This is a genomic window from Aquibium pacificum (genome assembly GCF_040839445.1).
Classification (GTDB): Bacteria; Pseudomonadota; Alphaproteobacteria; order Rhizobiales; family Rhizobiaceae; genus Aquibium; species Aquibium pacificus.
Genome location: NZ_JBDPGJ010000001.1, coordinates 895,025 through 1,307,732, shown reverse-complemented (window position 1 = coordinate 1,307,732; position 412,708 = coordinate 895,025). Strand labels below are relative to the sequence as shown.

Annotated in this window: 375 protein-coding genes, 2 tRNA genes, 2 other RNA genes and 4 pseudogenes (1 of these 383 only partly in view); 177 read left to right on the top strand and 206 right to left on the bottom strand. The window is 65.2% G+C overall.

What is annotated here, in order from left to right; all coding sequences use genetic code 11:
• The 4 genes from ABGN05_RS06275 to rpsL all read right to left on the bottom strand — a co-directional run.
• The coding region (locus tag ABGN05_RS06275) for a GTP-binding protein (RefSeq protein WP_367953102.1) at positions 1 to 313 on the bottom strand (313 nt) is incomplete at its 3' end.
• Between the two features lie 65 nt (positions 314 to 378).
• Entirely contained in the window at positions 379 to 2,469 is a 2,091-nt protein-coding gene (gene fusA, locus ABGN05_RS06270; protein ID WP_367953101.1) for an elongation factor G, read from the bottom strand.
• Between the two features lie 36 nt (positions 2,470 to 2,505).
• Positions 2,506 to 2,976 (bottom strand): 30S ribosomal protein S7, encoded by a 471-nt coding sequence (gene rpsG / locus ABGN05_RS06265; protein ID WP_367953100.1) that lies wholly within the window; start codon positions 2,974 to 2,976, stop codon positions 2,506 to 2,508.
• Positions 2,977 to 3,046: 70 nt separating this feature from the next.
• Positions 3,047 to 3,418 carry a 30S ribosomal protein S12 gene (gene rpsL / locus ABGN05_RS06260; protein ID WP_024585419.1) on the bottom strand — a complete coding sequence of 124 codons (372 nt, stop codon included), beginning with the start codon at positions 3,416 to 3,418 and terminating at the stop codon, positions 3,047 to 3,049.
• 475 nt (positions 3,419 to 3,893) lie between these two features.
• Here rpsL and ABGN05_RS06255 point away from each other — a divergent pair, with 475 nt between their 5' ends.
• The gene (locus ABGN05_RS06255) at positions 3,894 to 4,175 is read left to right on the top strand and encodes a transcriptional regulator (RefSeq protein WP_367953099.1); all 282 of its coding nucleotides are present in this window, start codon (positions 3,894 to 3,896) and stop codon (positions 4,173 to 4,175) included.
• Positions 4,176 to 4,445: 270 nt separating this feature from the next.
• Here the strand turns inward: ABGN05_RS06255 and rpoC are convergent, their stop codons facing one another.
• The 12 genes from rpoC to ABGN05_RS06195 form a co-directional block, all read right to left on the bottom strand.
• Entirely contained in the window at positions 4,446 to 8,645 is a 4,200-nt protein-coding gene (gene rpoC, locus ABGN05_RS06250; protein WP_367953098.1) for a DNA-directed RNA polymerase subunit beta', read from the bottom strand.
• A 185-nt stretch (positions 8,646 to 8,830) separates the two neighbouring features.
• Positions 8,831 to 12,967, bottom strand: coding sequence for a DNA-directed RNA polymerase subunit beta (gene rpoB, locus ABGN05_RS06245; RefSeq protein WP_367953097.1), 4,137 nt, complete (start codon positions 12,965 to 12,967; stop codon positions 8,831 to 8,833).
• Between the two features lie 201 nt (positions 12,968 to 13,168).
• Entirely contained in the window at positions 13,169 to 13,546 is a 378-nt protein-coding gene (rplL, locus tag ABGN05_RS06240; RefSeq protein WP_367953096.1) for a 50S ribosomal protein L7/L12, read from the bottom strand.
• Positions 13,547 to 13,600: 54 nt separating this feature from the next.
• Entirely contained in the window at positions 13,601 to 14,119 is a 519-nt protein-coding gene (rplJ, locus tag ABGN05_RS06235) for a 50S ribosomal protein L10 (protein ID WP_367953095.1), read from the bottom strand.
• A gap of 376 nt (positions 14,120 to 14,495) precedes the next feature.
• Entirely contained in the window at positions 14,496 to 15,197 is a 702-nt protein-coding gene (gene rplA / locus ABGN05_RS06230) for a 50S ribosomal protein L1 (protein ID WP_367953094.1), read from the bottom strand.
• A gap of 4 nt (positions 15,198 to 15,201) precedes the next feature.
• Positions 15,202 to 15,630 carry a 50S ribosomal protein L11 gene (rplK, locus tag ABGN05_RS06225; protein ID WP_367953093.1) on the bottom strand — a complete coding sequence of 143 codons (429 nt, stop codon included), beginning with the start codon at positions 15,628 to 15,630 and terminating at the stop codon, positions 15,202 to 15,204.
• Between the two features lie 156 nt (positions 15,631 to 15,786).
• Positions 15,787 to 16,314: a transcription termination/antitermination protein NusG gene (gene nusG / locus ABGN05_RS06220; protein WP_367953092.1), complete on the bottom strand. Its 528-nt coding sequence runs from the start codon at positions 16,312 to 16,314 to the stop codon at positions 15,787 to 15,789.
• A 26-nt stretch (positions 16,315 to 16,340) separates the two neighbouring features.
• A complete protein-coding gene (gene secE / locus ABGN05_RS06215; protein ID WP_367953091.1) occupies positions 16,341 to 16,544 on the bottom strand; it encodes a preprotein translocase subunit SecE in 204 nt (67 codons plus the stop codon).
• 268 nt (positions 16,545 to 16,812) lie between these two features.
• A tRNA-Trp gene (locus ABGN05_RS06210) sits at positions 16,813 to 16,888 on the bottom strand.
• A gap of 123 nt (positions 16,889 to 17,011) precedes the next feature.
• On the bottom strand, positions 17,012 to 18,706 hold the full coding sequence (locus ABGN05_RS06205; RefSeq protein ID WP_367953090.1) for an NAD+ synthase: 1,695 nt from the start codon (positions 18,704 to 18,706) through the stop codon (positions 17,012 to 17,014).
• Between the two features lie 75 nt (positions 18,707 to 18,781).
• Positions 18,782 to 19,036, bottom strand: a complete 255-nt coding sequence (locus ABGN05_RS06200; RefSeq protein ID WP_367953089.1) for a toxin-antitoxin system HicB family antitoxin — start codon at positions 19,034 to 19,036, stop codon at positions 18,782 to 18,784.
• A 35-nt stretch (positions 19,037 to 19,071) separates the two neighbouring features.
• The gene (locus tag ABGN05_RS06195) at positions 19,072 to 19,785 is read right to left on the bottom strand and encodes a DNA-3-methyladenine glycosylase I (RefSeq protein ID WP_367953088.1); all 714 of its coding nucleotides are present in this window, start codon (positions 19,783 to 19,785) and stop codon (positions 19,072 to 19,074) included.
• Positions 19,786 to 19,875: 90 nt separating this feature from the next.
• Between ABGN05_RS06195 and ABGN05_RS06190 the strand changes: the two genes are divergently transcribed.
• Both ABGN05_RS06190 and ABGN05_RS06185 read left to right on the top strand, forming a co-directional pair.
• On the top strand, positions 19,876 to 20,436 hold the full coding sequence (locus ABGN05_RS06190; RefSeq protein WP_367953087.1) for a DUF1003 domain-containing protein: 561 nt from the start codon (positions 19,876 to 19,878) through the stop codon (positions 20,434 to 20,436).
• Entirely contained in the window at positions 20,433 to 21,053 is a 621-nt protein-coding gene (locus ABGN05_RS06185; protein WP_367953086.1) for a DedA family protein, read from the top strand. Before ABGN05_RS06190 ends, ABGN05_RS06185 begins: the two co-directional genes overlap by 4 nt.
• Here ABGN05_RS06185 and ABGN05_RS06180 read toward each other — a convergent pair.
• The 3 genes from ABGN05_RS06180 to ABGN05_RS06170 all read right to left on the bottom strand — a co-directional run bounded on the left by ABGN05_RS06180 (position 21,004) and on the right by ABGN05_RS06170 (position 23,029).
• Positions 21,004 to 21,594: a hemerythrin domain-containing protein gene (locus ABGN05_RS06180; protein ID WP_367953085.1), complete on the bottom strand. Its 591-nt coding sequence runs from the start codon at positions 21,592 to 21,594 to the stop codon at positions 21,004 to 21,006. The genes ABGN05_RS06185 and ABGN05_RS06180 overlap by 50 nt on opposite strands.
• 117 nt (positions 21,595 to 21,711) lie before the next feature.
• Entirely contained in the window at positions 21,712 to 22,509 is a 798-nt protein-coding gene (locus tag ABGN05_RS06175; RefSeq protein WP_367953084.1) for a DODA-type extradiol aromatic ring-opening family dioxygenase, read from the bottom strand.
• A 106-nt stretch (positions 22,510 to 22,615) separates the two neighbouring features.
• Positions 22,616 to 23,029, bottom strand: coding sequence for a GFA family protein (locus ABGN05_RS06170; protein WP_367953083.1), 414 nt, complete (start codon positions 23,027 to 23,029; stop codon positions 22,616 to 22,618).
• A gap of 152 nt (positions 23,030 to 23,181) precedes the next feature.
• Between ABGN05_RS06170 and ABGN05_RS06165 the strand changes: the two genes are divergently transcribed.
• The 19 genes from ABGN05_RS06165 (at position 23,182) to ABGN05_RS06075 (ending at position 44,068) form a co-directional block, all read left to right on the top strand.
• Positions 23,182 to 24,534: a glutamine synthetase family protein gene (locus ABGN05_RS06165; protein WP_367953082.1), complete on the top strand. Its 1,353-nt coding sequence runs from the start codon at positions 23,182 to 23,184 to the stop codon at positions 24,532 to 24,534.
• Positions 24,535 to 24,635: 101 nt separating this feature from the next.
• Positions 24,636 to 26,927 carry a bifunctional salicylyl-CoA 5-hydroxylase/oxidoreductase gene (locus ABGN05_RS06160; RefSeq protein WP_367953081.1) on the top strand — a complete coding sequence of 764 codons (2,292 nt, stop codon included), beginning with the start codon at positions 24,636 to 24,638 and terminating at the stop codon, positions 26,925 to 26,927.
• A 28-nt stretch (positions 26,928 to 26,955) separates the two neighbouring features.
• On the top strand, positions 26,956 to 27,714 hold the full coding sequence (locus tag ABGN05_RS06155) for an SDR family NAD(P)-dependent oxidoreductase (RefSeq protein ID WP_367953080.1): 759 nt from the start codon (positions 26,956 to 26,958) through the stop codon (positions 27,712 to 27,714).
• Positions 27,711 to 28,190 carry a MarR family winged helix-turn-helix transcriptional regulator gene (locus tag ABGN05_RS06150; RefSeq protein WP_367953079.1) on the top strand — a complete coding sequence of 160 codons (480 nt, stop codon included), beginning with the start codon at positions 27,711 to 27,713 and terminating at the stop codon, positions 28,188 to 28,190. The genes ABGN05_RS06155 and ABGN05_RS06150 overlap by 4 nt, the downstream gene beginning before the upstream one ends.
• Positions 28,187 to 28,999 (top strand): enoyl-CoA hydratase family protein, encoded by an 813-nt coding sequence (locus ABGN05_RS06145; protein WP_367953078.1) that lies wholly within the window; start codon positions 28,187 to 28,189, stop codon positions 28,997 to 28,999. The genes ABGN05_RS06150 and ABGN05_RS06145 overlap by 4 nt, the downstream gene beginning before the upstream one ends.
• 3 nt (positions 29,000 to 29,002) lie before the next feature.
• The gene (locus ABGN05_RS06140; RefSeq protein WP_367953077.1) at positions 29,003 to 30,187 is read left to right on the top strand and encodes an acyl-CoA dehydrogenase family protein; all 1,185 of its coding nucleotides are present in this window, start codon (positions 29,003 to 29,005) and stop codon (positions 30,185 to 30,187) included.
• Entirely contained in the window at positions 30,180 to 30,632 is a 453-nt protein-coding gene (locus ABGN05_RS06135) for a cupin domain-containing protein (RefSeq protein WP_367953076.1), read from the top strand. Before ABGN05_RS06140 ends, ABGN05_RS06135 begins: the two co-directional genes overlap by 8 nt.
• A gap of 1 nt (position 30,633) precedes the next feature.
• Positions 30,634 to 32,259 (top strand): AMP-binding protein, encoded by a 1,626-nt coding sequence (locus ABGN05_RS06130; protein WP_367953075.1) that lies wholly within the window; start codon positions 30,634 to 30,636, stop codon positions 32,257 to 32,259.
• Positions 32,256 to 33,449: a kynureninase gene (gene kynU, locus ABGN05_RS06125; RefSeq protein WP_367953074.1), complete on the top strand. Its 1,194-nt coding sequence runs from the start codon at positions 32,256 to 32,258 to the stop codon at positions 33,447 to 33,449. Before ABGN05_RS06130 ends, kynU begins: the two co-directional genes overlap by 4 nt.
• Complete coding sequence (kynA, locus tag ABGN05_RS06120; protein WP_367953073.1) at positions 33,446 to 34,279, top strand: tryptophan 2,3-dioxygenase; 834 nt, start codon at positions 33,446 to 33,448, stop codon at positions 34,277 to 34,279. The genes kynU and kynA overlap by 4 nt, the downstream gene beginning before the upstream one ends.
• Positions 34,280 to 34,373: 94 nt before the next feature.
• Positions 34,374 to 35,510, top strand: a complete 1,137-nt coding sequence (locus ABGN05_RS06115; protein WP_367953072.1) for an ABC transporter substrate-binding protein — start codon at positions 34,374 to 34,376, stop codon at positions 35,508 to 35,510.
• Positions 35,511 to 35,696: 186 nt separating this feature from the next.
• Positions 35,697 to 36,617: a branched-chain amino acid ABC transporter permease gene (locus ABGN05_RS06110; RefSeq protein WP_367953071.1), complete on the top strand. Its 921-nt coding sequence runs from the start codon at positions 35,697 to 35,699 to the stop codon at positions 36,615 to 36,617.
• Between the two features lie 11 nt (positions 36,618 to 36,628).
• Positions 36,629 to 37,600, top strand: coding sequence for a branched-chain amino acid ABC transporter permease (locus ABGN05_RS06105; RefSeq protein ID WP_367953070.1), 972 nt, complete (start codon positions 36,629 to 36,631; stop codon positions 37,598 to 37,600).
• Positions 37,593 to 38,342, top strand: a complete 750-nt coding sequence (locus tag ABGN05_RS06100) for an ABC transporter ATP-binding protein (RefSeq protein WP_367953069.1) — start codon at positions 37,593 to 37,595, stop codon at positions 38,340 to 38,342. Before ABGN05_RS06105 ends, ABGN05_RS06100 begins: the two co-directional genes overlap by 8 nt.
• An 84-nt stretch (positions 38,343 to 38,426) precedes the next feature.
• Positions 38,427 to 39,110 carry an ABC transporter ATP-binding protein gene (locus ABGN05_RS06095; protein WP_367953068.1) on the top strand — a complete coding sequence of 228 codons (684 nt, stop codon included), beginning with the start codon at positions 38,427 to 38,429 and terminating at the stop codon, positions 39,108 to 39,110.
• Between the two features lie 14 nt (positions 39,111 to 39,124).
• Positions 39,125 to 39,529, top strand: a complete 405-nt coding sequence (locus ABGN05_RS06090) for a RidA family protein (RefSeq protein ID WP_367953067.1) — start codon at positions 39,125 to 39,127, stop codon at positions 39,527 to 39,529.
• Between the two features lie 767 nt (positions 39,530 to 40,296).
• Entirely contained in the window at positions 40,297 to 43,224 is a 2,928-nt protein-coding gene (gene uvrA / locus ABGN05_RS06085) for an excinuclease ABC subunit UvrA (RefSeq protein WP_367953066.1), read from the top strand.
• A 9-nt stretch (positions 43,225 to 43,233) separates the two neighbouring features.
• The gene (locus tag ABGN05_RS06080) at positions 43,234 to 43,815 is read left to right on the top strand and encodes a hypothetical protein (protein WP_367953065.1); all 582 of its coding nucleotides are present in this window, start codon (positions 43,234 to 43,236) and stop codon (positions 43,813 to 43,815) included.
• A gap of 28 nt (positions 43,816 to 43,843) precedes the next feature.
• On the top strand, positions 43,844 to 44,068 hold the full coding sequence (locus ABGN05_RS06075; protein ID WP_367953064.1) for a hypothetical protein: 225 nt from the start codon (positions 43,844 to 43,846) through the stop codon (positions 44,066 to 44,068).
• 144 nt (positions 44,069 to 44,212) lie between these two features.
• Here the strand turns inward: ABGN05_RS06075 and ABGN05_RS06070 are convergent.
• A pseudogene (locus tag ABGN05_RS06070) lies at positions 44,213 to 45,292 on the bottom strand (KAP family P-loop NTPase fold protein); the annotation flags it as partial.
• A 4-nt stretch (positions 45,293 to 45,296) separates the two neighbouring features.
• Positions 45,297 to 45,578, bottom strand: coding sequence for a P-loop NTPase fold protein (locus ABGN05_RS06065; protein ID WP_367953063.1), 282 nt, complete (start codon positions 45,576 to 45,578; stop codon positions 45,297 to 45,299).
• 556 nt (positions 45,579 to 46,134) lie between these two features.
• Here ABGN05_RS06065 and ABGN05_RS06060 point away from each other — a divergent pair.
• A complete protein-coding gene (locus ABGN05_RS06060) occupies positions 46,135 to 46,593 on the top strand; it encodes a cupin domain-containing protein (protein WP_367953062.1) in 459 nt (152 codons plus the stop codon).
• A gap of 397 nt (positions 46,594 to 46,990) precedes the next feature.
• Entirely contained in the window at positions 46,991 to 47,902 is a 912-nt protein-coding gene (locus tag ABGN05_RS06055) for a hypothetical protein (RefSeq protein ID WP_367953061.1), read from the top strand.
• Between the two features lie 82 nt (positions 47,903 to 47,984).
• Here the strand turns inward: ABGN05_RS06055 and ABGN05_RS06050 are convergent, their stop codons facing one another.
• Positions 47,985 to 48,380 (bottom strand): BA14K family protein, encoded by a 396-nt coding sequence (locus ABGN05_RS06050; protein WP_367953060.1) that lies wholly within the window; start codon positions 48,378 to 48,380, stop codon positions 47,985 to 47,987.
• Between the two features lie 196 nt (positions 48,381 to 48,576).
• Between ABGN05_RS06050 and ABGN05_RS06045 the strand changes: the two genes are divergently transcribed.
• The 3 genes from ABGN05_RS06045 (at position 48,577) to ABGN05_RS06035 (ending at position 53,136) form a co-directional block, all read left to right on the top strand.
• A complete protein-coding gene (locus tag ABGN05_RS06045; protein WP_367953166.1) occupies positions 48,577 to 49,383 on the top strand; it encodes a DUF72 domain-containing protein in 807 nt (268 codons plus the stop codon).
• A 110-nt stretch (positions 49,384 to 49,493) separates the two neighbouring features.
• Positions 49,494 to 51,818: an NADP-dependent malic enzyme gene (locus tag ABGN05_RS06040; protein WP_367953059.1), complete on the top strand. Its 2,325-nt coding sequence runs from the start codon at positions 49,494 to 49,496 to the stop codon at positions 51,816 to 51,818.
• 88 nt (positions 51,819 to 51,906) lie between these two features.
• Complete coding sequence (locus ABGN05_RS06035) at positions 51,907 to 53,136, top strand: DUF2865 domain-containing protein (RefSeq protein ID WP_367953058.1); 1,230 nt, start codon at positions 51,907 to 51,909, stop codon at positions 53,134 to 53,136.
• On the opposite strand, the gene ABGN05_RS06030 is transcribed toward ABGN05_RS06035, so the two are convergent.
• Entirely contained in the window at positions 53,054 to 54,427 is a 1,374-nt protein-coding gene (locus ABGN05_RS06030; protein ID WP_367953057.1) for a glutamate--tRNA ligase, read from the bottom strand. The two genes, ABGN05_RS06035 and ABGN05_RS06030, sit on opposite strands and share 83 nt — an antisense overlap.
• Positions 54,424 to 55,668: an MFS transporter gene (locus tag ABGN05_RS06025; RefSeq protein WP_367953056.1), complete on the bottom strand. Its 1,245-nt coding sequence runs from the start codon at positions 55,666 to 55,668 to the stop codon at positions 54,424 to 54,426. Before ABGN05_RS06025 ends, ABGN05_RS06030 begins: the two co-directional genes overlap by 4 nt.
• 238 nt (positions 55,669 to 55,906) lie before the next feature.
• On the opposite strand from ABGN05_RS06025, the gene rimO reads away from it, so the two are divergent.
• Entirely contained in the window at positions 55,907 to 57,220 is a 1,314-nt protein-coding gene (gene rimO, locus ABGN05_RS06020; RefSeq protein ID WP_367953055.1) for a 30S ribosomal protein S12 methylthiotransferase RimO, read from the top strand.
• A gap of 83 nt (positions 57,221 to 57,303) precedes the next feature.
• Entirely contained in the window at positions 57,304 to 58,425 is a 1,122-nt protein-coding gene (locus ABGN05_RS06015) for an acyltransferase family protein (protein ID WP_367953054.1), read from the top strand.
• 7 nt (positions 58,426 to 58,432) lie between these two features.
• Here ABGN05_RS06015 and ABGN05_RS06010 read toward each other — a convergent pair whose 3' ends face one another.
• The 8 genes from ABGN05_RS06010 to cpaB all read right to left on the bottom strand — a co-directional run bounded on the left by ABGN05_RS06010 (position 58,433) and on the right by cpaB (position 66,266).
• On the bottom strand, positions 58,433 to 58,909 hold the full coding sequence (locus ABGN05_RS06010) for a tetratricopeptide repeat protein (RefSeq protein WP_367953053.1): 477 nt from the start codon (positions 58,907 to 58,909) through the stop codon (positions 58,433 to 58,435).
• Between the two features lie 119 nt (positions 58,910 to 59,028).
• Complete coding sequence (locus ABGN05_RS06005; RefSeq protein WP_367953052.1) at positions 59,029 to 59,991, bottom strand: type II secretion system F family protein; 963 nt, start codon at positions 59,989 to 59,991, stop codon at positions 59,029 to 59,031.
• Position 59,992: 1 nt separating this feature from the next.
• Complete coding sequence (locus ABGN05_RS06000; protein ID WP_367953051.1) at positions 59,993 to 60,958, bottom strand: type II secretion system F family protein; 966 nt, start codon at positions 60,956 to 60,958, stop codon at positions 59,993 to 59,995.
• Positions 60,959 to 60,961: 3 nt separating this feature from the next.
• Entirely contained in the window at positions 60,962 to 62,389 is a 1,428-nt protein-coding gene (locus ABGN05_RS05995) for a TadA family conjugal transfer-associated ATPase (RefSeq protein ID WP_367953050.1), read from the bottom strand.
• A gap of 21 nt (positions 62,390 to 62,410) precedes the next feature.
• Positions 62,411 to 63,622, bottom strand: coding sequence for a CpaE/TadZ family protein (locus ABGN05_RS05990; protein WP_367953049.1), 1,212 nt, complete (start codon positions 63,620 to 63,622; stop codon positions 62,411 to 62,413).
• 9 nt (positions 63,623 to 63,631) lie between these two features.
• Positions 63,632 to 63,895: a hypothetical protein gene (locus ABGN05_RS05985; RefSeq protein ID WP_367953048.1), complete on the bottom strand. Its 264-nt coding sequence runs from the start codon at positions 63,893 to 63,895 to the stop codon at positions 63,632 to 63,634.
• Positions 63,896 to 63,905: 10 nt separating this feature from the next.
• A complete protein-coding gene (locus tag ABGN05_RS05980; protein ID WP_367953047.1) occupies positions 63,906 to 65,333 on the bottom strand; it encodes a type II and III secretion system protein family protein in 1,428 nt (475 codons plus the stop codon).
• A 39-nt stretch (positions 65,334 to 65,372) separates the two neighbouring features.
• Positions 65,373 to 66,266, bottom strand: a complete 894-nt coding sequence (gene cpaB, locus ABGN05_RS05975; RefSeq protein ID WP_367953046.1) for a Flp pilus assembly protein CpaB — start codon at positions 66,264 to 66,266, stop codon at positions 65,373 to 65,375.
• Between the two features lie 259 nt (positions 66,267 to 66,525).
• On the opposite strand from cpaB, the gene parE reads away from it, so the two are divergent.
• Together parE and ABGN05_RS05965 are read left to right on the top strand one after the other, a co-directional pair.
• Positions 66,526 to 68,592, top strand: coding sequence for a DNA topoisomerase IV subunit B (parE, locus tag ABGN05_RS05970; protein WP_367953045.1), 2,067 nt, complete (start codon positions 66,526 to 66,528; stop codon positions 68,590 to 68,592).
• A gap of 394 nt (positions 68,593 to 68,986) precedes the next feature.
• A complete protein-coding gene (locus ABGN05_RS05965) occupies positions 68,987 to 69,427 on the top strand; it encodes a CVNH domain-containing protein (protein WP_367953165.1) in 441 nt (146 codons plus the stop codon).
• Positions 69,428 to 69,525: 98 nt separating this feature from the next.
• Here the strand turns inward: ABGN05_RS05965 and ilvN are convergent, their stop codons facing one another.
• From ilvN to ABGN05_RS05950, 3 genes are read right to left on the bottom strand one after another with little or no spacing between them, the layout of a single operon-like run.
• A complete protein-coding gene (ilvN, locus tag ABGN05_RS05960; RefSeq protein ID WP_072605014.1) occupies positions 69,526 to 70,098 on the bottom strand; it encodes an acetolactate synthase small subunit in 573 nt (190 codons plus the stop codon).
• On the bottom strand, positions 70,095 to 70,355 hold the full coding sequence (locus tag ABGN05_RS05955) for a hypothetical protein (RefSeq protein ID WP_367953044.1): 261 nt from the start codon (positions 70,353 to 70,355) through the stop codon (positions 70,095 to 70,097). Before ABGN05_RS05955 ends, ilvN begins: the two co-directional genes overlap by 4 nt.
• A 4-nt stretch (positions 70,356 to 70,359) precedes the next feature.
• Positions 70,360 to 72,147, bottom strand: a complete 1,788-nt coding sequence (locus ABGN05_RS05950; protein WP_367953043.1) for an acetolactate synthase 3 large subunit — start codon at positions 72,145 to 72,147, stop codon at positions 70,360 to 70,362.
• Between the two features lie 358 nt (positions 72,148 to 72,505).
• Between ABGN05_RS05950 and ABGN05_RS05945 the strand changes: the two genes are divergently transcribed.
• Positions 72,506 to 74,344, top strand: coding sequence for an ATP-binding protein (locus ABGN05_RS05945; RefSeq protein ID WP_367953164.1), 1,839 nt, complete (start codon positions 72,506 to 72,508; stop codon positions 74,342 to 74,344).
• A 124-nt stretch (positions 74,345 to 74,468) separates the two neighbouring features.
• On the opposite strand, the gene ABGN05_RS05940 is transcribed toward ABGN05_RS05945, so the two are convergent.
• Complete coding sequence (locus tag ABGN05_RS05940) at positions 74,469 to 75,251, bottom strand: GGDEF domain-containing protein (protein ID WP_367953042.1); 783 nt, start codon at positions 75,249 to 75,251, stop codon at positions 74,469 to 74,471.
• A gap of 108 nt (positions 75,252 to 75,359) precedes the next feature.
• On the bottom strand, positions 75,360 to 76,328 hold the full coding sequence (miaA, locus tag ABGN05_RS05935; RefSeq protein ID WP_367953041.1) for a tRNA (adenosine(37)-N6)-dimethylallyltransferase MiaA: 969 nt from the start codon (positions 76,326 to 76,328) through the stop codon (positions 75,360 to 75,362).
• Between miaA and serB the strand changes: the two genes are divergently transcribed.
• Both serB and ABGN05_RS05925 read left to right on the top strand, forming a co-directional pair.
• A complete protein-coding gene (serB, locus tag ABGN05_RS05930) occupies positions 76,309 to 77,196 on the top strand; it encodes a phosphoserine phosphatase SerB (protein ID WP_367953040.1) in 888 nt (295 codons plus the stop codon). The genes miaA and serB overlap by 20 nt on opposite strands.
• Positions 77,193 to 77,765: a GNAT family N-acetyltransferase gene (locus ABGN05_RS05925; protein WP_367953039.1), complete on the top strand. Its 573-nt coding sequence runs from the start codon at positions 77,193 to 77,195 to the stop codon at positions 77,763 to 77,765. Before serB ends, ABGN05_RS05925 begins: the two co-directional genes overlap by 4 nt.
• Positions 77,766 to 77,824: 59 nt before the next feature.
• On the opposite strand, the gene ABGN05_RS05920 is transcribed toward ABGN05_RS05925, so the two are convergent.
• From ABGN05_RS05920 to ABGN05_RS05890, 7 genes are all read right to left on the bottom strand, one after another.
• Positions 77,825 to 79,318 (bottom strand): DegQ family serine endoprotease, encoded by a 1,494-nt coding sequence (locus ABGN05_RS05920; RefSeq protein WP_373695900.1) that lies wholly within the window; start codon positions 79,316 to 79,318, stop codon positions 77,825 to 77,827.
• 151 nt (positions 79,319 to 79,469) lie between these two features.
• Complete coding sequence (locus ABGN05_RS05915; protein ID WP_367953038.1) at positions 79,470 to 79,655, bottom strand: DUF2065 domain-containing protein; 186 nt, start codon at positions 79,653 to 79,655, stop codon at positions 79,470 to 79,472.
• 1 nt (position 79,656) lies between these two features.
• Positions 79,657 to 80,703, bottom strand: coding sequence for a protease modulator HflC (hflC, locus tag ABGN05_RS05910; RefSeq protein WP_367953037.1), 1,047 nt, complete (start codon positions 80,701 to 80,703; stop codon positions 79,657 to 79,659).
• Positions 80,700 to 81,791 (bottom strand): FtsH protease activity modulator HflK, encoded by a 1,092-nt coding sequence (hflK, locus tag ABGN05_RS05905; RefSeq protein WP_367953036.1) that lies wholly within the window; start codon positions 81,789 to 81,791, stop codon positions 80,700 to 80,702. Before hflK ends, hflC begins: the two co-directional genes overlap by 4 nt.
• A 184-nt stretch (positions 81,792 to 81,975) precedes the next feature.
• Positions 81,976 to 82,497 carry a dihydrofolate reductase gene (locus ABGN05_RS05900; protein ID WP_367953035.1) on the bottom strand — a complete coding sequence of 174 codons (522 nt, stop codon included), beginning with the start codon at positions 82,495 to 82,497 and terminating at the stop codon, positions 81,976 to 81,978.
• Between the two features lie 3 nt (positions 82,498 to 82,500).
• Complete coding sequence (locus ABGN05_RS05895) at positions 82,501 to 83,508, bottom strand: DUF4424 domain-containing protein (protein ID WP_367953034.1); 1,008 nt, start codon at positions 83,506 to 83,508, stop codon at positions 82,501 to 82,503.
• A gap of 17 nt (positions 83,509 to 83,525) precedes the next feature.
• Positions 83,526 to 84,320: a thymidylate synthase gene (locus ABGN05_RS05890; protein WP_367953033.1), complete on the bottom strand. Its 795-nt coding sequence runs from the start codon at positions 84,318 to 84,320 to the stop codon at positions 83,526 to 83,528.
• A gap of 124 nt (positions 84,321 to 84,444) precedes the next feature.
• On the opposite strand from ABGN05_RS05890, the gene ssrA reads away from it, so the two are divergent.
• From ssrA to ABGN05_RS05870, 4 genes are all read left to right on the top strand, one after another.
• Positions 84,445 to 84,808: a transfer-messenger RNA gene (ssrA, locus tag ABGN05_RS05885) on the top strand.
• Between the two features lie 136 nt (positions 84,809 to 84,944).
• Positions 84,945 to 85,499, top strand: coding sequence for an SspB family protein (locus tag ABGN05_RS05880; protein WP_367953032.1), 555 nt, complete (start codon positions 84,945 to 84,947; stop codon positions 85,497 to 85,499).
• Between the two features lie 3 nt (positions 85,500 to 85,502).
• Positions 85,503 to 85,691 carry a DUF4169 family protein gene (locus tag ABGN05_RS05875; protein WP_367953031.1) on the top strand — a complete coding sequence of 63 codons (189 nt, stop codon included), beginning with the start codon at positions 85,503 to 85,505 and terminating at the stop codon, positions 85,689 to 85,691.
• Positions 85,688 to 85,936: a ribbon-helix-helix domain-containing protein gene (locus ABGN05_RS05870; RefSeq protein WP_367953030.1), complete on the top strand. Its 249-nt coding sequence runs from the start codon at positions 85,688 to 85,690 to the stop codon at positions 85,934 to 85,936. The genes ABGN05_RS05875 and ABGN05_RS05870 overlap by 4 nt, the downstream gene beginning before the upstream one ends.
• Before the next feature lie 7 nt (positions 85,937 to 85,943).
• Here ABGN05_RS05870 and ABGN05_RS05865 read toward each other — a convergent pair whose 3' ends face one another.
• From ABGN05_RS05865 to ABGN05_RS05840, 6 genes are all read right to left on the bottom strand, one after another.
• On the bottom strand, positions 85,944 to 89,957 hold the full coding sequence (locus ABGN05_RS05865; protein ID WP_367953162.1) for an AsmA family protein: 4,014 nt from the start codon (positions 89,955 to 89,957) through the stop codon (positions 85,944 to 85,946).
• 172 nt (positions 89,958 to 90,129) lie between these two features.
• Positions 90,130 to 90,276 (bottom strand): DUF2474 domain-containing protein, encoded by a 147-nt coding sequence (locus ABGN05_RS05860; protein WP_367953029.1) that lies wholly within the window; start codon positions 90,274 to 90,276, stop codon positions 90,130 to 90,132.
• Positions 90,273 to 91,304, bottom strand: a complete 1,032-nt coding sequence (gene cydB / locus ABGN05_RS05855) for a cytochrome d ubiquinol oxidase subunit II (RefSeq protein WP_367953028.1) — start codon at positions 91,302 to 91,304, stop codon at positions 90,273 to 90,275. The genes ABGN05_RS05860 and cydB overlap by 4 nt, the downstream gene beginning before the upstream one ends.
• Positions 91,304 to 92,761 (bottom strand): cytochrome ubiquinol oxidase subunit I, encoded by a 1,458-nt coding sequence (locus tag ABGN05_RS05850; RefSeq protein WP_367953027.1) that lies wholly within the window; start codon positions 92,759 to 92,761, stop codon positions 91,304 to 91,306. Before ABGN05_RS05850 ends, cydB begins: the two co-directional genes overlap by 1 nt.
• Before the next feature lie 246 nt (positions 92,762 to 93,007).
• Positions 93,008 to 94,849 (bottom strand): methyl-accepting chemotaxis protein, encoded by a 1,842-nt coding sequence (locus ABGN05_RS05845; RefSeq protein WP_367953026.1) that lies wholly within the window; start codon positions 94,847 to 94,849, stop codon positions 93,008 to 93,010.
• A gap of 258 nt (positions 94,850 to 95,107) precedes the next feature.
• Positions 95,108 to 96,517, bottom strand: coding sequence for an FAD-binding oxidoreductase (locus ABGN05_RS05840; RefSeq protein WP_367953025.1), 1,410 nt, complete (start codon positions 96,515 to 96,517; stop codon positions 95,108 to 95,110).
• A 124-nt stretch (positions 96,518 to 96,641) separates the two neighbouring features.
• On the opposite strand from ABGN05_RS05840, the gene ABGN05_RS05835 reads away from it, so the two are divergent.
• The 4 genes from ABGN05_RS05835 to ABGN05_RS05820 all read left to right on the top strand — a co-directional run bounded on the left by ABGN05_RS05835 (position 96,642) and on the right by ABGN05_RS05820 (position 99,805).
• The gene (locus ABGN05_RS05835) at positions 96,642 to 97,127 is read left to right on the top strand and encodes a thioesterase family protein (protein WP_367953024.1); all 486 of its coding nucleotides are present in this window, start codon (positions 96,642 to 96,644) and stop codon (positions 97,125 to 97,127) included.
• A 24-nt stretch (positions 97,128 to 97,151) separates the two neighbouring features.
• A complete protein-coding gene (locus ABGN05_RS05830; protein WP_367953023.1) occupies positions 97,152 to 98,783 on the top strand; it encodes a chloride channel protein in 1,632 nt (543 codons plus the stop codon).
• A 136-nt stretch (positions 98,784 to 98,919) separates the two neighbouring features.
• The gene (locus ABGN05_RS05825; protein ID WP_367953022.1) at positions 98,920 to 99,120 is read left to right on the top strand and encodes a hypothetical protein; all 201 of its coding nucleotides are present in this window, start codon (positions 98,920 to 98,922) and stop codon (positions 99,118 to 99,120) included.
• 442 nt (positions 99,121 to 99,562) lie between these two features.
• Positions 99,563 to 99,805, top strand: coding sequence for a DUF1344 domain-containing protein (locus ABGN05_RS05820; protein ID WP_367953021.1), 243 nt, complete (start codon positions 99,563 to 99,565; stop codon positions 99,803 to 99,805).
• Positions 99,806 to 99,895: 90 nt separating this feature from the next.
• Here ABGN05_RS05820 and ABGN05_RS05815 read toward each other — a convergent pair whose 3' ends face one another.
• Complete coding sequence (locus tag ABGN05_RS05815) at positions 99,896 to 100,771, bottom strand: dienelactone hydrolase family protein (RefSeq protein ID WP_367953020.1); 876 nt, start codon at positions 100,769 to 100,771, stop codon at positions 99,896 to 99,898.
• A 224-nt stretch (positions 100,772 to 100,995) separates the two neighbouring features.
• Between ABGN05_RS05815 and ABGN05_RS05810 the strand changes: the two genes are divergently transcribed.
• A complete protein-coding gene (locus tag ABGN05_RS05810; RefSeq protein ID WP_367953019.1) occupies positions 100,996 to 101,262 on the top strand; it encodes a GlsB/YeaQ/YmgE family stress response membrane protein in 267 nt (88 codons plus the stop codon).
• Between the two features lie 61 nt (positions 101,263 to 101,323).
• Here the strand turns inward: ABGN05_RS05810 and ABGN05_RS05805 are convergent, their stop codons facing one another.
• Positions 101,324 to 102,466, bottom strand: coding sequence for a DUF2336 domain-containing protein (locus ABGN05_RS05805; protein WP_367953161.1), 1,143 nt, complete (start codon positions 102,464 to 102,466; stop codon positions 101,324 to 101,326).
• A gap of 75 nt (positions 102,467 to 102,541) precedes the next feature.
• Between ABGN05_RS05805 and ABGN05_RS05800 the strand changes: the two genes are divergently transcribed.
• Together ABGN05_RS05800 and ABGN05_RS05795 are read left to right on the top strand one after the other, a co-directional pair.
• Positions 102,542 to 103,069, top strand: a complete 528-nt coding sequence (locus ABGN05_RS05800) for a MaoC family dehydratase (RefSeq protein WP_367953160.1) — start codon at positions 102,542 to 102,544, stop codon at positions 103,067 to 103,069.
• Between the two features lie 4 nt (positions 103,070 to 103,073).
• Positions 103,074 to 103,955, top strand: a complete 882-nt coding sequence (locus ABGN05_RS05795) for an HpcH/HpaI aldolase/citrate lyase family protein (RefSeq protein ID WP_367953018.1) — start codon at positions 103,074 to 103,076, stop codon at positions 103,953 to 103,955.
• On the opposite strand, the gene ABGN05_RS05790 is transcribed toward ABGN05_RS05795, so the two are convergent.
• The 3 genes from ABGN05_RS05790 to ABGN05_RS05780 form a co-directional block, all read right to left on the bottom strand.
• Positions 103,945 to 104,241 (bottom strand): AzlD family protein, encoded by a 297-nt coding sequence (locus tag ABGN05_RS05790; protein ID WP_367953017.1) that lies wholly within the window; start codon positions 104,239 to 104,241, stop codon positions 103,945 to 103,947. The genes ABGN05_RS05795 and ABGN05_RS05790 overlap by 11 nt on opposite strands.
• Positions 104,238 to 104,999, bottom strand: a complete 762-nt coding sequence (locus tag ABGN05_RS05785; protein WP_373695899.1) for an AzlC family ABC transporter permease — start codon at positions 104,997 to 104,999, stop codon at positions 104,238 to 104,240. Before ABGN05_RS05785 ends, ABGN05_RS05790 begins: the two co-directional genes overlap by 4 nt.
• 260 nt (positions 105,000 to 105,259) lie before the next feature.
• Positions 105,260 to 106,099, bottom strand: a complete 840-nt coding sequence (locus tag ABGN05_RS05780) for an AraC family transcriptional regulator (protein WP_367953015.1) — start codon at positions 106,097 to 106,099, stop codon at positions 105,260 to 105,262.
• Between the two features lie 112 nt (positions 106,100 to 106,211).
• On the opposite strand from ABGN05_RS05780, the gene ABGN05_RS05775 reads away from it, so the two are divergent.
• Complete coding sequence (locus ABGN05_RS05775; RefSeq protein WP_367953014.1) at positions 106,212 to 107,456, top strand: MFS transporter; 1,245 nt, start codon at positions 106,212 to 106,214, stop codon at positions 107,454 to 107,456.
• A 263-nt stretch (positions 107,457 to 107,719) separates the two neighbouring features.
• Here ABGN05_RS05775 and ABGN05_RS05770 read toward each other — a convergent pair whose 3' ends face one another.
• A complete protein-coding gene (locus ABGN05_RS05770; RefSeq protein ID WP_367953013.1) occupies positions 107,720 to 108,331 on the bottom strand; it encodes a pyridoxamine 5'-phosphate oxidase family protein in 612 nt (203 codons plus the stop codon).
• A gap of 331 nt (positions 108,332 to 108,662) precedes the next feature.
• Here ABGN05_RS05770 and ABGN05_RS05765 point away from each other — a divergent pair, with 331 nt between their 5' ends.
• From ABGN05_RS05765 to ABGN05_RS05735, 7 genes are all read left to right on the top strand, one after another.
• A complete protein-coding gene (locus tag ABGN05_RS05765; RefSeq protein WP_367953012.1) occupies positions 108,663 to 109,220 on the top strand; it encodes a hypothetical protein in 558 nt (185 codons plus the stop codon).
• 267 nt (positions 109,221 to 109,487) lie between these two features.
• On the top strand, positions 109,488 to 109,919 hold the full coding sequence (locus ABGN05_RS05760; protein ID WP_367953011.1) for a DUF1801 domain-containing protein: 432 nt from the start codon (positions 109,488 to 109,490) through the stop codon (positions 109,917 to 109,919).
• A gap of 137 nt (positions 109,920 to 110,056) precedes the next feature.
• On the top strand, positions 110,057 to 110,932 hold the full coding sequence (locus tag ABGN05_RS05755; RefSeq protein WP_367953159.1) for a DMT family transporter: 876 nt from the start codon (positions 110,057 to 110,059) through the stop codon (positions 110,930 to 110,932).
• 162 nt (positions 110,933 to 111,094) lie between these two features.
• Complete coding sequence (locus ABGN05_RS05750; protein ID WP_373695898.1) at positions 111,095 to 111,868, top strand: ABC transporter ATP-binding protein; 774 nt, start codon at positions 111,095 to 111,097, stop codon at positions 111,866 to 111,868.
• Entirely contained in the window at positions 111,868 to 112,590 is a 723-nt protein-coding gene (locus ABGN05_RS05745; RefSeq protein WP_367953009.1) for an ABC transporter ATP-binding protein, read from the top strand. Before ABGN05_RS05750 ends, ABGN05_RS05745 begins: the two co-directional genes overlap by 1 nt.
• Positions 112,577 to 113,614 (top strand): branched-chain amino acid ABC transporter permease, encoded by a 1,038-nt coding sequence (locus ABGN05_RS05740; RefSeq protein ID WP_367953008.1) that lies wholly within the window; start codon positions 112,577 to 112,579, stop codon positions 113,612 to 113,614. Before ABGN05_RS05745 ends, ABGN05_RS05740 begins: the two co-directional genes overlap by 14 nt.
• A complete protein-coding gene (locus ABGN05_RS05735) occupies positions 113,611 to 114,879 on the top strand; it encodes a branched-chain amino acid ABC transporter permease (protein WP_367953007.1) in 1,269 nt (422 codons plus the stop codon). Before ABGN05_RS05740 ends, ABGN05_RS05735 begins: the two co-directional genes overlap by 4 nt.
• 194 nt (positions 114,880 to 115,073) lie before the next feature.
• On the opposite strand, the gene ABGN05_RS05730 is transcribed toward ABGN05_RS05735, so the two are convergent.
• Positions 115,074 to 116,285, bottom strand: coding sequence for an ABC transporter substrate-binding protein (locus ABGN05_RS05730; RefSeq protein ID WP_367953006.1), 1,212 nt, complete (start codon positions 116,283 to 116,285; stop codon positions 115,074 to 115,076).
• A 272-nt stretch (positions 116,286 to 116,557) separates the two neighbouring features.
• Between ABGN05_RS05730 and aztC the strand changes: the two genes are divergently transcribed.
• Positions 116,558 to 117,544: a zinc ABC transporter substrate-binding protein AztC gene (gene aztC, locus ABGN05_RS05725; RefSeq protein WP_367953005.1), complete on the top strand. Its 987-nt coding sequence runs from the start codon at positions 116,558 to 116,560 to the stop codon at positions 117,542 to 117,544.
• A 27-nt stretch (positions 117,545 to 117,571) separates the two neighbouring features.
• On the opposite strand, the gene ABGN05_RS05720 is transcribed toward aztC, so the two are convergent.
• From ABGN05_RS05720 to rpiA, 6 genes are all read right to left on the bottom strand, one after another.
• Positions 117,572 to 118,951: a class II 3-deoxy-7-phosphoheptulonate synthase gene (locus ABGN05_RS05720; protein ID WP_367953004.1), complete on the bottom strand. Its 1,380-nt coding sequence runs from the start codon at positions 118,949 to 118,951 to the stop codon at positions 117,572 to 117,574.
• A gap of 164 nt (positions 118,952 to 119,115) precedes the next feature.
• Positions 119,116 to 120,684: a tlde1 domain-containing protein gene (locus ABGN05_RS05715; RefSeq protein WP_367953003.1), complete on the bottom strand. Its 1,569-nt coding sequence runs from the start codon at positions 120,682 to 120,684 to the stop codon at positions 119,116 to 119,118.
• A complete protein-coding gene (locus tag ABGN05_RS05710; RefSeq protein WP_367953002.1) occupies positions 120,650 to 121,294 on the bottom strand; it encodes a gamma-glutamylcyclotransferase family protein in 645 nt (214 codons plus the stop codon). The genes ABGN05_RS05715 and ABGN05_RS05710 overlap by 35 nt, the downstream gene beginning before the upstream one ends.
• A 4-nt stretch (positions 121,295 to 121,298) precedes the next feature.
• Complete coding sequence (gene gor, locus ABGN05_RS05705) at positions 121,299 to 122,690, bottom strand: glutathione-disulfide reductase (protein WP_367953001.1); 1,392 nt, start codon at positions 122,688 to 122,690, stop codon at positions 121,299 to 121,301.
• Positions 122,691 to 122,858: 168 nt separating this feature from the next.
• Positions 122,859 to 123,416, bottom strand: a complete 558-nt coding sequence (locus ABGN05_RS05700; RefSeq protein ID WP_367953000.1) for a DUF2059 domain-containing protein — start codon at positions 123,414 to 123,416, stop codon at positions 122,859 to 122,861.
• Between the two features lie 18 nt (positions 123,417 to 123,434).
• Positions 123,435 to 124,133, bottom strand: a complete 699-nt coding sequence (gene rpiA / locus ABGN05_RS05695; protein WP_367952999.1) for a ribose-5-phosphate isomerase RpiA — start codon at positions 124,131 to 124,133, stop codon at positions 123,435 to 123,437.
• Between the two features lie 170 nt (positions 124,134 to 124,303).
• Between rpiA and ABGN05_RS05690 the strand changes: the two genes are divergently transcribed.
• From ABGN05_RS05690 to ABGN05_RS05680, 3 genes are all read left to right on the top strand, one after another.
• Positions 124,304 to 124,993 (top strand): HAD-IA family hydrolase, encoded by a 690-nt coding sequence (locus ABGN05_RS05690; protein WP_367952998.1) that lies wholly within the window; start codon positions 124,304 to 124,306, stop codon positions 124,991 to 124,993.
• Between the two features lie 203 nt (positions 124,994 to 125,196).
• On the top strand, positions 125,197 to 125,409 hold the full coding sequence (locus tag ABGN05_RS05685) for a cold-shock protein (protein WP_072605374.1): 213 nt from the start codon (positions 125,197 to 125,199) through the stop codon (positions 125,407 to 125,409).
• A gap of 223 nt (positions 125,410 to 125,632) precedes the next feature.
• Positions 125,633 to 126,538 (top strand): NAD(P)-dependent oxidoreductase, encoded by a 906-nt coding sequence (locus tag ABGN05_RS05680; protein ID WP_367952997.1) that lies wholly within the window; start codon positions 125,633 to 125,635, stop codon positions 126,536 to 126,538.
• A gap of 18 nt (positions 126,539 to 126,556) precedes the next feature.
• On the opposite strand, the gene ABGN05_RS05675 is transcribed toward ABGN05_RS05680, so the two are convergent.
• A complete protein-coding gene (locus ABGN05_RS05675; protein ID WP_367952996.1) occupies positions 126,557 to 127,375 on the bottom strand; it encodes an EAL domain-containing protein in 819 nt (272 codons plus the stop codon).
• 94 nt (positions 127,376 to 127,469) lie between these two features.
• On the bottom strand, positions 127,470 to 128,393 hold the full coding sequence (locus tag ABGN05_RS05670; RefSeq protein WP_367952995.1) for an EAL domain-containing protein: 924 nt from the start codon (positions 128,391 to 128,393) through the stop codon (positions 127,470 to 127,472).
• A 184-nt stretch (positions 128,394 to 128,577) separates the two neighbouring features.
• Here ABGN05_RS05670 and ABGN05_RS05665 point away from each other — a divergent pair, with 184 nt between their 5' ends.
• The 3 genes from ABGN05_RS05665 to ABGN05_RS05655 all read left to right on the top strand — a co-directional run bounded on the left by ABGN05_RS05665 (position 128,578) and on the right by ABGN05_RS05655 (position 133,188).
• Positions 128,578 to 129,780, top strand: a complete 1,203-nt coding sequence (locus ABGN05_RS05665; protein WP_367952994.1) for a pyridoxal phosphate-dependent aminotransferase — start codon at positions 128,578 to 128,580, stop codon at positions 129,778 to 129,780.
• A gap of 96 nt (positions 129,781 to 129,876) precedes the next feature.
• Complete coding sequence (locus ABGN05_RS05660) at positions 129,877 to 131,754, top strand: putative bifunctional diguanylate cyclase/phosphodiesterase (protein WP_367952993.1); 1,878 nt, start codon at positions 129,877 to 129,879, stop codon at positions 131,752 to 131,754.
• A gap of 117 nt (positions 131,755 to 131,871) precedes the next feature.
• Positions 131,872 to 133,188: an alpha/beta hydrolase family protein gene (locus ABGN05_RS05655; protein ID WP_367952992.1), complete on the top strand. Its 1,317-nt coding sequence runs from the start codon at positions 131,872 to 131,874 to the stop codon at positions 133,186 to 133,188.
• 86 nt (positions 133,189 to 133,274) lie between these two features.
• Here the strand turns inward: ABGN05_RS05655 and ABGN05_RS05650 are convergent, their stop codons facing one another.
• Positions 133,275 to 133,922: an SH3 domain-containing protein gene (locus tag ABGN05_RS05650; protein WP_367952991.1), complete on the bottom strand. Its 648-nt coding sequence runs from the start codon at positions 133,920 to 133,922 to the stop codon at positions 133,275 to 133,277.
• A gap of 311 nt (positions 133,923 to 134,233) precedes the next feature.
• Between ABGN05_RS05650 and ABGN05_RS05645 the strand changes: the two genes are divergently transcribed.
• From ABGN05_RS05645 to ABGN05_RS05635, 3 genes are all read left to right on the top strand, one after another.
• Positions 134,234 to 136,282, top strand: a complete 2,049-nt coding sequence (locus ABGN05_RS05645; protein WP_367952990.1) for an elongation factor G — start codon at positions 134,234 to 134,236, stop codon at positions 136,280 to 136,282.
• Between the two features lie 68 nt (positions 136,283 to 136,350).
• A complete protein-coding gene (locus ABGN05_RS05640; RefSeq protein WP_367952989.1) occupies positions 136,351 to 136,935 on the top strand; it encodes an NUDIX domain-containing protein in 585 nt (194 codons plus the stop codon).
• 103 nt (positions 136,936 to 137,038) lie between these two features.
• The gene (locus ABGN05_RS05635) at positions 137,039 to 137,788 is read left to right on the top strand and encodes a sulfite exporter TauE/SafE family protein (protein WP_367952988.1); all 750 of its coding nucleotides are present in this window, start codon (positions 137,039 to 137,041) and stop codon (positions 137,786 to 137,788) included.
• A gap of 8 nt (positions 137,789 to 137,796) precedes the next feature.
• Here the strand turns inward: ABGN05_RS05635 and ABGN05_RS05630 are convergent, their stop codons facing one another.
• The 24 genes from ABGN05_RS05630 to mraZ form a co-directional block, all read right to left on the bottom strand.
• Positions 137,797 to 138,024 carry a hypothetical protein gene (locus ABGN05_RS05630; protein ID WP_367952987.1) on the bottom strand — a complete coding sequence of 76 codons (228 nt, stop codon included), beginning with the start codon at positions 138,022 to 138,024 and terminating at the stop codon, positions 137,797 to 137,799.
• Positions 138,025 to 138,259: 235 nt separating this feature from the next.
• Complete coding sequence (locus ABGN05_RS05625; protein WP_367952986.1) at positions 138,260 to 139,288, bottom strand: vWA domain-containing protein; 1,029 nt, start codon at positions 139,286 to 139,288, stop codon at positions 138,260 to 138,262.
• Positions 139,289 to 139,293: 5 nt separating this feature from the next.
• Positions 139,294 to 139,956 carry a hypothetical protein gene (locus ABGN05_RS05620; RefSeq protein ID WP_367952985.1) on the bottom strand — a complete coding sequence of 221 codons (663 nt, stop codon included), beginning with the start codon at positions 139,954 to 139,956 and terminating at the stop codon, positions 139,294 to 139,296.
• Complete coding sequence (locus ABGN05_RS05615; protein WP_367952984.1) at positions 139,953 to 140,381, bottom strand: hypothetical protein; 429 nt, start codon at positions 140,379 to 140,381, stop codon at positions 139,953 to 139,955. Before ABGN05_RS05615 ends, ABGN05_RS05620 begins: the two co-directional genes overlap by 4 nt.
• Before the next feature lie 194 nt (positions 140,382 to 140,575).
• The gene (gene ligA / locus ABGN05_RS05610) at positions 140,576 to 142,729 is read right to left on the bottom strand and encodes an NAD-dependent DNA ligase LigA (RefSeq protein WP_367952983.1); all 2,154 of its coding nucleotides are present in this window, start codon (positions 142,727 to 142,729) and stop codon (positions 140,576 to 140,578) included.
• 115 nt (positions 142,730 to 142,844) lie between these two features.
• Positions 142,845 to 144,509, bottom strand: a complete 1,665-nt coding sequence (gene recN / locus ABGN05_RS05605; RefSeq protein WP_367952982.1) for a DNA repair protein RecN — start codon at positions 144,507 to 144,509, stop codon at positions 142,845 to 142,847.
• A gap of 16 nt (positions 144,510 to 144,525) precedes the next feature.
• Positions 144,526 to 145,356 (bottom strand): outer membrane protein assembly factor BamD, encoded by an 831-nt coding sequence (locus tag ABGN05_RS05600; protein ID WP_367952981.1) that lies wholly within the window; start codon positions 145,354 to 145,356, stop codon positions 144,526 to 144,528.
• A gap of 233 nt (positions 145,357 to 145,589) precedes the next feature.
• On the bottom strand, positions 145,590 to 146,540 hold the full coding sequence (gene lpxC, locus ABGN05_RS05595) for a UDP-3-O-acyl-N-acetylglucosamine deacetylase (RefSeq protein ID WP_367953158.1): 951 nt from the start codon (positions 146,538 to 146,540) through the stop codon (positions 145,590 to 145,592).
• A 297-nt stretch (positions 146,541 to 146,837) separates the two neighbouring features.
• Complete coding sequence (ftsZ, locus tag ABGN05_RS05590; protein ID WP_367952980.1) at positions 146,838 to 148,493, bottom strand: cell division protein FtsZ; 1,656 nt, start codon at positions 148,491 to 148,493, stop codon at positions 146,838 to 146,840.
• Positions 148,494 to 148,558: 65 nt separating this feature from the next.
• The gene (gene ftsA / locus ABGN05_RS05585) at positions 148,559 to 149,869 is read right to left on the bottom strand and encodes a cell division protein FtsA (RefSeq protein WP_367952979.1); all 1,311 of its coding nucleotides are present in this window, start codon (positions 149,867 to 149,869) and stop codon (positions 148,559 to 148,561) included.
• Entirely contained in the window at positions 149,866 to 150,657 is a 792-nt protein-coding gene (locus ABGN05_RS05580; protein ID WP_367952978.1) for a cell division protein FtsQ/DivIB, read from the bottom strand. The genes ftsA and ABGN05_RS05580 overlap by 4 nt, the downstream gene beginning before the upstream one ends.
• 122 nt (positions 150,658 to 150,779) lie before the next feature.
• A complete protein-coding gene (locus ABGN05_RS05575) occupies positions 150,780 to 151,706 on the bottom strand; it encodes a D-alanine--D-alanine ligase (protein ID WP_367952977.1) in 927 nt (308 codons plus the stop codon).
• Between the two features lie 267 nt (positions 151,707 to 151,973).
• On the bottom strand, positions 151,974 to 152,939 hold the full coding sequence (gene murB, locus ABGN05_RS05570; RefSeq protein WP_367952976.1) for a UDP-N-acetylmuramate dehydrogenase: 966 nt from the start codon (positions 152,937 to 152,939) through the stop codon (positions 151,974 to 151,976).
• Complete coding sequence (murC, locus tag ABGN05_RS05565; RefSeq protein WP_367952975.1) at positions 152,936 to 154,342, bottom strand: UDP-N-acetylmuramate--L-alanine ligase; 1,407 nt, start codon at positions 154,340 to 154,342, stop codon at positions 152,936 to 152,938. The genes murB and murC overlap by 4 nt, the downstream gene beginning before the upstream one ends.
• Positions 154,339 to 155,466, bottom strand: coding sequence for an undecaprenyldiphospho-muramoylpentapeptide beta-N-acetylglucosaminyltransferase (gene murG, locus ABGN05_RS05560; protein ID WP_367952974.1), 1,128 nt, complete (start codon positions 155,464 to 155,466; stop codon positions 154,339 to 154,341). The genes murC and murG overlap by 4 nt, the downstream gene beginning before the upstream one ends.
• 1 nt (position 155,467) lies before the next feature.
• Entirely contained in the window at positions 155,468 to 156,619 is a 1,152-nt protein-coding gene (gene ftsW, locus ABGN05_RS05555; RefSeq protein WP_367952973.1) for a putative lipid II flippase FtsW, read from the bottom strand.
• Positions 156,619 to 158,019, bottom strand: a complete 1,401-nt coding sequence (murD, locus tag ABGN05_RS05550) for a UDP-N-acetylmuramoyl-L-alanine--D-glutamate ligase (RefSeq protein ID WP_367952972.1) — start codon at positions 158,017 to 158,019, stop codon at positions 156,619 to 156,621. The genes ftsW and murD overlap by 1 nt, the downstream gene beginning before the upstream one ends.
• A gap of 2 nt (positions 158,020 to 158,021) precedes the next feature.
• Positions 158,022 to 159,104 carry a phospho-N-acetylmuramoyl-pentapeptide-transferase gene (mraY, locus tag ABGN05_RS05545; protein WP_367952971.1) on the bottom strand — a complete coding sequence of 361 codons (1,083 nt, stop codon included), beginning with the start codon at positions 159,102 to 159,104 and terminating at the stop codon, positions 158,022 to 158,024.
• A gap of 26 nt (positions 159,105 to 159,130) precedes the next feature.
• A complete protein-coding gene (locus tag ABGN05_RS05540; RefSeq protein WP_367952970.1) occupies positions 159,131 to 160,561 on the bottom strand; it encodes a UDP-N-acetylmuramoylalanyl-D-glutamyl-2,6-diaminopimelate--D-alanyl-D-alanine ligase in 1,431 nt (476 codons plus the stop codon).
• Positions 160,558 to 162,012, bottom strand: a complete 1,455-nt coding sequence (locus tag ABGN05_RS05535) for a UDP-N-acetylmuramoyl-L-alanyl-D-glutamate--2,6-diaminopimelate ligase (RefSeq protein ID WP_367952969.1) — start codon at positions 162,010 to 162,012, stop codon at positions 160,558 to 160,560. Before ABGN05_RS05535 ends, ABGN05_RS05540 begins: the two co-directional genes overlap by 4 nt.
• 54 nt (positions 162,013 to 162,066) lie before the next feature.
• A complete protein-coding gene (locus tag ABGN05_RS05530; protein WP_367952968.1) occupies positions 162,067 to 163,800 on the bottom strand; it encodes a peptidoglycan D,D-transpeptidase FtsI family protein in 1,734 nt (577 codons plus the stop codon).
• The gene (gene ftsL, locus ABGN05_RS05525) at positions 163,797 to 164,165 is read right to left on the bottom strand and encodes a cell division protein FtsL (RefSeq protein ID WP_367953157.1); all 369 of its coding nucleotides are present in this window, start codon (positions 164,163 to 164,165) and stop codon (positions 163,797 to 163,799) included. Before ftsL ends, ABGN05_RS05530 begins: the two co-directional genes overlap by 4 nt.
• A gap of 2 nt (positions 164,166 to 164,167) precedes the next feature.
• Positions 164,168 to 165,190, bottom strand: a complete 1,023-nt coding sequence (rsmH, locus tag ABGN05_RS05520) for a 16S rRNA (cytosine(1402)-N(4))-methyltransferase RsmH (protein WP_367952967.1) — start codon at positions 165,188 to 165,190, stop codon at positions 164,168 to 164,170.
• Positions 165,187 to 165,654 carry a division/cell wall cluster transcriptional repressor MraZ gene (gene mraZ, locus ABGN05_RS05515; protein WP_367952966.1) on the bottom strand — a complete coding sequence of 156 codons (468 nt, stop codon included), beginning with the start codon at positions 165,652 to 165,654 and terminating at the stop codon, positions 165,187 to 165,189. The genes rsmH and mraZ overlap by 4 nt, the downstream gene beginning before the upstream one ends.
• A 400-nt stretch (positions 165,655 to 166,054) precedes the next feature.
• Here mraZ and ABGN05_RS05510 point away from each other — a divergent pair, with 400 nt between their 5' ends.
• Positions 166,055 to 167,167: a cystathionine gamma-lyase gene (locus ABGN05_RS05510; RefSeq protein WP_367952965.1), complete on the top strand. Its 1,113-nt coding sequence runs from the start codon at positions 166,055 to 166,057 to the stop codon at positions 167,165 to 167,167.
• Between the two features lie 191 nt (positions 167,168 to 167,358).
• On the opposite strand, the gene ABGN05_RS05505 is transcribed toward ABGN05_RS05510, so the two are convergent.
• From ABGN05_RS05505 to ABGN05_RS05475, 7 genes and pseudogenes are all read right to left on the bottom strand, one after another.
• Entirely contained in the window at positions 167,359 to 168,618 is a 1,260-nt protein-coding gene (locus ABGN05_RS05505; protein ID WP_367952964.1) for a GGDEF domain-containing protein, read from the bottom strand.
• A gap of 415 nt (positions 168,619 to 169,033) precedes the next feature.
• Positions 169,034 to 169,479: RNase P RNA component class A (gene rnpB / locus ABGN05_RS05500), an RNA gene on the bottom strand.
• Positions 169,480 to 169,574: 95 nt separating this feature from the next.
• Positions 169,575 to 169,937 (bottom strand): annotated as a pseudogene (locus ABGN05_RS05495) (lytic transglycosylase domain-containing protein); the annotation flags it as partial.
• Positions 169,938 to 170,406: 469 nt separating this feature from the next.
• Positions 170,407 to 171,195 carry a peptidoglycan recognition protein family protein gene (locus tag ABGN05_RS05490; RefSeq protein WP_367952963.1) on the bottom strand — a complete coding sequence of 263 codons (789 nt, stop codon included), beginning with the start codon at positions 171,193 to 171,195 and terminating at the stop codon, positions 170,407 to 170,409.
• On the bottom strand, positions 171,192 to 171,911 hold the full coding sequence (locus ABGN05_RS05485; RefSeq protein WP_367952962.1) for a TerB family tellurite resistance protein: 720 nt from the start codon (positions 171,909 to 171,911) through the stop codon (positions 171,192 to 171,194). Before ABGN05_RS05485 ends, ABGN05_RS05490 begins: the two co-directional genes overlap by 4 nt.
• 148 nt (positions 171,912 to 172,059) lie before the next feature.
• Complete coding sequence (locus ABGN05_RS05480; protein WP_367953167.1) at positions 172,060 to 172,389, bottom strand: hypothetical protein; 330 nt, start codon at positions 172,387 to 172,389, stop codon at positions 172,060 to 172,062.
• Between the two features lie 137 nt (positions 172,390 to 172,526).
• Positions 172,527 to 173,048 (bottom strand): winged helix DNA-binding protein, encoded by a 522-nt coding sequence (locus tag ABGN05_RS05475; protein WP_367952961.1) that lies wholly within the window; start codon positions 173,046 to 173,048, stop codon positions 172,527 to 172,529.
• A 110-nt stretch (positions 173,049 to 173,158) separates the two neighbouring features.
• Between ABGN05_RS05475 and ABGN05_RS05470 the strand changes: the two genes are divergently transcribed.
• The 4 genes from ABGN05_RS05470 (at position 173,159) to ABGN05_RS05455 (ending at position 179,517) form a co-directional block, all read left to right on the top strand.
• Positions 173,159 to 176,815, top strand: coding sequence for a hydantoinase B/oxoprolinase family protein (locus tag ABGN05_RS05470; protein ID WP_367952960.1), 3,657 nt, complete (start codon positions 173,159 to 173,161; stop codon positions 176,813 to 176,815).
• 79 nt (positions 176,816 to 176,894) lie between these two features.
• Positions 176,895 to 177,437: a cupin domain-containing protein gene (locus ABGN05_RS05465; protein WP_367952959.1), complete on the top strand. Its 543-nt coding sequence runs from the start codon at positions 176,895 to 176,897 to the stop codon at positions 177,435 to 177,437.
• A 59-nt stretch (positions 177,438 to 177,496) separates the two neighbouring features.
• A complete protein-coding gene (locus ABGN05_RS05460; RefSeq protein WP_367952958.1) occupies positions 177,497 to 178,300 on the top strand; it encodes an HAD-IIB family hydrolase in 804 nt (267 codons plus the stop codon).
• Positions 178,297 to 179,517 carry a glycosyltransferase family protein gene (locus ABGN05_RS05455; RefSeq protein ID WP_367952957.1) on the top strand — a complete coding sequence of 407 codons (1,221 nt, stop codon included), beginning with the start codon at positions 178,297 to 178,299 and terminating at the stop codon, positions 179,515 to 179,517. Before ABGN05_RS05460 ends, ABGN05_RS05455 begins: the two co-directional genes overlap by 4 nt.
• Positions 179,518 to 179,520: 3 nt before the next feature.
• Here the strand turns inward: ABGN05_RS05455 and ABGN05_RS05450 are convergent, their stop codons facing one another.
• On the bottom strand, positions 179,521 to 181,311 hold the full coding sequence (locus ABGN05_RS05450; protein WP_367952956.1) for a sugar phosphorylase: 1,791 nt from the start codon (positions 181,309 to 181,311) through the stop codon (positions 179,521 to 179,523).
• Positions 181,312 to 181,445: 134 nt separating this feature from the next.
• Between ABGN05_RS05450 and ABGN05_RS05445 the strand changes: the two genes are divergently transcribed.
• The gene (locus ABGN05_RS05445) at positions 181,446 to 182,684 is read left to right on the top strand and encodes a BtaA family protein (protein WP_367952955.1); all 1,239 of its coding nucleotides are present in this window, start codon (positions 181,446 to 181,448) and stop codon (positions 182,682 to 182,684) included.
• 49 nt (positions 182,685 to 182,733) lie between these two features.
• Positions 182,734 to 183,354 (top strand): class I SAM-dependent methyltransferase, encoded by a 621-nt coding sequence (locus ABGN05_RS05440; RefSeq protein ID WP_367953156.1) that lies wholly within the window; start codon positions 182,734 to 182,736, stop codon positions 183,352 to 183,354.
• Between the two features lie 3 nt (positions 183,355 to 183,357).
• Here the strand turns inward: ABGN05_RS05440 and ABGN05_RS05435 are convergent, their stop codons facing one another.
• Both ABGN05_RS05435 and ABGN05_RS05430 read right to left on the bottom strand, forming a co-directional pair.
• Entirely contained in the window at positions 183,358 to 184,734 is a 1,377-nt protein-coding gene (locus ABGN05_RS05435) for a serine hydrolase domain-containing protein (RefSeq protein WP_367952954.1), read from the bottom strand.
• 21 nt (positions 184,735 to 184,755) lie between these two features.
• A complete protein-coding gene (locus ABGN05_RS05430; RefSeq protein WP_367952953.1) occupies positions 184,756 to 184,911 on the bottom strand; it encodes a hypothetical protein in 156 nt (51 codons plus the stop codon).
• Between the two features lie 51 nt (positions 184,912 to 184,962).
• Between ABGN05_RS05430 and ABGN05_RS05425 the strand changes: the two genes are divergently transcribed.
• Complete coding sequence (locus ABGN05_RS05425; protein WP_072606128.1) at positions 184,963 to 185,760, top strand: glycoside hydrolase family 25 protein; 798 nt, start codon at positions 184,963 to 184,965, stop codon at positions 185,758 to 185,760.
• 24 nt (positions 185,761 to 185,784) lie between these two features.
• Here ABGN05_RS05425 and ABGN05_RS05420 read toward each other — a convergent pair whose 3' ends face one another.
• On the bottom strand, positions 185,785 to 186,030 hold the full coding sequence (locus ABGN05_RS05420) for a hypothetical protein (protein WP_072606130.1): 246 nt from the start codon (positions 186,028 to 186,030) through the stop codon (positions 185,785 to 185,787).
• 32 nt (positions 186,031 to 186,062) lie between these two features.
• Positions 186,063 to 187,280: an alanine racemase gene (locus tag ABGN05_RS05415; RefSeq protein WP_367952952.1), complete on the bottom strand. Its 1,218-nt coding sequence runs from the start codon at positions 187,278 to 187,280 to the stop codon at positions 186,063 to 186,065.
• Positions 187,281 to 187,431: 151 nt separating this feature from the next.
• Between ABGN05_RS05415 and ABGN05_RS05410 the strand changes: the two genes are divergently transcribed.
• Positions 187,432 to 188,406 (top strand): DMT family transporter, encoded by a 975-nt coding sequence (locus ABGN05_RS05410; protein WP_367952951.1) that lies wholly within the window; start codon positions 187,432 to 187,434, stop codon positions 188,404 to 188,406.
• Between the two features lie 335 nt (positions 188,407 to 188,741).
• Here ABGN05_RS05410 and metF read toward each other — a convergent pair whose 3' ends face one another.
• Positions 188,742 to 189,662, bottom strand: coding sequence for a methylenetetrahydrofolate reductase [NAD(P)H] (metF, locus tag ABGN05_RS05405; protein ID WP_367952950.1), 921 nt, complete (start codon positions 189,660 to 189,662; stop codon positions 188,742 to 188,744).
• Complete coding sequence (locus tag ABGN05_RS05400; protein ID WP_367952949.1) at positions 189,659 to 190,681, bottom strand: ArsR/SmtB family transcription factor; 1,023 nt, start codon at positions 190,679 to 190,681, stop codon at positions 189,659 to 189,661. Before ABGN05_RS05400 ends, metF begins: the two co-directional genes overlap by 4 nt.
• A gap of 99 nt (positions 190,682 to 190,780) precedes the next feature.
• Between ABGN05_RS05400 and tsaA the strand changes: the two genes are divergently transcribed.
• From tsaA to ABGN05_RS05385, 3 genes are all read left to right on the top strand, one after another.
• Complete coding sequence (tsaA, locus tag ABGN05_RS05395) at positions 190,781 to 191,284, top strand: tRNA (N6-threonylcarbamoyladenosine(37)-N6)-methyltransferase TrmO (protein ID WP_367952948.1); 504 nt, start codon at positions 190,781 to 190,783, stop codon at positions 191,282 to 191,284.
• A complete protein-coding gene (locus tag ABGN05_RS05390; protein WP_367952947.1) occupies positions 191,281 to 191,595 on the top strand; it encodes a DUF2293 domain-containing protein in 315 nt (104 codons plus the stop codon). Before tsaA ends, ABGN05_RS05390 begins: the two co-directional genes overlap by 4 nt.
• 80 nt (positions 191,596 to 191,675) lie before the next feature.
• Positions 191,676 to 193,247, top strand: a complete 1,572-nt coding sequence (locus ABGN05_RS05385; protein WP_367952946.1) for a tetratricopeptide repeat protein — start codon at positions 191,676 to 191,678, stop codon at positions 193,245 to 193,247.
• 4 nt (positions 193,248 to 193,251) lie between these two features.
• On the opposite strand, the gene ABGN05_RS05380 is transcribed toward ABGN05_RS05385, so the two are convergent.
• From ABGN05_RS05380 to ABGN05_RS05360, 5 genes are all read right to left on the bottom strand, one after another.
• Positions 193,252 to 193,869, bottom strand: coding sequence for an MOSC domain-containing protein (locus ABGN05_RS05380; RefSeq protein WP_367952945.1), 618 nt, complete (start codon positions 193,867 to 193,869; stop codon positions 193,252 to 193,254).
• Between the two features lie 14 nt (positions 193,870 to 193,883).
• A complete protein-coding gene (locus ABGN05_RS05375; RefSeq protein ID WP_367952944.1) occupies positions 193,884 to 195,005 on the bottom strand; it encodes a beta-ketoacyl-ACP synthase III in 1,122 nt (373 codons plus the stop codon).
• 194 nt (positions 195,006 to 195,199) lie between these two features.
• Entirely contained in the window at positions 195,200 to 195,985 is a 786-nt protein-coding gene (gene tam / locus ABGN05_RS05370; RefSeq protein ID WP_367952943.1) for a trans-aconitate 2-methyltransferase, read from the bottom strand.
• 236 nt (positions 195,986 to 196,221) lie between these two features.
• A complete protein-coding gene (locus ABGN05_RS05365; RefSeq protein ID WP_367952942.1) occupies positions 196,222 to 196,626 on the bottom strand; it encodes a hypothetical protein in 405 nt (134 codons plus the stop codon).
• Positions 196,627 to 197,196: 570 nt separating this feature from the next.
• The gene (locus ABGN05_RS05360) at positions 197,197 to 198,105 is read right to left on the bottom strand and encodes a LysR family transcriptional regulator (protein ID WP_367952941.1); all 909 of its coding nucleotides are present in this window, start codon (positions 198,103 to 198,105) and stop codon (positions 197,197 to 197,199) included.
• 87 nt (positions 198,106 to 198,192) lie between these two features.
• Between ABGN05_RS05360 and ABGN05_RS05355 the strand changes: the two genes are divergently transcribed.
• Positions 198,193 to 198,597 (top strand): cupin domain-containing protein, encoded by a 405-nt coding sequence (locus ABGN05_RS05355; protein WP_367952940.1) that lies wholly within the window; start codon positions 198,193 to 198,195, stop codon positions 198,595 to 198,597.
• Between the two features lie 49 nt (positions 198,598 to 198,646).
• Here the strand turns inward: ABGN05_RS05355 and ettA are convergent, their stop codons facing one another.
• A complete protein-coding gene (gene ettA, locus ABGN05_RS05350; RefSeq protein WP_367952939.1) occupies positions 198,647 to 200,296 on the bottom strand; it encodes an energy-dependent translational throttle protein EttA in 1,650 nt (549 codons plus the stop codon).
• A 234-nt stretch (positions 200,297 to 200,530) separates the two neighbouring features.
• Here ettA and ABGN05_RS05345 point away from each other — a divergent pair, with 234 nt between their 5' ends.
• Together ABGN05_RS05345 and ABGN05_RS05340 are read left to right on the top strand one after the other, a co-directional pair.
• Complete coding sequence (locus tag ABGN05_RS05345; RefSeq protein WP_367952938.1) at positions 200,531 to 202,543, top strand: DEAD/DEAH box helicase; 2,013 nt, start codon at positions 200,531 to 200,533, stop codon at positions 202,541 to 202,543.
• A gap of 129 nt (positions 202,544 to 202,672) precedes the next feature.
• On the top strand, positions 202,673 to 203,359 hold the full coding sequence (locus ABGN05_RS05340) for an SDR family NAD(P)-dependent oxidoreductase (RefSeq protein WP_367952937.1): 687 nt from the start codon (positions 202,673 to 202,675) through the stop codon (positions 203,357 to 203,359).
• Between the two features lie 10 nt (positions 203,360 to 203,369).
• Here the strand turns inward: ABGN05_RS05340 and ABGN05_RS05335 are convergent, their stop codons facing one another.
• The 4 genes from ABGN05_RS05335 to ABGN05_RS05320 form a co-directional block, all read right to left on the bottom strand.
• A complete protein-coding gene (locus tag ABGN05_RS05335) occupies positions 203,370 to 204,371 on the bottom strand; it encodes a ribonuclease T2 family protein (protein ID WP_367952936.1) in 1,002 nt (333 codons plus the stop codon).
• Between the two features lie 114 nt (positions 204,372 to 204,485).
• Positions 204,486 to 205,268, bottom strand: a complete 783-nt coding sequence (locus ABGN05_RS05330; RefSeq protein ID WP_367952935.1) for an ABC transporter permease — start codon at positions 205,266 to 205,268, stop codon at positions 204,486 to 204,488.
• Positions 205,265 to 206,053, bottom strand: coding sequence for an ABC transporter ATP-binding protein (locus tag ABGN05_RS05325; protein WP_367952934.1), 789 nt, complete (start codon positions 206,051 to 206,053; stop codon positions 205,265 to 205,267). Before ABGN05_RS05325 ends, ABGN05_RS05330 begins: the two co-directional genes overlap by 4 nt.
• 21 nt (positions 206,054 to 206,074) lie before the next feature.
• Complete coding sequence (locus tag ABGN05_RS05320; RefSeq protein WP_373695897.1) at positions 206,075 to 207,040, bottom strand: ABC transporter substrate-binding protein; 966 nt, start codon at positions 207,038 to 207,040, stop codon at positions 206,075 to 206,077.
• A 324-nt stretch (positions 207,041 to 207,364) separates the two neighbouring features.
• Here ABGN05_RS05320 and ABGN05_RS05315 point away from each other — a divergent pair, with 324 nt between their 5' ends.
• Positions 207,365 to 207,517 carry a hypothetical protein gene (locus ABGN05_RS05315; RefSeq protein WP_367952932.1) on the top strand — a complete coding sequence of 51 codons (153 nt, stop codon included), beginning with the start codon at positions 207,365 to 207,367 and terminating at the stop codon, positions 207,515 to 207,517.
• Positions 207,518 to 207,560: 43 nt separating this feature from the next.
• Here ABGN05_RS05315 and ABGN05_RS05310 read toward each other — a convergent pair whose 3' ends face one another.
• On the bottom strand, positions 207,561 to 207,821 hold the full coding sequence (locus ABGN05_RS05310) for a DUF982 domain-containing protein (protein ID WP_367952931.1): 261 nt from the start codon (positions 207,819 to 207,821) through the stop codon (positions 207,561 to 207,563).
• A 155-nt stretch (positions 207,822 to 207,976) separates the two neighbouring features.
• Here ABGN05_RS05310 and ABGN05_RS05305 point away from each other — a divergent pair, with 155 nt between their 5' ends.
• The 6 genes from ABGN05_RS05305 (at position 207,977) to ABGN05_RS05280 (ending at position 214,193) form a co-directional block, all read left to right on the top strand.
• Positions 207,977 to 208,909, top strand: a complete 933-nt coding sequence (locus ABGN05_RS05305) for an alpha/beta fold hydrolase (protein WP_367952930.1) — start codon at positions 207,977 to 207,979, stop codon at positions 208,907 to 208,909.
• Positions 208,910 to 208,983: 74 nt separating this feature from the next.
• The gene (locus ABGN05_RS05300; protein WP_367952929.1) at positions 208,984 to 209,223 is read left to right on the top strand and encodes a type II toxin-antitoxin system Phd/YefM family antitoxin; all 240 of its coding nucleotides are present in this window, start codon (positions 208,984 to 208,986) and stop codon (positions 209,221 to 209,223) included.
• Positions 209,223 to 209,693 (top strand): type II toxin-antitoxin system VapC family toxin, encoded by a 471-nt coding sequence (locus ABGN05_RS05295; RefSeq protein ID WP_367952928.1) that lies wholly within the window; start codon positions 209,223 to 209,225, stop codon positions 209,691 to 209,693. Before ABGN05_RS05300 ends, ABGN05_RS05295 begins: the two co-directional genes overlap by 1 nt.
• A gap of 102 nt (positions 209,694 to 209,795) precedes the next feature.
• Positions 209,796 to 210,971, top strand: coding sequence for a CaiB/BaiF CoA transferase family protein (locus ABGN05_RS05290; protein WP_367952927.1), 1,176 nt, complete (start codon positions 209,796 to 209,798; stop codon positions 210,969 to 210,971).
• Positions 210,968 to 212,626: a thiamine pyrophosphate-binding protein gene (locus tag ABGN05_RS05285; protein ID WP_367952926.1), complete on the top strand. Its 1,659-nt coding sequence runs from the start codon at positions 210,968 to 210,970 to the stop codon at positions 212,624 to 212,626. Before ABGN05_RS05290 ends, ABGN05_RS05285 begins: the two co-directional genes overlap by 4 nt.
• 481 nt (positions 212,627 to 213,107) lie before the next feature.
• Positions 213,108 to 214,193 carry a hypothetical protein gene (locus tag ABGN05_RS05280; protein WP_367952925.1) on the top strand — a complete coding sequence of 362 codons (1,086 nt, stop codon included), beginning with the start codon at positions 213,108 to 213,110 and terminating at the stop codon, positions 214,191 to 214,193.
• A gap of 175 nt (positions 214,194 to 214,368) precedes the next feature.
• Here ABGN05_RS05280 and paaE read toward each other — a convergent pair whose 3' ends face one another.
• The 6 genes and pseudogenes from paaE to paaA form a co-directional block, all read right to left on the bottom strand.
• Positions 214,369 to 215,448 carry a 1,2-phenylacetyl-CoA epoxidase subunit PaaE gene (gene paaE, locus ABGN05_RS05275; RefSeq protein ID WP_367952924.1) on the bottom strand — a complete coding sequence of 360 codons (1,080 nt, stop codon included), beginning with the start codon at positions 215,446 to 215,448 and terminating at the stop codon, positions 214,369 to 214,371.
• Positions 215,449 to 215,458: 10 nt separating this feature from the next.
• Positions 215,459 to 215,935 (bottom strand): annotated as a pseudogene (paaD, locus tag ABGN05_RS05270) (1,2-phenylacetyl-CoA epoxidase subunit PaaD); the annotation flags it as partial.
• Between the two features lie 176 nt (positions 215,936 to 216,111).
• Positions 216,112 to 216,882, bottom strand: a complete 771-nt coding sequence (paaC, locus tag ABGN05_RS05265; protein ID WP_367952923.1) for a 1,2-phenylacetyl-CoA epoxidase subunit PaaC — start codon at positions 216,880 to 216,882, stop codon at positions 216,112 to 216,114.
• Positions 216,882 to 217,169 carry a 1,2-phenylacetyl-CoA epoxidase subunit PaaB gene (gene paaB / locus ABGN05_RS05260; RefSeq protein WP_367952922.1) on the bottom strand — a complete coding sequence of 96 codons (288 nt, stop codon included), beginning with the start codon at positions 217,167 to 217,169 and terminating at the stop codon, positions 216,882 to 216,884. Before paaB ends, paaC begins: the two co-directional genes overlap by 1 nt.
• A gap of 11 nt (positions 217,170 to 217,180) precedes the next feature.
• Complete coding sequence (locus tag ABGN05_RS05255; RefSeq protein WP_367952921.1) at positions 217,181 to 217,642, bottom strand: DUF3291 domain-containing protein; 462 nt, start codon at positions 217,640 to 217,642, stop codon at positions 217,181 to 217,183.
• A gap of 5 nt (positions 217,643 to 217,647) precedes the next feature.
• The gene (gene paaA, locus ABGN05_RS05250; RefSeq protein WP_367952920.1) at positions 217,648 to 218,643 is read right to left on the bottom strand and encodes a 1,2-phenylacetyl-CoA epoxidase subunit PaaA; all 996 of its coding nucleotides are present in this window, start codon (positions 218,641 to 218,643) and stop codon (positions 217,648 to 217,650) included.
• A 107-nt stretch (positions 218,644 to 218,750) separates the two neighbouring features.
• Here paaA and ABGN05_RS05245 point away from each other — a divergent pair, with 107 nt between their 5' ends.
• Positions 218,751 to 219,170 carry a PaaI family thioesterase gene (locus tag ABGN05_RS05245; RefSeq protein ID WP_367952919.1) on the top strand — a complete coding sequence of 140 codons (420 nt, stop codon included), beginning with the start codon at positions 218,751 to 218,753 and terminating at the stop codon, positions 219,168 to 219,170.
• Between the two features lie 70 nt (positions 219,171 to 219,240).
• Here ABGN05_RS05245 and ABGN05_RS05240 read toward each other — a convergent pair whose 3' ends face one another.
• The 3 genes from ABGN05_RS05240 to ABGN05_RS05230 all read right to left on the bottom strand — a co-directional run bounded on the left by ABGN05_RS05240 (position 219,241) and on the right by ABGN05_RS05230 (position 224,334).
• Positions 219,241 to 222,387: an efflux RND transporter permease subunit gene (locus tag ABGN05_RS05240; protein WP_367952918.1), complete on the bottom strand. Its 3,147-nt coding sequence runs from the start codon at positions 222,385 to 222,387 to the stop codon at positions 219,241 to 219,243.
• Entirely contained in the window at positions 222,384 to 223,604 is a 1,221-nt protein-coding gene (locus tag ABGN05_RS05235) for an efflux RND transporter periplasmic adaptor subunit (protein WP_367952917.1), read from the bottom strand. The genes ABGN05_RS05240 and ABGN05_RS05235 overlap by 4 nt, the downstream gene beginning before the upstream one ends.
• Positions 223,605 to 223,665: 61 nt before the next feature.
• Complete coding sequence (locus tag ABGN05_RS05230; RefSeq protein ID WP_367952916.1) at positions 223,666 to 224,334, bottom strand: TetR/AcrR family transcriptional regulator; 669 nt, start codon at positions 224,332 to 224,334, stop codon at positions 223,666 to 223,668.
• Positions 224,335 to 224,583: 249 nt separating this feature from the next.
• Here ABGN05_RS05230 and ABGN05_RS05225 point away from each other — a divergent pair, with 249 nt between their 5' ends.
• Entirely contained in the window at positions 224,584 to 225,048 is a 465-nt protein-coding gene (locus ABGN05_RS05225) for a RidA family protein (protein WP_367952915.1), read from the top strand.
• A 50-nt stretch (positions 225,049 to 225,098) separates the two neighbouring features.
• Here ABGN05_RS05225 and parC read toward each other — a convergent pair whose 3' ends face one another.
• Positions 225,099 to 227,396, bottom strand: a complete 2,298-nt coding sequence (gene parC, locus ABGN05_RS05220; protein ID WP_367952914.1) for a DNA topoisomerase IV subunit A — start codon at positions 227,394 to 227,396, stop codon at positions 225,099 to 225,101.
• Positions 227,397 to 227,676: 280 nt separating this feature from the next.
• On the opposite strand from parC, the gene ABGN05_RS05215 reads away from it, so the two are divergent.
• Positions 227,677 to 228,861 carry an aq_1923 C-terminal domain gene (locus ABGN05_RS05215; protein WP_367952913.1) on the top strand — a complete coding sequence of 395 codons (1,185 nt, stop codon included), beginning with the start codon at positions 227,677 to 227,679 and terminating at the stop codon, positions 228,859 to 228,861.
• 441 nt (positions 228,862 to 229,302) lie between these two features.
• Here ABGN05_RS05215 and ABGN05_RS05210 read toward each other — a convergent pair whose 3' ends face one another.
• The 3 genes from ABGN05_RS05210 to aspS all read right to left on the bottom strand — a co-directional run bounded on the left by ABGN05_RS05210 (position 229,303) and on the right by aspS (position 233,878).
• Positions 229,303 to 231,165: an acyltransferase family protein gene (locus ABGN05_RS05210; RefSeq protein WP_367952912.1), complete on the bottom strand. Its 1,863-nt coding sequence runs from the start codon at positions 231,163 to 231,165 to the stop codon at positions 229,303 to 229,305.
• A gap of 279 nt (positions 231,166 to 231,444) precedes the next feature.
• Positions 231,445 to 232,083 carry a pyroglutamyl-peptidase I gene (locus tag ABGN05_RS05205; RefSeq protein ID WP_367952911.1) on the bottom strand — a complete coding sequence of 213 codons (639 nt, stop codon included), beginning with the start codon at positions 232,081 to 232,083 and terminating at the stop codon, positions 231,445 to 231,447.
• A 4-nt stretch (positions 232,084 to 232,087) separates the two neighbouring features.
• Positions 232,088 to 233,878, bottom strand: coding sequence for an aspartate--tRNA ligase (gene aspS, locus ABGN05_RS05200; protein WP_367952910.1), 1,791 nt, complete (start codon positions 233,876 to 233,878; stop codon positions 232,088 to 232,090).
• 226 nt (positions 233,879 to 234,104) lie between these two features.
• Here aspS and ABGN05_RS05195 point away from each other — a divergent pair, with 226 nt between their 5' ends.
• The 4 genes from ABGN05_RS05195 (at position 234,105) to rnd (ending at position 239,152) form a co-directional block, all read left to right on the top strand.
• The gene (locus ABGN05_RS05195) at positions 234,105 to 235,373 is read left to right on the top strand and encodes an MFS transporter (protein WP_367952909.1); all 1,269 of its coding nucleotides are present in this window, start codon (positions 234,105 to 234,107) and stop codon (positions 235,371 to 235,373) included.
• 326 nt (positions 235,374 to 235,699) lie between these two features.
• Positions 235,700 to 236,815, top strand: a complete 1,116-nt coding sequence (locus ABGN05_RS05190; RefSeq protein ID WP_367952908.1) for a DUF8606 domain-containing protein — start codon at positions 235,700 to 235,702, stop codon at positions 236,813 to 236,815.
• Between the two features lie 17 nt (positions 236,816 to 236,832).
• Positions 236,833 to 237,789 carry a hypothetical protein gene (locus tag ABGN05_RS05185; RefSeq protein ID WP_367952907.1) on the top strand — a complete coding sequence of 319 codons (957 nt, stop codon included), beginning with the start codon at positions 236,833 to 236,835 and terminating at the stop codon, positions 237,787 to 237,789.
• A gap of 211 nt (positions 237,790 to 238,000) precedes the next feature.
• Complete coding sequence (gene rnd, locus ABGN05_RS05180; protein ID WP_367952906.1) at positions 238,001 to 239,152, top strand: ribonuclease D; 1,152 nt, start codon at positions 238,001 to 238,003, stop codon at positions 239,150 to 239,152.
• 15 nt (positions 239,153 to 239,167) lie between these two features.
• On the opposite strand, the gene ppx is transcribed toward rnd, so the two are convergent.
• Together ppx and ABGN05_RS05170 are read right to left on the bottom strand one after the other, a co-directional pair.
• Positions 239,168 to 240,682: an exopolyphosphatase gene (gene ppx / locus ABGN05_RS05175; RefSeq protein WP_367952905.1), complete on the bottom strand. Its 1,515-nt coding sequence runs from the start codon at positions 240,680 to 240,682 to the stop codon at positions 239,168 to 239,170.
• Entirely contained in the window at positions 240,682 to 242,829 is a 2,148-nt protein-coding gene (locus tag ABGN05_RS05170; protein WP_367953155.1) for an RNA degradosome polyphosphate kinase, read from the bottom strand. Before ABGN05_RS05170 ends, ppx begins: the two co-directional genes overlap by 1 nt.
• Before the next feature lie 226 nt (positions 242,830 to 243,055).
• On the opposite strand from ABGN05_RS05170, the gene ABGN05_RS05165 reads away from it, so the two are divergent.
• Positions 243,056 to 243,301 (top strand): zinc-finger domain-containing protein, encoded by a 246-nt coding sequence (locus ABGN05_RS05165; RefSeq protein ID WP_367952904.1) that lies wholly within the window; start codon positions 243,056 to 243,058, stop codon positions 243,299 to 243,301.
• A gap of 19 nt (positions 243,302 to 243,320) precedes the next feature.
• Positions 243,321 to 244,535, top strand: a complete 1,215-nt coding sequence (locus ABGN05_RS05160; protein WP_367952903.1) for an FAD-dependent monooxygenase — start codon at positions 243,321 to 243,323, stop codon at positions 244,533 to 244,535.
• Positions 244,536 to 244,545: 10 nt separating this feature from the next.
• Here ABGN05_RS05160 and ABGN05_RS05155 read toward each other — a convergent pair whose 3' ends face one another.
• From ABGN05_RS05155 to ABGN05_RS05135, 5 genes are read right to left on the bottom strand one after another with little or no spacing between them, the layout of a single operon-like run.
• Complete coding sequence (locus ABGN05_RS05155; RefSeq protein WP_367952902.1) at positions 244,546 to 245,247, bottom strand: TIGR02117 family protein; 702 nt, start codon at positions 245,245 to 245,247, stop codon at positions 244,546 to 244,548.
• A 36-nt stretch (positions 245,248 to 245,283) separates the two neighbouring features.
• A complete protein-coding gene (locus ABGN05_RS05150; RefSeq protein WP_367952901.1) occupies positions 245,284 to 246,087 on the bottom strand; it encodes an amino acid ABC transporter ATP-binding protein in 804 nt (267 codons plus the stop codon).
• Between the two features lie 46 nt (positions 246,088 to 246,133).
• On the bottom strand, positions 246,134 to 247,291 hold the full coding sequence (locus ABGN05_RS05145) for an amino acid ABC transporter permease (RefSeq protein WP_367952900.1): 1,158 nt from the start codon (positions 247,289 to 247,291) through the stop codon (positions 246,134 to 246,136).
• Between the two features lie 6 nt (positions 247,292 to 247,297).
• Positions 247,298 to 248,488 (bottom strand): amino acid ABC transporter permease, encoded by a 1,191-nt coding sequence (locus ABGN05_RS05140; RefSeq protein WP_367952899.1) that lies wholly within the window; start codon positions 248,486 to 248,488, stop codon positions 247,298 to 247,300.
• A 60-nt stretch (positions 248,489 to 248,548) separates the two neighbouring features.
• Entirely contained in the window at positions 248,549 to 249,580 is a 1,032-nt protein-coding gene (locus ABGN05_RS05135) for an amino acid ABC transporter substrate-binding protein (protein ID WP_367952898.1), read from the bottom strand.
• 392 nt (positions 249,581 to 249,972) lie between these two features.
• On the opposite strand from ABGN05_RS05135, the gene ABGN05_RS05130 reads away from it, so the two are divergent.
• Positions 249,973 to 251,163 (top strand): cystathionine beta-lyase, encoded by a 1,191-nt coding sequence (locus tag ABGN05_RS05130; protein WP_367952897.1) that lies wholly within the window; start codon positions 249,973 to 249,975, stop codon positions 251,161 to 251,163.
• Positions 251,164 to 251,253: 90 nt separating this feature from the next.
• Here the strand turns inward: ABGN05_RS05130 and ABGN05_RS05125 are convergent, their stop codons facing one another.
• Both ABGN05_RS05125 and ABGN05_RS05120 read right to left on the bottom strand, forming a co-directional pair.
• On the bottom strand, positions 251,254 to 252,495 hold the full coding sequence (locus ABGN05_RS05125; protein ID WP_367952896.1) for an MFS transporter: 1,242 nt from the start codon (positions 252,493 to 252,495) through the stop codon (positions 251,254 to 251,256).
• A gap of 7 nt (positions 252,496 to 252,502) precedes the next feature.
• Positions 252,503 to 253,240, bottom strand: a complete 738-nt coding sequence (locus tag ABGN05_RS05120) for a GntR family transcriptional regulator (protein WP_367952895.1) — start codon at positions 253,238 to 253,240, stop codon at positions 252,503 to 252,505.
• 109 nt (positions 253,241 to 253,349) lie between these two features.
• Between ABGN05_RS05120 and ABGN05_RS05115 the strand changes: the two genes are divergently transcribed.
• Genes ABGN05_RS05115 through ABGN05_RS05090 form a run of 6 tightly spaced genes read left to right on the top strand, consistent with a single transcriptional unit; the run spans position 253,350 to position 259,621 of the window.
• Positions 253,350 to 254,207, top strand: coding sequence for a fumarylacetoacetate hydrolase family protein (locus tag ABGN05_RS05115; protein ID WP_367952894.1), 858 nt, complete (start codon positions 253,350 to 253,352; stop codon positions 254,205 to 254,207).
• A gap of 38 nt (positions 254,208 to 254,245) precedes the next feature.
• Positions 254,246 to 255,904 (top strand): FAD-dependent oxidoreductase, encoded by a 1,659-nt coding sequence (locus ABGN05_RS05110; RefSeq protein ID WP_367952893.1) that lies wholly within the window; start codon positions 254,246 to 254,248, stop codon positions 255,902 to 255,904.
• Positions 255,901 to 256,932, top strand: coding sequence for a TRAP transporter substrate-binding protein (locus ABGN05_RS05105; RefSeq protein ID WP_367952892.1), 1,032 nt, complete (start codon positions 255,901 to 255,903; stop codon positions 256,930 to 256,932). Before ABGN05_RS05110 ends, ABGN05_RS05105 begins: the two co-directional genes overlap by 4 nt.
• A gap of 2 nt (positions 256,933 to 256,934) precedes the next feature.
• Entirely contained in the window at positions 256,935 to 257,414 is a 480-nt protein-coding gene (locus ABGN05_RS05100; RefSeq protein ID WP_367952891.1) for a TRAP transporter small permease, read from the top strand.
• 4 nt (positions 257,415 to 257,418) lie between these two features.
• Complete coding sequence (locus ABGN05_RS05095; RefSeq protein WP_367952890.1) at positions 257,419 to 258,726, top strand: TRAP transporter large permease; 1,308 nt, start codon at positions 257,419 to 257,421, stop codon at positions 258,724 to 258,726.
• Between the two features lie 13 nt (positions 258,727 to 258,739).
• Positions 258,740 to 259,621 (top strand): VOC family protein, encoded by an 882-nt coding sequence (locus tag ABGN05_RS05090; protein ID WP_367952889.1) that lies wholly within the window; start codon positions 258,740 to 258,742, stop codon positions 259,619 to 259,621.
• 289 nt (positions 259,622 to 259,910) lie between these two features.
• Here the strand turns inward: ABGN05_RS05090 and ABGN05_RS05085 are convergent, their stop codons facing one another.
• The 6 genes from ABGN05_RS05085 to ABGN05_RS05060 form a co-directional block, all read right to left on the bottom strand.
• Positions 259,911 to 260,744, bottom strand: a complete 834-nt coding sequence (locus tag ABGN05_RS05085) for a GNAT family N-acetyltransferase (protein WP_367952888.1) — start codon at positions 260,742 to 260,744, stop codon at positions 259,911 to 259,913.
• The gene (locus ABGN05_RS05080) at positions 260,741 to 261,487 is read right to left on the bottom strand and encodes an aspartate/glutamate racemase family protein (RefSeq protein ID WP_367952887.1); all 747 of its coding nucleotides are present in this window, start codon (positions 261,485 to 261,487) and stop codon (positions 260,741 to 260,743) included. The genes ABGN05_RS05085 and ABGN05_RS05080 overlap by 4 nt, the downstream gene beginning before the upstream one ends.
• Before the next feature lie 12 nt (positions 261,488 to 261,499).
• On the bottom strand, positions 261,500 to 262,318 hold the full coding sequence (locus ABGN05_RS05075; protein WP_367952886.1) for an ABC transporter permease: 819 nt from the start codon (positions 262,316 to 262,318) through the stop codon (positions 261,500 to 261,502).
• A 1-nt stretch (position 262,319) separates the two neighbouring features.
• On the bottom strand, positions 262,320 to 263,228 hold the full coding sequence (locus ABGN05_RS05070) for an ABC transporter permease (RefSeq protein WP_373695885.1): 909 nt from the start codon (positions 263,226 to 263,228) through the stop codon (positions 262,320 to 262,322).
• Between the two features lie 64 nt (positions 263,229 to 263,292).
• Positions 263,293 to 264,576 (bottom strand): ABC transporter substrate-binding protein, encoded by a 1,284-nt coding sequence (locus ABGN05_RS05065; RefSeq protein WP_367952885.1) that lies wholly within the window; start codon positions 264,574 to 264,576, stop codon positions 263,293 to 263,295.
• Positions 264,577 to 264,604: 28 nt separating this feature from the next.
• Positions 264,605 to 265,693 (bottom strand): ABC transporter ATP-binding protein, encoded by a 1,089-nt coding sequence (locus tag ABGN05_RS05060; RefSeq protein WP_367952884.1) that lies wholly within the window; start codon positions 265,691 to 265,693, stop codon positions 264,605 to 264,607.
• Between the two features lie 262 nt (positions 265,694 to 265,955).
• On the opposite strand from ABGN05_RS05060, the gene ABGN05_RS05055 reads away from it, so the two are divergent.
• The gene (locus ABGN05_RS05055) at positions 265,956 to 266,669 is read left to right on the top strand and encodes a GntR family transcriptional regulator (protein ID WP_367952883.1); all 714 of its coding nucleotides are present in this window, start codon (positions 265,956 to 265,958) and stop codon (positions 266,667 to 266,669) included.
• Between the two features lie 117 nt (positions 266,670 to 266,786).
• On the top strand, positions 266,787 to 267,047 hold the full coding sequence (locus ABGN05_RS05050) for a DUF1858 domain-containing protein (protein WP_367952882.1): 261 nt from the start codon (positions 266,787 to 266,789) through the stop codon (positions 267,045 to 267,047).
• 40 nt (positions 267,048 to 267,087) lie between these two features.
• Here ABGN05_RS05050 and ABGN05_RS05045 read toward each other — a convergent pair whose 3' ends face one another.
• The 3 genes from ABGN05_RS05045 to ABGN05_RS05035 form a co-directional block, all read right to left on the bottom strand.
• Complete coding sequence (locus ABGN05_RS05045) at positions 267,088 to 267,786, bottom strand: Crp/Fnr family transcriptional regulator (RefSeq protein ID WP_367952881.1); 699 nt, start codon at positions 267,784 to 267,786, stop codon at positions 267,088 to 267,090.
• Between the two features lie 170 nt (positions 267,787 to 267,956).
• Positions 267,957 to 269,759 carry a DNA helicase RecQ gene (recQ, locus tag ABGN05_RS05040; RefSeq protein ID WP_367952880.1) on the bottom strand — a complete coding sequence of 601 codons (1,803 nt, stop codon included), beginning with the start codon at positions 269,757 to 269,759 and terminating at the stop codon, positions 267,957 to 267,959.
• A gap of 167 nt (positions 269,760 to 269,926) precedes the next feature.
• Entirely contained in the window at positions 269,927 to 270,568 is a 642-nt protein-coding gene (locus ABGN05_RS05035) for a GntR family transcriptional regulator (protein ID WP_367952879.1), read from the bottom strand.
• Between the two features lie 292 nt (positions 270,569 to 270,860).
• On the opposite strand from ABGN05_RS05035, the gene ABGN05_RS05030 reads away from it, so the two are divergent.
• From ABGN05_RS05030 to kce, 11 genes are all read left to right on the top strand, one after another.
• Positions 270,861 to 271,631 (top strand): SDR family oxidoreductase, encoded by a 771-nt coding sequence (locus tag ABGN05_RS05030; RefSeq protein WP_367952878.1) that lies wholly within the window; start codon positions 270,861 to 270,863, stop codon positions 271,629 to 271,631.
• Between the two features lie 46 nt (positions 271,632 to 271,677).
• The gene (locus tag ABGN05_RS05025; protein WP_367952877.1) at positions 271,678 to 272,991 is read left to right on the top strand and encodes an aspartate aminotransferase family protein; all 1,314 of its coding nucleotides are present in this window, start codon (positions 271,678 to 271,680) and stop codon (positions 272,989 to 272,991) included.
• A gap of 25 nt (positions 272,992 to 273,016) precedes the next feature.
• Positions 273,017 to 275,086 carry a hydantoinase/oxoprolinase family protein gene (locus tag ABGN05_RS05020; RefSeq protein ID WP_367952876.1) on the top strand — a complete coding sequence of 690 codons (2,070 nt, stop codon included), beginning with the start codon at positions 273,017 to 273,019 and terminating at the stop codon, positions 275,084 to 275,086.
• A 10-nt stretch (positions 275,087 to 275,096) separates the two neighbouring features.
• Positions 275,097 to 276,842: a hydantoinase B/oxoprolinase family protein gene (locus tag ABGN05_RS05015; protein ID WP_367952875.1), complete on the top strand. Its 1,746-nt coding sequence runs from the start codon at positions 275,097 to 275,099 to the stop codon at positions 276,840 to 276,842.
• Between the two features lie 34 nt (positions 276,843 to 276,876).
• Complete coding sequence (locus tag ABGN05_RS05010) at positions 276,877 to 278,052, top strand: ABC transporter substrate-binding protein (protein WP_367952874.1); 1,176 nt, start codon at positions 276,877 to 276,879, stop codon at positions 278,050 to 278,052.
• 38 nt (positions 278,053 to 278,090) lie between these two features.
• Complete coding sequence (locus ABGN05_RS05005; protein WP_367952873.1) at positions 278,091 to 278,810, top strand: ABC transporter ATP-binding protein; 720 nt, start codon at positions 278,091 to 278,093, stop codon at positions 278,808 to 278,810.
• Positions 278,797 to 279,522 (top strand): ABC transporter ATP-binding protein, encoded by a 726-nt coding sequence (locus ABGN05_RS05000; protein WP_367952872.1) that lies wholly within the window; start codon positions 278,797 to 278,799, stop codon positions 279,520 to 279,522. The genes ABGN05_RS05005 and ABGN05_RS05000 overlap by 14 nt, the downstream gene beginning before the upstream one ends.
• The gene (locus tag ABGN05_RS04995; RefSeq protein ID WP_367952871.1) at positions 279,522 to 280,406 is read left to right on the top strand and encodes a branched-chain amino acid ABC transporter permease; all 885 of its coding nucleotides are present in this window, start codon (positions 279,522 to 279,524) and stop codon (positions 280,404 to 280,406) included. The genes ABGN05_RS05000 and ABGN05_RS04995 overlap by 1 nt, the downstream gene beginning before the upstream one ends.
• Positions 280,406 to 281,422, top strand: coding sequence for a branched-chain amino acid ABC transporter permease (locus ABGN05_RS04990; RefSeq protein ID WP_367952870.1), 1,017 nt, complete (start codon positions 280,406 to 280,408; stop codon positions 281,420 to 281,422). The genes ABGN05_RS04995 and ABGN05_RS04990 overlap by 1 nt, the downstream gene beginning before the upstream one ends.
• A gap of 83 nt (positions 281,423 to 281,505) precedes the next feature.
• The gene (locus ABGN05_RS04985) at positions 281,506 to 282,447 is read left to right on the top strand and encodes a 3-hydroxyacyl-CoA dehydrogenase (protein ID WP_367952869.1); all 942 of its coding nucleotides are present in this window, start codon (positions 281,506 to 281,508) and stop codon (positions 282,445 to 282,447) included.
• 4 nt (positions 282,448 to 282,451) lie between these two features.
• A complete protein-coding gene (kce, locus tag ABGN05_RS04980; RefSeq protein ID WP_367952868.1) occupies positions 282,452 to 283,381 on the top strand; it encodes a 3,5-dioxohexanoate:acetyl-CoA acetone transferase in 930 nt (309 codons plus the stop codon).
• Between the two features lie 184 nt (positions 283,382 to 283,565).
• On the opposite strand, the gene ABGN05_RS04975 is transcribed toward kce, so the two are convergent.
• Positions 283,566 to 283,641, bottom strand: a tRNA-Ile gene (locus tag ABGN05_RS04975).
• A gap of 110 nt (positions 283,642 to 283,751) precedes the next feature.
• Here ABGN05_RS04975 and ABGN05_RS04970 point away from each other — a divergent pair.
• A complete protein-coding gene (locus ABGN05_RS04970; protein WP_367952867.1) occupies positions 283,752 to 284,483 on the top strand; it encodes an SIMPL domain-containing protein in 732 nt (243 codons plus the stop codon).
• A gap of 60 nt (positions 284,484 to 284,543) precedes the next feature.
• On the opposite strand, the gene ABGN05_RS04965 is transcribed toward ABGN05_RS04970, so the two are convergent.
• Together ABGN05_RS04965 and ABGN05_RS04960 are read right to left on the bottom strand one after the other, a co-directional pair.
• Positions 284,544 to 284,981: a hypothetical protein gene (locus tag ABGN05_RS04965; protein WP_367952866.1), complete on the bottom strand. Its 438-nt coding sequence runs from the start codon at positions 284,979 to 284,981 to the stop codon at positions 284,544 to 284,546.
• Between the two features lie 261 nt (positions 284,982 to 285,242).
• Positions 285,243 to 285,689, bottom strand: a complete 447-nt coding sequence (locus ABGN05_RS04960) for a YcgN family cysteine cluster protein (protein WP_367952865.1) — start codon at positions 285,687 to 285,689, stop codon at positions 285,243 to 285,245.
• Between the two features lie 144 nt (positions 285,690 to 285,833).
• On the opposite strand from ABGN05_RS04960, the gene ABGN05_RS04955 reads away from it, so the two are divergent.
• Positions 285,834 to 287,702 carry an OmpA family protein gene (locus ABGN05_RS04955; RefSeq protein ID WP_367952864.1) on the top strand — a complete coding sequence of 623 codons (1,869 nt, stop codon included), beginning with the start codon at positions 285,834 to 285,836 and terminating at the stop codon, positions 287,700 to 287,702.
• Positions 287,703 to 287,838: 136 nt separating this feature from the next.
• Positions 287,839 to 289,965 carry a DUF294 nucleotidyltransferase-like domain-containing protein gene (locus ABGN05_RS04950; RefSeq protein ID WP_367952863.1) on the top strand — a complete coding sequence of 709 codons (2,127 nt, stop codon included), beginning with the start codon at positions 287,839 to 287,841 and terminating at the stop codon, positions 289,963 to 289,965.
• An 18-nt stretch (positions 289,966 to 289,983) separates the two neighbouring features.
• On the opposite strand, the gene ABGN05_RS04945 is transcribed toward ABGN05_RS04950, so the two are convergent.
• From ABGN05_RS04945 to hemN, 3 genes are all read right to left on the bottom strand, one after another.
• Positions 289,984 to 290,853, bottom strand: coding sequence for an SDR family oxidoreductase (locus tag ABGN05_RS04945; protein ID WP_367952862.1), 870 nt, complete (start codon positions 290,851 to 290,853; stop codon positions 289,984 to 289,986).
• Between the two features lie 115 nt (positions 290,854 to 290,968).
• On the bottom strand, positions 290,969 to 291,160 hold the full coding sequence (locus tag ABGN05_RS04940) for a hypothetical protein (RefSeq protein ID WP_367952861.1): 192 nt from the start codon (positions 291,158 to 291,160) through the stop codon (positions 290,969 to 290,971).
• Between the two features lie 86 nt (positions 291,161 to 291,246).
• Positions 291,247 to 292,596: an oxygen-independent coproporphyrinogen III oxidase gene (gene hemN, locus ABGN05_RS04935; protein ID WP_367952860.1), complete on the bottom strand. Its 1,350-nt coding sequence runs from the start codon at positions 292,594 to 292,596 to the stop codon at positions 291,247 to 291,249.
• Between the two features lie 148 nt (positions 292,597 to 292,744).
• Between hemN and ABGN05_RS04930 the strand changes: the two genes are divergently transcribed.
• Entirely contained in the window at positions 292,745 to 293,470 is a 726-nt protein-coding gene (locus ABGN05_RS04930; protein ID WP_367952859.1) for a Crp/Fnr family transcriptional regulator, read from the top strand.
• Between the two features lie 22 nt (positions 293,471 to 293,492).
• On the opposite strand, the gene ABGN05_RS04925 is transcribed toward ABGN05_RS04930, so the two are convergent.
• Together ABGN05_RS04925 and ABGN05_RS04920 are read right to left on the bottom strand one after the other, a co-directional pair.
• A complete protein-coding gene (locus ABGN05_RS04925) occupies positions 293,493 to 293,894 on the bottom strand; it encodes a hypothetical protein (protein WP_367952858.1) in 402 nt (133 codons plus the stop codon).
• 90 nt (positions 293,895 to 293,984) lie between these two features.
• Entirely contained in the window at positions 293,985 to 294,500 is a 516-nt protein-coding gene (locus tag ABGN05_RS04920) for a hemerythrin domain-containing protein (RefSeq protein WP_367952857.1), read from the bottom strand.
• A 168-nt stretch (positions 294,501 to 294,668) separates the two neighbouring features.
• Between ABGN05_RS04920 and ccoN the strand changes: the two genes are divergently transcribed.
• The 4 genes from ccoN to ccoP are packed head-to-tail and all read left to right on the top strand — an operon-like array spanning position 294,669 to position 298,082.
• Entirely contained in the window at positions 294,669 to 296,309 is a 1,641-nt protein-coding gene (gene ccoN, locus ABGN05_RS04915) for a cytochrome-c oxidase, cbb3-type subunit I (protein ID WP_367952856.1), read from the top strand.
• A gap of 12 nt (positions 296,310 to 296,321) precedes the next feature.
• A complete protein-coding gene (gene ccoO / locus ABGN05_RS04910; RefSeq protein WP_367952855.1) occupies positions 296,322 to 297,053 on the top strand; it encodes a cytochrome-c oxidase, cbb3-type subunit II in 732 nt (243 codons plus the stop codon).
• Positions 297,054 to 297,064: 11 nt separating this feature from the next.
• Positions 297,065 to 297,217 carry a cbb3-type cytochrome c oxidase subunit 3 gene (locus ABGN05_RS04905; RefSeq protein ID WP_367952854.1) on the top strand — a complete coding sequence of 51 codons (153 nt, stop codon included), beginning with the start codon at positions 297,065 to 297,067 and terminating at the stop codon, positions 297,215 to 297,217.
• Between the two features lies 1 nt (position 297,218).
• Positions 297,219 to 298,082 carry a cytochrome-c oxidase, cbb3-type subunit III gene (gene ccoP, locus ABGN05_RS04900; RefSeq protein WP_367952853.1) on the top strand — a complete coding sequence of 288 codons (864 nt, stop codon included), beginning with the start codon at positions 297,219 to 297,221 and terminating at the stop codon, positions 298,080 to 298,082.
• 103 nt (positions 298,083 to 298,185) lie between these two features.
• Here the strand turns inward: ccoP and ABGN05_RS04895 are convergent, their stop codons facing one another.
• Positions 298,186 to 298,479, bottom strand: coding sequence for a ribbon-helix-helix domain-containing protein (locus ABGN05_RS04895; RefSeq protein WP_367952852.1), 294 nt, complete (start codon positions 298,477 to 298,479; stop codon positions 298,186 to 298,188).
• A gap of 204 nt (positions 298,480 to 298,683) precedes the next feature.
• Between ABGN05_RS04895 and ccoG the strand changes: the two genes are divergently transcribed.
• The 7 genes from ccoG to ABGN05_RS04860 all read left to right on the top strand — a co-directional run bounded on the left by ccoG (position 298,684) and on the right by ABGN05_RS04860 (position 306,724).
• Entirely contained in the window at positions 298,684 to 300,261 is a 1,578-nt protein-coding gene (gene ccoG, locus ABGN05_RS04890) for a cytochrome c oxidase accessory protein CcoG (protein ID WP_367953154.1), read from the top strand.
• The gene (locus ABGN05_RS04885) at positions 300,258 to 300,755 is read left to right on the top strand and encodes a FixH family protein (protein ID WP_367952851.1); all 498 of its coding nucleotides are present in this window, start codon (positions 300,258 to 300,260) and stop codon (positions 300,753 to 300,755) included. The genes ccoG and ABGN05_RS04885 overlap by 4 nt, the downstream gene beginning before the upstream one ends.
• Entirely contained in the window at positions 300,752 to 303,016 is a 2,265-nt protein-coding gene (locus ABGN05_RS04880; RefSeq protein WP_367952850.1) for a cation-translocating P-type ATPase, read from the top strand. Before ABGN05_RS04885 ends, ABGN05_RS04880 begins: the two co-directional genes overlap by 4 nt.
• The gene (ccoS, locus tag ABGN05_RS04875; protein ID WP_367952849.1) at positions 303,013 to 303,198 is read left to right on the top strand and encodes a cbb3-type cytochrome oxidase assembly protein CcoS; all 186 of its coding nucleotides are present in this window, start codon (positions 303,013 to 303,015) and stop codon (positions 303,196 to 303,198) included. Before ABGN05_RS04880 ends, ccoS begins: the two co-directional genes overlap by 4 nt.
• A 79-nt stretch (positions 303,199 to 303,277) precedes the next feature.
• Complete coding sequence (locus ABGN05_RS04870) at positions 303,278 to 303,496, top strand: hypervirulence associated TUDOR domain-containing protein (protein ID WP_367952848.1); 219 nt, start codon at positions 303,278 to 303,280, stop codon at positions 303,494 to 303,496.
• A 139-nt stretch (positions 303,497 to 303,635) separates the two neighbouring features.
• Positions 303,636 to 304,619, top strand: a complete 984-nt coding sequence (locus tag ABGN05_RS04865) for a sugar-binding transcriptional regulator (RefSeq protein ID WP_367952847.1) — start codon at positions 303,636 to 303,638, stop codon at positions 304,617 to 304,619.
• Positions 304,620 to 304,669: 50 nt separating this feature from the next.
• Entirely contained in the window at positions 304,670 to 306,724 is a 2,055-nt protein-coding gene (locus tag ABGN05_RS04860) for a bifunctional aldolase/short-chain dehydrogenase (protein WP_367952846.1), read from the top strand.
• Positions 306,725 to 306,738: 14 nt separating this feature from the next.
• On the opposite strand, the gene ABGN05_RS04855 is transcribed toward ABGN05_RS04860, so the two are convergent.
• The 5 genes from ABGN05_RS04855 to ABGN05_RS04835 all read right to left on the bottom strand — a co-directional run bounded on the left by ABGN05_RS04855 (position 306,739) and on the right by ABGN05_RS04835 (position 311,219).
• On the bottom strand, positions 306,739 to 307,158 hold the full coding sequence (locus ABGN05_RS04855) for a type II toxin-antitoxin system VapC family toxin (protein ID WP_367952845.1): 420 nt from the start codon (positions 307,156 to 307,158) through the stop codon (positions 306,739 to 306,741).
• Positions 307,158 to 307,403, bottom strand: a complete 246-nt coding sequence (locus ABGN05_RS04850; RefSeq protein WP_367952844.1) for a type II toxin-antitoxin system VapB family antitoxin — start codon at positions 307,401 to 307,403, stop codon at positions 307,158 to 307,160. The genes ABGN05_RS04855 and ABGN05_RS04850 overlap by 1 nt, the downstream gene beginning before the upstream one ends.
• A 122-nt stretch (positions 307,404 to 307,525) precedes the next feature.
• Entirely contained in the window at positions 307,526 to 308,578 is a 1,053-nt protein-coding gene (locus ABGN05_RS04845; RefSeq protein WP_367952843.1) for a substrate-binding domain-containing protein, read from the bottom strand.
• Positions 308,579 to 308,622: 44 nt separating this feature from the next.
• Entirely contained in the window at positions 308,623 to 309,657 is a 1,035-nt protein-coding gene (locus tag ABGN05_RS04840; protein WP_367953153.1) for an ABC transporter permease, read from the bottom strand.
• A gap of 50 nt (positions 309,658 to 309,707) precedes the next feature.
• Positions 309,708 to 311,219, bottom strand: a complete 1,512-nt coding sequence (locus ABGN05_RS04835) for a sugar ABC transporter ATP-binding protein (RefSeq protein ID WP_367952842.1) — start codon at positions 311,217 to 311,219, stop codon at positions 309,708 to 309,710.
• Between the two features lie 122 nt (positions 311,220 to 311,341).
• Here ABGN05_RS04835 and mtnK point away from each other — a divergent pair, with 122 nt between their 5' ends.
• The 3 genes from mtnK to ABGN05_RS04820 all read left to right on the top strand — a co-directional run bounded on the left by mtnK (position 311,342) and on the right by ABGN05_RS04820 (position 314,156).
• Positions 311,342 to 312,628, top strand: a complete 1,287-nt coding sequence (gene mtnK, locus ABGN05_RS04830) for an S-methyl-5-thioribose kinase (protein WP_367952841.1) — start codon at positions 311,342 to 311,344, stop codon at positions 312,626 to 312,628.
• Positions 312,625 to 313,731, top strand: coding sequence for an S-methyl-5-thioribose-1-phosphate isomerase (mtnA, locus tag ABGN05_RS04825; RefSeq protein WP_367952840.1), 1,107 nt, complete (start codon positions 312,625 to 312,627; stop codon positions 313,729 to 313,731). The genes mtnK and mtnA overlap by 4 nt, the downstream gene beginning before the upstream one ends.
• Positions 313,732 to 313,805: 74 nt before the next feature.
• Positions 313,806 to 314,156, top strand: coding sequence for a hypothetical protein (locus ABGN05_RS04820; RefSeq protein ID WP_367952839.1), 351 nt, complete (start codon positions 313,806 to 313,808; stop codon positions 314,154 to 314,156).
• Between the two features lie 58 nt (positions 314,157 to 314,214).
• Here ABGN05_RS04820 and ABGN05_RS04815 read toward each other — a convergent pair whose 3' ends face one another.
• Entirely contained in the window at positions 314,215 to 314,766 is a 552-nt protein-coding gene (locus ABGN05_RS04815; protein WP_367952838.1) for a hypothetical protein, read from the bottom strand.
• A gap of 486 nt (positions 314,767 to 315,252) precedes the next feature.
• Between ABGN05_RS04815 and ABGN05_RS04810 the strand changes: the two genes are divergently transcribed.
• Positions 315,253 to 315,543: a hypothetical protein gene (locus tag ABGN05_RS04810; protein WP_367952837.1), complete on the top strand. Its 291-nt coding sequence runs from the start codon at positions 315,253 to 315,255 to the stop codon at positions 315,541 to 315,543.
• Positions 315,544 to 315,579: 36 nt separating this feature from the next.
• On the opposite strand, the gene ABGN05_RS04805 is transcribed toward ABGN05_RS04810, so the two are convergent.
• Positions 315,580 to 315,732 carry a DUF1127 domain-containing protein gene (locus ABGN05_RS04805; protein ID WP_367952836.1) on the bottom strand — a complete coding sequence of 51 codons (153 nt, stop codon included), beginning with the start codon at positions 315,730 to 315,732 and terminating at the stop codon, positions 315,580 to 315,582.
• Positions 315,733 to 315,905: 173 nt separating this feature from the next.
• Here ABGN05_RS04805 and ABGN05_RS04800 point away from each other — a divergent pair, with 173 nt between their 5' ends.
• The 5 genes from ABGN05_RS04800 to ABGN05_RS04780 all read left to right on the top strand — a co-directional run bounded on the left by ABGN05_RS04800 (position 315,906) and on the right by ABGN05_RS04780 (position 321,735).
• Positions 315,906 to 317,321 carry an aminotransferase-like domain-containing protein gene (locus ABGN05_RS04800; protein ID WP_367952835.1) on the top strand — a complete coding sequence of 472 codons (1,416 nt, stop codon included), beginning with the start codon at positions 315,906 to 315,908 and terminating at the stop codon, positions 317,319 to 317,321.
• 109 nt (positions 317,322 to 317,430) lie between these two features.
• Positions 317,431 to 319,659 (top strand): phosphoribosylformylglycinamidine synthase subunit PurL, encoded by a 2,229-nt coding sequence (purL, locus tag ABGN05_RS04795; RefSeq protein ID WP_367952834.1) that lies wholly within the window; start codon positions 317,431 to 317,433, stop codon positions 319,657 to 319,659.
• A gap of 14 nt (positions 319,660 to 319,673) precedes the next feature.
• On the top strand, positions 319,674 to 319,907 hold the full coding sequence (locus ABGN05_RS04790) for a BolA/IbaG family iron-sulfur metabolism protein (RefSeq protein ID WP_367952833.1): 234 nt from the start codon (positions 319,674 to 319,676) through the stop codon (positions 319,905 to 319,907).
• Between the two features lie 137 nt (positions 319,908 to 320,044).
• Positions 320,045 to 320,380, top strand: a complete 336-nt coding sequence (gene grxD, locus ABGN05_RS04785) for a Grx4 family monothiol glutaredoxin (RefSeq protein ID WP_072606390.1) — start codon at positions 320,045 to 320,047, stop codon at positions 320,378 to 320,380.
• A 107-nt stretch (positions 320,381 to 320,487) separates the two neighbouring features.
• Entirely contained in the window at positions 320,488 to 321,735 is a 1,248-nt protein-coding gene (locus ABGN05_RS04780) for a multidrug effflux MFS transporter (RefSeq protein ID WP_367952832.1), read from the top strand.
• A 295-nt stretch (positions 321,736 to 322,030) separates the two neighbouring features.
• Here ABGN05_RS04780 and ttcA read toward each other — a convergent pair whose 3' ends face one another.
• The 5 genes from ttcA to ABGN05_RS04755 form a co-directional block, all read right to left on the bottom strand.
• Positions 322,031 to 322,891, bottom strand: a complete 861-nt coding sequence (gene ttcA, locus ABGN05_RS04775; RefSeq protein WP_367952831.1) for a tRNA 2-thiocytidine(32) synthetase TtcA — start codon at positions 322,889 to 322,891, stop codon at positions 322,031 to 322,033.
• Positions 322,892 to 322,994: 103 nt separating this feature from the next.
• Positions 322,995 to 323,612 (bottom strand): 30S ribosomal protein S4, encoded by a 618-nt coding sequence (rpsD, locus tag ABGN05_RS04770; protein ID WP_367952830.1) that lies wholly within the window; start codon positions 323,610 to 323,612, stop codon positions 322,995 to 322,997.
• Positions 323,613 to 323,807: 195 nt separating this feature from the next.
• Entirely contained in the window at positions 323,808 to 325,124 is a 1,317-nt protein-coding gene (locus ABGN05_RS04765) for an SH3 domain-containing protein (protein ID WP_367952829.1), read from the bottom strand.
• 156 nt (positions 325,125 to 325,280) lie between these two features.
• Positions 325,281 to 326,111: a glutamate racemase gene (gene murI, locus ABGN05_RS04760; protein ID WP_367952828.1), complete on the bottom strand. Its 831-nt coding sequence runs from the start codon at positions 326,109 to 326,111 to the stop codon at positions 325,281 to 325,283.
• On the bottom strand, positions 326,104 to 326,949 hold the full coding sequence (locus ABGN05_RS04755; RefSeq protein WP_367952827.1) for an RNA methyltransferase: 846 nt from the start codon (positions 326,947 to 326,949) through the stop codon (positions 326,104 to 326,106). Before ABGN05_RS04755 ends, murI begins: the two co-directional genes overlap by 8 nt.
• 94 nt (positions 326,950 to 327,043) lie before the next feature.
• On the opposite strand from ABGN05_RS04755, the gene ABGN05_RS04750 reads away from it, so the two are divergent.
• Positions 327,044 to 327,421 (top strand): TfoX/Sxy family protein, encoded by a 378-nt coding sequence (locus ABGN05_RS04750; RefSeq protein WP_367952826.1) that lies wholly within the window; start codon positions 327,044 to 327,046, stop codon positions 327,419 to 327,421.
• Here ABGN05_RS04750 and ABGN05_RS04745 read toward each other — a convergent pair.
• On the bottom strand, positions 327,418 to 328,317 hold the full coding sequence (locus ABGN05_RS04745; protein ID WP_367952825.1) for an alpha/beta fold hydrolase: 900 nt from the start codon (positions 328,315 to 328,317) through the stop codon (positions 327,418 to 327,420). The genes ABGN05_RS04750 and ABGN05_RS04745 overlap by 4 nt on opposite strands.
• 149 nt (positions 328,318 to 328,466) lie before the next feature.
• Here ABGN05_RS04745 and ABGN05_RS04740 point away from each other — a divergent pair, with 149 nt between their 5' ends.
• The 6 genes and pseudogenes from ABGN05_RS04740 to ABGN05_RS04715 all read left to right on the top strand — a co-directional run bounded on the left by ABGN05_RS04740 (position 328,467) and on the right by ABGN05_RS04715 (position 336,571).
• Positions 328,467 to 332,294, top strand: a complete 3,828-nt coding sequence (locus ABGN05_RS04740; protein ID WP_367952824.1) for a CHAT domain-containing tetratricopeptide repeat protein — start codon at positions 328,467 to 328,469, stop codon at positions 332,292 to 332,294.
• A 148-nt stretch (positions 332,295 to 332,442) separates the two neighbouring features.
• Positions 332,443 to 333,654, top strand: a complete 1,212-nt coding sequence (locus ABGN05_RS04735; RefSeq protein ID WP_367952823.1) for an NADP-dependent isocitrate dehydrogenase — start codon at positions 332,443 to 332,445, stop codon at positions 333,652 to 333,654.
• A gap of 4 nt (positions 333,655 to 333,658) precedes the next feature.
• Positions 333,659 to 334,303, top strand: a complete 645-nt coding sequence (locus ABGN05_RS04730; RefSeq protein ID WP_367952822.1) for a glutathione S-transferase family protein — start codon at positions 333,659 to 333,661, stop codon at positions 334,301 to 334,303.
• Positions 334,304 to 334,498: 195 nt separating this feature from the next.
• On the top strand, positions 334,499 to 335,215 hold the full coding sequence (gene aqpZ, locus ABGN05_RS04725) for an aquaporin Z (RefSeq protein ID WP_367952821.1): 717 nt from the start codon (positions 334,499 to 334,501) through the stop codon (positions 335,213 to 335,215).
• A gap of 296 nt (positions 335,216 to 335,511) precedes the next feature.
• A pseudogene (locus ABGN05_RS04720) lies at positions 335,512 to 335,854 on the top strand (isocitrate/isopropylmalate family dehydrogenase); the annotation flags it as partial.
• Between the two features lie 72 nt (positions 335,855 to 335,926).
• A complete protein-coding gene (locus tag ABGN05_RS04715) occupies positions 335,927 to 336,571 on the top strand; it encodes a glutathione S-transferase family protein (RefSeq protein ID WP_367952820.1) in 645 nt (214 codons plus the stop codon).
• Positions 336,572 to 336,788: 217 nt separating this feature from the next.
• Here the strand turns inward: ABGN05_RS04715 and ABGN05_RS04710 are convergent, their stop codons facing one another.
• The 3 genes from ABGN05_RS04710 to recA all read right to left on the bottom strand — a co-directional run bounded on the left by ABGN05_RS04710 (position 336,789) and on the right by recA (position 341,726).
• Positions 336,789 to 337,673 carry a class I SAM-dependent methyltransferase gene (locus tag ABGN05_RS04710; RefSeq protein ID WP_367952819.1) on the bottom strand — a complete coding sequence of 295 codons (885 nt, stop codon included), beginning with the start codon at positions 337,671 to 337,673 and terminating at the stop codon, positions 336,789 to 336,791.
• Positions 337,674 to 337,793: 120 nt separating this feature from the next.
• Positions 337,794 to 340,457 carry an alanine--tRNA ligase gene (gene alaS / locus ABGN05_RS04705; protein ID WP_367952818.1) on the bottom strand — a complete coding sequence of 888 codons (2,664 nt, stop codon included), beginning with the start codon at positions 340,455 to 340,457 and terminating at the stop codon, positions 337,794 to 337,796.
• 186 nt (positions 340,458 to 340,643) lie between these two features.
• On the bottom strand, positions 340,644 to 341,726 hold the full coding sequence (gene recA, locus ABGN05_RS04700) for a recombinase RecA (RefSeq protein WP_367952817.1): 1,083 nt from the start codon (positions 341,724 to 341,726) through the stop codon (positions 340,644 to 340,646).
• A 273-nt stretch (positions 341,727 to 341,999) separates the two neighbouring features.
• On the opposite strand from recA, the gene ABGN05_RS04695 reads away from it, so the two are divergent.
• Both ABGN05_RS04695 and ABGN05_RS04690 read left to right on the top strand, forming a co-directional pair.
• On the top strand, positions 342,000 to 342,947 hold the full coding sequence (locus ABGN05_RS04695; protein WP_367952816.1) for a carbohydrate kinase family protein: 948 nt from the start codon (positions 342,000 to 342,002) through the stop codon (positions 342,945 to 342,947).
• 7 nt (positions 342,948 to 342,954) lie between these two features.
• Positions 342,955 to 343,875 carry a pseudouridine-5'-phosphate glycosidase gene (locus tag ABGN05_RS04690; protein ID WP_367952815.1) on the top strand — a complete coding sequence of 307 codons (921 nt, stop codon included), beginning with the start codon at positions 342,955 to 342,957 and terminating at the stop codon, positions 343,873 to 343,875.
• Between the two features lie 36 nt (positions 343,876 to 343,911).
• Here the strand turns inward: ABGN05_RS04690 and ABGN05_RS04685 are convergent, their stop codons facing one another.
• Both ABGN05_RS04685 and ABGN05_RS04680 read right to left on the bottom strand, forming a co-directional pair.
• Positions 343,912 to 344,994: a Gfo/Idh/MocA family protein gene (locus ABGN05_RS04685; protein WP_367952814.1), complete on the bottom strand. Its 1,083-nt coding sequence runs from the start codon at positions 344,992 to 344,994 to the stop codon at positions 343,912 to 343,914.
• Between the two features lie 10 nt (positions 344,995 to 345,004).
• Positions 345,005 to 346,417 (bottom strand): L-fucose/L-arabinose isomerase family protein, encoded by a 1,413-nt coding sequence (locus ABGN05_RS04680; protein ID WP_367952813.1) that lies wholly within the window; start codon positions 346,415 to 346,417, stop codon positions 345,005 to 345,007.
• A 55-nt stretch (positions 346,418 to 346,472) separates the two neighbouring features.
• Between ABGN05_RS04680 and ABGN05_RS04675 the strand changes: the two genes are divergently transcribed.
• Both ABGN05_RS04675 and ABGN05_RS04670 read left to right on the top strand, forming a co-directional pair.
• Complete coding sequence (locus ABGN05_RS04675; RefSeq protein ID WP_367952812.1) at positions 346,473 to 347,027, top strand: histidine phosphatase family protein; 555 nt, start codon at positions 346,473 to 346,475, stop codon at positions 347,025 to 347,027.
• A gap of 102 nt (positions 347,028 to 347,129) precedes the next feature.
• A complete protein-coding gene (locus ABGN05_RS04670) occupies positions 347,130 to 347,684 on the top strand; it encodes a histidine phosphatase family protein (protein ID WP_367952811.1) in 555 nt (184 codons plus the stop codon).
• Positions 347,685 to 347,689: 5 nt separating this feature from the next.
• Here the strand turns inward: ABGN05_RS04670 and ABGN05_RS04665 are convergent, their stop codons facing one another.
• Positions 347,690 to 348,586 carry a PfkB family carbohydrate kinase gene (locus ABGN05_RS04665; protein ID WP_367952810.1) on the bottom strand — a complete coding sequence of 299 codons (897 nt, stop codon included), beginning with the start codon at positions 348,584 to 348,586 and terminating at the stop codon, positions 347,690 to 347,692.
• A gap of 196 nt (positions 348,587 to 348,782) precedes the next feature.
• On the opposite strand from ABGN05_RS04665, the gene ABGN05_RS04660 reads away from it, so the two are divergent.
• The 5 genes from ABGN05_RS04660 to ABGN05_RS04640 all read left to right on the top strand — a co-directional run bounded on the left by ABGN05_RS04660 (position 348,783) and on the right by ABGN05_RS04640 (position 353,657).
• Positions 348,783 to 349,064 (top strand): acyl carrier protein, encoded by a 282-nt coding sequence (locus ABGN05_RS04660; RefSeq protein WP_367952809.1) that lies wholly within the window; start codon positions 348,783 to 348,785, stop codon positions 349,062 to 349,064.
• Positions 349,065 to 349,134: 70 nt separating this feature from the next.
• Positions 349,135 to 350,316, top strand: a complete 1,182-nt coding sequence (locus ABGN05_RS04655) for a beta-ketoacyl-ACP synthase (protein WP_367952808.1) — start codon at positions 349,135 to 349,137, stop codon at positions 350,314 to 350,316.
• A 17-nt stretch (positions 350,317 to 350,333) separates the two neighbouring features.
• A complete protein-coding gene (locus ABGN05_RS04650) occupies positions 350,334 to 351,602 on the top strand; it encodes a beta-ketoacyl-ACP synthase (protein ID WP_367952807.1) in 1,269 nt (422 codons plus the stop codon).
• A 34-nt stretch (positions 351,603 to 351,636) separates the two neighbouring features.
• Entirely contained in the window at positions 351,637 to 352,665 is a 1,029-nt protein-coding gene (locus tag ABGN05_RS04645; RefSeq protein WP_367952806.1) for a zinc-binding dehydrogenase, read from the top strand.
• A complete protein-coding gene (locus ABGN05_RS04640) occupies positions 352,665 to 353,657 on the top strand; it encodes a lipid A biosynthesis lauroyl acyltransferase (RefSeq protein WP_367952805.1) in 993 nt (330 codons plus the stop codon). The genes ABGN05_RS04645 and ABGN05_RS04640 overlap by 1 nt, the downstream gene beginning before the upstream one ends.
• A 63-nt stretch (positions 353,658 to 353,720) precedes the next feature.
• Here ABGN05_RS04640 and ABGN05_RS04635 read toward each other — a convergent pair whose 3' ends face one another.
• Positions 353,721 to 354,140, bottom strand: coding sequence for a L,D-transpeptidase (locus ABGN05_RS04635; RefSeq protein WP_367952804.1), 420 nt, complete (start codon positions 354,138 to 354,140; stop codon positions 353,721 to 353,723).
• A 192-nt stretch (positions 354,141 to 354,332) separates the two neighbouring features.
• Between ABGN05_RS04635 and ABGN05_RS04630 the strand changes: the two genes are divergently transcribed.
• The 6 genes from ABGN05_RS04630 (at position 354,333) to ABGN05_RS04605 (ending at position 360,581) form a co-directional block, all read left to right on the top strand.
• A complete protein-coding gene (locus ABGN05_RS04630; RefSeq protein ID WP_367952803.1) occupies positions 354,333 to 355,610 on the top strand; it encodes an acetylornithine deacetylase/succinyl-diaminopimelate desuccinylase family protein in 1,278 nt (425 codons plus the stop codon).
• Positions 355,611 to 355,745: 135 nt separating this feature from the next.
• Positions 355,746 to 356,174, top strand: a complete 429-nt coding sequence (locus ABGN05_RS04625; protein ID WP_367953152.1) for a L,D-transpeptidase — start codon at positions 355,746 to 355,748, stop codon at positions 356,172 to 356,174.
• Between the two features lie 319 nt (positions 356,175 to 356,493).
• Positions 356,494 to 357,477: a glycosyltransferase family 2 protein gene (locus tag ABGN05_RS04620; protein ID WP_367952802.1), complete on the top strand. Its 984-nt coding sequence runs from the start codon at positions 356,494 to 356,496 to the stop codon at positions 357,475 to 357,477.
• A 106-nt stretch (positions 357,478 to 357,583) separates the two neighbouring features.
• Positions 357,584 to 358,360: a class I SAM-dependent methyltransferase gene (locus tag ABGN05_RS04615; protein ID WP_367952801.1), complete on the top strand. Its 777-nt coding sequence runs from the start codon at positions 357,584 to 357,586 to the stop codon at positions 358,358 to 358,360.
• Between the two features lie 234 nt (positions 358,361 to 358,594).
• Complete coding sequence (locus ABGN05_RS04610) at positions 358,595 to 359,464, top strand: lysylphosphatidylglycerol synthase domain-containing protein (protein ID WP_367952800.1); 870 nt, start codon at positions 358,595 to 358,597, stop codon at positions 359,462 to 359,464.
• A 253-nt stretch (positions 359,465 to 359,717) separates the two neighbouring features.
• Positions 359,718 to 360,581 carry an O-methyltransferase gene (locus tag ABGN05_RS04605; RefSeq protein WP_367952799.1) on the top strand — a complete coding sequence of 288 codons (864 nt, stop codon included), beginning with the start codon at positions 359,718 to 359,720 and terminating at the stop codon, positions 360,579 to 360,581.
• Between the two features lie 107 nt (positions 360,582 to 360,688).
• Here the strand turns inward: ABGN05_RS04605 and ABGN05_RS04600 are convergent, their stop codons facing one another.
• From ABGN05_RS04600 to ABGN05_RS04590, 3 genes are read right to left on the bottom strand one after another with little or no spacing between them, the layout of a single operon-like run.
• Entirely contained in the window at positions 360,689 to 362,674 is a 1,986-nt protein-coding gene (locus ABGN05_RS04600) for an acyltransferase family protein (protein WP_367952798.1), read from the bottom strand.
• A gap of 21 nt (positions 362,675 to 362,695) precedes the next feature.
• Complete coding sequence (locus ABGN05_RS04595) at positions 362,696 to 363,697, bottom strand: sulfotransferase family protein (RefSeq protein ID WP_367952797.1); 1,002 nt, start codon at positions 363,695 to 363,697, stop codon at positions 362,696 to 362,698.
• Positions 363,698 to 363,711: 14 nt separating this feature from the next.
• Positions 363,712 to 364,749 carry a DUF354 domain-containing protein gene (locus ABGN05_RS04590; RefSeq protein WP_367952796.1) on the bottom strand — a complete coding sequence of 346 codons (1,038 nt, stop codon included), beginning with the start codon at positions 364,747 to 364,749 and terminating at the stop codon, positions 363,712 to 363,714.
• Positions 364,750 to 364,994: 245 nt separating this feature from the next.
• Between ABGN05_RS04590 and ABGN05_RS04585 the strand changes: the two genes are divergently transcribed.
• The 5 genes from ABGN05_RS04585 to ABGN05_RS04565 all read left to right on the top strand — a co-directional run bounded on the left by ABGN05_RS04585 (position 364,995) and on the right by ABGN05_RS04565 (position 370,599).
• Entirely contained in the window at positions 364,995 to 366,878 is a 1,884-nt protein-coding gene (locus ABGN05_RS04585) for a glycosyltransferase family 39 protein (RefSeq protein WP_367952795.1), read from the top strand.
• A gap of 88 nt (positions 366,879 to 366,966) precedes the next feature.
• Positions 366,967 to 367,188, top strand: a complete 222-nt coding sequence (locus ABGN05_RS04580) for a hypothetical protein (RefSeq protein ID WP_367952794.1) — start codon at positions 366,967 to 366,969, stop codon at positions 367,186 to 367,188.
• 293 nt (positions 367,189 to 367,481) lie between these two features.
• Positions 367,482 to 368,891 (top strand): MBOAT family O-acyltransferase, encoded by a 1,410-nt coding sequence (locus ABGN05_RS04575; protein ID WP_367952793.1) that lies wholly within the window; start codon positions 367,482 to 367,484, stop codon positions 368,889 to 368,891.
• A gap of 2 nt (positions 368,892 to 368,893) precedes the next feature.
• Positions 368,894 to 370,327: an alginate O-acetyltransferase AlgX-related protein gene (locus tag ABGN05_RS04570; protein WP_367952792.1), complete on the top strand. Its 1,434-nt coding sequence runs from the start codon at positions 368,894 to 368,896 to the stop codon at positions 370,325 to 370,327.
• A 101-nt stretch (positions 370,328 to 370,428) separates the two neighbouring features.
• Positions 370,429 to 370,599, top strand: a complete 171-nt coding sequence (locus ABGN05_RS04565) for a hypothetical protein (RefSeq protein ID WP_367952791.1) — start codon at positions 370,429 to 370,431, stop codon at positions 370,597 to 370,599.
• A gap of 91 nt (positions 370,600 to 370,690) precedes the next feature.
• Here the strand turns inward: ABGN05_RS04565 and ABGN05_RS04560 are convergent, their stop codons facing one another.
• From ABGN05_RS04560 to ABGN05_RS04550, 3 genes are all read right to left on the bottom strand, one after another.
• Positions 370,691 to 371,617, bottom strand: coding sequence for a dimethyl sulfoxide reductase anchor subunit family protein (locus tag ABGN05_RS04560; RefSeq protein ID WP_367952790.1), 927 nt, complete (start codon positions 371,615 to 371,617; stop codon positions 370,691 to 370,693).
• Positions 371,618 to 371,678: 61 nt separating this feature from the next.
• The gene (locus tag ABGN05_RS04555; RefSeq protein WP_367952789.1) at positions 371,679 to 372,446 is read right to left on the bottom strand and encodes a 4Fe-4S dicluster domain-containing protein; all 768 of its coding nucleotides are present in this window, start codon (positions 372,444 to 372,446) and stop codon (positions 371,679 to 371,681) included.
• Complete coding sequence (locus ABGN05_RS04550; protein ID WP_367952788.1) at positions 372,443 to 375,286, bottom strand: molybdopterin oxidoreductase family protein; 2,844 nt, start codon at positions 375,284 to 375,286, stop codon at positions 372,443 to 372,445. The genes ABGN05_RS04555 and ABGN05_RS04550 overlap by 4 nt, the downstream gene beginning before the upstream one ends.
• A gap of 191 nt (positions 375,287 to 375,477) precedes the next feature.
• Here ABGN05_RS04550 and aroQ point away from each other — a divergent pair, with 191 nt between their 5' ends.
• The gene (aroQ, locus tag ABGN05_RS04545) at positions 375,478 to 375,918 is read left to right on the top strand and encodes a type II 3-dehydroquinate dehydratase (RefSeq protein WP_367952787.1); all 441 of its coding nucleotides are present in this window, start codon (positions 375,478 to 375,480) and stop codon (positions 375,916 to 375,918) included.
• Between the two features lie 208 nt (positions 375,919 to 376,126).
• Here the strand turns inward: aroQ and ABGN05_RS04540 are convergent, their stop codons facing one another.
• Positions 376,127 to 376,363: a DUF6894 family protein gene (locus ABGN05_RS04540; RefSeq protein WP_367952786.1), complete on the bottom strand. Its 237-nt coding sequence runs from the start codon at positions 376,361 to 376,363 to the stop codon at positions 376,127 to 376,129.
• A 152-nt stretch (positions 376,364 to 376,515) separates the two neighbouring features.
• Here ABGN05_RS04540 and ABGN05_RS04535 point away from each other — a divergent pair, with 152 nt between their 5' ends.
• The gene (locus ABGN05_RS04535; protein WP_367952785.1) at positions 376,516 to 377,247 is read left to right on the top strand and encodes a Crp/Fnr family transcriptional regulator; all 732 of its coding nucleotides are present in this window, start codon (positions 376,516 to 376,518) and stop codon (positions 377,245 to 377,247) included.
• 105 nt (positions 377,248 to 377,352) lie between these two features.
• Positions 377,353 to 377,718, top strand: a complete 366-nt coding sequence (locus ABGN05_RS04530; protein WP_367952784.1) for a putative quinol monooxygenase — start codon at positions 377,353 to 377,355, stop codon at positions 377,716 to 377,718.
• A gap of 22 nt (positions 377,719 to 377,740) precedes the next feature.
• Here the strand turns inward: ABGN05_RS04530 and ABGN05_RS04525 are convergent, their stop codons facing one another.
• The 6 genes from ABGN05_RS04525 to ABGN05_RS04500 form a co-directional block, all read right to left on the bottom strand.
• Complete coding sequence (locus tag ABGN05_RS04525; RefSeq protein ID WP_367952783.1) at positions 377,741 to 378,274, bottom strand: MerR family transcriptional regulator; 534 nt, start codon at positions 378,272 to 378,274, stop codon at positions 377,741 to 377,743.
• A 117-nt stretch (positions 378,275 to 378,391) separates the two neighbouring features.
• Entirely contained in the window at positions 378,392 to 378,721 is a 330-nt protein-coding gene (locus ABGN05_RS04520) for an integration host factor subunit alpha (RefSeq protein WP_367952782.1), read from the bottom strand.
• A 107-nt stretch (positions 378,722 to 378,828) separates the two neighbouring features.
• Positions 378,829 to 379,800, bottom strand: a complete 972-nt coding sequence (locus ABGN05_RS04515; RefSeq protein ID WP_367952781.1) for a beta-ketoacyl-ACP synthase III — start codon at positions 379,798 to 379,800, stop codon at positions 378,829 to 378,831.
• Positions 379,801 to 379,808: 8 nt separating this feature from the next.
• Positions 379,809 to 380,864, bottom strand: a complete 1,056-nt coding sequence (plsX, locus tag ABGN05_RS04510) for a phosphate acyltransferase PlsX (protein WP_367952780.1) — start codon at positions 380,862 to 380,864, stop codon at positions 379,809 to 379,811.
• A gap of 106 nt (positions 380,865 to 380,970) precedes the next feature.
• Positions 380,971 to 381,525 (bottom strand): YceD family protein, encoded by a 555-nt coding sequence (locus ABGN05_RS04505; protein WP_367952779.1) that lies wholly within the window; start codon positions 381,523 to 381,525, stop codon positions 380,971 to 380,973.
• Positions 381,526 to 381,540: 15 nt separating this feature from the next.
• Positions 381,541 to 382,080 (bottom strand): ubiquinol-cytochrome C chaperone family protein, encoded by a 540-nt coding sequence (locus ABGN05_RS04500; protein ID WP_367952778.1) that lies wholly within the window; start codon positions 382,078 to 382,080, stop codon positions 381,541 to 381,543.
• 110 nt (positions 382,081 to 382,190) lie between these two features.
• Between ABGN05_RS04500 and ABGN05_RS04495 the strand changes: the two genes are divergently transcribed.
• Both ABGN05_RS04495 and ABGN05_RS04490 read left to right on the top strand, forming a co-directional pair.
• Entirely contained in the window at positions 382,191 to 382,715 is a 525-nt protein-coding gene (locus ABGN05_RS04495; protein ID WP_367952777.1) for an outer membrane protein assembly factor BamE, read from the top strand.
• A 339-nt stretch (positions 382,716 to 383,054) separates the two neighbouring features.
• Positions 383,055 to 385,040 (top strand): sensor histidine kinase, encoded by a 1,986-nt coding sequence (locus tag ABGN05_RS04490; protein WP_367952776.1) that lies wholly within the window; start codon positions 383,055 to 383,057, stop codon positions 385,038 to 385,040.
• A 73-nt stretch (positions 385,041 to 385,113) separates the two neighbouring features.
• Here ABGN05_RS04490 and ABGN05_RS04485 read toward each other — a convergent pair whose 3' ends face one another.
• The 12 genes from ABGN05_RS04485 to glyA form a co-directional block, all read right to left on the bottom strand.
• Positions 385,114 to 385,581 (bottom strand): hypothetical protein, encoded by a 468-nt coding sequence (locus tag ABGN05_RS04485; protein ID WP_367952775.1) that lies wholly within the window; start codon positions 385,579 to 385,581, stop codon positions 385,114 to 385,116.
• A 145-nt stretch (positions 385,582 to 385,726) separates the two neighbouring features.
• On the bottom strand, positions 385,727 to 386,371 hold the full coding sequence (locus ABGN05_RS04480) for a LuxR C-terminal-related transcriptional regulator (protein ID WP_367952774.1): 645 nt from the start codon (positions 386,369 to 386,371) through the stop codon (positions 385,727 to 385,729).
• A gap of 192 nt (positions 386,372 to 386,563) precedes the next feature.
• The gene (locus tag ABGN05_RS04475) at positions 386,564 to 388,705 is read right to left on the bottom strand and encodes a sodium-translocating pyrophosphatase (protein WP_367952773.1); all 2,142 of its coding nucleotides are present in this window, start codon (positions 388,703 to 388,705) and stop codon (positions 386,564 to 386,566) included.
• Between the two features lie 176 nt (positions 388,706 to 388,881).
• Positions 388,882 to 390,105 (bottom strand): MFS transporter, encoded by a 1,224-nt coding sequence (locus tag ABGN05_RS04470; RefSeq protein ID WP_367952772.1) that lies wholly within the window; start codon positions 390,103 to 390,105, stop codon positions 388,882 to 388,884.
• Positions 390,102 to 390,602, bottom strand: a complete 501-nt coding sequence (gene nusB / locus ABGN05_RS04465) for a transcription antitermination factor NusB (protein ID WP_367952771.1) — start codon at positions 390,600 to 390,602, stop codon at positions 390,102 to 390,104. Before nusB ends, ABGN05_RS04470 begins: the two co-directional genes overlap by 4 nt.
• Positions 390,603 to 390,606: 4 nt before the next feature.
• The gene (gene ribH / locus ABGN05_RS04460; RefSeq protein WP_367952770.1) at positions 390,607 to 391,059 is read right to left on the bottom strand and encodes a 6,7-dimethyl-8-ribityllumazine synthase; all 453 of its coding nucleotides are present in this window, start codon (positions 391,057 to 391,059) and stop codon (positions 390,607 to 390,609) included.
• Positions 391,060 to 391,149: 90 nt separating this feature from the next.
• Complete coding sequence (locus tag ABGN05_RS04455; RefSeq protein WP_367952769.1) at positions 391,150 to 391,767, bottom strand: riboflavin synthase; 618 nt, start codon at positions 391,765 to 391,767, stop codon at positions 391,150 to 391,152.
• On the bottom strand, positions 391,767 to 392,897 hold the full coding sequence (gene ribD / locus ABGN05_RS04450) for a bifunctional diaminohydroxyphosphoribosylaminopyrimidine deaminase/5-amino-6-(5-phosphoribosylamino)uracil reductase RibD (RefSeq protein ID WP_367952768.1): 1,131 nt from the start codon (positions 392,895 to 392,897) through the stop codon (positions 391,767 to 391,769). Before ribD ends, ABGN05_RS04455 begins: the two co-directional genes overlap by 1 nt.
• Before the next feature lie 4 nt (positions 392,898 to 392,901).
• Entirely contained in the window at positions 392,902 to 393,375 is a 474-nt protein-coding gene (gene nrdR, locus ABGN05_RS04445) for a transcriptional regulator NrdR (RefSeq protein WP_367952767.1), read from the bottom strand.
• A 153-nt stretch (positions 393,376 to 393,528) separates the two neighbouring features.
• Positions 393,529 to 394,407, bottom strand: a complete 879-nt coding sequence (locus tag ABGN05_RS04440; RefSeq protein ID WP_367952766.1) for a serine/threonine-protein kinase — start codon at positions 394,405 to 394,407, stop codon at positions 393,529 to 393,531.
• Between the two features lie 326 nt (positions 394,408 to 394,733).
• Positions 394,734 to 396,308 (bottom strand): GmrSD restriction endonuclease domain-containing protein, encoded by a 1,575-nt coding sequence (locus tag ABGN05_RS04435; RefSeq protein ID WP_367952765.1) that lies wholly within the window; start codon positions 396,306 to 396,308, stop codon positions 394,734 to 394,736.
• A 373-nt stretch (positions 396,309 to 396,681) separates the two neighbouring features.
• Positions 396,682 to 397,995, bottom strand: a complete 1,314-nt coding sequence (gene glyA, locus ABGN05_RS04430) for a serine hydroxymethyltransferase (RefSeq protein WP_367952764.1) — start codon at positions 397,993 to 397,995, stop codon at positions 396,682 to 396,684.
• A 202-nt stretch (positions 397,996 to 398,197) separates the two neighbouring features.
• On the opposite strand from glyA, the gene ABGN05_RS04425 reads away from it, so the two are divergent.
• A complete protein-coding gene (locus ABGN05_RS04425; RefSeq protein ID WP_367952763.1) occupies positions 398,198 to 399,970 on the top strand; it encodes an adenylate/guanylate cyclase domain-containing protein in 1,773 nt (590 codons plus the stop codon).
• Between the two features lie 101 nt (positions 399,971 to 400,071).
• On the opposite strand, the gene ABGN05_RS04420 is transcribed toward ABGN05_RS04425, so the two are convergent.
• Entirely contained in the window at positions 400,072 to 401,772 is a 1,701-nt protein-coding gene (locus tag ABGN05_RS04420) for an adenylate/guanylate cyclase domain-containing protein (RefSeq protein ID WP_367953151.1), read from the bottom strand.
• A gap of 100 nt (positions 401,773 to 401,872) precedes the next feature.
• Positions 401,873 to 402,172 (bottom strand): hypothetical protein, encoded by a 300-nt coding sequence (locus tag ABGN05_RS04415; protein WP_367952762.1) that lies wholly within the window; start codon positions 402,170 to 402,172, stop codon positions 401,873 to 401,875.
• 299 nt (positions 402,173 to 402,471) lie between these two features.
• Between ABGN05_RS04415 and ABGN05_RS04410 the strand changes: the two genes are divergently transcribed.
• On the top strand, positions 402,472 to 403,254 hold the full coding sequence (locus ABGN05_RS04410) for a YcaO-like family protein (RefSeq protein ID WP_367952761.1): 783 nt from the start codon (positions 402,472 to 402,474) through the stop codon (positions 403,252 to 403,254).
• A 72-nt stretch (positions 403,255 to 403,326) separates the two neighbouring features.
• Here ABGN05_RS04410 and ABGN05_RS04405 read toward each other — a convergent pair whose 3' ends face one another.
• The 4 genes from ABGN05_RS04405 to ABGN05_RS04390 all read right to left on the bottom strand — a co-directional run bounded on the left by ABGN05_RS04405 (position 403,327) and on the right by ABGN05_RS04390 (position 406,992).
• A complete protein-coding gene (locus ABGN05_RS04405; RefSeq protein ID WP_367952760.1) occupies positions 403,327 to 404,580 on the bottom strand; it encodes a L,D-transpeptidase family protein in 1,254 nt (417 codons plus the stop codon).
• Between the two features lie 286 nt (positions 404,581 to 404,866).
• Positions 404,867 to 405,382 carry a transcriptional regulator LdtR gene (ldtR, locus tag ABGN05_RS04400; RefSeq protein ID WP_367952759.1) on the bottom strand — a complete coding sequence of 172 codons (516 nt, stop codon included), beginning with the start codon at positions 405,380 to 405,382 and terminating at the stop codon, positions 404,867 to 404,869.
• Positions 405,383 to 405,526: 144 nt separating this feature from the next.
• Positions 405,527 to 405,946, bottom strand: coding sequence for a DUF6163 family protein (locus ABGN05_RS04395; RefSeq protein WP_367952758.1), 420 nt, complete (start codon positions 405,944 to 405,946; stop codon positions 405,527 to 405,529).
• The gene (locus tag ABGN05_RS04390; protein ID WP_367952757.1) at positions 405,946 to 406,992 is read right to left on the bottom strand and encodes an enoyl-CoA hydratase/isomerase family protein; all 1,047 of its coding nucleotides are present in this window, start codon (positions 406,990 to 406,992) and stop codon (positions 405,946 to 405,948) included. Before ABGN05_RS04390 ends, ABGN05_RS04395 begins: the two co-directional genes overlap by 1 nt.
• Positions 406,993 to 407,129: 137 nt before the next feature.
• Here ABGN05_RS04390 and hemB point away from each other — a divergent pair, with 137 nt between their 5' ends.
• The 5 genes from hemB to ABGN05_RS04365 form a co-directional block, all read left to right on the top strand.
• The gene (hemB, locus tag ABGN05_RS04385) at positions 407,130 to 408,161 is read left to right on the top strand and encodes a porphobilinogen synthase (RefSeq protein ID WP_367952756.1); all 1,032 of its coding nucleotides are present in this window, start codon (positions 407,130 to 407,132) and stop codon (positions 408,159 to 408,161) included.
• A gap of 41 nt (positions 408,162 to 408,202) precedes the next feature.
• On the top strand, positions 408,203 to 409,342 hold the full coding sequence (locus ABGN05_RS04380) for a serine hydrolase domain-containing protein (protein ID WP_367952755.1): 1,140 nt from the start codon (positions 408,203 to 408,205) through the stop codon (positions 409,340 to 409,342).
• A 150-nt stretch (positions 409,343 to 409,492) separates the two neighbouring features.
• A complete protein-coding gene (locus ABGN05_RS04375; protein ID WP_367952754.1) occupies positions 409,493 to 410,005 on the top strand; it encodes a FecR domain-containing protein in 513 nt (170 codons plus the stop codon).
• A gap of 93 nt (positions 410,006 to 410,098) precedes the next feature.
• The gene (locus tag ABGN05_RS04370) at positions 410,099 to 411,874 is read left to right on the top strand and encodes a CHASE2 domain-containing protein (RefSeq protein ID WP_367953150.1); all 1,776 of its coding nucleotides are present in this window, start codon (positions 410,099 to 410,101) and stop codon (positions 411,872 to 411,874) included.
• 68 nt (positions 411,875 to 411,942) lie between these two features.
• Positions 411,943 to 412,708, top strand: the 5' portion of a protein-coding gene (locus tag ABGN05_RS04365; protein WP_367952753.1) for a DUF3095 domain-containing protein. Its footprint extends 410 nt past the window's final position; 766 of the gene's 1,176 nt are visible here — the first part of the coding sequence; the start codon lies at positions 411,943 to 411,945; its stop codon lies off the right edge, out of view.

Sequence of the window (412,708 nt, the reverse complement as noted above, 5' to 3'; positions counted from 1 at the left end):
CGGCGGCCGAAACCACCAGGATCGCGCCGTCCATCTGCGCGGCACCCGTGATCATGTTCTTCACGTAGTCGGCGTGGCCCGGGCAGTCGACGTGGGCATAGTGCCGCGCCGCCGTCTCGTATTCCACATGCGCCGTCGAGATCGTGATGCCGCGCGCCTTCTCCTCCGGCGCCGCGTCGATCTGGTCGTAGGCCTTGTACTCGCCGAAGTACTTCGTGATCGCAGCCGTCAGCGACGTCTTGCCATGGTCGACGTGGCCGATCGTCCCGATGTTCACATGAGGCTTGGTGCGCTCGAATTTACCTTTTGCCATGTGAGGTCTCCATTTCCTGCTGCCCGTCCCGGGCGATTGATCTTACTGACGACAGTCCCTGGGGATCAGGCGTACTTCTTCTGGATTTCCTGCGCGACCGCGTTCGGAACCGGCTCGTAGTGGTCGAACTGCATCGTGTACTGGGCGCGGCCCTGCGACATCGAACGCAGCGTGTCGACGTACTTGAACATGTTCGCGAGCGGCACCATCGCGTTGATCACGGTGGCGATACCGCGCATCTCCTGGTTCTGGATCTGCCCGCGGCGGCCGTTGAGGTCACCGATGACCGAACCGACGTAGTCCTCCGGCGTCACGACCTCGACCTTCATGATCGGTTCGAGCAGCTGTGCGCCGGCCTTCTGCGCACCCTCGCGGAACGCCGCGCGGGACGCGATCTCGAAGGCGAGAACCGAGGAGTCGACGTCGTGGTAAGCGCCGTCGATCAGGGTCGCCTTGACGCCCAGCATCGGGAAGCCCGCGACCGGACCCGAGGACATGACACTCTGGATGCCCTTCTGGACGCCCGGAATGTATTCCTTCGGCACCGAGCCGCCGACGATCTTGGACTCGAACAGGAAGTCCTCGCCCTCGGGGTTCGGCTCGAACACCAGCTTGACGCGGGCGAACTGGCCCGTACCGCCGGTCTGCTTCTTGTGCGTGTAGTCGATCTCGGCGACCTTGGTGATGGTCTCGCGATAGGCCACCTGCGGCGCACCGACGTTTGCCTCGACCTTGAACTCACGCCGCATGCGGTCGACGATGATGTCGAGATGCAGCTCGCCCATGCCGGCGATGATGGTCTGGCCCGATTCCTCGTCGGTCTTGACGCGGAAGGACGGGTCCTCGGCCGCCAGGCGGTTGAGCGCGAGGCCCATCTTCTCCTGGTCGCCCTTGGTCTTCGGCTCGATCGCGATCTGAATGACCGGATCGGGGAACTCCATGCGCTCGAGGATGACCGGCTTCAGCGGATCGCACAGCGTGTCGCCCGTGGTCGTGTCCTTGAGCCCGGCCAGCGCGACGATGTCGCCGGCATAGGCCTCGTCGATGTCCTCGCGCGAATTGGAATGCATCTGCAGCATGCGGCCGATGCGTTCCTTCTTGCCCTTGACCGTGTTGTCCACGGAAATGCCCTTCTTCAGCACGCCCGAATAGATGCGGCAGAAGGTGAGCGAACCGACGAACGGGTCGTTCATGATCTTGAAGGCCAGCATCGACAGCGGCTCGTCGTCGGACGACTTGCGCGAGATCTCGGCTTCGGTCTTGGGATCGATGCCCTTGATGTCGAAGACGTCGACCGGCGACGGCAGGAAGTCGACGACGCCGTCGAGCAGCGGCTGAACGCCCTTGTTCTTGAAGGCCGAGCCGCAGAACATCGGGAAGAACTTGACGAGGATGGTGCCCTTGCGGATCAGCGAGCGCAGTTCGTCGTTGGAGGGCATCTCGCCTTCCAGGTAACGCTCCAGCGCGCCCTCGTCCATCTCGACCGCGGTCTCGATCATCTTCTCGCGGTACTCTTCGGCCTTCGCCTGCATGTCGGCGGGGATGTCGAGGATGTCCCACTCGGCGCCGAGGTTCTCGGACTTCCAGACCAGGGCCTTCATCTCGATCAGGTCGATGACGCCGGCGAAATCGTTCTCCGCGCCGATCGGAAGCTGCACGACCACCGGCGTCGCGCCGAGGCGGCTCTGCACCATCTCGACCGAGCGGTAGAAGTCGGCGCCGATCTTGTCCATCTTGTTGCAGAAGATCATGCGCGGCACGTGATACTTGTCGGCCTGGCGCCAGACGGTCTCGGTCTGCGGCTCCACGCCGGCATTCGCGTCGAGCAGCGCGATCGCGCCGTCGAGAACGCGCAGCGAACGCTCCACCTCGATGGTGAAGTCGACGTGGCCGGGGGTGTCGATGATGTTGAAGCGGCGCTTCTTGCCGTCGCGGCCCTGCCAGAAGGTGGTCGTGGCGGCCGACGTGATGGTGATGCCGCGCTCCTGCTCCTGCTCCATCCAGTCCATGGTCGCGGCGCCATCGTGGACTTCGCCGATCTTGTGCGACTTGCCCGTGTAGAACAGGACGCGCTCGGTCGTCGTGGTCTTGCCGGCGTCGATGTGCGCCATGATACCGAAGTTTCGGTAGTCTTCGATCTTATAGTCGCGGGCCATGGGAGTGCCTCTCGCTTGCTCTTGTCGCCTAGCCGATTACCAGCGGTAATGAGCGAAGGCGCGGTTGGCTTCCGCCATCCGGTGGGTGTCTTCACGCTTCTTGACCGCGGTGCCGCGGTTGTTGGCGGCGTCCATCAGTTCGCCCGACAGGCGATCGACCATGGTCGTCTCGTTGCGGCCGCGGGCCGCGGTGATCAGCCAGCGGATCGCCAGCGCCTGACGGCGCTCCGGACGCACGTCGACGGGGACCTGGTAGGTGGCGCCGCCGACACGGCGCGAACGGACTTCCACGTGCGGCGCGACGTTGTCGAGCGCCTGGTGGAACACCGTGACCGGCTCCTGCTTCGTCTTGGTCTGAACCTGGTCGAGCGCGCTGTAGACGATCGTCTCGGCGGTCGACTTCTTGCCGTGAAGCATGATCGCATTCATGAACTTGGTGACGACCAGGTCCCCGAACTTCGGATCCGGGTTGATCTCACGCTTTTCTGCTCTGTGACGACGGGACATATTTTCTCAGCCTCAAATCCTGCGGGGCGGCCCGGGCGCTTCGTGGTGCCCGGATCGACCGACGCTCAGGTCACTTCGGACGCTTCGCGCCGTACTTCGAACGGCGCTGCTTGCGGTTCTTCACGCCCTGCGTGTCGAGCACGCCGCGGATGATGTGGTAGCGGACGCCGGGAAGGTCCTTCACGCGGCCGCCGCGGATCATGACGACCGAGTGTTCCTGGAGGTTGTGGCCCTCGCCGGGGATGTAGCCGATCACTTCGAAGCCGTTGACGAGGCGTATCTTGGCGACCTTGCGCAGCGCCGAGTTCGGCTTCTTCGGCGTCGTGGTGTAGACGCGCGTGCAGACGCCCCGCTTCTGCGGATTGGCCTGCATGGCCGGAACCTTGTTGCGCTTCACCGGCGCTATGCGCGGCTTGCGGATCAGCTGGTTTACGGTAGGCATTAAACCTTCCTCTTTCTAAAATTCCGTGTCTCAAGCCCGGAAGGGGCCGCAATGAGCGCCATTTCCATACGCGAAGCCGGGCCAAACACCGCAGATGCGGTCCCGCCCGAACAAACAGCAGAGGAAGCGCTTCTGCGCCTCATGCACGCCGGAGATGTTGTCGCTCGTAAAACGAACCCTGTTTGAGACGAACTTCGAAGCGCGTCGCTCCGAAAGGCCAAGTCTCACATCGGCTCAGACGAGGCGGCTTCTACCCGCAGTCGCCCCGACCGTCAACCCCGCAGGGCCGATTATCTCGCCGAAACCGCGGCTTGGATGAAGACCGGTTCCGGCTGGCAAGAAAATTGCGCCGCACGACCGAACCCAAGCCGAATATGTCGGCATTCGTACTGTCGTGGGCGCGACGACCATGCGAGAAGACGAGATAGGCACGGGGGGTGCGCTCGACAAGACGAAGACAAACGGAATCACCGGCATGAACGACAACGAACTGCGACCCGTCACCATCATCACCGGCCGGGTTCGGCGCAACAAGGGCGACGATTCGCAAGGGGTGCACGTCCTCCTGGTCGCGCCCGATGACGACACGGCCGTCCGCACCGCGCTGGAGGCCCTCGCCCGCGAAGGCTACGCCGAGGCGGAGCTCGACCAGATCGGGGACATGGACGGGGTTCCTGACGACGAACCACACCTGTCCGCCTTCCAGGGCGCCATCGAAGGCGCCGTCTCGATCGTGACTTTCGACGAGGCGTTCTGAGCGTCCTGCCGCACCGCTCGGCCGACATCCGTCTCGAAATGAAAAAGGCCGTCCGGCGGGGCATGGAACCGGACGGCCAAGAAGCGGCTGGGAGGTCATGGACCCGATCGACTGCCGCAACGTCATCTAGCCCGGACCATGGAATGCGGTATGTGAGCTAGTTCACTCACGCGAGAACCATTTCTCCACGACTCCGGCGAGCCGGGCTTCCCAACGAAAATGGGCCACCGGATTGCTCCGGTGGCCCATGTGTTTTCAGGCAGAGCGCCGCTATTCCGCGGCGTTGCTGGTCATGTCGGCCAGCATCGGCTCGGCCATTTCCACGCCCGACGACTTGCGCCGTTCGTCGAGGATCAGTTCGTCGCGCGCCTTGGCGATGCGGCGGATCTGGCTCATCGTGCCGCCCGTGCCCGCCGGGATCAGGCGTCCGACGATGACGTTCTCCTTCAGGCCCTGCAACGTGTCGGTCTTGCCGGCCACAGCCGCTTCGGTGAGCACCCGGGTCGTCTCCTGGAAGGAGGCGGCCGAGATGAAGGACGGCGTCTGCAACGAGGCCTTGGTGATGCCCAGGAGCACCGGCTGGCCGGACGCTGGCTTCTTGCCCTCCTCGACGAGACGCTCGTTGATCTCGTCGAACTCGATGACGTCGACGTGGTCGCCCGGGATGTAGACCGAGTCGCCCTGCTCCGTGATCTCGACCTTCTGCAGCATCTGGCGGACGATCACCTCGATGTGCTTGTCGTTGATCAGAACGCCCTGCAGACGGTAGACCTCCTGGATCTCGTTGACGAGGTAGGACGCAAGCGCCTCCACGCCCTTGATGGCCAGGATGTCGTGCGGCGCCGGGTTGCCGTCGAGGATGTAGTCACCCTTCTCGATCGCGTCGCCGTCCTGGAGGTGGAACGGCTTGCCCTTCGGGATCAGGTACTCGACCGGCTCCGCGCCCTCCTCGTGCGGCTCGATGATGATGCGGCGCTTGTTCTTGTAGTCGCGCCCGAACCGCACCGTGCCGTCGATCTCGGCGATGATGGCGTGGTCCTTCGGACGGCGTGCCTCGAAGAGTTCGGCCACCCGCGGCAGACCGCCGGTGATGTCCTTCGTCTTGGCGCTTTCCATCGGGATACGCGCCACCACGTCGCCCGGCTTGACCTGTGAACCCGGTTCGACCGAAAGCACGGCCTCGACAGAGAGCTGGAAGCGGGCGTCGCCGCCCTTGGCCAGCTTGCCGACCTTGCCCTTGGCATCCATGATCGTGATCGCCGGCTTGAGGTCCGACCCGCGCGGGGTCGAACGCCAGTCGATGACCTCGCGCTTGGTGATGCCGGTGGACTCGTCGGTGGTCTCCTGCACGGAGAGCCCGTCCACGAGGTCCTCGAACTCCACACGCCCTTCGATCTCGGTGAGGATCGGACGGGTGTACGGATCCCACTCGGCAATGCGCTGCCCGCGCTTCACCTTGTCGCCGTCGTCCACGAAGATGCGCGAGCCGTAGGCCACGCGGTGGACTGCGCGCTCCTTGCCGCCCTCGTCGAGGATGATCACCGCCATGTTGCGGCCCATGACGACCAGGTGGCCGTCGGAGTTGCGCACCACGTTGCGGTTGCGGATCGCCACGGTGCCCTCGTAGGACGCCTCCAGGAAGGAGCTATCCACCACCTGGGCGGTGCCGCCCATGTGGAAGGTACGCATGGTGAGCTGCGTTCCCGGCTCGCCGATCGACTGCGCGGCGATAACGCCGACGGCCTCGCCCTGGTTCACGGGGGTACCGCGCGCCAGGTCTCGCCCGTAGCAGACCGCGCAAACGCCGACCTTCACCTCGCAGGTGAGCGCCGAGCGGATGCGGATCGACTGGATGCCCGCCTTCTCGATCGCCTCGACGTCACGCTCGTCCATCAGCGTGCCGGCCTTGACGATCAGGTCGCCGGTGACCGGGTGGTTGATGTCGTCGAGCGCGGTGCGCCCGAGCACGCGCTGGCCGAGCGAGGCCACGACCTGTCCGGCATCCACGATGGGCTGCATGGTCAGGCCCTTGTCGGTGCCGCAGTCGACCGCGTTGACGATGCAGTCCTGCGCCACGTCGACGAGGCGACGCGTCAGGTAACCCGAGTTCGCCGTCTTCAGGGCGGTGTCTGCCAGGCCCTTGCGGGCGCCGTGCGTCGAGTTGAAGTACTCGAGAACGGTCAGGCCTTCCTTGAAGTTCGAGATGATCGGCGTCTCGATGATCTCGCCCGACGGCTTGGCCATGAGGCCGCGCATGCCGGCGAGCTGACGCATCTGGGTCGGAGACCCGCGGGCGCCCGAGTGGCTCATCATGTAGATCGAGTTCATCGGCTTCTGGCGGCCATTGTCCTCGAACTCGACCGCCTTGATGCGGGCCATCATCTCCTCGGCGACCTTCTCCGAGCACTTGGCCCAGGCGTCGACCACCTTGTTGTACTTCTCGCCCTGGGTGATTAGGCCGTCATTGTACTGCTGCTCGTACTCCTTCGCGAGCGCCTCCGTGTCGGCGACCAGCTTGAGCTTGGCATCCGGGATCAGCATGTCGTCCTTGCCGAACGAGATGCCGGCGCGGCAGGCATGGCCGAAGCCGAGCTGCATGATCCGGTCGCAGAAGATGACCGTCTCCTTCTGCCCGCAGTGCCGGTAGACCGTGTCGATCATGCGCGAGATGTTCTTCTTAGTCATCTCCTGGTTGCAGATGTCAAACGGCACGTTGACGTTCTTCGGCAGGAGTTCGCCGATGATCATGCGTCCGGGCGTCGTCTCGTGGATCGCCGAAGTCGGCTTGCCGGCCGCGTCGACCGTCTTGAAGCGGCCCCTGATCTTGGTGTGCAGCGTCACCGCCTTGGTCTCGAGCGCGTGGTGCAGCTCGCCCATGTCGGCGAACACCATCCCCTCGCCCGGCTCGTTCTGGTTGACGATCGACAGGTAGTAGAGACCGAGCACCATGTCCTGCGAGGGCACGATGATGGGCGCGCCGTTCGCCGGATGCAGGATGTTGTTGGTCGACATCATGAGGACGCGGGCTTCCAGCTGCGCCTCCAGCGACAGCGGCACGTGCACGGCCATCTGGTCGCCGTCGAAGTCAGCGTTGAAGGCCGTGCAGACCAGCGGATGAAGCTGAATCGCCTTGCCCTCGATCAGGATCGGCTCGAACGCCTGGATACCGAGGCGGTGCAGCGTCGGCGCGCGGTTGAGCAGCACCGGATGCTCGCGGATGACCTCGTCGAGGATGTCCCAGACTTCCGGCTTCTCCTTCTCGACCAGCTTCTTGGCCTGCTTGACGGTGGACGAATAGCCCTTGGCGTCGAGCCGCGCGTAGATGAACGGCTTGAACAGCTCCAGCGCCATCTTCTTGGGCAGACCACACTGGTGCAGCTTGAGCTCCGGACCGGTCACGATGACCGAGCGGCCCGAATAGTCGACGCGCTTGCCGAGCAGGTTCTGGCGGAACCGGCCCTGCTTGCCCTTGAGCATGTCGGAGAGCGACTTCAGCGGGCGCTTGTTGGCGCCGGTGATGACGCGGCCGCGGCGGCCGTTGTCGAACAGGGCGTCGACCGCTTCCTGAAGCATGCGCTTCTCGTTGCGGATGATGATGCCAGGCGCGCGCAGCTCGATCAGCCGCTTCAGACGGTTGTTACGGTTGATGACGCGGCGGTAGAGGTCGTTCAGGTCCGACGTGGCGAAACGGCCGCCGTCGAGCGGAACCAGCGGACGCAGGTCCGGCGGGATCACGGGGATGATCTTCATGATCATCCACTCCGGACGGTTGCCGGACTCCATGAAGTTCTCGACCACCTTCAGCCGCTTCAGGAGCTTCTTCTGCTTCAGGTCGGACGTGGTCGTGGCGAGTTCGTCGCGCAGGTCGACCGCGATCCGCTCCAGGTCCATGCCGGCCAGAAGTTCGTGGATCGCCTCGGCCCCGATCATGGCGGTGAAGGAATCCTCGCCAAAATTGTCGACGGCCGTCATGTACTCTTCCTCGGACAGAAGCTGGTGCTGCTTCAGGTCCGTCAGGCCGGGTTCGGTGACGATGTAGTTCTCGAAGTAGAGGACGCGCTCAATGTCCTTCAGCGTCATGTCGAGCAACGTGCCGATGCGCGACGGCAGCGACTTCAGGAACCAGATGTGAGCGACGGGAGCGGCCAGCTCGATATGGCCCATGCGCTCGCGGCGGACGCGCGACAGCGTGACTTCCACGCCGCACTTCTCGCAGATGATGCCCTTGTACTTCATGCGCTTGTACTTGCCGCACAGGCACTCGTAATCCTTGATGGGACCGAAGATGCGCGCGCAGAACAGGCCGTCGCGTTCGGGCTTGAACGTGCGGTAGTTGATCGTCTCGGGCTTCTTGATCTCGCCGAACGACCAGGACAGGATCTTGTCCGGGCTCGCGAGCGATATCCGAATGGAATCAAAGGTCTGCGCCGGAACCTGCGCATTGAAGAGATTCATGACCTCTTGGTTCATGCCGTTCTCCTGTTAGAGGCCGTGGCCGACCTCCGTTTTCAAAATCTCCGGACCGTTCGGCCCGGTGTTGACGGCGGTTCGGCCTTGAATATGGCCCCCGCGCCGCCTCCGACAAGCACCCGCCCGCCCCTGGGGGCAGCGGGAAACGCGCATCGCGGAGCTCTCCGCGATGCGCTCGATCCCGTCTACTCGGCCGCGTCCGGCAGGCGCGCCGGCTGCTCGTCCAGCCGGCTGTTCTCCAGCTCCACGCTGAGGCCCAGCGAGCGCATTTCCTTGACGAGAACGTTGAAGCTCTCCGGAATGCCCGCCTCGAACGTGTCGTCGCCGCGCACGATCGCCTCGTAGACCTTGGTGCGGCCGGCCACGTCGTCCGACTTCACCGTCAGCATCTCCTGCAGCGTGTAGGCCGCGCCGTACGCCTCGAGCGCCCAGACCTCCATCTCGCCGAAGCGCTGGCCGCCGAACTGCGCCTTGCCGCCCAGCGGCTGCTGGGTGACGAGCGAGTACGGACCGATCGAACGCGCGTGGATCTTGTCGTCCACCAGGTGGTGAAGCTTGAGCATATATATGTAGCCCATCGTCACCTTGCGATCGAACGGCTCGCCCGTGCGTCCGTCGTAGAGCACCGACTGTCCGCTGGTGTGCAGGCCCGCCTGCTCCAGCATCTCGTTGATGTCGGCTTCGTGCGCGCCGTCGAAGACGGGCGTGGCGATCGAGACGCCGCGCTTCATCTGGTCGGCAAGCCTGACCACACTCTCGTCGTCGTAGCGCCGCACCGGCTCGTTGCGGTCATTGTCCGGGATCAGCTGCTCGAGCGTGTCGCGCAGCGGCTGGATCTCGCCGCCCGCCCTGTAGGCCTCGACCAGATCGCCGATCTTGCGGCCCATGCCCGCGCAGGCCCAGCCCAGATGCGTCTCCAGGATCTGGCCTACGTTCATGCGCGACGGCACGCCGAGCGGATTGAGCACGATGTCGGCATGCGTACCGTCTTCCAGGAACGGCATGTCCTCCACCGGCACGATCCGCGACACGACACCCTTGTTGCCGTGACGGCCGGCCATCTTGTCGCCGGGCTGGATCTTGCGCTTCACCGCGACGAAGACCTTGACCATCTTCATGACGCCGGGCGGCATCTCGTCGCCGCGCTGCACCTTCTCGACCTTGTCCATGAAGCGCTGCTCGAGCGCCTTCTTGGAATCGTCGTACTGGGCGCGAAGCGCTTCGATCTCGCTCTGCAGCTTCTCGTCCTCGACGGCGAACTGCCACCACTGCGAACGGGGATACTCGTCGAGGATCTCCTTCGAAAGGCTCGAGCCCTTCTTGAAGCCCTTCGGCCCCGCGATGGCATCCTTGCCCTTCAGCATGTCGACGAGACGCGAATAGACGTTGCGGTCCAGGATCGCCTGCTCGTCGTCGCGGTCCTTGGCCAGGCGCTCGATCTCCTCGCGCTCGATCTGCATCGCGCGCTCGTCCTTCTCGACGCCGTGGCGGTTGAAGACGCGCACCTCCACGACCGTGCCGAAGGTCCCGGGCGGCATGCGCATGGACGTGTCGCGCACGTCGGACGCCTTCTCGCCGAAGATGGCGCGCAGCAGCTTCTCCTCCGGCGTCATCGGGCTCTCGCCCTTCGGCGTGATCTTGCCGACCAGGATGTCGCCCGGCTGCACTTCGGCGCCGATGTAGACGATGCCGGCCTCGTCGAGGTTCTTCAGCGCTTCTTCCGAGACGTTGGGAATGTCGCGCGTGATCTCTTCCGGCCCGAGCTTGGTGTCGCGCGCCATCACCTCGAATTCCTCGATGTGGATCGAGGTGAAGACGTCATCCGACACGATGCGCTCGGACAGCAGGATCGAGTCCTCGTAGTTGTAGCCGTTCCACGGCATGAACGCGACGAGCACGTTCCTGCCCAGCGCGAGGTCGCCGAGTTCGGTCGACGGACCGTCCGCGATGATGTCGCCCTTCTCGAGCCGGTCACCCACGCGCACCAGCGGACGCTGATTGATGCAGGTGTTCTGGTTCGAACGCTGAAACTTCATCAGCCGGTAGATATCGACGCCGGACTTGCCCGGATCGACGTCCTCGGTCGCACGGATGACGATACGGGTCGCGTCCACCTGGTCGACGATGCCGGTCCGGCGCGCCGCGATCGCGGCACCCGAATCGCGCGCCACGACCGGCTCCATGCCTGTACCCACGAACGGAGCCTCGGCGCGCACCAGCGGCACGGCCTGACGCTGCATGTTCGAGCCCATCAGCGCGCGGTTGGCGTCGTCGTTCTCCAGGAACGGGATCAGCGCCGCTGCGACAGACACCATCTGCTTGGGCGACACGTCCATCAGATCGACGTTCTCGCGCGGGGTCATCATCACCTCGCCGGAGTGGCGGCAGATGACGAACTCCTCGGTGAACCGGCCGTCCTTGTCGAGTACGGCGTTCGCCTGTGCGACGTAGTGCTTGGCCTCTTCCATCGCCGAGAGATAGACGACGTCCAGCGTCACCTTGCCGTCGACGATCTTCCGGTACGGGCTTTCGATGAAGCCGTACTTGTTGACCCGGGCGAAGGTGGCGAGCGAGTTGATCAGGCCGATGTTCGGACCTTCCGGCGTTTCGATCGGGCAGATGCGGCCGTAATGCGTGACGTGGACGTCACGCACCTCGAAGCCCGCGCGCTCGCGGGTGAGACCACCGGGTCCGAGCGCCGACAGGCGGCGCTTGTGGGTGATCTCCGACAGCGGGTTGGTCTGGTCCATGAACTGCGACAGCTGCGAGGAGCCGAAGAACTCGCGCACGGCGGCCGCCGCCGGCTTGGCGTTGATCAGGTCCTGCGGCATCACCGTGTCGATCTCGATCGAGGACATGCGCTCCTTGATCGCGCGCTCCATGCGCAAAAGGCCGACGCGATACTGGTTCTCCATCAGTTCGCCGACCGAACGCACGCGGCGGTTGCCGAGATTGTCGATGTCGTCGATCTCGCCCTTGCCGTCGCGCAGTTCGACCAGCGTCTTCACCACGGCCAGGATGTCCTCCTTGCGCAGGACACGCACGGTGTCCGGGCAATCGAGTTCGAGGCGCATGTTCATCTTCACGCGGCCGACGGCCGAAAGGTCGTAGCGCTCCGAATCGAAGAACAGCGACTTGAACATGGCTTCGGCAGTGTCGAGCGTCGGCGGCTCGCCGGGACGCATGACGCGGTAGATGTCGAACAGCGCGTCCTGGCGGCCCTCGTTCTTGTCGATCGCCAGCGTGTTGCGGATGTAGCCGCCCACGTTGACGTGATCGATGTCGAGCACTTCGATCTCGGTCATACCGGCGTCGAGGAGAACCTTCAGCGTCTTCTCGTCGAGTTCGTCCCCGGCCTCGAGATAGATCTCGCCCGTCTCGGGATTGACGACGTCCTGCGCGAGGTAGCTGCCGTAGATGTCGTCCTCCGTGGCGCGGATGAACTTCACGCCCTTCTCGACCAGCTGCCGCGCCTGGCGCGCGGTGATCTTCTTGCCAGCCTCGACCAGCACTTCGCCGGTGTCGGCATTGACCAGTTCGGCGACGGCCTTGCGGCCACGAAAGCGGTCCGGCGAGAACGGCGCACGCCAGTTGTCGCCGTCCTTCTCGTAGGTCAGCTTGTTGTAGAACGTGTCGAGGATCTCCTCGCCGTCCATGCCGAGCGCCATCAGCAGCGACGTCACAGGGATCTTGCGGCGGCGGTCGATGCGGGCATGCACGACGTCCTTGGAATCGAACTCGATGTCGAGCCACGAGCCGCGGTACGGGATCACGCGCGCAGCGAACAGCAGCTTGCCCGACGAGTGCGACTTGCCCTTGTCGTGGTCGAAGAAGACGCCCGGCGAGCGGTGCATCTGCGACACGATCACGCGCTCGGTGCCGTTGACGATGAAGGTGCCGTTCGACGTCATGAGCGGCATGTCGCCCATGTAGACGTCCTGCTCCTTGATGTCCTTGATCGACTTGGCGCCGGTGTCCTCGTCGATGTCGAACACGATCAGGCGCAGCGTCACCTTGAGCGGGGCGGCGTAGGTCAGGTCGCGCTGGCGACACTCGTCGACGTCGAACTTCGGCAGTTCGAACTCGTACTTGACGAACTCCAGCATCGAGGCGCCGGAGAAGTCGGAGATCGGGAACACGGACTTGAAAACGGCCTGCAGACCCTCGTCCGCCCGGCCGCCCTTCGGCTCCTCCACCATGAGAAACTGGTCGTAGGATGCTTTCTGAACCTCGATGAGGTTCGGCATTTCCGCAACTTCCGGTATTTTCCCGAAGAACTTGCGTACGCGCCTGCGACCATTGAACGTGTGGGTCTGGGCCATCGTCGCTCCTTGTTGCCTTACTGGCTTGTCTTCCAATCCGCTGCAGGCTACGCGCAGCGGCTATCCAAAACGGGCGAAAACCCGTTGCCTGAAAGCCGCTTCGCGGCCGTCAGGAAAAGGGTTCCCCACCATGCGCGTCGTTCCCGCGGGCGTGCCCGGCGGGTTGGCGGACGGGCGAACCCGTCCGCCGGAACGCGATGACTACTTCAGTTCGACCTTGGCGCCAGCCTTCTCGAGCTGGTCCTTGATCTTGTCTGCCTCGGCCTTGTTGACGCCTTCCTTGACCGCCTTCGGAGCGGCCTCGACGAGGTCCTTGGCTTCCTTGAGTCCCAGGCCGGTGATGGCGCGGACTTCCTTGATGACGTTGATCTTCTGCGCACCCGCCTCGGCGAGCACGACGTCGAACTCGGTCTTCTCCTCGACGGGAGCGGCGGCAGCGGCACCGCCGCCGGCGGCAACGGCCGCGACCGGAGCGGCGGCCGAGACGCCCCACTTCTCTTCGAGCAGCTTCGAGAGTTCCGCCGCCTCGAGGACGGTCAGGCTCGACAGGTCTTCAACGATTTTGGCGAGATCAGCCATTGTCTTTTTCCTTCATGAGGTTCGAACGTGTGATGATGACAGCGAGGAACGGCCTCATGCCGCCTCGTCCTTCCGGGCATAGGCGCCGAACACGCGGGCCAGCTGTGCTGCCGGCGCGTTGACGACCTGGGCGATCCGGGTTGCCGGCGTGGAGATCATCCCCACCAGCCTGGCGCGAAGTTCGTCGAGCGACGGCAACGTCGCAAGCGCCTTCACACCTTCGGCGTCGAGTCCGGTCGCACCCATTGCGCCGCCGAGAATGACGAGCTTGTCATTCCCCTTGGCGAATTCGGACGCGACCTTCGGCGCCACAACCGGATCCTCGGAATAGGCAATCAGGGTCTGTCCCTTGAAAAGGGCCTGTATGCCTTCCGATTCCGTGCCCTGAAGAGCGATCTTGGCGAGACGGTTCTTCGCGACTTTTACGGTACCGCCGGCTGCGCGCATCTTCGTGCGAAGATCGTTCATTTGCGCAACGGTGATACCGGCATAGTGGGCCACGACGACCGAGCCCGAGGTGCTGAACACCCCGTTCAGGTCCGTGACGAGTTCGCGCTTTTCCGCTCTGTCCACTGCCTATCTCCAGTTGACGGCCCTCCTTGCGGGAGAAACCATCGGGTTGCCTTTTGCCGGCCGGGCCATCGGTTAAGATCGCCCGAGCGACACTCGAGGATCCTGCCCCCTTTCGCCACGTTCCGCGGAACTTCGGTCCCTCGCAACGCGCAGACAAAAGGCAAACACGGTTCGAACCTTCTCCGGAGCCTTCCGGCTCCCTTGTCGGGTCGTCCCCGTCTCATGCAGACCCATGCGGATTAAGGACCAGGAGACCCTGGTCCGCCTGCAATCTCGGACAGGATATCCGGAAGGTTCGACCCTTCCGGAATCCGGGCCCGGAGGCCCGGAATTCGTTTTCCGGAAACCGTTTAGGACGGTTTCCGGAGATAGCGGATCAGGACGCCGCCGTCAGCGACGACGGATCGACCTTGAGGCCAGGGCCCATCGTGGAGGACACCGCGACCTTCTTGAGGTAATTGCCCTTGGCGCCCGCCGGCTTGGCCTTGACGACCGCATCGGCGAAGGCGCGCACGTTCTCGACCAGCTTGTCGAGCTCGAAGGAAGCCTTGCCGACGCCGCCATGCACGATGCCGGCCTTCTCGACACGGAACTCGACGGCGCCGCCCTTGGAGGCCTTCACGGCCGAGGCGACGTCCATCGTCACGGTACCGACCTTCGGGTTCGGCATCATGCCGCGCGGGCCGAGCACCTTGCCGAGACGGCCGACGAGCGGCATCATGTCCGGCGTGGCGATGCAGCGATCGAAGTTGATCTCGCCCTTCTGCACGGTCTCGACCAGGTCCTCCGCGCCGACGACGTCGGCACCGGCTTTTGTCGCTTCCTCGGCCTTGGCGCCGCGCGCGAACACCGCCACGCGCACCGTGCGTCCGGTTCCGTTCGGCAGGTTCACCACGCCGCGCACCATCTGGTCCGCATGGCGGGGGTCGACGCCGAGGTTCATCGCGATCTCGATCGTCTCGTCGAACTTTGCCGTGGCCCGCTCCTTGAGCATCTTCACGGCCTCGGCGAGGTCGTAGGACTTGTTGGGGTCGAGGCCCTCGCGGGACTTGGCGACTCGTTTTGCTGTCTTTGCCATCGTCTTACCCCACGACCTCGAGACCCATGGACCGCGCCGAGCCTTCGACCATGCGCATGGCCGCGTCGACGTCGTTCGCGTTGAGATCCTTCATCTTCGCCTCGGCGATCTCGCGCACCTGATCGCGGGAGATCTCGCCCGCCTTCTGCTTGCCCGGCTCCTTGGCGCCGGACTTCAGCTTGGCGGCCTTCTTCAGGAAATAGCTCACCGGCGGCGTCTTCATGACGAAGGTGAACGACTTGTCCTGGTAGTAGGTGATGACGACGGGGGTCGGCTGACCCTTTTCCATTTCCTGGGTCTGGGCGTTGAACGCCTTGCAGAACTCCATGATGTTGATGCCGCGCTGACCGAGCGCCGGGCCGATCGGGGGCGACGGAGTCGCCGATCCCGCTGCGACCTGGAGCTTGAGCTGGCCTGCAATCTTCTTAGCCATATCTCTTCTGCCCTGGTTTCATGCCGGACGTATCCGGCGGTTGCAGCCGGGTGGTGCGGGTCCGCGGCCGGCTCGAGCCACTTTTCCCTTCCACCCACTCGATGCCGGCGAACCTCGCCGACGCCACCCTCCGGCCGAGGCCGACGGGATGTCTGGTCAGCCCTTCTCGACCTGACCGAATTCCAGATCCACGGGAACGGCACGGCCGAAGATCGACACTTCGACCTTCAGGCGCGAGCGCTCCTCGTCCACTTCCTGCACATAGCCGTTGAACGACGCGAACGGCCCGTCCGAAACGCGCACCTGCTCGCCGATCTCGAAGGATATCGAGGGCTTCGGCCGCTCCACACCTTCCTGCACCTGGTGCAGGATGCGATCGGCTTCGGCGTCGGTGATCGGCACCGGGCGCGCGTCGCCCAGGAATCCCGTCACCTTCGGGGTATTCTTGATCAGCGAGAACACCGCGTCAGTGAGCGTGGCGCGCACCAGCACGTAGCCCGGGAAGAACTTGCGCTCTGCGTCCACCTTGCGGCCACGCCGCACTTCCACCACCCTCTCGGTCGGCACCACGATCTGTTCGATCTGGTCGGAAAGACCCTTCTGGCGCGCCTTGTTTTCGATGTCCTCGGCGACCTTCTTCTCGAAATTCGAGTAGGCGTGGACGATGTACCACCGCGCAGTCATGTCAGATGCTCTCCGTAGTCGCCGGTCTATCGCCCGATGCCGAGGATCAGCTCGACGCCGAGCGCCATGATCTGATCGGCGGCGAAAAAGAAAATTGCCGCAAGAAACGCAAAAATGAGGACCATGGCGGTCGAAATCAGCGTCTCGCGCCGCGAAGGCCAAGTGACCTTCGAGGTTTCCTGGCGCACCTGCTGGAGAAAGGTAAATGGGTTGGTGGTTTTTGACGCCATCTGCCGCTCTGCTTTCGAGTACCCGTAGGCCGGGCTTCTGATGGTCCCGATGAAGGGAACGTTCTTCGGTCACGGACAGACATTCGAAAACCGAACATTCTGCCCATGCAATAAGGGCGCGAAAAGCCAATTCCGGCCTCACGCACCGTGTGTCTGGATGCAGCTATCTAAAGATGAACGCGCGCCGATGCAAGTGGCCATTTCGCCCGATCGCGAAAATGTTCCATGGGGCAGCGGTTACGCTGGGAAACCGCGGCCCGCGATCCGATGGCAGGGGCAGCAGGGCTCGAACCTGCGACCTGCGGTTTTGGAGACCGCCGCTCTACCAACTGAGCTATACCCCTAAGCGCAGGCGGCTACATACACATCGCGCGCGCGCCTTGCAATCGGGATGTGCCGTCCACGACATCCGTTTTGCTTCCCGGCGCAGGAAAAGCCCGGTACGCGGCGCTTCCCGCCGAACGCCGCTAGCGGTCGCGGTAGCGATTCGTGATCGGATAGCGCCGGTCGCGACCGAAATTCTTGCGCGTGATCTTCACGCCGGGCGCGGCCTGCCGTCGCTTGTATTCCGCCACGTAGAGCAGGTGCTCGATGCGCCTGACGGTCTCGCGCGGATGGCCGCGCGCCACGATCTCCTCGGTCGACATCTCGTGCTCGACCAGGCACTCGAGGATGTCGTCCAGCACCGGATAGGGCGGCAGCGAATCCTGGTCGGTCTGGTTCTCGCGCAATTCGGCCGATGGCGCCTTGGCGATGATGTTCTTCGGGATCACCTCGCCCGACGGCCCCAGCGCACCCGGTGGCACCGTGGAATTGCGCCAGGCGGCGAGCTTGTAGACCTGCATCTTGTAGAGGTCCTTGATCGGATTGAAACCGCCGTTCATATCGCCATAGAGCGTGGCGTAGCCGACCGACATCTCGGACTTGTTGCCCGTGGTCACCACCATCGAGCCGAACTTGTTGGACACCGCCATCAGGATCACGCCGCGCGAGCGGCTCTGCAGGTTTTCCTCGGTGATCCCTTCCTGCGTGCCCTCGAAGAGGTGGCTCAGCGCGCGCGTAAATCCCTCCACCGGCTCGGCGATCGGCACGATGTCGTAGCGGCAGCCGAGCGCGCGCGCACAGGCTTCGGCGTCGGTCAGCGATTCCTTCGAGGTGTAGCGGTAGGGCAGCATGATCGCGTGCAGCCGCTCCTCGCCCAGCGCATCGACGGCGAGTGCCGCGCAGATCGCCGAATCGATGCCGCCCGAGAGCCCGAGGACCACGTTCCTGAAGCCGTTCTTGTTGACGTAGTCGCGCAGACCCAGCATGCAGGCGCGGTAGTCGGCCTCTTCGGCGTCCGGGATGCGCGACATCGGCCCGTCGACGCAGCGCCAGCCGCCCTCTCCCTCCCCACCATCGCCACCGCGCTTCCACGTCGTCACCACGACGGCCTCCTCGAACTGGCTCATCTGGAAGGCCAGCGACCTGTCGGCCCCGATGGCGAAGGAGGCACCGTCGAAGACGAGATCGTCCTGACCGCCGATCTGGTTGGCGTAGAGGATCGGCAGGCCGCTCTCGATCACCTGGCGGATGACGACCTGCTGGCGCACGTCCATCTTGCCGCGATAGTAGGGCGAGCCGTTCGGGACGAGCAGGATCTCCGCCCCGCTCTCGGCCAGCGTCTCGCACACGCCGAGGTCGCCCCAGATGTCCTCGCAGATCGGGATGCCCAATCGAATGCCACGATAGTTCACGGGGCCCTGGATCTCGGGCGAGGCCTGGAACACGCGCTTCTCGTCGAACTCGCCGTAGTTCGGCAGGTCGTACTTGTGCCGCTCGGCGATGATCTCGCCTTTATCCGCCACGATGATCGAATTGTGCAGACCGCTGGCGCGCCGGAGCGGCACGCCCACGATCACGCCCGGTCCGCCGTCGGCTGTGTCTGCGGCAAGCTGCCTGGCCGCCTCCTCGCACGCCGTCACGAACGAGGTCCGCAGCACGAGATCTTCGGGCGGGTAACCCGCGATGAAGAGTTCGGTGAAGAAGACGAGGTCCGCCCCGTGACGCGCCGCGTCCGCCCGCGCCTCACGCGCCTTGGCGAGATTGCCGTCGATGTCTCCCACGATGGGGTTCAGCTGGGCGACGGCGATGCGGAGAGTGGAAGGAGCGGACGAGATCATGGCAGGGGTTTAGCGCGCGGCAAACGGCGCGACAATGGGCGGAGCGACGGTGTCGAGCCCGCGCGATTGATCGAACTAATATTCCTCCGGTAACTCGTCGCCGGGTACCGGCGCCACCGTCCCGCCTTCGTCCAAGAACCGATCGAATGCTTTTCTCCCGCCACTTCCGGCACGCGAACGGAAATAGCTCTCGGTTTCAAGGGCCGAGAGTTTCTCTGCTACCGCGATGTTGATGAACTGATTGAGGCTCGGGCCCTCCGCCGCAGCGACGCGTTCCGCCGCCGACTTGAGCGACGGCTGTAGCCGAAGAGCGAGCTTGGACTTGTTCATGTCAAACTCCTGCAGTTCCGGCCCTGAGAAAAGTCCTACTCCTCCATATACGCACGCAGCGCCTCCGCCGAACGGTTCTCCCCGATCGACATCGACAGGATGCGCGACAGGTGGAGGTAAGGCAGCCCCGTTTCCCTCGCCCAGACGTTCATCTGCGCCTGGATGGCCGCGAGGTCCTTCTTCGAAGTGGGGTTTTCCGCGATTTCAAGCCCCGCGTCGCGCAGGGCGGCGGCCATGTCGGTCGAGACGATGAAGCCGTCCCAGCCGACCCAGCGAAGAAAATACTGGCCGGTGTTGCCGCCGAGTCGGCTGCCATGCTTGCCCAGGAATGCCATCAGCCCGACCTGGTCGTCCCCGGGCCAGCCGGCGAGGAATTTTCCGAAGCCGCCGTGCTCGGCCGAGACGCGGTCGACGAAAGCGGCGTTCTCGCGCACCGATCTGATCTTTTGCGGGTTGCGCACGATGCGGGCGTCGGACGAGAGATCGTGCCAGAAGTCGTCCGGCTGGAAGAGCAGCCGCTTCGGCTCGAAGCCGAGGAACGCCGCCTCGAATCCGGGCCATTTCTGCTCGATGACGCGCCACACGAAACCGGCCGAGAAGATCCGGCTTGCCATGGTGGAAAGGATCCGGTCGTCGGAAAGCGCCGCCACCTTTCCGTTGCCCGGTGCGTCGGGCAGAAGGGTCTTCAGCACGTCCTCGCCGCCCTTGCGGTCCGCCGCGCGTGCCCTGATCTCCTCGAAGCGCTTCATCCCCTTCTCCCGCATCGGCTTGCAAGCCTTCCCGCGCTCTGTTCAATGGCGGCGGCGCAGCGACGCGCGCCCGCAGCGAAGGAGGCGAAGTTGAACAGGACCGTAGCCGATCTGGCGCATCGCTGGCTAGGGCGCCGGCAGGAGGCGCTCTCCAGTGCCGAAAGCCGCGTGCTGACCAGCGCCGTGGAAGGGCGGCCGGTGGCGCGCGACGTCAATGCGTGGGTACGTGGGGAGGAGCGGTTCGGCGACCGCCTCGCCGACGGCATCGCGCAGGTCGGCGGTTCCTGGTCGTTCATCGTGGGGTTCGTCCTGTTCCTCGCTCTCTGGACCCTCGGCAACGCCATCCTGCTCGGTCGCGACACATTCGACCCCTACCCGTTCATCTTCCTGAACCTGATCCTGTCCATGCTGGCCGCGCTCCAGGCGCCGATCATCATGATGGCGCAGAACCGCCAGGCCGCTCGCGACCGCATCGACGCCGCGCACGACTACGAGGTCAATCTCAAGGCGGAGATCGAGATCATGGCGCTGCACGAGAAGCTCGACGAACTGCGGCAGATGGAAATGACGCTTCTGCGCGAGGAGATCGCGGCGCTCGCGACAGAGATGCGCGCCTTGCGGTCCGGCGAGGCGCCGCAGCCGTCGGCATGAGTGAGACCATCCATTTCCTGGTCGAACGCTACGGGCTGCTCGCCGTCTTCCTGGGCAGCGTGGCCGAGGGCGAGACGGCGGCGATCCTGGCCGGCTTCTTCGCTCACCAGAAGGTGTTTGCTCCGTGGGCGGCCTTCGCGGCGGCGGCAGTCGGCGCCTTCGTGGGAGACGTCATCTTCTTCGTCGCCGGGCGGCACTTCTGCGATCACCCGCGGCTGCGACGGCTGCGCGGAACGCCGGCCTTCGCGCGCGCCATGTCCTGGATCGAGCGGCACCCGAACCTCTTCGTCCTGTCGAACCGCTACGTCTATGGCTTCCGCCTCGTCGGCGGGGTCGCGGCTGGCCTGTCGTCGATCCCGGTCAGTCGCTTCCTCGTGCTCAACGCGCTCTCGGCCGCCTCCTGGGCGGTCCTGTTCGGCGGCCTCGGCTATTTCGTCGGGCTGGGTGCGGAGGAACTCGTCGGCGAGGCCTTCGAACGGCACGAGCGGCTGTTCATCGCACTGGGACTTGCGGTCGTCGGCATCGTCGCCGCCCGTCTGCTCGTCGTGTTCAACCGGCGGCGCAGGCTCAGTGCGGCACCAGGGCCGCGTCGCCCCGATCCAGAATCAGCGGAATGATCAGATCCTCCTCGTCGTCGAGGTGGCGCGTGAGCATGGCGACCAGCCGCTGGTTGGCGTCGGCATAGGCGTCCGCCGCAAAGCGTTGCCTGTCCTCACTCTCCTTCAGCGCGCGCAGGAAGCCGTTGGCCGTCTCGGCGTTCATCTCCAGCGCCTCGTGGATCATGTGATGATCGGCATCGAGGATGTCGAAGCCACGCTTCAGCCTGGTCTCGGCGCGCGCGAAGGCGGGAAAGTAATGCTGGTCCTCGACATTGTGGTGCCCGTCGAGATTGCCGAGGAAGAAGTTGAGACGCGGGGCGAACCATTGTGCGAATTCATTCGCGTTGGTCCTGCCCTCGCGGTAGTCGGCGATGCCGCCGGTCAGCATGCCGCCGAGTTCGCGGAACATGCCGTGCCGCTGCAGCCACATGCCGGCCATTCCGCCGATGTTGCGATGTGCGGCCCAGTCCTCGCGGGGATATCTCTCGGCGAGGAACTTCAGGTCCTCGGGAAGCCCGGCGCGTCTGGTCAGATCGAGTTCGGCTTGCATGTCGTTCATCCGGCGGTCCTTTCGAGGCGCCGAATATAGGCAAGGCACGCGCGCGTAAAAGAAGGCACGCGCGGGTGCGCCGGTTTCTCCGGCGTTCCCAGCGTGACCCTCACGTGAAGCGGGGCCTCACTGGAACAGGTAGGAATCGTAGGCGAAGTAGCCGTATTCGCGCGAGGCGTGGACGCGTTCGGCATGCGCCCCGTCGCCGGCAGCCCCGAGCGCGAAGAAGATCGGCATCAAGTGCTCGTCGGTCGGATGGTTGTCGGTCGGGAACGGCGCCTTGCGCCTCCAGTCGAACAGCGCTTCCGTATCGCCCTCGGCGAATTTTTCGGCGAACCAGTCGGTGAAGGCGTTGAAGCGCTCCCCGATCTGCGGATCGATCGGCCGGCCGGTGCGCATGACCGTGATGACGGCGCGCAGATTGTGCGTGATGTGGCCAGAGCCGATCAGCAGGATGCCCTCCTTTCGCAGCGGCGCGAGTGCGCGTCCGACGGCATAGTGCCAGCGCGCGTCGCGGTCGGGATCGATCGACACCTGCACGACGGGGATGTCCGCTTCCGGGAAGGCGAGTTTCAACGGTGTCCAGGTGCCGTGGTCGTAGCCGCGCCGCTCGCAGCGCGTCGGCGCCAGCCCCGCCTCGTCGAGCATCGAGAAGACGCGCTCGGCGAGCTTCGGCTCGCCCGGCGCCGGATAGACCATGCGGTAGAGTTCGGGCGCGAAGCCGCCGAAATCGTAGATCATCTCCGGGTGCGGATCAGTCACCACCGAGACCCCGCCGGTCTCGAAATGGGCCGACATGATGACGATTGCCTTCGGCCGCTCGATGAGCGCCGGGATGCCTTCCAGGAAGTGCCGAGCGGCGATGTCGTCGATGACGATGTTGGGTCCGCCGTGCGAGATGAAGAGCGAGGGAAGCGTGGCCATGGGTGGTGTCTCCTTGGCCTCAAGATAAGCGCTTTGCCCTCTGGCGTGCAGCCTTGCCGCGGAAGACTGAGCGTTCACTGCACGGGAACGGACCGGAAGATCCCGTTCAACTGCCCGCGACGACGACTCCCGGCGAGGCCGCGAACTGCGGCAGGCCGTCGTCGATCGAATAGTAGTCGCCCTTGTCGGCGACGAAGATGTGCGCCTCGCCCTTCAACCCGGTCGGGGCATGGAAAGCGCCCGCCATCACGGAGACGATGTCGGAATGATTGTGCTTCCAGAACAGCGCCGAGCCGCAGTGCCGGCAGAAGCCGCGCCGGGCGAAATCGGACGCCGCATACCAGGTGACGTCCTCCGCGCCCTCGATCTCCAGCCTGTCGCCGGCGACGTTCGTCGCCGCGTAGTAGTGGCCGGTCTGCTTCCGGCACTGCGAGCAGTGGCAGTAGATCACGCCGCGCAGCGGGCCTTCCGTCCGGAATCGTACCGCCCCGCACAGGCATGCCCCTCGATGTTCGTCCATGGCCGTCTCCCTCTCGTTCTCATGATCGTACGGCGGACGGCGCTCGCCCAGTGCGGATTTTTGAACCTCGGTTGAGCGAAATTCGACCTCCGGGCGGTGACCGCTCCCGATTCGCCGGCTAGGTTCACCGGTGGGTAGCGGGAAGGGCGGACATGGGCGAACGGGACGAACTCGAAAGATTCCTCGCGGACAATCCGGGAACGACGCACTGCGACGTGGTCCTCTTCGATCTCTGCGGCAACGCCTACGGCAAGCGCCTGCCGCGCTCGCACATGGCGAAGCTCTTCGACCAGGGCTCTCCGGTCTGCGCGGCCATGTCGCTGGTCGACGTCCAGGGCAACACGGCCGACCCGATGGGATACGGCTTTTCCGACGGCGATCCCGACGCCAACGTCCTGCCGATCGCCGGAACGCTGGTCCCCGTCCCATGGAACGAAGGCCTCGCCCAGGTCATGGGCCGGCCAGCCAACGCCGCCACCGGCGAGCTCTTCTGGTACGACCCGCGCACGGTGCTCGAACGCACGGTGGGCATCGTCCGCGAGGCGGGCCTTAGTCCCGTCGTGGCGGCCGAACTGGAGTCCTACCTGATCGACATGGAGCGCGGCGAGGACGGCGCGCCGCTCCCTCCCCGCTCGCCCGCAACCGGCGCGCGTGAATCTGCCGGCAAGGTGCTGTCGCTCGCCAAGCTCGACGAATACCAGCCGATCCTCACCGACATCGAGGATACGTGCCGGCGCCAGAACGTCCCCTCCTCCACCATCATCAGCGAATACGGCACCGGCCAGTTCGGGGTGAACCTCGAGCACCGCGAGGATCCGGTGCGCGCCGCCGACGACGCCTGCCTGCTGAGGCGCATCGTCCAGGCCGTGGCGCGCAGGCATGGGATGGAGGCGACGTTCCTGTCGAAGCCCTTCCCCGACCAGGCGGGCAGCGGCCTGCACGTCCACGCCAGCCTGCTCGACGCGACGGGAGAAAACCTCTTCGACGACCGCTCCCCACAAGGCCAGGTGATGCTCGGCCATGCCGCCGCCGGCCTTCAGGCCACGATGGCCGAGGGCATGGCGATCTTTGCGCCCAACATCAACGTCTTCCGCCGCTTCGAGGCCAACAACTTCACCCCTGTCACGAAGGACTGGGGCGAGAACAACCGCTCCGTCGCCTTCCGCGTCCCCGTCTCCTCGGGCGCGTCGCGCCGGATCGAGCACCGCATCGCAGGTGCCGAGGCGAACCCCTACCTCGTGATCGCCGCCGTGCTCGCCGGCATGCATCACGGCATCGAGAACAGGCTCGACCCGGGCGAGAAGCATGCCGGCAATGCCGGCGCCGAGGTCGACGACAGCCTGCCGCTCACGCCGTGGGATTCTCTGAGGGCGCTGCGGGCGGCAAAGATCCTGCCGCGCTGGCTGGGCGACGACTATCCCGCCATCTACGCCAGCGTAAAGGAGGCCGAGCTCGCCGCCTTCTTCGCCCTGCCCTCCCGGCGCGAGTTCGACTGGTATCTGTGAGGCGCCCCGCCGGAATGCTTCAATCCTGAAATTTCATGCTTGAAACAATTTCGCGGCGGTGCCATGCTGCCTTCGCAATCGAGCGAAGGAGGTGACGCGACATGAAGATCGCAGTCCTCGGCGGGGGTCCCGCCGGCCTCTATTTCGCGATCTCGATGAAGCTGCGCGACACCGCGCACGACATCACCGTCATCGAGCGCAACAAGGCTGACGACACGTTCGGCTGGGGCGTGGTGCTGTCCGACGAGACGCTCGACAACCTCGCCGAAAACGATCCCGTCAGCGCCGAGCGCATCCGCGCCCATTTCGCCTACTGGGACGACATTTCCGTCTTCTACCGCGGCACCCGCACCGTCTCAACCGGCCACGGCTTCTGCGGCATCGGCCGCAAGCAGCTCCTCGTCCTGTTGCAGGAGCGCGCCAGGGAACTTGGCGTCGATCTCCGGTTCGAGACTGAGGCGCGAGAACCGCGATACTACATGGAGCGGTACGACCTCGTCGTCGCCTCCGACGGGCTGAACTCGAAGACGCGCACCGCCTTCGCGGACGTCTTCAAGCCCGACATCGACATTCGCGCCTGCAAGTTCGTCTGGCTCGGCACGCACCAAAAGTTCGACGACGCCTTCACGTTCATCTTCGAGGAGACCGACAAGGGCTGGGTCTGGGCGCACGCCTACCAGTTCGACGCCGACACGGCGACCTTCATCGTCGAGTGCTCGGAGGAGACCTGGAACAAATACGGCTTCGGCGCCATGTCGCAGCAGGAATCCATCGCCACCTGCGAGGCGATCTTCAGGGATCACCTCGGCGGCCACGCCCTGATGACCAACGCCAACCACATCCGCGGCTCGGCCTGGATAAACTTCCCGCGTGTGCTGTGCGAGCGCTGGTCGCACGAGAACCTTGCGTTGATGGGCGACGCCGCCGCCAGCGCGCATTTTTCCATCGGTTCGGGCACCAAGCTCGCCATGGAGAGCGCCATCGCGCTCGCCGACTACGTCACCTCCGAGCCGACGCTCGAAGGCGCCTTCGCGAAATACGAGGAGGCGCGCCGCACCGAGGTACTGAAGCTCCAGTCGGCCGCGCGCAACTCGCTCGAATGGTTCGAGGACGTGGAGCGCTATTTCCACCTCGACCCGGTGCAATTCAACTATTCGCTGCTCACCCGTTCCCAGCGCATCAGCCACGAGAACCTGAGGCTGCGCGACAGCGAGTGGCTGGAGAGCGCCGAGCGCTGGTTCCAGCGCCAGGCCGGCAACGAGATCAACACCGCCCGCGCGCCGATGTTCGCGCCGTTCCGCCTGCGGGACATGGAGCTGAAGAACCGCATCGTGGTCTCGCCCATGGCGCAGTACAAGGCGGTCGACGGCTGCCCGACCGACTGGCACTTCGCCCACTATGCCGAGCGCGCCAAGGGCGGCGCCGGCATGATCTATATCGAGATGACGTGTGTCTCGCCCGAAGGCCGCATCACCCCGGGCTGCCCCGGCTTCTATGCGCCGGAGCACGAGGCGGCCTGGAAGCGGCTGGTCGATTTCGTCCATGCCGAGACCGAGGCGAAGATCTGCGCCCAGATCGGCCATTCAGGTCCCAAGGGCTCGACCCAGCTCGGCTGGGAGGAGGCCGACGCGCCGCTGGCCGACGGCAACTGGCCGCTGCTCGCCGCCTCCGACTTGCCATGGTCGCCGGCGAATGCGCGGCCCAAGCCGATGGACCGCGCCGACATGGACATGGTGCGCGACCAGTTCGTCGCTTCGGCGCAAATGGCGGATCGCTGCGGCTTCGACATGCTGGAGCTGCACTACGCCCACGGCTACCTGCTTTCCTCCTTCATCACCCCGCTGACCAACCGGCGCACCGACGAATATGGCGGCAGCCTCGAAAACCGAATGCGCTACCCGCTGGAGATCTTCCACGCCGTGCGCGCGGTCTGGCCCGCCGGGAAGCCGATCTCGGTGCGCATTTCCGCCAACGACTGGGTCGGCGAGGACGGCGTCACGCCGCAGGAGGCGGTGGAGGTCGCGCGCATGCTGCAGGCGGCCGGCGTCGACATCTGCGACGTCTCGGCCGGCCAGACGTCGAAGCTGGCGAAGCCAGTCTACGGCCGCATGTTCCAGACGCCGTTCTCCGACCGCATCCGCAACGAGACCGGCATGGCCACCATGGCGGTCGGCAACATCTACGAGCCGGACCACGTCAACTCGATCCTGATGGCCGGCCGCGCCGACCTCGTCTGCCTCGCGCGTCCCCATCTTGCTGACCCCTACTGGACCCTCCACGCGGCGGCCGCGCTCGGCGACCGCGGCGTCAGGTGGCCCGACCCCTACCTGCCGGGCCGCGACCAGCTCTACCGGCTCGCCGAGCGGCAGGACCAGATGACGGGGAAGGTGTGATGGCGGCAATTTCGACAGGCGGGACACCATGACCATCTCCCTCACCCATGCGCTTGTCACCGGCGGCGCCACCGGCATCGGCAAGGCCATCGCCGAGGCGCTCGCCAAGGCCGGCGTCGAGGTCACCATCTGCGGCCGCCGCAAGGAGGCGCTCGACGCGGTGGCTCAGGGCAATCCGAAGATCCACGCGATGACGGCCGACGTCACCGACGAGGCTTCGGTCGAGACGCTCTACCGGGAAGCGGAAGCGGCGCGCGGGCCTTTCGACATCGTGGTGGCCAATGCTGGCATCGCCTCCAGTGCACCCGCCCACAAGACCTCGCTCGAAGAGTGGAAGCGCATCATCGACGTCAACCTGACCGGCGCCTTCCTGACCGTCCGGCCGGCGCTCGCAGGCATGGTGGAGCGCAGGCGCGGCCGCATCGTCTTCATCGCCTCTGTCGCCGGCCTCAAGGGTTCGGCCTACGTGGCGCCCTACGTCGCCTCCAAGCACGGGGTGATCGGGTTGACGAAGTCGCTCGCCGCGGAACTCTTGAAGACCGGTGTCACCGTCAACGCCATCTGCCCCGCCTATGTCGAGACCGAGATGCTGGAGCAGTCGATCGCCCGCGTCATGGAAAAGACCGGCCGCAGCGCCGAAGAGGCGCGGCAAAACTTCGCCGAGTTCAACCCCAATCACCGCCTGATCAAGCCGGAGGAGGTCGCTGCCGCCGCCATGTGGCTGGTCAGCGACGAGGCGATCTCGGTCACGGGTCAGCCGGTCGCGATCTCCGGAGGTCCGCTGTGACGGCGAGCGCGCCGCTCGCGGCCCTCGACGCCGCCCCCGCCTCGAAGGAGCGGCTGCGTCTATGGATCAGGCTCCTCAGGGCTTCGCGCATTATCGAGAACGAGCTGCGCGAGCGCCTGAAGCGCGAATTCGACACCACCTTGCCGCGCTTCGACGTCATGGCGGCGCTGAACCGCGCACCCGACGGTATGCTGATGAGCGACCTGTCGCGCTTCCTGCTCGTCTCCAACGGTAACGTCACCGGTATCGTCGACCGGCTCGTCAATGACGGCTTCGTGGTGCGCGCCCAGCGCGAGGGCGACCGCCGCACCTCGATCGTCAGGCTGACCCCGCGCGGCCAGGAGTTCTTCCGCGGCATGGCGGCGGTCCACGAGGCCTGGATCGGCGAACTGCTGGGCGACGTCTCCGAAGACGGTGCCCGGCGCCTGTCGTCCATGCTGAAGACGTTCCGCAGCAACTGGGAGGACGAACATTGACCGCGATGGCAGGCCTCGAGCCGCAACACTTCCTCTGGGAAGCTAAAGATGGCGTCGCGACGGTGCGCCTGAACCGGCCTGACCGCAAGAACCCGCTTACATTCGAGAGCTACGCCGAACTGCGCGACACTTTCCGGGCGCTGGTCTACGCCGACGACATCGACGTCGTCGTCTTCCTGCCGAACGGCGGTAATTTTTCCTCGGGCGGCGACGTGCACGACATCATCGGCCCGCTGACCCGCATGGACATGAAGGGCCTGCTCGCCTTCACCCGCATGACGGGCGATTTCGTCAAGGCGATGATCCATTGCGGCAAGCCCATCATCTCGGCCGTGGACGGTGTCGCGGTCGGCGCCGGCGCCATCATCACCATGGCCTCGGACATAAGGCTGGCGACGCCGGAGGCGAAAACCGCCTTCCTCTTCACCCGTGTCGGGCTGGCCGGCTGCGACATGGGCGCCTGCGCGATCCTGCCGCGCATCATCGGCCAGGGCCGCGCCGCCGAACTCCTCTACACCGGCCGCTCGATGACGGCCGAGGAGGGCGAGCGCTGGGGCTACTACAACCGCCTCGTTTCGGCGGACGAGCTCGAAGCCGAGGCGATGACGCTTGCCCGTTCGATCGCGTCGGGCCCGACCTTCGCGCACGGCATCACCAAGACGCAATTGAACCAGGAATGGTCCATGAGCCTCGACCAGGCGATCGAGGCCGAGGCGCAGGCCCAGGCGATTTGCATGCAGACCGGCGACTTCCGCCGCGCCTACGAGGCCTTCGTGGCCAAGCAGAAACCGGTGTTCGAGGGGGATTGAGGGATGCCTGACCGCTCCTTCCTCACCTGGCCATTCTTCGAGGATCGCCACCGCGACCACGCCGGGCGGCTGGAGGACTGGTGCGTTAGGAATCTCCCCGTCGACCACCATGACGTCGACGCCGCCTGCCGCGATCTCGTTCAAAGCCTCGGCCGCGACGGCTGGCTCATGCCCACCGCCATCGATCCCGCCGCGCCCGACGCGCTCGACGTGCGCACGCTCTGCCTCACGCGCGAGACGCTCGCCCGCCATGACGGGTTGGCCGACTTCGCCTTCGCCATGCAGGGGCTGGGAACGGGCGCGATCAGCCTCTTCGGTTCCCCCGAACAACTGCAGTGGCTGGACAAGACCCGCCGCGGCGAGGCGATCTCCGCTTTCGCGCTGTCGGAACCCCGCTCCGGCTCCGACGTCGCCAACATGGACATGACGGCAACGAAGGACGGCTCCGACTATGTGCTGTCCGGCGAAAAGACCTGGATCTCCAACGGCGGCATCGCCGATCTCTACACCGTCTTTGCCCGCACCGGCGAAGCACCGGGAGCCAGGGGCATCTCCTGCTTCCTCGTTCCCGCCGACACGCCGGGCCTGACAGTCGCCGAGCGGCTGGAGGTCGCCGCCCCGCATCCTCTGGCCCGCCTCGCCTTCGACGGCGTGCGCATGCCCGCCTCGGCCATGATCGGCAGGCCCGGCGAGGGTTTCCGTATCGCCATGTCGGTGCTCGACGTGTTTCGCTCGACCGTCGGTGCCGCCGCCCTCGGCTTCGCGCGCCGGGCGCTGGACGAATCCCTGTCGCGCTCCGGCGGCCGCGAGCTCTTCGGCAAGCCGCTCTACGACCTTCAGATGGTGCAGGGTCACCTGGCCGACATGGCGCTCGACGTCGATGCCGCCGCCCTGCTCGTCTACCGCGCAGCCTGGACCAAGGATTCCGGCGCTGCGCGCGTCACCCGCGAGGCGGCGATGGCCAAGCTCTACGCCACCGACCGCGCGCAGGCGGTGATCGATGCCGCCGTCCAGCTTCACGGCGGCGACGGCGTGCGCAAGGGCCACATCGTCGAGAGCCTCTACCGCGAGATCCGGGCGCTGCGGATCTACGAAGGGGCATCCGACGTGCAGAAGGTCGTCATCGCGCGACAGACGCTTTCCGAATTCTCGACCGCAACCAGAGGGGAAGGACTGCGAAATGGATAGTGAACTGGAAAAGGGCATTACTTCGAACGGGACGGGCTTCGACGGGGTGAAATGGAACATCCTCGGTCAGGTCTACTATCCGAAGGCCGTCTGCGCATCGACCTTCGCCTTCGAGACGAACAGCGAACCGGGACAGTTCGTGCCGGTGCACATCCATCCCGAACAGGACGAGTTCATCCTGGTGCAGGAAGGCGAACTCGACCTCAAGCTCGACGGGGTCTGGAGCAAGGCCGGGCCGGGCGACCTGGTGCGCATGCCGCGCGGCATCCCGCACGGTTATTTCAACAAGTCCGACAAGCCGTGCCGCGCGCTCTTCTGGGTCTCCCCGGCAGGAAGGCTGAAGGAACTCTTCGAGCAACTGCACGACAAGACCGACATCCCGACGATCATGACGCTGTCGGCCGAGCACGACGTCGACTTCCTTCCAGAAGAAGCGAACGCCTGACATGCTCGGGCCGACCGGACACACCGACACCTTCGCGCGCGACAACCTGCCGCCGCCGGACCAGTGGCCGGAATTCCTGCTCGACGGCTTCGACTATCCGGAATGGCTGAACGCGGGCGTCGAACTCACCGACCGAATGGTGGAGCGCGGCCACGGCGACCGCACGGCGCTGATCGGCAACGGCCGCCGCCGCACCTACAAGGAACTGTCCGACTGGACCAACCGCCTCGCCCACGCACTGGTCGAGGAGTACGGCGTCGAGCCCGGCAACCGGGTGCTGATCCGCGGCCCTAACAACCCGGCGGTGGTTGCCTGCTGGCTCGCCGCCACCAAGGCGGGCGCGGTGGTGGTCAACACCATGCCCATGCTGCGCGCCGGCGAACTCGCCAAGATCGTCGACAAGGCGGAGGTCTCGCTGGCGCTCTGCGACACCCGCGCGCTGGACGAGATGGTGGCCTGCGCCAAGACGAGCCGCTTCCTGAAGCAGGTGGTCGGCTTCGACGGCACGGCCAACCACGACGCAGAACTCGACCGTGTCGCGCTCGACAAGTCCGTGCTTTTCGAGGCGGTCAGGACCGGCCGCGACGACGTCGCGCTGCTCGGTTTCACCTCGGGCACCACGGGCGTGCCCAAAGCTACGATGCACTTCCACCGCGACCTGCTGATCGTCGCGGACGGCTATGCGAAGGAGGTCCTGAACGTCACCCCGCAGGACGTCTTCGTCGGCTCGCCGCCGCTCGCCTTCACCTTCGGCCTCGGCGGACTGGCGATCTTCCCGCTGCGCTTCGCCGCCGCCGCGACGCTGCTGGAGACCGCCACGCCGCCAAACATGATCGAGATCATCGAGAAATACAAAGCCACGATCTCCTTCACCGCGCCCACCGCATACCGCGCCATGCTCGCCGCCATGGACGAGGGCGCCGACCTCTCCTCGTTGCGCATCGCGGTCTCGGCCGGCGAGACGCTGCCCGCCCCGGTCTTCGAGGCGTGGACGAAGAAGACCGGCAAGCCCATCCTCGACGGCATCGGCTCCACCGAACTCCTGCACATCTTCATCACCAACCGCCTCGACGACATGCACGCCGCCACCACCGGCCGCCCGGTGACTGGCTATGAGGCAAAAATCGTCGACGACGCCATGAACGAGGTGCCGCGCGGAACCATCGGCAAGCTCGCCGTGCGCGGCCCGACCGGCTGCCGCTACCTCGCCGACGACCGCCAGGGCGAGTACGTCAAGGCCGGCTGGAACATCACCGGCGACGCCTTCGTGCAGGACGAAGACGGCCGCTTCCACTTCGCCGCGCGCGCCGACGACATCATTGTGTCGGCAGGCTACAACATCGCCGGCCCCGAAGTGGAGGCGGCGCTGCTCGCCCACGCAGATGTCGCCGAGTGCGCCGTGATCGGCGTCGCCGACGAGGCGCGCGGCCAGATCGTCCAGGCCCACGTCGTGCTCGGCGCCGGCTGTGTCGGCGACGCGACGATGACGAAACGTCTTCAGGACCACGTCAAGGCCACCATCGCCCCCTACAAGTACCCCCGCTCGATCGTCTTCACCGAGGCGCTGCCGAAGACCCAGACCGGCAAGATCCAGCGCTTCAGGCTGCGGGAGGACGCAACGGCGTGACCGACTTCGCCCGCACCCGCGCTCTCTTCGAACTGCCCGAAGACATCGTCTATCTCGACGGCAACTCGCTCGGCCCCCTGCCCCGCGCCGCCCGCGAGCGCGTTTCGCGCGTGGTGTCGCGGGAATGGGGCCAGAAGCTGATCCGCGGCTGGAACGAGGCGGGCTGGATGGACCTGCCCGACACCGTCGGCAACAAGATCGCTAAACTCATCGGCGCGCCGGAAGGCACGGTGGTCGCGGGCGATTCCACTTCCGTCAACCTGCACAAGGCGCTGACCGGGGCGCTTTCGCTCGCCGGCCAGCGCAAGGTCGTCCTATCCGACACGGGCAACTTCCCGACCGATCTCTACGTCGCCCAGATGGCAATCCGCGCCCTCGGCAAGGACCACGAGCTGAAGCTCGTCGCGCCGGAGGACGTCGCCGGCGCCATCGACGAAACCGTTGCCGTCCTCATGCTCACCCAGATCGACTACAGGACCGGCCGCCTGCACGACATGCAGGCGCTGACGGCAAAGGCCCGCGAGAACGGCGTCGTCACCATCTGGGACCTCGCCCATTCGGCCGGCGCGCTGCCGGTCGACCTTGCAGGGGCGAATGCCGATTTCGCCGTCGGCTGCGGCTACAAGTATCTCAACGGCGGCCCCGGCGCGCCGGCCTTCATCTACGTCAAGCCGGGGCTCGGCGACCGCATCGATCCGGTGCTCGCGGGCTGGATGGGCCACGAGGCGCCATTCGCGTTCGACCTCGCCTACCGCCCGGCGGCCGGCATCCAGCGCATGCGGGTCGGCACGCCGCCGATCCTGTCGATGGCAGCCCTCGACGCCGCGCTCGACGCTTGGGACGGCATCACCATGGACGACGTGCGCGCCCGCTCGATCGAACTCTCCGAACGCTTCATCACCGAGATCGAATCCCGCTGCCCGGACCTGACACTCGCCTCGCCGCGCGATCCGCATCGGCGCGGCAGCCAGGTCTCCTTCGCCTTCCCGGAAGGCTACGCCGCCATGCAGGCGTGCATAGCCCATGGCGTGATCGGCGATTTCCGCGCCCCCGACATCATGCGCTTCGGCTTCACGCCACTTTATATCGGCATGGACGACGTCATCCGCGCCACGGAGGCGATCGGGCGCGTCATGCGCGAAAAACTCTGGGACCGTGCCGAATACCGCACGCGGGCGAAGGTGACATGAGCGCGGCATCAGACACCACGGACGGCGCGATCACCGATTTCGCCAGGCGCATGTCCTATTCGGACTATCTGCGCCTGGCCGACGTGCTCGACGCGCAGAAGCCCTTGTCGAAATCGCCCGACGAGATGCTGTTCATCATCCAGCACCAGACCTCGGAGCTGTGGATGAAGCTCGCCATCCACGAGATCACCTCCGCGATGGAGGCGATCCGCGGGGACGATTTGCAGCCCGCCTTCAAGATGCTGACGCGCGTCGCGCGCATCTTCGAGCAGTTGAACAGCGCCTGGGACGTGCTCAGGACCATGACGCCCAGCGAATACACCCGCTTCCGCGACGCGCTGGGACAGTCCTCGGGCTTCCAGTCCTGGCAGTACCGCGCCATCGAGTTCCTCGCCGGCAATCGCAACCCTGCGATGCTCAAGCCGCACGCCCACGACGCCGCGGTCCTGGAAAGGCTCGAAGGCATCCTCGACCGCCCAAGCCTCTACGATGAGGCGCTGCTCCTCCTGCAGCGCCAGGGTTTTGATCTCCAGGGCGACGCCGGGCGCGCCGACTGGCGCCAGAGCCGAACCGAGAGCGACGGTGTGCTGCGGGCCTGGAAGGTCGTCTACCAGGACCCCGAGCGGCATTGGGCGCTCTACGAACTGGCGGAAAAACTGGTCGACTTCGAGGACTATTTCCGGCGCTGGCGTTTCAACCACGTCACGACAGTCGAACGCATCATCGGGCTGAAGCGCGGCACCGGGGGAACGGCCGGCGTGTCCTACCTGCGCCGGATGCTCGAGGTGGAACTCTTTCCCGAATTGTGGAAAGTGCGAACGGAACTTTGAATACGGGCGGAAGAACCGCCCGTGAACGGGAATGCCGGAGCTTTGGCTCCGGAAAACGCAAGAGCCTCAGAGGGCAACCAAAGGGAGAATGAAAATGAAGAAGATCATCGCAGCCGGAGCGTTCGGCCTCGCCATGGGCGTCAGCGGCATGGCATTCGCCGAACCGGTCAAGATCGGCATGATCACCACGCTCTCGGGCGGTGGCGCCGGCCTCGGCATCGACGTGCGCGACGCCTTCACGCTCGCCATGAAGAAGGCCAACAACCCCGACATCGAGATCGTCACCGAGGACGACGCGATGAAGCCGGAACTCGCGGTGCAGATCGCCGACAAGATGGTACAGAGCGACAAGGTCGACCTGATGACGGGCATCATCTGGTCGAACCTCGCCATGGCCGTCGTGCCGAGCGTCACCGGCCAGGGCGTCATTTACCTGTCGCCCAACGCAGGCCCCTCGCCACTCGCCGGCGCCAACTGCAACGAGAATTACTTCAACGTCGCCTACCAGAACGACAATTTCCACGAGGCGATGGGCCAGTACGACAACGAGACCTACAAGAAGACCTTCATCCTCGCCCCCAACTATCCGGCAGGCAAGGATTCGCTGACGGGCTTCAAGCGCTACTACAAGGGCGAACTGGCCGGCGAGGTCTACACGCAACTCGGCCAGACGGACTATGCCGCCGAGATCGCCCAGATCCGCGCTTCCGGGGCCGATTCCGTCTTCTTCTTCCTGCCGGGCGGCATGGGCATCGCCTTCGTCAAGCAGTATGCGCAGTCGGGCGTCGACATTCCCCTGACCGGGCCTGCCTTCTCCTTCAGCCAGGACGTGCTTCCGGCGATCGGAGACGCGGCAATCGGCGTCAAGAACTCCGCTTCCTGGTCGCAGGATCTCGACAACCCCGCCAACAAGGAATTCGTCGACGCGTTCAAGGCCGAGTACGGCCGTCTGCCTTCCGTCTACGCGGCGCAGGCCTGGGACACGGCGAACCTGATCCTGTCGGCGGTCGAAAAGGCCGACGTCACCGACAAGGAAGCCTTCCGCGCCGCGTTGAAGGAAGCGGACTTCGATTCCGTGCGCGGCAGCTTCAAGTTCAACACCAACCAGCACCCGATCCAGAACATCTACGTGCGCGAGGTGGTGAAGGAAGGCGACGTGCTGACTAACAAGATCGTCGGTACCGCCTTCGAGAACCACGAGGACGCCTACGCCAAAGACTGCAAGATGTGATCAGCCTCCTTCTCCCCGCTTGCGGGGAGAAGGTCCCGGCAGGGGGATGAGGGGCATCGGGCGCGGCAAACGCTCCGCGGCTGACCCTTCGCCACCAGCGCTGCCCCTCATCCGGCCCTTCGGGCCACCTTCTCCCCGTGAACGGGGAGAAGGGATTGCCAATCCTCGCGGTCCGGGGACCGACGCGTGCAAACCGCCCTCCTCATCGAGCAGACCCTCAACGGCCTCCAGTTCGGCGTCATGCTGTTCCTGATGGCGGCCGGCCTGACGCTGATCTTCGGCGTCATGGGCCTGATCAACCTCGCCCACGGCTCGCTCTACATGGTGGGCGCCTTCGCCTGCGCGACCGTTGCGGCCTGGACCGGCTCCTTCTGGCTCGGGCTGGTGGCGAGCCTGGCGGCCGCTGCCGCTGCCGGCGCGATCGTCGAGGTAACGGTGATCCGCCGGCTCTACGATCGCGACCACCTCGACCAGGTGCTGGCGACCTTCGCGCTTATCCTCGTCTTTTCAGAAGGCACGCGCTGGATCTTCGGCTCCTTCCCGCTCTATCTCAACATCCCGCCGCTGCTTTCGGGCGCCGTGCCGATCCCCGGCGGCTCGCAGTACCCGCTCTACCGGCTCGCCATCATCGGCGTCGGCATCCTCGTCGCCATAGGGCTCTATCTCCTGATCTCCCGCACCCGGCTCGGCATGCGCATCCGCGCCGGCGAGAGCGACCGCGAGATGATAGGCGCGCTCGGCGTCGACATCCGCACGCTCTACACCGTCGTCTTCGCTCTGGGCGCAGCACTTGCGGGGCTCGCCGGCGCCATGGTCGGCGCGCTGCAATCCGTGCAGGTCGGCATGGGCGAGCCGGTGCTGATCCTCGCCTTCGTGGTCATCGTCATCGGCGGCATCGGCTCGATCAAGGGCGCGCTGGTCGGCGCGATCCTGGTCGGCCTGATCGACACGCTCGGACGCTTCCTGCTGCCGGCGGCACTTGCCGCCTTCATGGGGCCGTCGGCCGCCGCCTCGATCGGCGCGGCGCTCGCCTCCATGCTGATCTACGTGTTCATGGCGCTGGTGCTGGCGATCCGCCCGCGCGGCCTCTTCGCGGCCGCCGGCTGAGGATGCCCGCCATGAGCCGCGAGAGCATCGTCAACACCCTGCTCCTGATCCTGCTGTTCGCGATCCCGCTCGCCGCCACCGCCGGCGACGAGCCCTTTTACGTCACGCTCGCCACCCGCATGGCGATCCTGGCCCTGGGCGCGGTGGGCCTGAATTTCGCGCTCGGCCTCGGCGGCCTCGTCTCCTTCGGCCACGCCGCCTTCTTCGGCATCGGCGGATACGCCGCCGGCATCCTGGCCACCCACGCCTTCAACATGGAGCCGCTGGCCTTCGGCTGGACCGGCACAAACGCCATGCCGGTGATCTGGCTGGTGGCGCTTCTGGCCTCCGGGCTCGCCGCCTTCGCCATCGGCGCGATCAGCCTCAGAACGTCGGGCGTCTACTTCATCATGATCACGCTCGCCTTCGCGCAGATGATCTACTATTTCGCCATCTCCTGGCCGGCCTATGGCGGCGAGGACGGGTTGTCGATCTACGTGCGCAACGCCTTCCCGGGCCTGAACACGCTGAACGGGCTGCACTTCTTCTTCGTCTGCTACGCCCTGCTCCTCGTGGCGCTCGTGCTGTTCGCCGTCTTCCGGGACGCCCGCTTCGGCGCGGCCCTCCAGGCGGCGCGGCAGAACGAGGCGCGGCTGGCAACCGTCGGCATCGCGCCCTACCGCATCCGCCTCGCCGCCTTCGTCATATCGGGCATGATCACCGGCGTGGCCGGCGCGCTGTTTGCGGATCTCAACCGCTTCGTCAGCCCTTCCATGCTGTCCTGGCACATGTCGGGCGAACTGATCGTGCTCATCATCCTGGGCGGCGTCGGCCGTCTCTGCGGCCCCATCGCCGGCGCCATGCTCTACGTCGTGCTGGAATTCTTCCTCGGCGGAGTGACCGAGCGCTGGCAGTTCTTCCTCGGCCTGATCCTGCTCGGGGTCGTGCTCTTCGCGCGCGGCGGCATCGTCGGCCTTGCTGCCGGGAAGGTCCGCCATGGCTGAGCCGATCCTGGAAATCCGCAACCTCTCCAAGCATTTCGGCGCGCTGCGCGCCACTGACGACGTCAGCCTTGACCTGCGGCCCGGCGAGATCCACGCGCTCATCGGGCCGAACGGGGCCGGCAAGTCGACGCTGATCCACCAGATCGCGGGGACGCTGAGGCCGAGCGCCGGCACGATCCGCTTCCTTGGCCGCGACATCGGCGGCCTCGGTGTACCGGAGCGCACGCGGCTCGGGCTCGGCCGCACCTTCCAGATCTCCTCGCTGACGCCAGAATTCTCCGCGCTGCGCAACGTCATGCTGGCCGTCCAGGCGCGGCAGGGCACCAGCTTCCGCTTCTTCCGCCCGGTCATGCGCGACCGGTCGCTCATGGAACCGGCGCTAGCGATGCTGGAACGCGTCGGCCTCGCCGATCGTGCCGAAATCCCGGCCGGCGAACTTTCCCACGGCGAGCGCCGCCAGCTCGAGATCGCCATCGCGCTGGCGCTCGGATCGAAGACTTTCCTGCTCGACGAACCCATGGCCGGCATGGATTCGGAAGGCTCGAAGACCCTCACCGGCTTCCTCGACGCGCTGCGCCACGAAGCGCCGATCCTCCTCGTCGAGCACGATATGGACGCCGTCTTCGCACTCGCCGACCGCATCTCGGTGCTGGTCTACGGCCGCATCATCGCCACCGGCACCGTCGACGAGGTCCGCGTCGACCCGGAAGTCCGCCGCGCCTATCTGGGGGAGGAGGCGTGATGGAACTCAATACGCGCTCTCCGCGAGCCGGGTATCGTAAGGCCTATATCCCGATCCGCTCTCGAAAAACCCCCGGAGCCCCCAATGCTCCTTGAGGTCTCCGCCATCGAAACCTTCTACGGCGCCAGCCAGGCGCTGTTCGGCGTCGACCTTCGCGTCGACGACGGCCAGGTCGTGGCGCTGATGGGGCGCAACGGCATGGGCAAGACCACGACCATCCGCTCGATCTGCCGGCTCAATCCGCCGCGCGCCGGCGCGGTGCAATTCGGCGGCCGCGACCTCGCCGGCATGCGCGCCTTCCGCGTCGCGCGGCTCGGCATCGGGCTGGTGCCGGAAGGCCGCCGCTGCTTCCCGAACCTGACAGTGGAGGAGAACCTCGTCGCCGCCGCCCGTCCCGGCAAGTGGACGCTCGCGCGCGTCGAGAACCTCTTTCCGCGCCTTGCCGAGCGCCGCGGCCAGTTCGCCAGCACGCTGTCGGGCGGCGAGCAGCAGATGCTGGCGATCGGTCGCGCGCTGATGACCAATCCGCGCCTCTTGATCCTCGACGAGGCGACGGAAGGCCTGGCGCCCGTCATCCGCCGCGACATCTGGGCCTCGATCCGCGCGCTGAAGCAGGAGGGCCAGTCGATCCTGGTCGTCGACAAGACCATGGCCGAACTGCTGCCGGTGGCCGACCGCTGCACCATCATCGAGAAGGGCCGCACGGTCTGGGACGGCCTTCCGCAACAACTCACGGCAGACATTCGCGACCGATATCTCGGCGTGTGACAGGAGGAAACCCAATGGCGAACCCGTCCCCTCACCGGGAATTGCACCCGGCCAACTGGAAGCCCGCCAAGGGTTACGCCAACGGCATCGCCGCCGAGGGCCGCACCGTCTGGATCGGCGGCCAGATCGGCTGGAACGGCGACCAGGTGTTCGAGACCGACGATTTCGTCGGCCAGGTTCGTCAGGCGCTGGAAAACATCGCCGCGGTGCTTGCCGAAGCAGGCGCCGAACCCCGCCACGTCGTGCGCATGACCTGGTACATCACCGACAAGCGCGAATACCTCGCCCGCCTCCCCGAACTCGGCGACGCCTACCGCGCCGTGATGGGCAAGCACTTCCCCGCCATGACCATGGTCCAGGTCGCAGCGCTCATCGAGGACCGGGCCAAGGTGGAGATCGAGGCGACGGCGGTGGTGTAGGGGTGGAGTAGGACAGATTTCCGGGGGGAAGCCATGCCTTCAGACAGGAGACGCGGCTCTGAGAGATCGCTAAGCCCTCACCGCATGCGGCCGATAGAGCGAGAGCGTTGACCGCCCCACAAAAAAAGCCCTGCCGCGATCACGCGGTCAGGGCTTGTTCTGTGTCAGGATCTTTCCTGAACTACCGGATCGAAAAATCCGGTGATCATTCGGGCGCTGCGCGATATGAATCGACGGCCCGACTACAGTCTCTGATTGTGGTGTGAACGGCTGGTCGGGGGAACGGCCGTTTCCCCGGCGCCCTCGCGCCTATGCCAGCCGCGGCTCCGCGGCATCCATGCGGAGCCAGATGGGACTGTCCGGTGGACTCATGCCTCTCTCCTCTGCCTGTTGCATCTGCGCCGCTTCGCGCTCAAGCCTCATGCGTCGTCTCGCTGGGGCCCCGCTTCGAGCGATCGGCCCCGATGGAGGCGTTCGCGAAGGACACCTGCAGACTGACTCCGGCGAACCCACCTGTCAACGATTTCCGGACCCAACCGGCAAAACGTGATCGTCTGTTTCAGGGGGTGCCTGGTTGTGCACAGGCGCCTGTCAGGAGCCTGTTGCCTTTTTGTTCTTTGCGCTTGCCCTCGCCCGGCAATCGCGGCTAACTCGTCCTGGCGTGCGCGCGCGTCCCTCGACGGAGCGGCGAAATTTCCTACATGAGGGGACTGCGGGATCGTTGCCCGCACTTCCCCCGAGACCAAGCACGAGGCGGCGACCCGGCCATGGCCGACCAGAAGTACATTTCCATCCGCGGCGCGCGCGAGCACAATCTCAAGAACGTCGACCTCGACATCCCGCGCGACAGTCTCACCGTGATGACCGGCCTGTCGGGCAGCGGAAAATCCTCGCTCGCCTTCGACACCATCTATGCCGAGGGCCAGCGGCGTTACGTCGAGAGCCTGTCGGCCTATGCGCGCCAGTTCCTGGAGATGATGCAGAAGCCCGACGTCGACCAGATCGACGGCCTGTCGCCGGCCATCTCCATCGAGCAGAAGACCACCTCGCGCAACCCACGCTCGACCGTCGGCACGGTCACCGAGATCTATGACTACATGCGCCTGCTCTACGCGCGCGTCGGCGTGCCCTATTCGCCGGCCACCGGCCTGCCGATCGAGAGCCAGACGGTGTCGCAGATGGTCGACCGCGTTCTGGCGCTGGAGGAAGGGACCCGGCTCTTCGTCATGGCGCCCATCGTGCGCGGCCGCAAGGGCGAGTACCGCAAGGAGCTGGCCGAGCTGCAGAAGAAGGGTTTCCAGCGCGTCAAGGTCGACGGCGCCTTCTACGAGATCGCCGACGCGCCGGCGCTCGACAAGAAATACAAGCACGACATCGACGTGGTGGTCGACCGCGTTGTCGTGCGCAGCGACCTTTCGGCACGGCTGGCGGATTCCATCGAGACCGCGCTCAGGCTGGCCGACGGCCTGGCGATCGCAGAATTCGCCGACCGGCCCCTGCCGGCCGAGGAGACGTCGGAGGGCGGCAGCGCCAACAAGTCGCTCAACGATACCCACGAGCGCCTGCTGTTTTCGGAGAAATTCGCCTGCCCCGTCTCCGGCTTCACCATTTCGGAGATCGAACCGCGCCTGTTCTCCTTCAACAATCCCTTCGGCGCCTGCCCGACCTGCGACGGGCTCGGCAGCCAGCGCGCCATCGATCCCGACCTCGTCGTCCCCGACGAGAACCTCACGCTGCGCGCCGGTGCGGTGGCCCCCTGGGCGCGCTCCACCTCACCCTATTACGGCCAGACGCTCGACGCGCTCGGCAAGGTCTTCGGCTTCAAGGTCGGCGACCGCTGGTCCGACCTGTCGGACGAGGCCCGCAACGCCATCCTGCACGGTACCGGCTCGCGCCAGGTCACCTTCGCCTATGACGACGGCCTGCGCTCCTACAAGACGACCAAGACCTTCGAGGGCGTGATCCCCAATCTGCAGCGGCGCTGGAAGGAGACCGAGTCGGCCTGGAGCCGTGAGGAGATCGAGCGCTACATGTCGGAGACCCCCTGCCCGGCCTGCGCCGGCTACCGGCTCAAGCCCGAGGCGCTGGCGGTCAAGATCGACGGCCGCCACATCGGCGAGGTCACCGCGCTGTCGATCCGCAAGGCGGGCGACTGGTTCGAGACCCTGCCGCAGGCGATGAACGCCAAGCAGAACGAGATCGCCGCGCGCATCCTCAAGGAGATCCGCGAGCGTCTGCGCTTCCTGAACGACGTCGGCCTCGACTATCTCGCTCTCTCGCGCAATTCCGGCACGCTGTCGGGCGGCGAGAGCCAGCGCATCCGGCTGGCCTCCCAGATCGGCTCGGGGCTCACCGGTGTGCTATACGTGCTCGACGAGCCCTCCATCGGCCTGCACCAGCGCGACAATGCGCGCCTGCTCGACACGCTGAAGCACCTGCGCGACATCGGCAACACCGTCGTCGTGGTCGAGCACGACGAGGACGCCATCCGCACCGCCGACTACGTCGTCGACATGGGGCCGGCCGCCGGCATCCATGGCGGCCGCATCGTGGCCGAGGGCACGCCGGCCGAGATCATGGCCAACCCGAAGTCGCTCACCGGGCAGTATCTCTCCGGCGACCTCGCCATCCCGCTGCCCGAGCAGCGCCGGCCGCTGAAGAAGGGCCGCCGTCTCAAGGTGGTCAACGCGCGCGGCAACAATCTGAAGGACGTCACGGCGGAGATCCCGCTCGGCACCTTCACCTGCGTCACCGGCGTGTCGGGCGGCGGCAAGTCCACATTCCTGATCGAGACGCTGTTCAAGGCCGCCTCCCGCCGCATCATGGGCTCGCGCGAGCACCCGGCCGAGCACGAGCGCATCGAGGGCCTGGAATTCCTCGACAAGGTCATCGACATCGACCAGTCGCCCATCGGCCGCACCCCGCGCTCCAACCCCGCCACCTACACCGGCGCCTTCACGCCGATCCGCGACTGGTTCGCCGGCCTGCCCGAAGCCAAGGCGCGCGGCTACCAACCCGGCCGCTTCTCCTTCAACGTCAAGGGTGGCCGCTGCGAGGCCTGCCAGGGCGACGGCGTGATCAAGATCGAGATGCACTTTTTGCCCGACGTCTACGTCACCTGCGACGTCTGCCACGGCAAGCGCTACAACCGCGAGACGCTGGACGTCACCTTCAAGGGCAAGTCGATCGCCGACGTGCTCGACATGACGGTGGAGGAAGGCGCCGACTTCTTCGCCGCCGTGCCGTCCGTGCGCGACAAGATGGAGACGCTGAAGAAGGTCGGCCTCGGCTACATCCACATCGGCCAGCAGGCCACGACGCTTTCGGGCGGCGAGGCGCAGCGGATAAAACTCGCCAAGGAACTTTCGCGCAAGGCGACCGGCAAGACCCTCTACATCCTCGACGAACCCACCACCGGCCTGCACTTCCACGACGTGGCGAAACTGCTCGAAGTGCTGCACGAGCTCGTCGACCAGGGCAACACTGTCGTCGTGATCGAGCACAACCTGGAAGTCATCAAGACGGCCGACTGGGTCCTCGACCTCGGCCCCGAAGGCGGCGACGGCGGCGGGGAGCTGGTGGCGGCGGGACGGCCGGAGGACGTGGTGGCGGAGGAGCGGAGCTACACGGGGCAGTTCCTGAAGGAACTCCTGGAGCGGCGGCCGGTGGGGGGGAAGAGGCAGGCGGCGGAGTAGGAACTGACAATGTCAGACTTTGCACCGTTCATATTGGAAACTGCTCCGCCGGGCAGTGGATTGCGTCCATTCGTTTGTGAAGGCTCTCCATTGGAATGCGAGGTCGCTCTAGTTGGCTACAACCCAGCGACGTGTTTAGATGCAGACTTTCATGGGTTCTGGGATGGTCATGTTTTTGACAAGCAGCGTTGGTTTGAATCTTACAAGGAAGAACGTCGGACCAAGCCGCTGAAGCCAGGAAGAACTCGTCGAAATGAAATCAGCCCGACCAGAAAGCGCATCGACTTTTTTGCAGCTGGGGTAGCTCCATACAAACCCCTAGAGACTAATCTCTATTGGGACGCTAGTGAAGACAGAGCATCGCACACGGTTTCCGTGCTCTCTCGTATCGAGGAGATGCTTAGAATGCTGACAAGAATACGGCTGATCGTATGTCACGACGATCAAGCTTTCTACCTTCTGAGTGCCGCAAAACTACTGGCGCGCGTTGAAAAGGTGGACCATTTTGCAAACCGGAAGCCGGGATGGTCGGACAATGCTGCCTACCAGCTGGGAGTGAAGATGCGCGCGCACCTAGATAGTTTTTCCTAGCAGCGCTAACACACAAATGATGTCGACCATGGCCGAGACACGAGCTGAGAAGACGGTCAAGCACGTCCACGAAGGCAAGTATGCGGCCGAAGTGCAGATTACCCTTCACTACGAGGGGTCCGGATGGGATCCGACGATCGATCCTGAGGATATTGAAAAGCTGGAGCGCGTCCGGCTCGCGCTTCGACGCGGAGACCTCGCCGCCGCGGCGAAAGAGGCGAAGATCTACGAGCTGCGGCCGATTTCGGCGTGACCGGGGCGAACTCGCGAGGCCGGAAGACGTGGTCGCGCAGCCGTGGTCTTCGCAGCGTCTTTCCCAAGGTGCTCCTAGTGCAAAGGCCGGTGGCAATAGGCAGGTGGCGCAGTAGGGGGCGGCGGCGTAACGTCGGGCCTTCCATTACGGTGGTGACAGACGATCAACCACGTCATTGGCCATGTAACGTAGGACATCCTTTCCATCTCTGAAGCTGTATTCAAACCGCAGGGAGCGACCAAAATCCTTCAAGTGTTCGGGCAACTGATCCGCCAAGACATACGTCCACCAACTTTCTTCCCAACCCATGTTGGCTTCTCTATCGTGGTCAGGCGTGAATTTCATGAAATCTTTTGCTTCAATTAACGTAAGTGTATTATTCTTTTCCTTCAAGAAAAGCTCGGGATTGATCAACTTCATCATGATTAAACCACCAATAATCGGACCTACTTGGAGATAGTTGCTCGGCGTAAAGGCCCTTGATAGCGCGATTGTTGTAAATGCTCGGTCTAGGGTCCGGAAGCTCATGTTGTAAACTCTCGCGAGACGAATGACCGTATCGATCGTCGTTTCGAGTGAGTTACTCCTGTCCTCGGACAACAATAGTTGCCTCTTCACATAAGAGGCATACCTTTCTAGGTCGCGCGAGCGCCGCTCATCGACAGCCTCGGTATTAAGAATCGTGAGATTAATGAACTTTTGGAGATAGGCACCAGCGTCAATCTCACTGCCGTAAGCATAACGCACTGAAGCTTCGAGCTGGCGAAGATGAATACCCAGAACGAAATGTACGTTCGGCACCGACATGAAATGCTTGATCCGCTCCAAGAGCGCCAGCGCGAACAACGGCTTGCAACGATCCAATTCATCGATAATGAAGATCAGCGCTTTCTGCTTCTCACCCTCGGCTGGTCGCGCGAGAAGAGTGGGCAACTTTTCCAATGCCGTCCTAAAGCGTGAGACAGTCTCCTTCTGCTGACGCGGGCGCTCAAGCATCTTTTCCATGTAGGCCTCAGCTGCTTCACCGGCTTCGGCAGTCGCGTCGTCGAAGGCCTCCTTCACTTCGGCAGCACTTACCATCCCAACAGTGGCTGCCCGAACCGCAGCCTTTACGCCAACTTTCACGGCTCCTCGGACGAGAAGCGCGCCAAGGTCTACTGCTTTCTCTTTGATATCGCGTACGGCGCGATCAGTGCGCGGCGAACTCTTTTCGGCAAGCTCGACAAGTTCACGCGCTAGTGCTGCGAAGGCGTCCTCGACATAATCGTTCTCGAATGCATCGAAAAAAAATGACTGGGTGGCCTGCTTTTCTGAGTTCCCCCGCCCACATTCTTAAAAATGTAGTTTTCCCAGATCCCCAGACGCCATCGAAAGCTATCACGAGCGGGTCATCAACGGACGCCACAAGGTTTTTCATACCTTGTGCAAGACCTGCTCTCTCAAAAATATCTTTGTCTGATGAGAAGCCTTCATCGTCCTCAACGACCACCGATGGCAGATAAATCTTCATGTGCTATCTCATTGATCTTGCGTACCACAACCCGATGCCCAATTCACGAATTACCGTCGTTGGGAACAAGATAGTACGTAAGCGATCGGCGATTGGAACATTTAAGGAACGGATCTAGAACTGGCGAGAAGTCGACTATTGAGCAATCCTCGCTTACCCCTGTTGCACGACGCACGGAAATGTTGCGCGCTCGCCAGCGGCTAAGCGGTCGCCGCCTGGCGGGGATATTGTGGCTCTGCACGTCCTGCATCGCGATCCGCAAACGCCACGCGGCGACCGGCTGCCCATGCTGCTGGTCCATGGCGCCTGGTTCTGGGAAGACAATTTGCTGCCCTCTTTCACCGAACGCGGACACCCGACCCGCGCCGTCGACCTGCGAGGGCACGGGAGATCCCGGGCGCCGGGGACAGTTCTAAACTGTCCCTGCCCCCCGCCTGCACCCTTTCTCAACCATGCCGCGCGTCTCGTCGTTGCAACCCCGCGCCCCGGCGCGCAGGGTGCGGCGCGGCCGGGCTCTCCCGGCGCGGGGCCCGATTCGGGGCGCGCGGAGAACCACATGCGGACCATCCTGAAGACCGTCGGCGCGATCGTGCTCGCAGGCGCGGCGCTGGCCGCCGGCCATGCGGCCTTCGCGCTCGACGACACGGCGCGCCAGCCTGTGGTCGTTACGCCGATCGCCAGCACCAATTTGACGGCGGCGGGCCAGCCGATCATGCTGCCGCAAAAGGATGCGCGCGTCATCGCCTCGCTGTTCGAGATCGCGCCCGGCGCGACGCTGCCGGTGCACAAGCACCCCTACCAGCGCTATGGCTATATGCTGGAGGGCGAGTTGCTCGTCACCAATGTCGAGACCGGCGCGAAGACCACCTACCGCGCCGGCGACTTCATCGTCGAGATGCTCGACATCTGGCACCAGGGCGTGGCGGTCGGTCCCGGCGCGGTCCGGCTGGTGGTGATCGACCAGGTCGAGGGCGATGTGCAGAACACGCTGCTGCGGTCAAAAACGACGCCGTGACGCGGATGGGCGGATTGCCAGTGCGTGAGTACCCCGCCGCGTAACAGACGCTGAAGTCTACGAACGCTACCGAATGGCGCGCTGCCTCGCGATCTGGCAGGGGCGAAAAAAGGCCAACTGCCCCCCGCACTTACCGCCAGCCTGTCCCGAGCACATCGCCGCGGCGCCTCCATCCCCTGCAATTCGACGCCAGGGACATTTGCTCCGGCCGCGTGGCGGAGGTGGCCAGGCGGAGCGATGACGGTCAGGCCGGATGCTTGGTCCCGCACGATCCTCCTGCACCTCGGGACTTCCACTCCCCCTCGCCCGCCGCCTCGAGGCAGAAACGAAGAGGCACTTCTGTCCACGCCCCTCCCCGTCCGCCCTATACTCCCTTCGGCCTTGAAGGGAGGCGGCGATGGACTGGAATGCAGCGATCGAGCGACACCGCGAGGCGCTGAAAGCCGTGCTGGCCGCGCTCGTCGCCATGGCCGGATTGCGGCAGTGGGCAGTCGGCAATAGGCAGTCGGGGCCGGTCGAGGCAGCGGCTACGGATCGCGATCATAAACCCGACTGCCTATTGCCGACTGCCGACTGCCGTCCTGAGGCGCGACCCGAAGGCGAGCCTCGAAGGACCCTCCCCCGCAACCTCCACCGCGCCGTGCTGCGGCTGCTGCGGCCGGCCGAGTCCGCCGCGCGGCGGCTGGTCATCGTCGCCGCGCGCGCCCTTCCGCCCGAGCCGCATCCGACGCCCGGGGAGCCTACGTCTTGCCGGCCGGAGCGTCGCATCCCCACGCCCGTCTTCTTGAAACGGCCCGGCGGCACCGGCATCCTGTTACCCAGAGGCTTTGCCGAGGCGGGCAGCGACGGAGACGTCGCGCGGCCGGCCCCACGCAGCCTGCCGTTCCAACTCCTCGACCCGCCGCGCCGCGTGCGCCGACGCAGCATCGTCCCGTCGATCGCGCCGCGCATCTCGGTACCCGGCGCGACGGGCCTGTTCCCCGTCCCCGTGCGCCGTGCGCCCTCGCCCTTCGACCGCATCGACGCGACCCGGCTGGCGCTGCGGCTGGCCGCCCTTGCCGCCGCGCTGGACGACCTGCCGGCCCAGGCGCGCCGCTTCCGCCGCTGGAGAGTCCGCGCCGCATCGGGCACACGGCCCCATGGTGATCCGCAGGCGGCGCGCCTGCGCCGCGCGTGGCCCATGCGGCTCGGCCGGCCGCCCGGCCAGAGTCTTCGCAACCACCGGCGTCCGCCGCACGAGGTCCATTTCCTCCTCAATGACGTACACGGCCTTGCCTTCGATGCGCTGGAGAGCCCCGACACGTCATGAATGTCGCGGCGGCTCCGCATCGGAAACACGACCTTGAGCGGGAGCGGTTCGGCGCCCGCCGCCGATCCCGCTCGTCCTGGTCTCACCGATAGGGCGACAGGCAGAACCGGCGCGGTCCGTGGTAGGGCTGCCAGGTGTCGCTGTGCGCATCGTAGGAGCGGTAGCGCACAAGGCACCACTCCACATGCGCGGAGGGCGCGCCGCGGAAGGTTCGGACGATAGGGTCGGAATCGGCCAGCTTGTGGATCGGTACCGGATAGCCGGTCAGGCGATGCGGATAGCCCGGCACATGCCGGGGGTGGTAGCTGTAGTAGTGTCCGACGCCGGTCCCGATCCATGGCGGCTGGCGGTACCAGGGCGCGGCGTGCACGTGGTGGTGATGTACCACGTCGACGCGATGGCGCTCTCCGGCCTTCGCCGGCGGTGCGGCCGTGACTGTTGCGGCGAGCATTGCCGCGGCAAATGCGCCTTTCCACATGGCGTCCTCCTGGGATTGTTCGGTCCTGCGGTGAACATGCGCCCGGCCCGGCGGTTCCGCGCCTCGTCGGGACAGGCTTAACGCTTCGCAAACGCCCGGGCGGCTGTCAGGAGGCTCGCCGCCGCGCGTCATCGCCGAATGGACATCCGCCCCGCAGTGCGCCAGAAACGAGCTCCGCCGAACCGGGAGAGCGATGATGGAGAAGTCAGGCACGATCCGCTGTGGCATCGGCGGCTGGACCTTCGAGCCGTGGGAAGGCACCTTCTATCCCGACGACCTGCCGAAGAAGCGCCAGCTCGAATACGCCTCGCAGCGGCTGAGGACGATAGAGGTCAACGGCACCTACTATCGCGGCCAGACGCCGGAGACCTTCGCCAAATGGGCCGCCGAGAGCCCGGACGGCTTCGTCTTCTCGCTCAAGGGCAACCGCTTCGTCACCAACAAGAAGGTCTTGGCCGACGCCGGCCCCTCGATGGAGAAATTCTTCGCGCAGGGCATCGAAGAGCTGGGCGACAAGCTCGGCCCGATCGTCTGGCAGTTCGCCAACACGAAAAAATTCGAGCCCGAAGATTTCGAGGGCTTCTTGAAGCTGCTGCCGGACAAGCACGACAGCCTGAAGCTGCGCCACGTGCTCGAGGTGCGCCACCCGACCTTCATTGACCCCGCCTTCCCGCCGCTTGCGCGCAAGTATGGTGCCGCGATCTGCTATGCCCACCACCACGACTATCCCGAGATCGCCGACGTGACGGCGGACTTCGTCTATGCGCGGCTCCAGAAGGGCGACGACGACGTCCCCACCGCATACGCCCCGGCCAAGCTCGACACCTGGGCGGCGCGCGCGAAGACATGGGCGGAAGGCGGCGTCCCAGACGATCTGCCGCTCGCCGACCCGGACGCGATGATCGCGAAGAAGCCGCGCGACGTCTTCGTTTACATCATCCACGAGGGCAAGATCCGCGCGCCGCAGGGCGCCATGGCGCTGCAGGAACGTGTCGGAGGCTGACGAAGCGCATTCCACCCCGACGAAGCAGTTTTGGCCGTGACGATGTCGAAACCGCTTCCGGTCATGCTAGACCGGTCCGGTATCGAGCCAGGAACGCGGATTCGTCCATCATGACCCAGCAGAAAACGCCCGCCCCTTCCGACTTCGACGAGGCGGCGCTGTTCTTCCACCGCTACCCCTCGCCGGGCAAGCTGGAGATCCAGGCGACCAAGCCACTCGGCAACCAGCGCGACCTTGCGCTCGCCTATTCGCCCGGCGTGGCCGCCCCCTGCCTCGCCATCCGGGACGATCCGGCCAAGGCCGCCGACTATACCGCGCGCGCCAATCTCGTCGGCGTAGTGTCCAACGGCTCGGCCGTGCTCGGCCTCGGCAATATCGGGCCGCTCGCTTCCAAGCCCGTCATGGAAGGCAAGGCGGTGCTGTTCAAGAAGTTCGCCGGCATCGACGTCTTCGACATCGAGATTGACGCGCCGGAGATCGACCGCATGGTCTCCACCATCGCCGCGCTCGAGCCGACCTTCGGCGGAATTAACCTCGAGGACATCAAGGCGCCGGAATGCTTCGAGGTCGAGGAACAGCTGAAGGCGCGGATGAACATTCCCGTCTTCCACGACGACCAGCACGGGACCGCGATCATCGTGGCGGCCGCCGTCCTCAACGGGCTGGAACTCGCCGGAAAGAAGATCGAGGACGTGAAGATCGTCACGTCGGGCGCGGGCGCGGCGGCACTCGCCTGCCTCAACCTCCTGGTCTCTCTCGGTGCGAAGCGCGAGAACATCTGGATCACCGACCGCTACGGTGTCGCCTGGCGCGGCCGCGCGGAGGAGATGGACCGCTGGAAGGACGCCTACGTCAAGGAGACTGACGCACGCGAGCTCTCCGACGTCATCGGCGGCGCCGACATCTTCCTGGGGCTTTCGGCGGCCGGCGTGCTCAAGCCGGAACTGCTCGCGGACATGGCGGAAAGCCCGCTGATCCTGGCCCTCGCCAACCCGGTGCCGGAGATCATGCCGGAAGTGGCGCGCGCGGCGCGGCCCGACGCGATGATCTGTACCGGCCGTTCGGATTTCCCCAACCAGGTCAACAACGTTCTCTGCTTCCCCTACATCTTTCGCGGTGCGCTCGACGTCGGCGCGACCGCCATCAACGAGGAGATGAAGATGGCTGCGGTGCGGGCCATCGCGGCACTCGCCCGCGAGGAGCCTTCCGACGTCGCCGCGCGCGCCTATGCGGCCGAAACGCCGGTGTTCGGGCCGGACTTCCTCATCCCCTCGCCCTTCGACCCGCGCCTCATCCTGCGCATCGCCCCGGCGGTCGCCAAGGCCGCCTGCGACACCGGCGTCGCGGCGCGGCCGATCACCGATATGGACGCCTATCTCGACCGGCTGAACCGCTTCGTCTTCCGGTCCGGCCTGGTCATGAAGCCGGTCTTCTCGGCTGCCAGGACGGCCGCGGCCAACCGGGTGATCTATGCCGACGGCGAAGACGAGCGCGTGCTGCGCGCCGCCCAGGTGGTGCTCGAAGAAGGCATCGCACGGCCGATCTTGATCGGACGCCCCAACGTCATCGACACGCGGCTGAGACGCTATGCCCTCAGGATCCGGCCGGGCGTCGATTTCGACCTGGTCGATCCCGAGGACGATCCGCGCTATCGCGACTATGTCGACCTTTTGATCCGGCTCGGCGGCCGCCGCGGCGTCACACAGGAAGCCGCGCGCACGCTGGTGCGCACGAACACGACCGTGATCGCGGCGCTGGCCCTCGTGCGCGGCGAGGCCGACGCCATGATCTGCGGTCTGGAAGGCCGCTTCGAGCGGCATCTGCGCAACGTCGACCTGATCATCGGCCGCAAGCCCGGGGTGCACGATCTCTCGGCTCTGTCGATGCTGATCATGCAGCGCGGCGTCACCTTCTTCACCGACACCTATGTCACCGTCGATCCGACGGCGGAGGAGATCGCCGAGATGACCATCCTGGCGGCCGACGAGATCCGCCGCTTCGGCATCGAGCCGAAGGCGGCCCTGCTGTCGTTCTCCAACTTCGGCTCGCGCGACACGGTGAGCACGCTAAAGATGCGCAAGGCCGCCGCCCTGGTCGCCGAGCTCGATCCGGATCTCGAGGCGGATGGCGAGATGCATGCCGACTCGGCGCTTTCGGAAGCCTTGCGCAACCGCGTCTTCCCGCATTCCAAGCTGAAGGGCGAGGCGAACCTTCTCGTCTTCCCGAACCTCGACGCGGCCAACATCGCGCTCAACACGGCCAAGGCCATGACCGACGCGCTCCACGTCGGGCCGATCCTGCTCGGCACGGCGCGACCGGCGCACATCCTCACCCCGTCGGTCACATCGCGCGGCGTCGTGAACATGACCGCCCTTTCGGTGGTGGAAGCGTCCCAGACCGCGTTGCAGGACGCGACGCAGCGGGGGACATCCTAAAGAGACGGTTAACTTCGATCGCCTATCCTCCCGGTCGCGCGCAACGCGCCATGAAACCAAGGTCCGCCCGTCAGGCAGGGGGATGGCGATGAGAAAGCGGTGGAGAACCCGTCTGCGCGCCGCAGTGCTGGCGTTCGCGGCGGCGCTCGCCGTTTTTTCCGCAGCCTCGCCCGCGACCGCCCAGTCGCGTCTCTGCCGTGATCTCGAAACCCGCCTCGCAGGCCTCTCCAGCGGCGGCGGTTCGCCCCGGCAGGCACGCCAGTACGAGCGCGCCATCGGGCAGCAGCGCGACCAGATCGCCAGGGCCGAGGACCAGCGCCGCCGCGCCGGCTGCGGCGGCGGGTTCTTCTCACGCGGGGATCCGGCGCAGGTCTGCCACTCGCTGGCGAACACGCTGGGACGGATGCAGGCCAACCTCGCTTCGCTGGAGCGCAAGCACCGGCAGCTTGGCGGTGGCGGCTCGCGGGCGGAACGGTCCCGGCTTCTCGCTGCGATCGACGAGAACGGCTGCCGGCAGCGCCAGGCCAGCACCCGCGAGCGGCAGACGGCCGGCGACAGTGGCGGAAATCTCTTCAACCAGCTGTTCGACCGCGCTGCCCGGCAGGATCGGAGCGAGCGGGAGACACGACGCTTTCCGCTGGACGACGACGATCGGCGGCGCATCGTCATCCGCCGCGGCAACCTGATCGAGGTTCAGCCGCGCGTGTCGGGCACCTTCCGGACGCTGTGCGTCCGCACCTGCGACGGCTACTTCTTCCCGGTGGCCTATTCGTCCCATGCCGACGATCTCGACCGGGATGCCGCCGCGTGTTCGGCGATGTGCTCCGGCACCGAGGTCGAGCTCTATATGCACCGCACGCCGGACGAGGAATCCGACCAGATGGTCTCGATGAGCGGCGTTCCCTATACCGAACTCCCGACGGCCTTCAGGTACCGGGAAGCCGGCTACCAGCGCCCGCCGGGCTGCGGCTGCTCGGCGGCGCGCAACTTCTCGATCCTCGCGGGAGAAACGGCGCCGCCGATGAGCATCGGACCCGTCGCGGTGCAGGAGCCTGTCGTCCCCAGGCCCGCGGCCCGTCCCGATCCGGCCGCCGATCCCGAGACGCTCGCCAACCTTCAGGGCGGGCTGGATGCCGCGGCGATCCGCCGGCTCCTGGGCGCGGAGAAGTCCGGCCCCGAACTGACGGCCTCGGTGCGCGAACCGACGACGCTCCCGCCGGTGGAGGAACGCAGGATCAGGGTCGTCGGGCCATCGTTCCTTCCCGACCCAGAAGCGGCAATAGATCTGCGAGCTCCGGCCCCGAATCCAGTCCCGTGAGTGCCAGCCGGATCGGCATGAACAGCGCCTTGCCCTTGCGGCCGGTCTCCTCGCGGACCTTTGCGACCCACGCCTTGAACGTGCCGGCGTCCCAGGGTTCCTCCGGAAGCAGGTCGAACGCCGTCCTCAGGAAGTCGCGGTCCTCGTCGATGATCCCGGCTCCCGGTTCCGGTTTGACCGTGATGATGCGCCACCAGCGTTCGGCCTCCGGCAGCCGGTCGAGATTGCCCCGTACGGCCAGCCAGAAGGTTTCGGCCTTCTCCCCGAAGATGCCGTAGGCGAGCAGCCGGTCGCGCGCCGCCTCGAAGGGCATCGCCTGCAGCAGAGCCCGGTTCAGGTTGACGAGATCGCCCGGTTCGAACTTCGCGGCGGATCGCGACGTCGCGGCGGGATCGAACTTCTGCGCCAGCGCGGAGAGCGAATTCTCCGGCGTCACGTTCTCGGAAGTTCCGGTCAGCACCGCCATGGAGGCGATCGCCATGGGTTCGATGCCATCCTCGCGCAGGCTCTTGATCGAGAGTGCGCCCGTGCGTTTCGAAAGAGCCTCGCCGCTCGCGGTGGTCAGGAGGTTGTGGTGGCCGAACTCCGGCTCGTTCGAACCGAGTGCACGAAACAGCGCGATCTGCACCCCCGTGTTGGTCACGTGGTCGTCGCCCCGGATGACATGGCTGATGCGGAAATCGATGTCGTCGACCACGGAGGGCAGCGTGTAGAGATAGGAACCGTCCTCGCGGATCAGAACGGGATCGGACAGCGACCCGAGATCGACGGTCTCCTCGCCGCGCACAATGTCATTCCAGGCGATGTCGGTACGCACCGTCTCGAAAGGATCGCGCTTGTAGTTCGGCAGCAGGAAGCGCCAGTGCGCCCTGCGCCCGTCTGCCTCGAGTGCGGCACGCTCCTCGTCCGTGTGCGCGAGCCCGTCGCGGCCGTAGATCGGCGGCAGCTTGCGCGACAGCCTGATCTTGCGCTTGAGGTCCAGTTCCTCCGGCGTCTCGTAGCAGGGGTAGAGCAGTCCCGCCTGCTTCAGCCTCGCGACCGCATCCTCGTAGGCCGCAACGCGTTTGGACTGGTACTCCACCATGTCGGGGAAGATACCGAGCCAGTGCAGGTCGTAGACGATCTGGTCGGCGAATTCCTGCCTGGAGCGGGCCGCGTCGGTGTCGTCGAAACGTAGGACGAAGCGGCCGCGATGCTTTTCGGCGAACAGCCAGTTGAACAGCGCCGTGCGCGCATTGCCGATGTGGATGTTGCCGGTCGGCGAGGGAGCGAAGCGGACGGTGACGGTCATGATCGCGAGGTATCCGAAGGCCGCGGCGCTGGCAAGGCGCGCGCCTTGATGCGCGCAGCCACATAGGTCATCAGCGCCACCATGACCAGGCAATAGAGCCCCATCACCACGACCTGGCCGGGAAGCGGGATGCCGAGGTCTATCAGATAGCCGGTGAGGCCGGGACCGATGGCCGTGGCAAACACCAGGATCGCCACGGTGATCGCACGGATGGAACCCAGATGCCTCAACCCGTAGATCTCCGGCCAAAGCGATCCGAACAGCGTCGAGGAGAAACCGTAGGATATCCCCAGCAGCCCCATGAACGCGAAGGCCGCCCACTGGCCGTCGAACAGCCCGAGCGTCAGGCAGGACAGCCCGAGCGGAAGGAGGAAGCTCGGCAGCAGCGCCACCGACGAGAACCGGTCGACCAGTTGTCCGGCCACCAGCGCGAAGGTGATGGTCATCGCCGCCATGAAGGTGAACGAGGTGGCGAATAATTCGAGCGACCAGCCTCGCAGCTCGACCAGGTAGACCTGGTGGAAGAAGATCGTCGTGCCGATGAAGCCCGGCGCCATGACGCCCATCAGGAGGAGATAGAACAGCGGATCGCGCAGAACCTCGCCGCGCGTCCAGTCGCGCGCCTCGGTCTTGCGCGAAACGGGATCGGTGGAGCGCGGCGCCCGGTCGACGGCGATCAGCCCGGTGATCATGGGAAGCGCCACGAGCACCAGAACCGCAGCCGCGACCAGCCAGGAATTGCGCCAGCCGACCAGCCCGGCGACGAAGACGAAGAGCAGCGGGAAGACCGCCTCGCCGGCATTGTGTCCGAGCGTCGTCACCGAGACCGCCCGCCCGCGCTGGCCCGAGAACCAGCGGGCCATTGCCGTGAAGGCGTTGTGCGTCATCATCCCCTGCCCGAACAGCCGCAGCATGTAGATCGTGGCGACGAGCAGGACGAGGTTTTGCGAGAACGACATCATCACCGCCGCAAGCGCCAGCATCGGCATGATGAAGAAAGCCACCCGCCGGGCCGAATGGCGGTCGACGATCTGCCCGAGCCTCGGCAGAGTCAGTGCGCTGCCCAAGGTGGCGATCATGTAGATCAGGCCGAAATCGCCGTGCGACAGGCCGTACTCCGCCCGGATGTCGCCAGCCGACAGAGAGATGAAGAAGGTCTGGCCGAAGGAGGAGAAGAAGGTCATCAGGAAGCCGCCGGCAAGCCAGCGCGCATTGTCGCGAAGAAAGAGGAAGAAGGACATCCGACCGATCGACAACCCTTAAGCGATCCGGCGCGGTGTGGGCGGAACGCACCCGCTACACCGGATCGATCCGTTTCTAGTGCCTGACCCACGGCAAGGACAGGCGCGAAGCTCTCCTGGACCAACGCAATGATGTGCCGGACCGTCGTGTGCATCCGCCTCGTCGGGGCAGATGACGCCGGCGCGACAAGTGTGCTATGGGCGCCGCTACTCCCGTGCACAATTCGAAAGCCGCCCTATGAACGCTCCGCGCGTCTCCTTCGTCAGTCTCGGTTGCCCCAAGGCGCTGGTCGATTCCGAACGCATCCTGACGCGCCTGCGCGCCGAAGGCTACGAGATCGCCCGCAAGCACAACGGGGCCGACCTCGTGGTCGTCAACACCTGCGGCTTCCTCGACTCCGCGCGCGACGAGTCGCTCGCCGCCATCGGCGACGCCATGTCGGAGAACGGCAAGGTGATCGTCACCGGCTGCATGGGCGCGACGCCGGAGCTGATCCGTGAAAAACACCCCAACGTGCTGGCGATCACCGGACCGCAAGCCTACGAGAGCGTCATGGCCGCCGTGCACGAGGCGGCGCCGCCGGCACACGAGCCCTTCCTCGACCTGATCCCGCCACAGGGGGTCCGGCTGACGCCGCGCCACTACGCCTACCTGAAGATTTCCGAGGGCTGCAACAACCGCTGCTCCTTCTGCATCATCCCTGCGCTGCGCGGCGATCTCGCCTCGCGGCCTGCCGCCGACGTGCTGCGCGAGGCCGAAAGGCTGGTGAAGGCAGGGGTGAAGGAACTGCTGGTGATCTCGCAGGACACCAGCGCCTACGGCGTGGACATCAGATACGCGACCAGCCTCTGGCACGACCGCGAGGTGCGGGCGAAGTTCCTCGACCTGTCGCAAGAACTCGGCTCGCTCGGTGTCTGGGTGCGCATGCACTACGTCTACCCCTACCCGCATGTCGACGACGTCATCCCGCTGATGGCCGAGCGCAAGATCCTGCCCTACCTCGACATTCCCTTCCAGCACGCCTCGCCGCGGGTGCTGAAGAACATGCGTCGCCCGGCACATCAGGAGAAGACGCTGGAGCGCATCGGCCGCTGGCGCGAGATCTGCCCGGACCTCGCGCTGCGCTCGACCTTCATCGTCGGCTTCCCCGGCGAGACGGAAGAGGATTTCGAGATGCTGCTCGACTGGCTGGACGAGGCGAAGATCGACCGCGCTGGCTGCTTCAAGTACGAGCCGGTCGGCGGCGCGCGGTCCGAGGAACTGGGACTGCCCGCGGTGCCGGAGGAGATCAAGGAAGCGCGCTGGAACCGCTTCATGGCGAAGCAGCAGAAGATTTCGGCCAACCTCCTCAAGAAAAAGGTCGGCAAACGCCTGCCCGTCATCATCGACGAGGCGAACGGCACCGCCGCCAAGGGCCGCAGCCGCTACGACGCACCGGAGATCGACGGCGCCGTCCACGTCCAGTCGCGACGCCCCCTGCGCGTTGGCGACATTGTGACGGTGAAGATCGACGAGGCCGACGCCTACGACCTCTACGGCCAGGCGACCTAAGCCCGGTTAATGGTTAATTAAGGAAGTTTCCCGAGCGGGAACCGAAAGCGCTATTTTCCGGGCCTGAACGACGGGAGCCCGGAATGGCCGCATCCGCATCCGACGGCAAACGGACCGCAGCGAAGAGCGATCGCTTCGCGACGCTCGATCTCCTGCGCCTGGTCGCGGCAATGGCGGTGCTCGGCTTCCACTATCTCTATCGCGGCGCGGCGGGCGATCGCTACCTCGACACCGCCTTTCCGGAGGCGGCGCCGGTCGCGATCTACGGCTACCTCGGGGTCCACCTCTTTTTCCTGATCAGCGGCTTCGTCATCGCCTGGTCGGCGGAAGGGCGCGACTGGCAGTCCTTCGCCATCGCCCGTTTCGCTCGCATCTATCCAGGCTTCCTCGCCTGCATGGCGATCACCTTCGCCGTCCTGTTGATGGCGGCCGACCCGCGCCTGCCGGCGAGCCCGGCACAGTTCGCGGCCAACCTGGTCATCCTGTCGCCTGCGCTCGGCCAGCCCTTTATGGACGGGGTCTACTGGTCGATCGTGCTCGAACTCGTCTTCTACGGCTGGGTGGCGCTGGCGCTGGTGCTCGGGGTCTTCGACCGGTGGAAGATCCCGCTGGTCGCCGGATGGCTGGCGCTGTCGGCATTAAACGAGTTCTTCGTCGGCAGCGGCGCGTTGCGCATGCTTTTCATTACGGAGTACGCGCCGTGGTTCGCCGGCGGCATCCTTCTCCAGCACGTGTGGAAACACGGCCGGTCCGCCGAAACGCTGCTGCTTCTGGCCGCGAGCTTCCTGCTTTCGTGCAGCATGCTCCTGCCGGGACGGCAGTGGATGCTGGAACACTACGGGGAAGCCGTCGCGCTGCCGAATCTTTTGGCCGCCAATGCCGCTCTCTTCGCAATCGCGATCCTCGCCATCCGGTTCCACAGGACCGTGCCCGCGACGCCGCTGGTACTGGCGCTGGGCGGGATAACCTACCCGCTCTACCTGCTGCACCAGCACATCGGATACGCGGGCATCAACGCAATTCATTCGCAGATCGGTCGATCGCCGGCTGTCGTCCTCGTGACCATGGCGATGCTGGCGCTGTCGTGGGCTGTCTGGCGGTTCGTCGAGACGCCTGCGCGGCCGGCGCTTGTCGCCATGCTTGCGGCGGCGAGCACGAGGGCGCGGCTTGCATTCGCCCGCAGCACCCGTGCCGCGGCGCACTGAAGGGATGTCAGGCCCTGTCGAGCAGCGCCAGGTTGGCCTCGATCACAACGTCGTCCGGCAGCGAACGGCGCGCCTCCTCGAGGAGCGCCCGCGCCTTGGCGGGGTTGCCGCGCAGATATTGCGAGTAGCCCATGTTGGACACGATGCGCGGCTGGCGTCCCGCCACCTTGACCAGCTGGTCGTAGGCGCGGTCGGCGAAGTCGAACCGGCCGAGCTGGTCGTAGGACGCGGCTAGACCCAGCCAGGCTTCGGCACTGTCGGCGCGCAGTTCCACCGCCTTGCGGAAATGCTTCTCGGCCAGTCCGTAGTTCGCCTCGCGGAAATTGAGCTTGCCGGCCGCGAGATCGTCCTGGCTGACGTCGCCGGTCCCGGCAATCGCCGTGGTCTGCGTCGTGTCGATGGCGCCGGTCGTGTTGCTGCAGCCCGACAGCGCCAGAACGGTCAGCGCGATGGCGGCAACGATTTGCCTCGTATGTATGGTCATGGCCCCTGCCCCGGAATGCACGTCTTCGATCCAGGACGATAGCAGGCGCGTGTTAAACCGCCGTTCGGCGACTGCGCCGATTTTTCTACGTCGGGATCACGACCCGTTAACCAGCCGGCTCACTGGATGCCGGCCGAGTACTTCACGATCACTGGAATGATCGCAATCAGGATGACGACGGGGAGAATGCAGACCGTCACCGGGACCGACATCTTGGCCGGCAGCGCGTGCGCCTTCTCCTCGGCGACCGACATGCGCTTGTTGCGCATGTCGTCGGAGAACACGCGGAGCGCGCCTGAAAGGCTGGTGCCCAGTTCCCGCGACTGCTGCAGGAGCGTCGCGAAGGAGCGGACCTCCTCGAGGGAGAGCCGGTCGCCGAGCGACTTCAGCGCGTCGTCCATGCCGCGTCCGGCCCTGAGTTCGATCGAGACGAGCTGGAGGTTCTGTCCGAGCGAGGGATAGGTGACCGAGATTTCGCGCGCCACCCGCTCGATGCCGGCTTCCATGCTCATGCCGGCGTCGCAGCATACGATCATAAGGTCCATGAAGTCGGGAAAGCCGTTGCGATACTCCCCCATGCGCGCCGCCACGATGCGCGACAGCACCAGTCCCGGCAGGAAGTAGCCGAAGATCGCCAGAGCGCCGATCGTCCCCCAGCGCTCGAAGGGCGACGAGCCGATACCGAGCATCTCCACCAGGACGAAACCGGCGACCGCACCCGCCACGAGACCAGCGAAGCGACAGAGGAAATAGCGTCCGACAGCGCTCGGATCCATGTAGCCGGCCTGGATGAGCTTCAGTCGGATGCGTGCGACGCTCTCGGGATCGCTCTTGGCGTAAAATTCTTGCGCGGTCTTCACGGCCTTGTCCTGCACCGCGCTCTTTCGGCTGCGGCGATCCGGCTGGCTCGAGCCTTCCTCCTGCGCCAACCCTTCGACGCGCAGCCGTCGCTTGACGTCGCTCTTGGCGCGGTCGCCGGCGAGCATCGGCCAGGCGAGCGCGCCGCCGCCTACCAGAAGGAGCGCCAGCGCGGCGATCGCCGTCGGCCCGATTTCCGTCAGGGATGCGAGGGGTTCCAGCATGTCAAAACCGGAAAGTCGCCATCTTGAACATCATGAAGTTGCCGAGGAACAGCCAGAAGCCGGTTGCCGCCAGGAGATACCAGGTTAGAGGCTCGCCGATCACCGCGCCGTACATGTCCGGCACCAGAATGATCATGGCGAGCCCGAGCAACATCGGGACCGCCGTCAGGATGTAGGCCGACATGCGACCTTCGGTGGAAATCGACTTCACCTTCCGCCGCAGCTTGCCGCGCTCGCGGATCACCGTCGCCAGGCCATCGAGGATCTCGCGCAGGTTTCCGCCCGTAGTGGCCTGGATCGAGACCGCGGTGACGAAGAGCGGCAGGTCCTCGTGCCCGACCCGCTGGAACATGTTGTTGAGCGCCGTCACGAGGTCGGAGCCGTAGGTGACCTCGTCGGCGATGAGGCCGAACTCGGTGCCGATCGGATCGGGCATCTCGCGCGCCACCATGGCGATCGCCACCGGCACGGGATGCCCGGCCTTGAGGCTTCGCGTGATCAGTTCGAGCGCCTCAGGAAGCTGGATGCCGAAGCGCTTGTGCCGCTTCTTGCGAAGGAAGCGCAGCACGACGAAGGGCAGCGCCAGCATCAGCGGCGGGAGCGCGAGAATCCCGAGGCGCAGCGAAAGCCCCATATAGATGGCGCCGAGTACGAGCGCGAATGCCGTTCCCGAAGTTACCAGGAGGAACTTCGTCAGCGGCATCACCAGTCCGGATTGCGTCCGCAGGTCGCGCAGGCGGGCGAGCGAGAAGACCGAGCGCGAGGTTCCGACGCCGCGTTCCTTGCGCAGCTGGATCAGCACCTGTTCCTGGCTGAGCTTGGACTGCTGGAGTTTCATGCGGCGGTTGATCGTGCTGCGCCGGTCGCTGCGGCCGGCATAGAGCAGATACGCGGCCTCGGCGATCAGAATGCCGCAGATCGCAGCGGCGGCGTAAACGAGGTGTACGGTGGTGAACTCCTCGACCACGGGCTACTCCTGCGGCCGTCCCGGCTCGAAATACTTGCCGGGGAACTCGATGCCCATGGCCTTAAGGTCGTCGAGGAAACGCGGCCTGATACCCGTCGCCTCGAAGTGCCCGACGATCTTGCCGTCGTTCTCGGTCGCCGTACGCACGAAGCGGAAAATCTCCTGCATCTGGATGACGTCGCCCTCCATGCCCGTCACCTCGGCGACGCTCGTCACCTTCCGCTTGCCGTCGGAGAGGCGCGTGAGCTGGACGATGATGTCGAGCGCGCTGGCGATTTGGCTGCGAATCGAGGAGACCGTCATCGGCATTCCGGTCATGCCGAGCATCTGTTCGAGGCGGCCGATGGCGTCGCGCGGCGTGTTGGCGTGGATCGTGGCCATCGAGCCTTCGTGGCCGGTGTTCATCGCCTGGAGCATGTCGAAGGCTTCCTCGCCGCGGCACTCGCCGAGGATTACCCGGTCGGGACGCATGCGCAGCGCGTTCTTGACGAGGTCGCGCTGCCTGATCTCGCCATTGCCTTCGATGTTGGGCGGACGTGTCTCCATGCGGGCGACATGCGGCTGCTGGAGCTGCAACTCGGCCGCATCCTCGATGGTGATCAGGCGCTCGTCCTCGGGGATGAAGGCCGACAGGGCATTGAGCATCGTCGTCTTGCCCGTGCCCGTGCCGCCGGAGATGATCGTCGTCTTGCGGGCGTGCACCGCCGCCGCCAGCACCTCGGCCATCGGCTGCGTGATCGCGCCGAACTCGACCAGCTTGTGAAGTCCGAGCTTGTTCTTGGAGAATTTTCGAATCGACACCAGCGGTCCGTCGACGCCGACCGGCCGGATGGCGGCATTGAAGCGCGAGCCGTCGAGCATGCGCGCGTCGACCATCGGCGAGGATTCGTCCACCCGGCGGCCGACCGCCGCGACGATCTTGCTGATGATGCGCAGCAGGTGGGCCTCGTCCTTGAACGGCACGTGGATTTGCTGAAGCTTTCCATGCCGTTCGACGAAACAGTTCTCATGGCCGTTGATCAGGATGTCGTTGATCGTCGGATCCTTCAGCAGCGGCTCCAGCGGCCCCAGGCCGACCATCTCGTCGACGATGTCGTCCACGAGGTCGTCCAGTTCGGCGACGTTGATCGCCATGCGCTCCTCGCGCGTCTTTTCCGACACGAAGTCGTGCACCTGGCGGCGCATCTCGTCCCGCGGCAGCTTCTCCAGTGCGACGAGGTTGATCTCCTCGATGAGCATGCGATGGATGCGGCTACGCGCCTCGACGACCCGGTTGGAGGTCTTCGCCTGCGCGGCGGTCGCGTCCGTCTTGGGTTCGGGCTTTCGCGTTGTCGGGATGACGACCGGCTTCGACCGCTCGGCGGCCGGTGCCTCCGGCTTGCGATCGGCCGGAATCGTGCGGTTCTGCAGTGCTGAAAAGCGGCTCGACATGATCTGCGTCGTTTCCCGTCCTCACCCGGCCTTCTTCAGGAAACCCGGCCGAAACTTGAACAGCGACCGCGACTTGGCCGCAGCCGCGTTCGCTTCGTCCGGCAGGATGATGCGCTTCAGGTCCTTGACCACGTTCGCCTCGGCGTCGATCTCGTGCAGCGGCACGCCACGGTCGACCGCTTCGCGCACGAGCTTGTAGTTGTTCGATATCCCGCCAACGAAATGATCGCCGAGCAGTTCTTCCACGTCGGACTGCTTGACGCCGCCCTCGAAGCGGCGCTGCTCGAAGCGGTTGACGATGACGCTGGGACGCACCTCCTTGCCGACCGTGTGGTGGAAAGCCTGGATGAGCCGTTGCGTCTGGCGCAAGCACGGCACCGTCATTTCCGTGACGATGTAGAGTTTGTTGGAGCCAAGCAGCACGGCTTCCGTCCAGGGAAACCAGGTGCGCGGCATGTCGATCACGACATTGTCGAAATAGGCCGACACGAGGTCGAGCATGCGCACCACGATCTCGGTGTTGAAGGTGCGCATCTCGGTTGGGCTCGTCGGTGCGGCGAGAACACAAAGACCGCTCTCATGCTTGGAGAGCATCACGTCGAGCAGCTGTCGGTCGAGCCGGTCCGGCTGGTTCTCCACCTCGGCTATGTCGAAGCGTGGTTCGAGGTCGAGATACTCGGCGCATGCCCCCTGCTGGAGATTGAGGTCGACCACGCAGGTCGATGCGCCGTGCAAGACTGAATTGTGCAGCTGGAACGCCGTCTGGAGCGCGAGCGTGGTGTTGCCGACCCCGCCGGCCGCCGGGACGAAGGTGTGGATCTGCGCCTCCGGATTCTCCTCGCGGCCGGTTCCATGGAGAGCGCGGATGCCGGATCGCACCAGGTCTGCCGTCGTCACCGGCTTGACGAGGAAATCCGCGACCTTGAGCTGGACGAGCATCCGGGCGGCCGCAGCGTTGAAGCTGGCCGTCACCACCACGACCGGCGTGCGGCCTTCCAGCTTGCGGGTCAGCCGCTGGAGCGCTTCGATGTCGCCGACCTGCGACGCATCGAGATCGACGATGACGGCACCGGCCTCGGCCTGCTGCACCTCGCCGCGAAGGTCGGCGACCGGGCTTTCGATGACGACCAGCTCGATCGCCTCGGACGTCGCGAAAGCGACGCGCGTCTCCTTGACGAACTCCCGGTCGGTCGAGACCAGTGCAATACGCTTCTTCTGCGCTTCGGCACTCATAGGCTGCTCCTAGTCGTCCGCGCCGGTACCGGCGGACGAATCGTCCGTTGCGGTCGACGTGGTCAGAATGGTCCGGTCTGCGGGCACATCCAGATCGGTGTCCTCGACGCCGGGCTGCCAGGGATCGACCATCTGCATCACCGTGTTCGCCGCAATGGCGTCGCCCGCCCCACGGGTGACGCCGTCGACCCGCATGTAGTCGGACGACGTGCACGCCGGCAGCGCCGCGAGCATCGCAAAACCAGTCAGCACTCTTAAACAGCCGAGGGTCATCAGGACTTCCTCAATTCAGGTCCAGGAAATGGCCCGGCCCGCGCGCCGCGGCGATCGCGCCCGCCTGGCGCGCAGCCGTCTGCACCCGCAGGGCTTCCGCGACCCTCGCCTCGTCCTGGTTTCCGAGGAAATAGTCGACGCTGCTGGCCGGCGGCACCCGGTCGGTCGGAGTGACGGGTTTTTTGGACGGGTCGATCGGCTGAACGAGGAAGGGGGTGATGATGATCACGAGGTCGGTCTCGCGCCGCTGATACGCCTTCGAGGAGAACAGGTTGCCCAGCACCGGAAGCTTCGAGAGCCCCGGGACGTTCTGGGTGGTGATATCGTTCTGCGTCTGCAGGAGACCAGCGATCATGAAGCTCTGGCCGCTCTTCAGGTCGACCGAGGTCTGTGCGCGCCGCACGATGAACCCCGGAATCGCGATGTCGCCGACCTTGTATGAGGATGACGGATCGACCGACGAGACTTCCGGTTCGATGTCGAGGCTGATCAGCCCGCCACTGAGGACTTTCGGCGTGAAATCGAGGCTGACACCGAATTTCTTGTACTCGACGGTGATCTTGTTCTCGTCCTGCGCGACGGGGATCGGGAATTCGCCGCCGGCGAGGAAGCTCGCTTTCTCTCCGGAGCGGGCGATCAGGTTCGGTTCCGCCAGACGCCGGGCGACGCCCTTGTCTTCGAGGGCGGTGATCGCGAGGTCGATTGTGAGCCCGCCCGTCGTCAGCGCGCCGATGATCTTGGCTGCGGGCGTGTTCGAGGAGACTTTCGGGCTCGTGTTGAAACTGATGCCGCCATTAGCGTCCGAATAGGCGACGCCGAGCGCGGCGCCGAGTTCCTGGCCGACCTGCCGATTGATCTCGACGAAGCGGACGTTGAGTTGCACCTGCTGGGAGGACGAGATGTCGACCGAATCGATGATCTCCTCGCCGTCGGAGAACCGGGTGGCGATGCGGTTGGCCTTTTCGGCGGCAACCGCATCCTCGGCCGATCCCGACAGGACAAGGCGGCCATTGGCGGATTCCACCTTGATGTCGGCTCCCGGGACGGCTTCGCGGATCGTCGATGCGAGTTTGCCCGTGTCGAGCGTCACCTCGATGTCGACCGTGCCGACCAGCTGCTTGTTCTCGTCAAAGAGGGCGATGCCCGTGGTGCCGAGCTTGTTGCCCAGCACGTAGAAGGACTTGTCGGTGAGCGGACTGACGTTGGCGATCTCCGGATCGCCGATGACGATTTCGTAGAAGGGCGTCGCCGTCTTGATCGTCTGCGGCTTGCCGCGTGCGACCTTGATCGACGCCGGATTGTTCGAGGAGATGTGGATCACCCCGCCATTGGCATTTGCCGGCGTTCCGGCCGACGCGAAGCCGGCCAGGAGGCACGATGCGATGAAAATCGCCCGCGCCGCCCTGACCGGGCCTGTTGCTCTCCCGATGGTCCGCATGTCGTTCTTACCCCAGCCCGCGTACGGGCACCCCACTGCTCACCTGGCGTCCGGCACCTGGTATGACTGTCCCTCTTCGGTGCCCCGTGTGACGATGATGGTCTTGAATTTCGGTTCGTTCTGGCCGCTCGCCACGGCTGCGACCGCGTTCGCCGCCTGGGCCATTTCCTCGCCGACCGATCCGCCGAAGGCCGAGATGGTCATGAGGCCCGCTTTCGAGACCTTGGCCTCGCCTGCCGAGCGCAGCGACAGGGACAGCGTCCCGATCGTTCGCGCCAAAGCGATTTTCTGGGCTCCCTCGGCGTTCACTTCGACGGTGACCGAGTTCACGATCTTCGGATTGATGTCCCTCGTATCGGCGCCCTGCCCGACCGTGAGCACCTTGACGTTCTCCAGCACCACCTCGCTGGTCACTGTCGATCCGGCGGCTTCCTTTGCCGCCCGCTCGACCTCCATGATGCGTCCGGCATCGCGCGTCAGCGTGATGTCGATCCGGTCGCCCGGCGTGATGAACCCGCCGACCCCGGCGACCTCGTCGGTCTTGATGGTTACGGCGCGCATTCCCGGCGACAGAAGGTTCGAGAGGGTGGCGCGCCCGTCAGCTCCCGAAAGCTTGGACAGCAACACCGGCTCGCTGACTTCGACGGGCGACAGCACGACGCGCGCGCCTCCCGCCATAAGCGCGTCAATCTTGGCGAAGGCGCCTTCCGGGAGCGATTCCTGCGGCCAGGCGATCTCGGAAAGCATCTCGCGTGCGATCGGCATGCCGTAGCGCAGCGGCTGCGTGGCGACGACGATCGTCCCGAACTCGACCGCGGGGCCGGCGGGAACCTCCACGGTCACTTCGGCCGTGCGCGCATTGGCGGCGCTCTTGATCCAGAAGTCCGCCGCAAAGATCGAAATCGCGCCGAAAACGGCGGCGATCCCGACCATCGTAATGATCCTGCTTCTCACTTTTGCCCCGGAGTAGCCTGTTTCGATCGGTAGCTTTCCACCCTGAAGGCGAATCCTCAACAAATGCCGATCATGCAGCCGGCTATGCACACCGATCGCGCGCCGTGGTTATCGGTCGGTTAGGGAATTGGTTCGAAATCGATGGGACAATGGATCGAACGGAACAGGAACCGATATCGCCCGGCCCAGCTTCCGTGGCACTATTGAATGTGATTCGCTGACCGGATATCTGCACCGCATGGATGACAGCAACAACGATCTCTTCGCCGCGCTCGATCGGGCGCAGCCGCAGGAAAAGGCGCCCGCCGAGCGCCCGGCCGCGGCACCGAGGAGGGCCGCCCCTCGTCCGCAGCCGGCGGTAACGGATGCGAGCGACGCTTACAGCGCCGCCGACATCGAGGTTCTGGAAGGGCTGGAGCCGGTTCGCCGCAGGCCGGGCATGTATATCGGCGGCACCGATGACAAGGCGATGCACCACCTCTTCGCCGAGGTGATCGACAATTCGATGGACGAGGCCGTGGCCGGCCATGCCACCTTCATCGAGGTCGAACTCGGCGCCGACGGCTATCTCACCGTCACGGACAACGGCCGCGGCATTCCCGTCGACCCGCATCCGAAGTTCAAGGACAAGTCGGCGCTCGAGGTCATCATGACCACGCTGCACGCCGGCGGCAAGTTCGACTCCAAGGTCTACGAGACGTCGGGAGGCCTGCACGGCGTGGGCATTTCGGTCGTCAACGCGCTGTCCGACGATCTCGAGGTGGAAGTCGCGCGCGGGCGAAAGCTCTACCGCCAGCGCTTTTCGCGCGGCGTGCCGCAAGGCCCGCTCGAGATGCTTGGCGACGTGCAGAACCGGCGCGGCACGCGCACGCGCTTCCATCCCGACGAGCAGATCTTCGGCAAGGGCGCGAAGTTCGAGCCGGCGCGGCTCTGCCGCATGGCGCGGTCGAAGGCGTATCTGTTCGGCGGCGTCGAGATCCGCTGGTCCTGCGCGCCGGAACTCATCACCGGCAAGGACGAGACGCCCACCAAGGCGGTGTTCCATTTTCCCGGCGGGCTGAAGGACTATCTGGCCGCCTCGCTCGGCGACGATTTTCAGGTCACGCGCGAGATCTTTGCCGGCAAGAGCGACAAGCAGGCCGGCCACGGCTCGGTCGAGTGGGCGGTCACCTGGTATGGCGGCGACGGCTTCGTCAATTCCTACTGCAACACCATTCCGACGCCCGAGGGCGGCACGCACGAGGCCGGCTTCCGCGGCGTGCTGACCCGCGGCCTGCGCGCGCACGCCGAACTGACCGGCAACAAGCGCGGCTCGATCATCACCTCCGAGGACGTGATGATCTCGGCCGCCAGCATGCTGTCGGTGTTCATCCGCGAGCCGGAATTCGTCGGCCAGACAAAGGATCGCCTGGCCACCCTGGAGGCCCAGCGCATCGTCGAGACGGCCGTCCGCGACCAGTTCGACCACTGGCTAGCCGACAATCCGCAGGAAGCTTCGAAACTCCTGGAATGGGTCATCGCGCGCGCCGACGATCGGGTGCGCCGGCGCCAGGAAAAGGAAGTGTCCCGCAAGAGCGCAGTACGCAAGCTGCGGCTGCCCGGCAAGCTGGCCGACTGTTCGCAGAACGCCGCAGCGGGGGCGGAAATCTTCATCGTCGAGGGCGATTCGGCCGGCGGTTCGGCCAAGCAGGCGCGCGACCGCGCCAGCCAGGCGGTGCTGCCGCTCCGCGGCAAGATCCTGAACGTCGCCTCGGCCGGCTCCGACAAGCTCGCTGCCAACCAGCAGATTTCGGACCTGATCCAGGCGCTCGGCTGCGGCACCCGCTCGAAGTACCGCGACGAGGACCTGCGCTACGACCGCGTGATCATCATGACCGACGCGGACGTGGACGGCGCCCACATCGCGTCCCTGCTCATCACCTTCTTCTATCAGGAGATGCCGGACCTGATCCGCGGCGGCCATCTCTTCCTGGCCGTGCCGCCCCTCTACCGCATCAGCCAGGGCGGCAAGGTCGCCTATGCGCGCGACGACGCCCACAAGGACGAACTGCTGCGCACCGAATTCACCGGCAAGGGCAAGATCGAGCTCGGCCGCTTCAAGGGTCTCGGCGAGATGATGGCCGCCCAGCTCAAGGAGACCACCATGGACAAGAAGAAGCGCATGCTGCTTCGGGTCGAGGTGCTGGACGATGCCGCGGCGACGAAGTCGATGGTCGACGCCCTCATGGGCACCAAGCCGGATGCCCGGTTCCGCTTCATCCAGGAGCGGGCGGAATTCGCGCATACGGAAGAGCTGGATATCTGAGGGGCGGCACGGCTTCGCCACAACTCAGTCGCGACAAGGAAGTCTGTATCGAAGCCGGTGCCTACATCGGAAACAGGTTCAGCTTCAGGTGGGCGAATGGCCTTGGGCCTCGTCTGGCAACCTTTTCACGCGCCATGGCAGGATCGCTTGCCGCGAGAGGCTGCGCTTCGCCCTCATCACCCCCCCATTCCCGTCAGCAGGCGCGGAGAGCGGTCCCCGTCGACGGCCACGGCGACGATTTTCCGCCCGGCGACGAACGCGCGTGCGTTCAATCTTATTCATCCTCGGTTCATCTGGGTTACGTTAGGTCACCTTTCGGCTGAACCGGCCACCCTAATGCCGACTAGGCCTCTCTAACACTTGAAGAAATCGTATTAGGAGGGTTCTCTTGAAAATGTTTGTAAACATCACCCGTTCGGTGCCTGCGATCTGTGGCGCGGGGCTTCTCGCGGCGGTCTTCACCGTCGGCGCGTCGACCGTCGCCTCGGCCCAGCAGCGCTCCACGTTCCAGGACAGCTGCTCGAACATCCGTTACACCGAGCAGGATGGCAACGCGATGATCGCCGCCGACTGCCGCCGCAGCAACGGTTCGGTCAACGCCGCCACCGTTGTCATCAAGGGCATCGACAACTCCGAAGGCAAACTGACCCATACGGCCGGCAACAACCCGTCATCGTTCCAGCGCTCCTGCGAGAACATGAGCATCCAGATGGGAGGTCCGTCCGGCGTGATGCTGATGGGCAGCTGCCGCACGTCGCAAGGCAACTACCTCGACGCGTCGACGGCGATCTGGGACGTCAACAACATCGAAGGCGAGCTGAAGTACCCGTATTGATCGGCTCCGAAAGAAGAGGCTCGGCGCTTGTCGTCGAGCCTCATTTCCGGATTTCTTGACCTGGTGATGCCAGGCGACGTCGCCGACAAATCCTCCCCTTACATCCCCTCGGGTCCGCGGTTCATCGCCGCCACGCCCGTACGACAGACTTCGACGAGCCCCAGCGGCTTCATGATCGCAATGAACTGCTCGATCTTGGAGACTCGACCGGTGATCTCGAAGATGAAGTGCTCGGTGTTGGCATCGATCACCTGGGCGCGGAAGGCGTCGGCAAGACGCAGCGCCTCGACGCGGTCGTCTCCCGTTCCCGAAACCTTCACCATGGCCAGTTCGCGCTCCAGCGGACGATCTTGTCCGCGCTCCTGCGCCACGACCGAGAGATCGACCACCCTGTGCACAGGCACGATGCGTTCCAGCTGATGCCTGATCTGCTCCAGCACGTGCGGCGTGCCGCGCGTGACGATGGTGATGCGCGAGAGATGCTTCTCGTGCTCGGTTTCCGACACGGTCAAGCTGTCGATGTTGTAGCCCCGCCCCGAGAACAGCCCGATGACGCGCGCGAGCACGCCGGGCTCGTTGTCGACGAGGACGGAGAGCGTATGGGTTACCGGTTTCTCGGTCTCGCTGGCGATGAAATAGGCGGAGCCGGTGGGCTGGAGCTGGGCGTTCATTTCAGGATTTTCCTTAGCTTTTCAAGCGCTTCATCGGGGGTGCTGCCGACTGCGATCCAGGAAGGCGGATCGACCCAGAACATCGAAGCGTCAACGTCGGAGCCCAACGGTCCATCGTCCGACATCAGGCAGAAATCGGCGCGCGTCACCCCCTCCTCCGTCAGGTCTGTAGCACAGGTGATGGCCAGCCAGCCGCCACCGGAATAGACACCCGAATAGCGATCCTGCATCACGACGAATGGGTGGGTCGACGGCATCAAATCACACCAGTTCCCTGCCCTTGGCGTCGATTGCGTTCGCCACCGCCTCGTCGGTTGCCTCGTCGGGCAGCAGCATCTCGTTGTGCGCCTTGCCCGATGGGATCATCGGAAAGCAGTTGGCGAGCGTCGCCACCCGGCAGTCGAAGAGCACCGGCTTCCTTACCTCGATCATCTCGGCGATGGCATCGTCGAGTTCGCCCGGCTTCTCGCAGCGGATGCCGTGGCCGCCATAGGCTTCCGCCAGCTTCACGAAGTCGGGCATCGCCTCGGTATAGGAATGCGACAGCCGGTTGCCGTGCAGGAGTTGCTGCCACTGGCGCACCATGCCCATGTACTGGTTGTTCAGGATGAAGATCTTGATCGGCGCGTCGAACTGGACGGCCGCGCTCATCTCCTGGATCGTCATCTGCACCGAGGCATCGCCGGCGATGTCGATGACCAGCGCTTCCGGATGCGCGATCTGCACGCCCAGCGCCGCCGGCAGTCCGTAGCCCATCGTGCCCAGTCCGCCCGAAGTCATCCAGCGGTTCGGCTTCTCGAAGCCGTAGTGCTGGGCGGCCCACATCTGGTGCTGCCCGACTTCGGTGGTGATGTAGGTATCGCGATCCTTCGTCGCCTCGTAGAGCCGCTGGATGGCGTACTGCGGCATGATGACGTCGTCGTTAGGTCGATAAGCGAGGCAGTCGCGGGCGCGCCAGCGCTCGATCTGCTCGAACCAGGGATGCAGCGCGCTCTTGTCCTGCCGCACGGTCGCGCGCCACAGCCGAACCATGTCCTCCAGCACGCGGCCGACATCGCCGATGATCGGCACGTCGGCGCGAACGTTCTTGTTGATCGACGACGGATCGATATCGACGTGGATCTTCTTCGAGTTCGGCGAGAAGGCATTGATGCGGCCGGTAATGCGGTCGTCGAAGCGCGCGCCGAGGCACAGCATCACGTCGCAGTCGTGCATGGCCATGTTGGCCTCGTAGGTGCCGTGCATGCCGAGCATGCCGAGCCATTTCCTGCCGCTCGCCGGATAGGCGCCGAGCCCCATCAGCGTCGAGGTGATCGGGAAGCCGGTCAGGTCCACCAGTTCGCGCAGCAGGTGGCTGGCTTCGGGTCCGGAATTGATGACGCCGCCGCCCGTATAGATCACCGGCCTCTTGGCCGTCGCCATCAGCGCCACGGCGGCCTTGATCGCTTCCAGATCGCCCTGCATCTTGGGCTGGTAGGACGTGCGCGGCGCGGTCTGCGGCGGCGTGTAGATGCCCCTGGCAAACTGGATGTCCTTCGGCACGTCGACGACCACCGGACCCGGGCGCCCCGTCGTGGCGATGTGGAAGGCCTCGTGCAGGATGCCGGCCAGTTCGTTGACGTCCTTCACCAGCCAGTTGTGCTTGGTGCAGGGCCGCGTGATCCCGACCGTGTCGCACTCCTGGAATGCGTCCGATCCGATCAGCGACGTCGGAACCTGCCCGGTAATGCAGACGAGTGGGATGGAATCCATCAGCGCGTCCTGCAGCGGTGTCACCGCGTTGGTGGCGCCCGGACCCGAGGTGACGAGCATCACGCCCGCCTTTCCGGTGGAACGGGCGTAGCCTTCGGCAGCGTGGCCGGCGCCCTGCTCGTGACGGACGAGGATGTGCTGCACTTCTTCCTGCTGGAACAATTCGTCGTAGATCGGAAGAACCGCCCCGCCGGGATAGCCGAAGATGTGCTTGACCCCATTATCGATCAGCGCCTGCACGACCATCTCGGCTCCCGTCATTTCGCGCCGACCGGTCTCGCTCTGAGCCTTGTTCATCGTCCTGTTCCCGTTGCTGTCCGCCCTGCGGGGCGATTGAAGGCGTCTAGTTCCGTTTCGAGCAATAAAAAAGGCCCCCGGAGGAGCCTGTGTTTCGCGCATGGGGTGCTGTCGCCCGGCGGTTACACCGCCCTGCCCATCCGCGCGCCTACTACGAGAATGATCCCTGTCGTCATGGGCGCGGACATTAAGGTGCAATGGTTCGTCCTGTCAACGCAGAAAATGCGGCTGCGATAGCCCGCCGTATATCCACGACGGATGCGTTTACCCGCCGTGAACCATCCACTCTCACGCGTCCTTAACCCCACTATGTTAGTCCTGCCTTTAAAACGAAGAGAAAAAGACGGGGATGCTTGAGATGTATGCCGAGGACGGAGCACGCGGAGAGTCTACGGCTCAGGATCGCCGTGACCCCAGGCAGCCCGATGCGCGCATGCTCGGCCGCGTCATCAACTGCGATGGCGCGCGCGCGAGCATCGCTTCCTATGCCGACGCCGCCGAAGGCGCGCCGACGAACCTGTGGAACATCGGAAAACTGATCTCCGTCAACACCGGTCATTCACGCCTCGTCGGCCTGGTTTCCTCGATCGAGATGCCGTCCGGCATCTGGCTCGAGGATTCCCACAACCCCATCAAGGTTCACCTGGAACTGATAGGCGAGGTTCGCGACGAGGAAGGCACCAGGAAGCCGATCTTCGACCGGGGCATCACGACCTATCCCAACATCGGTGCGATCGCCCACCAGATCCGCGTGCGCGACCTCGAGGCCGTGTATCAGCTTGCCGGGCGAAAATCCGTGTCCATCGGATGTCTGTCCCAGAACGCAAACATCAGCGCGCGAATCTCGGTCGAGTCGATGCTGAACCGGCATTTCGCGATCGTCGGCACCACAGGCGTCGGAAAGTCGACCGCGGTCTCGCTGCTACTACACAAGGCGATCGAGGAGAGGCCGGACCTGCGCATTCTGATCCTCGACCCGCACAACGAGTTCTACGTCGCCTTCAAATCCAAGGCCGCGCGTCTCGACCAGACGACGCTCGACCTGCCGTTCTGGCTGTTCCGCCTGGAGGAGCTGACCGAGGTCCTGTTCAGGGGCCGCGACAACGTCGTGGAGGAGATCGACATCCTCCGCGACCTCATTCCGGTCGCCAAGGTCAACTACCGCAACCCGGGCGGCGGCCTCAGGCTGCGCCGCTCATCCGACATGGGATCGATCACCGCCGACACGCCAATTCCCTATCGCATGTCCGACATCCTGCGCCTGATCGATGAGCGTATGGGCATGCTGGAGTCCAAGGCCGAACGGCCCGCACTGAAGTCCCTGAGGGGGCGCATCGAGAGCGTGGTGAACGATGCCGCCTTCCGTTTCATGTTCGGCTCGCACATCATCGAAGACAACATCCACGAGGCGATCGGCAAGATCTTCCGCGTGCCGCATAACGGCAAACCGGTCATGTGCTTCCAGCTGGCGGGCATGCCCTCCGAGGTCGTCAATTCCGTCTGCTCGGTGCTTGCAAGGCTTGCATTCGATCTCGCCCAGGGCAGCCAGGGCAAGCTGAAGCTCCTCGTGGTCTGCGAGGAAGCCCACCGCTACATGCCGTCCGACCACAGGCTGGGCTTCGCGCCGACGCGGCATGCGTTGGCCCGCATCGCCAAGGAGGGACGCAAGTACGGCTGTTATCTCGGGGTCGTCACGCAGCGCCCGGGAGAACTGGACCCGACAATCCTGTCGCAGTGCTCGACGGTCTTCGCGATGCGTCTCGCCAACGACCGTGACCAGGACATCATCCGTTCGGCGATTGCGGACTCCTCAGCATCCACTCTCGCGTTCCTGTCGTCGATGGGACAGCGGGAGGCGATCGCCTTCGGCGAGGCGGTGGCGACACCCATGCGCCTGAAGTTCGAGGAACTCGACCAGTCGCTGATCCCGGGCGCACATGCGGATGCCACCATCGGAGAGGCGGCGCTGGACGATGAGGTAGACCTTGCGTCCATCATCGAGAGCATGCGCCGCATCGACCGGCCGGCGCTGGGCGCGGATCCGGAAACGGACCCCTCCTTCTTCGGAGAGCAGAGCCCCCTTCTCAAGCGTCCCGTCGCAGAATTCGAGATGCCGCTGCCGCAACGTCCCGAAACGCCCGAACGGCGCCCTCTTCGCCGCTTCGGCGATGGCAGCTTCAGGCAGAACAGGGACTAAACACCTTCCGCCATCCTGTCCGAACCAACTGACCGCTGTAGCCGGTGGGCAATTGCGCACGGCTCCCGCCGCATGGCCAAATGGCGGCCGATGGCGACGCGCATGGTGTCGACTGCGGAGAGCCTCAGGCGCAGACGCGGTTGCGGCCCATTCGCTTCGCCTGGTAGAGCATCCGGTCCGCGCGCCGGAAGAAGTCCTCGGCACTTTCTTTCCGATCCCACACCGCAAGCCCGACGCTGGTCGTCACCCGTAGCGTCACGTTGCCCGTACTGACCGAGAGCTGCGCTATGGCGAGACGGATGCGCTCGGCGAGCTTCGTCAGCGATTCCTTGTCCATGTTGGGCGCCACCACCGCGAACTCCTCGCCCCCCAGCCGCGCGGCGACGTCGTGGTGGCGGGTGAAGTCGCGCAGGCAGTTCGCCACGACTTTGAGCACCTCGTCGCCGACGTCATGGCCATGCGTGTCGTTCACGGTCTTGAAGTGGTCCAGGTCGAGGATGACGAGGCCGACCGGCTTGTTGATGCGCTTGAACTCCTGCAGGTATTCGCGAAGCGCATCGTCGAAATAGCGCCTGTTCTGCATGCCGGTGAGGCTGTCGGTCAGCGCCGCGTGCTCGAGGGTCTGCGAACGCGCGCTCAAGGTTTCGGTCATGGCCCTGAGCTTGCCTTCCTCCCTCACCTGCGTGCGGATCAGTGGGTAGATGAAGAACATCCCAAAGGTAAGCGCGGTCGCCGTGAGTACGGCGGAACCGAAAAGTAGCCGCACGACGGTGAGCGTGTGCGCGTGCGGACCGTAGTCGAAGCTGTAGTCGCCTAGGGAATGATAGGCGTAGACGGTCAGCACGCCTGATACCAGAATCAGCGCGACGAACACGAAGAATGCCGTCTCCGATTTATGGAAGCGCATCTGACCCCTATCAAGCTCGGAGCATGGTCGCACGGTCTGAATTACGGGCGCGTTAATAACTACAACTCACGCGCGAATAAGAAGTGAACGTCAAAGACGTGGCGACTTCTAGACTGTCAAAGGTAAATCAGGGTTTTCGGATATCGACGGCATTTGGATCTTTCGCCATTCGGGCCCGAACTGCGTCCGAAACCAGGTTGCCTGACGCTTGGCGTACTGCCGCGTGGCTGCCTTCGCACGCGCCACCGCCTCATCGAGAGAGACCTCCCCCCGCAGAAACCCGCCAAGTTCGGGAACGCCGATCGCCTTCATCGCCGGGAGCGCGGGATCGAGTCCGAGGTCAAGCAACCGCCGTACCTCGTCGAGGCCGCCCGCCTCCATCATACGTTCGAATCGGCCATCGATCCGGGCGCGTAGCGCGGTTCGGTCCGGATCGATCACGAACATTTGAACGGACGACCTGTCAACCAGAGGCCTGCCCGGCCTCGACTGCCATTCGCCGATCGTACGCCCGGTCGCTTCCAGGATTTCCAGCGCACGCACGATGCGCTGCCCGTCCGCGGGGCGAATGCGCTCGCCGGACCCCGCGTCCATCTCGCATAGCATCCGGTGAAGTGCATCGGCTCCTTCGTGAAGCAGCCGTTCGCGCCACTTGTCGCGGATTTCGGCGGGGACCGGCGGCATTTCGGACAGCCCCTCGGTCATCGCGCGGAAGTAGAGCCCCGTCCCTCCCGTGAAGATATAGCGCTTGCGCTGGCCGGCGGTTTGCCTCGGCAGCGCCGCGACGTCGCGCAGCCAGGCGCCGGTCGAATATCTCCGGTCAGGCTCGACATGGCCGTAGAGGTGGTGGGGCACCTGCGCGAGTTCGGCCTCGCCAGGCCGCGCGGTCAGGATGCGCAGGACCGCGTAGACCTGCATGGAATCCGCATTGACGATTTCGCCGCCCGTGGCCTTCGCGACGGCCAGCGCCAGCGCCGACTTGCCGCTGGCGGTCGGTCCCGCTATCAGGATCGCGTCCTTCAGCGGCCCCGGGCCGATCTCCGGAGCTTCTCCTCCCGTGTCATTCGTTGCCACCATCATCTCCAGCCCTGAGACTGCGGCCGTCTCAGCCGGTATCGCGCATACCGCGACGCGAGCGATTGGTGCAAGCCGATGCCGCTGGCTGTCCGAGGGTATCGCCTGCGATATCCCCCTGCCGAATGGCTTCGCCCCGGCAGAGGCCGAAACGGTGCTGCGCGACACACTCGCCGGCTTGCCGGTCGACGTCGCGGTCCAGAGGGAGGATTCGCGGCGCAAGCGGTTGCTCGTCGCCGACATGGATTCCACCATGATCGACCAGGAATGCATCGACGAACTCGCGGCCGAAATCGGGCTCAAGGAACACGTTGCCGCCATCACGGCGCGGGCGATGAACGGCGAGATCGCGTTCGAGCCCGCCTTGCGGGAAAGGGTGGCGCTGCTGAAGGGTCTGCCCCTTCCCGTCATTGGCGCGGTGATCGCGGGGCGCATCACGCTGGCAAAGGGCGGGCTTGAGCTGGTCACGACGATGAAGCGGCACGGCGCGTGGACCGCTCTGGTATCGGGCGGCTTCACCATGTTCACCGGTCCCGTGGCGGCGAAACTCGGATTCGACGAGCATCAGGCGAACACGCTGCTTCACGAGGACGGAAAGCTGACCGGCGCGGTCGCCGAACCCGTGCTGGGGCGCGAGGCGAAGGCGACGGCGTTGCGTGCCGCATGCGAGCGGCTGGGCATTACAACCGACGATGCGCTGGCCGTGGGCGACGGCGCCAACGACCTCGACATGCTGCGCCTGGCCGGCATAGGTGTCGCCCTCCATGCAAAGCCCTCGGTGGCCGAGCAGGCCCGCTTCCGCATCGATCACGGCGATCTGACCGCCCTGCTCTATCTCCAGGGCTACGGGCGCGACGACTTCGCCGCATGAGGGCATTGCGCACGCAACGGCTCATCCTCCGCAACTGGGAGGACCGGGACCGCGAGCTGTTTTTCCGCATCAACTCCGACGACGCTGTGATGACCTTCTTCCCGTTCCGCCGGAGCAGGCAGGAAGCTGACGACTTCATGGAACGGCTGCGGGCCCGGATCGCGGCACAGGGCTACGGCTTCACAGCCCTCGAACTCGCCGCAACGGGTCAGGCGATCGGCTTCGCGGGCCTGAATCCCGCCGGGCTGGAGCCCGTCCTGCCGGCCGACACCATCGAGATCGGCTGGCGTCTGGCACCGGAGTTCTGGGGAAAGGGCCTCGTCACCGAAGCCGGCGAAGCCTTGCTCGCCTTCGGGTTCGAGGAACTCGATCTCGACGAGGTCGTCTCCTTCGCGGTCTGGAACAATGACCGTTCGACCGCGGTAATGCGGCGCCTCGGCATGCGGCCCGACGCGGCCCGGGACTTCGATCATCCGAAAGTCCCCGACACGCACCCGCATCTGAAGCGGCACATCTTCTACGGCTTGACGCGCAGCGCGTGGCGCGAAAGGAAAAAGGCGGCCCGCTGAGCCGCCTTTCCCGCATTCACAAAGATGGTTGCGCGGTTTGCTTCACGCCGCGCTCCAACTCAATCCATCCGCAGGGTGATGAAGCGCAGTTCGCCGGTCTTGGACGCAAGCATCAGAAGCGCGTTGCGGCGGCCCTGCTCCCTCAGCGCGGTGATCCGGTCGACCACGTCCTGCGGTGACGAGACCGATTCCTGCGCAATCTCCGTAATCACCTCGCCGGCCTTGACGCCCTTTTCGGCGGCGGCGGAGTTCTCCGCCACTTCGGTGATGACGACGCCGGAAACGTCCGGCGATATCTCGAAGCGCGCGCGCGTTTCGTCGTCGAGTTCGCCGACCGTCATTCCGAGCACCGACGCAGTCGCCAGCGCGTCCTCTTCCTGACCCTGACCATCTTCGCCGCCGCTTTCGTCCGAGGCGAGCTGTTCGCTGTCCTCGAGCCGTCCGAGCGTCACCTCGACGGTCTGCTGCTCACCCTTTCGGATGATGACGACCTCGACGGCCTGCCCGACCGGGCTGTCGGCTACGATGCGCGGCAGGTCGCGCATGCTTTCGATCTCTTTGCCGTCGAACATGGTGATCACGTCGCCAGGCTGGATGACGCCGTTGTCGACCGGGCCACCCTTGATGATGCCGGCGACGAGCGCGCCCTTTGCGTTCGGCATCCCGAGGCTCTCCGCTATGTCGTCTGTAACCGGCTGGATCCGCACGCCGAGCCAGCCGCGATGCGTCTCGCCGAATTCGCGCAGTTGCGAGATGACGTTCTCTGCCAGGCGGGCGGGGATGGAGAAGCCGATGCCGATGGAGCCGCCGGAAGGTGAGATAATCGCCGTGTTGATGCCGATCACCTTGCCCTCCATGTTGAAGAGCGGGCCGCCGGAATTGCCGCGGTTGATGGCGGCATCCGTCTGGATAAAGTCGTCGTAGGGTCCGGCATTGATGTTTCGGTTGCGAGCGGACACGATGCCGACCGTCACCGATCCGCCGAGCCCGAACGGGTTGCCGATCGCCATGACCCAGTCGCCGATCCGGATGGCATCGGAATCTCCGAATGAAACGGCCTTCAGCTTCTTCCTGGTCGGATCGACCTTCAGAACCGCCAGGTCGGTCTTGGTGTCCCTGCCGACCAGTTCCGCCTTCAGCTTGGACCCGTCGGAGAAGTTCACCTCGATTTCGTCGGCGTCGGCAATGACGTGATTGTTGGTGACCACGATGCCCTCCGCTGCGTCGAGCACGAAGCCCGAGCCGAGAGACTGCACGCGCCGAGGCATGCCGTCGCCTTGGCGGTTCTGGAAGAACTCATCGAAGAAGTCTTGGAAGGGAGAGCCTTCAGGAAGGTCTGGCATCGGCACGTTGCCCGAACCTCCGCCCGGCGAGTTCTGCGAGGTCGATATGTTGACCACTGCCTCGAGCAGGTTCTCGGCGAGATCGGCCACCGATGCGGGACCTTGCGTCTGGGCGAAGGCGGGAGCGGCCGGAAGCGCCAGCCCCATCACGGCGGACACTGCGAAGGCGCCAAGCGTAGCCTTTCGGAATGAAACCGGAACTCGCATCAGAGCCATGTAAGAAATCTCCCGAGCCACGTGGGCGCCGCATTGGAACCGGGCGTATGGCGAATGCTGCCGCGCCACGCACCGACATCCGGAGCGTTTGCCAGAATTGGGGCGCGTTTGCGACAATATACGGCGGCAGCGGATAAAACCTGCGTTATCCCCTCACCAGCCAGACCACCGCGACCCCGAGCGCGACGGCTGCGAGACCGCCATAGCGCAACGTATTCTCCGGCAGTTCCTGCATTTCCATCGCGAGCCGCTTCGCCACCGCAGGGAAGCCGCCATAGATGACGCCCTCGATCACGAGCACGAGACCGAGGGCGGCAAAGAAATCGCTCATTCTATTGGGCGGCGGGAACGGAGGTTCCGGCCGGCTGCCGCGCCGGCGGAGCCGCCGCCGGCTCACGCGCCGGCTGAGCGGGGCTGCCCGCCCCGGCATCGGCGCCCTCCTGCAAGGTTCCGGTCGGAGCCGGATCGGCCGGCGGAACCGGATTGGCTTGCCCGCCTGCGCGTCCACGGTCGCTGCCGAAGTAGCGGAAGAATTCCGAATCCGGCGACAGGATCATCGAGGTGCCCGTTCCCTCGAGCGCCTGCGTATAGGCGGCCATGGAGCGGTAGAACTCGAAGAACTCGGGATCGCGCTGGAACGCGTCGGCGAAGATGCTGTTGCGTTCCGCCTCGCCTTCGCCTCGAAGGATTTCCGATTCCTTTTGGGCTTCGGCGAGAATCTCGACAACCTCGCGATCGGCGCGGGCGCGGATGCGCTGCGCCGCTTCGCGACCGCGCGCCCTCAGCCTTTCCGCTTCAGCCAGGCGCTCCGCGCTCATGCGGTCGTAGGTCTGCTGCGAGACTTCCTGGGTCAGGTCGGTCCGCCGGATGCGAACATCCTGCACCTCCAGCCCGAGCGAGGCGGCGTCGGGCCGAAGCTGCTCAGCGACTTCGCGCATCATGGAGGACCGCTCTTCCGACAGCGCCGCCTCGAAGCCGCGCAGGCCGTAGACCCGGCGAAGTGCTGCGTCGAGACGGGTGCGCAGCCGCTGCTCGGCCAGCCCCACGCTCCCCGACACCGTCTGCCGGAAGGTGCGCGGGTCGGAAATCCGGTAGGCGACGAAGGCGTCTACCTCATAGAACTTTCCGCCCGAGACCTGGACGCGGATGTCGTCGAGATCGAAGCGCATGACACGGTCTTCGACGATCTGCACGTTGTCGGCTTCGAGGAAGCCGAACGGCAACTTGAAATAGATGCCCGGCTCGGTCTTGACATCGACGATCTCGCCGAACCGCAGGACAATCGCCTGCTGGCGCTCGGTCACGACGAAGAAGGACGAAAGCGCGATGACGAGCACGATCGCGACGGCGACGGCTATGAATGCGAGACGGTTGGTCATTGATTGGTGGCTCCCGGGCGGCGGCGAAGCTCGTTGAGCGGCAGATATGGCACCACTCCCTGGCCGTTCGCTCCCTGCTCGATGATGACTTTGTCGGAATCCCGCAGCACCCTCTCCATTGTTTCGAGGAAGAGGCGCTTGCGCGTGACTTCCGGCGCCTTGGCATACTCGTCGTAGACCGAGACGAAGCGCTGGGCTTCACCCTCGGCTTCCTGGACGACGCGGTTCTTGTAGGCGGCGGCCTCTTCGCGCAACTGCGCCGCCTCGCCTCGCGCCTGACCCAGCTTCTGGTTGGAATACTGGTTGGATTCCTCGACAAAGCGGTCCTCGTCCTGCTCGGCGCGCTGGACCTCGTCGAAGGCGTCGGCGACTTCCCGCGGCGGGGCCGCATCCTCGATCGAGATGGCGTTGACGGATATCCCCGAGCCATAGTCGTCAAGCGTGTTCTGGATCGTGTCGCGCACGCTGTCGGCAATGCCCTGGCGGTCGTCGCGGAAGATGTCCTGTGCCGGACGCCGGCCGACGACCTCGCGCATGGCGCTCTCGGCGATCTGGCGCACCATCTCGTCGGGGCTTGCCACGTTGAAGAGATAGGCTTCGGGATCGGCCACCTGGTAGGCGACAGAGAACTTGACGTCCACGATGTTCTGGTCGCCCGAAAGCATCAGCCCGGAGGAGGCGCCGCCGCGCACTTCGCCGACGTCGATCAGTTTCTCGGCCGTATTCGCCTTTTCGACCGTCTCGATCGGCCACCAGTGGAAGTGCAGGCCGGGCTGCGACAACTCCGTCTTCGGTTTTCCGAATCGCAGTTCCACCGCGAGTTCGTCCGGCTGTACCGTATAGATGGACTGGAAAGCCCAGAGTGCCACCAGGGCCAGGGCAACGATCGCCACGATTGCGGGATTGAACCCACCACCGCCGGGCAGCGCCCGCTTCAGCCGGTCCTGGCCGCGGCGGATGATGTCTTCAAGATCGGGCGGAGCGCCTTTCGGGGCCTGGGGGCCGCGCGGACCTTGGCCCCAGGGGCCACCGCCGTTGCCGCCGCCGCCCCATGGACCGCCGCCTCCGCTCTGATTGCTCCAGGGCATGAATTTCCTCTCGTTTTGAAACCGGCGCCCGCAAATTCGTTGCCTGAGCGGATCGCGCCGTTCGGCCGTGTTATAGGCATCGCCTCCCCCCCTTTCAACGCGGGCTTGGGCTGCGCGCAAGCGAAATCGCGCGGAGGGGCAAGAATATGGTCCGAAACCGACCGAATCGGACGTAACGAAGTCGTCAGGCAAATGATCCGCGTCGACGGTAGACGACGTGACGCGTCGGGTGGCTGTCTTTCTCGCCAGCGGCGTGTTCGCTGTGACGCACCGCCTCCCAGACAGCGGGATCGATCGTTGGGAATGATGTGTCTCCCTCGATCGCCGCAAGAACGTGCGTGACGTGCAGCCGGTCGGCCTTCGTCATGGCCTGCGCATAGATCTCCCCGCCGCCGATGATCGCGATCTCGCCGGCTCCGCTCATGCAGCGGGCACGCACGTTGGCAAGCGTGATCGCGTCGTCGAGCGAGCCGGCCTTCTCGACCCCTGGCGCGTTCCATCGCGCATCGCGCGTCACCACGATGTTCAACCGGCCCGGCAGCGGTTTCCCGATTCCCTCATAGGTCCTGCGTCCCATGACGACGGGATTGCCCATCGTGTCGGCCTTAAAACGCTTGAGATCGGTCGAGAGTTTCCATGGCAGGCCGCCTTCGCGCCCGATCACGCCGTTCTCGGCGACGGCGACATGGATAACGACGGGAAGCATCGGTCAGTTCGCGTCCATCCGCTTCAGGATCAGGACGTCCAGGTTCTTCTCGGGATAGAAATCCGTCGCCTTCATCTGGAAGGTCGTCGGACCGATCTTCTTCACGCCAGAGCCGCAGAAGCTGACGAGGTTCTTCGGATCGCCCTTGTCGATCGTCAGGGTGAAGTCGCCGATCGTGCCGCCGCCCCAGTTGCCGCCGGTCTTCAGGATGTAGGAGATCCATGTCTCGAAAAGCGGCGGGAAGCCGTCGGGTGCGCCGCGCGACGCTTTCAGGATCGCCGCCTCGAAACCCTCGTCCATGCAGTAGCGTGACTTGTGGTCCTGATACGCGTCGCCCTGGAACTTTCCGTCGTAGAAAAACGACAATCCCACCGTGGCTCCGACGCTCGGCGTGTAGCTGTGAGAGACCCGGATCTCGGTGCCGGCCGGGAAGACCATCGGCCACCAGTAGGTCGAGCGCAGCGTCCAGAAGGCGGACGGGACGCGCTTCCAGCCCGAGCCGTCGTCATATTCGTCGATCACGATGATGCCGCGGTCGCGCCAGTCGGCGACGACGTCCTCCGGCAGGGCGGAAAGGGCCTGCTGCGCCTCGTCGCCGTATGGAAAGAGGGCCACGCCGTTAGACCGGAGATCGTCGGTGACGTCGATCCCCACCGCGATCGCGCGCTGCTCCAGCCGCGGCTGCACCGGCTGCCCGTCCACCTTGACCTGGAAGCCGAGGAAATTGTCGCTGGTATCGTCGGGAATGGAGACGTTGCCATAGGGACTTGCCTCGATGTCGGGCATCGGAAACGCCACCAGCGTCTCGACGTCCTCCTCGGTGCTGTTGCGGAAGACGTAGTCGACCCGCACCTGTTCCTCGGAGATGAACAGGTCCTCCTTCGCCATCACGATCGCGTCGCTGCGCGACAGGATTAGACCGCCCGCGCCGAGCTCAGCGGTGGAATCGTTGGCATGGGCAGAAGCGCTTGCAGACGCAAGGAATGCCATGGCTATGGCGGAGCTGCGCATCACGAAAAAATCCTTCCTCAGACGGCGATGGGCGCCTTGATGCTGGCGTCCGCCTCGTAACCTTCGAGCCGGAAGTCCTCGTAGCGGAAGGCGAAGAGGTCCGTCACCTGCGGATTGATCCACAAGGTCGGCAAGGGTTTCGGCGTTCGGGTGAGCTGCAGCTGCGCCTGCATGAAATGGTTCTTGTAGATATGCGCGTCACCCAGCGTGTGGATGAACTCGCCGGGCTTCAGGCCGGTAACCTGCGCGACCATCATCGTCAGGAGCGCGTATGAGGCGATGTTGAAGGGCACGCCGAGAAAGATGTCGGCCGAACGCTGGTAGAGCTGGCAGGACAGCCGTCCCTCCGCCACGTTGAACTGGAACAGGCAGTGGCAGGGCGGCAGCGCCATGCGGTCGACCTCGGCCGGGTTCCAGGCAGACACGATCAGGCGGCGCGAATTCGGGTTGGTCCGGATCTGCTCGACGACGTTGGCGATCTGGTCGATCGTGCCGCCGCTGCCGTCCGGCCAGGATCGCCATTGGGCGCCGTAGACCGGACCGAGATCGCCGTTCTCGTCGGCCCACTCGTCCCAGATCGTGACGCCGTTGTCGCGCAGATAGGCAATGTTGGTATCGCCCTTCAGGAACCACAGGAGTTCGTGGATAATCGACTTCAGGTGCAGCTTCTTCGTCGTGGTGACCGGGAAGCCTTCAGAAAGGTCGAAGCGCATCTGATGGCCGAAAACCGAGCGGGTGCCGGTCCCGGTCCGGTCGCCGCGGTCGACGCCGTGATCCATCACATGGGAAAGCAGGTCAAGGTACTGGCGCATCGTCCGTCCGCGTCGATTCCGGTGGCACCATTCTAGAGGATCGTGCCTTGCCGCGCATCACGTGCGCGGCGTTTTTCCCCGCCTCCTTTGCATCTCCCCGGTGTCGCAGGCGATCGGCCCGACGGGGCTTTCCATCTACCCGGTCCCTCCCTATATTGGGCGTGTCGGCTTCGGCCGACTATGGCGATAAACGGCCGATGAAATAAGCCATTCGGACCCGGGGGCGGTACCCGGCGCCTCCACCAAAAACCGCAGCATGTCAGCGACTTGCGGCTTTTGATGGGGGCGAAACAGGATCGACGAGGGTGTAAAGATCGGACTTTTGCTCGGCATTGTACCACCGTTATCGGGCTAAATTTATAGTTGCCAACGACAACTATGCGGAAGCACGTCTCGCCGCGTAAGCAGCGCGACAGCTTCAATTCAAGCCCTAGGGGTTCGCACTTCTAGGCGGGGTTCGGAGGCACCTGGCAACAGAAGCCTCCACTTCTCCCTTTCACCGAGCCGATCATTGGCGGCAATTCCAACGTCGTCAGGCGACGCGGGAGCGCTATATCCGGTTTACGCCGGGCCGCGCCTTCATTACATCTAGGCAGAGCCGAGTCACTCGAACCGCGGAAGCAGATGGCAGACGACCACATACGCTACGACATCCTTGCCCAGGAGGCGCTGCGAGGCGTCATGCGCAAGGTGCTCGGAGAGGTCGCTCGTACCGGCCTGCCGGGCAACCATCATTTCTTCATCACCTTCCTGACGGGAGCGCCCGGCGTTCGGGTCTCCAGCCGGTTGCGCGAGCGTTATCCCGAACAGATGACGATCGTGCTGCAATACCAATACTGGGATCTGAAGGTCACCGACACCGGCTTCGAGGTTGGGCTGTCCTTCTCGGACGTGCCGGAAAAGCTGGAAGTTCCCTTCGCCGCAGTGCGCGGCTTCTACGATCCATCGGTGAATTTCGAACTGGAATTCGACGTCAAGGCGGAAGTGCCAGCGCAAGCAGTACCCGTCGCTCCCGCGCCGCAGCCGCAACCGGTGCCTTCCAAGTTGCCAGGTAGCGCCAGGAAGTCCGATAGTCCGAAGAAGGCCGCCCCGCCCGCCAAGGAAAAAGCCGCGGCGGGCTCGGAGGAGGCCGCCAAGGGCGCCGACGTCGTGTCCCTCGACGCGTTCCGCAAGAAATAGGCCATGGCCGAGATCGTGAACCTGCGAATGGCACGCAAGCGCGCCGCGCGGGCCGAGCACGAAAGGGCGGCCGACGAGAACCGCATCCGCCACGCCCTTCCGAAGTCCGAAAAGCTCGCCCGCCGCGCCGAGAAGAGCCGGCTGGACTCGCACCTAGAAGGCCACCGGCTCGTCCGCAAGGATGGCGAATGACGGTCGTGCGAAAGCACTCCGTTTCGATCCGCGGCCACCGCACGAGCTTTTCCCTTGAACAACCATTTCTCGACGAACTGGAACGGATCGCCCGATCCCGGGGCCTCAGCCTCGCGGCTCTGGTGGCGGAGATCGACGACAGGCGCGCCAAGACGACGAACCTCTCGTCGGCGCTACGTCTGCATGTCCTTGCCTGCCTGAAGGCGGCGGGAGATCAGGACCTGGACGACCCGCACGGTCGATGACGTACGGTCACGGCCGCTCGGGCAGGTTCTTCAGGATCTTGCCGATTGCATCCGGGTCGAATGAGCCGCCGCCCGGGGCCTGGGCAGCAGTACCGGGCGGCGGCGGGAGCGGTGTCCTTCGGATTACGTCGCGCCCGGTCGCTTCGCCCGCGGCGGCTTCGATGCGCGCAGCGTCCTGCGCTTCGCGGCGCGCGGCCTCGTCAGCGCCCTTTGCCTTCTCGGCTTCCTCCGCCTGTCGTCGCTTTTCTTCGGCTGCGCGTGCCTTGGCGTCTTCCTCCGCCTTGAGCTTGGCGGCCTGATCCGCGGCCTTCTTCGCCGCACGGGCCTTTGCCGCCTCCTCCTGCGCCTTCTTCGCCTCTTCTGCCTGGATGCGCTGCTCCTCGGCCGCGCGGGCCTTCTGGCGTGCGGCTTCCGCCTCTGCCTCGCGCCGGGCCTCCTCCGCCGCCTCCAGGGAAGACGCCTCCGCTTCGGACTTCAGCCGCGCCTCCTCGGCGATCCGCTCCCTTTCCGCCTTCTCCCGTTCAACCTCGCGAAATTCCGCCTGCTGCATGAAGTAGCGCGCCTCGCGGCGAAGCCTCTGCTTCTCCAGCAATCCCGCCTGCATCGCCTCGACCCGCGCCTGCTCGCGCTCGAGCGCGCGCTGCGTGAGGAACTGTGCCAGCGGTTCGGTATCGAAACTGCGCGACGTGTCGCCGTAGGAGCCGCTGACGGCGATGTTCACGACCGGTTCGGAGCCTGCCAGGGCTTCGTCGCCCTCGGCATAGCCGATCGAGCCGTCGACCGCGATGTCGTTTGCCGCGAGATCGGCCTTCACCTCGGCCTCCAGCCTTGCGCCTTCGGTCTCGAGATAGATCGGAGGGGTGCGGAGCACGCCGGCCGCGATCGTGAAGGGCACGTCGACACCCTGGGCGGCGAATGTGCCGCGGCCGAGGATATCCGGCGCGTACCCGGCGACCTTCGCGGCATCGATCTCGCGCCCGATCGCGTCCGCGCCCTTGATGATGGGATCGAAGGCGCCGGGATTCACGCCGGGGATCATCAGGTTCTCGACACGCGCGGTTCCGGAACCGGCGAGCGAGGCGACCATGCCGCTGACCGACTTGCCGCTGGCGGTGACGGCGGCACTCGCGTCCATCCGCCCCTCGATGCCCGAGGCGCCGAGAACCCGGGCCGCATTGGCGTCCTTGAGCGTCATCTGCGCCGAGAGAAGTCCCGTGCCGCCATTGTTGCGCAGTTCCACCAGCCCTTCCGCCTTGCCGCCGAGCGCGTCGGCCGAAATTCCGGAGAGCGCGAGACCTTCCACGTCAAGGCGAGCTTTCATGCGCACATTCTCGGCAGCCGCGAAGTTGCCGACGTCGAGGGTGTCGAAGGCTAGTTCGATCTCGCCGCGCACGGGAAGCGAGAGCGTTTCGATGAAGGGGATGTCCGGCCAGCCTTCCCCGTCGCTCTGCAGGGCTGTTTCCCCCAAAACGAGAGCGACGGCGTGGTCGAGGTCGAACCCTCCCAGCGTGAGCTTGCCGTTCAGCACCGGCATGTCCTCGTCCCAGGCACTTTCGATGTTTCCGGCAACCGCGACGTCGGCGATCGACCCGTCGATTTTTGTCAGCCGAAGCTTCCCGGGCACCAGCGCCGCGTCCGCCTTGATATCTGCGGGCATTCCGATACCCATGCCCGGCAAAGCGAAGCCGGCCGTGATCATCCATGGTTCGAAATCGCTGCCGGAAAGCATGAGGCTTCCCTCGGCCGAAAGTCCGCCCTCGCCTTCGGCCGGGCGCAGGCTGCCCTCGAAGCCGGCCTGCGCCTCGGGGGAGGCGATCTCGAATTGCAGCCGGGCGCCTTCAGCGAGTTTTCCGTTCAAGGCGAAGGTCGTCGTCCCCTCGCCTGTCATGCCGAGATCGTTGGCCGGCAGGCCATACAATGCAAGCAATTGGGCCGTGTCGATCGAGTCGGCCGATAGTTCCACCACGAACTCGGCCTGCTCCAGCCCGTTCTCGAAACCGGTCGCCGACCCCGAGAAGGCGAAGTCGTTCGCACCGGCATGTCCCTGCGCGTTGAGCGAAACCTCGGGCGAACCGTCCTTGCGCTCGAGGTTTGCAACCAGATCGATCTGCGCATCCGACATCATGGCGGGGAATGCGGCGGCGCGTCTTGCGGCTGCGGCCGCGAAGGGATTCGTCGGGAAGCGGTCGGCGAGCAACGCGAGGAAGGGGCCGAGATCGGCGGCCAGCACGGATGCATCCAGGCTGCCGGAGGGTTCGGCGTCGATGTCCCGGATCGTCCCGGTCGCGCCGATGTTCGCCCCGGCCAGCCCGGTGATCGCCAGCCGGTCGATCTCCAGATGATCTTCGCGCAGCCGCATGGCAGTGCTGACCTTGTCCGCGCTCAGGCCGGCAAGGCTCACCGGCCCCGCCTCGAGGTCAAAATCGACGTCGTGATCGCCGAAATGCGTAACGCCCGCGTCGCTGACGAAGAGCGAGGCGAAGGCCGTCATCCCCTGCACGTCGAGCGCATCGCCGTTCAGGCGCGCGATGATCGCCGGCCGCACGCCTTCGCGTGTCAGCCGTTCGAGCAGTCCGTGGAACCTGGCGTCGCCCAGGATCAGTTCGACGTTGCGGAAGAGCTGCCGCTGCTCGTCGAGTTCCACGTCGGCAGAAAAGCCGGCGGCCGGCAGCCGGCGGATAGCATCGTCCACGTCGCGTGCGGCCCAGGCGGCGAAGCCGGACGGCTGTGCCACCGCCAGGAGCAGCTTGCCCTTGAAGCCGAAATCCTCCTCGCCGTTGCGCAGATACCCGCTCGCCTCCAGCGTGGTGCGGCCCGGCAGCAGCGCCGAGAGCGTGTTGACCGCCCAGCCTCCCGCGCTCGGCTCGGCCGAGAGCCTGACGTTCCGGATCGTCGTGTCGCCGGCGACCACCGCGGGGAGATCGATGTCGAGCGTGCCCTTGATGGCGGGGCGCGGCAGGTTTTCGAGCGCCGCCTTCAGGCCTTCGAACCGGTCCTCCAGCGTGGCGCCGGAATATTCGTTGCCCTTGCCGATGGCCTCGTCAAACCGCACCTGCGCGCCTGTCGCCTGGATCAGGAAGCGCGGGCTGGCGCCGAGATCGAACAGGGCCGTTCCGTCCGCCGTGTAGGGGTCCTCTCGCGGTCCCGTCTCCAGCCGGAATTCGGGAACGTCGAGGCGCTTGTGGTCGAGCTGGAATCGTCCGGCGAAGCGGTAGTCGGCGATCGCCGCCTGCCCGGTCTGCGCGGACGCCACGAAGGTGTCACCGTCGCTGCCGCGCAGGACCGCGGGATCCCGGTTGTTGGCCTCCAGGTGGAAGCTGCCCGAATAGAGCGGCGAATCCGGCTTGAACTGTGCTGCCCCGTCTGCTTCCAGGGTGACTGGATAGCGTGCCGGATTGGCCCGCACGCGGACGCGCATCGTGCCGTCTGGATTGGCCGTGCCAGTGGAGACTGCGACGTCCGTCAGCATGCCGTCGAGCCTCAGCGACCCGTCCACCCGCCAGGGACCGGCGAGCGAATCCGCCGCGAGATCGGCGTTGATTTCGGTCAGCGTGTGCTGCCGGCCGCTCGCCTCGTGGAGAAGCGTGACCTTGCCCTCGACGACGCGCACCTTTTCGAGCCGGATCTGGCTGGGCTCGAACCGGCTCGAGGGCCGCACGGCCCAATCCACCTGACCGTCGGCGGCGATCCTGATCGTGGCCTTGGGCCGGACCACCCGCATGTCGAAGATCAGGATTTCGCCGCGCATGAAGGGGGCCAGTTCGGCATCCATCGAGAATTCCTCGACCGTCATCGCCGGAGACGTCTCCGTCTCACCCGCAACGTGGACGTCGGTGAACGAGACGGACGGAAACGGCAGGAGCCGCGCCCGGACGTCGCCTTCCACGGTCACCTCTCGGCCGAGGATGCGGCTCGCCTCGCGCTCGAAATCGCCCCGGTACCCCGTCCAGTCGACAAAGTAGGGGCCAACCAGCGCGGCAAGCAGCGCCAGCACGAACAGGCCACCGAAGAATACAAACAGCCTAGCCAGCGTTCAGGCTCCGGAATCACACTTCTGATAACGGTTGTTTAGACCAGTTTATCCCCATCCGCGTGTCCATAAAGAGGCAGGGCAGCGGAGATTGTTCGCGGGCCGCCGTGCGGCGAATCGACGAAGATGCCTGCCGACGATCGTTTGGGTCGCGCAAGATCGCTCAGTGCGAAAGCCACGTCCGTATGATGAGCGCGACGACACCGACCGCGCCGACACCGGCCAGCCACAGTCCGGCGAACCATGCGAGCTTGCGCACGAGCGGCCGTTGCGGGCCGCGCGGCAACTCGCCGTCGGGTCTTTCGGTCAATGGTATCCAGCCTCCGGATCGATCTTGCCGCGGAAGATCCAGTAGGCATAGGCTGTGTAGGCGAGGATGAGCGGTACCAGCACCAGCGCCCCGACCAGCATGAAGATCTGGCTCTTCTCCGGCGCTGCCGCGTCCCAGATGGTCACCTCGACCGGAACGACATAGGGCCACATGCAGATGCCGAGCCCGACGAAACAAAGCGCGAAGAGCGTGATTGCCTGGAGGAAGGGTCGGTATTCGTGCCGATGGACGTTCAGGCTGTGGAACATGCGCCAGGCGACCAGAAGCACCGCGCCCCCGACCATCACGGCAAGCCCGATCCCCCAGCCGGTGAACCAGCGATTGTAGTAGCCGTCCTGGAGGAACGGGGTCCAGAGACTGACCACGCCGATGAAGCCGAGCGACGTCAGCCCGGCAATCCAGGCGATGCGGCGCATCCGCTCCTGCAGATCCCCTTCGGTCTTCATCACCAGCCAGGTGGCGCCGAGCAGGCAGTAGCCGGCCATGACCGCGATACCGGTAACGACCGAAAATGGCGTCAGCCAGTCGAACCAGCCGCCGGCATAGCTGCGCGACGCCATGTCGACGTCGATGCCCTGCAACAGCGCGCCGAGCGCCACGCCTTGCGCGAAGGAGGCCATCGAGGAGCCCGCGATGAAGGCGAGGTCCCAGACTGGGCGCCAGCGCACCGTGCGCCAGCGGAACTCGAAGGCTACGCCGCGGAAGATCAGCGCGAGCAGCATGGCGATAATCGGCGCGTAGAGAGCTGGCATGACCAGCGCATAGGCGAGCGGAAAGGCAGCGAAGAGCCCTCCTCCGCCGAGCACTAGCCATGTCTCGTTGCCGTCCCATACCGGCGCGACCGAATTCATCATGACATCGCGGTCGCGCTTTTCCGGCGCGATGGCGAAGAGCATGCCGAGGCCGAGGTCGAAACCATCGAGCACCACGTAGGCAAAGACCGCGAAGGCGATCAGGAACGCCCAGACCACGGTCAGGTCGACGTTTACTGCGAGACCGAAATCCATCACTCGCGCTCCCTTCCGGTCGGCAATGGCCGGCGGTGGCCGCCCGCCTCGGGCTGCGCCGGACCGGGCGCGATGCCGGCGGTGCGAATCGGACCCCGCACGTCGTCCCATGCGTCGAGTTCTTCCATCGGCCGCGGCGCATGCGACATCAGGCGCAGCAGATAGAACGTGCCGGCGCCGAACACCGCGAAATAGACGATCACGAAGGCGACAAGCGACGTGCCCACGGCCGCCGCGTCGAGCGGCGCGGCGGAATCGGCCGTCCGCAGCAGGCCGAAGACGGTGTAGGGCTGCCGACCGACCTCCGTCGTGATCCACCCGGCCAGCACCGCGACGAGCCCGGCCGGCGTCATCGCAACGGCAAAACGGTGTAGCCCCCGGCTCTCGTACAAGGTCCCGCGCCAGCGCGCGTAGAGCGACCAGAGACCCACCCCCAGCATCAGGAGGCCGATGCCGACCATCACCCGGAACGACCAGAAGACGATGAAGACCGGCGGCTGCTCGTCGTCGGGGATGGTGTCGAGGCCGGCGAGCGGCTCGTTCCACCCGTGGCGGAGGATGAGCGACGACAGCTTGGGGATTCCGACGGCATAATCCAGCCGCTGCTCGGCGTCATTGGGAATGCCGAACAGGTAGAGCGGCGCGCCGTCGGGATGGCTCTCGTAGTGGCCTTCCATGGCCATCACCTTTTGTGGCTGGTGCTCGAGCGTGTTGAGACCGTGCAGGTCGCCGACGAAGATCTGGATGGGCGCCACGATCGCGGCCATCCACATGGCCATGGAAAACATGCGCCGCGCGGCATCGTTGGGCTCGGCCCTGTTGCGCAGCAGGTGCCAGGCGCCGACGCCGCCGACGATGAAGGCGGTGGTGAGATAGGCCGCGATCACCGTGTGCACCAGCCGATACGGAAAGGAGGGATTGAAGATCGATTCCCAGAAACTCTCCGGCAGGAACTGCCCGGTCACGGCGTCGATCGTATAGCCGGCCGGCGTGTGCATCCAGGAGTTCACCGAGATGATCCAGAAGGCCGACAGAAGGGTTCCGACCGCCACGGTCGCCGTCGCCAGCATGTGGAGCGCGTTGCCCACCCGCTCGCGGCCGAACAGCATGATGCCGAGGAAACCAGCCTCCAGAAAGAAGGCCGACAGCACCTCGTAGGCCATCGGCGCGCCGATCACCGGCCCGGCCTTGTCGGAAAACACGCTCCAGTTTGTACCGAACTGATAGCTCATGACGATGCCGGAGACGACGCCCATGGCAAAGGCAATGGCGAAGATCTTCTTCCAGTAGTCGAAGAGCACCCGGTAGACCGAGCCGTAGCCGGCGAGCCACAACCCGTTCAGCACCGCCAGATAACTGGCGAGCCCGATGGTGAAGGCGGGAAACAGGAAATGGAACGAGACCGTGAAGGCGAACTGGATGCGCGCCAGGAGGACTGCATCGGCCTGTTCGAACATTCTCTTCCCGCCGCCCCGCCGACCGCGGGGCCTTCAGCTACCCTGATATCGTCCGGCTTGAATGTAGGCGAACGAAGGCACCGGACAACCGTGAAGCGGTGCGGCAATTTGGGCAGGCGGTTGCTCCCGGGCCAGTGTGATCTCGGGCTCGCCGCCCCCTGGCGGCGGCGAGCCAGGAGGCTGGCGGGCGATAGCGAATGGCATCCTCCGATGCTTGCCCGCGGCGGAACCGGCGTCGCAAGCCACCTATGCGGCCCGTCGCCGGGGCCGCGCCATGGCCGCCGCCGAGCCGGGTTCCCGTATGTGCGCCCGCCGGTTGAGCTTGAAGCGTTCGACGAGCGCGGTGAGGACCCTGGCATTTTCGGACAGCATGGAGGAGATCGACGTCGTCTCCTCCACCATCCCTGCATTCTGCTGCGTCATCCTGTCGAGTTCGCTTACCGAGATGTTTATCTGCTCGATGCCCGTCGTCTGCTCGGCCGCCGCGCGTGCGATGTCTTCGACGTTCAAGTCGATCGTGGTCACGTATTCGGAGATGCTCGACAGCGCCTCTCCCGCTTCGCCCACGTAGCGGACACCCGTTTCGACCGCCGAGGTGGAATCCCGGATGATGCTGGCGATCTCCTTGGCGGCGGTCGCCGAGCGCTGCGCCAGTTCGCGCACCTCCTGTGCAACGACCGCGAACCCCCTGCCGGCCTCCCCCGCCCGCGCGGCCTCGACGCCGGCGTTGAGGGCAAGCAGATTGGTCTGGAAAGCGATCTCGTCGATCACCGAGACGACGGTGGCGATCCTCTGCGACCCGGTCTCGATCCTGCGCATTGCGTCCACGGCATTGCGCACGACCTCCTGCGATGCCCGCGCCGAGTTGCGCGCATCGCCCACATAGTCGTGTGTCTGGGCGATTTTCTCGGCCGACGAGCGAATGGTCGCGGTGATCTGCTCGAGGGCCGCGGACGCCTGCTCCAATGCGGCGGCCTGCTGCTCTGTACGTTGAGCCAGGCTGTCGGCGGACACGTGCATCTCCGATGCGCCGGAATTGAGCGCCATCGTCTTTTCCAGGACCTCCTCGAGGGTAGCCTGGAACAGCCCGATCGAGTTGTTGAAGTCGCGGCGAAGCGGCTCGTACTGCTCGGCGAACGGCGCGTCGATCGTCACGCGGATGTTGCAGTCCGCCAGGCGTTCCAGACCCGCGCCGAGATCCTGCACGACGCGGGCCAGCTTGGCGGCCTCTTCTTCCCGCTCGGCAAGATGGGCGGCCCGTTCCTGCTCGGTCCACTCCTGTGCCTGCCGGCTTTCTTCCTGGAGGCGCAGGTTGTCGAGCCCGGCCTGGCGGAACACCGCGATCGAGCGGGCCATATCGCCGATTTCGTCCTTCCGGCCGGGATATGGCGGTTCGCTCGAGTAGTCGCCGGCCGCGAGTTTCATCATGAAGGCAGACATCCGCCGAATAGGCACAAGAGCACGGCCCCAGACGATCCACGCGCCGACCAGGCAGCTCAAGAGCGTGAATACGCCCGCGGCCAGAGCGGCGGATCCCAAAGTGCTCTCGCTCAGCGCCGCGGCAGTCTCCTTGTCCTCTAGAAACGCACTCGACATCTCGACCAGCTTCACCACGGCGGCTCGGTGTGCGTGGAACTGCTCCCGCAGCTTGTCCATGACCGGCGGCATTTCAGCTCCTCCGACCAGACCGGCGCGGAAGGGACCCTCAAGCGTTGCCCACAACTCGTCCGCCCTTGGGAGGACTTCACTTTCAAGCTGCGTCCGAAGATCGTCGCGAAGCGGGAACGATTTCCAGTACTCACGCCGTCCGTCATATTCGTTCCGGAGCTCCGCGATACGAGCAATGTTCTCGTCCGCAAGCTCAGGATGAATCTCCGCCTCGTTCGCAAGCAGGTAGGATTCCACCAGGAACATGGGGGGCGGGAGGATGTCGGCGATCAGGTCCTTGCCCGCGACCACCTGTTCGTAGATGGGCCCGTTCACCTTCAACGTATTGAGCGCGTAGGTCTGGATGCCGAGACTGGTCCCGATGCCCACTCCCACGAAGACGGCGACTGCCACGACGAGTTGCCAGATACGCAGGGTCATCGATACCGCCTCGGGATTGATACGCGGGCGCAATCTTGCGGAATATTGCTTTACGAAACGTATCCAAAGCAATTTCAGGGAGGCGCATGTCGCGGTGGACCATTCACCGCAATACGCCGTCGAGGCGTCATTTCGGCGTCATCGCCTCGCCGCAGAGCAACGACAGTCCGCAACTTGATTCGTTAGGCCTTATTCCGGCAGTCACTCGCAATCGCGCCAACTTGCGAAAGACGGCCCACTTTCGAGTAACAGGCCGACTTACAGCCCGAAAATCTTCCCCGGGTTCATGATGTTGTCGGGGTCGAGGGCGCGTTTGATCGCCCGCATGACGTCGACGCCCGTGCCGAGTTCGAGTTCCAGGAACTTCATCTTGCCCTGACCGATGCCGTGCTCGCCCGTGCAGGTGCCGTCCATGGCGATGGCGCGCTCGTTGAGCCGCGCGATGAAGGCTTCCAGAACCTCTATCTCCTTAGGATTGCCGGCATCGATCAGCGGCGAGACGTGGAAATTGCCGTCGCCGACATGACCCACGATCGGCGCGATCAGGCCGATCTCGGCGATGTCGCGCTCGGTCTCCACGATGCATTCGGCGAGCCGCGAGATCGGCACGCAGACGTCGGTCGCCACCGCCTGGCTGCCCGGGCGCAGCGCCTTGACCGAATGATAGGCGTCGTGGCGCGCCTTCCAGAGTCTGGTCCTCTCCTCCGCCTCCTTGGTCCACAGGAAGGGTCCGCCGCCATTCTCGGAAGCGATCTCCGAAAACAGCTCCGACTGCTCGGCCACGCCTGCATCAGTGCCGTGGAACTCCAGGAACAGACACGGGCTCTCCGGATAGTCGAGGCGCGAATAGGCGATCATCGCCTTCATCTGCAACTGGTTCACCAGTTCGATGCGCGCCACCGGGATGCCCATCTGGATGGTGGCGATCACCGCGTTGCAGGCCGCCTCGACGCTCGGGAACGGACAGACGCCGCCGGCGATAGCCTGGGGTATGCCCTGCAGTTTGAGCGTCAGTGAGGTGATGATGCCGAGCGTGCCTTCCGAGCCGATCAGGAGTCGCGTGAGGTCGTAGCCGGCAGACGTCTTCCTCGCGCGCTTCGCCGTGGTCACGACCCGGCCGTCTGCCATTACCGCCGTTAGCGACAGCACGTTCTCGCGCATTGTGCCGTAACGCACGGCGTTGGTGCCCGAGGCGCGGGTCGAGGCCATGCCGCCGAGGCTGGCATTGGCGCCCGGGTCGATCGGAAAGAACAGGCCGGTGTCCCTGAGATGCGAGTTCAGCGCCTCGCGCGTCACGCCGGGTTCGATCGTGCAGTCGAGGTCCTCGGCGTTGACCGCGAGGATGCGGTCCATGCCCGAGACGTCAACCGATATGCCGCCGCCCGGCGCGTTCACCTGCCCCTCGAGCGAGGTACCGGTGCCGAATGCGATGACCGGCACGCGGTGCTCGGCGCATACGCGGACGATCTCCTGGACCTCCTCGGTGCGCTTCGGGAACACGACTCCGTCCGGAACCTGCGCGGGGATGTAGGTCATGGTGTGGGCGTGCTGTTCGCGAACCGACCGGCCGGTGTGGAAGCGTTCGCCGAAGCGCTGCTTCAGGACGCCGAGCACGGTGGCGATGCCATCCTCGTTCCGCTCCAGGCGGATCAGATCAGCCAGTGCCATGACGTTCGTCTCCCTCGTCCAGGCCGTTTGCCCGCCCTTGCCGCGGCCGGCTTCATGGGTAATGTGCGGGCCGGCTCGTCCCGCTTATCGGCCGGACGTTCGCAACGATCAAGCGGGGAATACGATGACTTCAACGGCGCCCTTCCTCTCCTCCGCCATGGAGCTGGAACAGAACTGGATCGACTTCAACGGCCACCTCAACATGGCCTACTACAACGTGCTGTTCGACCGCTGCGCCGACCAGGCCTACGAACTCCTCGGCATGGGACCGGCCTATGCCGCGGAACGCCGGCTCACCGGCTACACCGCCGAGGCTCACGTCTGCTACGTGCGCGAGATACATCTCGGCGACAAGGTGGAGTGCACCTTCCAGCTGCTCGACTGCGACGAGAAGCGCATCCACTCCTTCCAGGAACTGCGCCATGTCGACGGGTGGCTGTCGGCCACCTGCGAGGTGCTGATGCTGCACGTCGACATGGCGGGCCCAAAGGTCGCGCCCTTCCCGCCCGACATCCGGCAAAAGGTCGAGGCCATGCGCGCCGCCCACGCTGGGCTTCCGAGGCCCGAACGCGCCGGCCGTTCGATCGGCATCCGACGCAAGGGAGGCTGAATCCGACTTCGGAGCGCGACGACCATGCAGGCTCTCGCCGGACGAGCGATGGCCGCACTGCGCGGCTGGATCGAGCCTAACCTGCGAACATTCCAGCAGGAACGCCAGCCGCTCGTCTGGGCGCTGGCCCTGCTCGTCGGCCTCGCGGCGGGCGCGGTCGCGATCCTGTTCCGCGAGACCATCGGCCTCGTCCAGTGGCTGTGGCTCGGCTCGGCATCCGAGAACACGCTGACCGCCGCCGCCCGCGTCGCCTGGTGGATGATCCCGCTCGGGCCGGTGATCGGCGGCGTCGCCGTCGGCATCCTGCTTCACCGCATCTCGACACGCCGCGCCGGCGGGGTGGCGGACGTCATCGAGGCGCGCGCCTACTCCGGGCGCGACCTCGGCCTTGCGGACGGCATGTGGTCCGCGGTCGTTTCGGCGATCACCGTCGGCGCCGGCGGGAGCGCCGGGCGCGAGGGGCCGATCGTGCATCTCGGGGCCACGCTCGGCGAAGCCGTGTCGCGGCGGGCGGCTCTGCCGGAATGGTGCCGGCGCACATTGCTCTCGGCGGGCGTTGCGAGCGCCGTCGCCGCCTCCTTCAACGCGCCGTTCGCCGGCATGCTGTTCGCGCACGAGGTCGTGCTCGGCCACTACGCCATCCGCTCCTTCGTGCCCATCATGCTGGCGGCCACGGCTGGCAGTCTCCTGTCGCGGCAATGGTTCGGACCCGAAGCGGCCTTCTCGGTGCCCGACTATGCGATCGTGTCGAACTGGGAATTTCCGGCGTTTGCGCTGCTCGGTGTCGTCTGCGCGGCGGTAGCGCTGCTGTTCCAGCTCGCCCTGCTGCTGGCAGACGGCCTCGCCCGCCAGGTCACGATGCCGCTCTGGCTGCGGCCGGTCCTGGGAGGCCTAATCGTCGGGCTGCTCGGGCTGGCATTCCCGGAGGTTCTCGGCGTCGGCTACGAACTGACCGATCTCGCCCTTTCGGGCAAACTAACCCTGTCGCTTGCGCTAATCCTCATCGTGATGAAGACGCTCGCCACCGCCGTCACGCTCGGCTCGCGTTTCGGCGGCGGCATCTTCTCGCCCGCGATCGTTCTCGGCGCCCTCACGGGCAGTGTCTTCGGCATGCTCGCCGCCGCCGTCTTTCCCGACCTCGCGTCCAGCGGCGGCCTCTATGCAATGCTGGGCATGGGCGCGGTCGCCGGGGCGGTTTTCGGCGCACCCATATCCACCGCCATGATCGTCTTCGAACTCACCGGCGGCTACGGTCTGTCGGTGGCGCTGCTGCTGGCCGTCGCCATCTCGCAAGGGATCGTGCACGCCGTGCACGGCTATTCCTGGTTCCAGTGGCAACTCCGCATGCGCGGGCTGGATCTTCGCGAAGGCCCGCACAAGCCGCTCGGTTCAAATGCCCGCGTCATGGACTTCATGGATCCCCTGCCGCCGGATGCCGAACCGCAGCGCTTCGATCCCGAGCGTGGAACCACCGCGCTCAAGCCCACCGACACCATCGCCGCGGCGCTGCGCGCATTCGATACCGGCGGGCACGACCGCCTTCCGGTGGTCGATCCCGCCAACGCGACCACGGTGATCGCCTGGGCGAGCCACGTGTCCGCGCTACGCTATTTCAACCGCGCACTTGTGGGGACGTCCGTCGAGGAGCACCGCTGAGGCGGGCGGCGTTAACCCTGACCGGCGACGACAGTGGATCCATTGCGCCATGGTGTTGTGGCCGGCGATGCCGATCGGGACAATCCCGGTCGAACGGCTGGCGGAGGGAATCCATCGGTTCCCGAGGTGAAATGCGATGATCGACGTGGACCGGATCTCGGACAGGCTGGCATGCGATCCGCTGGTTACCGACTATGATTTCTGGCGCGCCATCAAGGAACTGGAGTACCAGCTCTATGCCGTCGAACAACGCGGCGGGCTGGTCCCGATCGAATTCCTGCGTCTGCGCAGGATCATGCACAGCGCCAGTCGCAAGCGTCGTTCGCGTTCGCAATGACTGGCCGGCACCCGCACGCGGTCGGTCCGGTTCCCGATCGGAGAAACGGAACGTTGCGGTCCCATGCGAACGCGACGTGTGCTCGTCACTGCATCACGGTTCGCAATCGACGTTGCAAGAATTTACCGGCGTCGCGCAGCAAGGGAAGCATCGCGGCGGGGTTCGTGAATGGCGAACGGTCCCGAATCGGGCGGAAATGCGGCATCCGCAGCCTTCGCAGGCGCAGCCTCACGCGAGACGCTCGATATAGCCGGGCGGGCGATCGATGCTCGCGTCCCGAATCTGCAAATGTGGCGGCATTATGCCGTTCAAGGCGTTGAAATCATTCATCCTTGTTGATTTGTCGAGAGACACCGCATGGTCGTATCTCGACCCGCGAAACGGCTCCTCGGCTTTCCGCTTCCGGACGGAGTGCGTTTCGAACAACAGGAAGGAATGAGACATGCGCAAAGTCCTTACAGCCATCGCGGCTACTGCGTTCTTTTCCGTGGCCGCCATCGCGGCAGAGGTCGAGGGGACGGTCCAGTCGATCGATCCGACAAGCCGGACCATCGTTCTGGAGGACGGAATGTCCTACACCGCCGACGAGGAGGTCGACTTGACGGCTCTGGCGCCGGGCGACAGCGTGACGATCATGATCGACGACACCACGACCAGCGCGATTTCGGTGGAAAAGCAGCAGTAGCGCCCCTGCGGTCTGGAAATTGAGAAGGGTCGGCTTTCGAGGAGCCGGCCCTTCTCTTGTCTTGTACCGGCAATGCCGGCAGCTCTGGGTTCAGGTCAGTTCCAGCTTGAGGAACGCGACCGTACGGTCCCATGCCAGCTTTGCCGCCTGCTCGTCATAGCGCGCAGCGGACGTGTCGTTGTTGAAGGCGTGCTGGACTCCGTCGTAGACGTGTATGGTGAAGTTCTTGTCCGCCGCCTCCAGCGCCTGCCGGTAGGCATCGATCCCGGCGTTGATGCGGCTGTCCTCGCCCGCATAGTGGAGCAGGAGCGGCGCCGATATGCGCGACACCTCGGACGGATCGGGCTGTCGTCCGTAATAGGCCACCGCCGCGTCGAGCGAGGACGCCTTGACGGCGAGGTTGTTGACGGCGCCGCCGCCCCAGCAGAAGCCGACCGCACCGACATTGCCGTTCGAGCGCTCGTGTGCTTGCAGATAGGCGATCGTCGCAATGCCGTCGTCGGCGACGTCCCCGGCGTCGAGTTGACCGATCATCTCGCGCGCCTTGTCCTCGTCATCGGGCGTGCCGCCGAGCGGTGAAAGATAATCCGGCGCGAGTGCCATGAAGCCTTCGACCGCCAGTCGCCGGGCCACATCCTCTATGTGCGCGTTCAGGCCGCGGTTCTCGTGGATGACGATGACGGTGGGCAACTGTCCGCTTTGGCCGACCGGCTGCGCGAGATAGCCCGTCATTTCCCCTTTCGCGCCTGGATAGGTGATGGTTTGCGTCGTGATGCGATCGTCGGTCTCCGGCACGACCGCTGCGCGCGCAGGATTGGCGGCGAGCATCGGGGCGATCACCGCCGCCGCGGTGCCCGACCCCGCGAGCTGCGTCAGCTTTTCCATGAAGCCGCGCCGGTCGAGCGTCAGATGGGTATATTCGTCATAGGCGTCGATCATCGGCTGCGTGATCTTCGGCTCCGGCATCGAGTCCTCCAGGTTTGCATCTGTCTCCAACAGCTAACGGCGGCTGCCGAAGTTTCGAATCAAGCATGCGTGATGCATCCGATATCGCCGCCGGATCCAGGCGTGAATTACAGCCGTCGCCGACCGATTCCTCCGTTTCGCTTCCGTGATCCCGCCCCTGCCGTGCCGGAACTGGATGTGCTATGAATGATGATACCGCCGATCAGGCGGATGGGAGGGAAGTCATGGAAGCTGAAAACGTCATCGTCTCGATCATCGTCTGGATCATCGTCGGAGGCATCGCCGGCTGGCTCGCCGGGATGATCGTCCGCGGAGGCGGCATGGGCCTGATGGGCAACGTCGTGCTCGGCATCATCGGCGCCGTCGTCGCCGGCTGGATCCTGCCGGCCATCGGCATCGTCATCGGCGGCGGCATCATCGCGGCAATCATCAACGCGGCGATCGGCGCCATCATCGTCCTTCTGATCGTCTCGCTCGTCAAACGAGCGTAGCGCGAACCCGGTCCCGGGCGGGACCGGGTTCCCCCCTCGCCGGAATCGAGCCGGTCGACTCTCAGGCGGCGGCGATGGCGAGTGCGTGGCCGCGCGCGTTCTCGCGCAGGGCTTCCAGGTGGATGGACTTGAGGAGCCCCGCGAGCGATCCTTTCTCATCGGCGACCGCGCCGGAGGAGACGACTTCTTCCAGCCGACGCAGCATCAGGAAGCTGACCTCCTGCGGTCCTGCGATCCGCTTGCCGTTGGCCACCTCGCGCCAAACCTTGAGCGCGCGCAGGATGACGCCGTGCGAGACGGGCGGCAGCCGAGCGGCGCGAAACAGTGACGACAGAGCGACGTCGCGTCCGGTCGAAAGCAGCGCGCGCACGCGCCCCTGCTGCTGACCCGCCAGCGATACCAGAGCGGCGCCGAAGAAATCTATCCTGCCGTAGGCGACGACGCGTACCAGGAAGGCGGTGGTCAGTTCGCCGCGCATGCGCAGGTGCTCGACGAGCGCGGCATGCTCGTCCTGTGCGGTGCGCTCGATCAGCGTCAGCGAGGCGCGCACGCAGGCTTCGCGCATCATGCGTTCGGCCCGGGCCGAAGTCATCAGCGCCCTGACCAGCGGCGATTCCCGCAGCGCCTGGCCGAGCTTGAACAGGAGCATGTGGCGGATGTCCGACGGCAGCCGCCTGTCGGAGATCAGCGCCTCGCGCAGCCCCGCATCGTGGCCGAGGCGCTCGGCCATGCGGCGAAAGCTGATGGAGGCGATCTCGGCGCCGGAATTCTTCAGGAGGGCGATGCAGGCCGTTGCTGCCGCGACTTCGGCGATCGCGGCGGAGAGCGACATGGAGACCCGTGCGCGCGAGGCGATCAGTACCTGCGCCCCTTCCGTCCCGCCAGCGGCGTGGTCGATCAGGTCGTTGTCGGTCAGCACCGGCGAGAGCGCCAGCACCGGAGCCGCCACCTCGGGCTGGTCGGCGGCGAGCGCGATGATGATCTGCTGCGGCGCGCGCGGGCTGAGCGAAAGCGGCTCGGCCATCGCCAGCCTCACCTTGGGCGAGGGATCGTCGAGAAGCAGCGTCAGGGCGGCCTCGGCGGCGCAGCGGTCCTCGAAGTCGAGGTCGGAGACGATGTAGGCCCGCGCCAGCGCATTTGCAGCGGCGGCACGCTCCGCAACGCGCGCCGTGTCGATCCATTTGATGAAATGCTCGATGATCATGAAACGCATGTACCCCGTGTGAGGGCGACGCTAGCGGCAATAGGTTTACGAACGGTTCACCATGTCCGTTAACCGATATCGGGTGCGGTCGATGTTGCAGGAGCCCCCCGCCGCGACTATCAACCCCTATTCGAGAGGGCGGAGGATGACATGCCGGGACTTTACCTCGAGGAGTTCGTGCCGGGTGCCGTGATTAGGCATTCCCTCACCAAGTCCGTCACGGAGAGCGACAACATGCTCTTCTCCGTCATGACCTTAAACCCGCAGCCGCTGCATATCGATTTCGATTTCGCGGCGAAAAGCGAATGGGGCAAGCCGCTGGTGAACTCGCTCTTCACGCTCGGCCTGATGATCGGCATCTCGGTGCACGACACGACGCTTGGCACCACCATCGGCAACCTCGGCATGACCGAAACCGTCTTCCCGCACCCGCTCTTCCACGGCGACACGGTGCATGTGGAAACGGAGGTGCTCTCCGTGCGCGAATCGAAGTCGAAGCCGGATCGCGGCATCGTCGAGTTCGAGCACCGCGCCTACAATCAGGACAACATTCTCGTCGCCCGCTGCGTGCGGCAGGCCATGATGCTCAGGCGGAAGGCCTGATCCGATGCGCTCCATGTTGTTCGTCCCCGGCGATTCTCAGAAGAAGCTGGAGAAGTCACTCCAGTCGGGCGCAGACGCGCTCATCATCGACCTGGAGGATTCCGTCGCCCCCGCCAGCAAGGAAGCCGCGCGCCGCGTCGCATCGGCATTCCTCGCCGGGCAGAGCCGCAGCGCGGGTCCCGTCTTCTACGTGCGCGTCAACGATTTCACCACCGGGCTGACCGACGACGACCTCGCCGCGGTCGTCACGGCGCGGCCGGCGGGGATCATGCTACCGAAGGCGGCGAGCGGCCAGGATGTAACGAGGCTGTCGGTGAAGCTGCGCGTGCACGAAGCCGAAGCCGGGCTCGACGACGGCGCGATCCGCGTCATCCCCCTGATCACCGAGACTGCCGCCGGCCTGCTTGCCGCCGGCACCTACGATGCCTCCCTGCCGCGCCTGGCAGGCGTGACCTGGGGCGCCGAGGATCTGTCCGCCGACGTCGGGGCGCGCACCGCGCGCGACGCAAGCGGGCGTTTCACGGACGTCTTCCGGCTCGCCCGCGCCATGACGATCCTCGCCGCCGCGAAGGCGCAGACCATCGCCATCGACACCGTCTTCACCAATTTCCGCGATATGGAGGGGCTGCGGACCGAGTGCCTGGAAGCCGAACGCGACGGCTTTTCCGGCAAGCTCGCGATCCATCCGGCGCAGGTTCCGGTGATCAACGAGGCATTCACGCCGTCGGCCGAGGCGATCGAGCAGGCCGAGGCGATCGCCTCCGCCTTCGCGGGGGCCGGCGACATCGGCGTGGTCGGCATCGGCGGCAAGATGTACGACCGGCCGCATCTCAAGCGCGCGGAGCGCCTGCTCGCGCGGGCGAAGGCGGCGTCTGCTACCCGATGAGATGGCGCCCGGCGATCAGCACGGCTGCGCCGCCGAGGAACACCGACAGCATGCCGCCCCGAAGGCCGATCAGCCCGGCCGCGACGAGGGCGGCCGCCTCCGGCAGCGTCGCGTTCACGGCCGCCGGCGCGACAAGCGTCGTCAGAACCGCCGCGGGCACGGCGTTCAGGCCCGCCTCGACGCGCGGGTGGATGCGCGGGAAGCGCGACAGGACGAGATGGCCGCCGCAGCGCGTCAGATAGGTCATCGCCGCGCCGGCAAGCACTGTCAATGCGATGTCGTTCATACGCTTTCTCCCGCGCCGTCGGCAGGCGGCTCGTCATAGGCAGCACGTGCCTCAGGACTGACGGGCATCGCCGCCGCCAGAGCGATGCCGGCCAGCGCGCCTATCGAGATGTGCCATGGCGATCCGACGAGGTTGTGCGCGATCACCGACACCACGGCCGCAGCGATGACGATCGGCAGCCAGAGCGGCCGTTTGCGGAAGCCGACAACCAGCCCGAGAAAGTATATCGGCAGCAGAAAGTCGAGCCCGAGCGCATGGGCGTCCGGGAGGAGCGACCCGAAGACCGCGCCGAGCCACGTATTCACGATCCACAGGATGTAGATCGGCGCGGCCATGCCGACATACCAGACGAAGCTGATCCGCTCGCCGTTCTCCGCTTTACGCTCCAGCTCCGCATATTGCGGATCGACGAGGAAGTAGAACCCGATCGCCTTCTGCACGCCCGTCCAGTGCCCGATCCTCCGTCCGACCGCCGCCGAATAGAGGATGTGGCGGAAATTGACGGCGAAGATCGCAAAGACGATGAGCCAGGGTGGGGTCGTCTGGCCGAAGAGTTCAATGCCGACCATCTGGCTCGCACCGCCATAGATCGTTGCGCTCATCAGCACGGTCTCGGCAGGGGTAAAGCCGTTCTTGACCGCGATGGCGCCGAACAGCACCGCGAACGGCGCGGACGCCACGAAGACGGGGATGCCCAGCCGCACCCCTCGCCAGAATTCGGACGCGAACGCGCGGTTCGAAGTAATGGTGGACAACAGGCCGCTCCGGGGAAAGACGGCTACATAGGTCAGCCGCATTGACGTGTCACATCAATTCGGTTGAGCCACCGGGTCATTCTTGCTGATGTAACCTGTGCGTTCCGGACGCCGCCGTTTCGGCCGCAACAGGATTCGCGGCGGAAGCCAGAATTTTGCTCGCCCGCCAGCCCCTCGATGATCGGGCAGTCCCGACGGTTGTCGCCCGCGCCTCCGCGCCATGGCCGGAGCAGCACGCGGGGTTTGCGCGATGACTGTGAAGGTCAGGCGTTTTCTCGTCCAGCGTCCGCATTGCGAAAATAGTCGCGCGGCGCCGCCCCCAACATTCGGCGGAACATCGTGGTGAAGGCCGGCACGCTCTCATAGCCGAGGTCGAGAGCCACCCCCGTCACCGGCACCCCTTCGGCCAGCCGCGGCAGGGCGGCGAAGAGGCAGGCCTGCTGGCGCCAGACCGAGAGGCTTAGGCCCGTCTCCCGCTGGAAGGCACGGGTGAAGCTGCGCCGGCTCATGCCGGCCGCGCTCGCCCAACTGTCGATCGTCGCCTGGGGGGACGGACGCTCCACGAAGGCGCGGCAGAGCCGCGCCAGCTTGGGGTCGGCCGGCAGCGGCAGGCCGAGGGGCAGTTCGCGCAGCCGCGGGATCTCCTTGACGATCAGCCCCATCACCAGTTCGTCGCGTTCGTCCGGCGCGGTATCGGGCGCGCGCTCCGCCGCCTCCGCGATCAGGCTGCGCATCAGGTCCGTCAGTGCCACCACGCGCAGCCCGTTCGGCGTCCCGCTGGTGACCGCGGGGTTCACGTAAACCGACTGCATGCGCACGGTGCCCAGCATGTCGACGGAATGGTCGACACCGGAGGGTATCCACATCGCGTGCCCCGGCGGCACCATCCAGCGCCCCTGCCCCGTCGCAACCAGCACGACGCCGCTGCGAGCATGGAGAAGCTGGCACCGGCTGTGCCGGTGCTGCGGCACGCGATGACCGTCCGGATAGACATCCGACAGGGCGAGCACGTCGCCCGCCGTCTTCTCCAGCCACTCCACGCGGCGTCCGTGCCGGGCATCGGACTCGGCCGTCGAAGCTCGAATTGGAGATGTTTGTGCCATCGTTCGGTTTGGCCCACTCGCGAAACAAAGGGACCAAAGCACGAAGGAAGGTCGCGATCAACGCCCCTATAAGCCGAACCTGAAAAGCCGCGCCCATCGCAGGACCATCGACTTGACCGACACGACCGCAACCAGCGCGCCCGTCATGACACCCGAACGCACGACCTATGCCGTGCTCCTGGCGGTGAGCTTCTGCCATCTTCTCAACGACGTCATGCAGTCGCTGCTCGCCGCGATCTATCCGATGCTCAAGGACGGCTACGGCCTGGCCTTCTGGCAGATCGGCCTGCTCACCATGACCTTCCAGGTGACCGCCTCGCTGCTGCAGCCGCTGATCGGCATGACCACCGACAGGCGGCCCATGCCATATTCGCTGCCGTTCGGCATGGGTTCGACGCTGGTCGGACTGCTGCTTCTTTCCAGCGCCGCGACCTACCCGCTGCTGCTTCTAGGCGCGGCCTTCATCGGCTTCGGTTCGGCGATCTTCCATCCCGAATCCTCGCGCGTGGCTCGGCTGGCATCCGGCGGGCGCTACGGCCTCGCGCAGGCGGTCTTCCAGGTCGGCGGCAATTTCGGCACGGCGATCGGACCGCTGCTCGCCGCCTTCATCGTCGTGCCGCGAGGACAGGGCTCAGTGGCGTGGTTCTCCGTCATCGCGCTGGTCGGCATGATCGTGCTGTGGCGCGTCAGCGGCTGGTATGCCCGCTACCGTGCCGCAAGCGCTAAGCGTCCGGCGCCGAAACCAGCGGTCACGCTGCCGCGCAAGAAGGTCGTGACCGCGCTCGCCGTGCTGATCGCGCTGGTCTTTTCCAAGCACGTCTACATGGCCTCGATCTCGAGCTACTACACCTTCTTCGTCATCGAGAAGTTCGGCGTTTCGGTGCAGGACGCGCAGATCCTGCTCTTCATCTTCCTGGGTGCTGCAGCCGCCGGAACCGTGCTCGGCGGCCCGATCGGCGACCGCTTCGGCTCAAAAACCGTGATCTGGTTCTCGATCCTCGGCGCGCTTCCCTTCACGCTCGCCTTGCCCTATGCGAGCTTCTTCTGGACGCCGATCCTGACCGCCATCATCGGCCTGATCCTGGCCTCCGCCTTCCCGCAGATCGTCGTCTTCGCGCAGGAACTGGTGCCCGGACGGGTCGGCATGATCGCCGGTATTTTCTTCGGTTTCGCCTTCGGCCTCGGCGGCCTCGGTGCGGCTGTGCTCGGCGTCGTCGCCGACGCCAAGGGTATCGAGTTCGTCTACGGCGTGTGTTCGTTCCTGCCGATGATCGGCCTGCTCGCGATATTCCTGCCGAATATGAGGAAAGAGCGCGAAGTCTCTGCCGCGGAAGCCGCTATCGCGGCACCGCGATGATGACGGCGGCGCCGATTAGACAGATGCCGGAGTAGGGAACGGATCGGCTGACCGTCCGTGTTCGAAACGCCGGTCACCGGGGCATCGCGCCCGGCGCCCTCGTGGTTCGACGGGCTCACCATGAGGGCTACTGAGACGCCTGCCGCACGGTCGGGACCGGGAGTCTACCCGCCTCCATGGAGTATCAAAAGGCGGTTGCCAGAGCCAACCAGTAGCCCTCATGGTGAGCCTGTCGAACCACGAGGGCGCTTGGCGCTTCACCCTCACCACATCGTCGCCTTCGCCCGCTCCGGCCATTCCGCGTCATAGGCCTTGCCGTCGATCCTCTCGCGGCTGGTGACGGCGAGGATGTCGCCCGGCGTCGGCAGGCTCCTCGGATCGACGTGCCTGTCGGCGTTCCACAGGTCGGATCGCACGATGGCGCGGGCGCACTGGAAGTAGACCGCGTCGATCGCCACCACCATGACCGAGCGCGCCGCCTTGCCGTCGACCGCGAAGGACGCGCAGAGTTCGGCGTCGATCGAGAGCGTCGCTCGGCCGTTGACCCTGAGCGTCGTGCCCGAGCCGGGGATCAGGAAGAGCAGCCCCACGCGCCCGTCACGCACAACGTTCTTCAGCGAATCGGCGCGGTTGTTGCCGCGCCGGTCGGGCAGCATTAGCGTTCGCTCGTCATGGATGCGCACGAAACCCGGCAGGTCGCCGCGCGGCGAACAGTCAAGCCCCTCCGGGCCGGCGGTCGCCAGCGCCACGAAGGGCGAGGCCTTTATGAGCGCCGCGTATTCCGGGATGATCCGGTCGAGCTCCTTGACCAGCGACGTCTCGCCGGGCTGTCCGTAGAGGGCTTCGAGCTGAGCGATGGTGGTGATGGTGGTCATGGTGGCTTTCGGGACGGGGATGAGTGAGCTCGAAAGATGCGACCAGGTCGGCGGCAAGACAAGGGCGCCTCAAACGCATAGACGTATTTCCCGCAGGTCGCCCCTTTCCTCGCGGCACTCGATGCTGCAACACCGGCTACTCTAGGAGAGTTCGGCCGTCACGCAGAGCATCCGGTTCACAGGATCATCCGTTCGAGCGGCGGCTTTCTTCGATCGAGGGCCCAAAGCCCCCGTTCGTTTCAGGTCCGTGGCTTGCCAATAGAACATGATTGCAGAAGTTTGCTGCCGGGCCGACGTTCTCTGGCCTAAACCTGCTTTTCTACAGACGGTCATGAACTACGCTGCTGCCTGGCCGGATGGGCTCAAGAGTATCAGAGAACACATGATGGCGAGCAAGAAGCGGTCGAATGAATCAATGGCGGCAAAGGCCGTATGGCCGCTCCTTTTTCTCACGGCTGCGCTTCACGCGTATCTGGGACTGTCGTTGGTTGCCTATGTGTTCATGGGAGTGTCGAACCCGGCCAGCGGACCCGGTGGATGGATAGTGGCCACGACAGGTGGACTCCAAGCGGTTGCGGCGACAGCGGCCTTCGTGCTCGCCGCCCGGCGCGATCTACGCGGCGCTACCCTTGCCGTGGCGGGCAGCATCATGATGGGCTGGTTCTCGACGCTGCCGTCCGTCGCCGAGCAAGGGCTCGACTTTCGCGGCAACGACAGAATTGCCTCTGTCTACTTCGTCCTCTCCCCGATCATCGCCATCGTTGCGGGAACACTGGCTTGGCGCAACCTGTATCCGATTGCGGCCGCACTTATCGCAACGGCGACGACCTTCGCCGGCATTGTGTTCGTCATCGCATTCGCTATCGCCATCGCGACGTACGGCTTTTAGGACCATGAAGTTCGAGGCTCGAAGTCACGGGAAAGGACCGGCTTCGAGCAGCGAGTGACAGGGCGCCTCGACGGTGCTAGAGGCAAGACCTGCTGTCCGCTTGCACCTCCCGCTATGAGATTCTTGGCCGAGCCGCGGCGCATCCATGCAGCGCAACTCGCCTGTTTCTCGTATCGGATGCTGGGTCTCCCGCCGTTGCAACCGCGCAGATCATGAGCTTCAAGCCGGACATGCGGCAGCGATACGCAATCAGACCGGAGCAACCCAATGGCCGGCAAGTCTTTCCCACCCGCAAGCAGCCCCGTCCCCCTCCTCTCCGGCGGCAATCCACAGATCCCCAAGGGCTTCGGCAATGCGCCCGTGCAGGCCTACATCGCCGCCATGCCGGGCTGGAAGAGCGATCTCGGCCGCCGGCTCGATGCGATCATCGTGACTACGGTGCCGGAAGTGAAGAAGGCGGTGAAGTGGAACTCGCCGTTCTACGGCGTCGAAGAGGGAGTCTGGTTCCTCTCCTTCCACTGCTTTGCGAAGTACGTGAAGGTGACGTTCTTCCGCGGCGCCTCACTCGATCCCGTCCCGCCCGGCGTCTCGAAGCACCCGGCAGTGCGCTACTACGACATCCGCGAGGGAGCGTTCGACGAGAGCCGCTTCGCCGACTGGGTGAAGCAGGCCAGCCGGCTGCCTGGAGAGAAACTGTAGGTCGCGGCGACTTCTCCGGACGCCGTCATGGCGGGGAGCTTCCTCGACGCGGCGCGACCGGCGACGGGCATGCTGGCCCAACGATCCGGCACATGCACGGACTTGCAGCAAAAGTTCTGCTTTGCCACACACGCCGCATGAACAGCGAACAGTCGATCGCCAAGGCCGCCCTGTGGATGGGCGGCTGGCTCGCCCTGATGCTCACCATGACCGTGGCCGGCCGCGAGGCGGCCCGCCACATCGACTTGTTCCAGCTGATGGTGCTCCGGTCAGCCATCGGGCTCGTCCTGCTGTCGCCGCTGGTGATGGTCGCCGGGGGGTGGCGGTCCGTCCGCACGCCGGTGCTCGGCCAGCATGTCGGCCGCAACGTCGTCCACTACGCCGGCCAGTACCTGTGGCTCTATGCGCTGACCCTGATCCCGATCGCGCAGCTGATCTCGATCGAATTCACCATGCCGATCTGGACGGCGCTCTTCGCCGTGATCTTTCTTGGCGAGCGGGTCGGATGGCGCAAGGCAACCTCGATCGCGCTCGGGCTCGCCGGTGTCGCCGTCATCGTGCGCCCCGGCGGCGAGAACCTGAATTTCGGCCAGCTTTACGCTCTCGCCGCCGCCTTCGGCTTCGCCATCTCGGTGATCATGATCAAGACCCTGGTCAGGCGCGACAGCGTTACCACCATCATCTTCTGGATGCTGGTCATCCAGACGATCCTTGGCATCGTGCCGGCCGCGCTCGTCTGGCAGGTGCCGCCGGCCTCGTCCTGGCCGTGGATACTGGTCGTCGCCTTCTGCGGAACCTTCTCGCACTACTGCATGGCACGGGCCATGGTGCATGCCGAGGCGACCGTGGTCGTGCCGATGGACTTTCTGCGCGTGCCACTCGCCGCGGTGGTCGGCTACCTCGTCTACGCGGAGGCGATCGACATCTACACCGCGCTCGGCGCCGCCATGATCCTGTTCGGCAATCTTCTCAACCTGCGCAAGGCTGGCACGGCGCGCATCCCGGCCGGCTGACGCTGCGGAGCGCGGGGAATACCCGCTGAAACCGCGCCTGTCGCCCGCTTTTCCTTGTCAATCGAGGGATCGCGCGTATATCACCGCGCGAGGCTGGGGAAGGAAGAAGCGGCACGAGCCGCCCGCCCGGCCTGACGGGAGTACGGGCAGCGGATGCCGAAGATCATCGACGTCCAGGGCGTGACGAAGCGGTTCGGCAATGTGCTGGCCGTCGACAATTGCTCACTCAGCGTGGAGGAAGGCACGATCACCGGGCTGATCGGCCCCAACGGCGCGGGCAAGACGACGCTCTTCAACATGGTCGCCGGCGCCTTTCCTCCCACCTCAGGGCGCATCCTGCTCGGCGGCGAGGACGTGACGAGACTGAAGGCGCACGAGCTCTTCGCGCGCGGCCTGCTTCGCACCTTCCAGATCGCCCAGGATTTTTCCAACATGACGGCGCTGGAGAACCTGATGATGGTTCCGGCCGGACAGTCGGGCGAGGCCCTGTTCTCGGCCTGCTTCCGGCGCGGCAAGGTGATGGCGGAAGAGGCCGAGACCCGCCGCAAGGCCGACGAGGTCATGCAGGTCATCCGTCTCTCCCACGTCAAGAACGAGCGCGCCGGCAATCTCTCCGGCGGCCAGAAGAAGCTGCTCGAACTCGGCCGCGTGATGATGGCAAGGCCCCGCGTCGTACTGCTCGACGAGATCGCGGCTGGAGTCAACCGCACGCTCCTCAACGACCTCGCCGCGGTCGTGCAGCGCCTCAACCGCGAGGATGGGCTCACCTTCTTCGTCATCGAGCACGACATGGACCTGATCGCCCGGCTCTGCGACCCCGTCATCGTCATGGCGGCCGGCAGCGTCATGATGCAGGGACCGATGTCGGAGATCCGCAACGACCCGGAAGTTATCGAAGCCTATTTCGGCGGCACGCCGGCAGCAGGGGCGCACTGATGGCCCTCCTGGAGATGACCGGCATCCATGCCGGATACGGCGGGGCGAACATCCTCAACGGCGTGTCGATCGCCATCGACGCCGACCAGATCGGCGTCATCGTCGGCCCGAACGGCGCCGGCAAGTCGACGACGCTGAAGGCGCTCTTCGGGCTGCTGGCCGTCAGCGAGGGCTCGACCGTCTTCGACGGCAAGGACATCACGAACGCGGCCCCGGAAAGGCTTGTCGAGCAAGGGCTCTCCTTCGTGCCGCAGGAGTTCAACGTCTTCCCGACCATGTCGGTGCAGGAGAACCTCGAGATGGGCGCCTACTCGCGTCGCGATTCGTTCCGGCACATGATCGATCAGGTCTACGGCTTCTTCCCGCCTCTCAAGGAAAAGCGCCGCCAGCCGGCGGGGGAGCTTTCCGGCGGCCAACGCCAGATGGTCGCGATCGGGCGCGCGCTGATGACCGAACCACGCCTGCTGCTGCTGGACGAGCCGACGGCGGGGCTTTCCCCGCGCTACATGGGCGAGATCTTCGACCGGATCGTCGCCATCAATGCCGCGGGCGTCGGCATCCTGATGGTCGAGCAGAACGCGCGCCAGGCGCTCGGCTTCGCCCATCGCGGCTTCGTGCTCGCCGGCGGCCAGAACCGCTTCACCGGAACCGGCGCGGAACTGCTCGCCGATCCCGAGGTCGCAAGGAGCTTTCTCGGCGGAGGAGCCGATGACCATGCCTGACGCCGGTTTTCTGTCGGTCCTTCCGATCAGCGAGTTCGTCTTCTTTCTCAACAAGGTGGTGATCGCCGGCCTGATCATTGGCTCGATCTATGCCCTGGGAGCCGTGGGCGTGACGCTGATCTTCGGCATCCTGCGCTTCGCCCATTTCCCGCATGGCGACATGATGACGGCCGGCGCCTTCTTCGCGCTGATCCTCTTGTGGGCCTTTCCGGGTGCAGGCGCACTGGTCGGGCTGCCGACCGCCTTCGTCCTGATGCCGCTCGCCATGGCCGCCACTGCCGCGATGGCGATCGGTCTCGACCGCGTGTTCTACCGGCCGATGCGCATGGTCGGAGTGAAGCCGGTGGTCATGGTCATGACCTCCATCGGCGTAATGCTGATGATGCAGGGGCTGATCCGCCTCTTCGCCGGCACGGGGACGCGCCAGCTCTACGTCGACACGGATTCCAAGGACATCTATCGCATCCCGCTCGGCGGCCGCGACCTGGTCATCACCGAGCCGCAGCTGCTGCTCTTCGCCACGACCATCGTCGCGGTGGTGGCGCTGCACCTCTTCCTGACGCGATCGCGCACGGGCAAGGCGATGCGGGCCGTCTCCGACAATCCCGACCTCGCCCGCGTCTCCGGCATCTCGATCGACCACGTGGTCCGCACGACCTGGCTGATCGCAGGCGCGCTTGCCGCGGCCGGCGGCACGCTGCTCGCCCTCGACGTGACGCTCAAGCCCGACCTTTCGTTCAACATCATCCTGCCGATTTTCGCCGCGGCGATCGTCGGAGGCGTCGGCCAGCCCTATGGCGCCATTGCCGGCGGGCTGCTGGTCGGCTTCACCGAGACGCTGGCAGTGTTCAACTGGACGGTGCTGCTGCGCCCGCTGAAGCCGCTGCTGCCGGATTTCATCGAGATCCCCGCAAAGCTCGCCTTCGTGCCGACCGAGTACAAGATCGTGGTTCCGTTTTTCATCCTGGTCGCGGTGCTCATCTGGCGGCCGACCGGCATCTTCAAGGGGAGGCTGAACACGTGAGGACGCCTCCGCTTCGCGAAACCGCGCTTTTCGCCGGCCTAGCTGTCGTCATAGCCGCCGTCTTCGCCTGGCTGGGCGCGGCATACTCAGTGCGCATGCTTACCGAAGCAGCCTGCTACGCCATCATCGCGCTCGGCCTGACAATCCAGTGGGGCTATGCCGGCCTGTTCAACGTCGGACTGATGGGCTTCGTCGCACTCGCCGCCTTCATGACCGTGCTGGTCTCCCACCCCGTCAACTGGGCCTTCTGGGAGGGCGACGGGCCGGTCCTGCTCGGCCAGGCGCTGCTGACGCTCGTCGTCGGCGTCGCCATCACCTGGGGCCTGTCGCGCTCGCACCGCTTCGGCCTCCCAAAGTGGCTACGCACACTGCTGACACTGGTGGCCGCCGCGATCACCTACCTCGCCGTCCAGGGCCAGCTCGATCCGGCGGCGACGCTGATCGAACGCGAGGCAGGCTTCGTGGGCGGCTTCGGTCTGCCGGTCTGGGCCGGCTGGGTCGCGGGAGGTCTCGTGGCCGGCGCGCTCGGCTGGGCGATGGGCCGCATCACGCTCGGCCTTCGCGCCGACTACATGGCGATCGCCACGCTGGGCATCGCCGAGATCGTCAAGGCTTTCCTGAAGAACGCCGACTGGCTGACGCGCGGCACGCTCACCGTGTCCCCCCTCCCCTGGCCCGTCCCTACGCCGCAGGAACTCGGCTTCGTCCTGTCGCGCGCTGCCTATCTCAGCGTCACGGCCGTCATCATCGTCGTGCTCTACGTGCTTCTCGAGCGCGCCTGGCATTCGCCGTGGGGGCGCATGATGCGCGCCATCCGCGACAACGAGGTCTCGGCCGCGGCCATGGGCAAGGACATCAACCGGCGGCGGCTCGAGATGTTCGTCGTCGGCAATTTCATCATCGGACTCGGCGGCGCGGCCCTCATCACCTTCACGACCATCTTCGATCCGGCAGCCTTCGCGCCGCTCAACCACACGTTCCTGGTCTGGGTGATGGTCATCCTCGGCGGCGCGGGCAACAATCTGGGCACGATCTTCGGTGCGCTGCTCGTCTACGTCATCTGGACCATGTCGGAGCCCGTCGCGCTTTTCCTGTTCATGCTGGCCGAGCGCTCGGGCGAGAGCCTCTTCGGCTGGGAAGCTCCCGCGGACCTCCACACCCGCGCCTTGCAGATGCGCGTTTTCGTCATCGGCCTGACGATCACCTTGGTGCTGAGATTCGCGCCGAAGGGGCTGCTGCCGGAGAAGGTGGTGCGGCACGAGTAGCGCCTACGGTCCGCCCGAGATCGCGGCCATCGCGAGACCATCGAGATCGAGGTCTCCTTCCACGAAGGCGGCCCGGCTATCGGTGTTCCTGCGCGACTGAAGACCTGGCTGGGAATTCGGATCGTGTGAGAAGACAAGAAAAAGCCCGGGCGGTTTCCCGCCCGGGCTCTCGATTTCAACCTCCGGCCGGAAGCCTACTGCACCTGGCCGACTTCCTTGAAGCCCGGGCCCTCCACGACCATCTCGATGATCACGCCCGGCACGTCGCCGGCCTCGTCGAACTCGTGGCTGCCGGAGGCGCCTTCGTAGTTGATGTCGGTGCCCTCGGCGATCAGCTTCCTGGCCTTCTCCCATTCGCCCGGGAAGATGGTCTCACCCGGCGCCGTGGCGACGTCGCGCAGCGCCGCGCTGACGCCCTCGCGGTCGGCCGAGCCGTTCTTCTCGATCGCCAGCGCGAGCAGGAAGGCCGCGTCGTAGGCCTGCGGGCCGAACGAGGCATTGGGGTCGAGCCCGCCTTCCTTGGCGAGTTCGGCATACATGCCGGTGCCCGGGGTCTCCGAACGGCCGATCTTGGTGCCGATGAAGCCGTCGAGCTTGCCCTCGCCGATCGCGGTCACCAGCGAATCGCCGATCATGCCGTCGCCGCCGGAGAACTGCGAGAAGTCGCCGCTCTCCAGCGCCTGTCGCACGATCGTCTGCCCCGAGCCGTCGACATAGGCGAGGATGGCCAGCATTTCGGCGCCCGACGAGGCGAGCGAGCCGATCTCGGCGCGGTAGTCGGCCTTGCCGTCCTCATGCGCCTCGTTGGCGGCCACGGTGCCACCCAGCGCCTCGAAAGAGGATTGCAGCGCCTCGGCAAAACCCTTGCCGTAGTCGTTGTTGACATAGGTGATGGCGATGTTGTCGTGGCCCTTGTCCTTGAGCAGCTTTGCCAGCACCTCGCCCGAATAGGCATCCGACGGCGTTGTGCGGAAGAGCAGATCGTTGTCCTCGATCGTGGAAAGCGCCGGCGAGGTCGCGGCCGGCGACACGATGACGACGTTGCCGGGGATCGCGGCGCTATTGGCCGCGGCGATGGTCTCGCCCGAGCACAGCGGCCCGACGAGCGCGGTGACGTTCTCCGCGTTCACCAGGCGGTCGGCGGCATTCGAGGCTGCGGTGGCGTCGATGCAGGTCGAGTCCGCCTGGACCATGGACAACTGGCCGCCGAGGATGCCGCCCTGGTCGTTCACGTGCTTCACCGCCAGCGCGGCGGCATCATGGATCGGCGGCACGAGGGTCTCGATCGGACCGGTGAAGCCGCCCAGGAATCCCAGTTTCACATCTTCGGCGCTCGCCGCGCTTGCCGCGATCAACGCGGCACCCGCCACGGTCGCGGCGATCAGTTTGCGAAACGCAACACTCATGAATTCATTCTCCCATATTGTCCGATGATTGGCATCCGATGGCCGGACCCGAGGTCCCGCGCGCCGGACATGCGCCGGGTGCCGTGGAAGCGATATTGGAAGCGGGCCTTCGCTTTGTAAAGGCCGGCTGGACTGTACCAGCGAGTCCCTCGCCCGCCGGCCCAAATCGATCCCCGCCACTCCAAATCCGAAAGCGACTTGACGAATGTAATAACATTACATAATCGAGAGGTGCGGCCGAACGGACCGCCGCGCCGCCTTCGGAGATGAACATGCGAAACTTGCTCGCCATTGCGATGCTTGCCGGCCTGACGGCTTACGGTCCGTCCGGGGTGACCGAGGCAGGTGCCGCAGAACTGAAGGTCGTCGCCAGCTTCTCGATCATCGGCGACATGGCCGGGGCGGTCGGTGGAGATCGTATCGACCTCACAACGCTGGTCGGTCCGAACGGCGACGCGCACGTCTATGAGCCAAGCCCGGCGGACGCTGTCGCGATGGCCGGCGCCGATATCGTGCTCGTCAACGGCCTGCATCTCGAGGGCTTCCTGTCACGCCTCGCGGAGGTTAGCGGGTCGGACGCGCCGGTCGTCGAACTGACGGAGGGCGTGGAGACGATCGCCACCGGAGGGGACGATCACGACGAGGAAGCTGACCACCACGCCGAAGCCGCCGCAGAGAATAGGGCCGAGTATGCCGGGTCGGCGGAGGCGGACCACCACGATCACGGCCCCGTCGATCCACACGCCTTCCAGTCGGTGCCGAACGCCAGGATCTACGTGCGAAACATCGCCGAGGCGTTCTGCGGTGTGGACCCGGAGGGTTGCGAAACCTACCGGGCCAATGCAGCGGCCTACACCGGCCAACTGGATGCGCTCGACGCCCGCATTCGCGAGACGGTGGCATCCATCCCCGAGAGCCGGCGCACGATCATCACCTCGCACGACGCGTTCGGCTACTTCGGCAAAGAATACGGCATCCGGTTCCTGGCTCCGGAAGGCATCTCGACCGACGCAGAGGCGTCCGCCGCGGACGTCGCCGCGCTGATCCGACAGGTGCGCGAGGACGAGGCCGCGGCCGTATTCGTCGAAAACATCACCAACGCCCGCCTGATCGAGCAGATCGCGTCGGAAACGGGGCTCGAGATCGGCGGCACGCTCTATTCGGACGCGCTTTCGGGTCCGGACGCCCCCGCCTCCACCTACATCGGGATGATGCGGCACAACATCGAGACGATCGCCGGAGCGATCGGGGGAAGCTGAGACGTATCGGCTTCCCGCCGAATCGCCCTAGCCGTTTACTACCTGCTTGTGCGGTACGTCCGCCCTGCCCTTCTTGAGCAGTTCCGACACCAGGAAAGCGAGCTCGATCGCCTGGTCGGCATTGAGACGCGGATCGCAGTGCGTGTGGTAGCGGTCCTGAAGCTCCTCATCGCGGATGGCGCGGGCGCCGCCGGTGCATTCGGTGACGTTCTTGCCCGTCATCTCGACATGGATGCCGCCTGGATGCGTGCCCTCGGCGCGATGAACCTCGAAGAAGGTCTGTACTTCTTTGAGGATCCGGTCGAAAGGCCGGGTCTTGTAGCCGGCCGCGGTGATCGTGTTGCCGTGCATTGGATCGCACGACCACACCACCTTGCGGCCCTCCTTCTTCACCGCGCGAACCAGCTTGGGCAGGTTCTCCCCGGCCTTTTCCGCGCCAAAGCGGGCGATCAGCGTCAGCCGGCCCGGCTCATTCTCGGGGTTCAGGAGGTCGATCAGGTTGAGAAGCCCCTCGGGCGTCAGCGACGGCCCGCATTTCAGGCCGAGCGGGTTCTTGATGCCGCGGCAGTATTCGACATGGGCGTGGTCGGGCTGGCGTGTGCGGTCGCCGATCCAGATCATGTGGCCCGAGGTGGCATACCAGTCGCCGGAAGTGGAATCGACGCGCGTCAACGCCTGCTCGTAGCCGAGGAGCAGCGCTTCGTGGCTGGTGTAGAAATCCGTCTCGCGCAGCGCGAAATTGGTTTCCGACGTGATGCCGACGGCCCGCATGAAGTCCATCGTCTCGGTGATACGGTTGGCCAGCGCCTCGTAGCGCTCCGCCTGCGGGCTGTCGGAGACGAAGCCCAGCATCCACTTGTGCACGTTCTCAAGCGAGGCGTAGCCGCCTTGCGCGAAAGCGCGCAGGAGGTTCAGGGTCGCGGCCGACTGGCGGTAGGCCATCTCCTGGCGCGCCGGATCGGGCATCCGCGACTTCTCGTCGAAGTCGATGCCGTTGATGATGTCGCCGCGGTAGGATGGCAGCGTCACGCCGTCCTTGGTCTCGGTGTCGGAGGAACGCGGCTTGGCGAACTGGCCGGCAATCCGGCCGACCTTGACCACCGGCTGCGAACCGGCGAAGGTCAGCACGACCGACATCTGCAGGAAGACGCGGAAGAAATCGCGGATGTTGTCGGCGCCGTGCTCGGCGAAGCTCTCGGCGCAGTCGCCCCCCTGCAGCAGGAAGGCCTGGCCTTCGGCAACCTGCGCGAGCTGCTTCTTCAGCTTTCGTGCCTCACCTGCAAAAACCAGCGGCGGAAAGGTCGCGAGCTGCTTTTCGACCGTCTCGACCGCGGCAGCGTCCGGATAGTTCGGGACCTGGCTGATCGGCATGTTGCGCCAGGAATTCGGAGACCATTTCTTCGTCATGACAAGCACCCAATTGCCGCCCCGCGCCATGTGCGCCCGGAGCGTCCCAGTCTTCGGGATGCGGCTCTATACAGGAACACGCTGGCTGCTTCCACCCGGAAGTTGGGTTCAACGGGGCCATAAGGCGACGCAGCCACGCGTCGACGCTCCGGATCGCGCGCTTCTCAGATGCTTTGGGCGTTGGACGCCATGCGTACCCCCGCGTTTCGGCCGCCGCTTGGCACCACCACGAGTTGCGTGACCTTGCCGCGCTTGAAGTCGCTCAGGAAGCGGTCGTAGTTCTTGAACGCGACGCAACCATGCGACTCCGCCCGTCCGCCGCGCAGCAGATAGCTGTGCGTGAGGAAACCGTCCCGGCCGTATTTGTTCTTGCCGTCGACCGGAAGCATGCGGATGGCTTCGACGCCATGGAACCGCTTTTCGCGCATCTTGAGATTGTAGACATGCGGCGGGGTCGGCCCCTTCATCTTGACGTTCGCGTAGCGCGGATTGTCCGCCATCTCGCCGATTCCAGAGTGGGCTTCGAGAACGCTGCCGTCCGGCATGTAGACCTTGGCGGCGCTGATGTCATAAACGGCCACGCCCTTACCGGCAGTGGTCCCCCCGCCGAACAGGTTGCGCAGGGTGAACCCACCGCCTGCTCTCTCTTCCGCCGGATCGTCCGGCCGCGCATAGGCGAGCTGTTTCGGCATGGCTGCCGGGCGCTCGCCCGCCTTGTCCGCCTTCCCGGGCTTCGGTGCCGGCCGCTCGCCAGCCTGGCCGGAGCGCATTGGCTGCCCCTCGCTCGCGGGCTTGGAGACCTCGTATTGCGGGCGAGGCTCCGGCAGAGGAATGTCGATCGGGTCCGGTTCGAGGTCGGGCAGCGCCGCGATTTCCTCTTGCGGTTGGTGACTTGGATCGTGCAACGCGCCGCTGTCGACCTGCATCTCCCTCAGAAGCGCCGACAGCGCAGCAGACGCCGCCGGAGAAGGATCGCCGTAGGCCAGCAGGATCGGGTCCGGATCGAACGATCCGGCAAGCGGCGACCCGAAGCGTTCAGCCGCAGGCATCAGGGCCTGCGCGACCGGGCGCGGCGCTTCGGCGGTGCCGGGCCGGCTAAGGAGTCTGGGCATCCTTTCGGTCGTCAATCCGGCCTGCCTGACGACATCGTCGAAGCTCGCGGCGCGACCGAGGGCATCCACTCCTTCGGCATGGGCCGCAATGCGAGCGGTCTTGCCGCGACCAGCAGCGTTGCCATCCCTGGATTGCGACATTGCGGCGAGCAGCCTCGGCGCCTTGCCCGCCCCGTCACGCTGATCCACAAGACGTACGGTCATCCTGTCGGCAGCATGGAACTGGGGCTTGGGCAGAAAATGCAGCGATCCGAAAGCAAAGGAACTGCTCACCGCAACCATGGCCGCGACGCCGCACGCAGCCGCGCCGACGAAGGCGGGGCCGACGCAAGCGATCAGCAACGAACCCAGCAGTTTGGGCGTATCCCGCCGACGAACGACTTTACTCACGAACACGCCAAGCCGGAAAATCTCGCAAATGTCATCGCGCCGGCGAGCGGCGGCGAATGCGTGACTTCCGGATTGTCCCCTTCTTCGTAGAACGATTGAGAGAAGATGGATAAATGTGGTTAAAATTTGCTTGCAGTCTCCGATCCTCGTGACAATCCGTGGGCGAGAGATGGCGCGCGGCGAAAAATTGCCTGTTTCACGCCTCTGACGAATGCGGGCCAGATAGACCAATGACCGCCCGCATCTCCAACGCCGCCTCGAACAAGGTCCGCTCGTGGCTGTTCAACTCCACTGCCCGGGGATAAAGCGGCGCGTGGCTGTCATCATGGACGGGCGTGTCGAAACCCTCGGTCTCCTCGATGAAGCGTCGCACGCCCTCTTTGCCATGTTCGGCCAGGAAGCCCTGGAGAACGGCATCGAGGTAGGACCGCAGGATCTTCGGCGGTTCGGGATGATGCGGAATGTCGGGATCGGCCTCGTAGACGTAGACCGGCACGTCGTGTGGAACCGGCTCGAGGGTCTCGAGCGTCTCGATTGCGACCGGCAGGCGGCGGTAGCGCGCCTCCCTCTCGTCGACGGCCGCGAGGTTTTCCACCCTGTCGAAGACGAGCAGCCCGTCGCAGACCGCGCCGGAATTGCGGCGAATGCTGAGAAGCGCGGCTGGGAAACCCGGCATATCCGGGCGCGGGCGCCAGATCCTGCGCCATCCGCGCAGCCGGGCCGGCATTGCATGGACGATTTCGGTTCGATGCGTCGCGCGGTTCACCAGCGAGCCGTAGCCGAAATAGGCGACGAGCTTGCCCGCCCGTGCGAGTTCCGACAAGTCGGGCGGCGCATGCATGCGGTCAGTCGACCCGTTCGCCGTTCTCGACCCGGTAGCTTCGCTGGTACATGGTGACGAGTTCTTCCGCCGCGCTCGGATGTACAGCCATTGTTCGGTCGAAGTCCGGTTTGGTGAGGCGCGCCTTGACCGCGATGCCGAGCAGTTGGGCCATCTCGCCCGCGTCCGGGCCGAGAATGTGCGCGCCCAGCACGCGCTTCGAGATGCCGTCGACCACCAGCTTGACCAGCATCTTCTCGTTTCGACCGGCAAGCGTGTGACGCATCGGCCGGAACGAAGCCTTGTAGACGTCCACCTTCTCGAACTTCCTGGCCGCGTCGTCCTCGGAAAGCCCGACCGTCCCGATTTCCGGCTGCGAGAAGACGGCCGTCGCTACCTCGTCGTGGTCGGGGCTTGTCGGGTTGTCCTTGAAGGCGGTCTCGACGAAGCACATCGCCTCGTGGATGGCGACCGGGGTCAGCGCCACGCGTTCGGTGACGTCGCCGACGGCGAAAATGTTTTCGACGTTGGTCCGCGAGAACTCGTCGACGATGATCTCGCCCTTGGGACCGATCGCGACACCGGCCGCCTCAAGCCCGAGCCCCTCGGTGTTCGGCTGACGTCCGAGTGCCAGCATCACCTGGTCGGTCGTCAGCATCTGCCCGTCGGACAGATGCGCGTCGAGGCGGCCATCCCCGCGTTTTTGGATCCTGTCGAAGATCGTGTGGCACAGGATGCGGATACCCTTCTTCTCCATGGTCTCGTGCAGCGTCCGCCGCAGGTCCATGTCGAAGCGTCCGAGGATCTCGCGGCCGCGGTATACCAGCGTCGTCTCGACGCCCAGGCCATGGAAGATGTTGGCGAATTCCACCGCAATATAGCCGCCGCCGGCGATAACGATCGATTTCGGCAGTTCTTCGAGGTGGAAGGCCTCATTGGACGAGATGCACAGTTCATGGCCGGGAAGCGCCGCATGCGGGTTGGGGCGGCCGCCCGTGGCGATCAGGATCCGGTCTGCCGTGACGGTCCGGTCCTCGGCCACGAGGCGAACCGTGTGGGCGTCGACGAGTTCGGCGCGGGTGTCGAAGACCTCGGCACCGGCGTTCTCGAGCCCCTTGCGGTAGAGACCCTCCAGCCGGGCGATTTCGCGGTCCTTGTTGGCGATCAGCGTCTTCCAGTCGAACGACGCCTCGGGGACCGTCCAGCCGTAGCCGGCCGCATCCTCGAAATGCTCCGGAAACTGCGATGCGTAGACGAACAGCTTCTTCGGCACGCAGCCGCGGATCACGCACGTGCCGCCGTAACGAAACTCCTCGGCAATCGCGACCTTCTTTCCGAGCGACGCGGTCATCCGGCCCGCACGTACGCCGCCCGAGCCGCCGCCGATCACGAACAGGTCGTAGTCGAAATTCGCCATGTCGCTTCCTTGCCTCGCTCGGTCTCGACCGCGGCACTCCAGACAGTCGTGGCCCAAGTCTTAACGGATGGAGGCGGTGGATGAAACGCCGCCCCGTTTCGGTTCTGCCCCTCTAGAAGGAAAAAAAGCCCGGCGCGACCGGGCTTTTCCGAAGAATGCGTCCGCGCCCTACTGTGCCGGTGCCGCCTCGGTCGCACCCGGCTGGCCGGGCGTCGCCGCCGACTGGGGCGCCTTGACCTGCAGCTCCTGGGCGACTGCGGCGGCGAGGTCGCGGGCCAGGCCGCGCTGCCAGATCTCGGCCGCCTTGTCGAGATCGCGGATGACGGCGGGACCTTTCTCGATCAGTGCCTTGCCCGCCTCGGAACTGTAGAACTCCGCGATCGCCTTGAGCTGCGCCTCGTCGAAGTTGCGCGCGTAGGCGAGCGCAGCCTCGCGCTCGAGGTCGCCGCGGCGGCTGGCCAGTTCGAGCGCCTTCTGGTCGACGGTCGCGATGATCACGTCCTGAAGGTTGGGATCCTTTCGGATGAGTTCTTCCTTCAAGGCCCTTGCGGCAAACGGTAGGATCAAATCGTACTGCTGCGTCGCCTCCAGCGCGTCGAGCGCGCCGCGGGCGGCCTTCAGGTGGCTGTCCGAAACGTCCTGAGCGAATGCGGGTGCGGCGCCGGCAAGAAACGCCGCCGCTGCGACCGCTGTCGCGAGGCGTCGTGCGGATTGCGTGAGGATCATGGGTAAGAAACTCCCTGTCTATCGGGTAACTCTGATGGTCTTGACGCCGGACTTCCCGGCGATGATCGCGACATCCGCGAAATCGAGAAACATGCCGTGCTCGACGACGCCGGGGATGGCGTGGAGAGCGTCGGAAAGCGCTCTTGGATCGTGAATGAGGCCAAATGATGCATCGAGAACGTAGTGCCCGCCGTCGGTGAGGAAAGGCGATTCGTCGGCCATCCGTAGCGCTATGCGGCCGGTGAGCCCCAGCTTCCCCGACGCCTCGACGACCGCCCTCTGGGTGGCAGCCAGGCCGAACCGGTTCACCTCGATGGGCAGCGGGAACCGTCCGAGGCCGTCGACCAGCTTCGTCTCGTCGGCAATGACGATCATGGAATCCGAAGCCGCCGCCACGATCTTCTCGCGCAGGAGCGCTCCCCCGCCGCCCTTGATTAGGCGAAGCTGCGGGTCGATCTCGTCGGCTCCGTCGACCGTCAGGGCCAGATGCGGATAGTCGTCAAGCGTCGTCAGAGGTATTCCGAGTTCGCGACACATGATCGCGGTACGCTCCGATGTCGCAACACCGGTCACCGGCATCCCGTCGGCAACCGCGGCGGCGAGCAGTCGGATGAACTCCTCTGCCGTGGAGCCCGTGCCTATGCCGATCACCATGCCCGGCCCGACATGGGCGAGCGCGGCACGCGCGGCTTCCATTTTCAATAGTCGAGCATCCATTGGCGAGAATGCAGCCTCCCCCAGTGCAAGAATTGGTTTCCCCCGCGCGTGCTCCTATCATTTCTGGCCATGGCGGCAAAGGCTTTCTGGTCCGGACCGGGCGGCCGCACCTTGCCGGGCACCTCCACCCGGCGTATCCGCTGCCTGGAATCTTCTTGGCGAGGACATGCATGGACGAAAAGTCGCCGACGATCGTGTTCGACCTCGACGGCACGCTCGTCGACACGGCCGACGACCTGATCGCGAGCCTGAATCATGCCCTCGCCGCTCAGGGGATGCGCCGGGTCGATCCGTCCTGGCTCAGGCCATATGCCGGCCATGGCGGACGCGCGATGATCGAGCGCGTCTACGCCGCCGAGCGGCTCGCGCTTTCACCAGGTCTCCTGGATGCGCTGGTGAAGGGTTTCCTCGACCACTATTCCGGCAGCATTCCGGGCGTTTCGCGCCCGTTCCCGGGCGCCGTGGAGTCACTCGAACGGCTGGCGGACGCCGGATTCCGCCTGGCAGTCTGCACCAACAAGCCCCAGGACTATTCCGACCGGCTGCTCGCGGCCCTCGGTCTGACGCGACATTTCGCGGCGATCTGCGGCGCTGACGCCTTTACCTTCCGCAAGCCCGATCCCCGCCACCTCGTGGAAACAATCCTGCGGGCGGACGGCGATCCCGACCGCTCGGTGATGGTGGGAGATTCCCGCACCGACGTGGATACCGCCCGGGCCGCCGGAATCCCGGTCATCGCAGTCGCGTTCGGCTACAGCGACGTTCGCGTCCACGACCTTGGCCCATCGGTCGTCATCGCGGATTTCGGCGAACTTACGCCCGACCTCGCGCGGCGGCTCATTTCGGCGGCAACGGGCTGAGAATGCGACCATGACGGTTCGCCCATGGGACCGTCTTGCATTCCGGACGCAGCGGGGTTATTTTTGCGGCGTTGATATTTTCGGCCGATCGATCTGGCTGTCCGCGATCTTCGCGTTTGCTCGTATCTATCTCCAAAATCTCGATACCACCGGCCGCGCATTCATGCCGGCCAAGCGAAGTTGCAAACGCAAGGAACATCCAAATGGCAACTGGCACTGTGAAATGGTTCAACGCGACCAAGGGTTTCGGTTTCATCCAGCCTGACAATGGCGGCCAGGACGTTTTCGTCCACATCTCCGCCGTCGAGCGCGCAGGCATGTCGAACCTCGTTGAAGGTCAGAAGATCAACTTCGAGGTCGAGCAGGACCGCCGCACCGGCAAGTCGGCCGCGGGAAGCCTCAGCAAGGCGGCTTGAGTTCGAACGCGCGTCCGGCCTTCGGGCTGGGATCGCAGCGTAACTCGAAGATGGACCGGTAGCGCGACCAGTGCGCCGGGCCGTCACGAAATCGAAGGCGGGGTCGGTCCCCGCCTTTTTCATGTCCGCTCCCCGTGTTTTCTCCGCCCTCCGGTTGTTCGGTGGATGACAAGCGGCTCGCAAAGCTCCTATCCTTCTGGAATTGTACGGAGAGGAGTGAACGATGGAGAAGGTATCGGTCGGGTTCGTCGGCGTGGGACTCATGGGCCACGGAATGGCGAAGAACATCCTGGAAAAGGGTTTTCCGCTCACGATCCTGGCGCACCGCCGGCGCGAGGCGGCCGAAGACCTCAGGGCGCGCGGCGCGCAGGAAGCCGCGTCCGCCCGCGAACTCGCGGAAAAATGCGACATCGTCGTACTGTGCGTGACCGGCAGCGCCCAGGTCGAGGCGATCGTCAACGGCCCGGCCGGACTCGTCAGCGCCGGCAGGCCGATCCTGGTCTGCGACTGCTCGACCTCCGACCCCTCCTCCACCATCCGCCTCGCTGCCGAATTCGCCGGCAAGGGCATGGCGCTGGTCGACGCGCCGCTTTCGCGCACGCCCAAGGAAGCACAGGCCGGAACGCTGGACGTCATGGCCGGTGGCGAGATGGAGCATTTCGAGCGGGTCCGTCCCGTGCTCGAAACCTTCGCGCAGAAGATCGTCCATACCGGCCCGGCGGGCAGCGGGCACACGATGAAGCTCCTCAACAACTTCATTTCCCTGGGCTACGCCGCAATCTATTCGGAGGCTCTCGCGCTGGGCGCGAAGGCTGGCCTCACGCCGCAGGTCTTTGACAGCGTCATCAGCGGCGGCCGGATGGATTGCGGCTTCTACCAGACCTTCTTCAAGTACGTGCTGGAGCGCGACCGCGACGCGCACAAATTCACCCTCGGCAACGCGCTCAAGGACCTGAGCTATCTCTCCGCCTTCGCGAACGCCACAGGCTCGTCCAATCCGATGGGCGCCGCCGCGCGGAACTCCTTCGCGCTCGCGGTCGGCACCGGGCACGCAGAGGATTACGTTCCCATGCTTTCGGACGTTATCGCCGGCTTGAACGGGATCTCGCTGGCGGGTTCCGGGAGCTGAGCTCGCAGCGTTCGTCCGTCAGCGGCTGTTCGCTGCGACCCGCTGAACGTTTTCGTCGAGCAGAACGCCGATGCCAAGTGGCGTGTCGTCGAAGATGGTGCCGGCGAGCGCCGGACGCGCGAGATAGTAGCCTTGAAGGAAGTCCGCGCCGGCGGCGAGCGCGGCTGCAAGGTCCGCCGAGGTCTCGATACCCTCGACGAGCACCTGGCATCCCAGTCCCCGGAATCCGGCGAAGAGATCCGGCAGCAGGGCGGACGATTCCGGATTCCGGGCGGCGGCTCGGAACCAGCCGGCGTCGATCTTGACGGTGTCCGGCTCGATCAGGCGGACCCGATCCAGCGTCGATTCGCCCGCGCCGAAATCGTCGACGGCGAGTCTCACCCCGATGCGCTTCAGGTCTTCTGCGAATGCGCCTACACGCTCGCGGCTGGCGCCCGCGCCTTCCGTGATCTCGCAGACCGCCAGCGACGGATCGGGAAGCGTCTCGCGCACCAGCCACTCGATGTGCCCGGGATCGGGCAGCGGCACGCCCGGGTCGACGTTGAAGAAAAACTCCAGGCCGGGAATGCCGATGTTGGCATAGTTCCGGAAGTGCAGCATGCGGCAGACCTGCTCCAGCGCTTCCCGGCGCGCCGGCTCCACGCGTGCGAAGAGTTGCTGGGCTGGAACGGCCCGGCCCCGCGTGAAGGCGATTGCCAGGGCCTCGCACGCGAAGGGCACCAGCGAATCCCCATCCACGCGAAAGAGGAGCTGATAGCTGCTCTTGAGCAAGAATTCGCGGTGACGCCCGAAGACGATCCCGACCTCGTCGACATGGACTGCAAGTTCGCTGCTCAAGCGAGGCCCCGCCGGTTGGCGACCGTCCGCCGCCATGGGTCTTGCAGGCGGGCCGCGGCCGGCCGGACGACCGTAGGTCGGTCGGCACGCTCCATCAGGTGGCTGATCCGCGGGTCCGGCGCCCAAAGGCGCGTGCCTGCGGGCGGAAGCCGCCGTCTCCTATTCCTATCCGCGGTTCCTTTCGCTCGACGGCGTGACCGTTCCCCGCGTCCGCGGACGGCTTTCCGTCGCGCGAGAAGACGGAGAAGCTGGTCGGTGCGAGTTCGGGGCGGGCGAGAACGTAGCCCTGCACCATCGAAGCGCCGGATCTCTCGGCGAGCTCGAGCTGCCAGGTTTCCTCGATGCCTTCGAAGACGGTGGTGATTCCGCGCCCGGCGAACGTATCAACCATCGCCTTCAGGAGCGCGAAGCCCGGACCGGACTCCATCAGGTGGGTGATCCAGTGGGCATCGAACTTGACGATGTCGGGACGCAGTTCCTCGATGCGCGCGATATCGGAGTCATCAGCGCCGTAGTCGTCCACCGCGATCCGGAAACCGCTTGCCCGCAGCGACGCCACGAACTGACGCAAGGTTTCGGTAGATGCCGATTTCTGCTCGGTCACCTCGCAGACGATGCGCTCTGGGTGGAGGCCCGCCTCATGCAGCACGAGACGCATCTCGCGGATCGCGACATCGACGACCTCGCGGTCGGTGAACAATGACGGATCGAAGTTGACGAAGATCGTGGCCGCCGGATCGAGGCAAGCGCCCGCGTTGAGAAGATGCAGCGTCCGCGTCAGCGTCTCGACGTGGAACCGGTCCACCGCGGGGACCGAGCGGAAGAACAGTCCGGGCGAGACCGGCTGGCCTTCCCGGAATGGCCGGATCAGTCCCTCGAAGGCCGCGATTGCGACCTTGCCGCCCTGAAAGGCGAAGATGGGCTGGAATGCGCTTTTGAGAACATAGACGCCCCACACGCCGGCCACGGTGCCGTCGTCCTGCCGTACGATATGGGCCAGTCCTGAACTGCGCGACAAGGCCGCTCTCCGGTACCAGGAAGCTCTTCCCTTAGCGCATAAGCTTTTTCGTCCGGTTAATGTATGAGATTTTTCGCACTTCCGGCCGCAAATTCTCTTCCTCGTCTTGCGATGCCACCGCCGTTGGGACAATAGGAACCCGCCGCAGTGGCAGCACATTCGCCAGCATCAGGAGATCCGAGCCATGGCATTCCTTGCCGATGCCCTTTCCCGCGTAAAGCCGTCCGCAACGATCGCGGTCGCGCAGAAGGCCCGGGAACTGAAAGCGCAGGGCCGCGACGTCATCAGCCTCGGCGCCGGCGAACCGGATTTCGATACGCCCGACAACGTGAAGAACGCCGCGATCGACGCGATACGCCGCGGCGAGACAAAGTATCCGCCGGTCTCCGGCATCGTTCCCCTGCGCGAGGCGATCGCCGCGAAGTTCAAGCGCGAGAACAATCTTGACTATTCTCCCTCGCAGACGATCGTCGGCACCGGCGGAAAGCAGATCCTCTTCAATGCCTTCATGGCCACGCTGAACCCGGGCGACGAGGTGGTCATCCCTGCGCCCTACTGGGTGAGCTATCCCGAAATGGTCCTGCTGTGCGGCGGAACGCCCGTCTTTGCCGACACCACCATCGACAACGGCTTCAAGCTGACCGCCGAAGTGTTGGAAAAGGCGATCACGCCGAAGACCAAGTGGCTGGTGATGAACTCGCCGTCCAACCCTTCGGGCGCCGCCTACACCAGGGAGGAGCTTCGCGCGCTCGCTGGCGTTCTCCTGAAGCATCCCCACGTGTGGACGCTCACCGACGACATGTACGAACACCTGACCTATGGCGACTTCACCTTCCACACCATCGCCGAGGTGGAGCCCGCCCTGCTTGACCGCACGCTGACCATGAACGGCGTCTCCAAGGCCTACGCCATGACCGGATGGCGCATCGGCTACGCAGCCGGTCCGGCGCAACTGATGAAGGCGATGGACACCATCCAGAGCCAGCAGACCTCGGGCGCCTGCACCATCGCGCAGTGGGCCGCGGTGGAAGCACTGAACGGACCGCAGGATTTCGTCACCAGGAACAAGGCGATCTTCCAGGGCCGGCGCGATCTCGTCGTGTCGATGCTGAACCAGGCCGCCGGCATCAAGTGCCCGGTGCCGGAAGGCGCCTTCTACGTCTACCCGTCCTGTGCCGGCGTGATCGGCCGAAAGGGTCCGTCGGGCAAGGTCATCACCGACGACCAGGATTTCGTCACCGAACTCCTGGAAGCCGAGGGCGTGGCCGTCGTCCACGGTTCGGCGTTTGGCCTCGGCCCCAACTTCCGCATCTCATACGCCACGTCGGAGGAACTGCTGGAGGAATCCTGCATCCGCATCCAGCGCTTCACGGCATCCCTGATGTAAAGCGGTTCGTCCTCTCAATTCGCTCATTTCGGTTTGACCCTTCCTTAACGGGCATGGGGCCATACCACCTGAAGTGGCGATTGCGAGGCACGAACGATGCTGGCGGGCGAATTCGCTGACGGAGCGTCGATCTCGCTGATCGACCTCCAGAGTGATCTCATTGAAAAGATCGCGTTCCGCGAACCATTAGCGATGATCGCGGAAGCGCTCTGCCGACATGCGGAGAGCCTCGCGCCGGAGGCGATCTGCTCCATCCTGAGGGTCACCGAGGACGGCCGACTCTCGACGCTGGCCGGTCCTTCCCTGCCCGCTCACTACACGATTGCGATAGAGGGTCTCCGGATCGGACCCTACGTGGGGTCCTGCGGAACGGCGGCCTATTTCGGAATGGCCGTCGAAGCCATCGACATCGCGACCGATCGGCGCTGGGAGGACTTCAAGGCACTGGCCTTGCCGATGGGCCTTCGCGCCTGCTGGTCGAGCCCCATCAAGGCACGCGACGGCCGCATCATCGGCACCTTCGCCTTCTACTTCCGTACGCCGCGAGGCCCGAGCGATCTCGAGCACGAAGTCGTCAGGCGCTGTTCCCAGCTCTGCGCCATCGCGATCGAGCATGACGAGATTGCTCGCCGCATGCACGAGATGGCCTATGCCGACCTCCTGTCGGGGCTTCCGAACCGCGCGAGTTTCCTGCGCCGCGTCGGACACCTGTCGAAGTCCGATACCCGGCCGTTCGCGCTTCTCCTGATCGACCTCGACCATCTGAAGGAGGTCAACGACACGCTGGGCCACGCCGGCGGCGACGCCTTGATCCGCACGGTGGCGGAGCGTCTTCGCCAGGCGGGTCCGGCGGTCGAACCGCATCGACTGGGCGGCGACGAGTTCGCCGTGCTGCTGCCGGGCTGCGGAACGGAGGCCGAGATGTCCGAGGCCGCGCGGGGCCTGATCGAGTTGCTGCGGCATCCCTTCGCGTTCGACGGACAGTCGATTTCCCCCTTCGTCACGATCGGGGGAGCGCTTTTCGAAGGGGCGGGCCACGACGCCGAGACCCTCTGCCAGAACGCCGACTTCGCCCTCTATCACGGCAAGGCCGAAAACCGCGGCAGCTTCGTACAATTCCAGCCGGCAATGCGGACCGGGGCAACTCAACGCATCCAGTCGATCCGCGACCTCGACGAGGCTCTCTCGGACGGACGCGTCTTCTCCGCCTATCAGCCCATCGTGCGCATCGACACCGGCGAGATCATCGGTCTCGAAGCCTTGGCGAGGATGCGGCGACAGGACGGCCGAATTCTCGCCGCGGGCGAGTTCCAGGACGCAATGACCGACGCGCGCATTGCGTCGAGGCTGACGGATCACATGCTCCGGGAAGTCGCCGCGGACGTGCGCCGCTGGCTGGACATGGGCATCCCCTTTCAGCACGTCGGTGTGAACGTCACCGGAACGGACTTCCGCGCCGGTTGTCTGGACGAGCGCATCGAAGAGGCATTCGCCGCGGCGGACGTCCCCTTGCGGCACGTCATCCTGGAGGTGAACGAGAACGTCTACATGGGCGGCAGCGACAACAGAGTGGCACGGGCGGCCGAGAGGCTCCGCTCGAAGGGCATGCGCATCGCGCTGGACGATTTCGGAACCGGCCACGCCTCGCTCACCCACCTTCTCGACTTTCCCGTCGACATCATCAAGATCGACAAGTCCTTCGTCGATCGCATCGTCGCGGATAGGCCGAGCCTCGCGATCGTGCAGGCGCTCGTCGAGGTAGCCCGCAAGCTCGACATGCGCATCGTCGCCGAAGGGATCGAGACGGCCGAGCAGGCCGACCGGTTGCTCTCGCTCGGCTGCGTGCTCGGACAGGGCTACCGCTATTCGCGCCCCGTCCACGCCTCCGTGACGACGGACTTGCTGCTGCGGTTTGCGCAGCGCTCCCATCCCGTCCTGACGCGTCCGGACTTGCCGCTGCGCGCCCGCGGCTGACGCCGGCTTCCGATCCGGCGGCTGTCGCCGTCGGGGACACCCCCTCGCGTCACTCCCGTGCTACAACCCGTGTGTAGAAAAAACTTGTCTCACGGCATGGCAAGAAGGGATAGGAACATGAAAACACTCCTCGTCGCGGCGCTCATCGTCGGCGCCATGGGTACGAGCACGATGGCACAGGAAAACAGGATCGACCGGGTGCGTCCGGACGCACCCGAACTCGCCGCGCCGGGCTCGCACGCCATTGGCGTGCGCACGATCGAACTCGTAAACAAGGATCAGGTCGACATCCTCAACGTCGAGGCCGGCAAGCCACATCCGCACTACGACCGCCCGCTGACGATCGAGGTCTGGTATCCGGCCGAGGGCGACGCCGTCGGCGGCACCTATGAAGGCGTCTTCCTGCGCGACGGCGTCACGCAGGTTTCGCTGCAGGGACGCGCGGTACGCGATGCGGCGCCGAAGAAGGCCGAGACAGGCGCCTGGCCGCTGGTCGTCATTTCGCACGGCTATCCGGGAAACCGATTCCTCCTCAGCCACCTGGCGGAAAACCTTGCCACGAAGGGTTATGTGGTTGCCTCCATCGACCACACCGATTCCACCTACAACGACCAGGCGAAGTTCGGCTCCACGCTGGTCAACCGGTCCCTCGACCAGATCTTCGTCCTGAACGAGATGGATCGTCTGTCGAAGGATGCCGCAAGCTTCCTGAATGGGATCGCCGACGCCTCGAATGCCGGGCTCGTCGGCTATTCCATGGGCGGATACGGCGCGGTGATCACCGCGGGCGGCGGGGTGACCGAGGCGAGCACCAAGTACGAATGGGGCGCGCCCGACGGCACGTTGGCGATCCATCAGGCCGGATCGGCGACGCATGAGGCGCTTCCGGACCCGCGCTACAAGGCGGCGATCGTCTTTGCGCCCTGGGGCATGGAGCGCGGCTTCTGGGACGCCGAGGGCCTCAAGGGCATCGAGATCCCGATGTTCTTCGTCGCCGGAAGCGTCGACGACGTGTCGGGCTACGAAAAAGGCATCAAGGCTATCTACGAGCAGGCCGTCAGTTCAGACCGCTATCTCCTGACCTTCGAGAACGCCAACCACAACGCAGCGGCACCGATGCCAGCGCCCGCCGAATCGTGGAAAGTCTCGGAAAAACTCGGTTGGGCGCCGTTCGATCACTACGCCGACCCGGTCTGGGACACGGTGCGCATGAACAACATCGCCCAGCACTTCGCCACCGCCTTCCTGGGCAGGGAACTCAAGGGCGACGAGAGCATGGACGCCTATCTCGAGCTCGTCGAGAATGCAGAGGACGGCGTCTGGGCTGTCAACGAGGACAAGTCCTTCAAGCCCGAGCACACCTACTGGAAGGGGTTCAGCGACCGCACCGCGAAGGGGCTGAGCCTCATGCACGCCATGCCGGCGGCTGACTGAGAGGGCAGTCGCTCGCTCCTCCTCGATCGGAGCCTGCAACATCGATCCGCCCGCGAGTTCGCGGGCGGACGTCGCCGGGACCCGGACTACCTCATGCCGCCCATCGGTGCGTCCGGCCAAGGCCGCTGGTCTTCGATGCCCGGGCCGACCCGTGGTCCGGGACGAGGTTGGTCCCCGATGATGGGTGGTCCCGGATCCGGCATTTCCGGAACCGGCATGTCCGGCACGGGCTCCACGGGTTCGACCCGCGGCCAGGGACCCGGGCGCACGATCGGATACCGCGGGGGACGCGGACCGGGTCCTGGCGGCGGTCCATCATACCGCGGCCGCCGGTGCCATTTCCTATAGCGCGGATAGATGATCGGTCGCCCGATGTAGATTCCGATCCCAACATAGCGGTAGACGTCGTAGATCGGGACGTAGCGGTATCTTGCCCCGGTATAGAGCAGGTAGCGCCCGTAAGCCCAGCCTTGCACACCCCGCCAGTCGACGTCGCACCACGGACTGCTCTCCAGACAGGCGTTGACCTCGACGTAGTCGCCGCGGGGGATCACGGCGATGGACGGATATCCCGTCGAAGGTCCCGTTCGCAGGTTGACCGCCCGGTCGGTCACCGCGGGGGTCGCTCCCGCCTGTCCTGCCGTCAGCAACCCGGCCGAAAGAGCGCATGCGGCGAACAGGACCTTAAGGCGGGGCCATAGCCTTGTGGTCAGGGATGTCAGAAGCACGTTCATGACGGGGCTCGTTCCAAATACTGTTGCGCCCATTGACGGACGGATGATGAGATGAACGTTAGGCAACATTGTGCCGTGACGTACTTGATCGGGATCAATCCGCGCAGCGGGCCAATGAAAATGACCTCCGCCCGTCGGGCCCTCTGTCATTGTTGGACCGCGGCGACGGAGGACGCCGTATCCCCGAATCACCCTTGTCACGATGTGAAACCCGTGTGACGATGTCTGGAGCCGGGCCATCGAGACCCGGCGCGCGACGGCCGGGAGGCCGGCCGCCGCTCACGAAGAAACGTGAGGAGGAGGTCGTCCAAATGGGAAATCGCGCCGGAGGCAGACGCACGGGACCGAAATGCATCGCCATTGTCGGTCCCTTCGCTAGCGGCAAGACAACGCTTCTCGAGGCCCTTCTGGCCCGAACCGGCGCCATCCAGCGCCAGAACCCCGTATCCTCCGGCAGTACGGTCGGCGATAGCTCCGCCGAGGCTCGCGCGCACCAGATGAGCGTCGAGGCCTGTGTCGCGACCACGGAGTTCATGGGCGAGAGCCTGACCTTCATCGACTGCCCGGGTTCCATCGAATTCGCCTACGAGGCCGAACCCGTACTGGCGGCCTGCGATCTGGCCGTGGTGGTCGCCGAGCCTGACGAGAAGAAGATCCCCGCCCTGCAACTCATCATGCGCACGCTGGACGAACTCGGCATTCCGCGCGTGCTGTTCCTCAACAAGGTCGACAAGTCGACGGAAGGCGTGCGCGACACGCTGAAGATGCTGCAGCCGGCGAGCGTCACGCCGTTGCTCCTTCGCCAGATCCCGCTGCGCAAGGACGGGGTGATCGTCGGTTCGATCGATCTCGCCCTGGAGCGCGCCTACATCTATCGCGAGCACGCCGAGAGCGAGATAGCGCCCATTCCCGACGACGAGAAGGCGCGCGAGATCGAGGCTCGCTTCTCCATGCTCGAGCGGCTCGCTGACCACGACGACGTGCTCATGGAGCAACTCCTCGACGAGATCGAGCCGCCGCGCGACGAGATCTTCGACGATCTGGCGGCGGATCTGCGCGACGGTGCGGTCATCCCGGTCCTGATCGGCTCCGCGGAGCGCGGCAACGGGATCCTGCGCCTCCTGAAGACAATCCGGCATGATGCGCCGGACGCCGCCGCCACGCGCGGGCGCCTTGGGTTGGAGCCAGGCGGCTCTACAATCCTGCAGGTCATGAAGACGATCCATACGCCGCATGGCGGCAAGCTGTCGGTTGCGCGCGTGCTCGCCGGCGAGATCGCCGACGGCACCGAGATCGTCACCTCCGACGGCCGCAGCGCCCGCATCTCGGGCCTTTACCGGCTGTTGGGACGCGATCAGACGAAGCTCCCGAAGGCCGGCGAAGGCGAGACCGTCGCGCTCGGCAAGCTGGACGACATCAGGACCGGCGACACGCTCGCGGCGGGAAAGTCGCCGCCGGCGGCCCTGGCTCCACGGTCGGCACCGGAGCCGGTCTATGCGATCGCGCTGCGCCCGCTGGAGCGGAAGGACGAGGTCAAGCTTTCCGCCTCGCTGCAGAAGCTGGCCGAGGAAGATCCCTCGCTGATCATTGAACACCAGGACACGGGCGAGACGGTCATCTCCGGCCATGGCGAGATGCATCTTCGCGTCACGACCGAGCGGCTCGACAGCAAGTACCAGATCACGGTCCAGTCGTCCCGGCCGGGCGTCCCCTATTGCGAGACGATCCGCAAGGGCACCAGCCAGCGCGGCCGTCACAAGAAGCAGTCGGGAGGGCACGGCCAGTTCGGCGACGTCGTCCTCGACATAAAGCCGCTGCCGCGCGGTTCGGGCTTCGAGTTCACCGACACGATCACCGGCGGCGTCGTGCCGAAGCAGTACATCCCCTCCGTGGAAAGCGGCGTGCGCGATTTCCTGAAATCCGGCACCTTCGGGTTTCCGGTGGTCGACATCGCGGTCAATCTTTCGGACGGCTCCTACCACACGGTGGATTCCTCCGACATGGCCTTTCAGATGGCGGCGAAGCTCGCCATGCGCGAGGCGATGCCGGCCTGCTCGCCGGTGATCCTGGAGCCGGTGATGAAGATCGAGGTCTTCACCCCCTCGGATTCCACCGCCAAGGTCACCGCGATCCTGCCGCAGCGGCGCGGCCAGATCCTAGGCTTCGACGCGCGCCCCGGCTGGGACGGCTGGGACGTCGTCGAGGCCCTGATGCCGCAGTCGGAGATCGGCGACCTGATCGTGGAACTGCGTTCCGCCACCGCCGGCGTCGCCACCTACCGGGCGACGTTCGACCATATGGCCGAACTCGCGGGCCGCCAGGCCGACGAGGTGATGAACGCCCGCAACAAGGCCGCGTGACGGGCCTTTTCGCGGATTGCCTGGTGCCGTGATCAAGGCTACTCCTCGCGCACCGTGAGGAGTAGCCCTTGAGCGAGCGCATCCGCATTCTGGACGAGCAGGTTCTGTCGGACGACTGGGCCGTGCTGACGAAATACACCATCGCCTACCGGCGCTTCGACGGAAGGTGGGAGGAACAGGTCCGTCAGGTCTACGACCGCGGCGACGGCGCCGTGATCCTGCCCTTCGACCCGACCCGCTCGACGGTCCTGCTGGTGCGCCAGCTGCGCTTTCCAGCCTTCGTCACCGGCCATCCCGAGCCCCTGATCGAGGCATGCGCCGGCAAGCTCGAGGGAGACGATCCCGAGACATGCATCCGAAAAGAAGCGGAGGAGGAACTCGGCTACAGGCTGCGCGACATCGAGCTGCTCTTTTCGCCCTACATGTCGCCCGGAAGCGTCTCGGAGCGCATCTGGTTCTTCACTGGGCTTTATTCGCACGCCGACAGGGTCTCGTCGGGCGGCGGTTCCGAACACGAGGGCGAGGATCTCGAAGTGCTGGAGATGACGGTTGACGAGGCATACGCGGCCTGTTTCGATGGACGGATCATCGACGGCAAGACGATCATCCTGATACAGCATCTGAAGCTTCGCGGGGCGCCCCTCCAGCCCTGATCCAATCGTCACGCCACGACAGCGAATACCTGTGCGCCACAACCGCTCCGGCCGCCTTGTCTAATCCCGTCCTGTTCTTTATCCCCGGCCTAGCGGAGACGCCTTGAGCATCGAACTGATCGCAGAGATCCTGGTGATCGCCGTTTGCCTGGCCGGCGGCGGCATCCTCAAGGGCGCGACAGGCGCCGGCGCGCCGATCCTGGCCGTGCCGGCGCTCGCCGCCTTCTTCGACGTCCGTTTCGCCGTCATCGTGATGCTCGCGCCGAACCTGCTCACCAATGCCTGGCAGGCCTGGCGCTTCCGCTCGCGGCTGCTGCCGGGGCGTTTTCTGGCGCCGTTCCTCATCGGCGGCGTGGGCGGGGCGGCGCTCGGGACGCTGGCGCTCAAATCTCTCGATGCCGGCATCCTGTCGCTCGGCGTGGCGATCGCCGTCGCCGTCTATGTTGTGCTTCGGCTGGCCCGCCCGCACTGGCAGCTTCCCATGCGCACCGGCGAATGGCTCTCTGCCCCGGCGGGTGCGGCAGCCGGCATCCTGCAAGGCGCCGCTGGGCTCTCGGCTCCGATCAGCATCACCTTCCTGAACGCGCTTCGGCTTCCGCGCGAGACCTTCATCGCTACGATCTCGACGCTATTCGTCACCTTCTCGTTGATCCAGATCGGCGTGGCGGAAGCGACCGGGCTCATCCATCCGGGCGAGGTGTTCTACAGCCTGTTCGCCCTGCTGCCGGTGTCGCTCGCCATGCCGCTCGGCGCGCGCCTCGCCGGGCGCATGTCGCCCCAGGCACTCGATCGCGTCATCCTCGCGATCCTCGCGGTCTTGGCGATCAAGCTCCTGTTCGACGCGCTGGCGTGAACGGTCGCTCAGGCCGCGTTTTCGCGCTCTTTCCAGTAGCTCAGGCGCATTCGCGGCGCGATCTTCCAGGCGATGAACGGCGTTAGGATGAAGCTGGCCACCACCACGGCCGGTATGAGGTAGATGGCATGCTCGCTGAGCGCAGGCACCGAAAGGACGACGACCACGCCAGCGCCAAACAGCACGGCATTGACCATCAGGCTGACGATGCCAGTCAGGTAAGTCCGGGTTTTCATCGGTTTGCTCCATCGTTCGAATGAAGGAGCAACGCCGACGCGAAGGGGCGGTTCCTGCGACCGTCACGCCCCTGGCGCCCCCACCCGCTCGAACCAGGCATCCTCGTCGATCACCTCGATCCCGAGGTCCGTCGCCTGCTTCAGCTTCGAGCCCGCGCCTACCGTGAAACCTCCTCAAGCATACAACCGCGGATAGATCGCAGGTAGGCAGACTTATACCCTGGTTGCCAGATTCTCACGGAGCAATACGAATAGCTTGGTGTCCATGCAGGCTAAAGGCAACTGAATTAAAGAAGTCCTCAATCTCCTGCACCGATGCCGAGGTAGAGACGGCATGGGCGGTCGAATAGGCCGCGATGTAGTCCTGTGTGTGATCGCCCACCCACAAGACGAATGTCGGAAATTTTTTCGAGTATTCTAGGAGTTCTGGCGTCGGGCCGTCGCCGGGTCGCCCATCTGAGAGAATAACAATGACCGAAAGACCGTCGAGGTTCAGCATGCCGCGATAGGCGCGATCCATGGCGGTGTAGAGTGCCGTTCCTCCCTCCGCAGGCGACATTGTGTAGCGAGCCAAAGCATCGTCGCAAGTGGTCTGGAAAGCCCCTGGCAACTGCGATACCTCCGACCCAAACTCGTAGATGCCACACTTCGCAGACACGACCTTGAGCGACGAAAAATTTCGGATCGCGGTTGTCACATCCTGGTCGAATCCGTCCATGCTACCGCTGCGGTCCACTAGCAAGGAGATGTTCTTGTCGGGATCGTCTTCAATCGCGCTTGCAATTTCGTTGCCGGCACCGTCGAATATCCTGAGGTGGTGCTCGGTGAGCCGTACAAAAGCACCTGAGTCGTCCCGCGCAAGGAAGAAGATGCGGTCCCCCACCCGGTGCGCCGAGAAGATCTCGTATTTCCGGTCTGCCAGCACGTAGTGATCACCGACCCGGTACGCCTGGAACGAAGCAGCGCTCGCAGTGGCGATGAAGGCTGGTACGGATGGTAGCACCGCGAAATAGGTACCGGCCGGAAACATAGGCGGAAACAGATAGACGTTGTCACCTGCGTCGTGGAACATCTTTCGCGCCGGCGGCTGAAAGAAGAACTCCAACTGGTTTGCTGCTTCATGCGGATCGTAGGCGAAAAAAGGTCCCCCGCTTCTTCCGCCCGCACCTTCGAAACCACCGTACCGGGGTGCGGAAAAGTCCTGCGCATGAACGGATGGGACAACGACAAGGAGCACGAGGATCACGCGAACGAAGCGTGTCATGGCAATCACTCCAGCCTGATGGACTCTCCCTGAGCGCGCAAGCCGCGCGCCACCGCCCTGTCCGAGAGTTTCTGCGCCATCAGCCGACGCTGCGTAGTTGCCAGAAACTGAACTGAAACTTGATCGAACTTTTCCGATGCCGCGCCGAGGCTCTGGACCATGGCATCGTCTACGCTTTCAACGAGCTTGACGTAGCCGTCCTGGGTAAGTTCTGTACACCCTTGTCCGGAATGCACGCCGCTGGTGATTAAATAGAGCGTGTTACGAGCGCTCCCCGACATGGCAAGGTTTACCTGCGCCTCCTCGAGCGCGGTAGGTATGTCGTTGCAGCCCGACGGCTTGTTGCCGACGAGGTCCTTCATCGCCTTGCCGTGTATGCCATCGCGGGCGAAATCCGAGGCATAGCCGGACCACAGCGTCAGCGGCGGCGATTTTGCCGAGATGACGCGAATGGTGGTAGCTTGGCGGTCGCGCCTGTGGGCTCGGGCTAGCGCATTAAAGAACTCTGTTAGGAACCGGTTGAAGTTCGACTTGCCCTGCGGGTCGCGCTCATCATGGGTAACGCCGGAATCATCAACGACGACCTGAACGAGGAGTTCTTCCGCCGAGGCGATTGCTGGTGCGAACGCGGCGAAGAACAGTGCGAGGATCAAGGGTTTAGTGATCACGTAGCGCTCTCCTTTGGCAACCAGAAGTTTCGAATCACATGCTTCATGATCCATAGGCTGGTGATCTGGTGCGCGCCGACTCCGATCGCGCCGATGATTAGCGCCAGTACGGTATCAAGTGAGCTGGTGTTTCCGCTGTCGATCAGCTTGGAAAAAAATATGAACTCGCCAACGACGACCAGTGCATTGAACAGGCCCACTATCATCGCAGCGTAAAGAATAAGCCTGCCTTTTCCGAGTATCTTTGGCTCCTGAAGCTTCAGCACAAGCTCCCAGAAAACGTAAGTAAACAGTATCACGAGTACGACCCACAAAATTCCAACGTAGTGACTCCCGTAGAGGAACAAGAATTGCACGTCGGCGAACTCGGGAAGAACGTCGAAGGCGAAAATTTCCGCGCGCTGGTACTGTACGAAGAGCAGCAACAGCTCGATTGTTATAATGAGTAGATGAGCGAATGCGTTTCGAACGTCGAAGCTGTTTGCAGACACCGCGCACCCCACCAACTTTTGGTAGTGCAATCGTAATCATACAACTTTGAATATGCAATAGTGGCCTTCTCACACCGAACGCATCGAGAGATCCTTCCGGCCACGCAGTGCTTTGGGTGAAATTCGCCTCAACCCATTCCCACCCGCTCGAACCAGGCGTCCTCGTCGATCACCTCGATGCCGAGATCAGTTGCCTGCTTCAGCTTCGAGCCCGCGCCGGGGCCAGCGACGACGAGGTCGGTCTTCTTCGAGACCGAGCCGGCGACCTTGGCGCCGAGGCGCTCAGCCATGGCCTTGGCCTCGTCGCGCGACATGCGCTCCAGCGATCCGGTGAAGACGATGGTCTTGCCCGCGACGGGTGACGAGATCTCGCCGATGGGTTCCTCGTCCTCCGGGGTGACCTGCTTGAGCAGCGCATCGAGCGCGTCGCGGTTGTGGTCCTCAGCAAAGAAATCCACCAGCGCCTCGGCCACGATAGAGCCGATCCCGTTGACGCCGACGATCTCACGCCATTCCTCATTACCGGGGTCGCCCTTGCCCTCCGGCATCTTGGCGGTCTCGGCCACCTCGCGCAGCTTCTCGAAGGAGAGAAAATGCCGCGCCAGGCGCTTGGCGTTGGTCTCGCCGATGTGCCGGATGCCGAGCGCGAAGAGGAAGCGCGATAGCTGCACCCGCCGGCGCTCATCGATCGCCGCGAAGAGTTTTCTGACGGAGACCTCGCCGAAGCCGTCGACGTTCTCGAGTTTCGTCAGCGAGCGCGACTGACGGTCCTTCAGGGTGAAGATGTCGGCGGGCTCGCGGATGCGCAGCGATTCGTCCGAGTGGCTGAAGAAGAACTCGATCTGCTTTTCGCCCAGCCCCTCGATGTCCATGGCGTTGCGAGAGACGAAATGGCGGATGCGCTCCATCGCCTGCGCCGCGCAGATCAGCCCGCCGGTGCAGCGCCACGCAGCTTCCCCTTCCTCGCGCACGGCGTGGCTGCCGCAGACGGGGCACTTGTGCGGGAACTCGTACGGCTTCGCTTCCGCCGGTCGCATCTCGGGAACGATGTCGAGGATCTGCGGGATAACGTCGCCCGCGCGCTGCACGATGACGGTGTCGCCCTCGCGGATGTCCCTGCCCTCGCGGATCGGCTGGCCGTCGTTGCCGAAACCGCGGATGTAGTCCTCGTTGTGCAGCGTGGCGTTGGTCACCACCACGCCTCCGACCGTTACGGGTTTCAGCCGTGCCACCGGCGTCATGGCGCCGGTGCGCCCCACCTGGATGTCGATCTTCTCCAAGACGGTCGTCGCCTTCTCGGCTGGAAACTTGTGCGCGGTCGCCCATCGCGGCGAGCGCGAGCGGAAACCGAGGCGTTCCTGCAGGTCGAGCCGGTCGACCTTGTAGACGACGCCGTCGATGTCGTAAGGCAGCGTCGCGCGCATGGCCTCGATCCGGCGGTACTGCGCCAGCATCTCCTCCAGCGAGCCGCAGCGCACCATCAGGTCGTTGACGACGAAGCCCCATTCCGAAAGACGCCGCACGGCCTCGTACTGGGTCTTCGCGAGCGGCGCCGACGTCTCTCCCCAGGCATAGGCGAAGAATTTCAGCGGCCGCGACTTCGTCACGTCCGGGTTCTTCTGCCGCAGGCTTCCCGCAGCGGAATTGCGCGGATTGGCAAAGACCTGGCCGGTTTCGGCCATGCGCTGGTTGAGCGCGAAGAAGTCGTCGCGGCGCATGTAGACCTCACCGCGCACCTCGATCAGGTCCGGCGCGTCCGCCGGCAGTTCGTCGGGGATTTCGCCGATGGTTCGGATGTTGGCGGTCACGTTCTCGCCCGTCGTGCCGTCGCCGCGCGTGGCCGCCGTCACCAGCCTGCCCTTCTCGTAGCGCAGCGACATAGACAGGCCGTCGATCTTGGGCTCGGCGGTGAAGACCAGTTCGCCCTCGGCCGGAAGCGCCAGGAAACGGCGCACCGAGGCGACGAAATCGACCACGTCCTCGTCGGAGAACACGTTGTCCAGCGACAGCATCGGCTTTTCGTGCCGCACCGGGGCGAATGTCGCGGAGGGAGCCGCGCCTACCGCCTTGGAGGGCGAATCCTCGCGCATGAGTTCGGGAAAGCGCGCCTCGATCTCGGCGTTGCGCTGCCGCAGGGCGTCGTAGTCGGCGTCCGAAATCTCCGGCGCGTCCTTCTGGTGGTAGAGCCGGTCGTGTCTGGCGATCTCGCCCGCTAGGCGCTCCAGTTCGGCCGCGGCCTCCTCCGTTGTCAGGGCGTCGATCGGCTTGGCTGGCGTGGTCATGCGGGAAGTTCCGGAGCTGCGATTGGCGCTGGACTATGCCCAGCCACGGGGCTCGGGTTCAAGTAGCGGTGCTCGACAGACCAACGATGCTGACAACTGCCGACGGGAACGACCCCTACTGCGTCTCCTGAAGCAACCGTCCGGCGGCCGCCCTCGCCTCCTCGGTGATCGTCGCACCGGCGAGCATGCGGGCGATCTCCTCCTGGCGTGCCGCGCGGGGCAGTTGCGCCACTCCGGTGGCGACGCGATCGGCGCCGCCGGACTTCGAAATGAGGAAATGCGTCGCGGCGCGCGCTGCCACCTGCGGCGCATGGGTGACCGACAGTACCTGGACGCGTTCGGAAAGCCGCGCCAGCCGCGCACCGATCGCGTCGGCCACCGCGCCGCCCACGCCGGTGTCGATCTCGTCGAAGACCAGCGTCGGCGCAGAACCGCGATCGGCGAGCGCGACCTTGAGCGCCAGGAGGAAGCGCGACAGCTCGCCGCCGGACGCGATCTTCGCCATCGGGCCGGGCCGCGAGCCGGGATTGGTGCGGACCCAGAATTCCACCTGGTCGATACCCTCCTCACGGCGGTCGTCCGCCTCGGTGGCGATCTCCACGATGAACTCGGCCCGTTCCAGCTTCAGCGCCGGCAGTTCTGCCATCACCGCGTCGGCGAGTGACGCGGCGGCTTCCCGCCGCAGCGCCGAGAGTGCCGCCGCGACCGCGTCGTAGCGCGTGCGCGCCTCCGCGGCCGCCTTCTCGAGCAAGGCGAGCCGTTCTTCGCCCGCGTCGAGCTCTGTGAGGTCGGCGACCATGCGCGCCCGCAGGTCAGGCAGCGCATCGACGGTGACGTTGTGCTTGCGCGCAGCGGCCCGCAGCGCGAAAAGCCGCTCCTCGGCCTGCTCCAGGCGCTTTGGATCAAACTCTGTCGCGCGCATCGCCGCGTCGATGCCAGTCTGCGCCGCGTCGAGCGCGATCAGCGCCTCGTCGAGCGATCTTACGACCTCCTCCAGAAGCCCGGGCGCCTCGGCGGACTTGCGTTCCAGACGCCGCACCAGGCTCGCGAGCAGCGGCACGGGAGACGCGTTGCCGGCGAAGAGTTCCTGCGCCTCGCCGATCTCGGCGGCGATCTTCTCCGCCTTCATCATCGAGGACCGCAGGCCGGCAAGCTCGGTCTCCTCCCCGTCCATCGGATCGAGCTTGTCGAGTTCGGCGACGGAGGCCCGCAGGTAGTCGGCCTCGCGCGCTGCCGCCTCGACGCGCGCCCGATGGCGCGCAAGGTCGCCCTCGGCCTGCCGCCAGGCATCCCAGCAGCGCACCGTCTCGGAGACTTCGGTGTCGTGCCGGCCGAACTGGTCGAGAATGTCGCGATGGGCACCGGGATCGACCAGGGCGCGCTCGTCGTGCTGGCCGTGGATCTCGACCAGCGCCCGCCCGACGTCGCGCATCAGGGCCACGCTGGCAGGGCGGTCGTTGACAAAGACGCGCGACCGGCCGTCGGCGTTCTGAACACGCCGAAGGAGAATGTCGCCCTCGTCCTCGATCGCGTTGTCCGCAATCAGCTTGCGGGCCGGATGATGGAGCGGAACGTCGAAAGCGGCCGTTACCTGCCCTTGGGTGGCGCCGTGGCGCACCAGCGACGCGTCGCCGCGCCCGCCGAGAGCCAGAGACAGCGCGTCGAGCAGAATGGATTTGCCGGCACCCGTCTCGCCCGTGAGAACCGAAAGCCCCGGCGCGAATTCGATGTCGAGCCGCTCGATCAGCACGATGTCGCGGATCGACAGTTGGACCAGCATCGCTAGCCTGCCGCCATCAGGTGCCGAGCAGGACGGCTCCGGCCTTTGAAATCCACGAGCCCTTGTTTTCCCGCGGCTCCAGGCCGCCCGTCTGAAGAAGCTTGTAGGAATCGCGGTACCACTGGCTGTCGGGGTAGTTGTGGCCAAGCACCGCCGCAGCCGTCTGCGCCTCCGACGCGAGCCCCATCGCGTAGTAGGTCTCCGTCAGGCGTGCCAGCGCCTCCTCGACGTGGCGCGTGTCGGAATAGACCTCGACCACGTTGCGGAACCGCTTGGCCGCGGCGACATATTCGCGCCGCTCCAGGTAGTAACGCCCGATCTGCATCTCCTTGCCGGCAAGCTGGTCTCGGGCGAAGCGCTTCTTCGCCTTGGCATCCTCGACATAGGAGGAGTCGGGCCAGCGCGTGATCACCTCATCCATGGCTTCGACCGTACGGCGGGCTTCCGCCTGGTCTTGGGTGACGTCGCGGATCTGCCGGTAGTAGCCCAGCCCCACGATGTACTGCGCGTAGGCGGCGTCCTCGCTCGACGGATAGAGTGCGACGTAGCGCTTGGCGGTATTGATCGAGTCCTCGTAGTTCCCGCGCCGGTAGTTGGCGAAAGCGGTCATCACCATGGATTTGCGCGCATACTCGGAATAGGGATGCTGACGATCGACCGCCTCGAACTTGGCGATGGCTTCCTTGATGCGGCCCGCTTCGAGATTGGCGAGGCCCTGGTTATAGAGTGTGTCGGCCGGCTCGATGTCCTGCACGTAGCTCGTCAGGTCGATGTCCTTTTCCCCGGCACATCCCGCGAGCGCAAGCGACAGCACCGCAAATGGCGCCGCAAGCGTTGCCCGTCTCATCCACCCGCCTCTGACGGCACTTCGTGTCGCGTTCATTCGTCGCTCGAATCCCTTGGCCCCCGGAAGGCGGCGGGGCGACCGCCATAGATCACAGCCGCGCTCCGCCGACAACGCTATCGCCGCGCATTCGCGCTATTTTGTGGCGGGAATGCGCGGCGGTCAAACTGCCCACTAACTCCGGACGATGACCCGGTACGCCGTATCGGCCGTCTCGCCGCTTGCCCGGCTGAGCCTCAAAGGGCCCAGGGAGCAAACACCGGAGCGCTGACCGCGATCATTTCGGCCTTGCGGCCGCGATTGCGGCGTGTCGTCTCGACGATCTCGAACGCACCACGATCCGAAAGCAGGCGCCGCAACGCCGCGGCGTTTAGCTTGTGCCCGCCGCGGTACGACCGGAAGCAGCCGATGAAACGCGCGCCGGCAAGCGCGAGGTCGCCCATCGCGTCAAGCGTCTTGTGGCGCACGAACTCGTCCTTGAACCGCAGGCCTTCCATGTTGATGACCTGGTCGTCGTCGCCGATGACGACGGAATTCTCAAGCGACGAGCCAAGCGCATAACCAGCCGCCCAAAGGCGTTCCACGTCCTTCATGAAACCGAAGGTGCGGGCGCGCGCGATGTCGCGCTTGAAGGTCTCGGCCTCGATGTCGCCGGCATAGAGCTGCTGCCCGATCGACTTGCTTTCGAACTCGATCTCGATCTCGAAGCGGGTGCCGTCATAGGGGAGGAACTCCGCCCAGGAACCGCCCTTCTCGATGCGGATGGGCTTGAGGATGCGGATGAATCGGCGCTTGCCGGCCAGGGTGCGGATGCCCGCCTGCTCGATGGCGTCGACGAAGTCCTGGCTACTACCGTCGAGGATCGGAACCTCGTTGCCGTCGATGTCGATCGAGACGTTGTCGATCCCGAGCGCGAAGAGTGCGGCCATCAGGTGCTCGACCGTCGCGACGTGCAGCCCGGAGGGATCGCCCAGCACAGTGCAGAGGTCGGTACCGCCGATCTCCGACACGAGCGCGCGAATCTCCCGGACCAGTTCGCCGTCCGACATGCAGTTGAACACCACACCGGTATCGGCATCGGCCGGATTGAGGTGGATGGTGACGGCCCTGCCGCCATGAACGCCCGTACCCGAGAGCGACACGCGCGAGTTGATGGTCGTCTGATACTCGTGCAAATCTATTCCCATGACCCCGCCCAATTCCGGACCGCTTGAAAGGCTGGAAAGCCGCGGCTTCTTGTTCTCGTACATGCGCAGGACGCCCAATCCCCGAAATGCCCTGCGCACCGCAGATTACTCGAAGCGGAAGATATAGGCCGGGCAGAGAGTCGCCAAATCACGGTTTCTTACCCCATGTAACGAGCACGCCGCATGAGCATAGTCTAGCAAGAAGCTGAAAACGCTCATTAATTGCATCTGCAGGCTGACCGGTTCGTCAGTCAGCCTGCGTCGTTTGTTACAGTCACGCCTTTCCTTGTCGGAGGCTCAGTTCGCCTGCCTGCGAAGGAAGGCGGGAATCTCCAGCTGATCCTCTTCCTGGGTGGCCCTTCCGGCCGGCACGAGCCGCCCGTGATCGTCGAGCTGGCCGCGGCGCGGCGCGTAGAGCTGTGCGTCCGAAGACGCCGCCCGGCGAGGCTCGGGAGCGGGCTGCATGAGCTGCGGTTCGCGCGGCGCGGCCGCCTTCAGCCGTGCCGGCTCTTCTTCCTTGCGTGAGCTGAGCCCGGTGGTCAACCGCTTAAGCAGCCCCATCGGACCACGCTCGTCGGCCGCTTCCGGCCTGACGGCCTGAGCCTGGAGCTCGGCCTGGACCAGCGGCGGGAAATCCTCAACGCGTGGCATGCGTGGCTGAGAGGGTGCCGTTTCCGTTTGCTGCATCGGCGCGGCGGGCTGCGGCGCCGGACGCAGATGGGCTTCGGGCGCCGCTGCCTTGAAGAGCTTGCTCTGGGGCTGGAAGTCGTCGGCGGACGCCGCCGGTGCACGCATCGGCGCACGCTCGGCCTCGCGGATGGCTTCGGCGACCGGGTCGAATTCGGCGGCCTGGTGCGACGCGGCGGGCTCGGCAACGTGCTGCGGGGCCGCCTGAATCGGGGCCTGACGCGATTCGGCCTGAACCGGGCGCGGCGCGGGCTTCGGCGGCTGCCGGATCTCGATCGGATGGGCAGCGATCTCGTGCGCCTTCTTGTCGATGCCGGTGGCAACGACCGACACGCGGATCACCCCTTCCAGTTCCTCGTCGAAGGTGGCGCCGAGGATGATGTTGGCGTCCTGGTCCACTTCCTCGCGGATACGGGTCGCCGCCTCGTCGACCTCGAACAGGGTGAGGTCGCGACCGCCGGTGATCGAGATCAGGAGGCCCCTGGCACCCTTCATCGAGGATTCGTCGAGCAGCGGGTTGGCGATCGCTGCTTCGGCGGCGGCCATCGCGCGGCCCTCGCCGGACGCCTCGCCCGTGCCCATCATCGCCTTGCCCATCTCGCGCATGACCGAACGGACGTCGGCAAAGTCGAGGTTGATCAAACCTTCCTTCACCATCAGGTCGGTGATGCAGGCCACGCCCGAGTAGAGCACCTGGTCGGCCATCGAGAAGGCGTCCGCGAAGGTCGTCTTGTCATTGGCGATGCGGAACAGGTTCTGGTTGGGAATGACGATCAGGGTATCGACGTTCTTCTGCAACTCCTCGATGCCGTTGTCGGCCGTCTTCATGCGGCGCTGGCCCTCGAAGTGGAAGGGCTTGGTGACGACGCCGACGGTCAGGATGCCCTTCTCGCGGGCAGCCCTGGCAACGACCGGGGCGGCACCCGTGCCGGTTCCGCCGCCCATGCCCGCGGTGACGAAGCACATGTGCGTGCTGGCCAGGTGATCGACGATTTCGTCGATGCATTCCTCGGCAGCGGCGCGCCCGACTTCCGGCTGCGAGCCGGCCCCGAGGCCTTCGGTCACGTGCGCGCCGAGCTGGATCAGCCTTTCGGCTTTCGACATGGTCAGCGCCTGGGCGTCGGTGTTCGCCACCACGAACTCGACGCCGCGCAGACCCGCGGTGATCATGTTGTTGACTGCGTTGCCGCCGCCGCCGCCGACGCCGAAAACGGTGATGCGGGGCTTGAGCTCGGTGATGTCCGGCTTCTGAAGATTGATCGTCATGTCCTCGTCCTTTTTGCCTTTCTCGCCGCATCGCCGCGCGGCTGCCTGGGGCTAGCCCCTCGAAACTAGAAACTCTCTTTGAACCACTGACCCACGCGCCCCAGCCGTCCACCCGTGCCCGTGGCGCGCATACGCAGGAAACCCGATACGCGGCTGCTCTCGAACGAAGCCACCTGGGGATAGATCATCAGCCCGACGGCCGAAGAAAACGCCGGTCCCTTGGCCGCTTCCGGAAGCCCTGCCACGCCGAGCGGGCGCCCCACCCGCACGTTGCGGCCGAGGATACGCCGGGCCGCCTCGGGCAGGCCTGTCAGCTGGCTGGCGCCACCGGTCAGGACGACGCGCTTGCCGACCGTCGGGCCGTAGCCGGAACGGTGCAGGCGCTCGCGCACGAGTTCGAGCGTCTCTTCGATGCGGGCGCGGATGATCCGTGTCATCACCGAGCGCGGCACCTGCAGCGGAACGTCGGATTCGTCGCCGCCCACGGGCGGCACGTTGACCACGTCGCGGTCGTCGGCGCCGGTCGGCAGCGCCGACCCGTGCATGACCTTGAACCGTTCGGCCACCTCGACACCGGTGGACAGACCGCGGGCCATGTCGAGCGTCACGTGGATGCCGCCGATGGGGAGCGAACTCGCATGCACGAACTTGCCTTCCGCGAAGACGGAGATCGTGGTCGTGCCGCCGCCCATGTCGATGCAGGCCGCGCCCAGCTCGGCCTCGTCGTCGACGAGCGCGGCGAGCCCGCTGGCGTAAGGGGTCGCGACCATCCGGTCGACGGAAAGATGCGAGCGGTTGATGCACAGTTCGATGTTGCGCACCGGCGCGGCATCCGCAGTCAGCACGTGCATGTCCACGCCCAGCGTCTCGCCCAGCATGCCGCGCGGATCGCGGATACCCTTCTCCCCGTCGAGCGAGAAGCCGACCGCCAGCGAGTGGACCAGTTCGCGCTCGGCCTGCAATGCCTTCTTGGCGCCCGCCGCGAGCACCTTGCGGATATCCGACGTATCCGCCTCGTGGCCGCCGAGATTGATCGTGGCCGTCGAAATGTCGCTGCTCAGCCGGCCCGCCGAGAGATTGACGATCAGGGAATCGACGGTCAGTCCGGCCATACGCTCGGCGGAATCCACCGCAAGACGGATCGCCTGTTCAGCCCGGTCGAGATCGACGATGACGCCCGACTTCACCCCCTGGGACTTCTGGTGCCCGATCCCGATGACACGCACCTGGTGGGTGCGTCCGCGAATGAGTTCGCTGCCCTCACCGGGCTTCAGCCTGCCGATGATGCAGCAGATCTTGCTCGAACCGATGTCGAGCACGGTAACGATGCCCGACCGGCGCGTGGACGCGGAGTGGGTTCCCGCAAGCCAGCTCATGTGCGCCGCCCGGCAGCCTTGACCGGCTTCATCATTTCTTTCACCGCCTCGGTCCGCTGCTTCAGCCCTTCGGGCGTCAGCTGGACGACCAGCCTGTCCTCCAGGCGCATGTCGACCGCCACCACGTCCCGCGACAGGAGGCCAGTGGCTTCTTCGGTATCGGCCAGATAGGAGAGCGCGGCGTCGGCGCCTTCTTCGGGGAGTTTCACGGTCACGCCGTTCAAAAGACGCAGATCCCAGCGGCGGTTGCCGACCCTGACATAACTTGCGACCCGCGACGCGAGCGCCGGATGCTCGGCGACGCGCGCCACGATGGATTGTGCCTTGCCGGCGGCGCCCTCGCCGACCACCAGGGGCAGATCGGAGTGGCGGCCAGAGCGGAACGGCGTGATGAGTTCGCCCGTCTCTTCGACCAGCACGAGATCGTTCCGGTGCTGCCAGATGGCGTAGGGTGTCTTCTCGACGACCGAAATCTCGATCGAATCCGGATAGACCTTGCGGACGGTGGCAGACTGGACCCATGGAAGCGACGCAACCTGGTCGCGCGCCGCGTCCACGTCGAGTCCGACCAGCGATGTCCATCCGTTCAGATCGAGCTTTTCGAGGACGTCGATGTCGGAAGTCTCGCTGTTTCCCGAAATGCGCACGTCGGTCACGGCAAAGCCGCTGTAGGCGGTCATGGTCTGGAGGAACTGCGGCCAGTGGCCGCCGACCGTCATCCCGTAGAGGCAGGTCGCGGCCAGCAGCGTACCCGTCATCAGCGGCGCGGCATATCCGGGCACGTGCATGTCCGAAACGCCCGCACGCAGTAGCACGCGGAACGGCCGCCGCAGAACGCGCGGCAGCACACCGGAAAAACGACCGGTCCTTGCGCCGGACCTGGCGACAGGAGCTCGGAGATCGGCTGATCTCACCGCAAACACGACGCGTCCTCCACCATCCAACTCAAGAGCTCACCAAAACTGTGCCCCGCTTGCGCGGCGATTTCCGGAACCAGCGACGTCGGCGTCATGCCAGGCTGTGTATTGATTTCCAGCCAGATGAGCTCGCCATTCTCCGAAAAGCGGTCGTCGTAGCGGAAGTCGGACCGGGACACTCCCCGACAGCCGATGGCTTGATGCGCCTTAAGGGACAGTGTCTGTATTTTTTGGTAAATAATTGGTGAAATTTTTGCCGGGCATTCGTGTTTTGATCCGCCCGGCACGTATTTCGAGTCGTAGTCGTAGAAGGAATGCCCGACGGGCACGATCTCGGTCACCGCGAGCGCCACGTCGCCCATGACCGCGCAGGTCAGTTCGCGCCCGTGCACGAATCGCTCCACCATCACCGTGTCGCCGTATTTCCATTCCGACGACCCAATGACCTGCGGCGGATGCGACTGGTCCTCCTTGACGATCACCACCCCGAAGCTGGAACCTTCGCTCACCGGCTTCACCACGTAGGGCGGCTTCATGGGGTGGGACGAGCCGATCGCGAAGCGGTTCATGATGCGCGACTCGGCGACAGGAATGCCGGCGGCTTTTGCAATCTTCTTTGCCTTGTCCTTGTCCATGGCGAGCGCCGACGCGAGCACGCCGGAATGGGTGTAGGGGATCTGCAGGTATTCGAGCACGCCCTGGATCGTGCCATCCTCGCCGAACGGCCCGTGCAGCGCGTTGAAGGCCACGTCCGGCGCGAGATCCGCCAGCACCTTGCCGACGTCGCGCGCGACGTCGATGCGCGTCACTTCGTAGCCTTCGGCTTCGAGGGCGTCGGCGCACGGCTTGCCTGAGGCGAGAGACACAGGCCGCTCTGACGAAAAGCCCCCCATCAGTACGGCCACGTGTTTTTTCGACATCTACCGGCAATCCCCTCTCCGGCCGAAACTTCGCCGTCTCCGGGTAGAGTCCGCCCTTCCAGGGGAAATCCCCCGGCCGGATACGCCGCCGACTCAATCAGGAAACGCTTGAAGACAGGGAATCAGAGAGTGGATTCGGTGGCAAGTCTTCGTTCGGCAAAAGGCCGAGTTTCTGTCATCGGCGCAGTGAAGATTCCAGCCTCGCGCAACATTGCCGATCCCAGCCGTCTGCAATGGGACGCCGTTCGCACGACCGCAGATCCGGAGCTAAAGCATCTGCCCCAGAAACTCCTGCACCTCGTGACCGCGCCGGAATTCGCCGAGGCGCTTTATCTCCCATTCGAGCCTGATGCCGGAATGCTCGAGCACCCGAGCCCGCACCGTCTCGCCCAGGTATTCGAGATCGTACCCGGTGGCGGTGCCGGTGTTGATCATGAAGTTGCAGTGCATGGGCGATATCTGGGCGCCGCCGATCATCAGGCCCCGGCAGCCGGCCTTGTCGATCTCCTTCCAGGCCGATGTCCCGGGCGGGTTCTTGAAGGTCGAGCCGCCGGTCTTCTCCCGGATCGGCTGCACGGTCTCGCGATGGTGCTGCACCTCGTCCATCGCGTGGCGTATCTCCTCGCGGCTCGCCGCGAAGCCTTCGAGGAGTGCCGACGTGAAGATCAGATCCTTCGGGGCGGAGGAGTGGCGGTAGGCATAGCCCATCGCCGCATTGTCCAGCACATGGAGATTGCCCTGCCGGTCGAGCGCGCGGACTTCCACCACGCGTTCGCGCGTCTCCACGCCGTTGGCGCCGGCGTTCATGCGAAGCGCGCCGCCGATCCCGCCCGGAATGCCGTGATAGAAATGGAAGCCGCCGATGCCGGCGTCGAGTGCTACAGCCGCCACGCGCTTGTCCGGCGAAGCGGCGCCGGCGCGGATGCGCGTCCCACCGACCGCCTCGGCCTCGCCGAAACCCTTGGCCGACAGACGCACCACGAAGCCGCGTATGCCGCCCTCGCGCACCAGCAGGTTTGAGCCGATCCCCACGACCGTCAGCGGGATTTCCGCCGGTACCGCCTTCAGGAAGGCTGCGAGATCGTCCTCGTCGGCAGGCTGGAACAGCACATCGGCGGTGCCTCCGGCGCGGAACCAGGTGATCTTGTCCATGGCGGCGTCGGGCGTGAGGCGGCCACGCACGCCCGAGATCCTGTCACCCAGCTTCGCGAGCAGATCGTTGCCGAGGTTCATGCCGGTGTCCCGCCGAGGTCCTTCGGTAGCTGGTAGGCCCATTGTGTGATGTTCCCTGCGCCGAGGAAGACGACGAAGTCGCCGTCCCTGGCGAATGTGCGAATGGACGGCGCGATAGCGTCCGGACCTTCCAGGAAGCGCGCATCGCGATGCCCGCCGGCGCGGATGCGCGCGACGAGCGCCTCGGAGGTGACGCCCTCGATAGGGTCCTCTCCGGCGGGATAGACCGGCGCGACCATGACCGTGTCGGCTTCGTTGAAGCAGGACGAAAAATCATCGAACAGGTCGCGTAGCCGGGTGAACCGGTGCGGCTGCGCGATGGCGATGACACGGCCCTTCGTGGCCTCGCGCGCCGCCCGCAGCACCGCCTTGATCTCGACGGGATGATGGCCGTAGTCGTCGAAGATCTGCACCCCGTTCCATTCGCCGGTCGGCGTGAAGCGGCGCTTGACGCCGCCGAAGGACAGGAGCCCCTTGCGGATGTCGTCGGCCGAGATGCCGAGTTCGTGCGCCACCGCGATGGCCGCCGTGGCGTTCGAGACGTTGTGCCGGCCCGGCATCGGCAGGCGCAGCTTCCGGATCTCAGTCACCTCGCCCGACTTGCGGTTTCGCACCACGACGTCGAAGGTCGACGCCGCGCCATCGGTGGCAAGGTTCTCGAAACGCACCGAAGCCTGAGGATTGCCGCCATAGGTAACGATGCGGCGGTCCTCGATGCGGCTCACCAGCGCCTGTACCTCGGGATGGTCGATGCACATCACGCCAAAGCCGTAGAACGGCACGTTCTCTACGAATTGGCGGAAGGCATCGCGCACCTTGTCGAAGCTGCCGTAGTGGTCGAGATGCTCGGGATCGATGTTGGTCACGACCGCGATCTCGGCCGGTAGCCTCAAAAAGGTGCCGTCGCTCTCGTCGGCCTCCACCACCATCCAGTCGCCCGCGCCCATCCGGGCATTGGTGCCGTAGGCATTGATGATGCCGCCGTTGATGACCGTCGGGTCGAGCCCGCCAGCATCGAGAAGGGTGGCGACCATGGACGTCGTCGTCGTCTTTCCATGGGTGCCGCCGATCGCCACCGCCTGGCGGAAACGCATGAGTTCGGCCAGCATCTCGGCCCGCCGCACGATCGGCAGCAGTTTTTCACGGGCCGCCATGAGCTCGGGATTGGATTTCCTGATCGCGGTGGAGACTACGACTACTTCAGCCGAGCCCAGGTTTTCGGCCGCATGACCGACGAAGACCCGGATGCCTTTCTCGCGCAGGCGCTGCACGTTGGCGCTCTCGGATTGGTCCGATCCCTGCACCTCGTAGCCGAGATTGTGCAGCACCTCGGCGATGCCGCTCATGCCGATGCCGCCGATCCCGATGAAATGGACCAGCCCGATCGTCTCCGGCATCTTCATGGCCGGGCTCCTTCCCTGAATTCCTTTGCCGTTCGGCCGGAGGCAATAGCCTCCGTGAGATCGGCGAGCAACCGCGTGGCATCCGGCTTCCCCGTCGATCTTGCCGCCGCAGCCATGGTGGCGAGCGTTTGCGGCTCGCGCATGAAGCGTCCGATCAATTGCGCGATCGTGTCCGTCGAAAGCGATGCCTGCGGGTGCACCTCGGCGCCTCCGGCCGCAGCGAGCGCGGCGGCGTTGGCCGCCTGGTCGTGGTCGAGCGCGTGCGGATAGGGAACCAACAGAGCCGGGCGGCCGATGACGCCGATCTCCGAGACGGTCGATGCCCCGGCGCGCGAGATGACGAGATGCGCGTCGGCGATACGGTTTGCCATGTCCGTGAAGAAGGGCCCCACTTCGGCCGGCACTCCGGCGGCGGCATAAGCCTCGCGTACTTCCGCCTCGTCCTCTTTTCTGGCCTGTTGCGTTACCCGGAGCCGTTGGCGCTCCCCTTCCGGAAGAGTGGCGACCGCCGGGGGAATGGCCTGCGAGAAGAACTGCGCGCCCTGGCTTCCGCCGAAGACCAGCAGATCAAACGGACCAGCCGGCGAAGGCGTTTCGTAAGGCTTCGCTGACGCTTCGATCACTGCCGGCCGCACGGGGTTCCCCGTCAGGACGATCTTGTCCGCGTTCGGGCCATTGCCGGCCGGCAGGAACCCGCCCGCGATCGCCGTGACGCGCCCCGCCAGAGCCTTGTTGGCGCGGCCCATCACCGCGTTCTGCTCGTGGACCAGCGTCGGCAGGCCGCGCCGCGTCGCGGCGAAGAGCGGCGGTAGTGTCGGATAGCCGCCGAAACCGACCACGGCCTTCGGCTTCAGCCGGTTGATGAGCTTGGTCGACGCCTTGACCCCCGACCAGATCGTCAGACCGGCGCGGATGAGAGCAATGGGGTTGCGCGAACCGATCGTGGCGGACGGGACGGTGTGGATGCCGTCGGCCGGAAAGCTCCCGGCGAAGCGTTCCGCGCGGCCGTCCGTCACCAGATGCACGGACCAGCCGCGATCCTTCAGCTCGTGCGCGAGCGCCTCGGCCGGAAAGACATGGCCGCCGGTACCGCCGGCGGCGAGCAGGATCGTGCCCTTGTCCATGTCACTCGGCAGCCAGCGCGCGGGGCGCGTAGGGGAAGACGGAGGTCTTGCGGCGTTCGGGCCTGCGGCGGGTGAGCGCCAGCACCATGCCCATGGAGATCGCCATCGCAACCAGCGAGGAACCGCCGTAGGAAATGAAGGGGAGCGTCATGCCCTTGGCCGGCATGAGCTGCAGGTTCACCCCCATGTTGATGATCGACTGGAAGCCCATCACGATGACCAGTCCGGAGATCGCGTAGCGGGAGAAGTTGTCCTCCTCCCGGTAGGCGATCCTGAGCCCCTTAAGCACGATGAACGCGAACAGCGCCACGATGAGGAAGCAGAGCACGATGCCGAATTCCTCGGCCGCTACCGAGAAGATGAAATCGGTGTGGCTGTCGGGCAGGATCCGCTTGACCGAGCCCTCGCCGGGCCCTTGCCCCCACCAGCCGCCCCTGATGATCGCTTCGCGTCCGGTGTCCACCTGGAACGTGTCGCCCTCGCCCGTGAGGAACCGGTCGATGCGGCCCGCTACGTGGGGAAAGGCCGAATAGGCCGCGGCGGCGCCCGCGGCACCGATCGCCCCGAGCACGAGGATCCACAGCCAGGGCATGCCGGCCATGAAGAACATCGCCCCCCAGGTGCCGAGAACGAGCATCGTCTGGCCGAGGTCCGGCTGCGCGACGAGCAGCGCCAGCACTAGGCCGAGCAGGATCATGGCGAACAGGTTTCCCGGTATCTCGGGCTGACGCTGGTGTTCGGAAAAGAGCCACGCGCAGATGACCACGAAGGCGGGCTTCATGAACTCGGAAGGCTGGATCGAGATGCCGGCGAGCGAGACCCAGCGCCGCGCGCCCTTCACCTCTACGCCGATGAACAGGGCGGCGACCATGAGCAACAGCGATCCGACCAGCATGAGCAGGGCAAGGCGCCGGATGTTGCGCGTCGAGAGGAAGGAAACGCCGATCATGGCGATCATTGCCGGCACCATGAACAGGATCTGGCGTTCGACGAAGTGATAGCTCTCCAGTCCGATCCTCTCGGCAACCGCGGGACTGGCCGCGAAGGACAAGACGATGCCCAGTACCATCAGGGAGAGGAAGGCGGCCAGGAACCAGCGGTCCACCGTCCACCACCAGCTTGCGGTCAGTCCCCTGTCGACGCGGCTTACCATCAGCGTGTCCCTCCGATCGGTCGGATGCCTTCGATCGCGGCGACGGCGGCCTTGAAGGCATCGCCGCGAACCTCGAAATTCTTGTACTGGTCGAAGCTTGCGCAAGCCGGGGAAAGCAGAACCACCGGTTCGGGATGATCGTCGGCCGCCGCGTCGGCGGCGGCGTGGCGCACGGCCGCGTCCAGCGTTCCTGATATCTCGTAGGGAACCGCCTCGCCCAGCGTGGCGGAAAAGCCGGGCGCCGCCTCGCCGATCAGGTAGGCCTTGGCGATGCGCGGGAAGAAGCCGCGCAGCGGCTCGATGCCGCCCTCCTTCGGCAAGCCGCCGGCGATCCAGTAGATTCGCGGGAAGCTGGAGAGCGCGGGTGCCGCGGCATCGGCGTTGGTGGCCTTGGAATCGTTGACGAAGAGCACCTTTCCCGCCCTTCCCGCCTGCTCCATGCGGTGCGCGAGCCCCGGAAAACTTCGCAGGCCCGCCCGGATCTCCTCGATGTCGAGCCCGATCTCCAGGCAGGCCGCCGTGGCCGCGAGCGCGTTCTGGGCGTTGTGCTGTCCCCGCAGCGATCCGATCCCTTCCAGCGAGGCCAGACGGCTTGTCTTGCGGCCGCTGGCCTGCATCAGGAATTGCCCTTCGGCGAACATGCCATCGGCGAGCGGCAGGCGCTTCGATATCCGGATCACCCGGCGTCCCGCCCGTTCCAGCCGCTCGGCGATCTGCACGCCCCAGCCGTCATCGACACCGACGATGGCGGTCCCGCTGCCGGCGACCAGCCTTTCCTTGATTTCGGCGTAGTGCTGCATTGTCCCGTGACGGTCGATGTGGTCGGGCGTGAGGTTGAGCAGGATGCCTGCGGTCGGGTCGATCGAAGGGGCGAGATCGATCTGGTAGGACGAACATTCGACCACGTAGACGCGGCCCTCGCCCGGCGGATCCAGCGTCATCACCGCCCGGCCGATGTTTCCGCCCATCTGCGCGTCGCGTCCGGCGGAGGAAAGGATGTGAGCCGCAAGCGCCGTCGTGGTCGATTTCCCGTTCGTGCCGGTTATGGCGATGAAGGGAGCATCGGCGCCCCTCCACCGGCGCTCGCGCACGAAGAGTTCGATGTCGCCGATGATCTCGACGCCGGCGGCGCGCGCCAGTTCGACCGTCCAGTGCGGCTTCGGATGGGTGAGCGGAACGCCGGGCGACAGCACGAAGGATGCGATGCCCGACCAGTCCAGTCGGCGAAGATCCGCGATGGGGACCCCTTCCTTGCCGGCCCGGCACACGCTGTCTGGATTGTCGTCCCACGCGACGACCTCCGCGCCCCCCGCCATCAGGGCCCGCGCGGTCGCGATGCCCGAACCGCCAAGCCCGAACAGCGCGGCCTTCTTTCCCTCGAAGGAACGGGCCGGTATCATCGCTATCTCAGTTTCAGCGTGGAGAGGCCGATCAGCGCCAGGATCACCGCGATGATCCAGAAGCGGATCACGATCTGGCTCTCGGTCCAGCCCATCTTTTCGAAGTGATGGTGGATCGGCGCCATCAGGAAGACGCGCTTGCCCGTCACCTTGAAGACGGCAACCTGGATGATCACCGACAGCGCCTCCATCACGAAGAGGCCGCCGATGATGGCGAGCACGATTTCATGCTTGGTGGCGACCGCGATCGTCCCGATGAGGCCGCCGAGCGCGAGCGACCCGGTATCGCCCATGAAGATCGCAGCGGGCGGCGCGTTGAACCAAAGGAAGCCCAGCCCGGCGCCGATGACGGCCCCCAGCACCACTGCGAGTTCGCCCGTCCCCGGCGTGAAGTGGATCTGCAGATAATCCGCGAAGACCGCGTTTCCCGCGAGATAGGCGATGACGCCGAAGGAGGACGCCGCGATCATCACCGGCACGATCGCCAGCCCGTCCAGCCCGTCGGTGAGGTTCACGGCATTGCCGGCCCCCACGATCACGAAGGCCGCGAAGGGGACGAAGAAGATCGAGAGGTTGAGGATGAAATCCTTGACGAAGGGAAAGGTGAGCGACGAGGAGAACGGCGCCTGCCCGTTCTGCATGATCGTCCATGAGGCCAGGCCGGCGATGAGGAATTCCAGGCCAAGCCTGATCCTGCCCGATATGCCCAGGTGGCTCTGTTTCGTCACCTTCATGTAGTCGTCGTAGAAGCCGATGGCGCCGAAGCCGAGCGTCACCGTGAGCACGACCCAGACATAGACGCTCGACAGGTTCGCCCATAGCAGCGAAGAGCCGACGATACCCGTCATGATCATCAGCCCGCCCATCGTCGGGGTGCCGGCTTTCTTGAAGTGCGTCTGCGGCCCGTCGGCGCGGATCGGCTGACCCTTGCCCTGCCGCAGCCGCAGCGAATTGATGATCGTCGGCCCGAACATGAAGACGATCAGCGCCGACGTGATCAGCGCACCGCCCGTCCGGAAGGTGATGTAGCGGAACACGTTGAAGACCGAGACCTGGTCCGACGCGCTCACGAGAAGGCTCAACATTCGAAGTATTTCCCCCGGTTCATCTGTCAGTCTCCACCGGGGCCGACACCGCTGCCGGGAAACCGGGCAGCAAGAGCGTCGACAATCCTGGAAAAGCCGATTCCATTCGACGACTTTATCATGATCGCATCTCCGGCCCCCACGCCGGAGACGAGAAGCGGCAGAAGTTCCTCGCCCTTTTCGCGGTATTCCACCGGGAACTCGGATCCGAGTTCGTCGCGAAGGGCGGACATCTCGGCGCCGGCCAGATAGAGCCGCTCGATCCGGGATTCCCGGATGACCTCGGCGAGCGCGGAATGCAGCCTGGCGGAGTGGGAGCCGAGTTCCAGCATGTCGCCCAGGACGGCGATGCGTCGCCCGCCGGGCGCTTCCGAGTTGCTGAGGAGATCGATCGCCGCCTTCATCGAGGCGGGATTGGCATTGTAGCTCTCGTCGATCACCAGGAACGGCCCGTCCGGGTGACTCAGCGTCAGGCGTGCGCCCCTGCCTCGCTCGGCCTTGAGGCTGGCCATCGCGTCTGCGGCGCCGGCCACGTCGGCTCCCGCGAGATGCGCTGCGCCGAGAACTGCCAGCACGTTCTGCACGACGTGACGTCCGGGCGCACCGATGCGCGCGACGACCTCGTCGCCTCCGATGCGGGCCGCGATCGTGGAGTAATCTGGGTGCAGGTCGCATTGCAGGAGCTTGTAGGTCGCGCGCGAATGTTCGCCGAAGCCGTGGACGTGCTGGATCCCGGCTTCCTTCGCCAGCTTCTCCAGTATCCCCCAGCGATGGTCGTCGCGATTGACGAGCGCATGGCCGTCGGCTGTGACACCCTCGAAAATCTCGCCCTTCGCACGCGCGATGTCGTCCAGCGAGTGGAAATGGCCCAGATGGGCGGCCGCGATCAGCGTCACGATCGCGATATGCGGCTGGACCAGCTTGACGAGGGGCCGGATCTCGCCCGGATGGTTCATGCCGATCTCGTATACCGCGAAGTCGGTGTCCTGCGGCATGCGGGCGAGCGTCAGCGGCACACCCCAGTGGTTGTTGAACGATTTCTCGGCTGCGTGCACCTTGCCCGAACGCGACAGTGCCAGCCGCAGCGCTTCCTTCGTGCTCGTCTTGCCGGCCGAGCCGGTTACCGCGATCACCTTCGCCTTCGAACGCGCCCGCGCCGCGGCGCCCAGGAGTTCGAGCGCGTGGAGAACGTCTTCAACCACGATCACGGGAATGGTGAGCCGGCCGAGCGACGCCAGCCTGTCTTCGGCGATCACCATGAGGCCGGCGCCGGCGGCCATGGCGGCGGTCGCGAAATCGTGCCCGTCGAACTTGTCGCCCTTGATGGCGAAGAAGGCCTCGCCCGACGCCAGCGTGCGCGTGTCGATCGAAATGCCGGTGACCCCCTCCGGCAGGTGGCCGAGGGGCCGCCCGCCCATGGCGGCGACCATCGCCGCGCCCGTCCACAGCGCGCTCATCGGGCGAGCTCCGCCAAGGCGTTGCGCACTTCTTCATGGTCGGAGAAATGGTGGGTGACCATGCCGACCGTCTGGCCTTCCTCGTGTCCCTTGCCGGCCACGATCAGCGTGTCGCCGCCCGCCAGCATGCCGACCCCTGTCCGGATCGCCTCGCGCCGATCGCCGATCTCGATCGCGCCCGGCGCGGCCTTCAGGATCTCGGCACGGATTTCCGCCGGCGCCTCGCTGCGCGGGTTGTCGTCGGTGACGATGACGACGTCAGCCAGACGCGTCGCGATCTCGCCCATGATAGGCCGCTTTCCCCTGTCGCGGTCGCCGCCGCAACCGAACACGACGACGACGCGGCCGGTCGTGAAGGGGCGCACCGACGACAGGACGTTCTCCAGAGCTTCCGGCTTGTGCGCATAGTCCACGTAAATCGGCGCACCGGCCACGGTGGAGCCGACGAGATCGAGCCGCCCCGGCGCGCCTTCGAGATGTTCGAGCGCCTTCAGCGCTTCGTTGACCGCGACGCCGGTCGAGATCGCCAGACCTGCTGCGACGAGTGCGTTGGAGATCTGGAAGTCGCCCGCCAGCGGGAGCAGTATCTCGTGGATCGCGCCGTCGGCCTCGATCTCGGCGCGCTGGCGCCTGCGCTCGTGCTCGACCCGCTTCAGCGTCAGGAAACTTCCCTTCCTTCCCACCGTGCGCACGTCCATGCCCGCCTTCGTGGCGGCGTCGATCGTCGGCGGCGACCAAATGTCGTCGGCGAAGATGACGGCCGGCGCGCCTTTCGGCAGCAGGTCCTCGAACAGACGCATCTTGGCGCGGTGGTAGTCCTCTATGGTCGGATGATAGTCCATGTGATCGCGGCCGAGATTTGTGAACGCGCCGGCCGCGAGCCTCACTCCGTCCAGCCTGCGCTGGTCGAGCCCGTGGCTCGATGCCTCCATGGAGCAGTGCGTCACGCCGGCATCAGCGAGTTCGGAAAGCAGCGCATGCAGCGCGACCGGATCGGGCGTGGTCAGCGAACCGTATTCCGTTCGCCCCGGCGCCACGACGCCCGTCGTCCCGACGCTTGCCGCGTGCATGCCCGCATGCGCCCATATCTGGCGGACGAAGGCGGCGACCGAGGTCTTGCCGCTCGTGCCGGTCACCGCCACCATGGTCTCCGGCTGACGGCCATGGAAACTGGCGGCGGCAAGTGCCAGCGCGCGGCGCGGGTCGGCGGATTTCAGGATCGGAATACCGAGATCCGGCGCATCGGCATCCAGGGCTGCGATCACGGCGATCGCGCCCTTTGCCGCCGCGTCGGACGCGAACGCCATACCGTCCGATTTGCCGCCCCTGAGCGCGGCAAACACGAAGCCCGGCCGCACGGCACGAGAATCCGAGGTAATCCCCTCGACGATCCGCTCCCCCAGGGCAGCGGGTTCGACGGAGAGAATTTCGGCAAGATCACTGAGCTTCATTCAATTTCTTCGAGACGCGAGACGCCGTCCCAGCGGCGCGCCGATAGGGAATCATCAGTTCAATACCAGCTGTGCCTCGTTTTCATGGCCGAAAACGGGCTTCACGCCAAGCAGCGGTGCGGCCCTGCGGATGATATTGGCTACGATCGGCGCCGCATTCAAACCGGCGGTGGCGCCCATTCCGGGCTTTTCGGGCTTCGGCTCGTCGATGACCGAAAGGACGATGTACTGCGGATCATCGATCGGGAAGGCGGCGAGAAAGGCGTTGAAGCGCTTGTCGCCCGAATAGCGGCCGTTGATCACCTTCTCGGCAGTGCCCGTCTTGCCGCCGACACGATAGCCCGGCACCTCGGCCCGGCGGCCGGACCCCTTCTCGGAGTTCAGCCGATAGAGATAGCGCATGTCGTTCACCGTATGCGGCTGTACCACCCGATGGCCGACCTGCTGCGCCTCGGCCTCGCTACGCGGCAGGAACGTCGGCGGAATGAGCGTCCCGCCGTTCATCAGCGCCGCCGCCGCGACGGCCGTCTGCAGGGGCGTGGTCGCCATGCCGTGGCCGAAGGCGATGGTGATGGAATTGAGCTGCTTCCACTCCTTCGGCTCGGTGGGGCTGGCGACTTCCGGCAGTTCCGTCACCATGCGGTCCAGCAGTCCCAGCCGCTTGATGAATTCGCGATGGCCCGCGACTCCGACGCTCTCGGCCATCTTCGCCGACGCGATGTTCGAGGAGTAGATGAAAACCTCCGGCACCGTCAGCACGCGTCCCTTGCCATGGAAGTCGCGTATCGTGAACCGTCCGAAGCTTATCGGCCGCGACGCGTCGTACCGGCTGTCGAGCGTCGCCTTGTCCGCGTCGAGCACCATGGCCGTGGTGAAGCTCTTGAAGGTCGAGCCCATCTCGTAGACGCCCGCCGACATGCGGTTGAGCCGGTCCTTGTCGTTGGCGTTGAAAGGATTGTTCGGGTCGAAATCGGGCACCGACGCCATGGCGAAGATTTCGCCCGTCTTGGCGTTGAGCACGACGGCGCCCGCCGCGATCGCATGGTAGCGATCCATCGCCGCGGCAAGCTCATCGCGGACGATGTGCTGGACCCTGAGGTCGATCGAAAGCCGTACCGGCTCGAGTTCCGACGCGGCGACCATCCCGGTGGCGCGAAGATCGGCGAGCCCCTGCCCGTCGATGTATTTCTCCATTCCGGCGATACCCTGGTTGTCGACGTTGACGAGGCCGAGGATGTGCGAGGCGGTGGGTCCGCCGGGATAGAAGCGCCGCTTTTCCGGCCGGAAGCCGATACCCGGCAAACCGAGCTGCAGGATCTCGTTCTGCTGCTTCGGCGTGATCTCGCGCTTCAGCCAGGCGAAACCGGAGCCGCTCTTGAGCTTCTTGTAGGTCTGCTCGTAGTCGAGCGACGGGAGCACCGAGGCGAGGAGTTCCACGGCCTCGTCGGCATCGACGATCCGCCTCGGCTCGGCGAAGAGCGACGCCGACTTGATGTCGGTCGCGAGCACCTGACCGTTGCGGTCGACGATGTCGGGGCGGGAGGCCGCCATCCGCGCACCGCCGAAGATGCTGGTTTCCTCCCTGTCCTGGAGCCCGAGATAGACGAGACGACCGGCTATGACCGCATAGATGGCGAAGAAAGCCGTCATCGTCATGAAGACACGCGATTTCGCGCGCCCGCCCGTCGATTTCCGCGCGCCATCGACGACGATGGCTACCTGGTCGCCATCGGCCTGCGCGGGCTTCCTGCGTACGATCCCGCCGACTCTCCTCAACAGACCCTTCATTGCGTGGTGCTCCCGGTCACGGTTGCGTCCTTCGTCCCCTTCGCGACGGCGTCGGGGGATCCGGGGTCGTCCTCGTCCACCGGTTTGATCGGGATGTCCCGGGCTTCGACGATCTGCTCAGGCAGGAGGGGCTGGAGGTTCAGTTCGGTCTGGTAGACCTCCGCGAGCTTCTGGAGCCGCACCGGCTGGGTGAGCAGGCTCCAGTCTGCCTTCAGCAGGTCGATCGTCTCTTCTTCGAGCCTGATCTGCCGTTCGATTTGGCGGACGGCGGCAAGCTGGTCCTCCGCCGCACCCTTCGTCTTGTAGGTGAAGGCCGCGGCCGCGACCATGACCGCGATGAGAAGGATGTCCGTGGTGCGAAACAGTCTCATCTTTTTTCCGTGAAAAAATGGATTTCGGGAAGCTTTGGAAGCCCGAAGATCGAATGGTTTTCCGGCCGTGACGGGTTTTCCGTGCGGACCGCGACGCGCAGCTTGGCCGAGCGGGCGCGCGGATTGCGTTCCGCCTCGGCCTCGGACGCGGCGATCACCTTCTCGGGCTTGCCGAAGGTGGGGGGCACGGCCTGCACTTCGGGCAGATGGCGCGAGCCGCCGCTGCCGCCCGCGCGCTCGGCCATGAAGCGCTTGACGATCCGGTCCTCAAGCGAATGGAAGGTGACGACCGCCAGCTTTCCGCCCGGCTTCAATACCCGCTCGGCCGCGAAGAGTGCCCGCGCCAGTTCGCCCAGTTCGTCGTTGACGAATATGCGCAGCGCCTGGAAGACACGCGTCGCGGGATGGATCTTGTCCTTCGGGTGGCGGCCGACCAGCGCCTCGATCGCCTCGGCGAGGTGGCGCGTCGTCGTGAACGGCCGCGTGTCGCGACGCTTCTCAATCATGCGCGCGATGCGGCCCGCGTGGCGTTCCTCGCCGAGAAGCCCGAAGATGCGGGTCATGTCGCCGGGTTTAAAGACATTCACGATATCCGCCGCGCTCGGGCCTGCCTGCGCCATGCGCATGTCGAGCGGACCGTCGTGCCGAAAGGAGAAGCCGCGCTCCGCCTGGTCGAGTTGCATGGAGGACACGCCGACGTCGAGGACCACGCCGTCGACCGGCTCATCCGCATATTCGTCCAGCCGGGAAAAGGCCCCCTGCACGAGACGCAGCCTTCCGCCGGACGCGGCCTCCATCGCCTTCCCGTCGCGGATCGCGTCGGGATCGCGGTCGATCGCAACCACCCGGGCACCCGCCGCGAACAGCGCGCGCGTGTAACCGCCGGCGCCGAACGTTCCGTCGACGAAAATCTTCCCCTCCGCCGGATCGAGCGCCCGCAGCACCTCGTCGAGAAGAACCGGAATGTGGCGGGCCGGTCCGCCACCGGCGTCGTCGAGGCCGCCGGCACCCGCCATCATTCCGTCTCTCCAGTCATGCGCCCGGTCGTTCCCTCCTGCCGCAATCGCGACAGCCGCGCGCGCGCCTCGGTCCTGTAGTCCTGGAAGCGTTTCGGCTCCCACATCTGGAAAAACTGCCCACGCCCCACGAACGCCACGTCCGCGTCGATACCGGTATGCTCGCGCAGGAAATCCGTCACAGTGATCCGCCCGTCGCCGTCCAGCTTCAGAAAGGCTCCGTCCCCGTGGCAGAAGAACGACATGTCGTCCGCCGTCTGCATGAACGGATCCTCGTTGGCCATCCGCTCCTCGTAGCGGTCGAGCAGGTCGAGCCCGCCCACGTCGAGCGCCGGCATGTCCAGGGCGCGCAGCGCGTAGAGTTCCGCATAACCCCGCCTGGCCAGAACGGCCCGGAAGTGCGCAGGTACCGAGACGCGCCCCTTGGCGTCGATCCGGTTCACCGCATTGGAAAGAAAACGGTCCATTCCTCGTGACAGCCGCCTCCGCCGCTGCGCTTCCGTTCATCGAAAAATCCGTGCCGCCGCGCGCTCCCGCAAATCCCCCGCCATTCTTGAAGTCAGGCATAAAGCGACCTCTTCCCGCGGCCGCACGGGCTGCCGGTTGTTGGGACGCTTCACTCGTCACTGGAACGAAGACTGGATTATGTTTTAGGGATACCATGGGCGAATATGGGCGTCAACGGGACGAAGCTCCACCGAGCCTCTGAATTGCGGAACGTGGCCGATCGATCGGCAACTTCCGTTTATGCTCCATTAGGCCTAACGAAGAGTTAGGACTCGCGGCTCGGCTGGCCAGTGTACCGCCGGGTGAAACCGGGCTATCGCGGACCTGAGACGCCCCCAATGATCCGGTAAGGACGATCCCATGACCCGTTCCGATCTCCCGCGCGCCGCAGCACTCCCCCATCTCCGGCAGGCGCGCGCCCGGAAAGGCGATCCCGTTGCGCTCCCGCTCACCATGGCCTCTATGTTCCATCTGCCGGGCGACCCCGCCGGATTCGACCAGTATGGCCGTTTCGACAATCCGACATGGGAGGCGGCGGAGGAGGCGCTGGGGCTGCTGGAGGATGCCGAGACACTGGCATTTCCGTCCGGCATGGCCGCGATCTCGGCCGTGCTGTTCAGCGTCGTGCGGACGGGCGACCGCATCCTCCTCCCGTCCGACGGCTACTACACCACCCGCGTGCTGGCCGAACGTTTCCTCAAGCCTCTCGGCGTGACGGCCGACCTGCGGCCGACGGCGGATTTCCTGCGCGGCGGCTTCGAGGGATACCGGCTGGTTTTCGTCGAGACGCCGTCCAATCCGGGCCTTGACGTCTGCGACATCGGGGCGGTGGCGGAAGCAGCGCATGGCGTCGGCGCGCTGGTCGTGGCCGACAACACGACCATGACGCCGTTCGGCCAGCGGCCGCTCGACCTCGGCGCCGATATCGTGGTGGCCGCCGACACGAAGGCGCCCAACGGCCATTCGGACGCCCTGTTCGGCCATGTCGCGAGCCGAAACCCGGACCTGATCGCAGCGGCGCGGGACTGGCGCAAGCTCGCCGGGGGCATTCCCGGCCCGTTCGAGGCCTGGCTGGTGCATCGCGGACTGGAGACGCTCGAACTTCGCTTCGACCGGATGTGCGGATCGGCCGACACGATCGCCCCGCGTCTGCGGGACCATCCCGCCGTGCGCTCCGTCCGCTTCCCGGGGCTCGCGGGCGATCCCGCCCACGATCTGGCTCGCGCCCAGATGGATCGCTTCGGCTTCCTGATCGGACTGACGCTGGCGAGCGAGGCGAAGGCGGAGGCCTTCATCGATGCCTGTCCGCTGATCCAGCCCGCGACCTCCTTCGGCGGCGTCCACACCTCGGCCGAACGGCGCGCCCGCTGGGGCGACGCTGTAGATCCGGGCTTCGTGCGGCTTTCCGTGGGCTGCGAACCGACCGAGGTTCTTTGGGACGCGTTGGAGGCAGCGCTCGACAGGATCGTCTGACGCATGTCGCCCGAAATCGTAAAACGTTTTCCGAATAGCGAGTGCGTCCAGACCAGGACATGAAGCGCGGCGGAGGATTTCGACGGCGTGCGCGACGCCGTGGTGGAATTCAGGTATTCGCCGAAGAGCCGATGGGGAACGTCCGCGGCGAGACGGTCTCGTCTGGTTGCGGCGGGAACGCCACGGTCGAGCTAGGGAGCTTTCGCCCTGCAGGAAAGCGGCGATGTGCGCGGTTCCCCCACCGATTCTCCACTCAGTCGAGCAACCGGATTGTCCTTGCTCACGAAGGGTGGCCAGACTTGATTCCGTCCATTGCGTTTGGCGGCGTAGAGCGCGGCGTCGGCACTGGCGAACAACTCCGTGAAGGGGTGTGCGGACACCGGACCCGCGGCCACGCCCAAGCTCGCGGTGACCACCCCGCGCGGTCCGCACGCCTCGTGCGGGATGGCAACGTTTTCGATCTGTCGACGGACGCGCTCCGCCACGCGCACCGCCTCGCTCATATCGGTGTACGGCAACAGAAGGAGGAATTCCTCGCCGCCGAGTCTGGCGGCAAGATCCCGCTCATTGCGCAATTCCGTGGTGAGGGCGCCGGCTATGCGCTTTAGGCAAAGATCGCCCGCAGCATGTCCGTAGCGGTCGTTGAAGGGTTTGAAATAGTCGATGTCGGCCATCACCACCGCGACGAGCGAGTCCTGCTGACGATCCGCAGCCCAGAGGGTCTCGACCACCTCATCGACCTTGCGACGGTTTGCGAGACCGGTCAGCGCATCCCGCTTGGCCACTTCCTCCGCGCCTTCACGCCGTAGCTGGTCGCGCAATCGTCGGAGAAAATTGTATCGGACGTCCTGTTCCATGCGCCGGTTGGCCATGAGGCTGAGATAGGCCGCTGCCGCCATCAGGCAGGAGCCCGTGAACTTGACCTCGAAAGGCGAATGGCCCGGCAGCAGGATGGCCAGATATGTAGCCATCAGCAGTAGCGTCGATGCGACCGCAAGGCGGAATCCGAAGCGCTGATTCACGTTCATGTAGATCACGATCATGACCGCCAGGTACTGGTACTGGTCCGCCGCCGCGCCTTCGTTCCGTGCGTAGATGAACATGATCTGGGCGACCATCATGAATGGTATCACTGTGGTCGTCAGTTCGCGCAGCCACTGGCGCCTGACCTTGGAGTAGAGGAAGGTGACGATCAGGATGATGGGCGTGACCAAGGCAAGATGAATTCCCACGGCCAGCAGGGCGGTCTCGGGAAGCAGCAGTAGATCGGCCACCAGGAACGCGTTGTAGATGATGACCGCCGGGAGAAGACCCTTGGCCATCACCTTCTGGCGATAGGTCTCCATTTGCTGGCCGTAGAGCACCTCAAGCGCGTGCGGGAAGATGAGGCGCTTGTGTGTCTCCGCCAGATAGGACTCCAGCATCGGCAAGGTAACCGTCGGGCCAGACATACTTACTCCCGTGCGGCCCTAAAAACGAGAGATGAGGCCGCCCGGGGAGCTTAGGGGGTGGGGGTTAACGAAGTTCGTCCAAGGATATCCGTGCGATTGCCGAATTGCGAGCCGAGCAATGGCGGGCTTCGCGTGCGTTGGCAGGGGGCCGGTCGGCTGTTTTGGCTACGAGGTCGACCCACCTACCGCGACATTTGCGCGTTGGACGGCGACGTCGCTATCGGAGGAATACTCTCCGGCAGCGACCGCCCCATCCACCTCGACCGCCAGTTCGGATGACATGGTTGCGCTGCGTTTCTGTGCCGGGCCGATGACGAAACCCACATTGGGTTCGCAGCGAGGAATGTGGCGCGCGCGGACGCCCCGCAAAGACCGCCCTTGCGCCGCGTCGCAGTCTCGACGATGTCCACGAAAAGGTGCCAGCCGGCCTGTAAGCCGGGTTCTGTATGGCCCCGCCGCATCGCTGCGCCGGAACGTGGCGGCCATTCATCTGGGACGGACATTGCTGCCCGCCTCGTGCAACCTACCCGGACGGCTGGGCCGGAAACTGCCCGGGAGCGAACTCCCTCGCCGTCCCTATTCGGTCTTGCTCCCGGTGGGGCTTGCCGTGCCGCCCCTGTTGCCAGGCGCGCGGTGGGCTCTTACCCCACCCTTTCACCCTTGCCCCGCCGGCAAACCGGCCCGTTTACCAGAGCGGCTGCTCCGATAGGCCGGCTTGCAGGCGGGGCGGTCTGCTTTCTGTGGCGCTTTCCCTGGGGTTTCCCCCGCCGGCAATTAACCGGCACCGTGTTTCCATGGAGCCCGGACTTTCCTCACGCGCGGCCTTTCGGCATTCGCGCGTGCGGCCGCCCGGCCAGCTGGCAGACTGCATAAAGTCGTTCGGGAGGGAAAACGCAAGCCCGACCCGGACAAACGGCAGCGGCGGCAGCGGTTGACGACAGCCGCCGCCCTCCCCCTCAGCCGCCGATCTGGCGCTTCACCTTGGCACAGTAGGCCGCGGATACGCGGTTCATCCGCTTGGCGCCATGGCCGGCATTGTAGCGCAGGATCGTCCCGCAGGTGTCTCCGCCGCCGAGCTGATGCGCCTTGGCCAGGTATTTCATGCCGTACCGTATGTTGGTGTCGGGATCGTAGAGACCCTTCGCGGAGCCGGTATAGCCCATCATCCTCGCCGTCGTCGGCTTGATCTGCATCAGGCCGATCTCCCCGGCACTGCCGCGGACGTCCGGCCGGAAGTTGCTCTCAACACCGACCACCGCAGTCGCCAGCGCCACGGGCACGCCATAGGCCGACGCATAGCTGGAAATGATCGTCGAATACTGGTTCTTGACGACCTTGACGTCCGTCTTCGCGCTGCCGGCGACAACTGCCTCCGAAGTAGCGGCTTCGCGCGCCACAGCCACCAGCGCTGGCCGGCCGCGATCGATGGAAGCGGTCGTCATGTTGTCGACGGCCGGAGCCGGCGCCTCGGCATCTCCGCCGTTGTCTTCTCCGCCGCTTTCCTTCAGCGATGCGAAGGCCTCGGCCAGTTCGGTCCGGTCGAATTGTACCGGCGCTTCCTGCGCAATCGCGACGGAGTTCGTCACGCCGCACGCAAACGCCGCGGCGAGTACCAGATTTCTGTTCATTCGGGCCTTTTCTCTTCTTTCGCCCGGCCGCACCGGGCGTGTTTTCCGATTGGACCGGACAATGCCGAGGCTTCGTCCGATCGCGAACGGTCGGGCTGATGAAAGGGGAATGAGCGGCAAACATGGCCGAGGCGTTCAACTTTCGTGAACGCTCGTTACATCAAGTCCTTGAAACGACGCGAGTTTCCGTCGCGTCAGCCTGCCTGGCGCAAACCAGCTCGTGCAGCACGGCACAGGTCGCGGCATCGGCGATCCCGTCGGCGCGAGTCGACCGGAAATGGCGCTGGAACGCCTCGACCGCGACGTGCGTCGTCCGGTCGAAAACTCCGGTGATCTCGACGTCATAGCCGTAGAGGCCAAGCATCGACTGCAGCCTCTCGACCGCCTCGCCGCTCGCGCCCCAGGCGAGATACGGCCCGGAGACCGGCGGGGGCTCAGGCGGGCGAACGCCTACTCCCGCATCGGCCAGATTCGTCCAGGGAAATCTCTCTCCCGGATCGATCTTGCGGCCGGGCGCCACGTCCGAATGAGCGAGCACCCGTTCCGGCGGTATTGGGTGTCGCTCCATGATGCCGCGGCAGAGGTCGATCACCGCCGCGATCTGCGCCTCCGGAAAATCGGGATAGCCGAGGAAATGCCCGGGATTGACGATCTCGATGCCGACCGAGCGCGAATTGATATCTCTCTCGCCCTTCCATGAACTCTTGCCCGCATGCCAGGCGCGGTCGGTTTCGCGGACCATCTGGACGATGCGTCCGTCCTCGTGGACGAGATAGTGAGAGGAGACCTCGCTTTCTGGATTGCACAGCCATGCCTCGGCACCGGGGCCGCTTTCCATGCCGGTATAGTGCAGGACGATCATGTCGGGCCCGATGCCACCCGCCCTCGGGCCGAAATTGGGTGAGACTCGAATCTCCGCGCCGGGGTGATCGGCGGCGAAACCGCTCATGCCGGCACGCGACCGCGTTCGATCGTCTCGTAGGCAGTGTTGATGGCGGCGATGCGGTCGTTGGCGATGGCGACGAATTCTTCCGGAACGCCTCGCGAGACGAGCTTGTCCGGGTGATGCTCGGCGACGAGTTCGCGATACCGCCGCTTCACCTTCTCGAAGCTGGTTCCCCGTTCGATCCCGAGGATCGCGTAGGGATCGGAATCCTCCAACACCGCATGTCGCGCCAAAATCGCCCGGAAATGACTGTCGCTGATGTTGAAGATGTCGGCGATCCGGCGCAGGAATTCGACCTCCTTCTCGTGGATGAGCCCGTCGGCCTTCGCGATATGGAAAAGCCCGTCAAGGATATCCTCCAGCATCTGGCAGTCGCGCTGGCCCGACCCGCACAGATTGGCCAGCCTCTCCGCATAGGCTTCGTAGCCGGCCGTGTCGCTCATCGCGAGCCGGTAGAGACGCGTTACGTTGCGCTCTTGCTCGGGCGGCATGGAGAAGATTTCCTGGAAGGCGCGGACCTCTTCCTGCGTCACGATGCCGTCCGCCTTCGCCATCTTGGCCGAAAGGGCGATCATCGCGATGGAGAAGGCGACCTTGCGCCGAAGCTCTGGGTCGCCGGCAAACGTCGTGCGCACGGACTCGATGATCTCGGCTATTCCCGAGACGGCCCCTGCGGAGATGCGCGACGCCAGTTCGCCGATGCGAGCCCAGATAGACATGATTTCTGTCTAGTTCGGTTCTCCGAAGATTGCGAGACCCCAGATCGCGTTCGAGCGCCTATCGATCGCGCGTCGCACCCCTCCCCGTCCGGCATGAAAAAAGCCGGTCGAAACCGGCTTTCTTCAGTCGTTGCGGATCGAAACGGAGTTACTGGGCCGCAGGAGCCTGCTCACCCTCTTCCGCATTGGCATCGGGATCGATGCTCTGCGTGGTCGTGTCATCGGTCGGCACGTCCGTCGCAGCCGCATCGTCGTCCGGCACGATGATCACGTCGGCATCGCTTTCGCCCTGGATGCTCTGCGTCGTGGTGTCGTCGGTCGGGGCGGTTTCGGTTTCCGGAACCACCGCGGTATCCGGGGTTGCGGGCTCGGACTGCTCGGTCTGGATGCTTTCGGTGGTTGTCGTGTCGGTATCGCTGCACGCGGCGAGACCCAGCAACGCGATGGACGAGACGGAAGCGAGGATGATCTTCTTCATGTCGGTTCTCTCCTTGAAGAGGCGCACGAGATAGCGCGCCGTCGGACAAGGAATGCCCTGCCCCCCAGGCAGGTTTCGTCAAATAGATCTGCGCACGGTAACAATAAGTCAGCGACGGGCGGCTGCTGGCCCTGCCTTCACATGCTCGCGGCGCTTCGCGACGCCTGATCGTATTGGCCCGAGAGCGTGCGCATCAGCGCCGCGATCCGGCTGATTTCCTCGTCCTCGAAGCGGAGGCCCTCGACGCTGCCGACGAGCAGCGCCTCGCGGACCTCCCGGTACCGCGCGCAAGCCTCCGCCCCTTCCTTCGTGACCTTGACAGTTTTTTCCTTCCCGCGCCGGCCAGTCTCGAGCAGCCCCGCGCCTTCGAGCTTCTTCAGGGCGTAGGAGACCACGTGCGTGTCCTCTATGTTGAGCATCATGCAGAGGTCCGAGAGCGTCTTCTCCCGGCCGCGATGGTTGGTGGAATGCAGGATCTGGACGTCGAGCGGTCCGAGACCTGAGACGCCGGCAGCGCCCATGCAGCGCACCATCCATCGTTGGAAGGCGTTGTTGAGGATGGTCATCGCGAACTCCATCTCCGACAGCGACGGCATGGCGCCATCCGCCAGGTGCGCCGCCGAAACGACCGGTCCCAAGGCCCTTTTTCCGCTCGACATACGCTCCCCCTTCGTCGACGAAACGTCGATAAAATGTTGACGATTTGCACTTGATTGACTTATAGCCCGGACACGGGAAATCTCCAACCATGATCGCGGGGGAACGGCCTATGGACGGGAAATGGGATTTCTGGGTCGACCGCGGCGGCACTTTCACCGACATCATCGGCCGCGATCCGAAAGGCAACCTCCACCCCCGCAAGCTGCTTTCGGAGAACCCCGAAGCCTATCGCGACGCGGCCGTGCAGGGAATCCGCGACCTGCTTGGCGTTGAGCCCGGCGAGCCCGTCCCTTCGCACCGCATCGGCGACGTGAAGATGGGCACCACGGTGGCGACCAACGCGCTGCTCGAGCGCAAGGGCGACCGGGTCCTGCTCCTTATCACCAAGGGGTTTCGCGATGCGTTGAAGATCGCCTACCAGGCGCGGCCCGACATCTTCGCAAAGGAGATTATCCTCCCCGAGCAGCTGTACGAGCGGGTGATCGAGGTCGAGGAGCGCGTGCGCGCCGACGGCTCGGTCGAGACCATGCCGAAGCTCGACGAGGTGAAGCCGCTCATCGAACAGGCCCGCGCCGACGGCATCGAGGCGGTGGCCGTCGTCTTCATGCATTCATGGATCTACCCAGACCACGAGCTGATGGCGGCGAGCCTCTGCCACCATGCCGGCTTCACCCAGATATCCGTCAGCCACCAGATCTCGCCGCTGATCAAGCTGGTGGGGCGCGGAGACACGACGGTGGTCGACGCCTACCTCTCGCCGATCCTGTCGCGGTATGTGAACCGGGTGGCGGCGGAACTGGGGGCGGAGCCTTCGCTTTCCTCCACTCCTGAGGGGGAGGGAAACAGCGGTTCACCCAACCTCATGTTCATGATGTCCTCCGGCGGGCTGACCGCCGCCGACCTCTTCCAGGGCAAGGACGCGCTGCTCTCCGGACCGGCGGGCGGCGTGGTCGGCATGGTCGAGACGGCGCGGCTTGCCGGCTTCGAGCAGGTGATCGGCTTCGACATGGGCGGCACCTCGACCGACGTGGCCCATTACGACGGCGAATACGAGCGCGCCTTCGACACGGAGGTCGCGGGCGTGCGCGTACGAGCGCCGATGATGCGCATCCACACGGTGGCGGCCGGCGGCGGCTCGGTGCTGCATTACGAAGACGGCCGCTTCCAGGCCGGCCCCGACTCGGCGGGCGCCAACCCCGGACCCGCCTGCTACCGCCGCGGCGGGCCGCTCGCCGTCACCGACGCCAACGTGATGCTGGGCAAGCTGCAGCCGGAGTTCTTCCCGGCGATCTTCGGTCCCGACCAGGACCAGCCGCTCGACCGCGAGGTGGTTCGGAGGAAGTTCGAGGAGATGGCGCGGGCGATCGGCGACGGCCGCTCGCCGGAAGCGGTCGCCGAGGGCTTCATCACCATCGCGGTGGAGAACATGGCCAACGCCATCAAGAAGATCTCCGTCCAGCGCGGATACGACGTGACGGAGTACCTGCTCAACTGCTTTGGCGGGGCCGGCGGCCAGCACGCCTGCCTGGTGGCCGACGCGCTCGGCATGGAAGCCGTGCTCGTCCACCCCTTCTCCGGCCTTTTGTCGGCCTACGGCATCGGCCTCGCCGCGATCTACGCCTCGCGCCAGCAGGCGCTGCTGAAGCCGCTGGCCGACGACACGCTGGACGAGATCCGGCTGCTCACCGAAAGCCTGCGCAAGGCGGTCTTCGAGGAACTGCGCAGCCAGGGCATCGCCGACGAGGAGATTTCCTGGCGGCCCGTGCTGCAGGTCCGCTACGACGGCACCGACACGCCGCTTCCCGTCGATTTCGAGAGCTTCTCGGTACCCGACGCGAAGAAGGCCTTCGAGGCCGCGCACAAGGCGCAGTTCGGCTTCGTTTACGAGAACAAGACCATGATCGTCGAGGCCATCAGCGTCGAGGGCATCGACATGCGCGATTCCGGCCGCGACGAAGTCGAGCAACCGGTGATGGATAGGGCGGCCGAGACCGCCGAGACGCGGGAGATCTTCTACGAAGGCGCCTGGCGCGAGGCCGGAATCTTCCGGCGCGAGGACCTTGCCCCCGGCACGCGGGTTGCCGGCCCCGCACTCGTTATCGAGCGCCACCAGACCATCGTCGTCGAACCCGGCTGGCAGGCGGAGATCACCGCCAGGGACCACGTGCTATTGCGCCGCGTCGAGCGCAAGGCGCGCCAGGCGGCGCTCGGCACCGAAGCCGATCCGGTCATGCTGGAAGTCTTCAACAACCTCTTCATGTCGATCGCCGAGCAGATGGGCGTGACGCTGCAGAACACCGCCTATTCGGTCAACATCAAGGAGCGGCTAGATTTCTCCTGCGCGGTCTTCGACGCCGACGGCGCGCTGGTCGCCAACGCCCCGCACATGCCGGTGCACCTGGGTTCCATGGATCGCTCCGTCGAGACGATCATCCGCCTGAACGAGGGCGATATCCATCCCGGCGATGTCTTTGCGCTCAACGCGCCTTACAATGGCGGCACCCACCTGCCCGACATCACGGTGGTGACGCCGGTGTTCGACGATTTCGGCAAATCGATCCTCTTCTGGGCCGCCTCGCGCGGCCACCATGCCGACGTGGGCGGCACCGCGCCGGGCTCCATGACGCCGCTCGCCACGACCGTCGACGAGGAAGGCGTGCTGTTCGACAATTTCCGCCTCGTCGAACGCGGCCGCTTCCGCGAGGCCGAACTCCACGAGCTTCTCACCGATCACCCCTACCCTGCGCGCAACCCGCACCAGAACATCGCCGACCTCAAGGCGCAGATCGCCGCCAACGAAAAGGGTGTGGCCGAACTGCGCAAGATGGTCGCGCATTTCGGGCTCGACGTGGTCGAGGCCTACATGGGCCACGTGCAGGACAACGCCGCCGAGAGCGTGCGCCGGGTGCTGGAACGCCTGCCCGACGCCTCCGAATGCGAATACCCGACCGACACCGGCCAGGTGATCAGGGTGCGGATCACGGTGGACCGCGCAAAACGTTCGGCGAAGGTGGACTTCACCGGTACCTCGCCGGTGATGAAGAACAATTTCAACGCGCCCGAGCCGGTCGCGCGCGCGGCGGTGCTCTACGCCTTCCGCGTCATGGTCGAGGGCCAGATCCCGATGAACGCCGGGTGCCTGAGGCCGATCGAGATCGTCATCCCCGACGGCTGCATGCTGCGGCCCACCTATCCGGCCGCAGTGGTGGCCGGAAACGTCGAGACATCGCAGCACGTCACCAACGCGCTGTTCGCTGCTCTCGGGGCGCTGGCCAACAGCCAGGGCACGATGAACAATCTCACCTTCGGCAACGCGACCTATCAATACTACGAGACGATCTGCTCCGGGTCGCCCGCCGGGCGCATGAACGACGGACGCGGCTTCCCCGGCACCTCCGGCGTTCACGTCCACATGACGAACTCGCGCCTTACGGACCCGGAAATCCTGGAACTGCGCTTCCCCGTGATGCTCGAGGACTTCCACATCCGCGAAGGCTCGGGCGGCACGGGCAGGTGGCACGCCGGCGACGGCACCCGCCGCACCATCCGCTTCCTCGAAACCATGGAATGCGCCATCCTCTCCTCCCACCGCGGCCACCCCCCGCGCGGGCTCGATGGAGGCAGCGACGGCGAGGTCGGGAAGACCGAGGTGCGGCGAAAGAATGGCACGGTCGAGACCCTGAAGGCCTGCGACCAGACGGTGATTGAGGCCGGCGAAGCGGTTATCGTGACGACGCCGACGGCGGGAGGATTCGGGCGCGGTTGAAAATCAGCCCGCGTCATCTGGAACGTCTCGACCTCTGCGATCTTTGGTGCGCAAGAAAAGCAAATGTTGGAGATGACGCGTGCCGGACAAGCAGACCCCCGCCCCCGCCGAAACCATCTCCATCCGCCGCCTCTCCTACCCGCGCGGCGACCACGTTCCCAACAATGACCGCTTCCCCGCCGTGCTCGCCAGGAACGCGCTCGGCGGCGCGCGGGATGATGCAGTGGTGCGCCGGCTGATGGAGGGGAACCGCTGGGCCGGCACGTGGACGTGGCGGGTGTTCGACTATCATCATTTCCATCCCGACTGCTTCGAGGCGCTGGCGGTGGCGCGCGGATCGGCGCGGCTGATGCTGGGCGGCCCGCAAGGGGAGGAAGTCGAGGTGAAGGCTGGCGACGTGGCAATCCTGCCGCCGGGCTTCGGGCACTGCCAGCTTTCGCCAAGCGGCGACTTCGCCATCTGCGGCGCCTACCCACCCGGACAGGAGGACTATTCGGTGATCCGCGCCGAAGAGGGTTACGACGACGCCATGCTGCGGCAGATCGCAGGCGTTCCCGTACCCGAAAGCGATCCGGTATGGGGCGGTGCCGGGCCGCTGCTGACGGCGCTGCGCCACGGTTGACGCGCGGCCTCGCGGCTTCTCTTGTTGCACTGCAACATGTCAGCGGCTAGACCGGATTCATGATCGTCTTCACCGATCTCGACGGCACGCTGCTGGACCATGAGACCTATCGTTTCGATGCAGCCCTGCCCGCCCTCGAGGCGCTCACTGCGCGCGGCGTTCCGCTCGTGCTGGCGACGAGCAAGACGGCGGCCGAGATCGGGCCGATCCGCCAGGCGCTCGGCTGCGACGTGCCGGCCATCGTGGAGAACGGCGGCGGCATCGTTTGGGCGGGCGACGCGGCAGTCGCCTCCCTCGACGACTATTCCGACATCCGCGCGACGCTCGACGCACTGCCCCCGCGCCTTCGTGCGATGTTCCGAGGCTTCGGCGACATGGACGAAGCGGGAATCGCCTCGCTGACCGGCCTTTCCGAAGAACAGGCCGGCCGCGCCCGCCAGCGCCGCCACTCGGAGCCGGGCCTGTTCTCCGGAACGTCCACCGAACACGACAAATTCCTCGCCTGCCTCGAAGAACACGGCCTGAGAGCCGTGCAGGGCGGCCGCTTCCTCACCGTGGGTCGCGACACGTCCAAGTCGCGGCGCATGCAGGAGGTCCGCACGGAACTGGAGCGCCGGCTTGGCCGCCCTCTCGCGCCGGTGGTCGCGCTCGGCGACGCCGAGAACGACCGCGAGATGATCGAAGCGGCCGACATCGGCGTCGTTGTCGCCAACCCCGCGCACGCGCCCCTGCCCCCGCTTGCCGGCGAGGCGGAGGGGCGCATCCGCCGCACCACGCTGCCCGGCCCGGCGGGCTGGAACGCCGCGGTGCTAGGCATCCTCGGGGAATACGCGCCGCCAGCGCATGGAGGAGCTTCAGGATGAGCGATTTCCACCAGACCAGCGCGGTGACGACGCTGCACAACCTGACCCGGCGGACGGTGGAGGAACTCGAAGGCGACCTCCTCGCGTTCTCGCGCAACCGGCCGATCACGCTGATCCTGCCGTCGCTGTTCTCCGAACTCGAAGGCGACGCACTGCCGGCAATTCTGACCGAACTCGCGCGCGTCCCCTACCTGACGCAGATCATCATCGGCCTCGACCGCGCCGACCGGCTCCAGTTCGAGCACGCGCGCGAGTTCTTCTCGGTCCTGCCGCAGAACCACCGCATCCTGTGGAATGATGGACCGCGCCTGCGGGCCGTGGATGATCGCCTGGCCGAGGCCGGACTGGCCCCGAGCGAGCCCGGCAAGGGGCGCAACGTATGGTATTGCCTCGGCTACGCGCTCGCCGCGCAGCAGACGGATGTCGTCGCCATCCACGACTGCGACATCACCACCTATTCGCGCGACCTGCTCGCCCGGCTGGTCTATCCGGTCGCCAACCCGTCGTTCCGTTACGTTTTTTCCAAAGGCTACTATTCGCGCATAGCCGGGGGCACGATCAACGGCCGCGTCAGCCGCCTGCTGGTCACGCCGCTCCTCCAGGCGCTCGCAATGACGGTCGGCCCGCACAGCTACATCGATTACCTGTCGGCTTTCCGCTATCCGCTGTCGGGCGAATTCGCCATGCGCGTCGGCGTCGTGCCCGACATCCGCATCCCCACCGACTGGGGACTGGAGATCGGCGTGCTCTCCGAACTGCGCCGCAACGCCTCCACCCGCGCCATCTGCCAGGTCGACATCGCCGACGTCTACGACCACAAGCACCAGGACCTGTCGCAGGACGACCCGCAGAAGGGCCTGTCGCGGATGGCGACGGACATCACCAAGGCCATTTTCCGCAAGCTGGCCACAGAGGGCGTCATCTTCTCCGCCGGCACCTTGCGCAGCGTGAAAGCCACCTATTTCCGCATCGCGCTGGACCTGATCGAAAGCTATCACGCGGACGCTGTGATGAACGGCCTGTCGCTCGACCGCCACAAGGAGGAGCAGGCGGTGGAACTTTTCGCCAGGAACATCACCGCGGCCGGCGAGATCTTCCTGGAGAACCCAAGCGAGACGCCCTTCATCCCCAACTGGCGACGCGTTAACGCCGCCTTCCCCGGCATCCTGTCCGACCTCGCGGCTGCGGTGGAAAAGGATGCGCGCGGCGAGGACTGATGCCTATCTCGCCCGCATGGCGCGCTTCGGGCGGTTGGTTAGCCAGACGCACTGGTAGGGGTCGAGCGTCAGCTCCGGTACGTCGATGCGGCGACCGGTGATGAGGTCGGTCCAGTCTTCCCCGGCGATGAGGTTGAGGCTGACGAGCGACAACCGTTGTGGCTCCGCCGTCACGTTGGCGATCGCGAAGATCGACTGCTCCCGGTCGAGGCTCTGGCGCCACAGGCCGAACAGCGCCGGGCCGAGCTGCAACGTGTACTGCGTGGCGTTGGGATGGAACGCCGGCTGCCCCGCCCGTATGCGGATGCGGCGCAGCACCTCCTTCAGCACCCGAGCCTGATCCGTGGACGCGTCGGCGAGCCGCTCCTCCAGCTCCGGATAGTTCCACTGGTGGCGGTTGATCGAGCGGTTGTGGCCCATCCTGGCGACCCGCTCGTGGTCGTTGGGGGTGGCGAGCAGGCTGTGGATGTAGAAGGCGGGAATGCCTTCCAGCGCCATCATCACGGTCTGCGAGCACACGAAGCGTTCGAACTGCATCCCGTCCTCGCCGGCCGCGGCCGTCCCTTTGAGCGTGTCGAACAGCGACACGTTGATCTCGTAGGGCCGCTGCGACCCGTCGGCCATCCCGCGCATGGAGACCAGCCCGCCGAAGCCGCGGATGGTCTCGATCATCGAGGCGATCGCCTCGTCGTCCAGATAGCCCTCCGCCGGCCGCAGCCCGATGCCGTCGTGCGAGGCGAGGAAGTTGAAGAAGAAGCAGCCCATCGGCGCCGGCGGCATGCGCATCTGCCAGCGATTCAGCAGCGTCGAATCGCCGGTCAGCAGCGCGTGCACCATCAGCGGCGGGAAGGAGAAATTGTAGACCGCGTGCGCCTCGTTACGGTTCCCGAAATAGGAGAGGTTCTCGAAATTCGGCACGTTCGTCTCGGTAATCAGCACCAGCGGTTCATGCGCGTAGTCGGCGAGCGTGCGCATCAGGCGCACGATCTCGTGCGTCTTTGGATGATGAATGCAAGAGGTGCCGATCTCCTTCCAGACGAAGGCGACGGCATCGAGCCGGATCGTGCGCACGCCGTTGTCGATGTGAAAGCGCATGATCCGGATGAACTCCAGGAGCAGGTCCGGATTGGCGAAATTCACATCCACCTGGTCGTGGCTGAAGGTGCACCAGACGTGCTTTTCGCCCGATGGCGTCTCGACCGCCCGAAGAAGCGGATGCGGGCGCGGGCGAACGACGGCGGAAAGGTCGGTCGCCGGATCGACGTCGATGAAGTAGCCGCTGCCCGGCTCCTGGTCCTGCAGGAACTGAGTGAACCAGGCGCTGGAACTGGATACGTGATTGAGCACGAGATCGGCCATGAGCCGGTAGTCGGCGCCGAGACGCGCCAGATGATCCCAAGATCCGAGGTCTGAATTGACCTTGGTGTAGTCGACCACCGAGAACCCGTCGTCCGACGTCCAGGGGAAGAACGGCAGCACGTGCACCGAGCTGATCGCGCCGCGCAGATGCACCTTCAGGAAATCGTGCAGCAGCGTCAGTGGAGGGTGTTCGCCGTCGATCAGCGAGTTGCCGTAGGTGATCAGCACCGCGTCGCGCTCGCTCCAGGGCGGAGCGCTCGCACGCCGCGCCGTCGGCCGCATCCGGGCGCCGCTTCCGGCGGGCCAGAAGGCCTCGATCACCTGCGCGGTGAGGTCCTCGGGACTTCGCTCGGGATAGATGAAGCGCAGATGCGCCTCAAGTTTGCGTTCGAGCAGCGGGCGCGACGGGAGCGGGCGAGAAGCGGAACCGGCCATGCTCTGATTTCAGCCTATCGCAGTGCAACATGCAAGGTTGGCGGCGCCATCGGCAGCGCCGGCAAAGTGTCACCGCTTTGTCATCCCGATCGATTACCCGCTGACGAAAGCACCCACGAGCGGGATTCGCCACCATGACAGACCTTTCCGCGGACATCGGCCTTTCCGGACGCAGCCATATCAAGAGGGCCGTCTATCAGAACAGGGCCCTTTCCAGGGAAGGTCTCCTGGAGCGCCTCTTCGCCCTCCTCTTCACCGGCCTCGTCTACCCGCAGATATGGGAGGACCCGGAGGTCGACATGGAGGCCATGCAGCTCGGCGAAGGCCACCGCGTGGTCACGATCGCCTCCGGCGGCTGCAACGTGCTCTCCTATCTCACGCGCTCGCCGGCCCGCATCGACGCCGTCGACCTGAACACCGCGCATGTCGCGCTGAACCGCCTGAAGCTGGCGGCGCTGAGGCACCTTCCCTCCCAGGGCGACTTCTTCCGCTTCTTCGGCGCCGCCGGCAACGCCCACAACCTGATGGCCTACGACCGTTTCCTGGCGCCGCATCTTGACGCGTCCACCCGCCGCTACTGGGAGATGCGCGATCTACGCGGGCGCAGGCGCATCTCGGTCTTCGGGCGGGATTTCTATCGCACCGGCCTGCTCGGCTGGTGCATCGGCGCAGGGCATCTCGCCGCCAGGCTGCACGGCGTCAACCCGGCCGAGATCCTGGAGGCGAATGATCTGCGCGCGCAGCGCATCTTCTTCGCCGAACAGCTCGGTACGCTGTTCGACAGGCGCTTCATCCGCTGGGCGACGTCGAAGAAGGCCTCGCTGTTCGGCCTCGGCATCCCGCCGGCGCAGTATGACGCGCTCGCGGGAGACATGACGATGGCCGACGTCCTGCGCGAGCGCGTGCGCAAGCTCGCCTGCGACTTCCCGCTGAATTCCAACTACTTCGCCTGGCAGGCTTTCGCGCGGCGCTATCCGCAGCCCGGCGAGGCGGCGCTCCCGCCCTATCTCGCCGCGGAAAATTTCACCACGATCCGCGCCAACGCGGATCGCGTGACGGTGCATCACGTCAATTTCGTCGAACTGCTCGCGCGCAAGCCCGAAGCGTCGGTCGACCGCTACGTGCTACTGGACGCGCAGGACTGGATGACCGACGCGCAGCTCGAGGCGCTCTGGAGCGAGATCACCCGCACCGCAGCCCCCGGCGCGCGCGTGATCTTCCGTACGGCCGCCGCGCCAAGCCTGCTGCCTGGACGGGTCTCAGACGCGATCCTGTCGCAATGGCGCTACGAGGAGGAGGCTTCGGCGGAGTTTTCGGCGCGCGACCGCTCGGCCATCTATGGCGGCTTCCATCTCTACTTGAAGCGGGACTAGCGCGGTGAGCGGCTCCGCCTCGAAACGCCTGGAGAATCATGCCGAGCTGATGGACGGGGTCTACCGGGTCCAGCGCCATTTCTACGACGCGACCCGCAAATACTACCTGCTCGGCCGCGACCGCATGATCGCCGGTCTCGACGTGCCGCCGGGAGGGACCGTGCTCGAACTCGGCTGCGGCACCGGCCGCAACATCGTGCTGGCCGCGCGGCACTACCCGCAGGCGCGCTATTTCGGTCTCGACATCTCGGCCGAGATGCTGATCTCGGCCCGCAAGGCCGTCGAGCGCGAGGGCATATCGGGGAAGGTCGTCCTGGAGCGCGGCGACGCGACGGCCTTCGACGCGCAGGCTTTGTTCGGGAGAGCCTCCTTTGACCGCGTCTTCGTCTCCTACGCGCTGTCGATGATCCCCGGCTGGGAAAAGACGATCGCCCTCGGCCTGGAAGCGCTGGCATCCGGCGGCTCGCTCCACGTCGTCGACTTCGGAGGCCAGGACCGCCTTCCCGGCTGGTTCCGCGGCGGCCTGCGCGCGTGGCTCACCAAATTCCACGTCGCCCCGCGTGACGAACTGCGCGAACTGCTTGAATCGGAAGCGCAAAGGACCGGCGCAAGCCTCGAATTCGAATCGCTTTTCCGAGGCTATGCCGTCCACGCGGTGATGCGGCGCTGACCGTTACTCCACCGCTTCTACGAGCGCCTGCACCAGAGCCTGCGGCTTGTAGCCCAGCTTCGAGGGTGTCAGTCCCAGCCGCACCACGACCAGGTTCTGCGACGGGATCATGGTGATGGTCTGTCCATCGTGGCCGATCGCCCAGAAGGCATCGTCGGGCAGCGTGAAGCCGGCATCGGACTCCTCGCCCTCAGGCGTCCCGCCGCGCGGCCCGTGCAGCCAGAGCTGCCCCTGCCCGTATTCGCCGTCGGAGGCAGGGACAGGCCGTCGCATCCAGTCGACGAAGCCGCCGGGCAGGATCTGGCGGCCGTCCCACTCCCCGTCCCCCAGCAGGAACTGGCCGAACCTCGCCCAGTCGCGGGCGCTGGCGTAGAGATAGGACGAGCCGACGAACGTGCCCGACGCGTCCACCTCAAGCACCGCGCTTTCCATGCCGAGCGGATCGAAGAGCGCCTCGCGCGGATAGTCCAGCGCATTTTGCGGTTCCCCGATCGCGTCCTGCCAGATGCGCGAGATCATAACCGCCGTGCCGCTGGAATAGTTGAACGCCGCTCCCGGCTCAGCCGTCAGCGGCTTCGACGCGGCGAATGCGGCCATGTCGGGTTCGAGATAGAGCATACGCGTCACGTCGGTGACGTCGCCGTAGTCCTCGTTGAACTCCAGCCCGCTCGCCATGCCGAGCATGTCGGCGAGGCTGATCGCGGCGCGCTCGTCGTCCCAGCGCTCGAAGAGTTCCTGCTGGTCGGTCGCGAGCAGCCCTTCCTGCACCAGCGTGCCGACGATCGCCGCGTTCACCGTCTTGGTCATCGACCAGCCGAGAAGCGGCGTGGCGGCCGAGAAGCCCTCGCCGTAGCGCTCGCCCACGATGCGCCCGTCATGCACGACAACGACCGCTCGCATGCCGGGCCCCGTGAGTTCGGCGTCGTCGAGGATGGCGGCGATCTTGGTATCGGTGGAGGGTTCCACCAGGTCGCCCTGAGGCCAGGGCGACTGCCGCGCCGTTACCGAGCCGGGCGTGGCCGAGATGGCTTCGATAACCGAACCGGCCGGAACGCTGGCGCAGCCCAGCCCCGCGCGATCGATCGCCCTGCTCTCGCCGAAGATGCCGAGAAGCGCGGCCGAGACCACGCCTTCGGACACGTCGACGTCGACGTCGATATATCCAAGCAACCAATGCCCCGGCGCCTGCACGTCGACGGCGAGCACCTGCTCCGGATCGCGCCCGGCGATGAAGACGCTCGAACACACGATCTTGGCCGTGTAGCCCGTGCCGACGCGGATCAGATCCGGCGGGGCGAAATAGAGCCAGCCGGCAGCCGCCACCACCGCGAGCACCACGAGGATGACCAGCCACTTCAGGATGCCGATGACGATACGCATTTGAACCTGGCCGCCCCTGCCCTATTGTTGCGCTGCGGTCTTCAAATCGCCGCCATTGCCCATTTTCGGTGTGGCGGACTTTCGGGCGGAAGCCGGGGAAATGCAACCGCCAAGCGCGGGCGACCGGATGCCGGTGCGTGACTTGCGGTGACCGGCTGTTAACCGTTCGTTTTCCATGCTCTCCCTCCGGTCGAAGGCGATTCGGGGCAACGAGGCGGAGGCAGAAGAATGCGCCGATGGGCGGCAGTAGCACTTGCCCTGGTGGTTGCGGGGTGCACCTCGACGGGGCTCGATCTCGCCGAGATCGCCCCGACGTCCGCTCCTGGCGACATCGTGCTCAACCCGCGATACGGCGACCGCGATCCGCATGACTGGGGCGCTCGGACGCCGACGAGCTATCCGGTGCACGGCACCGACGTCGCCAAGTACCAGACGGAAGTCGATTGGGCACAGGCCAGAGCCAGCGGCATCTCCTTCGCCTTCATCAAGGCGACCGAAGGCGGCGACCGCGTCGACGACTACTTCCATCGCAACTGGAATGCCGCAAAGGTCGCTGGCGTCGCCCGCGGCGCCTACCACTTCTATTACTTCTGCCGCCCGGCGATCGAGCAGGCGCGATGGTTCATCCAGCACGTGCCGCGCGACAAGACGGCACTTCCGCCCGTGCTCGACATGGAATGGAACCACCTGTCGCCGAGTTGCAAGCTGCGGCCGCCGGCCGCGACCGTGCAGGCCGAGATGAAGGTGTTCCTCGACGCCGTCGAGAAGCACTACGGCAAGAAGCCGATCATCTACACCTCGATCGATTTCTGGGAGGACAACCGGCTCTGGGAGTTCAAGGGCTATCCCTGGTGGCTGCGCTCGGTCGCCGGGCATCCGGACACGAAATACGGGAAGCAGTCCTTCCTGTTCTGGCAGTACACAGGCACCGGCATCGTTCCCGGCATCCGCGGTGACGCCGACATCAACGTCTTCAACGGCAGCGCCGCTTCCTGGCGCAAATGGCTGAAGGCCAACGCGAGCTGACGTCCGGCGGCGTCATACCTGCGTTCAGAGCCTGTCGAAGCCGTCCTTGTCGCGCGGGAGCAGGATGAGCGCGGTGGCGAGGAAGGCAAAACCGAAGGTGACGCCGAAGGACATGGCCAGGATGGCAAGCGCCGCGGCCCGCTGGTCCGAGTGCATGACGAGTTCTCCGAACCCCCGGACGTTGAACCAGATCAGCCCCGCGGCGACGAGCCAGCCGATCAGTATTCCCGTGAGGGAATTGACGATCACGAAGCGTATCAGCTTGGGCATCGGGTTATACCCTCCTCCGGCCCGTTCCCGGCTCAGGCCATCGTTTCCAGGCTAGCAAAGCTTTCGGGCTGCGTCCCCTCGTCAAATGGACGCGACACTTCCACGAAGGTGTCCGGGTAGAAGCCGTTGAAGCGGGATCTGAGCGCGAGAGAATAGGCCCCGATGTGGCCGATCTCGATCCAGTCGCCCGTGTCCACCGTCTCCGGCAGCCAGAAGGGCCGCGACAGGATGTCGACGGAATCGCAGGTGGCGCCGCAGACCTTGAACGGCACGATCTTGCTCCGGTCGCCATTGCGGCTGCGGATCGCGGGATCGGGAATGAAGCGCGCCGGCAGCGTGATCTTGCCGGTCCAGGAATCCGACAGCGACGACCATATGCCGTCGTTGATGTAGATGCGCCGCCCCTTGCGCAGGAGCACCCGCACGATCAGCGAGAAGGCATGCGCGCAGATCACGCGGCCCGGCTCCGCCACCAGCGGCATGTCGCCGAAGCCCCATTCCACGATGTCGCCGCGCAGGCGCGACATCAGTTGCCCGAGCGAGGGCATTTCCGGCGCCTTGCGGTTCGGGTCGTGGCCGTACTCGGCCGGGAACCCGCCGCCGACGTCGAGACCGGCCAGGGGCACCGCGGCCCGGTTCCTCACCCAGTCTGCCGTGCGTAGCGCCCTCTCATAGGTGTCGGGATCGGAAATCTGGCTGCCGACGTGGAAACAGATGCCGACCCGGTAGCCGTTGCGGTGCAGCCGCTGCAGGAGTTCGACCGCATGCGCCGGTCCCGCGCCGAATTTCTTCGACAGTTCGTAGGCGGCACTCCCCTTGGTCTGGATGCGTACGAAGACCGCGATGGTGCCCGGATCGATATCGAGCGCCTGCACCACGCGCGCGAGCTTCGTCACCTCGTCCTCGTGATCGATGGCGATGGTGCGGATGCCGTAGGTCTCGAGCGCCAGCCTGATGTCGGACTGCGCCTTGACCGGGTGCATGTAGAGCATCTCCGCCTCCGGCGCGACGGACCGCACCGCCTCGAATTCGGCCGGGGAGGCCACGTCGAACGCGGTGACACCCGCCTCCGACAGCGTCTTCAGCACCATCGTTTCGCCGTTGGTCTTGACCGCATACGCAGTCTTGCCCGGAAACATTTCCATGAAGCGCCTGGCGTCGGCCTTGAGCACTTCAGGCCGGAAGCAGTAGACCGGTACGTCCGGTCGGAGCGAAAGGGCCGCATCGCGGGCGGTTTCGAATCGTTGCATGAGCTGTTCCCGTGTCGGCCCGAATCTAGGGCAATGGAGCCCGTATGGAAAACGCCGGTTTGTCCGGACGATGCAAAATCCGGAAACGGGTGGCGATCGACAGTGCCCGCACCTACGAGCCGCTCTGTTCAACTATGAGGATCGGCATCTTATGAACGAGAAATCCGCGGCGACGCGTCCGATGTCGGCAGTCGTCTGGGCACAGCTCCTGCTGCTCGGCGCCATCTGGGGCGGTTCCTTCTTCTTCGCCCGCATCGCAGTGGAGGAGATCGCGCCGTTCACGCTCGTGCTCCTGCGCGTGGCGATCGCGGCTGCTGCGCTGCATGTCTATCTGCTGGCGCGCGGCATATCCTTCGCGCCGACATTCCTGGCCTGGCGCGGGCTTCTCCTGCTCGGAGCGGTCAACAACGTGGTGCCGTTCAGCCTGATGTTCCTCGGCCAGACCGAAATCGGCGCTGGGCTCGCCTCGGTATTGAATGCGACGACCCCCTTCTGGACCATCATCGTTGCGAGTTTCCTCGTCGCCGACGAGAAGATCACCTCCGGCAAGCTCGCAGGTATCGCCCTCGGCATCGCCGGCACGGCCGTCATGATCGGGCCTGGGCTGCTGGCCGGCCTCGGGGGGCCGGTATGGGCGAAGCTCGCCCTGATCGGCACCGCACTTTCTTATGCCTTCGCCTTCGTGGTGGCGAAGCGGATAACCGGACTGTCGCCCACGCTGATCGCGACGGGGCAACTGACCGCGTCGAGCGTGATCATGGTCCCGATCGTGGTAGTCTTGGACGATACCTCGCAGATGCTCACCGCAAGCGCGCAGACCTGGAGCGCGGTGCTCGGGCTGGCGCTGCTTTCGACCGCCTTCGCCTATATCCTCTATTTCCGCATCCTCGCGTCCGCCGGCGCCACCAACGCCTCGCTCGTGACCCTGATCGTGCCGGTGAGCGCGCTGCTGCTCGGCATCCTCTTCCTGGGCGAGCGCCTGGAAGCCTTCGAAGCGGTCGGAATCGGCCTCATCGGATGCGGCCTGCTGGTGATCGATGGCCGCGCGGTCACCGCGCTGCGGCGCCGAAGGCGCGGTCTCCCGGCGCGGATAGCAGCACCTGAGCCGACGAAAAAATCCACATGATCCGAGGCACCCGATTGCGAAGGCAAATCAACGCCTAGACCCTTTGCCGCGCAACGTCCTTCCACCCTGTTGCCGCACCGCAGCATAGTTTTCGCTTGCGAGTGGCCCAAACTCGCCTACACTTCTGGCATAGTCTACGCAGGAGGCTATGACATGGGACTGACAAAGCCTATCAACGCACTGATGATTTGTTTTGCGTTTGGTTTCATCGGCGCCCTGATCATGGGAGTGATCCCATAAGCCTTGAAGCCGGAGCGCCCCGGCGCCACGAGTAGCATGGACAAGGATGGCCGGGCCTAGTGCCCGGCCATTTGCTTTCGTACCGACGGCGCGCGTCAGGCTGCGGCCGGCTTTAGCTCTTGCAGCACGTCACCGGACCGGATGCCGATCATGTGGCAGATCGCGAACACGAGGTCGGCGCGGTTCATGGTGTAGAAATGGAAATCGGTGATGCCGCGCTCGACGAGGTCCAGCACCTGCTCGGCCGCGACCGCCGCGGCGACGAGCGCGTGGGTCTGCGGATCGTCGTGCAGCCCGTCGAAGCGCTCGGCGAGCCATGCGGGAACATGTGCGCCGCAGCGCGCCGAGAAATTGGCGACCTGCGTGAAATTGTGGACCGGCAGGATGCCGGGCACGATCGGCACGTAGATGCCGGCGCGCCGCACCCGCTCGACATAGCGCTCGTAGCTGTCGTTGTCGAAGAAGAACTGGGTGATCGCCCGCGTCGCGCCATTGTCGACCTTGCGCTTCAGCATGTCGATGTCGGTCGCGAAATCCGGGCTCTCGGGATGCTTTTCCGGATAGGCGGAGACGGAGATGTCCGTGGCGCCCTGCTCGTGCAACGCTCCGACGAGTTCGGCAGCGTTGGCGTAGCCGCCGGGATGCGGGCGGTACCGTGCGCCTACGCCCTCGGCCGGATCGCCGCGAAGCGCGACGAAGCGGCTCACCCCCATGCCGAGGAATTCGCGGATCACCTCGTCAACCTCGCCGCGTGTCGCGTCCACGCAGGTCAGGTGCGCCGCCGGGCGAAGCCGCGTTTCGCGCACCATTCGCCCGACCGTCCGGGCGGTGCGTTCGCGCGTCGATCCGCCGGCGCCGTAGGTCACGGATACGAATGACGGGGCGAGCGGCTGGAGCCGCATCGTCGTTTCCCAGAGCTTCGCCTCCATGGCGTCGGTCTTTGGCGGGAAGAACTCGAATGAGACGGCGATCCTGTCGCCGATGTCGGGCCGGCGGGAGAAGCGGTACTGGTTCAAGCGGATAGCTCCGTCTCTTGATGGTGGCTATGTTCGGTATCGGCGACGAGCAGGCGGCGGTCGCGGGCGAGCCAGAGTTTCACCGTGAGGTTCTCGCCGGCGATACCCTGCGGTTCGAATTCGAGCGTCGTTTCGAGATCGAGCGCAGCCTCTTCCAGCCAGTCGGCAATCTGGCGTTCGGTGAAGCCGAGGCGCACATGCGCGTGATCCTCGCGCAGGAACTCCACCTCGTGCGGCGCGAAATCGACGATCAGGAGCCGCCCGGAGGGGCGCAGCACGCGTCCGGCTTCCGCGATGGCGCGGCCCGGCTGGTCGAGATAGTGCAGGACCTGATGGATGGTGACGAGGTCGAACTGGTCGCGTTCCGCCGGCGGAGCGTAGATGTCGCCCTGCCGGACCTGCGCGTTGGTGATGCCCGCGTCGTCGAGCTTGGCGCGGGCGATGGCAAGCATCTCGCGCGACATATCGACCCCGATGCCGTGCTGGTAGAACGGCGAAAGAATTTCGAGCATCCTTCCCGTGCCGGTGCCGAGATCGAGCATGCTGCGGAAGGGCTTTTCACCGATCAGCTCGACGATGGAATGCTCGACGGCTTCCTCCGGCACGTGCAGCGAGCGGATACGGTCCCAGCTGGCGGCATTTGACTGGAAATAGGAGGCAGCTCGCTCCTGACGGCGGCGCTTGACCGATTCTAGGCGCTCGAGGTCCCGGTCGACGGGCGACTGCGAGGAATCGATCCGCGAGATCAGGCCCGAGACGAGTTCGCGTTCGAAGGTCTGTTCGGCAAGATGGAAATAGGCCCAGGAGCCTTCCTGGTAGCGGCCGATCAGCCGCTCGTCGAGAAGCACCTTCAGATGGCGCGAAACCCGCGGCTGTGACTGATTGAGGATTTCCGTCAGGTCCGAGACCGTCAGGTCGCCGCGCGACAGGAGGAAGAGTATCCGCATGCGGCTGGATTCCGCGACGGCCTTCAAGCTATCAACGAAGGTCTCAAGATCGGTAAGCGGACGTGTGAGCATCCAGTTCTCCAAACGATATAAAGATATGTTTATATCAATCTGGGTGAAGATGCAACCTTTCTCGTCGAACCGTTCGGACCCCATCGGAGGCAGTGGTCAATGAAGCGCGAAGGCGAAGTGGAACTGGCCCGGGACCCGGCGGACGTCGCCACGGATGCAGGGGTGGTCTTCATCGGCCGGGTGCACTCGCCGTGGACGGACCGGACCGAATGCCCGAAGAACATGGCGGCCGCGCGCGAGACCGGGAAGCCGGCACGCATCGAACTGGACGAGACCTACCGTCGCGGCCTGCTCGGCTTGAGCGGCTACAGCCATGTGGTGATCCTGACATGGCTCGACCGCTCGCCGCGCAACCTGATCATCCAGGCGCCCCGGCATGCGCCTGCACCGCGCGGCGTGTTTTCCATGCGGTCTCCTGCCCGTCCGAACCCGATTGGGATGCATGTCGCGAGGATCGTGAGCATCGACGAGACCGCGGGCGTCGTCGGCATCGACGCCATCGACGTGCTGGACGGCACACCGGTCGTCGATCTGAAGCCCTACTTCGCCTCCATCGATGCCTTCCCGGACGCGACGCGGCCGGGGGACCGGGCCGGATCGTGATTGCGCGCACCGGTCGCCAGCGCGCCGTCGGAAAAGCCCTGACCCTGCTGCTTCCGGCGGCTCCCTATTCCGACATCGAGAAAATCCGCGCCGATGCCCTTGCCCCGCACTTGAAGACCCTTCCCGCCTCGACGGCGGTCTGGCTATCCGCCGTCGCCCATGTCCGTCACGAGCACACCGCCTACGACGAGCTTCTGGCGGAAGGCTACGACCGCGACGCGGCGCGGTTCTTCGTGGTGGACGAGATCAACGCGGTTCTGACCCGCTGGCGCGCGACGCGTCTGCTCGAGCCGGGCGCGGACGACGAGTGACATGTCGCTTGAGCGGCCGCAAAAATGTCGTAACTGTCTCCATCAGCAGGGCGTGAAACGCGTGCGGAGACAGAGACGGCATGGCGCGCCAAAGGCGTAAGCCCCAGACCGGGGAACAATCAGCGAGGCCGGACGTCCGGGCGCGCATCCGCGAGTATTTTTCGCTACCGAACCTCGAGACCCGCTCGACCAGCCTGAGGACCGTCTTCCTCAACGCCCTCTTCCTGCTGATGCTGGTGATCCTGCTTCCCGTGCTCGTCAGCCAGTTCAGGCGCGAGCAGGTCATCATCGAGCCGATCGCCGTTCCGGACGCGATGGCTGCGCAGGGCCTCACCGCCGAAGTTGCCGCGAGCCGGCTCTGGGACGGTCTGCACGATGTCGTGGTGGAGGCCCGCACGGCCAAGGAGAGCATCACCGCCCTGCCCGATTCGCGGCGCGTCGAGTTCTCCTTCCCCGATTCCGGCTTTTCCTTCGAATCGCTGATCTACCACCTGCGCAGGCTTTTCAACGCCTACGAGACGCGGATCGCCGGCGAGTTCGTCTGCGCGACGCCCGAATGCGGCCGGGACGGCATGCAACTGCGGCTGCGCATCGTGCGTGGCGACGTCGAGATCGTCGACCTGCCGCCGGTCGGAGAGCGGCCCGAACGGAGCTATTTCCGCGAGGCTGCGGCCGGGGTGATGGCGGTGCTGGATCCCTTCGTCGCCATCGCCGCAAGCTCGGAGAAGGAGCCCCTGCGCGCGACGATCCTGGCGCGAAAGCTGATCCGGTCCCATCACAAGGACGCCAAGTGGGCGCACAACCTGATCGGCAATATCAGGACGGCGCAGGGAGACCTGCCCGCCGCGATCGCCGAGTACCGCGCCGCGCTCGAACTCGACCCGGACTTCGTCATTGCCCGTACCAATCTCGGCAACGTCCTGCGCGAGAGCGGCGATGCGGACGGCGCCAGGGCGGCCTTCGACGCGGCGGCCCGGCTCGATCCGAAGGACGTGCGCGCGGTGGAAGGCTACGCCGAACTGGCCATCGGCGCGGGCGACGTGGACGGTGCGGTCAGATACTTCACCGACGCCGCCGCACTCGACCCGCTGAACCCGCATTATTTTGCACGCGCCGGACGCATCCTGATGGACGCAGGCCGCGGCGCCGAGGCCGAGGCCATGCTGGCGCGGGCGCTCGAGATCGATCCCGGCTACCTGCCTGCCTTCGCCTTCCTGGCCGCGGGGCAGCTGGTGCGCGAGGACTATGCGGCGGCCGAGAAGACCTACCGCGACGCGGCCGACTATGCGCCCTCGGATGCCGAGGCGCAGATCGCGCACGGGCGCATCCTGACGATCCTGAAGCGCTGCGACGAGGCCCTCGTCCGGTTCGACCGGGCGATTGCGCTGGACGCCGCGAGCGTCGAACCGCGGCTGCAGAAGGCGCGATGCCTGCAGCGGCTGGAACGGCAGGAGGAAGCGCTCGCGGTGCTCGGCGAAGCGCAGGCGCTCGACCCGGCGAATGCGGAGATCTACCTGTCGATGGGAGACGGGCTGCGCGATACCGGACGAAAGGAGGAAGCCGTCGCGGCCTACCGGAAGTTCCTCGAACTCGACACGGACTCGCCCATGCGCCCGGTGGCGGAAAAGTTCATCGAGCTTCTGTCCGGGTGAAGTCCTAAGGCCGGTAGATCCACTGCTCGGGGATGCGCACCGACACGTCCTCGCCCGCAGCGATGCGGCCCGGCTTCTCCACCCAGGCGACGAGCCCGCGCAGGCGTCTGGCGACCTTCGGGAAGAGCAGCGCCCCGGCTTCCTGATCGGGCATCCCTGCATTTTCGGCGACGGAGCGGCCGGCCAGACGGCAGGGCGCGTTCTGGCCGTCGACCTTCAGCGTCACGCCGCCCCTGAAGAACAGCAGTGTGCCGAAGGGAAGCATCGAGAGCCGGGGGATACCGTCGATCACGAGGTTGGCGCCGATCCATTCCGGACGAATTTCTCGAAGGTTCATGCCCGCGGCGATGACCGCCAGTTCGTCCGGGGCGACGATGGAGACCTGGCGCTCGTTGCGCATTTCCGTGCCGCGCGGATACCAGGGCTCGCGGCCGCCCGAGCGGCGCGTGGCGCCGGCGTGGAAGTCTCCCGCCACGCCGTCGAAACCGAGTTCCAGCACTTCCACGGGACGCGTGGCGAATTGATCGGACGGGGCCACCAGTACCGCCGCCACCTTTGCGAGAAGCTTCCGGGCGGGAACGATCTCGACCTCGTCGTCGAAGCGCATGAGCGGGAGTTGCATCTCCGAACCCGCCCTCACATCATCCTGAGCAACGCGCCGCCGATCGAGTAGCCGGCACCGTAGGTGCACAGGAGCCCGAAATCGCCGGGCTTCATGTCGCGGTGGTTTTCCTCGAGCGCCAGCACGGCGCCGGCCGCGGCCGTGTTGCCCAGCCGGTCGAGCACCATCGGCGCGCGGTCGTGGCCCACCTCCTGCCCGAAGGCGAGCTTCAAGATCATGGCGTTCATGCGCGCATTCGCCTGGTGCAGCCAGAAGCGCCGGATGGTGTCGGGCGTATGCCCGTGCTCGGCCAGGAAATCGACAATGAAGCGGTGGCTGGCGATGGTGACGTCCTTGAAGACCTTGTTGCCCTGCTGCTTGATCAGCTTGCCCTCGGTGGGCACGCGGCTCGGATCGTCTTCCTCGACGCGGTTGAGATAGCCGAAATTGGAGCGGATGTTGTTTGAGAACTGCGTCCAGTTGCGGGTGTCCATGACCTCGAACCGGCCCGCACGTTCCACACCGTCCTCGACGGTCTCGAGCAGGATCGCCGCGGCCGCGTCGCCGAAGATGAAGTGGGTCTGACGGTCGCGGAAATTGAGGTTTGCGGTGATCAGCTCCGGCGTCACGACCAGCGCGCGCCGGTGCGCCCCTGCCCGCACCAGGTTGAACGCCACGTGCAGCCCCGCCGCCGCCGACGAGCAGCCGAGCGAGAGATCGAAGGCCGCGCCGTTGGCGCCGATCTCCTTCTGGATCTCGATGCCGATCGAGGGATACATGCGCTGAAGATGCGAGGATGCGCAGACGACGAGGTCGACGTCGGCCGCGTCGACCTTCGCGTCCTCCAGCGCCCGGCGAGCAGCACTGGCGCCGAACTCGGCGAGCACCGAGAGATCGTCGTCCTCGCGCGCGGCAATGCGCGGCGCCATGCGGTCCGGATCGAGGATGCCGTCGGGCGTGTGCGCGTGGCGGGCCTTGATGCCCGAGGCGTGGTAGATGAACTCCGCGCTCGATTTCTGCAGCGGGTCGAGGCCGGCCGCCGAGCGGCGGCCGTTCTCCAGGTCCACCCAGGTGTTGAAACTCGCGACGAGTTCCTCGTTGGTGATGGCGGCTTCCGGGATCGTGACGCCGATCCCGCTTATGATGACGCGTTTCATTCTCGACTTGTCCTGTCCGCGACGCGGGCCGCGGACTCGGAAGACCGCATTGGGTAATCTTTGCGTCTGCGCGGTTTATGCCGATTTAATGACAAGACACAATGCGCGATCGCGCCAGGATCGATCGAAGTCTCGCCAGGCGCGGCATTTTGGAGAGGCGGTGCATCTTCCATGGCGGGAGCCGGGCGGCAGGTCTAACCCTTCGTCGCAACGATGAAAAGCCGTGGGAAGCGCAGCAGCACCTTGCCGTCGAAGGTTTCGGGATAGGCCTGCGCGATCCGCGCCTCGTAGGCCGCCAGAAACTCGCCGCGCTCGTCCTGCGAGAGCGGATCGAGAAAGGGTTTGAGGCCGGTCGACTTCAGCCACTCCACGATCGCGCCAGCCCCGTCGAGCGGATGGTTGTAGACCGTGTGCCATGCGTCGAACCGCGCGGCGAGCGGCTTCAGGACGTCGTAGTAGTGGCGCACGGGCGGCAGCGGATCGCGCGCCGCGCCTTCCATCTTGGCCGCGAAGGGCATGGCGCGGGCCGCATCGCGCATGAGGACGTGGCTCGGCTCGGTCAGGTTGTCGGGCATCTGCACGGCCAGCGCCCCGCCCGGCGCGAGGAAGCCCATGAGGCGGGCAAGCAGCGCCGGATGCTCGGGCAGCCACTGGAAGACGGCGTTGGCGAAGATCACGTCGACCGGCTCGGCCGGCTCCCAGGCCGCGGCATCGGCCAGCATGAAGCCGACGCCGGGCAGGCGTTTCTTCGCCTTTTCGATCATGTCCGGCGAGGTGTCGAAGCCGGTGACCGTGGCGTCCGGCCAGCGCTCCACCAGAAGCTCCGTCGAGTTGCCGGGCCCGCAGCCGATGTCGACCACGCGCCGGGGGGACGCCACAGGCACCTGCGCCAGGAGATCGCGCGCCGGCCGCGTGCGCTCGTCCTCGAACTTGAGATATTGCGCGGCCGACCAGTCGGGACGGGAGGGAGAAGAACTCATCGATGGACCTCGCGGCGGTGGAAGACGTGCCTTGCTGGAGGGTGACGGAAACGCAGGTCGCGCCCTGCACGACACGCCTCGTTGCCGCCGCCGGCGCGCGCCTCGCGGCGGCACCCCTTTCGGGCAGCCCTTTACGCCGGTTTGGTCCATAGGAAAAGGGGCGCGCCGACGCGGGCCGGCACGATATTTCGATCGAATTCTTGGCGGAGATCGCCGCCGGCCGCGCGGATCGCGATTCACGACGTGTCGTTTGGCGCGAGCTTCAAACCATGGCTGGCGTCGGGCAGGACCTTTTCCCCGAGCGAACCGAGGCGCGCCGGCCGGCAATCGCGCGAGCTCCCGGCAGGCAGAAGGAGGACGAGCGCGGCGGCCAGTGCCCGGAAGCGCGCGGCGAGCAGGAGCGCATCCGCCGGATCGTTCCCGGCCGCCGCGTTTTCCACAAAAGCCGACGGCGGCACGCCATGCCCTTCCAGCACATACCCTGTCGCCACGATTTCGGCGCGCCGCAGGAAGCACAGGACGAGGAAGCGGACGGGAAACGACCGCCCGGCGGCGCGCTCGGCAAGGACGGCAAGGGAGACGAACAGCGCAACGATGCGCCGCAGCGTCTTGTCTCCTCCGCCTGAAGCCTGCACATCCATCTCGCGGCCTTTCCGTCACCGGCGGGGATTGTGGCTCGGGTGGCAGGGGACGTGGACAGATTTCTCGGATTTTTCTTTTTCGCCGACCGTGGCGGCGACGAAAAATTGCCCTCGAACCATTCGGCATGCGCGTCGTCCCCGCGGGCGGGTGAGTAAGGACTGTCGGGGGAATATCGGCAAGATAGCGTCTACGAACGGCGTGCACCTTCGACCTTCGCCCTGCCCCTCATCCGCCCCTTCGGGGCACCTTCTCCCCGTGAACGGGGAGAAGGGGGCTTCATCGAGGCCTGGCGAATCGCAAATGCCCCAGGTCGGGCGGCGACATCGCGGCTGTCCCCTTCTCCCCGTTCACGGGGAGAAGGTGCCCGAAGGGCGGATGAGGGGCGTCGCTTGCCGCGGTCTACGAACCGGATTAGGTCGCTTTTTGCGCGTAGTCTGCCGCGCCATCCCCTTGGCTGTGATCCGATGCAGTGGCTCGGTCTTACTCCTGGGCGACGAAATCGTCCTCGGACCGCATGATATGCGCGTCAGCCTCGATGGGCGGCGCTGCGGCTTCGGGCGACCGGGTCCTCATCCCACGAGCGCGGTTCGCAGGCCTTCGATGTCGGACAGCACGTGGTCGACGAAGGCCGCCACGCGGGGTGTCTTCCTGAGGTCCGGATGGGTCAAGACGTACCAGCTGCGCGTCAGTTCAGCCACCGGCGGCAGCACCTGGACGAGATCGACTTCGGCATCGCCGAGCGTCGTGGGAAGAGGCGCCACGCCGACCCCCGACTTCACTGCCGACACGGTCGCCAGCATGCCGGTGCTTCGGCTCACGATGCGCGCGTCCGGCACCACGGCGGCGAGCCATTTGGCGGCCCGGTGGTTTTTCATGATGCCGTCGAAGCCGATCAGAGCATGATGGCCCAGCCCCGCGACGCTAGCCGGACGTCCGTGCCGCGCGACATAGGCGCGGCTGGCGTAGACGGCCCATACGGAATCGCAGATCTTGCGGCCGACGAGGGAGTCGTCGACGGGCTCTCCCGAGCGAAAGGCGACGTCCGCCTCGCCCTTGGCGATATCGAGGTATCGGTCGCTCGTGACGAATTCCACGGCAAGGCCGGAATAGCGTTGGTGGAAACGGTCGATGAGGCCGGTCGCGGCAATGCGCGGGACGGTCGGCTCCGGACAGGTCAGACGCACGACCCCGCGAAGGTCGTTCTTGAGCGCGTCGACCTGACGCTCCAGCACGGCGATGGAAGTCTCGACCGCGAGCACCTGATCGATCAGGGTTTCGCCGATCTCCGACAGCCGGTACCCGGTCGGCTCGCGCCGCACCAGCGACAACTCGAGCGCCGATTCCAGGACCGCCAGCCGGCGATGGACCGTCGACTGGTTGACGCCGAGGGCCTTCGCCGCCGCCAGGGTGCTGCCATGCCGGGCAACCGCGATGAGATGGCGCAGGTCGGACCAGTTCAACATCGGCAGGTTATGCATTTTTGCGCCCGGCTTCCGCAAACTCGCTGCTGCCGCATGAAGCGGCGCCGCGCTAGCGTCTCCTCAGTATGACAGGAGGAACCGACCATGCACGAGAAAACGAGCATCGAAACCATGATCGCCGCGCTGGACGTGGGCGTCACCCGTAGCGCCAGCGACAGCGGGCTCGCCAAGCTCACGCCGCTTCACCGCGAGGTGGTCCGCTCCCTTCCGCGGCAGGAGGAACAGGAGATCCGGGTGCTCTTCGCGACGCTGCTGCCGGGCGACGTGACGCCCTACCACTCGCACCGCTTTCCGGTGACGGTCTATGTCACGGAAGGCACGTTCACTCTGGCGCTGGACGACCGCCCGCAGGTTGAGATCGCGGCCGGCGGGGTCTTCGTCGAGCCGGCCGGCATCAGGATGACCGGCTCGAACCGGGGAACGGGTCCGGCGCGCATGGCGCTGTTTTACGTCTGCGAGCCGGATACCCCTTTCGCGGACGCGGCCTAACTCGAATCGATCTCCCCGGAACGGCCGGAGCTCGCGCCGGAATGGGGCCCTACCTTGTCAGACGCTTGTACGTCATCCGGTGCGGGTTGACCGCATCCGGGCCCATGCGGCGGATCTTGTCCTTTTCGTAGTCCTCGAAATTGCCCTCGAACCATTCGACGTGGCTGTCGCCCTCGAAGGAGAGCATGTGGGTGGCCATGCGGTCCAGGAACATGCGGTCGTGGCTGATGATGACGGCGCAGCCGGCGAAATTCTCCAGCGCGTCTTCGAGTGCCGCCAGCGTCTCGGTGTCGAGGTCGTTGGTCGGTTCGTCGAGCAGGAGCACGTTGCCGCCGGTCTTCAGCATCTTGGCGAGGTGCACGCGGTTGCGCTGGCCGCCGGAGAGATTTCCGACCTTCTGCTGCTGGTCCTGGCCGCGGAAATTGAAGGAGGAGCAGTAGGCGCGTGTGTTGGCGTCGTACTTGCCGAGCTTGACCACCTCGGCGCCGCCGGAGATTTCCTCCCAGACGGTCTTGTTGGGGTCGAGTGTGTCGCGGCTCTGGTCGACATAGCCGAGCTTGACGGTCTCGCCGATACGCACGGAGCCGTTGTCCGGCTTTTCCTGGCCGGTGAACATGCGAAACAGCGTCGTCTTGCCGGCGCCGTTGGGACCGATCACGCCGACGATGCCGCCGGGCGGAAGCTTGAAGGAGAGGTCGTCGATGAGCAGGCGGTCCCCATAGCCCTTCGACAGGCCCTCTACCTCGATGACGACGTTGCCCAGCCGCTCGCCATGCGGAATGACGATCTGGGTGTCCGACGGGCGGCGGCTGTCGGCCGATTCGAGCAGCTGCTCGAAGGCGGCGATGCGGGCCTTGGACTTGGCCTGGCGCGCCTTCGGGCTGGAGCCGATCCATTCGCGCTCTCGCGCGATCGCCCGCTGGCGGGCGTCGTCCTCGCGGCCCTCCTGCTTCAGGCGCTTGGCCTTGGCTTCCAGATAAGCGGTGTAGTTGCCCTCGTAGGGGATGCCGCGGCCGCGGTCGAGCTCGAGGATCCAGCCGGTGACGTTGTCGAGGAAGTAGCGGTCGTGGGTGATGATCATCACGGCGCCGGGATAGGCGCGCAGGTGCTTTTCAAGCCACGCCGTGGTTTCGGCGTCGAGATGGTTGGTCGGCTCGTCGAGGAGGAGCAGGTCGGGTTGGCGCAGCAGAAGCTGGCACAGCGCAACGCGGCGGCGCTCGCCGCCCGACAGCTTGGTGACGTCGGCCTCCTTGGGCGGGCAGCCGAGCGCCTCCATGGCCATCTCGACCTGCTGCTCGATGTCCCACAGGTTCAGCCGGTCCATGTCGTCCTGGAGCCTGGCCGCCTCGTCGGCCGTCTCGTCGGAATAGTTCATCATCAGCTCGTTGTAGCGCTCGATGATGGCGGTCTTGGCCTTCACGCCCTCCATGACGTTGCCGAAGACGTTGAGCGCCGGATCGAGGTCCGGCTCCTGCGGCAGGTAGCCGACGGTGGCGCCCTCAGCCAGCCAGGCCTCGCCCTGCCACTCCTTGTCGACGCCCGCCATGATGCGCAGGATGGTCGACTTGCCCGAGCCGTTGGGGCCCAGGATGCCGATCTTGGCTTCGGGGTAGAAGGACAGGTGGATGTTCTCCAGCACCTTCTTGGCGCCGTAGGCCTTGGAGAGGCCGGACATGTGATAGATGAACTGGCGTGCCATGGGGCGCGTCGCACTCCGTCGGATAAGAGGGAAAGGCTGAAATTGTGCGCGCTATGTAGGCGAAACCGCCGCGCGGGGCAATGCCGACGGACTGCCATGCGCGACACGCACTGTACATTGGCGCGGACAAGGACTATCAGGCGCGCAAGATTGTCCGCGACGGATTTCGCCGCGCGCAGGCGGGGTCCGTTCGTCGGACGCCGCTCCATGGGCCACATACCCCGAAAGTAGATCATGTCCGATTTCGAAGGCGTCGTCCCGACGCTCGCCGCCGCGTTGCAGGAACGCGGCTACACGACGCTCACCCCGGTGCAGGAAGCCATGCTTTCGCCCGAGATGAAGGACGCCGACGCGCTGGTCTCGGCCCGCACGGGCTCCGGCAAGACAGTCGCCTTCGGGCTGGCGCTGGCGCCGACGCTGCTTGGAGACGCCGCGCGCTTCGGCGATCCCGGCGCGCCGCTCGGCCTCGTGATCGCGCCGACGCGCGAGCTCGCCATGCAGGTCAAGCGCGAACTCGAGTGGCTCTATGCCGGGGCGGGCGCGCAGATCGCCTCCTGCGTCGGCGGCATGGACATGCGCTCGGAGCGCCGCACGCTGGAACGTGGCGCCCATATCGTGGTCGGCACGCCGGGCCGCCTGCGCGACCACATCACGCGCCACGCGCTGGACCTTAGCGAACTGCGCGCGGCGGTGCTGGACGAGGCCGACGAGATGCTGGACCTCGGCTTTCGCGAGGACCTGGAGTTCATCCTCCAGGCCGCGCCTGAGGAACGCCGCACGCTGATGTTTTCGGCGACTGTGTCGAGGCCGATCGCCACGCTGGCGGAAAACTACCAGCGCAATGCCATCCGCATCGCCACCGAGAGCGCGCGCGAGCAGCATGCAGACATCGAGTATCGCATCCATCCCGTGGCCGTGCACGACCGCGACAACGCCATCGTCAACGTGCTGCGCTTCCACGAGGCGCGCAACGCGCTGGTGTTCTGCAACACGCGCGCGGCGGTGAACCACCTGACGGCGCGGCTCAACAACCGCGGCTTCCCGGTGGTGGCGCTGTCGGGGGAACTGAGCCAGAGCGAGCGCACCCATGCGCTGCAGGCCATGCGCGACGGCCGCGCGAAGGTGTGCATCGCCACCGACGTCGCCGCGCGCGGCATCGACCTGCCGCATCTCGACCTCGTCGTCCATGCCGATCTGCCGACCAATCCCGACACGCTGCTGCACCGTTCGGGGCGTACCGGCCGGGCAGGACGCAAGGGCGTCTCGGCCCTGATCGTGCCGCTGCCGGCGCGCCGGCGCATCGAGCGCACCCTGATGACGGCCAACATCACACCGGTCTGGGTCGCGGCGCCCAACGCCGACGACGTGGCGGCGCGCGACGAGGAACGGCTTCTGGCAGACAGTGCTCTGGTGGAACCCACGAACGAGGACGAGGCGCAGGCGGTCGAGAAACTGCTTGCGCAGCATGCGCCGGGCCAGGTCGCCACCGCGTTCCTGCGGCTGTGGCGCGCCGGACGCTCGGCGCCCGAGGAACTGGCCGACGTGCCGGTCGACCCGAAGGCGCGCGTGCGGCGCGACCACGACCAGCCCGCGTTCGGAGACGCTCCGCGTCCGCGCGACCGCGACATCGGCCCGACGGTGTGGTTCTCGCTCTCGGTCGGCCGCCGCCGCAACGCCGAGCCGCGCTGGCTGATCCCGCTGATGTGCCGCACCGGCGCGATCACCAAGGCCGAGATCGGCGCGATCCGGATGCAGCCCGAGGAGACCTTCGTCGAGATCGCGGCGAGCCATGCCGACGCGCTGATGCAGGCTGTCGGCCCCAAGGGCATGCTGCAGAACGACATCCGCCTGACCAGGCTCGACGGCATGCCCGACCTGTCGCCGCGCAAGGCCTGGGGCAAGGGCGACCGGCAGGACCGTCCGCCGAGGACCGACGAGCGCCCGCGCCGGGAGCGGAGCGAGTGGAAGGAGAGGCCGGCACGCGACGAGCGGCCGGCACGAACCGGCGCACGCGAAGACGCCGGCCCACGGCCCGACTGGAAGAAGCAGAAGGAGCGCCCTGCCCGCACGGATCGGCCCGACCGACCCGCGCCCGCGCCAAGCCGCGACGAGGCGCCGCCCGCGCGCACGGACGACGCTGCGCCGTTCCGCAAGGGGCCGAAGAAGAAGCCGTCCAAGGACAAGGGCAAGCCTGATTTCGCGCGCAAGGCCGAGAAGAGGGCAAAGCGGAAACCTTCGGGTAGCTGATCCGCACCCGCAGAACTGACCGCGCGCGGACTTTGAAAGCCGCTCTCGGAAATTTCGCGGTCCGCCCCTTGCCCCGATGACGCGGATGGTCCCGAATGGTGTCCGGCGCCTCAAAGGGGAGAAAGACAAATGTCGACCGCACTGATCGTCGGAGTGGGTGACGGCCTGTCGGCTTCGCTCGCGCGCAAGCTCGCCGCGCGGGGCATGAAGCTGGTGCTGGCCGCCCGCAAGGTGGACAAGCTCGAGCCGCTGGCGGCCGAGACCAACGGCGTGACGGTTCCCTGCGACGCGGCGAACGTCGGGGATGTCGAGGCGCTGTTCGGGCGGGTTGATGAGATGGGCGGCGACCTGGAGGTCGCAATCTACAACCCCTCTTACTGGGTGCGCGGACCCTTCGTCGACATCGATCCGGGCGAGGTCCAGAAGGCGCTGCAGGTAACCGCCTACGGTGCCTTCCTGGTGGCGCAGCAGGCGGCAAGGCGCATGCTGCCGCGCGGCAAGGGCGCAATCCTGTTCACCGGCGCCTCGGCCGGCGTGAAGGGCTATCCGCAGTCAGCGTCCTTCGCCATGGGCAAGTTCGCGCTGCGCGGGCTCGCCCAGTCAATGGCGCGCGAACTGCATCCGAAGGGCATCCATGTCGGTCACGTGGTCATCGACGGCGCGATCCGAAATCCCGGTCGCACCGAGCCGGCCGACAAGCCCGATTCCATGCTGGACCCGGATGCGATCGCCGAGACCTACATGCAGCTGATCGACCAGGACCGCAGCGCGTGGTCCTGGGAGATCGAGGTGCGGCCCTGGGTGGAGACGTTCTGACGGCCCTGCCCTATTGCAGGCCGGCGGCGTCCACGATGCCCTGCGTGCAGCCGGCGTCGTCGGTCGGCGTGGCGGCGAAGATGAGGTCGGAGAGATTTGCCTCGTCGTCGATCTCGCCCGAGAGGCCGATCGTGATCTCGCCGATCAGGCGGCGCCCGTTCGACGGGTCGGTGACGCAGCTGACCCGGACGCGCGATCCGGCACCCGGACCGAAAGATGCGTCGAAGGCCTCGCGGATCTGAACGGCCGTCAGCGTTGCGCCGACGTTCTCGGCAAAAAGCTCCCGCGCGGCCGAGGCGTTGAGATCGCTCATGATGGCGAGCGAATCGGCGAAATATTCTTCCATCGTGTCGCCGTAGCAGGTGCCGTGCTTGACCCATTCGTGGCGTTCCAGGAGCGAGGCCGTGCCCGGCATGACCTTGTCCAGTTCCGAGCGGGTGTCGCCGTCGAGCGTCACTTCCGGCAGGGCCTCCCAACGGCCCGCCTTGTCGTCGGCCGCGACGTCCGGCGCCACCTGACAGTAGACATTGCTGCGCGGCTGCGGCCAGAGCCCGTGCAGGGAGAAGTTGCTGGCGTCGAAGCGCCCGTTCGTCTGCGTGGTGCATTCGGTCTTGTCCGGACGCGTCTCGCAGAAGCCGGGCTGCCAGCTTGCGGCGAGCACGAAATCGACGCGCTGCGGCTGTCCTCCGCCGCCATTGTCAGGTGGGGTCGGTGACGACTTAGCGGCAACGGCATGGACGCCGCACCCGGCCGCGACCCAGCGCCGTTCCGGCTCCGCGCCCGGGACGCGGATCAGGTAATGGCTTGGGGATTCCTTGTTGCCCGCGAGCATGTCGTAGGCGTGCCGGACTTCGGTTGTCACACCGCCCGGATTGGCGCCGGTGCGGATCGACTGCGTGGCGGCGCATTCCTGCTCGGCGATGAACCAGCCTTCGAGCCGAACCTCGGCTCTGGTGGCTGACGGGAAAAGAACGATCAGAACGGCAAAGGCCTGGAGCCCGAACGCGCGCATGGCGATCTCCCTCGGGATGTTTCGAGTGGCTTCACCCTAGACCATGACCCATGCGCGATATGTGACGCGCCACACAGTCCCGGCAGGACGCCCGCGCCTCGCAGTGGCCCCTGCTCAGGCCCCCATGGTCTGGCTTCTGTGTGCCCAGCCGGTCATGCGCATCTCGATCCACGCCATGATGGCGTACATGACGATGCCCTCGATCGCCAGCATGACCAGGCCGGCAAAGACCAGCGGCACGTTGAACTGCGACTGCGCGCCGAGCATCATGTGGCCGAGGCCCGAATTGGCCGCCACCGTCTCGGAGATGACCGAGCCGACGAAGGCCAGTGTGATGGCGATCTTCAGCGAACCGAAGAAATACGGCATCGAGCGCGGGATGCCGACCTTGAGCATGATGTCCATCTTCCTGGCGCCCAACGCCCTGAGCACATCCTCCATCTCCGGCTCGATGGTGGCGAGGCCGGTGGCGACGTTCACCACGATCGGAAAGAAGGCGATCAGGAAGGCGGTCAGTACGGCCGGGATCGTGCCGATGCCGAACCAGATGACCAGCACCGGGACGAGCGCGACCTTGGGGATGGCGTTGAAGCCGACCATCAGCGGATAGAGCCCCGCATAGATGAAGCGCGACCAGCCCACGAGGATGCCGAGCGCCAGCCCGCCCACGACGGCGAGCACGAAGCCGGCCAGGGTCGTGTAGAGGGTCTGGAGCGAGTTCTTCCAGATCGCCGACCAGTACTGCACGATGGCGCCGGCGATCACCGTCGGCGCCGGCAGGATGTATTGCGGTATGTCGAAGGCCCGCACCGCCGCTTCCCAGACGACGAAGAGCGTCGCCGTATAGAGCCACGGAGCAGCCTTCACCCAGTCGATGCCTGCGCGGGGGGTGCTCATGCAGCCTTCCTCGCATCTGCGATGGAGCCGCGCAGTTCGTGCACCACGTCGTTGAACTCCTTCTCATACATGAGTTCGAGATCGCGTGGCCGCGCGAACGGCACCTTGCGTTCCTCGATGACGCGGCCGGGCCGCGCGCTCATGACGAAGATGCGGTCGGCGAGGAAGACCGCCTCGCGCAGATCGTGCGTGACCAGCACGATCGTGACGCCCTGCGCGGCATGCAGGTCACGGATGACGCACCACAGTTCCTCGCGGGTGAAGGAATCAAGCGCCCCGAAGGGTTCGTCGAGCATCAGGAGGTCGGGCTCGTGGATCAGTGCCCGGCACAGGTTTGCCCGCTGTTGCATGCCACCCGAGAGCTGCCAGGGAAATTTCTGCCCGAAACCCTTGAGGCCGACCGTTTCCAGCAGTGCCTCCGCCTTGGCGACGTATTCCGCCTTGTGGGCGCGCAGCCTGCCGCGATGGCGCTGCACCACCTCCAGCGGCAGCAGGATGTTGTCCAGCGTCGTTCGCCACGGCAGCATGGTCGGGTTCTGGAACGCCATGCCGACGATGGAGACCGGCTTGGTGACCCGCTCGCCAGCCACGACGACGGAGCCTCCCTGCGGGATATAGAGGCCGGTCACGAGCTTCATGAGCGTGGACTTGCCGCAGCCGGACGGACCGACCACCGCGGCAAACTCACCCTTGGCGACCGACAGTGTCAGATCCTGCACGGCGAGCAGCCCTTCCGGGCCGCCATAACGCATGTCGACGTGCTCGATCGTGACGAGCGGTTGCATCCCCGAGCCCCCGCTGTCGGATCAGGGGAGCATCCGCTCCTCCTTGGGCGGCAGATAGCTCGCGTCGAAGACGTCGGCGGCCGTCACGTTGCCCTTCAGGCCCATCGAGACCTTCAGGAGCTCGATCGACTTGGCCAACTTCTCCTCGTCGATGCCGCCAAACCCGTTTTCAGCGACCCATGGCGTGTTGATGTTCATCGAATTCGCCATCTCCAGCCGTTCGATTTCAATCTCCTTGGTCAGGATCTCGTTGCGCGACATGACCGCGTCGACACCCGCCGCGGGATCTGAGACGGCATCGGCGAAGCCCTTCGCCAGCGCCTTCAGGAAGCCCTTGACCGCATCGGGATTGGCTGCGGCGAAATCCTCGTTGACCATGATCGCGTTGCCGTAGAGGTCGAGCCCGTGATCGGCCATCAGAATGGTGACGATGTCGTCTTCGGGGATGCCCTGCGCCTTGAGGTTGAGCACGCTCGAGAAGGCGAAGCCAAAGATCGCGTCCACTGCCCCCTGCGCCAGCATGGGCTCGCGGACCGGGAAGCCGACGTTTTCGATCGTGATGTTGGAGGTATCAATGTCGGCGACCTCGACGAAGACCGGCCATTGTCCGAAGGCCGCGTCCGGCGGCGGCGCGCCGAGCTTCTTGCCTTCCAGCGACTTCGGATCCTCGGTGATGCCTTGAGCCTTGCGTCCGATGACGGCGAAGGGCGGCTTGTCGTAGACCATCATCACGGCCTCGACCTTCTGCGAGGGATCCTCGTCGAGGAACTTAATCAGCGCGTTGATGTCGCCAAATCCCATATCGTAGGCGCCGGTGGCGACCCGCGGGATGGACTCGCGCGAACCCGCGCCGGTGTCGATCGTTACGTTCAGGCCCTCAGCCTCGAAATAGCCCTTGTCGATCGCGAGCAGAAACCCCGCCGCCGGTCCCTCGAACTTCCAGTCCAGCGTGAACTTTACGTCGGTCTGCGCCTGGGCGGCGTGCATGCCGGCGGCGCTGAGCGCGGCGGCGGACAGGATGGTCGCGGTGGCAAGCGAGAAAACGCGTCTGGTGAGGAACATCGGCACACTCCGAAGGGATTGACTTCGGTGTCAATGAAACATCGCAGAACCATCTTGGCAAGTGGCGTTCTGCCCAAGGTTTTTGCACGACGGCCAAGTGAACAATCGGTGGGCATTCGGGCGTCACGCGCCGACGGCGGGAAGCCTGGCGTCACATCGTCGTTCGGCCCGAGGACCCCATAGGCGGCAGACTGTTGTAATCGCGTCCGCAAATCCGTAGGCAAGGGGGGATTCACGAAAGGACACGATATGGCGCGTACACCAAACTACGACTTCGAGCGGAAGGAACGCGAGCGCCAGAAGGCGGCGAAGAAGGCCGAGAAGCTGGCCGCGAAGGCTGCTGCCAAGGAACGCGACAAAGCCGAGGCGGAAACAGAATCCACCTCGACGGAAGACAAGTAGGACGCGGGAAAGACCAGCCGGCCAGTTGGCCGGCCGGGGTCCGTCAGCCCGGAACCTTGTCGCTCAACAGAAGATCGGCCTCGCGCGCCGCCGCGACGAAAGCGCGCCTGGCCGTCATGGCCGGCTTGCCGCTCGAGACCGCATCGTGGCAAGCCTGAAGCGCGGCGCGGTGCTTCGCGCTTCTCTTTCCCTGCCAGTTGTTTAGGAGGAAGTCGGAGGCTTCGCGCGGTGACGAGAGAACCTTGCTGTCGCCCTCGTTGCCCGCCTTGACGGTCACCGGTACTTCGAAATGATTTTTTTGCATGGCCGCTCATAGACCATCGGGATGGCGAAAGCGAGGCTCATGACGCCTCACCTGCCACGACGACGCCGCAATCGCCGCTTTTGTCCCGGCAGACGCGCTGCGATTCTGTTGACGCGGCCGCGTTCCTGACGAATTGTCCCTATCAGGGGGACCCCATGCCTTTCGATCAAAAAGCCGAAATTTCCGCACCGTCGGGCGCGCAGCTGAACCTTTACGGCAAGCGCCCGAAAGGCCCCCTCCGCGCCGTCGTGCAGGTCAACCACGGGCTCGCCGAACACGCCGCCCGCTACGGCCGCTTCGCCGACCATCTGGCGGACCACGGCATCGCGACTTTCGCGCACGATCATCGAGGACACGGCGCGACGCGCGCGCCGGACGCTCCGCCGCGCATATTTTCGCGCGACGGGAACGGCGCAAAGAAGGTGGTGGCCGACGTGCTGGCCGTCCACGACCACATCGCGCGCGAGATGCCGGGGATTCCGGTGATCGTGTTCGGCCATTCGATGGGCGGGCTGATCGCGCTGAATTTCCTGCTCGAGCATTCCGACCGGGTCGCCGCCGCCGCGGTCTGGAACGCCAACTTTTCGGCCGGCATCGCGGGCCGAGCGGCGCGCGCCATTCTCGCGTGGGAAAGATTCCGGCTGGGTTCCGACGTCCCCTCCCGCATCCTGCCGAAGCTGACCTTCCAGGCCTGGGCGAAGGGGATCCCCGACCGGCGGACCGAGTTCGACTGGCTGTCGCGCGATCCGGCCGAGGTGGATAAATACGTCGCCGATCCGCTCTGCGGCTGGGACGCTTCGGTTTCAATGTGGCGCGACGTGTTCGATCTCATCTTCGGGGGTGCAGACGACGCGAAGTTTTCCGGCATCCGCCGCGACCTGCCGGTGATGATCGTGGGTGGCGAGAAGGACCCGGCGACCGACGGCGGCAAGGCGACGAGGAACCTCGCCAGGCGGATGGAGGCGATGGGTTTTTCGAATCTGACTTCAACGGTTTACGCGGGGACGCGGCATGAGAGCCTGAACGAGGTGAACCGCGAGGAGGTGACGGGGGATTTTGTGCGGTGGGTGGAGGGGGTCGTCTGTTGAAAGACCGGCGACTGGCGAAGAGCCCCTGCTCGTGCCATATATGACCAATCCGGTGACCAAATGGAGTATGATCGATGACAACGATCAGCCTGGCGGATGCGAAGGCTCGCCTGAGCAGCTTCCTGGATCGCGTGGAGACCGGCGAGACCTTCGTGATTCCCCGGCACGGCCGCCCGGTGGCGCAGATATCCGCCGCCGAGACCGTGAAGAAACCGATCCCCTTCGAGGAACTCGCCGCATTCCGGGAGAGCATGCCGCGATTGCCGGAGCCGAGCGCCAGTATGATCCGTGCTATGCGGGATGAAGGGCTTTGATGGCTGCTGTTATCTGCTATCTCGATACCTCCGATCTCGCCCCACTCTTCCTACCGGAAGCAAACAGCGAAGCCGTCGCCGAATTCGTGCGCGCCTTGCCAGCCGGCGCATTGGCGACCAGTCATTGGACCCGCGTCGAATTCAGTTCCTTGCTCGCACGGCAACGGCGCATGAAGATCATGAGCCTGGATCAGACGGATAGCGCCGAGGCGATGTTCGACCGCTTGGTCGCCCATTCTTTCCGATTATTTCCCACGCTCGTTGCGGACCAACTGGCGGCCATTGAGATGCTCCGAAGGTCGGAGACGGCCCTGCGTGCACCGGATGCATTGCATCTCGCCATCGCGCGCAACAGGGAATGCGTGAAAATCCTCTCGCTGGACAAGTCGATGATCAGGGAGGGCCGGCTCCTCGGTATACAGATCGGCCCGGGAATCGATCTCGAAGGCTATGGCTGGGCGGACCTCTGACCGGAACCCGGGCTAATCCGTGACGCGGCAAAGCGCGGCGTGACAGCCGCCGCCCGCATCTGCTAGGCACGCGGCATCGTTCGCCTGGAGCCGCTCACTCCCATGTCCCCGCCTCCCCTTTCCGGCATCCGCGTCATCGAGCTTGCCCGCATCCTCGCGGGCCCGTGGGCCGGGCAGCTGCTGGCCGATCTCGGCGCCGACGTCATCAAGGTGGAAAACCCCGACGGCGGGGACGACACGCGCAAATGGGGCCCGCCTTTCGTTACTGGGCAGGACGGGGAGAACCTTTCGGCCGCCTACTATCACTCCACGAACCGCGGCAAGCGTTCGGTCGCCCTCGATTTTTCGAAGCCGGACGGCGCCGAGACGCTGAAGAAGCTGATCGCAACGGCGGACGTGCTGATCGAGAACTTCAAGCTGGGCGGCCTGAAGAAATACGGGCTCGACTACGATAGCCTGAAGGCGATCAACCCGCGCCTCGTCTACTGCTCCATCACCGGCTTCGGCCAGACAGGTCCCTATGCGCCGCGCGCCGGCTACGATTTCATCATCCAGGGCATGTCCGGCATGATGTCGATCACCGGCGCACCGGGCGGCGAGCCGCAGAAGGCCGGCGTCGCCATCTCCGACATCTTCACCGGCCTCTATTCGGTGATCGCCATCCAGGCGGCGCTGCGGCATGCGGAGAGGACCGGCGAGGGCCAGTTCATCGACATGGCGCTGTTCGACACGCAGATCTCGGTGCTCGGCAACCAGAACCTCAACTATCTCGTCTCAGGCGTCGCGCCGGTGCAGATGGGCAACGCCCACATGAACATCGCGCCCTACGAGGTGCTGCCGGTCAAGGACGGGCACATCATCCTGGCCGCCGGAAATGACGGCCAGTTCCAGCGCTTCTGCAGGGTGGTAGGTCGGGATGATCTCTCCGCCGATCCGGATTTCGCGACCAACCCGGCGCGAGTCGCCAATCGGTCACGCCTGCGGCGGCATCTTGAAGCGGTGCTGGCGGAATGGGAGCGCGAGCCGCTGCTTGCGAAGCTGGAAGCCGCGAGCGTGCCGGCGAGCCCGATCAACGACATCGCAAAGATGTTCGCCGACCCGCAGACGATTGCGCGCGGCATGCGCATGGACCTGGACGACCGTCACGGCAACAGCCTGCCTTCGGTGCGCGCGCCCATGCTGATGTCGGCCACGCCGCTCACCTACGACCGCCCATCGCCCCGCCTCGGCGAGCATACGCAAGAGATTCTGGACGAACTGGAGAAGAAGAACGCATGAGAACCGGCGGCCAGCTCATCGTCGACACCCTCGAGGCGAACGGCGTCGAGCGCATCTACTCGGTGCCGGGCGAGAGCTATCTCGCCGTGCTTGACGCACTGCACGATTCGAAGATCCGCAACATCGTCTGCCGGCAGGAAGGCGGCGCCGCCATGATGGCCGACTGTGAGGGCCGGCTGACGGGCAGGCCCGGCATCTGCTTCGTCACGCGCGGGCCCGGCGCCACCAATGCGTCCGCCGGCGTGCACATCGCGCGGCAGGATTCCAATCCGATGATCCTCTTCGTCGGCCAGGTTGCGCGCGGCAACCGGGAGCGCGAGGCGTTCCAGGAGGTCGACTGCCGGGCCTTCTACGGCTCGATCGCCAAATGGGTGGTGGAAATCGACGATGCGGCGCGCATTCCCGAACTGGTCACGCGCGCCTTCGCGACCGCCACCTCCGGTCGGCCGGGCCCGGTGGTCGTCGCCCTGCCGGAGGACATGCTGACGGACACGGTCGAGGCGCCGGCGGTCCTGCCCTTCACGCTGGTCGAGACCTGGCCTGGTCCGGCCCAGATGGCCGAGGTGGAACGGCTGCTCGGCGAGGCGAAGCGTCCCTTCGTCATCCTCGGAGGCACGCGCTGGACCGAGAGCGCCGTCAAGGCCATGTGCGGCGCACTGGAACGCTGGGCGCTGCCGGTCGGCTGTTCCTTCCGCCGGCAGGCGCTGTGCGACCAGCTTCATTCCTCCTACGCGGGAGACGTGGGCATCGGGGTCAACCCGAAGCTCGGCCGCTACATCAAGGAGGCGGACCTCGTGCTGCTCGTCGGCTGCCGCTTCGGCGAGATGCCGTCCTCGGACTACACGCTACTGAAGAGCCCCTACCCCGACCAGAAGCTGGTTCACGTCTATCCCGATCCCCTGGAACTCGGGCGCGTCTACAGGCCAACCGTCGCCGTCAACGCCACGCCGGCCGCTTTCGCGCACGCCTTCGCCGCGACCGCGCCCTCGGCCACGCCCGTCTGGGCGAACCGCACGGAGGAACTGCACCAGAGCTATCTCGAATGGTCGGCCCCGCCCGAAAAGGGCGTGGGCGACGTGCATATGGGCAAGGTCATGGAGTGGCTGGAAACCGTGCTGCCCGAAGACGTGATCATCTGCAACGGCGCCGGCAATTTCGCCACCTGGGTGCACCGCTTCCACCGCTTCCGCCGCTTCAACACCCAGGCCGCGCCGACCTCGGGCTCGATGGGCTACGGCCTGCCGGCCGGCGTTGCGGCCAAGACGATGTTCCCGGACCGCGAGGTGATCGTGTGGGCCGGCGACGGCGATTTCCTCATGCACGGCCAGGAATTCGCCACCGCCGTCCAGCATGGCGCGCCAATCGTCGTCGTCATCCTCGACAACGGCATCTACGGCACGATCCGCATGCACCAGGAGCGGGAATACCCCGGCCGCGTCTCGGGCACGAACCTCCAGAATCCCGACTTCGCGGCTTACGCCCGCGCCTTCGGCGGCCATGGCGAGACGGTTGCCACGACCGATGAATTCGCCCCCGCCTTCGAGCGCGCCCGGGCAAGCGGCATGCCGGCAATCGTCCATGTGAAGCTCGACCCGGAGGCAATCACGCCGACGAAGTCGCTGACCGAGATCAGGGCGGCGAAGCAGGCGCAGTAGCGGGCGAACGAGCACGCAAACCGGAGCGGGATCGCGAATTCCGTTTCGAAGTCCGTATTGCCTGCATCTCTGTAGTTTGCAGATCACGGACGGCTTCCCGAAAGCCGCCGTTCCTCGCGCACCCAGCTGTGGCTTTGGAGCGGCCATATGGAAGTTAGCTGCGGGAATGAAGTCATGCGCGGCTGTTCCGCAGAAGACGACGAGTAGCTCGAGTCTGCGGGAGGCTTTTTTGAAGCGCGAGTGGTGGCGCCGATTTCTCGTACCCCAAGCCGAGGAGCAGGAAGACAGCACCGTCGATCGTTCGGGAGGCTGCCTTCCCCGAGAGGTCGATGACCTGTCGGGTCAGTGGTGCAACTCAAGGGCTTTCTTTGCAACCAGATTCGAACAAATTATTTAGACTTTTATCTATTAACCAAATATCTTGAAACATCTCCATGGTTAATGAAAGATTGATACGGTACTTAAAATCGTGGAGGGAATCATGAGCACGCAATACAATTCCACCGATTACGCTTCACAATTTTCAATCTCTGCGCGTTTGATCATTTTACTGATTGGCATTGGTGTATTGGTTTCAACGTTTGCATACATCAATATAAATTCCGGAGTACAATTCCTCGAAAAAGGTAAGCCCGATTGGAATTTCCCAGGGTTACTGGGTATTATCTCTTCTGCGATCGTAGCTTGCTGTCTCTTCTTTGCATTCCGAAGCCTGCCCCACTCTGCCCATGCGAGCCCATCGACCGACCGCGAAGGGCGCTTCATCGCAATTGCTACGACGTTCTCAGGTTTCGTTCTCCTGCTCAGCGCAGTCACCGTCCTGCTCGCTCCCCAAGTCTTGAACGAGACCGTCCGAGAAGGTCAGTTCGTGGGTTTTGCAACCGACTTCGTGTTGTTGGTTGCGCTTGCTTACTTCGGCTTGTGCATCGCGTACAGCAGGCATGCGTCGAACTTCCGGATCTTCGGATGTCCACCCGCACTGGTGTTCGCGGCCATGTTCTCGGTGGCGTTCCTTATCCTGATGGAGGAGATGTCGTGGGGACAGCACTTGCTAGGCTGGGAAGCCGGGGAACTCTTCGCCGGAAATGCCCAGAATGAAACCAACCTTCACAACTTCGCTACCTACAAGTTCGAGGCCGCTTATTATTCCGCAGCCTTCGCAGCATTCGTTGCGCTGCCGTTCTTCTGGCCTGCGACCGACAACACCATCCTGCGCTCCCTGAGTCCGTTCGTCCCGAGGCGGTTCTTCGCACTTCTGTCCCTGCCTATTGCCGGGCTGCTCTACGAAGAATGGAACATCCTCCTATACCAGGTGTGGTTCTTTCTGGGCGCGGCGATTGCGCTGCAGTTGGTGCTCGAGGCACGAGAGCGTGGCAGGTCGTTCCCTGCCGGCGGAATGCTGGCCTTGCTCGTCGGTTCCCAGGGCGTATTCCTCATCTTCGGCAGCGGAATGGTGGATGGATACGAGCTGTCGGAAATCCGTGAACTGCTGATCGCCTTTGCAATCGCGTGCTATGCACGGTTGATGTTTGGGAGGCTGAAAACCTCTCAGCGATCCCAAGCGTGATCGTTGACAATCAAGACTTTGTGGGGTGCCAGGTTCGCTGTCTACGCCAAGCGAATGTTGCCGCCGAAGCTCATTGAGCAGGTGAGAGGCAGGTTTCCGACGGTGTCGCCGAAAACCTGCCTCCCCGCAAATCACGCTATTTCAGACGCTCGGAGTTCCAGCAGGAGGGGCTTTTTCACACCGCGTCGAAGTCCAGCACCAGCCTGTCCGACAGCGGCCGGGTCTGGCAGGCGAGCGTGAAACCGGCTTCGATCTCCCACGGCTCCAGCGAAAAGTTGACGGCCATCTCCGACTGGCCTTCCACGACGCGGCAGCGGCAGGTGCAGCACATGCCGCCGGCGCAGGAATAGGGCAATTCGAGCCCGGCGCTATGGGCGGCGTCGAGCACCGTCTCGGCGCCCTCGCCCATCGGAAATTCACGTCGCACGCCGTCCAGCACGACCTCGATCGCAACGCCGCCGGCGACCGCCTTCTGCGCCGCATCCGAGGGCGCGCGCGGCCGGGGCGCCTCGCCCGAGGGTGTGAAGCGTTCGTAGCGAATGCGGTCGGGATCGACGCCATAGGACTTCAGCGTCTCCGACACGTCGTCGATCATCGCGCCGGGTCCGCACAGAAACACCCCGTCGCTGCCCAGCGGATCGATCAGACCGAGATCGGACATGTGCGCGATCTTCTTGCCGTCGATGCGGCCGTTGAGCAGGTCGAAGTCCTGCTTCTCGCGCGACAGCATGTTGACCAGCGAAAAGCGCCGCATGTGGCGGTCCTTCAGGTCCTGCAACTCCTCGCGGAACATGATCGTATCGGTCGAGCGGTTGCCGTAGACCAGCGTCACCGTGCTCTCCGGCTCGTGGCCGAGCACGGTTCTGGCGATGGACAGCATCGGCGTAATGCCGGAGCCCGAGGCGATCAAAAGATAGTCGTGGCGTTCGCCGGCGAGCGAGGTGAAGCGGCCTTCCGGCGGCATGACGCGGATCGTGTCGCCGACCGACAGCACCTCGTTGACGAACCGCGAGAAGCGGCCGTCTGCCACCTTCTTGACCCCCACCCGCAGATGCGGGTCGCCGGGCGCCGAGCAGATGGAATAGGAGCGGCGCACGTCCTCGCCGTCGACCTTCGCGGCGAGCGTCAGATACTGGCCCGGCCGGAAGCGGAAGGCGTCGCGCAGGTCGTCGGGGACGGCAAAGGCGATCGCCACCGCGTCGGATGTCTGGCGTTCGATGTCGGTGACGGTGAGGTCGTGGAAGCGCGGGGCCATTGGCGGTGTCTCAGATGCACTTGAAATAGTCGAAGGGCTCGCGGCATGCGAGGCAGCGGTAGTGCGCCTTGCATGCGGTGGAACCGAATTCGGAGAGCTTCTCGGTGTCGGCCGAGCCGCAGCGCGGACAGGCGACCTCGACTTCGCCGAAGAGCGAGCGGATGGAAGTGGAGGTCTTTTGCGGCGGCGCGATGCCGTAGTCGCGCAGCTTGTCGCGGCCTTCCGGCGTGATCCAGTCGGTCGTCCAGGCGGGCGAGACGACACGCTCGACGCGCGCCTCGAAACCGGCATCGCGCAGAGCCGCCTCGACGGCGAGTTCGATGGCGAGCACGGCGGGGCAGCCGGAATAGGTCGGCGTGACCTTGGCGACCGCGACGCCTTCGACGATTTCCACGGAGCGCAGGATGCCGAGATCGGCGACAGTGACGCAGGGCACTTCAGGATCGGGGACGGATGCGGCAGCAAGCCAGGCGCGGTGCCGGAGCTCTTCCTTCTCTCCGCTTGCGGGGAGAAGGTCCCGACAGGGGGATGAGGGGCCGCGCGAACCCGGCTGGCTCCGGCGTTGCCCCTCATCAGGCCCTTCGGGCCACTGGGGCGAGCCACGTGTCTCGCCCGTCCTTCGGACCCCCGCAGGCGGGGAGAAGGGGTCGATCGCGGACGCTTTCACCATGTCGCGCCCGGAAAGGTGCGCTGCATGTATTGCAGGTCGGCCAGCAGGAAACCCATGGCCTCGCCGTGCATGCCCTTGCGGCCGCCGCGCTGCGCGTAGGGCGCCGTGGTGAAGGCGAGATCCGCCTCGGCGAAGATCGGGCCAATGAGGCGGTCGAAAGCGGGGCGGAGCGACGAGGGCTGCGGCGCGAGGCCGGCTTCGGCGACCGCGGCCGTGACGGCGTCGTCCTCGAACATCTCGTCGACGAAGGGTGCGAGGGAGGCGATCGCGGCCTCCATGCGGCGCCGGCTGTCCGCGGTTCCGTCGCCGAGCCGCACCACCCATTCGCCGGCATGGCGGATGTGGTAGGCGACTTCCTTGACGGCCTTGGCGGCGATGCCGGCAAGGGTCGCGTCGCTGGACGTTGCAACGGCTTTCCAGAACGGCTCCATGAAGGCGGCGAAATAGAGCTGGCGCAGCATGGTGTGGGCGAAGTCGCCGTTCGGCCGCTCCACCATCAGGCAGTTCAGGTATTCGCGTTCGCGCCTGAGATAGGCGAGATCGTCTTCCGTGCGCCCCTTGCCCTCGATCTCCGCGGCGTAGGCGTAGAGCGCCCGCGCCTGGCCGATCAGGTCCAGCGCCATGTTGGGCATGGCGAGGTCTTCCTCGAGCATCGGGGCGTGGCCGCACCATTCCGACAGGCGATGGCCGAGCACCAGATGGTCGTCGGCGAGCCTGAGCACGAAGGTGACCAACGTCGCGCGGTCGAGCGTCATCGAAGACATCACATGTGCCCCACTTCCTCGGGAACCTCGTAGAAGGTCGGGTGGCGATAGATCTTCGAGGCGGTCGGCTCGAAGTTCTCGTCCTTCTGCGCTGGATCGGAGGCGACGATCGCCGCCGACGGCACCACCCAGATCGAGACGCCCTCGCCCCGGCGCGTGTAGACGTCGCGCGCGGCCTGCAGCGCCATCACCTCATCGGCGGCGTGCACGGAGCCGCAATGCTTGTGTGCCAGGCCGTTGCGCGGCCGGATGAAGACTTCCCAGAGGGGAATTTCGTTTTTTGCCATGGTTCTCTTCCCTACGCGCAGCGCTCTTCCATCCAGCGCTTCAGATGCGGCAGGCCTTCCCAGCCGAAGGCATGGTCGCTGCTGCCGTGTCTTTCGAAGTGGTCCAACCTACCGGCGGCTTCCGCAAGGTCCGGGCGGTGGCCGACGGGAACCGGCCACATCACGAAATAGGGCTTCGCTGATGCCGCGAACCACTCGCCCTTGCGGTGGTAGATCCGCTTGTGGACGGTGTTCCAGACGAAGTGCTCGAGATGCTCGGCGCTCTCCCAGACCGACATGTTGACGATCGCGTCGGGATTTTCTGCCAAGCGCAGGTCCGTCGCATCGTTTTCGTCGCCGACGAGACGCCAGACGAAGCCGGGGCTGCGCTCGGCGACCGCGTTGACACGGTCGAGATTGTCGATGAAGCCCGCCATGCGCGGGTCGTCGAGGGGGAAGCGCGCGTGAGCGATGTTGAGCTGGGCGAGGTGCATCGACGCTACTCCGCCGCGAGCCGCGTCGCCTCCTTGCGCGCCTTGCGCTTTTCGGCATGAGCCAGGGCGGCCTCGCGCACCCAGGCGCCGTCGTCCCAGGCTTTTCTCCGGGCTTCGAGCCGTTCGCGGTTCATCGGGCCGCCGCCCTTGACCACGCGCCAGAACTCGTCCCAGTCGATGGCGCCGAAGTCGTAGGAGCCGCGCTCCTCGTTCCACTTCAGCTCCGGGTCCGGAAAAGTCAGGCCGAGATATTCGCCCTGCGGCACGGTCGCGTCGACGAATTTCTGGCGCAATTCGTCGTTGGTGAAGCGCTTGATCTTCCACTTCATCGACTGGTCGCCGTGCTGGCTCTCGGTATCGTGCGGGCCGAACATCATCAGCGAAGGCCACCACCAGCGGTTCAGCGCATCCTGCGCCATCTCCTTCTGCTCGGGCGTGCCCTTCGCCAGCGTCATCATGATCTCGTAGCCCTGGCGCTGGTGGAAGCTTTCCTCCTTGCAGACGCGGATCATGGCGCGCGCATAGGGGCCGTAGGAGCAGCGGCAGAGCGGGATCTGGTTCATGATCGCCGCGCCGTCGACCAGCCAGCCGATGGCGCCGATGTCGGCCCAGGTGAGCGTCGGATAGTTGAAGATCGAGGAGTACTTGGCCTTGCCGGCCAGAAGCTCCTCGGTCATCTGCTCGCGCGACACGCCCAGCGTCTCGGCAGCGGAATAGAGGTAGAGCCCGTGGCCGCCCTCGTCCTGAACCTTGGCCAGAAGCGCCGCCTTGCGCCGCAGCGAGGGCGCGCGGGTGATCCAGTTGCCTTCCGGCAGCATGCCGACGATCTCGGAATGCGCGTGCTGGCCGATTTGGCGCACCAGCGTGCGGCGATAGCCCTCCGGCATCGGATCGTTCGGCTCGATCTTCTCCTCAGCGTCGATGCGCGCCTTGAAGGCGGCGAGGAAGGCCTCGTCCTCGGTGGTTTCGGTCTTGGCGCCGATCAGTCCCTGACTGTACATCGCATCTCCTCCATGGTCGGATGATAGCACATCCGGCCGCTCGGGAATATGTAACGAAAAATGGTCGGCAATGCAAGTTTTCGTAACATGAAATGCGGGGAAGCGCGGTGACGACATTCGGGGTGAAGGAAGCGGAAGAGACGCTGGCGCGGGTGTTCGCGCCCTGGATCGTCGAGATGGGCCTGAAGCCGGTCGGCTTCGACGACAAGGGCGGCAGCTTCGTCCTGCCGGAGAACCGTGCGCTGGTCCATGTCGGCGGCGTCATCTGCGGCCAAGCGACCGCGGCGGCCGCCGACACCTGTTCGGTCGTGGCGCTCTCGGCGCTGAACGGGCGCTTCCGCATCTGCACCACGGTCGACCTGACGACGCATTTCATCCGGCCCCTGAAGCCAGGAGAGGTCGAGATCCGGGTCGACGTGCTCTCCAACGGCAAGCGCATGGCCTACACGAAAGTGGAGATGCGGGCGAAGGGCGAGGAGAAGATCGCCGTCACGGCGACGAGCGCGTTCGCGTATCTGGAGGATTGACCCGTACCGGCCGGGTCATGCCGCCGCCCGCCGATGCGGGCGGCGATGAGGTCCGGCTGGTGCCGAATCCCTACTCCGCAGCCATGGGAAGGTCGTGGCCGGCGGTGCGTTCGAGGGCGTGGACGTTGCCGGCGAGCGCGCCATCCTCGCCGGGCTCGTCCTTTTCGTTGGGCCGCACGGCCCAGCGGAAGAGCCGTGACACGCCGAGCGCCGCGTCGTCCATGATCGTGTACATGGACGGGATGAAGACCAGCGACAGGACCGTCGAGACCAGAAGCCCGCCGATCACCGCGATCGCCATCGGTGCCCGGAACTCGCCGCCGTCGCCGAACGCCAGCGAGGCCGGGATCATGCCCGCCGACATGGCGATGGTGGTCATGATGATCGGGCGCGCGCGCTTGCGGCAGGCGTCCAGAATGGCTTCGGCGCGCGGCACGCCGTGCTTCACCTCCTCGATGGCGAAATCGACGAGCATGATGGCGTTCTTGGTGACGATGCCCATCAGCATGAGGATGCCGATCACGACGGGCATCGAGACAGCCGAGTTCGTCAGCCACAGGGCCGTCACCACGCCGCCGATCGACAGCGGCAGAGAGCCCAGGATCGTGATCGAGTGGAACACCGAGCCGAAGAGCAGGATCAGCACGACCAGAACCAGCATCAGGCCGGTGACCATGGCCATGGCGAAGCCGGCGAAGACCTCGCCCATGACCTCGGCATCCCCCGTCTCCTGCACGCGCACGCCTTCGGGCAGGTTCTGGACCCGCGGCAGGGCGTTGACCAACGCGAGGCCCTCGCCGATCTCGTAGCCGGGCGCCATGTCCGCGCCGATGACGACGCGGCGCTGGCGGTTGAAGCGCTGGATCGACGACGGGCCCTGGCCGTAGCTGATGCTCGCTACCGAAGAGAGAGGCACGGTGGCGCCGGTGGCCGTCTGCACCGGCAGCGAACTGACGATCGAGAGATCGTCGCGCGCCTCTTCGTCCAACTGCACGCGGATCGGTATCTGGCGGTCGCCGACCGTGTATTTCGCCAAGTTGGCGTCGATATCGCCGATGGTGGCGATGCGCAGCGTCTCCGACAGGGTGGCGGTGGAGATGCCGAGTTGGGCCAAGCGGTCGAGATCGGGTTCGACGATGATTTCCGGCCGGTCGAGCGCGGCGTTGGAGGAGATCGCGCGGAATTTTCCCGTCTGGGTCATGGCGCTCTGGATCTCGCGCGCCGTGGTGTCGAGCAGATCGCCGTCGGTGCCCATGACGCCGAATTCCAGCGCGCGCTGACCACGGTCGTTGACGAAGTAGACGCGCAGGTCCGGCACGACGGCGAGCTTCGTCAGGAGCGTCTCCTCGGTCTCGGCCTGCTTCACCTCGCGCTCGGACTTGTGGACGAGGTCGGCGACCACGGTGGCGCGGCGCGGCTCGAGCGAACCGGTCGGGCTGGAGCCGCCGATGACGTAGACATTCTCGACCTCGGTCATTTCCCGCATGATCTCCGTCACCTGGTCGGTCGTCTCGCGGGTATCCTCCAAGAGCGTGCCCGGCGGCAGTTCGAGCGAGAAGACGATGCGGCTGGCGTCCTCCTTCGGGATGAAGCCCGATGGCAGGAAGCCGATCGCATACATCGAGGCCCCGAAGAAGCCGATGCCGGCGAGCAGGGTCAGCCAGCGGAAGCGCAGCGAGGTGCGCAGGAAACCCATGTAGCCACGCATGATGAAGCCGGGCTTCGGCTCCTCGTGGCCGTGGCCGCGCAGGAAATAGGCGGCGAGCATCGGCGTGATCAGCCGGGCGACCAGCAGCGAGAAGAACACCGCCACGGCGACGGTGAGGCCGAACTGCTTGAAGTACTGGCCCGCGACGCCGCCCATGAAGGAGACCGGCGCGAAGACGGCCATGATCGTGGCGGAGATCGCGATGACGGCGAGCCCGATCTCGTCGGCCGCCTCCAGCGCCGCGCGATAGGGCGACTTGCCCAGTTTGATGTGGCGCACGATGTTCTCGATCTCGACGATGGCGTCGTCGACGAGGATGCCGACCACCAGCGTGATGCCGAGAAGGCTGACGAGATTGAGCGAGAAGCCCATCAGGTCGAGCGCCCAGAAGGTGGGGATGGCCGACAGCGGCAGGGCGGAGGCGGCGACCAGGGTGGCGCGGAAATCGCGCAGGAACAGGAAGACCACGAGCACGGCCAGCACCGCGCCCTCGACCAGCGTTTCCATGGCGGAATCGTAGTTGCCTTCCGTGTAGGAAACGGAATCGTCCACCTTGGCGATGGAGACGTCCGGATAGTCAGCCTGGAGCTTGGCGATCGCAACCGTCGCCCGCTCGTTCACCTCGACGTCGCTCTCGCCCTTGCCGCGGAAGATGCCGAAGGAGACGACGGTCTGGTTGTTGACGCGGGCGAACGACTTCGGTTTCGCCCAGGAATCGGTGACGGTCGCGATGTCCGACAGCGTGACGCGCCGGCCGCCAGCGAGCGGGATTTCCAGCGAGCGCAGGCCCTCGATCGAATTGGCGCCCCCGAGTGTGCGGATGGTCTGGTCGCGGCCGCCGAACTCGCCGTTGCCGCCGGTCAGGTCGACATTGGCCGCCCGAAGGGCCCGATTGACGTCGCCGGCCGTCGCGCCGAGCGCCGTCAGGCGGTCCGGATCGATCTCGACCTTGATCTCGCGCGTCACGCCGCCGTAGCGATCGACGCGGGCCACGCCCTTCAGCCCCTGGAGGTCGCGGATCACGACGTCGTCGACGAACCAGGAGAGCTCCTCGATGGTCATGGCCGGCGCACGCACGGCGTAGGTCAGGATCGCCTGGCCCTCGACGTCGATGCGGTTGACGAGGGGCTCGTCAGAGGTTGCCGGCAATGCCGAGCGGATGCGCTCGACGGCGTCCTTGACGTCGTTGACGGCGGTCTGAGTGTCGACCTCGAGCCGGAATTCGACCACCGTCTGGGAATTGCCCTCAGTGATGGTCGAGACGACGTTCTTGACGCCCGAAATGTTGGCGACGGCGTCCTCGACCCGCTTGGTGACCTGGGTCTCGAGTTCGCTCGGCGCGACGCCCGGATCCTTCACGACCACCGAGACGAGCGGGATGTCGATGTTGGGGAAGCGCGTGATGGGCAGGTTGGCGAAGCTGATCAGCCCCAGCGCCGTCAAGACGATGAAGAGGAGGACGGCCGGAACCGGATTGCGGATCGACCAGGCGGAAAAGTTCCAGTTCATTGTGCGACGGCTCCCGTCCGGTCGCCCCGCACGGGCGTAATCTCGTCGCCGTCGGCCACGAAGGTTCCAGCGCGGGAGACGATCTCGTCGCCTTCGGCCAGTCCTTCCAGGATCTCGACGTAGCCGTCTGCCCGCGCGCCGAGCTGTACCGGAACGGTCGACACCCTGCCCTCCCCGTTCAGGCGCTGGAGAAACCCGTCGCTGCCGCGATAGACGAGCGCGGTCGAAGGCACTGCCACCCCCTCGCGCCGCAGGAGTTCGATGCTGCCGCGGGCGAAATTGCCGGCCCGCACGTTCTCCTCGTCGGAGAGCGCGATACGGATCATGCCCATGCGCAGCTTCTGATCGACCTCGGGTTCGATCATGCGGATTTCGCCGGGGATCGCTTCGTCCATGCCCGGCAGGCGCACGTTCGCCTTGAGCCCGGCCGAAAGGCGCGGCAGCACGGTCTCAGGCACGTCGGCCGCGAGTTCGAGCTGGCCGTCGATGGCGATCCGGAACAGGGGGCCGACGCTTGCCCCGACGATGCCGCCAAGCGTCGCGTTGCGCGCGAGAATGAGACCGTCCGCCGGCGCCCTGACCTGCGTCTTCTCGATCTGGAGGTCGATGTTGCGCCTCTGCGCGTCGATGACGCCGAGCTGGGCCTCGGACGCGGCGAGCGCCTTCTGCGCGGAGACGAGCTTGGCCTGCGCGCTGTCATAGGCGTTCACGGCGTTGTCCAGCTGGGATTGCGCGGCGATGCCCTTCTTCTGCAACTGCCTGGCGCGATCTAGCCCCTCGTCGGCCTGGCGCACGCCGATCTCGGCGTCGGTGATCTGGGCGCGGACCTGCGCCACACTGGCATCTGCCTGGGCGCGGTTGGCCACGACCTGGGCGAGCTGCGTCTCCAGCATGGCCTTGTCGAGCACGGCGAGCAGGTCGCCCTTCTTCACCATGTCGCCCTGGTCGGCATGGAGTTCCAGCACGATCATGCCGGAGAGGTCGATCCCGACCGCCGCCTCCTCGCGCGGGACCACGGTGCCAGTCACCTCGAGCGTTTCGATCAGTTCGCGGCGCTCGGCCGGCACCACGCGGATGGCCGGCGGACGCGGAGCCTCGACCGCGCCGGCAGCCGTCTCGGCCTTGGGCGCGGTGAAGGCATCCTGGGAGATGCCGAGAGCCGCGGCCCCGGCAAGGAGCACCGCCGCGGCGGAAAACAGGAACCGGCTGGTCTTCATAGTTCGCCTCGTCTGATGGCGGATTCAGTATCGGCCGACCGTTTCGGTCCGTTGCCGTTCGTCAGGTCGTTTCGTAAAGCTTGCGTTTCGGGCGCAGCATCGCTTCCACTGTCACGCGCATCAGTGCCTCGACGCGGTCGAGTGACACCCCCTGCGCTGGAAGATCGTTGATCGCCAGACCCTCGCCGATAGCCATCATGACCGGAAGGATCGTTTCCAGCTCGACGCAGGGATCGATCTCGCCGCGGCGCATCGCCGCCTCGAAATAGGTACGGAAGCTGGTCTGGACCTCGCCCATCGACTGATGGCAGGTGAGCTGGATCGCCTCGTTGCGCATGGATTCGGCGCGAATCTCGGCAAAGAGCGGCGCGTTCCCGCTCTCGTGGATGTAGCGAAGGTGGGCGATCGCCGCCTTGACGAAGCCGTCGACCACGTCCGGGTTCTCGCCCATGGCGGCGAACATCTCGGCCTCGTGGCTGCGATCCGCTTCGGTGATCGCCTCGATGATCGCTTCCTTGGACGGGAAATAGCGGTAGAGCGCGCCCGGGCTCATGCCGAGCTCGGCACAGATCTGATGCATGGACGCACCCTGGAAGCCGGAGCGCACGAAGCAGGACTTCGCGGCGTCGAGAATGCGCATGACCTGCTGGTCGCGGCGTTCCGCGCGCGTCATGGGTGCCTCGGCGGCCTCGCCTTCCGGCTCGGCCACGAGCGGCTGCGATTGGGGCATGCTAAATTACCTTGAGTGCGAACGATCGTTCTCAATTTAAGCGAATGTTCGTTCGCAGTCAAGATGATGCACTGCAACATGCAGACAAATCCGGCAGGAGCGGTAAATCGTCTCGCGCTATGGCTGGTAAAAAATGGGCGGAGCGGGCGTCGATGGCGCGGCTGCCGCGAGCAAATGGGATTTGACCGGGCTTGCCGGAACTGCATCCTTCAGGTCGAACGAGCGGCGGATGCATTGGGGGAAAGAGACATGCGCAGGACGGTGGTACCGGCGGCCCTCCAGGGCGTCTACGACAACTGGCACTTCGCGCCGGCCGTAATCGCCAACGGCATGATCTACTGCTCCGGGATCATCGGCACGAGCCCCGGCGGCGAGACGCCGGGCGCCGACGGGCTGAAGGGCGCCGAGACGACGCTCGCCGACCCCGACGCGCCGCTCGCCGCGCTGGCGGCAGTGGAGGACCCGGAAGCCCAGTTCGCCACCGCCTTCGAGGCGCTGAAGGCGATTTTGGCCGAATGCGGCGCGGAGCTATCCGACATCGTCGAGATCACGACCTACCACGTGGACATCGCCCGCCACATGGAGACCTTCATGCGGGTGAAGGACCGGTATCTCAAGGAGCCATGGCCGGCGTGGACGGCGATCGGGGTGAGCGAACTGATCGTGCCGGGGGGATTGATGGAGATCAGGGTAGTGGCGGTGGCGCGGGGGTGAGAGGCAGACAGGGCAAGCCGCCGGCAAGCTTCACCCCGCCCGGCTACTTCTCACCCGAACTTCCCCGTCCGCGGAAAGCCCTTCGGCACCATGCGCCCCGCCGAGGCGCGGTCGCCGATCCACTCGGCGAGTTCGTCCTTCGATTTCACGAAGGCGCGGCCGGCGGAATCGGTCCAGGTCAGGCCCGCTTCCAGCGCGAAGGTCTTGATGTCGGAGACGCCGCCGTCCTTGTAGCGCTGCAGGCGCACGCCCTTGCCGCGGCCCATCTCCGGGATCTGGACAAGCGGGAAGGCGAGCATCTTGCGGTTCTCGCCGACCGCGGCGACATGGTCGTCGCCGCTATGGATAAAGACGCATCGCGCCGCCTCGTCGGGCGCCTTGACGTTCATCACCTGCTTGCCCTTGCGGGTATTGGCCGCCACCTCCTCTTCCGGCACGACGAAGCCGTAGCCCAGGTGCGAGACGAGCAGGAGCTTTCGCTTCGGATCGTGGACGAAGGCGGTGACGATGTCCTGGTCGTTCTCCATGTCGACGATGATGCGGATCGGCTCGCCGTGGCCGCGGCCGCCCGGCAGCCGGTCGGCGCCGATGGTGTAGAACTTGCCGCCCGTGGTGAAGACCAGGATCTTGTCGGTGGTCTGGGCATGGAAGGCGAGCTTGAGCTTGTCGCCTTCCTTGAAAGACAGACTGTCGAATTCCGACAGATGGCCCTTCATGGCGCGCAGCCAGCCCTTTTCCGAGACGACGACCGTGACCGGCTCCTTCTCGATCATGGCGTGCTGGATATGCGTCTCGTCGTGCTCGGGCGCGTCGGCAAAGCGGGTGCGGCGCCGGCCGAGGTCGGTGCGCGAGCCGAAACGGTCGCGCAGCTTCTCGACCTCCCAGCGGATCGTCTTCCACTGCTTGGCGTCGGAGGCGAGCAGCGCCTCGATCTGCGATTTTTCGGCGGTGAGGTTGTCGAATTCCTTGCGGATCTCGAACTCCTCCAGCTTGCGCAGGGCGCGCAGGCGAAGGTTCAGGATGGCCTCGGCCTGAACGTCTGTGAGGTCCCAGCGGGCCATCATGACCTGCTTGGGTTCGTCCTCCTCGCGGATGATGCGGATCACATCGTCGATGTTCAGATAGGCGATCAGGTAGCCCCCGAGGATTTCGAGGCGCCGCTCGATCTCTGCCAGCCGGTGCCGGGACCGCCGGACGAGGACCTCCTTGCGGTGGTCGAGCCACTGCTGCAGCGCCTCCTTCAGCGAGACGATGTTCGGCACGCGCCCGCGCGACAGGACGTTCATGTTGAGGCTGAAGCGGTTTTCCAGCTCCGACAGCTTGAAGAGCGATTCCATCAGGATCGCCGGATCGACGCTGCGGCTCTTGGGGACGAGCACGACGCGGATGTCTTCGGCGCTCTCGTCGCGGATGTCCTCCAGGAGCGGCAGTTTCCGCGCTATCAAAAGTTCGGCGATCTTTTCGATCAGCTTGGCCTTCTGCACGCCGTAGGGGATTTCCGTGACGACGATCTGCCACGTGCCGCGCCCCTGGTCCTCGACGGTCCAGTGCGCCCTCACCCGGAACGAGCCGCGGCCGGTCTTGTAGGCCTCGACGATCGTCTCCCAGCGATCGACTATGATGCCGCCGGTCGGAAAATCCGGTCCGCGGACCATGTTCTCGTCGTCGTCCTCCGGGTGCGGCGTCTGGGTCAGGAGGTCCTCGACCGAGGCGTCCGGGTGGTCGATCAGGTGGAGCGACGCCTTGCAGAGCTCGGCGACGTTGTGGGGCGGGATCGAGGTCGCCATGCCGACGGCGATGCCGGTGGATCCGTTGGCCAAGAGGTTCGGAAAGGCGCCGGGGAGAACCGTCGGCTCCTCGTTCTCCTCGTTGTAGGTCGCGCGGAAGTCGACCGCGTCCTCGGTAATGCCGGAGAGCAGTTCGGTCGCCGCCTCGGTCATGCGCGCCTCGGTGTAGCGCATGGCGGCGGCGTTATCGCCGTCGATGTTGCCGAAATTGCCCTGCCCGTCGACCAGCGGGTAACGCACGGAGAACGGCTGCGCCAGGCGCACCAGCGCGTCGTAGATCGACTGGTCGCCATGCGGATGGAACTTGCCCATCACCTCGCCGACGATCGAGGCGCATTTGGCGAAGCGCTGGTCCGGATTGAGCCGCAGCAGGCGCATGGCGTGCACGATGCGGCGATGCACGGGCTTCATGCCGTCGCGCACGTCGGGCAGCGCCCGGTGCATGATGGTCGACAGCGCATAGGCGAGGTAGCGCTCCTCGAGCGCTTTCTTCAGATCGACGGGCTCGATGCCATCGCCGTCGCCATCGCCGGACCCCGGCGGAATCAGGCTTTTTCCCATGGTCGGGGGTTAGCGGAGGCAGCGGGCCGGGGCAAGTGGGACGAAAAGCCATCCCCGCGGATGTTTGCGTAACCCTCCCCCGCTCCCGACGCCACGAAACGGCAACGTTGCCGTGCGATCCGGATGGACGGTGGAATGCCGGCGGAGGTTCGTCCGCTGGATCACTGCGGGAGTGGCATAGTTTACAGACGGCGTCGGCTCGCGCCGGCAAGGACATCATACGGTCGCTTTTTCTTCGATTGATGACGAAGAACCCCACGGAAACCTCAGGGAACACATCATGACGCATTTCAAATCCAGGCTCGGAACCCTCGCGACCGCCGGTCTCCTGGCCGCGCTGGCACCATTGCCCGCCTTCGCCCAGAGCGCCGACGAAGTCGCCGCCCGCCTGAAGGCCATGTTCGAGAAGCAGGGCGTGCAGGCTACCTGGGACAATGTGAGCGGTTCCGGTTCCTCCGTCATGCTGCAGGGTGTGGCGATGAGCGTCCCGGGCGAAGAGGAGGGCGTCCAGATCGGCGACCTCGACCTAGAGAACGTCAGCCAGGACGGCGAAACGATCGTCATCGGCACCTTGTCGATGCCGACCTATTCCTTCTCCAGCGAAGGCGTGGAAATCGACATGAGCGACATGTCGATTTCGGGTTTGCGGCTGCCGCCGCAGGATATGGCCGATCCCATGAACGAGATCGCAGTCTATGACAGCGCCGACATCGGCTCCCTGAACGTTTCCTACGGCGGCATGGACGTGTTCACGCTCCAGCAGCTGCATACGGAGATGACGGGGGGCGACGGCACGCCCTACGCTTTCAGCGGCGCCGCGGAACGCTTCTCCGCCGATCTCTCGGCGGTCGAGGACCCGAAGACGAAGGCGGCCCTTGCGAGCGCCGGCTACGAGACGCTGGAAGGCACGGTCGAGATGGCCGGAACCTGGGAGCCGGAAAGTGGCAGGCTCGCGCTCGATCAGTACGACATCTCGATCGACAATGCCGGCACGCTTGGCTTGACCTTCGAGATCACCGGCTACACACCGCAGTTCATCGCCGCGCTGCGCGAGACGCAGGCGAAGATGGCCGAGACCGAGGGCCAGGACCAGTCGGCGCAGGGCATGGCGATGCTGGGCCTGATGCAGCAGCTCAACCTGCACGGCGCGACGCTGCGTTTCGACGACGACACGCTGACCCGGAAGGTGCTCCAGTACTTCGCCGACCAGCAGGGCGCCAAGCCCGCCGACATCGCCAACCAGGCGAAGGCCGTGCTGCCCTTCGCGATGATGCAGATCGGAAACCCGGCCCTGACCACCGAGGTCAGCGCCGCCGTGAACGCCTTCCTCGACAATCCCGAGAGCCTGGAGATCCGCGTGGCACCGGCAAACCCCCTGCCCTTCGCCATGATCGCGGCCAGCGCCATGACCGCGCCGCAGTCGCTGCCGCAGCAGCTCGGCGTCGGTGTGGCGGCGAACGAGTAGCGACGGCGGCCACGGCCCGTGCAGTCTGGAACCCCTCGGTCCGGAATGGATCGAGGGGTTTTTTGTTGGCGGTCTCGGGGGCGCGGCGGCCCGCCCAGGTGTTTTCGATCAACCATCGCGCAGCCCCTCGCCCGTCCTTCGGACCCCCGTGAACGGGGAGAAGGGGGTATCGCGGACGTGCGGGAAATTGTGGAGATGAAGCCGACTTGGACGTGATAGCGCGTCCCTTCTGTCTGCCTGCGTCTCCAGCGCCCTGGCGGTCTTCACCGACCCGCCAATGGACGTCAGAGGTTCACGCTCGCCTCTTTCAAACCATCGCAAACTACCTGGCGCAGTTGGCGTGCGGTGGAATCGCGGAAAATATGCAGGGCATCCAGAAACGAAGTCCAATCCGCAGGCTGACGCGAAAGCTCCACTGACTGTTGAGATTATGTCCGGCGATCAATGCGGCTTCTGCATCAACTTAGTCCGGATGCTGCGAATGATGAAGCGTGACGCATGCGCTGACAGATGATGGTCATCGATGAACATTGGCTTGCCGTCCAGGAAGTAAGAACACTTTCCATCAGGGCACTGCACCGCGCTAATATCAATGTAGTCCGGAATAATCTGAGCCATGGTCTTGTTGTAGGCAAGCAGGTTCTGACGGAAGCTTGGGTCTCCTGCGCAGCGGGTTTCCATGGACTTATCGTCCAAAAGATAGTCTGGAACCGCAATACAGCGATCAAGAAACACGCCGGGGCGAACCGTGTCACCGATATAGTAGACTTCATGGCCGAAAGCCGCAATCCTTCGGATCAGTTCATTCGTTGCTTGTGCCATCTCCTCGGGATCTCCGCGAGCGGCATTGGAGACGATTACCGTTGACGGCCTCCACTTCTTCAGCACGTTCATCATGCGCTTGTTGTGTCTGACACAGTCTTGCGACGGAACGCGCCAGGTGAACGAAGTGTTTCCGACCTGCGGCGCGCAACCACCGAAGAACATTGCATAGATGTTGGCTTCCGCTTCGAAGGAAGACGCGACGCCGGAGAAAAGGTGCATCGCGTGACTATCACCGTAGACGATGATGTCACGCGGCTTTTTACTCCATTTCTGGCAGTAGAAGATTTTCTTGCTCACAGAAGGGTTGGTGCGGCCGCAGCTGCTACGCATACCTCCCACCTGCGCGATTTTCTTCCGTTCAGGCGGAACCCGGGAGCCCCATCCGTTCGAAGACCACGCCGAACCGGCGGGGAGCACTATTGCCAGCGCGGCCAAGATCCCGGTCGCAGCGGCCCATGAAAAGCGCCAGCGCCTCCGCCGGAACGGCTGTTCAACGAACTCGTAGAGCATCCAAGCCAAACCGAACGTTATGCCGATCAGCAGAGTTGTCTTCCACCATGGGAAAACTCCCGGGGGAGACATGAAAGAGGCAAAAACCACCACAGGCCAGTGGATGAGGTATGACGAATAGCTGGTCTTCCCAATCCATACCGCGACGGGGTTGCGCAGGATGATGCCGGACATCGGTGCCATACCACCGAAGATCGCGAGCGCTGCGCCTAGACAGGGAAGAAGTGAAGCAAAACCCGGGAAGGGAGTTTCCTCGGTATAGAGCAGGACTGAAGCAAGGATCATCCCCAAGCCGGAGACCAATGCCATTTCCCTGTAAAAAGCCGGCACCACAAAACGGGGGATCCAAACCAACGCGGCTCCGAACCCAAACTCTACGATCCTGGCAGGCAGGAGATAGAATGCCGTTACCCCATCACCGCTCCTGATCCAGAACACGGCGAGGGCGAGGCTTGAGATGCTCATGAGCGCCAATACGATCGGGGCGACCAAGCGAGGCAGGCGGAACAGCAGAACGATGGTCAGAGGCCAGAACAAGTAGAACTGTTCTTCTACGCTCAATGACCAAGTGTGGAGGAGCGGCTTCAATTTCGTCGATGTGTCGAAATAATCGGCAATACTCCAGAAATGGAAGTTTGATAGGCTGAAAATCGCATACATTGTCGATTCTCCGAGCGCCTTCAAATCCTTTGCGCCAAACACAAGAACGCCAAAATAGAAAGTAATGGCGAGAACGACAAAGAATGCCGGGAGAAGACGTCTGGCACGGCGTATATAAAAATTACCGAAACTGAATTCTCCCGCATTGATCTCTTTCACGATCAGATTCGTGATCAGATAGCCGGAAATAACAAAGAAGACATCTACGCCGACGAAACCGCCCGTGAACGGCCAGACATCGAAATGATAGAGTATTACCGATCCCACCGCGATCGCACGTAATCCATCGATGTCGGGCCTATAGTTCATCAGCAACACCTCGCGCAGCAGTTTTCCCCTAAGCATGCCAGCCTGAGAATCTCAACCGCTCCCGCCGCTACCCCGCTTGGACAGGACGCGAAGCTGGTTCGAGCGCAGTCGTCGAAGCAGCCGGCGCCTTGAATAGCGGTACTGGCGACCGTCTTCGCGTCGCGGACCGGCCGGCTCGTCACCAACAACAGGACGTGCCTTTGAAACAAACGGAGTTCGGCGATCTCCGACAACCGCTCGGTGGTTCGCATTGCCCCGCCCTGCTCCCACTCCCGCTCCTCAAAGGCTGTGGAGCCGGCGCCACTCGCGGCAGGAGAGATCGAGGATGGCGAGGGCACCCGCGCGCAGCTCTTCCGGGGTCATGGCGCAGCCCGGTTTCGCACCTGTCAGAGGCACATGGACGAAGCCGCTCATGGCGGGGGCGAAGCCGTCGCAGGCCTTGGCGCGCGACAGCATGAAGACCGTGTTGCAGAGATAGCCGCCGGCGTCGTCCGACCATTCGACCGGCAGGTTCATCTCCGCGAGCCGGTCGTGGATCGCATGAAGCGGCAGGCCGGATTCCAGCGTGTCGGGGCCGGCGCAGACCCGGCCCGCATCGCGCAGGGCGCCCGAATTGTCGGGGCGGTCGGCGGCGAAGCGGTTGCGGGCGAGCCGTTCCAGGCGGAAGCCGGAGCATTCGTCGGCCAAGCCGAAATGGATCGCGATGTCGGGGGCGAATTCGCGTCCGAGTTCGGACAGGCGCGGGCCGACAGCGGCGTAGTCGACCGGGAGCACGACGGCGCGGAATGCCTCGACATGTGCCAGATGGTCGAGCGGCGGCTCCTCCGTCAGGCTCCTGATGAGCCATTCGGTGGGGTTCACCGGCGCGCCCGGGAAAGGCTCGAAACCAGTGACGAGGACGCGCGGGCCGGCGGCCATCGTCCTAGCTTTCCTTCTTGACCGGATTGACGCGCAGCGAGAGTTCACGCAACTGCGTCGGCGACGCCTCCGACGGCGCGCCCATCAGAAGGTCCTGCGCCTGCTGGTTCATCGGGAACATGGTGATCTCGCGCAGGTTCTTGGCGCCGACCAGAAGCATGACGATGCGATCGATGCCGGCCGCCATGCCGCCATGCGGCGGGGCTCCGTACTGGAAGGCGCGGTAGAGGCCGCCGAAGCGCTCCTCGACAACCGTATGGTCGAGCCCGACGATGCCGAACGCCTTCACCATCACCTCGGGAAGATGGTTGCGGATGCCGCCGGACGCGATCTCGAAGCCGTTGCAGACGAGGTCGTACTGGTAGGCCTTGATCGACAGCGGCTCCTCGGTCTCCAGCGCCCCCAGCCCGCCGCGCGGCATGGTGAAGGGGTTGTGGCCGAAATCGATGCGCTTTTCCTCCTCGTCCCATTCGAAGAAGGGGAAGTCCACGATCCAGGCGAGCGCGAAGCGGTCGCGGTCGACGAGGTTCAGTTCCTCGCCCGCCCGCGTGCGGGCAGCACCTGCGAAGGGGTAGAATTTCTTCGGGTCGCCGGCGGCGAAGAAGCAGGCGTCGCCCGGCTTGAGGCCGAGTTGCAGGCGCACGGCCTCCGTGCGCTCCTCGCCGATGTTCTTGGCGATCGGGCCGGCGCCCTCGACCTTGCCGCCCTCCTCGCGCCAGAAGATGTAGCCGAGGCCGGGTTGACCCTCGCCTTGCGCCCACGAATTCATGCGGTCGCAAAAGGCTCTGCTGCCGCCGGTCGGCGCGGGAATGGCCCAGACGGCCGCCGCGGGATCGTTGGCGAGGATGTTGGCGAACAGCTTGAAGCCGGAGCCGCGGAAATGCTCCGAGACGTCCTGCATCTCGATCGGGTTTCTGAGATCCGGCTTGTCGGAGCCGTATTTCAGGATCGCCTCGTCATAGGGGATGCGGGGAAACTCCTGAGTGACAGGCTTGCCGTTGGCGAAGGCCTCGAAGACGCCGCGCAGCACGGGCTCCATGGTGCCCAGCACGTCGTCCTGCTCGACGAAGCTCATCTCGAGGTCGAGCTGGTAGAATTCGCCCGGCAGCCGGTCGGCGCGCGGGTCCTCGTCGCGGAAGCAGGGCGCGATCTGGAAGTAGCGATCGAAGCCCGACATCATGATGAGCTGCTTGTACTGCTGCGGCGCCTGCGGCAGCGCGTAGAACGTGCCGGGATGGATGCGCGAGGGCACCAGGAAGTCGCGCGCGCCCTCGGGCGAGGACGCGGTCAGGATCGGCGTCGAATATTCGGTGAAGCCCACCTCCGCCATGCGCCTTCGCATCTCGGCGATGATCTTCGTGCGCTGCACGATGTTGCGATGCAGCGTGTCGCGGCGCAGGTCGAGGAAGCGGTACTTGAGGCGGATGTCCTCGGGATAGTCGGGCTCGCCGAAGACGGGCAGCGGCAGTTCCCTGGCGGAGGAGAGCACCTCCATCTCCTGCGCGAAGATTTCGATCTCGCCGGTCGGCAGGTTCGGGTTGACCGTCTCGCGCGTGCGCGCCTTGACCTTGCCGTCGACGCGGATGACCCACTCGCCGCGCAGCTTCTCGGCGGTCCTGAATGCGGGCGAGTCGGGGTCGGCGACGATCTGGGTCAGGCCGTAATGGTCGCGCAGGTCGATGAAGAGAAGCCCGCCATGGTCGCGGACGCGGTGGACCCAGCCGGACAGGCGCACGGTCGAGCCCTCGTCGGACTTGCGGAGTTGGGCGCAGGTATGGCTGCGGTAGCGGTGCATCGGAAATCCGGTCTTCTCGAGGAACGGTGACGGGGCCGTCGGCGCGACGCGCCCGGCCCCTCGAATCCGCGCGGAAAAGCGCATGCAGGCCGTCTTTTGTCAAGGATGCGACCCGAAGGCCGAAACCCTGCCGCATTCTCAACCGAATAGGGTCGCGTGGTACAATAAGCCTGTGGCGGCGCGGTCCCTCATTCGCACCCCATTCGCTTCAGCATGCAAAGTTTCGATGTCCGCCATCCGGCCGCTGATCCCGCTCCTCATCGCCGCCGGCATCCTGCTTGGCGGCAACGGCCTGCAAGGCACCCTGATCGCGCTGCGCGGCGCGCAGGAGGGGTTCGAGCCGTCGACGATCGGTCTGATGGGGACGTCCTATTTCGGCGGCTTCCTGCTCGGCTGCCTGGCCGTCACCCGCATCCTGAAAGCCGTGGGGCATGTGCGGGCCTTCGCGGCGCTCGCCGCCATCGCCTCGGTGGGCACGCTGCTCCTGGTGCTTTTGATCGATCCGCTCGTGTGGTCGGCGATCCGTTTTGCCAGCGGCTTCTGCTTCGCCGGCCTCTTCACGATCATGGAGAGCTGGCTCAATTCCGGCGTCTCCAACGAGAGCCGGGCGCGCGTGCTGGCGCTCTACCGCATCATCGACATCGGCTCGGTGACGGGCGCGCAGTTCCTCATTCCGGCCATCGGTGCGGACGGCTTCGCCATCTTCGCGGTGATGTCGATCATGATCACGCTGTCGCTGGTGCCGGTCTCGCTCGGCGACCGCTCGAACCCGACGCCGCCGGAGGACGTCAGGCTCGATCTCGGGCGCGTCTGGCGGATCTCGCCGCTCGGCTGCATCGGCTGCATCGCGGTCGGCGTCACCAACAGCGCGTTCCGAACGCTGTCGCCCGTCTATGCCGAGGCGATCGGCATGTCGGTCGCCGACATCGTCATCTTCGTCAGCGCCGGCATCATCGGCGGCGCCATCATCCAGTATCCGCTCGGATACCTCTCCGACCGCTGGGACCGGCGCAAGGTGCTGCTCCTGACCACCGCCGCCTCGCTGGGCGCCGCACTCGCCATCGCGACGGTGGCCGGGACCGACCGGCTCATGAACTTCGCGCTGGTGTTCGTCTTCGGCTCCTTCGCCATGCCGCTGTTCTCGCTGTCCGCCGCACATGCCAACGACCGCGCCGGAAAGGGCGAGTTCGTGCTCGTGAACGCGGCGCTGATGCTCTTTTATTCCTTCGGCGCGATCGGCGGCCCGATCGCGGCGTCGGCCGCGATGCAAGCGCTCGGGCCGCGCTATCTGTTCGTCTTCTCCGCCGCCGTCTACGTCGTCTTCATCGGCTTCATCCTCTACCGCATGGGCGCACGGGGCGGGGTGCCCGCGGCACGGCGCGGGCGGTTCACGGCGCTGTTGCGGACCTCGACGGTGTTTTCTCGGCTTGCAAGGCGGGGCGGGGAACGGCGGGGGACGAAGGACGCGGGGGATTTGCGGGGGGATGGGGGCTAAAGGTGGGGGTGTGGCGTTAACCGGGCCGGCAGGCAACTACCCCGTTGCGGCCATTTGCTTTGGCAGCTTGAATTTCCAATACCTGACGTTGCTACGTCGCCACCTATCGACCAGACTAGCGTGAACCATTTGCTAGGACGTTAATATCCGAGTCTTAATAGTCTCACGGTTGAAAGATAGGCTTGCTCAGACGAAGGCCGAAGTTGAACTCGTACTTTTGGAGTTGGGCAATCATTGGAGTGTACATCGAGTCAATTCCAGACAGGCCATGGAGAGGTTCTCCGAATTGTTACTTATGAACGAGATCAAGAAAGGGTAGGTCTAGCATGGCAATAAAACACGCTATCTGGAAAGTGGGAGCGCAGCCCCAAGCGTTGTCGATTGCGTCGCTATCTACCGAGCAGATCTTCGAGGACATGATCGTAGCCGCGCCAGAAATTCTATCGGACGAGTGGATGCTCATTGGCCGACAAATCAACTGCTTCAGTGGCCGCATCGACCTTCTCGCAATCGCTCCAGACGGAGCGCTCATCCTCATCGAGATGAAGCGGGACCGCACGCCGCGCGAGGTAGTAGCCCAGGCGCTCGACTACGCCTGCTGGGTGGAGGGTCTGGCCAGCGAAGACATTGCCGCTATCTATGCGCGCTTCGCCCCAGGTCGACGACTGGAGGACGACTTCCAAGACCGGTTCGGGCAGACACTCGACGAAGAAACGCTCAACGACAGCCACCAGATCATTGTCGTGGCAGGATCCCTCGATGAGAGCAGCGAGAGGATCGTGGGCTATCTCAACGCGCGTGGCATTGCCATCAACGTGCTCTGCTTTCAGGTCTTCCAACTCGGTGAGCAACAACTTCTCAGTAGGGCCTGGCTGATTGATCCGGTAGAGACTCAGACGAGTGCTGCCGTGAAGACGGCTGGGCCTAAAGAGCCTTGGAATGGTGAGTTCTATGTCTCATTTGGCGAAGGCAACTCGCGGTCGTGGGAGGACGCGGTCAAGTACGGCTTCATTTCTGCCGGTGGCGGGCCGTGGTACAGCCGCACGCTGAACTTACTTTCCCCCAATGACCGCGTTTGGGTGAAAATACCTGGCTCTGGATTTGTAGGCGTTGGTCGAGTGCTCGGACCGCCAGAGGCTGCGGCCAATTTCAAGGTTCAGACCGCCGATGGAGAACGTCCGGTCTTGGAGGTTGCCATGGGTGGCAATTACCACCGAGAGTTAGCCAATGACCCAGAGCGCTCAGAATACTTTGTCCCTGTGGAATGGACGCAGGCCGTTTCCAAGCATCATGCGGTGAATGATATTGGTCTCTTCGGCAATCAGAACACCGTCTGCCAACCAAAGACACCCAAGTGGCGTCACACGGTTGAGGTGTTGAAGCAGCGGTTCCCAGATTTTGACGGGACCCCATTAGGGTCACGCGGCGTCAATCAACAATAATCGACCGGGAGCAAGGCGTGCCTAAAGTGATCTGTGAGACCGAGGACTTTCCCTATGGGTCGGCGATCAACGGATGGTCTGAACCGACTTTGACCTGGGACGAGGTCTTGTGGGCAGCCATCACTGTTGGGCGACCGAATCGACATGCTGTTGTTCAGCATGGGGTGCCCTCAATGTACGAGGCCATTTTCCGGTGGTCCCTGATCAGGATGGCGCTTGAGCAACGCGGGGTGGGCGGAACACGCTTCTGGCGAACGGCTGCGCTCAAGACGCTGGACCCGACCGAAAAGGGAGCGGTGAGTTATTTCCTAGGTATGACATTCTGCAAGGCAATGGCTGCGAAGCGCTTGAACACTCCATGGCTGATACACCTCGATGTTTTCCGGCCTCAGTTGGACCCTGTGCTGCGGGGAAGGTCTAGACCTGATCTCGTCGGCAAAGAGCTGGGTGCCAACATCTGGCACGCGTTTGAGAGCAAAGGTCGCGCAAGTCCTCCCAACAACGGCGCGAAAGCAAAAGCAAAGCAGCAGGCCGAAAGGCTCGTCAGTATCAACGGCATTTCATGTAGTCTGCATGTTGGCGCTATCACCTTCTTTAAGAATGATGCCGTTCAATTTTACTGGGTCGATCCCTCTCCGGACGAAAAACGAGAGATACGCGTGCCGTTCAATGAGAATGCTTGGCGCGCCTACTATTTTCCGGCCTGGCAGGCGATCAACTCCGCCCTCTCTGATGGATCCGGTGCTGATAGCGCGGTTTTCTCAGCTTTTCTGCCGGAGTTGGACATCAAAGTTGCTTTGCATCCAGTCGTCGCGAGTCACCTAGCCAATGAGGCATGGGGAGAGGCGCAGAGGGTAGCAGAGGAGCGCCGAGAGGAAATGGCGGCTGAGGGGTATCGCCCAGATGGGTTGATGGTCAGAGCTGGCGACAGTTGGCTTCGTCGCTTTGACGAAGGTGTCGACATCGATGGCTAAGTCAGGCAGCTATCCACATAAGCACGCCAAAGCTAGCTGACTGCTGTCGGCCCCAATTAATCCAGTCGTCGAACGTCTGCTTTGCTTGTCGGCTGATCCGGAAGCAGACTGTCCGCAAGCCACCCCCCTTCCCGTCTCCGTCCCCGCCCTCCCCGTCAGATTCCCGTCACAAGATGAAGACTCTTCGCCTTCGATATCCTAAAAACCACGCATGCACCTGATCACCTCCCCCGACGAGCTTGCCGCCGTCATCGCCGAACTCTCCAGATCCCACTTCGTCACCGTCGATACCGAATTCATCCGGGAGACGACGTTCTGGCCGGAGCTGTGCCTCATCCAGATGGCGGCGCCGGGGGTCACGGCGCTGGTCGATCCGCTGGCGCCGGGCATGGACCTCGCCCCGTTCTTCCAGCTGATGGCCAACGAGCGGGTGACCAAGGTCTTCCATGCCGCGCGGCAGGACATCGAGATCATCTTCCATCGCGGCGGGCTGATCCCGCACCCGGTGTTCGACACGCAGGTGGCGGCGATGGTCTGCGGCTTCGGCGACAGCGTGTCCTACGAGCAGCTTGTGCAGAAGATCACCGGCGGGCAGATCGACAAGTCCTCGCGCTTCACCGACTGGCGCCACCGGCCGCTGTCGGAGAAGCAGCTGACCTATGCGCTGGCGGACGTGACCTTCCTGATCGACATCTACCAGAACCTGCAGGGCGAGATCGACAACGAGGGCCGCGCGCACTGGCTGAAAGAGGAGATGGAGATCCTCACCGCGCACCGGACCTACGATCCCCATCCGGAAGACGCCTGGAAGCGGCTGAAGATGCGCATGCGCAAGCCGCTGGAACTGGCTGTGCTCCAGTCGGTGGCGACGTGGCGCGAACTGGAGGCACGCGAACGCAACGTGCCGCGCGGGCGCGTCATCAAGGACGACGCAATCTACGAAGTCGCCCAGCAGCAGCCGCGCGACGCCGCCGCACTGTCACGGTTGAGGGGCATTCCCAAGGGCTGGGAGCGTTCCTCCGCGGCGGCCGGGCTCCTGGCGGCGGTCAACGCGGCGCTGGCGATCCCGAGCAATGAATTGCCCAAGCTGCCCAAGCAGAGCCATGCGCCGGAAGGATCGGCGGCGGCGGCGGAGCTTCTCAAGGTCCTGCTGAAGCTCGTTGCCGAGGACCACAACGTCGCCGCCAAGATGCTGGCATCGAGCGACGACATCGAGAAGATCGCGGCCGAGGGCGAGGACGCCGACGTGCCGGCGCTGCATGGCTGGCGGCGCGAGGTCTTCGGCGACAAGGCGCTCAAGCTCGTGGGCGGCGGACTGGCGCTGCGGTTCGAAAAGCGGCGCGTGGCCGTCTTCGAGCCCTGAGGCACGACCGGCCGCTCAGTCGCCGACGCGCATGTCGAGCGTCTTGCCGGTCAGTCTCGCGAGTTGCTGGAGCCGTCCCTCCGGCCGCTCGCCCATCAGGTCGGCGTGGGACTTCGGCACGACGAGCGTGATGCCGCCGCGGTCGTTGATCTCCCATTTCAATCGGGGAATGACGCCGGGCATCGAAGCCGAAAAGAGGTAGATGACGCGCAGGATGCCGCCGAGCAGGCGCGCGCGGTCGAGGTAGCGCTGCGTGGCGAGCGCGCGGATCTGCGGCGCGGCGGCATCGTCGAACAGCCCCTCGTGCCGGTAAAGGTTGGCCAGCGCGATATAGGCACGCCCGGGATGATCGATGCCGAAAAAGGCGCCATGGGCGATGATGTTGAGCGACTGGATCCCGCGATAGTCGGGATGCGCGCGCCAGCCGATGTCGGCCATGAGGCAGGCGGCGCGGCGGTAGCGGGCCTCGTCCTCCGTCTCGTCCATGCCGAAGGCGGCGAAGGCCGAACCCGTCCATTCCGCCAGTTCGCGCGCATGCGTGGCCGAGCGCGCGCGCAGGACCGCCAGTTCGTCGGCCGCGGAGATGAGCGGATCCTTGGCCTTCTCCGCCTCCTTAAGCAGCGAGAAGAGATAGCCCTCGCGCACGCCCAGCGCGGATATGACGATCTTGCCGGGCTTCATCAGCGTGACGATGTGGTTCAGCACGGTCGCGCCGTAGGCGAGAAGGCCGCGGCGGTTTTTCGAGACCCGGTCGATGCCCTTCAGCTTCTCGATGTCGCCGCGCGCGACGCGCTTGAGGAAGGTGGCGGAAGCAGCGACGTCCATCTCGTAGTGGTGCATGACATGCAACGGGTAATCCGTCGCGTTCATGTGCAGCCTGGCGAGGTTACGCCACGTGCCACCGACGCAGTAGAAGTTGCGGCCCGCACCGTTCTTCAGCAGCGATGCCCGCGCCAGTTCGCGCCTGGCGATGCGCCCGGCCGCGGCCACGGAACCCTTCGACATGTCCTGCAGGCGAAGGCCGCCGAGCGGCAGCGTAATCCCGTCGCCGATCTCCTCGCCACGAACGTCCACGAGTTCCAGGCTGCCGCCGCCGAGATCGCCCGCGATGCCGTCGGCCGGGTGGAAACCGGAGATCACCCCGAGCGCGGAATAATGGGCTTCCTCCCGGCCGGAGAGGATCCTGATCTTCGTGCCGAGAATATCCTCGGCGCGACGGATGAAGTCGGGACCGTTCTCGGCCTCGCGCGCCGCGGCGGTCGCGATCACATGAAGCTCTTCGGCGCCCGCCTGTTCCGACAGCGCGCGAAAGCGGCGGAACTCGTCCACCGCCCGGCGGACGGCGTCGGGATCGAGCCGGCCGGTCGAGACGATGCCCTTGCCGAGGCCGGCCAGCATCTTCTCGTTGAACAGGACGGTGGGCGCGCGGGCGATGCCCTCGTAGACCACGAGGCGGACCGAGTTCGATCCGATGTCTATGATCGACAGGGGACGGCGGTTCTGCAGCCGGCCCTGGGAATGTGCAATCATCAGGAAGCGACAGCTTTCGCTTTCTTGCGCCGGCCATGGCGGACGATGCGCTTGGGCGCGTTGGATTTCAGAGCCATTCCTCGTCCTGAAAGGCTTGGATTGGTCATGAAATATTCCTGCGCGTTGAAAGGTTCCTCGCCATCCTCCGGCGTCATGCGGCGCGAGGTGCCGTCGGGCAGTACTTCGAAACTCTGCTGGTTGTCCATGATGTTTCCGAGCATGATCTGGTCGAGCACCTGTTCATGCACAGTCTGGTTCGTGATCGGCACCAGCGTCTCGACCCTTCGGTCCAGATTGCGCGGCATCATGTCGGCCGAACCGATGTAGACGAGCGCCTCGTCCGAAGGCAGCCCATGGCCATTGCCGAAGCAGAAGACCCGGCTGTGCTCGAGGAACCGCCCGATGATCGACTTGACCCTGATATTTTCCGACAGCCCCGGCACCTGCGGGCGCAGGCAGCAGATGCCGCGGATGACGAGGTCGATCTCCACGCCGGCGCTGCTGGCCTCGTAGAGGGCGTCGATCACCATCGGATCGACGAGCGCGTTCATCTTCATCCAGATCTGCGCCGGCCGGCCGGCCCTGGCGTGACCCGTCTCGTCGTTGATGTGCTTCAGGATGCGCTGGCGCAGCGTGAAGGGCGAGACGGCGATGCGCATCTTCTCGGCCGGCTCGGCATATCCGGTGATGAAGTTGAAGATGCGCGTCACGTCCTGCGCGATCGCCGGATCGGTCGTGAAGTAGGACAGGTCGGTGTAGATGCGCGCCGTGATCGGGTGGTAGTTGCCGGTCCCGACATGGACGTAGCTCCGCAGACGCCCCTCCTCCCTGCGCACGACCAGGGAGAGCTTGGAATGCGTCTTCAGTTCCATGAAGCCGAAGACCACCTGCACGCCGGCGCGTTCGAGATCGCGCGCCCAGCGGATGTTGGCTTCCTCGTCGAAACGCGCCTTCAGTTCCACGAGCGCGGTGACCGATTTGCCGGTCTCGGCGGCGTCGATCAGGGCGCGCACGATCGGGCTGTCGTTCGAGGTCCGGTAGAGCGTCTGCTTGATCGCCACCACTTCGGGGTCTGCGGCCGCCTGGCGCAGGAACTGGACGACGACGTCGAAGGATTCGTAAGGGTGGTGGACGACGATGTCCTTTTCCCGGATGGACGCGAAGCAGTCGCCGCCATGGTCGCGGATACGCTCGGGAAAGCGCGGATTGTAGGGCTTGAACTTCAGGTCGTCGCGCGGAATGGCGACGATCTCCGAAATCTGGTTCAGCGCCAGGGGGCTGTTCAAGAGGCTCACGCGTGTGGCCGAGACGCCGAGTTCGCCGGCGACGAAGGTGCGCAGCGGGTCCGGAATGTCGCGGTCGAACTCGATGCGGATCACGGACCCGCGCCGGCGCCGCTTCAGCGCGGTCTCGAAGAAGCGCACGAGATCCTCGGCCTCTTCCTCGATTTCGATATCGCTATCGCGGATGATACGGAATGTCCCCGTCCCCTTCACCTCGTAGCCGGGAAAGAGCTTGTCGACGTGAAGGCCGACCACGTCCTCCAGTGAAATGAAGCGGATGGAGCGGTCGCCGTCGGGAAGCCGGACGAAGCGCTTCAGCGCGACCGGCAGCCTGAGCAGCGCCGTCATGTGCTCGCCGCTCCGGAGGTTGCGCAGGTCGAGCGCGATCGAGAAACCGAGATTGGGGATGAACGGGAAGGGATGCGCCGGGTCGATCGAAAGCGGCGTCATCACGGGATAGATCGCGTCGTTGAAGTGTTCCTCGAGCCAGCCGCGCTCGGCATCGGTGAGCCCGTCGCCGCGAACCAGACCGACGCCTTCGCCATCGAGCAGCCTCAGCAACGCGGAAAAGCTCGCCTGCTGGTCTTCCTGAAGACGGGCGACCTCCCGCAAGAGCTGTTCGAGCTGCTGCTCGGGCGTGCGCCCGTCGGCGCTCAGCGTCGAGATGTTTTCCCGCACCTGGCCCGCCAGGCCCGCGACGCGCACCATGAAGAACTCGTCCAGATTGGCGGCCGAGATCGACAAGAAGCGGACGCGCTCGAGCAGCGGATGGTTCGGGTTCTGCGATTCTTCCAGGACGCGGCGGTTGAACTGGAGCCACGAGAACTCGCGATTGACGAAACGGTCGGGGTTGCCCTCGGCCATCTCGGGGCCGGTCGGGACCTCGCGCTGGAACTCGCTGGGTGCCGGCGTGAATAGATTCATGTCGATGCCTTGCTCCTTGCGGCGCCTGCGGGTGGCGGTGAAGACCCGTGCCGAACCGCAGTAGCGGCACAGTGTGACAACAGATAGCACGGACTTGCAAACAGGCCGATAATGATACAAACGCTGGGGCGCGTCACCAAGATCACCATCCCCGCAGGAGACGACGATGGCCGGGTACACGATCCCGCATTTCCAGAACGACGCCGGACATCATTCCATCGACATCGGCGTCAAGGAATTCATGTGCACGGGCGCGACCGAGCCCTTCGACCATCCGCATGTCTTCCTCGACATGGGCGACGACAGCGAGATCGTGTGCCCCTATTGCTCGACCCTCTATCGCTGGGACGCCTCGCTCAAGGCCAGCGAGACACGGCCCGAGGGATGCCTCTACCTGACGCGCGCGGCCTGACGCGGCAGAGAATTCCCGCGTGACGGCGGAGAGCCGCCCGAAGACCATCCTCATCGCCGGAGCCGGAATGGCCGGCCTGACGTCGGCGATCGCCTTCGCGGCGCGCGGGCATTCGGTGCGCGTCTTCGAGAAGGCGCCGCGGCTGGAGGAGGTCGGGGCCGGCCTGCAGCTCTCGCCCAACGCGACGAAGATCCTCGACGAACTCGGCGTGCTCGAACTCGTCCGCCCTGCCTCGGCGCGACCCGAGGCGATCGTCCTGCGCGACGCATATGGCCTCAAGGAGATCGCGCGGGTCCCGCTCGGAAATTTCGCCGAGAAGCGCTGGGGCGCGCCCTATCTGACCGTCCACCGGGCCGACCTCCAGAGCGCGCTCGTGTCGCGGCTGCGGCGCGAGAGCGGCGTGGAACTGATCACCGGCGCACATGTGCGCGACCTCGCCATTCATTCGAAGGGAGCGACGCTGTCCATCGACGAGGGCGGGCGGATACTGGAGGCGTCGGGGGACCTGGTGGTGGGAGCGGACGGCGTCTGGTCGACCCTGCGCGGCGATGAGGGTGCCCGGCAGTCGTTCACCGGTCTCACCGCATGGCGCACCACGATCCGGCGCGGGGAGCCGCACGGCTTTTCCGAAGGGATGATCGCCGGAGACGTCGTCACCGCCTATTTGCATCCCCGCTTCCACATGGTGGCATATCCGATCCGCGGCGGAGCGGCCGTCAATCTCGTCGCGATCACGAAGGGCACACGCATCGCGCCGTCATGGTCAGCCGGGGCGGACAGCGGCGAACTCGCCCGGGATCTTGCGGTCGCGCCGGGTCTCGCGAAGCTGGCCGAAGGTGCGGGAAGCTGGACCAGATGGCCGCTTCATGTCGTCGACCCGCGCGGCCCCTGGATCAGCGAACGCGGCATTGCGCTGATCGGCGACGCCGCGCACGCCATGACGCCGTTTGCCGCGCAGGGCGCGGCCATGGCGATCGAGGACGCGGCGGTGATTGCGGGGCTGGTGGACCGGCACGGCGACGACCTGCCCGCAGCGCTTGCCGCCTATGAGCGGCAGCGCAGGCCGAGGATCGCTCGGGTGGCGCGGCGCGGCGCGTTCAATCGCTTCGCCTGGCACGCGGCGGGACCGATCGCCATCGGACGCAATCTCGTGCTTGCCATGCGAACGCCGGAGCGGCTCGCCGCCGACTTCGACTGGCTCTACGGCTGGGATCGCACGACGGCGAAGGATTGACGGGCAGGCGTCAGTCCGGATCTCCGGTGCTGGGCTGAACGCCCACGTGCAAGGCGAGCGACCATTCCAGGAAGACCGGCAACGGGGTCCACAGTCCGGTTCGGATGCCGGCGGCTCGCAAGGCCGACGCCGTCCACACATTGCAGCCCGCAAGCGCGTTGAACCAGCCGCGGGCCTCGTAGAAGAGATCGTCGTCGCCATAGCCGGGCGCCGCGACGCGCAGGCCGCCTGCACCGGTGTCGAAACTCCCGACCGTGAAATCGAGCAGAGCCTCGAAGGAAGGCTGATCGAGGTCGAGAACGGTCACCGCGGGATGTGCGAGCGAGATGTCGCCCATGACCGCGACATGCATGACTGAACTGTCGAGCGTGAAGGCGCGCAGCACCGGCATAGGCTTCAGGTCAGCCCAGCTCGGGGTTTCAACATAGAAGGACCGCCCGCCCCAGCCGAGCACCAGCCATCGCGCACCGGGCGCGTCGATCGGCAGTCCGTCCGCCGCCATCGCCGCGAACCGCGCCACGACGTCCGGATCGGCTGGCAACGCGATGTCCGTGTGTATTGGATTCGACAATAGAAGCACGGTCCGGAGCGGCGTATCCTCCTCTATTGCCCGTGTCGGCGACAGGAGCGGGCGGGGAACGAGGATGCCGGCCGCGACCGCGACGAACGCCGCCGCGACGACGAAGAGGGCGAGACGAAGCGGCCGGCGCATGCGCCGCATCCGGGCGGTTCCGGCGCCGGCCCGGGCTCAGTGCAGGATCTGGCTCAGGAACAGCTTGGTGCGCTCGTGCTGCGGGTTGTCGAAGAACTCGGCCGGCGTGTTCTGCTCGACGATCTGGCCCATGTCCATGAAGATCACGCGGTTCGCAACCTGCCGCGCGAAGCCCATCTCGTGGGTGACGCACAGCATGGTCATGCCCTCTTCCGCGAGCCCGACCATCGTGTCGAGCACTTCCTTGATCATCTCGGGATCGAGCGCGGAGGTCGGCTCGTCGAAGAGCATTATGCGCGGGTTCATGCAGAGCGACCGGGCGATCGCCACGCGCTGCTGTTGGCCGCCCGACAGCTGGCCCGGATACTTGCCGGCCTGCTCGGGGATCTTGACGCGGGTGAGGAAGTGCATGGCGATCTCGTCCGCCTGCTTCTTGGGAAGCTTGCGGACCCAGATCGGCGCCAGCGTGCAGTTCTCCAGGATGGTCAGGTGGGGGAACAGGTTGAAGTGCTGGAACACCATGCCGACCTCGCGGCGCACCTCGTCGATCTTCTTCAGATCGTTGGTGAGCTCGATTCCATCGACGATGATCCTGCCCTTCTGATGCTCTTCCAGCCGGTTGATGCAGCGGATCATCGTCGACTTGCCCGATCCCGAGGGACCGGCGATGACGATGCGCTCGCCGCGCATGACCTTCAGGTTGATGTCCTTCAGGACGTGAAAGTCTCCGTACCACTTGTGCATGCCGACGATCTCGACGGCGACGTCCGTGTCGGAGACCTCCATCTTGGTGCGTTTGACAGCCGTGTCGTCGGCCGGAGCCGCATTGTGCATAGCCATCGAGGTTCCCCTTTATCGTTGTTCCATGGCTGTTGACGGGAATTGTCTATCGTTTGTGGCCGGTGTCCAGCAGCCTTTCCATGAAGATCGAGTAGCGGGACATGCCGAAGCAGAAAAGCCAGAAGATGAAGCCGGCGAAGACCAGCCCCGTCATCGGCGTCTGCGGCGAGGCCCAGGCGGCGTCCGAGAAGTTCTGCCGAACGATGCCGAGCAGGTCGAACATGCCGATGATCGACACAAGGCTCGTATCCTTGAAGAGACCAATGAAGGTGTTCACGATACCGGGGATGACGAGCTTGATCGCCTGCGGCAACACGATCAGGTACATCTTCTGCCAGTAGCCGAGGCCGAGCGAATCCGCGCCCTCGTACTGGCCCTTCGGGATCGCCTGAAGACCGCCGCGGATCACCTCCGCCATATAGGCGGATGCAAACAGCGATACCCCGACGAGCGCGCGCAGGAACTTGTCGAAATTGACGCCGGCCGGAAGGAAGAGCGGGAACATGACGCTCGCCATGAACAGCACGGTGACCAGCGGAACGCCGCGCACCGCCTCGATGAAGATGACGCACAGCATCTTCACCACCGGCATCTTCGATCGCCGCCCCAGCGCCAGCACGATACCGAACGGCAGGGAGACCGCGATGCCGACGAAGGAGAGCACCAGCGTCACCAGCAGCCCGCCCCAGACCGAGGTCTCGACGTATTCCAGCCCGAACCAGCCGCCGACGAGCAGGAAGAAGGCCACGACCGGGAAGACGAAGAAGAACAGGATGGCGTTCAGGCCCTTGCGCGGAGCGCTTGGCATCAAGAGGGGGATCAGCAGGGCCACGAAGATCGCCGCCACCAGAAGGACGCGCCAGCGTTCGTCGATCGGGTAGCGTCCGAACATGAACTGCTCGAACTTCGCGCCGACAAAGGCCCAGCAGGCACCGGACCAGCCCTCGGGCTGCACGCCGCCCTGCGCCACCGTGGCGCAGACGGAACGGTCCGCTCCGGTCCACTGGGCGCTGATGAAGGCCCAGTCGATCAGCGGCGGAACGACCAGCGCGACGATGACGAGCCCGATGATCGTCAGGACGATGTCGGCCGGGGTCGACACGAGATTGGTGCGCATCCAGCGCACCAGCCCCCTCTCGCTGATCGGCGGAGGCTGGTTCGCGATCATTTCGGCGCGAACGAACGAGAGATCGTGCTCCTGCATGCTCGTCTACCGCTCCACCAGCGCCATTCGGGAATTGAACCAGTTCATGAACACCGACGTGGTCAGACTGAGCCCCAGATAGACCACCATCCAGATCGCCACGACCTCGATCGACTGACCCGTCTGGTTGAGGATCGTGCCACCAATGGCGACGAGATCCGGATAGCCGATGGCGACGGCCAGCGAGGAGTTCTTGGTCAGGTTGAGGTACTGGCTGGTGAGCGGCGGGATCACGATGCGCATGGCCTGCGGCACGATCACCAGCCGCAGCGCCTGCCCGGGTCGCAGTCCGAGCGCGAAGGAGGCTTCCGACTGGCCGTGCGCGACGCCCAGAATGCCCGCGCGCACGATCTCCGCGATGAAGGAGGCGGTGTAGAAGGAGAGAGCCAGGTAGAGCGACAGGAATTCCGGCTTGACCGTCCAGCCGCCGTTGAGGTTGAACGTTCCGAGCACCGGATACTCGAACGAGAGGGGAGCTCCCATCACGAGAAAGGCGAGGATCGGCAGCCCCAGGATGAGCCCGACGGACGTCCAGAAGACCGGAAAGGTCTGTCCCGTCGCCATTTGCCGCGCATGGGCGCGCCGGGCGACAAACCAGGACATGGCGATCCCCAGCACCAGCGCCAGCGGAATGAGCCAGGCGCCTTCGCCCCAGATCGCCCGCGGGAAGAAGAAGCCGCGGCTGTTGAGGAAGCTGTAGAGCGGCAATTCGATGGAATCGCGCGGCAGCGGAAGGACCGACAGGACGCCGAGATACCAGAAGAAGATGACGAGCAGCGGCGGGATGTTGCGGAAAACCTCGACATAGACGGTGCAGATCCGCGAAATCAGCCAGTTTTTCGAGAGTCTTCCGATGCCGATCAGGAAGCCGACGATGGTGGCCGTGAGTATGCCGACGAACGCCACCACCAACGTGTTGAGGAGACCGGTGACCAGCGCGCGGCCGAACGTCGAATCCGGAGTGAACGGGATCAGCGAGACGGCGATGTCGAAGCCCGCGCGGCTGTTGAGGAAGCCGTAGCCGGACGAGATGTTCGCCCGCCGCAGGTTGTCTATGGTGTTGCCGACGATCCAGGCGACGAAGACGAGGAGGCCGACGAAGACCACCACCTGGAATACGACGGATCGTACCTTGGGATCGTAGAGGAGCGACGAACGGGCTGAACCGTGGTCGCCAAGCGTTTCCTGGGAAGCCATCGGATACCTTTCAGAAGGCTCCGGGAGGCGGATTGCGCCTCCCGGGTCCGGTGACTTTCCTCAGCGGATCGGCGGCGCGTACATGATGCCGCCCTTGGTCCAGAGCTGGTTCAGGCCGCGGGCGATCTTGAGCGGCGAACCCGAGCCGATGTTGCGCTCGAAGCTCTCGCCATAGTTGCCGACGGCCTTCACGATATTGACGACCCATTCCTTGTCGAGGCCGAGACCTTCCGCGAGCGTCGAATCGGCCTCCTGGCCGAGAACGCGCTTGATCTCCGGATTGTCGGAACCCTTCATTTCCTCGACGTTCTCCTGCGTGATGCCGAGTTCCTCGGCGATGATCATCGCATTGAGCGTCCACTTGACGACGTCAAACCACTGGTCGTCGCCCTGGCGCACTGCGGGGCCGAGCGGCTCCTTGGAGATGATCTCGGGCAGCACGACGTGATCGTCGGGCGCGGAGAGCGTCAGGCGGATCGAATAGAGGCCGGACTGGTCGGTGGTGTAGACGTCGCAGCGGCCCGAATCATAGGCGGCGTTGACCTCTTCCAGCTTCTCGAAGACGACCGGGTTGTATTCCATGTTGTTGGCACGGAAGTAGTCGGCCAGGTTGAGCTCGGTGGTCGTGCCTGTCTGCACGCAGACCGATGCGCCGGAGAGCTGCAGCGCCGAGTTCACGCCCGGAAGGTTCTTGGCGTTGATCATGAAGCCCTGGCCGTCATAGTAGTTGACGCCGGCGAAGTTGAAGCCGAGGGCGGTGTCGCGGCTGAGAGTCCACGTCGTATTGCGCGACAGCATGTCGATTTCGCCCGACTGAAGCGCGGTGAAACGCTCCTTGGCGGTCGTAGGCGTATACTTCACCTTGGTTGCGTCGCCGAAGACTGCCGCAGCGACTGCCTTGCAGATGTCCACGTCGAACCCGGCCCACTCGCCCTGGTCGTTCGGAGAGGCGAAGCCGGCGAGGCCGGTGTTGACGCCGCATTGGACGAAGCCTTTTGCCTTCACGTCGTCGAGCGTCGCGGCCGAGGCCGCCGATGCGGCGAGCCCGAGGGCCGCTGCGCCGAGTACGCCGGTCAAGATCGTCGTTTTCATACCTGAAACCCTTTTTCTGTTCCCGGGGTTTTCCCCGGATTGTTACCCTCGCGGAAGTCTTTCGCAGCCCCCGTTAACCCCCGGCGGCAGCGCACCTCTTCAGCGCGCCTCCCTGCAGCTCCCGTCCGCGCATCGAAGGCGATTATTACCAATTGGTCAAGGGTAAATGGCTGAATCCGGCCGCTTAGTCCGTGCGGGAGCGGCGGTTTCGAGCCCGCCTGGACGGATTCGGCCATGGTGCCCATCAAAGCGGCGGGAGAAGCCCGATCCGCGGGCAAAGCCCCCTGCCCTCGATCGTGCCTCGGAGCCGACCTGATCCGTCGCGCACCAATATTGCGCTGGCTTCGCCGCCGCATTATGGCTTGCCGCAAAGACGTTTCCAGGGACAGGACATGGAAGGCAAAGGCGAAACAAAGCCGGGTATCAACACGCGCCTCGCGCATGCCGGACACGACCCGCGTTCGTTTCACGGCTTCGTCAACCCGCCGGTCGTGCATGCCTCGACGGTGCTGTTTCCCGACGCAGCCACGATGGCCGCGCGCAACCAGAAATACACCTACGGTACACGCGGAACGCCGACGACGGACGCGCTGGCCGATGCCATCAACGAGCTGGAAGGCTCGGCCGGAACGATCGTGGTTCCGTCGGGGCTCGCGGCTGTCACGATCCCGCTGCTGGCGTTCCTCTCGGCCGGCGACCACGTTCTGATTGTCGATTCGGTCTATCACCCAACAAGGCGTTTCGCCGACACCATGCTCACGAGGCTCGGCGTCGAGGTGCAGTACTACGACCCTCTCGTCGGCGCCGGGATAGCGGCTCTGATGAAGCGGAACACCAAGGTAGTGTTCACCGAGTCGCCGGGCTCGAACACGTTCGAGATGCAGGATATTCCCGCCATCGCTTCGGTCGCCCGGGAGCGCGGGGCCGTCGTCATGATGGACAATTCCTGGGCGACGCCCGTCCACTTCCGGCCGCTCGACCACGGTGTCGACATCTCGATCCATGCGGCGACCAAGTACCTGGCCGGGCATTCCGACGTGCTCATGGGGACCGTTTCGGCAAACGAGCGCTGTTGGGCACAGTTGCACGAGACGTTTCTGACCCTCGGGTGCTGTCCTGCCCCCGACGACGTCTATCAGGTGCTGCGCGGGCTGCGCACTCTGGGCGTGCGGCTGGAGCGGCACCAGAAGAGCGCGCTGGAGATCGCGCGCTGGCTGGAAGGTCAGCCGGGCGTAGCCCGGGTGCTCTATCCGGGGCTCGAGAACGATCCGGGGCATGCGATCTGGAAACGCGATTTCTCCGGCGCCAGCGGCACTCTTTCGATCGCGCTCGACGGTGGCGGAACGAAGAATGCGCACGCCTTCCTCGATGCCCTGAAACTGTTCGGCCTCGGCTACTCCTGGGGAGGTTACGAGAGCCTCGCAGTTCACGTCTCGCTGCGCGACCGGACCGTCACAAAGAACGATTACGAAGGGCCGTTGATCCGGCTTCAGATCGGGATCGAGGACGTCGCGGACATCAAGGCGGATCTGGCGCGGGGCCTGGCGGCGGCGCGGGCGGCCGGAGACGGCCAAGAGGCATAGGCGCGACGATAGACACCCATACGGAGAGTGACGCTCCCTCCGATTGCACGCAACTGCCCCTATCGGGCGGCTCGGACCTTTCTGCGCTGTTCAGCGATCGAACCTGATCTCGCGGGTACCCGTCCGGCGGAGCAGTCCTGCAAGGGCAAGCAGGACGGCACCGGTTGCCGCGAGCGCCCATAGCGAGCTCGAGAATCCGCCGCTCCGGTCCGAGAGCAGGCCGATCACGGTCGGGCCGAGAACGCCGCCGATCTCAGCCGCGACGAAGAACATGCCGCCGAGCAGGCCATGCCGTTCGCCCTTGATGCCCGGCAGTTCGAACAGGAGCAGCATGACGATCGCGGTGGCCGAGGTGCGCGCGATCCCCAGCAGCACGAGCGACACCACCAGCGTCGACCCGGGCGGCAGCAGGAGGAGAAGGCTGGCGACCGACATGCCGACGAAGATCAGCGCGATCAGCGCCAGCCGCCGCCCGGCGACTGCGAAGCGCGGTACGACCAGTGAACCGGCGATGCCGACGATCTGCGTCAGCGACGCCCAGGTTCCCGCCTCGTCGGCCGACAACCCCTTGGCGCGAAGGATTTCCGGCAGCCAGTTGTTGATGCCGTGATTGACCAGGAAGATGCCGACCCCCATCGCCAGCAGGATCTGAACCGCGGGCGCGCTGAGGAGCCGGCCGGCCGAGCGCAGGTCGAAAGCGCGGTATGCCCTCCCGCCGGCTACGGTGCCCGGATTGGTCAGCGGATGGCTGGCGATCACGAACCAGATGGCCCCGGCCCCGAAAGCCATGGCGGCGTTGGCGAACATGACCATGCGCCAGTCCTGGTCGAAGAGAGGCATCAGAACGCTGGTCATGAGCGCCAGCGAGGCGGCGCTGCCGAGCGCCGGCCCGGACGTGTAGATGCCGATCGCGGTTCCGCGGCCGCGCCCCTCGAACCATTTTGCCGTAAGCTTCGGCGCGCCGACCGAGATCAGCGGTCCGCCGACGCCGAACAGGCCGACCGCAGCGAAAAGGGACACCTCGTCCCAGGCAAGTCCGCGCAGAAGCGCCGAAAGGCCGACGAGGGCGCTGCCGACCAAAAGCGACCAGCGCGGCGTCAACCGGTCGAGGAGAATGCCGCACGGGATTGCGGCGCCGATATAGACCAGCGGCCACGCGCCGAGGATCGCTCCCATTCCGGTGTTGGAAATGCCTAGTTCGGCGCTGATGACGGGAATGAGCGGCGCCATCGATGCCGCGACGAGGCCGAAGCAGAAATAGACCAGCCAGATGCCGCCGAGCAGAACCCAGCGGTATCCCGGGCCGGCGTCGCGGCCGATTTCCCCCGGCAAGGCCGCTTCACCCACCGGCCGGTTTTGCGGATTGGACCGTCGCCGCGCCGCCTGAGAACGGCATCTTCGAGGCCAGCAGGATCTCCGTCGTCGCGCGCAGATGATCGGCGAGCAGCCTCTTCGCCCGCACGCTGTCGCGCGCCAGCACAGCCGCGGTGATCGCCCGGTGCTCGGCGTCGATGTCGCGGTCGTATTCGGCGAACGGACCGGAGAGGCGCCGGTAGCGTTCCGACTGCACGAAGAGCTGCTTGCGCAGCTTCAGCCACCAGCTGTTGGTGCAGGCCGAAGTAATTTCGTCGTGAAAGCGTTCATGGTAGCGGTGCCACGTGTCCGCCTCCGGACTGCCGGGATTGGCCACCGCGTGGCTGAGCTTCGAGAGCTGGTGCGCCACGGAAAGCACCCTGCCCTCCCACGCCAGATCGCCGTTGGCGATGGAGGATTCCAGGCACGTCAATTCGACCGCGATGCGCGCCTCGGTCAGATCGATGAGATCCTGGCGCGAGATCAGCGAGACGGAAAAACCGCGCTGCGGCTCGGCCGCCACCAACCCCTCCGACGTGAGCCGGGCAAGCGCCTCCCGAACGGCGCCGAGACTGGCGTCGAATTCTTCCTTCAGCGAATCGATGCGCAGCTTCTGGCCGGGGCGGAAACGCGCGGTGATGATCGCGTTGCGCAGCCTCTCATAGGTGCGCGACGTCATGCTCTTGTGGACGGTGACGTCGTCCATATCGTCGAGGGTCTTCATGGCCCTACGTTATCCCAATCTGACAAAGGGGAAAATGTATTTTTTGTTGACGCATGCTTTTTGTTGACGTAAGTGCATTGCAGTTCACGCGGTTCGAATAGGAGGGGTTGTGCGGTTCCTGAGCTACGAAATCGATGGCGTCGGCGGTCTTGCGGTGGATACGGGCGGCGGTGAATACCGCGGCCTCCTCGCTTCTGCCGATGCGTTCCCGGGAACGCTCGACGACATCGTCCGCAGCGGGGATTTCGCCGGAGCAGCAGCAAGGCTGAAGTCCGGCGCGCCGGTCGACCCCGCCACTGCGGCCCATCGCCCCCCGCTGACACGCGCCGGAAAAATCCTTTGCGTCGGGCTCAACTACATGGATCACGCGGCCGAAAGCGCCATGCAGGCGCCCGACTTCCCGACCGTGTTCGTGCGCTTCAACACCGGGCTGGTCGGCCACGGCGCCCCGCTGATCAGGCCGAAAGTCTCGGACAAGTTCGACTACGAGGGCGAGATGGTCGCGGTGATCGGCAAGTCCGGCCGCGAGATCGCAGAGGCGGATGCGCTCGACCACATCGCCGGCTATTCGGTCTTCAACGACGGCTCCATCCGAGACTTCCAGCTGCGCACGCCGCAATGGACGATCGGCAAGAATTTCGACGGGACCGGCGGCTTCGGCCCGGTCTTCGTTACCGCCGACGAGCTGCCCGCGGGCGGGGCCGGGCTTCACATCGAGACCCGTCTCAACGGCGCGGTCATGCAGAGCGCCAGCACAGCCGACCTGATCTTCGACGTGAAGAAGCTGGTCTCGCTCATCAGCATCGCCATGACGCTCGAGGTCGGCGACATCATCGTCACGGGAACGCCGTCGGGTGTCGGCGCGGCGCGCAAGCCGCCCGTCTTCATGAAGCCGGGAGACGTCTGCGAGGTCGAGATCGAGCGCATCGGAACCTTGAGGAACCCGGTCGTCGCGCAGGCGGGATAAGCGTAGACACTGCGGCGATCGGCATGCGGGAGGAGCATGTGAGCACCAACGAATTCGATGTCGCCATCATCGGCGGAGGGCCGGTCGGACTGGCGCTCGCGACCGAACTGACGGCGCGCGGCCATACCGCCTGCGTGATCGAGCAGAACGACCGCGTCGGCGTGCAGCCGCGCGCCAAGACCACCAACGTGCGCACCATGACCCACATGCGGCGCTGGGGACTGGCGCCGGAAATGCGCCGCCGCTCGCCGCTGCGGCCCGATTTTCCGCGCCGCGTCAGGTTCGCGACCGGCCTCTTCGGCCGCGACATCTATAGTTTCGACAACGCGTTCTGTGCGTCGCCCGTGCGTGACGAGCGTTTTCCCGAGCATGCGGAGTTCATCCCGCAATACGTCGTCGAAGGCATCCTCCTCGACCACGTCAGGGCGCAGCCGCTCGCCACGGTCCGGTTCAACACGCGGCTGGAGGAGATCGAGCAGCGGCCTTCCGGCGGCGTGACCGCCAGGGTCCGTGACCTCGAGACGGACGAGACCGGGATGGTCACGGCGCGGTTCCTCGTCGGCGCCGACGGAGCCCGCTCGACGGTACGCAAGCTGCTCGGCATCCAGATGCAGGGCCTGCACTCGCTGATCTCCTTCGTCACGCTCATCCTGCGCATTCCCGGCCTCAACGCCGATCCGGAGCTGGAGCATGCCCTGTTCCACTGGCTTGTCAGCCCCGAAGCGCCTTGCGTCATGGGACCGATGGACAGGCAGGACGTCTGGTTCTGGGGCATGCCGCAGCGGCCGGGACGGGAAATGACAGACGAGGAGCTGCTCGTGTTCGTCCGCAAGGCGATGCGCAGGGACTTCGACATGGAGATCCTCGCCCGCGATCCGTGGACGGTCCACAAGCTCTTGGCCGATCGCTATCGCTCCGGCGACATATTCCTCGCTGGCGACGCCTGCCACCTGCATTCGCCGTTCGGCGGCCACGGCATGAACCTCGGCATTTCCGATGCCGTCGATCTCGGCTGGAAGCTCTCCGCCGTCCTGGAAGGCTGGGCCGGCGACGATTTGCTCGAAAGCTACGAGATCGAGCGCAAGCCGGCGCACCAGCTGGTGATCGACACCTCGACCGAGAATGTCGGCGCGCTCAGCGACAAGTTCCTGGCGCCGGCGCTCGACGACGACACGCCAGAGGGCGACGAAGCGCGCAAGGTCGCCGCTGAGGCGGTGGAGGAGGCCAAGGCGCCCGAATTCCGTTCGCTCGGCGTCGTCCTTGGATATCGGTACGTATCTTCGCAGATCGCGAACGAAGAGGACGGCACACCTCCGGAGTTCGCCGTCACGCGGTATACGCCATCGGCCTATCCCGGTGCGCTTGCCCCGCATGCCTGGCTGGGCGACGGCTCGTCGCTCTACGATCATTTCGGCAAAGGCTTCACGCTGCTGCGGCTCGGCGACGCGGACGAGACGGCGGAGCGGGCATTGCAGTCGGCCGCGGCCGACATGAAGCTGCCCCTCACGCTTTTCGTGCCGCGCGAGACGGCGGTGCGCGAACTCTACGGCGCCGATTACGCGCTCGTGCGCCCCGACCAGCACGTCGCCTGGCGCGGCGACCGCATCCTGTCGCCCGAAGCGCTGCTCGACCGCGTGCGCGGCAAGCGGGCGTTCGAACCACGATCCGCGGCAACCATAAACAAAGGGAGAGGATGATGATCAAGCTTACGAGACGCGGGTTCGTGGCGGCAGCGGCCGCCACGCTCGCCATGCCGGCGATCGGGCGCGCGCAGCAGACGAAACTGAAGCTGTCGCACTACCTGCCGCCGCAGCATCAGATCAACACGGAACTGAACCGCTGGGCCGGCGAGGTCCGCGAGAAATCGGGCGGCGCGGCCGACATCGAGGTGTTTCCGGCCGGGCAGATGGGCCCACCGCCGCGCCAGTTCGATCTCGCGCGCACCGGCGTGTCGGATATCTCCTTCGTCTTCACGGCGCTGACGCCCGGGCGGTTCCCGCTGGTCGATGCCCTGTCGATCCCGTTCCTGTTCGCAAACGAAAACGGCGACCCGATTTCCACCGCCGAGGCGTCGCGCATCGCCACGTCTCTGAAGGAGCGGACGGCGCAGGAGTTCCAAGGGATCGACCTCCTCTACGCCGTCGTGACGACCTCGGGCGGATGGTTCATGCGCGACAAGCTCATCAAGACGCCCGGCGACATGAAGGGCTTGCGCATCCGTCCCACCAGTGCCGCCGCCGCCGCCCAGATCACCGCGCTCGGCGCGTCGCCTGCCACCATCCCGCCGACCGAATTGGCCGACGCCATCGCGAAAGGCGTCGTCGACGGCGCGATCTTCAATTTCGAGGGCGGCAAGGCATTCCAGCTCCAGCAGTCGGTGAAGAAGGTCAGCACGCTGGCCAACTCCGTCGGCTACTTCGCCCTGGTGATGAACAGCGACAGGCTTGCCGGTCTGCCCGAGGAGGGCAGGAAAGCGATCGTCGAGACCACGGGACCGGACGCCGCCGCGCGCGTCGGCGGTCTATACGACGCGGCCGAGGTGGCCGGCCGCAAGTTCATGGAGGAGGCCGGCGTCGAGGTCGTCGACCTGCGCGGCGACGCCGCCAACGCGTTCCGGGAGGCCTTGCAGCCGGTCGCCGAGAAGCAGATCGCCGAGCTGAAGGCGGCAGGCCACGACATCGACGGCCTGATCGCCGACATCAAGGCGAAGATGGCCGAGCTCTGACCATGGCCGGGCGCGCCCTCGAACGGCTGATCCGCTTCTGCACGTTTGTCGGCGCGCTCGCCATCGCCGTGATGATGCTCGCGACCTGCTGGGACATCGTCGCCCGCTGGGCGGCGAACAGGCCACTGCACGGCGTGGTGGAACTGGTCGAGATCATGGTGCTCGCGAGCGCCATGCTCGGCCTTCCCGAGACGTTCCTGCGCGACGAGCAGATCCGCGTCGACCTCGTCGACAGCTTCCTCTCGCAGCGCGCGCTCGCCCTTCTCAAGATCGTCGCCCTGGTGCTGTCGGTGGTCCTGCTCGCGATCATCGCCGTCAACGTCTACCAGCCGATGGTGGACGCCTATCGGTTCGGCGACCTTAAATACGATCTCGGCGTGCCGCTCTATCCGCTTTACGGCCTGATCATCTTCGCCTTCGCCGCATCGATCCTGAGCTGCGCGGCCGCGCTGGTTCGCGAACTGGGAACCGGGGAGCAATAGGCCGATGTCGCCCGTGGCGCTGAGCTGGATCGGCATCGCCGTCCTGGTCGTCCTCATCATGCTGCGCATCCCCGTGGCCGTGGCGCTCGGCCTCGTCGGCTTCGTCGGCTACGGGCTGATCGATGGCTTCCACCGGGCGAGCCTGACCGCCGGCTCGGCGCCTATCGAACTCGCGCAGGCATACTCGTTTTCCGTCGTGCCGCTGTTCACACTGATGGGCGCGGTGGCCGCCTCGGCCGGCCTGTCGTCCGACCTCTTCCGGGCCGGCAACGCCGTCCTGCGGGGCACGCGCGGCTCGCTCTCGATCGCCTCGATCTTCGCCTCCGCCCTCTTCGGCGCGGTCTGCGGTTCCTCGGTGGCGACCGCGCTTACCATGAGCAAGGTCTCGATCCCGCAGATGCTGGCCGCCGGGTACCGGCCGAGCCTCGCGGCCGGCTCGGTCGCGGCTGGCGGCACGCTCGGCATCCTCATCCCGCCGTCGCTGATCCTGATGATCTACGCCATCATCGCCCAGCAATCGGTCGCCGAACTGTTCATGGCTGCGCTGGTGCCCGGCCTGATCCTGACGGTGCTCTACTGCATCGTGGCGCTCATCCTCGTCCGGCTCACACCCGAGGGGGTCGGAACGGGTGGCGGTATGGTTGCCGCGACCGAGCCCATCCTGCCGGCGCTCGGACGCATATGGCACGTCGTCCTGCTCTTCGTCGTTACCCTGGGCGGCATCTATACGGGCTGGTTCACGCCGACCGAGGCGGCCGCCGTGGGCGCGCTCGGCGCGCTGCTGCTCGGGCTGGCGCTCGGGCGGATGAATCTCCGCGACCTGGCGCTTTCCTTCACCGAAACCGTGCGCCTGGTGGCGAGCATCATCTTCATCGTCATGGCGTCGACGATGTTTTCCTATTTCATCGTGCAGACGGGGGTGGCCGGCGGCATCTCGCAGAGCATGCAATCGGCCGGCATCAGCGCCACCGCCGTCATCCTCCTCCTGTGCGCGATCTACATCGTCATGGGCTGCTTCCTCGAAGGGGTGGCCATGATCCTGATCACCGTGCCGATCACGCTGCCGCTGATCCTGTCCTTCGGCTTCGACCCGGTCTGGTTCGGCGTCGTGCTGGTGATCCTCATCGAGATCGGCCTGATCACGCCGCCCATGGGCATGAACCTGTTCGTCATCCGCGCCGTGAGCCCCGGCATCACGATCGCCCAGATGTATCGCGGCGCGTTTCCCTTCCTCGCCGCGCCGCTCGTGCTGATCGCCATGCTGATCATGTGGCCGCAACTGGCGCTGTGGCTGCCATCGCAACTTCGCTGAAATGGAGACAAGCATGCCCAAGGTATTCCAGCTCGGATACGTCGCCCTCGGCGTCAGCGATTTCGAAAGGACGCGGGACTATTACGTCGACACGTTCGGAACAACCGAGGTCGACCGCGAGAAGGACGGCACGGTCTATCTCTCCGTCGGCTATCACCATCACGACATGGTGCTGAGACCAGCCGACGGCAAATCGCTGCTGCACCTCGGCTACCAGCTTAGTCCCGGCACGGGGCTGGACGACTTTGCCAGGGACGTGGAGGCCTTCGGGCTGAAGACACAGAAGAAGACCGATTCACAGCCCGGCATCGCCGAGCTTGTGGAAGTGGAAGGCCCGGCGGGCAACGTCTTCCAGTTCTACGAGGCGATGGAGGCGCCGGCGCCGGGCTTCAAGACGGGCACCGTGGCGCCGCTCGGCCTCGGTCATGTGGCGGTGATCTCGCCGGAGGCGCACAAGCTCATTGCCTTCTATCGGGATTTCCTGGGTTTCTGGGAGACGGACTGGATCGGCGATCTCGCCAACTTCCTCACCTGCAGCCACGAACACCACGTCGTCAACATCGTCAACGCGCCGATATCGAAGGTCCACCACATCGCCTTCCAGCTGCAGGACAACAGCCACCAGTTCCGCGCCGCCGACCGGCTGATCGCCGGCGGCGTGCCGACCAAGTGGGGCCCCTCGCGCCACACCGCCGGCCACAACGTCGCCGCCTACCACTACGACCCGGACAAGACTCTGATCGAGCTCTACACGGACATGGACGTGTTCATGCCGGAACTCGGCATGTGCCAGCCGCGCCCGTGGCACGAGCACTACCCGATGAAGCCGAAGCGCTGGGACCCGCAATTCAGCGCCTGGGAGGTGGAATTCGGCTTCGACCTGGCGCAGGGCTGAGCGGCCCCTCCTCGGGCGGGTACCATCTGATTCAGAGATTTCCTGCTTGGCCGACAGGCTGAAGGAAGCACCCCCTCACCGTCTCGGGCTTCGCCCGATCCACCTCTCCCCCCTGCCCGGGGGAGAGGAAAGGCGCCGCGTCAATCGCGCTCTTGCGTCGTCGTACTGGCGCGAGGCCGAAGCTGCGATTCCTCTCCCCCGGGCAGGGGGAGAGGTGGCATGCGAAGCATGACGATGAGGGGGTACTTCTTGCAGCCCACCGGCCAGGCAAGTCACTCCGCCGCCCATGTCAGCCGAGTTCGAGCGTGGTGACCGCGAAGATGCGGGACATCGCCATGTCCGGCGCGGGACCGCGATACATGCGCGTCGTCTCGAAGCCCCTGCTCATGCCGGCGTTCAGGAGCGTTTCCGCGAAGGCGGGGTTCGCGTCGGGCACGTCCAGTTGGAGGTCGCCGTCGCAGCCGCGCGCGAGCGCCGACAGCAGCCCGGTTGCCGTTTCGAGATCTTCTGCGAAGAGCGGGCCGATCTTGAAGCCTTCGCGGCAGGGGCGACGCACCGCGTATCCCCTGATAGCACCGTCCCGCACGCTCGACAGGGCGAAGTGGCCGTCGCCGGTCCATTGTCGGAGGAAGGACGGCCGGGGTGCAGGGAAACACGTCCGGTCGAACGCGGCGATTCGCGGAAAATCATCCGGCTCGATCGGGCGGATGTCCGCATCGGAGCCGGCGGCCTCGAAGCGTCCGCTGTAGCGGAAGGTGCGGTAGGCCGGGACAAAACCCATGCGGCCGTAGTTCGCCTTCTGGGCGGGAACGGCGTCGAGCCCGACCGTGCAGCCGGAAAGCCGTTCCATGCCGGCGTCCCACACCGCCTTGCCGTGGCCCTCGTCGCGCAGGTCGGCGCGGCAGATGTAGAGCCCGATGAAGCCGAAATCGGAACCGTAGCGGACAGCCGAAATGCCCGCCGCCAGGCCGCCGTCGACGAATGCGCCGAGGAATCCTTCGGGATCGGCGGCATGGAAGGCTTCGGCGTCGTGGAGCCCCGGGTTCCAGCCTTCGAGGGCCGCCCATTCGACGAGCGTGTCGAGTTCCGCGCGGGTGAGCACGCGGATGATGCGGCCAGTCATACCGCTTCCGCCGCCAGCGTGGAGAACGGCGCCATTGTTCCTGAAAAACGCTTCGGCGCCGGCGCTGCATAGGCGCCGCGCTTCGAGGTGGCGAGGCCAAGCGCCACCAGCGCCTCGGCCTGCTTGACGGCAGCGCCCACCCCGTCGATCACCGGCACCCCGAACTCGCCCTGCAGCCGGTGCGCCAGGTCCGCCATGCCGGCGCAGCCGAGCACGATGGCTTCGGCGTGGTCGTGATCGAGCGCATAGCGGATCTCGTCGCGCAGGCGGCCGCTGGCGCCCGACGTCGGATCCTCCAGCGCGAGCACCGGAATGCCCGCTACCCTGACCCGCACGCGGCCGCCCATGCCGTAGCGGATGGCGAGTTCCTCGATCGGGATGCGCGCGCGCTCGTCGGTGGTGACGATCGCAATGCGCTTGGCGATGCAGGCAGCGAGACTCAAGGCGGATTCGCAGATGCCGAGGACGGGGATCGCGGCCATGGCGCGCGCGGCGTCGAGGCCGGTGTCGTCGAAGCAGGCGATGACGGCCGCGGCGCAGCCCGCCCGCTCACCCTCCCGGATGAGGTCGAGCAGGCCGGGCACGGAAAGAGCCTCGTCGAAATAGCCCTCGATGGAGGCCGGGCCGGTGCAAGACGTGACCGCTTCGATGGTTGTCTGCTGCCCCGCCGCCGCGCGCGCGGCCGCGGCGATGGTCTGCGTCATCGACGCGGTCGTGTTCGGGTTGACGACGAGAATGCGCATGATGCGGGAAGCCTATCCCTGCGCCCGCTTGCGGCCAAGCCACAGGATGATGCCGAGCGTCGCGGCGATGACCAGGAAGGAAAACGCCGTCGTGACCGTGCCGAGCGCGTAGAGCACCGGCGTCGTCACGTTGGTGGTCATTCCGTAGATCTCCAGCGGCAGGGTGTTGTAGGTGCCCGAGGTCATGAGCGAGCGGGCGAACTCGTCGTAGGAGAGCGTGAAGCCGAACAGGCCGACGCCCACCAGGCTCGGCGCGATCATCGGCAGAAGCACGTGCAGGAAGGTCTGCCAGGAGGTGGCGCCGAGATCGCGCGCGGCTTCCTCGTAGGACGGCGAGAAGCGGTTGAAGACCGCGAACATGATCAGCACCCCGAACGGCAGCGTCCAGGTGAGATGGGCGCCGAAGGCCGAACTGTACCATGCCGGCGGGATGCCGATCTGCTGGAACATCACGCCGATGCCGAGCGAGACGATGATGGAGGGCACCACCAGGCTCGCCACCGCCAGGTAGAAGAGCGGCGTGGCGCCGAGGAACTTGCGGCGGAACGCGAGACCGGCCAGCAGCGACACGACCACGGTCACCAGCATGACGCCGATGCCGAGCATCAGCGAGCGGCGGAAGCTGCCGCCGAAATCGCCCACCGCCTGCTGCTGGGTCAGATCGTAGAACCAGTGCAGCGAGACGCCGTTGAGCGGAAACGTCAGGCCGCCGCTTGGCCCCTGAAATGACAGGATGAGGATCGCCGAGAGAGGACCGTAGAGGAAGAGGACGAACAGGACGAAAAAGACCGTGAGGATCCAGAACTCCAGGCCGCGCCTTTCGTGAGACATCTCAAAGCTCCTTCCGGATGTCGACGATCCGCAGGATGCCGGCGACCATGACGAGCACCAGCGCGAGCAGGATGACGGCGTTGGCAGCGGCGGCCGGATATTGCAGCAGCGACATCTGGTTGCGCATCATCAGGGCGACCGAGGCGCTCTGGCCGCCCGACATCACCTGCACGGTAATGAAGTCGGCCATCACGAGCGTCACCACGAAGATGGTGCCGATCGCGATGCCGGGCTTGGCGAGCGGCAGGATGACGTTGGTGAGGGTTTGGAAGCTGGTGGCGCCGGCGTCGCGCGCCGCCTCGATCAGGGAGTGGTCGATGCGCATCAGCGTGTTGAAGATCGGCGTGACCATGAAGAGCGTGTAGAGGTGCGTCATGGCGAGCACGACCGCGAAGTCGGAATAGAGCAGCCATTCGATCGGCGCCGGGATGAGGCCCATGTCGATCAGGGTCGAGTTGACCAGCCCGTTCCGTCCCAGCACCGGGATCCACGAGATCATGCGGATTATGTTCGACGTGAGGAAGGGCACCGTGCAGACCAGGAACAGGACCATCTGCATGGTGGTGGTGCGGATGTGGAAGGCGAGGAAATAGGCGACCCAGAAGCCGAGGAAGAGCGTGACGGCCCACACGATGGCGGCGAACTTCAGCGTGTTCAAATAGGTCTTCCACGTGACCCACGAACCCAGCGTGTCCTGGTAGTTCATCAGGATGAAATCGGGATAGAGCCGGGCGAAGTCGTAGTCCCAGAAGCTGACGGTGGCGATGACGATCAGCGGCGCGAGCAGGAAGGCGCCCAGAATGAGCGCCAGCGGCGCGGCCTGCAGGTAGGCGGCGAGCGACGCGATGCCGGCGCGGCGCGTCCTCGGCCGGCGCGCGGCGGCTGCCTGTTCGACGGCGATCGTCATCATTGCCCCCAGAGGTTCGAAGACTGGCCGGAAGGGTCTTCCCGCGGGCGGGAAGACCCCGTTCTCATCAGGAGGCGATGAACTCGTTCCAGCGGCGGACCATGTAGCGATCCTCGTCCATGACCGAGTTCCAGCAGGCGACCGCGCCCATGCGCTCCTCGAAGGAACCGCCGTCGCGCACGGCGCCCGCCTTTTCCATGACCTTGCCGTCGGGGGCGAGGATGTCGCCCTGCGCCGGCTTGCCCTCGACCCAGAAGCCCCACTCGTCCGCGCTCATGTACTCCTTGGCCGTCTCCATCGCGGCGGAGTAGTAGCCCTGGCGGTTGAGGTAGGCGCCGACCCAGCCGGAGAGGTACCAGTCGATGTACTCGTAGGCCGCGTCGAGCTTGGCGCCTTCGAGATGCTTGGCGAGGCCGATGCCGCCGCCCCAGGAGCGATAGCCTTCCTTGAGCGGCTGGTAGACGCAGGGAATGCCACGCGAGCGCACCGCTGCCACCGCCGGCGACCACATGGACTGGATGACGACCTCGCCCGAGGCCATCAGGTTGACGCTCTCGTCGAAGGACTTCCAGAAGGCGCGGAACTGGCCGTCGCGCTTGGCCGCGATCAAGAAATCGATGGTCTTGTCGATCTCCTCCTTGGTCATGTTGCCCTTGTCGGCGTATTTCACCTCGCCCATCGCCTCCATGATCATGGCGGCGTCCATGATGCCGATCGAGGGGATGTTGAGGATCGAGGTCTTGCCTTTGAAGGCCGGGTCCATGATGTCGGCCCAGGTGGTGATGTCGCGGCCGACGAGGTCTGGCCGGATGCCGAGCGTGTCGGCGTTGTAGATCGTCGGCACCATCGTCATCCATTCGGTCGGTTCGGTGGCGAAGGTGGTCGAATCCTGCGATTCCACGAAGCCGACGGTGTGCGGCGCCGTACCCTGCGCGATGACGCTGTCGGGCGTGAGCTTGCCGGTGATGAAGAGCGGCACGATCTTGTCGTAGTACTTGAGCCGGCTCGTCTGCATCGGCTGCATGACGCCGGCCGGATAGACCTTCTTGGCGATCCAGTATTCGATGTCGGCGATGTCGTAGCTGTCCGGCTGGGTCACCGCGCGCTGCGCGGCGGCATCGGAATCGGTCGCGGTCATCTCGAGCGTGATGCCGAGGTCTTCCTTGCACTTGTCGGCGATGGCATTGAGGTTCGACACGCCGGTGCCGAACTGGCGCAGCGTGATCGGGTTCTGCGCCCAGATGGTCGGGAATCCGGTGATCATGCCGGAGCCGGCCGCAAGGCCCGCCGCCGCCGCGCCCGTCTTCAGCAGTTTGCGCCGGCTGATGCCGCCCGTCGTTTCTTTGGTCATCTCAGTTCCCCTGTTCTGGTGCTCGCGCTCATGAATCCAGACGGCCGAGGACGAGCGCATCCTCCGCCTGCCACGCCAGCGGCACGGTGTCGCCGACCGCAACCGGCCGGGCGAAGAAGTCCGTGTCGCTGACGATGGCCGTGAAATCCTCGATGCCGGCGCCGCTCGCGGTGAGCGTCACCGACGAGCCGCGATATTCGACGTTGGTGACGGTGCCGGTGAATCCGAGCCCCGGCTCAGCGTCTCCGGCGATGCGGACGTGATCGGTGCGCACGGCGATGTCGGCCGTCTCGCCGACCTCGCGCACGGCTCCCTCGGCGCGGAAGCGGCCGCCGCTATCGACCTCGATCGAGATGCCGGTCGCATTGCGTTCGACCACCCGGCCGGCGATGACGTTGTGGTCGCCCATGAAGCGCGCCACGAAGGCGGTGGCGGGCCGCTCGAAGACGGTGCGCGGCTCGGCTGCCTGCTCGATGCGCCCGTCGTTCATCACCACGACCAGATCGGCCAGCGCCATCGCCTCCTCCTGGCTGTGCGTGACGTGGACGAAGGTGATGCCGAGCGTGGATTGCAGGCGCTTGAGTTCGGCCCGCATCCTGATCTTCAGGAAGGGGTCCAGTGCCGACAGCGGCTCGTCGAGAAGCAGCGCCTCGGGATCGGTGATCAGTGCCCGCGCCAGTGCGACGCGCTGCTGCTGCCCGCCCGACAGTTGCGCCGGCTTGCGCGTTGCGAAGGTTTCCATGTGGACGAGCTTCAGCATCTCCACCGCACGCGCGCGGCGCTCATCCTTCGACACCCCCTTCATCTTCAGGCTGAAGGCGACGTTGTCGGTGACGTCGAGATGCGGGAACAGCGCGTAGGACTGGAACATCATGGCCGTGCCGCGGCGGGCCGGCGGCAGGTCGGTCACGACCGTGTTGCCGAGCCGCACGTCACCCGACGTGATGCTCTCGTGGCCCGCGATCATGCGCAGCGTCGTCGACTTGCCGCAGCCTGATGGGCCGAGCAGGCAGCAGTAGCTTCCGGCAGGGACCTTGAGACTGATCGACCGCACGGCGGCGGTCGTGCCGTAGAGTTTGGAGACGGAGGCGATGTCGATCGCGGCGGCCTTGCTCATGCTGCGTCCCTCGTGGCTCGATGTTGCAATGCATCATGCGTGCCAGATGGGACGGCTGCGATCACCGCGTTGTTCGCGTTGGGTTTTTGGCCCTGACCACAAATGCCCGACTTGTGAGCGCGACAATCGCTTGCCTAAATTCTGGGCGTTTGTACACCTCGAAGATCATTGATTGTACACAATCCAGCAGACAGATTGCGACAAGAACGGCTCTTCCTTCTGCTGCGATTCCGGGTAGAAGGGGTCGGGGAGTTCGACCGGAATGAACATCATGGATGCAAGCCCGCTGGGGCACCGGGACGCGCCTGAGGACCGTTCGCAGGCCATCCGCGACCGGCTGCGCGACGCGATCGTCGACCGCAGGCTGGCGCCCGGCGCAAAACTCGCCGAAAGCGAGGTCGGGGCGCTGTTCGACGTCAGCCGCACCGTGGCACGCGCGGCCCTGCAGATGCTCGCCTTCGAAGGACTGGTGCGCATCGAGCGCAATCGCGGCGCCTACGTCGCCGACCCCTCCCCCGAGGAAGCCCGACACGTTTTCGCTGCCCGCAGGGTGGTCGAGCCCGGTATCGTGGAGGCCATCTGCACCCGGATATCCCCCGCCGATGTCGGCACACTGAGGCGTCATCTCGGCGAGGAACGACATCACATGGATCGCCACGGACCCGGCGCGCGACGCGACGAGATCAAGGCGTCGGGCGAGTTCCACCTGATGCTGGCAACCATGAGCGGTAACGCTATCCTGCGCCGCTTCATGGAGGAACTCGTCGCCCGCTCCTCGCTAGTGATCGCGCTCTACGGGCGCTCCGGCGCCTCGAGCTGTGGCCACCAGGAGCATGGCGGCATCGTCGATGCGCTGGAAAAGGGCGATGCCGAGGCGGCGCGGACGCTTGTGCTGCGCCACATCGACCACATCGAGGCAGACCTCGACCTGCGCAGGAGCGCCGGCCTGGCGCTTCGGGATGCGCTGGAACTCTGACGGAGCGGGTGCTGAGGCCGGATCCTGCGTCGGCTACAATCGCAACGAAGTTTGCGCGGGAACAACGTTCGCAAGCGATGACCCGGCTTGAGTGGCTGAGACGACCGGAGCCAGTTCATGAAGCCTGCCAACATCGATGCGGACATGCCTGTCGACGAGATCATGCGCCGGTGGCCCGCCACCATCCGGGTCTTCATGCGCAGGCAGATGCTCTGCATCGGCTGTCCGATCGGCACGTTCCATACGATCGGTGACGCCTGCGACGCCCACAAGCTGGATGAGGAAGCCGTCGCGAAGGAACTCCTTTCCGCAATGCGGCAGGACGCCGGGGCGACCGCGCCTTCCGCCTTCGACACGGCGGACGCCCGGGAGCCATGACGTTGTCCTTGCGCCCAGGATTTGCACCGAGGAAGGCAGGCTACTTCCCGCGCCGGCTTTCCGCCACCAGCATGAGGGCGTGCGGGTCGGTCACGGTGACCTTCTGGCGGCTGCTGCGCACGATCCCTTCGTCCTCCCAGCCGCTCAGGGTCCGGCTTACCGTGTGAAGCGTGGTTCCGGTCATCTCCGCGATGTCCTGGCGCGTGATCGGAAAGTCGATCTCGATGCCGTCGTCGGTCTTGCGGCCGGACTGATTGACCAGCCGCAGCACCGCGCTGGCGATCCTCTGCTCGACCTGCTGGGTCGACATCTCGACCACCCGCGCCTGGGTCTCCTGCAGACGCGTTCCGATGGTCTGGTAGGCGTTCGTCCCGAACCCCGGAAAACGGGCCTGCAACGGCTGCCAGGCACCGTTCGGCCAGGAGAGAACGACACAGTCGACCGCGGCGACCGCGCTTGCCGGATAGGTCGTGCGCCCCATCGCGACGGCAATACCGAAGAGTTCGCCCTCGTTGATGTAGCGCGCGATGACCTGGTCGCCGGCGGGCGTCGTCCGGACGACCCTCACGTGGCCGGAGAGAAGCAGGAAGAACTGGTGCGCTTCCTCGTCCTGGGAGAAGACCTCCGCGTCCTTCGCAAAGCGCGACGAACGCGCCATCGACAGGACCGCGTCGAGATCGGCTCCGCCGAGGCCGGCGAAGGCGGGAAGTCCGGAGATCAAGGACCTGTCGAGGGGCATGCGGCGGTTTCCCGAAAGACGAGGCTCTCGTGGTTTCTACCCTTAGTTTGCCCCGGAGCAAACTGCCGTCGTGCACGGCATGGGCCGGAGGTCGCGCCGGATGCCGCGCAAGAGCGGGAGGCGCACGAAGGTCCTGGTGAATTCGACCGCATCACCGCGAGCTCCCGGGATCAGTGCGCGTGGCCGGCGATGACGGAAAGAAAGGCGGGGCCGTAGCGCTCAAGCTTGGCCTCGCCGACGCCCGCCACGGCCGCCATCTGCGCCCGCGAGGCCGGTCGCGCCGCGGCAAGCTCGACCAGCGTCCGGTCGTGGAAGATGACGTAGGGCGGCACGTTCTGCGTGCGGGCGATCTCCATCCGCTTTTCCCGCAGGGCTTGAAACAGCGCCCGGTCGCGCTCGGGCAGCACGGTGGAGGCGGCCTTGCGCGAGGCGGGGGTGCGTTCGGCGCGCGGCGCGGCCGGGACCCGCAACATGAGCGTGGGCTTCTCGCGCAGGAACTGGCGACCGGCCTCCGAGATCGACAACCCGCCATGGCCGGCCAGATCGACCGCGATCAGGCGCTGGGCGACGAGCTGGCGCAGGATCGCGCGCCAGGCGCGGACGTCATGTTCGGTACCGATGCCGAAGGTGGAGAGCCTGTCGTGGCCGTTGTCCAAGACGCGCTGGTTGCCGGCACCGACCAGGACGTCGGCGACATAGGCCTGTCCGAAACGCTCGCCGGTCCGGTAGATGCAGGAAAGGGCCTTCTGAGCCGCGATCGTCCCGTCGAACAGTTTTGGCGGCTTCGCGCAGGTGTCGCAGTTGCCGCAGGGTTCGCACGTGTCGCCGAAATAGGAAAGCAGCACCTGCCGGCGGCATGACGCCGCCTCCGCAAGGCCCAGCAGCGCGTCGAGCTTCTGGCGCTCCGTCATCTTGCGCTGCTCCGGGGCGCCCGATTCCTCGATGAAGCGGCTGCGCAGCGCCACGTCCTCGGCGCCGTAGAGCATCAGAGTCTCGGCGGGCAGGCCGTCGCGGCCCGCCCGGCCGGTTTCCTGATAATAGGCCTCGATGCTGCTCGGCAGGTCGAAATGGGCGACGAAGCGCACGTCTGGCTTGTCGATGCCCATGCCGAAGGCGATGGTGGCGACCATGATCACCGCCTCGCCGTGCTGGAAACGGGCCTGATTCTCCTCGCGCGCCGCCTTGTCCATGCCGCCATGGTAGGGCAGCGCGTCATGGCCTTCCGAGCGCAGCCATTGCGCGGTCTCCTCAGTCTTGCGCTTGGACAGGCAGTAGACAATGCCGCTTTCCCCGTCATGGTTTGCCAGGAAGCGCTTCAGCTGAGCGCGCGGATTGTCCTTCTCGGCGATGGCATAGCGGATGTTGGGGCGGTCGAAACCGGCGATGAAAGCAGCGTCGGGATCGATCCGGAGATGCGCCAGGATCTCCGCGCGGGTGGGAGCATCCGCCGTCGCCGTCAGGGCCATGCGCGGGGTGTCCGGAAACCGGGTGACGAGAATATCCAGCTGGCGGTACGAGGGACGGAAATCGTGCCCCCACTGCGACAGGCAGTGCGCTTCGTCGATGGCGATCAGCGACAGTCTCACACGGGAAAGCCTGTCCAGAACTTCCGGCCTGAGCAGGGTTTCCGGCGCGACATAGAGCAGGTCCAGAGCGCCCTCGTGAATGGCCCGCCAGAGGCTCTCCCTCTCCTCGCCCGCGAGATCGGAGTTGAGCGCGGCGGCTCTCACCCCGGCCTGTCTCAGCGCGGCCACCTGATCGGCCATCAGGGCGATGAGCGGCGACACCACGAGGCCCATGCCCGGCCGCGCGATGGCCGGTATCTGGTAGCACAGCGACTTGCCCCCGCCGGTCGGCATCAGCACGAAGGCATTGTTTCCGCCGATCACATGATCGACGATGTCCTCCTGGAGGCCCCGGAAGGCGTCGTATCCGTAGACGGTTTTCAAGATGTGGCTGGGATCGGCGAGCAAGTCGGGCCTTTCGTCCGAGAATCAGGTGACGCTGCCTCCCTATCAGATTTCAGGGTCCCGGCGGCGACTCCCCCGCCCCGTGATGGGCTATTGACAGCCGTGTCCTCTGCGGACGGCGAAATCCCTCGCTCGGACCGATCCGGCCGAACTCGTCGAGACGCTGCCCGTCAGGCGTCGACGGATTGCGGCAAGCGCGGAACCACGAGATCGGCGGCCTCGCCAAGATCGATCGCGATCGCTGCCTCGATCGCATCGGCGTCCCTGTCCTTCAGGGCCTGGATGATATCGTTGTGCCGCGCCATCGTAACCGTGCTGCTGATCTTATAGGGATGATGATGGAGGGCGGGGCCAATGCGGACCCAGAGGTTCTCGATCAGGGCCAGGAGCGTCGGCCTGTACGACATGCGATAAATGGTAAAATGAAAACGGTAGTTCTCGGCAAGAACTTCCTTGGCGGCTTCGAGGCGGGCCATCCGTTCGTTGATCCGCTCGAGCTTGCCGATCGTGGCGGCGTCCACGTTGCCAATCGCGACGCGGGCGGCCAGGCCCTCGAGGCGCTGGCGGATCTCGATGATCTCGCGGTACTCCTGTTGCGAGACGTGCCGCAGGAAAAAACCGCTCTGCGGACGCCCCTCCAACGCGCCGTCCGCTTCCAGACGCTTCAATGCGTCGCGCACCGGCTGCGCGCTGACCTTGAGCACATGGGCGAGCGAGCGGCTGGTAAGTGATGTGCCGGGCGCAACACGGCCGCTCATCATGGCCTGGCGAATGCTGCGATAGACCTGCCTCTCGACCGTTTCGGGAAGCATAACGTCGATCGCGTCCAGGTCGGGTGCCTGCGACTTCTGCCGACCGGGTCCGGGCCGCCTTTTGACTTCCGACATCGCGCCTCCGCTGATACGCCATAGCACGGCTATGTACTCGTGCTAAGCATTGTTGTTAACTTGCGAGTGAATGCCGAGCCGGGGCTCAGACGGGATCGGGGACATGCCGCAGCGGCCGATCGTCGGATATCGTTGTGCAATGGCAAATTGACATCGAGCGTCTTTTCTGCTGTTTTTGCTATATCAGTTTGACATGGAACTGGAAAGCGCCGAGCCAGTGGCTGAATTGCTCCTCCAAGGTCAGGTCGCAATCGTGACGGCAGCCGGCGGCGGTGCCGGCTCCGTCATCGCGGCGACGCTGGCCAAGGCCGGTGCGCAAGTCTTCGCCTGCGACGTCAACCCGCAGGGGCTGGACGATCTTGTGTCGCGCAATGCCACAATCCAGACCATTCACGCCGACGCAGGCGACGAGGGCGCCGTAGAGGACATCGTTCGCCGGGCCGGCAGCCGGGTCGACCTGCTCGTCAACAATGTCGGTATCGCCGGCCCGACCGCGAATGCCGAGGACATCACGCTCCAGGACTGGAATGAGTCCATCCGCATCAACCTGACGAGCCACTTCCTGTTCGCCCGTGCCGTGATACCGGGCATGAAGGCGCAGCGGAGCGGCCTCATCCTCAACATCTCCTCCGGGAGTGCCAAGGTCGGCCTTCCCATGAGACTGCCCTACGTGGTGACCAAGGGCGCGGTGCTCAGCCTCACGAAGAACCTCGCCCGTGAACTGGGTCCGTACGGCATCAGGGTCAACGCCATCCTCCCCGGAGCCATTCGCGGCGACCGCATCAATCGCGTGATCGATGCGAAGGCGTCCGCGCTCGGGGTCGACCGGAACGAGTACGAGCGGCAGCTTCTGCGATATGTCTCGCTGCGCACCATGGTGGAACCGGAAGACATCGCCGCTATGATCGCGTTTCTTGCCTCGCCGGCGGGCGCCCGTATCTCGGGACAGATGATCGGCGTCGACGGGAACGTCGAGTGGGAAGAATGAAGATGGGTCACGCCCGTTGGCCGGTCGCAGGTCCGAGGTCGGCGCGATGACGATGCAGGGTCACAACGCATTGTCGGCGGCGCTCGCGGATGCGGTCGAGGCTTATCGCGCGGCCAATCCCGAGAGCCATGCGCGCCACGAAAGGGCGCGGCAGCTGATGCCGGGCGGCAATACGCGCACCGTGCTCTACTACACCCCCTTCCCGCTCACGATGATCTCGGGCACCGGCTGCCGCCTCAAGGACGCGGATGGCCACACCTATGTCGATTTCCTCGGCGAGTTCACGGCGGGTCTCTTCGGACATTCCGATCCCGTGATCGCGGAGGCCATCGGCCAGGCGGTCGCCAACGGCGTGAACCTCGGAAGCCACGGGCCACAGGAAGCGGCGTTCGCCGAGGCGATAAAGGACCGCTTCCCGTCGATGGAACTGCTGCGCTTCACGAATTCGGGCACCGAGGCGAACGTGCTGGCTCTGGCTCTCGCCAAGCACGCGACCGGGCGCGGCAAGGTGATGGTGTTCGAGGGCGCGTATCACGGCGGTACCCTGACGTTTCCCGCCTCCGAGGTCCCGGTCAACGTGCCGCACGACTATGTTTTCTCCCGTTTCAACGATGTCGAGGCGACGCGTCAGGCGATCCGGGACGCCGGTCCCGACCTCGCCTGCGTGATCGTCGAACCGATGATGGGCAGCGGCGGCTGCATTCCGGGCGACCCCGCCTTCCTCCGGATGCTGCGCGAGGAGACCGAGGCGGTCGGCGCCCTGCTCGTCTTCGACGAGGTGATGACGTCCCGGCTCGGCCCGGGCGGGCTGCAGTCCGAACTGGGGATACGGCCTGACCTCACCACGCTCGGCAAGTACATCGGCGGCGGCATGTCCTTCGGCGCCTTCGGGGGCCGCGCCGAGATCATGTCCCACTTCGATCCTTCGCGATCCGGCTCGCTTCCGCATGCCGGCACCTTCAACAACAACGTTCTCACCATGGCCGCGGGCCTTGCCGGACTGACCAAGCGGCTGACGCCCTCCGCCATTCTTGAACTCAACGCCCGGGGCGAGGCGCTGCGGCGGCGGATCAACGCGGTTCTGTCCGAAGCCGGCGCCGACCTGGTGGTCTCGGGGATCGGCTCGCTGATGAACATCCACCCGCTGGGGACCGAGCCGAAACGACCGGGCGACCTCGCCGGAGCCGACCAGCGGATGCGTGACCTCGTCTTTTTCGACCTGCTGGAAGACGGCTTCTACACCGCCCGGCGCGGGCTAATGGCGCTCAGCCTGCCGATCGGGGACGCGGAATGCGACGCGCTGGTCGCCGCGGTGACGCGGCGCGCGCCACGCTGGGCGGCACTTCTGGGAAAAGACTGACGAGGCATCGGGCTACGGGGGCGACATGCGATTTGCGGTTGATACGGGAGGCACGTTCACGGATCTGGTCGTCGAGGACGACAGCGGTCTCTGCCGTCTCTACAAGGCCGCGACGACCCCGCACGATCCGGTTGCCGGCATGCTCGACGCGCTGACGGTGGCAGCGGAGGCGGCCGGCCGGTCTCTCCCGGATTTTCTCGCCGGCGGCAACACGCTGCTGCACGGCACGACCCATGCCATCAACGCGATCATCACCGGCAGGACCGCCCGAACCGCGCTGCTCACCACATCGGGACATGGCGACATCCTGGTGCTTCGCGAGGGCGGCCGTGCCGAGACGTTCAATTTCACGCACGAGTTCCCGGAACCGTACATCCCGCGAAGCCTGACCTTCGAGGTTCCCGAGCGGGTGATGGCCGACGGGTCGGTCCGCCTGGCGCTGGACGAAAAGGCCGTGCTGGAACAGATCGAACGACTGAAGGAAAATGCGGTCGAGGCGGTCGCGGTGTGCCTCCTGTGGTCCATAGTCAACCCCGCACACGAACTGCGGATCGGCGAACTCCTCGCCGAGCACCTTCCGGGCGTCCCGTTCACGCTGTCGCACAAGCTCAACCCGGCCGTCCGGGAGTTCCGCCGCGCGTCCTCCGCGGCGGTCGACGCGTCGCTGAAGCCGATGATCGCCCGCTACATGAGCGACCTGGAAAGGCGGTTGCGCGAGGCGGGCTTCGGCGGCCGGGTGCTGATCGTCACCTCCCAAGCGGGCGTCATCGACGCCGCGGATGCCGCGCAGGCACCGATCCATATCGTGAACTCCGGCCCATCCATGGCGCCGATCGCCGGCCGTCATTACGCCGCCATCGACAGTTCGGCCGAGGACGCGATCATCGCGGATACCGGCGGCACAACCTACGATGTGTCGATCGTGCGCAAAGGCAACATCCCGACCACGCGCGAAACATGGATCGGACCGCAATATCGCGGCATCATGCTCGGATTCCCGTGGGTGGACGTCAAGAGCGTGGGTGCCGGCGGCGGATCTATCGCCTCGATCGACAGCGGCGGCCTGCTGCGGGTCGGCCCGGCGAGCGCCGGCGCCGTCCCGGGTCCCGCCGCCTACGGCCGCGGGGGCACGCATGCCACGGTGACCGACGCGGCCGTCGTTCTCGGCCACATCGATCCGGCATACTTCCTCGGCGGCGCGATGACGCTCGACCCGGACGCGGCCCGCGAGGCGGTCGAGCGTGACGTCGCCGGGCCAGGCAAGCTCCCGGTCGCCGAGGCCGCGGACGCGATCCTGACCATCGCGACCGAGAACATGGTGCAGGCCATCCTGGACATCACCGTCAAGCAGGGGATCGACCCGCGCAACGCGGTGCTCATCGGCGGCGGCGGTGCGGCTGGTCTCAACTCGGTGCGGATCGCGCGACGCCTCGGCTGCCGGACGCTGATCATTCCCGAGACCGGTCCTGCCCTTTCGGCGGCAGGCGCGCTGATGTCGGAACTGAAGGCGGAGTACCATGCCGCGCAGGTCGCCCATACCGACAGTTTCGACCACGACGCGGTCAACGCGACGCTGGCCGCGCTGGCGCGGAAGGCACAGGACTTCGCCGCCGGGCCGGGGGCCGGCGCGCTCGAGACCACGATCACCTTCAAGGCCGACGCGCGCTACGCGACCGAGGTCTGGGAGATCGAGGTGCCGCTGCGCGACGGCAAGATCGCCAACGCCGGCGCGCTGTCGGAGTTCGTCGAGGATTTCCACCGCACGCACGAGATGCTGTTCTCGTTCCGCGACGAAGGCTCCTTCATCGAGGTTGTCGGCTGGACGGCATCGGTCACATGCCGGTTGTCCGAAAGGAAGGACCTGCGTCTCGCCTCGCCGGCCGGCATCAAGGAAAAATGGGTCCGCAACGCCTGGTTCGCGGGCATCGGGTGGGCGGAAACCGCCGTTTACCGCTTCGAGGCATTGAAGGCGGGCGAAAGGATCGATGGTCCGGCCATCGTGGAGAACGACTACACGACCGTCATCGTCGACCCGGGCGCGAGCGCCGAAAGGCGGCCGTCAGGAAGTCTCGTCATCGACGTCGGCCAGCAGTGAGGAGGCGACCATGGATCTCGTGACACTTGCACTGTTGAACAACCGCTTCGAAGGCGTCGCCCGCAAGATGGCGAACACGCTGCTCAGGACCGGGCGTTCCGGCGTGCTCAACATCGCACGCGACTTCTCCTGCTGCATCGTGACCGCCGACGCGGAACTCCTGGTCGCCAACGAGGGCCTGCCCATCCACGTGCTGTCCGGACCGGACATCATGGCCAGGATCATGAAGGAATACTGCCCCGACCTCAAAGCCGGGGACGCCTTCATCAACAATTCGCCCTACCACGGCTGCAGCCACGCGGCCGATCACACGATCCTGGTGCCGATCGTCGACGACGAGGGGCGCCACCGGTTCACGGTGCTGGCGAAGGCCCACCAGGCCGACATCGGCAACTCGATCCCCACCACCTATCACGGCGCAGCGCGCGACGTTTACGAGGAAGGCGCGCTGATCTTCCCGTCGGTGCGGGTGCAGGAGAACTACCGCACCAACCAGGATTTCGTCCGCATGTGCCGCATGCGCATTCGCGTCCCGGACCAGTGGTGGGGCGATTTCCTGGCGGCACTCGGGGCCGCGCGCATCGGCGAGCAGGAAATCAGGGCGATGGCGGCCGAAGTCGGCTGGGACGCGCTCGAAGCCTTCAGCCGCGAATGGCTCGACTATTCCGAAAAGCGCATGATTGAGGCGGTGCGTGCACTGCCGAGCGGCCGCGCGACCCGCGTCAGCCGGCACGATCCGTTCCCCGGCACGCCGGAGGACGGCATCCCGGTCACGGTGCATGTCGGCATCGACGCCGAAGCCGCGCGCATTTCGGTCGACCTGACCGAGAACATGGATTGCCTCCCCTGCGGCCTCAACCTGTCGGAAGCCTGCACGCGCACGGCCGCCATGGTCGGCATCTTCAATTCCATCGATCATACCGTGCCGAAGAACGCCGGGAGCTTCCGCCGCATCGACCTGCGCCTTCGGGACAACTGCGTGGTCGGGGTGCCCCGCCATCCGACCTCCTGCTCGGTGGCCACCACCAACGTGGCGGACCGCGTCGCGAACCCGGTCCAGTGCGCCATCGCGGAGATCGCGGAAGGCAAGGGAATGGCGGAATGCGGCGCCGTCATCCCGCCCTCGGTGGCGGTGATCTCCGGTATCCACCCCCGCGACGGGAAGCCCTTCATCAACCAGGTGTTCCTGGGCATGACCGGCGGCGCGGGCAGCCCCAGCGCCGATGCCTGGCTGACCATCGGCCACGTCGGCAACGCCGGCATGTGCAACCTCGATTCGGTCGAGCTCGACGAGTTGCGCCAGCCGCTCTACGTCGCCTCCCGCAGGCTTCTGCCGGACACGGAGGGAGCCGGCGAACATGTCGGAGCGCCCTCGATCGCGGTCGAGTTCGGGCCCGTCGGCTGCGCGATCTCCGTCGGCTACGTCAGCGACGGCGTCGTCAACGCCGCCCTGGGCACGCGTGGCGGCGGGAAAGGCGGCCCGGCCAACCAGTATCTGATCGAGGAGAACGGCAGCCGCGAACCCTTGCCGTCCTGCGCGCAGGTCGACGTGGCTGACCGCCAGCTTGTCCTGTCCATCTCGGCCGGCGGCGGAGGCTACGGGGACCCGAAGTCCCGCCCGGCGGAGAAGGTCGCCCGTGATGTCCGGCTGGGCCGCATCACGGCCGAACGTGCGCGCGCCGTCTACGGCGTAGCGTTGGGAGAGGACGGTTCGATCGAACCTGAAGAAACCGCGCGGCTTCGCGCGGCCGCATGAGCACGACTGGAAACTGGTGAAGGAGAACCATCAGATGAAAACGGGAACTCGCTTCTTACTGACTACACTGATCGCGGCGATGCCGCTTGCTGCCGCCGCGCAGGAGGACGTGACTGTCGGCTTCGCCATCGCGCTGTCGGGCTTCGTCGCCCCTTACGACGACGGTCCCTACAAGGCCGCCAAGCTCGCGATCGAGGACATCAACGCGAAGGGCGGGCTGCTCGGGCGCAAGATCGTCGAGGTCTCGGCCGACACCGCGTCCGATCCGGCACAGGGCGCCACGGCGGCCACGGACGTCCTGTCCAAGAACGCCGAGCTCGTCATGGTCACCTGCGACTTCGATTTCGGCGCGCCCGCCGCGCTTGTCGCCCAGTCGCAGAACAAGATCGCTTTCTCGTCCTGCGCCGCCGACGCCAAGTTCGGCGTGCAGGGCATCGGTCCGAACGCGTATACGATGGCGACGGCCACGAACCACCAGGGCGCCATCCTGGCGGAGTTCGCCTGGAACACGCTGGGCAAGCGGAACGTCTACATCCTCAACGACCTTCAGGTGGAGTACAACAAGTCGCTGTGCTCGAACTTCGAGAAGCGCTGGCGCGAACTCGCCGGCGGCGAAGGCGTCTCCGGGTATGACGAGTACAATGCCGGCAACGACACCGTCATCGCCGCCCAGGTCAGCCGCATGAAGGATGCCGAGGCGAAATCCGACGTGATCATGTTCTGCGGCGCGATCAACGGCGGCTCCTACGTTCGCCAGATCCGGGCGGCGGGTATCGGCCTGCCGATGATCACCGGGGAATCCATGGACGGCACCTATTGGCTGGAGGCTGTTCCGGACCTGAGCGAATTCTACAACCTCACATACGGCAGCATCCACGGCGACGACCCCAATCCCCGCATCAACGATTTCGTCGCGAAGTTCACGACATCCTACGGGGAGGCACCGGTGACGGGCCACGCGCTCACCGGCTACGGGGTGATCGAAGCCTGGGCGCGGGCGGTCGAGGCAGCCGGCTCGTTCGAAGCGGACGCCGTGCGCGCAAAACTGGACGCCTTCTCCGGCGAGGACCTGCTGGTCGGGAAGACGTCGTTCACGAGCGACCTGCACATCAACAACAACCGGCCGATGACGATCATCAAGATCGACGGCGGGAAGGCCTCGGCGATCGGCGTGTTCGACGCCGAGAAGACGCCCGAGATCACCTTCTGAGGGCAAGGGGCGCAAACGACAGGAACCGGACGCCGACGGTGACAACGCTTCGTGCCGAAGACATCGGGGTCCGGTTCGGGGGCGTCGTTGCCCTCCAGGACGTCTCGCTCGAGATCAGGCCCGGCGAAATCGTCGGCCTGATCGGCGCGAACGGCGCAGGCAAGAGCACGCTCATCAACGTCATTTCGGGCTTCCAGCGCCCGACAACCGGCGGCGTCTGGCTGGGCGACCGGGAACTTCTGAGACTGTCCCCTCACCTCGTCGCACGGGCGGGCGTGGTGAGGACGTTCCAGGGCGTTCGGCTTTTCGGGGAACTTACCATCGCCGAGAACGTGGCGGCGGTCGCGGCCGTCCTGGGGAGTCGGGCGGATACCGTCGAGGAGCTCCTCGCGGCGGTCGGGCTGTCGGGCGACTTCGAAAGGAAGGCCTCGACGCTGAGCTATTCCGACCAGAGGAAACTGGCGATCGCCCGCGCGCTTGCCCTGGAGCCGGGCTTCCTGCTGCTGGACGAGCCAGCGGCGGGAATGTCGCCGCAGGAGGCCGAACAGCTGGGCGCCGCGATGAAGGAACTCGTCGAACGCAGGGGGATCGGGCTGCTGCTGGTCGAGCACAACATGGATCTCGTCATGTCCGTCTGTCCGCGGCTGGTCGTCCTGGACGTCGGCCGCGTCATAGCCACCGGAGCTCCCGCGGCCGTGCGCGCCGACCCAAGGGTGCGGGCGGCCTATCTCGGCGGGGTGCCGCATGGCACTGCTTGAACTGGACCGCATCTGGGTGAGCTACGGTCCGGTCCCGGCACTGCGGGACGTGTCGCTTTCACTCGACGAAGGGGAGACGCTTGCGGTCGTGGGGCCGAACGGCGCCGGCAAGACCACGCTCACGCTCGCCATCGCCGGCGCCCTGCCCGCTGCCTCGGGCACCCTGCGGCTCGACGGGCAGCCGATCGGCGGTCTTCGCACCGAGGACGTCGCCCTGATGGGCATCGCGCTGGTGCCGGAGGGACGGCGCATCTTCGACGGACTGACCGTGCACGAGAACCTGCTCCTGGGGATGTCGCGGCGGCTCGGCGACCGGGCGGCGCGAAACAGGGCTTTGACGGAAATCCACGCAATGTTCCCCATCCTCGCCGAGCGCCGCAACGGCATGGCGACCCGGCTTTCCGGTGGCGAGCAGCAGCAGCTCGCCATCGCGCGCGCACTTTTGTCGCGCCCGCGCCTCCTGATCCTCGACGAGCCGTCGCTCGGTCTCGCCCCGCTTCTGGTCGACCGCGTCTACGACGTGCTGCGGGAGTTGCGCGCCGGCGGGCTCAGCATCCTCCTGGTCGAGCAGAACCCGATGCGGATCGGCTCCGTCGCCGATCGCGTGATCGTGCTCTCCGGCGGAGCGGTGCGGCTGGAGGGTCCAGCCTCTGAACTGCTCGGCGACGCGCGACTGGAGAACGCCTACCTCTCCGGCGAGGGGCATGCCTGATGAGCTGGATCGTCCAGGCCCTGATCGACGCCATGAGCATCGGCTCGATCTACGCGCTCACGGCGCTGGGGATCGGGTTGATCTTCGGTATCATGCGGCTGATCAACTTCGCCCATGCCGAGTTCATCACCGTGACCGTCTATATCCTCGTGCTGGCGATCGGGCTGGGCTTTCCCGTCGCGCTGTTCTTCGCCGCGGGCGGCGCGCTGCTGCTGGCGCTGCTGTCCGAGCGGCTGGCCTTCCGTCCCGTGCGCGGGGCCAATCCCTCGACCCTCCTGATCACCAGCTTCGCGCTAAGCTACCTCCTGCAGAACACCCTGGTCCTGATCTTCGGAGCCCGCCCGATGGGATTGAACATCCTGCCTTCGCTTTCGCAGCCGCTCATGATCGGCGACATCCGCGTGCCCATGATCCAGATCGTCACGATCGGGGTGACGATCTTCCTGCTCCTGGCCACGGGCGCCTTCCTGAGGAAGACGCGGATCGGCGTGGAGATGCGGGCGGCCGCGGTGGACTTCCAGATGGCGCGGCTGCTCGGCATCCGGGCCAACCGGGTCATCGCGGTGGCGTTCGGCCTCAGCGGCATCCTGGCCTCCTCGGCGGCGGTACTCTACGTCGCCCAGACGGGGGTGGTGGAGCCCCGCCTCGGGCTGCACCTGGCGCTGATCGGCTTCGTGGCGACCGTGGTCGGCGGCATGGGCAGCCTCCCGGGCGCAGTCCTCGGCGGCCTGGCCGTCGGCATGGTGACGGTGTTCCTGCAGGTGCTGCTCCCCACCGACCTGCGGCCCTTCCGCGAGGCCTTCGTCTACCTGGCGGTCATCATGGTCCTCGTGCTGCGGCCGCAGGGGCTCTTCCGTCCCGCCTCCGCGCGAGAGCGCGTCTGATGTCCGGCCGGGTGCAGACATATCTCCTCCTCGCGGGCATGATCCTGCTGGCGACGCTGCCCGGCTATCTGGGTTCGGCCGCGACGGCGCGCTTCGCGATCGACATGATGGTCAAGCTGGCCTTCGTGATCGGGCTCTCCATCTTCGTGTCGAACACCGGCATCCTTTCGTTCGGGCATGCGGCTTTCGCCGGGATCGCGGCCTATGCGGCGGCGTGGTTCACCATCCCCGTGATCACCAAGAAGGTGTTCCTGCCCGACCTTCCGGCCTTCGTGCTGTCGACCGACCTGGGGCTCTGGGGCGGCATGGCCACGGGGATGCTGCTCGCCGCGATCGTGGCCGCCGTCTTCGGCGTCGCCGTCGTGCGGCTGGCCGGCATCGGCGCCAGCATCGCGACGCTGGCGTTCCTTGCCATCGTCAACACGACCATGTCGCATGCGACCGGTCTGACCAAGGGCACGGCCTCGCTGATCGGCCTGCCGCTCGCGGTGAACCTGCCCATCGCCACGGCCGTCGTGCTCGCCTCGCTGCTGGTGGCGAGCGTGTTCGCCGGTTCGCGGGCCGGCCTGATGCTGCGGGCCTCGCGCGAGGACGAGGCGGCCGCGCTCGCGTCGGGCATCGCGGTCCGCCGGTTGCGGCTCGCCGCCTTCGTCCTGTCGGCGGCGGTCGTGGGAGCCAGCGGCGTCCTGCAAGGCCACGCGATCGGCATACTCTCCGTCAGCCAGTTCTACCTGGAACTGACCTTCCTCACCCTTGCGATGCTCGTCATCGGTGGCCAGCACAGCCTTTCGGGTGCCGTGATCGGCGCCATCGTGATCGCGTTCCTGGGCGAGATGCTCCGCACCGTGGCCGGCGGGTTCACGGTCGTCGGGCTGACGGTCCCGGCGATGCCCGGCCTGCGCGAGGTCGGCCTAGCGATCATCATGCTCATCGTCCTCATGCTGCGGCCGAAGGGCATCACCGGAAATCGTGAACTGAGACTGCCAAACCTTCCGCCACGGCAAACACAGGCCTGAAAAGCGTGCAGTATTACTGCGATATCAGATTGACGTCAGACGCGTGTGGCGCTTAACTGCGATATCAGAAGGGACTCGGGATCATGCGTGCAGGGATCATCGGGACGGGACTGATCGGTCGCGGATGGGCAATAGCCTTTGCCCGGGCCGGCTGGGACGTCAGCCTCTGGGATCGCGAACCCGGCGCGGCGGTCTCGGCGCTGTCTTCGGTGAAAACGGCGCTGGGCGACATGGCCGCAGTGGGTCTCGTCGCCAATCCGGACGCGGCGGCTTCGCGCGTCCGCGCCGCAGACAGGCTCGCCGAAGCCCTGCAGGACACGGACTACGTGCAGGAAAGCGTTCCCGAAGACGCGGACATCAAACGCGGCGTGTTCGGACTTCTCGACCGGCATGCGCCCGACGGGGTGCCCATCGGAAGCTCCTCCAGTTCGATCGTCGGAAGCCGGTTCCTTTCCGAAATCCCGGGCCGCGACCGCTGCATCGTAGCCCATCCGGCAAATCCGCCCCACCTCATGCCGGTCGTGGAAGTCGCGCCCTCGCCCTGGCACGCCGATGCCTTCGTAGTGGAGGTATGCGGCGTGCTCGCATCGATCGGCCAGGTGCCGGTCGTGGTGCGCAAGGAGATCGAAGGCTTCGTCATGAACCGCCTGCAGACCGCGGTGGTGAACGAAGCCGTCGGGCTCGTCGCCCGCGGCGTTATCGACCCCGCGGATCTCGACGCGGTGATGAAACACAGTCTCGGGTTGCGCTGGGCCCTCATGGGCCCCTTCGAGACCATGGACCTGAACGCGCCCGACGGCTTCCTCGACTACGCCGCCCGCTACGGCCATCTCTACCAGGCGATGGGGCGCGACCTGCATGTCGGGGAAGCGTGGCAGGACCACGCCTTGCAGACGATCGAAGACAGCCGGCGGCGGGAAACTCCCCGCGCGGCCGTGGGCGAAAGGATGCGCTGGCGCGACCGGGCGCTGATGCGCCTGATGTCTCTGAAGAACGAACTCGAGTCACCAGCGGGAGGGAACTGATCCCATGACGGACAAAGTCATCATCACCTGTGCCATCACCGGAGGCATCCACACGCCGACTATGTCGCCGCACCTGCCGATCACGCCGCAGGAGATCGCGGCCTCCGCGATCGAGGCGGCGGAAGCCGGCGCCGCGATCATCCACCTGCACGCGCGCGATCCCGAGACCGGACGGCCGCGGCAGGATCCGGACCTGTTCATGCAGTTCCTTCCGCGCATCAAGCAGTCGACGGACGCAGTGCTGAACCTGACGACGGGCGGCGGGCTCGGCATGACGCTCGACGAGCGCCTCGCGCCGGCCCATCGCGCCAAGCCGGAGGTCACCAGTCTCAACATGGGCTCCATGAACTTCTCCGTCGCCCAGCTGGCGCGCAAGTACACGGACTGGAAGTTCGACTGGGAGAAGTCCTACGTCGAGAATTCCTGGAGCACGATCTATCCCAACAGCTTCGACATGATCGAGCGCATCATGGTCGAGGTCGGCCAGGCCTACGGCACCCGCTTCGAGTTCGAATGCTACGATCTCGGCCATCTCTACAATCTGAAGCAGTTCGTCGACCGCGGTCTGGTCGAGCCTCCCTTCTTCATCCAGGGCGTCTTCGGCATCGCGGGCGGCATGGGCGCCGAACTCGACAACCTGATGTTCTTCAAGCAGACGGCGGACAGGCTCTTCGGATCGGACTACCGCTTGTCCTCGTTCGGCATCGGCAAGGCCCAGATGGGCTTCCTGACGATGACCGCACTATTGGGCGGAAACGTCCGGGTTGGTCTCGAGGACTCCCTCTACATCGGCCGCGGCAAGCTCGCCCGCTCGAATGCCGAACAGGTCGCCAAGATCAGGCGGATCATCGAGGAAGTGGGAATGGAAATCGCCACGCCGGCCGACGCGCGGGCGATGCTGAGCCTCAAGGGAGGCGACAAGGTCGGCTTCTAGTTCCGCAATCGATAGCGCCGTCGGGGAAGTGGTGTCGCTGCACCACCACAAATGGCACGGGAATCGGAATTGTGGTTCCTTGTCAGCCGCCTATGCGTTGTGACCGCATCTTCCCCGGACGACTGCCTGACGTATACTCGTGGCATGCGGCGGCACAGTTTGTCGCGTCAGGACGGGTATTAGGTGGTGGGCCCGGAGGGACTCGAACCCCCAACCAAGCGGTTATGAGCCGCCGGCTCTAACCATTGAGCTACAGGCCCCACGGGGCGTGGATTAGTGGCTTTTTCGGCCTCGCACAAGCGCCGCGCCCAAAACAACGCACAATCGCGGCATAATCGGCGGGGGAGATTTTTCCAACGGAGACAATGCCATGGTTCGCACCGCCTCGTCGCTCTTCCTCGCTGCAGCACTTGCCGCGGTTTCGCTTCCGGCACTGGCGCAGGACGCGGCGGGGTGGCGACGTCCGCACATCATCGTGACCGGCGAAGGCGAGCATGCGATGCGCCCCGACACCGCCATCCTCACATTCGGCGTGATGCGCGAGGCCGAAACCGCGCAGGCGGCCATGCAGGCCAACAACGAGGCGATGACGGCCGTGACCCAGGCGCTAAAGGAGGCCGGCATCGAGGACCGCGACCTGCAGACGGCCGGCATCCAGATCAATCCCCGCTACGAATATCCGCGCGACGACCAGGGCGGCCAGACGGCCCAACTCGTCGGCTACCAGGTGACCAACACGCTGACGGTGCGCGTGCGCGACATTTCGAAGGCCGGCGCCATCCTCGACCGGTCGGTCTCGCTCGGCGTCAACCAAGGCGGCGGCATCAGCTTCGTCAACGAGGATCCCTCCGGGGCTCTATCGGAAGCACGCAAGAAGGCGGTCGCCGATGCGGTCGAGAAGGCCCGTACGCTCGCCGAGGCCGCCGGCGTCCAGCTCGGGGCGGTCGCCCGGATCGCCGAGCGGACCGGCTCGCTGCAGCCGCCGCAGCCATTCATGGCCAAGGCGGCCGCCGACATGCGCGAATCCGTGCCCCTCGAGCCCGGAGAGAACGCCTACCGCGTCGAGGTCGAAATGACCTTCGGGATCAAGGGCCGGAAGTGAGGCCGCAAACGGACGAACGCCGCCGGCAGAGCGGCGACGTCCCGGTCGACAGGTTGTGCCTCAGAAGCGGATGACGGGGCAGAACGGCGCGCGGCCCACCGTCACGCTGACGTGACGCCCGAACTTGCGGCCGTTCACTTTGACCGCGCGATGGTTCGCCCAGACGACGTGCGCACGGTTGACGCCGAGCGAACGGACCTTGGCGACCGCCTCGCCGTTCGTGCAGACGCGCGGCGTGAACCCCTTGCGATAGCCATGGCGGGGATAGTGGCCCCGGCGTGGCTCGTCGCGACGGAAGCGATGCTCGCGTATCTCCGGGCGCGGGGAATGGTCCCGCCGCATGTCGCCGAGGTGGCCGCCGGGTCCGAACTGGACCTCCACGGTGGGTGCCGGGACGCTGCCGGCCGCCATCGCGGAGCCGGCGTTGGCCGCAAACGCGCCGGTGCCGATTGCCGTGGCCAGCGCAATCGACACGATCTTCTTCATCTTCAACATCATTTCGCTTCTCCGATCTCGACTGTCTGATTGCCGCTTCAGCGGAACCCGGCAATGCCACGCGTCGTGTGAACCGGGATCGAACGGACCGTTCAGTAGCCATTCATGAAGATGGCGGGAAGGGATCGGAGGAGCGCCGACGGCTGACGGAGGGGGAAATCCCGTAAACCGGCAAAACGAGTAGGCCGTGGGTGGCAGAAGAAACGGGGGAGAACCGTGACGGCACCGTCCGGTCCGCGCGCGAGACGGAGACCGCCAGCCTCCTCACGGTTCCTCATCCAGCATATGGTCGAAATAGTCCTCGGGCTCCTCGAGATGCTGCTCCAGCGCCGTGATGCGGCCGCGCATCGAGATGCCGGCCTCGTGGACGCTTTCGGGTCGCCCGGAAAGCAGGGGGTGCCAGTTGGGCAGGTCCCTGCCCTCGGCGACGAGGCGGTAGGCGCAGGTCGACGGCAGCCAGGAGATGGTCCTGACATTTTGGGGCGTCAGCTTGACGCAGTCTGAAACGCGCGAAAGCCGGTTGGGATAGTCCGCGCAACGGCACAGGTGGGCGTCGAACAGCCGGCAACCGACGCTCGTCCAGTGGATCTCGCCGGTGTCCTCGTCCTCCAGCTTGGCCAGGCAGCACTTGCCGCAGCCGTCGCAGAGCGATTCCCATTCGGCCTTCGACATTTCGTCGAGGTCCTTGGCTTTCCAGAATGGTCTTTCCATCGCGCGCATGTCGCGTCGCATAGCACCAAGGTCAAGCACCCGCGCGGGGAAAATCGCGGCGGCCGAGATGCGGACATAAAGGAACCATCCTGATCCAGCAGGGTTTGTGCCGCGAAGGGCTTACTCTCGAGAGGAAACATTTTCATGAAACTTCATGCACGCATCGTCGCCGGCACAGCACTTGGCGTGCTGATGGCGTCGGCGCCCGTCTTTGCCGACGAGCGCCAGGCCGGCACCGTCGCGCCGGAGAACATCCTGCTGGCGCAGAACGACGCTCCTCCCGCGGAGGAGGTCCCGCTGAAGGAAGGCGACCAGCCGGCTCCGGCGGGCGATCAGCCCGCTCCGGCTCCACAGCCAACGGCGCAAGAGCCGGCTCCGGCACCGAACGCCGCCGAACCCGCGCCCGAGCCCCAGCCCGAGCAGGCAGCCGAACCGCAGCCGGCTCCCGAGCCCCAGGCCGCGCCACAGGCCAATCCCGAACCCGAGGCCGCGCCACAGGCTGCTCCGGAACCCGCTCCCAAGGAAGCACCGCAGGCCGAAATCCCGCCTGAACCGGCACCAAAGGGGGATGCCGCCCCGCAGGACGCACCTGCCATGGAGGCGCCCGAGCCACGGCCTCAGCCGCAGGACCCGGCGCCTGAAGCGGAGCAGCCCGCGCAGACCGACAAGCCTGCCGCCGGCGCGCCGGCCGTCGAACCTCCACCCGCGGACGCGGCGCCCCGGGATGGTGCCACCCCAGCCCCCAACGGCGGAGCCGACCAGCCCGCCGCCGACGCCCCCGCGCCGCAGCAGCAGCCCGCGCCGGCAGGAGATGCGCCCGTGCAACCGGTCCCGAAGGGAACCCCGCCTGCTCCCGAGGCCGCTCCGGCTCCCTCGGACCAGCCGTCGCCGCCTCCCGGCGACCAGTCCGACGTCATGCCGGAAAACGCCGCGCCGATCCTGGACAGCGCCAAGCAGCCCGGCGTGGCGGACGGCGATCAGCCGGTGCCCGAAGTCGACGTCCCTGAAACAGAAGACGTTCCGCCCCCGACCTCGGACCAGGACGCCCAGACGCCGGAAATCTCCCCGCGCGACATCGAATCGATCACAGCCACGGAGGGCCGTCGCATCGACCGCGAGGAGTATCGGCGCGAACGCGACGAGCGCCCCGAAGGTGCCGACGTGCTGCGCGAGATCGGCGAGCGCATAATCTACCAGCTCGGCGGCGAGACGTTCGTGCGCGGTCCCGACCGTGGGCGCCTGGAACGCAATGCGGAGGACATCTACTACGAGGAACTGCCGCGCGGTCGCGTTCGCGAGACGATCGTCCGGCCGAACGGCGTGCAGATCGTGACGGTGCGCAACCGCTTCGGCGATGTGATCCGCCGTTCCCGGGTGATGCCGGACGGTCGCGAGGTCATCCTCACTTATGTGGACGAGCGCGATTACGACCGCCAGCGCGAATGGCGCGATCCGGGCCGGGACCTGCCGCCGCTCCGTCTGCGTATTCCCTATCGCGAGTACATTCTGGACGCGGGCCAGGTCGAAGATCCGGACCGGTACTACCAGTTCCTTGACCAGCCGCCGGTGGAAAGGGCGCGTCAGCTCTATTCCGTCGACGACGTCAAGCGGTCGGCGAGGCTGCGCGATACGGTACGGCGGGTCGATCTCGATACGATCACGTTCCCGACCGGGTCGGCGCAGGTCGATCCGAGTGAAGTCGACGAACTCGAGGGTATCGCGTCGGCCATCCAGCGGATGCTGGAGGAGAACCCGGCAGAAACGTTCCTGATCGAGGGACACACGGACGCCGTGGGGTCGGACGTTTCGAACCTCGCCCTGTCGGATGCCCGTGCCGAAGGCGTCGCCAACGTTCTGACGCAGTACTACGACATCCCGCCGGAGAACCTCGTCACCCAGGGCTACGGCGAACGGTACCTGAAGATCGCAACCGACGGTCCGTCGCGTGAGAACCGTCGCGTCGCGATCCGGCGCATCACGCCGCTGGTGACCCCGGTCGCGAGCGCCCAGTAGACCCGCAGATACGACTCTGTAAAATCGCCCGGCGGAGAAATCCGCCGGGCGATTTTCTACGCGTTGCCTTCCTCCATGATCAGGATCAACAAGGAAGCGCCGGGACGTGGTAATCACCCCTTCGGGGAGGTGCCGCATGAAGATTACCAGCGGAGCAACGCCGCTTGCCGTGCTCGACGCGTTGGCGGTCGATACCGAGACGACCGGGCTCGACACGGCCAGGGCGTCGCTGGTCCAGATCGCGGCAGTCGCCATTTCCGGTGGACGCGTCCGGGCGCAGGAGAGTTTCGAGACCCTCGTCGATCCGAAGATCGGCATCCCCGGAGCGTCCACGGCCATCCACGGCATCACCAATGCCATGACGCGCAACGCGCCGGAGTTCCGGGAGGCCTGGGCGCGCTTCGGCGCCTTCGCCTGCGGCAGGGTGCTCGTCGGCTTCTCCATCGGCTTCGACCTCGCCATCCTGGAGCGTGAGGCGCGCAGCGCAGGCATCCCCTGGAAAAAGCCGCGTACGCTGTGCGTGCGCATGCTGGCGTCGATCGCCAATCCGAACCTACCCGACCAGTCGCTCGACATGACCGCCAGCTGGCTCGGCATCGCCATCGAGGGGCGGCATCAGGCGCCGGGAGACGCGAAGGCGGCGGCCGACATCTTCGTGGCGCTCCTGCCGCATCTCGAGAAAAGGGGCATCCGCACGCTTGCCGAGGCGGAGCGCGCGTGCCTGGCGCTCACGGGCCAGCTGGAGACGCACCATCGCGCAGGCTGGGCCGAGCCGGTGACCCGGCCCGACGCGCTCGCAGGACCGAGGGCCTTCGGTTCGATCGACCCCTACGCCTACAGGCACCGCGTCGCGGACGTGATGAGCGCGCCGCCGGTCGTGGTGCCTGCGTCGGCGACCACACGCGACGTGATCTCGCTCATGGTCGAGCGGCGGATCAGTTCGGTCTTCGTCTCGGACACGGGCGACACAGGCGAACCGGTGAGTGCCTACGGGATCGCGACGGAGCGCGACATGATGCGCCGCATCGCTGCGAGGGGAGAGGCTGCCTTCGCCGATCCGGTTGGCACGTACGCGACGCGTCCGCTCGCCAGCATCCGCGGCGCCGCTTTCGTCTACCGGGCGATCGGACGGATGGACCGGCTCAGGATCCGCCACCTTGCGGTCCGCGACGAGCACGACAGGCTTGCCGGCGTGATCTCGGCCCGCGACCTGCTGAGGTTGCGCGCCGGCGCCGCGATCAGCCTCGACGACGAGATCGACGCGGCGGCCGACGCGAAGGAACTCGCCTCGGCATGGTCGACCCTGCCCGCGGTCGCCGAAGCCCTGATCGGCGAACACATCGAAGCCCGCAACATCGCCGAGATCGTCAGCGAGGAACTGCGCATCGTCACCCGCCGTGCCGCGCAGCTGGCGGAGGCCGAGATGGCGTCGGAAGGCCTGGGTGGTCCGCCCTGCCCCTATTGTGTGATGGTGCTGGGCTCCGGGGGCCGCGGCGAAAGCCTGCTCGCGGCCGACCAGGACAATGCGATCGTCTTTGCCGAAGGCGATCCCGACGGACTGGAGGACCGCTGGTTCGGATCCTTCGGCGAGAAGATCGCGGCGATCCTGAATGCCGCCGGCGTTCCCTATTGCACCGGCGGCGTCATGGCGAGGAACGCCGCCTGGCGCGGCTCGTCAGCGCTCTGGCTCGGTCGCATCTCGGACTGGGTTCAGCGCTCCCGTCCCGAGGACCTGCTCAACGTCGACATCTTCTTCGACCTCAGGCCGGTCTGGGGCGAGTTCGCCCTGGCGAATACGCTGTTCGATCACGCCTATGCCATGGGTAGCGGCAATCCGGTCTTCGCCAAGCTGCTCGGCGAACGCATCTCGATGGGTGCCGGGCCTTTCACGCTGCTCGGCGGCTTCCGCACCGAAGAGGGGCGCGTCGACCTTAAGAAGCACGGGTTGTTTCCGCTCGTCGCCTTCTCCCGCGCCCTGGCGATCCGGCACGACCTGCGGGTTCGATCGACGCGGGAGCGTCTCGAAGCCCTGGGCGGCCTGGGGATCGGCAGCGAAAGCGACTTCGACCGGCTGGTCGCCGCGCATGGCACCATCCTCAAGGCGATGCTCGCGCAGCAGAGCCGCGACCTTTTGGCCGGCATCGCCGTTTCCAACCGCGTCGAAACAGGCGCGCTGTCGCGCCCGGATCAGGCGGAGCTGAAGGCCGCGCTGAAAGCCCTGCAGATCATCCCCGATCTGCTGCGCAGCCTAATGTTCGCCTGACGTCGTCGGCGAGAAGCCTCAGGAAAACGTTCCGGCGACCTTCGTGTCGGTCTTTTCGAACACCTCGTCGGGAACGAAGAAATCGGCGGCCAGCGGACCCTTCGCGCCCGGAGCGTATACGGAGAAGTCGGTCACGCCGGCCTCCCGCAGGACCAGTTCGTCAATGAAGAAGTTGCCCGTGCACTCACGCGAGGGGCGCGTGACGACCGCATGGAAGGCATCCGCCATCACCTGCGGCGAGCGGCTCATCCCGGCCACCGCCTCGCCGCCGAGCAGATTGCGGACGGCGGCTGTATCGATAGCCGTCAGCGGCCACAGCGAGTTCACCGCGATCCCGTCGCGGGCGAATTCCGCGCTCATGCCGAGCGTGCAGATGGACATGCCGAACTTCGCCATCGTGTAGGCGACGTGATTCCTGAACCATTTCGCCTGCATGTCGAGCGGCGGCGCGAGATTGACGATGTGCGGGTTCTGCGCCTTCTTCAGATGCGGAATGCAGGTCTTGGAGACGAGGAAGGTACCCCGCGTGTTGATCTGATGCATCAGGTCGAAGCGCTTCATATCGGTCTGGAGCGTCCCCGTCAGCTGGATCGCGCTGGCATTGTTGACGCAGATATCGATCCCGCCGAACGCCTCGACGGTGGCGTTCACCGCCTCGGCGACCATCTCCTCGTTGCGGATGTCGCAAAGGACCGGCAGCGCCTTGCCGCCGGCCGCCTCGATCTCGGCGGCGGCCGAGTGGATCGTGCCGGGCAGCTTCGGGTGCGGCTCCGCCGTCTTGGCGGCGATCGTCACGTTGGCCCCGTCGCGCGCGGCACGCAAAGCGATGGCGAGGCCTATTCCGCGCGAGCCTCCCGAAATGAAAAGCGTCTTGCCCTGCAGCGACATCGCGACCTCCCCCGTCGTTCGAGTTGGCCGATCCTCGCGCGCCGTGGGGCGGGAAGCAAGCCTGTGCCGAAGGTCGCGGTGGATGGCGCGGACGTCAACGGCAGGACAAGAGCCTTCAACAGCCCGTCTTGGACAGCCGCTGGAGAAAATCCTTGAGGCGCTGCAACTCGGTCGGCAATTCGGCCGATCTCGACCGGAAGCCGAAGGCGAGGCGCTCCAGATCCTTTTGCGCCCTCCAGATGTCGTAGGATCCGACCTCCTCCGTCCCCACTTCCGCGACGGCCTCGTTCACGCTGCTGACTCCCATGTGCATCTCCTGCAACTCGATGGGGCGCAACCTATCGTGGCGATCGCCTGTCTACTTTGCGCGCGGTCAAAAATGGCGGAAAATGTTCACACCGCCGCGGAGTGCCGTGCCTCGCCCTGCTTCAGGTAGCTGTCGAACCGGGCGGCCACGGTCCGCACGAGAGGCCTGTGTTCTTCCGGCACGACGAAGACGTCGCCGCGCCGAACGAGCCATGGATGCCGTCCGGTGGTCGAGAGCAGCGCCGCTTCGGCGATGAGCGGCCGCGCAACGGGTCCGAATCGGACCGCCGCTTCCTCGCCGTCGAAGGCGAAATCGCACATCAGACGTTCGATGATCCAGGCGCGCGCATGATCTTCCGCGCTGAGTTCGATGCCCCTGACCGTCGCCAGGCCGCCCTCGTCCACCGTTCGCTGATAGACCGAGGTCGCCGGCTGGTTCTGCGCGTATCCCTGCCGGAACCTGCTGATCGAGGAGGCGCCGAGGCCGATGAGGGTGTCGCAGCGCTCGTCGGTGTAGCCCTGGAAATTCCGCCTGAGCCGCCCTTCCCGCGCCGCCGCCGCGAGACTGTCTTCCGGCCTGGCAAAATGGTCGATGCCGATCGCCTCGTAGCCGGCTTCGGCGATCAGGCGGGCCGCCAGCATGGATTGGGCATAGCGTTCCTCAGGCAGCGGCAGCCATTCGTCGGCGATCATGGTCTGGTGCTTCTTGAACCACGGGACGTGGGCATAGCCGAAGAGGGCGATCCGGTCGGGCGCGAGGCTGAGCGCCATGCGCACCGTTTGCTCCAGCGTCGCGCAGGTCTGATGCGGCAGGCCGTAGAGCAGGTCGAGATTGATGGAGGCGATGCCGCCCGCGCGCAGGCCGTCGACCACGCGCTCGGTGAGTTCGAAACTCTGGTCGCGATTGATCGCCTTCTGCACCTTCGGGTCGAAATCCTGCACCCCGAGGCTGGCCCGCGTCATGCCGATCGCGGCGAATGCGTCCAGCCGCTCGTCCGTCATGTCGTTGGGATCAATCTCCACGCTGATCTCGGGCTCGTCCACCAGCCGGAACGAACCGCGCACCGTTGCGCCCAGCGCCATGATGTCCTCGGGTTTCAGCATGGTCGGCGAACCGCCGCCGAAATGGATGGCCCGCACCGGTGCCCGGTTGCCGATCAGGCCCGACACGGTCTCGATCTCCCGGCAGAGCGAGCGCACGTAACTCGCCACCGGTTCGTACTGCCGGGTCTGCTTGGTATGGCAGGCACAGAACCAGCAGAGGCGGTCGCAGAAGGGGACATGGAGATAGAGCGAGATCGGCTCCTCGCGCTCGATCCGGAGGATCCATTCGCGGACGGTGTCGGCCGTGATGCCGGCGTGGAAATGCGGCGCCGTCGGGTAGCTCGTGTAGCGCGGCACGGCTTCGTTCAATCGTGACTTGTTCTCGTGGCGCATCCGAAAGGCTCCCTTGCAATACTCCCCGGATGCACGCCGGGCTTCCGCGCAACCTTGATTTCGGTCAATGTGGCGCCGGATGAGACAATCTGGCGCGAGATTGGCGCGAGCAATTCCGCTACACGGGCGCAACGGCGATTGCGGTTAGATGGCTGACAGGCAGGACATTCATACCTCGGGCGTGCCCGCCCTCTGCGAAGCGTGCGAGGCGCGCCACCGGGGGATATGCGGCGCGCTGTCGCCCGATCAGCTGCTCGGCCTCTCCAAGACGTCCTCGAAGCAGAAGATCGAAGCCGGCGCCGAACTGGTGGGGGACCAGGAGACGATCGACCACTATTCGAACGTGCTCGGCGGGGTCGTGAAGCTGACGAAGACCCTGTCGGACGGACGCCAGCAGATCGTTGGCCTCCAGTTCGCCCCTGATTTCCTGGGGCGACCCTTCAGGGCCGAAAGCGCGATCAACGCGGAAGCCGCCACCGACGTCGCTCTGTGCTCCTTTCCGAAGGCGACCATCGAACGCATGATGAAGGAAAGCCCCGGCCTGGAGCATCTTCTTCTGACCCAGACGCTGAAGGAACTCGACGAGGCGCGCGACTGGATGGTCACCCTTGGCCGCAAGACCGCCGCCGAGAAGGTCGCGAGCTTCCTGCTGCTCATCGCCCGTAACATCGACCCGACGGCGCGGACGCGGCCGGGCGCCAGCTTCGACCTGCCGCTTACCCGTGCCGACATCGCCGATTTCCTCGGCCTCACGATCGAGACGGTCAGCCGGCAACTGACGCGGCTGCGTGCCGACGGCGTCATCAGGATCGAGAACAACCGGCACGTGGTCATCGACCACATGGCCCGCCTGGAAGCGCGGTCCGGCATCTGACCAGGCGATCCCCCGAGTCTCCTCAACCTTCCCGGAAGCAGTAGTCGTGGCTTTCCACGCCGGGCATGTCGTAGAGCAGGACGATGACCGGTTCGCGGTCCGCCGCCCGCCTGGCGTTCATTCCCCGGATGGTCACGGCGTCGCCTTCGGAAGCGGCGAAAGGTCCCGACAGCCATTCGAACGACCCGTCCGGGCCGAGCCGAAAATTGCCGCCGCCGGCAGACAGTTCAGGCATGGAGTAAGTTCCGTTCGCCGAGAAATCGAGCGAGTGGCTGATGGTACGATCGTTCCGGCAGACGTAGAGTCCCTCCGCGAGTTGCGGCGACGGCCGGTACTCGCCGGGAAGTTCGAACGGCTCGGCGGACGATCCGGCGGCGACGGCCGCCAGAAGCGCAGACAGCGCGGTCGTCGTAGCGATCCTCACGAATTCACGGCTCCGTCGCCCAAAGGTTCCGGCTCAGCCTAGCTCTCTACCGGGCAAAGTCCAGAAAGCCGGAACCGGCTTCCATGCCTGTCAATGGCTCGCCCCGGACCGGTGCATCAGCGGCAGGACGTGTTCCTGCTCGAACGCGACGTGGCGGCGCACGCCCTCGAAGAAAGCGCGCAGCATGAAGCCGAGCGCTTCCGGATTGCTGACCGCTTCGCCATGGCCGATCGCCAGCAAAGCCTCGGAGAGGTCCTGGGCCGCGCATTCGTCCTCGACATGCTCCGCCCTCAGCCGTTTCACGGTGCTTGCCGCGCCGCGGGCCGGGCCGCCGATCTCGAAGGCGGGATAGACGATCTCTTCCTCATAGCGATGGCATTCGCGAAGCAGCGGCACCAGCGAACTGGCGACTTCGAGGCATCTGAAGCGGTCGATGCTCGATGGCAGGTCGTCCGCGATCGCTTCCAGCGCGTCGCAGATGCCGAGCTTCCGCTCGTGCGCCAGGTTCATTTCCACGCATGGCACGGCCCCTTCCCGTCCGCATGCGCCAGCGACCGGACAGATGTCCGGCTGCTCGCATACTTCCGCCGCCGATCTCTTGTTCACCAGTGCGAATTCCCTTGCTGCACGGTCCAATTCAGGAATCGTGCCAGACCTCCCCGGCCCCGTTCTTGACCTGAATCAAAGCGCCCTGGGGGCCGAAGCGCGAAAAGCTGACGCACGAGCGACCAAGAGTCGCCGGACTTACTTTCACGAGCGCGAGCGGGGAAAAAGATGAAATACGGCGCAGAAATCGTGGGGATAGGCCTCTTCGCCTTCCTGGCTCTGCTGGGTGCGGCCTTTGCGACCGACACCCTTTTCCAGCAACACATGTGGGTGCTCGTGGTCGTCCTCGTCGTGAGCGCGGCCGTGCTCATGCGCAACACGTCCTTCTCGCCCCGCGCCACGGCTGAGGCTGCCGCGATCCCCTTCAGGACGAACGGCACCGATTACCTGGACGGCGTCGTGCGCTACGGCGCCATCGCTACCGTCTTCTGGGGCGTGGTCGGCTTCCTGGTCGGGGTGGTCGTCGCCCTGCAGCTCGCCTTTCCCGACCTGAACATCGAACCTTGGTTCAACTTCGGCCGCATGCGGCCGCTGCACACCTCGGCCGTCATCTTCGCCTTCGGCGGCAATGCGCTGATCGCGACGTCGTTCTACGTCGTGCAGCGGACGTCCCGCGCGCGCCTCTTCGGCGGCAACCTCGCCTGGTTCGTGTTCTGGGGCTACCAGCTCTTCATCGTCATGGCGGCGACCGGCTACCTGCTGGGCATCACCCAGAGCCGCGAGTACGCCGAGCCGGAATGGTACGTCGACCTCTGGCTGACCATCGTCTGGGTCGCCTATCTCGCGGTGTTCCTCGGCACCATCATCAAGCGCAAGGAACCCCACATCTACGTTGCGAACTGGTTCTACCTGTCCTTCATCGTGACCATCGCGATGCTGCACGTGGTGAACAACCTGGCGATCCCGGTTTCGATCACGGGCATCAAGAGCTACTCGGCCTTCTCGGGCGTGCAGGATGCGCTGACACAGTGGTGGTACGGCCACAACGCAGTCGGCTTCTTCCTCACCGCCGGCTTCCTCGGCATGATGTACTATTTCGTGCCCAAGCAGGCCGGTCGCCCGGTCTATTCCTACCGGCTGTCGATCATCCACTTCTGGGCGCTGATCTTCCTCTACATCTGGGCCGGTCCGCACCACCTGCACTACACCGCCTTGCCAGACTGGGCTCAGACGCTGGGCATGGTGTTTTCCATCATGCTGTGGATGCCATCCTGGGGCGGCATGATCAACGGCCTGATGACGCTGTCGGGCGCCTGGGACAAGCTCAGGACCGATCCCATCATCCGCATGATGGTGCTGGCCATCGCCTTCTACGGGATGTCGACGTTCGAAGGCCCGATGATGTCGATCAAGGCGGTCAACTCGCTCAGCCACTACACGGACTGGACCATCGGCCACGTGCATTCGGGCGCGCTGGGATGGGTCGGCATGATCTCCTTCGGCGCGATCTACTACCTTGTTCCGAAGCTGTGGTACCGCGAGCGGCTCTACTCGCTGCGCCTCGTCACCTGGCACTTCTGGCTCGCTACGATCGGCATCGTCATCTACGCCGCCGTCATGTGGGTCGCGGGCATCCAGCAGGGTCTCATGTGGCGCGAGTACGACGATCAGGGCTTCCTGGTTTACTCCTTCGCCGAGTCCGTCGCCGCGATGAAGCCCTACTTCGTCGTCCGTGCCCTGGGCGGCGCCCTCTACCTGGCCGGCGCGCTCGTCATGGCCTGGAACGTGTTCATGACCATCCGCGGCTACCAGCGCCAGGAGGAGCCCATCGGCGGCTTCGCTCCCGCTTCCGTGCAGCCCGCCGAATAAGGAACCTTACCGATGGCACTCATTGACAAGCACGCGATACTGGAGCGAAACGCGACCCTTCTCCTGGTCGGTTCCTTCCTGGTCGTCACCATTGGCGGCATCGTCGAGATCGCGCCTTTGTTCTATCTCGAAAACACGATCGAGAAGGTGGAAGGGATGCGTCCCTATTCGCCTCTCGAACTCGCCGGGCGCAACATCTACATCCGCGAGGGGTGCTACGTCTGCCACTCGCAGATGATCCGGCCCTTCCGTGACGAGGTGGAGCGTTACGGCCACTACAGCCTCGCCGCCGAGTCCATGTACGATCACCCCTTCCAGTGGGGATCGAAGCGCACCGGCCCCGACCTCGCCCGCGTCGGCGACCGCTATTCGAACGAATGGCATGTCCAGCACCTGATCGAGCCGCGCTCGGTCGTGCCCGAATCCGTCATGCCGAGTTACTCCTTCCTCAAGGAGACACCGCTCGAGGTGAAGGGCTTCTCCACCCACCTCGTCGCCAATGCGCGCGTCGGCGTCCCCTATTCCGACGAGATGATCGCCAGTGCCGAGGCCGACCTCCGGGCGCAGCCGGATCCAAACGCCGACTGGTCGGGCGTCGAGGAGCGCTATCCCAAGGCGAAGCTCGGCGACTTCGACGGCAATCCGTCGGCACTGACCGAGATGGATGCGCTCGTCGCCTACCTGCAGATGCTCGGCACGCTGGTCGATTTCTCGACCTACGACGAAGCCGCCGGCTACCGCTGAGGAGAACCGCTATGGAAATCTACACCGCCATGCGGCACTTCGCCGACAGCTGGGGCCTGCTTTTCATGACCCTGTTCTTCGTCGGCGTCGTGCTTTTCGCCTTCCGCCCCGGCAGCCGCAAGCATGCCGAAGAGGCCGCGCAAATCCCACTCAAGGACGACTGAAATGAGCAAGGAACACATCGACGAGGTCTCCGGCGTCTCGACGACCGGTCACGAGTGGGATGGCATCAGGGAACTCAACAATCCGCTCCCCCGCTGGTGGGTGTGGACCTTCTACGCCACCATCGTGTGGGCGATCGGCTACATGATCTTCTATCCCGCCTGGCCGCTCATCAACTCGGCCACCACCGGCGTGCTCGGCTATTCGAGCCGCGCGGAAGTTCGCCAGGAACTCGAAGCGGCCGAATCTGCGCGGGGCGATTACGTGGCCGCCGTCCGCGCCTCCGACGTCAGCGAGATTCTGGCCGACGACAATCTGCGCCAGTTCGCTTCGGCTGCCGGCGCTGCGGCCTTCAAGGTCAACTGCATCCAGTGCCATGCGACGGGCGCGCAAGGGTCGCCGGGTTATCCTAACCTCAACGACGACGACTGGCTGTGGGGTGGCGACATAGAGGCGATCCACCAGACCATCGCCCACGGCGTCCGTTTCGCCGGCGACGACGAGACCCGCATCTCCGAGATGCCCGCCTTCGGCGACATCCTGGAGCCGGACCAGATCAGGCAGGCGGCGGCCTACGTGGTTTCGCTGACGGGCACGCCGTCCAACCCCGACCTGGCGGAAGCGGGCGCGACGGTTTTCGCGGAGAACTGCGCCGCCTGCCATGGCGACGATGCCAAGGGCCTGAAGGATTTCGGCGCACCGAGCCTCGCCGATCCGATCTGGCTCTACGGATCGACCGAGGCCGAAATCGCCGCCCAGATCCGCGCGCCGAAGCACGGGGTCATGCCCGCCTGGCAGACGCGTCTCGGCGAGACGACCGTCAAGGAACTAGCCGTCTACATCCACTCGCTGGGCGGCGGGGAGTAAAGGCCGGCGTTATCGCCGCAACCCTCGGATTCCTCGGAGAAGGATTGTAGAACCCGGCAGCGACGCCGGGTTCTGCTTTTTAGGATTCCCTCCGGAGAGGCTGCTAACCCTTGTCCGGCTCCGTATCTTCCCGGTCCAGCCGGTCGAGTATAGCGAGAGTGGCCGGAACGTCGGCCGTTGCAGCGTGCGCGCGAAACCGGGTTTCGGTATCGAACGATGCGATCGCCTCGTAGGCCATGCGCTCGACGAGCTTGTTCACGCTCATTCCCCGCGCCCTTGCAAGGCCTTTCAGCCGTTCGGCGGCGCCGTCCGGGAGTCGGATCGTCAGCTCATTTGAGGTGCTCCAGAAATTGGGCCAGCCCCATGATGCGCAGCTGGCGGAAGACCAGTTCGCCACGTGTGAAGTCCCTCAGATAATGGGTGACGATGGCGGAAGCATTGCCGGCGATAGCCAGTTCGATCAGATGATGACGTTGCTGTCGACATAGGCGCTACCGCCCATAGGCGTGGTCGCTGCGGATCGCATTTGATGCTGATCAAGGCTGCGGCAGCGTGGGCGTGGGAGAAGCCGGCCAAACAGGCTAGCTCAGAGTGCCCGCCGATGAACGTGACCGTGAAAAACCCGCCCTCCTCCGAGGCCGTCGAACGTCTCGATGCCGAGGCGGTCAATTCGGCGAAGATCCGCCAGCCGCTCTACGCGCCGCGCAAGAAGATCTTCCCCAAGCGCGCCAGCGGCAGTTTCCGTCGCTTCAAGTGGCTGATCATGGCCATCACGCTGGGCATCTACTATCTGACGCCGTGGCTTCGCTGGGACCGCGGTCCCCACGCGCCCGACCAGGCGGTGCTGATCGATCTCGCCAACCGGCGGTTCTATTTCTTCTTCATCGAGATCTGGCCGCAGGAATTCTTCTACGTCGCCGGCCTGCTCGTCATGGCCGGCATCGGCCTCTTCCTCGTCACCTCCACCGTCGGCCGGGCCTGGTGCGGCTACACCTGCCCGCAGACGGTCTGGGTCGACCTGTTCCTCGTGGTCGAGCGGGCGATCGAGGGCGACCGCAATGCCCGCATCAAGCTCGATGCCGGGCCATGGACGCTCGACAAGGTGGCCAAGCGAGTCTCCAAACATGCGATCTGGTTGGCGATCGCCGTGGCGACCGGGGGCGCATGGATCTTCTACTTCGCCGACGCACCGTCGCTGCTGATCGATTTTGCCACCGGCAATGCCGCGCCGATCGCCTACATCACGGTCGCGGTGCTTACGGCAACGACCTACACTTTCGGCGGACTCATGCGCGAGCAGGTCTGCACCTATATGTGCCCGTGGCCGCGCATCCAGGCGGCCATGCTCGACGAGCATTCGCTCACCGTCACCTACAACGACTGGCGCGGTGAACCGCGGTCGCGCCATGCCAAGAAGGCGGCCGCCGCGGGCGACGTCGTCGGCGATTGCGTCGATTGCAACGCGTGCGTGGCGGTCTGCCCCATGGGAATCGACATCCGCGACGGCCAGCAGCTCGAATGCATCACCTGCGCGCTCTGCATCGACGCCTGCGACAGCGTCATGGACAAGGTCGGCAAGGAGCGCGGCCTGATCTCCTACGCGACCCTCAACGACTACAATGCCAACATGGCGATCGCCACGGCCGGCGGAACGACCGCCATCGATCCCCGCCGGGTGCGCGACGGCGGCAAGCTCTCCGACAGGATCGCGCATTTCCACCTGCGCAAGATCTTCCGCCCCCGCACCTTCATCTATCTGGGAATCTGGACGATCGTCGGCCTTGCCCTCCTGACGGCGCTGCTGTCGCGCGACCGGCTCGAGGTCAACGTGCTGCACGACCGCAACCCGCAATTCGTGACGCTTTCGGACGGCTCGATCCGCAACGGCTATACCGTCAAGCTGCTCAACATGATCCCCGAGCCGCGTGTGATCTTCGTCTCGATCCAGGGGCTTCCCGGCGCGGTGATGACGGCGAACGGCATCGATCAGCCGGAGGGCCGTTCGCTGGCCATTCCGGTCGAGCCGGACAAGCTGCGGACGCTTAAATTCTTCGTGCGCCAGCCGGCGCGTCACGTCTCGCGCGAGACCCAGCACTTCCGCTTCGTCGTCGAGGACAAGGCAAGCTTCGAGACCGACGAGTACAAGGCCACGTTCAACGCACCGGAGAAGAGACGATGAACCAGCGCGGCAAGACGTCCGGCGAATTCACCGGCAGGCACATGCTCGTCATCATGCTGGCCTTCTTCGGGGTCATCATCGCCGTCAACCTGACCATGGCAAGCTTCGCCAATAGCAGCTGGTCGGGTCTCGTCGTGAAGAACTCCTATGTCGCAAGCCAGGAATTCAACGAGAAGGCGGCGGCGGGCCGGGCGCAGGCCGCGCTCGGATGGTCGGCCACTATGGCCTTTGCCAAGGGAGAGTTCATCTATTCGCTGGTCGACAAGGACGGCAAGCCCGTGCGGATCGACGGGGCCGTGGCGCAGTTCCGCCGCCCGATCACCGACGTCGAGGACCAGTCCGTGGCGCTGATGAAGACCGGCAGCGGAAGGGCCGCCGCCCCGATCTCCCTGCGCGACGGCGCATGGATCGTCGAGGTCGACGCGGACGCCGGGATGGCAACACCCTATCGCGACGTGCGTCGGGTGACGATCAGGGACGGCGTGCTGCAATGAGCTGCTGCGCCCCAGGTGTCGAAACCGCCGCCGAACTGGACAACGCCGGGAGCGCCGGCCCGTCCCGGGAGGAACTGCTGCTTTCCAGCCGCTCCGTGGGCGACGGACTGCGCCAGACCGACCTGTCTGTTCCGGGCGTCCACTGCGGCGCCTGCATCCACGCGATCGAGACGGCGCTGTCGAAACTCGATGGCGTCGAAAGCGCGCGGGTGAACCTGTCGGCGAAGCGCGTGTCGGTACGGTGGCGCGAGGACGCAATGCCGCCGATCGTGGAGTCGCTCAACCGGATCGGCTACGCAGCCCACCTCTTCGACGAACTCGCCGAGGGCAAGGACCGAGCACTCGCCGAACTGGTCCGCGCCACGGCAATCGCGGGCTTCGCCGCAGCCAACATCATGCTTTTGTCGGTGTCGGTCTGGTCCGGCGCGGAGGATGCGACGCGCGACCTGTTCCACTGGATCTCCGCACTGGTCGCCCTTCCCGCACTCTATTTCGCCGGCGGCATCTTCTACCGCTCGGCCTGGAACGCGCTGCGCCACGGCACCATGAACATGGACGTGCCGATCGCGCTTGGAGTCACGCTCGCCTATGCGCTCAGCCTCTACGACACCATCAATCACGGCCAGGAGGCCTATTTCGACGCCGCCGTCTCGCTGCTCTTCTTCCTCCTGATCGGCCGCACGCTCGACCATGTCATGCGCGACCGGGCACGTACGGCCGTCACCGGATTGGCTCGTCTCGCCCCGCGCGGCGCGATGCACCTGCGCGAGGACGGCAGCAGCGAATACATCCCGGTGACCGAGATCGAACCCGGCATGCGACTGCACATTGCGGCGGGGGAACGCATCCCCGTCGACGGCGTGGTCGCGGAAGGCGCATCTGACCTGGACTGCGCCCTGGTGACCGGCGAGAGCGCACCGCAAGATGCCGGTGTCGGCGAGGAGGTGCGCGCCGGCATGCTGAACCTGACCGGACCGCTGGTTCTGCGGGCGACCGCGCGTTCGCAGGATTCCTTCCTTGCCGAAATGATCCGCCTGATGGGCGTCGCAGAGGGCGGGCGCGCGCGCTACCGCCGGATCGCCGATCGGGCCTCCGCCCTCTACTCGCCCGTCGTCCACCTGACCGCGCTCGCCACCTTCGTCGCCTGGTTCGCCATCTCTGGCGATTTCCACCGGGCGACGACGATCGCGATCGCGGTGCTGATCATCACCTGCCCCTGCGCGCTGGGGCTCGCCGTTCCGATCGTCCAGGTCGTGGCCGCGCGCCGCCTCTTCGAGGAAGGCATCATGGTCAAGGATGGGTCTGCCATGGAGCGCCTAGCCGAAATCGACCATGTCGCCTTCGACAAGACCGGCACGCTGACGATGGGCAGATCCCGCCTGACCAATGCATCGGAAATTGGCTCGCAGGACATGGCTCTCGCGGCGAGCCTCGCGCAGCATTCCAGGCACCCGCTTTCGAAGGCGATTCTGGCGGCAGCCGGCCAGTGGTCGCCGGCAATGACGTTCGAGACGATCCGCGAGGTCCCGGGCTTCGGCGTCGAGGGCGTGTCGGGAGGAACCGTCTACCGCCTGGGCCGGGCCGGCTGGGCGCTATCCGGCGATCCCCGGAAGGACCACGAGGGCGAGACGATCCTTGCCCGCGACGGCACGAGGCTCGCGACGTTCCGGTTCGAGGACCAGGTCCGCACTGGCGCCGCCAGGGCGCTCTCGGAGCTGAAGCAGGCGGGATGTCCCGTCGAAATCCTGTCGGGCGACGCCCGGCCGGCCGTGGCCTCGCTTGCGGAACAGCTCGGCGTCGAGACGTTCGCAGGCGGCATGCTGCCTGCCGGCAAGGCGGAGCGGCTGAGGGACCTCGCGGACCAGCGACGAAAGACGCTGATGGTCGGAGACGGCCTAAACGATTCCCCTGCACTGGCCGCCGCGCATGTGTCGATGGCGCCGTCCACTGCCGCCGACATCGGCCGCAACGCCGCCGATTTCGTCTTCCTGCGCGACAGCCTGATGGCGGCCCCGCACGCGCTGGCGGTCTCGCGCAGGGCTGGACGGCTGATCCGGCAGAACCTGGGGCTCGCGATCGTCTATAACGCGGTGGCGGTGCCGGTGGCGATTCTCGGCCACGTCACGCCGCTGATCGCGGCGGTGGCGATGTCGGCCTCGTCCATCCTCGTGATCGCTAACGCCATGCGGCTGCATGGAGGAAGACCCGCAGAAGCGGAACGCGCAGTCGACGGGATGAAACTCGTGGCAGGCGCAGCATGACGGCCCTTATCTATCTCATTCCCGTGGCTCTGGCCTTGGGCGCGCTGGGTCTCGTCGCCTTCCTCTGGAGCCTCCGCAGCGGCCAGTACGATGATCTGGACGGAGCGGCCGAGCGGATCCTGGTCGACGACGAGGAACCCCCGGCACCGACGCACCGGCCATCCCGGTCCGCACGCAACTGATCCGCTGCACCTTCCACCATCTGGAACGATTCGCCGTCCCGGGCTCTTTCTCCCGCAGAAGAAGACGAGGAGCCAGGCAATGGACACGTACGCGAAGGGCACGAAGGTTTCGTGGCGGTGGGGCGCCCACACGGCGGAAGGCAGGATCTCGCGCCAGTTCACCCATGAAGTGAAACGGACCATCAAGGGAACCGAGGTGAAGCGGCACGCCTCGCAGGATGAGCCTGCCTATCTGATCGAGCAGGAAGACGGCGCGCGCGTGCTGAAGAGCCATTCCGAACTGCGCAAGCTCTCCTGATCAATCGCGAGACGCCATCCGTCTGACCAGACGTTCCGGGTGCAGCCGGTCAGGCCGGCGTCGCCCATCCTCCATCCGCGCGGCAGCGGACGTTGACTTTTGTCAATGCTCGTGACTAATGACAAGCGGGAGGGGGCACATGGCGTATCGTCCGGCAGAACAGATCGTCCACAAGGCCGCCTGGCTCTATTACACCCACGGCCTGCGCCAGGACGAGGTGGCCCAGCGGCTCAACATCTCGCGCGCCTCGGTCGCCCTGTATCTTCGGCGCGCGCGCGAGACGGGCGTCGTCAACATCGCCACCTCGACCCATCTCTTCCGCGAAGACATGCTCGCGCGGCGTCTGGAGGAGGTGTTCGGGCTCGATACCGTCTGGCTGGTCGGGCGCGAGGGCCTGATCGCCGATCCCGCCGCCGAGATCCCGCGCCTGGCGGCCAACGTCTTCGTCGACATGGTGCGCAATGGCGACCGAGTGGGGGTCGCCTGGGGCCGGACAGTCTATGCCATCGCCGATGCCATGTCCTACGCCGACCGCGAGGGCGTCACCGTGGTCGAGATGTGCGGAAATCTCGGATCGCCCTATTCCTACCGGCCGGACCAGTGCACGATGGAGATCGCGCGGCGCTTCAACGCTCGCGGCCTGAACTTTTACGCACCCCTGGTACTGAGCACCGAAGACCTCGCAGGCGACCTGCGCCGGGAACCGGTGATCCGCGAACAGCTCGACGGAATCGGCAGCTGCGACATGGCCCTCTTCAGCGTCGGGACGCTCGACGCGGACAGTCACGTCATCAAGTGCGGCGCGCTCGAACTGTCCGAGCTCGCGCGGCTTAAGGATCTGGGAGCGGCGGGGGTCATCGCCGGGCAGATCATCGACGCGGAGGGCCGCCTGCTCGACTGCGACTACAACCGGCGCGTCATTTCCGCGGACTTCGACGCCATCCGGGCGATCCCGCGCAGGCTGATGGTCGTCCAGGAAGACGAGAAGCTCGGTCCTCTCGAAGCGGCGATCAGGGGGCGCTTCTTCACCCACCTGATCGTGACCTCCACCGTCGGCGCCCGCCTGTTGGAACGCGCGGGCCAAGACCCCGCCGGCGCGACGGCCACCGAAGCGATCGCCTGACTGTACGGCCGCCGCACGCAATCAACATTCTTGGACCAAACGGGAAGACCATGCAGAACCTCTGGAACGACAGCGACGCCCGCAGACTCGTCGAGACCTACGCGGCCAAGGGCGTGTCGGAAGATCTGGCGCTGCGGGTCTACACGACGCGCCTCCTGGGCGGCGAACCGCGCCTTGTCCTGCACGGCGGCGGCAACACCTCGCTGAAGACGAAGGCAACCGACATCCTGGGCCAGGTGTGGGACGTGCTCTGCGTCAAGGGCAGCGGCTGGGACATGGGCGTGATCGAGCCGGCCGGCCTTCCGGCGGTGAAGCTCGATGCGCTGCTTGCGGCACGCAAGCTCGATGCGCTCGGCGACGAGGCGATGGTCGCCATGCAGCGCGCCAACCTGGTCGACCCCTACGCGCCGAATCCCTCGATCGAGACCCTGCTGCACGCCTTCCTGCCGCACAAATTCGTCGACCACACGCATTCGACGGCCATCCTGGCCCTGGTCGACCAGGAAGACAGCGAACCGATCTGCCGCGAGGTCTTCGGCAAGCGCATGGGGTTCGTACCCTACATCAAGCCCGGCTTTGATCTCGCCAAGGCGGCGGCCGACATCTACGATGCAGACCCCTCGGTGGAGGGGCTGATCCTCGACAAGCACGGCATCTTCACCTTCGCCGAGGATGCCCGCACCGCCTACGACCTGATGATCGAGTTCGTCACCATGGCGGAGGATCACGTGGCGAAGAAGGGCCGGACGCCGTTCCGGCCGGTGTCCCTGCCAGCCAGTATCGCGAGCCCGCGCGACATCGGGCCGTACCTGCGCGGCGCCATCGCGATCCCGGAAGGCGAAGGCCGGTTCGGCCGCATGGTGTCGGATTTCCGCACATCGCCGAAGATCCTCGACTACGTGAACGCCGGCAACGCGGAGGAACTGGCGACGCGCGGCGTCTCGACGCCGGACCTGTCGATCCGCATCAAGACCGGCCCGATGGTTCTGCCCGCGCCCGAGGCGGGAAAACTCGACGGCTATGGCGAGGTGGTGCGCGAGCGCGTCGCCGGCTTTGCTGCCCGCTACCGCGACTATTTCGACACCAACGATGCCCGCGACTCCGTCCCGCGCACCATGCTCGACACCATGCCGCGGCTCACCCTGGTACGCGGGCTCGGCCTCTTCGGCCACGGCCGCAGCATGAAGGAAGCCAGGATCGCTGCCGACGTGGGCGAGATGCTGGTCGAGGCGGTGACCGGCGCGGAGGCGATCGGCTCGTTCCATCCCCTGCCGCTGTCCGACCTCTTCGAACTTGAATACTGGTCGCTCGAACAGGCCAAGCTTGCCTCCAACAAGCCCAAGCCGCTGTCGGGCCAGGTCGTGCTCGTCACCGGCGGCGCCGGCGCGATTGGTGCCGCGACCGCCAAGACCTTCGCCGCGCAGGGCGCCCATGTGGTCGTGGTGGATCTCGACGCCGACCGGGCGAAGGAGACCGCACGCGCGGCCGGCAACGACGCGATCGGGGTGTGCGCCGACGTGACGGACCCCGCTGCCGTGCGCGCGGCGTTCGAACGGGCGACGGAAGTCTTCGGCGGCGTCGACATCGCGATCTCCAACGCCGGCGCTGCCTGGGAGGGCGGGATCGGCGAACTCGACGACGCGACGCTGCGCCGGAGCTTCGAGCTCAACTTCTTCGCCCACCAGCACGTGGCGCAGAACGCCGTGCGCATCTTCCGCATCCAGGGCACCGGCGGCGTGCTGCTCTTCAACACGTCCAAACAGGCGGTCAATCCCGGTCCGAATTTCGGCGCCTACGGCCTGCCCAAGGCCGCCACGCTCTTCCTGTCGCGGCAATACGCGCTTGAATACGGCAAGTTCGGCATCCGCTCCAATGCCGTCAACGCCGACCGCGTCCGCTCCGGACTCCTGACCGACGAGATGATCGCCAGCCGCTCCAAGGCGCGCGGGCTGTCGGAGAAGGACTACATGGGCGGCAACCTGCTCGGGCTGGAAGTGCGCGCCGAGGACGTGGCGCAGGCCTTCCTGCACCATGCGCTGGCCGAACGGACGACCGGCGACGTGACGACCGTGGATGGCGGCAACATCGCGGCTGCGTTGCGGTAAGGTGCGACGCGCCGCTACGCCAGATCCGTCCGGCTGAAGTCGTCGCCCTTGTAGAGCAGCGGCACGCCGAGGGAGCGTGCGCAGGCATAGGCGAAGCAGTCGCCGAAGTTGAGCGCGGCGGGGTGGCCGACGAGTTTGCCGAAGATCGATTGCGCATCGAGTGCCAGCGAGCCCACCTGCGGCGAAACCGGAACTTCCTCGATCTGCATGCGCGCGAGGAACGCATCGAGTACCTGACGGACAGCATCGAACGTCGCGGGGGTCGGTCTCAAAGCGGGTGGGGTTTGCTTGCGAGCGAGAGCCAGGACCACTTCGAAGCGAACCAGCGGGGAGATGAAGAGGCCGGTGGTGCTCTCCTCCAGCCCGGCGAAGATTTCCTCCCAGCCCTCCTCGACGCCGAGGATGGCGACGATCGCCGAGGCGTCGACAAACATCAGATGTCGCCCCACATTTCGTCCGTGAATCGCTTCATGTTGAAATCAGGGTCGCTCGGACCAAGCGCGGCGATCTTCTCCTGAAGCTCGGTGATCCCAGCCGCGCGCGTGCGCTGCCGCTTCACCCGCTCCAGTTCGTTCTCCAGGGCGACCCGGACCGCATCCTTCTTGGTGGTCGTCTTGAGTGCCTTCTGCAACTCGACCGCAAGGCTGTCGACGGCCTCGTCCCTGATGAACAGCGCCATGAGATATCTCCAGTGAGCACAGTATATATCTCGCGCACGGAGCGGTAAACGCCCGGTCTCCTCCGAACCGAAAAGGGCGGCCCTTTCGGACCGCCCTCCCCGTTCATGCAACTATCCGGCGCCTACTCGTTCGGGTTCGGCATCCAGTCCGGCATGGCCACGTCGGCATGGGCGAACTGCGGCAGCTTGGCCGAGAGTTCCTCCATGTTCTTGATATCCTGGTCGTTCAGGTCCGCCTGGGTGATCAGTGTCGGCGGCACGATCACGCTGGCGCCCGGTTCTTCACCGGCGAGCAGCATGGCGAGGGCGCGCACCGACACCTGGCCGACGACCGCAGGGTTGGTGGCGGCGGTGGCGACCCAGGCGCTGCCGGGTTCGCGCATGGCGGAGATGTCGGCGGTCGAGATGTCGGCGGAGTAGATCTTGATCGAGCTCGACAGGCCGGCCTCGTCGACGGCAATCTTCACGCCCTTGGCGAATTCGTCGTAGGGCGCGAACATAACCTGGATGTCCGGATTTGCCGTGACCACCGAGCGTGCCTGGTTGGCTACCGAGTTGGCGATCGGATTGTCGAGCGTGCCGAACATGGCCACTTCCTCGATACCCGGATACTTCGCCTTGAACTCGCGCCAGGTCTCGTCACGGCGGTCGAGCGGCGCGATGCCGGCGACGTAGACGTAGCCCGCCTTCCACGCTTCGCCATTGTCCTTGACGGCCTGTTCGAGAGCCAGGCGGGCAAGGTCACGGTCGGACTGCTCGATCTGCGGTATGGCCGGGTTCTCGACGTTGACGTCGAAGGCGACGACCTTGATGCCGGCATCCACCGCGCGCTGCGCGGCATCCTTCATGGATTCCGTCAGCCCGTGCTGGATGATGATGCCGTCGACGCCGAGCGCGATCGCCTGGTCCACCATGTCGGACTGGAGGGCGGCGTCCTGGCGGCTGTCGAGGACGCGCAGGTTGACGCCGAGCGCCTTGGCCTGGGCCTCCACGCCCGACAGATAGGCCTGGAAGAAGTCGCCGGTCGAGAGATAGCGCACCAGCGCGATCTCGACATCGCCCGGGTTGTCGAACGGCGCCGGCTTGTCCTGCGCCGCGGCGAGCGCCGGCCACAGCAGGGTGGCTCCCATGAAGCCGGCGGCGAGCCGCCCGAGGTGTCTACGCGAAATTCTCATGCTTTCCTCCACATTTTGATTTGGCATTTCCGGACATTCCCGCCCTAGCGGCCATTGCGGCCCAGGAGCGCGAAGGTGAACACGAGCGCGATGACCAGCACCGCGCCCTTGACGAAATCCTGCGTGTAGTAGGGCACGTTCATCATCGTCAGGCCCTGTAGCAGGATGCCCACGAAGAGCGCCCCGATGGCCGTGCCGAAGGCGTTCGGCTTGGCCGCACCCAGAACGGCAAAACCGATCAGCGCCGCGGCGACCGCGTCGAGCAGGAGATTGTTGCCGGACGCGATGTCGCCGCGCCCCAGCCGCGCGGCGAGCAGGATGCCGCCGATCGAGGCGAACACGCCGGAGATGACGTAGGCCCAGATCTTGTAGGCCTTGACCGGCGCGCCGGCGAATTCCGCCGCGCGCGCGTTCGAACCGACCGCGTACATCATGCGACCGAAGCGCGTGTATTCGAGGAAGAACCAGATCAGGATGGCCAGCACGATCAGCACCACCACCGATGCCGGCACGAGGTCCGCGATGAAGAAATCGAAGCGGTGGCGGCCGAGCGCCAGGAACTCGGCGCTGAAGGTGCCTTGCGCGGTCGACCCGTCCGGCAGCGTCATGCCGGCGGCGATCGAGCGGCCCTCGGTCGGGATGCGCTGGACGCCGATCAGGAGAAACATCATGCCGAGCGTGGCGAGCAGGTCCGGCACGCGCATGTAGCAGATGATGAGGCCGTTGATCAGGCCGACCAGCGCGCCGATCGCGAGACAGGCGAGCACCGCCACGAGCGCGTTCTGCTCCAGCACGACCATGACGTAGGCGGCCGCCATCATCGCCGACGTCGCGATGGAGCCAATCGACAGGTCGAAGCCCCCGACCACCAGCGTGGCGGTGACGCCGAGCGCCAGGATACCGGTGATCGACACGGATTGCAGGATGAAGACGGCGGCCTGCGGCGAAGCGAAACCGCGCGTGGCGAGCGAGAAGAAGACGACCAGCCCGAAGAGCAGCGCCAGGAAGCCGTAACGGATTGCCACCGAACGCAGCCCGAGGCGCGGCCGCGCCGCCACAGCGTCGCTCGTCTGCGTCATCGGGCGTTCCGCCACGTCGCTGTCCATCGTCCCTCGTTCCCTCACCTGCCCTACGCGGCGCCCTGGAGGCGCTTGCCCGCGACCTCGGCGAGCAGCAGGTCTATGTCGATGTCGCGGTTCAGGTGCTCTCCGACGATCGTGTGTTCCGACATGACCAGGATGCGGTCGGCCGTTTCAAGCGCCTCGTCCAGTTCTGTGAGGAACAGGAGCGTCGCCCGGCTGCCGGCGCTCTCGCGCAGCTTGGCCGCGATGTCGTGCCGCGCCGAGATGTCGACGCCCTGGAACGGCTCGTCGAGCACCAGCATGCGCGACGGCTGGGTAAGCCAGCGCGCGACCGTCACCTTCTGCTGATTGCCACCCGAAAGCGTCGCCAGATCGTCGCGCTCCGACTGGCAGACCACCTTCATGTCGGCGATCCGCTCTCGCGCGACCGCCCGTTCGCCGCGCCTGCTGGCGACGCCGAAGCGCGAAAAGCGCGGCAGGAAAGGCAGGCTCATGTTCTCGTAGATGTTGAAGTCCGGCACTATACCGGTGCGCGCCCGGTCCTTGGCGACGAGGAAGACACCGCTGCGGATCGCGTCCGCCGGCGTGCGCGGCGCGTAAGGCGCGCCGTCGAGGCTCATCGACCCGGAAACCGGCGCGGTGAGCCCGAAGATGGTTTCCGCGAGCTTCGTCTTGCCGACACCGACCAGCCCGGTGACGGCGACGACCTCGCCGGTGCCAAGCGCCAGCGAGAAAGGCCGGGCGCCCGGATGGATGCACAGGTCGATGGCGGCGAAGACGCCGCGGTCAGCATCGCGGGACCTGAGGCCTCCGGAATTCAGGTTCTGGCCGAGCATGGCGTTGACCGCGCCCTCGTAGTCGAGCGGCTTTTCGTCGAAGACGCCGGCGATGCGCCCGTCGCGCAGGCTGATGATGCGGTCGGCGAGGCGGCGGATGTCGGACATGCGGTGGGAGATGTAGAGAATCGCCACGCCGCGCTCGCGCAACCGGTCGATCAGGGCAAAGAGCCGGGACGCCTCGTTGCTTGACAGCGACGACGTCGGCTCGTCGAGGATCATGACCTTCGGCTCGCGCGCCATGGCACGCGCGATCGCCACCATCTGCCGGTCGGCGAGCGAGAGTTCGGTAACGTCGGCCCTCAGGTCGATGTCGAGGCCCATGCGCCCGGCGACCTCGGCGGCCTCGCGGCGGATGCGGCGGGGATTGAAGAACGCGCCGGAACCGGGACCGTTGAGTCGATCGAGGACGAGATTCGTCGCGACGTCGAGGTCGCCGACAACGCCGTCGTCGATGTTCTGGTGCACGGTCACCACGCCGGCGCGCATGGCGTCGGCCGGCGATCCCGGCAGGAACGGCGCATCTCCCAGCATCATCACGCCGCGATCGGCGCGGTGGATGCCGCTCATGATCTTGACGAGTGTGGACTTGCCCGCGCCGTTGGCTCCCATGAGCACGGTGACCTCGCCGGCGCGCAGGTCGAGCGCGATGCCGCGCAGCACCTCGTTCGGCCCGAACGATTTCCCCAGCCCCGCGATCCGGAAAACGGCGGTGTCTGCCATGCACTCCTCCCGATCCGACGCTAGGCACCACCCGAGCAATTGTCAACATCATTGACAAATGACAGAGCCTTGCTAGCGTGATCACGCTCCGGGCGGCGGTCCGGGACGTGAGGAGGAGCACAATGCAGGAGATCGCGTTCAAGGCGCTATCGGTCGAGACGCTTGGCCGACGGCTCGGCGGCATCGCGGCGGTGGCAGACCGCGTGGGCGGCGCGGCGGAAACCTGGAACATCCGCGAGGTCGGCGACGGAAACCTGAACCTCGTCTTCATCGTGGAAGGCGAGACCGGCACCGTCGTGGTCAAGCAGGCGCTGCCCTATGTCCGCCTCGTCGGCGACAGCTGGCCGCTTCCGCTGAAGCGCTCCTTCTTCGAATACAATGCGCTGGTGCGCCAGCAGCAGCGGGCGCCGGGCATGGTGCCGGAGATCTTCTACCATGACGAGGCGCAGGCGCTGGTGGTGATGGAGTTCCTGTCGCCTCACATCATCCTGCGCCGCGCACTGATAAAGGGCGAGCAGCTGCCGCGCATCGCCGAGGATCTCGGGCTCTTCATGGCTCGGACGCTGTTTCGCGGCTCCGACCTTTCGTTGACGCCGCGGGCGCGCAAGGAGGACATGGCGCTGTTCGCCGACAATGTCGAACTCTGCGACATCACCGAAAACCTGGTCTTCACGGATCCCTATTTTGACGCTCCGATGAACCGCCACACAGCGGGCCTCGATCCCGTCGTGGCCCGGCTTCGCGCCGATCGCGACCTGAAGGTGGAGGCGCAGAAGATGAAGCACCTCTTCGCCGCCAAGGCCGAGACGCTGGTTCACGGCGACCTGCACACGGGGTCCGTGATGGTCACGCAGGGCGACACGCAGGTCATCGATCCGGAGTTCGCCTTCTACGGTCCGATCTCCTTCGACGTCGGCATGCTGCTCGCCAACTACTGGATGTCGTTCTTCTCCCAGGCCGGCCACGAGACGGAAGGTTCGCGCGACGCCATGCGGAAGTACCTGTTGTCGGTGGTCGAGAAGACGTGGTCGGTGTTCCGTGACGAGTTCTCGCATCTGTGGCGCACGGAGCGCACCGGCATGCTCTACCACCGCAGCCTCTACGAGGACCAGGGCGACGACCTCGCCTCCGAACAGGCGCTCGGCCACTTGCTGCACGAGGTCTGGATAGAGATGCTCGGCTTCGCCGGAGTCGAAATCCACCGCCGCATCCTGGGCCTGGCCCACAATGCCGATTTCGAGGACATCGCGGACGAGACGGCACGCGCGCAATGCGAGGCCGCGGCGCTGGCGTTCGGCCGGCACCTCGCCGTGAACCGGCGCCACATCCAGTCGCTCGCCGAGATCAACGCGCTCGCCGCGGCGCTGAACGGCGCGCGGAAATCGATGCTCGCAGGGAAGGTGTCATGAAGGTCTCGGGCCGGCACTACCGCACGATCTGGGTCAACGAGGACGGCTGGTCGGTCGACATCATCGACCAGCGCTGGCTACCACACGACTTCCGCGTCGAGACGGTCCGCACGGTCGACGGCATCGCCACCGCGATCCGCGACATGTGGGTACGCGGCGCACCGCTGATCGGCGTCACCGCGGCCTACGGGGTGGCGCTGGGCATGCGCGAGGACGCCTCCGACGCCTCGCTCGACGCGGCGTGGGAGACCTTGCACGCGACCCGGCCGACAGCCATCAACCTGCGCTGGGCGCTCGACGAGATGCGCCGCGTGCTGCGGCCGCTTCCCGTCTCCGAGCGGGCGAAGGCCGCCTATCGCCGCGCCGCCGAGATCGCCGACGAGGACGTCGAGTTGAATCGCGGCATCGGCAGGAACGGGCTGGAGATCATCCGGAAAATCGCGGCGAAGAAGAAGCCCGGCGAGCCGGTCAACATCCTCACCCACTGCAATGCCGGGTGGCTCGCCACCGTCGACTACGGCACGGCGACCGCGCCGATCTATCTCGCGACGGAAGCCGGGATACCGATCCACGTCTATGTCGACGAGACGCGGCCGCGCAACCAGGGTGCGCACCTGACCGCGTGGGAAATGGCGGGCCACGGCGTTCCGCATACGCTGATCGTCGACAATGCCGGCGGCCATCTGATGCAGCACGGCATGGTCGACATGGTGATCGTCGGCACCGACCGCACGACGGCCAATGGCGACGTCTGCAACAAGATCGGCACCTACCTGAAGGCGCTCGCGGCGAAGGACAATGGCGTGCCCTTCTACGTCGGCCTGCCCTCCCCGACCATCGATTGGACGGTCCGTGATGGCATCAGGGAAATTCCTATCGAGGAGCGCTCGGGCGACGAAGTCTCGCTGGTCTGGGGCCGCGACGAGGACGGCAAGACCCGGCAGGTGCGGATTTCGCCCGAGGCGACGCCCTGCGGCAATTTCGCCTTCGACGTGACGCCCGCGCGGCTCATCACCGGCCTGATCACCGAGCGCGGGGTCGCGGATGCTTCCGCCGAGGGATTGGCCCGGCTCTTCCCCGACCGCAGCGGCATGGCGGCCTGACCAGACGCGCTGCGTCTCGGAACTCCGCGGTCAGAAGGTTGCGCTGCCATGGGATCGAAGCCATTATGCCGCCCATGAGACTTCTTTGCCTGATCGTGGCCTGTGTCCTGGCCGGCTGTGCCAGTTCCGCGAGCGTCTTGTCGGTGTATCCGCCGACGCAGCCGGACGAGGTCGACCCCTCGTGGACACCGACGGCCGGCGCGGTCATGCTCGGACGGGTGAGCGCACACGCCTGCTCGGAAGGATACTTCGATCGACGCGATCCCTCGGAACGTGAGGCGCGCCAGGCGCTTCGGGAAGAGGCGGCAAAGCTGGGAGCGACGGGCATCCACCGCCTGAAATACGTCAGGCTGGGCACCTTCGGCCCCTGCCGCGGAAAGCATGGCGTCAGGGCCACCGGCATCGCCTACAGGGACGCTGATTGACCTTTGCTCCGGCCGGGCGTCGATCGCGTGCAGATCAGTGCTTGGTCGGAGCAAGGCCTCAGTCGGCCACGGCGTCGGAACTGATCCATCTGACGTCGGCGAGGCAGGCTTCATAGCGCACCATGGCCTTGTAGGATCCTTGCAGCCCGATCGCGTAGACCTTGTCCCCAAGCCGGATCTCGACCTTGGAGCCCTTGGCCAAGGGCTGCACGACGCTGTCGATGGATGGGTCGGCAACCAGCGCGAGCCTTCCATCCGTCTTCCTGGGGATCCAGATCGCAGTGCTCTTCCACTCGCCGTGACCGGGGATCGCGACGACGGCGTCGACATTCCGGCGCTTGTCGAAGACGCGTTCCGGTAGATCGAAATTGAAGTACGCGCTGCCGCGGGTGGGACCGGCGGCGGACGTATCGAGGCGATTGACCAGACGCATCCTGGCCTCACTTCCCCGTTTTCCCGAATCCAGGCGGCACGTCAGCGAGATAGGGTTGTTTTCGTCCGTCGACCGGGTGAGGAGCCAGTCGCCTATCGTCTCGGTCGTGTCTTCGGCGAAGGAGGCCGTTTGTATCAATGAAAGAAAGGCGGCGAGCGCGACAATCCGTATCCACATCTGGTTAGAATCTCCACATGTCTGATCGGCCCCAGGAATCCGTAATCATGTTGCACTGCAAAACGCAAGCATTTCCGCGGGTTCTGGTCTCGGAGCGTGATGGCCTTTTTTGTCCGCACGCATCCGGGAACTGCGGCGCTCGGGCTGACGTGGAGTGGCAGCGACCCCGCTTTGAGCCTATGATCAACAAGCGACTCGCGGTCGTCGCCGCAAGCGCGTTGGGCCCGCACAACGGCCGCGAACGAGGCGGCGATGGGGTCGGAGGCATACCATTTGGCGGTCCGGCGCCGACAACCGGCGGAGAACGGGTTCGGCATGAATGTTTCGACGATCGGTGCGCGGCGGTCCGAATGCCGTTTTCGGAGCCGAAGCAGAGGCTTCCGCGCCAGCCTGCTGCTTTGCATGGCCGGTTTGACCGCCTGTCAGTCGGCGCCCGCGGGACCCGCAGCGGTCGCTTCATCTTCCAAGAGCGCGGCGTTGCGGGCGATGGAGCAGGTCGCGATTACCGCCCACAAATGCTGGTTTGCCAGCAATGATGCGGCGTTCCGCAGCTACAGCTTCGCCAACGAACTGAACTCCTTTTCGGGCCGACCGCGCTTCCTTCTTGTCCCGAAAAGCAACTTTGGCGGAAAGCCGATGCTCGTCGTGCAGGCGGAGGGCGATCCGGCCAGGGTGGACGCGTTCGGACCGCTCCTGGACCAGCCCGCGGGACCCCGCATTTCCGCCGATCTCAAGCGGTGGATCGGCGGCTCGGATTCCTGCTCGCAGACGGCGTGAACGGCGTGGCGTCCGACGGGGCCGCCGATTGGCGGGCTATTTCCAGAAGGGTCGCGACGCTTCCTTGTGCGCCATCGAGCGAGAGATGCCAATGTCCTTCAATTGGTCGTCGGTGAGCGCCATCAGGTCGCGCCTCTGGCGCCGCCGTTCGAACGCGTTCTCGATGCGGCGGACTGTCCAGGTCAACATTCCCCCCAAGCCTGGGCGGGTATACGCTGCCCGTGCCTGCAGCCTCCCGTGCCGCGCCGGGACTGTTTCTGTTGTGCTCATTGCACCTGTCCTTTCACTCGATTGTACCTGTCATTTGTCCGCCCGGTGTATGTATTGACTCACATTTCGATACAATATAGAGAATTGTCACGATGACAAATTGGATGCCAAAACTAACCGAGGGAGCGGGGCCGCTGTATCTGCGGCTCGCCGGCCAGATCGAGAGCGACATCGCCTCGGGGGCGCTTCCTGTCGGCGCGAAGCTCCCGCCCCAGCGCAACTTGGCCTACGACATCGGCGTGACCATCGGCACGGTCGGCCGCGCCTACGCGCTGGTGCGCGAGAAGGGCCTTGTCTCCGGGGAGGTCGGACGCGGGACGTTCGTGCTGGGCAGCGAGAGCGCCGCGGCGCCCGACCCGCATCCGGCTCCGGATTTCTTCGGCGGAACGCGGGCGTTCGTCTCGCCGCCCGGGCAGTTGCGGCTGGATACGACCGCCGCGCCGGATGTCGGTCAGACCGCTGCCATCGAGGCTCTGACGTCGCGCATCGCGCGCGAGCAGTCCCGTCAAAGCCTAGACTACGTCCGCACCGCCGCGCCCTCGTGGCTCGAAGCAGGCAGGGCATGGCTCGCCGCGGACGATTGGCGGCCTCAGGCGGACGATATCGTGCCCGCGCTGGGAGCTCACGCCGCGATCCTGTCGGTGATCGCGGCGGTGACCGCTCCCGGCGACCGCATCGTCTTCGAACAGCTCACCTATTCCTCGGTGGCGCGCAGTGCTGCCCTGATCGGCCGGCGGCCCGTCGCGGTCGACATGGATGGCGAGGGCATGTGCCCGGAGGACTTCGAGCATCTGTGCGCCCAACAACATCCGAAGATGGCCTTCCTGATGCCCGACATGCAGAACCCGACGCTCGGGGTTCTCTCGGAAGCGCGGCGGCGGCAGATCGTCGAGATCGCGCGGCGATACAACGTCTGGCTGATCGAGGATGCGGTCTACGGTTCGCTGATCGCGGATCGCGCCATACCGCTCGCCGCCCTTGCCCCGGAGCGCACGTTCCACGTCGGCGGGCTTTCCAAGTCCGTGGCCGCGGGCATCCGCGCCGGCTGGGTCGCCTGCCCGCCCTACTATGCCGCCCGCGTGCAGACGGCCTACCGGATGCTCACCGGCGGCAAGCCGTTCCTCCTAGCCGAACTCGCCGCCCGGCTGGTGCTTTCCGGCGAAGCGGACGCCATCCGCGCCAGGGTGCGGCGTGAAATCGCCGACCGTGAAGCCATGGCGCGCGAGCTTCTCGCCGGGCTCGATTTCGTCTCCGGCTCGCAGGCGCCGTTCCTCTGGATGAAGCTCCCGGAGCCCTGGCTTTCCGGCATCTTCCGCAACGCCGCGGCGAGCGAAGGGGTGCTGATCGATGAGGAAGACGAATTCAAGCCGTCCCGCACGGACAAGATATTCCATCGCATCCGCATCGCCTTCTCGGGTCCCCCGGTCCGCGACGACGTGCGGCTCGGCCTGGGAACCGTCCGCCGCCTGCTTGAAGGCGGCGCCGCGGGCCACGACAACTTCGGCTGATCGGGACGACCCCGCATTTTCAGTGGCTTTTTGGCAGCGCTCGGGTGCATCCCGCCCGGCGTTGCGCTATGGGGACGACAACACCGCGCCTTCGGAGTCCACGGCTCGCATGAACATCCCCAACACCGTTCCCATCACCCCGGAACTGATCTCCGCGCATGGGCTGAAGCCGGATGAATACCAGCGCATCCTCGACCTGATCGGGCGGGAGCCGACCTTTACCGAGCTCGGCATATTCTCGGCAATGTGGAACGAGCACTGCTCCTACAAATCGTCCAAGAAATGGCTGCGCACGCTTCCCACAACCGGCCCGCGCGTCATCCAGGGGCCGGGAGAGAATGCCGGCGTCGTCGACATCGGCGACGGCGATTGCGTGGTCTTCAAGATGGAAAGCCACAACCACCCCTCCTTTATCGAACCCTACCAAGGCGCGGCGACAGGCGTCGGGGGCATCCTGCGCGACGTCTTCACCATGGGCGCGCGGCCGATCGCGGCGATGAACGCGCTTCGCTTCGGCGCGCCGGATCATCCGAAGACCAAGCATCTCGTGGCTGGCGTGGTGGCCGGCGTCGGCGGCTACGGCAATTCTTTCGGCGTGCCGACCGTCGGCGGCGAGGTGAATTTCGATCCGCGCTACAACGGCAACATCCTCGTCAACGCATTCGCCGCCGGCCTCGCGAAGACGGACGCGATCTTCTATTCGAAGGCCGAAGGCGTGGGGCTACCGGTCGTCTATCTAGGCGCCAAGACGGGGCGGGACGGCGTCGGCGGCGCCACGATGGCCTCGGCGGAATTCGACGACAGCATCGAGGAGAAGCGGCCGACCGTGCAGGTGGGAGACCCCTTCACGGAAAAATGCCTGCTCGAGGCCTGCCTCGAACTGATGGCCTCGGGCGCCGTCATCGCCATCCAGGACATGGGCGCCGCGGGCCTGACTTGCTCGGCCGTGGAGATGGGCGCCAAGGGCGACCTCGGCATCCGGCTCGAACTCGACAAGGTGCCGGTCCGCGAGGAGCGCATGTCCGCCTACGAGATGATGCTGTCTGAGAGCCAGGAGCGCATGCTCATGGTGCTACGCCCCGAGAAGGAAGAGGAAGCGAAGGCGATCTTCCGCAAGTGGGGGCTGGACTTCGCGGTCGTGGGACGCACGACGGACGACCTGCGCTTCCGCATCCACCACCAGGGCGACGAGGTCGCCGACCTGCCGATCAAGGAACTCGGCGACGAGGCGCCTGAATACGACCGCCCGTGGGCAAAACCGCAAGCCCCTGCCCCGCTCGCGGCCGACGACATTCCCCAGGCGGACGTCGCCGATTCCCTCCTGAAGCTGCTGGGCTCGCCGGATCTGTCGAGCCGCCGCTGGGTGTGGGAACAGTACGACACGCTGATCCAGGGCAATTCGCTGCAGCTGCCCGGGGGCGACGCCGGCGTGGTCCGCGTCGACGGACACCCGACGAAGGCGCTCGCCTTCGCTTCCGACGTGACCCCCCGCTACTGCGAGGCCGATCCCTACGAGGGCGGCAAGCAGGCCGTCGCCGAGTGCTGGCGCAACTTGACGGCGACCGGCGCCCTGCCCTTGGCCGCGACCGACAATCTGAATTTCGGCAATCCCGAAAGGCCCGAGATCATGGGCCAGCTTGTGCGCGCGGTCGCCGGCATAGGCGATGCCTGCCGCGCCCTCGATTTTCCGATCGTGTCGGGCAACGTCTCGCTCTACAACGAGACCAGCGGCACGGGCATCCCGCCGACGCCGACAATTGCCGGCGTCGGGCTGCTCCCGGACTGGTCGAAGATGGCACGGATCGGGTTCGCTGCGCCGGGTCAGATGATCCTGCTTGCCGGCGCGCCTGCCTCCTGGGGAACGCATCTCGGGCAGTCCGTCTACCTGCGCGACGTCCACGGCCGCGCCGATGGACCGCCGCCGCCCGTCGACCTCGCGCATGAGAAGAAGGTCGGCGACCACGTCCGCTCACTCATCGAACGCGGCATCGTGACCGCCGCGCACGACCTTTCCGACGGCGGCCTGGCCGTTGCGCTGGCGGAAATGGCGATGGCCTCGGGCATCGGCGCGACCATTCCCGGCCTGGTCGACGCCGATCCGATTCCCGTCTTCTTCGGCGAGGATCAGGGACGCTACCTGCTAACGCTCGGCATCGATCCCGACGGCGACGAATGGGACGATCTACGGGCCGAGCAGGAGCGGCTCGGCATCTTCGCGCCGTGGATCGGGTCCACGGGAGGGACTTCCTTGAAGCTCGGCGAGGCGCGTGCGATACCGGTCGAAGAATTGAAGGCCGTCCACGAATCGTGGTTCCCCCTGTTCATGGATGGCAACTGATCGAGGTTTTCGCCATGCCCATGAATGCGCACGACATCGAACGGATGATCAAGGACACGATCCCGGATGCGAAGGTGACGATCCGCGACCTTGCAGGCGACGGCGATCACTACGCAGCGGAAGTCGTGGCCGAGAGCTTTCGCGGCAAGAGCCGCGTCCAGCAGCACCAGATGGTCTACGAGGCGCTCAAGGGCAACATGGGCGGCGTGCTGCATGCGCTGGCGCTGCAGACCAGCGCGCCGGACTGAGCGCGACGGACCGCCATGCAGTCGCGGAATGGCAGCAATCGGGCAGCCGAACTCGACAATCCGCCGTCTATCTTCTATCTATAGGTTCACCCCCATTCCAGTCTCCGGCCTTGAACCGGACGAGCGAGGAACAAGCAATGAGCGCGATCAACCAGTTCATCGACAACGAAGTGAAGAGCAACGACGTCGTTCTTTTCATGAAGGGCACCCCGGGCTTTCCGCAGTGCGGGTTTTCCGGCCAGGTCGTGCAGATCCTCGATTACGTCGGCGTGGACTACAAGGGCGTGAACATCCTGACGTCCGACGAACTGCGCCAGGGCATCAAGGAATACTCGAACTGGCCGACCATCCCACAGCTCTACGTGAAGGGCGAGTTCGTCGGCGGCTGCGACATCATCCGAGAGATGTTCCAGGCCGGGGAACTGCAGAGCTTCCTCGACGAGAAGGGCATAAGCGTCAAGGGCGCTGCCTGATCTCCAACAAGGCATAGCTACCGGACCACGTCCGGTAACGTCTGGATGAAAATGCGCCGCCGGTCGGCGCGTTTTCTTTTTCGTCATCAATTTTCCGGTGGTTAGCCATGGACCAGAAGGTTCCCGCTCCAGCAAAGGCTGCGTCCTTGCTGACGATCCCGCGCTGGGAGTTCATCGCGCTCGCCGCCGCCATGATGGCGCTCAACGCGCTGGCCATCGACGTGATGCTGGTCGCTTTGCAGCAGATCGGCGCCAGCCTGATGGTCGACGACGAGAATGCCAGGCAATACGTCGTCACAGCCTATGTCGTCGGATTCGGGCTGATGCAGCTTTTCTTCGGCCCGATCTCGGACCGCTTCGGCCGGCGAGGACCGCTGCTCGTCGGTGTTGGCGTGTACGTCGCCGCCGCCTTCGCCTGCGCCTTCGCGCCGAACTTCACGGCGCTCCTGCTCCTGCGCTTCATCCAGGGGCTCGGAGCGGCGGCGACCCGGGTCATTGCAATCTCGATCGTGCGCGACGTCTATGGCGGACGTGCCATGGCCGAGGTCATGTCGCTCGTATTCATGGTCTTCATGATCATACCGATCGTCGCTCCGGGCATAGGCCAGGTCATCATGCTGTTCTCGGAATGGCACATGATCTTCGTCTTCATCGGCGTGGTTTCGGGCGCTTTCACGCTGTGGGCATGGTTGCGGCTGCCGGAGACTTTGCGCGAGGAGAACCGGCGCCCGTTCACTCTGGCGAGCGTTGCCCAGAGTTTCCGCATGGTGCTTACCGATCGGGTGGCGATCTGTTACACGGTCGCCATGACGGCGGTGTTCGGCGCGCTGTTCGGCTTCATCAATTCAGCGCAGCAGGTCTATATCGGCATCTACGAGACGGGCGAGATGTTTCCGGTCTACTTCGCCGCCGTGGCCGGCATGATGGCCGTGTCGTCCTTCCTCAACTCGCGCCTCGTCGGCAGGATCGGCATGCGGCGGCTGGCGCACGGCGCGCTGATCGGCTTCGTCGCGGTCAACACGATCGCCTTCGTGCTGTCCCTGCTGGGCCCGGTTCCGTTCTGGCTGTTCCTGGCGCTGTTTTCGATCGCGATGATGCAGTTCAGCTGGATCGGGTCAAATTTCAACGCGCTCGCGATGGAGCCGCTCGGCCATGTCGCCGGCACGGCCTCCTCCGTGCAGGGCTTCCTCCAGACTGTCGGCGGAGGCGTCATCGGAGCGGCGATCGGTCAGGGGTTCGACGGCACGGTCGTGCCGCTCGCCGGCGGATACTTCTTCGCTTCGCTGGTCGCACTCGTCATGACCCTGGTGGCGGAAAAGGGCAGGCTCTTCGAGCCGCACAATCCGCCGGTCTAGGCGCGTCTGCGGAACGTGGGAAACCGTTTCCGGTACAAGGACATGGGCGGAGACCAGACCCGATGCGAGCGGTCCTTTTCGTCCATCGGCGCGGCCCCTCATCCGCCCTTTCGGGGCACCTTCTCCCCGTGAACGGGGAGAAGGGACGGCTTCATCGAGGCCTTCGCCAATCGCGAAGTTCATAGGTCGGGCGCCAGCATCGCGGGAGTCCCTTCTCCCCGTTCACGGGGAGAAGGTGGCCCGAAGGGCCGGATGAGGGGCACTACGGTGAGAAACTTTCGTATAGAACGAAGCTTCAGGGCGTTTCGTCGGGCCGGGTGGCGAGGCCCGCGAAATCGTAGAGCTTGCGGTCGAGCAGATGGCTTGGTCGCACGTTCGCCAGCGCGCGGATCATCGTGTCGCGCCGACCGGGCATCCGGGCCTCGATGTCGTCCAGCATCGCCTTCATGGCATTGCGCTGCAAACCTTCCTGGCTGCCGCAGAGATCACAGGGGATGATCGGGAAGCGCATGGCGTCAGCGAAACGCGCGAGATCCTTTTCGTCGCAATACGCCAACGGCCTGAGCACCATCACGTCGCCGTCGTCGTTCATGAGCTTCGGCGGCATGGCCGCCATGCGTCCTCCATGGAAGAGGTTCATGAAGAACGTCTCCAGGATGTCGTCGCGATGGTGCCCGAGCACCAGGGCCGAACATCCCTCCTCCCGGGCGATCCGGTAGAGGTGCCCGCGGCGCAGCCGCGAGCAGAGCGAGCAATAGGTGCTGCCATGCGGCAGCTTGTCGGTGACCACCGAATAGGTGTCCCGGTACTCGATCCGGTGCGGTACGCCGATCGCGGCGAGATAGTCTGGCAGCACGTGCTTCGGGAAGTTGGGCTGGCCCTGGTCGAGATTGCAGGCCAGCAACTCGACTGGCAGCATCCCACGCCACTTCAGATCGAGAAGCAGCGCGAGAAGTCCATAGGAATCCTTGCCGCCCGAAAGCGCGACAAGCCAGCGCTGGCCCGGCGTCACCATGGCGAAATCGTCCATGGCCTGCCGAGCGTTGCGCAGCAGGCGTTTCCGGAGCTTGTTGAACTCGACGGTTTTCGGCGCCGTCCGGAAGAGCGGATGCGATCCGGCCTCTTCGGCCTCCACCGGCGCGACGATCATGTTCATGGCCTGTCTCCCGGACGTGTCCCGACGGGACTACCCGACGCTGCGCGCAAAGAAAAGGCCGCCTCGGCGGCGGCCTGATCCGGACCGGCGATCGATGCCGAAACTAGCGCGAGTAGAACTCGACGACGAGGTTCGGTTCCATCTGGACCGCGTAGGGCACGTCGCCGAGGCCGGGGACGCGCGCATATTTGGCCGTCATCTTGGTGTGATCGGCCTCGATGTAGTCCGGCACGTCGCGCTCCGCGAGCTGCACGGATTCGAGCACGATCACGAGCTGCTTTGACTTCTCGCGAACCTCAATCACGTCGCCCGGCTTGCACCGGAAGGAAGGGATGTTGGTGCGGCGGCCGTTGACGTTGACGTGGCCGTGGTTGATGAACTGGCGGGCCGCCCAGATCGTCGGCACGAACTTGGCGCGGTAGACCACCGCATCCAGGCGCGACTCGAGCAGGGCGATCAGGTTCTCCGACGTGTCGCCACGGCGGCGATTGGCCTCCTCGTAGGTCTTGCGGAACTGCTTCTCGGAGATGTCGCCGTAGTGACCCTTCAGCTTCTGCTTGGCGCGGAGCTGCAGGCCGAAATCGGACAGCTTGCCCTTGCGCCGCTGACCGTGCTGGCCGGGGCCGTATTCACGCTTGTTGACCGGGGACTTCGGACGTCCCCAGATGTTTTCGCCGAGGCGGCGGTCGATCTTGTATTTTGCAGACTGGCGTTTGCTCATCGCATTCCCTTTCAAGCGATTGCACCCGGAACCATGAAGTCCGGGCCAAGGAAACGCGCCCTCCTCTGGCTCCCATTTTCGGAGCCTGACAGGATCTGATCGCACGCTGCGACAGACCCGCGGGACACGTCAAAATATTACACCGGCCCTCGCGGACCGGTGCGGTAGGCTCACTAGGCCAACAGACTGCGGAAGTCAACGACCGCGATTGGCGTTTATCATCGGGTTCGGCAAGGACGGTTCCGTCTTCTTGCTTTCTTCGACGGTCGAGACGACGGACACGGTCTTGACCGGCACGTCCGCCTTCTTCTTCTGGACATTGCGGCTTGCCGAAGCGCGCGGCTTGCTCTTGCCGCCCACGAAGCTCTTGTAGATGTAGCCCGTGCGGCCTTCATAGACCACCTTGCACCAGGAATCGCAGCCGAGCAGTTCGACACCGGCTCCGCCCGGAATGACCAGGATCACCCGGTTTTCGTCGCTCGGACCGGAGCGCATGTTGACGGCGGTGTTGACGCGGGACTGTCGTATGTCGGGAGCCGGATCCTCTGGCGCCTTGACCTTGCTGGCGGCGGGATCGATCGACGCGGTCTGTTCGTCTCCGGTGGCGTCCTGTTCGGGCACCTTGCCGGCATTCGCCGAGGCATAGGCGAGCAAGCCGGACCGCGGCACGGCATCCGTCTCTGCCCGGTCCCCTTTCATCAGGGATTTAACCGCTGCGAGCGCGGCTGCTCCGGACGGCGCGGACGCCTTCGCCCAGCGCGGATCGTCCGCGGACGGGATCTCGACGGACGCTTTCTGGGGACGGGGCACGGTCGCGAGCGTGGCTTCGACTGCTGTCGCAGGGGTAGAAACGACCGCGCTGTCCGTCGCGGTTGCTGCCGAGACCTCGCCGGCAATTTTCTCGGCCGCGTTTGCAGCGGTCGGTTCGTCGGCCTTGGCGACCACCAGCGAGACTGCGGGTTCATCCGCGACCGGCGATCCGGGCATCATATAGGCAAAGGTCGCCGCGAGGGCCGCCGTAGTTCCGATCAAGCCGCAGATGACCGGAACAGCGAAACCGCGGCCCCGGCTTGGCCGATGCTGCGGAAGAAATATCGCCACCGGCTTTTCCTGAGCCGGCCTGAAGACCCGTCGCGATTTGGTGGTGTCGTTATCGATTTGAACCGTCACACGCCCTTCTCCACGCAGAACCAATGTCATTCCCGACCATGGGTACAGCGCCCCCGCACCGTTATCATTCATTGTCCCGACCTCTCGGCCGGCGGTTCCGTGGATGTTGCGGTCCGGAACCCGTGCATGGACGCTTCTGGGGGCGGATTGTGGCAATGATTTGTTAGCAATCGGGAATAGGGCGTCAGACACGCGGTATTCACTTCCGATTCCGGCATATGCCCACCCATTTCCCGGTAGAACGTGAGCCGCCTCACCGCCTGCTGCGTGTAAAAGGGGGGTGATTCGCCATCCATACCGAATAAGGGAGATCACGATGATCCCCGGGGCACGGGCCGGCATCGGGACGCTTCCCCATGGCTGTCCAAGCTTCCTGCTCCAAATGCAACGTCATTGAACCGGTTGGTCGGGCAGCAATCGCGGCTCCAGGCTGCGGACCTCAAGGTGAGCGTCCTCATCGTCCCGGACCGACGGCGATCCCAGGGAAGCCCGCGACCTTCACGCCCGGACCGTTTCCGGCAGGCGGGTGGCGAGGCCGAAACCCTGCATCAGGCGCCGCGTCGCGAAATCCGGCGATCGCGAGGTGAAGACGGCGATGTCGGCATGGGGTGCCGGTTCGCGGTCGGGCCTGTCCTCCGCATGCGCCGGGTCGCCGGAGAGGAGCGACAATGCGCGCCGTGCGATCGCCTCCGCCGGGTCCAGCCAGTCGACCGGCCAGGGTGCAGTCTTGCGCATCCGGTTCACCAGAAACGGGTAGTGCGTGCAGGCCAGCACCACGATGTCTGTCCGCGCGCCGTCGTGCTCGACGAAACAGGGCTCGATCTCCGCCCGCACCGCTGCCTCGTCGACGAAACCCTCCCGCATGTAGGTTTCGGCGAGCGTAGCCAGCCTTTCGCTGCCCACGAGGCGCACGTGGCACTTGGACGCCCATTCGTGGATCAGGTCGCGCGTGTACTGGCGCCGAACGGTGCCCGGCGTGGCGAGCACGGACACCAGTCCGCTGCGGGTCCGCTCGGCGGCCGGCTTGATCGCCGGCACCGTGCCGACGAAGGGGGTGGCCGGATAGGCCGCGCGCAGGTCGGACAGGACCAGCGTCGAGGCCGTGTTGCAGGCGATCACGGCGATCTCGGGATCGTGCTCCTCGACCAGTTTTCCAAACAGGCCCACGATCCGCGCCCTCAGCGCGTCTTCTTCCCACGCACCGTAGGGAAAGCCGGCATCGTCGGCGACATAGACGAAGCGGCGGTCGGGCATGAGGACTCGCGCCTCGCGCAGCACCGTGAGGCCGCCGACGCCCGAATCGAAGACAAGGACGGGACGCTCACTCATCGCCGCTCCGATCCTGCCCCGATGCCGCGCGATCGGCACACGCCTTGCGCTCGGGATAGCCCGCGCCGCGCGGTTCCTTCGGGGAAAAATAGTCGAGCGACGACAGGACGCCGCGCAGGACCTTGATCTCGGCCTCGGCGAAACCGGGACGCGTCAGGACCGAACGAAGGTTGTCGAGCATCTTCGGCTTCTTCTCCGGCGGCCGGAAATAGCCGCGCACGTCGAGCGCGCGTTCCAGGTGCGAGAGAAAGGAATGGAGGTGCTCCCGCGAAGCGGGCCGCAAATCCGGCCCCTCGAAGGCGGTCTGCGTCTCCGTTTCGAGCCCCGACTTCATCCACTCGTAAGACATCAGGAGCACAGCCTGGGCGATGTTGAGCGAGGAGAAGGCCGGATTGACCGGGAAGGTGACGATCTCGTCGGCAAGCGACACCTCCTCGTTCGACAGGCCGAACTTCTCGCGTCCGAACAGGATGCCCGTCCTCTGCCCCGCCTCGACGCGGTGCCGCAGCACCCTGCCCGCCTCGACCGGCCCCTTCACCGGCTTGAAATTGTCGCGCGGGCGGGCGGTGGTGGCGAAGACGAAATTAAGGTCGGCGACGGCGTGTTCCACCGTCTCGAAAACCGCGACGGCGTCGATGACGTGGTCGGCGCGGCTGGCGGCGGCCCTTGCCTTCTCGTTCGGCCAGCCGTCGCGCGGACTGACCAGCCGAAGCTCGGCAAGGCCGAAATTCGCCATGGCGCGCGCCACCATGCCGATGTTCTCCCCAAGCTGCGGTTCCACGAGGATGATGACAGGACCCTGGAGGTGGTGCGGCTTGCCGCTTGACAATTCGTTCATGTGCATTCGCTGACAAGCAGGGGTGCCGTTTGCGGCAATTCCGCGTCACTGCCATACTCTGCGGCGAAATTGAAGCTTCAGCGGGTTTCAGAAAATGGCGGACGAACTTTCGCAGCGCATCCGCTCGGTGCTGGCCGCTGATCCCAATGTCGGCGAAATCCGCATGTTCGGCGGGCTCTGCTTTACCCTCAACGGAAACATGCTGGTGGGCAGGATGAAGTCCGGGGACCTCCTGGCACGGGTCGGCGTGGAACGGGAACCCGACGCGCTTGCGATGGACGGCGCGGCGCGGATGGACTTCACCGGGCGCGGAATGCCGGGATTCATCGTGGTTTCGGCGGACGCCCTGCAGGACGACGAGGTGCTGCGCCGCTGGATCGCGATGGCGACGGCCTATGTCGGTCCGCTCCCTCCGAAGATGAAACCGGCACCCAAGGCGAAGAAGAAGGCTGCGAAGGCGAAGAGCGCCTAGCTCCGCGCGACGAAAGTCCTGATCGCTGCGGCGACCTCTTCCGGCTTCTCGTGCAGAATCCAGTGTCCCGCGTCCAGGATGTGCCGGATCGTCAATGCGGGCGCGAAGACGTCCAGCCCGTCGAGGCAGGCGGTGGTCAGCGCCTCGTCCGCGTCGCCCCAGACGACCAGATGCGGCATTCGCACGGTGACCTTGTCCGGATCGACCGAAAGCAGCGGCGCCGGGCCCGCTTCTTCTCCCGGCTTCGGCACTACGATCGGTGAGGAATTGTACCAGTGGAGCATGGCCTCCATGGCGCCGGGCTGCGCCCAGGCGTCCCGGTACTCCGCGGCGGCCTTGGGCGTGAGCCAGTCCGTCCTGGAGAATCCGGCGATCATCTTCATCGTCCGGGCAAAGCCGTCCTTCGCCATATGCCCGGCGGCATCCGGCGCGCGCAGGACATGGAAATACTGGCTCGCGCGGCGCTGCGCTTCGTCCTCGAGGATGGCGCACTGGAAACAGACGGGATGTGCGCCGTTCGCGATGATCAGGTGCGTGAGCCTGTCGGGATGGGCGAAGGCGAAGGCATAAGCGATCGAGGCGCCCCAGTCGTGTCCGGCAAGTATGAAGGGCCGACCGGGCGAAAAATGCTCGGCCAGCCCATGCAGATCCCGCACCATGTTCCTGGCCCGATAGGCTTCGACGCCGAGCGGTTTGGTCGACAGGTTGAAGCCTCGCTGATCCGGCAGGACGACGCGGAAGTCTCCCGCGAGCCGTTCGGCCACCTCGCGCCAGGCCGCCCAGTACTCGGGAAACCCGTGCAGGCAGATGACCAGCGGGGCGTCCTCAGGCCCCAGCGCAGCGCAATGCAGGCTGATCTCGTCGAGGTCGACGCGAAAGAACTGTATGTCGGCCACGGTCGGTCCTCCCGCGCGAAACTTCGAACAGCCGGTGCTCGAAAGCAAGCGGCTCCCAAGTTTTGCCGAATTGGTCTAGCCTGTTGACGGTGACGCGCCGGTCCAGCATGGGTTGGCACTGGTTTGGCATGGGTGAAAGGGGGAGCACCGTGAAGCGGAACTTCGTCGCGCTGGCATTATCGGCGTTCCTCGCAGGCATGCCGCAGTCTTCGCCGGCAAAGGATCAGCCGAACCAGACCGCGACCCGTCCGGCAACCGAGGATGCCTTCGCCCTGTTTCTGCGCGCGAGGGTCTTGCGCGAGGAAGGCAGCCAGGAGCGTTCGGAGGAGTCTCTGCGCGTCTTCCGCCGCGCCGTCGACCGCTACGTCGAGGAAGCGGGAACGGACGGGCCTTTGCTCGGCTACTACTGGAGCGAAGTCGCCTTCACGGCCGAACTTCTGGGACGCACCGACGAAGCGCGGTCGGCGCGCCAGGAGCAGATCCAGGCGCTGGAACGGGATGAGCCGTCCAGTCTCGCCCTGGCCGATGCGCTGACCCGCCTCAGCTGGCTGGAATCGGGAGCGGGAAATTCCGAAGCCATGCTCTTCGCCACGAGGCGTTCGCGCGCGGTCTACGCAAGTCTGCCGGATCAGACCGGATTCGTTCTTCTGCGCATGGCGGGCAGCCATCTGGACGAAGGCGCCGCGCTGGTGCGGCTCGATAGGCCAGAGGAAGGCATGGCCGCGTACCGCGCGGCGCTGGCGAAGTACCGGGAACTGGATTCGTCCCATGACGCGGACGTTCGGCGGGGGGCGGCGGAAAATCGCGTCACGACGCTCTCCAACATGATCGGCCTGGCGTCCCGACTGGAGCTGGCCTCCGAAGCCGTTGCGTGGAGCGGGGAACGCGTCACGCTTTTGCGCACCCTTGCACCCGACACGGAGCGGCTCGCCGATGCGCTCGCCGATCTCGCGTCGCGCCAACGCGACACGGGCGAATACGGGGATCAGCTGAGATCACTGGACGAGGCGATCGAACTGCGCCGAAAGTCGGGATCGGGCGATGCCCAGATGACCTCGCTGCACTGGGAGCGCGGCATTGCGCTCTACTATCTCCTCCGGAAGAAGGAAGCGGTCGCCGCCTACCGTACCGCTGTCTCCGGCCTCGAACAGGCAAGCGAGCCAAATCGCCTCGACATCGCCGCCCTCTACGGCAACATCGCGGGCATTGCCCGGGAAGACGGTGACACCGACGCGGAAAAGGCCGCACTCACCAGGCAGATCGACAACCTCCGCGCCGCCGAGCCGGGCACCGTCAAATTGGCCGATACGCTCGATCAACTGGCCTTCATCGCCGCGAACGAGCAGCGCTTCGACGACGGGGCCGCGCTGCGCCGCGAGGAGGTTGCCATCCGGCGCAACCACCAGCCAGATTCGCTCGCGCTTGCGATCGCGCTCGACAATCTGGTCTTCAACCTGCAGGCACTCGGCGAGCATGAGGTGAGCCTGAAGCTCCTCGACGAGGCCATCGACCTCGGTGTGCGTCACGACCCGGAAACCCGGCAGAGCGCCATAGCCAGCGTGATCCGCCGCGGCATTTCGCTCAACGCGCTCGGCCGCTACGACGAGGCGATCGCCGCCTTCGAAGAAAGCCTCTCCTGGCTGGAAACCACCGAGCAGTCGGACCCGCAGAACCTCGCGGTCGCGCTCGACAACTTCGCCAATCTCGCCCAGTCGCTCGGACGCTTCGCGCAGGCGGAGCGGATCGCCAGCCGGCAGGTGTCGCTGTTGCGCGAATCGCAGCCCGATTCGGCCTTCCTCGCCTCCAGCCTCCTGCGGCTGGCGGAGGCCCGCATCAGGCTCTCCCGATACGAGGCGGCGCTGGCCCCGATTCGCGAGGCGCGCGCCATGCGGATACGGCTGGAAGGCGACATGAGCGCGGGCGTCGGCGAGACCTGGAACATGGAAGGCCAGGTCTACGAGGGCGCCAAACAGTACGAACGCTCGCTGGCGGCCTATGACGAGGCATTGTCGCGCGTTCGAGCCAGCGTCGGCGAGAACACGATAGACTTCGCCTCGGCCCTCAACAACGCTGCCTGGGCACGCCGCTTCACCGGCGACCTGGAACGATCGGAGCGGGAGTTCCAGCAGTCGACGGCCATCATCGAACGCATTCTTGGGCCGCTCCACCGCTTCACCGCGATCGGCTACACCAATCTCGGCATCCTCGCCCAGCTCCGGGGGCGCAACGAGGATGCTGTGAGGCTCAGCATGCAGGCTCTGTCGGGCATGATGCGGGACCGCCGTGCCACGCTCGATGAGCAGCGCTGGGCCTTCGAGACGCTGTCCAACGCGTTCAAGGGGATGGGCGACACCCGCCGCGCCATCCTCTTCGCCAAACAGGCGGTGAACGCCCAGCAGGAACTGCGCGCCAACAACAAGGAACTCTCCAAGGAGGAGATCCAGGACTTCAAGACGGAATGGCGCAGGCTCTACGAGAACCTTGCCTCGCTGCTCATCTCGGAAGGCCGTCTGAGCGAAGCGCAGGCGGTGCTGGCGATGGAGAAGGAGGAGGAGTTCGTCGACTTCATCCGCCGCGACGCGACGGAGGACCTGTCCGACAGCCGCGCCATGCTCACGGATGGCGAGGAGACGGTTCAGGAATCGGTAGAGACGCTCCTGTCGCGTCCGATTGCCGCCGCCACGGAAGTCGCGGCGCTGACGGAACGCAAGAACGCCGGCCGGCTGAGCGGCGAAGACAAGGAACGCCTGGAGCAGCTCGAAGAGGTCCTCGACACCGCCTATTCCGAGTTCATGGACGACGTCGACGCCTTCCTCGAGAACTCGGCGGAGGAATCCTCGGACATTCAGCGGGAGGTCGACGCGATCAACCTCTCCTATACGGCCGACATGCAGGACGAGCTGCGTGTATTCGAGGGTCGCGCGGCGATGCTACAGGTGGCCAGCCTCGGGGACACCACCCATCTCTTCCTCACGGTCCCGGAAGCCGCCATCCATCGCGAGATCGCCATCCCGCGCGCCGAACTGTCGAGACTGATCTTCGAGGCGCTGACCGCGATCGAGGAGCGTTCGCCGGAGGCGCAGACGCGGCTCAAGGCGCTCTACGACGTGCTGGTGGCGCCGATCCGCGCGGAGATCGATGAGACCGGCGCCGGGACGCTGATGCTCAACCTGCAGGGCTTCCTGCGCTACGTGCCCTTCGCCGCGCTCTATGACGGCGAGCACTACCTGATCGAGGACTACGCGCTTTCGCTTTTTACGCCGGCAGCAAGGACCGAGTTCGAGGCGGCCGATCGCGAGCCTGAAAAGAGCGCCGGATTCGGTGTGACCGCCGCGCATCCGGGCTTCTCGCCGCTGCCCGGCGTCGCGCAGGAGATGCAAATGATCTTCGACACCGGCACGCTTGCCGGCTCTGCCAGCCTCGACGACGCCTTCACGCGCGACAGCTTCAGCACCGCGCTCAAGGCGCGGCCGGCGATCGTCCACATCGCCAGCCACTTCAAGCTCGTGCCGGGCCGGGAGACGGATTCATTCCTGCTTCTCGGCGACGGCTCGCCGCTCAACCTGGCGGAGATAAGGAAAGGCCGCAATTTCAGGTTCGGCGGCGTCGATCTCCTGACGCTCTCTGCCTGCCAGACGGCGCGCGGCGGGGATTCCGACGGCGGCGAGGTGGAGAGCTTCGGCGCGCTGGCGCAGCGCAACGGCGCCTCGGCCGTGATGGCGACGCTCTGGCCGGTGGCCGACGAAGCCACCGCGCGGCTGATGCAGGACTTCTACCGCGGCTTCGTTCGCGACGGCCTCGACAAGGCGGCCGCCCTTCGCGCCGCCCAGATCGCCATGCTGCGCGGCGAGGCAACGGTCTCGGCATCGGACGAGCGCGGGGCCAAGTCGCTTGCGGTTTCGGCGCCCACCGCCGCCGCCGACCACCGCCACCCCTACTTCTGGTCGCCCTTCATCCTGATGGGAAACTGGCTCTAGCGGCCGTGCACGGCCGCTCGCGCGAGGGCGACTTTCGGCGGAGTTGACCACGTTTGCGCCCCATGTTCCGCTTTGCTATAGGGTCGCGCATCCGTTCAATCGCGGGGCATTCAACGGTCCCGCCTCCCCCAAAGCGAGGCTTTCCCAGATGTCGAAAATCAAGGTGCAAAATCCCGTCGTCGAACTCGACGGCGACGAGATGACCCGCATCATCTGGCAGTTCATCAAGGACAAGCTGATCCACCCCTATCTCGACATCGACCTCAAATATTACGACCTCGGCATGGAGCACCGCGACGCGACCGACGACCAGGTGACGATCGACGCCGCCAACGCCATCGCGCAATACGGCGTGGGCGTGAAATGCGCCACGATCACGCCCGACGAGGCGCGCGTCGAGGAGTTCGGCCTCAAGAAGATGTGGCGCTCGCCCAACGGAACGATCCGCAACATCCTGGGCGGCACCATCTTCCGCGAGCCGATCATCATGAAGAACGTGCCGCGCCTCGTGCCCGGCTGGACCAAGCCGATCGTCGTCGGCCGTCACGCCTTCGGCGACCAGTACCGCGCCACCGACTTCCGCTTTCCCGGCAAGGGCAAGCTGACCATCAAGTTCGTCGGCGAGGATGGCCAGACGATCGAGCATGAGGTCTTCGACGCACCGGGTTCGGGCGTCGCCATGGCGATGTACAATCTCGACGATTCGATCCGCGACTTTGCCCGCGCCTCGCTGAACTACGGTCTGCTGCGCGGCTGGCCCGTCTACCTGTCGACCAAGAACACCATCCTCAAGGCCTATGACGGCCGCTTCAAGGACATCTTCCAGGAGATCTACGAGAAGGAATTCGCGGCCGATTTCAAGGCGAAGAAGATCACCTACGAGCACCGCCTGATCGACGACATGGTGGCGGCGAGCCTGAAATGGTCAGGCGGCTACATCTGGGCCTGCAAGAACTACGACGGCGACGTGCAGTCCGACACGGTGGCGCAGGGCTTCGGCTCGCTCGGCCTGATGACCTCGGTCCTGATGACGCCCGACGGCAAGACGGTCGAGGCCGAGGCCGCGCACGGCACGGTGACCCGCCACTATCGCCAGCACCAGAGGGGCGAAGAGACCTCCACCAACCCGATCGCTTCGATCTTCGCCTGGACGCGCGGGCTTGCCCATCGCGCCAAGCTCGACGACAACGCAGCGCTCGCGACCTTCGCCGAGACACTGGAGAAGGTCTGCATCCAGACCGTGGAATCGGGTTTCATGACCAAGGACCTGGCGCTGCTGATCGGGCCGGACCAGCCCTGGCTGTCGACCACCGGATTCCTCGACAAGATCGACGAGAACCTTCAGACGGCGATGGCCTGAGGCGATGGCGGCGGAGAGGCCACGCCTCTTCGGCGCCGCCTACAGCGTCTACGTGCGCATCGCGCGGCTGGCGCTGATCGAGAAGGGCGTCGACCATGAGCTCGTGCCGGTCGACATCTTCTCGCCCGAAGGCGTTCCGGAGTGGTATCGGGAGCGCCACCCCTTCGGCAAGATCCCGGCTTTCGAGCACGACGGCTTCCGCCTGTTCGAGACCGCCGCGATTACCCGCTATGTCGACGAGGCATTTCCCGGCCCCGCGCTGCAGCCGGCGGACGTACGCGAACGCGCGATGATGACCCAGATCGTCAGTCTGCTCGACGCCTACGCCTACCGTACGCTGGTCTGGGACATCTATGTGGAAACCGTGTCGAAACCCCGCGACGGGGGCGCGACCGACGCCGCGAGAGTGGCCGCCGCCCTGCCCCGCGCCCGAATTTGCCTCGAGACGCTGGAAGGTCTCGAGCGACCGGGTCCGTGGCTTCTCGGCGAGCAACTCACGCTGGCGGATCTGCACGCGGCGCCCATGTTCGCGTATTTCGTCCAGGCAACCGAAGGCCGTGACATGCTCGCGACGTGCCCAGGGCTGCGCTCTTGGTGGGAAGGTATCCGGTCGCGCGACAGCTTTATGAAGACGAACGAAGGAGATTGAGCGACGCCCGCCCGCTCTACCTCTGTACCGCCCTGATACTTTATTATTTAGTGATATCTAGAATAACATCGAACCGATGTTGATGGATAACCATCAATCACAATAGTCACCCCTCCCGCGCCGCTAATATTTCTGCTTCACACCATGATTCGGAACGGATAAATGTTCCGTGGGGATTCTTGCGGGGAAGCAAACATGCAGAAGAAACTTGCGGCCGAGTTCCTCGGCACTTTCTGGCTCGTCTTTGGGGGATGCGGGAGCGCGGTGCTTGCCGCGGCGTTTCCGGAGGTGGGAATCGGCCTGCTCGGGGTCTCACTCGCCTTCGGCCTCACCGTCTTGACCATGGCCTATGCGGTCGGCGCCATATCCGGCGGGCATTTCAACCCGGCCGTATCGGTCGGGATGGTCGTCGCGGGGCGGATGCCGGCGGGGGATCTCGCAGGCTACGTCATCACGCAGGTGGTGGCCGCAGCCACCGCAGGCCTTCTGCTCTATGTGATTGCTTCGGGGAAAGCGGACTTCGCGGCCGGCGGCTTCGCCTCGAACGGCTATGGAGCGCTTTCGCCCGGCGGCTATTCGCTCCTTGCCGCCCTTCTCATGGAAGTGGTGATGACGGCCTTCTTCCTGTTCATCATTCTGGCGGTCACCACGCCCGGCGCGCCGGCGGGGTTTGCTCCGATCTCGATCGGGCTGACGCTCGCGCTGATCCACCTCGTGTCGATTCCGGTGACCAACACCTCCGTCAACCCGGCTCGCTCGACGGGCGTGGCCCTGTTCGCGGAGACCGCCGCCCTCGGACAGCTCTGGCTGTTCTGGGTCGCGCCGATCGCCGGCGCGGCATTGGGTGCGCTGGTGTGGAAGGGACTTTTCGAGAGCCGCGCAGACCCTGCCGGCATCGTGCCCGCCGAATAGGAAAACGGTTCCCGCCAGGCGGCCGGCCTTCCAGGTCGCGCCGCCGTTCGGCACGCACAAGGCAGGTTGGAGGCGCAAGGGGCGTCGCGACGATCCCGTCGCGGCGATGTCGCGCGTGCGCCGCGACGTTGAAATCGCCAGGGTTCCGTTCTATCGCCGTGGCGACACGCGACCAGCCCGAAGCCCGCGAGCAAGGCCCACCGATGAACGACCTCTCGATTTCCCTCCTCACCATATGCGGGCTCGACGAAATCGAGCGCCACGGCTCGCGCGGCGTCACCCACGTGCTGTCGATCCTCGATCCGAACTGGCCCGAGCCGATCATCTTGGGCCGTCACGCCTTCGGCGACCAGTACCGCGCCACCGACTTCCGCTTTCCCGGCAAGGGCAAGCTGACCATTAAGGTCGTCGGCGAGGACGGCCAGACGATCGAGCACGAGGTGTTCGACGCGCCGGGCTCGGGCGTCGCCATGGCGATGTACAATCTCGACGATTCGATCCGCGATTTCGCCCGCGCCTCGCTGAACTACGGCCTTCGGCGCGGCTGGCCGGTCTATCTCTCGACCAAGAACACCGTCCTGAAAGCCCATTACGGCGGCTACAAGGACATCTTCCAGGACATCGACGAGAAGGAGTTCCAGCAATGGCTCTCGATCACGGGTTTCCTCGACAAGATCGACGAGAGCCTGCAAACGGCGATGGCCTGAGGCAATGGCGGCGGAGAGGCCACGCCTCTTCGGCGCCGCCTACAGCGTCTACGTGCGCATCGCGCGGCTGGCGCTGATCGAGAAGAGCGTCGACCACGAGCTCGTGCCGGTCGATATCTTCTCGCCCGAAGGCATTCCGGAGTGGTATCGGGAGCGCCACCCCTTCGGCAAGATCCCGGCTTTCGAGCACGACGGCTTCCGCCTGTTCGAGACCGCCGCGATTACCCGCTATATCGACGAGGTATTTCCCGGCTCCGCGCTGCAGCCGGCGGACGTACGCGAACGCGCGGTGATGACCCAGATCGTCAGTCTGCTCGACGCCTACGCCTACCGCACGCTGGTCTGGGACATCTACGTGGAAACCGTGTCGAAACCCCGAGACGGCGGCGCGACCGACGCCGCGAGAGTGGCAACCGCCCTGCCCCGCGCCCGAACCTGCCTTGAGACGCTGGAAAGTTTCAAGAGGCCGGGGCGATGGCTTCTCGGTGACCGTTTGAGGTTGGCCGACCTCCATGCCGCGCCGATGTTCGCCTTCTTCCAGAAGGCGCCGACGGGTCGCGACATGATCGCCGAATGCGAAGGGCTCGCCCACTGGTGGGACGCAATTCATTCCCGGGCAAGCTTTGCCAGCACGGAAACGAACGAGTGAACCATGGATGTGGGGCTCGTTCCCCCCGAGAGTGCGGCCGCCGAGATTTCGCAGGCTGAGCGTATCGATCGGCACCCGAGAAGGTGTCGACCAAGAACCCTTGCCGGTCGGAGCATCCCCCTCGGAAAAACTCCGGCCTCCGGATGCAACGGCCTGTTCGAAACCACGCCGAATACGCGCTATGGCGTCTGCGCCGCAGGCTGGCGCCGCGGAGAACTCAATATCGCATCGCCGTGCGCACCATGTCCACGTAGCGGGTCTCCGATTTCCATGGTTGTTCGTCTCGGAGGCGATCAAGATACTCGTTTGCGGCTTGCTGGCTTTTCTCGCGCAACAGCCAAGCCACGCTAACAGATGAGAGGAACGCCGACACCCGATCCCTGGATCTCGCCGCCGCTCTCTCGGCCAGTCCGATCTTCTCATCCAGGGGGAGTAGCCCGATATCGACCAGTTCATCCGATGGAATATGCCGGACGTAGCGGAACAATCGGCTCGAGGCGGCGTCGGCGACGTACTCGAAGTGATCGGCGTAGTACTCCATCGTCACGTTCACCCAGGGACACGAATGATCATTGTGGTCCTGTTGAACGACAATGGATTCTCCGGCGACCAGCAGGGGGAAGAAATCGCGGACCACCCTGTCGTTCAGTTCCCAGGTCTTGGCGATGTCCACGAACAAGATCGCGACCGGCTCTTCGGGCGGAGCTGCCTGCATGAAGTCGCCTTCATGGATCGTGATCAGGTGCCGGTAGGAAGCAATGTTTTCTTCGAAGACATCCAAAGTGGACGACCCGAGCGGTCGATCGCCCATGATCTTCCGCGCAAAAGGCAGGGGCTGAACCCGAAACAGGTCGTAGGCATGAATGATGCCGTCCTTCTTGGACGTTGACGTGTTCCGATCCGCTCCCGATGCCAGAGCACATGTCGACCCGCCCAAGAACGAGCCGGCATCGACCAGGCTGCGTCCTTCTAAGCGAACGTTCCCGGCGAGCCAGGACAGCATCTTGACTTCGACGGGAGCGAGCATGTTCGGCGGGCTGACAAGCTCGGGAAGCGAACTCCACGGCTTCGATGCAAAGACTTCTGCTGTGAGATCGTGCATATGAACCCCCTTCTGGCCTTCGCTCGAACGATGAACCTGCCAGGCGCCGATACGCTACTCGCAAACTGCCTGCGGCGCTGCAGGGTATCGGACCCCGACCTTATCAGAAGAAGTGCGCTGCTAAGCCTTCTCCAATCGCGTCTTGACCGCGTCGATCGCGGCTTGAGCCTTCGAGCCGTCCGGGCCGCCGGCTTGCGCCATGTCGGGACGACCGCCGCCGCCCTTTCCGCCGAGCGCTTCGGACGCGACCCGTACGAGATCGACCGCGCTGAACCGGTCCGTCAGGTCGTCGGTGACCCCGACCACCGCGCTCGCCCTGCCGTCTTCCGACTGTCCGATGAACACGACGACACCGGATCCGACCGATTTCTTGCCGTCGTCGGCGAGCGGCTTCAGGTCCTTCGGCGAGACGCCGGAGACCACGCGGCCGAGGAAGTTCACGCCCGCGACGGTTTCGGCCGCGCCGGCCGCCTCAGCCTGACCTCCGCCGAGCGCGAGCTTCTTCTTCGCATCCGCGAGTTCGCGCTCCATGCGGCGGCGCTCCTCGACCAGCGTCTCCACGCGCGCCAGCGCGTCGGCCGGCGACACCTTGAGCGCCGCCGCGATCGCCTTGAGGCGCCGCTCCTGTTCGTCGAGATGGCGCCGCGCGGCTTCGCCCGTCACAGCCTCGATGCGGCGCACGCCGGCCGCCACCGGGCTCTCCGCCACCACCCGGACCAGCCCGATCTCGCCGGTGGCGCCGACATGCGTGCCGCCGCACAGTTCGATCGAGTAGATCTTGCCGGTCTTTTCGCCCTGCGTGGCCGTGCCCATGGAGACCACGCGCACCTCGTCGCCGTATTTTTCGCCGAAAAGCGCCATCGCGCCTTCCGCGATCGCATCGTCGACCGCCATCAGCCGCGTGGTCACGGGGCTGTTCTGGAACACGATCTCGTTGGCGACGGCCTCGACGCGGTCGAGGTCCTCGGGTGCGATCGCCTTGGTGTGCGAAAAGTCGAAGCGCAGGCGGTCCGGCGCGACCAGCGAGCCCTTCTGGGCAATGTGCGTGCCGAGTGTCTCGCGCAGCGCCTCATGCAGCAGGTGCGTCGCCGAGTGGTTCATGCGCAGCCGGGTGCGGCGCGCGTGGTCGACCTTCATCTCGACCGGCGCGCCCGTCTTGATCGAGCCTTTCTCGACCACGCCAGAATGCACGAAAAGCCCATCCGCCTTCTTCTGGGTATCGGTGATGCGCACCCGGAAACCCTCGCCCGAAAAGATACCGGTGTCGCCCACCTGGCCGCCCGACTCGCCGTAGAACGGCGTCTGGTTGACCACGATGCCGACCTCGTCGCCTTCGCCGGCTGCTTCCACGACCGCGCCGTCCTTCACCAGGGCAGCGACGACACCTTCCGCGCTCTCGGTGTCGTAGCCGAGGAACTCCGTCGGTCCTGCCTTGTCCTTGACGCCGAACCAGACGGTCTCGGCCGCCGCCTCGCCGGAACCGGCCCAGCTCGCACGCGCTTCCGCCTTCTGGCGGTCCATGGCGGCGTTGAAGCCTTCGACATCGACCGAAATGCCGCGCTGGCGCAGTGCGTCCTGCGTCAGGTCGAGCGGAAAACCGTAGGTGTCGTAGAGCTTAAAGGCCGTCTCGCCGTCGAGCCGGGCGCCCGCACCCAGGCTTTCCGTCGCGTCCGCCAAGAGGCCGAGGCCGCGCGCGAGCGTCGTGCGGAAGCGCTTCTCCTCGAGCTGCAGCGTCTCGGTGATCAGCGCCTGTCCGCGCACCAGTTCCGGGTAGGCCTGTCCCATCTCTCGCACGAGCGCGGGCACCAGCCGCCACATCAGGGGCTCGGCGGCGCCGAGCAACTGTGCGTGGCGCATGGCGCGGCGCATGATCCGGCGAAGCACGTAGCCGCGCCCCTCGTTCGACGGCAGAACGCCGTCGGCGATCAGGAAGCTGGACGCGCGCAGATGGTCGGCGATGACACGGTGGCTCGCGCGATTCTTGCCTTCGGCCGCAACGCCCGTCGCTTCGACGGAGGCGCGGATCAGCGCCTTGAACAGGTCGATGTCGTAGTTGTCGTGCTCTCCCTGGAGCACGGCCGCTACGCGCTCGAGCCCCATGCCGGTGTCGATCGAAGGGCGCGGCAACTCGACACGCTCTTCCTTCGTCACCTGCTCGTACTGCATGAAGACGAGGTTCCATATCTCGATGAAGCGATCGCCGTCCTCATCGGGGCTTCCGGGAGGCCCGCCGGGGATGCCCTCGCCGTGATCGTAGAAGATTTCCGAGCAAGGCCCGCACGGGCCCGTATCGCCCATCGCCCAGAAATTGTCCGAAGTCGGGATACGGATGATGCGATCCTCGCCCAGACCCGCAATCCTCTTCCAGAGCGAGGCGGCCTCGTCGTCGGTGTGGTAGACCGTCACCAGGAGCCGGTCTCGGTCGAGGCCGAACTCCTTGGTGATCAGGTTCCAGGCGAGCTCGATGGCGACGTCCTTGAAGTAATCGCCGAAGGAGAAGTTCCCGAGCATCTCGAAGAATGTGTGATGGCGCGCGGTGTAGCCGACATTGTCGAGGTCGTTGTGCTTGCCGCCGGCCCGAACGCATTTCTGCGAGGTGACTGCGCGAGAATAGGGGCGCTGCTCGACGCCGGTGAAGACGTTCTTGAACTGAACCATCCCGGCATTGGTGAACATCAGGGTCGGATCGTTGCGCGGGACGAGCGGGCTCGAGGCGACGACCTCATGTCCGTTCTTCCTGAAATAGTCGAGAAATGCCGACCGTATCGCGTTGACGCCGCTCATAAGAAAGCCTTCCAGAGACACCCGGAGCCGTCCGGGCAGACCGAACGGCTTCTTATCCACTGGCCGGGTCAGTGTCCAGAAAACACCACGGCAACTCCGCGTCCGGGAATCCGTCGATCTCTCCGCCGAATGCAAACCGCCGGCGCGAGGGCCGGCGGCATCCAGGAAGCTCGTGCGGGCGGAAACCTACATCTCTGCCGCGTCGCCGCCCTCCTCCTCGGAGCCGTGATCGAGGAACTTTTCGGCGATCAGCCCGGCATTCTGTCGCAACGCCGTCTCGATCTCGCGCGCCGTCTCCGGATTGTCGCGCAGGAACTGCTTGGCATTCTCGCGGCCCTGTCCGAGGCGCTGGGAATTGTAGGAGAACCAGGCGCCCGACTTTTCCACGATGCCGGATTTCACACCGAGATCGACGAGCTCGCCCGTTTTGGAGACACCCTCGCCATACATGATGTCGAATTCGACCTGCTTGAAGGGCGGCGCCAGCTTGTTCTTCACCACCTTGACGCGGGTCTGGTTGCCGGTGACCTCGTCACGCTCCTTGACCGAGCCGATGCGGCGGATGTCGAGGCGCACCGAGGCGTAGAACTTGAGCGCGTTGCCGCCCGTGGTCGTCTCGGGCGAGCCGAACATGACGCCGATCTTCATGCGGATCTGGTTGATGAAGATGACCATGGTGTTCGAACGCGAGATCGACGCCGTCAGCTTGCGCAGCGCCTGGCTCATCAGCCGCGCCTGCAAGCCGGGCAGCGAATCGCCCATCTCGCCCTCGATCTCGGCGCGCGGCGTGAGAGCGGCGACCGAATCGACCACCAGCACATCGATGGCGCCGGAACGAACCAGCGTGTCGCAGATTTCCAGCGCCTGCTCGCCAGTGTCCGGCTGCGAGATCAGGAGGTTTTCCAGATCGACGCCGAGCTTGCGGGCGTAAACCGGATCGAGCGCATGTTCGGCATCCACGAAGGCGCAGATGCCGCCCTTCTTCTGCGCCTCGGCGACCGTGTGCAGCGCCAGCGTCGTCTTGCCCGAGCTTTCGGGACCGTAGATCTCGATGATGCGCCCCCTGGGCAGACCGCCCACGCCGAGCGCGATGTCGAGGCCGAGCGAGCCGGTCGAGATCGTCTCGATTTCGACGACCTGCTCGTTGCGACCGAGCCGCATGATCGAGCCCTTGCCGAACGCACGCTCGATCTGCGACAGCGCCGCGTCCAGAGCCTTGGATTTGTCCACCGAATTGTCCTCAACCAGCCGCAATGAGTTCTGAGCCATGATACATTACCCCTTGATCGTCAATGAAGTCCGGGCGCTTGGCTGGACGGATTTATTTGTACACGTTTTGTTCCTTGTCTGCAAGCCCCTGCGAAGCGAGTGAAATCAACGTGATACGCGATAGGTTCGTCTAATGTTCTCATCCCTCCGCCTCGGGACGGTTCCACCAAGACTGGCCCTCGGAAAGGCGCGCGGGCGGCCGGCGATTCGTCGCGGAACAATATGCAGCGCCCGCCGCTCGACGAGTCCCAACACCTTCGGAGGCGGCCGCGCATGACACCGGGTAACATCCACCTTCTTGGGATCGGCGGCGCACATGTCGACCGGCGCGGTCAGGTGTCCGGCATGTTCGTGCCCGGCGCCTCCAATCCTGGCACCATGCGCGAGGAGGTCGGCGGCGGGGTCTTCAATGCGTTGCGGAACGTCGTGCGCCGCGGCGGACACGCGGCGCTTCTTTCGGTGCGCGGCGGCGACGGCGCGGGCGAGGCGGTGGCACGGGCCATCGCCGAGGCCGGCATTGACGATCTTTCCGCGGTCTTCCTCGACCGCTCGACGCCGAGCTACACGGCGCTTCTCGACCGCGAGGGAGAACTGCTGGCCGGGCTTGCCGACATGACGCTCTACGAGATGGCGTTCGCGAGACAATTGTCGCGCAGCCGGACGCGCGATGCCGTCGGCAAGGCCGGAGCGATCCTGTGCGACGCCAACCTTCCGGAAGCGGCGCTGACGAAGCTCGCGAGCGCGGCAGCCGGCAAGCCGCTCTTCGCCATCGCCATATCGCCGGCCAAGGTGGTGCGCCTGAAACCGGTCCTGCCGGCGCTCGCCTGCCTGTTCCTCAACCGGCGCGAAGCGGCAGCGCTGACCGGCGGGCGTTCCGACGCGCGTCCCGAGACGATGGTGGCCGATCTTCGCAGAGCCGGGCTGGAACGCGCCGTCGTCACGGCCGGTGCGGGTGCGATCATCGCCTATGACGGCGACCGGATCCATGCGATCGATCCGCCCGAACCCGACCGGATCGTCGACGTGACCGGAGCCGGCGACGCGCTGGCGGGGACGGCGATCCTTTCGATGCTGTCCGGGGTCCCCTTCCCCGAAGCCGTCCGCCACGGCCTCGCCGCCGCGAAGCTCTGCATCGAATCCGCGCAGTCCGTGCCGGACCATTCCGAACCCGCCTTTTCCGACGCGCTCGCCCTTGTTCCCGAGATGCGGGCGATGGCATGAGACGCGCATGACACCGGAATCGGCACGACCCCACCTGGACATCTTCGAACCCGTCGTGGCGGCGCTACGCGACCGCAGGCCCGTCGTGGCGCTGGAAAGCACTATCATCACCCACGGCATGCCCTATCCGCAGAACGCCGCCATGGCCGCGCGCGTGGAAGAGATCGTCCGCGAGGAAGGCGCCGTGCCGGCGACGATCGCGGTCATCGAGGGCCGTCTGAAGATCGGCCTGTCCGACGGAGAACGCGAGGCGCTGGCGAAGGAAGCCGGCGCGCTGAAGCTGTCGCGGGCGGATCTCGCCTATGCGATCGCGGAGCGGCGCACCGGCGGCACGACCGTCGCCGCCACGATGATCGCGGCGGCGCTCTCCGGCATCGAGGTGTTCGCCACCGGCGGCATCGGCGGCGTCCACAAGGGCGCGGAGACCAGCTTCGACGTTTCGGCCGATCTCGACGAACTCGCCCGCACGCCCGTCATTGTGGTTTCGGCCGGCGCCAAGGCCATCCTCGACATCGAAAAGACGCTGGAAGTGCTTGAGACGAAAGGCGTTCCTGTCGTCGGCTACGGTACGGACGTGATGCCGGCATTCTGGTCGAGCCGTTCGAGATTTCGTGCGCCTTTGCGCCTCGACAGCCCGCAGGCCATCGCCCGCTTCCAGTCGGCGCGGCGCGACCTGGGGATCGGCGGCGGCATGCTGATCGCCAATCCCGTGGCGGCCGATGTTGAAATTCCGGAAGCGGAGATGGCGGGCTTCATCGCAACGGCGCAGGCCGATGCGGCGGCGAAGGGCGTCTCAGGCAAGGAGGTCACGCCTTATCTGCTCGGCCGAATCCTGGAACTGACGGCCGGCCGCAGCCTCGTCACCAACATCGCGCTCGTCGAGAACAACGCGCGGCTCGCCGCCCGCATCGCCGCCGCGCTGACCTGATCCGGCCCGGAACGGGCTCCGTCCGAGGGCCTCCGGCTACAACTCCACCGCCTGGCCGGTGCGGGCGCTTTCCTCCGCCGCGGCGCCGATCATGACCGCCTTCAGTCCGTCGTCGAGCGAGACTTCCGGCCGGCCGCCATGGCGCACGAGGTGGAGGAACTTCCGGTGCTGGAAGAAAGTCGAGCCGTGATGGTCGCCGGCCGCCAGGATACGCTCCTCCACCTGGATCTCCTCGCGCACGGGGCGCTTGGTCTCGCGCGGCGAGATCACGATCTCTGAGGCGCGTTCGCGCCCGTCTGGGGAAAACCGGGCAGGCCCCGGCACGAAGGCCTCGATGCGCGCCCTGTCGCCGGTGGCCGCGATCTGCTCCTGCCAGTAGGAGCCCTCGGCGAACATGCACAGATCGAGCATGGCGCGTACGCCGTTTTCGAAGTCGACGATCACGAAGGCGTTGTCGATGACGTCCGGCCTGCGGCCGTCGTAGCGCTCGTCGAGAAAGTTCACGTCCATGGCACCCGACGCATAGACCCGCACGGCCTCGGCTTCGGCCAGGAGGCGCATCAGGTCGAAGAAATGGCAGCATTTTTCGACCAGCGTGCCGCCGGTGCGGGCCGAAAAGCGGTTCCAGTCGTCGACCTTGTGCAGGAACGGGTAGCGGTGTTCGCGGATCGAAACCATGCGCAGCCGCCCGGCGGTTCCGGCCGCGAGTTCGTGGCGTAGGCGCTCGATTGGCGGCATGTAGCGGTACTCCATGGCGACCCACACGGGCGCGGCCCGCCGCTCGGCCAGCCGCAGCACCTCGCGGCAGTCCTCCACCGTGGCGCAGAGCGGCTTTTCGACCAGGATCGGCTTGTTCGATGGGAGGACGTCGCGCAGGATCGCCGCGTGCGTGTCGTTCGGGCTGGCGATCACCAGCACGTCGCAGCAATCGGCGGCCAGGAGTTCGCGGTGGCTGGGGAAGACGGCGCAGCGCTCGTGCCCCGGTCCCGCCGCCAGTTCGCGGCTCTGGTAAAAAGGATCGGCGATCGCCGTGATCTCGGCACCGTCCAGCAGGCCGATGTTGCGCATGTGTTCGCGCCCCATCATGCCTGAACCAATGATGCCGTAGCGGATCGTCATGGGCTTCGCGTCAGAGATCGAGGACGGGTATGCCGAAGCACTTTGCTGCCGCTCCAAGAGCATCGCGATGGTCTCCGTATGCGAGCGCCAGATGGTGCTCGAGCGCCGCGCCCATGATGCGGTCGAGCAGGTCCCTTGCCGGAGTGTCGAAGCGCACCACGCCCGACGTTCCGGTGAACGCCATCGGCCGCTTCAGCATCTCGCCGCCGCCGATCACCGCAACCGTGCGTCCGCGCGCCTGGCTGATGCGGAAGAAGGTGACGCGGCCGGGCTTCAGCGGGAATTCGAAGAGCAGCGGCAACCGGCGGTTGGTGTGGATCGTGGCTTGCGGCGGCGCCTCCGGATCGGCCATCGACACCGGCGCCTGACCGCAATGCCACACGACGCCCGTATCGTCGCGCGGGTCTATGTCCACGAGATCGGTCAGGAAGGCCGGCGCGTCGGCGACCTTCTGGAGGAGCAGCGCTGACAGGGCGCCGTATACGTCGGCCTCGCACGCGCAGGGTACCCGCGCCTCGCCCATCATCGAGACGGGTCCGCAGACCGCACCGCCGTACTCGGTGAAGGTCTCGGGCCAGCAGCGGATGGCGAAGGCATCGTAGTTGCCTTCCCGCCGCAGCGCCTCGATGGCCGGCTTCAGCCGCAGCGACCGTTCGAGCTGTTGCTGGTCGACCGCGTCGAGGCCGGTGAGAACATTTTCTGCGGCCCCGCGCACATCAGCCAGTTGCGCCGCGTCGACCGATCCGGCGCGGGCAAAGAGTTCGCCCAGGTCGAGTTCGTCGACCCGCACGCCCGCCAGTTCGCCGATCCGGCCGGCATCGTAGGCGCAGGTCGGGAACCCGTCCGGATAGTGTCCGACGCGGGCGATGCGCGCGCCGCGGATCGCCTCGGCGGCCGCGACGCCGCGCGGATCGTCGCTGGTGGCGGACCGTGGCTCGACGTCGCGCGACACGCGCCTTCCAGAAAGGAGTTCAACCAGCGCCGCCTCCGTTCCCGCGGCATCCGGCGCGGCGTGAAGGTAGCCGAATTCGCGCCCGGCGAGACCGAGCGCATGGGCGGCGAGATTGAGGCCGCAGAAGGCGTTGAGGCGCAGCCGCCCGCCGAGACGCGGTTCCGGGACCGACCAGAGGGCGAGCGGCACGTCGAAGGCGTTCGCGGCCTCCACCACCATGGCCGCGTCGGTGAAGGTCACCTGCAGCACGAGGAGGTCGGTGATCTCCTGCCCGCGCAGGCCCTCGATGGCAATGCGAGTGGCATCGGCGTCGAAGAGCAGATGCCGGGTTCCTGTCACCTGCAGGCCGGCCGCGTCGAGCGCGGCCAGCATCGCCGCGAGCTTCTGCTCGGCGAAAGCTACGTCGAAGGTGGCGCGCGCGAGCGGGAGGATGCCGATGCGGCGTTCGGCGACGCTGGCTTTACCTGACATGAAACGCCTCTATCTGGACACTGGCCAGAGTTCCGTAAAAGGAGGGCGTCCAGCCATGCTTCGTATCTTGCTCGCGCTTGCGATGACCATCGTCTCCTTCGCCTCCCTGGCACAGGAAGACGTCATCGCGGCGCTCGAGGAAGGCGGCAATGTCCTGCTGATCAGGCACGCCCGGGCGCCGGGCACCGGCGATCCGGACAACTTCGTGATCGACGACTGTTCCACCCAGCGCAACCTCTCCGAGGAGGGGCGGCGGCAGGCGGCCGCACTCGGAGACCGGCTGCGGACAAACGGCATCGAGGTGAGCGAGGTCCTTTCCAGCCGCTGGTGCCGCGCCCTCGATACCGCCCGGCTGGCTTTCGGCGACGACGCGGTCATCCCCTTCGCGCCGCTCGATTCCTTTTTCGGCGACCGCAGCCGCCGGGATAGCCAGACCGAGGCCGTCCGCGAACGTATCGCCGCCTTCGGCGGACCCGGTACGCTGGTGATGGTTACTCATCAGGTGAACGTCACCGCCCTCACCGACATCGTTCCGCGGGAAGGCGAGGCCGTGGTGCTGGAGCCTTCCGCCCGGGGTTTTCAGGTGATCGACCGCGTGGCGTTCGACTGATCCCGGAGGCCGTCCGGTCCCGGCCTGGCGCCCCGCGTCCCTGCCTATCATTTTGCTTGCCATGCGGATTGCCTATATCCAGTGTCTCGGACAGGAACCCGCATGCATCGAATTCTCCTCGCTCTCACCCTCGTGATCTTCACGTTTCCGGCTTTTGCGACGGAAGCCGGATGGGCGCTTCTTCGCGAGGGAGGGCATGTGGTGCTGCTGCGCCATGCCTATGCGTTGGGCACAAGCGATCCGCCCGGTTTCGACATCGAGGACTGTTCCACGCAACGCAATCTCTCCGAGCGCGGCAAACTCCAGGCGCGCAAGATGGGCGCCCTGTTCGCAGCACGCGGCGCTCCGATCGAACAGGTCTATTCGAGCCGCCTCTGCCGCGCGGTCCAGACCGCGAGGCTTGCGTTCCAGTACGAGGAGGTGGAGGAATTCCCTCCCCTCGACCCGCTTCCCGCCGATGCGCAGGCGGCGGCCGAGGCCCGCGCGGCGACGATGGAACTGATTCGCAGCTACAAGGGCTGGGACAACATCGTGCTCGTGACCGATCTCGAAAACATCATGGCCCTCACCGGCCAGCCGGCACGCGAGGGCGAGGCCCTGATCATACGGCCGAACGACGACGAACTGCGTGTGCTTGGCCGCATCATCTTCAACTGAGCCAATCACCCCGCCCTCCTCATGAAGGCTTCCGTCTCTGCCCTGTCGGGTGTGCCGGCGCGGCCGCCAAACCGGGTGCATTTCAGGGCGGCGACGGCATTGGCGAAGCGGATAGCGTCCCGTTCAGGCTGCCCTTCGCCCACCGCGAGCGCAATAGCGCCGTGCCAGACGTCCCCTGCCCCCAGCGTGTCGACGACGTCGACGGCGAAAGCCGGTACGTGTGCAGGCTCGCCGGCCTCGAAGAAGTCGACGCCTTCCGAACCGTTGGTGCAGCAGACCCAGGCGCCCGTCTCCTCATGCGCCGACCGGAGCGCGGCGGCGAGATCTTCGGTTCCCGCGAAATCCCTCAGTCCCTGCGCGGAGAATGCGATGTGGGACGCCTTCTGCAGCGCCTCCGCCGCCTCTCGCACCGGCGCCTCGGCGTCGAGGATGCCGGGGATGCCGCGCGCCCGGGCGGCGGTCATGGCGACCGCGGCGCCCTGCGGCCAGCGCGTGTCGGCAAGGATCGCGTCGAGCGCATCGGGAATCGCCGGTTCCAGCCAGGACGCATCGAAACTCAGCGCCATGTCGCGGAAATTGACGATCTGCCGCTCGCCATTGGCATCGACATAGATCGAGGAGAAGGAAGAGCGTCCCCCTTCGAGCCGGCGCACGAGCGCGCAATCGACGCCTTCGGCCTCGAGCCCCGAGACGATCATCCCGCCGATGGGATCGCGGCCGATGCGCGCCGCCAGCAGCGCCTCGCCGCCGAGCCTCGCCACCGCTACCGCCGCGTTCGCCGCGCAGCCCCCGCCGATGATGGCGGCGTCGCGGGCGCGATACTTTTCGGGCTGGCGGGGAAGTTCGTCGACGGACATCACGATATCGATCACGGCGACCCCGACGGTCAGGATTCTGGACATGGTCGCCGAACCGGTGGCTGTTCCCGCCGCAACGGTTGCGGCTCATCGCGGCAGGATAACGAGTCTTGTATAAGTTACAAGACTCGAGCCGCGTCGGACTTCCAATGGAAAACCGCCCGCCCGGTTTGACATCTCGCCAAAACCGATTAGGAACCGCGCAGATCGCTTTCCCACGCTTTTCCAAGGTTGAACCGCCGTGACCAACACCTTCGACAAGGTTGCCGACATTATTGCCGAAACCAGCGAGATCGAGCGCGACACCATCACGCCCGAAAGCCACACGATCGACGATCTCGGCATCGACAGCCTCGACTTCCTCGATATCGTCTTCGCCATCGACAAGGAGTTCGGGATCAAGATCCCGCTTGAGAAGTGGACGCAGGAAGTCAACGACGGCAAGGCTTCCACCGAGGAATACTTCGTCATGAGGAACCTGTGTTCCAAGATCGACGAACTGGTCGCTGCCAAGGTTCGCTGAACGCCCGATACGGGAGGTTCCTCCCGGTCGGTCTTGACGCGGCTTCGTCGCGCCGTCACATGATCGGCCCATGAATAAACACGACGCCCTCGTCACCGGCATCGGCATCCTTTCCTCCCTGGGTGAAGGCACCGACGCGCACTGGCGCGAGCTGACGAGCGCCTCTCCCGCGCCGCGCCTCGACAGCGAACGTTTCAAACCCTACACCGTCCATCCGCTGCCCGAAATCGACTGGAGCACCCAGATCTCCAAGCGCGGAGACCTGCGCCAGATGGAGGCCTGGCAGCGGCTCGGCACCTATACGGCGGGCCTGGCACTCGACGATGCGGGCCTCAAGGGTGACGAGGCCCTCTCGGCCACAATGGACATGATCGTCGCCGCCGGCGGTGGCGAGCGCGACCAGGCCGTGGACGCGGCCATTCTCGAGGCATCGCTGACGCGGAACGATCGCGGCGTGCTTTTGAACGAGAAGCTGACGACGGAACTGCGCCCCACGCTCTTCCTGGCGCAGCTTTCGAACCTGCTGGCGGGCAACATATCGATCGTCCACAAGGTCACCGGTTCCTCGCGCACCTTCATGGGTGAGGAAGGCGCAGGGATCGCCGCGGTCGAGACGGCCGTGGCCAGGATAAGGTCCGGGCAGTCGAGCCACGTCCTGGTGGGCGGCGCCTTCAACACCGAACACCCAGACCACCTCCTCGGCTACGAACTCGCCGGCACGCTGCACCATGGACCGTGGTCGTCCGTCTGGGAGCGCGACGCGGGCCAGGGCGGCGGGGTCATCACCGGATCTGGCGCGGCATTCCTCGTAATCGAATCGCGCGAGCACGCCGCCAAACGCGGCCGCACGGCCTATGCGACGATCGGGAAGCTCGTCTCCGACCGGCTGAGGCGGGACCGCGTCGATTTCGCGCAATCCATCGGTCGGATGGTCGACGCCGTCGCTGGCGATGAACCGGCTGCCGCGGTTTCGGGAGCGTCCGGCGCCTATGGGCCGACGCGGGCCGAAAAGGCCGCATTCGAAGCCAGGCCAGACATTCCGGTTCGCGGCTTCACGTCGCTCACCGGCCACATGAAGGAAGCACAGTTTCCGTTCGCGATCGCGCTCGCCGCCCTTGCGATCCACAAGGGGGCCGCGTTTCCTCCGTTCGATCCGGCTTCCGAAAAACCCTCGCGCACGACCGGAAGGATGCTGGCGACCACGATCGGCACGCGCCGCTTCGAGGGCGCCGCGCTGCTCGCGCCTGCCTGAATGGGGATGCAAAGGCCATGACGGATATGACGGACAGTTTCGGACGCCCGGTCGTGGTGGTCACCGGCATCGGCGTCGTGACGTCGCTCGGGATCGGCAAGGAAGACAACTGGGCCGCCCTGACTGCGGGCCGTTCCGGCATCCATCCCATCCGGCGCTTCCCGGTCGATCATCTGAACACCCGCATCGCCGGCACCGTCGACTTCCTGGCTTCCAGTCCGAAGGGTGCTGGCGCCCTCACTCATGAACTCGCGGAAATCGCCGCCCGCGAGGCGATCGGTGAGGCGGGCATCGGGCCCGACTTCGGCGGCCCCCTCTTCCTTGCCGCTCCCCCCGTCGAACTCGGGTGGGAAGAGCGTTTCGACCTCTACCGGCGCGGCAAGGAAGGATCAGGCTACGACAGGCTGCTGGCCGCCGCCCAGGCGGTGTCGGGCATGGAATTCGAAGACGACACGCAGTTCGGCGCGATCGCCGACCGGCTCGCCGATACCTTAGGCACGCGCGGCCTGCCGATCACGCTTTCCACCGCCTGCGCATCGGGCGCGACCGCGATCCAGCTCGGCGTGGAGGCGATCCGGCGCGGCGAATGCGACCGTGCGTTGGCGATCGGCGCCGACGGATCCGCCTCGGCCGAAGCGCTGATCCGCTTCGCGCTGCTATCGGCCCTGTCGACCCAGAACGATCCGCCCGGCAAGGCATCCAGGCCTTTCTCGAAGGACAGGGACGGCTTCGTATTGGCCGAAGGGTCTGCCGCGCTCGTTCTCGAATCGCTGGAGGCGGCGCAGGCGCGCGGCGCGAAGATTCTCGGCGTGCTGCGCGGCTGCGGCGAAAAGGCCGACGACTTCCACCGCACCCGCTCCAAGCCGGACGGATCTCCCGCGATCGCCGCCGTTCGCGCCGCCCTTTCGGACGCCGGCATGGATGTGGGCGAGATCGACTACGTCAACGCCCACGGTACCTCGACGCCCGAAAACGACAAGATGGAGCACCTGTCGCTGTCGACCGTCTTCGGCGAGCGCATGCGGTCGATTCCGATCTCGTCGAACAAGTCGATGATCGGCCACACGCTCTCGGCAGCCGGTGCGATCGAGGCGGCGTTCTCGCTGCTGACGATGCAGGAGGGCGTCATCCCGCCGACCATCAACTACGACAATCCCGATCCGGCGATCGAGCTCGACGTCGTTCCCAACGTCAAGCGCGAACGGCCGGTGGCGAGTGTGCTCTCCAATTCCTTCGGTTTCGGCGGGCAGAACACTTGCCTTGTCATGACCCGCGAACCGGTCTAAGCGGACCCCCTTTCCATCGGGACGTCCCAAGCCCATGCGCGCATTGCAACTCGTCGAGGACCGCAGGCTCGAGACCGTCGAACTGGACCCGCCGCCGCCGCCCGGCCTCGGCGAGGTGACCGTTGCCATCCGGGTCGTCGCGCTCAACCACATCGACGTCTGGGGCTGGCGCGGCATGGCCTTCGCCAAGCGCAAGATGCCGCTGGTGATCGGGGCCGAGGCCTCGGGCGTGGTGGACTCGGTCGGCCCGGGCGTGACCGGCCTGCTTCCGGGACAGCTCGTCGCGATTTACGGCGCGCGCACCTGCGGCCTGTGCCGTCCCTGCCGTGAGGGCCGCGACAATCTTTGCGAACACGTCGCGGGCGTGCATGGGTTTCACCTGGACGGCTTCGCGCAGGAGCACATTAACCTGCCGGCTCGCCTTCTCGTGCCCGCCCCTCCGGGCGTGGACGACGTCGGCGCGGCTCTGGCGCCGGTCACTTTCGGCACCGTCGAGCACATGCTGTTCGACAATGCGAAGCTTGAGCCGGGCGAGACCATCCTGGTCCACGCCGGCGGGTCCGGCATCGGCACGGCGGCGATCCAACTTGCCAGGAAGATGGGATGCACCGTCATCACGACGGTCGGCTCGGACGACAAGATCGAGAAGGCCAAGGCCCTGGGCGCCGACCACGTCATCAACTATCGCACGGACCGCTTCGAGGGCGTGGTGCGCAAGTTGACGAAGAAGAAGGGCGTCGACGTCGTCTTCGAGCATGTCGGCGCCGACACCTGGGCGGGCTCGATGCTGTGCCTGAAGCGCGGCGGGCGGCTGGTGACCTGCGGCTCGACCTCGGGGGTCTCAACCAGCATGAACCTCATGCAGCTCTTCCAACAGCAATTGAAGATCCTGGGTTCCTTCGGCTGCCGCATGGAAAACATGGCCGACGCCATGCAGAAGATGGCGGCGGGACTGGTCGCCCCCGTCATCGACACCGAGATCGGCTTCGACGGGATCGGCGCGGCACTGGAGCGGATGGAAAGCCGCGCGGTCTTCGGCAAGATCGTCCTGCGCGTCTCCTGATGGCGGCGAAGCGCGGCACCATGTTCAGGCCGCTGGCCGCCCGCGCCTCGCGCGGCCTGAAGATAGCGAACTACTGGACGATCGCGCAGCTGTCGCTCGGGCTGCTGAAGACCGTTCGCCTTCTGCCGGCGGACAAGGCGCTGGATTTCCTCGACAATGCGGCGCGGCGCCTCGGGCCGCTGATGGGTCGCCACCGCACCGCCATGTCCAACCTGCGCGCGGCCTATCCCGAGAAGCCGGAAGCCGAACTCGAAGCGATCGCGCGAGACATGTGGGGCAATATGGCGCGGCTGGCGGGAGAATACGTGTTCACCGACCAGCTGATGCGCCGCGAGCCGGGCGCCAAGCTTCCCTCGAACGTGGAGATCGAGGGCGAGGAATTCTTCCTCCGGTTGCGCGACGCCAAGGGCCCGCACATCCTGTTCACGGGCCATGTGGGAAACTTCGAGCTCCTGCCCATCGTCGCGGCCGCCTACGGACTGAAGGTGACCGCGCTGTTCAGGGCACCGAACAACCCGTTCCTCGCCGCCGAACTTCTGGAGAAGCGGACCGAGAGCATGGGAGAGCTCGTCGCGTCGGGACGCGGCTCGGCGTTCCAGCTCGCGCGCGTGCTCGAGACGAATGGCAACGTCGGCGTTCTCGTCGATCAGAAGTTCAGGCACGGCATTCCCGGAACCTTCTTCGGCCGCCCGTGCGAAACGAGCCCCCTTCTGGCGAAACTCGCCAGGCAGTTCGACTGTCCCGTCCATCCGGCGCGCTGCATCAGGCTGCCGGGAAACCGCTTTCGTCTGGAACTGCGGGAAAAGCTCGATCTACCGCGCACGCCGACCGGCACCGTGGACATCGCCGCGACGACGCAGCTTCTCAACGACACCGTCGAGGGTTGGGTTCGCGAACATCCCGGCCAGTGGATGTGGTTCCACAAGCGCTGGAAGCTGACGGGCGGAAAGCGCCGGCCGGGAACGAGGCCAAGCCCGACGTCAGTGGAGTGACCCGACAACCCGGCGAACGGGCGGCCATCCGCCTTGCGGCGGACGGCCAGCCCTCCCCACCGCCTAGTTGCTGACGACGATCCGCGTGTTGCCCGCACCGACCTCCTTGACCAAGGCGTAGAGCTTGGCGGCATTGGCCGTGTCGAGGCGGACGCATCCGTGCGAGGCGGGGCGGCCGAGCGACTTAACGTAGTTGGTGCCGTGAATCGCATAACCGCCGCGGAAGAAGATCGAATACGGCATCGGCGACATGTCGTATTTCCGCGAGTACCACATCTTGTGCATGCGGGTCGGGCTGTATTGACCGCGCGGCGTGATATATCCCTGGCGGGCCGTGGACACACGCCACTTGTAGAGGACGGCGCCGTGCTTCTTCACCGTCATCGTCTGTTCGGACACGTCGATGCTGGCGACCAGGGTTGCCGCGAAGCCGGCGGATGCGGCACCCAGCAGCATCGCTCCCGCCGCGACGATGGTGATCATTGATTTTTTCATCAGCCTGAACCCCAAGCTAAGTTGCAGATGCCGCAACGTAAGGGCTCCGAGCTGAACCGTAAGTGAACAATTTAACAACTCTGTCGCAATGCGTTACCACCGCAAGGCCCGACTCGTGGCTCATGCAATATCCCTGATCCGCGCTTGCAAACCGCTGTTCCGGCTGTTCAATTCTCAGCCATGAACGAACAGCTCTTCCGCGCGATCGAGGCCCGTACCGAGGATCTCGTCGCCCTCACCAGCGATCTCATCCGCTTCCCGACGGTCAACCCGCCCGGCGACGCCTACACGCCCTGCGCGGAGTACGTCGGCGAGCGCATGCGCCAGTCGGGCTTCCAGACGCGGTTCATCCGCGGCGAAGGCACGCCGGGCGATTCCGACCGCTACCCCCGCACCAACGTCGTCGCCCGGCGGGAGGGCCGATCGCCCGGCCACACCGTCCACTTCAACTCTCACATCGACGTGGTGGAGGCCGGCGCGGCCTGGACGCTCGACCCCTTCGCAGGCACCGTACGGGACGGCAAGGTCTTCGGCCGCGGCGCCTGCGACATGAAGGGCGGCCTCGCCGCTTCGATTATTGCCGTCGAGGCGTTCCTGGAAGTCTGCCCGGACTTCCCCGGTGCCATCGAAGTCTCGGGAACCGTGGATGAAGAGTCCGGCGGTTTCGGCGGCGTTGCCTATCTGGCGAGGCTCGGCCTGTTCTCGAAGCCACGGGTCGACCACGTCATCATCCCCGAGCCGCTGAACAAGGACCGCATCTGCCTGGGCCACCGCGGCGTCTGGTGGGCCGAGATCGAAACCAGGGGCACCATCGCACACGGATCGATGCCCTTCCTCGGCGATTCCGCCGTCCGCCACATGGGCGCGGTGCTTTCCGCCTTCGAGGACGAGTTGTTCCCCGCGCTGGACCGGAAGCAGACGCGCACGCCGGTCGTGCCGGAAGGCGCGCGGCGGTCCACCATGAACATCAACTCCATCCACGGCGGCCAGACGGAAGACTATTTTCCCGGTTTGCCCGCGCCGAACGTGCCGGATTCCTGCCGCATCGTGATCGACCGGCGCTTCCTCCTCGAAGAAGACATCCAGACCGTGAAGGGCGAGGTGCTGTCGATCCTGGAGCGGCTGAAGACCGACCGGCCGCGCTTCGACTATGCCGTGCGAGATCTCATGGAGGTCCTGCCGCTCATGACCGAACGCGACGCGCCGGTCGCGGCCGCCGTCGCCGCGGGCATTCGCGAGGTGTTTGGAAAGGAGCCCGACTACGTCGTGTCGCCCGGAACCTACGACCAGAAGCACATCGCCCGCATCGGGCATCTGCACGACTGCGTCGCCTACGGACCGGGCATCCTCGACCTCGCGCACACGCCGGACGAATGGGTGGGGATCACCGACATGGTGGAATCGGCGAAGGTCATGGCCATGAGTCTCGATGTCCTTCTGCGGGGCGGCGCGCGCTGAGAACCGCCCGTACAGATTTCCCTTAACCATATGAGCCCACCCACGGAAAGTTGATCCGGCGGTAACTTGAACGAAACTGCTCCCGTGTTCGAAGATAGTATGTATACTGTACCGGGCTTGAGGGGTTCTCGTATGATGCGTCTGTTGTATTCGGCTCTGCTTGCGGCAAGCATGCTGCTCGTCCAGCCGCTCGCCGCTTCCGCCGCCAGTGTCGTGGCGCGCGTCGATCTCTCCTCCCAGACTATGACCGTCTCGTATCGCGGGCTCGTGAAGTACCGCTGGAAGGTTTCCACCGCCCGACGGGGCAAGGTCACGCCGGTGGGAAGCTGGAAGGCGAAGTGGCTTTCGCGCCATCACCGCTCCAGCCGCTACAACAATGCGCCGATGCCGTATTCGATCTTCTACAGCGGCAACTACGCGGTGCACGGAACCTACAGCATCAAGAGCCTCGGCCGGCCCGCCTCATCGGGCTGCATCAGGCTGCATCCCGACAACGCCGCCATCCTGTACCGGATGGCCCAGCGCGAGGGCCTGTCGAACGTCAGGATCGTCGTGCAGCGCTGACGGCCGGGCGGAGGCGTTCCCGGCTCTCTCGCGACGGTCGACGTCGCCGCGCGGCACGGAGCGCAAGGCGCGAGGCAATGCCCACGGGATGGGCAACCGCGTCCGATTCCGGCGTCAATGCCAAGACGAGGCACGTGCGCAACCGCCGCGGGGATCATCCGATTTCGAAGTGGTCAGACTAGATCAATCATGATACGGCACCGCCGAAATCGGGCGTGAGGCGTTTCTTGGACGGGGCATTCCGTGGCTGGTCCGATACTTGCATCTGCAAGAGTCGCACGCTACGGGTCCGACCGACCGGATTGGAGAGTCCCTGTCTATGAAACTGATCATACAGATTCCCTGCTACAATGAGGCGGGCACTCTCGCCATCGCGCTGGCGGAACTCCCCCGCCAGGTGCCGGGATTCGACAAGGTCGAGTGGCTCGTCATCGACGATGGCAGCGTGGACGAGACCGTGGCCGTCGCGCGGGCGAACGGCGTCGATCACGTCGTGCGCCACACCGGCAATCAAGGCCTTGCGAAAGCCTTCATGACGGGTCTCGACGCATGCCTGGCGGCCGGGGCCGACGTGATTGTCAACACCGATGCCGACAACCAGTACAATGCCGGCGACATCCCCGCCCTGGTCGCGCCGATCCTCGAGGGGAAGGCCGAGATGGTGGTCGGATCGCGCCCCATCGCCACGATCGAACACTTCTCGCCGGTCAAGAAGGCGCTGCAGAAACTCGGAAGCTGGGTTGTCCGCGTGGCGAGCAGGACCAACATTCCCGACGCGCCGAGCGGCTTCCGCGCGCTTTCGCGGATGGCAGCGCGCAACGTGATGGTGTTCAACGACTACACCTACACGCTGGAGACCATCATCCAGGCCGGGCAGAAGAACATGCCGGTGACGTCCGTTCCGGTGCGCGTCAATGGCGACCTGCGCCCGTCGAGGCTGGTAAAGAGCATCCCTTCCTACATCAGGCGCTCGATCGTCACGATCATCCGCATCTTCATCATCTATCGTCCCTTCAGGTTCTTCGCGTCCATCGGGCTGGTGCTCTTTGCGGCGGGCATGATCCTCGGCCTGCGCTTTCTCGGCTACTACGTGATGGGCCAAGGCGGCGGCCACATCCAGTCGCTGATCCTGACCAGCGTCCTGCTGCTGATGGGTTTCCAGACTTTCCTGATCGCCTTCGTCGCCGATCTGCTGGCGGCCAATCGCAAGCTCATCGAGGGTGTCCGTATGAACTTGCACCACATCAGCGCTGGCTCGCACTACCACAACCCGCAGACCGAGAAGAAGCCGGCGGCGGAATAACGGGGACATACCTGGTCAGGCGTGTGGAATTCATCGATTTGTTCGGCGGACAAGCCATCGGTTGAGACGTATGTGGAAAGCGTCCCTTGCTTAGGAGAGATCGAGAATGATGCGGACGAATGAGCGGTATGAACCCCCGGCCTATGCGGTCGATGCGATTCAGTCCGCCGCTACGGAGCTGAGTCCCTCGATATCCAAGGTCGCTGCCTGGTATGATCACTACGTGAAGAAGCAGAGCACGAGGATTGCGCATGACCTTCACTGGGTGGAAACAGTCGTAAAGCCTCAAGGCCTGATCGTAGACGCGGGCGCTGCCCCCTATCTCCTTACCCTCGCTCTCAAGCAGAAGGGATACGATGTCGAAGGACTGGACGTCGAGCCTGACCGCTTTGCCGAGCCGATCAAGCAGACCGGATTGACGGTGCGTCGCTGCGATATCGACAACGATGCCTTTCCCTATGCGGACGAAACTGTCGATGTCGTGCTGCTGAACGAGGTCTTCGAGCACTTGAGGATCAATCCGGTCGGAACGATGCGGGAGATATTTCGTGTCCTGCGCCCTGGCGGGCGCCTTATGCTCTCCACGCCGAATGGGCTCAGCTTGAATCGGCTCGCGATCCTGCTGACCAAGGGAACCCCGGGTCCCAACATCTACAAGGAATATTCGAAACTGACCGAAATCGGGCATATGGGGCACGTGCGCGAATACGCCCCGCGCGAGGTCGAAGATCTGATCGAAAAAATCGGATTCAAGACGAGCCATCGCATTCGTCGCGGTAGCTACTATCACCTGCGGCCCGGCTTGACCGGACGCATTGCCGATGGGATCTGTATGGCTCTTCCGCCCTTACGCCAGCATTTCGCACTGATCGCGGTCAAGTAGTTGCGCAGCATCTCCGGACCACGCCAAGGGATGCGCATCCGCACGTCGCGGGGCGTTGCGCGCGGTATCCCGGCCACACCGGATAGGTTGCCGAACATGTTGCTATTACGGCCCGAACGGGCTCGATGTTCCAAGCCGGTCAAGTGAGCTCTGATGTCGCTACTCTCTTCCATTCAGTCGCGTGCGAGGCAAGCGGCGATCTGGCTGAACCGCCCGATCGTGCGCAGGATAGCCATGATCGTGGCCGCGGCCATCTTCGTGGTTGGCCTCGTGCTGGCCATAAGGGATTTTCCACGGTCCATTTCTGACCTCCGACTTACGCCGCTGCTGTTGAGCCTGCTGGTTGGCGTCCCGGCGACGATGTTGCTGCTCGCGGCCGACTTTGTCCTGCAGGCGAGGTTTGCTGGCGCCAAGGTCTCCTTCAGGCGGGCACTCGAAATCACCCTCGTGGGCAATGCCGCCAACATGCTGCCGCTGCCCGCCGGAGCGGCGGTCCGACTTGCGGCGATGAAGGGATATGGCGGCACCTTTCGCAAGGGTGCTTACTCCGTCGCCGCGTTCTCCGCGCTTCTGCTCGGTATCGGGCTGTTGTACTCGGGAACCTGGTTGTCCTTCGGTTTCGATCCATGGTCGGGCATGGTTCTTATCGGTGCCGGGTCCGCGACTCTCGTTGCGGGTTGCGTGCTCTTCTTTCTTTTCGCGGCCGAGAAGTCCGCCAGGCTTCTGGCGATCGGGCTGCTGATCAAGGTTCTTCAGGTTCTGGTGAGTGCAGTGCGCATCCAGTGGTGCTTCGAAGCCATCGGCGTGCCGGCGACGCATGGACAATCGGCAGTCTTCGTCGTCGCCAGCATGATCGGAACGCTGATCTGGATTGTGCCGGGGGGAATCGGAATCCGCGAGGTCATCTCCGCCGCCCTTGCTCCGATGGTTGGCCTGGCACCCTCCGACGGATTTCTTTCCGCTACCATCAGCCGCGTCCTGATGCTGATTGCGGGGGTCCCTATCGCCTTGGTGATCGTCTGGCTGGAAGCGCGTCAGGAACGGCGGGCAAAGCTCGCCGGCAAGTTCTCCATCACCGAATCCGTGAAGGGCCCGATGGGATAGCAGCTGCTGCGCATGAGCGCGGTTCCCGTTTGACTTTCCATTCTGCGAACGTCCTCCCTAGTTCATGTTCGAGCAGAGCCGAACCCGGGCGGTCTGTCATGTCCGACATGGGGCCAACTGGTGCTGACAGGATGTTGTCATCCGTCTTCTCCGCCCGCGCTCATTCCTCCTGGCGATGGTTCAATGTCCTCGACACCAACCGACAACTTGTGCTTTATTCTCTGCGATATGGGATTTCCGCCGAGGAAAGAAAATGTCGCTCGTGACGGGACTAGCTCGATTTGCAGTTAGGACGATCAACGAAGCGATCGCCCCGGTGCTCAAGTCATCCCGCCAATCGAGATACCAGCTGCTCAAACAGCAGGGCTTCCCGCCAATGCTCGACCCGATGGTGAACTTCCTCATCACCGGGCAAGCAGACGCGGAAACCGATGCTGTTTCCGAGAAGGTGGAACATCTCAGAAAGAACATGGCTGCGAGCCCCCTCCAGTCTGTCGCTATGATGAACTGGTCCAGCGACGGCACCATAAAACCTAAGGCCAAGAGCATGGCGCGGGTCGCGGCAACGGGGAAGAAGCCGCGATGGGCGAAGGCTTTGCATCTTCTAGCCAAGTCATCAGAGGCTGAAACAATCCTCGAACTTGGCGCATGCGCCGGCATCTCGGGCGCCTATCTGGCAACTTCACCTCACTGTAAGAGGTTTGTGACGATCGAGGGTTCCCCCGACCTTGCGGAAATCGCCCGAAAGACCATTGGCGCCGTTTCCACGAAAGGCGAGGTCGTGAACGGTCTTTTCTCGGACGTGCTGGTCGATCTTCTGCCTACGATGATGGGCATAAACCTCGTCTTCATAGACGGCCACCACGAGCGGCAAGCCACATTGAAATACTACCGGGAAATCCGCCCTTTCCTTGCACCTGACGCCGTTGTCGTCTTCGATGATATATCGTGGGGCCGCGACATGTGGGCGATGTGGGAAGAAGTCGCGACCATGCCGGGATTCTCCCATGCCATGGATTTCGGCGAAGTCGGCATCTGCATTCTGGGAGATGCCGATAGGCCGCCGAAGGTGTGGAGCATGCAACCAATAACCGGGCGGTCGTTGGTCATCCGCTGAATCGAGGCATGGGTTCATCGCCTCGAACACCTCTTCCGTCGCTGACCCCGCCAGCGAATCCGTGCGCCGCCGAGCGGTTCCGAAACCGATCATCGTCGGTTACATTTCTATGGAGCTAATATCCCTATGGCTTCCAAGTGTTTTCCAACGAAGTTTGTTGAACCATAGACCGACAGATGATCGTCGTCCGAATACAGCGGGAAATCGCCATCGATTACCTGGCATTTATCTGGACACAACGCTGGAACAATATCCACAACACGTGCGCCGTATTCGGATACAACTTCGCTTATTATCTCGTCCGCAATCTTGTTTCGCATCCTTACCGCGGCCAGCGATGGCGGCGCTGGCAGCGCGCGATTTGATGCAATGGCTGATGCCAACTCTCTCGGCACATGCCAACCGATTTCGGGGACCCCACCGAGCACGACAATTTTGACCTTCGCCTTCGTCAGTTCTGCGAACGTCCTCCTAAGTCCGTATTCGAACAGAGCCGAACTGGGCTGGTCCGCCATGCCCGGCGAGGGGCTGATGGGCGCCAACGAAATATCTTTGCCCTCTTCTCCGTCGGGGCGCGTTCCCGTCGCATAGAGCGCCCACCGTCCGGCCAGAACGACCATCTTTATTTGCCCCGCGTTGCGGCGGATGAACTCTATCGTCTCATCATTGAACCGTTGGCAAGCTCCTGCCCTCGCATGATCCGTGCGTCTTATCCCCAGCAGAGGCGCACAGGCACTTTTCCATCGGGCAGTCCCTCCGGTTCCCGCGGCGCGCGCCGCATGGTCAAGGGCGGGCACAAGCGCTCGGACGTGGCTATCGCCCCAAAGCAGGATGGCGGGACTGGAACCTGCATTCCCAAACCAGCAAGTGCCGTCGCGGCAATCCTGACGCATACGCAACGTGTCGTTCTCACCCGCGAGTACAGTGGCGACCCGTTGGTCGAAGCGCTGCGGAAAACCATCATTTGCGATCGTGCCCACCGCGAGCACGGATAACGCCAGCGGCCCCGCGGCCGACAGCTGAAAAATTCGACCTCGATCGAATCGACGGTCATGTCGGAACGGGCGTTCAATGTATTGCCACGACAAGATCGCAAGCACGAATGACAGGGCTATCGCCGCCCATGCCTGAACAGCGGACAGTTCGACAGCGCCGCCGGAAAGGCGAAGGAGCGCCAGGATCGGCCAGTGCCATAAGTAGAGTGAGTATGAAATCAACCCGACGAACACGACCGGCTTGGACGCAAGTGCACGTCCCACCGCAGTGTCGGCTCCCATACTGACTAACAACGTCGCCCCGATGCATGGCGGCAGCGCGGCAAGGCCGGGGAAAGGAGTTTCGGCGCCATATAGAATGGTAGGCGCGACGATCAGTGCGATGCCAACAACTGCACCGATCTGGCGGGCACTCCGCGCACGGAGGGTCGGCAGCACCTGAAGCGCGACCATCGCGCCCAGCATCAATTCCCAGGCACGCATGGGCAGGAGATAGAAGGCAGCGGCCGGATCTATTTCAACAAAATAGACGCTTAGGGATAATGACGAAACAAATACGAGTGTTACAGAAAATCTCAGCCAACTTGTCGGTAATATCATCAAAAACAATGGGAAAAATATATAAAACTGCTCCTCGACTGCCAGCGACCATGTGTGCAGTAGCGGGTGTAATTCTGCAGCAGAGGAGAAATAATCTAGAGAAATATAGAAAAAGATATTAGATGAGAAAAATAATGTCGATAGAGCTGATTTTGATAGCGATACATACTCATCAGGAATCGATACAAACCACCCGCCAACGAACGTAGCCGCGACAACGGCAAACAGAGCGGGAAGTATCCTTCGCGCTCGCCTCTCATAAAACCCGAGCAGCGAGAACTGCTTACTCGCAATTTGATCACGCAGAATAGAGGTTATCAGAAAGCCTGAAATAACAAAAAAGACGTCGACGCCAACGTATCCACCCGAAAATGGTGAAATTCCAGCATGGAAAAGAACAACGGGTAATACAGCGAGCGCCCTTAACCCATCGATGTCAGCGCGATATCCAAGCTTCCCGGACTGAATTATACCGTTCTCATTTCCTCTGAAGATCACGAGCTTCTCAACTCGTGGACCTTAGGGGCGACCGCTTGTCGCCCGGGCAAATCTCGCCGGCACGTTCTCCATCACCGAATCGGTGAAAGGCCCGACGGGATAGAAGCCGCTGCGCATGAGCGCGATTCCCGCGCGTTGCACGACCGTTTCGGCCGCGAGTCGCAGGCGCTCGACCATGGGAGCGGACGTGCCCGCCGGCGCATAGCCCAGGCGCGCGCGCATTTCGCCGGTCAGCGCGAGGATGAGATCGATCTGCGCCGGCGTCAGGCGTTCCCGCCAGCGATCGAGCGCGCCGGCGTCGAGTTCGGTCTCTCCCTGCACCGGACCACCGCCCTTCAAGGAGGAATCCTGGAAGGTGGGCCGAAGCATCGTTTCCGCAAACTCTATCCCCAGGAACCCGCATAGCCGATCGATGGTGGCACGCGGATCCGTGATCAGGTCTTCGTAGCGCACGAGCGCGAGTCGATCGGGGCCCAGGGATTTCTGCAGGCCGAGAATCATGTCGTTGAGGATGAGCCAGCGGGCGGCGCACTGGGTGATCGTTGCAACGCGGGCGAAGCGAGGACGCTGATAGAGGGAAGCGACCACGGCCGGCGCGTCGCGCACGATCGCAACGAAGCGCGTACCGGGATTGGCGTTCACCATGACGTCGCAAAACACGGTGTGCCATGGCGTCTTCTCGCCGACCACGCGCGCATCAGACAAACAGTCCAGTATGTCGAAGAAGGCGCCTGGAATGTCGCGCCGTTCGGCGAACTTGCGTGCAATGCAGTCCTCGTGTTCGGCGAACACCGGCGGCAGCTTCGGATACTGGTCGCGCAGCAGTCTCCTGACGACGGAGGCGTCCTGGGTCGCTTTCGGCAGAAGACGCAACCAGTGCCGCTGCGCATAGGTCCGCTCGAAGAACTTGGTCTCCGGCGCGATGAACACATCCGGGCTCTGGTTCAGGAGATTGCTCAGCAGAGTCGTCCCGGAACGGCTGCACCCGATCAGGATGACGGTGGTGGAAGCGCTCGATCTCATTACTCTTCCTGCGTTCAGGCTGCCGCAGCCCTGCCCTGCGGCCGATATCGATCGATCGCGTCATACACATAGGAAGAAACATTCGTCCAGCGCGTCGCGGCCTCATCCCGCAGTTCACGCCAGTCGGAAACGCTGCGCGCGAGCGCCTGGTCCACGCCGCGCAGCAAATCGTCGACGGTACCGTCGGAACGGATGACCAGGCCGATCTTGGCGAGGTGGTCGATGAACCCCCGGTAGTCGTTGATGGCGTAGATCGCAGGCACGCCGAGCACGGCGGCTTCCGCGGCCATGGTCGCGCTCTCGCCGACATAGGCCCGGCAATGAGCCATCAGGTGATGGAGGTCCAGCACGTCGCCGCGATAGCGAAAGCCCTCGAGTTCCGGCGGAAGGACGTCTTCTGCCGAAATATGCACGCGCCCCATTTCCGAAAGACGCGTGGCGAGGCGAATCAGATCAGGACCGGAGAGGCCGCTCTTGCCGATGTCGTGATTGGCCGACCACCCGACCGTGCGTATGAGAAAGTTGTCGCGCTCCGGATCGAGACCCGCCGCCATCGCGCGATCCCGATCCGGCCTGAAGTTGTCCGGATGGAAGTAAGCGAGATGGCGTGTACCGGGAAACCTGAAAAGCCCCTTTCGCGGCACTGGCCCGGTGTAGGTCTCGGGCACGTGCCATTCCGTGATGAACGGGAGAGTAATGCCGATCTGCAACTTTGCGATCTCGGTGTCGTAGAAGGACATGGACGGGATCCGGCACAGCCAGCCGACATGGGAAATGGAAATGCCCCCGAACCCGACCATTACGTGCGGTTTGAACGAACGGGCTACCCGCAGCATTGCGAGATCGCGCAGTCCCAGTTCGAGAAACATGCCGGCGGCACCCGAGCGGGCAGCACTGATTGGTCGATGCTCATGGCCCAGCCGGTCCAGGACCAACGTGGTAATGTCCTTCTTCTCCCGGCTGACGATCATTACTTCGTCACCATTTGCGCGCAGCCGCTCGATTGCATGATGAAAGAATAGCGCATGAGCGGGATGCACGATATCGAACAATACTCTCACTGCTTCAGACTCTCTTCCTTCGGTTCAGAGTAATTGTGCCAGAACTATGTTCACGAAATTCATACATTAACGGGTGAATTATCCAACACCACCGAATTCCTATCCCATATGACATGCGTGTTGCGATATCGAAGGATGCGCTTGCGCTTCTCGGGTCGAGCCCCTACTGTCGCCCAGAAGCGACCGCGCAAACACCTCGCTGCCGAAACGCTACATCAACAAAACAATCTAATTCAATGAAAAAAAACGTTTTCGACCCGCTTTTTCAGCCGTTCTTGATAATCATTTTGGCAGTTTCGGGATTGCTGGTAGCGAGCACCAGTGTCCTGACGCCCACCGGACTATATCCAGATGAGAGGGCGCATTTCGGGTATGCCTATGGTATATATCAACAAAAAATTGATCCTTTTTTTGATCGAACAAAAATATTCACTGACGGAACCGAATACAATCATCTAAGACATCCTCCGGCATACTATTTTCTTGCTGCCGGCGCGATGGCGATCCTGAAACTTGATAAAGACCTGGCGAATTCCACGCTATCGTCTAGCAAATACCACAGACAGGTTACACGCACGCTCATACCGCCGCTGCGCATAACATCTCTGGCTTTGTATCTGGTCCATATATTTGCGGTTTACTACTTGCTTCGCTATCTCGTGAGCGCTTCGATGCTGACGCGGACTACGGCGATATTCGTGGCATTGCTCGTCCTGTTCATACCTTCGCGGACTTTCATCGCCGGGGCGGTTAGCAATGACGCATTGTCCATCACTGTGTGGCCGTTGATTGCACTTTTCGGGATAAAGATGCTGCGAGAGCCGTCGATAGGAAGTTTTCTCCTGCTGGGGAGCTTTGCGGCGATCGCTGCCCTGACAAAACTCACCGTCGCGATCGTCGCGATTCCAATCGTGGGGGCAGTCCTGGCGAAATTGCTTATTGATGCTTTTTTCAGATGGCGCGCTGGAACGACCATCAAATCCGAGATTAGTTCGCAACTGCGTAAGATTGGATCATACGAGATCCTATGTTTCTTGTTTTTTATATTTGCCATCGGAAGTTTCTCAGTATACTATGGAAACATGTTGATCAAGTATGGCTCTCCAAGTGTAAGCTATACAAGGATCTATGACCTCGGCCCTGGAGAGAACAAATTTCACAACACCACCCCGCCATCTCAAGCAGAGATAGAGAAGACGTCTGCGCTGGATATCGCGGTTCGTGTAGTGAAGGGTTCCTGGAGTTCTACGACCGGAATATTTGGGCATTATCAAATTTATTATGATGGGAACACCAATAGGGAATTGTTACTGGTTTCTGCCGGAATTCTGATATCCGTCATACCATTGTTAGTTTTTCTCTTTCGTGATCGCGGAATAGCTGCACGTGAGGCCATATTGATATCATCGGTAATGATTTTTACTATGTTTTTGTTCTATGCAATCTGGAGTTCCTGGGTGTACAAAGGCTGGATCTCGAGTGGGCGAATCGCCCTGCAAGGGCGGTACTCGATCGGTGCCTTGGAGTTTGGAATTGTGGGGTTGTTCGTCGCCTGGGGCGGCCTCGCAACATCCGCCAACCGCACTTCGAGAGTTCTCGGAACGGTCGGCGGCGTACTCCTCTTCCTGCTGCTCGCACCGGCGTTTTTCAAGCCGTTGCTGTATGCGAGAATGGAGGAAAACTCCTATTTCGAAGCGAAGGGACCAAGCCTGGTGGAAAGCGAGTTGAAGACGAGGGGATATAGCCGCCTCGATGTCACACCGCTTCGCCCGAATTGGTTCAAGAAGCTTGGATTCGTTGAAAAGAGCAGACGCGATTTCCACACCAACTACTTTAGATTTGGATCAGATGGGGTGGCAGAAGTCTCTCTGCCTCTCGGACAACCCGTCGAACTGGCGATCTGGGCCAGGGGGGATCCGGCACTTGACCGTTCCTATCTGCGGATCGGCTCGGAAACCATCGAGTTCGAACCCAACGTCACCGTAAAGAATCTCTGTATCGCGGACCCGCGGCCAGGCACCGAAGTTGCGGCGGTACCGACGGACGCGCCGCTTCTAAAGAAGGCCGATTCGATCTACCTCCTCGGGATCTACGGACGGGCCGTCGAATCCTGTCCCTGAAACCGAGCAACCTCGGCCTGAGCCGTCATGTCTTGAAGCGAATGGCCGGGCGCCTGTGGAGCGTGGCTTGCAGGCACTTGCCCCCTGATTGGTAGGAACGGATGAGCCGTTCACGCTCTTCAAGACCAAGTTCGCCGTCTCCAACCGCATCCTCGTGAAGCTCGGCGAGATCAGCTTCTCCACCTACATGCTGCACCAGATCCTGATCGGGTGGTATCTCTCCCACGATCCCGGCCTGCCATGGTACGTGGACGCGGTCATCCTGCTGGAGGCGGCCCATCTCGGGTCGTGGGCGATGTTCGAGTGGTAGGAGAACCCGATGAGGCGCTACATCATCAACCGCGGAATGAAGTTGCGGACGGCTTAGCACTTTCCCGCAGAAAGCCCGTGTGCGGCGCAATATGGGTTTTTGCGAATCTTGAACTCGATGATATGTATCGCCCGCGAACGGGGACCGGTTCGCGTCAAGGAAGAAATTCCAGCTCAGGCCTGCGACTTGCCCGAAAGGGCAGCTGTATCATTCCTCGAATGATGGCAGGCGAGTTGGATAGCACCTCGGCTTCTTCGCGACTCATGGCGTAGCAGAATAATCTGGGCATCTAGATGGTATTTTCCGACCAGTCCTTCGTTTTTCTGTTCATGCCCATCGCGATCCTGACATGCATCGCGGTCTTGCGAACCAGGCTTTTCCATCTTGCGATATTGTTCTTCAGCCTGACCTTCTTCTACTGGAGTTCGGGGGCGCTGACGCTGATCCTGATATTCAGCATTACCCTGAACTATGCCGGCGCATACCTCATTCACTGGTTCCGTCGCAGATGGGTGATCGGGCTGCTCATCTTCATCAACATCGCCGTGCTGGCCTATTTCAAGTATACCTACTTCGTCCTCGGCACCGCGGGCTTCTTCGGCAGCGAGGAGGTCGGCAAGTTCGCCGCGAGCATCATCCTGCCGATCGGCATATCGTTCTACACCTTCCAGGGCGTTTCCTACCTGATCGACGTGTGGCGAAGGGAGGTACCGCCCGAGCCGAACATCATAACGTTCGCCGCCTACCAGGCGTTCTTCCCGCAGCTCATCGCCGGTCCGATCGTCCGCTATGTCGACGTCACCAAGGACCTGCACAGCCCGAAATTCTCCGCGGACAATTTTGCGGCGGGAGCCGCGCGCTTCGTTCTCGGGCTGTCCAAGAAAGTCCTCGTCGCCGACGCCATGGCTTCGGTGGCCGAGGCCGCCTTCAGCCAGGGAACCGACCTAAGCTTCGCCAGCGCGTGGCTTGGAGCCATCGCCTTCACGATCCAGATCTATTTCGATTTCTCCGGCTACTCGGACATGGCTATCGGGATCGCACTGATGTTCGGCGTTCGCTTCCGCGAGAACTTCAACCATCCCTACGCTGCATCCACGATCACCGAGTTTTGGCGGCGCTGGCATATGTCGCTCTCTAGCTGGTTCCGCGACTATCTCTACATCCCGCTCGGCGGAAACAGGCTCGGCGCTGGGCGCACCTATGCCAATCTGCTGATCGTGTTCGTCGCCACGGGCATATGGCACGGGGCCGCGTGGACCTTTCTCCTGTGGGGTCTCTACAACGGTGCTTTTCTGATTCTCGAGCGGCTCTTCCTGCCGCGCCGGCTGGACGGTTCCATCGGCATGCGCATGTTCTACTTCTTCCCCGTCGTGATCGTGGGATGGGCTCTGTTCCAGTCGCCCGATCTCGCCACCTTCGGCACCTTCGTCGCGAACATGGCTACCCCGTTCACAGTCGGCGCCTTCTCCCTGCCGCCGGAAATGATGGTCGCCTTCACGCCGTACTCGATCGCGATCTTCGCTTTTGCCATCGCGGCCATACTCATGCAGGGTTACGCCAGGCCGGCCGGAGTGATGCTCGAGAATGCCACGACGCCACTCGCGAAGTTCGGACGTCTGTCGTTCATCGCCACGCTCGCGGCCGTCTGCATGATCTTCGTGCTAACGCAGAGATATTCTCCGTTTCTCTATTTCAGGTTCTGACGATGAGAAAGATCGACGTCGCGGCCGGTGTGCTGTTCACCGTCTTCATGCTCCTGCCCGGCCTGTCGCTCGCGGCTCTGGGCTATTCCCAGTGGGCCGAAAGACCGCCCCGTTGGAACAGCATAGACTATCGGGCGCTCGTGGCTTCGAGCGACGGCTACAGGCGCGACACGATGGCAAGGATCCTGACCTTTTCCCCTGTGGGCATGGCGTCGGTCTTCTTCAAATCCTACCTCGACTACCGGGTCTTCGGGTTCATCAACAGCTCGAAGGTCATTTCCGGCCGCGGGGACTGGCTGTTCTTCAAGTCGCAGTTTCGCGACGGGAAATGCCTGGATCCCAAGGACACCGCAAGGGCGCTCCATCGCACGGTCGCCATGCAGGACGTCGCCGCCGGGAGCGGGATCGATCTCAGGTTCTCCGTCTCTCCCGACAAGTCGGTCGTCTATCCCGACCAGCTCGGCGCCCGCGCCGGCGCATTTGCGGGATGCAAGCAGGAATCCGCATACAGGTGGCGGGCCTTGGCGCGGACGATCAATCCGGAGCTGATCGATCACTATCAGGCAATTGCGCCGTATTCGCGCGACCAGGACCTCTATTTCCACACGGACACCCACTGGAATCCGCTCGGCATATCGTATGCCATGCGCCAACTCGCCATGGCATATGTCGGACGGCAACCGCCGCCGCCGACAAAAAGCCACCTGAAGCCCGCCAGCCGGTCCACCGATCTCATGCGACTGCTCCGGATCGATGACGTCGAGAATTTCGAGTTCCTCAAAGGTTACTGGCGAGGACCGTTTCGTGAAGCGTTCAAGGAGAAGCTTTCGGGGACCATGATCATCCATGATTCCTTCTACAACGCGGCACGTCTACCGCTGAAGATCATGTTCGGCGACTATGTCGGATTGAACCTGAACAAGAAATTCGAAAAAGGCGTGTGGAAGAAGCTCCCCCGCAGGATCCTCGTGAACAGCGTCGAACGCAGCTTCTTCGGCCGCGTTCTCAAAAGCAGTTTTTCCTGGAACTCGGCGCTCGGCCGCGCCGTCGTCGCGCACAACATGAAGGCCGCAACAGCTTGCACCGGAGAGCCGCCCGATGATGTTCGGCTTTCGCAGATAACAGAGACGGCAACGGGTCTCCTCGCGAAAAAGAATTCGCAGATACTGTTCCGATTGCCCGAAGGGGGGAAGCCATGTTTCAGGATAAGCTACAAGACAGATTCGAAATCGCCCGCCCAGCTGTTCCTTCCGGTGCGTGGGAATAGCGGGGACGGCTTCGAGCCCGGCATGTCGATCGATTTCACCGACGTCGGTTCGAACCGAGTGTTGGCGATCGTCCTACCGGAAAGTTACGCCGGCAGGACCGTCCGTCTCGATCCCATCATCAATCCCGGCAAAATCTCCGGATTCAAGATCCGCGCAGGCACGATGTAAACGCAAGTATCAGCCACGGCCGCGCGAGTTGCGAAGCCGAATTCGCTTGCCGAAAAACGCCCCCCGGTTTATATTAACTCTTGTTAATTAGGGGGAAAATCATGTCTTTTCAAAATGTGAAGGCGCACGCGATCGCCGCGCGCGCCGAGAAGGATATTGCGAAGAAGTTAGACATGATCGCTTGTGCCCTTGAAGAGCTAGCGAAGGGATTGAGCGGTGAATCCTCATCATCCCTGGCGAGTCGCCCCGAGGAAAAGCGCTTCTTCCGGTAGTCGACGGCTACCGTAACGAGCGGGCCAGTCTGATGGGACGTCTTCGTTCCGCCCATCCCCAGGCGATACAAGTACGGACGTCCTGCGCCACCTATCCGCCGTAGTAGTTCATCACCGTGTGCCGCGCTTCGGCGAAAAAGAGCCAGCGCTCCACGAGCAGGCCGCCCGCAAAGGAAACGCAGGCGAGGAGCGTTGCCACGGCGGCGAACGGCCCACCCTCCCCGGCGAGGAGCAGCACCCCGGCCAAGAGAACGCCCGGCAGCAGGCCGCCTGCGAGTAAAGTGATGATCCAGAGCTTTCGCGCGTGCTTGCGCGCGACGCGAAACCCCATCTCGCGCGTCAAGTAGTTTTCGGTCATGTGCGGCCGCTCCAGCAGGCGCACCCGCCCGATGTTCCCGAGACCGGTGGCGGTCTCCGGCGTCGAGGCCGATACCAGACCTTGCGCGCGCAACCGCCAGGCGTGCTTCACGCCCCATGCCGTTGCCAACAGCACAAGAGCCGCCACGCCAATCCACCTGACCGGCCCGCCTCCGGCAGCGCCGAAAAATGTCGCCAGCAAAGCCCCGCCGGCACCCGAGAACAAAAGATAGCATGCCGGCGTCAGCGGCGTGTGCCAACTCTCGACCGTCCGAAGCGAGGCATAGATCATGGCGGTGCAATAGACCGTGCCGATGCACAAGGCCGATCCCAGCCAGCCGAGCGGCCAGAAGAAGTCACCCGCAAAGATCGACAGTATCGCGGACGCGATCAGCGGCAGGAAACCCGCGAGCGCCATCACGCCTTCGCGCGAAAGCCAGCTAGAACGCCACTGCGACAGCGCCCGCCAGGCGCGCTGCGGGTTGCCGAGATGAAGCGTCGAGGACAGGAGCCCGCCTCCGATCAGGCAGAGCGCCAGGACATGCGCCACGCCCGTAGCCGGTGAGGCCGGGTTGAGAAAGCCGAGCCCGAGGAAGAACGCCAGGCCGTAGCCAAGCCCGGACGCGACAGTGAAGACGATGATGGAAGGCGCGGGATGCACTAGGAGCGGACCGGCGGAAGACTGTTGCAGTGAAGGAGCATGTCTGAAACCATCGAACCGGTCAGATCCTTTCCAGCATGCCGTCGAGCCAAGCGAAAAACCCCTTGGCGCCCTCGGTGTTCTCGGCAAGCGGCAGGCCGCGCGCGCTGTCGGCAAGCGGCTTTCGCGGGCGCGGCAGCAGGTACTTGTTGACCGGCTTCGTGCCCTGCTCCGGCATCAGGTCCACGCCGCCGCGCTCGGCGACCATTCTCGAAACGTCCGACGACGGATCGGCGAGGTCGCCGAAATGGCGCGCGTTTGTCGGGCAGGTCCGCACGCAGGCGGGCACGCGGTCGACCTCCTCCAGCGTCTCGTTGTAGATGCGGTCGATGCACAGCGTGCACTTCTTCATGACCCCAGCGGCAAGGTCCATCTCGCGCGCGCCGTAGGGGCACGCCCAGGCGCACAGGCCGCAGCCGATGCACTTGTCTTCGTCGACCAGAACGATGCCGTCGGCCGCGCGCTTGTAGGAGGCACCAGTCGGGCAGACGGTGACGCAGGGCGCGTCCTCGCAATGCAGGCAGCTTTTCGGGAAGTGGACGATGCGCGCATCGCCGGCTTCGCCGACCACCTCGCCGCCCTGCGGCACGACCTCGAAGGTGTGGACGCGGTTCAGCCATGCTCCCGAGACGTCCGCGCCGTAGGGATCCTGGTCGGAAAGCGCCGCTCCGTAGCCGCCGGTGTTCCATTCCTTGCAGTTGACCACACAGGCATGACAGCCGACGCAGACGTCGAGGTCGATGACGAGGCCGAGCTTCTTCGGGGTCGGCAGCGACGGCAGACTGGTCATTCGCTCCACTCCTGTCCGTAGCGGAGCTCGGTCGGGGCGCCACCGGCGGGCGCGGCGACAGGCGTGAACTGGGGTTCGGTCATCTCGCCCGGCTCCGCCTTCTCGATGCGCACGCGAAGGTCGTACCACGCCGCCTGCCCCGTGACCGGATCGGAGTTCGACCAGCGCAGCCCGTCGCCCTTCGGCGGCAGGAGTTCGTGGATCAGATGGTTGAGCAGAAACCCCTTCCTGGCCTCCGGCGCGTCCGCGTCGAGGCGCCAGGCGCCCTTGCGCTTGCCGATGGCGTTCCAGGTCCAGACGGTCGAACCGTTGACCGCTTCCATCCTCGCCACTTCCACCTTTATGCGCCCGTGCGGCGAGATCACCCAGGCCCAGTCGCCATCCTCGAGCCCAAGCGAATCGCAAATTCCGCCGGGGACATAGAGAGGGTTGCTCGTGTGGATCTGTCGCAGCCAGGCGTTCATCGATCCCCAGGAGTGATACATCGCCGCCGGCCGCTGCGTGATCGCATGGAAGGGAAACGCGTCGCGATCGATCGCCGCCTCCTCCAGCGGGCGATACCAGACCGGCAGCGGATCGAAGGAGGCCAGGATACGCGCCCGGTGGGTTTCGGGAGCCACGGGCTCCCGGATGCCCTCGGCGGAGAGCCTGAACTTCTGGAGGGTCTCGTTGTAGAGCTGGAAGGTCACCGGCTGCGGCGTGTCGAAGAAACCCATCCGGACGGCGAAATCCTGATAGGCTTGGTTCGCGTGCTTGAAGAACCGCCCTTCCGGCGGGATGTGGTGGACGAAGAAGGCGCCGTTCTCGATGTAGCGGTCGAGCTGATTCGGGTTCGATGCGCCGCGGCCCGTCCGATCTCCGTCCGAGCCGCGAAAGCCCGCCAGCGGCCCGATTCCCGGCCTGCGCTCGTGGCGGACGATGTAGTCGGCATAGTCCCGGTACAGCGGCACGCCGCGGCTGTCGACGAAGCCGGGAAGCCGGAGCCGCGCGCCAAGGTCGAGCAGGACCGACTGGAAGCCGCGCACGTCTCGGTCCGGTTCCAGGACCGGCCAACGGATGGCGTCCTGGACCGCATCGGGCTCCGAAATGGGCCGGTCGAGCATCGAGATGCAGTCGTGGCGTTCGAGATAGGTCGTGTCGGGCAGCACGAGATCCGCATAGGCCACCATTTCCGAAGAATAGGCATCCGACACGATGATTTTCGGAATGCGGTACTCGCCGGTGGCCTCGTCCTTCTCCTCCAGCATACGGATCACGGCGCCCGTGTTCATGGAGGAGTTCCAGGCCATGTTGGCCATGTAAAGGAACAGCACGTCGATCGGATACGGGTCCCCGGCATGCGCATTGGCGATCACCATGTGCATCAGCCCGTGCGCGGAGATGGGCGCGTCCCACGAGAACGCCTTGTCGAGCCGCGTGGGTTTGCCCTGGGCATCGACGAGCAGGTCTTCGGGGCCGCGCGGAAAGCCGAGATGCGGACCGGCGAGCGGCTGCGAGGAGCCGAAATGCTCGGACTTGCCGTGCGGTCGAGGATGCGCCTCGATCGGCTTCGGATAGGGCGGCTCGAAGCGGAACCCGCCGGGGCAGTCGACCGCCCCGATCAGCACCTGCAGGAGGTGCAGCGCCCGCGCGGTCTGGAAGCCGTTGGAGTGGGCCGAGATGCCGCGCATCGCGTGGAACGAGACCGGGCGCCCGGTGAAGCCGCTGTGCCGCTCGCCCCGGACGTCCGTCCACGGCTGGTGCACGAAAATCTCCTCCTCGAACGCGACGCGTGCGATCTCGGCCGCCAGCCCTCGTATCGTGTCGGCGGAAACGCCGGTCTCCGGCGCCACGTTCTCCGGCGAATACCGTTCGTCGAGATAGGTCTCGGCCAGCAGCTGGAAGGACGGGACCGCAAAGCGCCCGTCGCCGAGATCGAAGCGCCCGGAAAGAGCCGCGCTCGCCCCTTTGGCATCGTACGCCACGGCTCTTTCGGTGACCGTCTCCCAGACCAGCGCCTTGCCTTCCCGGTCGCGCGCAAAGAGACCGTGCTCGGCCGTGCCCGGGGCGTCGATCACCAGCCAGGCGGCGTTCGAGTAGCGGACGAGATAGTCGACGTCGATCTTCCGCGCCTTCAGGAGTTCGTACACGACTGAAAGGATCAGCAGGCCATCGGTGCCGGGCCGGATGCCGATCCAGTTGTCAGCGATGGAAGAGTAGCCGGTGCGCACCGGGTTGACCGAGACGAACCGCGCGCCGCGATCCTTCAGTTTCGAGATGCCGATCTTCAGCGGGTTCGAATCATGGTCCTCGGCCACGCCGAACAGCACGAAAAGCTTCGTCCGATCCCAGTCGGGCGCCCCGAACTCCCAGAAGGCCCCGCCTATGGTCATGATGCCGGCCGCGGCCATGTTGACCGAGCAGAAGCCGCCATGTGCGGCGTAATTCGGCGTACCGAACTGCTGCGCCCAGAAGCTGGTCAGCGCCTGGCTCTGGTCGCGGCCGGTGAAGAAGGCGAGCTTCTTCGGGTCGGCCCGACGAATGTCGCCCATCCATTCGGCGGCCAGACCGAGCGCTTCCTCCCAGGAGATCGGCTCGAACGTACCGGACCCGCGCGGGCCCGTCCGCCGCATCGGTCCCTGAAGCCTGGCCGGTGCATAGTGCTGCATGATGCCGGCAGACCCCTTGGCGCAGAGCACGCCGCGGTTCACCGGATGGTCGCGGTTGCCCTCGATGTAGCGGATCTTGCCGTCCTTGAGATGAACGTCGATACCGCACCGGCAGGCACACATGTAGCAGGTGGTCTTGCGAACCGTGTCGGCAACGGGCCGCGACAGCGCGAGACGCGGTTCAGGACTCATGTGACACTCCCCATGCCGACAGTCCTATATAAGACCTCGCCCCTTGGGAATGACCCAACCCGCTCACGCCGGCAGGGATGCTTCCCGGCATTTTCCCTTGTTCCGTCATGCGAATGGCGTAGACGTCTGTTCCGCAACGGCAAAGAATTCCGGCGCACCAAGGACGAGGCGTCGCGAGCGGAGTGGTGAAGATGCAGACAGTCCTCATTCTGAACGGCCCGAACCTCAACCTGCTCGGCAAGCGGCAGCCGGACATCTACGGCCGCGAAACGCTGGCGGATGTGGAATGGGCCTGCCGCGAAGTGGCGACCGAGTTCGGCTTCGGCATCCGCCTGCTACAGTCGAACGCGGAGCACCAGATCATCGACTGGATCCATCAGGCCCGGGAAGAGGCGGCTGGCATCATCATCAATCCGGGCGCCTATTCGCATACTTCGATCGCTATCCTCGACGCGCTGAACGCGTTTGAAGGACCCGTCCTGGAAGTCCATATCTCTAATATTCACAAGCGAGAGAGCTTCCGGCATCACTCCTTCGTGTCGCAGAGGGCGGACGGCGTCATCGCCGGATTCGGAGTAGAGGGCTATGCGCTCGCCACGAGGCGGATGGGGTCACTCCTTCGGCCACGTTAGACCCATGAGCGGCAACGGAGCACGCCGAAAAGGACGCGCCGCAACGACCTGCGCTGCGGCGCGACTGCAGCAGTGCGTTGTTGGGCCAATTCAGCCACAGTGAATATTAAACCCAGGCGGGTGCGGACGAGTTCCACACAGAGATGGCGAGAGGTCCAGGAAGAATTGGGAACTCCTGTACGCTCGTGGCCCCTCTGGATAAACCGGGTCAGGGCCTTTCGTCGGCGCTTCCACCAAAGCTAAGGCTGAATATCCGCCGGCCGTTTTCGTCGAGCACTTCCATTTCCCAGGCCCGTGCCGGCTCCAGGGTCCGGTACTGGTCGCGAATCATCTCGCCGCAGGTTCGCACGGCCTCGGTCCACGCAGCATGCCGATCGGGGAATTCGAACCCGTCCTCATCCCGTCTCGTCCGTTCTCCGGTCAGGTGGAAAAAGAAGCGGGGCATGGCTCTCCCGGCGCACTTCATTGCCGCTGGCTCAGAACGGCAGGTCGACTAAGTTGTTCCCGCTATGTCATATATTAACGAAATCCGGCCCGAAATCCGGCAGGGAACGAGCGTGACCGTTGTTGGGCAACAGGCATCCGGAGCTGGCAGGATTGGAAAACTTCATCCCTGAAGCGCTATTCTCCATGCTCGAGCGGCGTGACGAGCTTTCCGTCGCGGAGCGGAAGGCGCTCGAAAGTCTCTCGTGGCGGCAGCGCAGCTACGGCGACGGGGACGAGATCATCCCGGAACGATCGGAGCCGACGGAAAGCTGCCTTCTGGTGGAAGGCCTGGCTGCCCGTAGCAGGCAGCTTGCGAACGGGAACAGGCAACTGACGGCCGTCCACGTTCCGGGCGATTTCGTCGACCTGCACGGCCTGCTTCTCAAGGTGATGGATCATGCAGTCATGGCGCTGGCGCCCTGTAGGATGGCGTTTGCACCGCACTCGGAAGTGCGCCGCATCGCGGCCGAATTTCCTCACCTGGGGCGCCTCCTCTTCATGACCGTCGCGATCGACGCGGCGATCCAGCGCAACTGGATCGCATGCATGGGCCGGATGGACCCGTTGCGGCACATCGCCTATCTGGTCTGCGAAGTCTACTGCCGGCTCGACGTCGTGGGCCAGGTCAAGGACCGGGCTTTCGATTTCCCCGTCACCCAATCGGAAGTGGCGGATCTCGTCGGACTGTCGATCGTCCACACCAACAGGACCATCCAGGAACTCCGGGCCAGCGGCCACGTCACTTGGCAGGGAAATCAGGTGATCGTCCACGACTGGGATGGTCTCGCACGGCTCGCCGATTTCGATCCCACATACCTCAACCTGGTCCGCCGTCCCCGCTAGGGAACCGCATGTCCACTATCGGCATGCGGACGGAACGCGGAACGAGCGTTTCGCGTTCGGCCGTAAGGGATGTACAAGAAGCCGTCAGGCGGAGGGGAGCGCGACGTGGAAGAATTCAGCATCATCGTCGAATACGAGACCGAGGATGGCCGCGAGGATGAGTTTCTTCAAATCATCAGGGACCATGCGCGCCGGACGCTGGAGGAGGAACCAGGCTGTCTCCGTTTCGAGGTTCTGAAGCCGGTGGAGCGCAGCGGAGCGCCCATTCCGAACAGGATCATCGTGAGCGAGTACTATGCCAGCTATTCTGCCGTGGAATCACACGAGAACAACCCGCGGCTCCAGCGCGTGCGCTTGGCTGTCGCGCCTCTGGTGAAGTCACGGCGCCTCGTGCTCTCCAAGGCCTTGCAGCAGCGGCCCGCGGAGCATGGGATCAGGCCGGAGAACCTGAACGCGGCCAACGACGACTGATGGCCTCTTCAGTAAGCCTCGGCTAACGAACCTGATCGAGTAACCTCTTGCATTCCAGGAGGTCGAACAGGGCCTCCTGCAACAGGGCTCGGTTGTCGCGGGACAGCCTGTTCTCGCCGGCTGCCACTGGACCGTCCTCCTCCGCCTTGCCCAGACCGAAGAAGCGGCGGCTCGGTCGCACTTTCGGCTCTCCGAGCAGCACTTCGTCGTCGTTCTGACGGGAGGCTTGGCCGGCCGGCCCGGCGGCCTGCTTGCGCTGCATGATCGCGTCGACGGCTGCCATGTCCCCTGCCCCGATCGCCGAGACGAACTGGTTGCCGTTCTCGCGCAGGAGTTTCTGGACCCCCTTGATCGTATAGCCCTGGTCGTAGAGCATCGCCTTGATGCCCTTGATCAGCTCGACGTCCTGCGGGCGATAGTAGCGACGTCCGCCGCCGCGCTTCAGCGGCTTTATCTGCGTGAATCGGGTTTCCCAGAAGCGCAGCACGTGCTGCGGCAGGTCGAGGTCTTCGGCAACTTCGCTGATGGTACGGAACGCATCAGGGCTCTTGTCCATGGGAGTCCCTCGCAGAATTCGATTCGCGCCCATTCGAGCGCTTTGCAGCGCAGTGTTCAAGCCCGCGAACCGTGGAACACAGCCCGGTCACCTCGGCAATGCGTTAGAGGGCGAGACTTATTTCCCGTCTTTGTTCTTATCCTTGGCCTTCTTGTGTGCCTGCAGGATGCGGTTCTTCAACACGTTCGAGGCCTTGAAGGTCATCACCTTGCGCGGCAGGATCGGCACTTCCTCGCCCGTCTTGGGATTGCGCCCGATCCGCTCGTTCTTTTCGCGCACCTGGAAGGTGGCGAAGGAAGAGAGCTTCACCGTCTCTCCCATCACGATCGCCTCGCAGATCTCGTTGAGGACCATCTCGACGAGTTGAGCGGATTCGGTGCGCGACAGCCCGACTTTCCGGTAGACGGACTCGGCCAAGTCGGCGCGCGTAAGAGTCTTTCCCCCCATCGTCCGTCCGATCTTCGAAAAAAGTTAGCTTATACAATAGGCTGGAACGTTAGGAAATCGACCGGGAGAGGTCAAGGACTAGCTTGGCCAGAAAGCCTAACCAAGCGTTACCAGCGAACGAGGACGGCACCCCAGGTGAAGCCGCCTCCCATGGCTTCGAGCAGGACCAGATCGCCCTTCTTGATGCGCCCGTCCTCCACCGCCGCGCTGAGCGCGAGCGGGACGGAGGCGGCCGACGTGTTTCCGTGGAGGTGGACGGTGATCACCACCTTTTCCTCCGCGATCCCGAGTTTCTTGGCCGAGGCGTCGATGATCCGCTTGTTAGCCTGGTGCGGAACGAACCAGTCGAGATCGTCGGCGGTGATGCCACCGGCTTCGAACGTCGCCTCCACCACGTCAGTGATCATGGCGACCGCGTGCTTGAAGACCTCGCGTCCTTCCATGCGCAGGTGCCCGACGGTGCCGGTCGTGGAGGGACCGCCATCGACATAGAGCTTTTCCTGGTGCGATCCGTCGGACCTCAGGCTGGCGGCGAGCATGCCGCGGTCCTGGATCGTCCCGCTGCCTTCGGCCGCCCCGAGGATGACCGCGCCCGCGCCATCTCCGAACAGGACACAAGTCGAGCGGTCGGTCCAGTCCAGGATACGCGAGAAGGTCTCCGAGCCGATCACCAGGACGCGCCTGGCATGGCCGCCGCGGATGTAGAGATCGGCCGTCGTCATCGCATAGACGAAGCCGCTGCAGACGGCCTGCATGTCGAAGGCGAAGCCATGGTGCATGCCGAGCCGTTCCTGGATCTCCACAGAGGTGGCCGGGAAGGTGCGGTTGGGGGTCGATGTGGCGAGCACGATCAGGTCGATGTCGTCCGGCGTCATGCCGGCCGATTTCAGGGCAGCCCGCGCAGCCGCCTCTCCCAGCGACGCCGTCGTCTCGGTGTCGTCGGCGATGTGGCGCTGCTTGATGCCGGTCCTTTGCACGATCCAGGCATCGGACGTTTCCATGATGCCTTCGAAATCGGCGTTGCGCATGACGCGGCGGGGCAATGCGGAACCCACGCCGCATACGACGGAACGTATCATGGTTGCACCTACTCGCCGTTCGATCCGGCCCGGACGCGCACGTCGGGCACCTTTGCGTGGAATAGGTCGATATCGGCTCGGATCTTGTCGATCAACCTGTTGCGTACCATGTCGTAGCCGAGTTCCACAGCCGCGGCAAAGCCCTCGTCGTCGGTGCCGCCATGGCTCTTCACGACGATGCCGTTGAGACCCAGGAACACCCCGCCGTTGATCTTGCGGACGTCCATCTTCTCGCGCAGCCGCCGGAATGCATCGCGCGCGAAGACGTATCCGATCTTGGCCATCCAGGTACGGCTCATCGCGGCCCTCAGATACTCGGCGATCTGTCTGGCCGTCCCCTCGGCCGTCTTGAGAGCGATATTGCCGGCGAAGCCTTCCGTCACCACGACGTCTACCGTGCCCTTGCCGATGTCGTCGCCCTCGACGAAGCCCCGGTAGTCCATTGTCCTGAGATCGGCTTCGCGCAGGAGCCGGCCCGCCTCGCGCACGTCTTCCTGGCCCTTGATCTCTTCCACGCCAACATTGAGCAACCCGACCGTTGGCCGGTCGACCTGAAACAGCGCCCGGGCCATCGCCGAGCCGAGAATGGCGAAATCGATGAGCTGGTGCGCGTCGGCGCCGATCGTGGCCCCCACGTCGAGAACGATGCTCTCGCTCTTGGCCGTCGGCCAGATGGCCGCGATCGCCGGCCGCTCGATGCTTGCCATGGTGCGCAGGCAGAACTTCGACATGGCCATCAGCGCGCCGGTGTTGCCGGCCGAAATGCACACGTCGGCATCGCCCGCCTTCACCGCCTCGACCGCCTTCCACATGGACGATTTCCAGCGCCCGTGCCGAAGCGCCTGGCTGGGCTTGTCGTCCATGCGCACCGCGACCTCGCAGTGGACGAAGTCCGAAACTGCCGCGACCTTCGGAAACCGGGCCAGCACCGGCGCAACGACTTCCTCCTGGCCGAAAATGAGGAAGCGGACATCGGAACGCCTCTGAACCACGTTCTGAAGACCCGCGACGATGACCGCCGGTCCGTGGTCGCCGCCCATGGCATCGATGGAGATTCTTACCACGCTGTTCCCATCATGATCCGCAACCCGAGTGCGTCCCGCAAAGTGCGGCGAAAATAGCTGTTTTCGCGGCAGGCACAACCGTAATCGGGCCGCTTGGCCAATGCGTTCAGAGTTTCCTCCTCAGGTCGGCGAGCCTGGCGAATGGCGATTCGGTCTCGTCCCTGAACGACCTGTCTCCATGAACGGCCTCGCCGGAGGGCGCCGCCTTGCGCGGATAGGGGTCGATTTCGAGCGCGAAGAATTCCTCCGCCAGGGCGCCGACGTCGATCCTGTCGCCGGAAAAGACCTCGGGCGCATCCGGCCCTTCCGGATCGACCAGGATCTCGCCGGACGGATCCCTCTCGTATCGCGCGAGCGGCGAATGCTCGGGGATGAACAGGGCGTCGATTCGCGCGTACAGATCGCTCTCCACCGGCTCGAGCGTGACCACGCAGGCTTGCGTGATGTGCGCCGCGACCTCGCCGGACACTCGCACGCCGTCGCCTTTCCAGGGCTCCACGAGCAGGTCCGCGCGGAAGCGATCGACGCTCAGGAGGTCGTGCTCGCTCGCCAGCGCCTCACGCTGGGCGGCATTGGGTTCCAGTACGACGGGCATGCCCTTCCTGGGCAGCCGCAGGATGCTGGCGTGAAACGAGATCGGGCTCTTCTGATGTTCGTTCATATCGGCTTCCGCGATCTAGCGAACCGGCGACGGGAATTCCACCCTGCCCTGCAGCAGTTGTTCGGACGTCTGCGCAGCGAGACATCGCTCGACCTCCATCGCGTGAAGCGACAGGGGACCGGCTCCGTTCCACTCCGCGAGGTCGGGCCGGATATTGCGCTGGAACGCCGCGGCAAGCGCCGACACATCGCCGGCCTGCAGAGCCGCGCCATAGGCTTCCGCGCGGCCGTAAAACATCCGCGCGAGCTTCTTCATGCGTTTCGGGACGCCGAGATCGCCGATACCGAGTTCCCGCAGCGAATGGTCGACGTCGGTAAAGAAGCCGTCCGTCAGTTCCTGCGTCAGGTCGCCGAGCGCCTGGTCGCCACCGCGCGCGCGGTGCATGAACAGGAAGACGTGCAGGGACAACATCTCGAAACGCCCCAGCGGCGTATCGGGCACGTCCCAGTTGGCGTAGAATTCGGGCTGCCGCGCCGCCGCCACGATTCGGCTGTAGACGGCATCCGCTACGGCCCTGTTGGCGTTCGGCCGCAGGCCCAAGAATTGTCTGAGCATGCCGGGCATGTCTCCCTCGTGTGCCACGCACGCAGCGGGTCAGGTTGCATCGGCGAAGAAGCTGGTTTACCGAGTTCGCGGCCTCGCGCAAGCTTGCTGGGCCGATTTGCATGGAGATGTCGGTGCGGTCGCAGTTTTTCAAGGCAGGGTCCATCCTTCGGCCGGCGGCGTTGGGCATTGCCGCAGCGGGGATCGTGCTTTCCGGCTGCACCACCGCCTCCCTCACCCCCAGCGAAACCCTTACCCAGGGCTATGTGATCGACGAACAGGCACTCGAACTCGTGCCGGTGGGATCGAGCCGCGAGCAGGTGCTCCTGGCGCTCGGCTCGCCGTCGACCACCGCGACCTTCGACACCGAGGTCTTCTACTACATCTCCCAGAAGCGCGTCCGTCCCGTCGCCTTCATGAACCCCAAGATCGTCGACCAGCAGGTGATGGCGGTCTATTTCAACGACGAAGGCCGCGTGGACAACATCGCACACTACGGCCTCAAGGACGGCAAGGTCTTCGACTTCGTCTCGCGCACGACGCCGACCGGCGGCAAGGACCAGTCCTTCGTCGGCCAGCTCTTCTCCGGCCTGTCCGGCGGCAAGCCGCCTGCGGGCGGCCCGTTCGGCAATAGCGGGCCGAACTGAGGATGGGGATCTGACGCCGGGATTTCGCGAGTCGGTGGGACTCGATGAGCGGGGGTTGTTCTATCCGTCCCTGCTTTCTCCGGTTTCACGAGGGGACTATCTTTCCTCACCGAAATACCGGACGCCGTGATGGGGGGCTGCCAGCAGACGGTTCGAAAAAGGACACCGGAGCAACCCGGGGTGAACCATAGCCTCGTCTGGAGGAAACGCAGGGCGCTACAGTCGCGTGGAGAACTTCTTGGAGGATCGTCCCGGATCGGTAAGATGGAGCCTCAACTTCCACGATGAGGTGCGGTCCAGGCAGACCGCCACCATTATTTCGAATGACCCGAGGGCGAAGTGCGTTTTCCGCAACTGCCGACCAACACGGGACATCTCGTTCGGGGCGGCTCGACCGCCTGTATCGGCGCGGCTCGGCGTCCGCTTTCCGTCGTTGCGCTTCTGTTTGCTATTATACTCTGCCAGCTTCCTCAGGGCATCTGTGCTCCCGGGGATCAGCCGCTCCCGCTGAGCCACGGCATAACGGCGGACCACATTGGCAATCATCTGGCATATATGGAGGTGCCCCGTTCTTCCGTCGGCCTGCAGGCCGCACGCACCATGTATGCCCGCGGAAGCTTCATGACCGTCCCCGATCCGGACTTCTCGTTCGGACTTACGGACAGCGGTTTCTGGCTGACTTCACTGCTGCGCAATGAAGGCTCGGTACCAGAAGAGTGGGTTCTCGATACCGGACGACCCTACTTGCGCAAGCTGGAGGTCTGGCTTGAGGTCAGCGGGCAAACCCGCAAGATTCTCGATGAGGATGATGAAACACCGTTCTACGATCGGGCTGTGCTCTCTCGGCATCTCGTCAGCGAGGCCTTCTCGCTCGGTCCGGGAGAGGCGATCCGTCTCTGGCTTTATGCCGAGTTCGATGGTCCCGCGACGCTGCCCCTGTCGATTTACCCCTCCTCCCGCGCTGCGGAGGTCAATCTCGCCCGGGAGATCCCGCTTGCCATCTTCTATGCAGCCGCACTGGTTCTGCTCGTTTTCATCTTCACCTTCGCCATTGCGCTTCGTTCAATGGTTTCTGCGCTCTACGCGGGGTTCTTCTTGTCGGTCATGGCTTACAATGCCCAGCTCGACGGCACACTGTTCGCTCATATCTGGCCGGCTCTGCCTGAATGGAACGCGGTTGCATCGCATGTGATCGGTCTCGTCGCTGTCTGCTTCGCACTACTAATGGCGCGCGAATTCATCAAGACAGGGAAGCGGCACGCCATGCTCAACGGATCGATCATGCTGCTTCTCGCCGTGGCAATCGGCTACATGCCGGCGCCGATCTTCCTGCCGCTCGTGAAGGTAAAATTGTGCGCCGGTTTCATCGTGCTCGGTTTCCTGGCGCTCCAGATGGTAGCGTCACTCGCGGCCGTACGCGACAGAATTCCGGGCGGCGCTTTCTATCTCCTCGGTTCGCTCGTTCTTTTCGGTTATGTCGGTGCATTCACGTTTCTCTCGCAGATGGATTCGTTGTTGCCGCCGGGACAGAAGGAGGCGGTACTGCGGTACGGGCAGCTGCTGGACGGCTTCGTCTTTTCACTGGCGGTTGCGCGCCTGACCTGGGTGCTGCGCCGACGGGAGAGACAGTCGAGCGACCTTGCAGTCCAGCGCTCGCTTGAACTCGACACCACTCGCCACGACATCCGGCAGCCGCTCCTCTCGCTGCAGATTGCTGTCGAGCGAATGTCCGACGATCCCGGCATGGCTGGTGCGGAGACACGCGTTCAATTGTCCGAAACTCTCGCCTACCTTCAGCAACTGGTCGATGTCCGGCGACCGGCGCTCGACGAACCCGCTGCGGAGAAAAGCGGGTTGCCCGATGATGCCATCAGCGATGAAGAGTTTCCTCTTTCCGCGCCCATTGAGAACGCAGTCTTCATGTTCACCGACGAAGCGACATCACATGGAATAGACCTTAGGACCGTGAAGACTTCCCTACGCGTTCAGGCCGATCCCGTGGACCTTCTGCGTGTCCTCACAAACCTCGTCTCGAACGCGATCATGCACAGCGGATCGGACCGGATACTGATCGGTGTACGCAGGAGATTCGATGGCGTGGCGATCGATGTCATCGATCGCGGCAAGGGAATTCTCGACCACGGAGAAGCAGACCTTGGCGTTGCGGTGCAGCGCCGCCGCGGAGAAGGGCTGGGGCTCGAGGCAGTGAGCAGGATATGCGCGAAGAACGGCTGGACCATCTCGCGGATCGCGACGAACCGGCGTGGAATGCATTTCCGGATATCGGGCCTGAAGCCCTTGATCATTGGTCAGCCAGCCGAATGACACGCCGTTCGACACTTGAAGCCGGGCGGTTTGCCGCCGCCCGGTCTGAGATCGGACATGACGATCACGCGCGCTACTTCAGCACCCAGCAATTCTTGCGCTTCCCCAACGCCGGGTCGCCGAAATTGTGGTTGTCGCACCAGATGCCGCCGTTTCCGGCCTTCTTTTGGTTGTAACTCCCGGACTTGTGCGGGCTGGTGCCGTAGCGGACGGAGGTGCCCGCACCGACCTTGCAGAAGCCGCCCTCGTGTGTGCAAGTTTCCCAGTTCGGGTAGTAGGCATCACAGTTCTTGCGCCTTCCGGGGGCAGGATCTCCGAAATTCTGATTGGTGCACCAGACACCGCCGGTGGTGTTCTTCACCTTCCACCTGCCGTTGACGCCATAGCGGATCTTCGTCGTGTAACCGGACGGGTTGCAGAACCCGCCTTCATGGTTGCAGTTCTTCCACTGGCCGGCGATGGCGCTTGTGGTCGTCGTGGCAAGGCCGGCGAAAGCAGCGCTCGAAGCGATCAATGCGGCGCAAAGGATGTTCATCTTCATGTCGTTCCTCCTTCCAGGTTGCCCTTCGGGATCATATCTATCTGCCCCGCCCGGTATCCCGCATGAGGTCCACACCCTATTCGAGAGAAGCCAGACACGATTTTTCGGAGGTCGCGCCACAGCCGGATTGGAAGCTCGTCGCCAGCTAAGCCTGGCGCGCCGGCTCCAGCAGTCCTTCCTTTAGCGCGTAGGCAACCAGTTGCGCTACGGAATGGACCCCGAGCTTGGCCATGAGGCGGGAGCGATGATTATCCACCGTCTTCGGACTGATCGAGAGCTTCTCGGCGATTTCACCATTGGAAAGTCCGAGGGCCACCTGATGGAGGATCTGCCGTTCCCGCAAGGTGAGTTCGACAACCTGCTGTCGATCATCGAGGAGGCACCGGATATCGTGCTGGAGATAGGTGCTCCCGGTAAGGATCCGGCGAAATCCTTCCCGCAGCTCCGCCGGTTCAGAACTCTTGAGAAAAAGTCCGTCCACGCCAGCCGATCGCCAGTCGGCGAGACTGCCCACTGACGTGAATCCCGTCACCACGCAAATCCTGGTCCGGGGCGACCAGCGTCGCACCTCGCCAAGGACCTCCATGCCGTTGCACATTGGCATCCCGGCATCGAGTGTCATCATCGAAGGCTGATACCTCTTGCCATGCGCGATGGCTTCCAGGCCGTTCGCAGCTTCCCCGATGATCCGGACACCTTGAAGTGAGGAAAGAATATTGCGCAACCCGCTGCGGACGACCGCATGATCGTCGGCAATGACGACGGTCCGCTCTGCTTCAGACCGGTGCATGAGCGCTGTCCGTTGTTCTTCATGCAAACTTGCGGAGAACCCGCGGCCAAGTCAACCGGCGGAGCGCCTATGGGCCGATCGGATCGCTCACGATGCCCGGAAATTGGACGACAACCGTGTATCCCCCAAAAGCGAAAACCCCGCCGGATCGCTCCGGCGGGGACTTTTATTCTCGGGCGGCTCTACGCCTGATCAGCTGTGCGCGAGCACGGCCAGCAGCAGGAGCGCCATGATGTTGGTGATCTTGATGGCCGGGTTCACGGCCGGGCCGGCGGTGTCCTTGTAGGGATCGCCGACCGTGTCGCCGGTGACGGAAGCCTTGTGGGCTTCCGAACCCTTCATGTGCTTGACGCCGTCCTTGTCGACGAAGCCGTCCTCGAAGGACTTCTTGGCGTTGTCCCAGGCGCCGCCGCCCGAGGTCATCGAGATGGCGACGAACAGGCCGTTGACGATGACGCCCAGCAGCGAGGCGCCGAGTGCGGCGAAGGCCGAGGCCTTGGAGCCGGAGATCAGCAGCACGCCGAAATAGACGACCAGCGGGGCCAGAACCGGCAGCAGCGAGGGGATGATCATCTCCCGGATCGCCGCCTTGGTCAGCATGTCCACCGCGCGGGCATAGTCCGGACGGTCCTTACCTTCCATGATGCCCGGCTTCTCGCGGAATTGCCGGCGAACCTCCTCGACGACCGCGCCTGCCGCGCGTCCCACTGCGGTCATGGCGATGCCGCCGAAGAGATAGGGGATCAGGCCGCCGAAGATCAGACCCGCCACCACGTAGGGGTTGGAGAGCGAGAACGACACGTTCTCCATGCCCGCGAAGTAGGGGTAGGTCTGGCTGTTGGCCATGAAGAATTCGAGGTCGTAGGAATAAGCCGCGAACAGCACCAGCGCGCCGAGGCCGGCCGAGCCGATCGCGTAGCCCTTGGTGACCGCCTTGGTGGTGTTGCCGACCGCGTCGAGCGCGTCGGTCGACTGGCGCACCTCCTTGGGCAGGCCGGCCATTTCGGCAATGCCGCCGGCATTGTCGGTCACCGGACCGAAGGCGTCGAGCGCCACGATCATGCCGGCGAGCCCGAGCATGGTCGTCACCGCGATCGCCGTGCCGAAGAGCCCGGCGAGCTGGTAGGTGACGATGATGCCGCCGACGATGACGATGGCCGGCAGCGCGGTGGCTTCCAGCGACACGGCCAGTCCCTGGATGACGTTGGTGCCATGGCCGCTCACCGACGCCTGGGCGATCGAGTTCACCGGGCGCTTGTTGGTGCCGGTGTAGTATTCGGTGATGACGACGATCAGTCCGGTTACGATCAGGCCGACGATGCCACAGACGAACAGGTAGGTTCCGTTGACGGCGACGCCGCCGCCGACCCCGATGTCGCCCCATCCGACCGTCAGCGAAGTCGCTCCGCCAAGGCCGATGATGGACAGGAGGCCGGTCACGATCAGGCCCTTGTAGAGGGCGCCCATGATGGAGCCGTTGGAGCCGAGCTTGACGAAGAAGGTGCCGATGATGGAGGTGATGATGCAGGCCCCGCAGATGGCGAGCGGGTAGAGCATCACGCTGCCGAGAATGGCGGTGCCGCCGAAGAAGATCGCGCCCAGCACCATCGTCGCGACCACGGTCACCGCATAGGTCTCGAAGAGGTCGGCGGCCATGCCGGCGCAGTCGCCGACGTTGTCGCCCACATTGTCGGCGATGGTCGCGGGGTTGCGCGGGTCGTCCTCGGGAATGCCGGCTTCCACCTTGCCCACGAGGTCGCCGCCCACATCGGCGCCCTTGGTGAAGATGCCGCCGCCCAGACGCGCGAAGATCGAGATCAGCGAGGCGCCGAAGCCGAGCGCCACGAGCGCGTCGATGACGGCCCGGTCGTTCGGCGCGAGCCCCAGGGGACCGACCAGCACCCAGTAGTAGACCGACACGCCGAGCAGCGCGAGGCCGGCGACGAGCATGCCGGTGATGGCGCCCGACTTGAAGGCGATGTCGAGACCCGCCGCCAGGCTGTTGGATGCCGCCTGCGCCGTGCGGACGTTGGCGCGCACGGAGACGTGCATGCCGATGAAGCCGGCCGCGCCCGACAGCACGGCGCCGATCAGGAAGCCGATGGCCGCCAGCCCGCTGAGAAGCCACCAGGCGAGCAGCAGCACCACGATGCCGACCATGGCGATCGTGGTGTACTGGCGGGTGAGGTAGGCTTGCGCGCCTTCGCGGATCGCGCCGGCGATTTCCTGCATGCGCGCATTGCCCTGATCGGCCGCAAGGACCGATTGCGTCGCCCAGATGGCGTACACGATGGACAGCGCGCCGCAGAGAATGACGACATAGAGAATTGTCATTTGCGGAATTCCTCGATTGATGGCCCGAAAGAACCCCTCCCCGGACCGTTGATGGCGGGCCGGCCGCGCGACGCGGTTTCCGGCCAATCGTCGCGGTGTATGCGAAACGGCCAAGTCAACGTCAAGGATTTGTTGTCGTTTTGCCCCGCTTTCGCCACGAAGCCGGAGCGCGCCGCTCAGGCGCGGCTTTCGACCCTGCGGCCGGCGGCGAGCTTCAGCCAGCCGAGCGCGACCAGGCACAGGAAGGCGACCGGGAAGATGACCCAGTTCAGCATGTCCCATCCCCAGTGATTGTAGACCTGCCCCGACATCAGCGACCCGAACGCAACGGAGCCGAAGAGCAGGAAGTCGTGAATGCCCGAGATCTTGCCCTTCTCGGATTCGCGATAGCATTCCGAGACCATGGCCGTCGCGCCGATGAAGCCGAAGTTCCAGCCGATGCCGAGCAGGATCAGCGCCGTCCAGAATTGCCACAGCGCGATGCCCGAAAGCGCGACGAGGCCGCAGCCGATGAGAAGCAGCAGACCTGCCGCCACGACGGTCTCCTTGCCGAAGCGGGCGATCAGGCGCCCGGTGAAGAAGCTCGGCGCGAACATCGCCATGACGTGCCATGAGATGCCGAGTGCTGCCTCGTCCGGCGTGAAGCCGCAGCCCACCATGGCCAGCGGCGCGCCAGTCATGACGAAGCTCATCAGGGCATAGGAGCCGATGGCGCACAGGAGCGCCACGACGAAGCGGGGCTGGGAGAGGATTTCGCCGAGCGGCCGCGCCGGCTCCGCGCCGGCCAGCACGGGCCTGGGCTGCTTGTCGTGCAGGCGCAGAAAGGAAAGGATGACGGCACCGATCGCCGCCAGGCCGATGATCGCGGCGAACGAGCCCGCGAACATCACCGGGGCGAAGAGTTCACGCGAGAAGATCACCACCTGCGGCCCGACGATCGCCATGGCGACGCCGCCGGTGAGCACCGTCGATATCGCGCGGGCCTTGTAGATCGAAGGCGCATTGTCGGCCGCCGCGAACCGGTACTGCTGCACAGAGGCGCCGCCGAAACCGATGACCAGCAGCCCGGCGGCGAAGAGCCAGAACTCCCCGCGGAACAGGCCGAGCGTGGCGATCGCGCCGCCCATGGCGGTCGCGAGCGTGCCGGAGACGAAGGCGTTGCGCTGCCCCACGTTGCGGACCAATGCCGCGAGCGGCAGCGCGCCGAGCGCGACGCCGATGTTGTAGGCCGTGATCGGAGCGGTGGCGAGCGACTTGTCGGCGTCAAGCAAGTAGTATCCGGCCAGTCCGCCGGTCGATATGGAGATCGGCGCCGCGGAACCCACGATGGCGCTGGCGCAGGCGAGGATGATCGCGGTGCGCCGCGCCTCCTTCTGTTGCGTCTCCAGTGGCGCCGTCACCGGGCGTCCTGGCCCCGGCCTTCGCCGCGGATGCGCCGTGCCACGCGGTCGAGCACGGCGTTGACCAGCCGCGGTTCCTCCTCCTCGTAGAAGGCCTTGGCGATATCCACATATTCGGACACGATCACCGCCACGGGCACGTCGCGTCGCTCCATGAGTTCGTAGACGCCGGCGCGCATGATTGCACGCAACGTCGAGTCCAGGCGCGACAGCGGCCAGTCCTCGGTGAGCGCATCGTGGATGACGGGATCGACCACCTTCTGGTTCTGCACCACGCCCGCGAGGATCGACCGGAACCACTGGGCGTCGGCCTCGCGATAGACCGCGCCGTCGATTTCCTTTCCGAGCCGGAAGGATTCGTACTCGGCGGTGATCTCGAGCAGCCCGCTGCCGGCCACGTCCATCTGGTAGAGCGCCTGCACTGCGGCCAGGCGCGCGGCCCCGCGCTTGTTGGCCTGCCGGGGCACTCGATCCTCGCCGGAGGTCGCCTGCTTCACCGGATCAGGCTCCGAGTTGCCCGCGAATGGCGATCATGGTCAGCGCGGCGCGTGCCGCGAAGCCACCCTTGTCGCCTTCGGTCTTGCGGGCGCGCGCCCAGGCCTGGGCCTCGTTCTCGACGGTGATGATGCCGTTGCCGATCGCCAGCGCCTCGTCGACCGCAAGGTTCATCAGCGCACGCGCCGATTCATTGGCGACGATATCGAAATGATGCGTCTCGCCGCGGATCACGCAGCCGAGCGCGACGAAGCCGTCATACTCGGTGCCGTCGTCCTCGGCGTCGAGCGCGAAGGCGATGACCGCCGGCACCTCGAGCGCGCCGGGCGCGGTGATGACGTCATAGGTCGCGCCCGCTTCGTCCAGCGCGGCCTTGGCGCCTTCCAGCAGGGCATCCGCCAGTCCGTCATAGTAACGGGCCTCCACGATGAGGAGGTGGGGTTTTGAGGACGAGGCCATGGGTATCTCCGAATGAGCCGGTCACTTAGGCCGATCGGCGCGGGACGGCAAGGCGCAGTTTGACGCGACGCGGGCTTTCTTGCCGGTCTTCTACAGTCCCTGTGTGGCGGCATCGGCCAGACGCGCCGCGTAGCGCGCCATGGTGTCGATCTCGAGATTTACCTCGTCACCCTCAGATCGCTCGCCCCAAGTGGTCACGGAAAGCGAGTGCTGGATCAGAAGCACGTCGAAACGGCGTCCCTCGACCTTGTTCACCGTCAGCGACGTACCGTCCAGCGCCACGGAGCCCTTCGGCGCGATGAATCTGGCGAGTTCCCTCGGCGCTTCGAGCGTGAAGCGCACCGCGTCGCCCTCTTCCTCGCGCGCGACGATCCTGGCGGTCCCGTCGGCGTGGCCGGACACGATGTGGCCGCCGAGCTCGTCGCCGACCTTGAGCGCCCGTTCCAGGTTGATGCGGGTTCCCTTGTCCCAGTTCCGCGCGGTGGTCAGGCGCAGCGCCTCCTCCCACGCCTCGACCTCGAACCAGCGGGCATTGGAGCCAGCCTCGGGCAGCGCGACTACGGTGAGGCAGACGCCCGCGCAGGCGATCGATGCGCCGATGTCGATGCCGGCGGGATCGTAGGACGTCTCGACGCGCAGCCGCACGCCCTCGTTGAGCGGCCGCACGTCGGCGACGGTCCCCACGTCGGAAATGATCCCGGTGAACATCAGGAACTCCTCTCGTATTCGACCAGCCGGTCCTCGCCGAAACGGCTTTCCGCCGATCTGCGGAATTCCGCGGGCACGGTCGCCTCGTCGACCGGTGAGGCTATCCCGCCCTCGCCCACCGTCGCGGCCCCCGCGAACAGCACGAGCCTGTCCACGAGACCGCCTTCAAGGAAGCGCCGGGCGGTCTCCGCGCCGCCTTCGAGGAAGACGCTCTTGATCCCGAGCACACCCAGCATGCGCAGGATCTCGCGCGGCTCCATGCGGCCGCGATAGTCGGATGCGACGACGTGAACGCCGGCGCCCTTGCGCCGCAAAAGGTCGAGCGACCGGCGCGGTGCCTTCTCCGTCGTCATCACGAGCGTGCTCTCCGGCCTGTCAGAAAACATCCGCGCCGAGGCCGGTAGGCGCGCCAGGGGATCGACGACGACGCGCCGCGGCGACCTGTGCTCCAGCCCCGGCAGCCGCACGGTGAGCAGGGGATCGTCTTCGATGGCGGTGCCGACGCCAACCATCACCGCCTCGTGCGCCAGCCGCATGGTCTGGACGGCGTTGCGGGCGAGCGGGCCGGTGATGGCGACCTGCCCCTTGCCCTTGCGGCCCAGCATGCCGTCGGCAGAAACCGCGAGCTTGAGCGTCAGGAACGGGCGTCCCCTGGCCTTCAGTGACAGGAACCCCGCCATCGCGCGGCGGGCCTCGGTCTCCATGCAGCCGGTGACGACCTCGATCCCGGCCTTGCGTAGGATCGCAACGCCGCGCCCGGTCACGCGGGGATCGGGGTCGAGCGTCGCGATCACGACGCGCGCCACGCCGGCCGACACGAGCGCATCGGCGCAGGGCGGCGCGCGGCCGATGTGGGAGCACGGCTCCAGCGTAGCATACGCGGTGGCGCCGCGCGCCGCCTCGCCGGCTTGCGCCAGCGCCTGGAGTTCCGCGTGCGGCCTGCCGCCGGGAGCGGTCACCCCGCGCCCGACGATCACCGGGCCGCCCTCGCCGGTCCGCACCACGAGCGCTCCCACCGAGGGGTTCTCGGCCGTCAGGCCGAGGTGGCGAAGGGACAGGCGGATCGCCGCCGCCATGAAACGGCGGTCGGTTTCCTCCTGCGGCTGCTGTCCCGGAAAATGGGTTGTCATCGGCCTACTGCGCGTCGCCGTCGCGGCCCTCGCCGCCGAGTTCGCCCAGAAGCTCCTGGAAGTCGCGGGCCTCGCGGAAATTCCGGTAGACCGAGGCGAAGCGGACATAGGCGACGTCGTCGAGCGATTTCAGGGCTTCCATGACCAGCCGGCCGACCTCGCTTGAGGCGACCTCGGCTTCGCCCGAGCTCTCCAGCTGGCGCACGATGCCGGAGACCGCGCGGTCGATGCGCGCCGGCTCGACGTTGCGCTTGCGCAGCGCGATGTCGAAGGAGCGCTGCAGCTTGTCGCGGTCGAACGGCGCCTTGCGGCCGGACTTCTTGACCACGACGAGTTCGCGCAGCTGCACCCGCTCGAAGGTGGTGAACCGGCCGCCGCAATCCGGACAGACCCGGCGCCGGCGGATGGCGGCTCCCTCCTCGGCGGGACGGGAATCCTTCACCTGCGTGTCTTCGGACTGACAGTAGGGGCAGCGCATTCACAAAACCTCGTGGACCGCGGGAGGCTTACGAGATTTTGTCGGGACAGGGAAGCGCGCGGGCGACGTCATGTCCCGCGCATACGGCATCAACCCCCGGCCGCGTCGCGATCGCGAGGAATTGGCGGATTCTTTGCGGTCGCGCCGCCCGCTCTACGAGGTGTCGGGCAGCGCCTCGTGGGCGAAATGGTTCAGGTCGCGCAGGATCTCGTGGATCTCGTGTCTGGGCCGGCGGCTTGCCGCGCAAAACTGGCCGGGCGGACGGCCGACGCGCAGCGGCGAGATGCGGGATTTTTGCCCACGCGCCCGGGCGCGGGCGCGCAGCGCCTGCAGGCGGACGAAGCGCCGGGCCTGGCGCGGCAGGTCGTCGAGTGCCGCGGCCACCGCCCTGAGCCGCAGCACCAGCCGCGTCGCGTCGAGCGGATCGTCGGGCGTGGGCGGCGGCGGCAGGCGGTGCGGCACCGCGCCCTCGAAGGAGAGGATTCTCGGGGCGGCATGCGGCAGCACGGTGCGCGGGCGCGCAGCGCCGGGATTGCGCAGCCGGTCGACGAGCGGCAGCGCAATCGCGGTGGGCGCACGGCGCACGGCAGGCACCGCGCGCCGGGGCGCGGGAACGGCCGACGGCGGGAGCACGACGGCGATGCCGAGGCTGCGCAGGACGGCGACCGCGGCATTGTCCTTCCGCCCGCCGGTGTGCCGCGCCGGCCGCGCGGGATCGGACGCCGGAGGCGTCTCGGGAAGCGTCCTGGCCGCCACGACGATCAGTCGCCGGGCGGCGGATTCGGCCGGCCGCAGCAGGCGCAGCACGGCGCGGTGGAGCCGGCGGGGAAGAGTTGGGCGGCCTTCCGGCCGGCTGCCCGCCGGGTCCCCGCTGCCTCCGGCAGCGTCCCGGCCTTCTCCGCCTGTTGCCGTGCCACCGGCGCTTTGCGCCTCCGGCGCAAACCGGCAGTCGAAGCCGCTCATGGCGACGAGCGCGGCGAGCACGCGCCGCAGTGCCGCCCCGTTCCGCTCAATCACCACCTGCCAGTCCATCGCCGCCTTCCGTTGGTTTGGGCGGGGGGAGTATGGGGCGGGGTTTTGGGGGTGTGGATGGAAAAGCGGCAGTCGGGAGTGGGCAGTCGGCAGTCGGGCGAGGAAAATCAGTGGGTTGTGGGGGGTGAAGAGGACGTCGAAGGGCGTGAGCTTGTCCACGCTTGAAGGCGCAATTTTCCGAACTTCAACTATTCGTCTCTTGAGTCCTCCGTATCGGCGCAAGCGATCAAGTCCGCCCGGAATCTTCTGCCATTTAGCGCTGCGTAGTAGCGACATGGGAACTCAGTATGGCAGTGTTACGGCACTCGCTTCCTACAGCCGCACGTCTATAAGCCCGCCAACGAGTTCGCAAACCCGGCGATCATAACCGCCCTGCCTTGGAGAAAATCGTCATAAGACAAAGATGCAAAATTCTTGGGTATAATGTTGGTCGATAATATCTCGGATTCTTTTCCCTTAGTCATCATATTCACATATGCACTCGGCTCTTTATCTTTAATCCGATTATTGTCGCTTTTTGACAGAAAACATATGTTCGCGATGGCGTTTATTTTTTCATTCTCAAATCCCGTCTTCTTCAAGTGGGCCCTTGGAAAAATATGATGAAACTCGTTCTTGTTAGCCTTTTGGAGAACGGCCGCTAGATCAATCTTCGCTCCTGAAAGTAAGCTTACCGGGCTTTTCTGTGACAATAGATTGATCAGTATCTTTGAGTTAACATTCCCGATCGTAAATCGGTTATCTATGAAGAACTCAGCCTCTATGGGGCGAACCGCTCTAAGTATCTCGGGTTCATGTCCGGTTTTAATCGAATTCATCAGCGCAATGTCCGCGGCATGTGCACGCCCGACGCCGGATGAGTAGCGGCGCGAAAGACAGGAGCGCCAGTACCATCTAACCATCGCTTCACGCTGCTTATCGCTGGGATGGACGCCGCTTACCGCCGAAGTCGCGAAAAACGCAGAGAGGGGCACAAGCATTGCAGGATACGGCATCAGCGACAAGCTCTCGACTAACAGCTGCTTTTTTAGAAAGTCGATTGCGCCCAAAATTCCGCGTTTTATCTCATCAAAGCGGTCGCGCACGGTCGGGCCGTGAAGACTTACAACATCTTTGAGTTGAGCGTCACCTTTTACAACAGCCGCGAAGCATTTCATCATCAAATTTGGATCTGATGACAAGTCGTAGAAGCCGAATGGCTCAAGTTCTGACGCGAGTTCAGAAATGGATTCGTTCAGATCGAATTCGCTACTCCATGTCCAAGCTGAGAGCAATTGGAACGCATCCAATCGAATACCAGCTCTATTAACTCTCTCGAATATTATTGCAATCTCATCTTTGTTATCGAACTCGATAACGTCAAGATTAATCTGGAATTCTTGAAATCGGCGCTGGAGTTCAACTACTTTGTTCTTTTCTTCCGGAGACAGGCCATTTGCGATTTCGAAAAATCGCGCAGTGTCGAAAACAGCTCTGAGAGGAAAATATCGGTGGGGATCCGAACCAGGCTCGAAGATTGAGACGAATTGATCCTCCAGTGCCCCTTCGGGTGCTTGCAAATCGAAGAAAATATCGAACGCTTCTGTCGAACTATTAGGCGCAAGAACGGTTTGAAAAACACTGAATATCGACGTCAGCCTTTGCTGACCATCAAGCACATAGTCGATGGGATATTCTTTTTCGGGCTTCGGAAGCGAATATGGACCTAGATCACGTTCTTTTTCTAACGAATCTCGCGTGCGCCAGAGGAGGATATTCCCGATCGGATAGTTACGATATATGCTGTCCATCAAAAAAGAGATATTATCTGTTGTCCAGACAAAACCACGCTGGAATGCAGGGATTCTGATGGTACCGCTCAATATTCTTTCTATTGAAGTACGAATCGCCACTGTAGCCATTCAGAAGCCCTCCTCCCATCTGATCCGAATCAAAGTATTTCTAAGCAACTACCGTTATCTTGGTGGATCGGGAAGCGGAAATGGCTCGAGAGACGCACTCCTTCCATTGTAGAGGAAATAAATCCACAACGGAACAACCCGGCAGCGATTGACGTTGCCGAGGGCAGATTTCCAAAGTGCCCCTCCCCCGGGTGGGACCCGCTGCCTGCGGCACCTCCCACCCGTTCGAGGCCTGCCGTCATGCCACTGGCATGACGGCTTCGTCCTCGGCGAACCTGCACCCCCTCCACCACGCTTCGCGTGGTCCATGCCGGGGCGAGCCGCTTGTCTCGCCCGTCCTTTGGACCCCCCGTGAAACGGGGGAGGATAGGCCTCACCCCATGAATGGATAAAGCGGGAACCGGTCCGTCAGCGCGATGACCTTCTTCTTCACCGTCTCCTCGACCGCGGCGTTGCCCTCGTCGGAGTTGGCGGCCTTGAGGCCGTCCAACACCTCGGCGATCAGCTTGCCGATCTCGCGGAATTCGGCCTGGCCGAAGCCGCGCGTGGTGCCGGCCGGGGTGCCGAGGCGCACGCCGGAGGTGACGAAGGGCTTTTCGGGGTCGAAGGGGATGCCGTTCTTGTTGCAGGTGATGTTGGCGCGGCCGAGTGCGGCCTCGGCGCGCTTGCCCGTGGCGTTTTTGGGCCTGAGGTCGACCAGCATCGAATGGTTGTCGGTGCCGCCGGAGACGATTTCGAGGCCGGTCTCCTGCAGGCTCGCGGCCAGCGCGCGGGCATTGGCCACGACCTCGTGCGCGTAGGCCTTGAAGTCGGGGCGCAGCGCCTCGCCGAAGGCCACCGCCTTGGCGGCGATGACGTGCATGAGCGGGCCGCCCTGCAGGCCCGGGAAGACGGCCGAATTGACCTTCTTGGCGATCTCCTCGTCGTTGGTGAGGATCATGCCGCCGCGGGGCCCGCGCAGCGACTTGTGCGTGGTCGTGGTGACGACGTGCGCATGCGGCAGCGGCGAGGGATGCGCGCCGCCGGCAACGAGGCCGGCGATGTGGGCCATGTCGACCATGAGATACGCGCCGACCGCGTCGGCGATCTGGCGGAAGCGCTGCCAGTCCCAGATGCGCGAATAGGCCGTGCCGCCGGCGATGATCAGCTTCGGCTTGTGCTCGTTGGCCAGCCGCTCGACCTCGTCCATGTCGAGGCGATGGTCCTCGCGGCGCACGCCGTAGGAGATGACGTTGAACCACTTGCCCGACATGTTGACCGGCGAGCCGTGGGTCAGGTGGCCGCCGGAGTTCAGGTCGAGGCCCATGAAGGTGTCGCCGGGCTGGAGCAGCGCCAGGAAGACGGCCTGGTTCATCTGGCTGCCGGAATTGGGCTGGACGTTGGCGAAGCCGCAGTCGAACAGCTTTTTGGCGCGCTCGATGGCGAGGCTCTCGGCGATGTCGACGAACTGGCAGCCGCCGTAGTAGCGCTTACCGGGATAGCCCTCGGCGTACTTGTTGGTCATGATCGACCCTTGCGCCTCGAGCACGGCGCGGGAGACGATGTTTTCCGAGGCGATCAGCTCGATCTCATGGCGCTGGCGGCCGAGTTCCTTGCCGATTGCGCCGAAGATCTCGGGATCGACCTGTTCGAGCGGCAGGTTGAAACGGTTCTCATCGATCGATTTGGCGGCGGTGGCTATGGCCATGGCAATCTTCCTTGGGAGGGAAATGTGCGTATGCGGCGCGCATTAACACATCTCCACCGGGGTCGCCACGCAACGCGGAACGAAAATTGATGGCCGGATTGCGCCGGCACGGCGTTCGCCAGTCCTCACGCCGGACTCACCCTCTGGTGCGTTCTGTCCGGGCGATCTCTGTGCTATACTGCGAAACTGGTTGGAGCAGCACATGGAACACAGGCTCGCCGCCGTGCTTGCAGCCGACATGGTCGGCTACTCGCGGTTGATGGAAGCCGACGAGCGTGGCACGCTGGAGCGGCTGCGCACGCACCGGATCGAACTGATCGATCCGTCGATCGCCAAGAACCAGGGCCGCATCATCAAGACCACCGGCGACGGAATGCTGGTCGAGTTCCAGAGCGTCGCGGATGCCGTGCGCTGTGCCGTCGAGGTCCAGGAGAGGATGCGCCGCCGCAACGCCGACGTGCCGGAGGACAGGCGCATCCAGTTCCGCGTCGGCATCAACCTCGGCGACATCATCTTCGACGACGGCGACATCTACGGCGACGGCGTCAACGTCGCGGCCCGGCTCGAGCAGCTCGCCGAAACCGGCGGCATCTGCGTGACGCAGGCCGTCTACGACCAGGTCAACGATCGCGTCGGCGTCGCCTTCGAGAATCTCGGCCTGAAATCGTTCAAGAACATGTCGAGACAGCTGCAGGTCTGGCGCGTGGTGCTCGACAGCCGCGCCCCGGCGGACGGAGCAGGCAGGGCCGCGGAACCGAAGCCGGTGGTCAAGCCGGCCATCGCGGTGATGCCCTTCGCGAACATGAGCGGCGACCCCGAGCAGGAATTCTTCGTCGACGGACTGACCGAGGACATCCTCACCGAGCTGTCGCGCCACCACGAGCTCTTCGTCATCTCGCGCAACTCGACCTTCGTCTACAAGGGCCAGTCCGCCAACCTGCGCGAGGTCGCCCAGAAGCTTGGCGCCCAGTACATAGTGGAAGGCAGCGTCAGGAAGGCCGGCGGCAACGTGAGGATCACCGTCCAGCTCATCGACACGACCAACGACGCCCACATCTGGGCGGAGAAATACGACCGCAAGCTCGACGACATCTTCGCCATTCAGGACGAGGTGACGGCGGCGATCGTCGCCACCCTGCCCGGGCGCGTCGAGGCTGCCCAGCGCGACCTGATCGCGCGCAAGACGCCGGCCAATCTCGCCGCCTACGAATGCGTGCTCGCCGCCAAGGTGCTCCACCACCGCAGCGGCCGCGACGACAACACCGAGGCGCAGAAGCTGATCGACCGGGCGATCACGCTCGACCCGGACTACGCGCACGCCCGCGCCTGGCGCGGCTGCATCCTCGGTCAGGCCTGGGTCTATGGCTGGTGCGAGAACAGGGACGCGGTCTTCGACGAGGTGGTGGTCGAGCTGGAGACGGCGCTAAAGCTTGACGACAACGATGCCGACGTCCACCGCATCCTCGCAGCCATCAACGTCAGCCGCAACGACCTGACCCGCGCCCGCTACCATCAGGAGCGCGCGCTCGCGCTCAATCCCAACTACGACCTCGTCGTCGTGCAGCAGGGCGAACTACTCACCTGGCTCGGGCGGCCCGAAGAAGGGGTCGAGTGGATAACGAAGGCCATGCGGCTCAACCCGCATCATCCCGAGCGGTTCTGGAGCCATCTCGGCAAGGCCTATTTCAACGCCCGGCGCTACGGCGAGGCGATCGAGGCCTTCATGCATCTTTCGGCGATGGACGCCGTTCAGCACGCCTTCGTCTCGGCGGCCTACGCCTGGATGGGCGACCACACGGCGGCTTCCGCGCACGGCGCCCGCATCCGGGAGATCGACCCGAACTTCTCGTACGACACCTTCGTGCCGACCCTCCACTATGCCCGGCCCGAAGACACGGAGCATCTGATCGACGGGCTGGAGCGGGTGCTGCAACCGCCCGCCCGCGTGCCGGCCGCCGCCGCGGGCGCCGCCTGACATCCGGCTCACCCCTGTCCGGCTGCGCAACCGCGATGACCTGAAGGACTTGAAGGAGCAATGCGCTGGCACGGTCACGCCGTTCCCGCAGGCGATCCGGTCTACTGTGCGGCGAGCATCAGATCGGCCATGAAACGGTCCGCGTCGGCCGGATTGAAATGAAGGTTGCGCGCAATCCAGTTCCGCGGCGCAAATCCCGGCTCGATCAGCAGCAGCGACTGATATACCGCCCTGGCTTGCTCGATCCGCCCTTGCCGCACGAGGGCGACAACCAGCCCGATATAGGCTCGCGCGTAGTCCTCGTCCGACGCGATGACCGTCTCGAACACCTTCTGCGCTTCCGGGCAGTCGCCGGTCCAGAGCAGTGCGAGCCCCAGATTCCCACGCACCCATGAGCTCGGCTGCGGGAAGAGCTCCAGCGCCCTGCGGTTCTGCCGCACGGCACCTGCCGCATCGCCCTGCATCCACAGCATGTCGGCGTAATACGCGACCAGCTCTCCGTTGCGGGGAGCAAGGTGAACCGCCCGCGCCATCGTGGCGACCGACTGCTCGAGCCTTCCCTGGGCCCGCTCGACATAGGCCAGAAGCGCGATTGCATAGGGATCCTGCGGGTCCATTCGTCTGGCCAGTTCAGCCAAACGGAAAGCCTTCTCCAGGTCGTCCTCGTGGTCGGAGGCCCATCCGAGTCGAACCGCATCGAGGTGGCTGAACCCGGTCGCGACGACCGCCGGCACGAATTCGGGGTCCAGCGACATGGCGCGACCGAAATGCTCCCGCGCCTTCAGGTTGCCGTCGCTCGTATAGCGTGCCTCGCACATACGCCCGCGATGGAATTCCTCCCAGGCTGCCATCGAGGTGGACTGCGTCGACCAGAGGCGCGCGGCTTCGCCGTCGGTAAGCTTCAATTGCAGCGCATTCGTCACCGCGATTACGATCCGCTCCTGCGCATCGTAGCTTGCGTCGTTGCCGAAATCGAAACGGTCCGACCAGATGGCGTCGCCAGTGGAGAGGTCGGTCAGGTGGCAGGTGATCCTCAGACGGTCGCCGTTGCGGACCTGGCCGGTGATTTCGTAGCCGTCCCGCCTTTCGGAAGAATTGGAGGTCGAACTGACGCGGAAGACGTCCGAGAAGACGCCGAAGGTCGTCACGAGTTCTTCCATCAGTCCATCGGCGAAGACCAGCGCCCGCTCGGCCTTGCCAGCGGCACGGAACGGTCTGATGAAGATCCGCGGACGTTTCTCGATGCGCCTGCTGGGTCGTTTGTGTTCGTCGGTCCCCCCGGTGCCGGCCCGCAACGGTACCGCCGGCCCATCGGGAGAGAGGCCGGAGCCCTTCACTTCGAAGGCGTGGATGGGCTCTTCGACGTTCTTGAGCTGCAACTGGCCAATGTCGTCCACCGGAAGGCGCAGTCGCCCCGGCAGGCTCTGGCGAAACGCCTGCGACATGACGATACCGCCGATCGGAGCACACTGCTGAAGGCGCGAGGCGATGTTGATGGCCACCCCCAGGTATTCACCCTCCTGCTCGAAGACGTCGCCCACATGCAGTCCGACGCGGAATCGCAGCGGGACCGAAATTCCTGCCTGATCCGCCTCCTTGAGGAATTCCATCGCCGATTCGAGGGCATCGCCGGCCGCGGCGAATATGGCGAGCAGAAAGTCTCCCGGAAACCCTGCGTCCTCGCCGCCATGGCGCCGAATGATCTCGCGCATACGAGCTCTGGACCTGTTCAGGCTGGTGATCGTGCCCATAGGGTCTTCAGGCATGAGACGGGAATAGCTCGCCGCGTCCGCGACAAGCACGGCCCGCAACACCCCTTTCCGCGGAACGGCGCCGCGGCTCGTCTTCGATGTCTTCTCGGTTTTCAACATCAGCGCGAGCCCGGTCGAAAACCGGCGCGCGCTAGCGACCGCAACCTCTGACGACAATGTGCCCCATCGCTTCATTGGCGAAGTTGTTGTCGGAGTAGGTCGCGTCCGGAAGGTAGGGGATGACTATGTGGATTTGATCCGGGGTGTCATAGAGAACCTCGACGCTCCCCGCGAAGGTCGGATCGATCAGTTCCTTTATCCTCGCTTCGAAGGCTCTTTTTTCTGCATCGTCGAGTTTGCCCCCGTTCTTTCCGGCCGCTTCCGCGGCCTCAAGCACGGCTTTGCCGATGTCTCGGTCCTCGCTCCCCGACGTCAATTTGAATCTGGCCATGATTCACGCCCTCTTTGGGTTTCAGAAGCTTGCATCTCCAACAATTGATCTTGCCACAACCCTTGACGTAGCGGAAGCTGCAGGATGTGGTTGTCGAAGATGTATACCGGACCGCAGTCGCCAACATCGGCCTCACGATCGGCGAGCCGCGCAGAGCGACGTTGCGGGCTAATTGTCCGGTCTGGACGTATGTGTGCCCCGTCGTCCTGCCAAGCGGTTGCCTGCCGCCGCCGCAAGGTCTCCGCTGTCGCATTGGTTCCGGATCGGCCTTGCGGGAACAGGCAGCCCGAATGGCTTGCGTGCTCGAGGGGATCGAAAGATACAGCATCCAGTACCACGCCGGCGATCCCTCCGAATTGGCATCGATCGGCATCTCGGGGGCCGGCAAGATCGTACTTCCGGCAAACGTTCTTCTGCTCGGCCACCCCACTCAGCAGGATGGTGTTGAAGCCGCGGACAGTCGTGGATGTTCAGTCGGTCGAGATCTTCCCGATGCAGCTCTCAGAGGCCTCCTGGAACTGGCGGAAAACGACGCGGTCGACAGATGGCTCGACGGCCAGGAACTTTTCCACCTCACAGAGGATGCGACCGCAGACGGTCGGTTCGAGTTCCTTTCCTCCTGGGCGCATCGTAGCGGATTGGCCCTGCGGATCAGCGAGCACCGGCACGTTTCGGGTGCACTGGTCTCCATCGCCGTCTGCAGCGAAAGGACGGGATCCCGGCCGGCTTTCGGCAGCGCCGCCGGCCTCGATCGGACGGAAACAACAATGCGAGCCTGCCTGGAGGCGGTCTCGACCTGGTTCAACCTGGGCGCGATCGGGCGCCGCGGACAAGAATTGGATCACCTGTCTCCGGAAGGGCAGTTCCAGGCGGAGGTGTTCCTCGGATCCGCCGTGCTGCCGCAGATCAGGGCGTCACCCACCGATATCCTTCCAAACGGGATGAGCTACTTCGATCATGCCAACGCTCCACAAACCTTCGAAAGCCTTGTCAGCGCCTGGGGAATCGAGGCTGCGGTGTTCAACCTCACGAGACCGGCAACCGGAGTGACGGCCGTCCGGGTGGTACGGCTAGACCGGTAGCGGCCGAAACCTGGCGGAAAATGCCAAAGGCCGCCCGCGAGGACGGCCTTTGCGCGATTGCGTTTGCCGGGCTCAGAGAGCCGAGGACAGCATCAGTTCCTCGACACCGTCTCGGCCGTAGATGTCGTCGCGGAAGTGGACGACGCGGTCGCCGGTCGACCAGGCCGAGATGTAGGTGAAGTAGACCGGCACCGGCGTCGACAGCGCGACGGGGGTGCTCTCGCCGGTCTTGATGGTCTGCTCGAAGCGCTGGCGATCCCAGCCGGGCGTGTCGCGCAGGAGCCAGGTCACGAGATCGCGCACGTTCTGGACGCGCACGCAGCCCGAGGAATCGAAGCGCATCAGATTGTTGAAGAGGCTCTGCTGCGGGGTGTCGTGCATATAGACGGCGTGCGGGTTCGGGAAGTTGATCTTCACCGAGGCCATGGCGTTGATCTTGCCCGGATCCTGGCGGAAGTGCAGCTTGGCCGCCTCTTCCGTGTTCCAGTCGATCGTCATGGGATCGACCTCGACGCCGCCGGGACCGAGGATGCGGATGAAGTTGTCTTTCAGGTAGTTCGGGTTCTTGCGCATCAGCGGGATGATGTCCTTGCGGACGATCGATTCTGGCGCGTTCCAGTACGGATTGACGATCACTTCGTTGATCTGGGAGTTGAGGATCGGCGTCTGGCGGTCGATCTTGCCGACGATCGCGGTGTGGCGCGACACGACGCGGCCGTTCTCCACCGCCTCGATCTGGGCGGCCGGGATGTTGACCATCACGTAGCGGTCGCCGAGGAAGCCGGACATGGAGCGCAGGCGCACCAGGTTGGTCTCGAGCTGGCCGAGCCGGACGGAGGCCGAGACGTTCATCGCGGCATAGGTGTGGGCGCCCATGACGCCGTCCTCGGGCAGGCCGTGGCGGGCCTGGAAGCGCTTGACGGCGGCGTCGACGTAGGAATCGAAGGCGGGCGAGATGCCGGCGCTTGACGACAGGTCGCCCGAGATCATCAGGCGGCGGCGCAGCATGTCCACGTCGGGGTCGACGACGCCGAGCCGGAGCTTCTTGGTGGCGGGAACCATCGGCCAGCCGCCCTGCCCCTGGATGCCCATGTACTGCGAGATCGCCTGTTCCACGTAGGACACGATCTCGGGGCTGAAGATGGGCAGATTGGTCGCCACCTTGCCGCCCTCGGAAGCGCGCGCGTCGAACTGGTCGTTCCAGCTTCCGCGCTTCGGCGAGAGGATCAGGTCGCGGATGATGTCCTGCGCATGCGCGGATCCGGCAACCGCGGTCGCGGCCATCGCACCGGCGCCGGTAAGGAAAGTACGGCGGTCTGTCTTCATGATGCCTTCAACCCTGTGGTGGTCGCGCCGCAGGCGCGTCGTCGATGCCGGAAAGATAGGTCGGGGCTGTTAACAAAGCACCAACCATGTCTCCCCTGATACGCCGCCGAGAAACCGTCGGAATGGTCGCGAAGAAATCCACGCGGCGCTTCGAAGTTCAACACCATCCGAATATGGCCGCATGAAGGCCCCAGCCGACACAAACCGGTGAGATGACGGCCAAACGGCGTCGGGGCCGGCGCATGGCACCGGCCCCGAAGACGGGATCGAAAAGCGCGGCCGCAGACTACATGCGGTAAGCGATCGTGTCGTTCCAGAACCGGTCGAGACGCAGCAGGAACTTGTTCATCTGCTTGAATTCGTCGGCGTTGATGCCGCCCACCTGCTCGATCGAGCCGATGTGCCGCTCGTAGAGGCCGGAGACGATCTCGGCGATCTCCTGGCCCTTGCCGGTGAGGCTGACGCGCACCGAGCGGCGGTCGACCCGCGAGCGCTGGTGGTTGATGAAGCCGAGGTCGACCAGCTTCTTGAGATTGTAGGAGACGTTGGAGCCGAGATAGTAGCCGCGCGTGCGCAGTTCGCCGGCCGTGAGCTCGGAATTGCCGATGTTGAACAGCAGCAGCGCCTGGACGGCATTGATGTCGGAGCGGCCGTTGCGTTCGAACTCGTCCTTGATCACGTCCAGCAGCCGGCGGTGGAGCCGCTCCACGAGCTGAAGGGATTCCAGGTAGAGCGAGCGGATCGCGTCCTTGCGGTCGTCGTGAACCGGGACGGGCTTCTGGGCCTGTCGTGCGTTGATCATGTCTGTGTGCCTCGTGTTTGACGCCGGTGATTGTTTTTTTCTCACCTTGGCCCCAACCTATCGCGGACACCTAAAATTCGACTTAAACGCCAGCCTTAACAAGGCCTTTCGGTACAATCGACTGAAGGATGCGTTAATTTTTCGTCAATCGCGCACCTGGCGCCGCTGAAAAAAGAAGGTCGCGCGGAACCCGACGTAGATCGCCGCGACGAGGATGTGGGAGGCGACGATCAGGTGCCTTTCGCCGAAAACCGGGGACATGGCCTGGAACATCACCACTTCCGTGGCAGCGCAGATGAACCAGATCACCGGCCCCCAGGACGCGGTCATCCAAAGGCCGATCCCGGCGATCGGAAACAGCGCGGCGAGGACGACGGAGGCGACCTGCCACTCAACGGGCATGGTGTCGAAGCGCCATAGTGGGCCCGGATAGAATCCGATCAGCCGTACCCAGTAGAAGACCCCGAACAGCAGGCTGTAGGCCGCCACGATCCGGAGAAAGGCCTCGAAAAGGCTGTCGATCAACGCCGGCCGCAGGACCGGGCCATCGAAATCCTCCTCCATCACACGGCCAGCTCCGAATCCCCGAGCGGCGCGAAATAGGCTTCGATCTCCGCTTCGCCAACCTCCTCGATCGTCGCAGGTTTCCAATCCGGCTTCGATCCCTTGTCGATGAGGACGGCGCGGATGCCCTCGTAGAAATCATGTCCCTTGAGCATTCGGTTGAGAATGCGGAACTCCATGCGCATGCACTCGTCCATGCTCAGCATGCCACCCGCGAGGATCTGCCGGTGCGCGACGTGGAGACTGGTCGGCGAGCGGGTGCGGATCGTCGCCAGCGCCTTGCCCGCGAATTCGTCGCCGTGCTCGCGCCCCTGCCCCAGGCTGACCAGGATGTCGCTGATGGACTCCAGCGAGAAATGCCGACCGATCGAGGACAGCGACGCGTCTTCGGTCTCGCGCGGGGGTTCGAACGCAAAGCGTTCGCAGACTTCGTCGGGATCGCCTGTCTCGGCCAGTGCCGCGACGATCGCGCCCAGATCGGCGGAATGCACCGCATGGGTGGCGATGCCGCTCCATAGCGCGTCGCCGAAACGGATGCGGTCGCCGGTAAGCCCGAGCCAGGAGCCGAAGCAGTTCTTCAGCCGCGGCAGGAAGAAGCTGCCGCCGACGTCGGGGAAGAAGCCGATGCCAACTTCCGGCATGGCGAAGACGGCGTTCTCGGTGAGGAGGCGGTGGCTGCCGTGCACCGATATGCCGACGCCGCCGCCCATCACGATGCCGTCGATCAGCGAGACATAGGGCTTCTCGAACCGGGCGATGGCCGCGTTCAGCCGATACTCGTCGGCGAAGAACTCGACGGGAAAACCGCCGGCCTTTCCCGCCTCGTAGATGCGCAGGATGTCGCCTCCGGCCGAAAAAGCGCGTCCCTCGGCCTTGACGACCACGACCGATACGGCGTCGTCGGACTGCCATTCGTCAAGCGCGCGGGTGAGCGCGAGCACCATCCGGTGCGTGATGGCGTTGAGCGCCTTGGGACGCGTCAGCGTCACGATGCCGGCAGCGCCCTGCCGCTCGAAGCGGATCTCGTCGCCTCCTCCGAAGTCCATCGAAAGCCCTTCCGTTTCAGTGGATCGAGGCTTAAGCAGGCGCTGCCGACGCGTCAATGGCACAGCCGGTTACGGCTGGCTTGCGCATTTTGTCGAGCGCCCGCGCATGATAACACTCCGCCGACGGGAGAAGAGCCATGAACAGGATGTTTCGCGACTTGAAGACGGGCCGCCGCACCGTGGACGAGATCACCGGCTCCCGCCGGCTCCGGCGCATGCGCAAGGCAGACTGGTCCCGGCGGCTGGTGCAGGAGAACCGGCTGACGGTCGACGACCTGATCTGGCCGATCTTCGTGATCGAGGGCGAAGGCCGACGAGAGCCGATCGACGCCATGCCCGGCGTCTTCCGCATGACCCTCGACGTCGCGATCAAGGAGGTCGAGAGGGCGGCGAAGCTCGGCGTGCCGGCGATTGCGACCTTCCCCAACGTCGATCGCTCGCTGCGCGACCAGACCGGCTCGGAAATCCTCAACGCCGACAACATCCTCAACCGGGCGAGCCGCGCCATCAAGGCGGCGGTGCCGGAGATCGGCATCATTACCGACGCAGCCCTCGACCCCTTCACCAGCCACGGCCACGACGGCATCCTGCGCGATGGCATCATCGTCAACGACGAGACCGTATCCCAGGTCGCACAGGCGGCCGTCCTCCAGGCGGCGGCGGGCGCCGACATCATCGCGCCCTCGGACATGATGGACGGCCGCATCGGCGCGATCCGCGACGCGCTCGACGCGAACGGCTTCCAGGACGTGGCGATCATGTCCTACGCCACCAAGTTCGCCTCGGCCTATTACGGCCCCTACCGCGAGGCGATCGGCACCGCCGGCCTGCTTAAGGGCGACAAGAAGACCTACTACATCGACCACGCCAATTCGGAGGAAGCCGTGCGCGAGGCCGAGCAGGACGTGCTCGAGGGCGCCGACATGCTGATGGTCAAGCCCGGCCTGCCCTATCTCGACATCATCCGGCGGCTGAAGGACGAACTGAGGATGCCGACCTTCGCCTACCAGGTGTCCGGAGAATACGCGATGATCAAGGCGGCCGCCGCCAACGGCTGGATCGACGGCGAGAAGGTCATGATGGAATCGCTGGCCGCCTTCAAGCGGGCGGGCTGCGACGGCATCCTCACCTATTTCGCCCCCGAGGTGGCGGAGTTGCTGAAGGGCTGACGCGACGGCGGGACGATGATTTCAAAGAGGGGCGGACGGGGATGAACGAACGACTGAAATATGCCTCCAGCCTGTTTTCGGGCGCGCGGCAGGACGACACGTTCGGCCGCGTGCACGAGATCTTCCCGGTCGCCACGATGACGGCCTCGCCGGAACCGTTCGTGTTCCCGCAGGGCGAACCGATCGAACTGCCGCAAAACTTCATGCATGAGAGCGCCGCGAAAGACACGATGGCGTTCCTGGACGAGACCGACACAGTAGCGCTGCTCGTCATCAAGGACGGCGCGATGCGGCTCGAACGCTACTGGCTCACCGGCAGCCCCACGACCACCTGGGTCTCCATGTCGGTGGCCAAGAGCTTCGTCTCGGCCGCGCTGGGCATCGCGCAGGCTGAAGGCGGGTTCGGCTCGGTGGAGGAACAGATCGTCGACCATCTGCCGGAACTGAAGGGCTCCGCCTACGACGGCGCGCGCATCAAGGACGTGCTGCAGATGTCGTCCGGCGCCCGCTGGAACGAGGACTACAGCGACCCGAATTCAGATATCAACCGCTTCGTGTCGATCTTCGCCCATGGCGGGTCATTCAACGACTTCGCCGCCACGCTGGAACGGGAGCACGCTCCGGGAACCTACAACCTCTACAACAGCACCGACACGCAAGTGCTCGGGATGCTTCTAAAAAAGGTGACCGGACGCCCGATCCGCGACTACATGGAAGAGAAGCTCTGGCATCCGCTCGGCATGGAGCACGATGCGCACTGGCTGATCGACGAGACCGGCATGGAGATGGCCTATGGCGGCCTCAACGCCACCGCGCGCGACTACGCCAAGATCGGCGAACTCTACCGCAACGGCGGCAAGTGGCGTGGCCGGCAGGTCGTGCCGGCCGAATGGGTGAACGCCTCCGTCACCGCCGACGCGCCGCATCTGAAGGCGGGCAGCACGGGGCTCGCCAACACGATCTTCAGCTACGGATACCAGTGGTGGCTTCCCTACGACGAGGGGGAATTCTCCGCTATCGGCGTCTACAACCAGTTCGTCTACGTGCATCCGGGCCGCGGGCTCGTGATCGTGAAGCTCTCGGCCAGCCGCAACTACGGCACCACGAACGACGAGACCTCCTTCCGCGAGACCGAGACGATCCACCTCTTTCGCGCCATCGGCGAGGCGCTGGAAAACTGACCGCACGGCCGCGCCGACGGTAACGGGGGACTGGCTTCCACGGCATAACCGTGTGACACTCGCGCCGACATGCTCGGTCGGGTGACGTTGGTCTCTCCGTACCTGCGAAGATCGCACTCCCCGCAGGGGCCGGGCCCAGGAGGGCTTAAGATGCGAACGGTCGGAATTTTCTGTCTCGCCACGGTCGCCGCCTTCGCGGCAGGGCCAGCCTTTGCGCAATCCGGCTGCTCGATCGAACAACTCGGTGGGACGCAACGCCACGTCGTGCGCTGCGGCACGGGCATCACCATCACCGTCGAGCCGGGCGCGCAATACACGCTGCGCGACCGCAATGGCGACGGAACCGTCGACCGGGTGAGTTTGTCCTCCAAGGCGCTGCTGCTCGAGGCGTCGGGCAACGCCGCGACCTCCGGCTTCGAGGTCGTCGCCCCGCAAGCGATCGCGGCCGTGCGCGGCACGCGCTGGGCCGTCGACGCCGAAGGGGCGGAGACGTCGGTGTTCGTCGTCGAAGGCCAGGTGGCGGTCGCCCGCCACAACGGCACGGCGCGTGTCGTGCTGGATGCCGGAGAAGGGGTAGACGTCGACGCGGGCACGGGGCCGCTGACGGTGAAGACCTGGCCGGCCAGGCGCGTCAATGCGCTGCTTGCCCGTTTCGGCCTCTAGTACGCGGCGCTTCCGGTGACGGGGCGGACGGCGCAGCTGGTCGTTGCGCTGGTCCTTGCCGGAGCTTGGGGCCTGCTGCTCGGCGCTGGACATATGCGGGGCGAGTTGCCTGTCCTGGAACGTCTCGAAGCGACCCTGACCGACTTCCGGCTCCTCCTGCGCGGAGAGCGCGAGCCGCCCGGCGCGGTCGCGATCGTCGCCATCGACGACGCCATGGTCCAGCGGGCCGGACGCTTTCCCATTCCGCGAAGTGTTCTCGCAGACCTGCTGTCGGCGATCACGCGCGAGGAACCGGCCGTGACGGCGCTCGACATTCTGCTGGTGGACGAGGGGCCGGGAGACGAGGACCGCGCGCTCGCGGACGCGCTCTCCGGCAGCCGCACCGTGATCGCGGGCGCGGCGGTGTTCGACGAAGCCTCGCAGACGACGGCGGGTGACGGGCCGCTGGCGGGCGTCCCGGTCGCCCAGCGGCTTCTGCTGCCGCGGCAGTCTTTCCTCGAGCGGGCATCGCTCGGCATCGTCAACGTGGCCACCGACAGGAACGGCACGCCGCGTTTCGTCCCGATGCTCTTCCGCACCAGCGACAGGCTGGAGATATCGCTTCCGCTTCGCGCCGCCGCTTCCGCGCAGGGACAGGAGCCCTTTCTCGAGGAGGGAGCGTTGCAGCTCGGCGAACGGCGCATCGCCACCGACATCGGCTACCGCCTTCCCCTCGCCTTCTACGGAGGACGAGGGACGATCCCGACATTCAGCGCGGCCGACCTTCTGGACGACCGCGTCGCGCCGGAGGAACTGCGCGGCCGGGTGGTGGTCGTCGGCGCCACGGTGACCGGTGGCGGGGACGTGTTTCCCACCCCCTTCGATCCGGTGCTGCCTGGCGTCGAGGTAATAGCGACGGCGATTTCCCATCTCATCGCCGGCGACGCGCTCGTCCGGGACCAACATGTCCGGCGTATCGATGCGGCGGTCGCCGTTGTGCTGCCGATGGCATTGGTCGCCCTGCTCGGCTGGCGCCGCAACGTCATGGGCATCGCGGCGGCCGCCGCCGTTCTTGCAGTCTGGGCGGTCGCAAACGTCGCCGCCTTCGACAGCGGCTACTGGCTCAGCGCCGCCCTGCCGCTCGCCGCGGCAGCGCCGCCGGCACTCATCTACGGTACGGCGCAGCTTCTCCAGGGCCGCCGGCGCGCCACCTTCTTCGAGACCCAGAGCGCCATGCTCCAGCGCATCCAGGCGGCCGGGCTCTCGCAATGGCTGGCGCGCGATCCGGATTTCTTGAGCGAGCCGGTCAGGCAGGACGCGGCGGTCGTCTTCGTCGATCTCTCCGGCTTCACCGGGCTTTCCGAGACTCTCGGTCCGGTGGCGACGCGTGAACTTCTCGACAGCTTCTACGATCTCGTCGACCGCGAAGTGACGGCCTGCCATGGCGCGGTGACCAGCTTCATGGGCGACGGCGCCATGATCCTCTTCGGCCTGCCGGAGCCGACAGCCGAGGACGCCGCCAACGCGGCGGACTGCGCCGTGGGCCTGTGTCTCAGGCTGCGCGATTGGCTCGAGGCCCGCGGCGAGACCCGCATCGGCTTCAAGCTCGGGGCGCATTTCGGCTCGGTGGTCGCCTCGCGCCTCGGCCGCGGCTCCAACCAGCAGATTGCCACGACAGGCGACACCGTGAACGTGGCCAGCCGGCTGATGGACTTCGCGAAGCAGAACGGCGCCGAGCTAGCGGTCAGCCAGGAGCTCCTGGCGGAAGCGGGGCGTGACAGATTCGACCGGGGTACGCTGGACGGTCCGGCCGGCGCGCACCTGCGCGGACGCGCAGGATCACTGTCGGTGTGGCTGTGGCGTCCGGCCCGGCAAAGCCGGAGCGCGTGATCCAAACTCGCTCCGATGCGGTACAACGCATATGTATCGGCGGTTCAGCGCCGTTCGGAGGATGCCAGATGAGCGATGTGTCCGCAGCCGGGTTTCAGTTCTACGACGGGATCGCGCCCGAAACCGACTTCGATCGGCTGGCGGACGGCTCCGGCTACAGGCCGCTTCCCGACGACTGGCTCGTCGGCGTCGCCGATATCGTGGATTCCACCGGTCACATCGCCGCCGGGCGCTACAAGACGGTGAACACCGTTGGCGCCGCCGTCATCTCGGCGCAGATCAACGCGGCGAAGGACATGGCTTTCCCCTTCGTTTTCGGCGGCGACGGCGCGGGCTTCGCCTTTCCGCGGGCGCACCGCGCCGTTGCCGAGGACGCGCTGGCCCGTGTCATCCGATGGGCGGACGAAGAGTTCGGCTTCGCGATGCGCGGGGCCGTCGTGCCCGTCGGCGACATCCGATCCGCCGCTCTCGACGTGCAGGTGGCGCGCTACCGGCCTTCAGCGGGCGTCGACTATGCCATGTTTGCCGGAGGCGGACTTGCCTGGGCCGACAAGGAGATGAAAGCGGGACGCTACCGCATCGAGCCCGCGCCGGCTGGCGCGTTTCCGGATCTGGAAGGCCTCTCGTGCCGCTGGACGCCGATGCGCGCGCGCAACGGGAAGATCCTGTCCATCCTGATCGTCCCTCGACCCGGCGCCGCTCCGGGCCATGTCGCGGGCGTCGCGCATCGGGTGCTGGAGATCACGAAGCACCTCGACCGTGGCGGGCATCCGGTGCCAGCCGAAGGTCCGGGCGTCGGCTGGCCGCCGGAGGGACTGGCGCTGGAGGCGCATG

Excerpts from the sequence above, each read along its gene's own strand:
- fusA (WP_367953101.1), bottom strand. The coding sequence starts at position 2,469 with ATGGCCCGCGACTATAAGATCGAAGACTACCGAAACTTCGGTATCATG.
- rpsG (WP_367953100.1), bottom strand. The coding sequence starts at position 2,976 with ATGTCCCGTCGTCACAGAGCAGAAAAGCGTGAGATCAACCCGGATCCG.
- rpsL (WP_024585419.1), bottom strand. The coding sequence starts at position 3,418 with ATGCCTACCGTAAACCAGCTGATCCGCAAGCCGCGCATAGCGCCGGTG.
- ABGN05_RS06255 (WP_367953099.1), top strand. The coding sequence starts at position 3,894 with ATGAACGACAACGAACTGCGACCCGTCACCATCATCACCGGCCGGGTT.
- rpoC (WP_367953098.1), bottom strand. The coding sequence starts at position 8,645 with ATGAACCAAGAGGTCATGAATCTCTTCAATGCGCAGGTTCCGGCGCAG.
- rpoB (WP_367953097.1), bottom strand. The coding sequence starts at position 12,967 with ATGGCCCAGACCCACACGTTCAATGGTCGCAGGCGCGTACGCAAGTTC.
- rplL (WP_367953096.1), bottom strand. The coding sequence starts at position 13,546 with ATGGCTGATCTCGCCAAAATCGTTGAAGACCTGTCGAGCCTGACCGTC.
- rplA (WP_367953094.1), bottom strand. The coding sequence starts at position 15,197 with ATGGCAAAGACAGCAAAACGAGTCGCCAAGTCCCGCGAGGGCCTCGAC.
- rplK (WP_367953093.1), bottom strand. The coding sequence starts at position 15,630 with ATGGCTAAGAAGATTGCAGGCCAGCTCAAGCTCCAGGTCGCAGCGGGA.
- nusG (WP_367953092.1), bottom strand. The coding sequence starts at position 16,314 with ATGACTGCGCGGTGGTACATCGTCCACGCCTACTCGAATTTCGAGAAG.
- secE (WP_367953091.1), bottom strand. The coding sequence starts at position 16,544 with ATGGCGTCAAAAACCACCAACCCATTTACCTTTCTCCAGCAGGTGCGC.
- ABGN05_RS06205 (WP_367953090.1), bottom strand. The coding sequence starts at position 18,706 with ATGATCTCGTCCGCTCCTTCCACTCTCCGCATCGCCGTCGCCCAGCTG.
- ABGN05_RS06200 (WP_367953089.1), bottom strand. The coding sequence starts at position 19,036 with ATGAACAAGTCCAAGCTCGCTCTTCGGCTACAGCCGTCGCTCAAGTCG.
- ABGN05_RS06195 (WP_367953088.1), bottom strand. The coding sequence starts at position 19,785 with ATGAAGCGCTTCGAGGAGATCAGGGCACGCGCGGCGGACCGCAAGGGC.
- ABGN05_RS06185 (WP_367953086.1), top strand. The coding sequence starts at position 20,433 with ATGAGTGAGACCATCCATTTCCTGGTCGAACGCTACGGGCTGCTCGCC.
- ABGN05_RS06180 (WP_367953085.1), bottom strand. The coding sequence starts at position 21,594 with ATGAACGACATGCAAGCCGAACTCGATCTGACCAGACGCGCCGGGCTT.
- ABGN05_RS06175 (WP_367953084.1), bottom strand. The coding sequence starts at position 22,509 with ATGGCCACGCTTCCCTCGCTCTTCATCTCGCACGGCGGACCCAACATC.
- ABGN05_RS06170 (WP_367953083.1), bottom strand. The coding sequence starts at position 23,029 with ATGGACGAACATCGAGGGGCATGCCTGTGCGGGGCGGTACGATTCCGG.
- ABGN05_RS06165 (WP_367953082.1), top strand. The coding sequence starts at position 23,182 with ATGGGCGAACGGGACGAACTCGAAAGATTCCTCGCGGACAATCCGGGA.
- ABGN05_RS06160 (WP_367953081.1), top strand. The coding sequence starts at position 24,636 with ATGAAGATCGCAGTCCTCGGCGGGGGTCCCGCCGGCCTCTATTTCGCG.
- ABGN05_RS06155 (WP_367953080.1), top strand. The coding sequence starts at position 26,956 with ATGACCATCTCCCTCACCCATGCGCTTGTCACCGGCGGCGCCACCGGC.
- ABGN05_RS06140 (WP_367953077.1), top strand. The coding sequence starts at position 29,003 with ATGCCTGACCGCTCCTTCCTCACCTGGCCATTCTTCGAGGATCGCCAC.
- ABGN05_RS06135 (WP_367953076.1), top strand. The coding sequence starts at position 30,180 with ATGGATAGTGAACTGGAAAAGGGCATTACTTCGAACGGGACGGGCTTC.
- ABGN05_RS06130 (WP_367953075.1), top strand. The coding sequence starts at position 30,634 with ATGCTCGGGCCGACCGGACACACCGACACCTTCGCGCGCGACAACCTG.
- kynA (WP_367953073.1), top strand. The coding sequence starts at position 33,446 with ATGAGCGCGGCATCAGACACCACGGACGGCGCGATCACCGATTTCGCC.
- ABGN05_RS06115 (WP_367953072.1), top strand. The coding sequence starts at position 34,374 with ATGAAGAAGATCATCGCAGCCGGAGCGTTCGGCCTCGCCATGGGCGTC.
- ABGN05_RS06105 (WP_367953070.1), top strand. The coding sequence starts at position 36,629 with ATGAGCCGCGAGAGCATCGTCAACACCCTGCTCCTGATCCTGCTGTTC.
- ABGN05_RS06100 (WP_367953069.1), top strand. The coding sequence starts at position 37,593 with ATGGCTGAGCCGATCCTGGAAATCCGCAACCTCTCCAAGCATTTCGGC.
- ABGN05_RS06095 (WP_367953068.1), top strand. The coding sequence starts at position 38,427 with ATGCTCCTTGAGGTCTCCGCCATCGAAACCTTCTACGGCGCCAGCCAG.
- ABGN05_RS06090 (WP_367953067.1), top strand. The coding sequence starts at position 39,125 with ATGGCGAACCCGTCCCCTCACCGGGAATTGCACCCGGCCAACTGGAAG.
- uvrA (WP_367953066.1), top strand. The coding sequence starts at position 40,297 with ATGGCCGACCAGAAGTACATTTCCATCCGCGGCGCGCGCGAGCACAAT.
- ABGN05_RS06080 (WP_367953065.1), top strand. The coding sequence starts at position 43,234 with ATGTCAGACTTTGCACCGTTCATATTGGAAACTGCTCCGCCGGGCAGT.
- ABGN05_RS06075 (WP_367953064.1), top strand. The coding sequence starts at position 43,844 with ATGGCCGAGACACGAGCTGAGAAGACGGTCAAGCACGTCCACGAAGGC.
- ABGN05_RS06065 (WP_367953063.1), bottom strand. The coding sequence starts at position 45,578 with ATGAAGATTTATCTGCCATCGGTGGTCGTTGAGGACGATGAAGGCTTC.
- ABGN05_RS06060 (WP_367953062.1), top strand. The coding sequence starts at position 46,135 with ATGCGGACCATCCTGAAGACCGTCGGCGCGATCGTGCTCGCAGGCGCG.
- ABGN05_RS06055 (WP_367953061.1), top strand. The coding sequence starts at position 46,991 with ATGGACTGGAATGCAGCGATCGAGCGACACCGCGAGGCGCTGAAAGCC.
- ABGN05_RS06050 (WP_367953060.1), bottom strand. The coding sequence starts at position 48,380 with ATGTGGAAAGGCGCATTTGCCGCGGCAATGCTCGCCGCAACAGTCACG.
- ABGN05_RS06045 (WP_367953166.1), top strand. The coding sequence starts at position 48,577 with ATGGAGAAGTCAGGCACGATCCGCTGTGGCATCGGCGGCTGGACCTTC.
- ABGN05_RS06040 (WP_367953059.1), top strand. The coding sequence starts at position 49,494 with ATGACCCAGCAGAAAACGCCCGCCCCTTCCGACTTCGACGAGGCGGCG.
- ABGN05_RS06035 (WP_367953058.1), top strand. The coding sequence starts at position 51,907 with ATGAGAAAGCGGTGGAGAACCCGTCTGCGCGCCGCAGTGCTGGCGTTC.
- ABGN05_RS06030 (WP_367953057.1), bottom strand. The coding sequence starts at position 54,427 with ATGACCGTCACCGTCCGCTTCGCTCCCTCGCCGACCGGCAACATCCAC.
- ABGN05_RS06025 (WP_367953056.1), bottom strand. The coding sequence starts at position 55,668 with ATGTCCTTCTTCCTCTTTCTTCGCGACAATGCGCGCTGGCTTGCCGGC.
- rimO (WP_367953055.1), top strand. The coding sequence starts at position 55,907 with ATGAACGCTCCGCGCGTCTCCTTCGTCAGTCTCGGTTGCCCCAAGGCG.
- ABGN05_RS06015 (WP_367953054.1), top strand. The coding sequence starts at position 57,304 with ATGGCCGCATCCGCATCCGACGGCAAACGGACCGCAGCGAAGAGCGAT.
- ABGN05_RS06010 (WP_367953053.1), bottom strand. The coding sequence starts at position 58,909 with ATGACCATACATACGAGGCAAATCGTTGCCGCCATCGCGCTGACCGTT.
- ABGN05_RS06005 (WP_367953052.1), bottom strand. The coding sequence starts at position 59,991 with ATGCTGGAACCCCTCGCATCCCTGACGGAAATCGGGCCGACGGCGATC.
- ABGN05_RS05995 (WP_367953050.1), bottom strand. The coding sequence starts at position 62,389 with ATGTCGAGCCGCTTTTCAGCACTGCAGAACCGCACGATTCCGGCCGAT.
- ABGN05_RS05990 (WP_367953049.1), bottom strand. The coding sequence starts at position 63,622 with ATGAGTGCCGAAGCGCAGAAGAAGCGTATTGCACTGGTCTCGACCGAC.
- ABGN05_RS05985 (WP_367953048.1), bottom strand. The coding sequence starts at position 63,895 with ATGACCCTCGGCTGTTTAAGAGTGCTGACTGGTTTTGCGATGCTCGCG.
- ABGN05_RS05980 (WP_367953047.1), bottom strand. The coding sequence starts at position 65,333 with ATGCGGACCATCGGGAGAGCAACAGGCCCGGTCAGGGCGGCGCGGGCG.
- cpaB (WP_367953046.1), bottom strand. The coding sequence starts at position 66,266 with ATGGTCGGGATCGCCGCCGTTTTCGGCGCGATTTCGATCTTTGCGGCG.
- parE (WP_367953045.1), top strand. The coding sequence starts at position 66,526 with ATGGATGACAGCAACAACGATCTCTTCGCCGCGCTCGATCGGGCGCAG.
- ABGN05_RS05965 (WP_367953165.1), top strand. The coding sequence starts at position 68,987 with ATGTTTGTAAACATCACCCGTTCGGTGCCTGCGATCTGTGGCGCGGGG.
- ilvN (WP_072605014.1), bottom strand. The coding sequence starts at position 70,098 with ATGAACGCCCAGCTCCAGCCCACCGGCTCCGCCTATTTCATCGCCAGC.
- ABGN05_RS05955 (WP_367953044.1), bottom strand. The coding sequence starts at position 70,355 with ATGCCGTCGACCCACCCATTCGTCGTGATGCAGGATCGCTATTCGGGT.
- ABGN05_RS05950 (WP_367953043.1), bottom strand. The coding sequence starts at position 72,147 with ATGAACAAGGCTCAGAGCGAGACCGGTCGGCGCGAAATGACGGGAGCC.
- ABGN05_RS05945 (WP_367953164.1), top strand. The coding sequence starts at position 72,506 with ATGTATGCCGAGGACGGAGCACGCGGAGAGTCTACGGCTCAGGATCGC.
- ABGN05_RS05940 (WP_367953042.1), bottom strand. The coding sequence starts at position 75,251 with ATGCGCTTCCATAAATCGGAGACGGCATTCTTCGTGTTCGTCGCGCTG.
- miaA (WP_367953041.1), bottom strand. The coding sequence starts at position 76,328 with ATGGTGGCAACGAATGACACGGGAGGAGAAGCTCCGGAGATCGGCCCG.
- ABGN05_RS05925 (WP_367953039.1), top strand. The coding sequence starts at position 77,193 with ATGAGGGCATTGCGCACGCAACGGCTCATCCTCCGCAACTGGGAGGAC.
- ABGN05_RS05915 (WP_367953038.1), bottom strand. The coding sequence starts at position 79,655 with ATGAGCGATTTCTTTGCCGCCCTCGGTCTCGTGCTCGTGATCGAGGGC.
- hflC (WP_367953037.1), bottom strand. The coding sequence starts at position 80,703 with ATGACCAACCGTCTCGCATTCATAGCCGTCGCCGTCGCGATCGTGCTC.
- hflK (WP_367953036.1), bottom strand. The coding sequence starts at position 81,791 with ATGCCCTGGAGCAATCAGAGCGGAGGCGGCGGTCCATGGGGCGGCGGC.
- ABGN05_RS05900 (WP_367953035.1), bottom strand. The coding sequence starts at position 82,497 with ATGCTTCCCGTCGTTATCCATGTCGCCGTCGCCGAGAACGGCGTGATC.
- ABGN05_RS05895 (WP_367953034.1), bottom strand. The coding sequence starts at position 83,508 with ATGCGCAGCTCCGCCATAGCCATGGCATTCCTTGCGTCTGCAAGCGCT.
- ABGN05_RS05890 (WP_367953033.1), bottom strand. The coding sequence starts at position 84,320 with ATGCGCCAGTACCTTGACCTGCTTTCCCATGTGATGGATCACGGCGTC.
- ABGN05_RS05880 (WP_367953032.1), top strand. The coding sequence starts at position 84,945 with ATGGCAGACGACCACATACGCTACGACATCCTTGCCCAGGAGGCGCTG.
- ABGN05_RS05875 (WP_367953031.1), top strand. The coding sequence starts at position 85,503 with ATGGCCGAGATCGTGAACCTGCGAATGGCACGCAAGCGCGCCGCGCGG.
- ABGN05_RS05870 (WP_367953030.1), top strand. The coding sequence starts at position 85,688 with ATGACGGTCGTGCGAAAGCACTCCGTTTCGATCCGCGGCCACCGCACG.
- cydB (WP_367953028.1), bottom strand. The coding sequence starts at position 91,304 with ATGGATTTCGGTCTCGCAGTAAACGTCGACCTGACCGTGGTCTGGGCG.
- ABGN05_RS05850 (WP_367953027.1), bottom strand. The coding sequence starts at position 92,761 with ATGTTCGAACAGGCCGATGCAGTCCTCCTGGCGCGCATCCAGTTCGCC.
- ABGN05_RS05845 (WP_367953026.1), bottom strand. The coding sequence starts at position 94,849 with ATGACCCTGCGTATCTGGCAACTCGTCGTGGCAGTCGCCGTCTTCGTG.
- ABGN05_RS05840 (WP_367953025.1), bottom strand. The coding sequence starts at position 96,517 with ATGGCACTGGCTGATCTGATCCGCCTGGAGCGGAACGAGGATGGCATC.
- ABGN05_RS05835 (WP_367953024.1), top strand. The coding sequence starts at position 96,642 with ATGACTTCAACGGCGCCCTTCCTCTCCTCCGCCATGGAGCTGGAACAG.
- ABGN05_RS05830 (WP_367953023.1), top strand. The coding sequence starts at position 97,152 with ATGCAGGCTCTCGCCGGACGAGCGATGGCCGCACTGCGCGGCTGGATC.
- ABGN05_RS05825 (WP_367953022.1), top strand. The coding sequence starts at position 98,920 with ATGATCGACGTGGACCGGATCTCGGACAGGCTGGCATGCGATCCGCTG.
- ABGN05_RS05820 (WP_367953021.1), top strand. The coding sequence starts at position 99,563 with ATGCGCAAAGTCCTTACAGCCATCGCGGCTACTGCGTTCTTTTCCGTG.
- ABGN05_RS05815 (WP_367953020.1), bottom strand. The coding sequence starts at position 100,771 with ATGCCGGAGCCGAAGATCACGCAGCCGATGATCGACGCCTATGACGAA.
- ABGN05_RS05810 (WP_367953019.1), top strand. The coding sequence starts at position 100,996 with ATGGAAGCTGAAAACGTCATCGTCTCGATCATCGTCTGGATCATCGTC.
- ABGN05_RS05805 (WP_367953161.1), bottom strand. The coding sequence starts at position 102,466 with ATGATCATCGAGCATTTCATCAAATGGATCGACACGGCGCGCGTTGCG.
- ABGN05_RS05795 (WP_367953018.1), top strand. The coding sequence starts at position 103,074 with ATGCGCTCCATGTTGTTCGTCCCCGGCGATTCTCAGAAGAAGCTGGAG.
- ABGN05_RS05790 (WP_367953017.1), bottom strand. The coding sequence starts at position 104,241 with ATGAACGACATCGCATTGACAGTGCTTGCCGGCGCGGCGATGACCTAT.
- ABGN05_RS05780 (WP_367953015.1), bottom strand. The coding sequence starts at position 106,099 with ATGGCACAAACATCTCCAATTCGAGCTTCGACGGCCGAGTCCGATGCC.
- ABGN05_RS05770 (WP_367953013.1), bottom strand. The coding sequence starts at position 108,331 with ATGACCACCATCACCACCATCGCTCAGCTCGAAGCCCTCTACGGACAG.
- ABGN05_RS05765 (WP_367953012.1), top strand. The coding sequence starts at position 108,663 with ATGAACTACGCTGCTGCCTGGCCGGATGGGCTCAAGAGTATCAGAGAA.
- ABGN05_RS05760 (WP_367953011.1), top strand. The coding sequence starts at position 109,488 with ATGGCCGGCAAGTCTTTCCCACCCGCAAGCAGCCCCGTCCCCCTCCTC.
- ABGN05_RS05755 (WP_367953159.1), top strand. The coding sequence starts at position 110,057 with ATGAACAGCGAACAGTCGATCGCCAAGGCCGCCCTGTGGATGGGCGGC.
- ABGN05_RS05745 (WP_367953009.1), top strand. The coding sequence starts at position 111,868 with ATGGCCCTCCTGGAGATGACCGGCATCCATGCCGGATACGGCGGGGCG.
- ABGN05_RS05740 (WP_367953008.1), top strand. The coding sequence starts at position 112,577 with ATGACCATGCCTGACGCCGGTTTTCTGTCGGTCCTTCCGATCAGCGAG.
- ABGN05_RS05730 (WP_367953006.1), bottom strand. The coding sequence starts at position 116,285 with ATGAGTGTTGCGTTTCGCAAACTGATCGCCGCGACCGTGGCGGGTGCC.
- aztC (WP_367953005.1), top strand. The coding sequence starts at position 116,558 with ATGCGAAACTTGCTCGCCATTGCGATGCTTGCCGGCCTGACGGCTTAC.
- ABGN05_RS05720 (WP_367953004.1), bottom strand. The coding sequence starts at position 118,951 with ATGACGAAGAAATGGTCTCCGAATTCCTGGCGCAACATGCCGATCAGC.
- ABGN05_RS05710 (WP_367953002.1), bottom strand. The coding sequence starts at position 121,294 with ATGCATGCGCCGCCCGACTTGTCGGAACTCGCACGGGCGGGCAAGCTC.
- gor (WP_367953001.1), bottom strand. The coding sequence starts at position 122,690 with ATGGCGAATTTCGACTACGACCTGTTCGTGATCGGCGGCGGCTCGGGC.
- ABGN05_RS05700 (WP_367953000.1), bottom strand. The coding sequence starts at position 123,416 with ATGATCCTCACGCAATCCGCACGACGCCTCGCGACAGCGGTCGCAGCG.
- rpiA (WP_367952999.1), bottom strand. The coding sequence starts at position 124,133 with ATGGATGCTCGACTATTGAAAATGGAAGCCGCGCGTGCCGCGCTCGCC.
- ABGN05_RS05690 (WP_367952998.1), top strand. The coding sequence starts at position 124,304 with ATGGACGAAAAGTCGCCGACGATCGTGTTCGACCTCGACGGCACGCTC.
- ABGN05_RS05685 (WP_072605374.1), top strand. The coding sequence starts at position 125,197 with ATGGCAACTGGCACTGTGAAATGGTTCAACGCGACCAAGGGTTTCGGT.
- ABGN05_RS05680 (WP_367952997.1), top strand. The coding sequence starts at position 125,633 with ATGGAGAAGGTATCGGTCGGGTTCGTCGGCGTGGGACTCATGGGCCAC.
- ABGN05_RS05665 (WP_367952994.1), top strand. The coding sequence starts at position 128,578 with ATGGCATTCCTTGCCGATGCCCTTTCCCGCGTAAAGCCGTCCGCAACG.
- ABGN05_RS05660 (WP_367952993.1), top strand. The coding sequence starts at position 129,877 with ATGCTGGCGGGCGAATTCGCTGACGGAGCGTCGATCTCGCTGATCGAC.
- ABGN05_RS05655 (WP_367952992.1), top strand. The coding sequence starts at position 131,872 with ATGAAAACACTCCTCGTCGCGGCGCTCATCGTCGGCGCCATGGGTACG.
- ABGN05_RS05650 (WP_367952991.1), bottom strand. The coding sequence starts at position 133,922 with ATGAACGTGCTTCTGACATCCCTGACCACAAGGCTATGGCCCCGCCTT.
- ABGN05_RS05645 (WP_367952990.1), top strand. The coding sequence starts at position 134,234 with ATGGGAAATCGCGCCGGAGGCAGACGCACGGGACCGAAATGCATCGCC.
- ABGN05_RS05630 (WP_367952987.1), bottom strand. The coding sequence starts at position 138,024 with ATGAAAACCCGGACTTACCTGACTGGCATCGTCAGCCTGATGGTCAAT.
- ABGN05_RS05625 (WP_367952986.1), bottom strand. The coding sequence starts at position 139,288 with ATGACACGCTTCGTTCGCGTGATCCTCGTGCTCCTTGTCGTTGTCCCA.
- ligA (WP_367952983.1), bottom strand. The coding sequence starts at position 142,729 with ATGACCACGCCAGCCAAGCCGATCGACGCCCTGACAACGGAGGAGGCC.
- recN (WP_367952982.1), bottom strand. The coding sequence starts at position 144,509 with ATGCTGGTCCAACTGTCGATCCGCGACATCGTGCTGATCGAGCGGCTC.
- ABGN05_RS05600 (WP_367952981.1), bottom strand. The coding sequence starts at position 145,356 with ATGAGACGGGCAACGCTTGCGGCGCCATTTGCGGTGCTGTCGCTTGCG.
- lpxC (WP_367953158.1), bottom strand. The coding sequence starts at position 146,540 with ATGGGAATAGATTTGCACGAGTATCAGACGACCATCAACTCGCGCGTG.
- ftsZ (WP_367952980.1), bottom strand. The coding sequence starts at position 148,493 with ATGACGATCAATCTTCAGAAGCCGGACATCACCGAGCTCAAGCCCCGC.
- ftsA (WP_367952979.1), bottom strand. The coding sequence starts at position 149,869 with ATGAGCTGGCTTGCGGGAACCCACTCCGCGTCCACGCGCCGGTCGGGC.
- ABGN05_RS05580 (WP_367952978.1), bottom strand. The coding sequence starts at position 150,657 with ATGCACGTGCCCGGATATGCCGCGCCGCTGATGACGGGTACGCTGCTG.
- ABGN05_RS05575 (WP_367952977.1), bottom strand. The coding sequence starts at position 151,706 with ATGTCGAAAAAACACGTGGCCGTACTGATGGGGGGCTTTTCGTCAGAG.
- murB (WP_367952976.1), bottom strand. The coding sequence starts at position 152,939 with ATGAACCTCGGCAACGATCTGCTCGCGAAGCTGGGTGACAGGATCTCG.
- murC (WP_367952975.1), bottom strand. The coding sequence starts at position 154,342 with ATGAAGATGCCGGAGACGATCGGGCTGGTCCATTTCATCGGGATCGGC.
- murG (WP_367952974.1), bottom strand. The coding sequence starts at position 155,466 with ATGGACAAGGGCACGATCCTGCTCGCCGCCGGCGGTACCGGCGGCCAT.
- ftsW (WP_367952973.1), bottom strand. The coding sequence starts at position 156,619 with ATGGTAAGCCGCGTCGACAGGGGACTGACCGCAAGCTGGTGGTGGACG.
- murD (WP_367952972.1), bottom strand. The coding sequence starts at position 158,019 with ATGATACCGGCCCGTTCCTTCGAGGGAAAGAAGGCCGCGCTGTTCGGG.
- mraY (WP_367952971.1), bottom strand. The coding sequence starts at position 159,104 with ATGTTGAGCCTTCTCGTGAGCGCGTCGGACCAGGTCTCGGTCTTCAAC.
- ABGN05_RS05540 (WP_367952970.1), bottom strand. The coding sequence starts at position 160,561 with ATGAGCGCGCTGTGGACGGGCGCGGCGATGGTCGCCGCCATGGGCGGG.
- ABGN05_RS05535 (WP_367952969.1), bottom strand. The coding sequence starts at position 162,012 with ATGAAGCTCAGTGATCTTGCCGAAATTCTCTCCGTCGAACCCGCTGCC.
- ABGN05_RS05530 (WP_367952968.1), bottom strand. The coding sequence starts at position 163,800 with ATGAAGGGTCTGTTGAGGAGAGTCGGCGGGATCGTACGCAGGAAGCCC.
- rsmH (WP_367952967.1), bottom strand. The coding sequence starts at position 165,190 with ATGATGGCGGGTGCCGGCGGCCTCGACGACGCCGGTGGCGGACCGGCC.
- mraZ (WP_367952966.1), bottom strand. The coding sequence starts at position 165,654 with ATGGACCGTTTTCTTTCCAATGCGGTGAACCGGATCGACGCCAAGGGG.
- ABGN05_RS05510 (WP_367952965.1), top strand. The coding sequence starts at position 166,055 with ATGACCCGTTCCGATCTCCCGCGCGCCGCAGCACTCCCCCATCTCCGG.
- ABGN05_RS05505 (WP_367952964.1), bottom strand. The coding sequence starts at position 168,618 with ATGTCTGGCCCGACGGTTACCTTGCCGATGCTGGAGTCCTATCTGGCG.
- ABGN05_RS05490 (WP_367952963.1), bottom strand. The coding sequence starts at position 171,195 with ATGAGCGGTTTCGCCGCCGATCACCCCGGCGCGGAGATTCGAGTCTCA.
- ABGN05_RS05485 (WP_367952962.1), bottom strand. The coding sequence starts at position 171,911 with ATGTCTATCTGGGCTCGCATCGGCGAACTGGCGTCGCGCATCTCCGCA.
- ABGN05_RS05480 (WP_367953167.1), bottom strand. The coding sequence starts at position 172,389 with ATGAAGAAGATCATCCTCGCTTCCGTCTCGTCCATCGCGTTGCTGGGT.
- ABGN05_RS05475 (WP_367952961.1), bottom strand. The coding sequence starts at position 173,048 with ATGTCGAGCGGAAAAAGGGCCTTGGGACCGGTCGTTTCGGCGGCGCAC.
- ABGN05_RS05470 (WP_367952960.1), top strand. The coding sequence starts at position 173,159 with ATGGACGGGAAATGGGATTTCTGGGTCGACCGCGGCGGCACTTTCACC.
- ABGN05_RS05460 (WP_367952958.1), top strand. The coding sequence starts at position 177,497 with ATGATCGTCTTCACCGATCTCGACGGCACGCTGCTGGACCATGAGACC.
- ABGN05_RS05455 (WP_367952957.1), top strand. The coding sequence starts at position 178,297 with ATGAGCGATTTCCACCAGACCAGCGCGGTGACGACGCTGCACAACCTG.
- ABGN05_RS05450 (WP_367952956.1), bottom strand. The coding sequence starts at position 181,311 with ATGGCCGGTTCCGCTTCTCGCCCGCTCCCGTCGCGCCCGCTGCTCGAA.
- ABGN05_RS05445 (WP_367952955.1), top strand. The coding sequence starts at position 181,446 with ATGACAGACCTTTCCGCGGACATCGGCCTTTCCGGACGCAGCCATATC.
- ABGN05_RS05440 (WP_367953156.1), top strand. The coding sequence starts at position 182,734 with ATGGACGGGGTCTACCGGGTCCAGCGCCATTTCTACGACGCGACCCGC.
- ABGN05_RS05435 (WP_367952954.1), bottom strand. The coding sequence starts at position 184,734 with ATGCGTATCGTCATCGGCATCCTGAAGTGGCTGGTCATCCTCGTGGTG.
- ABGN05_RS05430 (WP_367952953.1), bottom strand. The coding sequence starts at position 184,911 with ATGGAAAACGAACGGTTAACAGCCGGTCACCGCAAGTCACGCACCGGC.
- ABGN05_RS05425 (WP_072606128.1), top strand. The coding sequence starts at position 184,963 with ATGCGCCGATGGGCGGCAGTAGCACTTGCCCTGGTGGTTGCGGGGTGC.
- ABGN05_RS05420 (WP_072606130.1), bottom strand. The coding sequence starts at position 186,030 with ATGCCCAAGCTGATACGCTTCGTGATCGTCAATTCCCTCACGGGAATA.
- ABGN05_RS05415 (WP_367952952.1), bottom strand. The coding sequence starts at position 187,280 with ATGCAACGATTCGAAACCGCCCGCGATGCGGCCCTTTCGCTCCGACCG.
- ABGN05_RS05410 (WP_367952951.1), top strand. The coding sequence starts at position 187,432 with ATGAACGAGAAATCCGCGGCGACGCGTCCGATGTCGGCAGTCGTCTGG.
- ABGN05_RS05400 (WP_367952949.1), bottom strand. The coding sequence starts at position 190,681 with ATGCTCACACGTCCGCTTACCGATCTTGAGACCTTCGTTGATAGCTTG.
- tsaA (WP_367952948.1), top strand. The coding sequence starts at position 190,781 with ATGAAGCGCGAAGGCGAAGTGGAACTGGCCCGGGACCCGGCGGACGTC.
- ABGN05_RS05385 (WP_367952946.1), top strand. The coding sequence starts at position 191,676 with ATGGCGCGCCAAAGGCGTAAGCCCCAGACCGGGGAACAATCAGCGAGG.
- ABGN05_RS05380 (WP_367952945.1), bottom strand. The coding sequence starts at position 193,869 with ATGCAACTCCCGCTCATGCGCTTCGACGACGAGGTCGAGATCGTTCCC.
- ABGN05_RS05375 (WP_367952944.1), bottom strand. The coding sequence starts at position 195,005 with ATGAAACGCGTCATCATAAGCGGGATCGGCGTCACGATCCCGGAAGCC.
- tam (WP_367952943.1), bottom strand. The coding sequence starts at position 195,985 with ATGAGTTCTTCTCCCTCCCGTCCCGACTGGTCGGCCGCGCAATATCTC.
- ABGN05_RS05365 (WP_367952942.1), bottom strand. The coding sequence starts at position 196,626 with ATGGATGTGCAGGCTTCAGGCGGAGGAGACAAGACGCTGCGGCGCATC.
- ABGN05_RS05360 (WP_367952941.1), bottom strand. The coding sequence starts at position 198,105 with ATGCATAACCTGCCGATGTTGAACTGGTCCGACCTGCGCCATCTCATC.
- ABGN05_RS05355 (WP_367952940.1), top strand. The coding sequence starts at position 198,193 with ATGCACGAGAAAACGAGCATCGAAACCATGATCGCCGCGCTGGACGTG.
- ettA (WP_367952939.1), bottom strand. The coding sequence starts at position 200,296 with ATGGCACGCCAGTTCATCTATCACATGTCCGGCCTCTCCAAGGCCTAC.
- ABGN05_RS05345 (WP_367952938.1), top strand. The coding sequence starts at position 200,531 with ATGTCCGATTTCGAAGGCGTCGTCCCGACGCTCGCCGCCGCGTTGCAG.
- ABGN05_RS05340 (WP_367952937.1), top strand. The coding sequence starts at position 202,673 with ATGTCGACCGCACTGATCGTCGGAGTGGGTGACGGCCTGTCGGCTTCG.
- ABGN05_RS05335 (WP_367952936.1), bottom strand. The coding sequence starts at position 204,371 with ATGCGCGCGTTCGGGCTCCAGGCCTTTGCCGTTCTGATCGTTCTTTTC.
- ABGN05_RS05330 (WP_367952935.1), bottom strand. The coding sequence starts at position 205,268 with ATGAGCACCCCCCGCGCAGGCATCGACTGGGTGAAGGCTGCTCCGTGG.
- ABGN05_RS05325 (WP_367952934.1), bottom strand. The coding sequence starts at position 206,053 with ATGCAACCGCTCGTCACGATCGAGCACGTCGACATGCGTTATGGCGGC.
- ABGN05_RS05320 (WP_373695897.1), bottom strand. The coding sequence starts at position 207,040 with ATGCACGCCGCCCAGGCGCAGACCGACGTAAAGTTCACGCTGGACTGG.
- ABGN05_RS05315 (WP_367952932.1), top strand. The coding sequence starts at position 207,365 with ATGGCGCGTACACCAAACTACGACTTCGAGCGGAAGGAACGCGAGCGC.
- ABGN05_RS05310 (WP_367952931.1), bottom strand. The coding sequence starts at position 207,821 with ATGCAAAAAAATCATTTCGAAGTACCGGTGACCGTCAAGGCGGGCAAC.
- ABGN05_RS05305 (WP_367952930.1), top strand. The coding sequence starts at position 207,977 with ATGCCTTTCGATCAAAAAGCCGAAATTTCCGCACCGTCGGGCGCGCAG.
- ABGN05_RS05300 (WP_367952929.1), top strand. The coding sequence starts at position 208,984 with ATGACAACGATCAGCCTGGCGGATGCGAAGGCTCGCCTGAGCAGCTTC.
- ABGN05_RS05295 (WP_367952928.1), top strand. The coding sequence starts at position 209,223 with ATGGCTGCTGTTATCTGCTATCTCGATACCTCCGATCTCGCCCCACTC.
- ABGN05_RS05290 (WP_367952927.1), top strand. The coding sequence starts at position 209,796 with ATGTCCCCGCCTCCCCTTTCCGGCATCCGCGTCATCGAGCTTGCCCGC.
- ABGN05_RS05285 (WP_367952926.1), top strand. The coding sequence starts at position 210,968 with ATGAGAACCGGCGGCCAGCTCATCGTCGACACCCTCGAGGCGAACGGC.
- ABGN05_RS05280 (WP_367952925.1), top strand. The coding sequence starts at position 213,108 with ATGAGCACGCAATACAATTCCACCGATTACGCTTCACAATTTTCAATC.
- paaE (WP_367952924.1), bottom strand. The coding sequence starts at position 215,448 with ATGGCCCCGCGCTTCCACGACCTCACCGTCACCGACATCGAACGCCAG.
- paaC (WP_367952923.1), bottom strand. The coding sequence starts at position 216,882 with ATGTCTTCGATGACGCTCGACCGCGCGACGTTGGTCACCTTCGTGCTC.
- paaB (WP_367952922.1), bottom strand. The coding sequence starts at position 217,169 with ATGGCAAAAAACGAAATTCCCCTCTGGGAAGTCTTCATCCGGCCGCGC.
- ABGN05_RS05255 (WP_367952921.1), bottom strand. The coding sequence starts at position 217,642 with ATGCACCTCGCCCAGCTCAACATCGCTCACGCGCGCTTCCCCCTCGAC.
- paaA (WP_367952920.1), bottom strand. The coding sequence starts at position 218,643 with ATGTACAGTCAGGGACTGATCGGCGCCAAGACCGAAACCACCGAGGAC.
- ABGN05_RS05240 (WP_367952918.1), bottom strand. The coding sequence starts at position 222,387 with ATGAACTGGAACTTTTCCGCCTGGTCGATCCGCAATCCGGTTCCGGCC.
- ABGN05_RS05235 (WP_367952917.1), bottom strand. The coding sequence starts at position 223,604 with ATGAAGACCAGCCGGTTCCTGTTTTCCGCCGCGGCGGTGCTCCTTGCC.
- ABGN05_RS05230 (WP_367952916.1), bottom strand. The coding sequence starts at position 224,334 with ATGCCCCAATCGCAGCCGCTCGTGGCCGAGCCGGAAGGCGAGGCCGCC.
- ABGN05_RS05225 (WP_367952915.1), top strand. The coding sequence starts at position 224,584 with ATGCGCAGGACGGTGGTACCGGCGGCCCTCCAGGGCGTCTACGACAAC.
- parC (WP_367952914.1), bottom strand. The coding sequence starts at position 227,396 with ATGGGAAAAAGCCTGATTCCGCCGGGGTCCGGCGATGGCGACGGCGAT.
- ABGN05_RS05215 (WP_367952913.1), top strand. The coding sequence starts at position 227,677 with ATGACGCATTTCAAATCCAGGCTCGGAACCCTCGCGACCGCCGGTCTC.
- ABGN05_RS05210 (WP_367952912.1), bottom strand. The coding sequence starts at position 231,165 with ATGAACTATAGGCCCGACATCGATGGATTACGTGCGATCGCGGTGGGA.
- ABGN05_RS05205 (WP_367952911.1), bottom strand. The coding sequence starts at position 232,083 with ATGGCCGCCGGCCCGCGCGTCCTCGTCACTGGTTTCGAGCCTTTCCCG.
- aspS (WP_367952910.1), bottom strand. The coding sequence starts at position 233,878 with ATGCACCGCTACCGCAGCCATACCTGCGCCCAACTCCGCAAGTCCGAC.
- ABGN05_RS05195 (WP_367952909.1), top strand. The coding sequence starts at position 234,105 with ATGTCCGCCATCCGGCCGCTGATCCCGCTCCTCATCGCCGCCGGCATC.
- ABGN05_RS05190 (WP_367952908.1), top strand. The coding sequence starts at position 235,700 with ATGGCAATAAAACACGCTATCTGGAAAGTGGGAGCGCAGCCCCAAGCG.
- rnd (WP_367952906.1), top strand. The coding sequence starts at position 238,001 with ATGCACCTGATCACCTCCCCCGACGAGCTTGCCGCCGTCATCGCCGAA.
- ppx (WP_367952905.1), bottom strand. The coding sequence starts at position 240,682 with ATGATTGCACATTCCCAGGGCCGGCTGCAGAACCGCCGTCCCCTGTCG.
- ABGN05_RS05170 (WP_367953155.1), bottom strand. The coding sequence starts at position 242,829 with ATGGCCGAGGGCAACCCCGACCGTTTCGTCAATCGCGAGTTCTCGTGG.
- ABGN05_RS05165 (WP_367952904.1), top strand. The coding sequence starts at position 243,056 with ATGGCCGGGTACACGATCCCGCATTTCCAGAACGACGCCGGACATCAT.
- ABGN05_RS05155 (WP_367952902.1), bottom strand. The coding sequence starts at position 245,247 with ATGCGCCGGCCGCTTCGTCTCGCCCTCTTCGTCGTCGCGGCGGCGTTC.
- ABGN05_RS05150 (WP_367952901.1), bottom strand. The coding sequence starts at position 246,087 with ATGGCTATGCACAATGCGGCTCCGGCCGACGACACGGCTGTCAAACGC.
- ABGN05_RS05145 (WP_367952900.1), bottom strand. The coding sequence starts at position 247,291 with ATGCAGGAGCACGATCTCTCGTTCGTTCGCGCCGAAATGATCGCGAAC.
- ABGN05_RS05140 (WP_367952899.1), bottom strand. The coding sequence starts at position 248,488 with ATGGCTTCCCAGGAAACGCTTGGCGACCACGGTTCAGCCCGTTCGTCG.
- ABGN05_RS05135 (WP_367952898.1), bottom strand. The coding sequence starts at position 249,580 with ATGAAAACGACGATCTTGACCGGCGTACTCGGCGCAGCGGCCCTCGGG.
- ABGN05_RS05130 (WP_367952897.1), top strand. The coding sequence starts at position 249,973 with ATGGAAGGCAAAGGCGAAACAAAGCCGGGTATCAACACGCGCCTCGCG.
- ABGN05_RS05120 (WP_367952895.1), bottom strand. The coding sequence starts at position 253,240 with ATGAAGACCCTCGACGATATGGACGACGTCACCGTCCACAAGAGCATG.
- ABGN05_RS05105 (WP_367952892.1), top strand. The coding sequence starts at position 255,901 with ATGATGATCAAGCTTACGAGACGCGGGTTCGTGGCGGCAGCGGCCGCC.
- ABGN05_RS05100 (WP_367952891.1), top strand. The coding sequence starts at position 256,935 with ATGGCCGGGCGCGCCCTCGAACGGCTGATCCGCTTCTGCACGTTTGTC.
- ABGN05_RS05095 (WP_367952890.1), top strand. The coding sequence starts at position 257,419 with ATGTCGCCCGTGGCGCTGAGCTGGATCGGCATCGCCGTCCTGGTCGTC.
- ABGN05_RS05090 (WP_367952889.1), top strand. The coding sequence starts at position 258,740 with ATGCCCAAGGTATTCCAGCTCGGATACGTCGCCCTCGGCGTCAGCGAT.
- ABGN05_RS05085 (WP_367952888.1), bottom strand. The coding sequence starts at position 260,744 with ATGACTGGCCGCATCATCCGCGTGCTCACCCGCGCGGAACTCGACACG.
- ABGN05_RS05080 (WP_367952887.1), bottom strand. The coding sequence starts at position 261,487 with ATGCGCATTCTCGTCGTCAACCCGAACACGACCGCGTCGATGACGCAG.
- ABGN05_RS05075 (WP_367952886.1), bottom strand. The coding sequence starts at position 262,318 with ATGTCTCACGAAAGGCGCGGCCTGGAGTTCTGGATCCTCACGGTCTTT.
- ABGN05_RS05070 (WP_373695885.1), bottom strand. The coding sequence starts at position 263,228 with ATGATGACGATCGCCGTCGAACAGGCAGCCGCCGCGCGCCGGCCGAGG.
- ABGN05_RS05065 (WP_367952885.1), bottom strand. The coding sequence starts at position 264,576 with ATGACCAAAGAAACGACGGGCGGCATCAGCCGGCGCAAACTGCTGAAG.
- ABGN05_RS05060 (WP_367952884.1), bottom strand. The coding sequence starts at position 265,693 with ATGAGCAAGGCCGCCGCGATCGACATCGCCTCCGTCTCCAAACTCTAC.
- ABGN05_RS05055 (WP_367952883.1), top strand. The coding sequence starts at position 265,956 with ATGAACATCATGGATGCAAGCCCGCTGGGGCACCGGGACGCGCCTGAG.
- ABGN05_RS05050 (WP_367952882.1), top strand. The coding sequence starts at position 266,787 with ATGAAGCCTGCCAACATCGATGCGGACATGCCTGTCGACGAGATCATG.
- ABGN05_RS05045 (WP_367952881.1), bottom strand. The coding sequence starts at position 267,786 with ATGCCCCTCGACAGGTCCTTGATCTCCGGACTTCCCGCCTTCGCCGGC.
- ABGN05_RS05035 (WP_367952879.1), bottom strand. The coding sequence starts at position 270,568 with ATGCTTCCCGAAACGGTCGAGAGGCAGGTCTATCGCAGCATTCGCCAG.
- ABGN05_RS05025 (WP_367952877.1), top strand. The coding sequence starts at position 271,678 with ATGACGATGCAGGGTCACAACGCATTGTCGGCGGCGCTCGCGGATGCG.
- ABGN05_RS05020 (WP_367952876.1), top strand. The coding sequence starts at position 273,017 with ATGCGATTTGCGGTTGATACGGGAGGCACGTTCACGGATCTGGTCGTC.
- ABGN05_RS05015 (WP_367952875.1), top strand. The coding sequence starts at position 275,097 with ATGGATCTCGTGACACTTGCACTGTTGAACAACCGCTTCGAAGGCGTC.
- ABGN05_RS05010 (WP_367952874.1), top strand. The coding sequence starts at position 276,877 with ATGAAAACGGGAACTCGCTTCTTACTGACTACACTGATCGCGGCGATG.
- ABGN05_RS05000 (WP_367952872.1), top strand. The coding sequence starts at position 278,797 with ATGGCACTGCTTGAACTGGACCGCATCTGGGTGAGCTACGGTCCGGTC.
- ABGN05_RS04995 (WP_367952871.1), top strand. The coding sequence starts at position 279,522 with ATGAGCTGGATCGTCCAGGCCCTGATCGACGCCATGAGCATCGGCTCG.
- ABGN05_RS04990 (WP_367952870.1), top strand. The coding sequence starts at position 280,406 with ATGTCCGGCCGGGTGCAGACATATCTCCTCCTCGCGGGCATGATCCTG.
- ABGN05_RS04985 (WP_367952869.1), top strand. The coding sequence starts at position 281,506 with ATGCGTGCAGGGATCATCGGGACGGGACTGATCGGTCGCGGATGGGCA.
- kce (WP_367952868.1), top strand. The coding sequence starts at position 282,452 with ATGACGGACAAAGTCATCATCACCTGTGCCATCACCGGAGGCATCCAC.
- ABGN05_RS04970 (WP_367952867.1), top strand. The coding sequence starts at position 283,752 with ATGGTTCGCACCGCCTCGTCGCTCTTCCTCGCTGCAGCACTTGCCGCG.
- ABGN05_RS04965 (WP_367952866.1), bottom strand. The coding sequence starts at position 284,981 with ATGATGTTGAAGATGAAGAAGATCGTGTCGATTGCGCTGGCCACGGCA.
- ABGN05_RS04960 (WP_367952865.1), bottom strand. The coding sequence starts at position 285,689 with ATGGAAAGACCATTCTGGAAAGCCAAGGACCTCGACGAAATGTCGAAG.
- ABGN05_RS04955 (WP_367952864.1), top strand. The coding sequence starts at position 285,834 with ATGAAACTTCATGCACGCATCGTCGCCGGCACAGCACTTGGCGTGCTG.
- ABGN05_RS04950 (WP_367952863.1), top strand. The coding sequence starts at position 287,839 with ATGAAGATTACCAGCGGAGCAACGCCGCTTGCCGTGCTCGACGCGTTG.
- ABGN05_RS04945 (WP_367952862.1), bottom strand. The coding sequence starts at position 290,853 with ATGTCGCTGCAGGGCAAGACGCTTTTCATTTCGGGAGGCTCGCGCGGA.
- ABGN05_RS04940 (WP_367952861.1), bottom strand. The coding sequence starts at position 291,160 with ATGGGAGTCAGCAGCGTGAACGAGGCCGTCGCGGAAGTGGGGACGGAG.
- hemN (WP_367952860.1), bottom strand. The coding sequence starts at position 292,596 with ATGCGCCACGAGAACAAGTCACGATTGAACGAAGCCGTGCCGCGCTAC.
- ABGN05_RS04930 (WP_367952859.1), top strand. The coding sequence starts at position 292,745 with ATGGCTGACAGGCAGGACATTCATACCTCGGGCGTGCCCGCCCTCTGC.
- ccoN (WP_367952856.1), top strand. The coding sequence starts at position 294,669 with ATGAAATACGGCGCAGAAATCGTGGGGATAGGCCTCTTCGCCTTCCTG.
- ccoO (WP_367952855.1), top strand. The coding sequence starts at position 296,322 with ATGGCACTCATTGACAAGCACGCGATACTGGAGCGAAACGCGACCCTT.
- ABGN05_RS04905 (WP_367952854.1), top strand. The coding sequence starts at position 297,065 with ATGGAAATCTACACCGCCATGCGGCACTTCGCCGACAGCTGGGGCCTG.
- ccoP (WP_367952853.1), top strand. The coding sequence starts at position 297,219 with ATGAGCAAGGAACACATCGACGAGGTCTCCGGCGTCTCGACGACCGGT.
- ccoG (WP_367953154.1), top strand. The coding sequence starts at position 298,684 with ATGAACGTGACCGTGAAAAACCCGCCCTCCTCCGAGGCCGTCGAACGT.
- ABGN05_RS04885 (WP_367952851.1), top strand. The coding sequence starts at position 300,258 with ATGAACCAGCGCGGCAAGACGTCCGGCGAATTCACCGGCAGGCACATG.
- ABGN05_RS04880 (WP_367952850.1), top strand. The coding sequence starts at position 300,752 with ATGAGCTGCTGCGCCCCAGGTGTCGAAACCGCCGCCGAACTGGACAAC.
- ccoS (WP_367952849.1), top strand. The coding sequence starts at position 303,013 with ATGACGGCCCTTATCTATCTCATTCCCGTGGCTCTGGCCTTGGGCGCG.
- ABGN05_RS04870 (WP_367952848.1), top strand. The coding sequence starts at position 303,278 with ATGGACACGTACGCGAAGGGCACGAAGGTTTCGTGGCGGTGGGGCGCC.
- ABGN05_RS04865 (WP_367952847.1), top strand. The coding sequence starts at position 303,636 with ATGGCGTATCGTCCGGCAGAACAGATCGTCCACAAGGCCGCCTGGCTC.
- ABGN05_RS04860 (WP_367952846.1), top strand. The coding sequence starts at position 304,670 with ATGCAGAACCTCTGGAACGACAGCGACGCCCGCAGACTCGTCGAGACC.
- ABGN05_RS04855 (WP_367952845.1), bottom strand. The coding sequence starts at position 307,158 with ATGTTTGTCGACGCCTCGGCGATCGTCGCCATCCTCGGCGTCGAGGAG.
- ABGN05_RS04850 (WP_367952844.1), bottom strand. The coding sequence starts at position 307,403 with ATGGCGCTGTTCATCAGGGACGAGGCCGTCGACAGCCTTGCGGTCGAG.
- ABGN05_RS04845 (WP_367952843.1), bottom strand. The coding sequence starts at position 308,578 with ATGAGAATTTCGCGTAGACACCTCGGGCGGCTCGCCGCCGGCTTCATG.
- ABGN05_RS04840 (WP_367953153.1), bottom strand. The coding sequence starts at position 309,657 with ATGACGCAGACGAGCGACGCTGTGGCGGCGCGGCCGCGCCTCGGGCTG.
- ABGN05_RS04835 (WP_367952842.1), bottom strand. The coding sequence starts at position 311,219 with ATGGCAGACACCGCCGTTTTCCGGATCGCGGGGCTGGGGAAATCGTTC.
- mtnK (WP_367952841.1), top strand. The coding sequence starts at position 311,342 with ATGCAGGAGATCGCGTTCAAGGCGCTATCGGTCGAGACGCTTGGCCGA.
- mtnA (WP_367952840.1), top strand. The coding sequence starts at position 312,625 with ATGAAGGTCTCGGGCCGGCACTACCGCACGATCTGGGTCAACGAGGAC.
- ABGN05_RS04820 (WP_367952839.1), top strand. The coding sequence starts at position 313,806 with ATGAGACTTCTTTGCCTGATCGTGGCCTGTGTCCTGGCCGGCTGTGCC.
- ABGN05_RS04815 (WP_367952838.1), bottom strand. The coding sequence starts at position 314,766 with ATGTGGATACGGATTGTCGCGCTCGCCGCCTTTCTTTCATTGATACAA.
- ABGN05_RS04810 (WP_367952837.1), top strand. The coding sequence starts at position 315,253 with ATGGAGCAGGTCGCGATTACCGCCCACAAATGCTGGTTTGCCAGCAAT.
- ABGN05_RS04805 (WP_367952836.1), bottom strand. The coding sequence starts at position 315,732 with ATGTTGACCTGGACAGTCCGCCGCATCGAGAACGCGTTCGAACGGCGG.
- ABGN05_RS04800 (WP_367952835.1), top strand. The coding sequence starts at position 315,906 with ATGACAAATTGGATGCCAAAACTAACCGAGGGAGCGGGGCCGCTGTAT.
- purL (WP_367952834.1), top strand. The coding sequence starts at position 317,431 with ATGAACATCCCCAACACCGTTCCCATCACCCCGGAACTGATCTCCGCG.
- ABGN05_RS04790 (WP_367952833.1), top strand. The coding sequence starts at position 319,674 with ATGCCCATGAATGCGCACGACATCGAACGGATGATCAAGGACACGATC.
- grxD (WP_072606390.1), top strand. The coding sequence starts at position 320,045 with ATGAGCGCGATCAACCAGTTCATCGACAACGAAGTGAAGAGCAACGAC.
- ABGN05_RS04780 (WP_367952832.1), top strand. The coding sequence starts at position 320,488 with ATGGACCAGAAGGTTCCCGCTCCAGCAAAGGCTGCGTCCTTGCTGACG.
- ttcA (WP_367952831.1), bottom strand. The coding sequence starts at position 322,891 with ATGAACATGATCGTCGCGCCGGTGGAGGCCGAAGAGGCCGGATCGCAT.
- rpsD (WP_367952830.1), bottom strand. The coding sequence starts at position 323,612 with ATGAGCAAACGCCAGTCTGCAAAATACAAGATCGACCGCCGCCTCGGC.
- ABGN05_RS04765 (WP_367952829.1), bottom strand. The coding sequence starts at position 325,124 with ATGCCGGCCCGTGCCCCGGGGATCATCGTGATCTCCCTTATTCGGTAT.
- murI (WP_367952828.1), bottom strand. The coding sequence starts at position 326,111 with ATGAGTGAGCGTCCCGTCCTTGTCTTCGATTCGGGCGTCGGCGGCCTC.
- ABGN05_RS04755 (WP_367952827.1), bottom strand. The coding sequence starts at position 326,949 with ATGAACGAATTGTCAAGCGGCAAGCCGCACCACCTCCAGGGTCCTGTC.
- ABGN05_RS04750 (WP_367952826.1), top strand. The coding sequence starts at position 327,044 with ATGGCGGACGAACTTTCGCAGCGCATCCGCTCGGTGCTGGCCGCTGAT.
- ABGN05_RS04735 (WP_367952823.1), top strand. The coding sequence starts at position 332,443 with ATGTCGAAAATCAAGGTGCAAAATCCCGTCGTCGAACTCGACGGCGAC.
- ABGN05_RS04730 (WP_367952822.1), top strand. The coding sequence starts at position 333,659 with ATGGCGGCGGAGAGGCCACGCCTCTTCGGCGCCGCCTACAGCGTCTAC.
- aqpZ (WP_367952821.1), top strand. The coding sequence starts at position 334,499 with ATGCAGAAGAAACTTGCGGCCGAGTTCCTCGGCACTTTCTGGCTCGTC.
- ABGN05_RS04715 (WP_367952820.1), top strand. The coding sequence starts at position 335,927 with ATGGCGGCGGAGAGGCCACGCCTCTTCGGCGCCGCCTACAGCGTCTAC.
- ABGN05_RS04710 (WP_367952819.1), bottom strand. The coding sequence starts at position 337,673 with ATGCACGATCTCACAGCAGAAGTCTTTGCATCGAAGCCGTGGAGTTCG.
- alaS (WP_367952818.1), bottom strand. The coding sequence starts at position 340,457 with ATGAGCGGCGTCAACGCGATACGGTCGGCATTTCTCGACTATTTCAGG.
- recA (WP_367952817.1), bottom strand. The coding sequence starts at position 341,726 with ATGGCTCAGAACTCATTGCGGCTGGTTGAGGACAATTCGGTGGACAAA.
- ABGN05_RS04695 (WP_367952816.1), top strand. The coding sequence starts at position 342,000 with ATGACACCGGGTAACATCCACCTTCTTGGGATCGGCGGCGCACATGTC.
- ABGN05_RS04690 (WP_367952815.1), top strand. The coding sequence starts at position 342,955 with ATGACACCGGAATCGGCACGACCCCACCTGGACATCTTCGAACCCGTC.
- ABGN05_RS04685 (WP_367952814.1), bottom strand. The coding sequence starts at position 344,994 with ATGACGATCCGCTACGGCATCATTGGTTCAGGCATGATGGGGCGCGAA.
- ABGN05_RS04680 (WP_367952813.1), bottom strand. The coding sequence starts at position 346,417 with ATGTCAGGTAAAGCCAGCGTCGCCGAACGCCGCATCGGCATCCTCCCG.
- ABGN05_RS04675 (WP_367952812.1), top strand. The coding sequence starts at position 346,473 with ATGCTTCGTATCTTGCTCGCGCTTGCGATGACCATCGTCTCCTTCGCC.
- ABGN05_RS04670 (WP_367952811.1), top strand. The coding sequence starts at position 347,130 with ATGCATCGAATTCTCCTCGCTCTCACCCTCGTGATCTTCACGTTTCCG.
- ABGN05_RS04665 (WP_367952810.1), bottom strand. The coding sequence starts at position 348,586 with ATGTCCAGAATCCTGACCGTCGGGGTCGCCGTGATCGATATCGTGATG.
- ABGN05_RS04655 (WP_367952808.1), top strand. The coding sequence starts at position 349,135 with ATGAATAAACACGACGCCCTCGTCACCGGCATCGGCATCCTTTCCTCC.
- ABGN05_RS04650 (WP_367952807.1), top strand. The coding sequence starts at position 350,334 with ATGACGGATATGACGGACAGTTTCGGACGCCCGGTCGTGGTGGTCACC.
- ABGN05_RS04645 (WP_367952806.1), top strand. The coding sequence starts at position 351,637 with ATGCGCGCATTGCAACTCGTCGAGGACCGCAGGCTCGAGACCGTCGAA.
- ABGN05_RS04640 (WP_367952805.1), top strand. The coding sequence starts at position 352,665 with ATGGCGGCGAAGCGCGGCACCATGTTCAGGCCGCTGGCCGCCCGCGCC.
- ABGN05_RS04635 (WP_367952804.1), bottom strand. The coding sequence starts at position 354,140 with ATGATCACCATCGTCGCGGCGGGAGCGATGCTGCTGGGTGCCGCATCC.
- ABGN05_RS04630 (WP_367952803.1), top strand. The coding sequence starts at position 354,333 with ATGAACGAACAGCTCTTCCGCGCGATCGAGGCCCGTACCGAGGATCTC.
- ABGN05_RS04625 (WP_367953152.1), top strand. The coding sequence starts at position 355,746 with ATGCGTCTGTTGTATTCGGCTCTGCTTGCGGCAAGCATGCTGCTCGTC.
- ABGN05_RS04620 (WP_367952802.1), top strand. The coding sequence starts at position 356,494 with ATGAAACTGATCATACAGATTCCCTGCTACAATGAGGCGGGCACTCTC.
- ABGN05_RS04615 (WP_367952801.1), top strand. The coding sequence starts at position 357,584 with ATGATGCGGACGAATGAGCGGTATGAACCCCCGGCCTATGCGGTCGAT.
- ABGN05_RS04610 (WP_367952800.1), top strand. The coding sequence starts at position 358,595 with ATGATCGTGGCCGCGGCCATCTTCGTGGTTGGCCTCGTGCTGGCCATA.
- ABGN05_RS04605 (WP_367952799.1), top strand. The coding sequence starts at position 359,718 with ATGTCGCTCGTGACGGGACTAGCTCGATTTGCAGTTAGGACGATCAAC.
- ABGN05_RS04595 (WP_367952797.1), bottom strand. The coding sequence starts at position 363,697 with ATGAGATCGAGCGCTTCCACCACCGTCATCCTGATCGGGTGCAGCCGT.
- ABGN05_RS04585 (WP_367952795.1), top strand. The coding sequence starts at position 364,995 with ATGAAAAAAAACGTTTTCGACCCGCTTTTTCAGCCGTTCTTGATAATC.
- ABGN05_RS04575 (WP_367952793.1), top strand. The coding sequence starts at position 367,482 with ATGGTATTTTCCGACCAGTCCTTCGTTTTTCTGTTCATGCCCATCGCG.
- ABGN05_RS04570 (WP_367952792.1), top strand. The coding sequence starts at position 368,894 with ATGAGAAAGATCGACGTCGCGGCCGGTGTGCTGTTCACCGTCTTCATG.
- ABGN05_RS04565 (WP_367952791.1), top strand. The coding sequence starts at position 370,429 with ATGTCTTTTCAAAATGTGAAGGCGCACGCGATCGCCGCGCGCGCCGAG.
- ABGN05_RS04555 (WP_367952789.1), bottom strand. The coding sequence starts at position 372,446 with ATGACCAGTCTGCCGTCGCTGCCGACCCCGAAGAAGCTCGGCCTCGTC.
- ABGN05_RS04550 (WP_367952788.1), bottom strand. The coding sequence starts at position 375,286 with ATGAGTCCTGAACCGCGTCTCGCGCTGTCGCGGCCCGTTGCCGACACG.
- aroQ (WP_367952787.1), top strand. The coding sequence starts at position 375,478 with ATGCAGACAGTCCTCATTCTGAACGGCCCGAACCTCAACCTGCTCGGC.
- ABGN05_RS04540 (WP_367952786.1), bottom strand. The coding sequence starts at position 376,363 with ATGCCCCGCTTCTTTTTCCACCTGACCGGAGAACGGACGAGACGGGAT.
- ABGN05_RS04525 (WP_367952783.1), bottom strand. The coding sequence starts at position 378,274 with ATGGACAAGAGCCCTGATGCGTTCCGTACCATCAGCGAAGTTGCCGAA.
- ABGN05_RS04520 (WP_367952782.1), bottom strand. The coding sequence starts at position 378,721 with ATGGGGGGAAAGACTCTTACGCGCGCCGACTTGGCCGAGTCCGTCTAC.
- ABGN05_RS04515 (WP_367952781.1), bottom strand. The coding sequence starts at position 379,800 with ATGATACGTTCCGTCGTATGCGGCGTGGGTTCCGCATTGCCCCGCCGC.
- ABGN05_RS04505 (WP_367952779.1), bottom strand. The coding sequence starts at position 381,525 with ATGAACGAACATCAGAAGAGCCCGATCTCGTTTCACGCCAGCATCCTG.
- ABGN05_RS04500 (WP_367952778.1), bottom strand. The coding sequence starts at position 382,080 with ATGCTCAGACAATTCTTGGGCCTGCGGCCGAACGCCAACAGGGCCGTA.
- ABGN05_RS04495 (WP_367952777.1), top strand. The coding sequence starts at position 382,191 with ATGGAGATGTCGGTGCGGTCGCAGTTTTTCAAGGCAGGGTCCATCCTT.
- ABGN05_RS04485 (WP_367952775.1), bottom strand. The coding sequence starts at position 385,581 with ATGAAGATGAACATCCTTTGCGCCGCATTGATCGCTTCGAGCGCTGCT.
- ABGN05_RS04480 (WP_367952774.1), bottom strand. The coding sequence starts at position 386,371 with ATGCACCGGTCTGAAGCAGAGCGGACCGTCGTCATTGCCGACGATCAT.
- ABGN05_RS04475 (WP_367952773.1), bottom strand. The coding sequence starts at position 388,705 with ATGACAATTCTCTATGTCGTCATTCTCTGCGGCGCGCTGTCCATCGTG.
- ribH (WP_367952770.1), bottom strand. The coding sequence starts at position 391,059 with ATGGCCTCGTCCTCAAAACCCCACCTCCTCATCGTGGAGGCCCGTTAC.
- ABGN05_RS04455 (WP_367952769.1), bottom strand. The coding sequence starts at position 391,767 with ATGTTCACCGGGATCATTTCCGACGTGGGGACCGTCGCCGACGTGCGG.
- ribD (WP_367952768.1), bottom strand. The coding sequence starts at position 392,897 with ATGACAACCCATTTTCCGGGACAGCAGCCGCAGGAGGAAACCGACCGC.
- nrdR (WP_367952767.1), bottom strand. The coding sequence starts at position 393,375 with ATGCGCTGCCCCTACTGTCAGTCCGAAGACACGCAGGTGAAGGATTCC.
- ABGN05_RS04440 (WP_367952766.1), bottom strand. The coding sequence starts at position 394,407 with ATGGACTGGCAGGTGGTGATTGAGCGGAACGGGGCGGCACTGCGGCGC.
- ABGN05_RS04435 (WP_367952765.1), bottom strand. The coding sequence starts at position 396,308 with ATGGCTACAGTGGCGATTCGTACTTCAATAGAAAGAATATTGAGCGGT.
- glyA (WP_367952764.1), bottom strand. The coding sequence starts at position 397,995 with ATGGCCATAGCCACCGCCGCCAAATCGATCGATGAGAACCGTTTCAAC.
- ABGN05_RS04425 (WP_367952763.1), top strand. The coding sequence starts at position 398,198 with ATGGAACACAGGCTCGCCGCCGTGCTTGCAGCCGACATGGTCGGCTAC.
- ABGN05_RS04415 (WP_367952762.1), bottom strand. The coding sequence starts at position 402,172 with ATGGCCAGATTCAAATTGACGTCGGGGAGCGAGGACCGAGACATCGGC.
- ABGN05_RS04405 (WP_367952760.1), bottom strand. The coding sequence starts at position 404,580 with ATGAAGACAGACCGCCGTACTTTCCTTACCGGCGCCGGTGCGATGGCC.
- ldtR (WP_367952759.1), bottom strand. The coding sequence starts at position 405,382 with ATGATCAACGCACGACAGGCCCAGAAGCCCGTCCCGGTTCACGACGAC.
- ABGN05_RS04395 (WP_367952758.1), bottom strand. The coding sequence starts at position 405,946 with ATGGAGGAGGATTTCGATGGCCCGGTCCTGCGGCCGGCGTTGATCGAC.
- ABGN05_RS04390 (WP_367952757.1), bottom strand. The coding sequence starts at position 406,992 with ATGGACTTCGGAGGAGGCGACGAGATCCGCTTCGAGCGGCAGGGCGCT.
- hemB (WP_367952756.1), top strand. The coding sequence starts at position 407,130 with ATGAACAGGATGTTTCGCGACTTGAAGACGGGCCGCCGCACCGTGGAC.
- ABGN05_RS04380 (WP_367952755.1), top strand. The coding sequence starts at position 408,203 with ATGAACGAACGACTGAAATATGCCTCCAGCCTGTTTTCGGGCGCGCGG.
- ABGN05_RS04375 (WP_367952754.1), top strand. The coding sequence starts at position 409,493 with ATGCGAACGGTCGGAATTTTCTGTCTCGCCACGGTCGCCGCCTTCGCG.
- ABGN05_RS04370 (WP_367953150.1), top strand. The coding sequence starts at position 410,099 with ATGCGGGGCGAGTTGCCTGTCCTGGAACGTCTCGAAGCGACCCTGACC.